Below are 437,551 nucleotides of genomic sequence, written 5' to 3'. Positions count from 1 at the left end.
GAAACCGTCAAGGTCAAGGACGGCTATGCCCGTAACTTCCTGCTCCCGCAGGGCAAGGCTCTTCGTGCCAACGAAGCCAACAAGAAGAAGTTCGAAGGCCAGCGCGCCCAGCTCGAAGCCCAGAACCTGGAACGCAAGAACGAAGCCAGTGCCGTTGCTGAAAAGCTCAATGGCGAAAGCTTCATCGTCGTGCGTTCGGCTGGTGAAACCGGCCAGCTCTACGGTTCCGTTTCGACCCGTGACATTGCCGAAATCATTTCGGCCAACGGCTTTACCCTGCACCGCAACCAGGTTGAACTGAACCACCCGATCAAGACGATCGGCCTGCACGAAGTCTCGATTTCGCTGCATCCGGAAGTTCAGGTTCAGGTAACCGTCAACATCGCCCGTTCGACTGAAGAAGCCGAACGTCAGGCAAAGGGTGAAGACCTGACCTCGATCGAAGCCATCTACGGCATCGAAGAACAGCCTCTGTCGGAAGAAGTTTTCGACGACGAAGACGAAGCTGAAGATCAGGCTTAATTAGCCACCTATTATCCGTGGGAATGCCCGGCCAAGCGTCGCTCATTCCCATCGTGGTAAACTTTATATGATCATGCCCGGCGGCCTTCGCCGGGCATTTTCTCTTTTCAGATCGGTAAAACTCCCTATTCTGTTCATTAGTGTTGGATTGCAGAGGGTGCCGACGGAAACGTCTGCGTTGCTTGGGCTTTCCCAAGGCCGATTGACCGACTGGGATATTGCCTGAAATCTGATGACAGAGCGGCTCTGATACCTTGCACCGCCGCCTGCCATGCAAACGCATGGACGTGCACTCGCTTCAATCCTGGAGAGGAGATGGGGCCGATGTATGGAATGTTGCGTACTGTTCTTTCGCATATGATTAAAACCGGTGACCTGACGGTCACCGATTCGGAGGGGTCGCGATTTCAGTATGGCGACAAGACCGGCGCGCCGGTTCATGTTCAGTTCAAGACCAAGCACGCCGAGCGCGCCGTTGCGCTCGACCCGGAACTGAAGCTTGCCGAATGTTTCATGGATGGCGAGATCGATTTCCTGGAAGGCGATATCTATACGCTGCTTCAGGTGGTGTTCGAAAACACCGGGCCGACGGCAGCGACCGAGCCATGGATGAAAGCCGCCGGAAAACTGCGCGTGCTCTTCCGCCGCTTCCAGCAGATGAACACGATTTCGCGTTCGTCGAGCAATATCAAAAGTCACTACGATCTCTCGGGCGAGCTTTACGACCTGTTTCTCGATCCCGACAAGCAGTATTCCTGCGCCTATTTCGATCCGCCGAACGCCACGCTTGCCGAAGCGCAGCTCGCCAAGAAACGCCACATCGCCGCCAAGATGCTGGTAAAGGAGGGCGACAAGGTTCTCGATATCGGCTGCGGCTGGGGCGGCATGGGGCTTTATCTGGGTCGCCACCTCAAGGCCAATGTCACAGGCGTAACCTTGTCCGAAGAGCAGCACGCCATCGCCAACCAGCGCGCAAGGGATGAGGGGCTGGCCGACAGGGCGAAATTCGAGCTGACCGATTATCGCAACATCGACGACAAGTTTGACAGGCTTGTTTCGGTGGGCATGTTCGAACATGTCGGCGTGGGGCATTTCGCTGAATATTTCCAGCATGTCGCGCGGCTGATGAAGCCGGATGGTGTTTTTCTGCTGCACGCCATCGGACGGGCCGATGGGCCGGGTGCGACCAATCCATTCATCCGCAAATATATCTTCCCCGGCGGTTATATTCCGGCGCTTTCGGAAGTTCTGCCGCATATCGAGAAAGCTGGACTCTATGTCACCGACATAGAAATCCTGCGGCTGCATTACGCCGAAACACTGAAAGCATGGCGAGAGGCGTTCATGGCCAATCGCGACAAGGCCAAAGCGCTTTATGACGAGCGCTTCTGCCGGATGTGGGAATTCTATCTGGCCGCATCGGAAAGCGCGTTCCGCTGGCAGAACATGATGGTGTTCCACATCCAGATCGCCCACAAGCAGGAATCTGTTCCGCTGACCCGCAACTATATCGAGGCCGAAGAAAAACGCCTTAAACGTCTCGACAGTGCTCCCAAGGGAGCCAATAGCGAGGTGCGGGCGGTCAAGAAAAGTATGAACGCCTGAAACCATTCCCGCCAATCGGAGAGTCGGTCCGCGTCAACAGCGGACTGACAAAACCGAGATCGAAACTGTGGATCAGTGTGAATCATGGTATAGCTTGTCTCTTCCAGCTGGAATCACCCGAAGCTTCGTTGCGTTTGGCATCGCTTGAGGGCTAGCTGGTTGCATCAGGGACAGGATTTGGAATCATGGCGGAAGCGGCGGTACGCAAACTCGACGACGCGCGGGAGCAGAAAGACGCGCTCTATCGCGAAGCACCCCACAATATTGAAGCGGAACAGGCGCTGCTCGGCGCCATTCTGATCAATAATGATGCGTTTTACCGGGTATCGGACTTCCTGAAGCCTACCCATTTCTTCGAGCCGCTGCATCGTCGCATCTATGAGATCACCACCGATCTCATCCGCGTTGGCAAGATGGCCAATCCGGTGACGATGAAGACCTTCCTGCCCACCGAAGGCAAGGTGGGCGATCTCACCATATTCCAGTATGTGACGCGCCTCGCCACCGAAGCCGTCACCATCATCAACGCCGAAGACTATGGTCGTGCGATTTACGATCTGGCGACGCGCCGCGCGCTGATCGGCATCGGCGAAGACATGGTGAACGTTGCCTATGACGCGCCGGTTGACATGGCGCCGCAGGAACAGATCGAAGATGCCGAGCGACGCCTGTTCGAACTGGCGGAGACGGGACGGTATGACGGTGGCTTCCTGCCCTTCAAGGACGCGGTGACGACTGCCGTGGACATGGCCAACGCCGCTTTCATGCGCGATGGCCATCTTTCCGGCGTTTCGACCGGCATTCATTCGCTTGACGCCAAGATGGGCGGCTTGCAACCCTCGGACTTGATCATCCTCGCTGGTCGTCCGGGCATGGGCAAGACCTCGCTTGCCACCAATATCGCCTTCAACATCGCCAACGCCTATGAAGGCGAACAGCAGGCCGACGGCTCGATGAAGGCCGTCAATGGCGGTGTCGTCGGGTTCTTCTCGCTCGAAATGTCGGCGGAACAGCTCGCAACCCGTATCATTTCCGAGCAGACGGAGGTTTCCTCCTCGAAAATCCGCCGCGGTGACATCACCGAAACCGATTTCGAAAAGCTGGTCGCGTGCTCGCAGGTGATGCAGAAAATCCCGCTGTATATCGATCAGACCGGCGGTATCTCGATCGCCCAGCTTGCAGCACGCGCGCGTCGCCTGAAGCGCCAGCGCGGCCTCGACGTTCTCGTCATCGACTATGTGCAGCTGATGACCGGCTCATCGAAAGCTTCCGCACAGAACCGCGTGCAGGAAATCACGGAAATCACTACCGGCCTCAAGGCGCTGGGCAAGGAACTCAACGTTCCCATCATCGCGCTCTCACAGCTCTCCCGTCAGGTGGAAAGCCGCGACGACAAGCGCCCCCAGCTCTCCGACCTTCGTGAATCGGGCTCCATCGAGCAGGACGCCGACGTGGTGCTCTTCGTGTTCCGTGAGGAATATTACGTCAAGAACCTCGAGCCGCGTGACGAGTTCGATCCGAAATACGAGGAATGGAAGCAGCATTTCGAAAAGGTGCGCGGCACCGCCGACGTGATTATCGCCAAGCAGCGTCATGGTCCGACCGGCACCGTCAAACTCGCCTTCCAGTCTGAATTCACGCGATTTGCAGATCTGGCCGAGGGTTCTTATCTGCCGGAGCAGTATGAATAAGTTTTCCCAAGTCAAAGGACGCGTCTGATGGCCAAGGCGCGCGTTCAATTCATCTGCCAGAACTGTGGCACGGTCCATTCGCGCTGGGCGGGCAAGTGCGACTCCTGCGGCGAGTGGAACACGCTTGTCGAGGAAGGCACCAATAGCGGCATCGGCTCCGGACCCGGCGCCATGTTGTCCAAGCGCAAGGGACGCGCCGTGGCGCTGACCTCGCTCTCCGGCGACATAGAAGACGCGCCACGCATCATTTCCGGCATAAGCGAGCTTGACCGCGTGACAGGCGGCGGTTTCGTGCGCGGTTCCGCTCTTCTCATCGGCGGCGATCCTGGGATCGGCAAATCCACCTTGCTGACGCAGGCAGCCGCCGCCCTTTCCAATCGCGGCCATCGCATCGTTTATGTTTCGGGCGAAGAAGCCGTCGCCCAGATCAGGCTGCGCGCGCAGCGTCTGGGTGTGGCATCGTCAGCGGTGGAGCTTGCCGCCGAAACCAATGTCGAGGACATTATCGCCACCATTTCAGACACCAAACGGCCCGATCTCGTCATCATCGATTCGATCCAGACGCTGTGGACCGACATGGCGGATTCCGCACCGGGAACCGTGACGCAGGTGCGTTCCTCCGCGCAGGCGCTGATCCGCTATGCCAAGCAGACGGGCGCCGCTGTGGTGCTTGTGGGCCATGTCACCAAGGAAGGCCAGATCGCCGGGCCTCGTGTGGTAGAACATATGGTCGATGGCGTTCTCTATTTCGAAGGCGAAGGCGGGCATCACTACCGCATCCTGCGCACGGTGAAGAACCGTTTCGGTCCGACCGACGAGATCGGCGTCTTCGAGATGTCCGACGGGGGCCTGCGCGAAGTGTCCAACCCGTCCGAACTCTTCCTTGGTGAGCGCAATGCGAAGGCTCCGGGTGCGGCGGTCTTCGCCGGCATGGAAGGCACGCGTCCGGTCCTGGTGGAAATACAGGCGCTTGTTGCCCCCTCCTCGCTCGGCACCCCCCGCCGTGCGGTCGTCGGCTGGGATGGCGGACGGCTTGCCATGATCCTCGCCGTTCTCGAATCGCATTGCGGCGTTCGTTTCGGCCAGCACGATGTCTACCTGAATGTTGCGGGCGGTTATCGTATCAGCGAGCCTGCTGCGGATATAGCTGTGGCTGCTGCACTTGTTTCATCCATGGCCGGTATTGCCCTTCCGCCAGATTGTGTTTATTTCGGCGAAATCAGCCTTTCCGGTGCTGTTCGTGCGGTAACGCATGCGGTACAGAGGCTCAAGGAAGCGGAGAAACTCGGCTTCCGGCAGGCAGAAGTGCCCGGTGGCAGTGGCGAACTCTGGAAAGATCGCAGCTTCCGCCTCATGGAAACTTCCGCCTTGCCCGATCTTGTTGCGCGCATCGCGGCTTCAGGCTCCGGAAAGAAGCAATAAATCTGGAGTTTTATGACTGGAAGAATCTGTCAACCTTCCGGTGATAAACTTCAGCATCTTTGACTGCCCTGCGCATGGATCATTTTGCGCATAATAACTGAGGACAGGCCAGAATGCCGATAACCATGCTTGATGGAATTCTGCTCGGGATAACGCTGGTTTCAGCCATTCTGGCGATGGTGCGCGGTTTTTCCCGCGAGGTGCTGTCGCTGGTGTCATGGGCTGCGGCTGCCGCTGCAGCTTATCTATTCTACCAACCAGTTCTGCCTTTCGTACAACCGTATATCAACAACGAAACCATCGCGAAGATTGCAGCCGCTGGCGCGGTTTTCCTCGTGGTGTTGATTGTCGTGTCATTGATTACGATGAAGATCGCCGATTTCATCATCGATAGCCGTATCGGTGCACTCGACCGCACGCTTGGCTTTCTGTTTGGCGGTGTACGCGGGGTGCTTCTCGTTGTCGTCGCCATGCTGTTCTTCAACTGGCTCGTCCCGACAAACCAGCCAGCTTGGGTAACGAATGCGAAATCAAAGCCGATGCTCGATTCGTTCGGCCAACAATTGATCGACCTTCTGCCAGCAAATCCCGACCAGATGATTGAAAAATTCAAGCCTCAACAGACTGCTCCCGCTTCCGGCGAGCAGGAAGAAGCGCCGGTTCCGGACGATACGCCTGCACAGCAATAAGCCGTTCCGAGATATGGAGAAGCCGCCAGCCCCGCTGACGGCTTTTTCAATTCCGGAAATAAACATGGTCAATGCAAAACAGCCATATCGACGTTCAGACATTGTCATTTTGCATCCGCGATCATATTTCAGGCGGGAATTTGCGAGATTATTCGTGAGCGTCATGCGATACTGATGTTCATGAGATCATATCGACGCATCGATGAACTCTTCGCTTTTAACAAAAAGCCATCTTGTGATAGAGAGGCGCCTGAAGTCTTTACGCATGTCGTAAATCGGAAAACCGGTTTTCCCTTTTCCGGAACATGCTTTAGTTGCCTCTGCAATCGAAAGGCCTTGCGGCAATGACCAGCCATTCTTCTGAAAATGCCTCCTTCATGCTGGATGAAGATACCCTGCATGAAGAGTGCGGCGTATTTGGCATTCTTGGCCACGAGGACGCTGCCGCGCTGACGGCGCTGGGCCTGCATGCCCTCCAGCATCGCGGGCAGGAAGCCGCCGGCATTGTTTCCTATCACAACCGCCGTTTTCATTCCGAACGCCACATGGGCCTCGTCGGCGATCATTTCACCGACGCGGCAACGCTGAACCGCCTGCCGGGCGACCGCGCCATCGGCCATGTGCGCTATTCCACCACCGGCGAGACGATCCTGCGCAACGTGCAGCCATTGTTCGCGGAACTGGAAGTCGGCGGCATCGCCATTGCCCACAACGGCAACTTCACCAACGGCATTACGCTGCGCAAGCAGTTGATCGCTTCGGGCGCGATCTTCCAGGCGACCTCCGACACCGAAGTCGTGCTGCATATGATTGCCCGCTCGCGCCACTCATCCTCCTCCGACCGTTTCGTCGATGCCATCCGGCAGGTCGAAGGCGGCTATGCCATGCTGGCGCTGACCCGCACAAAACTGATCGCCGCGCGCGATCCCATCGGCATCCGTCCGCTCGTCATGGGCGAGCTTGATGGCAAGCCTATCTTCTGCTCGGAAACCTGCGCCCTCGATATCATCGGTGCGAAATATATTCGCGATGTCGAAAACGGCGAAGTCATCATCTGCGAGATCCAGAAGGACGGCTCCATAACCACGGAATCCATCAAGCCCGAGAACCCGCAGCCGGAACGGCTCTGCCTGTTTGAGTATGTCTATTTCGCCCGCCCCGACTCCGTCGTCGGCGGTCGCAGCGTCTATGTCGCGCGCAAGAACATGGGCATGGAGCTTGCCAAGGAAGCCGGTATCGAAGCCGACGTGATCGTGCCGGTGCCCGATGGTGGCACGCCTGCCGCTCTTGGTTTCGCGCAGGCCAGCGGCATTCCGTTCGAATATGGAATTATCCGCAACCATTATGTGGGCCGCACCTTCATCGAGCCGACGCAGCAAATTCGTGCGCTTGGCGTCAAGCTGAAGCACTCGGCCAATCGCGCCATGATCGAAGGCAAGCGCGTCGTGCTGGTGGATGATTCCATCGTGCGCGGCACCACTTCCGTCAAGATCGTGCAGATGATCCGCGATGCAGGCGCCAAGGAAGTGCATATCCGCGTGGCAAGTCCAATGATTTACCATCCGGATTTCTACGGTATCGACACCCCCCATGCCGATAAGCTGTTGGCAAACCAGCACAAGGACCTCGAATCCATGTGTCGCTATATCGGCGCGGATTCCCTTGCGTTCCTTTCCATCGACGGGTTGTACAAGGCTGTCGGCGGCAAACCACGTGATCCGAAGGCACCTGCCTTTACCGATCACTACTTCACGGGTGAATATCCGACCCGTCTCCTCGATCAGGAAGGCGAGAGCAACGTCCATACGCTGTCTCTCCTCGCCAGCAACGGCTGATCGCAAAATCCTTCCACTCAGGCGGCTCAAAAGGCCGCCTGTTTCTTGTGTTTGAATGACATATGGGGACTAGATGAGTATCGACCTTACGGGCCGCATCGCACTGGTGACAGGCGCATCGCGCGGTATTGGCTATTTTCTTTCGCTCGAACTGGCAAAACGCGGCGCGCATGTCATCGCGGTCGCACGCACGGTCGGCGGACTGGAAGAGCTGGACGATGATATCCGTAAACTCGGAGGCAGCGCCACGCTGGTGCCTCTCGACATTACCGACATGGAAGCCATCGATCGCCTCGGCGGCTCCATTCATGAGCGCTGGGGCAAGCTCGACATAATGGTTGCCAATGCGGGCGTGTTGGGCACGATTTCCCCGATCGGGCACGTCGAAGCCAAGACTTTCGAGAAGGTCATGAACGTCAATGTCACCAGCGTCTGGCGCCTCATCCGTTCCACCGATCCGCTTCTGCGTGCTTCGGATGCGGGACGGGCCATTCTGCTTTCATCCGGCGTGGCGCACACCTGCCGGGCCTTCTGGGGACCTTACGCTGCCTCGAAAGCTGCCGTCGAAGTCATGGCGCGCAGTTGGGCCGAAGAAACGAAGCAGATGAAGCTCAAGGTCAACTCCGTCAATCCGGGAGCGACCCGCACGGCAATGCGTGCGCAGGCCATGCCGGGCGAAGATCCGGAAACATTGCCGACGCCGCAGTCGGTGGCAGAGAAGATCGTCAAGCTTGCCGATCCTGCCCTGGATGTCACCGGCAAGCTCTTCGATGTGCGCCAGGATCGCTTCCTGGACTACCATCTGCCGAGCTGATTTCTTTTTCCGGCCTTGTTTCCCTGCAAGGCCGGTTCTATTTTGTTTATTGACCTACCGCGTCACGATCCGATTGAATCAGATCGGTGATTTTTTGACGTCCACCTTGCCCGAAAACCGTTTCACACTTTTCGGGACACGCGGTAGCCACCTGACGGCTCCTTTTTCAGCGGCCAATTCTCCCACTTTCAGACCCTTCGTCACGCGCGGACCGTCTTCGCGCGCATTCACTTTGCTATTGGAGGACTTATGATTAAAGATCACCAGCGTTTCATCATCATCAGCGGCGGACCGGGATCAGGCAAAAGCACACTGATCGATGCGCTCGAAAAGGGCGGTTTTTCCCGCACCGTTGAAGCCGGACGCGCCATTATCCAGGATCAGGTCGCAATCGGCGGCAGCGCCCTCCCGTGGAGTGATCGCGCACTCTTTGCAGAGTTGATGCTTTGTTGGGAGATGCGCTCTCACGCCATGGCAGAACAACAGGCTGGTACCGTTTTCTTCGACCGCGGCGTTCCCGATGTGATCGGCTATCTGACGCTGTGCGACCTGCCCGTGCCACAGCATATCGAGGAGGCCGCCCGCCGGATCAGATACAACAGTACCGTGTTCCTGGCACCGCCATGGGCCGAAATCTTCGGGCAGGATACGGAACGCAAGCAGGATTTCGATGAAGCCGTGCGTACGTTCGATGCAATGGACAAAACCTACAGGCGGCTCGGATATGAGATCGCGCTCCTCCCGAAATCACCGGTCGAGGAGCGCGTTCGTTTCATCAGACGGGCGTTGCCATCAGTTTTCCTCTGACGACGCGTCCTCTTCGTCGCTGGCCGCCTCAGCAGCCTTTCTGTCAGCAGCTTCACGCCTGTTCCACGCTGCCAGACTGAACGGAAGGAAAGCGAGATAGGCGAGCGCCGTGATGCTCAATGTCTGCCAGGTGAAGCTCATCAGGAACGCGACGTAAACAACCACGAACAGGATCAGCGGCATGACGATATCGCGTCGGACAAGGCTGCCGGCCGATTTGCCGTTATAAACCGGCAGGCGGCTTACCAGCAGAAACGCAATGGCCACGGTATAGACCGCCACACCGAAAGCGAGCGCCCGCGTCGGGGTCAGGCCGAGAAAACCGAGATAAACCGGCAGCAGGACGAGCATTGCGCCTGCAGGTGCGGGCACGCCTATGAAATAGTTGCTTTGCCAGGCCGGGCGGTTCGGGTCTTCCAGCATGACATTGAAACGTGCCAGCCGCAGGCAGCAGGCAATGGCGTAGAGAAGCGCCGCGATCCAGCCGAAGGAACGCGCCTGATCAAGCATGAAGGCATAGAGCACCAGAGCAGGCGCTACGCCGAAATTGACGATGTCGGCGAGCGAATCCATCTGGGCGCCGAACTTGGACGATCCCTTCATCATGCGGGCCACACGCCCGTCGATGCCGTCAAGAAAGGCTGCTACGAGCACCATCACGACGGCAAGCTCGAAACGGTTTTCAAAGGCCAGACGAATACCGGTCAGACCGGCACAGATGGCGAGAACTGTGATGACATTGGGAACGACGATACGCAGGGGTATCTGCGACAGCTTCGGGCCGCGCGATGAATCCACGCGGCCGTTGGGCTCAAAAGGCGGAAAAGGCGCTTCCATCGGCTTAAGCGATCCGCACCACTGGCTCACCGCGTCCGCTGCCATAATCGGCCAGCACGGTTTCACCGGCGACTGCCGTCTGGCCAACCGCGACACGAACGGTCGCATCTGCCGGCAGATAGACATCGACCCGCGATCCGAAGCGGATCAGGCCGAACCGTTCGCCAACGGACAGATCGTCATCCTCGTTCGACCAGCAAACAATGCGCCGGGCAACGAGGCCAGCGATCTGGACAACACCGATCTTGCCATGCGGGCTTTCGATCAGCACGCTATTGCGTTCGTTATCCGTGCTAGCCTTGTCCAGTTCCGCATTGAGGAATTTGCCCGGACGATGCACGACCTTCTCGATCTTGCCGCGCACGGGGGAACGGTTGATATGTACCGAGAACACATTCATGAAAACCGACACGCGCATACGCGGCTCGGCGCCAAGGTCCAGCTCGGCTGGCGGCACTGCGGGGCCGACAAAGGAAACCTTGCCATCGGCGGGACTGATGACCAGATCATCGTCCATTGGCGTCACGCGCTCGGGATCACGATAGAAATAGATGCACCAGACGGTCAGCACCATACCGATCCAGAACAGCGGGTCCCAGAGCCAGCCCAGAATGAGCGAAACCACGAAAAAGCCCGCGATAAACGGATAGCCTTCCCGATGGATCGGCACGAAAGTATTGCGGATAGTGTCAGTAAGGCTCATCGCTCTTCCTTTGAGTTTGGCCGTTATTTACCTCATCCTATCCGGAATCAAAATCCATTTCGCAAATTATTCACGGCTGTTAGGGCACGTGATCGCGCCCTAATATACCGAGCGACCCCGCGAACCGACTATTCCGCCGCCGGGACACCGCGCGTAACGACGCCCAGTTCGTCGCTTTGCCGCACCTGGCGCAGACGTTCTTCCGCCTCATCGGCCTCGCGCTGGCGAGCCCACATGGAAGCATAAAGCCCCTTGTGCTTGAGCAGCATGCGATGCGTGCCTCTTTCGGCGATCAGGCCATCCTTCAGGACGATGATTTCATCAGCGCCGATAACGGTCGACAGGCGATGCGCGATGACAAGCGTGGTGCGCCCCCGGCTGACAATGTCGAGCGCGGACTGGATTTCCTGTTCGGTTGCCGTATCGAGTGCCGAAGTCGCCTCATCGAGGATGAGGATGGGCGGAGCCTTCAGGATCGTGCGGGCAATGGCGACACGCTGTTTCTCACCGCCCGAAAGCTTGAGGCCGCGTTCACCGACCATCGACTTATAGCCCTCCGGCAAATGCTTGATGAAGCTGGAAATCTGCGCGAGTTCTGCCGCCTTTTCCACCTCTTCATTCGTTGCATCGGGGCGGCCATAGCGGATGTTATAGGCTATCGTATCGTTGAACAGCACGGTATCCTGCGGCACCATGCCGATGGCCTTGCGCAGGCTTTCCTGCGCGACATCACGGACATCCTGCCCGTCGATGGAAACCGTTCCTGACTGCACATCGTAGAAGCGGAACAGAAGCCGCGAGATCGTGGATTTGCCCGCACCCGACGGCCCGACAATCGCGACCGTCTTTCCTGCCGGAACTTCAAAACTGATCCCCTTTAGGATCGGGCGGTTCGCATCATAGGCGAAATGCACGTCTTCAAAGCGGATCGCGCCCTTGTCGATCTTCAATGCTGGCGCACCGGGTTTGTCGACGACTTCCTGCTTCACATCGAGAAGGTCGAACATCTGCTCGATATCGGTGAGGCCCTGACGGATTTCACGATAGATAAAGCCGATGAAGTTGAGCGGAATGGACAGTTGCATCAGCATGGCATTGATGAAAACGAAGTCGCCGATGGACTGCGTTCCGGCACGGACTTCCAGAGCGGACATGACCATGACAATTGCCATGCCGACACCGAAGATCACGGCCTGGCCGAAGTTCAGCCAGCCAAGCGAGGTCCAGGTCTGGGTAGCCGCCTTTTCATAACGCGCCATCGAAGCATCGAAGCGCTTGGCTTCCATGTTCTCGTTGCCGAAATATTTGACTGTTTCGAAATTGAGAAGCGAGTCGATCGCCTTGGTGTTGGCCTCCGTATCGGAATCGTTCATTTCCCGGCGGATACTGATGCGCCAGTCGCTCGCCTTGATCGTAAACCAGGTATAAAGCCAGACCGTTGCGGCAACGACAAGGAGATAGGAAATGCCGTAGGCGAAGGCGAAAATAACCGCCGTCAGCGCAAATTCCAGAATGGTAGGCAGCGTGTTGAGGATGGTGAAGCGGACAATCGTTTCAATCCCCTTGGTGCCGCGCTCAATGACGCGCGAAAGCCCGCCCGTGCGTCTTTCCAGATGGAAACGCAGAGACAGCTGATGCATGTGCACAAAGGTCTTATAGGCCAGCTGGCGCACCGCATATTGGCCGACGCTCGCAAACAAGGCGTCGCGAAGCTGGTTGAGACCGGCCTGTATGATCTTGGCGCCGTTATAAGCCAGCACCAGCATCACCGCACCGACCAGAAACAGCGGAATATAATCCGGCGGGTTCAACTGGCCGGTCAAGGCATTCGTCACCCATTTGAAGAAATAGGGGACGAGGATGAGCACGATCTTGGAAATCACCAGATAGAACGTGGCCCAGACGACGCGCATGCGCAGATCCGGCCTGTCGGACGGCCACATATAGGGCCAGAGATTTCGCAATGTCTTGAACGTCTCGCCGGAATCGGCGGAAACCGTTTTGGGGGAACTCATGGTGCGTTCTTTCAAGTCGGTGGGCTCAAGCGATTTCGTACGAGATGAACTCCGTCATCGCTTTATCTGTTTGTTTGACACATCTTTTCCGAAAACCGGCTCCCGCTTCTCGGGATAGGTTCTAGCCGCAGCATGCGCCTTTGAACGAAGCAAAATGCGTGCGGACAGCGTTCATTTGCTGCCAGTTGACGCTGTAACGCGACGACTGGCGCTCAGGCCGATAATCGATAAGACCGGCCTGCACGAGAACCTTGAGGTGCTGGGAGACCGTCGATTGAGCAAGGTCGAGCTTGCCGACAATATCCTTGCAGCAGCAGGCATCCTCCATCATCAACTGCCGGATAATGCGAATACGGACAGGATGGCCGAGCGCCGCGCAAATGCGCGCCGCGGCTTCATCGTCAATCCCGATCTGCGCGAGATCGGAAACAGCCTCAGCTGAATTCTTGTCGAGAATTATCTTCATCGTATATCGACGATATACGATTATGCTCCAGACTTCAAGTTTTCGAGGCGTTCTTTCTCCAAAAGCGCGGCAATATGAAAACACACTATCGTGACCACCGCCCCCGCCGAAACCGGTTTGAAAACCATGGTCAGTTGGCGTGATCTTCCAACTGGCGCTTCACCTCATCCTCACCCAAAGGTTCCTTCGGCATATTGAAGACCTGCCCTGGCCAGATCAGGTCCGGATTGCGGATCTGGTCGCGATTGGCGAGATAGATAGTCGTGTATCGCGTGCCTTTACCATAGGTGCGCTTGGATATCGTCCAGAGATTATCTCCGCGCCGGATGATGACGGAGCCTTCCACTTTCTGCAGGGGAGCCGCAGCTTCACCATGCACTTCCGAAGGCGTGGTCGTCTGGCCTTCCGTATCGGAAGCAACTGCGGAGATATTCTCGCCAGCTTCGCGGCGGAACGGAACTCGTGCCGTCGCCAGAACGCGGTTGGCGTTGTCGAGCAGGTCGGCGCGAATGATATAGTCACCGACACTGAGCGGCTGTTTGCTCTGCACAAGGAAACGGCCATCCGGCGAAATGAGGCTTGCGCCAAGCAATGTATCGTTGGCGTGGACGATGACGCGATTGCCGCCATTGGCCTTGCCTGCCACGAAAACCGACTGGCCTTCGATCTCCACCGCCTCGATTGCAATCGGCAAAGCCTGCGCGGGCTTGGCTGCCGGCTTGTCGGCCTTGGAGGCAGCTTCGGGAGCGGCCTCCGTATTGTCCTGCGGCTTGGGCGCCGTTTCCGGCTTCGTAATCAGGCGGCTCGCCTGCCCCGGCTCCTCAACCAGCGCCAGCACCTGCCCCGACCTGGTTTCAGGCACCGATACGATGGCAGTCTGCGCGGAGGTGGCGACATTGTTGTCTGCGCCGGTCGAACGCAGGACCAACTGATGGTCTCCCGCCTTCAAGGGCTCATCCAGAACGATGGCGAAATCGCCATTGGGTCCCACCTTGGCCTTACCCACAACAGTCGCGCCTGCCACGACTTCGACATCGGCATTGGGAAGCGCCTTGCCTGCGATCACCACCGAACCATCTGGCTCGACCCGCAGGAGATCGAAAATCGGCGTGTTGTTCTGCTGTTGTGGGGAAGCGGCATGTGCCTGCGCGGCAGGTTCTTGGGTCGGCGTGGCCTGAGGCTTCGCATCGCCTGTCGCGGCCTCGCTCGCGGGCTTCGTCGCCGCGGATCCCTGCGCTTCTGGTGCTTTTGTCTCGGACGGCGCCGCCTGGGGCTGGGCTGGCGCATTGTTCGATGCTGGCGCGGCGACATCGGACTGCGGTGCCTCAACGCGAGATCGTGTCGCATTCCAATAAAGGCCGAGCCCGACGACGATCGCGACGAACCCGATACCGAGCAATCCTAAACTGTTCTTTTGCATTTCGTTTCGAAACCCACGCCAGAGACTTTAATGACGGGTTTATAGCTTTTGGCTTCCCCCCACAAGAAATCTGCACCGAAACAGCAAAAGGTACGAGGCTTTTTATTAGCAGGGTTATTGTTCTACACAGTTTGTCGGCTTCGACTGGTCCGGATCGTCCATAAGGTTATAAAGATCGGCCGTTTCGCCCTTGGTCCACCAGATGTAAACGCCGCCGGCATATTTGGCTCCAGAGCCGGAGATGACATTGGAGGCGATGACGGTTTCGTCTTCCAGCTCCAGTTCCGCAAGCGAAATATCACCGGCGTTGTAGTAGGTTACCGAGACATTTTTCTCGCCGCATTTGTAGAGAACGGAGTTGGTCGTCACTTCGGTGTCGTCCGGCAGCTTGATATTGATTTCGCCCGCCGACGCGGATGACGCGGCAAAGATGAGCCCGAGAAACACAACCCAGTTCTTCATATCCAATCCACTTCCCGATCTGAAACACATACCGATTGAGATATAACAATCTCCACAAATGTCCAACCGCGACCGCCGCCCGCCGCTAATCTTCTCCGCAAAATGAAACCGGAGGCGCTTGACGCTGAAAGACCAAAAGAGCACAAGAAATCATGTCTGAGATTCGATCCATCTGTGTTTATTGCGGCTCGTCTACGGGCCTGAATCCCATCTATCGCGATGCGGGCGTTGCGCTTGGCCGGTCCATTGCCGAACACGGTCTGCGCCTTGTTTATGGCGGCGGCACGCGCGGCATCATGGGCGCGGTTGCGCAAGGCGTGATGGAAGCTGGCGGCGAGGTTACCGGCATCATCCCGACCTTCCTGCTCGACAAGGAAGCAAGCCTTGAAAAGGCCGAACAGCTGACCGAACTTATCGTCGTCGGCGACATGCACGAGCGCAAGCATCTCATGTTCCAGAAATCGGACGCGTTCGTCACGCTGCCCGGCGGCATCGGCACGGTTGAGGAAATCGTGGAAATGATGACCTGGGCGCAGCTTGGCAAGCATCGCAAGCCGATGGTTTTCGCAAACATCAACAATTTCTGGCAGCCGATGCTCTCGCTACTTGAGCATATGATGGCGGAAGGCTTTCTGCACACCGCGCATCAGGTGAAACCGCTGGTCATCGACAAGGCGGAAGATATCGTTCCCGCCATCATCGCCGCCAATGGCAAGGCATATGAAGGCGACCAGAAGATCATCGAAAAGATGTGACGCGGCGGCTTTCACCAGAACATATGAGCATACGGCAGGGGCGGAGCGATCCGCCCTTAATCTTATCCGGGAGAGGTTGATGAAGACCATCGGTCTGATAGGCGGAATGAGTTGGGAAAGCTCGCAGGAATATTATCGGATCATCAATCAGGAAATCCGCGCACGGCTTGGCGGAACGCACTCCGCCAAAAGCCTGATGTGGTCCATGGATTTCGGTGAAATCGAGCGCCTCCAGCATGAAGGCCGATGGGATGAGCTGACCGCGCTCATGATCGAGGCCGCGCAGAACCTTGAACGGGGCGGGGCTGACTTCATCCTGATCTGCACCAACACCATGCACAAGATGGCTGACGACATCGAAAGCGCCACATCGATCCCCCTTGTGCATATCGCGGACCCCACGGCGGAAAAGATCAAGGCTGCAGGCCTCTCAAAAGTCGGGCTCCTCGGCACCGCCTTCACGATGGAACAGGATTTCTATAAGGGCCGTCTTGCGGCCAAACATGGGCTTGAGGTGCTAACGCCCGACGATGCCGACCGCAAGACCGTGCACGACATCATCTATCAGGAGCTGGTGGTTGGCGAAGTGCGCGATGCGTCACGCGAAAAATACCGCGCTGTCATCAATCGTCTGGTTCGGCGCGGGGCGGAAGCCATCATTCTCGGCTGCACCGAAATCATGCTGCTCATCGGCCAGCAGGACAGCTCCGTGCCGGTATTCGACACGACACGATTGCATGCCGAAGCGGCGGTTGATTGGGCTTTGGAGGTCGAATAATTGAGCAACGAATGCTTTGAAGGCTTTGTCTACTTGGATCTCGATAATCCAATGGTGGCCTGGAATGTTGTGCGCGGTTGGTATTGCACTCCAGATCAGTTGCCTGAAGCTGAAAGCTGCTCATTACTGTCTTTTAATATGGCAAATCTTCTGGCGAGTTCGCTTCCCAACCGCCTCCTAAGTGAAATCGCGATAGAGAGAATAAGAAGAGAAAACTACCGAAACCAAGTTTCACGTTTAACGGGGATTTTTGTTTTTGATGACCCCGACAGTGTCGCCCGAACTTGGATCGATAATACTTGGGGTGCACATTTCAAAGATGATTACCTCACAGATGTTGGAGTTAATGCCCATAACTCAAGCAGGCTTGACGCCAACTGGCTAACAAAAATTATGGACCGTGAATGCAGCTTAACCGCTGACTTTGAGGAACATACAAACTCCTATTGGCAAGGAGTTCCTTGCCCAGATAGTGACCCAATCTGGGAGAGGATTGTTAATGGCAGTGCCACGATTTGGGGAACCGAGATCAAAGTCAAAGCGCTTGAGGAAATTAAACGCTACTGGCCAAAATCTCTCAAAACATTGGAATATTCAGCAAATGCAGCTGGATTTGGAAGCTTTGACGGCCTCGTTCTGCCTCTTACCACACAGAAAGGTAAATTTATAAATATAGATTACCACATAAGAATGCACGATGCCAAAAATTGCAACTTTCTAAATAATATGATCTCTTTTTACAGAAAATCTCCCCAAAAAGCTTGCCATCTGAGTTCAAATTCCGAATTTTTCTTACCAGATTTTTCTATGTATAGCTTTTATCGAGAAAGTACCTTGGATTAAACTACTTCTTCACCAGCGTCGCCACCGCTTCGACATGTGGCGACCAGAGAAACTGGTCAATCGGCGTGACTCGCGTAACCCGATAGCCGCCCTTCACCAGAATGGCGAGATCGCGGGCGAGCGTCACCGGATTGCACGAAACCGCGACAACCTTTTCCACCTTCGATTTTGCCAGCTCAAGCGCCTGTTCTTCCGCACCTGCACGCGGCGGATCGAAAACCACGGCGTTATAGGGCAGCAATTCCTTCGGCATCAAAGGACGGCGGAACAGGTCGCGGCGCTCGACCGAGACGGGCTTCAGCCCCTGCACATGGCGTACGCCGCGATCAAGGGCGGCAAGGGCCAGCGCGTCGTTCTCGACCGCATGAACCGCGCTCTTTTCTGCAATCCGCAGCGCAAATGTGCCGACGCCGCAGAACAGGTCAGCGACACGCTTGGACTTGCCGACATGGTCCAGCACGAGTTGCACCATCGCCTCTTCGGCATCCTCCGTTGCCTGCAGGAAGCAACCGGGCGGCACCGGAACCGGCACCTTGCCGAAATGAATGAGCGGCTTTTTCGGCTCGACGATGATTTCACCCTCGTGCGAAAGACGCGCAAAGCCCTTTTTCATGACAAGCGCGGTCAAGGCGCGGCGCTGGCTGTCATCCAGCACGCCGCAGCCGCTCGCCGCGAGATCGAGGCCGGACGCCGTCAGGGTCGCCGCCAGCTTGAACGGCTTGGAACCGGGTGCAATCAACGCTCCCACTTCCCGCAGATCATCAAGCCGCGCAATGATTTCGGGAACAGTTACAGCGCATTCGACTATATCGATGATTTCATGGCTCAAGTGGCGATTGAAGCCAAGCAGCACACCCTTTTCCGTCTTGCGTGCCGCAAAAACAGCGCGGCGCCGTGTGCGCGGCTGACAAGCCACGAGAGGCGCAACTTCCGTGTCGATCCCCCTGCCCTTCAGCGCGGAAACAACCAGTTCGCGCTTCCACAGGCGATAGGGCTCATCCTGCCAATGCTGCAAGGCGCAGCCGCCGCAATCCTCGAAATGCCGGCAGGCAGGCGCCTGACGCTCAGGCGATGTTTCAAGAAGCGCCATAACCGTCGCGCGGTTCTTGTCGCGCGCGACATTGGCCACTTCGCCCGGCAGCGTGAAAGGCACGTAAATCTGCCCGTCGGGAAGGTTGGCAACGCCATCGCCGCCCGCTCCAACCGAGCGGATTGTAATTTGCCCAGTACTTGGCGTCGTCATTGGTCTTTCTTTCCTGCCAGGAGATATTCACGATTGCCGTCGCCGCCTTCAATGGGCGACGGGCAAAGGCCGAGCGCGCGCCAGCCGGCTTGCGTCTCCAGCCACAATCTCAGTTCTTCTGCAATGCGTTCACCATCTTTCGGGTCGCGCAGAATGCCGCCCTTGCCGATGGCCTCGCGGCCCGCTTCAAATTGCGGCTTTACGAGAAGCGCGCAAATAGCACCTTTTTGCGCAAAGGCCAATGCCGCAGGCAAGGCGAGTTTCAGCGAGATGAAGCTCACATCCGAAACCACGCAATCGATTTCGCGTCCATCCAGATCGGAAAATTCCAGCGCACGGGCGTTGAGCCCTTCCTTGTTGGTGACACGAGGATCAGCGCGCAACGTCTCGTGCAGCTGGTCGTGGCCCACATCGATGGCGAGAACGTGGTTCGCGCCACGCTCCAGCAAGACTTGTGTGAAGCCGCCTGTCGAAGCACCAATGTCGAGTGCTGTACGCCCTTTCACATCAAGGCCGAAATGGTCGAGCGCTGCAATAAGCTTCAGGGCAGCGCGGGAGACATAAGCGCTTGCCGGATCGTCAACGGCGATGTTTGCGTTACGCAAAACCGTCTGGCCGGGCTTGGTGACTGGCTTGCCGTCCACCTTGACCGTGCCGCGCTGAATTGCATCACGCGCCCGCGAACGCGTTGCAAACAGCCCGAGTTCGACCAGCAGCTGATCGAGCCGCAGGTTCCTGTCGCCTGCTTCTCCGCTCATCGGTCAGGCGCGAAATGGCGCTGCGATGGCCTCGCGGCCAAGGGCTGCAAAAACCGCCTGCACGATCCCCGCCCGGTCGAGACCGGCCTCGGCATACATGGCGTCCGGCTTGCCGTGGTCCTGATAGCTGTCCGGCAAGGTCAGAGCCCGCACCTTGAGGCCACGATCAAGAAGGCCATCCGTGGCGAGGAATTGCAGCACATGCGAGGCAAAGCCGCCGACAGCGCCCTCTTCCACCATCACCAACACTTCATGCTCTCGCGCCAGCCGGCGGATCAGGTCATGATCGAGCGGCTTGGCGAAGCGCGCATCGGCAACCGTGGTCGAAAGACCGGCGGCGCCCAGCTCATCGGCGGCAGCAAGGCATTCCTGCAAGCGCGTTCCAAAGGACAGCAGCGCGACCTTCGTGCCTTCACGCACGATGCGGCCCTTGCCGATCTCAAGCAGTTGCCCGCGTTCCGGCAGGTCGACACCGACACCATCGCCACGCGGATAGCGGAAAGAGATCGGACCTTCGTTATATTCGGCAGCGGTGCGCACCATATGGCGAAGTTCGGCCTCATCCGATGCGGCCATCACCACGAAACCGGGCAGAGCGGAAAGGAAGCCCGTATCGAAGGAACCTGCATGGGTCGGGCCATCTGCCCCAACCAGTCCGGCGCGGTCGATGGGGAAGCGCACCGGCAGATTTTGAATCGAAACGTCATGCACGACCTGATCATAGCCGCGTTGCAGGAACGTCGAGTAAATGGCGCAGAACGGCTTGAAACCTTCGCTGGCAAGACCGGCAGCGAAAGTCACCGCATGTTGTTCGGCAATACCGACATCGAAGGTGCGTTGCGGAAACACCTCGCCAAAAAGATCAAGCCCGGTGCCCGATGGCATGGCGGCGGTGATCGCCACGATTTTGTCGTCGTGGCGGGCTTCTTCGATCAGGCTGGTGCCGAAAATCTTGGTATAGCTCGGCGCATTTGCAGGTGGTTTCGACTGCTGGCCGGTTATGACGTCGAACTTGTTGACGCCGTGATATTTGTCGGCGGCGGCTTCGGCTGGCGGATAACCCTTGCCTTTCTGCGTGACCACGTGGATCAGCACCGGGCCTTCCTGCGTATCACGCACATTTTTCAGGATCGGCAGCAGATGATCCAGATTATGTCCGTCGATGGGGCCGACGTAATAGAAGCCCAACTCTTCAAACAGCGTGCCGCCAGTGAAGAAGGCACGCGCGTATTCCTCCGACTTGCGGGCCTTGTCCTGCAAAAACTTCGGCAGCTTTTTGGCAACCTGCTTGGCGGCCTCGCGGACGCTGCGATAGGTCTTACCGGAGACGAGACGCGCCAGATAGGCGCTCATGGCGCCGGTCGGCGGCGCAATCGACATGTCGTTATCGTTGAGGATGACAATAAGGCGCGCGTCGAGCGCACCGGCATTGTTCATCGCCTCATAGGCCATGCCAGCCGACATGGAACCGTCGCCAATGACCGCAATCACATTGCGCTTTTCGCCCGAAAGATCGGACGCGACCGCCATGCCAAGACCAGCCGAGATCGACGTTGATGAATGCGCCGCGCCAAAGGGATCATATTCGCTTTCGCTGCGCTTTGTGAAACCCGAAAGACCGCCGGTCTGACGCAATGTGCGGATGCGGTCGCGACGCCCGGTCAGTATCTTGTGCGGATAGGCCTGATGGCCAACGTCCCAGATGATACGGTCATGCGGCGTGTCGAAGACATGGTGCAACGCCACCGTCAGCTCCACCACACCCAGCCCCGCTCCCAGATGCCCGCCGGTGGTCGATACCACGTCGATCAGCTCCGCGCGCAATTCCTGCGCGAGTTGAGGCAGATCGGATTCCGGCAATGCGCGCAGGGCTTCCGGGATCGGCGCCTTGTCAAGCAACGGGGTCAGTGGTCGGGACATTAAAACAACCTGTTTCTGGTTCGGTTTTGTTGTCGGTATAGCAGCAACGCGGCAGGATCAAGCAGGCGGGACATCGTGTCCCAAGGCTCCACTCAATTCACTTCATTCAGGCAAAGGTATGAAATCCTGCTCATCACCGGGCACGATATCGAAACGCCCGCTGCGCCATTCTTCCTTGGCCTGCTCTATCCTCTCTCGCGAAGACGATACGAAATTCCACCATACATAGCGCTTCGAACCGAGTGTTGCACCGCCAAATAGCATGATATGCGCACCTTCCGGTCCGGCCTGCACGACAATATCGTCGCCGGGGCGGAATGCCAGCAGGCGGTCGGGCGGAAACACTTCGCCGCCAATGCCGACATTGCCCTGAAGCGTATAGATTGCGCGTTCTTCGGCGACAGGCGGAATCGGGAAACGCCCGTTTGGTTCTATCCGAATATCCGCATAAAGCGTATCGGCGTGCTGGATTACCGGCGACTTCAGCCCCAGCATGGACCCCATGATCAGCCGCCCGGAGAAATCGCTGTCCTCCATAACCGGCAGATCGGGAGCGTTGGTGTGAAAAAACTCCGGGCTGATTTCTTCCAGCGCATCGGGCAGCGCAAGCCAGGTCTGGATGCCGGAAATCGATAACGGCCCCTTGCGTTCCTCTTCCGGCGAACGCTCGGAGTGCACAATGCCGCGACCGGCGGTCATCAGGTTCACATCACCGGGGCGGATGACCATTTCGGTGCCAAGGCTGTCCCTGTGGCGGATATGTCCATCGAACAGATAGGTCACCGTGGAAAGGCCGATATGCGGATGCGGGCGCACATCGAGTGCATCGCCATCGCGCAGAACAGCAGGCCCCATGCGGTCGAAGAAAATGAACGGCCCCACCAGACGGCGCCGCACTGTCGGCAATGCACGCCGCACTTCCAGCCCACCAATATCGCTTGTACGCGGGATGACCAGCGTTTCGATGCTGTCTACCGAAGTCTTGTCGCCAAGAACCGGGTCAGGACACGGAAAGAAACTCATGAAACGCAACTCCAGCCATTAATCCGTAGAGCTTATATAAGAGATGATTTCAGTTTATCGAAAGCGCATTCAAAACAAAACCGCACCGACGAGCGGTGCGGTTCAGTTTCAATGCAAATTCCGTCAGCGTCCGTGCAGCAGCTTGGACAGCGCGCTGGCGTCGGGAACCTGCCCGTTCGTCGTCAGCTTGTCCACCAATCCCGGCAGAACCTGCGACAGCTGGTTCAGAAGCTCCTGCTGGTCGATGCCGGCATGCTCCGCGATTTCACTTAGCGTTTTCTGGCCGATCGCATCGCCAAGCTGCCCTGGCTCGATTGGATGGTTGGAACCCTGGCCGACCCAGGAATCCACCTTTTCGCCTAGGCCAGCCTGTTTCAGTTGATCGAGAAGACCGCCAAGTCCGCCACCCAGAGGCCCCGGCGCTGTAGGAGCCGCGGAAGCATTTCCTGCGGCCGCGCCGCCGAGCAGGCCACCAAGCCCGCCAAGGATACCACCGAGCAAGCCGCCGCCTGCCTGCGACTGATCCGGCACAGGTTGCGCTGGAGCATCCGCCGTATCGTCGCTATGGCCCTTCAGCATCTTGCCGATCAGCAGGGCGCCGAGCGCAATCAGAACCGGCTTCGCCAGGCTTCCGCCGGGGATAGGCGAATTGCCCGAGTTGTCGTCATAACTTCCCATCACACGATACTCCCTGTTATCCGATGCCAATTGTGCATTCGGTAAGATAAAGGTAAATGGGTTTCCCATTTTGACAAGCATTATACCTTGCAAATTTTGCAGCAGTGTGAAAATTTCCTAAGTGCGTGATGCAAAAGTGTATTTACGCATCGGGAGATATTAGATGTCTGTTATAAGCTGGATAATACTAGGCTTGATTGCCGGCTTCATCGGCAGCAAGATCGTCAATAAAAGCGGCCAGGGCCTGTTTCTGGATATTGCTCTCGGCATTGTCGGCGCCATCGTCGGCGGTGTGATCTCGTCTCAGCTTTTTGGACGTGGCGTCACCGGCGCATTCGATCCGATCAGCCTCGTCATTGCGATAATCGGCTCGATAATCGTGTTGTGGGTGTACCACGCAATTACCGGCAAGCGTTCCATCGGTTGATGTGATAGTTACAGATTTCAGGCTCCGGCTCGCCCGGAGCCTTTTTATCGCGTTCGATCTGACCGGATCAGATCGGCGTTTGCCGAAAGACCTGCAAATCAATGAGCTTTCTGGAACCTTACATTGCCGCATACGGCGCGCTTGCTCTTTTCATAATCGTATATTTTGAATCCTTTGGCGCCCCTCTGCCCGGCGAGAGCGCGCTCATAGCAAGCTCATTGCTGGCCCTGCATGGAACTCTCAACATCGAAACCGTGCTGATCGCGGTATTTGTCGGCGCCGTGCTTGGCGACAGCACGGGATACCTGATCGGCCGCTTTGGCGGCCGACGACTGATCCTCAGATACGGACACCTCGTCAAACTCACGCCGGAACGGCTGGATCAGTTCGAGAAACTTTTCGAAAGCAAGGGAATCTATGTGGTGGCGACGGCGCGTTTCGTCGTGCTTCTGCGGCAGCTCAATGGGATCGTTGCAGGTTCCATGAAAATGGACCCGCTGCATTTTCTGGCAGCGAATATTATTGGTGCTGCTGGATGGACGCTGGCCTGGGGCCTTGGCCCCTATCTGCTGAGCGGCGTTCTGGCGCCTTATGTCGCCCATCTCAAGACCCTGTTCTGACCGGAATTATCCGGTCAGTTCAATTCAGGCCGATCTATTCCGGGTCAAGCGGCTCGGTGCCGAGCGGCTGGCCATCACGGCCAATGCGGATTTTCTCCACCTTGTCCTCGGCGGATTTCAGAAGCGTGTCGCAATGTTTCTTCAGGGCTTCGCCGCGCTCATAGATGCGAATGGATTCCTCCAGCGGCACGTCACCCCGCTCCAGATCGTCGACGATCTTCTCGAGCTGCTTCAGCGCATCCTCGAAGCTCATTACCGCAATGTCGGCGTTGGACGGTTCGGTTACCATGATTCATCCTTTCAACAGCCGCGTAATATGCGTAGACGCGGACTGCGACAAGCCCTCAAGATCATATCCACCCTCAAGCACACTCACTAGCCGGTGATCGCAGAACCTTTCTGCCCGCTCCATGAGTTTGCCTGTCGCCCAATCAAAATCCGCTTCGTCAAGATTGAGCTCGGCCAGCGGATCGCGAAAATGGGCATCGAAGCCCGCCGAAATAAGGATCAAATCTGGCCGGAAATTGTCCAGGGCAGGTAATACACGACTATTAAATGCCTCGCGAAATTCGCGGCTTCCGGTATCGGGAGACAGTGGCGCATTGAAGATATTGCCGACGCCGGTTTCATCCTTCGCCCCCGTGCCGGGATATAAGGGAAACTGATGCGTCGAACAGAACAGGACGCTTGGATCGTCCTTGAAAATATCCTGCGTCCCGTTGCCGTGATGCACATCCCAATCAACGATGGCGATGCGCTCGGCACCGTGGCGGCGCTGCGCATGGCGGGCCGCAATCGCAATATTGTTGAAAAGGCAAAAGCCCATAGCCGTGGAGCGCTCGGCATGATGTCCGGGCGGGCGGGCAGCAACGAAGACATTATTTGCAGCGCCGGAAAACACGTCATCGACCGCCGCCGTTGCCGCACCGATAGCCGTCAGCGCGGCATCCAGGCTTTTGGGACTGACATAGGTATCGCCGTCGAGCTTGACTACAGGGGGGGCAGCTTCCTCGTCCGAAGCGGGCTCCGGTATTCCGGCGCGAATGGCTTCCAGATGTTCTTCCGGATGCGTAAGCAGCACAGACGCCTCGTCGCCGCGCGGCGCTTCCATCCGATCGAGCCGGTAGAAATCCGGCCCTTCCAGCTCACTCATCAGCGCCCGAATTCGATCCGGGCGCTCGGGATGGCCGGGCGGGGTCAGGTGTTCGAGATAGATAGGATGCCAGTAAAGCCGTGTCGTCATAGATTCACTATAGCATCTCACAGGCACATGACCATGACGGCCATGCGCCTGATCTGTCTTAAAAAGTCAGATGATTTCGGTGCGGGCGATGTGAATGCCGAAACCTTCAAGGCCGACATAATGGCGCTCGCGCGATGCTAGAAGTACAATCGACGTGATGCCGAGGTCTTTCAATATCTGTGCACCGAGTCCGATCTGACGCCACTCTTCCTCGCGGGCAACCGCTTCGGCATGGCTTTCATGGTCGCTGGGAATCGCATCGCGGGCGCGGGTGTCATGGTGATCGGAACGCACCCCGACAGAGCCTTCGCGCAGATAAACCAGCACGCCGCGGCCTTCCTTCGCCATCTTTTCCATGATGGCCTCGAGATTGCTGCCGCCCTTGCCGAACACATCGTTCAGCACGTCTTCGCGGTGAAGACGAACCGGCACTTCCTCGCCGTCACGAATATCGCCGAACACCACTGCCACATGCTGCATCGGTTCCCACGGCAATTCGTAAGTGTAGGCGTGGGCTGCACCCGCGCAAGTCTTGACCGGCGCATCGCCAACGCGCTTGACCAGCGTTTCCTTGCGCTGGCGATAGGCGATGAGATCGGCCACCGTGACCCGATGCAGCGCATGTTTTTCGGCAAAGGCCTTCACATCCGGGCCGCGCATGACGGAACCGTCATCGTTGACCAGTTCGCAGATCACGCCGATGGGTGGGAGATTTGCAAGCTTGCAGAGGTCGACGGCGGCTTCCGTATGACCGGACCGCATCAGGACGCCGCCCTCGCGGGCAACCAGCGGGAAAATATGGCCGGGACGCACGAAATCAGAAGCGCCGGCATTGGGATTGGCCAGATTGCGCACGGTCAGCGTGCGGTCTTCCGCCGAAATGCCGGTCGTGGTGCCATGGCGATAGTCGACCGTCACGGTGAACGCTGTCGTGTGGGCGGATTCGTTTTCAGCCACCATGGGCGCGAGGTTCAGGCGCTTGGCTTCCTCGCGGGTCATCGGCGTGCAGACGATGCCGGATGTGTGGCGGACGATGAAGGCCATCTTTTCGGGCGTACAATGCACGGCGGCGACAATCAGGTCGCCTTCATTCTCGCGCCCGTCATCATCCATGACCACCACGATCTCGCCGCGTTCGAAAGCGCGAAGCGCATCCACAACCTGCTTCTGATTATAGCTCATTTCGACCTCTATATGTCAGACAACCAACGGGCCCAATCGTCGGTCAGATATGGCCTGTAAGGCCGAATTCAATCAAACGCGGCCAGTCTGGCCCCAAATTAGTCAGACGCGGCCAGTCTGGCCCCAATTTATTCAGACGCGGCCAGTCTGGCCGCGATGGCGCAGATAATGGTCGGCAATCGCGCAAGCCACCATCGCCTCGCCGATCGGCACGGCGCGAATGCCCACGCATGGATCGTGACGGCCCTTTGTCATCACATCCACTTCCTTGCCATCCTTGTCGACAGAGCGGCGCGGGGTCAGGATCGACGAGGTCGGCTTGACCGCGAAACGCGCCACGACCGGCGCACCTGTAGCAATCCCGCCAAGAATGCCGCCTGCATGATTGGACAGGAACAGCGGCTTGCCGTCATTGCCCATGCGCATTTCGTCCGCGTTTTCCTCGCCAGTGAGACGGGCCGCCTCGAAACCGTTGCCGATTTCCACACCCTTCACGGCGTTGATCGACATCAGGAGGCTTGCGATATCCTGATCGAGCTTGCCATAGATGGGCGCGCCGATGCCCGCCGGCACGCCTTCCGCGACGATTTCGATGACTGCGCCAACGGACGATCCGTTCTTGCGAATGCCGTCGAGATAGTCGGCGAAAATCTCCACCGAACCTGCATCCGGCGAAAAGAATGGATTGTTATCCACTTCGGCCCAGTTCCAGCGACGGCGGTCGATGCCATGCACGCCCATTGCAACCAGTGCGCCCTTCACCTCGAGCCCGGGCACGATCTTGCGCGCAATCGCACCGGCTGCAACACGAGCCGCCGTTTCACGCGCCGATGAACGTCCGCCTCCGCGATAGTCGCGAATACCGTATTTGACGTCATAGGTGTAATCGGAGTGGCCCGGCCGGTACTGGCGGGCGATCTCGCCATAGTCCTTCGAGCGCTGATCGGTGTTCTCGATCATCATCGAGATGGGCGTTCCGGTCGTCGTCATGGTGACGCCGTCGTCGCCCAGAAGGACTCCGGAAAGCACGCGCACCTGATCGGGTTCGCGGCGCTGCGTCGTATACTTGGACTGGCCGGGCTTACGCTTGTCGAGATAGGCCTGAATTTCCGCTTCCGTGAACGTGATGCCGGGCGGGCAGCCGTCAACAACGCAACCGAGCGCCAGACCGTGGCTTTCGCCCCAGGTGGTTACGCGGAACAGATGACCGAAACTATTGTGAGACATGCGCGACGCCTGAATAAATTGTCCTTGTCCGGAGCAGGCCAAGGAGAGAGCAGCTACTTTACGCGCCGGTTTTATTGGGCTTTTTGACGGCGGTCAAATCAAGCTCCCCGGTGACGCAAAATTTCCTTCTGGAGATCGATATCCGGCATTTTTTTTGACACATTCCGCACGCTACATTGTGGGATAGACGGTGCGGCGCGCCAGAACTATCAAAGCGCATCGCGCTTTAAACCCATTATCCTGCATGTCGTTATCGGAAAACCGATTTCCACTTTTCCGCGGCGTGCTCAAATCGCGACAATCGTGTCGAATCGGTCAGGCGACAACCCAACCCGAGGCACAACCAAAGGAACGGAAAGTCATGCATTATCTGGTCGGATTAATTCTCATCGTTGCTTCGCTGTTCTCGACGGTGGCGATGGCGGACGATGCCGAAGGCAAGATCACCGGTATCAACAAGGACAGCGAAACCATAACGCTGGATGACGGCCAGACATACAAGCTGCCTGGCGAGTTCGATTACAGCGCGATCAACAAGGGCATGAAGGTCCTCATCATCTATGATGTGGTCGACAGCACGCGCTTCATCACCGACATTCAGGAAGCGCCGTAAGCCCGAAACCGTCTCCTATAGAAAAATGAGCGGCTCATAAGCCGCTCTTTTCATTTGGGCTGGAACCACCCGCTTCTGACAACACGCGCCCATTCGGCACGACGGTTGTTCTCCGCCATCTGGACCATCCGTGCCGTATCGTAGGGAACATTGCGCAGGGTTATCTGCCAGCCAGACCCGGTCTGCTCGATGACAGCATAGGACGCATTGGGGTTGCCAGTCTGGACAATATGTGGAACCGGGTGATCGTCGTCGTAACCGGGACAACCCACGCTTCCCGGATTGACCAGCATTCGCCCGTCCCCAAGACGAACAACCCGCGGCGTGTGCGTATGGCCGCAAAGGATGAGAGAGGCCGCTATGTCATCGGCCTCTGCCTCAATATCCTCTCGGCTCCGCAGAACGACATCGCCATTGGCGGTAACGTTCTCCATCCAGTAGGTGGTATCGCTCGATGGGGTTCCGTGGCAGATGAATATGCGTCCATCGGCCAGAGAGCGCGATGCAGGCATTGCGCGCAGCCATTCGATGTGCCGGTCATCAAGCTGTTCGCGTGCGACCCGATCCGAAGCGCCCATCTCCGCGAGCGACTTTTCCACAAGCCAGCGATCATGATTGCCGCGAATGCAGATCATTTCTCGCGCCATCAGCATATCTGCTGTCTCACGCGCGGCTAAGGGACCGCTCAGATGATCGCCGAGATTGACGATCGTCTCGATTTGCAAAGCATCGATATCGGCCAGCACCGCAGCCAGCGCATCGCTGTTACCGTGAATATCCGATATGACCGCGAAACGTTCGAAGGGCATGTAACGCCTCCATCGCTGGCAAAATTCTGTTCGCGGTCACTATAGACTGATTTACGGGATCAAACCCATTCCAGCTTGCCGTTTTCGAACTTCAAGATCTTGTCCTGCGGGATGGATAGATTTGCCGCAGCGTGGCCGTCCATGTCGCCGTAAAGGTAAAACAGCGTGCGGATGCAGCCGCCATGCGTCACGCAGACGGTCGGCCACTCCACGGCCTCCACCCAGCGCCCGATACGGCGCGACAGACCCATATAGCTTTCGGCGGTTGCGCCGGGCGGCACAAAATTCCACTTGTCACGGGCGCGCGCTTCCAGAAGATCTTCGCGCTCCCTGGCAATGTCCTTCATCATGAAGCCCTGCCAGTCGCCGAAATTGACTTCCATCAGTTGAGGGTCGGTGCGGTAATCATAAGGGTCGAGCCCCATGCGCAACCGGATGCGTTCCATCGTCTCGCGGGTGCGACGCAGAGGGCTTGCCACGAAGTCGAAGCCCGCGCCGTCGCCGATCAGCGACTTCAGCATATCGCCATTGCGATCCGCCTGTGTGCGGCCATGCGCATTGATATCGATGTCGAGCTGTCCCTGAATGCGCTGCGAAACATTCCAGTCTGTCTCGCCGTGACGTGAAAAGTAGATGATTTCCCGAGCCACAGCTCCACCCCAATATGCCGTCAGTCAATGTCTGGATAGCTTTCCCGAACCGGGAAAGAAAAAGAAAAATCCGGAGAAGCGGTCAACTTTTCGGGATTTCGTATTCGCTGCTTCAGTCTTTCACGACCGAAATGTCCGGAGCGTCGACCGCCTTCATGCCGATGACATGATAGCCGCTGTCCGCATGGTGGACTTCGCCCGTCACCGAACGTGACAGGTCGGAAAGGAAATAGAGGCCGACATCGCCCACTTCCTCGATGGTGACGGTACGGCGCAGCGGCGCGTTGTACTCGTTCCACTTGAGGATATAGCGGAAGTCGCCGATGCCAGATGCGGCAAGCGTCTTGATCGGACCGGCCGAAATCGCATTGACGCGAATGTTCTGCGGTCCGAGATCGACCGCCAGATATTTCACGCTTGCTTCGAGAGCAGCCTTGGCCACGCCCATGACGTTATAGTTCGGCATGACCTTTTCGGCGCCGTAATAGGTCAGCGTCAGGATCGAACCGCCATCGGCCATCAGTTTTTCCGCCCGGCGCGAAATCGCCGTCAGGGAATAGACCGAAATCAGCATCGTATTGGTAAAATTGGCTTCCGACGTATCGACATAGCGGCCCGTCAGCTCATCCTTGTCGGAAAAGCCGATGGCGTGCACGACGAAGTCGAGCTTGCCCCACTTCTTTTCAAGCGTCTCGAAAACAGCGTCGATGCTGGCAGCATCCGCCACATCGCAATGTCCGGCAACGAATGCGCCAAGCTCTTCAGCCAGAGGCTCGACACGCTTCTTCAATGCATCGCCCTGATAGGTGAATGCGAGCTCTGCGCCTGCATCACGAGCGGCCTTCGCAATACCCCATGCGATGGAGCGGTTGTTGGCGACGCCCAGAATCAATCCACGCTTGCCCTGCAACAAACCTGACTGTGCGGTCATTAGGGGTCCTCATTGAAAACAATTAACTAGTTGCCCTATCGCACAGCCTCGGCTCTCCTTCAAGCAATTGCAGTGAAAAAGCCGGGCATTGTCACTTTACTGCCGCAAAGAGACAACACCCGGCTTCAAACGATTGAAGACCTGTTCAGGCTTGTTTGCGTTTTTGCAGGAATTCTTCGAGTTCCCTGTCGCCACCTTCCGGCAGCATGATCCGCACATGCACGTAAAGATCGCCACGTCCGGCAGCTTTGAGCGGAAGGCCCTTTTCCTTCAGGCGCAGAACGCGGTCCGAACTCGACCATGCCGGTATTTTCACCGCAATCCGGCCGTCGAGGGTCTCCACTTCCTGCTTGCCGCCAAGGACGGCGTCGGCAAGCTCGACCGGGAGATCCACGTGCACGTCACGCCCCTCCAGGCGAAACCGGGGATGCGCCTTGAAGTGAATCGTTACCAGCGCATCGCCAGCCGTTCCGCCCACCGATGCCTCGCCCTGCCCTTTCAGGCGAATGGTCTGACCGTCCTCGACATATTTCGGCAGCTTGATCTTGAGATGCTTGCCGTTCGGGAAAACCGCCTCGACCTTTTCAGCACCGGCGGCCTGTTCCAGCGTGATATCGATGGATGCCGAAAGATCGGCTCCCTTCGCCGGGCCGCGCTGCCGTGCGCCGCCTGCGCGGGCACCGCCACCGAAAGCTCCGCCGAAAAGATCGTTCAGGATATCTTCGGCGCCACCGAAGCCGCCGCCCTGCTGAAAGCCGCCGGGACCGGAGCGAAATTCAAAATGGCTGTTGCCGCCGCCCTGCCGGAAGCCGGCGAACGGGTCGCCATGGGCGCCGCCGAAGCCCTGCCCGCCTGTAAAGCCCTGGAAAGCGGGCTTGCCCTCGGCGTCGATCTCGCCGCGGTCGAATTGCCCGCGCTTGTCCTTGTCGCCCAGAATTTCGTAGGCCTGATTCAGTTCTGCAAAACGCTCCTGCGCCTTCGGATCATCCTTGTTCTGATCCGGGTGGTGCTTTTTGGCCAGTTTGCGAAAAGCCGATTTTATTTCTTCGGGCTTCGCCGTTTTGGCGACGCCCAGCACGCTATAGGGATCGCGCATATAGTTCCTCTTTCAGGAAATAATTGTGAGATAAACAAGATTCGTTGCCCACAATATGCGCATCTGACCGGCAAAGTTCCAGTCAGGTCAGGCTTTTCTTTTCAGATCGGCGCGAAAGAAGTTACCGTCCATTGACCGCCGCGCTCCATGCAGGTTTCACCGCGATAGATGGAAACACCGTCAAAAGCTTCACGCGAGGTTTCGAACTCGCGGCAGAGCTGATTGTTCTTGTTGTTCTCGGCAATCGTGGTGATGGTGCCCTGGCTGCCCGTATCGGGATTGGCCCACGGAACGGGCTTCTTTCCCCATTGCGTGAAGTTGAGCGCGGAAACGACGTTCTTTATGGCGGACTGATCGGAAAGCTTGCCGGTATCGGTCTCGACCGGCTGCGATTGCTTCACAGATCCGGTGATCGTGGAAGAATCAGGAACAGCCTTTTCGATGCTCACCCCACCCATGGCGCAACCGGCAAGCGAGAAGAGGCATAGGCCGATCGCAGCCTTGCGCAGCACCTTGGCGCCACGGCACGGGCTCCAGAAATTTACTTTATGGCGAAGCGTCTCGACGGCCAACGCTATTCCCTTGTTCTACACGCTAAAGATGCAGGGATTATGGGTGAACTTGAGTTAACAAGCGGTGTGCCGGAAAGGTAAACAAATCGGAATCGGAGCACAACGCCCAACTCCATACTTTATGGGGCCGGCAAATGATGCCCCCAATTCTCTGCGTCCTTCAGGCCAGCTATCGCTCATCCAACAGCCAGCGACCTTCCGGAGAAAGAAGAACGCGGTGCGTTGACCGTCGTTGTGCGGGTAGCATAACCGTTCCGGCCTGCCTGCTTTACCTTGTAGAGCGCAAGATCGGCCCGCGCAAAAACATCGAGGTCACTCCTCTCATCACCCGGTTCTTCGCTCGCAATGCCGATGCTGACCGTCAAGATGAGTTTCCGCCCGTTGAAAACAAGCGGCGTATGGTTGACTGCGCCGACGATTTCACGGGCGATTTCCGTCGCCTCATGCTCATGCATCCCGGGCAGCAGAATCGAGAACTCATCGCCTCCAAAGCGCGCCAGCACACCGCGGCGATTGAGGATATCGACCCCGACATCGGCGAAATGCACAAGCGCCTGATCGCCCAGCGCATGGCCATATGTGTCGTTCCAATGTTTGAAATTGTCGATATCGATCAGCATGACGGTATAGGCGACCCCGTCTTCACTGAATGCGAGTTCGGCTCTCGCCAGCCTTTTCATGAAATGGCGGCGGTTCGGGAGCCCGGTGAGTTCGTCGGTCTCCGCGACCCTTGCCATATCGCCGTGCAGGCGATTCATCGCCATAACGATGAAACCGAAGTTCCAGATCATGCCGCTATAGATCACACAGACCAGCGCATAACTTTCGATGGAAAAATAAAGCGACTGGTCGAACTCTCCCGCCCATGCGGCGATGTTCAGCGACGTCTCGATGGCATGCCCGATGATGCCCAGCAGAAAGGCGATGATGGCGATCCGGCCGCCGAGACCGAGGCTCTTTTGCCGCGCCAGGTAGAATACCGTCATCGCCATGGGCACCGACTGGCCCACCGCATAGGCGATGTTCCGCCCCTGCCAGCTCGCATGAAACGCGGCCATGACGGCGAAACTTGCGAGCGATATTCCCACCGCCATCCGCCAGCCGCCTTTCTGGCCGTAGAAGTAACGGGCGCCGATAAAGGCCAGGCAGAAGCCATAGATGATGATGGTGTTGCCGATAACGGCGGGCCAGAACGCACCCTCATTGCCTTGCAGCGAAAGAACAAAGCCGCCAACCAGCAGGAGCGTCGTCGAAAGCAGCCAGAGCCTGGCCGGTCGGAATTTGCGGTAAGAGAAGGCGATGGCGGTCCAGATGATGCAGACCGTCAGCGAATTTAAGAAAATTACGATGTAAAGCGTCAGGAAATCGAGTTTTGGCATAGCCCCTACCTTGAACGGGCGCCCTACTAGAAGTTCCCCCTCAAGTAAAGCGCCCCTGCGACGACGCATCCCGGCAAGGCCATGGACAAAGAGGCGGTTATCGAAGAAGCTCCGTCCCGACCCGCACCATTGGGGTGTCTCCGGCGGGGATTCTCTTGCAGGATGATCCGCGCATTTCCGACAGGCTGTTGAAAATCCAAAATGACAAACGCAAGCGACGACTTCACCGAATCCTCCCAGCCGTTCAAGCTCTTTGCCGACTGGCTGGCCGACGCCAAACAAAGCGAACCGAACGATCCCAATGCGGTGGCGCTGGCGACGGTTGACCCGGATGGCCTGCCCAATGTGCGCATGGTGCTGCTGAAGGATTTTGACGAGCAGGGTTTCGTCTTCTACACCAATTATGAAAGCACCAAGGGCAAGGAAATCCTGTCGGCGGAAAAAGCCGCCATGTGCTTCCATTGGAAGACATTGCGCCGTCAGGTGCGCGTGCGTGGACCGGTGGAGAAAGTCAGCGACGCCGAAGCCGATGCCTATTACGCCTCGCGCCCGCGCGGCAGCCGCATCGGCGCATGGGCATCCAAGCAGTCACGTCCGCTGGAAAGCCGTTTCGCGCTGGAAAAGGCGGTTGCGGAATATACGGCCAAATATGCCATCGGCGATATTCCTCGCCCGTCCTACTGGTCGGGTTTCCGTATCCGCCCCGTCTCGATTGAATTCTGGCATGACCGTGCCTTCCGCCTGCATGACCGCGTGCTTTTCACACGGCCCTCGCCGGAGGGCGACTGGAACAAGGATCGGCTCTATCCGTAACTGATAACAAGAAGGCCACTGAAAACAGTGGCCTTTCTTTTTATACCAGCGGCTTGACCGCCACCCAGAGGCTTCCGAGAACAAGCCCGAGGAAAATCAGCCAGCCGACGATATTGTTGGACTTGAACAGTTTCAGGCACTGGTCGGGATTGTCGATATCGAGCACGATGATCTGGCGATAGAGATGCACGCCCGCGGCAAGCAATCCGGCAAGGGCTGGCATCGGCACCTGCGCTACGGCGAAAGCCGCCGCAAAGAAGCCGATCGCACCACCATAAAGCACCATCAGCGCCGTCTTGGTATGCTTGCCAAAAAGACGCGCCGTGGAACGCACGCCCACCAGCGCGTCATCTTCCTTGTCCTGATGCGCGTAGATCGTGTCATAGCCGATCGTCCACAGGATGGCGCCGATATAGAGAAGCACCGGTGCAAGGCTCAGCGAGCCTTCCACCGCAGCCCAGCCCATGAGTGCGCCCCATGAGAAAGCAAGACCAAGCACGAATTGCGGCCAGTCGGTGATGCGCTTCATGAAGGGATAGGCAGCGACGATCAGAAGCGAGAAAATACCAAGCCCGATGGAAAACCAGTTGAACTGCAGAACGACCACGAGGCCGACGAGCGCCTGCAAAACCAGAAACAGCTTGGCCTGACCGCGTGTTACCTGTCCGGAGGGCAGAGGACGCGAGCGGGTACGGTCCACCTTGTCGTCAATATCCTGATCGACCAGATCGTTATAAGTGCAGCCGGAACCGCGCATCGCGATGGCGCCGACCAGAAACAGAAACAGATGCCAGAATGACGGCAACACGGCCCATGCACCATTGCCGGGCTTGGCGCCCGCTCCTGCCACGAGCGCAGCCGACCACCAGCACGGCCAGAGAAGGAGCTGCCAGCCGATGGGACGGTCCCAGCGGGCAAGCTGCGCGTAGGGCCACAGCCAATGCGGCAGGACACGATATACCCAATGGCCGGAAGGAGCATCCTTCACCCGTCCGCGCGCATCGCGGGACTGGATGCCAGAATTGACCTGCGGGTTAGTTTGCGGATGCTGCATGGTCGTCTGCTTTCTCGAAACTGAACGACTCTACCCGCTTTTTCTGGAAAAATCGCGAGCCTGCCCTTGCCCGCGTGTGCGATGGGCAATAGAGAGCCGGGTAGTTAAGTGTTTACTTACCTCAAGCGCAGGGAGCAAGGCATGAAAGTTCTGTTGATCGGTTCCGGTGGACGCGAGCACGCCCTGGCATGGAAACTTGCCGCCTCTCCCTTGCTCGAAAAGCTCTATTGCGCACCCGGTAATCCCGGCATTGCGACAGTTGCGGAACTGGTCGACATCAGCGCCGATGACCACAAGGCGCTGATCGCCTTCGCCAAGGACAAGAAGATCGATCTCGTTGTCGTGGGGCCGGAAGCGCCGCTCGTGGCTGGCCTCTCCGACGAAATGCGCACTGAGGGTATCCGCGTGTTCGGTCCCTCCAAGGCTGCGGCGCAGCTTGAGGGCTCGAAGGGCTTCACCAAGGATCTCTGCGCGCGCTTCGATATTCCAACAGGCGCCTATGGTCGCTTCAACAATGCGCCCAAGGCCAAGGCCTATATCCGCCAGCAGGGTGCGCCGATCGTTGTGAAGGCCGACGGGCTTGCCGCAGGCAAGGGCGTGGTTGTAGCCATGACACTCGATGAAGCGCTTGACGCGGTGGACGCGTGCTTCGAGGGCGCATTCGGCTCCGCCGGTGCCGAGGTGGTCGTCGAGGAATTTCTGGACGGCGAAGAAGCAAGCTTCTTCTGCATCTGCGATGGCAAGACGGCATTGCCGCTTGGCTCGGCGCAGGATCACAAGCGCGTGGGCGACGGCGACACCGGCCCCAATACAGGCGGCATGGGTGCCTATGCACCTGCCCCGGTCATGACGCAGGAAATCGTTGAACGCACGATGCGTGAACTGATCGAACCGACCATGCGCGGCATGGCGGAAATCGGCGCGCCGTTCTCCGGCATCCTGTTCCTCGGTCTGATGATCGGCAAGGACGGCCCAAAGCTGATCGAGTACAACACCCGTTTCGGTGATCCGGAATGCCAGGTACTGATGATGCGCCTCAACAGCGACCTTCTCGCGCTCATCAATGCTGCCGTGGACGGCAAGCTGGATGAAGTTTCGCTCGGCTGGAAGGATCAGCCAGCGCTGACGGTGGTGATGGCTGCGGAAGGCTATCCCTCCAATGTGAAGAAGGGCAGCGTCATCCGTGGCCTCGACAAGCTCGAAGGCATCGATGGCGTCAAGGTTTTCCATGCTGGAACGGCGCAGAAGGACGGCAACATTATTGCCAATGGCGGGCGCGTGCTGAATGTCACGGCCATCGCCGGCACGGTCGCCGAAGCGCAAGCACGCGCATATGAAGCCGTGAAGCGCATCGACTGGCCGGAAGGCTTCTACCGCTCCGATATCGGCTGGCGTGCCGTGGAGCGGGAGCGTTCAGGCAAATAAGCAGCCCGGCACGACTGAGGCCCGCGAGGTATCGCGGGCGCAGGTGGGTCTTTTTCTTCATCTAATATGTCGTGGCGGTTGGAAATCCGTGAAACGAGACACCGCCGATTATTCATCCTCTCTCGAAATAACGTCCGTCACCTCAATGATACGATACATTGCTGGCTTGCCGCCAACGGACCTTATTTCCACATTTACTTGAAAAATACATTGAAGTGGATTGGTTTCTAAATCTAATACAGCTCGTTTTGCAGGTTCTTGTGCAAACTGTAATTTCACTGGCCTCGGGGATATTGTTTCTACAATCCCTCTATCGCCCGATTTAGATGAAACATCATTCTTAACCTGCTCCAACACCATCAGTTGATCAGTTAGGATTTGGGATGATGGAAGCTGTGGACCAAGATACTTAGCAACTCCGTTTTGTACGGCATTAGCTTCAAGCCCCCCAATATTGAAGCTTTGATAGACGTTTACAACTCCGCCTTCCATCACGGTCATATTTAGTTGCGATCCAAAATCCTTTGCGACCGGCTCAACAAACTGCGCGATTTGTTTCGCTTGCTTTATACTTGGATCAAATTTTGTTTTACTTTCATCCTTACCTAAAAAATACCCTACCAAATCATTTGCATTAGCCACAAATCCAGCCAAAACTGCTTTGTGCTCTAATATCCATTCGGCCTGCTCTGCCAGAGCAACCATATCAGCGATTAGACTGCCAGACTTAATTTCTTTTACGTAAAGTTTTAGATTATCTCGCTGTGGATCACCCGTGGTTTGATTAGCGTAGTCTTTAAAATAATCTCCTAATGCCATAAAACTGGCAGTCAAATCCAAAAGTTCAACTGGCTTCGAATTGCGAAATTCAATTCTCAATATTGTTTCATCTTTTTCCATTGCAGTCCCCTAAGCTTAGAATCAAAGAAGCTTACTTTTCTTATTCTGCCAAGCTTCATTCTTCGTCCGTTCGAGGTTGCACCTTCAATATTGACGTTTACGTAATAAGCCGGTAGCTCTTATATGGGACAGCCGTTTGGCGCCTGCCGGAATGCGAACAGCGCCGATGCAGGAGGCTTCTGAGGAGAAGCCAACAAATCATATTTGGAGGAAAGATGTATCGCGCGCCGGTTTCTGAAATTTCCCATACGCTGATGAAGGTTGCAGGGCTGGAAAAAGCCCTCGATGACAACCGCTTCCCTGAATTTTCCGCCGATCTTGCCGCTGCCATTCTGGAAGAAGCCGGCAAGTTTGCCGCAGAGCGCGTCGAGCCTTTGCGCATCACCGGCGACAAGCACGGCGCGACCGTCAAGGACGGCGTTGTCACGACCGCGCCGGGCTGGAAAGAGCTTTACCGCGACTGGATCGAAGGCGGCTGGAACTCGCTGACCGGCACGCCGGAATATGGCGGCCAGGGCCTGCCTATGACGATGTCGGTGGCTGTCAGCGAAATGTGGAACTCCGGCACGCTGGCCTTCGCCATCGCCCCGACACTGACCATGGGCGCGGTCGAAGCGCTCGAAAAGCATGCCTCGAAGGAATTGAAGGACGTCTATCTCGAAAAGCTCATCAGCGGCGAGTGGATGGGCACGATGAACCTGACCGAGCCGCAGGCCGGTTCCGATCTCGGCGCACTTCGCACCCGTGCCGAACGCGCCGGCGATGGCACTTACCGCATTTTCGGCCAGAAGATTTTCATCACCTATGGCGAGCATGACCTGACCGACAATATCGTGCATCTGGTGCTGGCACGCCTGCCCGATGCCCCGGCTGGCACCAAGGGCATTTCGCTGTTCCTCGTGCCGAAATACCTCGTCAACGCAGACGGTTCGCTCGGACGCCGCAACGATCTGTTCTGCTCCGGCCTCGAACACAAGATGGGCATCCATGCCTCGCCAACCTGCACCATGATCTATGGGGACGGTTTCGTTAAAGGTGAGGAACAGGGTGCCGTCGGCTATCTGATCGGCGAGGAAAATCGTGGACTGGCCTGCATGTTCACCATGATGAACAATGCCCGCCTTCTGGTTGGCATTCAGGGCGTCGGCGTTGCCGAAGCGGCTTACCAGCAGGCGCTCAGCTATGCCAAGGAGCGCAAACAGGGCCGCGCCATCGGCGCTGATCCGAAGCAAGGCATGACCCCGATCATCGAGCATCCCGATGTGAGCCGCATGTTGCTCACCATGAAGGCGCTGACGCAGATTGCCCGCTCCATCACCTATTCCTGCGCCCATGCCATCGACATGAGCCATGCGACGGATGGCGCAGACCAGCAGTTCTGGTCAGACCGCGCGGGGCTGCTGACGCCGCTCGCCAAGAGTTTTGCCACCGATGCAGGTGTGGATGTCGCTTCGCTGGGCGTCCAGATTCATGGCGGCATGGGCTTCATCGAAGAGACGGGCGCAGCACAGTTGCTGCGCGATGCCCGCATCACCCCGATCTATGAAGGCACCAACGGGATCCAGGCCATCGACCTTGTGGTGCGCAAGCTGCCGCTTGGGCAAGGTGAACACATCAAGGGCTTTCTTGAAGAATTGCAGGCAGATGCCGACAAGGCCAGTGCATCCAATCGCCCGGAACTAGGCGAAACCGGCGCGCGTCTCTCCAAGGCGATCGCGCAGGCCCGCGAGGCCACCGAATGGTTGCAGAAGGCCGTGGCGGATGGTCAGCTCGAGGCAGCCCTTGCCGGGGCCACGCCTTACCAGCGCCTCTTGTCGCTCGTTTCAGGCGGTGCCTATCTGGCGCGGGCAGCGCTTGCCGGTGACGACAGCGGACGTGCGGTCCTGAGCCGCTTCTTCGCGGAAAACATGCTCGCCGAAGTTTCCTCCCTGAAGGATACCGTCATAACCGGCGCCGCCAGCCTTGCCGCCGCCAAATCTGCGCTGGAGGCGTAAGCATGAGCGAACATATCCTGATCGAGCGCACAGGCGCGATCCAGATCATCCGTCTCAACCGGGCCGACAAGAAGAACGCCATCACGCGCGCCATGTATGCGACCATGGCAAAAGCGCTCAAGGATGGCGACGCCGATGACGCGGTGCGTGTGCATGTGTTTCTTGGCGTGCCGGGTGCGTTCTCGTCCGGCAACGACATGCAGGATTTCATGGTTGCGGCATCGGGCGGCGACCTTGGCAACGAGGTTCTGGATTTTCTGAACGCTCTTGCCAGCGCGAAGAAGCCAATCGTTTCCGGCGTCGACGGACTTGCCATCGGCATCGGCACGACCATCCACCTGCATTGTGACCTGACATTTGCAACACCGCACGCCTTGTTCCGCACGCCATTCGTCGATCTCGGCCTTGTGCCGGAAGCTGCGTCCAGCCTGCTCGCCCCACCGCTGATGGGACACCAGAAGGCTTTTGCGTTGTTGGCGCTTGGCCATGGTTTCACTGCGGAAGCCGCACAGGAAGCCGGTATCGTCTATCGGGTCGTAGCCGACGATGCGCTGGAAGCGGAAGTGATGAAGGCGGCGGAAGAAATAGCCGCCAAGCCTCCGCAGGCCATGCAGATTGCCCGCGCGCTGATACGCATGCCCGCCGAAAAAGTTTCCGAGCGCATCGCGCGCGAGGCCAGACATTTTGCCGAACGGCTTACCTCGGATGAGGCTCGCGAGGCTGTCATGGCATTTCTGAGCCGGAAAAAATAAACCCGGACGTTTCTTTTACGGGCGCATCTTTTCCGAAAAGGGTTCCACCTTTCGGGATGCGCCCCAAGAACATCCGGGGGCTTCTTGGAGGTCAGCCAAAGTTATTAGCTTGCCGCATTTGCCTCACGCAAAACCGCTTCACACTTTTGCTGGAAATGCTCTATTTCAGTTCCGCGCAATGATTTCCTTGCCCGAGATCACCAGACGGACGCCAAGCGTGCCCGTCTTGCGGCGAGCGAGAAAACGCGGGCGGCGACGGCGCGGCTCCTGTCCCTGGCGGCGCGCCTGCGGCTGGCCGGTGCGAACAGCGCCGGTGCTTTCATAAAGCGGGCGGGCAACACCGTCTTCCTCAACCAGCATCATCGGCAGATTGAAGCTTGCGGCCCATGCGCGCCAGTCGGCGGCAACGTCGGTCAGGTCATGCGCGACAAGCAGGGGAACGGAAAGCTGCGGATCTTCGTGCATCAGCTCCAGCGTCACCGTGATTTCGCCGAACTCATCTTCCACTGCGCGGGCGGCAACGCCCAGAAATGCGTTGGCAGGAAGCGCGATCGACATTGGCAGGCCACTTGAAGGCAGAACCTGCCGGATCACCGCGCCGCGCTCGTTGATGGTGAAGGTAACGTCGCTGCTGCCGTCGCGGGTCGCATAGGTCACGACCTGCGGAAAATGAAACGGATCGAGCCGCAATTCCCGTCCTGCCCAATCGGGCTTCAGTCCCTTGCTCATCATTTTCGACGCCTCTGTCTCTCTGTCTTATGTCCGGTTTCCCGGTTGGGCTTTTGCCCTTGTTGAGACGGAGAATAGGCGCGGTTTATTACCGATGGGCTTAATGAGTTAAGTTAACTTTTCCTTGGCTTCGGCTTTGGTTATCAGAATGCAACCATGTGTAAGAATTCGGAAATTCTTCTGAATAAGCGTTTACTAAAAGAAACGGGCGGTTAACACCGCCCGTCTTGTTTCCGTAATAATGCGGACCTTACAGAACCTTGCCGGGGTTCATGATGCCTGCCGGATCGAAGGCCGCCTTGATGCGGCGCATCAGGTCGAGCGCAACATCCTGCTTGAAGAAGGCGAGTTCCTCACGCTTGAGCTGGCCAATGCCGTGTTCCGCCGAGATCGACCCCGTATAGCTCGCAACGATTGTGTGAATACGATGGTTCAGTTCGTGCCAGCGCGCCAGGAAGGCTTCCTTGTCGGCATCCACCGGCTGCGAAACATTGTAATGCAAATTGCCGTCGCCGATATGCCCGAAACAGACGATGCGCGCACCGGGGATCATTTCCAGCGTCGCGGCATTGGCCTCATGGATGAAGGCGGGGATGGAAGCGACCGGCACGGAAATATCGTGCTTGATCGAGCCGCCCTCGGGCTTCTGCGCCCAGGACATTTCCTCGCGCATCTTCCAGAAGGATTGCGCCTGCGCCACGCTTTCACCGATGGCGGCATCCTGAATGATGTCGTTCTCGAAAGCTTCGGTGAGGATCGTTTCCAGCGTCGCACGCGCATCCTCTTCCGAGCGGGAAGAGGAAATATCGATCAGCACATACCAGTCATGCGGGCTTTCAAGCGGATCGCGCACGCCATCGACATGACGCACGGTAAATTCCACGCCGACGCGCGGCATCAATTCGAAGCCGGTCAGCGAGGGGCCCGCATGTTCGGTGGCAAGCTGGAACAGGCGCAGCACGTCTTCCGGGCTGCGCAGGCCCGCATAAGCCACGCCCTTGCCCTTCGGCTGGGGGAAGATTTTCAGAACCGCCGCCGTGATGACGCCGAGCGTGCCTTCCGAGCCCACGAACAGGTCTTTCAGGTCGTAGCCGGTATTGTCCTTCTTGACGTAGCGGAGATCATTCAAAACCTCGCCGGTCGGCAGCACGACTTCGAGGCCGAGGCAAAGCTCGCGCATATTGCCATAGGCAAGCACTGCCGTGCCGCCAGCATTGGAGCCAAGATTGCCGCCAATCTGGCACGAGCCTTCCGCACCCAGCGACAGCGGAAACAGGCGACCGGCTTTTTCCACGGCGTCCTGAAGGTTTTTCAGGATCACGCCCGCTTCGAGCGTTACCAGATTGCCAACCGTATCAAGATTGCGGATGCGGTTCATGCGGCCCAGCGAAAGAATGATGGCCGTGCCGCTTTCATCGGGCTGCTGCCCGCCCACGAGACCGGTATTTCCGCCCTGCGGCACCACCGGTGTCTTCGTTTCGCTGGCAAGCTTCATGATGGCTGCGACTTCTTCCGTCGAGCCCGGGCGAAGGACCAGCGGTGTGCGGCCATGATAGAGATCGCGCTGCTCGATGAGATAAGCGGCGAGATCTTCCGGCGCGGTCAGCGCATTCTTTTCGCCCACGATGGCGGAGAAACGTTCGATCAGAGCGGTGTCCAGCATAGTCTGTCTCTTGAATTCAAAGGGAGGATTAACGCGGGGCCGCCGCGCGTTTCAAACGGTCGTTGATGGCCTCGCCGAGACCGTCAAAAGGGATGGGTTCGACAGCGATGGTGGCGGCACCTGTCGCGTCCAGCCTGCGCATGAAATCGAACAGATTGGCCGCTGCCTCGCGCAAATTGCCATCGGCGCTCAGGTTCAAGATCGTTGCCGCGCCTTCTGCACCAGCCACGCGCTGCGGGCCGAAGGCAAGCAGCACCTCACCCGGCTGCACCGAACCAACATCGAGCCGCATCGCCGCGTCAGGCGCATAATGCGATGCCATCATGCCCGGTGCCTGAATTGCGGAAGTGTGGTCGGCACGGACCAGCTTTTCGCCAATCACAGCCTCGATTTCTTCCGCAGCCAGCCCGCCCGGACGCAGCAGATGCACCCTGTTGCCGTCAACCTTGACGATGGTGGATTCAACCCCGACGCCACAAGGACCTGCATCAAGGATAAGGTCCAGCCTGTTGCCGAGATCGCCCGCGACTGCGCTCGCGCTCGTCGGGCTGATGCGGCCCGAGGTGTTGGCGCTTGGCGCAGCCACCGGGCTGTCGAGCCCCTCGATGATATCGCGTACGCGGCCAAGCGGCATACGGATGGCGAGGGTTTGCAGCCCTGCGGTCACGAGAGGATGAATTGGCCGACCCGCATCCTGCCGGTCTTTCAGGGGCAGCACGATGGTGAGCGGCCCCGGCCAGAACATTTCGGCAAGCTTGCGTGACAGAGCGTCGAAAGTGACATAGCGCTCGGCCATGGCAATGCCGCTTACATGGGCAATCAGCGGATTGAACTGCGGGCGTCCCTTGGCCGCGAAGATGCCGGCCACGCCCTCGCCGTTGGACGCGTCTGCGGCAAGGCCATAGACTGTCTCGGTCGGAATGGCGACGAGACCACCGCGCCGCAGCACTTCCACTGCGCGCAGGACCGCCTCATCATCGAATTTGACTATATCGGACACTGGTTTTCCGCCTCTCGGGCGTCCCAAGTTAAGCCCGTTCTGCCTACACAAGCTGAGGCCCCTGCGCAAGCAAGCTCCGCCTCTCTCCGGGCACAATCACGGGAAGACGATCATGATTGCGCATGAAAAATTCCGTTTTGTTAGGTTTTTCAGGGCATGGTGCGTTTATTCATGCGTGAGGTGAATAATGTTATCGCGATTTATCGCTATTTCGCTAATGGCCGTCGGACTGCCCGCAATTGCGTTCGCCAACGGAAGCGAAGGCGCGCCGTCGACCTATCAGGTCGGCTCCATCGACTATATCGGCTATGACACGATCGGGGCCAACGGCCTGCCGGTCTGTGGCCCCTGCGCGGAAAAACACGCCGCCGAACTCGACGCACAGAAGGCAATCGAGGCACGCCGCAAGCGCGCCCGCGCCTATATGGCCCGCATGCAAGGCCAGCCCGTCCCGGATGACCTGCTAGAGCCCGCCGCCACGCCAGCGGAGGATTTCGACCCCGCCAAACCGGTGCGGGTGGTTGGCGACGCCTGGGCAGCGGCATCGGGTGAAACCGATCTCGGTTCCCTCGAACTCAGACCCGGTTTGAAATAAGCAGGACGCACGACGGGCGTTGTACGTTTTCCCTCAGCCCTTCGAGACGCCTCCCTTCGACAAGCTCAGGGAGGCTCCTCAGGATGAGGGAAAATGGAGCCGCACGTGGCTGATTATCAGCCAGCGATTTTCGAGAAATCCGCCACCTTGCCGGTTGCCGCACGGATCTGGTCGAGCAATGCCAGACGATTGGCGCGGACATTTTCGTCCTCGTCGTTCACCAGCACCTTTTCAAAGAACGTATCGACAGGACCGCGCAGCTTGGCGAGCGCCAGCATCGCGCCGTTGAAATCTTCACGGGAAATGGCAGCTTCGGCATCCTTCGAAGCCAGAGTGACGGCTTCAAACAGTGCCTTTTCTTCCGCCTCACGCAACAGAGCCGGGTCAACGTGGTCGGCGACCTTCGTACCCTTCTTTTCCTCGGCAGCGAGAATGTTGGCGGCGCGCTTGGTGCCTGCCAGCAGGTTCTTGCCGTCTTCCTCGTTGATGAAGACGATCAGCGCTTCCAGACGGCGGGCGACCAGCAGCAGATTGTCGGCTTCCGGCGACAGCACCGCGTCGATGGCGTCGTAACGCGCGCCTTCTTCCTTCAGATGCACCTTGAAACGGTCGTGGAAGAAGGACAGAAGATCGGCCAGCACTGGTTCGGAAGATGCTTCCGCCTCGGCACGAGCCTGCTTTTCATAGCTGGCCAATGCGTTGTCCACGTCCTGCTCGCCGTCGACATCGCCGGAATTTTCCGCAGCGAGCCTGGCTTCAAATTCACGAAGCTTACGCTGCACCTGACCTTCTTTCAGCGCGGCAAAGGCCGAACGGAAGAGCGGTAGCAGCGGGAATTTCCATTCCTGCGACAGCAGGAGACGGATCACGCCCAGTGCTGCACGGCGAAGCGCGTAAGGGTCTTTCGAGCCGGTGGGCTTTTCATCAATCGCCCAGAAGCCGACCAACGTATCGAGCTTGTCGGCAAGCGCGACGGCGACCGAAACCGGGTTCTTCGGCACAACATCAGACGGGCCTTGCGGCTTGTAATGTTCTTCAATGGCTGCGGCAACGGCCTCGTTTTCGCCCTGAAGAGCCGCATATTTGCGGCCCATCGCGCCCTGAAGCTCAGGGAATTCGCCGACAACTTCCGTCTGGAGATCGGCCTTGGCGAGCACGGCTGCGCGAGTGGCAAGCTTTGGATCGGCACCCACCAGCGGCGCAATCTGGGCAGCCAGTTCGCGAATGCGTTCGACGCGCTGCCCTTGCGTGCCAAGCTTGGCATGGAAGGTCACATTCAGGCTATCCAGACGCGCCATGCGCTGATCAAGCGGCTTCTTCAGGTCGAGACCGAACTTCTGTGCTGAAGCGGCCAGCTTGTCGAGGTCGGGCAGATCATGCTGGTCGGTGTGCCAGAAATAGAGCGCATCCGATAGGCGCGCGCGCACCACCTTGCCGTTGCCATAGGCGATTTCCGTGCCGCCGTCGCGGGCTGCGATGTTCGACACCAGAATGAATTTGTTGGAAAGGGCTTCCGTTTCGCCCTGCTTGCGGGTGACGAAGCATTTCTGGTTGGCGCGGATGGTGAGGCGGATGACTTCCGGCGGGATGGCCAGAAATTCTTCCTCGAACTCGCCCATCAGCACGACCGGCCATTCGACGAGACCAGACACTTCTTCCAGAAGTCCCTCGTCTTCGACCAGCTCAAGGCCGGAAGCGAAGGCGAGATTATGCGCGTCCTGCGAAATGATTTCCTTGCGGCGTTCGGCATCGAGAACCACGAAAGCCTTTTCGAGCTTTTCGACATAATCCTCGAAACGGCGCACCTTGATCCCCTGACCATCGCTCAGGAAACGATGACCGTAGGTGACATTGCCCGACCTGATGCCATCGACATCGAAATCGATAACCACGGTTTCCTCTGTTTCAGGGCCGAAAGTGCAAAGGATCGACTGCAGCGGACGCACCCAACGAAGCGAACCGGGCTTGGCAGAAGCCGCACCCCAGCGCATGGATTTCGGCCATGGGAAATTGCGGATCGTGTGCGGCACCAGTTCGGCGACGATTTCTTCCGCAGCACGGCCCGGCTTCGTCAGATGGGCGACGTAGAAATCGCCCTTCTTCGGGTCGGAATGCACGTGCGCCTGCGATACATCGCTCAGGCCTGCCTTGCGCAGAAAGCCCTGAATGGCCTGTTCGGGTGCTGTGACCGACGGGCCCTTGATGTCCTCGTGCACGTCCTTGGAACGCACGGTAAGGCCACGAATATCAAGCGCCAGACGGCGCGGCGTCCAGTAGGCGGTCGCCGCTTCGTAAGTTAAACCAGCTTCCACCAGACCATCGGTAATCATCTTTTTCAGATCACCGGCAGCCTTGCGCTGCATGCGGGCCGGAATTTCCTCGGAAAAGAGTTCGAGCAGTAGATCAGGCATCACAGAGCCTCATTCTTGTAATTAAAGCCGCCTGCATCGGTGAGCAGAAATGCCTCGCCGCACTGACGCGCAAGATTGCGCACGCGCAAGATGTAGCTCTGGCGCTCGGTGACCGAGATCACGCCGCGCGCATCCATCAGATTGAAGACGTGGGATGCCTTGATGCACTGATCGTAGGCCGGGAAAACGCTCTTGTGCATTTTATGATTGGCGTCAGGTGCCGGAGCACCAGCCTTCAGAATGGCCTCGCACTCGCGCTCCGCATCGATAAAATGCTGATGCAAGGCCTCGGTATTGGCCATTTCGAAATTGTAGCGGGAATATTCCTGCTCGGCTTGCAGGAACACTTCGCCATAGGTGACCTTCTCGTCGCCTTCGAGACCATTGAAGTTGAGGTCGTAGACATTGTCCACGCCCTGCACATACATGGCGAGGCGTTCGAGACCATAGGTCAGCTCACCGGAAACCGGCGAGCATTCAATGCCGCAGACCTGCTGAAAGTAAGTGAACTGCGACACTTCCATGCCGTCGCACCAGCATTCCCAGCCAAGGCCCCATGCGCCAAGCGTCGGGCTTTCCCAGTCGTCCTCCACGAAGCGCACGTCATGCAGCGTCGGGTCGAGACCGATCGCGCGCAACGAACCGAGATAAAGATCCTGGAGGTTCGGCGGCGACGGCTTGATGATCACCTGATACTGGTAATAGTGCTGGAGACGGTTGGGATTTTCACCATAGCGTCCGTCCTTCGGACGGCGCGACGGCTGCACATAGGCAGCCCTCCACGGCTTCGGCCCCAGCGAGCGCAGCGTCGTTGCCGGGTGGAACGTACCCGCGCCCACTTCCATGTCGTATGGCTGCAGAATGGCGCAACCGTGTTCCGCCCAATAGTTATGGAGCGTCAGGATCAAACCCTGAAAGGAACGGGTGGGATGCATATGTGCTGGCAACGTACTGGACACGGGGTCGGGCCTCGTAATTGAAATGATGGCCCGGTCTAATTTGTCAGCACGGCAGGGTCAAGCATGACATTTGATCGCTGAAAGCGCCAGACAGGCAAACATTGCGGCACCGGGCCAGACCGGACATATGCAATCGCCCAAACATAATAACGTTCTTTATCATTAAAACGGAAATTAAATATACAAAATAACATACTAATAGTTGCTTATTTAAATCGCACATGAATCTTGATAAACGGCACTTGCAATTTTGGAATCAACAGGTTTTCATGTGACTTGGAATAAGCCAGTAGTAGTAAAATCGAATAATTTATTATATAATATTGCATCTGCACGCAATGCAGAATGGTTTCTGCTTAAGCACTGGCCTTTGTTTGAGCCTTCGGATTTGGACGAGGTATTGTTGTCATGCCTGTTGAGCTGGCCGGAGAATGCCGCAGCAGAGCAGCGCGCCAGAGTAAAATTCATCCGGGCTTGCGCCAATGCCGGCATTCTGGCTGCTGGTATTGCGAATGGTGGCGACGTCCCTCAACACATCGTCGCCACGAAAATGAGACCCGCTGCTAGCGGTCAGCCCGACGTCTGTCTCCCGCTTTCCGCTTTGAAACGCGCGCCTAAGAACAGGAAGCGATTTCGATCAAGACGCGCCTCGCAACGAAGAGTGAAAGCGCTGTGCACCGCCGCCTATGCGACGGCGCAGCAATTCTCAATCCGCAGCAGGCTTGTCTTCGGCAGGCTTTTCCGTCTTGGCCGATGATTGGCCCGCGACATCGGGCAGCCCCTTCTTGAGCTTTTCCTCAATCTTGACCAGTTCTTCGGGTTCGGGCTTGCCTGCAATTGCATGGTTCCACTGGAACGTCGCTTCCAGAAGCCGCCCGACGCGCCAGTAAGCGTCACCCATGTGATCATTGATCGTCGGATCTTCCGGGCGAAGCTTGACCGCCTTTTCCAGTTCGATCACCGCTTCCGGATAGCGTCCGAGCATGTAGTAGGCCCAGCCGAGCGAGTCGACGATATAACCGTCCTGCGGTCGCAGTTCGACCGCCTTCTTGATCATGCCCAGCGCTTCATCGAGATTCTCGCCGCGGTCGACCCAGGAATAACCGAGATAATTCAGGACCTGCGGCTGGTCGGGATAAAGCTCAAGCGCCTTGCGGAAATTGGGCTCCGCCTTGTCCCATTCCTTCAGGCGTTCATAGGCAATGCCGCGCTGATAAAAGACCGGCCAGTCCTTGCGTTCCGGCGTCTTTATCTGTTGGACGGCAGCATCATAAATTTTCGCCGCGTCGGCGAAATTCTTGTCCTGCGCATAGACGCCGCCGAGCGCCAGATAGGTGCGCATGTCGGTCTTGTCGCGTTCCAGCAGTATCTTGAGCTGCTTGATGGCTTCCGCCGACTGGCTGTTTTCGGCCAGATTGAGCGCGCGCTGCATTTCGGCATCGCGGCGGTAAGGCGATTTTTCCGGCACGCGGCCATAATATTCGATGGCCTTTTCCGGCTGGCGCAATTTCGCGGAAATATCGCCCAGCTGATAAAGGGTCGCATCATTATCCGGGCGCAGCGGCAGCGACATCTGCAGATACAGCTTGGCGAACGCTTCCGCGCCGCTGCGGTTGATCGCGGTTCCAAGCGTATAGAGCGCCTCGGCGGCACCTTCCTGCGCGGTCTTGATCAGGCGTCCGTATTTCTCGCCAGCCTCGATCTTTTCGCGCATTTCGGTGATCGTCATGCGACCGTTCAGAAGCTCTTCGGCATCTTTCAAAATCTTGATCGCGCCTTCCTTGTCGCCCTGGCGGAGCTTGAAGGAGGCATAGGCCATGACGATGCGCTCATATGTATCGGGCGCAGCACTTCCGCCCGGCCGGTCGTCGACTGCCTGTTGGTAGAAATCACGCGCTTCCTGCTTCTGACCGGCAAGATCGGCTATCAGCGCGGAATTATAGGTGCGGAACAAGCCGTACCATTCCGGCCCCTGCATCTTCTGGATATCGGCGAGCGCCTGTTTCGGATTGCCCTGCCCGACCTTCACCCATGCGCTCATGAAGCCGGTCGAAAGACGATCCATATCGGATTGCAGGGACAGCATCAGAAGCGGACCGACCTTGCGATATTGCTTGCGATTGATCGCATCGATGGCCAGCGCCACGCGGGAAAACCGCTCTATGTCGGGAACATTCTTCAGTTCTTCCGCCAGAGGCAGCGCGTCGTTGAACCGGCCTTCGGTCAGCAAAACCAGCAGCAGGTCCTGCTTGATCTGCGCATTGCCCGGATCGAAGGCCATGGCCTGACGGTAGAAATCCACGGCAGCGGCGAGATTGTTGTCGGATTCGGCCGTGCGTGCGGCAAGATATGCCCCGGCGAACGAACCGGCGCGGACAGGGGGCGATGCAGGATCGGTTGTCGCCTTGGCCAAAGCGCCGCTTGTCGGGATTGCAATTCCCGCCAGAAGCGAGAGCAGCAAACCATAAAGCGGGCGGTATTTCGATCCTTGCCGCATAAAGCCCTATCCTCTTCTCAAATCCCTGTGACAGATACCGGCAAGCAAACCACAAAAGCTCCGAAGTGCCGGGCACGCTGTCTCCTTGCCGGAAAAGGCACCCCAAGCATGGCCTTTTTGGGATGGCGGGGCAAGAAAAGCATCCGTGATAGAATGCTTTTCCGAGTATTCTTGGCCTGCAAGGATGCTGGCCGGTCAGTTCACGCGGCTGATGCAGAAATCGATGACTTCGATCAGCGCGTCCTTCTGCGGCGTCGCTTTCAAAGGCGCCAGGGCGTCGCGGGCGATCTCGCCGAAATGGCGCGCGCGCTGCACCGTGTCGGCAATCGCGCCGTGCTTCGTCATCAGGCCGATGGCCTTCTGCAAGGATGCGTCGTCGCTTGCGCCCTCTTCGATCGCGTGTTTCCAGAAAGCGCGCTCATCGTCGGTGCCGCGGCGATAGCTCAATATAACCGGAAGCGTAATCTTGCCTTCGCGGAAATCGTCGCCGGTATTCTTGCCGAGATCGGCTGCTGAACCGCCGTAATCGAGCGCGTCATCGACGAGCTGGAAGGCAAGGCCGAGATTGAGGCCGTAGTCGCGCAAGGCTGCGCGATCCGCCGGCCGCGCGCCAGCGATGATCGGGCCGACTTCACCCGCAGCCGAAAACAGCGCCGCAGTCTTGGCCTTGATGACCGCCAGATATTCGTCCTCGGTTGTTTCCATGTTCTTGGCGGCGGCAAGCTGCATCACTTCGCCTTCGGCGATCACCGAGGCCGAGGTCGCCAGAACGTCCAGCGCGTCGAGCGAGCCGACATCGACCATCATCTTGAAGGCCTGACCCAGAAGGAAATCGCCGACGAGAACGCTCGCCTGATTGCCCCAGATCATGCGCGCCGTGCTTTTGCCGCGACGCAGATCGCTTTCATCGACCACATCGTCATGCAGAAGCGTTGCGGTGTGCATGAACTCCACGGCAGTGGCGAGACGCACATGGCCGTCGCCTTCATAGCCGAACATGCGGGCGGCTGCGAGCGTCATCATGGGACGCAGGCGCTTGCCGCCAGAGGAAATCAGATGATTGGCAACTTCCGGTATCATTTCGACATCGGACCCGGCGCGGGAAAGGATCATCTCGTTCACCCGCGCCATATCGGCTTTCGTCAGATCGACGAGCGGCTGAACCGATCCTTCCTGTTTCTTTTTACCGTCCAGATTCAGAACCAAACCCAATGCCATTTCTCCTAGCTGCCCGGCCACATTATTGAAACGGACCGGATTGCTCAAGTCGCAACTGGCCCCACAGCGCCCCCAAAGCGCTCCCGAGCGTTACTATTCCGACGCCTGTTCACCATTGAAGGAAGCTGTTGTCAATGCGGTGCATTCGCTACAAAGTGTTCACATGATCGAACTTATCCGTACGAATGATTCCGTTCTGCTGTCCTTTGCCGAAGCCTTGATGAAAGAGGCCGGCATCGCTTATTTCATCGCAGACACGAATATGAGCATCATTGAAGGTTCTCTCGGCGTTTTGCCGCGCCGCCTTCTGGTCAGCGATGACCAGGTTGAGGAAGCACGGCAAATCCTGATCGATGCCAAGATTGAACACGAACTGCGCGATCAATGAATCCGGAAACCGAAAATGACGCAGGTGAAACCCTCGATGTGTTCCATCGTGGGGCATTTCACCTCGTCCAGCCCGCATTGAAGGGCCATCGCTCCGGTGTGGATGCGATGATTCTGGCCAGCGCGGTTCCGAACGGCTTTGCCGGACGCGTTGCCGATCTTGGCAGCGGCGCGGGTGCTGCCGGGCTTGCCGTCGCCTCCCGCTGCGCGGGCGCCACTGTCACCCTTGTCGAGCGCTCCGCTTTCATGGCCGGTTTTGCCCGCAAGAGCATCGACCATCCGCTGAATGCGGCTCTGGCCGACCGCGTCAATGTAATCGAAGCCGATGTGGCCCTGAGAGGCAAGGCGCGCATCGCCGCCGGACTTGCCGACAACAGCTTCGATTTCGCCATCATGAACCCGCCCTTCAACGAAGCGCGGGATCGCAGCACGCCCGACCCCCTGAAGGCGGAAGCGCATGTCATGCCCGAAGGCATGTTCGAACAATGGGTGCGCACTGCGGCAGCAATCGTGAACCCCGGCGGCGGCATCGCCATCATCGCGCGGCCGGGTTCCATCTCTCCCATTCTCGAGGCCCTGTCGGGACGGTTCGGCGGCCTGAGAATCGTTCCGGTCCAGCCGCGCCCGGACGCGGCAGCAATCCGTATCGTCGTGACAGGAATACGAGGAAGCCGCGCCGGTCTCTCGCTGATGCCCGCACTTGTTCTGCACGGAAGCGAGGGACATGGCTTCACGCCGCGCGCCGATGGCATCAATAACGGGCTCGACGCCCTCGTTTAGAGCGGTTCCGGTTGGAGCGGGACAAGCCATCCATCCAGTGAACGATTTGCCTGCGCAGGCGCTTCGCATCTCTGCTGGAAAATGCACTAACTCCTCGGTTGCGCCAGCACGACCAGATTGCGGTCCGGGTCGCGCAATCGCAGAATCATCATATAGTCGGCTGCTTCGATATTGCCGGGGCGAATCCCGTCGAATGAAAGCCGCGCATGTTCGGCGCGCACATCGCCCACGATCAGTGTCAGCGTGCCGTGTCCGGCATCGGTCGGATTCTGGTAGAGCTGGAAGCCTGCGGAGGGGCCGTGATGCCATTCCGCCAGCCCCTGCATCGGCCGCGCATCCGGGTTACGGTCGAAGATCGTGGCAAACCATTCGGTACTGCGCTCGAGTTCGGAACAACTTAATTGGGCAACAATAGTTGTGAGCACCATCGTGGTCTCCTCCCGGATCGGATAACACGGCAGCATTTCATAAGTTCCGGCGGCCCGGACCCGCCGATTTCGGACAATGGGGGGCGATTTTGATTGAAACCGTGGATTCCAGCCAATATCTCTAAACCGCGATTTTCGTTCTGCGGCTCCCCGCCGCCCTTTTCCGAAAAAGCGAAACAACAAACGACAGAGCAGGCAACGGGAACCAATGAATCACAACTCAAACAACAGCCGCCCCGTATCAATCATGCGGCGCTTTCTGGATAGCGAATCTGCGGGTGGCATCAGCCTCATGGTGGCGGCAGCGCTCGCGCTCATCGTGGCGAACTCTCCGTTCGCGCACGTCTATTTCGAAGCGCTGCACCTCTATATCGGTCCGCTCAGCCTTTCTCACTGGATCAACGATGCCTTGATGGCGGTGTTCTTCCTTCTCGTGGGCCTGGAAATCAAACGCGAGTTTCTCGACGGACAGCTGGCAAGCTGGCCAAACCGCATGCTGCCCGGCATTGCCGCCGCTGGCGGCGTCATCCTGCCAGCCATCATCTTCTCGGCGCTCAACTGGCATGATCCCGTCAAGCTGCGCGGCTGGGCCGTGCCCTCCGCAACAGACATCGCCTTTGCGCTTGGCGTTCTGTCGCTCCTGGGATCACGGGTTCCCTCGAGCCTCAAGGTGTTTCTGGCGACGCTTGCAATTCTGGATGATCTTGCGGCTGTCGTCATCATCGCCATTTTCTACACGGCCGAAATCTCCATGCCCTATCTCGGCGGAGCTTTTGCCGCCGCCATCGTCCTGCTCATCATGAACCGGATGGGCGTGATGAAGCTTTTGCCCTACCTGATCGGCGGCGCGGTGCTGTGGTTCTTCGTGCTCAATTCCGGCGTTCATGCAACGGTCGCGGGCGTGGTGACGGCACTGATGATCCCGCTGAAACCTGCCCCCGGAAAGCCTGACGACATGTCGTCGCCGCTGCATGTGCTGGAACATGCGCTGGCCAAGCCCGTCGCTTTCATCATCGTGCCGGTTTTCGGCTTCGCCAATGCGGGCATATCCTTTGCCGGCCTCGACGCTTCGGTCATGCGGGATACGCTTACGCTTGGCATCATGCTTGGCCTCTTCATCGGCAAGCAGCTTGGCGTCTTCGGGGCGGCCTGGCTCGCGATCAAGACCGGTCTTGCGCAAAAGCCGCTTGGCGCCACGTGGACGCAGCTTTACGGTGTGGCGATCTTGTGCGGAATCGGCTTCACGATGAGCATCTTTATCGGCCTCCTCTCCTTCCCTTCCGACCTCATGCAGGCGGAGACCAAGATCGGCGTCCTGGCAGGCTCGGGCCTGTCGGCGATCTGCGGCTATATCCTGCTGCGGCTGGTCACCAGGCCGAAAAGCGCCTGACGAAACAAATACCGCCGCCCGGAAACAAATTTCCGGGCGGTTTTCTTTGTGTTTCCCATATTGCTCCCTACATTGCGGCTGAGAGATTTCAGTTCAGGAGTTTGCCTTGCCCGGTTTATTGACGCGTCTTGTTCCGCGCCGCTTCCGCCCGGTTTCCATCGAGATACCAGTCGTGCGACTGCATGGCGCCATCATGTCCGGAGGCTCGGCGTTCCGCCCGTCGCTTTCCATAGCGTCGACGGCAGCGATCCTAGAAAAAGCGTTCACCGACAAGGAAGCGCCCGCCGTCGCCATTTCGCTCAACTCGCCGGGCGGTTCGCCAGTGCAATCCCGTCTGATCTACCGGCGTATCCGTGATCTTGCCGCCGAACATCAGAAGAAGGTTTTCATCTTCGTCGAGGATGTCGCCGCCTCGGGCGGCTATATGATCGCGCTGGCCGGTGACGAGATCATCGCCGATCCGTCATCGATCGTCGGTTCTATCGGTGTCGTATCGGCCTCATTCGGCTTCCCCGAGCTTTTGAAGAAGATCGGCGTGGAACGCCGCGTCTATACGGCAGGCTCCAACAAGGTGACGCTCGATCCTTTCCAGCCGGAAAAGAAGGCAGACATCGAGCGGCTGAAATCCTTGCAGCTTGAAATCCACGAAACCTTTATCGACATGGTGAAGGAACGCCGCGGAGCCAAGCTTGCGGAAGACCAGGATCTGTTCACGGGGCTGTTCTGGACCGGCATCAAGGCACAACAGCTTGGCCTGATCGATGGGCTGGGCGATATGCGCAGCTTCCTGCGCAAGACCTATGGCGACAAGGTCAAGCTGAAGCTGGTTGAGCAGAAGCGCAGCCTTTTGGGACGCAAGGTTCCCGGCGTTGACATGGCGCTCGGAAATCTTGATCCGGCTTCCATTGCCGCGCATCTTGGCGACGGCCTGCTTTCCGTGGCAGAGGAAAAGGCGCTCTGGGCGCGTTACGGGCTTTGAAGAATAGTGGGAAAAACAACGCTCCGGCGAAAAACACCGTCGATTTTCCCACCAATGCTTTGAATTCCTTCGTTTCACCATGATATGGTGTCAGAAAGCGGGGCGGGCCGCTTCCCGCCCCTCCATGAACATTCGGGAACATCCGGCGTTTCGGCCTTCGCGATCCGGCAATCCGATGCGCAACCTTAAGGACTTGAGGCCATGCCCCAGCTCATTTTTCTGCTGCTGATCATCGCCGCCGCCTGGTACGGCTACCGCTCGTTCAAGCGTGAAGCCTCGCGCGTATCACAGCGTGTGCGTCAGGCGGAAAAGGAAGCGCAGAACCGGGCTCACGGCACGTTGGTGCAGGACCCCAAAACCGGCGAATATTACGTCAAGAAGGACTGACCTTTCCTTCACGAACAATTGCCGACGAAGCGATGCGATCGCCGTGTTTTCTCGTGTCACGGTCCACCAGCAGAAATGACCCTTTTTCCGAAAACCGAAACACGTGCCGATGCCGGTTCCGCGCCTTCGGTGACGCGCCTGGCTCCCGCCAAGATCAACCTCGCGCTGCATGTGACGGGGCGTCGTGCCGACGGCTATCATCTGCTCGACATGCTGGTGGTCTTTGCCCGCTTCGGCGACGTCATCCGTATCGAACCTGCTGAAGTGGACAGTTTTACGGTCTGCGGTCCTTTTGCCACGGGCATACCGCTCGACGGCGGCAATCTGGTTCTCAAGGCGCGCGAGGCGCTGCGCCAGCAGACACAGCGGGCTTTACCGCCCGTAGCCATCCATCTGGAAAAAAACCTGCCGATTGCTTCCGGCATCGGCGGCGGATCGAGTGACGCAGCCGCCACCCTGCTCGCACTTGATGAGCTATGGGGCCTCGATCTCGGTTTCGAGAAACTGGCCGCGATCGGCCTCGATCTTGGCGCGGACCTGCCCATGTGCCTGCATGGCGCATCGAAGGGGACGCCACTTGCCGCGCGCGGCATCGGCGAAGACCTGACTCCGGTTGCCGGTTTCCCGGCCTTGCCCATGCTGCTCGTCAATGACGGAACAGCCGTTGCGACCCCGGATGTCTTTCGCGCGCTCGAAAAGCGCGACCATCCGACGCTGGCACTTGCCTCCCACCCGGATATCGGACCTCTTTGCGCTTATCTGCAGACGACCCGCAACGATCTCCTTTCCCCTGCATTGAAACTCGCACCACGGATCGGTGACAAGCTCGAACTTCTTCGCCAGAGCGGATCGCTTTACGCACAGATGTCCGGTTCCGGTGCGACGTGCTACGCCATCTACGAAGACATTGCCGCCACCGAACGGGCAGCCGAACACCTCTCAACCGAAAGACCGGACTGGTTCGTCGTCGCGACCCAAAGCGTCCCCTCTCCCAAGAATAATTTCTGACCCCCATCGGGTGTGAAACCCTTCAAAATCGCCTGATTGTTCACTCTCATTGGACAATATATTGGGACAGACTGTTCGTGCTTTTTGAACAAAAGGTCTTCTACAACAGTTTTGTGAAGGCTGATATATAACACAATATATTGAATTTATTATATAATTTAGAATTATCCGTTCTGATTTCAAAAAATTGGCTGCACGAATGTGTGATCAAGAAAACATTTTCGTGACTGGAACTTTTGCTCACTGTCACCCATTTCAGCTGCATCGGAACGACGAACAAAACGCCGCTCCACTTTCCAAGGAGATAGGAAAAATGAAAAAGATTGTTCTTGCTGCCGCTGCCCTTGCTCTTACCGCCGGTGCCGCCTTTGCAGAAAACCCACGCGTTGGCGAACCTGCCGATCTTTACGCAAACGACCGCACCCCGGTCGCTTCCCAGAAGGTCGACTACACTGCTCCCGCTTCGATCGGCCAGTCCTCGTTCCAGGACGGTTCGGCTCATCGCTTCGGTGACGCATCGCCTTCGAGCTACCAGAACTAAGTCTTTTCCCAAGACTTGACGACTTGACGCAGGGCGTCGTCAGTGGCCTCCCAGCCGATGACGCCCGGTAAATTCCGGAGCTGGATATTCCTCCCAACCGTCCAGCTTCACCCAGTTATCTCCCCGATGGATGGCATGGTCGCCACCCGGGAGCCCCGGAAAGGCTTCTATGCCATCCGAAGGGGCGGTTTGTTTCAATGCATTTGTGCGACGCCGAATGTGTCCATTTGACCGCAAAATGCTTCAGAAGGATTATGAAAATGAAGAAGTTTGCTCTTGCTGCCGTTGCCGTTGCCCTTAGCGCCGGTGCTGCTTTCGCTGAAAACCCGCATGTCGGCGAACCGGCCGATCTTTATGCAAATGACCGCACGCCGGTTGCAACGCAGAGCCAGAAGCTCGACTACACGGCTCCTGCCTCGATCCAGAAGGCTCCGGTCTATGAGAACGGCTCGGCTCATCGCTTCGGCGACGCTTCGCCGTCCAGCTACGAGAACTAATCCAGACAGCATGTCTGTTGAAAAAGGCGAAGCTTCAGGCTTCGCCTTTTTGTTTGTTCAGGCTTCGTCGGGCGGCAGTATGGAATGTTTGAGCCGGACCGGCTTCAAACGCTGCGGAAGCTGTGCGAACGACACGCCGTCGAGCAACAGCGGCTTTACGACATCAAGGCGAACCAGCAGTCCGGCATCAAGCGTCGCCTTGTGGCCGAAGACTTTGCGGACCGCCCCGAACCCGCCATCTTCCGGCAGCGAAAAACGCGCGGCACCACCGCCATGCTCCATGTGTCGGCGGAGAACTTCCTCCCACCCCTCCTGCGGAATGGAACCGGGCCTCAGCAGCAGCACCCATGGCGTGCGGATTTCATCGAGCGCGGTCTCGATATCCATTTCCGCATGGAACGCACAGCCGGCACCCAGCGCGACCAGGGCGGTCTCATCCGACGAGCCCCTGTCGATGACCGACACACGTCGCAGCAACCCCTCCACGACCGCCGGCACCAAAGCCGAAAGCGTGTGAGCCAGCGCTCTCTCGGAATTCAGGGTTTCTATGACGACTGACAACATGCCCGCTTCATATATCAAGAATGGGTGAGCGGAAAGCTGACACTTTTATGTTCTTGATTTGTTCTAATTCTTGTTATAGGAATAGATTCATCAGAACAGAGTCGCATGGCAGCACGGCACGCACCGTAGAACAGCTCCCGATCTTTGAAGGACGCTGTCCCGGCTGGGTTTCGTCGTGACCCTACAAAGCCAGATGTTTCCATGCAGGGAGACGAAGATGGAAGTGATCCAGCAGGCAGATATCATCAAGCAGGCCGACAGGGCTGCCTTCGGTAGCGGGCGCGCGGATCACGCCAATGCGGTGATCGGCGAGGCCGGATTGCGCATCGATCACGCCCGCAGGCGCGGACGGGGAGCGGGCATCAATCCGACCGGGCGCTTCGAGCCGACCACGCGCCACGACTTCGACGATGGCTGGACTACGCTTGAGGAGCTGCCGCCGTTCAAGACCGACGTGCAGATCGAAAAGCCGCGGACGATCATCACCCGCAATGATTCACCTGACATCAGTTTCGACCGCTCGATCAATCCCTATCGCGGCTGCGAGCATGGCTGCATCTATTGCTTTGCCCGCCCGACCCACAGCTACATGGGACTTTCTGCCGGTCTCGATTTCGAATCCCGTCTCTTTGCCAAGCCGGATGCCCCGCGTCTCCTGGAGCGCGAACTGGCCAAGCCCGGTTACCAGCCGAAGACCATCGCCATCGGCACCAATACGGACCCTTATCAGCCGGTCGAAAAGAAGTGGCGCATCATGCGCGAAATTCTTGAAGTGCTGGAGGCCGCCAATCATCCCGTCGGCATCGTGACGAAATCCGCTCTGGTCGTGCGGGATATCGATATTCTTGGTCGCATGGCCGAGAAAGGACTGGCAAAGGTCGCCTTGTCGGTCACGACGCTCGACGCCCATCTGTCGCGCACGATGGAGCCGCGCGCCTCGACGCCGACGCTGAGGCTGCAGGCCATCCGCAAACTGGCCGATGTGGGCATTCCCGCCTCGGTCATGATGGGACCGGTCATCCCCGGCATCAACGATCACGAGATCGAACGCATTCTGGATGCCGCCTATGCGCAGGGTGCGCGGGAGGCAGGCTATGTCCTGCTGCGCCTGCCGCTCGAAGTCGCGCCCTTGTTCAAGGACTGGCTGCTGCGCAATTATCCGGATCGCTACCGCCACGTCATGTCGCTGGTGCGTTCCATGCGCGACGGCAAGGATTATGATGCCGAATGGGGCAAGCGCATGCGCGGCACGGGTCCATATGCATGGCAGATCGGTCGCCGTTTCGAAATCACCGCGCGCAAGCTCGGCTTCAATGCACGCCGCCTTCAGTTGCGCACCGATCTGTTCGAGCCGGTCGAAAAGGGAGGCAAGCAGCTTTCGCTGTTCTAGAGAATTTCCAGCAAAAGCGTGTGCCGGTTTTGCGTTTGATAAGGCGATAAAACAAATAGCCGGAGCGGTTTCCGCGTTTCTCTGCGAGGGAACCGCTGTGGAATAAACACAAAGGGGCAGCCTGGCCCCGCGTCGCTTTTCAACCTGCTCGACCTGCCAGTTGTCTGTTGAATTTCCGTCTGATTGTCCTTCAGACGGAGGGGCCGCCTGCTTTCACGCCACCATCCTCAAGCAGGGCCCTTGCGGAGAATCGGAAGCAATGCGAGCATTGCCGCCAAATGAAACGCTCGGCTTCTGATTCTCCGCTCCTCTTTGACATCCCGATCGCGCCTGACTTCTCGGAAGAGAAAAGGCTGCTTTCGCGTGGCTTGAAACATATCGTCGGCATAGATGAGGCCGGACGCGGCCCCCTTGCGGGGCCGGTGGTTGCCGCTGCCGTCGTGCTCGATATCGACAACCTCCCGGACGGGCTGGACGATTCCAAGCGGCTTACGGCTGCGAGACGCGAAGCGCTCTACGAAATCATTCTGGCGAAGGCCATCACCGTTTCGGTTGCAAGCCTCAGCGCCCGCAGCATCGACGGAAGCGATATCAGGAAGGCCGCGCTGGAAGCCATGCGGCGCGCTTCCATCGGGCTGACCCTGCGCCCATGTCACGCGCTGATCGATGGCCGCGATGTGCCGCCGGGGCTTGCTTGCCCCGGTTCGGCGCTTGTCAAAGGGGATCAGCGCTCCATTTCGATCGCTGCCGCTTCCATCGTCGCCAAGGTAACGCGGGACCGCATGATGATCCGGGCCGGTGCAGCGCATCCACCCTACGGGTTGGAAATTCATGCGGGCTATGCCACCGAAAGGCACCGTGCCGCCATCGAGACGGCGGGGCCCGTGCCCGGCATCCACCGCTACACCTTCGCCCCCATCAAAGATCGCTTCGGCGTTTAAACCGTCGCCAGCCTGGCAGCAAAGCCGAACAGCAGCGCCGCAAAGCCCCAACGCTGGACCGACTGTATGGCCGGATAACGTTTGAACAGGGTTCCGAGCGATGAGCCTGTAAAGGCATAGAGCGTATCGAACAACAATCCGACCGTGGTCATGACGCCGCCCAGAACCGCAAATTGCAGCGCTATACTGCCATTTCCCGGATGGACGAACTGCGGCAGCAGGACGGAACAGAACAGCAGCGCTTTCGGGTTGAGCAGATTGGTGAGAAGGCCCTTGCGGGCCGAAGCCAGATAGGACCGCCGTTCACGCACCCCGCCAACCGCATCCACTGTCGGCAGAGGATGGCGGATGATCCCTATGGCAAGCCAGACGAGATAACAGGCGCTGACGATCCGCACGCACTGGAACGCCACAGGAAAGGCATGCAGAAGCGCCGCCAGACCGAGCGCGGCAAGGGCCACATGGCACGTGCGCGCGATTGCGAGGCCAGCGGCGGTTGCCAGCGCATGGGCCCTGCCCTGCGCCGCGCCGGTCTGGAGCAGCAGAAGCATGTCCGGCCCAGGAATAAGAAATGCAGCAGCAAGTGCGCCCGCGTATAACCACATCTCGCTCATTATATCGCCTGTAAGGATCGTGCCAAATTGGCCGCGACGCAGAGGCTCATCGAAAATGATGCCGATTGCGAAGCAGTTTCATGTCGCAGAATATCCGGGGACGACAGCGTATGTCCTTGCGATTTGTGCCGCATTTCTTTCTCGTTTTGATATAATCAGCCAACAGCCCCACTCAAGTTGCCGGATCATGCCAAAACTTAAGCTAGATGCCATCGACCGCAAGATACTCACGGCACTTCAGGAAGACGCCCGGCTCTCCAATGTCCAGCTGGCCGAGAAAATCGGCCTTTCGCCCTCTCCCTGCCTGCGCCGCGTCAGGATGCTCGAAAAGGCGGGCGTCATCCGGGGCTATCATGCAGCACTGGATCGCAATGCGGTCGGACTTGGCCTGACTGTCTTCGTCGGCATTCGCGTGGAGCGTCATCACGAGGAAACGGCCACCGCGTTCCGTACCTCCGTGCAGAACCTGCCCGAGGTGTTCTCCTGTCATCTCGTATCCGGGGAATCCGATTTTCTGTTGCAGGTCGTGGTGGCCGATCTCGCAGCCTATGAACGGTTTCTATCCGGCACGCTGCTGCGCCTTCCGGGCGTGATCGACATTCGGAGCAATTTTGCTATCCAGACGGTCAAATCGCAGGGAGAGCTGCCGCTTGCGCATCTGACCGAGAACGAAGACTGACTGCACTTCTGTCCATCGGAGCCTGTCATGCCAGACATCGTCAATGCGGTTCTCCCCGGGTCCCAAGGCATTCTTCTGGGCCGACGCAGCCCGGATCGTCGGGCCTACCCCAACCGGTGGAGTTTTCCGGGCGGGCATGTCGAAGCCGGGGAAGACCTTGATTGCGCACTGCAACGAGAAATCCACGAGGAACTCGGACTCACGCTCCGCTCGTTTTCCTTTCTCACGACGATAGAGATCGCAAAACCGGCAGCTTCATTCCATCTCTATACCGTTACCACATGGGACGGTCAGCCTGCCATTCGCGACCGGGAGCACACCGAGCTGCGATGGTTCACGCCGCAGGAAGCAGAGGCATTGGATGACCTTGCGCTCGAAGAGTACCGCCTGTTGTTCCGCAGATTGGGCGGCACGGAAACCGGCCTCGGATCCGACCGGTTTTAAAAACCTTTTCTCGACGTAAAACAAAAACGCCGCCCTTTCGAGGCGGCGTTTTTCTGAAAATTGTGCGAGCCGTGATCAGTTCAGGTTCGTCTTGACCTGAGACAAGGCATCCTTGAACAGGTTGCCTGCAACCTTTGCATCGACCTTTTCGGCAACGATCTTGCCGGCTGCGGCGACTGCGAGGTCGACCGCCGATGCGCGGACCGCATTGATGGCATCGACTTCAGCCGTTGCGATCTTCTGCTCGGCAAGCTTGTTGCGGCGTGCAACATATTCTTCCGTCGCGCGCTTGGCGTCTTCGAGAAGCGCCTTGGCTTCACGTTCGGCGGAAGCAACGATATCGCTTGCTTCCTTTTCGGCTTCCTTGCGCTTGCGATGATATTCGGCCAGCAGCTGCTGGGCTTCTTCGCGAAGCGTGCGTGCTTCTTCCAGCTCGTTCTTGATGCGGTCAGCGCGCTCGTCGAGCGACCGGCCGACCATGCCCGGAACCTTCAGATAGGCGAGGATCGCCAGAAAGATGATGAGGCCAATCAGTGCCCAGAATGTAGCGTCCATTGTCCTCTCCTCAGGCGTTGGCGGCCTTGACGGCTGCTGTTACCGATGCCTTGTCGGCCTTGGTGCCCAGAAGCTGCTCGACGATCTCCGCCGTGGTTTCCTCGGCAATGTTGCCGACGTCGTTCATGGCCTTGGCCTTGATCGCGGCGATGCGTTCTTCGGCTTCCTTGAGCTTGCCTTCGAGGGCTGCCTCGGCGGAAGCGCGTTCTGCGTCGGCTTCGCCCTTGCCCTTTTCGCGTGCGGCTTCTGCAATCGAAGCCGCCTTGGTGCGGGCCTGGGCCAGTTCCTGCTCATAGGCAGCGATAGCGTTGTCGGCATCCTGCTTGAGGCGGGCTGCCTGCTCGAGATCCTGAGCGATGCGGTCGCGACGGGTTTCGATCACGCCGCCGATGCGCGGCAGAACCACGCGCGACATGAACAGATAAAAAAGCCCGAAGGTGATCGCCAGCCACAGGAGCTGCGAAGCGTAATGGGTGGAATCAAACGGCGGGAATACGCCGCTGCCGTGTCCGGCATCGTGAGCGACCCCGGTTTCGGTGTGCACAGCATCGGCTGCGCCGTGCTCGCCAGCAGCAGGTGCCGGTTGCGATTCGGTGGCGGTTTGGGCAAACGCCGTGGACACGAACATCCAGATTTCCCCTTTAATCCAGCACGATCCGATCCCGATGGAGAAAGACCATGCCTTACTCAGACGACATATGCAAAGGCCAGCCGCGCCTGCATCTTCCAGCGGAACATGACCTCAAGGACCATGTTCCTAAAGCTGCTTCGCGGCCAGCCCGTTTCTTGCGACCGTTGATTAGACGGCGAAGAGGAGCAGAAGCGCGATGAGCAGCGAGAAGATGCCCAGAGCTTCCGTAACGGCGAAACCGAACACCAGACGGCCGAACTGGCTGTCAGCAGCGGACGGGTTGCGCAGAGCGCCGGAGAGGTAGTTGCCGAAGATATTGCCGAGGCCGAGAGCCGTACCGGCCATACCGAAACAGGCGAGACCGGCGCCGATGTACTTTGCTGCTTCCGCTTCCATGTTAAGCTCCTTCTGGATTGAATATAAGCGCGGATTTCAGTTCTGGCGGTCGCCCGCCGGCTTGAACTCAGTGTCCCGGATGTACAGCGTCGTTGATGTACATGCAGGTGAGAACGGTAAACACGTAGGCCTGCAGGAAGGCTACGAGGAATTCGAGTGCGGTGATCGCAACCGTCATGATCAGCGGCAGGACAGCGCCGCCGATGCCGATCGGGCCGAGGGCTGCCAGCGAGACGACGAAGCCCGCAAAAACCTTGAGCGTGATGTGACCGGCAAGCATGTTCGCAAAGAGACGAACCGAGAGGCTGATCGGACGCGACAGGAACGAGATGATTTCAATGGCGACAACCAGCGGCACGATGATGCCGGGAACGCCGCTGGGCACGAACAGCTTGAGGAAGCCGAAGCCGTGCTTGAAGAAACCGTAGATGATGACCGTGCCGATGACCAGAACGGCAAGGGCGAAGGTCACGATGATCTGGCTCGTAACCGTATAGAAATACGGGAAAAGACCGAGAAAGTTTGCGACCAGAACGAACATGAACAGCGAGAAGACGAAGGGGAAGAACTTCATGCCCTTCGACCCTGCTGAATCCCGCAGGCTGGTGGCCACGAATTCGTAAGCCATTTCCGAAACCGACTGAAGACGGGTCGGGATCAGGCCGCGGCCCGAAGACGTCAGATAAAGAAAGCCCGAAGCGACCACGACGGTTGCGACCATGAAGGCCGAAACATTCGTGAACGACAGGTCAACACCGCCTACGTCGATGGGAATCCACCGGGAAACCTGGAACTGATGGATCGGATCGTTCGCCACCTTAACCTCGTCTGTCTTCCCTGCCCGAAGGCAATTTGGCCTGCCCGAAGGCACTTCGCTTGCCCGAAGGCAACGTTGCTTGCCCAAGGGCGTTTCAGTCTCGGACCAGAAGGCCCACTTGTTCACTTACACTTGAACGAACTTTACCGTGAAGCCCGTCAAGCCCTATTTCTTGTCGTTCTTTTCCGCGCTAGATTTGATGTTGCCCTGTTCGGCAACATATCCAGCGGAACGAAGCACGTTGAGGACGCCCGCACCGAAGCCCAGAAGGAGAAATACGATCAATCCCCAGGGCGACGTACCGGCGACACGATCGATGAACCAGCCTATCAGCGCACCGACCAGAACCCCTGCGATGAACTCGCTGGAAATCTTCATGGCCTGCGCGACCGAACTTGCAGTCGCCGATCGCTCATCCTCGGAAGCCGGCTGCTTGAACACACCTTTTTTGGCCAGTTCGGCCTCCAGGCGATTCAGACGCTGATCCAGCTCCCCGGAACCGGGCTCATTCCTCGCATTCTTGATCGCACCGGATGGCTTTCCGGGCTCAGTCCCGCGCGCCATTGGCAGCTCCTTTTTTCAAGAAATACGAGGATTTCAATCCCATTTCCAAGTTGCGCGCAACATATTGACACGCCGTCCGCTAGTCAAGGCGGTGCAGGCATTGGTCCAGAAGGTTTTTTATCCAGCAATCTCAATTACTTAGATATTGGTGCGACTCATTTTCCGACCAAAGAACCAGATTGGCCACATTATTGGCCAAAAAAACGGAATCGATTTTGGAGGATCGCGCCATATTCGGGTCCGGTCGAAAGCCGGTCATATGCGCCTGTTCGGGCTTTTAGTCCGCTAACAAAAACGTGAGTTTGAACGGGCCGATCCAGTTACTGCCGCAGACAGGATACTCAGCTCCACCCGCCGCCATAGGTCCGATAGAAAACGTGAAGGCCGATCTTGGTGACCTTCTTCATGGTCGGCGCCCAGAACGGACGAACATAGGTCGCGTGATAATGGGTGGCGGAGCCGACTTCCGGCAGCCATATCTGACCGGCGGAGACAGTCTTTGCCACCTGCTGGGCCATGCGCCATTGCGGCATTTCGGTTACGCGGTGTTTCTGGCCGTCACAGGCAAACGAAAACTGGCAGGCATTGAGCCAGTCGCGGTTCTGATAGACCACGCCGCAGATCGTTCCCGGATAGGCGGGATTGCGCACGCGGTTGAGGACGACCTGAGCGACCGCGACCTGTCCCTTCACCGTTTCGCCCCGGGCTTCATAATAGACGGCTTCGGCAAGGCACTTCTGCTCGCTCTTGCTGAAGGCGAAAGGCGGCAGCGGCGTCGCGGCCCATTCATGATCCTGTTCGCTGATAGGCGGCACGAAGCGCCCTTCGTCCGGCTGCGGCTTCAGGATGCTTTCGAAAGGCGATGTCTTGCCGTAGTCCGGCGTCGCAGGCGCATAACCAAGGGCCAGCACATCCGGCTGGTCATTGGTAATGAGCTTGGCAAGCTGGGTCGGCATTTCGGCGCGCGGCTTCGGCGGCTGAACCGCATGGAACGCCATGGTGATGGCGACTTCCTTGCCTTCCAGCTTGCTGGAGAAAGCCATTTTCGCGTCCGTCTTTTCAGGCGGACGCGTGATCATGCTGATCTTTTCAAACATGCTGCCGGCGGTGAAGGCCTTGGCCGGCGCCTTGGGCTTTACCGAGACGAGACGGCCCGTCTTGTCGGCGCGATGGATGCGGTTTTCATCGGGGTTCGGATCGTCCGGGCCGAGCTTTGCCGTCTTGCGCCCGCCCGACAGCGCAACGCGGCCTATGCCCGGCACCTCGATGCCGTTGTTGGCGATGCTGCCCGTCACGGTCGTTGCATCGACGAAGGGCATTTCGGCCTGATGGACGGAGCCGACCGGCGCCTTGGCGACGAAGGCAGTCCAGCGGTGCGTTCCCATGTCCGCCGACGGCACGAGGCTTGCCATGTCCTGAAAGGCAATCGCATTGGAATTGAAGAGATAGGTAATGGCAGCCAGAACCAGCGGCACCAGACGGTGCGGTTTATGGACTGTCTGGCGAGGCTTTGCGCGGACGGCGTAATAGCGCCCCTCCTCCGGGCAATAGCCCGTGACAGGGTAATGCCACACCGGCTCGGCAACGGCCTTCCTTCGACCAAACAGCGCTCGTAAAGATACAAGACGCACCGCACACTCCACTCACACTGACTGAACCATGCCGGTGATAACGGAGTATTAACCTTGTCCTATGGGTTGGGGACACGCTTGCAGCTCTGGCGAATACAGTCATTATCAGCAGCGCGTTAACCATGAACGAATATGGTTAATGCGGGGTTTAAGCGAATTCCGCTTTACAGATTGCGGACAGCTACGGTGAGGAGGTGCATCATGGATAAGGTCACGGGCGGCTGCCTGTGCGGCAAAGTCCGCTTCGAAGCGGTGGGACAGCCATACCGGGTCGGCATCTGCCATTGCCTCGATTGTCGCAAGCATCATGGCGCGCTGTTTCATGCCTCGGCGATATTTCCCGAGACTGCGGTTACGGTCGAGGGAGAAACCGGCGACTATGCGGGACGGCATTTCTGCCCACGCTGCGGGTCGTCCGTTTTTGGCCACAGCGGCGATGAGATCGAAATCAACCTCGGTTCGCTCGATGCGCCGGATCAGTTCAAGCCGACCTATGAACTCTGGACCATCCGCCGCGAAAGCTGGCTGCCGCCTTTCCCGGACATGCATGGCTATGAGCGCGACCGCGATGGGGCAAGCCGGTTCGAGGAGGGAATTTATGGAGACGCTTGAAAATCGGAATTATCACGCTGGCTTTTTTCTGAGGGGAATGATGAACACACGCTTTTCGCCTGCCTGTGCCGCAGTTCTGCTTGCTGTTGCGTTGGCTCTTCCGGCAGGGAGTGCCTTTGCCAAATCCGCCTGTGATGGCGTGACGACCACGCTCACCAAACAGCAGAAAACAGACTACAGGTCGCTCATCGCACAAAGTCTCGGCAAGAAAGTCAAACCAGCTTCCGTCAGCATCGAGAGCTTCATGCAATATGGCAACTGGTCTGTCGTCTATGCGGATGTTCCGGTGGCTGATCCCGGCTATTTCTTCTTCGATCTTTCCGGCAAGTCGCCCAAACTGAAGGACGTCTGGGGCGGGATGGCTGAAAGAGACGAGATGCCCGATCTGGTCAAATGGGCGGAGAAGCTCGGCGCCAACAAGGAAATCGCCGCCTGCTTTGCCGATACGGCAACTGCTCCTTGAGTTATGCAGTGACTTCACAGACCATGTTCGACTTGTGAAAGCCCCAATCATCTGTGAAAAGCCGGCAGATACTGACCTGTTCAAAGCGAGCACCATGTTCAAGAAAACCCTCTTCGCCGTGGTGCTCTTCGCCATCGCATTATTCGGCTATACGAAGGTCATGGCCAGGATAAGCCTGTCCGAGCCTCCGCTTGCCGCACCGTCCGAACAACAGGCCGATGCGATCAGGGTTGAAAAGGCTAACCGCCAGATGACGCTGTTGCGCGACGGCGGGCCAATCGGCACCTATCGCATATCGCTCGGCAGCAACGGCGATGGCGGTCACAAACAGCGCGAAGGCGATGAAAAGACGCCGGAAGGGCACTACGTCATCGACTGGCGCAACCCGCGCTCAATGGCGCATCTGAGCCTGCATATTTCCTATCCCAACGAAAACGACAAACAGGCCGCAGCGGCTGCCGGTCATGCACCGGGCGGCAATATCATGATCCACGGCCTGCCGAATGGCTGGGGCTGGCTTAAATCGGCACACCGGCTCTGGGACTGGACCGATGGCTGCATTGCCGTCACCGATGCGGAGATGCGTGACATATGGGCAAGGGTTCCGACCGGAACGCCGATAGAAATTCTGCCCTGACGGCCAGTGACGTATCGCTAGCCTTCCAGACTGTCTCCAGAGCATTTCCGGTTTTCATTGAATCACTGGAAATGCTCTGTTTGTTTTTACGCATGTCTTTATCCCGAAACCGGTTCGCATTTTCGGGAGACATGCTCTAGCTCTTCACCGACCAGCGTTCGATATCCGCACTCTGCCCGATCAGTGCGAGGCCGTTGGCAATGGAATCGAACTGGTTCGAGCTTGTCACCTCGGCATTGGGAAAGCGGCTTTCAAACACGGTGCGGATGACCGGCACGAAAGACGTGCCGCCTGTGAGGAAAACCCGGTCGATAGACGAGGTTTCCAGCTCCGCTTTCTCGACCGCCTGTTGCACCGAGTTTTCGATCTGGCGCACATCGTCCGCGATCCAGTTTTCGAAATCGTTGCGGGTAATGTCGGAACGGATTTCAAAATCATCCGCCTTGAAGTGCAGTTCCGACATGCGCTGCGATGAAAGCCGCACTTTCAGGTCCGATACGGCGCGATAGATTTCGTAGCCATAATCGTTCTCGATCAGGTTGATGAAATGTTCGAGCGGCTTGGGGTCAACCGCTTGCCGGGCCAGTTCGTCCAGATCGCGGATGGTGGCCGGAGAGTTCATCAGGAACAGCGTGTTCCAGCGCGCAAAATTTGCATAATAATGGTTCGGCACAGTCAGCCTCTTGCCGAAGGACTGATATTCCGTCCCTTTTCCAAGCAGCGGCGACACGGCATTGTCGATGATGCGGTAATCGAACGTATCGCCAGCAATACCGACACCCGTCTGGCTGAGCGGCGTGAAACTCAGGCCTTGCCTGCCCACGTCGAACCGCACGATGGAAAAGTCGCTGGTGCCGCCGCCAAAGTCGGCCACCAGAACGGTGGACGCGGCCGTCAGTTCCTGCGCATAAAAATAAGCGGCGGCGACAGGCTCATAGACATAATGAATGTCGGTGAAGCCGAACGCCCGGAACGCCTTTTCATAGCGCTGCATGGCCAGCGCTTCATCGGGCGAAGCACCCGCAAAGATTACTGGCCTGCCGATGACCACGCGATTGCCCTTTGGCGGCAGGCGGTCGCCCAACCGCGCGGCAACCGTTTCGAGGAAAGTGGTCAGAATATCCTCGAACTTGAACCGCTTGCCGAAAACCGGCGTGTCGGTGAAGGACTTCGATGCCGCGAATGTCTTGAACGATTGCAGCATGCGCGTGGAGTGCGGCGCGTTGACGAATACGTCCATCGCCCATGGCCCACTTTCGACGGTGCGCTCGCCGGTTTCACGATCCTGCCAGAAGCAGAGAACCGAACGGTAGCCGGTGATATCAACCCCATCCTTCGGCACACTCAGAACCGCCGTCGTGCCATCCGCTGCGGCAACGGAAAGAACCGTGTTGGTCGTGCCAAAATCGATGCCCAATGTCACGCCATCAAATGGGCTCTGGTCAGCCTTCGTCATCACTGCACCTTTTTTGGAGGAAATCGGGGAGCGGGCGGATTAGCAGCCGTCGCAGCCAAGCTCAACCCGAAAGTGTGGATTTGGCGCAGACTAGAGCATGTCTCCCGAAAGTGGGAACCGGTTTCGGGTCAAAGACATGCGATAAAACAAACAGATAGCACATCCCGAAAAGTGTGAAACGCCTACGCAGGGAAATCAGTCCACTGGACTGATTTCTGATCCTGCTTCGATCGGATAAGATGCGCGTAAAAACAAACAGAGCATTTCCAATGATTCATCAGAAACAGAAAATGCTCTAGGAAAAAAGGAGCGGCCTCAATGAAACAGAAGGCGCTCCTTCTAGAAAATGAAAACGCCCATGTCATTTCAACTAAATTATGAGATTCCGACGCTGGACTTATTCAGCCAGATTTGATTGACCGGGAACATCAATTTGTCCAATAATACAGGAAATTTCTAAATGTCTGATGAAGTGACTGAGCATATCCCAATTGGCGGCGGACTCCTTCTCTTGCTATTGGGAATTATCATTAATCTATTATTCAGCGCTTATATGATATATATTTATATCAAAATATCATATATTATGAATATTGGCTTCGGATCACAGTCTCTTAATTTTTCATATCACATATTGATAAACATAATATTTTTCATTGGATCATTATACGCGCTATACGCAAACTATTATTATCTGAAGGCCTTCAGGTATTTCATGGTAATATTCCTGTTTGCCTCCGGCATATTGAATATGCTGCCAACCCTTTTTGCAGAACCCGCAACCGCAGCGGAGTCCGACGCCAGCGGTTTTGTGCTGCTTCTATCATGGCTGCCAGCAATTATATGGGTCCCCTACCTTCTCTATTCCGCAAGACCGAAGCGAACCTATGTTTACGATAAGTCTAATAATCCATGGCTATCGAAATGACGGCAAGCCTGACGCGGCTGCAGACGACAACAAAAAGCCCGGATCGCTCCGGGCTTTTTTTACTTCTTCTTTTTGGCGCGGCCTGCGAACGGATTGTCCGAGGTACGCAAGGAAAGCCTGATCGGCACGCCCGGCATGTCGAAGGTTTCGCGCAGGCCGTTGATGAGATAGCGCACATAGGATTGCGGCATCGCATCGGGGCGCGAGCAGGACACGACGAAGCCCGGCGGGCGGGTCTTTACCTGCGTCATATACTTGACCTTGAGGCGGCGTCCCGAAACTGCCGGCGGCGGCTGGTGCGCGATGACGCCTGCCAGCCAGCGGTTGAGACGCCCGGTCGAAACACGGCGGTTCCAGATTTCGTGGGTCTTGACGACATTCTCCATGAGCTTGTCGATGCCCTGCCCGCGCTCGCCGGAAATCGGCACAGCACGCAGCCCACGCACCTGCGGCAGCAGGCGGGCCGTCTTTTCGTAAAGATCGGCAAGAACCATCTGGCGGTCTTCGATCAGATCCCATTTGTTGAATGCGATGATCGGCGCACGGCCCTCACGGATGATGAGATCGGCGATCTGCAAATCCTGCTTCTCGAACGGGATGGTCGCATCAAGGACGATGATCACGACTTCCGCAAAACGGATCGCGCGCAGGCCGTCGGCGACCGACAGCTTTTCGAGCTTTTCCTGCACGCGCGACTTGCGGCGCAGGCCAGCCGTATCAAACAGCTTGATCTTGCGGTCGCGCCATTCCCAATCGACCGAGATCGAGTCACGCGTAATGCCCGCTTCCGGTCCGGTCAGCAGGCGGTCTTCGCCCAGCATGGTGTTGATGAGCGTGGACTTGCCGGCATTCGGGCGTCCGACGATGGCGATGCGCATCGGCTTGGTCGCATCATAGGCCGGGATTTCTTCTTCATCCGGGTCTTCGATGTCGTCGCCGATCAGTTCACCGACAACCTTCGGCGTGAAAACCTCGTCCTCGGCTTCCTCTTCCTTCTCGTCGGCAAAGACGCGCTCTTCGCCCAGAAGCTCGACAATGGCGTCGCGCAGGTCGGGCATGCCCTGACCGTGCTCGGCGGAGATCGGGCATGGTTCGCCGAGGCCAAGCTGGAAAGCGTCGTACATGCCGGATTGCGCGCCGCGCGCTTCCGCCTTGTTGGCCACCAGCACGACCGGCTTGCCGGAACGGCGAACCACTTCGGCAAAGGTGCTGTCGGTCGGCGTCAGGCCGTTCTTGGCATCGATGACGAACAGGATAACGTCGGCTTCCTGAATGGCAGCCTCGGTCTGGGCGCGCATCCGCGCTTCCAGGCTGTCATTGGCAGCTTCTTCAAGACCCGCCGTATCGATAACCTGAAACTTCAAATCGTAGAGCTTGGCATCGTGGATGCGCCGGTCGCGCGTGACGCCCGGCAGGTCATCGACCAGCGCCAGCTTGCGGCCGACGAGGCGATTGAACAGCGTGGACTTGCCGACATTGGGACGCCCGACGATGGCGACTGTAAAACCCATGGAAGAAGATAACTCCAAAACTTGCGAATTTATGTGCTTTGCGCGTCAGGCACCTTGACGCCTGCGCTGCGCATCAGATCGAGCATCGTGTTGGACCGCTGGCGGATATTGGCCGGGGCCAGACTGTCATTGGCGATCTGCTGGAACAGCTTGACCGCATCGTCGAAACGTTCGGCCTTCCATGCGGCCAGGCCCAGGGCCTCCCGCGCGCTGGAGCGCATCGGATTGCCGTCAGCGGAAAGCGTTTCCACGCGCTTGGCCACATCGTCATAGGAACCGCTGTCGACCAGCAGATAACCGGCGCGCAGGCGCGCGACATCGCGCAGCGGCGCAGGCACGGCATTGTCGGCAGCGACGTCGTCGAACGCTTTCACGGCACCGGCGGCATCACCCTTGTCGGCGATGACCGATGCGGCGCGAAGACGCGCCAGCACCGGATAGGAGCCGTAGCCGGTCTTTTCCAGATCGGCGAGCGCGGCGAGCGCCTCGTCGTTCTTGCCTTCCGAGGCGAGATCCAGCGCGGCCAGGAACTTGTCGCCGGAAGCGGAAGCCTTGCTGTCGGTCCAGTGCTGATAGCCGACCCAGCCAGCCGTCCCCAGAACGATGGCCACGGCGGCGCCGATCACCAGCGGACCGAAATTCCGCCAGACCTGCTTTGCCCGTTCCGAACGGATTTCCTCGTTTACCTCGCGAATGAAACTGTCGTCTGCCATGGACCTGCCACTAAAGCCAAATTGATGTTCGATATTTATGCGTTCTGGCGCTTTTAGTCGGAATTCGCGCCAGATGTAAGACCCGTATGCGAAATAAGCCAACACATGCATTACAAAGTGCATTCCGGTCCGACAATCGCCTTATTCAAGAACTAGCCACGGAATTTCCGGAACTGTTTCCCCTCCCCCTCGTTTAGTGGTCCATGCGCTTTCTGTCCCCCCGCTCATTTCTGCTTTCAGCCCTTGCTCTTTCCACCTGCGCCGCGCAGGCGGAACCGGTGCCCGCAAAGCCGCAATATGTGCTGATCTCCTTCGACGGTGCCCATGACAATGCACTGTGGACCCGCTCGCGCGAACTGGCGAAGAAGAACAACGCCCACTTCACCTATTTCCTGTCCTGCGTCTTCCTGATGACCAGACAGGACCGGCGCGATTACCAGCCGCCGCACAAGCGGGCGGGTTCGTCCAATGTCGGCTTCGCGCTCAGCCGTGATGAAGTCGTCGCGCGTCTTGGCAATATCTGGCAGGCGCATCTGGAGGGAAACGAGATTGCCAGCCATGGCTGCGGCCATTTCGACGGCACCGACTGGTCGACCGCCGACTGGGACAAGGAGATAAGGGAATTTCGTCGCATCACCGCCGACGCCTACAGGAATAACGGCATCGACGGCGAGCCGGAAGGCTGGCGCGACTTCGCGCTGAAGGGCATAAACGGCTTCCGCGCGCCCTATCTCGCCGCGTCGAAGCCGGTGCAGGACGCGCTGAAGGCAAACGGCTTTCGCTATCAGGCATCGTCCGTCACCCGCGGCCCGGAAGCGCCGATCCTCGCCGGTCAGTTCGCTTCATTCGGATTGCCGCTTATCCCGGAAGGCCCGTCGCAGCGTCCCATCGTGGCCATGGACTATAATCTCTATGTCCGCCACTCGAAGGGCAAGGAAGCGCCGCAGCAATCGTCAGCTTTCGAGGAACGGGCCTACAAGGCTTTCCGGGCGGCGTTCGACAAGCAATATGCGGGCGAGCGCATTCCGCTTCAGCTCGGCTTTCATTTCGTGCTGATGAATGACGGCGCCTACTGGCGCGCCATGGAACGGCTGGTGGCGGAAGTCTGCACCAGGCCGGATGTCAAATGCACGACCTATGGCGATTATCTGGACAGTCTCGACAAGGAGACGGTCCACGCAGGCCAGAACCGATCCTGACTTCAGGCCGAAGGCACTGTTTCCAGATTACCGCGATCGGCCGATGGCAACGGCTCGTCATGGATAGTCGCCTCGAACGCCCTCAGGCGCTTGTAGATCGACAACAGCTCGATGATCGTCGTCCACGATTTGACGAGATACTGGAACGACTCCTGTACCTGCGAAAATACATTGATGATCTGGTTCATCAGGCCAAGCGTCAGCTTTCCAGCCACGATGGACGGTATGAGGATCAGGGTCGCGAAAATATTGTCGGCCTGTAGATAGAAAATGCGGGCAACGTTGAAATAGACATAGTGGAAATAGAGCCGGAAATAATTGTGCCGGACGTTGCGGAACAATTCGGCCATTGTGACTGGCCCGGCGCGATCGTCATGATCTTCACCATAGACGAGTTCCTTGCGGTAAGCCGCTTCCACCCGCTGGTTGTTGAACTCCAGTCCCGGCAGCTTGATGCCGACCAGCGCCAGCAGACCGGTCCCGAAGGCAGCCCAGAAAACAGCCGCCCATACAAGCGCATGTGGTATTGTGCCGATAACCGGCAACTCGGTGATTTTCTCGGAAAAGCTGAACAGGACCGGCAGAAAGGCGATCAGCGTCAGAATAGCTTTCACCAGATTGACACCGAGCTGTTCCAGCGTCGTTGAAAAGCGCATCGTATCTTCCTGCACACGCTGTGCAGCGCCTTCGATGGAACGCAGTTTCGGCCAGTACCTGACATAATAGTCATTCATCGCCGTGCGCCATCGGAAGATATAATGGCTGACGAAGAAGAGGCTCAAAACGCTGACCGTGACGCCAATAAAGGCAATCTTGGCAAACGTGACCAGCCCCCAGTAGAAATCGGTCGCGCTGACGGCGCCGGGTGTTGTCAGCGCCTTCTGTATCATGTCGTAGAACGGCCCATACCATGCATTGACCGCCACACTGGCCTGCACGCCGAAATAGGTGGTGAACAGGATCAGCGCCGATCCGAGTATCGACCAGCGCTGCCAGGGATGCGGTGAAAACCACGCCCAGAACAGATAGAAGGCGAATATCATCACCGCGAAGTAGATATAGAACCAGAGAAACGGCGCCGACCAGAAGATGCTTGCGCCGATAATCGGCGCGGCGTCGGGCGCCAGCGGCGGCAGGCCGAACACTGCGCCCAGCCGTTCACCTCCCTCGTACCAGCCGATTATCGCCAGCAGGCACCAGATTACGACGGACCAGAAGAACAGTTTCGGACGGGGGAAAAACGACACAAACACCGGGTTACATCCAACTCCTGAGGAATTATCCTCATAAGAAGCCGGTCCTTGTGCGTTTACCAGTTAAATTCCTGTAAGGTTTTCAACCCGCTGTCCGGGCGGCGCGTCCCGCCACGATGCCCAGCACCGCGACGACCACCAGCGAGAGCGCTGCGGCCAGACTTGCCGAAGTGAACGAACCGGAGCGCTGCGCCATGAAACCTGCCACCAGCGGGCCGACGATCTGGCCGATGCTGAAGCAGACGGTCATCCGCGCCAGAGCGCGTTTCGGTGAAGACGGGGCGAGCGTGCGGGCAATCTGCAATCCAAACGCCGTCAATGCCATGAAGGTCATGCCCAGAAGCGCACCGCCCACCAATGGACCGAGTGGCGGCGCCAGAACCACGCTTGCCGCGACGCCCACCGCCTCAAGGGTGGCCGTCAGGGCAAATGCGTTGAAGAGACCGAATTTACGGGCTGCGGGAGCCCACAGCCAGATGGAGGGCGCTGCCATCAGGCCGGTCACCACCCACACAGCCGCTTCCATCAGCGGACCGCCATCGGTAGCGCGCACGATCGCAATGAGGAATGTGGCCGTGATCACATAACCGAAGCCGAAGATGCCATAGGCCAATGCCAGCGCATTGAAGGCGAGGCTTTTGGGAAGCGGCGGTTCGCGCGTGCCGCTGTTTCCGCCGACCGGACCTTCCCGGACGAAAGCCGCGACCAGAACGGCCATCACAATGGTGAGAATGGCAGCGCCGATCCAGTCGGCCCGCCAGTCGAGCCCGGCAAGGCGGATCAGCGCCACCAGAACGGCAGAAAGCGCAATGCCACTGCCGACGCCGCCGAAATGCAGGGCTCCAAGCCCGGCCCTTTCCGCCGCCGTAACATGACTGAGCACGATTGCCGTGCACAGGATCATCGTCACCGCGCTTATGAAACCGGCCGCAAAGCGGATGATGGAAAACAGCCAGACGCCGTCAAAAAGCGCCATGGCGGCGCAGAGCAAACCGCTGATTATCAGGCCCGCGATCACGCTTGCCCGTTCGATGCCCGCAGACCAGCCATAACCGGCCACGACCGCCCCCAGCAGATAGCCGATATAGTTTGCCGATGCGATGAACCCCGCATCGGCGGCAGTGAAGCCGATATCGGCCATCATCCCGGGCAGGATCGGCGTATAGATGAAACGCCCGATCCCCATGGCGGCAGCCATGGCAAGAAAACCGCCGAAAGCATAGCGAACGGCGGTGCGATGGTGTGAAGATGCGGGCTTGGTCATTTGCAGGGAGGTCTCGGTCATTGGCGGCAAAATAAGCTTCATTCATCCAGGGACAATTGAATTTTTCTGATCGGATCGATCACACGGATTGACGCTGAAACCCCGCCCGATCTCCGAAACCCGACGACAGAGTTGGATTTGAACTCTGCAGGAGCAGAACTACAATAGATCTATTGCACTCTCTTGATGGAGGATCAGGATGAACAGGTCGAAATTCTGTCTGTGGGCGACCTTGACGTTCGCCACCGCAGGAGCCGTTCAGGCACAGGAACTGAAGACCATGGATGATGTGGGCAGCGCGCTGAACGCATGCTGGACTGCGCCTGCGGGCAGCAAGAATTCAGCCGTGACCCTCAGCTTCAGCTTCAAGCGCAACGGCAGCCTGATGGGGCCGCCCCGCCCCAGTGCGATCAACGTTCAGGGGGATGACAAGGCGAAAAAGGCATTCGTGAACGCTGCTATCGACGCGGTTGAAAAATGCACGCCGCTGAAACTTGCGCCCTCGCTGGCAGAGGGTATCGGCGGGAATGTCTTCACCATGCAGTTTCATTCGGCGGATTGATCGATGCCAGACAAGGCGGTTGCCAGACGTCTGCTGGAAGATCACGTCGCACCATACGATGATCCCATCGCCTTCACACGAGGCCAGACGGTATCCCTGACCGGAGAGGCCGAAATCTGGGACGGCTACCGGTGGTTGTGGGCCGTGGGAGCGGATGGCCGTGCGGGGTGGATTCCCGATAACAGCATCATGGTCAAGGATGATACGGTCATCACTCTGCGCGACTACTCGGCGATGGAACTGACCTGCAACAAAGGTACCATGCTCCACGTCATCGAAGAAACGCATGGATGGGCATGGTGCAGCGCGCCCAATGGATTTTTCGGTTGGGTGCCGGCGAACAAACTTGCCTGACACCCCCCCCCGTTTTGAGCGAGCGAAAAGTTTCTCTTGCGAATCGCATAAGTGCATGCTTATATGACGGCATGAATGAGAACGATATATTCAACGATGTTTTCAGGGCGCTTGCCGATCCGACCCGCCGGATGATCTTCGAGAAGCTGGCATCCGGCAGCATGAATGCCAGTGCGTTGCGGGAAGGGATGGAGATCAGCCAGCCCGCCATGTCGCAGCATCTGGCGGTGTTGCGCGGCGCGGGACTGGTGCGTGAGGAACGTGAGGGGCGCTTCGTCAATTATGAAGTCGATCCGAACGGACTGACCCTCATCGCCAACTGGCTTGCCAAATACCGCGCCTATTGGCCGGAACGTATCGATGCTCTCAAAACCTTGCTGAAGGATATGGACCAATGACCGACCGGCAGGAAGAACACCGCGAAAAAGCGATAGAGCTGGAATATGAGCTGGATGCCGCGCCGCAGAAAGTCTGGCGCGCGATCAGCATTCCGGAATTTCGCGAAAGCTGGCTTCCATCCGAGGCACTGGCCGACCCGGAACCTGCGTCCTGCAAGCCCGGCGAGGAGATCAGCTACCGAATGCGGGAAAACGAACCGCCCTTTCTGGAAAGCATGGTGACGTTCCGCATCGTGCCGGGCATTTCCGGCGGCACCTGTCTGCGCGTCATCCACGAATTGAACGACGCGCGGGTGAAACATGCCGCACCGGTTGCCGCCAACAGCAACCGGATGCCGGTCATGCGCGCCGCCTGAAGCACCCACATCCTGATTTTGGAAGAGAGGAGTTCGCCCATGCGCGAAACGATGCAACTCGTCCCTATGGTCGTCGAACAGTCGAGCCGCGGCGAAAGGTCGTTCGATATCTATTCGCGCCTGCTGCGCGAGCGGATCATCTTTCTCAATGGCGAAGTGAACGACACCGTATCCGCGCTGATCTGCGCGCAATTGCTGTTTCTGGAAGCGGAAAATTCCAAACAGCCGATCAATCTCTATATCAACTCGCCGGGCGGCGTCGTGACCAGCGGCCTCGCGATCTATGACACGATGCGCTATGTCCGCGCGCCGGTGCACACGCTCTGCATGGGGACGGCCCGTTCCATGGGTTCCTTCCTGCTGATGGCGGGGGAGCACGGCCATCGCGCCGCCCTTCCCAATGCGAACCTGCTTGTTCACCAGCCTTCCGGCGGCTTTCAGGGGCAGGCATCGGACATTTTCATCCATGCCGAGGAAGCCCAGCGAACCAAGCGGCTGATGACGCGTCTTTACGCCGAACATTGCGGCCGCACCTATGAAGAGGTGGAACGCGCGCTTGACCGTGATAATTTCATGACTGCGGAAGCGGGTCTCGAATGGGGATTGATCGACCGCATTCTGGAACGGCGGGAAGTTGCGGCGGCCTGAGAAGCAGGGTCTTCTGTCGCCAGCAGCGTTGTATATGTCCCCCGGGAACAGTATCAACACCGGATGGATAGAAATCACGCAGCAATCCCCGAAGAAGCGGCAAAGGCCCTGATCGTCCTGCAGGAATGCCTGGGGTCATCCTTGCAGGCCCTATATCTGCATGGCTCCGCCGTGAATGGCGGCCTTCGCCCCAACAGCGACGTCGACCTGCTGGCGGTCTGTGACCGGAATCCGGCACCTGAAACCAGTGCGCTTCTCGTTGATCGGCTGATGCAGATATCGGGCCGGCACCCGGTCGCCCCGGGAATGCCCCGATGCCTGGAGGTGATGCTCTTTCTGCGGCAGGACCTCGCCGCATCTCGCTATCCTGCGCGGTGCGCCTTCATCTATGGAGAATGGCTGCGTGACGAATTCGAGGCCGGGATCGTGCCGCAGGCCCATACCGACCCTGAATATACACTGGTGCTCGCGCAAGCCGGCCAAGAAGCAATAAGCCTTGTCGGCCCCACGCGGGAGCATCTTCTGCCGTCCGTGCCGCAAGGAGACGTGCGACGGGCGATTGCCGATGCCTTGCCTGCCCTTATCGGCAACCTTGCAGGCGATGAGCGCAATGTCCTGCTGACGCTGGCGCGGATGTGGTACACGCTCGAAACCGGAACATTCGTGCCGAAGGACGCCGCCGCCGAATGGGCGCTGCCCCTTGTTTCCCCCGAAACCGCAGCAGCCCTTGCGCTCGCGCAGGCGGCCTATCGGGGCGCGGCTGTCGACGACTGGCAAAGCCATCCCCTGCTCGCAGGGCAGGCGGCTGAGGAACTGGCACATCAGGTGCGGCTGCTTTTCTGAAAATCTTCAGGCCGCGGCTTCATCCTTTTGCCGCTGCGCAGGCACCGGAACGCTGTCGGGAATATCCGAATGCAGGAAGTGCAGAAGCGTGTCCTGAACCGACGACAGCCGGTGCGCGCAATCGCGCCAGCCGAACGGAATATCCTTCGGCATGGACGGAATCCGGCGCGGCTCCTGCCCTTCCTCCAACTCGCAATTGGCAATGACTACCTGCAAGGCTTCCATCAGCCATGGCGGCGGCGGCGCCTCCTTCTTGCGCAGCGCATTGCCCAGCGCTTCACCGAACAGCAGCGCCGATGCGTAAAGTCGGATGCCGCGCCGATCATAACGGCCCGCCATTTCCGTGACCTCGCGCGCCACCAGCCGCCCGCGCAGCGACCAGCGCGCATTGCTGCGGGCCAGTGCGATGCCATCGCCCAATGCGATCACCGCCCGGTGGGCCGAGGTAAACTGGTTGATCGCACTTTGCGCCCGCACCGGGTCCTGCTTTTCCAGCGCCACGGCCGATTGTTTCAGGCCCTTTGCCAGCCGGTCGAGCAGGCCCCGAGCAGCCTTGTCGATCAGAAGCAACGGGCTCGGTGTCATCAAAATCTGGCTGAACAGCAAGCCCACGCCCGCCCCGACCAGAACATCGACCAGCCGCGTCACGCCCGCGACCTGCGGCCCCATGGCGAGAACCAGAATCGCCGAAACGCCCGACTGAATGGCGATTGCAGGCGCCATGCCGAAAGAGGTTGCCAGCACCATGGCAACGAAAGTCACGATGCTGGTGTGGAAGACCGGAACAGTTTCGGGCAAAAGCAGCGAAAGCTCCCCGACCAGCACGCCTGTCGTGACGCCGACGACCACGCCGATCGCCTGCTTGCCGTGGTTGGGCAGGTTCGGCGCCAGACAGATCACCGCCGTCACCATGGCGAAAACGGGTTTCGGCTGGTCCAGAAGCAGCTGGCAGATCAGCCATGCGACGCCGCCTGCAAAGGAAGCGATCAGGGAATCGCGCCAGCTCGCAGACCATTGCTGAACGATCTTCTTGGCGCGCTGCCGCATCGATTTCTCCATCTGCTTACCGGCAGCTATCTATGGCAGCATTTTCCCGCCTCAAGGCTTGAAGAAGTTTTCGTACTGGTCCGGCTTGAAACCGACCGTCAGCTCTCCATCCCTGTCGAGAACCGGGCGCTTGACCATGGAAGGCTGCGCCAGCATCAGTGCCCGCGCCCTGCCCGCGTCAACGTTCTGGCGTTCTTCCTCCGGCAGTTTGCGAAACGTCGTTCCGGCGCGGTTGAGCAGCTGCTCCCACGGAACGCTTTTCAGAAAGCGGTCGAGCGTTTCGCCGTCCAGCCCTTCCTTCTTGTAATCGTGGAACGCAAAGTCGATGCCATGGTCTTCAAGCCAGGTGCGCGCCTTCTTCATGGTGTCGCAGTTCTTGATACCGTAGATGGTCACGCTCATATCCGACTCCTTTGATCGCTCAGAGCGTGGTGTTTTCAAGTTGAACCATTATCCCGCTCCAAACTTTTTGTTTGAGCATGTTTTTATCCGAAAACCGTTTCCCACTTTTCGGAATCATGCTCCAGCCGCGATCAAAGGCGATCGAAACGCCGGTTTCAACCTCTATCTGGAATCGTGAAAGATTATGCCCAGCGTATGCCGCTTGCCGGAACGGATGCGGCTGACGCCATGCCGCATCTTGACGCGATAATCGCCGCGCGTCCCCTGCATCGGACGGTCATTGACCGCGAAGACCACGCCGTCGCCCTGCCGGAGCGGAACGACCTCGGCCCGGCTCTGCATGCGCGGGCGCTGTTCGGTCAGGACGAATTCACCGCCCGTAAAATCCTTCTCCGGCTCGGACAGCAAAATCGCCACCTGCAACGGAAAGGCGATATCGCCGTAAATATCCTGATGCAGGCAATTATAGTCGCCCTCGACATATTGCAGGATGAGCGGTGTGGGACGCGTCTGCCCTGCCGCGTGGCACCGCTCCAGGAAGGCATCATGGGTGGGCGGAAACCGGACATCCGATCCCAGTCTTTCGCTCCACCGATTGGCGATGGGAGCCAACTGAAAATAGAGCTTCTGGCGCAGATTCCAAATTAAGGCAGGAATGGGATTTGCGTAATATTTGTATTCTCCGCGCCCAAAACCGTGTTTTCGCATCGAAATCACCGTTCGAAATGCGGCCAAGGTGTGATAACCTGCGGCAATCTCGTGGCAATCCTGTGGCGAAATTATGTTTTCGAGAATTGTGGCACCGAACTGGTCGAGTTCGGCGCCGATTTTTTGCCAGTCATAGGCGGGAATATTCTGGCCCTGCATGGGTTCATTTTTATTCATGCCTGGCCCTCCCGCTTCAGGAGATCGCGCTTGCGCTCGACACCCCAGCGATAGCCGGAAAGGCCGCCATCGTTGCGCACCACGCGGTGGCACGGAACCGCGACCGCGATCTTGTTCGCCGCGCAGGCCTGCGCCACCGCACGCACCGATTTCGGTGCGCCGATGCGCTCGGCAATTTCTGTATAACTTACTGTTTTACCGACCGGAATTTCTCGCAAAGCCTGCCAGACGCGTTGCTGGAACGCGGTTCCCTGCAGATCAAGCGGCAGGTCGAGCCCGATGCGCGGCGCTTCGACGAAACCGACCACCTCGGCGACCATATCCTCGAAATCGCGGTCCGCACCGATGAGATTGGCCTGCGGAAAACGCTTTTCCAGGTCACGGATCAGTTCTTCCGGGTCGTCACCCATCAAAATGGCGCAGACGCCCTTGTCGCTCGCCGCCACCAGCACCGCGCCCAGCGTCGACTGGCCGATGGCAAAACGGATATCCGCATTCTTGCCGCCCTGCTTGTAAGCCTTTGGAGTCATTCCCAAAATCCCATCCGAAGCCTCATAGAAGCGGCTGCTGGAATTGTAACCGGCATCATAGATGGCGTCGGTTACGCGGATTTCCGGCGCATCGAGCGCCGCCCGCATCTTCCTCGCGCGATGCGCATCCGCATAGGCTTTCGGGGTCAGTCCCGTGAACTCCTTGAATATGCGATGGAAATGGGCCGGGCTTGCCTTTACCGAAGCCGCTATTTCTTCAAGGGATGGCACTTCTTCCGCCGTTTCGATGAAACGGCAGGCAGAGGCCACCATCTCGGCATAGCGGGTGCTGTTCTGCGTCGCCAGCGTTTCGGACAGATGCGGCTTGCAGCGCATGCATGGCCGGAACCCGGCGCGTTCGGCATCCTCGCAACCGTCGAAGAACTGCACGTTCTCGCGCTTTCCGCGCCGCGACGGGCAGGACGGGCGGCAATAGACGCCGGTGGTGCGCACAGCATAGACAAATGCCCCGTCCGACGCCTTGTCGCGGTCGAGCACCTTCTGCCAGCGGCTTTCATCGGGGTCGTGGGTCTTCATGGTCATAAGGTTCATGTCCGTATTCCTTCAATATGAGCATGAAGGAAGGCTAATGCCACCGCGTCGAAGCTACACTCCGCTGCTTGCTTTCAAATTCGAAACGGCGCCGTTGCACAGTCTGTTCACAAATAAGGAACATGCAAGCTTCCAGCTTTTATACCATGATATGAAAGGTAAACAGGGAGAAGACCATGACGACAATCGGCTTCATCATCGATGGCAAGGAAACACCATCCGCTTCCGGCAAGACATTCGACCGCAAGGACCCCGTCACCGGAAAGGTCGCCACTACAGCGCCTGCGGCCAGCCTTGCCGATGTCGACGCGGTTGCGAAATCTGCCGCGAAAGCCTTTGAAAGCTGGTCGGATACCGGGCCGGGCGAGCGTCGTGCACTGCTGAACAAGGCGGCTGACCTGATGGAAAGCCGCGCCGATGAATTCATCCGCCTCATGTTGGAAGAAACCGGCGCAACCGCGCCTTGGTCGGGCTTCAACGTCCATCTCGGCGCCGGTGTGCTGCGCGAAGCGGCAGCGCTCACCACGCAGATCACCGGCGAGATCATCCCTTCGGACAAGCCCGGCATCGTTTCCATGGCAGTGCGCCAGCCGGTTGGCGTGGTGCTTGGCATGGCGCCATGGAATGCGCCGGTCATTCTGGGCGTGCGCGCCGTTGCAGCCGCCCTCGCCTGCGGCAACACGGTTATCCTGCGGTCGTCCGAATCCTGCCCCGGCGTTCATCACCTGATCGTCAAGACACTCAACGATGCTGGCTTCCCCGCCGGTGTGGTCAATGTGATTTCCAATGCCCCTGAGGACGCGCCGGAAATTGTGGCGGCCCTTGTTGCTCATCCGTCCATCCGCCGCATCAACTTCACCGGCTCCACCCATGTCGGCAAGATCATCGCCAAACAGGCCGCGGAGCATCTGAAGCCCGTGCTGCTGGAACTGGGGGGCAAGGCGCCCTTCATCGTGCTGGAGGATGCCGATCTCGATCAGGCGGTCGATGCGGCAGCTTTTGGCGCTTTCATGAATCAGGGCCAGATCTGCATGTCCACGGAACGCTTTATCGTGCATGAGAAGGTGGCGGATGTCTTTGCGGAAAAACTTGCCGCCAAGGCAAGATCACTACCCGCTGGCGATCCGCGCGGCAATGTCGTGCTCGGTTCGCTGGTCGATCTCAAATCCGCCGAGCGCATGGATGCGCTCATCCAGGATGCCGTGTCGAAAGGCGGCAAGGTTCTGGCGGGCGGCAAGCGTGAAGGCTCCATCGTTGAGGCGACGGTCATCGATCACGTGACGTCCGACATGAACATTTACACGCAGGAATCCTTCGGGCCGGTGAAACCTATCATCCGCGTCAGGGATGCCGAAGAGGCGATCCGCGTGGCCAACGACACCGAATATGGCCTTTCATCCGCGATCTTCAGCCAGGATGTGAAAAGGGCGCTGGCGCTTTCAAAAAAGCTTGCGACCGGCATCTGCCACATCAATGGCCCGACGGTCGCAGACGAAGCGCAGATGCCCTTCGGCGGCGTGAAATCTTCCGGCTATGGCCGTTTCGGCGGAAAGGCCGTCATCAACGAATTTACCGACCTGCGCTGGATCACCATCGAGGGCCCGCAGCATTATCCGTTTTGAATCAGAAAGGGCGGAGCTTTCAACTCCGCCCTTTCATCATCGGTGTCCGTTCAAGACTTTCGCGCTTCCTTGATCGCCTCGATCAGCTCCGGCTCCTTCATCACTCCGCCATAGAGCTTGGTGCCGATGACGAAGGAAGGCGTGCCACCGAAATTGAAGGCTTCGCCCTGATCCATATTGCGCTCAAGAATGGCATTGATGCGCTTGGAATCAGCCTTATAGGCCGCATTGAGCTTCGCCGGATCGAGTCCGCCCTTTTTCAGCGCCGCATCCACCTGTTCCGGCGTAAGGCGACCGGGCGTCGCCATCAACGCTTCCATCGCCTTTACATAGTTGCCGGATTTTTCCGCCGCCAGAACGAGGCGCGCGGCATAGGCGGACGTGTCGCCGAAGATGATCCAGTCCTTCATGACAAGGCGCACATTGCCGTCATTCCTGACCACGCGCATCAGTTCGGCATGCCCCTTCTTGCAGTAAGGGCACTGGTAATCGAAATATTCGACAATGGTGACATTGCCGTTAGGATTGCCCAGAACCGGGATTTCCTTGTCGTAGAGTACTTCCGCAACCGTCGGAACACGCTGGGCGAGGCTCTCGCCGCCCGAAATCGCTATCGTTGCGGCGCCCGCCGCCGTTGCGGCCAGTATCTGACGACGATTCATCATGAGCTTGCTCCTTTGCCCGACTTTGCTTCAGACTGGGATTTATCCAACACCACGACACGCGCACCGGCGCTGGCGCGCTTGTAGAGATCGAGTATGTCCTGATTGTAGAGGCGGATGCAGCCGGACGACGCAGCCTTGCCGACGGACCATGGCTCGTTGGTGCCGTGAATGCGGTAAAGCGTGTCCTTGCCATCGCGATAGAGATAGAGCGCACGGGCACCGAGCGGGTTGCGGATGCCACCTTCGAGGCCATTGGCGTATTTTGCGTAATGCTCCGGATTGCGTTTGATCATGTTGGCTGTCGGCGTCCAGCGCGGCCATTGCGACTTGTAGGCAACCTTGGCATCGCCTGAGAAGGTCAGTCCGGCGCGACCGACCCCCACCGAATAACGGATTGCCTTGCCGCCCGGCTGCACGAGATAGAGATAGCGCGCATAGGGATCAACCACGATCGTGCCCACCGGCTCGTTCGTGGCATAGTCAACTTCCCGACGCAGATTGCGATCCGCGATCTTACTGACATCAAGTGCGGGAATGAGATTGCCGCGGTCGTTCACCGCGCCATACATGATCTCATATTCACTCTTCGCCGTCTGCATTTCCGGCGCAGGCTGGCTCACGGGTTCGGCTGCAACAGGCTCGGGCCTGAAGGCCACCGGCTGCGGCATGGTGACGGCGATGGGCCGCTCCGCAGATGCGGTCGTGCATGCCGCGGCAACAAAAGGCAGACAGGCCACCACGGCCATCCGCAGCAGTGATTTCCGCGCGTTCTGTTTGTGAATCGATACAGTCAATTCTCTTGCCCCCGGGCCATCTTGAAATCCTTACATCCTTTGTCGCCGGAGCATTCTCCAGAACTATTGGAAATGCTCTATCTCTTTGTCTTTACGCATTATCCAACGCAAAACCGCTTCGCACTTTTGCTGGAAATGCTCTAGTCAGCGCTCACAAGACCGACCGAACGTTCGATGGAAGCGGTCGTGATATCGCCCACCAGTCTGGTTCCCTCCGGTTCCTTGCTGATGCGATTGAAGAAGATCATCGTCGGCGGCCCGGCCACGCCGAGCTTTGCCATCAGGTCGGCATTGCCCGCTGTGAGCTCGGAAATATCCGCCTTGACAAGCTGGTAACCTTCCAGCGCCTTCTTCACGCCAGCGTCGGGCAAAACCCGGCGCTCCACGGTGGAACAGCTTACGCACCAGTCCGCCGTGAAATAGACAAGCGTCGGCTTGTCGCCGCGCGCCTCGCCAAGTTTCTCCTGAAGGGAAGAAACAGTCTCGACCGGCGCAAATTGCAGCGCGGCCAGATTCTGGTTGCCGCCACGGTTACCGAATGCGGCCAGCGGTTGCAACGGGTCTTTTCCGCCCGAAGCCACGCCGAGCATCAAAATGACGCCGTAGACGAATGCCGCCGTGCCGATGGTGCGGGCGACAACGCTGCGTCCCGGAATTTTGAGGAATGCGAAACTTGCGGTCCCGAAAAGCAGGAGCGCCCACAGCACCATATCGACACCCGGCGGCAGAAGGGGAGCCGCCATGAAGATCGCGGTCGCGAGAAAACCGAAGCCGAAGATCTGCTTTACCGTTTCCATCCATGCGCCTGCGCGCGGAAGCGTGCCAGCGCCAAGCGTGGCGAAGGCAATGAGCGGCAATCCCTTGCCGATGCCGAGCGCAAAGAGCGCGGAAGCGCCAAGCGCGACATTGGCAGTCTGCGCGATATAGATAAGCGCGCCTGCAAGTGGCGCCGTAACGCAAGGGCCGACGATCAGCACGGACGAAAAGCCGAGAATGGCAGCCGACCGCTTCGAGCCTGTCCGCTGCTGGCCATGGGGACCAGTCCGCGACGAAATCGCGCTGACCCATGAATTGGGAAGCTGTATCTGGAAGAGGCCGAACATGGAGAGCGCGAGCAGCACGAATAATCCTGCCAGCACGAGTGCCGTCCATTTCGATTGCAGCACCATCTGCAGGTTCTGTCCCGACCAGCCTGCGATTGCGCCGACCACGGCAAAACCCAGCGCCAGGCTGACGACATAGGTGGCGGAAAGCACGAAGCCGCGTTTTGCGGTCAGCTTCTCCCCTTCACGCGCCAGCGTTCCGGCAAGGATGGGGTAGATGGGAAAGACGCAAGGGGTGAAAGCAAGCAGCACGCCGAAAGCCAGAAATGCCGCGATCACCAGCCCGGTGCCGCCACGATCCACCAGCCCCTCGACCATGCCCTTTTCGGGTGCAAGGGCAAATGCCGCCTTTGGTGGAGCGGCTGGCACCGCAGCCGGTGTGAAGGTCGGTGTGAAGGTCGGCGTCTGCGCCAGCAGCTTGGCCTTTTGGCCCTTCTCGCTCGAAACTGCGAGCGTGACCGGATCGACCGTCCTGGTTTCCGGGCGGTAGCAGATGCCGTCTTCCTGACAGCCCTGATAGGTGAGTTCCAGCGGCTCTGTATCCGCCTTCACGCTTGCCGTGGCGTGGGTGTAATAGACTTCAAGCCGCCCGAAATTCGGGTCGTCCTTGGGCTGTCCGGGCTGCGTGTCGACGGCAAGCGGATTTCCCTGCCCGTCCTTCGCCGCTATATGGTCGCGATAAAGATAATAACCGTCCGCGATCCGCCAGTTGAGTACCAGCCGGCCATCCGTGTCCTTCAATACGCTCAGGCGGAATGCCTGATCGACCGGCAGCGGGTTTGCCGCCGAGGCCGGGGCGAGTGCGAGGAACAAACCGATGAACAAGCTGGCGAGGCCCGCAAGGAGACGCATTACGATTTTCCGCATAATTCGATTCGGACAAATTGATCATGTTGCAAATGGCGAATGTCCCCGCCACCTTAAGGCAGCCTTAAGCTGGCGCAGGGAAAAGCCCGTGCGGGGTTAAACACCAATAAAGGCAGAAACAGGAACTCATGCGCATACTCGTGGTGGAAGACGACACGATCCTTCTCGACGGACTGACTGTAGGGCTTGGGCTTGCTGGCTTCACCGTAGATGCCGTGTCGAACTGCTGCGACGCGGAAGCAGCGCTTGCCGCGCAGAACTATAACGCGGTGGTGCTCGACCTGATGCTGCCCGATGGCTCGGGCCTCGATATTCTGAAATCCATGCGGCGCGGACGCGACGAGACGCCGGTTCTGCTGCTGACCGCGCGCGATCAGGTGCCCGAGCGCATTGCGGGGCTCGATGCCGGTGCGGACGATTATGTCGGCAAACCCTTCGACCTGCATGAGCTTGCGGCCCGCGTGCGCGCCGTCGCCCGGCGCGGCGCAGGACGCGCCAATGCCCTGCTTGAATGGCGCGGCGTGGAACTGGACCCGGCGGAGATGTCGGTGCGCTTCCACGGCGAACCCGTGCGGCTGACCCGGCGCGAATTCTCGATCCTGCGCACCTTGATGGAGCGGCCCGCCGCCACCTTCTCCAAATCCTCGCTGGAGGAAGCGCTTTACGGCTGGCAGGAGGAAGTGGAGAGCAACGCGGTGGAAGTGCATATCCACCACCTGCGCTCCAAGCTTGGCTCCGATTATATCGAAACCGTGCGCGGGGTCGGTTACCGGCTGGCGGGAGCAAGGACATGAATTCCATTCGCAGCCGTCTCACCGGCATCCTGATCGGCGTCACCTGCGTCGTCTGGCTTTTCGCGGTCGTGTGGATCCATATCAGCACCCAGTCACAGCTTGAAAAAGTGCTCGATGCGCGCCTGATGGAAGCCGCGCGGATGGTCAACTCGCTTCTGACAGACCATCGGGTCGCGGTTGGCCCGGATGGAGATGGCGGGCAATTGTCGTTGAAGCCGATGCCCGATTTTCCGCTCTATGACCGGCAGCTTTTCTGCCAGATATGGGCTCTCGACGGCAAGCTTGTGGGACGTTCCGAAAGCGCGCCCGGCGTGCGGCTCACTAATATCGCGAACGGCTTTTCGGATACGGAAGTTGCGGGCGACCGCTGGCGCGTGTTCGCGGTGGAAAATACCCAGCTCGGCCTGCGCGTCATGGTCGGCGACAGCCTGAGCGTTCGCGAAAGGCTGGTGCAGAATGTCGTGACCGGGCTTGTGCTGCCCGCGCTGTTGATGCTGCCCGTTCTGGCGCTCATGATCTGGCTGTGCGTACGGCGCGGTCTCAATCCGCTGAGCCGTCTTGCATCCGTGCTTTCAAAGCGCCAGGCGCAGGATTTGCGGCCACTGCCCGAACACAACCTGCCCAAGGAGATTGCGCCTGCCGTCACCGCGCTGAACGGGCTTTTCCAACGCGTCGAGGAGGCGCGCGAGCGTGAGCGCAATTTCGCGATCTTTGCCGCGCATGAACTGAAGACGCCGCTCGCCGGATTGAAGACGCAGGCGCAGATTGCCGAAAGCGCAAAGGACGAAACAATGCGCGTCAATGCGGTGCGCCAGATCGCGGCGGGGGTCGACCGCACCACCCGTCTCACCAATCAGCTTCTGGACCTCGCCGCACTCGAAACCGGAGACGACATTGAAGCACCGGCATGCGAACCGGCGTGCCAGCTTCTCGTTGCGGTGTCCACCGACATGCGGATGCTTGCGGCGCAGCGCGGCGTTTCCATCGAGCTGCCGGGCAACATGCCGCTGGTACAGATGCCCTTCCCGCACCTCTTCACGCTTGCCGCACGCAACCTGATCGAAAACGCCGTCAACCACTCGCCGGGCAACGGCACCGTGCGCTGCCGCCTTGAAGCCTCAGCCGACAAGCTCAAGCTGGTCGTCGAGGATGACGGGCCCGGCATTCCCGAAAGCGAAATGCCGCACGTGACCGAGCGCTTCTTCCGCGGCGCTAATCGCAATGAAACCGGCAGCGGCCTTGGGCTTCCCATCGTGAAAATGGCGGTGGAGCGTATGGGCGGGGAATTGCAGCTGCAAAACCGCCCGCAAGGGGGCTTAAGCGCGTCGATCATCGTGCCGGGCACCATCGTCGGATGACGGCCATCTGAAACGGAACCACGGCGCGCATCGAACAAGGCTCATTCCCCTGCTTTCAGGCGTTTGAGCCCGTGTCTTTGATTTAGATCAATGACACCTGCTCCCCGAGCGCAGATAGCGAACCTATCGCTATTGCTGCCTCATCCGAGGCGGCTCTTGTCATGCGCTGCGAGGGGATTTCATGAACTACGCCGCTGGAACAGTCCTTTCCGGTCTGGGGGCACTTTTTGCTGTGCTTCTGGCCGGATTTTCCCATGATGAGCTGTTCAGAACCCATATGTGGATTCTGTTCGCTACACTGGCCATCTTCACCATTCTTCTGATGCGGAATGCCAATTACGGCCTGACGCCCAAAAAGGTCGACCAGTCCGCCTATATGGACGGCCCAATCCGCTACGGCGTCATCGCAACGGTTTTCTGGGGCGTGACCGGTTTTCTGGTCGGCGTCGTCATCGCCGCGCAGCTCGCCTTTCCCGATCTCAATCTGGAACCCTATCTGAACTTCGGCCGCCTGCGCCCGCTGCACACATCTGCGGTGATTTTCGCGTTCGGCGGCAATGCGCTGATTGCATCGTCCTTCTATGTCGTGCAGCGTACCTGTCGCGCCCGCCTCATCGGCGGCGATCTGGCATGGTTCGTGTTCTGGGGCTACCAGCTTTTCATCGTGATGGCCGCGACCGGCTATCTGCTCGGCATCACGCAGAGCCGTGAATATGCGGAACCGGAATGGTATGTCGACATCTGGCTCACCATCGTCTGGGTCGCCTATCTGGTCGTCTTCCTCGGCACGATCCTGAAGCGCAAGGAGCCGCATATCTATGTGGCGAACTGGTTCTACCTGTCCTTCATCATCACCATCGCCATGCTGCATATCGTCAACAATCTGGCGATCCCTGTCTCGTTCCTCGGCGTGAAGAGCTATTCCGCCTTCGCGGGCGTGCAGGATGCGGTGACGCAGTGGTGGTATGGGCACAACGCCGTCGCCTTCTTCCTCACCGTGCCGTTCCTGGCAATGATGTATTATTTCGTGCCGAAGCAGGCAGAGCGTCCGATCTATTCCTACCGCCTGTCGATCGTGCACTTCTGGTCGATCATCTTCCTCTATATCTGGGCCGGGCCGCACCATCTGCACTACACCGCCGTTCCCGACTGGGCGCAGACGCTCGGCATGGTCTTCTCCATCATGCTGTGGATGCCGTCCTGGGGTGGCATGATCAACGGCCTGATGACGCTTTCGGGCGCATGGGACAAGGTCCGCACCGATCCGATCATCCGCCTGATGGTTGCCGCCATCGCCTTCTACGGCATGGCGACCTTTGAAGGCCCGATGCTGTCGATCAAGGCCGTCAACTCGCTGTCGCACTATACGGACTGGACCATCGGTCACGTTCATGCGGGCGCGCTTGGCTGGAACGGCATGATCTCGTTCGCCGCCGTCTATTATCTCGCACCGAAGCTGTGGAACCGCCAGCGGCTCTATTCGATCCGCATGGTCAACTGGCACTTCTGGCTGGCGACGCTCGGCATCGTTCTCTACGCGGCTGCCATGTGGGTTGCCGGTATCCAGCAGGGCCTGATGTGGCGCGAATACGACGATCAGGGCTTCCTCGTCTATTCCTTCGCGGAAACCGTGCTCGCCATGTTCCCCTACTATGTCATCCGTACGCTTGGCGGCGTGCTCTACCTCGCCGGTGGCTTCGTGATGGCCTGGAACGTCTATCAGACCATTCGTGGCAATCTGCGCAACGAAGCCCCGATGGGCGGCACCCGGACTGTAGCCGGTGCGACCATGCAGCCTGCCGAATAAGGAGCGTGTGATTTATGTCGATACTAAAGAACCACTCCAAGCTGGAGAAAAACGCAACGCTGCTGCTGATCGCATCGCTCGCCGTGGTCACGGTCGGCGGCATCGTTGAAATCGCACCGCTCTTCTATCTCGAGAACACCATCGAGAAGGTGGAGGGCATGCGCCCCTACTCGCCGCTGGAACTCGCGGGCCGCGACGTCTATGTGCGTGAGGGCTGCTATCTCTGCCACAGCCAGATGATCCGCCCGTTCCGCGATGAAGTGGAACGTTACGGCCATTACAGCCTGGCTGCGGAATCCATGTACGACCATTCGTTCCAGTGGGGCTCCAAGCGCACGGGGCCTGACCTCGCCCGCGTCGGCGGCCGCTATTCGAACGAGTGGCACGTGCAGCACCTTGTCCGTCCGCGCGACGTGGTGCCGGAATCGGTCATGCCAAGCTATGCGTTCCTGAAGGACCGTCCGCTGGAGGCTTCCAACATTGCGGCCAATCTGAAAGCCAATGCGGCGGTCGGCGTACCCTACAGCCAGGAAATGATCGACAACGCGCTTGACGATCTGAAGGCACAGGCCACGCCGGATGCCGACACGACCGGCGTCGAGGCACGCTATCCCAAGGCCAAGGTCGGCGATTTCGACGGCAACCCGCAGATGATCTCGGAGATGGACGCGCTCATCGCCTATCTCCAGATGCTCGGAACGCTCGTCGATTTCTCGACCTACGACCAGTCCCCCAAAGCGAGATAAAGCGGAGATTTAGCGATGGATTACAACACCATGCGCACTTTCGCCGATAGCTGGGGTCTGCTCGGCATGGCGCTCTTTTTTCTCTTCGTCGTTCTCTACGCCTTCCGGCCAGGCAGCAAGCAGATAGCCGACCACGCGAAGGACATTCCTTTCAAGGATGACGCAAATGACTGACAAGCAAATCGACGAAGTAACCGGCGTAGCGACCACCGGCCACGAATGGGACGGCATCAAGGAACTCGACAATCCTATGCCCCGCTGGTGGCTGTGGACATTCTACGCGACGATCTTCTGGGCGCTTGCCTATGTGATCGCCTATCCGGCCTGGCCGCTGATCTCAAGTTCCACCGGCGGCATGCTCGGCTGGTCGAGCCGCGGCGCTTTCTGGGAAGAAACCGCACGCATCGACAGCGAGCGGCAGGGCATCATCGACCAGATCAAGGCCAAGGACGTCCACGAAATTCTGGCGGATGAAAACCTGCGCCAATATGCGATTGCCGGTGGCGCTGCCGCCTTCCGCGTCAATTGCGTGCAGTGCCACGGCTCTGGCGCGCAAGGTGCGCCCGGCTATCCCAACCTCAATGATGACGACTGGCTGTGGGGCGGTTCGATCGACGACATCCTGACGACCATCCGTCATGGCGTGCGCTCCAAGGACGATGCCGACACCCGGATTTCCGAAATGCCCGCCTTTGTCGACGTTCTGGAACCGCAGCAGATCCGCGATGTCGCCGCCTATGTGGTGAGCCTCTCCGGCACGCCGCACAACCCCGCCATGGTGCCGGAAGGCAAGAAGGTTTTCGCAGAGAACTGCGCCGTCTGCCATGGCGCGGATGCCAAGGGTCTGCGCGAGTTCGGTGCACCGGACCTGACGGACGCCATCTGGTTCTACGGCTCCGGCGAGGACGCCATCGTGCGTCAGGTCTCACATCCCAAGCACGGCGTCATGCCCGCATGGGAAACACGCCTCGGAGACGCAACCGTCAAGCAGCTTGCCATCTTCGTCCATTCCTTGGGCGGCGGCGAATGAAGAGACGGGAGTAAGGCAGTAGGGGAATAGGGGAGTATGTTTTGGTTTTGAACGTCCGAAACGACACTCCCTCTTCTCATGCTCCCTTACTCCCCTATTCCCCTACTCCCCTTTAGCCTCTGAGCTTGCCGAAGGCCCAGTGCGGCAGGAGCAAAAAAATGTCAGACGATGTCGAACGCATTGACGTTCAGGCAGTCAACTCCCCCAAAACCCGCCAATCGCTTTATGCGGCGCGGGTGAAGATTTTTCCGAAGCGCGTGCAGGGCGAGTTCCGGCGCTTCAAGTGGATTGTCATGCTCATTACGCTCGGCATCTACTATCTGACGCCATGGCTGCGCTGGGATCGCGGCCCCTATGCGCCGGATCAGGCGGTCCTGATCGATCTTGCCAATCGGCGCTTCTATTTCTTCTTCATCGAAATCTGGCCGCAGGAATTCTACTACGTCGCGGGCCTGCTCATCATGGCGGGCCTTGGTCTGTTTCTCGTGACCTCCGTCGCGGGACGCGCCTGGTGCGGCTATACCTGCCCGCAGACCGTCTGGGTCGATCTTTATCTCGTCGTCGAACGCGCCATCGAAGGCGATCGCAATGCGCGCATGAAGCTCGACAAGGCGCCATGGACCTTCGACAAGCTGTGGAAGCGCGTGAGCAAACATTCCATCTGGTTGCTGATCGGCGTGCTGACCGGCGGCGCATGGATTTTCTATTTCGCCGACGCGCCGCAACTGCTCATGGATTTCGTGACCGGTCAGGCAGCGCCGGTCGCCTATTTCACCGTCGCCATCCTCACCGGCACCACCTATGTTTTCGGCGGGCTGATGCGCGAGCAGGTCTGCACCTATATGTGCCCGTGGCCGCGAATTCAGGCCGCAATGCTGGACGAAAATTCGCTCACCGTCACCTATAATGACTGGCGCGGCGAGCCGCGCTCCCGCCATTCCAAGAAGGCGATTGCCGCTGGTGAAACCGTGGGCGATTGCGTGGATTGCAATGCCTGCGTGGCCGCCTGCCCGATGGGTATCGACATTCGCGACGGGCAGCAGCTCGAATGCATCACCTGCGCGCTGTGCATCGATGCCTGCAATACGGTCATGGACAAGATCGACAAGCCGCGCGGCCTCATCTCCTATGCGACGCTGGCCGATTACAACGCCAACATGGCGCTCGCGACCAATAACGGCACGGCGCCGATCGATCCCGCCCGCGTCTACAAGGCGCAGAACAGCTTCTCGGACAAGGTGCAGAACCTGTCATGGAAGAAGGTGCTGCGCCCGCGCAGCATGTTCTACTTCGCCGTATGGGCGCTGATCGGCCTGACGCTCGTCATCTCGCTGTCGACGCGCCAGCGCATCGGTATCAACGTGCTGCATGACCGCAACCCGCAATATGTGCTTCTGTCGGACGGTTCGATCCGCAACGGTTACACGGTCAAGCTGCTCAACATGATCCCGACGCCGCGCACCTTCCGCCTTTCCATCGAGGGCCTGCCGGGCGCAACGCTGACCGTTCAGGACGAAACCGCCGATGCGGATGGCAATTACGACGTGCCGGTGGAGCCGGACCGCCTGAAGACATTGCGCGTGTTCGTCACCATGCCGCATGATGCGATTACCGAACATCGCCAGGACTATGAAATCGAAGTGCGTGACGCGGACGGCGCGGAACACGCACGCTACAAGGCAACTTTCATGGCACCGGAGGGCAGATAATGTCGATCAAGTCGAAAACCGCAGGCACGTTCACCGGCTGGCACATGCTGGGCATCATGGTCGCTTTCTTCGGCGTCATTATCGCCGTCAACCTGACCATGGCCTATAACGCGATCCATAGCTGGAGCGGGCTGGTGGTGCAGAACACCTATGTCGCCAGCCAGGAATTCAATGACAAGGCCCAGACCGGCAAGGAACAGGCTGCGCTGAATTGGCAGTCGAAGCCGGCTTATGAGAACGGCATCTTCACCTGGCGGCTCGCCGACCATGAAGGAAAGGCCGTCGCCATGACCGGCGGTACGGTGGAGTTCAAGCGTCCGGTCGGTGACGTGAACGATACCAAGGTCACGCTGAGCGTCCGCGAGCCCGGAATGCTGACCGCACCGCTGGAACTTGGCGAGGGCGCGTGGATCATGGAAGTGAATGCAGATGCGGGTCTTGAAGACCCTTATCGCCATATCATCCGCGTTCTGGTGAAGGATGGGAGAATGCTATGAGCTGCTGCGTCGAGAATGCACAGATAGCGACCGTCGTTCAGGCCGTCTCGGCAGATGAAATGCAGGTCGCAAGCCGCGCGCTTGGAGACGGTTTTCGCCAGCTCGACCTGTCGGTTCCCGGCGTTCATTGCGGCCTGTGCATCAAGAATATCGAAGAGACGCTCGGCAAGATCACAGGGGTTGCCTATGTCCGCGTCAACCTCACCGGCCGCCGTGTGACCGTGCGCTGGAAGGATGGCGAGACGCCGCCCGATGTGGTCGATCCGCTTCGCAGGCTCGGTTACGAAGCGCATATCTTCGACATGGCGCAGGAGAAAGACCCGACCTTCACGCGGCTTCTGATCGCGCTTGGCGTCGCGGCCTTTGCTTCCAGCAATGTGATGCTTTTGTCGGTCGCCGTCTGGTCGGGCGCGGATGCGGCGACACGCGATATGTTCCACTGGATTTCCGGCCTCATCGCCCTGCCGACGCTGATCTATTCGGGCCGGATTTTCTATGTTTCCGCATGGAATGCGCTGCGTGCGCAGCGCGTCAACATGGATGTGCCGATTGCGCTTGCCATCACGCTTGCCTTTGGCATGAGTGTCTATGAAACCCTGCATCATGGCCAGCATGCCTATTTCGATGCATCGGTGACCTTGCTGTTCTTCCTGCTGATCGGCCGCACGCTCGACTACATGATGCGCGCCCGCGCCCGTTCCGCAGTCCGAGGTCTGGCGCAGCTTGGCTCCCGCGGCGCGGTGGTGATCGGCGATGATAACCAACGCAATTACCTGCCGGTCAACGAAATCCGCCCCGGCATGCGCATCATCCTTGCAGCAGGTGAGCGCGTACCCGTTGATGCAAAGGTAGAGGAAGGCCGTTCGGAACTCGATTGCGCCATTGCATCGGGTGAAAGCGATGCCGTGCCTGTCGGTCCGGGCTCCGACATTCGCGCGGGCACGCTCAACCTTTCCACGCCGCTCGTCATTCGGGCGACGGCGAAAGCAAAGGATTCCTTCCTCGCTGAAATGGTGCGGCTGATGGACGTCGCAGAAGGCGGACGCGCCTATTACCGTCGTCTTGCCGACCGCGCTTCCGAACTCTATGTGCCGATGGTCCACACCATCGCCTTCCTCGCCTTCGTCGGCTGGATGTTCTACACCGGCGGGGACTGGTATCGCTCGATCTATATCGCGATCTGCACCCTCATCATCACCTGCCCTTGCGCGCTCGCCCTTGCGGTGCCGATTGTGCAGGTAGTTGCGGCGCGGCGCCTGTTTGAAAACGGCATCATGATCAAGGACGGCTCCGCCATGGAGCGGATGGCCGAGGTGGACACTGCCATTTTCGACAAGACCGGCACTTTGACGCTCGGCCAGCCGAGGCTGATCGATGCAGACGCAATCGATCTCCATAATCTGGAGATCGCAGCCGAGTTGTCGCTTTATTCGCGCCATCCGCTGTCGCGGGCGCTGGCGCTGTTCTCGGGCGCAAAGCCGATGACCGCCTTTACCCGCATCGAGGAAGTGCCGGGCGCAGGCATCGAAGCAGAACTGAACGGTTCCATCTATCGGCTTGGCAAGCGCGACTGGGCGGACGACAGCGCCACGATGGTTCATGCCGATGGCCCCGAGACCTGTCTTTCCATCGATGGCAAGCTGGTTGAAACCTTCCGCTTTGAAGACAGCCCGCGCGAGGACGCTGCGGGGGCCATCGCCACACTGAAGCGCAACGGGCTGAAGCTTGGCATCATTTCCGGCGACCGCCTGCCTGCCGTCGAGAGGCTTGCCGGTTATCTCGGCGTCAATGATTTCCGGGCGGAAGTGCTGCCTGCCGACAAGTCGGAACTGGTGCAGAAACTGTCAGCCGAAGGCAGCAAGGTGCTGATGGTTGGCGATGGGTTGAACGACGCCCCCGCCCTCGTCGCGGCCCATGTTTCCATGGCGCCCGCGACGGCAGCCGATATTGGCCGCAATGCAGCCGATTTCGTCTTCCTGCGTGAAAGCCTGTCGGCAGTGCCGCTTGCCTTCGCCGTATCAAAGGAAGCGGGCCGGTTGATCAGCCAGAACTTTGCGCTTTCCATCGGCTATAATATCATAGCCGTGCCGATCGCGATTTTCGGCTATGTCACCCCGCTGGTGGCGGCGCTTTCAATGTCGCTGTCGTCCATCGTGGTCGTCAGCAACGCATTGCGGTTGCGCGCCGGAAAACAAAAGCAGCAGACGCAGAAGACCATCGCGCCTGTTGCCGTCATCAAGGAAGCGCACAAATGAGCGGACTTATCTTTCTCATTCCCATCGCGCTGTTTCTGGGCCTGCTCGGCCTCGTCGCCTTTCTCTGGTCGTTGAAAAACGGCCAGTATGAGGATCTCGACGGCGCGGCAAACCGCATCCTGCTGGACGACGAAACTAGTCCGTTATCAAAATAGCCCGCAAATCATTGACATTCGTGCCGGTTGGCCCCGGCACGAACAGATCATCGATGGCGTCGAATGCCGTCCATGCGTCGTTGTTGGCGAGACGCGCCGCGCCATCCTCGCCCGCCTTTTGCAGGCGCGAAACCGTGGAACCATCGGCAAAGGCTCCGGCATTGTCTTCCGAGCCGTCAATGCCGTCCGTGTCGGCGGCGAGCGCATGGATGTTGTCATAGCCATCGATGTCGAGCGCGAATGACAACAGGAACTCGCTGTTGCGCCCACCTTTGCCACCTCCTGGGCCACCCTTGCCGCGAATGGTGACGGTCGTTTCGCCGCCCGACAGAAGGACCACGGGTTTCTTGAACGGGCGGTCGCGGTCGGCAACTTCGCGGGCAATCGCCGCATGAACATGTGCCACTTCCCGCGCCTCACCTTCCATTGAATCGGACAGGATCACCGCTTCCACACCATGACGCCGGGCTTCCTTCACCGCCGCATCCAGCGAGACGGCAGCGGAAGCAATCACGCGCACCTCGTTTCGAGCGAAAACCTCGTCGTCCGGCTTCGGCGCATGGGCGGCTTCGTTCGTGATGTGATCAAGCGCTGCCTGTGGCAGTTCGAGCCCGTAGCGTTCGATGATCTTCAAGGCCTCGTCGCGACTGGTTGTGTCCGGCACGGTCGGCCCGGAAGCGACGAAGGCCGGGTTGTCGCCGGGAATATCCGAAACGACCAGCGAGAACACCTTTGCCGGATGCGCGGCGGCAGCGAGCCTGCCGCCCTTGATCGTCGACAGATGCTTGCGAACCGCATTCATGGCCGAAATCGGCGCGCCGGAAGCGAGCAATGCCTTGTTGACGGCGATCTCATCTTGCAACGTCAGACCTTCCGGCGGCGACGGCAGCAGCGCCGATCCGCCGCCCGAGACAAGCGCCACCACGAGATCGTCTTCCGTGAGGCCGGACACGGCATCGAACAGCCGCTTCGAGGCTTGAAGCCCCGCCTCGTCGGGAACCGGATGCGCGGCCTCGATGATCTCGATACGCTGGCAAGGTGTGCCATAGCCATAGCGCGTGACCACCACGCCCTCCAGCGGGGCATCGTGTTTTTCAGCCCAGGCGCGCTCGAAAGCCGCCGCCATCTGCGCCGATCCCTTGCCCGCGCCGATGACAATCGTTCGTCCCTTCGGCCTGGCCGGAAGATTGGCGCGGATCACCAGTTCTGGATCGGCAGCCGCAACGGCTGCGTCGAACAGGCTGGTCAGAAACTTCTTGGGATCGGTGATGGCAGACATGAGTTTCCCGATGCTGGCGTGTTAACGGCGGCACTATTCCCCGCCCGAGATCTAAAATCAATGGAGCCGGCTACCTCCTCCAAGCAGCCAGCTCCGCCCTCTCCCTCCAGAGAGTTCGCCTGAGACGTCAAGCCACGTCGTGGTTCGCCATCCTCTCGAGAGCACGTACCAGACCCGAATGGTCGAGACCGTCATCGCCATGCGCCGCGCAGGAGTTGAACAGTTCCTGCGCCGTGGCCGTGTTCGGCAGCGAAACGCCGAGTGCCTTCGCGCCTTGCAGTGCAAGGTTCAAATCCTTCTGGTGCAGGGAAATGCGGAAGCCCGGATCGAAGGTGCGCTTGATCATGCGTTCGCCGTGCACTTCGAGAATGCGGGACGATGCAAAGCCACCCATCAGGGCTTCGCGCACCTTTGCCGGGTCCGCGCCTGCCTTGGAAGCGAAGACCAGTGCTTCAGCCACGGCTTCGATATTGAGCGCAACGATGATCTGGTTTGCAACCTTGGTCGTCTGGCCATCGCCGCAATCGCCGACGAGGGTGATGTTCTTGCCCATAAGCTTAAGAAGCGGCAGCGCACGGTCGAACGATTCCTGCGAACCACCTGCCATGATGGAGAGGCTGGCGTTCTTCGCGCCCACCTCGCCGCCCGAAACCGGCGCATCGATATATTCGGCGCCCGTTGCGCGGACTTTCTTTGCGAATTCCTTCGTCTCGATGGGCGATATCGAGCTCATGTCGATGAGCAGCTTGCCTTTGCCGAGCCCCCCGATTGCGCCGCCTTCACCGAAGATGACTTCGGCCACCTGCGGCGTATCGGGAAGCATGAGAATAACCGTATCGCATTCTTCCGCGACGGCCTTCGGCGTATCCACGATTTGCAGACCGTTATCGATCAGTTCCTGACGCGGCGGAGGATTGAACCTCGAGGTGACGATCTGATGTCCGGCATCCTGCAGATGACGCGCCATCGGCGTGCCCATGATCCCCAGTCCGATGAAGCCTATCTTGGCCATGTCGTATACTCCCTAGTCAAAATTATGCAGTCAGCCGTTCGGCTTCATGGTGTTTGAACCAGCTGAGACCTTCCTCGGTGGTGGTCTTCGGCTTGTATTCGCAGCCGATCCAGCCTTTGTATCCGGCGTTTTTCAGCGCTTCGAACACGTTCGGATAATTGATCTCGCCGGTTCCCGGCTCATTGCGGCCCGGATTGTCGGCAAGCTGGATATGGGCGATGAGCGGCTTGTAGCGTTCATAAGTCGCGACCAGTTCGCCGCGTGTGCGCTGCTGGTGGTAGAGGTCATACTGGATGAACAGGTTGTTGCTGCCCACTTCATCAATGATCGAAACCGCCTGCTCCACCGTGTTGAGGTAGAAGCCGGGAATGTCGTAGTGATTGATCGGCTCGATCAGCAGGCGGATGCCGTGCTTGCCCAGTTCCTTCGCGGCCAGACGCAGATTGCTGACGAAAGTGGCGCGCAATACATCCGGATCGACACCTTGCGGGGCAATGCCCGAAAGACAATTGACCTGCGAGCAGTTAAGCGTGGTGGCATAGTCGATGGCATCGGCCACGCCGCGACGGAAATCATCGACCCGATCCGGCAGAACCGCAATGCCGCGCTCTCCCCCAGCCCAGTTGCCCGCAGGCAGATTATGCAGGACCTGCGCCAGATTATGTCTGGTCAGCGCCGCCTTCAGCTCGTGCCGGTTGAACTCGTAGGGAAAGAGATATTCCACCCCGGTGAACCCGGCCTTTGCCGCCAATGCGAAGCGGTCCATGAAGGGTACTTCGTTGAAAAGCATTGTGAGATTGGCTGCAAATCTCGGCATTTTCGCCTCCTTGTAATTCTCTGTTTGCGCAATTCCGGAAAAAAGCCGTTTCACAATTTTCCTCGAATTACCTTCCACGTTGTTCTTTTCCCTCATCCTGAGGAGCTTTCCCGAGCTTGTCGAAGGGAGGCGTCTCGGACGACGAAGGAAGATGCATCGTGCCTGCCCTCGTCCTCGACCCTTCGACGGGCACAAGATGATGCTTCGCTGCGCTCCGCACCGCACCGCAGGATGAGGGAGATACGGAGCATTAAATCGGCAACACGTTAATCCAAAAGTGCTGCGATAGCGGTCGGTGCATCTTCGCCGCGTTCGGCCAGCTCCTCGAATTCGACAACCTGATCGATGTCGATACCCATGGAAATATTGGTAACGCGTTCGAGGATGAATTCCAGGACCACCGGCACCTGATGCTCCGCCATCAGCGCTTTTGCCTGTTCAAAACTTTCGGCAAACTGGTTGGGGCTGCGAACCCGGATCGCCTTGCAGCCAAGGCCCTCGGCAACCGCCACGTGATCGACGCCATAGCCCTTTTCCGCATCGCCACCGGCATTGATGTTGTCGAAGGCGAGACTGACCTCGAAATCCATGTTGAAGCCGCGCTGCGCCTGACGGATGAGGCCGAGATAGGAATTGTTCACCACCACATGAATGTAGGGCAGCTTGTGCTGTGCGCCGACCGCCAGTTCCTCGATCAGGAACTGGAAATCATAGTCGCCGGAAAGCGCCACGATCGGACGGTCGGGATCGGCGGCACGGACACCGAGCGCTGCCGGCAGTGTCCAGCCAAGCGGACCGGCCTGACCGCAATTGATCCAGTTGCGCGGGCGATAGACATGCAGGAACTGCGCACCGGCGATCTGGCTGAGGCCGATGGTCGTGACATAGCAGGTATCGCGACCGAACGCCTTGTTCATCTCTTCATAGACACGCTGCGGCTTCAGCGGCGTCTGGTCGAAATGTGTCTTGCGCAGCATGGTGCGCTTGCGCTCCTGGCACGCCTTGGCCCAACCCGACCAGTCGCGCAGCTTGCCTGCCGACTTCCATTCGGTCGCAACGTCCAGCAGCAGCTTCAGCGCCTTGCCCGCATCCGAAACGATACCGAAATCCGGCGCGAATACACGGCCGATCTGGGTCGGCTCAATATCGATATGGATGAATCTGCGGTCCTTCCTGTAGGTATCGACATTGCCCGTATGACGGTTCGCCCAGCGGTTGCCGATGCCGATGACGACATCGGATGCCAGCAGATTGGCATTGCCGTAGCGGTGCGAGGTCTGGAGACCGCACATGCCCGCCATCAGGCGATGGTCGTCCGGGATGATGCCCCAGCCCATCAGGGTCGGGATGACCGGAATGCCGGTGATTTCGGCGAATTCGACCAGAAGGTCGGACGCATCGGCGTTGATGATGCCACCACCGGCCACGATCAGCGGATGTTCCGCCGCGTTCAGCATGGCGAGCGCCTTTTCGGCCTGCGCCCGCGTGGCAGCTGGCTTATAGGCTTCCATCGGCTGGTAAGTGTCGATGTCAAACTCGATTTCGGCAAGCTGGACATCAATCGGCAGGTCGATGAGGACCGGACCGGGACGGCCCGACTTCATGATGTGGAACGCCTTCTGGAAGACATAAGGCACCAAAGCTGGTTCCATGACCGTGACCGCCCATTTGGTGACGGGAGCCGCGATCTTGGCGATATCGACGGCCTGAAAGTCTTCCTTGTCGAGACGTGCGCGCGGCGCCTGACCGGTGATGCAGAGGATCGGGATCGAATCCGCGGAAGCCGAATAGAGACCTGTAATCATATCCGTTCCGGCCGGGCCGGAGGTGCCGATGCACAGGCCGATATTGCCATGCTTTGCACGGGTATAGCCCTCGGCCATATGCGAAGCGCCTTCGACATGACGCGCCAGTATATGGCGGATCGAGCCGCGCGCCTTCATCGCCGAATAAAACGGATTGATCGCTGCGCCCGGTACACCGAAAGCACAATTGATCCCTTCTCTCTCCAGCACAAGCACGGCTGCATCGACTGCACGCATTCTGGCCATGGCCATTCCTCCTATGGAACTCTAATCCATTTACCAATGCTATTATCAAAAAATGGAAATGCATATCACTATACGGAAATAAAGATTTTCAACGGAACGGAGATAATCCGCCTGCGTCTTTCCGAGTAGCAATGGATGCGATAGTGATAATTCCTGAGTTTAGGCGGGATTCGGAGACGGTGATGGAACAGGCAAAGGTAAAGCGGGGCCGCAAGGCGGCGGAAAACGCAGCGCCCTCGTCTGTGCAGGTTCTCGATCGAAGCCTGAAGCTGCTGGCGCTGATTGCAGAAAATGACGGCTCGACATTGACCGACCTTGCCGATGCGAGCGGCATGGCGCCTTCCACCGTGCACCGCCTGCTGTCGTCGCTGGCCAATCATGGAATGGTTTCCCACGATCTGGAAAGCGGCGACTGGACCATCGGCGTCAAGGCTTTCGAGATCGGCAATGCCTTTCGCCGGTTCCGCAAGCTCGGCATTCTGGCGCGCCCCTATCTCAAGACATTGATGGAAACGAGCGGCGAGACCGCCAATATCGGCGTCGAGGACGGCGGCGATGTCGTGTTCATCTCGCAAATTGAAAGCCATGCGCCGATGCGCGCCTTTTTCCGGCCCGGACGGCGCGGGCCTATCCATGCGTCCGGCATCGGCAAGGCCATATTGTCCACCTGGTCGGACAAGGAAATCGCCCATGCCCTGTCGGGGCGCGCGCTCGAACACTTTACGCAGCGCACGCTCGACAGCCTGCCCGCGCTATTGAAAGACATTCAGGCAACGCGGACGCGCGGATGGTCTGTCGACGATGAAGAACATACACTCGGCATGTGCTGCATCGCCGCGCCGATTTTCAATGAATATGGCGAGGCGATTGCAGGCATTTCCGTTTCCGGCCCTGCCGTGCGCCTGCCGAAAAAGAAGCTCGAGGAGTTCGGGCCGCTCATCCGCTCCACCGCCGATGAGTTGACCCGCGCCATGGGCGGCAAGCGCCCGGAAGAGTTTTAACGCACAGTGAATTTGGGCTAATCGACGCTCTGCGCCCCTCTTTCCCTCATCCTGAGGAGCTTTCTTGAGCTTGTCGAAGGAAAGCGTCTCGAAGGGCTGAGGGAAAACGCACAGCGCCTGCCCTCGTCCTTCGAGGCTTCGCTTCGCTCCGCACCTCAAGATGAGGGAGAAGCGCAGCGATGACGCTTTATAGTTCAGCCTTGAGCGGCTTGCCGGCCACATAGGTTTCGACAATGGCGCGGTCATCGCCCAATGTCTGCAACAGGAACAGCTCCTGCTCCAGCGTCGCGCCAGCCGCCATGCGAAGCCGCATCGGCGATGTGGCGGACGAATCCAGCACCACGATATCGGCTTCGGTGCCTTCATCCAATGTGCCGATCCTGTCTTCCATGGAGAGCGCGCGGGCATTGCCGAGCGTCATCATGTAGAAGGACTGGAACGGGTTCAGGCGGTTTCCACGCAGTTGCTGGACCTTGTAGCCTTCATCCATGGTACGCAGCATCGAGAAGCTCGTGCCGCCGCCGACATCGGTCGCCACCGCCATGCGCACGCCCGATGCTTTCAGGCGGTCGCGGTCGAAGAGGCCGGAGCCGAGGAACAGGTTGGAGGTCGGGCAGAAGACGGCAATCGAGCCGGTTTCCGCCATGACGCGCACTTCGCGGTCTTCCAGATGGATGGAATGGCCGAGCAGGGTCTTGTTTCCCAGAAGGCCGTAATGCTCGTAAATACCGAGATAGTCGGGCGCATCCGGGTAAAGCGACTTGGTGAAGGTGATTTCGTCGTGGTTTTCCGACAAATGCGTCTGGATGTAGCTGCCGGGGTGCTCACGGACAAGCGCCTGACTTGCTTCGAGCTGCTCCGGCGTGGAGGTGATGGCAAAGCGCGGCGTGATCACGTAATCGAGGCGGCCCTTGCCCTGCCAGCGCGCGATCAGCGCCTTTGTGTCGTCATAACCCGACTGTGCAGTGTCGCAGAGGGCAGGCGGCGCGTTGCGGTCCATCATCACCTTGCCGCCGAGCATGCGCATGTTGCGATGCTGCGAGGCGCGGAAATAGGCATCCACGCTCTGCGGATGCACGGAGCAATAGGCGACCGCCGTGGTGGTGCCGTGGCGGATCAGCTCGTCCAGAAAGCGCTCCGCGATGAATTCGGCATGCTGCTCGTCGGCGAATTTCTGCTCGGCCACGAACGTATAGGTGTTGAGCCATTCCAGAAGATTGGCTGCATAGGAAGCGACGACCTGCGTCTGTGGGTAGTGGATATGCGTATCAATGAAGCCGGGCAGGATCAGGTGCGGACGATGGTCGGCGACTTTTATGTCGCTGCCTGCCTCGGTACTGACTTCAACATAATCGCCAAGACGCAGGATACGGCCATCTTCGACCAGAACGGCGCCGTCTTCGATATAGCGGTAGGCGGCATTGTCATCGAGACTCTGCGGCTCGTCACGAAAGGTCAGCACGCGGCCGCGGATCAGAAGCTTGGTCATTGTGGTCTTGGTCCTTATTTCGAGCCTTGCGTGGCGGACTGGTACCAGGAGGCAAGAAGCTGGCGTTCTTCCTCGCTCACGCCGGTAACGTTGGCGGGCGGCATGGCATGCGAACGGCCTGCCTGCAAATAGATTTCGCGCGCATGGGCTGCGATATCCCGGTCGGTGTCGAGCACGACGCCCTTCGGCGGCGCAATGATGCCTTCCCAGCCCGGCTCCTTGGCGTGGCACATGGCGCAGCGCCCCAGAACGGTATCCCGCACTTTTCCAAAGTGCGGGTCCGAGATGAAGGACTGCTGCAAGGCCGAGATTTTCTGTTCTTCCGGCTCGCCGGTCAGCACCTTCGGCACAGTCGAGAGCCAGATGATGACGATGAACAGGATGACCGTTACCAGCCAGGTCCAGGTCGGGCTGCCCTTGCGGGCATGCTGCGTGTTGAACCAGTGGCGGATCGTGACGCCCATCAGGAACACCAGCGAGGCGATTATCCAGTTGAACTGCGTCCCGAAAGCCAGCGGATAGTGGTTCGACAGCATCAGGAACAGAACCGGCAGCGTCAGATAGTTGTTGTGGGTCGAACGCTGCTTGGCGATCTTGCCGTATTTCGGGTCCGGCTTGCGGCCTGCGATCAGATCCGCCACCACGATCTTCTGGTTCGGGATGATGATCATGAACACATTGGCCGACATGATCGTCGCGGTGAAGGCACCCAGATGCAGGAAGGCAGCGCGTCCCGTGAACAGGTGCGTATAGCCCCAGGCCACCACGACCAGAATACAGTAGAGAATGACCATCAGGAGCGTATCGCTCTTGCCGAGCATCAGCTTGCAGATCGTGTTGTAGGCGATCCAGCCGAAGGCCAGCGAGGCAATCGAAATGCCGATGGCGACGGGACGCGAGACGTCGAGGACGTTCGGATCGATCAGGTAGAGATCGGCACCGGCATAGTAGACGATGCAGAGCAGCGTGAAACCCGACAGCCAGGTGGCGTAGGATTCCCATTTGAACCAGGTCAGGTGTTCCGGCATTTCGGCGGGCGCAACCAGATATTTCTGGATGTGGTAGAAACCGCCACCGTGGACCTGCCATTCCTCGCCGTGCGCGCCTTCCGGCAAGCCGGGGCGCTGGCGCAAGCCCAGATCGAGCGCGATGAAGTAAAAGGACGAGCCGATCCACGCAATCGCGGTAATCACGTGCAGCCACCGCGCTGCGAAGCCCAGCCAGTCCCAGGCTACGGCGAAATCATACATCAGGGACTCCCATTTCTTATCCCGTTTCTTGAGCCAATTCTTAGCCCATTGTTCGTTGTTGCATTATGTGCCAAAGGAATCAGGTTCAGGGAACGTCACATCACGACCAGCACTTTCAAAAAAATCTAGACAATCGTGGAGGGGACGTATGTCATATCTTGATAATCTGCGCGTTTTTGTGCGCGTTGTCGAATTGGGAAATCTATCCGCGGCGGGCCGCGATCAGCGCGCATCGCCGGCAGTTGCAAGCAATCGAATCAAGGAGTTGGAGAAGCACCTGGGAGTGAGGCTCTTCAACCGGACGACGCGCAAGCTCACGCCGACCGAACATGGCCGCGTATTCTATGACGGTGCATTGAAAATCCTCGAGGCCGTGGATGAGGCGGAAGCGGCCGTGGCGGAACTGGCGAAAAATCCGAAGGGATCGATTCGCATCACCGCGCCGCTTGGCTTCGGCAGACGGCTGATCGCATCGGGAATCCCGGAGTTTCACGACAAATATCCCGACATCGAAGTGCGGCTCCGCCTCTCCGATCATGAAGTGGACATCATGAGCGAAGGCGTCGATGTGGCTTTCAAGCTCGGTGTTCTGGAAAATTCCAACCTGCGCATGCGCGGCATCATGAATTGCGAACGCGTGATCTGCGCGGCGCCCGCATATCTTGAGAAACACGGGGTTCCGCACTCACCGGACGAGTTGCTGGGCGACAAGCATGATTGCCTTCTGCTGCGTTTTCCGGGCTCGAAGGAATATTACTGGTCGCTGCAAACCGCGGAAGGCCTGCGCAAGTTTGAAGTCACCGGGCCATATGACTCCGATGACGGCGACGTATTGACGCAATGGGCGCTCGGCGGGCGGGGCATCATCAACAAGCCGCTGTTTGAAGTGAAGGAATATATCCGCGACGGACGGCTGGTTCCCATCCTCGAAAACACTCCACCCGCCCCGATCCAGCTAGCTGCGATCTATCCGCACAAGCGCTTTCAGGACCCGAAGGTGCGTCTCATCATCGATTTCATGACGGAACGGTGCCAGCGACTGATCCGCGAGGCTTTGGCATAGAGCGGCTGAAACCGCTCTATACTTCTTTGCGGCCTCGGGAACGCCAAAAGAAAGCCTGCCGGATCAGGCGGGCTGCGAGACACGTGCGGAGGTCAGAACTGCTGTCAGAACTTCGGCAGCGACCAATGCTGCGATGACTTCCGGCCTCTTGTCCTTCACGACGGCTCCGCCGACCGGACAGACGAGATTTTCAAAAAGATTCTCGCTACCCATTTCGCGTTTCAACCAATTCTTGAAAGTGGCCTTCTTGGTCTTCGAGCCGATCATGCCGACATAGACGGCATCACGCCGCTGCAAAGCCTCGGTAACGATGAGAAAATCCAGCGCATGGTCGTGGGTGAGGACGATGAAGGCGCTGCCCGGAGGGGCGGAACGCACCACCTGCTCGGGCATCGCCGACAGACAGGTCTCTACGCCCGGCACATCGCAGGCCATCAGCTCGGCTTCCCGCGTATCCACGAGAACGACCCGGACGGGCGTGAACGAAAGCGCATTTGCCAGCGCATCGCCGACATGGCCCGCGCCGAAGACATAGACATGCGGGCGCGTGGCTATTTCGGCATCGACCTTGCCGACAAGCTCGTCGGTGAGCCCGCGATTGACACGTTTGAAGCTCAGGCCCACCCGTCCGCCGCAGCATTGGCCGATTTCCGGGCCGAGTGGGACGTCCATGGGTGTGTCCCTGCCTCCAGCCAAGATTTTCCGGGCATGGTCGATAGCCATATATTCGAGCTGACCGCCCCCGATGGTCCGAAAGATCATATCGCGGGCAACCAGCATCCACGCCCCCGCATCGCGGGGCGCGGAACCTTTCACATCGGTGACTTCCACCAGCACACTATCGGGACGCCGGTTGAGAAAAGCCCGGATATCGTCGCGTGCGCCCGGCATTTTTCTAGCCCTTTTGCTTGCGGAGCCGCTCGATGGCCATCAGCACGCGTTCCGGTGTTGCTGGCGCATCAAGACGCGGGCAGACCTTGTAATCCGCCACGCTGGCGACAGCATCCGCCAGAGCGTGCAGCACCGACAGGCCCAGCGGCAGCGGCGGCTCGCCGACAGCCTTGGAGCGATGGATCGTCGGCTCATATGCCTCCGACCAGTCGGTCAGCGCCACGTTGAATATCTTGGGCCGGTCGGAAGCCAGCGGAATCTTGTAGGTGGATGGCGCATGGGTGCGAAGCCGCCCCTTGTCGTCCCACACAAGTTCCTCCGTCGTCAGCCAGCCCATGCCCTGCACGAAGCCGCCTTCAACCTGACCGATATCGATGGCGCGGTTCAGGGAACGCCCGGTATCATGCAGAATATCAGTGCGCTCCACCACATATTCGCCAGTCAGAGTATCGACGGAAACTTCGGAACAGGCTGCTCCGTAAGCATAGTAGTAGAAAGCATGACCGCGACCCTTGGCCCGATCCCAATGGATTTTCGGCGTCTTGTAGTGACCTGCCGCCGAAAGCTGGACGCGACCGATAAAGGCCTGCTTGACGAGATCGTTGAAGCTGATTTCCTGATTGCCGACCCGAACGCGGTTGGGAAGAAAGACGATCTGGTCTTCCGGCACCTGATATTGCTGGGCCGCAAAATGGATAAGGCGCTTCTTGATCTGGCGGGCAGCATCCTGTGCGGCCATTCCGTTAAGATCGGCCCCGGAAGAAGCCGCCGTCGGCGCGGTGTTCGGCACCTTGGCGGTCGTCGTCGCGGTGATCTTCACACGGTCGATGTCGATCTGGAATTCCTCGGCCACCACCTGCGCCACCTTCATATGGAGCCCCTGCCCCATTTCCGTGCCGCCATGGTTCATATGCACCGAACCGTCATTATAGACATGCACCAGAGCGCCAGCCTGATTGGACTCCGTCTTGGTGAAGGAAATGCCGAATTTCACCGGGGTCAATGCGATGCCGCGTTTGACATAGCGGCTCTTGGCGTTGAATTCGCGGATCGCTTCGCGGCGCCTTGCGTAATCGGAGCTTTCCTCCAGTTCCGCAACGATGCGCTGGATAATGCAATCCTCCACCTTCTGGTGATAGGGCGTGACGTTGCGCGTGCCGTCCTTACCCATTTCATCGTAGAAATTGCGCTTGCGGATTTCCAGCGGGTCCTTGCCGACAGCGAAAGCCACTTCATCGATCACGCGTTCCGCACCGACCATGCCCTGCGGGCCGCCGAAGCCGCGAAACGCCGTGTTCGACACTGTGTTCGTGTAAAGCGGCGCCGACTGCGCATGAACTGCCGGAAAGAAATAGGCATTGTCACAGTGGAACAAGGCGCGGTCGCCGACAGGTCCGGAAAGGTCAGCCGAAAATCCGGCATTGAGCGCAAACAGATAATCGATGCCCAGAATATTGCCTTCATCGTCGAAGCCGACTTCATAATCGATGACGAAGCCGTGGCGCTTGCCGGTCGAGGTCATGTCCTCGTCGCGGTCGAGCCTGATCTTCATGGCGCGCTTGTGCTTCTTGGCCGCGATGGCTGCAATCGCCGCCCACTGGTTCGCCTGCGTTTCCTTGCCGCCGAAGCCGCCGCCCATGCGGCGCACTTCCACCGTCACGGAATGGCTCGGAACGCCCAGCGCATGGGCGACCAGATGCTGGGTTTCGCTCGGTCCCTGCGTGGAGCAATAGACGGTGACGTCCTCATCCTCGCCGGGGATAGCCAGCGAAACCTGCCCTTCAAGATAAAAGTGATCCTGCCCGCCGAGATACATGCGGTTCTTGATGCGATGCGGTGCGGCATCGATGGCCGCGCGCGCATCGCCGCGCTTCAACGTCAGCGGCGTGGTGACAAGCCGGTCCTTCAGACCATCCAGCCCATCGATGGAATAGATGCCCGCTGCTTCCTCATATTCGATTTTCGCCAGACGTGCGGCGCGGCGCGCCTGATCGCGGGTTTTGGCGATAACCGCAAAGATCGGCTGGCCGTGAAACTCGACCTTGTCGACGGCGAAGATCGGATCGTCATGCATGCCCGAAGGCGAAACATCATTCTCGCCGGGCACGTCCTTATAGGTCAGCACGTCGATCACGCCGGGAGCGGCGCGAACCGCCGACAAATCGATCGACTTGAAAGAACCATGTGCGACGGAAGAAAACCCGAGACCGATGTGCAGCGTGCCTTCGGGCTCCGGTATATCGTCGATATAGACAGCCGTTCCCGTCACATGCTTGTGCGCAGAATCGTGCTTCTGGTCGGTCGCCACACCACCGACGATACGGGCCGCTTTCAGTGCGTTTGCAGGATGCTTGTTCATGATTGCCTCCTCACGCCGCGGCGATTTCAGCCGCGCGCAGCGGCGTGTAACTGCCTTCCGTTTCGGCGAAGAAACGCCGCAACAGATTGCGCGCCGCGAGCAGCCGGTACTCGGCAGTCGCGCGCATATCGCTCAAGGGCGTATAATCTTGCGAATAGGCTTCCAGAGCCGCGTCAACGCTCGCCTCTGTCCAGGGCTTGGCCAACAGTGCTGCCTCTACCGCGCTTGCCCGCTTCGGCGTTGCCGCCATGCCGCCATAGGCGATACGAACGGTCGCCACATTGCCTGCCGCATCGAGCGTCAGATGGAAAGCGCCGAGCGTCGCGGTAATGTCTTCCTCAAAACGCTTCGACACTTTGTAAATGGCAAAATGGCTGTTTTCCGCCGGCACCGGCACATGCATGGCCTCGACGAATTCGCCAGCCCCGCGGTCCTGTTTGCCATAGGCGATGAAGAACTCTTCCAGAGGGATGGTGCGGCGCTCCGCCCCTTTGCGCAAGGTGAGCTTTGCACCAAGTGCGATCAGCGGCGGCGGCGTGTCGCCAATCGGCGAACCATTGGCGATATTGCCGCCGATGGTTCCCATATTGCGCACCTGTTCGCCGCCGATGCGGTTGATGAGCTGGCCGAGCTGGGGAATGCGTCCGGCGAGGAAGCCGAAGGCTTCCGTGTAGGTGACGCCCGCGCCGATGGTGATGACACCATTTTCCTCGCGCATGAAACGCAGTTCATCCAGATGGCCGATGAAGACGACCGGAGAAATGTCGCGCATCATCTTGGTGACCCAAAGGCCCACATCGGTGGAACCGGCGACGATGGTCGCCTTCGGCTCCGCTGCCAGAATGGAGGCAAAATCGTCGAGATCGGCAGGCACGATCAACCGGTCCCGGCCTTCGCCCACTTCCACCCGCACGCCGTCGCGCATCGCCGCCAGTTGTTCCAGCACGAGCGCGCGTTCGGCTGCGAGCGGATCTTCCGTTGCCGTGCCATAATCGGAAATGGCGCGCGCGGCGCGCATGATCGCCTCATAGCCGGTGCAACGGCAAAGATTGCCCTGCAATGCCTTTTCAATCTCGGCATCGGCGGGCTTCGGTTCGCGCATCCACAAGGCGTAGAGCGACATGACAAAGCCCGGCGTGCAGAAACCGCACTGCGAGCCGTGAAACTCGATCATGGCCTTTTGCACCGGATGCAGGCCGCCATCCGCTCCGCGCAGATGTTCGATCGTCACCACATGACAACCATCCAGCGAACCCATGAAGCGGATGCAGGCATTGACGCTCTCATAAACCAGCTTGCCGTCGGAAATCTTGCCGACCAGCACCGTGCACGCACCGCAATCGCCTTCGCCGCAGCCTTCCTTGGTGCCGCGCAGCTTGGCGGACAGCCGCAGATAGTCGAGCAGCGTTTCGGTCGGGGAAACACGGTCGAGTTCGACCTTTTCACCGTTCAGAAGAAAGCGGATCGTGTGTCGCACAGACTGGTGCACAGACTGGTTCATGGCGCTTAGCTCCCGCGATAGGTGGAATAGGAAAAGGGCGAAACGAGAAGCGGTACATGATAATGCGCTTTTTCGTCTGAAATGCCAAAGCGCAAAGGAACGACGTCAAGGAACGGTACGGCATCGTCAGTCTTGCCGAAATATTCGCCGACATGAAACAGAAGCTCGTAGGAACCGGCCCGCAAGTTTCCCCCCGACAGCAGCGGCTCATTGCAGCGGCCATCATCATTGGTGCGAATTTCACGGATGGGTTCTGCCTGCTGATTCTCGATGCGGCGCAACTCGATGCGCAGATTTGCTGCCGGCTTGCCGCTTACCGTGTCGAGGACATGCGTCGTCAACCGGCCATCACCGCTCTTTTCCTGACCCATTTGCACTCCTGCCGCTCTTCGATTCTCCTGCCGTCCCGACTGGAGAACTTACAAGCTTTTGATTTCCGGTGGTTTATTTCGGCCCGATATCGGCATCGGCTGTGGGGCCGCAACCACACCATGTTCCCAGCATTTAGTATTTCGCGATCCTGCGCATTGGGAAAGATGGTTATCGTTGGATGTCTTTCAAATTTTTGAAGGGGAATAATAGCGATAAATCTTTATTATCATGGGTAAAACGAACGAATACGAGGGAAGACCCGCAATGAAATATCCGCGCAATCTCGTCGGCTATGGACGCAACACACCAGATCCGCGCTGGCCGGGAGGGGCGAACATCGCCGTGCAGTTCGTCGTCAATTACGAGGAAGGCGGCGAATGCTGCGTTCTTGACGGCGATCCGGCGTCCGAATGCCTGCTTTCCGAGATTGTCGGCGCTCAAGCCTGGCAGGGCCAGCGCAACCTCAATATGGAATCCATCTACGAATATGGCGCCCGTTCCGGCTTCTGGCGCCTGTGGCGCGCCTTCACCCGGCGCAACATGCCCGTAACCGTCTATGGCGTGACGCTTGCCATGGCGAGGAACCCCGAAGCCGTCGCCGCCATGAAGGAAGCGGATTGGGAAATCGCCAGCCATGGACTGCGCTGGTGGGAGTATAAGGACGTTCCCGAAGAGATCGAGCGCGAGCACATCCGCGAAGCCGTGCGCCTTCATACGGAAATCACCGGTTCGCGCCCGCTCGGCATCTATCAGGGCAAGCCGTCCGACAACACGCTGAAACTGGTGATGGAAGAAGGCGGGTTCCTCTATTCCGCCGATTCCTATGCCGATGAACTGCCCTACTGGGTGCAGGGGCCAAAGGGGCCGCACCTGATCGTGCCCTATACGCTGGACGCCAATGACATGCGCTTTGCCACGCCGCAGGGTTTCAATTCCGGCGACCAGTTCTTCACCTATCTGAAAGACACGTTCGACGTGCTCTATCGCGAAGGTGCCGAAGGCGCGCCGAAGATGATGTCCATCGGCCTGCATTGCCGCCTTGTCGGGCGTCCGGGCCGCGTGGCCGCGCTGGAACGCTTCCTCGATTACGTGCAGAGCCATGACAAGGTCTGGGTCGCCAAGCGCGTCGATATCGCCCGCCACTGGCATGAAAACTACAAGCCGGCCGTTGCGGACGTCGTGCCTTCCAGCGCTGAGAAAAACGCATTCGTCGCGCGCTATGGCAGCATTTTCGAACATTCGCCCTGGATCGCGGAACGTGCCTATGCGGGCCTCACCGTGGAGGAAGACACCGCTTCGGGTCTCGCCGCAGCCATGACCAGGGTGTTCCGCGCCGCCTCGCCGGAGGAACGGCTGGCCGTGCTCAAAGCCCACCCTGACCTTGCCGGCAAGCTGGCACAGGCAAAACGCCTGACCGCGGAATCGACCGCCGAACAGGCTGGCGCCGGTCTCGACGCGCTGACGGACGCGGAAAAGCAGTCCTTCACCGAACTGAACGATGCCTATACCGCGAAGTTCGGCTTTCCCTTCATCATCGCCGTGAGGGGGCGCAACAAAAAGGAAATCCTCGACGCTTTCCAGCGCCGTGTTTCCAATGATCGTGATACGGAATTTGAAACCGCCTGCGCTCAGGTGGAACGCATCGCCCTGCTGCGCCTCAAGGATATTCTGCCCGAAGCGCTTTATTGATCCCCGCCGCCCGGAGGTTCGCTTCCGGGCGCTCTTAATTTACGATTTCACGGCTGGCCTTCTGATGCGTCGTGGATGCGGCTTCTCACATAAGGAATTCCCCACATGGGCAACGACAAGAACAATCGCACCTATTATGCACCGACGGGCGGCCTGCCGCCGCAGACGCAGCTCCTCACCGATCGCGCCATGTTCACCGAAGCCTATGCGATCATTCCAAAGGGCACATTCAGCGACATCGTAACGAGTTTCCTGCCCTTCTGGGACAAGACGCGGCTCTGGGTCATTGCGCGGCCCCTTTCCGGCTTTGCCGAGACTTTCTCGCAATATATCATGGAAGTGCAGCCGGGCGGCGGCAGCGATCGCACCGAACTGGATGAGGGTGCGGAGGGCGTACTGTTCGTGGTCGAAGGTGAGATCACGGTCACGGTGGCGGGCAAGTCCCATACGCTGACTGAAGGCGGCTACGGCTATCTGCCGCCGAAGAGCGGCTGGACGTTGCGTAACAACGGCGCGGCTACGGCCCGCTTCCATTGGGTGCGCAAGGCTTATGAATATGTCGATGGCCTCGACGTTCCGGAACCACTGTTCCTCAATGAAAAGGATATCGCGCCTAACCCCATGCCAGACACCAATGGCGCCTGGGCAACGACGCGCTTTGTCGATCCGAACGATCTGCGCCACGACATGCATGTAACCATCGTTACGTTCGAGCCGGGCGGGGTCATTCCGTTTGCCGAAACCCATGTCATGGAGCACGGGCTTTACGTGCTGGAAGGAAAAGCCGTCTATCGGCTCAATCAGGACTGGGTGGAAGTGGAGGCCGGCGATTTCATGTGGCTGCGCGCCTTCTGCCCGCAGGCCTGTTATGCAGGCGGCCCCGGCAAGTTCCGCTACCTGCTCTACAAGGACGTCAACCGGCACATGAAGCTTTCGCGATAGGCGACCAGCATATCCACCACTTGCATATCGACCAAAGGCCGGGCACGTCCCGGCCTTTTTCCCTGGTTGGAATGCAAATAAAAACGGCGAGCCGAAGCTCGCCGTACCATTCTTCCGACTGGAGATCAGATTTGAAAACAGCGCAGTCCTTCTACGCGATCGAATGGTTCCTTAAACATAGGACAAGAATATAAAAATTCAAATTACAATTTTGTTAAACCGATGCATCGAACTCCCGCATGCATCTTGCATTTCAATAATATTCATTCAACTCGATAAAATACTATAGCAACAAAACTTAAATGAATTCATCTCCGTTACACCAAGTGAACGGATAATCGGGCTTTCAGATGAGACCCGGGAGGCCAGGACGAGCCTCCCGGATCAACATTCGCATATCCTATGCAAACCGCGTCGCAGTTTGCTGGAAATGCGTTAGAACGAGCGCTGGAAGCGAACCATGCCCTGCCACGCGTCCTTGCCCTTGAGGTAGGACTTGTCGTCCTGCCACTTGGTATAGGAAACTTCCGGCGTAACCGTGAAGCCCGGAACCATTTCATAGGCTACGTTGGCAGTGGCTGCGAAAGTCTTGCTGCCATCATAAGCTGCCTGCGCATTGAAGATCGCCTTGTCGGTAACCTTGAATGCCGCGCCGCCCCAGACTGCCCAGTCACCACCCCAGGTGCCGTAGAAGCTGCTGATTGCACGGACGGAACCGAGCACATTGCCATTTCCATCGGTTTGCGTGATGTATTGGTCCTTGTTGGACTTGTAACCGCCCATCGCCCAGATCGAGAAACGGTCCGTAATGTTCACATCAGCGCGGACCTTGCCTGCCCACTCTTCGTTGCGCGCATCATAGGCGGCGACGCCCGCGATCTTGCCCCAGCCGGCTTCATACTTCAGGCCACCGACGACATGCGGCGTGTAATCCTTGATGACGCCGTTGAAGCCGTATTTGCCATCCGTATCGTCATTGTTGCCCTGTTCGAGCGACACAATGGCGGAGAAGCCGTTGCCGCCGGTGAAGGTATAGCTGATCAGGTTCGTGCGATAGCCGCCCGCGAGGATCACGTCATCGTTGATGACATTGCCGAGATAGCCCGGAAAGGTAACAAAGGCCGATTCATCAAGACCGACACGCAGGCCGCCCAGCTGGATATAGGCGTAGCGCAGCGAACCGGACGAACCCTCAACACCATTGCCCCAATCGTAACGGGTTTCAGCAAAGGTCTTCAAAGTGCCCAGTTCGGTTTCCGAAACGGTCGTCATGTCCAGCGTGAAGCGAGCCTTGTTATCCCAGGTATCACGGCGCGTATCGGCCTTGTTACCATCGACAAAACCGCGACCGTAGACATTGTTGCCGCCAGTGACGTCGTAACGGACATAACCGGAGATGCGCAGGCAGGTTTCGGTACCCGGAATGTAGAAATATCCCGCACCATAGGCATCACAAACGCGAACATATCCAACGGACTCAGGCTCGGGCGTTACAATAGCATCCGCAGCATATGCCCCGGTGGTTGCAACCAGCGCCGCAGTCGAGCCGAACAACAAGCTCTTGATTTTCATTTCACTATCTCCAGAATTTTTCAGACGAGACGTGATAGAATGAATTATTCAAAACCATCAATTCCAATTTTAGAATAAAACTGTGTTATGAAAGCATATGTGTCAATTTTGGCACTAATTATGAACTTCTTTACTTATAAGCATTTTATATCTTAGAATTTATCTCTCAATTAATATTTCCAGTATATTCAAGCTAACAATTTTTATCGAACTATTTCTATATTTCCTTACACATAAAAACAAACGGGGCCCGAAGGCCCCGTTTACAAGCATCTGCATCTGGCGCGTATTTCGATCCGGTCGACCGGATCGGCGGCCACCTCCGTCAGCGGCTACTTTCCCGCCGCCTGCTGCGCATAGACATAGCTGTCATAGGTATATTCAGCGACGCGGAACCATTCGAAACCTTCGTCACGGAATTTCTTCCACGACGGATAAATCTTCGCCCATGCCGGATTCTTTTCGTTGTATTCCGCGTAGAGTTCGAAGGCGACCTTGTAGGCAGCATCCAGAACGTCACGCGGCAATGGCTGAAGCTTTACGCCCTTGGACACCAGCGATCGGATTGCGGCGGTGTTTTTCACGTCGTAAAGCGCGATCATATTCTGGGTCGCGGCTTCGGCAGCCGTATTGAGCGCAACCTTGTAGGCCTCCGGCAGGCTTTCATATTGCTGCTTGTTGATGAAGAAGTGCACCGAAGCACCGCCTTCCCAGAAGGCCGGGTAATAATAGTATGGCGCGATCTGGTAGAAGCCGAGCTTCTCGTCGTCATAGGGGCCGACCCATTCGGCGGCGTCGATCGTGCCGCGCTCCAGCGACGGATAGATGTCGCCGCCCGGAAGCTGCTGCGGAACGACGCCGAGGCGCGACATGACCTCACCGGCAACACCGGCGATGCGCATCTTCAGGCCCTTGAGATCCTCAAGGCTCTTGATTTCCTTGCGATACCAGCCGCCCATCTGCGCAGCGGTGTTGCCCCCGACAATACCCACGATGCCGTAATCGGCGAGGAAGGCATTATAAAGCTCGTTGCCGCCGCCGTGATAGAGCCATGCGTTCTGCAGGCGCGTATTCATGCCGAAAGGGATGGCCGTGCCGATGGCAAAGGCCGGGTTCTTGCCGGTGAAGTAATAGCCGCAGGTATGCGCCATTTCGACGGTATTGGCCTGAACCGCATCGATGGCCTGCGGGCCCGGCACGATTTCACCAGCCTGGAAGACCTGAATCTGGAACTTGCCGTCGGTCATCTTCGACACGGCATTCGCCATGAAGACCGCGCCGCCATAGATGGTATCCAGATTGTTCGGAAAGCCTGAAGTCAGACGCCAGCGCAGTGTCGGCAATTCCTGCGCGATTGCGGGAGTTGCGAGTGCCGCCCCGCTCGTTGCGGCGGCAGCGCCGATTGCTGCACCCTTGGTCAGAAATGTACGACGGCTCAAATCCTGTTTCATGTGTCTCCTCCAAAGATTGTTCTGGTTTTATTGGGCCTGCTCAATGCTCGTTTCCCCTCATTGAGCAGGCTTTTGCTGTTGGTCCTTGTCCTGCCCGAAGCTCGGCTGCGGCGAGCCGAATGACGGCGCGGGCAAGGGGTCGTTCGATGGCGCGGGCGCTCCAAAAGGCGGCGGAGCCGCGCCGAACGGATTGCCGCCGCCGGCATCGGGCATCGGCACATTGATCTGGATTGAGGCCGGATCGGCCTGCGGGTGGCCGCTCTTGTAGTGGGTCACGATGCCCGGGAAGGCGATTATGATGCCGACCATGACAAGCTGGATTAAGAGGAACGGGATCGATCCCATATAGATCTGACCCGATGTCACCGGCTGGATGGTCGCACCCGTTACCTTATCCTTGTAGGGACGCGATGGCGCCACCGAACGCAGATAGAAGAGCGAGAAGCCGAACGGTGGATGCATGAACGATGTCTGCATGTTGACCGCCAGCATGACGCCGAACCAGACCAGGTCGATGCCGAGGCTGTCGGCGACCGGCGCCAGAAGCGGGATGATGATGAAGGCCAGCTCGAAATAATCGAGGAAGAAGGCCAGGAAGAACACCAGTATGTTGGCGACGATCAGGAAGCCGATCTCGCCGCCTGGAATGGAGGTCATCAGGTGCTCGACCCATATGTGTCCGTTGACGCCATAGAAGGTGAGCGAAAACACGCGGGCGCCGAGCAGAATGAAGATGACGAAGGAAGACAGTTTCGCCGTGGCATAAAGCGCCGATTTCAGCATCGTCATGTTGAGGCGGCGGTTGATGATGGCCAGAAAGAGCGCGCCGACCGCGCCCATGGCGCCGCCTTCCGTTGGCGTTGCAACACCGATGAAGATCGTTCCCAGCACCAGGAAGATCAGCACCAGCGGCGGGACGAGCGAGATCACCACCCGCTGCAGCAGCCTCCAGCCTTTCAGGGTGCGGGCCTGCGGCGGCAGCGCGGGCACCGAATCGGGCCGCAGGATCGCCATGCCGATGATGAAGGCGCAGTAGAAGCCGACGAGCAGCAGGCCGGGGACCAGCGCGCCCTTGTACATATCGCCGACCGAACGGCCCAACTGGTCGGCAAGAACGATCAGAACGAGGCTTGGCGGAATGATCTGTGCCAGCGTGCCGGAGGCGGCAATCGTGCCGCTCGCCACTTTGCGATCATAGCCGTAGCGCAGCATGATCGGGAGCGAAATCAGCCCCATGGAAATGACCGAAGCGGCAACCACGCCGGTCGTTGCCGCCAGAAGCGCGCCGACGACGATAACGGCAAAGGCGAGACCGCCGCGCACCGGACCGAAAAGCTGCCCGATGGTATCGAGCAGTTCTTCCGCCATGCCGCTTCGCTCCAGTATCAACCCCATGAAGGTAAAGAAGGGAATGGCGAGCAATGTCTCGTTCGACATCTGCCCGAAGATGCGGTCCGGTATGGCACCGAACAGATTGACCGGAAGCAGGCCCATTTCGATGCCGACGAAACCGAAGGCGAAACCTACGAAAGCCAGCGCGAAGGCAACCGGATAGCCGAGCAAAAGCACGACCACCAGCGACAGGAACATCAGCGGGGCGAGATTTTCCGCAATAAAAGCAATCATGTCCGTTCCCCTCAGAGCGCCTGGGCTTCCGCATCTTCTATGGCGACCGTGTCCGGTATGCGCCCTTGAAGAATTGCGATGCGCTTGATGAGTTCGGAGATGCCCTGCAATGCAAGCAGGCCGAAGCCGATGGGTATCAGCACCCAGACCGGCCAGAGAACGAGCCCCCCGGTATTGTTGGAAGTCTCGCCGCTGGCGATCTTTGCTTCGACGATGGGCCAGGAGAGGTAAATCGTGATGAGGCAGAAAGGCAGGAGGAAAAAGATCGTACCGAAAATTTCGACCAGAAGCTGTGTCCGTCGCGAATAGCGGCTGTAAAGAAGATCGACCTTCACATGCTCGCTGTGCAAGAGCGTATATCCGGCTGCGATCAGGAAGACCGCCGAGAACAGATACCATTGCGCTTCCAGCCACGCATTCGAACTGACATTGAACAGCTTGCGCGAAACCGCGTTGATGGCACTGATGAGCACAGCCACCAGTATGAGCCACGATACGGATTTTCCGATGATATTATTGGCCGCGTCGATAGCGCGCGACAACGCCAGCAAGACTGACATCGCTCCTCCCCTTCTGTTCCGCCTCCTCAAGCGGTTTTGGGGCGGATGATAGGACCGGCGAATCCGCCTCGCAAGCGGACGAAAGTTCTAAGGAACAAAGGACTACCCATTAGTGGGTAAGGCGAAATCAGCAGTCCGTGGCCCATGCCGGTTATGGCGAAGACAGGCGCAACCGGTTTTCTATAGCATAGCGCGTAAGCCCTGCCGTGCTGGCAATTCCAAGCTTCTTCTTGATGTTCTTGCGGTGGGTTTCAACGGTTGCTTCCGAAATGCCGAGCCTGATTGCAATCTCGCGATTGCTGCCTCCTTCGGCCACCAGCACCAGCACATCGTTTTCGCGAACGGACAAACCTTCCGACTTCCTCTCGCCGCTGTCGAGCAGCGCTTCTGAAACGCCGGACGAGAAATATGTTCCGCCTGATGCGACCGCATGAATGGCGGCCACGATTTCTGCCGTGGACACGTCCTTCAAGACATATCCCGAAGCCCCACGCATGATCGAGGTCGAGATATATTCACGGCTGTCGTGCATGGACAGCATGAGGATACGGATGCCCGGAAACTGCTTCTTGAACAGTTCGATGGCGTCGATACCGTTGAGAAGTGGCATATTGATATCCATCAGGACCACATCCGGGTTGACGGCAAGCGCCAGTTCGAGAGCGGCCCGCGCATTGGAAGCCGCGCCAGCAACATCAATATCGTCATAGGTTTCGAGTACAGCCCGCAAACCGTCCAGCACCAGCGGGTGGTTGTCCACGAGCAATACGCGAATCTTGCATTCATTCGTCATGCGACTTCCGGTTCCCGCTTTCTTTCTGTTGCCGACTGCGGCAGGCGCGCGGTCAGTTGCGTACCATCTGCACTGGTTTCAACCAAGAGCACCCCGCCGAAATGTGCCATCCGTTCCTGCATATTTCGCAGGCCAAGTCCGGAAAGCGGGTCTTTCAAATCACGCGCGGTGAAACCATTGCCATCATCGGCAACCGTCATCGTCACCTTGCCACCGGCTTCCCAGAGATGGATGTTCACCTGACTTGCGCCGGAATGACGCTCCACATTGGTGAGCGCCTCCTGCACGACACGATAAAGCGCAGTGCTTGCCTCCGGCTTCAGCGTCTCGCTCAACCCGCTCGCTTCCAGCCGGGTTTCAATGCCGGTCCGTTCAGAGAAATGCTCACACAGGGCCTTGAGCGCGACGGTCAGGCCAAGATCGTCCAGAATGCGCGGACGCAGATCATGCGAAAGCCGCCGCACTTCCTTGATTGCGCCGTTGAGCGCGTCCGATGCCTTTTCGATTGCAAGCGGCGCACCCCCGCTGCCCATTCTCACCTGACGGCTCGCAAGGTCGATGGCGTAGCGGACGCCGACGAGATTTTGGGAAATGCCGTCGTGAAGCTCCCGCGCCAGTCGCGCCCGTTCCTCCTCCTGCGTATCGATGATGCGCTGCGCCAGTTCCTTCAGCTTGGTATCCGCCATGCGCCGCTCACGCAGGTTGAGCAGCATGCAGGTCGCGAAGACGAGCATCACAGCCGGAACGGCGATCAGGCTGACGATGAGGAAGGTCGTGCGGATATTGGCGCGAAAATCCGCATTTGCGGCGGCAGTCTGCGCATAGACATCATCGAGATAGACACCCGTTCCCAGCATCCATTTCCATTTATCCAGACCGACCGCGAAGGAAAGCTTGTCGGCCATTTCGCCGCTCGACGGCTTTTCCCACTTGTATTGGTGCAGCCCGCCGCCCTCCTTGGCCTTGCCGATCAGATTGGCGATAACGCGATCCCCGTCCGGATCGACGAGGTCGAGCCAGTTGTGGCCCGGACGGAAGGTCTGGCGCGGATGAACGACGTTGTTGCCGTCATAATCATAGACGAAGAAATAACCGTCGCGACCATAATCGAGCGAGGTCAGTATCTCGCGCACCTTTTCCATGGCCGCGGTATCGTCGGGACCCGCCTCGTCGTAAATCTGCTGTATGGAGGAAAGGGCCAGATTGGTGAGATTGAGAAGCTCGGTCTCCTTGGCTTTCAGCATATTCTTCTCGAAAGTGGCGATGCTGCTCTGCACCAGATTGGCCGATTGCCAGGTAATAAAGGCCGTGACTGTCAATATGGCCACGATGAGCGGCACAATTGCCAGTGCAACAATCTGGTAGCGTAGCGTCACGTTCTCTCCTCCCGGCGTCCCAGGCCGACCTTTCAGCCGATGACTTTAAAGTTCCCGCCTTGCGAGGAAAAGGGGCGCGGGGAAAAACCTGGCACCGCAGGAGACGCAACCGCACAAGAAGCAATATATTGATAGCTATTTATATAACTAAAATACAAACAACGATCGCAGTTGATGACGCGAATATTTTATGCTCAATATCATTTTCTTGAACACTGTCTCGGAGTATACAGCTCCGGGAGTCATTCATTTCAGAGAGAATCTATTTATGAAAACCTATCGTGTAATCGGTCTTGCATTCACGCTCGCAACCATTTCAGGCGCTTCGTCCTTTGCTGCCCCGCTTCCCGGCGGCGCCAGCAATCTGCAGGAAACCTATGAGGACTGGACTGTTTCCTGTCAGAACCAGAAAGACACCAGCATCTGCGTGATGCGTCAGGAGCAGAGCAGCACGCAGACCGGCCAGCGCGTTCTGACGGCGGAACTGCGCAATGTCGCGGGCAAGGTTGAAGGCGTCCTGCTGATGCCGTTCGGCCTTGATCTTGCCAAGGGCGCGGCCCTCAAGATCGATGACGCCGCCGCACCGAATCTCGCTTTCTCCACCTGCCTGCCGCAAGGTTGCCTGGCTCCAGTAAGCTTCGACGCCAAGCAGGTTGCCGCCCTCAAGGCCGGCACCAATATCAACGTCACAACGACAGCCCTGAGCCCAAGCCAGCCGGTTGCCTTCAAGGTTTCGCTGAAAGGCTTCGGTGCTGCCCTCGACCGCATCATTGCGCTGACGAAGTAAGGCGCAGGATCAGATCGTCAAAGCCATACGCCTGTCGGGCGTATGGCTTTTTTTATTGGAGCGCTCAGGCAGGGTGAGCCGATACATGTGCAAGATGCCTGCGCCATCGCAGTGTCATCAACACCGCCACAATGCCGAGACCCGCGGCAAGACCGAGCCAGATACCGACACCGCCAAGTTCGAACTTGAACGCAAGCAATGCGCCGAGCGGCAAGCCCACGCCCCAATAGCCAAACAGAGCCAGGAACATCGGCACGCGGGTATCCCGCAGGCCGCGCAACATGCCTGCGGCAACGGCTTGTGCGCCGTCAACGATCTGGAAGAGTGCGGCCAGCGCAAGGAAAGTCACGGCCAGTTCCATCACCGGCAGGTTCTGCGGGTCGTGCAGATCAAGGAAGACGCCGATGAACAAGCGAGGGATGAGCACCATAAGCAGCCCCATCACCGCCATGAAGCCCACACCGAGCGCGTAGGCACTCCAGCCCGCATAGGCAATCGCCTTGGGGTGGCCGGCGCCATAAGCACGGCCCACACGCACGGTTGCCACCTGTCCGAAACCGAGCGGCACCATGAAACTGAGCGATGCGATCTGGATCGCCACGGCGTGAGCCGCCATGGCAGTCGGGCCGATGCGGCCCATCATGACCACCGCGGCATAGAAGATCGATGTCTCGAACACGAAAGTGAGCGCCATTGGAATGCCGATACGCCACAGTTCAAGCAGGCGCGCCCAGTCGGGACGCCAGAAACGGCCGAACAGGTGATAGCGGCGGAAACGGCGATGGCGCAGGGTGATGAAGGCAAGCCCGAGGAACATCATCGTGCTTGATGCCGTGGTAGCGATACCGGCGCCATGCAATTCCATGCGGGGAAAGCCGAAATGGCCGAAAATCAGCGTCCAGCCGGCAAGCGCGTTGAAACCGATCGCAAGGGCTGCAATGAGCAGCGTCCACATCGGCTTTTCCATCGCCGCAAAGAATGAGCGCAGCACGATATAGCCCAGATAAGGCAACAGCGCCCATTGCAGCGTGTGCATGAAATCCGTCGAGCGGGCGGCGATGTCCGGACGCTGGCCGAGAAACAGGAAGATTTCCTCGCAATGCCAGAGCACGATCCAGACCGGGACCGCGATCATGATTGCGGTCCAGAAACCCTGACGAACGGTGCGGCGCACATCACGCACCGAATGGCGGTTCTTGCCAAGCGCAATGGCGATCATCGGCATCACTGCCGAGACAAGCCCCATCGAGAAGATCATCAGCGTATGATAGAAGCTCGTCGCCAGCAAAGCCGAGGCGAGCGTGTCCGCTCCGAGACGGCCGATAAAGATGACATCGGTCGCCGTCAGCGCGGCCTGCGAAAGATTGGTGAAGATCAGCGGCCAGCCGAGTGTCAGCGCCGCGACCATCTCCCTGCCCCAGCGTTGCGTGCCGGATTCATGGGGCTGCTCAAAGCCCGCATTGTTTGTCCTGTCCATAGTCCGCTCCCCGAAGCATCCGGGGCCGTCAACCCGCCGGATGTTCCATTTGAATGAGGCCACGCCCCGGAACATCAGAGACCATGTCAATCTGAGAAGAGGCGCGGAAATACGATCATCGACCGTCCCATGCCGGCTAAGGGCGTTTGTCGCTGCAAGAGCGACTTCGCCCCAACTTTTCGGGTTGCTCAATTTCTATTGGGAACGTTGTGTATGTTCCAGAAACTGATCCGGAGCCAAGCGGGCTGCGCATCGATTTGCACAAAATTAGAGCAACATGGATATCAGACTTGCTCAAAGAAGCAACACGTCTCGAAATGGATTTTTCGTCTCCGGACACATAGAGGAATCAAATCCTCATTCTGACGCGAAAGCGTCATTGCCTGTCCGATAAAGGATTGACGCTTATGGCCTAACCGATAGGAATGATTGCATTAATTGCAGGAGGCGTCATGCGCAGCACCAAAGTCATCCATATTGTCGGCTGTCATGCGGAGGGCGAAGTCGGCGATGTCATCGTCGGCGGTGTGGCCCCGCCTCCGGGTGCAACTGTATGGGAACAATCGCGCTTCATTGCCAGCGACGAGACCTTGCGCAATTTCGTGCTCAACGAACCGCGCGGCGGTGTGTTCCGCCACGTCAATCTGCTGGTGCCGCCGAAAGATCCTCGCGCACAGATGGGCTTCATCATCATGGAACCTGCGGATACGCCGCCGATGTCCGGTTCGAACTCGATCTGCGTCTCGACCGTGCTTTTGGACAGCGGCATCATCCCGATGCAGGAGCCGGTGACGCGAATGGTGCTGGAAGCGCCAGGCGGGCTTATCGAGGTGGAAGCGGAGTGCCGCAACGGCAAGGCGGAGCGCATCAGCGTGCGCAACGTGCCGTCTTTCGCCGACCGGCTGGATGCGACGCTTGAAGTCGAGGGACTTGGCACTCTCACCGTCGATACGGCCTATGGCGGCGACAGCTTTGTCATTGTCGACGCAGCGCAGATCGGCATAAAGATCAAGCCGGGTCAGGCGCGCGAACTGGCCGAGATTGGCGTGAAGATCACCAAGGCCGCCAATGAACAACTGGGCTTCCGCCACCCGGAAAAAGACTGGAACCACATTTCCTTCTGCCAGATCACCGAGCCGGTAACACGGGAGGGCGACGTGCTGACGGGCGTGAACACCGTTGCGATCCGCCCGGCCAAGCTCGACCGTTCCCCGACCGGAACGGGCTGCTCGGCGCGCATGGCCGTGCTGCAGGCCAAGGGCCAGATGAAGGTCGGTGAGAAATTCATCGGCAAGTCCGTGCTGGGTACGGAGTTTCATTGTCGGCTCGACAAGACGCTTGAGCTTGGTGGCAAGCCAGCCATCAGCCCCATTATTTCCGGTCGCGCATGGGTGACAGGAACCTCGCAGCTCATGCTCGATCCAAGCGATCCGTTTCCCGGTGGATACCAGCTGTCGGATACCTGGCCGCGCGGCGACTGAGATTCAGGCGCGGACGGTCTGCAAATGGCGCTTCTCTTCGCTTCCGGTGCTCATGTACCCTAGAGCGCGTTCCGATCTGATTGGATCAGATCGGCGCTCTAATTCTTTGTTTCACGCGCATCTTTCCCGAAAACCGTTTCACACTTTTCGGGATGCGCTCTAAAGTACATTCCAATACGGTTCTCGAGAAACACCATTTTCGTCTCGTCATCACCAGAATCTCAATCACCCCGCGCACCTTCTTTACCGGCGCTCTTCTGACCTCTTTATCGAGCGCCACACCCCTCACCCTGAGGTGCGGAGCGAAGCGCAGCCTCGAAGGGCGATCCTTCGAGACGGCCCTGCGGGCCTCCTCAGGATGAGGATCGAGAAAATAAAAACCCCACCGAAGCGGGGTTTTCTTCATTCATCCGGATCGCATGCTTATGCGAAGTCAAGCGCGCGGTCGCCGTTCTCATCCTTGATGCGGGATGGCAGGCCGATCTGGTTCAGGATGTGGAGGAATGGCTTTGGATCAAGCTCTTCCACATTGACCATCTTCTTCACATCCCATTCGCCCGAAGCGATGAGGATTGCGGCTGCAACCGGCGGAACGCCAGCGGTGTAGGAAATGCCCTGCGAACCCACTTCGTTATAGGCGTCCTTGTGGTCGGCAACGTTATAGATGAAGACTTCCTTCTCCTTGCCGTCCTTGGTGCCTTTGACGAAATCGCCAATGCAGGTCTTGCCGGTATAGTCCGGCGCCAGCGATGATGGATCGGGCAGCACAGCCTTCACTACCTTGAGCGGCACGACTTCCAGACCTTCGGCGGTCTTGACCGGCTGTTCGGACAGGAGGCCCAGATTGTTCAGCACCGTGAAGACGTTGATGTAGTGATCGCCGAAACCCATCCAGAAACGCACGTCGGCGTTCGGATAGTTCTTCGACAGCGAGTGCACTTCATCGTGGCCGGTCATATAGGCCTTGCTCGGACCGACGACCGGCAGGTCGAAGGTGTGGCCGACTTCGAACATCTTGTTCGACTGCCAGGCACCTTTCTGCCAGGAATAGACCGTGCCGGTGAACTCACGGAAATTGATTTCCGGGTCGAAATTGGTCGAAAACCAGCGGCCATGTGAACCGGCATTGATGTCGACGATATCGATGGATTTGACTTCATCGAGATAGTCGTCGGCAGCAAGACGCACATAGGCATTTACCACGCCCGGATCGAAGCCAATGCCGAGAATGGCAGTAATGCCCTTCTCTTCGCATTCCTTCAGGTGCTTCCATTCGTAATTGCCATACCATGGCGGGGTCTCGCAGATCTTCTTCGGGTCTTCATGGATTGCGGTGTCCATGTAAGCCACGCCCGTATCGATACAGGCGCGAAGAACCGACATATTGAGGAAGGCCGAGCCGACATTGATGACGATCTGAACGCCCGTCTTCCGGATCAGGGCCTTGGTGGCCTCCACATCCATTGCGTCCAGCGCATGCGCTTCCAGTTTCACCTCCGTCTTGAGGCTCTTCTTTTCATGCACGCTATCGATAATCTTGCGGCATTTCTCAACCGTGCGGGACGCAATATGGATATCGCCCAATATGTCAGAGTTTTGCGCACATTTATGTGCAACAACCTGTGCCACGCCCCCGGCGCCGATAATGAGAACGTTCTTCTTCATTTTCTGTCGATACTTCCTCTTCCAGCGGTTTCCCGCGTCTTTGTAGTTAACTGACGCATTATCCTGCGCAAAACCGCTTCGCACTTTTGCTGGAAATGCTTGTATTTCCCGTCCCGATTGCCTTCTCATTCGGAACACATGAGTTCGTTGCAGCGTGAAGCCGCAACAGGATCTTTACGAAAGCGACCCTTCAAAATCCGCGTAATCAAATTCGCGGACAACTCTGACCGTGCCGTCCAGTTCACGCACGGCAATGGCTGGCATTTTCACGCCATTAAACCAGTTCTTCTTGACCATGGTATAACCGGCCGCATCCTCGAATGAGAGGCGGTCGCCGATGGCAAGCGGCTTGTCGAAAGTGAACTCGCCGAAAATATCGCCGGCGAGGCAGGACTTGCCGCAAACCATGTAGCTGTGCTCGCCATTGTTCGGCGCCATCTTCGCCTTTTCGCGATAGATCAGCAAATCGAGCATATGCGCCTCGATGGAGCTATCGACGATGGCAAGGTTCTTGCCATTGAACAGCGTGTCGAGCACCGTCACTTCCAGCGTCGTGGTCTTGGTGATCGAGGCTTCGCCTGGCTCCAGATAGACCTGAATGCCGAACTTTTCCGAAAACGCCTTCAGTCGTGCGCAGAACTCATCGACCGGATAATCATCGCCGGTGAAGTGGATGCCGCCGCCAAGGCTCACCCATTCGACGCGGTTGAGAAGCGAGCCGAACTTTTGTTCGATGTCGGTCAGCATCCGGTCGAAAAGACCAAAGTCGGAGTTTTCGCAATTGTTATGGATCATGAAGCCGGTCACGCGATCCATGACTTTTTCAACCTTCGCCACATCCCATTCGCCAAGACGGCTGAACGGACGTGCCGGATCAGCAAGATCGAAGCTCGAAGACGAGATGCCCGGATTGAGGCGCAGGCCGCGCTTGATGCCCGACGCCTTGTCAGCAAAGCGTTCGAGCTGGCCAATCGAATTGAAGATGATCTTGTCGGCGTGGCTGATGACCTCATCGATCTCATTGTCGGCATAGGCCACACTATAGGCATGGGTTTCGCCGCCGAATCTTTCATGGCCAAGACGCACTTCATTGAGCGAAGACGAGGTGGTGCCGTCCATATATTCGCTCATCAGATCAAACACCGACCAGGTGGCAAAACATTTCAGCGCCAGCAGTGCCTTGGCGCCGGATTTCTCGCGCACATAGGCAACCTTTTCCATGTTGCGCTTCAGCTTGGTCTTGTCGATCAGGTAGTAGGGCGTCGGGATCATGGGCGTTCCGGGTCATTCAATGGGAAAATCTGGCCTCGCCAGCAAGTCTGGTCTGCCAAGTTGAGGAAACATCAGGCGGTTTCCCAAATTATTTGAAGGCTTATAGGAAGCTTGTGACAGAAACACAAATCCGCCACAGCATTATCGGGAAAATTTCCCCATAAGCCATCGCGGATTACTTCCCTGCCTTCAGGGCTCGCGTCTCATATAGAGCTTTTTATCAGGATTTGAACCCCTTCCCTTTCTACCCGCTCCGCCGTTTTCGTTGAAAGTCTTTGCCGGTGCCACTGGCTTTTATACAACTGGATGGCCCGCTACGATTGGTGAGTATCGTCAAATTAATTAAACAAGCATTTGCTTGACAAATTACGAGCACGAGCGTAGCCGTTGTTTCCATGTTCAGGGCGACTTCATCAGGTATTCGCCCACGCAATGACAGCCAAAGGAAAATCAGATGCAGGATCACAAGCCGACCGCCGGTTGGGGAGACCTGTTCGCAGGCAGGAACGCTATCGTATCGCTGACGCTCGTCGGCGGCGTGGCGCTTCACGCCATCAACGTGTTCATTGCCACAACCATCCTCCCGACGGTGGTCGCCGACATTGGCGGCATGGATTATTACGCGTGGAACACGGCGCTGTTCGTGACCGCATCCATTCTCGGCTCCGCCCTTGTGCCGCGCCTGCTTTCGCGGGCAGGCCCGCGCAGCGCCTATCTGGTCGCAGCGTGCATCTTTGCTGCGGGAACCCTGACTTGCGGCCTCGCGCCCTCCATGCCCGTCATGCTGGCGGGGCGCGCCATTCAGGGTCTTGGCGGCGGCATGATGCTCGCCCTGTCATATTCAATGATCCGCATCGTCTTTGATGAATCTCTATGGCCCCGCGCCATCGGCCTCGTTTCCGGCATGTGGGGCGTTGCCACGCTTGTCGGCCCGGCGATTGGCGGCGTTTTTGCGGAGCTCGGCATGTGGCGCGCTGCCTTCTGGTCGCTTGCGCCCGTGATCGCCGTGTTCACCATCATGGCCATGACGGTTCTGCCCCGCGAATCCGGTTCCGCTGCCAGCAATGACCGGCTGGCATGGCCACAGCTCATTCTTCTGACCGCTGCCGTCCTTGCCGTCTCCGCCGGAAGCATTTCGTCGGAACTGACGCTGAATGCCGGCGGCGTCGCACTCGCAATCGTCTTGCTGCTTCTCCTCGCCGTCGCCGAAAAGAAGGCCAGCCGACGCATTCTTCCGAAAGGGTCTTTCAGTATCCGGAAACTCGGCGCGCTTTATCTGACGCTCGCCTTCCTCAGCGCGTCCGTTACCAGTTCGGAAGTCTTCGTACCGCTGTTCTTTCAGGTGCTGCATAATCAGTCGCCGCTTGTCGCTGGATATCTGGCAGCAATCATGGGCGGCAGCTGGACACTTGGCTCGATCGGGTCGTCGGGGATTGCCGCCGGGCGCACCGACCGCGTTATTCTCGCCGCCCCCGTCATGGGCGTAGCCGGGATGGTCACGCTGGCCGTCCTCATTCCGGCAGGAAGCGAGGGTCATTGGTACGATCTGCTGCCGATCTGCATCGCGCTCGCAGTCATCGGTTTCGGCGTGGGGCTGACATGGCCGCACCTGCTGACGGGCATTTTCAAGCAAGCAGACACAGAAGATCAGAACCTTGCATCCGCCTCCGTGACCATGGTGCAGCTTTTCACAACCGCCCTTGGCGCAGCACTTGCCGGAATGGTTGCCAATATGGCTGGCCTCACCAACCCCGGCGGCTTTGCAGGCACCGCACATGCCGCGCTCTGGCTCTTTTCCGGCTTCGCCATTTTGTCCGCACTGGCGTTCGTGTCGGCGCTCGCTCTCGTCCGCAGCGCAAGACAGCCGCAAACGGCCCAATGCTGAGAATTATCAGGCGGCGGGCGAAATAACGTAAGCGCAGCGCCGCGCACCGGCCAGAATATGTTCGGTTCGGTTTACAGAAACATCAGGGCCAAGCACGGCCCTGAATACCTGAAGCTCCGCACGGCAGAAGCCCTGGCAGGCGTCCGCGGCGGCGCAGATCGGGCAGTGATTTTCGATGAAGAGCCAGGAACCATCCTCCTGCTTTTCGGCATCGGCCATGTAACCTTCCGCCGAGCGGATCGCGGCAAGTTCCAACACCCGCTCGCCGAGCGGCAGATCTTTCAGGCGCGCCTGATACTGACGGCGGGTCTCGGATTCGCGGTGAGCGATCAGCGTGTCCAGCGCGTCCTCACCGAGAATGCTGCGAACGGAATGGAGAAGCTGGACCGTCAAATCGGCATGTGTATCGGGGAAGCGCCTGTTGCCGGTCTCGGTCAGGTCCCAGAATTGAGACGGACGTCCGACACCCTGCGACACGGAATGGGGAGCGACCAGACCTTCCTCAGCCAGTCGCACCAGTTGTTGGCGGACCGCTTCGCCGGTCGTTCCCAGATGCTCGCCGATCGCAGCTGCCGTCTGCGCGCCTCGCATCTTAAGCGTGAGCATTACGCGCTCGGCGGGAGAACGTGCTATCGAAGCGTCGGTATTTAGAAAGTCATTCCTTGACATATTGACGATTTTCTATTTAAAGAAGAATTATCTTGTTAAATAAGCTATCTACCCCACTTTAGCAAGATAGTTATCAAATGACGGCACTCAACCGGCGTCCAGCAACAGATTGACGGACCTGACGGTCCGTACCGCGACGGCGTACGTAACAAGGAGTTTTGAAATGAGCTTCACCTTGCCCCCGCTTCCCTATGCAACCAACGCGCTCGAGGGCGTGGGAATGGGTACGGAAACGCTTGAGCTGCATCATGGCAAGCATCATCAGGCTTATGTGACTGCGCTCAACGGATTCGTTGAAAAGAACGATGCGCTCAAGGGCAAGTCGCTCGAAGAAATCATTCTCCTTGCCAAGGATAAGGCCGATCTGGCCCCGGTGTTCAACAATGCCGGCCAGCACTGGAACCACAATCTGTTCTGGCAGAACCTGTCTGCTTCCGGTGGCCGCCTTCCCGGCGCCCTGGAAAAGAAAATCACCGAGGATTTCGGCGGTGTCGACCAGTTCAAGGAAGCCTTCAAGACCGCAGCCGTCGGCCAGTTCGGTTCGGGATGGGCATGGCTGGTTCTGGCCGATGACGGCAAGCTCAAGGTCACCAAGACGCCGAACGGCTCCAATCCGCTGGCAACCGGCGAAGGCAAGGCGCTATTAGGGCTTGATGTCTGGGAGCATAGCTATTATCTCGATTTCCGTAATCGTCGGCCTGACTATGTAACGAATTTCCTCGACAAGCTGGCCAATTACGAATTCGCGGAAGCCACCCTGAAGGCAGCATGACGCGCTTACATTGATTGCGATCAAGGCGTTTTGCCTGCAGGAAATGCAGACTCCACGGAGATGCGTGACTGCGGGCAAAATGCGGCAATGACCAAAACGACCGATCCATCCACGGGCGCCGTCCTCCCAAGCGGTGCAGGAGCAAGACAGAGACAGTTCCGAAAATGAGCAGCAACTTCAATCAGGAAACCGTCACCGACATCCATCACTGGACCGATACGCTGTTTTCCTTCCGCACCACGCGCGACCCGGGCTTTCGTTTCCAGAGCGGCCAGTTCATCATGATGGGGCTGGAAGTAAACGGCAAGCCGCTCACGCGCGCCTATTCGATTGCCTCGAGCCTTTACGAAGACGGGCTGGAATTCTTTTCGATCAAGGTGCCGAACGGTCCGTTGACCTCCAAGCTCCAGCATCTGAAGGTTGGCGACCAGATCATCCTGTCCAAGAAGCCGGTCGGCACGCTGCTCTACGACAATCTGAAGCCGGGCAAAAATCTCTGGCTGCTCTCGACCGGCACCGGTCTTGCGCCGTTCCTGTCGATCATTCGCGATCTGGAAGCCTATGAACGTTTCGAAAAGATCATTCTTGTTCATGGCGTGCGTCAGGTCGCGGAACTCGCGTATACGGATTTCATTTCCAACGAACTGCCGCAGGATGAATTCCTCGGAGAAATGGTCAAGAAGCAGCTCATCTACTATCCGACAGTCACGCGTGAGCCCTACAAGAATCGTGGCCGCCTGACCGACCTCATTCGTTCAGGACAGCTGTTCACCGATGTTGGCCTGCCAGAGTTCAATCATGACGACGACCGCATGATGCTCTGCGGCAGCCCGGAAATGCTGGCCGAAACAAAGCAGATACTTGAAGAGCGCGGTTTCAAGGAAGGCAGCCAGAGCGAAGCCGGACACTACGTCATCGAGAAGGCTTTCGTGGAGAAATAACTCTGCCGAAACGGGCTGGACTGTTAATGGAGGGAGGCATCAGCCTCCCTTTTTCTTTGCCCGTTCTCTGGTGCGCGCCTGCCGAAAACTGGAACGGGCTCGGGGAAAACAAAAAAACAGGATGCCCTAAGCCCGTACCGCCTGCAAGAAAAACGCCTTAACGCCCGCGACCATTTCCGCTCGATCCATCATATCGGGGTTGGAGATGATTTCATCGACCGCACCGTGCAGCGCATTGAAAAGGAGCACAGCCGTCAAACGCGGATTGGAGATTTTCCACGCACCTGCGGAATTGCCGTCGGTCAACAACGCATCGAGCCGGACGATTGCCGGATTTTCCTGCTTCATGCGCCGCAGGGGCGGATGAAAATCATGGAACACCATGTCGTGTATCCTGTAATTGTCCAGATAGCCGGCGATCCCCGTCTCGGCCCACGCTACCAGCTTTCCGTGCCAGTCATCGGCCGGATATTGGCCCAACTGACGCTCCAACCCCTCGCAGAACCCGTCGATAAATCGCTCCCGCAAGGCGATCAGGATGTCGTCCTTGCTGCGAAAATGCAGATAGAACGTACCTTTTGCTACATCGGCAAGGCGGACAATTTCATCCACGCTCGTCGCCGCGAAGCCCTTTTCGAGGAAGAGGGCTTCGGCCGCAGCCATCAACTCATCGCGACGTATTTCAGCGGGCTTGGTGCGGGGTTTGGACTTGGTGGCGGTCGGCGGCAAAGCAATCTCCGGAACTTCAGGATGCCGCCAATCTACCCCGGATTGCCGCCCTGTCAAAAACAAGACTGTTTGGCCGAACCACGCGGTCTTCCAGCCAGTGCAGCGCTGCCTCGACATTGGAGAAGGTGCCAGCCGGAACACGGAACAGCTTTTCAGCGTCCATGCGGCTTGCCTGTTCATACACAGATTCGGGCACGATATTCACCATCCCCAGCACCTGTTCGCGAATGCGCTGCGCATTGCGCTGAAACCATTGCTTGACTTCACGCGCCGATCCTTCCGGATGCGTGAGAGCATCCTCGTCCAGAAACCGGCGGATCGTGACAAAGGGCTTTCCTTCATCAAGCCAGCGGTTCCAGGTATCAAAGAATTCACGGGTCTCCTCCATGGTCGATGCGCCCTTCGACAGGGTGATCACGTAGGGCCAGTTTTCCGTATGATGAAGCATTACGCTCCCTCCTGATCGATATTCCTGAATTTCGCAGCAATGTTGCCGCTGCGAGCCGTGACAACGATCCGGCGACCCGCACGCACACAAGCAGGTGTCCGAACCGCCGCACGACTCATGACTGACTATCAGTCAGTGAATTTGTGACACGAAAATATGAATATTACAATCATGTTTTGAAGGGAGTTTGTTGCCCGAATTTGGAAGGCGCCGGGCGCAGACCAAACCGCAGACCACCCCGGCACCATGTGTCGGGTTTTGCAGCGAACAGGTCCGAATATTCGGGAAGATTGCGGGCTATTACCTCAGCCATTCAATTCAAAATCGAGCCCGATATCGAGGTTTGGCGCGCTGTGCGTCGTCCAGCCGACCGAAATCAGATCGACACCGCTTGCGGCAACAGCGGCGACCGTTTCCGGTGTGATGCCGCCCGAAGCTTCCGAAATGGCGCGGCCATCGATGATCGATACAGCCTCGCGCAACTGGGCCGGTGACATATTGTCGAGCAGAACTGCGTCCACACCCACCGCCATTGCTTCATCAAGCTGTTGCAGCGTGTCAACTTCAACCTCGATCTTGACCATATGGCCAGCACCGGCCTTGGCGCGCTCGATGGCTTCGCGCACGCCGCCCGCGACTGCGATGTGGTTGTCCTTGATGAGCACCGCATCATAGAGCGCGAAGCGATGGTTCATACCCCCGCCTGCCCTGACCGCATATTTCTGCAAGGCACGCAGCCCCGGCGTCGTCTTGCGCGTGCAGACAATGGAAGCCCCGGTTCCCGCGACCGCCTTCACCAGATTGGCCGTTGCCGTGGCGATACCGGACAGGTGACCGAGAAAATTGAGCGCCGTTCGCTCACCCGCCAGGATCGACCGCGAACTGCCGGAAACGCGGGCAATGTCGCTCCCTTTTTCAAGAAACTGGCCATCCCGGGTCAAGCGCTCGAATGTGACGTCCGGATCGACCAGACGAAACGCCATTTCAGCCACATCCAGCCCGGCGATGACACCCGGCTGGCGCAGGCTGAACAGCATGGCCGAACGGTGATCCTCCGGTACGACGGCATTGCTGGTGATATCACCGGCAAGCCCCAGATCTTCCAGAAGCGCGGCGCGCACCAGCGGTTCGACAACAAGCGGAGACAGGTGCGGCAGGTTCATGAAGCTATCCTGGAAATTCGGTTTGGATCGTTTATCTCGCGAGCCTGCGCGAACGCCGTCTCGAATGTGTGAAATCGGCGTCTGGCGATTGCATCCTTTTGCGGATGATCGATGCGGGCATGGCTGCCGCGCGACTCGCACCGTTCATAGGCCGCCACCGCAGCGACCAGCGCCACCGCGGCGGCATCGTCTGACTCAGCGAGCGGAAGAAGGGTGGTGACCGCCACGCGCAAACCTTCTTCATCGCGCAACAGTCCTAGATGACTGGAAACGACGCGCCTTACCGGTTCAGGATCGGTATCTCCGGGCAGGCTAACAGGCGCGATTTGGCGAGCACCGATCACTTCGTCATCCACAAGGGCGTGAGCGGCGCGCAGCCCCATTGCCGCAGCTTCGAGCAAAGAATTGCTGGCAAGCCGGTTCGCGCCATGCAGGCCGGTGCAGGCAGCTTCACCAACAGCCCACAAGCCGGGTATCGTGTTGCGCCCGTCAGCGTCGGTCTTGATGCCGCCCATGTGGTAATGGGTGGCGGGCCGCACCGGAATGGGGTCGCGCGAAGGGTCGATGCCATGCTGCCTGCAAAGCGCATCGATACCCGGGAAGCGGGTTGCAAAACCCGCCCCCAGAGCCGCCCGCGCATCGAGAAAAACCTTTCGACCCTGGCCGATCTCGCTGCCAATGGCACGGGCAACGACATCGCGTGGGGCCAGCTCGCGGCCCGGAATGTTGGCCATGAACCGCTCACCGCGATCATTGATGAGTTCAGCGCCTTCGCCCCGCACCGCTTCGCTGACCAGCGGCAGACGCGGTGCAGAGACGGCAAGTGCAGTGGGGTGAAATTGCACAAACTCCATATCGGCAAGCACTGCGCCCGCACGCCCCGCCAAAGCAGCCCCCTGCCCCAGATTGCCAAGCGGCGTGGTCGTATCCTTATAGAGCCCCCCGATACCACCGGTCGCCAGAACCACCGCACGCGCGGCAACCGGTCCAGCATTCTCCAGGCAGGCACCGACCACACGGCAATCCTGCTTGATGAGCCGCAGGGCGCGGGTGTTTTCCATGACGGTGATCGAGGGCGTTGCCAGAACCTTCGCGATCAAAGCGCGCATGATGCCAGCGCCCGTCGCATCACCATCGACATGGACGATACGATGGCGACTGTGCGCGGCTTCCAGACCAAGGGAGCACGAACCGTCGGCCTTGCGGTCGAAGCGCACGCCATGGGCTTCCAGAGCAGCAATGACGTCCGCGCTTGCTGCTATGATTTCCGCAGCAACCGCCGCATCGCAGAGGCCATCGCCCGCCGCAATTGTGTCGGCCAGATGCAGCGCTGTACTGTCGTCCGCCCCGATACCCGCAGCGATCCCGCCCTGCGCCAAAGTGCTGGAACCGGACAGGCCAAGGCTTCCCGCTGTCACCAGCAGGACCGGCTGGGGCGATAGCGTCAGCGCGGTCATCAGCCCGGCAAGTCCACTGCCGACGATGAGAACCGGGGCCGTCCGGGCGTTGATCATATTGCCAGCATCCGTTCGACGGCGCGCCGGGCCGGTTCCATCAAAGCGGCGTCGACCACCACTTCATGACGATTGTTTTCCAATGCATCGCGGATATTGGCGAGGGTGATCCGCTTCATATGCGGACAAAGATTGCAGGGGCGGATGAACTCGACCTCCGGGTGATCAACGGCGACATTGTCGCTCATCGAACATTCGGTCAAAAGCACCACGCGCTGCGGCTTCTTCTGACCGACATAGTCCGACATGACTGCCGTGGAACCGGCAAAGTCGGCTGCCTCCACCACTTCCGGCGGGCATTCGGGATGCGCCAGAACCATGACGCCGGGATGGCTTTCGCGCAGTTCACGAATATCGTCCGGGGTGAAACGCTCATGCACCTCGCAATGGCCATGCCATGCGAGGATTTCCACGTCTGTTTCACGCGCCACGTTCTGGGCCAGAAACTCGTCGGGAATCATCAGCACACGCGGCACACCGAGCGATTCCACAACCTTTTTGGCGTTGCCGGAGGTGCAGCAAATGTCGGACGCCGCCTTCACGGCGGCGGATGTGTTGACATAGGTGATGATCGGCACGCCGGGATGCGCTTCACGCAAAAGCGCCACGTCTTGCGGCGTGATGCTGTCGGCGAGCGAACAGCCTGCGCCCATATCGGGGATCAGCACTGTCTTGCCGGGATTGAGGAGCTTGGCCGTTTCGGCCATGAAATGCACGCCCGCCAGCACGATCACATCGGCATCGACTTCAGCCGCCTTGCGTGCCAGCGCCAGGCTGTCGCCGACAATGTCGGCCACGCAGTGGAAGATTTCCGGCGTCTGGTAATTATGCGCGAGGATGACGGCATTGCGCTTTTTCTTCAGCTCGAGAATGGCCGCGACATCGTCCTCGAAGCCGAGCCACTCTGCCTTTGGCAACACACGGGCCACCCGGTCATAAAGTTGCGAAACGGAAACATGATCGTTCACGGTGGCCTCCAAGGTCACTTACCCATTTCCATTATACTCAATGTGAGTATTTCATAATCGCAACCTTATACTCGATTCGAGCATATTGTCAATCGCGGGAGATTGGCAGCTTGGCTCCAGCCAGATGACGCTCGGAAAGGGCGCGTTCCTCGACAATCGAGTAGCGGAAACGGAAGAGCTTTGCCGGGCGTCCGCCGGTTTCGCTGTGGCTTTCGCCGGTCTCTTCGACCAGATCCTGCTGTTCGATCAGGCGGCGGAAATTCTGCTTGTGCAGGCGCAGACCCGCCAGCGCTTCGACGGTGCGCTGCAATTGCAGCAGGGTGAAACTTTCCGGCATCAGCTCGAAGACCACCGGGCGATATTTGATCTTGGCGCGCAGCCGCGCAATCGCCGTGGCAAGGATGCGACGATGATCGGCAAACATGGAGCGACCGTTCTCATCTTCCTGCATACCGGCCTCGGCCACCAGACCAGCCTCGAACAGCAGCTCATAGCGTTGCAGCACAAGGTCTTCATTCCAGCGCCCGCTCCAATCTCCGCTCTCAAAGCCGAAGGTGAAGGCGATCCGCCGCATGCGCTGCGCCGTCAGTTCGGGCGTCTCTGCCCGGTAGGCCCAGACGAGCAGCGCGTTGTTGAGGTGTTCCATGATGGGCGGTTCGCCCTGGCGGTGATCTTCCCACGGCAGATAATCATACCAGCCGCGCCATCCAGCCTGCCCCGCAGCGGCGTCGCTTTCGCGTACCAGGCCCAGATAGCTGATTGAGATGATACGCTCGCCCTGTGCATGTCGGTCCCGATCGGCAAAGGTGTAGAGCTGCTCCAGATATCCGACCGGATGTGCGGTTTCCGACTGCACCCAGGCGCGCAGGCCTGCTTGCAGAGAACGATGCTCGCTCTCGAACGGACCGGATGGCAGGGCCTGCCCTCCCCGCACGGTCATGACGCGCGGCTGTTCGCCGGTAACAGCTGCCAGCACGGCTATCAATTCAGTATGGGCAATATCGTCAGTCACGGCCGCTCCAGAAAACACTTCCGGCATTGAACGTGATTGAGCAACGAATACAAGGCGCTGCGCGTTACCGGCCACAGCTTTCAGCGCTTAAGCCTTGTTCCCTGCTCCGAAAACATGTTCCGGCCCCGGAAAAGCGCGCGCCCGCACCTCCTCGGCATAGGCTTTGGCCGCATCCGAGACCTCTGGCGCCAGATGCGCAAAACGCTTCACGAAGCGCGGCGTGAAATCCTGAAAAAGCCCCAGCATGTCGTCTGAAACCAATATTTGTCCATCGCAGGCAGCAGATGCCCCGATGCCGACCGTTGGGATGGCAAGCGATGCGGTGATCTCACGCGCCAGCGGCTCCACCGTGCCTTCGATCACCAGCGCAAAAGCGCCCGCATCGGCAATGGCCTGTGCATCGCGGCGAATTTGGTCGGCCTCTTCATCACCGCGTCCGAGCGAGCGGAAGCCGCCGACCGTGTTGACCTGCTGCGGCATCAGACCGACATGGCCGAACACGGGAATGCCGCGCTTGACGAGGAAAGCAACCGTTTCCGCCATCTCCTCGCCGCCTTCGAGCTTCACGCCGTCGCAGCCGGTTTCCTGCATGACGCGCGCAGCGTTACGGAACGCCTGTTCCTTCGATTCCTGATAGGAACCGAACGGCATATCGACGATAACACAGGCCTTCTCCACGCCGCGCATCACCGCCTGCCCATGGGCGATCATCATGTCGAGCGTTACGGCAAGAGTGGAATCCAGGCCGTAGAGCACCATGCCGAGCGAGTCGCCGACCAGCAGCAGGTCGCAATGCGGATCGAGCAGCCGCGCAATCGGCGTCGTATAGGCGGTCAGGCTGACAATGGGGCGTTCGCCCTTCATGGCCTGGATGGATTTAGGCGTCAGCCGCTTCTGTTTGACGGGTGCGCTCATTTCAGGCTGCCCTTTCCTGTGCGACATGTGCGATGACGCGGTTATCGAGAAGCCGCGTCGCGCCGAGACGAACGAACAGCGCAATGAGAACCGGGCGCCCCTGTACAGCTGTCAGGCGTTCCAGGGTTTCAGGGTCGCGCAACGCGACTACTTCGGGCGTTGCCAGCGGTTCGGTAGCGATGAAGGCGCGAATTGCGGCTTCCACCGCATCAGGATCATCCATGCCGGAGCGATAGAGGCGCTCAGCCTCGTCGAGCGCTTTCGGCACGATGACGGCGGCTGCGCGCTGTTCTGGCGTCAGATAGACATTGCGCGACGAACAGGCGAGGCCGTCATCCTCACGCACGGTCTCGACGCCGACGACGCGCACCGGAATGGCCATGTCTTCCACCATGCGGCGGATGATGACGAGTTGCTGAAAGTCCTTCTCGCCGAAATAAGCAGTATCCGGCCCTACGATATTGAAGAGCTTGCTGACCACCGTCGCGACACCGGCGAAGTGGCCGGGACGCGCCTCGCCTTCCATCTGGTTGCCGAGCGTGGGTACATCCACAACCGTCTGCATGGGACGCGGATACATGTCGCTGACCGCTGGCGCGAAAAGATAATCGACACTGGCCCCGCGCAGCAGAGTTGCGTCGCGCTCCAGATCCCGAGGATATTTGTCGAGGTCTTCATTTGCGCCGAACTGCAATGGATTGACGAAGATGGACACGACAGTCACATCGTTTTCCGCCCTGGATCGATGAACCAGTTCAAGATGGCCTTTATGGAGATAGCCCATGGTCGGCACAAAGCCGATGCGTTTTCCAGCCCGCCTTGCGGGCGCCAGAGCCTGACGCAACTCCTCTATGGTGCGGATGATCTGCATGAGGTCCTCCTCGCGACCGAAATTGTTGGCCGCGAGTCCTACAGCGTCAGCTTAAATATGACAACTGCCGAGGCAGATGCCTTCCCGACTGCCTCACTGCGTCGGGATCGTCACCGCGCCAACCGTATTGCCGACAGCACGACCGAAACGATCAATCTGCTCGTCATAGGTTTTGCGCGTATTGGGATCGAACACCGCAATCGGCGCCGTGACCACCAGCGAAGCCGCCGTCCCGACACCCTGCGCCGTCCCTATCGCGACTGCACCCAGACGATCGCCGAGGCCAACCTGCGAATCCGTGATGGTCTGGCCCGCGACGAGACGCTTGCCGATCAGCTGCACGACTTCCGGGCTCGCGGCAAACTTGCCATGGTTGAGACGGTCTCCCGCCTTGAGCTGCGTCAGATCGATGACGGTGATGCCCGCTCTTTCCAGTTCGGAACGATAAGGCTCGATCGACGGGTCTATCTGGCCCAGGCGGTCGATATTGCCCGAAATGCGCCGGGACAATGCAAGCGCCTTGTCGTCCCGCGAGGTGAACAATGTGAAACGGGGATGCTGCTTGCCCATAGCAAGAAACTGCTTCGAGAACACATCGACGTCGAGATCGGGCGAGGCCAGAATGACATCCGTGATCTTGGCATTCACACGACCATCGCGAATAGCCATCTGCCGCAGGGCCTCGACCGTCAGCCAACTGCCCATGGAGTGGGCCATGACCGTGATATCCTTGACCTCGGGCTCGCGCACGATGGCTCGCAGGATCTGCTCCAGCGCATCGCGGGAATAGTTGGTGCTTTCCTTGTCGTAGTTATAATCGAACACGCTGGCGCGCGACGGCCAGGTGAAAATGACCGGTGCTACATCGGCGCCCGAATCATGCACGATCTGCGCGAAACGGTAGACGGAATCCTCAAACGTATTGTTGAAACCGTGCACGAACACCATCACGCGGCGGCTCTTGGTCAGGTGCGGACGAACCCAGCCTGCCATTTCCACATCGGTCTTGACCGGCGTCACACTGACGGTGGTGAAATCCTTCTGCGGATTGGGCGGCAGCTTCTTCGGCCACTGCACTTCACCCGCCTTGCGGTTTTTCTCCGGGGGAATGGATACGACGATCTCATTGAGCGATACGAGCTTGTCGCGCTCGCCGGAGAAAAGAATGCCCGGGTTATCAGACGGGCGGCGGGTGGTCGCGACGACGAGGTTGACCTTCGTCGTGCCGGGAGAGGCAGTATCGCCGATTGGAACGAGCACACCTTCAGGGCGGCTGGCGCAACCGGTGAGCAGAGATACTAGAACAAGCAACGCAGGGGCAGACCAAGAAAAAATGCGCCGCAAAACCATACTCCCTAACACTACGCCAGCAGGGCTCTTACACCCGAATTTTGAAGGTTAACATATTCTTTACGTGAAACCTTCTGCCAAGCCCCCAATTATCCACCGTTGTCGAAAGACCAGCGGTTGCGGCTTATGGGTTACACACTGTTCAACAGCTGATACTTTCCCCGCAGTCAGCCCTGCCCGATATATCCGCCAACAGCAACTCCGTTTCTGAAGGAGGCACACATATGGCATTGGAACTGACAGGGCTGCACCATCTGACAGCCATTACCGCCGATGCGCCCGGCAACCGGCGCTTCTACACCGACACGCTCGGGCTTCGGCTCGTCAAGAAGACCGTCAACCAGGACGACACAAGCGCCTACCACCTGTTCTATGCGGACGGGCTGGCTTCGCCCGGTACCGACATCACCTTTTTCGACTGGCCGGTACAGCGCGAACAGCGCGGCACCAATAGCGTCGCCCGCACCGGCTTGCGCGTGAACGGGGTCGAAAGTCTTGAATGGTGGCGAAAGCATCTGACTGAGAAGGGCGTCCAGACGGGCGGCATTTTCGAAGCTGCAGGACGCGCCGTTCTCGATTTCGAGGACCCCGAGGGGCAGCGGCTGCGCCTGACCGATGACGGCGGCGCGGGTGAAGCGCATAGCTGGGCACGAAGCCCGGTTCCCGTGGAAAGGCAGATCAGGGGGCTCGGTCCGATCACGCTCAGTGTTCCCGAATTGGCGCCGACCCAGATCATCCTGGAAAAAGTGATGAACATGCGTCAGACCGGCGACTATGCTTCACCCGATGGCGAAGGCCATGTCCATGTCTTCTCGATGGGACCGGGCGGCCCCGCTGCAGAGTTGCATGTGGCCGTACAGCCGAATCTGCCGACCGCGTGGCAGGGTGCAGGCGCCGTACATCACGTCGCATTTCGCACACCGGATCAGGAAAGCATGCAGGAATGGGTCGAGCGCCTGCGGTCCGTTCGCATGCCGTCAAGCGGCGAGGTGGAGCGCTATTATTTCCGCTCACTCTACTTCCGCGAGCCGAACGGCATCCTGTTTGAAATCGCCACGGACGGCCCCGGCTTCGCGGTTGACGAACCACTGGAAAGCCTTGGCGAAAGCCTGTCGCTTCCGCCTTTCCTTGAAGGAAAGCGTGAAGCTATCGAGCGAAACCTGAAACCGCTTGATTAATATAAAAAGGGCTGCGGAACTCTCCGCAGCCCTTTTACTTATATCTTGTCTCGAAGCCAGTCGCTTGCGATGCGGATATCTTCATCGATGAGCGCATGGCCCGCTGCAACCGTGCTGACGGCAAGCGCCGCTCCATCTTCTCGCAGGACTTTTTCCAGCGTTCCGGCCTCGTCGCCAAAAGGATCGGAAGCACCTTTCATCAGAAGCACCGAAGCATCGGACAAATCCGCCCCTTCGGGCTGTTCTTCCAGAACTTCCTGCCCGCGCAGAAGGATCGCCGTGCGAACCACGTGCGGATGCAGGCGCATGAATGCGGCCAGCAGATTGGCGCCGTTGGAGTTCCCGATGAATGCCGTCCGGCCCGGATCGATGCCATAGGCAGCAACGGCTCCCTCCACGAAAGCCTGGAATGCTTCGGCTTCAAACCGGATGTCGGCCTGATCGAACCGCTTGAGGTCAAAGCGGCGGAACCAGCGCTGGATACCCTCTTCCGTGCTGCGTCCACGCACGCCCAGAAGGGTTGCGCGCGGCGCCACCTTACGGGCGAAGGGCATCAGGTCATTTTCGTTTCCGCCAGTGCCGTGCAGGAGCACCAGCGTGCTGCCATCGGCATCTTCCGGCTGGTGTATCCGGTGAATGAAAGGCAGGTCGCGGTAGATCACTCGCTCCTCGCCCGGCAGAGCGAATTGCGGCATCCGTACCCGGATCGCATCCGCCTTTTCCTCATTGCCCGGCGGCACGAACAGAAATTTCCCCAGTTCTTCAACCGGCTCGTCTATCGTGAAGCCCGGCGCATCGGTTGCAAATTCGAACAGCGTTCCGGCCGGTTCGCGCACATAGAGCGAAGTGAAATATTTGCGGTCGTGCACATTGACGGCACTGGAATTGAGCTTTGAAAGCTCCTTCTCCCCCCTTTCCACTTCACCCGCGTCAGCGGCACGAAAAGCAACATGGTCGGCGATGCCCGTACCCGGAATGCCCGGCCAGAAGCCGCCTGCGTCGCGCACATCGATGGCGTCGCCCGAATCCGACAAGAGACGCTCTATCGTGCCTTCTTTCGCCACGGATCGGAAACCGAAATGACGCTCGATGAAACGGGCAGTCTGCTCCGGGGTTTCGGACAGGACGGTCGCGGCCCGCAAGCGCCTGACCGCGAAAGCGGCCGGTATGCCCTCGCTTTCCCAGGCATCATTGGCCGCAAGATCGCAGCCGACCAGCTTCACGATCACTCCGTCAGGATCGCGCAGGCGCAGGACCGGTTCGCCGAATTCCTGCACCGGCCCTTCGGACGGCACATGATAGCGCAGCGCGCGTTCCAGCCAGAAACCGATGGCAGTTCGATCTATAGCCAGCGCAATTTCACCAACCTGTCCATGACCGACGCGGCCCCTGGAGCCATCCTCCCAAACCAGAAACGTGACCAGCGATCCGGGTGTGCCGGTACGATCCCCGTAGAACAGGTGGAGCTGCTCGGCATCCTCGAATCCACCCGTCTGCTTGACGATGCGCAGCCCCAGAAAGCCGACGTAGAAATCGACATTCGCCTGCACTTTTCTGGTGATGAGGGTGATGTGGTGGATGCCGCTTGTCATGGACGCTTCTTCCCGATTTCAGAACCTGGACCAGAAATAGAGTAGAGGCCGCGGCTTGCCTATGGGCTTGCGCGGTTACGCATTGTCAACGCATCAGAACAAATAGGGGAAGCTGAAAAAGAAAAAGGCCGCGCGGGAGGAGGATGCGCGGCCTGATCTTGAATACGGCTTGGGAGGAGGAGTGCCGTATTCCTTATCGAGTTCTGGGAGGAGGAGTGAACTCGATGAAGAGATGTTTACCCGGCACCTCCCTCAGCAGCAACGACCATTAATGCATATCAGTTATGCAAAGACGTTGACGCTCAAGAAAAAGGCAAGGCCCCTGGAGCGGTTCTGTTTTCACAGGTCCGTTCAAAACCACTCTAACCAATTGTTTTCATGAAAGTGCCCACGCCCATAAGACGCCGGTTTCCGGGCGTTTATAGAAAGTGAGCGATCAGAGGCGCGGCCAGCACATTCACCAGTCCTACAAGCACCATGACCAATCCGGCAATGGAACCTTCCTCGCTGCCGATCTGATGCGCCTTCGCAACACCGGCGCCGTGGGCGCCCATGCCGAAAAGGGCTCCGCGTGCCAGCGCCGAGCGGATGGGCAGCCAGTTGAGCATGACTTCGCCCATCGCCGCGCCAAACACGCCGGTGAGCACCACAAAGATGGCAGTCAGATCCGGCGTGCCGCCAATGTCGCCGGAAACCGTCATCGCAAATGGCGTACTCATCGAGCGGGGCATCAGGCTGAGGCTGATAGCTTCATTGAGTCCCAACAGATGTGCCAGTCCCCATGCGGAAGCCATTGCCGACGAACTTCCCACCACCACCCCTGCCAGAAGCACCGGCCAATAGCGGCGGATCGTGGCACGCTGCTGATAGATCGGAATTGCAAAGGCAACGGTTGCAGGTCCCAACAGCGCGACCAGCCAGTGGGTGGCGCTGAAATAGCCGCGATAGTTCTGGTTGAGCCCCATGACGAGCGCCATCAGCAACAGGGGCGTGACGGCAAGCGGTGTCAGCCACCACAGGGGAAAACGGCGATAGACGCGCTTGGCCGCGAGATAAAGCAGGATCGTTGCGGCGGACCAGAAAAGCGTCGCTACAAGCGGGTTACTTAGCGACATAACGCAGGCTCCACCGGTAGCAGAGGTCGACCGTCAATGCGGTGACGCTCATCACCGTCAATGTGCCCAGCAAAATCACGGCCATGATCTTGAGGCCGAGCAGGCCTATCAATTCCTGATGCTCAAGGACCGCAAGAACCGCAGGAACGAAGAAGAGCAGCATCTCCGCCAGGAACCACTCCGCCCCGCGCTTCATGCTGAAGAGGCTGATGCGCCCGCTCAGAAGGAGAGCCAGCACCAGCGCCATGCCGACAATGCCACCGGGAAGCGGGAGGCCGACCAGGCGAACGAAGAACTCACCCGCCAGCCAGAAGCCAACCAGCGTCGCGATCTGCATCAGGCGGCTGTGATGCAATACGTAACGAAACCGGATCAAGAGGCTGTGGGCGTTCATGTGCTTTTCCAATAGGAACTGAGGCATTTTCATCGATGAATATAGGCGGGGAGGTGCTATTCTAGAAATGAATTGATTTCATTGCAGCTATTCCGTAATAGAATGGCTCATGAATTTGCGCAGCTTCCAGGCATTTGTCGAAGTGGTGCGGCAGGGCGGCTTCTCCGCTGCCGCAAAAGCCATCAACGCGACCCAATCGACCGTCAGCAAGGCGGTCAGGCAACTTGAGGACGAATTGGGGCTGATCCTGCTTGATCGTGAAGTTTCGCCCTCGCGGCTCACTGCGGCTGGCGAGATCGTCTTCCGTCGCGCGCTCGCGATGCTGGCGGAAAAGGACGACATGTTGGCCGAGCTCAATGAATTGCGCGGCCTCAAGCGCGGCCTCCTGAGGCTCGGCCTGCCGCCCATCGGCTCCAGCGTGCTTTTTGCGCCCGTTTTCGCAGCCTATACGAAGCTTTATCCGCAGATCGACATTCAACTGGTCGAGCACGGCAGCAGAAGGCTGGAGGAACTGCTGCTGGCGGGCGATGTGGAACTCGCGGCTTCGCTTCTGCCGGTTGGAGACAGTTTCGAATGGCAGGATGTGCGATGCGAACCGGTTGTGGCGCTGCTCCCGACCGATCACGCGAAGGCACAAGGCGATGGCGTTTCGCTGCGCGATATCGCCAGCCTGCCTTTCATTCTTTTCGAGAGCGGCTTTGCCCTCAATCATATCATCCTCGATGCATGTCGTTCGCATGGATTCTCTCCGAACGTGGCGGTCCGTTCCAGCCAGATCGACTTCATCGTTGAACTGGTGGCAGCGGGCATGGGGATCGGCTTTCTGCCGAAAATGATCGCGGAACAGCGGCATCACCCCGGCGTGCGCATTCACAAGATCAATGGTGCGGACGTGAGCTGGCATCTGGCGTTGATCTGGCGGAAAGGTGCATTCCTGTCTCACGCCGCTCGGGCATGGCTCGAGCTCAGCAAAGCCCGAACCGGCGCTGCATCATCTTGAAACACCCGCCATATCGCCTATCTCAGATAGACATACCGACTGGATAAGTGCCTTCGGCACCACTTCAGCCATAGGCCCGTGTGTAGAATATTGCTCTACCCACCCGTTTCAAAGCGCATGACGCCTGAAACCGCCGACGGATTTCTGCTCTGCGCGTCATCAGAAGGAGGCTATGATGGAAGGTCAGGTTATATTCTATAAGGACGACAGGATACTCTACCGGCACCATATCGACGTGCAGGAAGACGATTATTCAAAGGGCGTCAATGATGCGCTCATTGCCTTTCAGCGTAACTATGCTGGCTTCGACCTCGCAAGCGACAACATTCACATCCGTTTCAAGAAACCGGGCGATGTGTAAGTTTTGGAGGTTTCCTGCGGATCGGTTCAGGGTCGCGTTTCCAAAAGAACAACGACCCTGACATGTTCACGCGAAAGCGGCTTCGCGAGCAACGCGATGAATATCTGTACGGGAAAGCCCCAGATCGGAAAGCTCGCGGTCTGTGCAGCCGCTGAGTTCGCGAACGTTTTCGCGATATTGCATCCAGCGATGGAAGTGGGTACGAAGATTCATTGTGGCATCCCCTTTTTTTATCTTCCTCCCGAGTGTGAGCTTCCGCCTTCCTGTGCCGTTTGAGAAGTGCATTTCCTGCATGGCAGCCGTGATCGCAGCGAAATCCCAGCATTTCCACCGGATTTCAATTTCTTCCGAGAAATAGTCTCCAAATATCGCATTCATTATGTAATTCTGGTTTAGATATGCCTGCTATTTCACAGTCGGCCGTGGTTCGTTCTATTTTGAGTTGGAGTGCATGAAAAAGACCTTGATCATCGTCGGCAACGCGCCTTTGCCGCGCGATCTTTCCGCCGAAGTGGATGCAGCGGATTTTGTTGTCCGTTTCAATGAACCCAAACAATCAATCGGCATGAGTGGCACCCGGACGGATCTCCTGATGCTGGCAACCTCCAGCAAGCCCATGCAGCGGCGTCTGCGCGATCCGGGCTTCGTACAGACACCCACCTTCAAGGCGGCCAAGGAAGTGATGCTGGCCTATCATCCCAGCATCATCCGCAAATATCACCCCCGCCCGAATTTCCTTTCCCGCCTCAAGGGACGGCGCGGTGACTGGACCATGCAGACCATTGAGGTTGTCGGTTCTGCCGGCAAGGAAATCCGGATCATGCCGCCCCAGTTCTATCTGGCCGGGTGCAAAGAGCTGGGCGTAACCGAAGAGAACATAAGCAAAGTCTTTCCAAGTACTGGTTTTTTTGGCATCTGGTACATGCTCGAAAAGTGCCCGCAGGAAAGCTGGGACGTGAAAATCTGCGGCTTCACCTGGGAAGGATGGAAACGTCACACCTGGGGGGATGAGCGCAGCTGGGTTGAGCAAAAGGTCGAGTCCGGGCGTATCAGCCTTATTCAATGACGCTGCACATACCTATAATTTTCGGCAGAAGGCGTGAGAACGATCACGAGGCAATCGCTTTAAAGGAGCATATGAATGAGTGAACCGTTGCGCATTTTCATCGGGTGGGATTCTCGCGAGCCCATCGCATACGACGTCGCCAAAGCATCGGCGTTGAAGCATTCCTCTATTCCGTTGGAAATCGTGCCGATCAAGCTGCAGGATCTTGTGGAACAGGGAGCCTACACGCGAGAAGTCGACCCGCTGGCGTCGACTGAGTTTACCTATTCGCGCTTTTTCACGCCATGGCTTGCGGGCTATAGGGGCTGGGCACTTTTTTGCGATTGCGACTTCCTTTTCCTCGGCGATATTGCTGGCCTTCAATCCTATAACGATCCTTCGAAAGCCGTTTATTGCGTTCAGCACGATTATCAGCCCAAAGACAGCGTGAAGATGGATGGCAAGGTGCAGACCAGCTATCCGCGCAAGAACTGGTCTTCCTGCATGCTGTTCAACTGCGAGCATCCTTCGACGCGCAAGCTGACGCCCGAACTGGTCAACCGCGAAAGCGGGGCCTATCTGCACCGTATGCAGTGGGCTGCCGACGATGAAATCGGTGCGTTGCCGACGGATTACAACTGGCTTGAAGGCTGGAACGAGAAGCCGGAAACCGGACTGCCGAAAGTCGTCCATTATACGCGCGGCGGGCCGTGGTTCAAGGATTGGCAGAATGTCGACTACGCCGATTTGTGGCGGGCGGAAGCCGATCGTATCGAGCCGGGCTGGCAGCCTGTCTGATCTGCAAAATTCCTGGAGCTTTTCCATGTGTTCCAAGGTAAATAGGGACCATGAACGAAACGCGTCTTGACATTACCGCGAGTGACGGCCCGCAGAGGGCCGTCAAGGCTTTCATCATCCATCTGGAGCGCGCCACCGACCGCCAGCCCCAGGTCGAAGCGCTTATTCGAAAGCTGCCGATTGAAACAGACGTCGTCAACGCTGTCGACGGCCGCACGCTCGATGCGCAAACGATCAGCCGTGTCTATCGGCGGTCGGCACACAAGCCCCGCTATCCATTTCAACTCAGCACCAATGAAATTGCCTGTTTCCTTTCGCACCGGAAGGCCTGGCAGGCTATTGTCGATCAAGGACTGGACGCAGGATTGGTGCTGGAAGATGATGTGGAACTGACGCCGGAATTTGCCGCAGCCTATTCCGCCGCATGCCAGCTTCTCAAAGCCGACAGTTTTATCCGCTTTCCCTTTCGCGAGCGGGAAAGCGGCCGGGTGGTTCTGACGACGGAAGGTGCGCGCATCATCGAGCCGGTGCCGGTCGGCCTCGGCATGGTGGCGCAGCTTGTCGGGCGGGAAGCCGCGCAACGGCTGCTCTCGGCAACCGAAGTCTTCGACCGCCCTGTAGACACCACCGCGCAAATGAACTGGGTCACCGGGATTAAACCACTGTCCGTCCTTCCGGGCGGCGTGAAAGAAATATCGGTGCAGCTGGGCGGCAGTACGATCCAGAAATCGCGTTCCCTGCCAGACAAGCTGAAGCGTGAAATCTTGCGCCCGCTCTATCGCTGGAAGATAAAATCGCGCTCGCGCGCAGCTGTTTGAGGTTCTCTTGCCCGTTCCGATTCTTCTTTATCACCAGATAGACGTGCCGCCGACGCACCGCGCCCCCTATCGCAGCATGATCGTTCATCCGGATCGCTTTCGCCAGCAGATGGCGTGGCTGAAAAGGCTGGGGTATCGCGGCCTGTCGGTGCGGGACGCACTGCCTTACATCTACGGCAAAAAGCAGGGCAAAGTTGCTGTCATCACCTTTGACGATGGTTTCGAGAACGTCTTCCGCAACGCCCTGCCCGTGTTGCAGGAGTTCGGCTTCACCGCCACAAACTATTTCGTCGCCAACCAGATTGGCGGTTTCAATCTTTGGGATCAGAAGATCGGCGTTGCGCGCGCCACCTGCATGAGCGTTGCGGAATTGCGAGAATGGGCAACGCTCGGGCATGAAGTTGGTTCGCACACGCTCGACCATATCTTACTTCCAGACGCGAGCGAAAAGGATGCCATAGCGCAGATTCACCAATCGCGGACAAGGATCGAGGACGTGCTCGGCAGCGAAGTCACGTCTTTCGCCTATCCTTACGGTGGAGAAAACGCAGCGACACGCAAGATCGTCGAAGCGGCAGGTTATACAAACGCGACGACGACGGAAAAACGCCGCGCAAGACCAACTGACGATCCATTCGGCATTCCGCGCCTTACGATCAGGCGCAATGATATGTTGCTGCAGTTCCTGCGTAAGACCTTTACGCGCTAATGCGGCACTTCGGTCCCGCCGCCGGCTTTATATCTCGCAAATCGGCCATGAAGCCACGTTCAACGAGACCGGCAGGGCCTGTGTATTGCAACGAGCCTTCGTAAACGAGTGACAGGTCATCCGAAAAACGCTCGTTTTCAACGATTGCCCGATAATGTTCGGCCCCGCCCGCGTGGCTCTTTTCCGAGGCGATACGTTTGAATTCGCTGACCGAGAGCGATGAAAACCGATAATGGAGAAGAGCCCCGGTAGCGGGTAGAAAATTACGGAAACACGGTCCCGGCCCGTGAATGCTGCCTCGGCGATAATCCGTTTTCCCGTCGACCCAAATCAGCGGGAATTTTGAAAGGCGCATGCTGCGTCCGAACAGGCGCAAACGCGGTCCACCACGCACAGCTACGCCAAACTTTTCCGGCGTCACCGTATAGCCGTCGCCATCGAAATGTGAGGACACCTCGAATGGATATCTGGTCCCATCATCGACAAAAACCCCTTCGCGCAGCAAACCGCCGGGATACATATCGATCATCGGCGCCAGGCATCGGCGAATTCCATTCTGCTCCAGTTCCTCGATAAACGAGCGGATATTCCGCTGCTCCATTCTTGGAAACACGAAGAACTCATCGGCATCGACAGACAGATACCAGCGTCCGCGCCCATACAGATTGAACAAAGCATCGCGCCAGACACGGCCGCGGTCGGCCTCTGCATAACGAATGCTCGAGGAGTACAGATCCACATCAGGGGCGCTGGATAATATTTCAGCCGTCCCATCGTCGGACCGGTCGTCAACGACGATGAAGCGCGTAATACCCATCTCGCGATAATAGCGCAAAAAGGATTTGATGTAGGCTGCTGCATTGCGCACCACGCAAACGAGCGGCAGATCATCGGGCTTCAAAGTCTGGAAGCTTCCAGCTGTGGCGACAAGATTTGCCTTGTTTTTTCGGTTTGGAACCGAAAGCTGCACATGACGCCATAGCAATCGCAAATGTCGCATCGGGGAAGCGCCCCAATAGGCGTTCCAATCGCCAGTGTTTGAGGCTGGATAGTTCATCGCCGAGCGCGTTGATTTCATGCAAATGCCGCGTTTTGTGTTGGATGCTGGAAACAGCTGGCGATTTTTGGCTACTTATTCAAGCAACCCTGCGTCGAAACCAATCACTCTGCGCGATATTCCGATATGGTTCGTGATGAACAATGGTTGTCATTATTGCCAGTATCGAGCCTACTTGCTTGATTTCAATCAATGCTGCTTCATTCAAACGTGGCAAATTGCCCATCAATGCGCCATGGACGGCAAGTGCCAAAAGCGCTAGTTAGGGCACAGACTAAGGAGCGCATTATGGACTATCGCCGTTTTTTCGAAGAAGCGATCGACCAGTTGCACGCCGAGAAGCGTTACCGCGTTTTTGCAGATCTTGAACGTATTGTCGGACGTTTCCCCCGAGCTATCTGGCGCAACAATGGCACTGCCCGCGAAATCACCGTCTGGTGTTCGAATGACTATCTTGGCATGGGCCACCATGCCGATGTCATCAAGGCTATGTGCGACACGGCCGGGAATGCTGGCTCAGGTTCCGGCGGAACGCGCAATATTTCCGGCAATAATCACCCGCTCGTCGAACTGGAAAACGAACTCGCTGATTTGCACGGCAAGGAAGCCGGACTCGTTTTCACATCGGGCTTTGTCTCCAACGAAGCCTCGATTTCCACGATTGCCCGATTGCTGCCGAACTGCCTGATCCTGTCTGACGAGTTGAACCATGCTTCGATGATTGAGGGCGTGCGCCGCTCGGGTGCGGAGAAGAAGATTTTCCGTCACAATGACGTCGAGCATCTGGAACAACTGTTGAAGGCTGCCGATCCTGCGCGCGCAAAGTTGATCGTGTTCGAGTCCGTCTATTCCATGGACGGCGATATCGCGCCGATCGAGAAGATCGCCGATCTGGCCGATAAATATAATGCCATGACCTATATCGATGAAGTTCATGCGGTCGGCATGTATGGCGCACGCGGCGGCGGCATTACCGAACGCGATGGCCTTGCACATCGCATCGATATTATCGAGGGCACGCTTGCCAAGGCTTTCGGCGCGCTCGGCGGTTACATTACCGGCTCGCGTGCGATTGTCGATGCGGTGCGCTCCTACGCACCGGGCTTCATCTTCACCACTTCCCTGCCCCCGGCAGTCGCTGCAGCCGCGACGGCTGCGATCCGGCACCTGAAGACCTCGCAGGTGGAGCGCGACGGTCAGCAGCGTCAGGCGCGGCGCGCCAAGGATGTACTTTCGGCTGCCGGTTTGCCCGTCATGTCGTCGGAAACCCACATCGTGCCCATTCTGGTCGGCGATCCCGAGCTTTGCAAAAAGGCCAGCGACCGCCTGCTTGAAGTGCACGGCATCTATATCCAGCCGATCAACTATCCGACCGTTCCGCGCGGCACCGAAAGATTGCGCATCACGCCGTCGCCCCTGCATGATGACGCCTTGATCGACGGCCTCAAGGAGGCACTTCTGGAAGTGTGGAACACGCTCGGCATCCCCTATGCCGAACCCACTGTCTCGCAGCCCGCCAGTTCGGAGCGGATCATTCCGCTGATGGTCTCCAAGGCCGGCGGCTGACAAGCAGGATCATTGGAACAAAAGGCCGGTTCAACCGGCCTTTTTGCTGTCTCAGAAGATGAGCGTGGCCGCGAGAGCCGCAAGATAGAGCCCCGCTCCGAACCATAGATGCGTCACTATACTCCATCCCCGGGCGGCCCAGGGCTTCGGCGTCTTTCGTGCGGCGATCCCCGCCCCCATGCCTGGCTGCATGACAAGGAATGGAGCAGCAACGGTCAACAATCCGAAGGCAAGCGCTGGCAGGAGCTTCGGCGATGCCATCCACTCAAGCCCGCCAGCAGCAACCAGACCAGCCGCAAACAGCACGCCGATGGCGTAATGAACGCCCCAGCCAAGAAGCTTCTCTCCTCGAACCGGGGGGCTGGCGGTGATCCGCTCGTGCACGAAGCGCCCTTCCAGCATATGACCGAACCAGCGTCCCACCAGCCCATAATCCAGGCTCGCAACGCCGAACACCCGCGCTCTCGCCATCGTCCAGATATCCGTTATGAGTGTCGCTCCCACTCCGATGAAAACGATATGCAAAACAAGCATTTACCTTTCCTTTCCACTTGCGTGGATCATTGAAAAGGCGGACCATACAAGTTAAAGCCGACTTGAGGTCAATATGAAAGATATGGACATTGCGGAAGTTGCGAAAGTGACAGGCATTCCCGCATCAACCCTGCGATACTATGAAGAAAGGGGGCTGATCGCCTCGCACAGCCGACGGGGCTTGCGCCGGGTTTTTGATCCCGGCGTTGTGACCAAGCTATCCCTGATCGCCCTCGGACAGGCGGCTGGCTTTTCGCTCGATGACATTGCGGGCATGTTCGGCCCCGACGGCCAGGTTTCGATCAGTCGCGAAACCCTGTCTGCGAAGGCGGATGATCTCGACCGTACAATCGCCCATCTTGCGGCACTTCGAGACGGGCTGCGCCACGCAGCGACGTGTCCCGCTAAAAGCCATATGGAGTGCCCGACCTTCCAGCGTCTGATGAAGGTGGCGGCAAGCCGCAGCCCCCGCACTCCAACCGGGAAGCGATGAGTTCAACGCTTTTCGATCCAGTGCACAAGCCGCCTTGCGGCCTCTTCCACCTGTTCTGGGTCGCGGCAGAAGCAAAGGCGGAAGAACCCTTCGCCACCAAGGCCAAATGCGCTGCCTGGCGCTAGGCCAACATTGGCATTGTCCACCATGTCGATAGCTGCCTTGACCGAATCCTCGACGCCATCCACGCCGAAGAACAGATAAAATGCACCCTGTGGAGGAGTGAGGCGAACCTTGCCCGTCGCCAATAGCGCGGCGCACAGGCTATCGCGCGTGGAACGGGCGCGCTCGACCTGCATCGAAATGAAGGCGTCGCCCTCATCGAGAGCCGTAACGGCGCCACGCTGCATGAATTGCGCAACGCCCGAATTCGAGTACTGGATCAGGTTTTCAATAACCGGTCCCAGCGACGGGTGCACAGTCATCCAACCAATACGCCAGCCCGTCATCGCCCAGTTTTTGGAGAAGGAATTGACAAAGATGATGCGGTCATCCGGCTCCATAATATCCATGAAGGAGGGAGCACGACCGCCGCCATAATAGAAGTGGGTATAAATCTCGTCGGCGATGATCCAGAGGCCCTGTTTGCGCGCCAGATCAAGAATGAATTGCAAAGTTTCCCGATCCGCCGTCCAGCCGGTAGGATTGGATGGGGTATTGACGAATAGGGCCTTTGTGCGGGGCGTGATGGCGGCTGCAATCTTCTCCGGATCAAGCATCCAGCCGTTGTCCCCGAATTCCAGTTCGACCGGGACCGGCGTGACGCCAGCCAGACCAGCCGCACCGACAAAATTGGGCCAGGCCGGAGAGAGATAGATCGCTTCTTCACCTGCTCCAACGGTTGCTGTCAGCGCCATTTCGATGGCATGCATGCCCGAACCGGTGACATAGAAATTCTCCGGCTTTAGAGCCAGTGGAAAATGCCGCGCATGATAGCGAGCCAGCGCTTCCCGCAACTCCGGTATGCCTGCCTGCCAGGTATAGAAGGTCTCTCCGTCAGAAATGCCTTTCTGGGCCGCGGCGCGAATGAAATCCGGTGTAGAAAGATCGCCCTCGCCTACCCACAGCGGAATAAGTCCTTCGCGTCCGCGCCCATGATTGGCGACCGCCACAATCCCGCTTTCCGGTGACTGGGCTGCTTCCCGACGAAGATTGGCGATGAGCGTCATGATTTCCCCGCGTTGGATCTGGATTTTGACTTCGTGCTTATCAAGGCCCGGTAGCGAAATCACGCGGCTTTTTGTGATGGTCTGATCAAACGCATTTATGGATCAAAGGAAACGGGGCCAAAAGGCCCCGTTTCATCCATCAGTTCCTGGTCAATCAGGCTTTCTGCTTTGCCAGAAGATCGCGGATTTCGGTCAGCAGAACCTCTTCGCGGGGTGCTTCCGGTTCCGGCTTTGCTTCTTCCTTCTTCTTCATGCGGTTCATCGCTTTCACCACCAGGAACAATACCCACGCGATGATAAGGAAATTGATGAGAAGAGTGATGAAGTTGCCGTAGGCGATGGTCGCACCGGCGTCACGGGCAGCTGCCAGCGTGGTCTTGGGTTCACCTGCCAGCTGTATGAACATGTTCGAAAAGTCGATACCGCCGGTGATAAGACCGATGATCGGCATGATGATGTCATTGACGATGGAGTTGACGAGGCCGCCGAACGCCCCGCCGATGATAACACCGATGGCCAGATCGACCATATTGCCCTTCAGGGCGAATTCCTTGAATTCCTTGAGCATTGCTGTCTCCCTCACGAACGCGGACCGCTTGGGCCGTCCTGCCGCGGTGGCGTTCGTCAAATCAACCTGGGCACCAGAAAAACTGGCAGTGGATGGCAAAGCCGTCTTCCACAAGTGGAACCGAAAGCGCTTTGTCATTTCAAACGCAGTCCTGAAAAGGGCCCTGCACTTTCAGGATCACACTGTCAGTTTGTAGACGAAAATTACCAAAGAAAAGATAAAGCGGCAGAAACGCACCGTTTTCGATCAATAATCTTGCGCGAGCGCACTGAAAGTGCTTGCGTCATTCGTGATCGAGGAGTGAGGGAACAAACCGGCTATGCAGGGCTGGGGTATTATTGGCGCCGCCTTTTTGTATCTGCTGCTGCTCTTTGCGGTAGCCAGCATCGGCGACCGGCGCACGTCGCGCTGGAACAGCGCCCCGCGCCCTTATATCTACGCGCTCAGCCTGGCCGTCTACTGCACATCCTGGACGTTTTTCGGTTCTGTCGGCTTGTCGGCGCAGCGCGGCCTTGAATTTCTCGGCATCTATATCGGCCCGATTCTCGTCTTCACGCTCGGCAACCGTTTGCTGCGGCATATCGTTCGACTGGCGAAATCCGAACACATCACATCGATCGCCGATTTTCTCGCTGCCCGCTACGGCAAAAGCTTTGGTGTCGCGTCACTTGCGACCTGCATCGCAGCCGTCGGCTCGATTCCCTACATCGCGCTCCAGCTCAAAGCCGTTTCCGGGAGTGTCGGCCTCGTCATGGAACATTACGGATCGGCCGTCGATCCGTCAGTATTCATATTCGGCGATATTTCCCTGCCCGTCGCCGCCGTGCTTGCTGTCTTTGCGATTCTCTTCGGCACGCGCCATACCGACGCCACCGAGCACCAGAACGGCCTCATTCTGGCGGTGGCCCTGGAATCGGTCATCAAGCTGTGCGCCTTCCTGACCGTCGGTTTTGCCTGCACTTTCTTCCTGTTCGGCGCTCCGTCGCAACTGATCAATCAGATATCCCAGTCGCCGGAGGCGCTGGAAGCGTTTCACTATCAGACGTCCATCGGCACATGGATCGTGCAAAGCGCACTCAGCGCGGCAGCCATCATCATGCTGCCGCGCCAATTCCACGTAACCGTGGTGGAAAGCCGGAGTGAAAAGGAACTGCGAACCGCCTCGTGGCTCTTCCCGGTTTATCTGGTGCTCATCAACATCTTCGTGTTTCCCATCGCGCTGATCGGTGTGATGACACTCGGAGGGAATGTCAGCGGAGACCTGTATGTTCTGGCCCTGCCGCTGGCTGCTGGTGCTCACTGGCTTGCCCTCGTGGCCTTTCTCGGCGGGTTGTCTGCGGCAACCGCGATGGTCATCGTCGCCTGCGTCGCGCTTTCGATCATGATTTCCAATCATCTGGTGCTGCCGCTTTTCATACGGCGGCTGGCCAAGCAACAGGCAGCAGAACAGCGCGACCTGACCAAAATCATTCTGAACACCCGCCGCCTCACCATTATTGGCATTCTGGCGCTGGCGTTTGCCTATTATCGCTTCACCTCCAACAATATCCACCTGGCTTCAATCGGCTTCGTTTCCTTTGCTGCGATTGCCCAATTCGTGCCTGCCTTCATTGGCGGGCTGTTCTGGCGCAATGCCAACGGACGCGGTGCGATGCTGGGTCTTTCGACCGGCTTTCTGGTCTGGGCCTACACTTTGCTGCTGCCCACCATGGCGCCGGAAAATGCCGCCATTTTACGCGATGGTTTTCTCGGCTTTACCGCGTTGCGCCCGGAGGCGCTTTTTGGAACCAATGCTCTTCCCCTGACCAACGGCGTGATGTGGAGCCTTGCGGCCAATACGCTGTTCTACGTTCTGGGATCCCTTTCGCGCGCCTCGACGCCGCTGGAACGCATTCAGGCCAGCATCTTTCTGCCGCGTTATGTGATCGGCACACCGACCCTGAAGCGCTTTCGCACGACTGTCACCGTCGCCGAACTGAAGGCAACCATGGCGCGCTATCTCGGCGCCGAACGCGTGGAGCGCGCTTTTCTTCGTTTTGAAGGAAGGGAACAGCGGCGACTTGATCCCGGCATGACCGTCGATACGCCTTTGATCCGCCATGCGGAGCAACTGCTTGGTACGGCAGTCGGCTCTGCATCGGCGCGTCTTGTCCTGTCACTGCTGTTGCAAAAGGGCGATGCGTCGGGGCGCGATGCGCGACAACTCCTGGACGATGCTTCAACGGCCTTGCAGCAAAACCGCGACCTGCTGCAAACCGCACTGGACCAGATGGAACAGGGCATCACGGTTTTCGACAAGGACTTGAGGCTTACCTGCTGGAACCGCCAGTTCCGCAAGCTTTTCGATCTTCCCGATGAGGTGATGCAGGTCGGGATACCCGTTTCCGAAATCGTGGAACAGTTGCATCGTCGCGGCGACATATCTTTCACCGGCCAGAACAGCGCCATACGCTCGCTCGCGGCTGTGCGCCGTCCATGGCGCATCAATATGAAATCCACCGGCAAGGTGCTGGAAATCCAGTCCAATCCCATGCCGGATGGAGGCATCGTCGCGACATATACCGATATCACGGCGGCGGTCGAAGCGGATGTCACGCGCCAGAAGGCGGCTGAGATGCTGGAGCAGCGCGTGGCGGATCGCACGGCGGAACTGACCCGCGTCAACCAGCAGCTTGCCAAGGCGCAAGCCGCGGCGGAAGAAGCCAATCAGGGGAAGACACGATTTCTTGCGGCTGCCGGGCACGACATTCTGCAACCGCTTAACGCGGCAAGACTGTACAGTACCGCGCTTACCGAAAGACTGGGGCGTTCCGAAACCAGCGAATTCGCACGCAATATCGACTCCTCACTGGAAGCCGTGGAAGCGATTCTCGGCATGGTGCTGGATATTTCACGGCTGGACACCGGATCGCTCAAACCCGAACTCTCGGTATTTCGTCTCGACAAACTGATGAGCCAGATTGCAACCGACTTCACACCGCTTGCAGCCGCCAAGGGGCTGAAACTGCGCGTTGTCCCGTCAAGCATCGTGGTCAAGACGGATCGCAACATGCTGCGGCGCCTGATCCAGAACCTCGTCTCCAATTCGATCAAATATAGCCGCAGGGGCGGTATCTTGCTCGGCGTCCGCCGCCGTGGTTCCTTTGTGGAGTTGCAGGTGCTCGATACCGGAATCGGCATTCCTCCGCAAAAGCTGAAACTCGTCTTCCGCGAGTTCACCCGGCTCGATGAGGGAATGCGGGAAGCGGAAGGCCTTGGCCTTGGCCTTTCCATCGTTGACCGCATCGCCAGGCTCTTGTCGCTGCCGCTCGCACTGGCTTCGACGCCCGGGAAGGGGACGATGTTCACCCTGCGCATTCCTGTCTCGCAGGAAAAGGTGCCCGCTGACGAAGTGAAGAACCGCCGCGGGCTGCAACGGGCGCTGGAACTGACGGGGCTCGATGTTCTCTGCATCGACAATGACGCCAGCATTCTGTCGGGAATGGAAACGCTGCTTCGCGGATGGGGGTGCCAGGTTACGACACTGCGCAGCGGAACTGCGCTGAAATCATACTGCACCGACCACTCCCGCCCGCCGGACGTGATCGTCGCGGATTATCATCTGCTGAACGAAAACGGCCTCGATATGATCGGTTTTGCCCGCGAAACATTCCAGACCGAAATACCGGCCATCCTCCTGACAGCCGATCGCTCCAAGGAAGTGCGCCAACGCGCTGAGGATGAAAACGTCACTGTTTTGCACAAGCCGCTTCGTCCCGCGGCGCTCCGTTCGCTGCTATCGCATTTTCATCATGCGAGGCAGGACAATGCATCGGCGCAGAATGCCGCTCAGTAACGGGCTGTCCGGAACATTTCCTGTTTAAATTGAGCCTCGCAAATGCTCTATCCAATTGTCTCCCAGTTTCGGGAGACGTGCTCTAATCCGTGTTCAGCGCATCATTGCCGATGCGCGACAGGAGGATGACCGCCTGTGTGCGGCTGTCGACCCCGAGTTTCTGCAGCACTGCCGAAACGTGCGCCTTGACCGTGGCTTCCGACACGCCAAGCTCATAGGCGATCTGCTTGTTCAACAGCCCCTCCGCCAACATGGTCAGCACGCGCGTCTGCTGCGGCGTCAATGTGCGCAATCGCGCGATGAGCGCCTCGATTTCCGGGTCGTGCGCATGATCCAGTTCAATGTCGGCGGGTGTCCAGATATCGCCAGCCAGAACAGTGCTCACGGCCTCGCCAATGGTTTCCATGCTGGCGGATTTCGATATGAACCCCGAAGCACCGAGCTCGACCGCATGACGGATCGTCGCCGCATCGTCGGTTGCCGAAACGATGATGATTGGAAGTGCGGGCTGCAAGGCCTTCAACGTCACCAGACCGGAAAGCCCAGTACCGCCCGGCATCGTCAGATCCAACAGCAGAAGGTCGATATCCTCTCGCTCGCCGACCAGTTTCTTTACGGCGTCGAAATCGCCAACTTCGATGATTTCCACGCTTTGCGACTGTCCGGAAAGGACCTGTCTCAATGCCCCCCGGAAAAGCGGATGATCGTCAGCGATGATAAAATGCATGTGCCTCGCGCGCCATTGTTTCAGGTCTCCTCCCCTCGCGGTGCAGGCCAATCAGCCAATCACTCCGTTTTATGCCGTTTTTTGGCTCGGGCAACCAAAATTCACGTTGCTAATCCCTTTTCGTATTACTCATTGCCGCCATCTGGCCGCATTGTATGTTAGGTTATGCGCTGAAAGTAACATAAGAGCGGCCCGACCAGCGAAATGGGGGGACCAAAAGGCATTTCATGACGCGCAATACGCTTTATCCCGAAATCCAACCGTTCAAGGAAGAGATGCTGCAGGTCTCTTCGCTGCATCGAATCCACGTCGAGCAATGCGGTAACCCGGACGGCAAGCCGGTCATCATGATCCATGGCGGCCCCGGCGGTGGAATCACGCCGACGATGCGTCGCCTGCATGACCCGGAGCGCTATCGCATAATCCTGTTCGACCAGCGCGGATGTGGCCGCTCCACCCCGCATGCGGAACTGCGCGAAAACACGACCTGGGACCTTGTCGCGGACATGGAGCATATTCGCGCGCATCTCGGCATCGACAAGTGGCAGGTGTTCGGCGGCTCGTGGGGAGCGACGCTCGGCCTTGCCTATGCGCAATCCCATCCGGATCGCGTTGCAGAACTTATCCTGCGCGGTATCTTCATGGTTCGCCGTTTCGAAGTCGACTGGACCTATTCCAACGGCGCAAGCATTCTCTTCCCGGATCACTTCGAGGCCTATCAGGAGCATATACCGGAAGCAGAGCGCGGCGATATGATCGCTGCCTATTACAAGCGCCTCACCGATCGCAACCCGCAGGTGCAGCTTGAAGCGGCCCGACGCTGGGCGCGCTGGGAAGGCTCGATCATTTCGCTTCTGCCCGATCCGGCACGTGTCGATGCCTTCGGTGAAGACCAGTACGCCATCGCTTTTGCGCGTATCGAATGCCACTATTTCCAGAACCGTGGCTTCCTCGATTCCGACGACCAGCTTCTGAGGAACGTCGACCGCATCCGGCATATTCCCGGTGTGATCGTGCATGGCCGCTATGATGTCTGCACACCGTTCATCAATGCCTGGCAGTTGAAGAAGATGTGGCCTGAAGCCGATCTCAAAATCGTCGAGGACGCCGGACACGCCGTTACGGAACCCGGTATCACCCACGAATTGATAGAGGCGACAAAGCGTTTCGCGCAATAGGGCGAAACGCACCCACATTTGCTGGAAATGCTCAATGAAAAGGCGCCGTGCGGCGCCTTTTTCCTTGCTGTCAGGTCCGCCCGCCCGGAAGGGTTCCGTTGTCCGGCTTTTCCGGCTCGCTGTCGAAACTTTTCGCTATATCCATAAAGCGCCGCATGAACCGTTCCATATAGCTCATGGATTGCTCAAACTCCTGCTCCGTCGGCAAGCCCGAAGCAGTACTTCCGCCTTTCCCTTCAAGAGCGGAGACCTTGTCCTCAAGCTTCTTCACGCGATCCTGCAGGCTGGCAATGTCGTTCTCATAAGCCTCGCGATCTTCGCTCGCCATCTTGCACACGAGTTGTCCCTGCTGCTCCACGCAGGTCGAGATCGCGCCGGTTCGGGTGTCCAGACGGACATAGCCGTTTTCCGTCCCTTCCAGCCGATAACGCCCATTTTCCTGCGCCAGCGCATTGGCCGGGGCAAGCGCTGAACCAAGAACAGCAACAGCAGCCAGATTGCGGACCATCAATGTCTTTCTGTTCAACATAAGGCTATTCCCTTCAGCTTCTCTTTAAGGTGTCCCCATCATATGGGACGTTTACGACGAAAATCGAACATGCGGGACTTTGATTTCCGAAGAAATTCGGTCTAGAGAGCACCCATGACCAATGAGATCATCTATAAGATCGCTCCGCGCGGGCTTTGGGCGCAGGCAGAACAGGCTGGTAATTTTACCGGGGCTCCAGTTGATATTGCGGACGGCTATATCCATTTCTCTACTGGAACACAGGTGCGGGAAACGGCAGCTAAACATTTTGCGGGCCAGCGGGATCTGCTTCTGATCAGTGTGAATGCTTCTGCGCTCGGCGCGGCCTTGAAGTTTGAAGTTTCACGCGGCGGGGCCCTTTTTCCTCATCTCTACGGCACACTGCCGCTTGCAGCCGTTTTGAAGGTTGAACCCCTGCCGTTGGGCGACGTTGGTCTTCACATTTTTCCGGAGCTGGAAAGTTAATGAGCGGGCTTTTTGAAACTCTCGGGCGACGCGCCCTTTTCGCCTTCGATGCAGAACAGGCGCATGGTCTTTCCATCGCTGGCTTGAAGACAGGTCTCGTGACCTGCGGTGCGCCGAACGATCCGGCGCTTTCCGTCAAGGTTGCGGGATTGCAGTTTCCAAATCCGCTCGGCATGGCAGCGGGCTACGACAAGAATGCCGAAGTGCCGGACGCCCTGTTGAAGCTCGGTTTCGGCTTCACGGAAATCGGCACCATCACACCCCGCCCGCAAAGCGGCAACCCGCGTCCGCGCATTTTTCGGCTCGTGGATGACAGGGCCGTTATCAATCGGCTGGGCTTCAACAATGAAGGCCATGATGCTGCGTTTAAGCGCCTGTCGCAACGCGCCGGCAAGAGCGGTATCGTGGGCGTCAATATCGGCGCCAACAAGGATGCCGAAGACCGCATTGCCGATTATGTTGCCGGTATCCGTCGCTTCTATCAGCTGGCGCGCTACTTCACCGTCAATATTTCTTCGCCCAACACGCCGGGACTGCGCAACCTTCAGGCCCGCGACAGTCTGCGTGAACTGTTGAGCCGCGTGCTGGAAGCGCGCAACGAAGAAGGCAAGATGTGCACGCTGAAGCGTCCGGTTTTTCTGAAAATCGCCCCCGATCTGGCCGATGAGGAACTGGACGACATCGCTGCCGAGGCAACCGAACAGAAGCTCGATGGCATCATCATATCCAACACGACGCTTTCACGCACCGGATTGAAAAGCGCGGACAACCGCGATGAAACAGGCGGGCTTTCCGGCGTACCGCTTTTCGAGCGCTCCACCATCGTCCTTGCCAAGATGCGCGAGCGCGTCGGCCCCGACATGCCATTGATCGGCGTCGGCGGCGTGGATAGCGCTGAAACGGCGCTGACAAAGATCAAGGCCGGTGCCGATCTGGTCCAGCTTTATACAGGCCTCATCTATCGCGGACCGAACCTGCCCGCCGAAATCGTGCGTGGCCTGTCGGCGGCGGTGAAACGCGAGGGCGTCGCCAACATTGCCGCACTTCGCGACCGGGACACCAGCGACTGGGCGAAGCGTGACCTGCCCGCCTGAGAGCCGGGTCACATAATGAATTCTGTACGATAACGTCGCGGCAGGATCGCCAGAAGCAAAACTCCGCGAATTGACAGAAACAGGTTGAGAGCCAGCCAAAGCCCGTGATTGCCCATCACGGGCTTTGCCGCATAAAGAACTGCGAGAAAAAAGCCGAGCGACAGGAACATCATGTTGCGCATGTCGCGCGACCATGTGGCGCCGATGTAAACCCCGTCCATATGGAAGGCCAGCAGTCCCGTCATGCCTGTCAGCGCCGCCCAGGGCAGGTATTTCAAGGCTTCAGCGTGAACGTCTTCCGCCTTGGACAGTAGCCCGATGATCGCATCGCCAAACACCAGCAGGAAAAAGGCAATGAGGCTGGCCATGACCAGCCCCCAGACGAAAGTGAGTTTGGCGCCGCGCACGAACGCAGGACTGTAGCGCGCGCCAATAGACCGTCCGACGATCTGTTCAGCGGCTGCCGCCATGCCGTCCAGGAAGAAACCGGCGATGAGAAAGAAGTTCATCAAGACGGCATTGGCCGCCAGTGTGACCGGGCCAAGATCGGACCCCGCCCGCGTGAAGAACGCGAAGGCCGTGAGAAGCAGGAAGGAGCGGATCATGATGTCGCGATTGACCGCGAACATGCGCAGGATTCCTTGCTTCTGGAATATCCGCGCCCGGTCCGGACGCAGCGACGCATCCTTTCGGAAATGCCGCAGCACGATGAACATGCCGACGAGAGCGGCAACCGTCTCGCCGGTCACGGTCGCCCAGGCAACGCCAGTAACGCCCCAGCCCCATTCGAGACCCAGGATAATGCAGAGCACGATATTGATGCCGTTGAGGAGCACCTGAAGGCCGAGACCGACAATACCCTGTCCACGTCCAAGAACCAGCCCGAGGATTGAATAGTTGATGAGCGCAACCGGCGCCGACAACATGCGGATCGACACATAGGTCGCCATTGCTTCCTGCGTTGCAGACGTCGGATGCATGAAGGTGGACGAGACGCCGATGATGATCGGCAGGCACAGTATCATCAGGCTGCCGGCAATGACCGCGATGATGATTGCCCGCCAGAAGATCGCCTGCTCTTCCACGGCGTCTTCCGCACCCATGGCCTGTGCAACCAGTCCGGTCGTGCCGGAACGCAGGAAATTGAATATCGACAGCAGGAAATCGAAGACCAGCGCGCCAATCGCCAGCCCCCCGATCAACTCGGCCTGTCCCATCTGGCCGACGACGCCCATATCGACAAGTCCGAGAAGCGGCGTGGTGATCGCAGCAAGCGTCATAGGAATGGCGATCAACATCACCATCCTGTGTGTTACTTCGAACGGCCTTGTTGCGCCACCACGCTGCAGCGACTGATCCATGATGCTTGTCCCGAATATTCCCCTCAGATCAAAACGATCTACTCTGGAATCAATCGAAACTACAGATAATTCGGCCACCGCATTGTCGCAGTTCCTGACAACCGACTGTCAGGAGAATGAGGGATCAAAGTCCGAGCATCATGGCCCAATATATATAAGTTGGTTTGTTTTCTGGTGTTGCCCAGGCGAGACCATAATGCTCGAAGGTCGGATCGAGCATGTTCTTGCGATGGCCGGCCGATTTCATCCAGGCATCGAAGACGGCCTGTGTACTGCGCTGTCCCGATGCGACATTCTCTGCCGCCGGACCCCGTATACCTGCCTGCCGCAGTCGCGCCACGAAACCATTGCCCCAACCGACGCTATGGCCGATCTTTCCATAACCCGCCATCCGCCTGGCCTGGTAAAGCGCGGCTTGCTCCAGCTTGGAATCCGTCGCCATCAAAGGCAGTCCGTTTGCCTTTCGAATAGCGTTGAAAATCGCGGTGGGATCGTCGTCACCTGCCGCCCATGCCGCCTTCCACGGCATTGCCGACATCGCCAGCGCGCCCCCGGCAAGGATCAGAAAGCCCCGCCGGTTGAGTGTTAAACCTTGTTTTTGCTGCATGCCTGTCTGAGCTACCCAGTTACCGAATTGATTTCATTTCCGGTAGCTGAGGATACGGAGCAAAATAAAGGCAGGAATGACGACTGCAGCGCCAAGAATGAGATAATCGACAAAGCCTGCAATTGCCGAAAAGCCCATATTCCAAAGGCGGAGGAAGAAATCGCGGATGCCATACAAGATGTCATAGGGCGTCCAGTGAAATGCGCTCATGACCACGCCAACCACCAGCGAAATCAGCACCAGCTTGATCAGAACGCGGGCCGGGGTATCGCCAAGAAAACGGTTTACACCATCCGACATGCAAATCTCCTGTGTGGTTATTGGTTAGAACGGATGCTCTTAAGTGGAAACGTCATCCCGCTCTAAGCTTTTGTTTGAGCATGATTCCGAAAACCGGTTCCCACTTTTCGGAATCATGCTTTAAAGCGACAGATTCTTCGCGCAAGAAATAGGCTCTCCGTACAGCCTGCGCAAGTTCTGCCCTTGCTCAGCGCTGCTTGCGATACTCGCGCGGGGCTTTCTGCTTCTGGCGCGAGAACGACCGGTTCATGCTGCGCGTATCGGTAAAGCCACTTGCAACAGCCACTTCCAACAGTGACAGGCTTGTCTCCGACAAGAGTTCCTTGGCCTTCTTAACCCGAAGCTCTTCGCGGACCTCGAACGCCGTCCGCTCAAGGGCGAGCTTGAAGCCACGTTCCATCTGACGGACGGAAATTCCCAATCGGCGCGCCACATCAATCATTGGCACCGGGTCTTCCAGCGTTTCCTCGAAAATGCGGATTGCCTTGCGGATCATCGGCGACCGCACGCCGTTGAAGCTCAGCGCCGGTTGTTCGGAACGCACAAGCTCATAAGGGATCATAAGGATGGACGCACTCTTGCGCGCCAGTTCCTCCGAAATCTCGTTCTGTATGATGGACAGCGCCAATGACGCCGTGCCAAGCCCGCCCGCACAGGTGAAGTGCCTGCCGCTACGATGGAACAGGCTCGTCGTATCGGCTGTATATCCGTCGAAAAGCTCCAGAAAATCGTCGCGATGGAACCAGCTGACGCAGCAATTGCGGTCCGGCAGAAGGTCTGCTTCCGCCAGCAGAAAGGCAGCCGTGCAAAGGCCCACCACTGTCTTGCCGCGCCGGTCCGCACGCTTGATGAGATCGACCAGCGCCTGCTGTCTGGGCCGATATTGCGCAAGCAACCCGCCGACGACTGCCACATAATCACAATCGTCGAGTTCGCCTATGGGAGCGGTCGGCTCGATCACCATGCCCGAGCTGGAGGTGACAGGGTCTCCTGACAGCGTGCATATTTTCCACGCACAGCGTATCTGACGGCTCTTGTCGCGATCATCGGCGGCAAGGCGGAAGGGATCGAGGAAAAGGCTGAGTGCACTCAGCGTAAAACCGGGCAAAGCAACAATGCCCACCGACAGCCTCCGTTGCGGGGCATCTGTTGCGGCTTGAAGCTTCTTGTCCCGATCCCGTTCAGTTCCGTTCGTCACGTCGACCTTGCTCCTCCACCAGAATTATATTTGCTTGGAGGAGGCTATTATAGTCAACGAAAATGCTTGGAAAGCTTCAACTGCTGCGCCTGATAGTTGGAGCCGAGATCGACGCCATAAAGTGCAGATGGGCGATGCAGCATATGTTCGTAAACCAGCCGCCCGACGATCTGCCCATGTTCCAGAATGAATGGAACCTCGTGGCTGCGGACTTCCAGAACGGCGCGACTTCCGGTTCCGCCCGCAGCGCTGTGCCCGAAGCCCGGATCGAAGAAGCCGGCATAATGAACGCGGAATTCGCCGACCAGCGGATCGAAGGGCGTCATTTCAGCCGCATAGAGCGGCGGGACATGCACTGCCTCGCGCGAAACGAGAATATAGAATTCATCCGGGTCAAGCACGAGTTCGCGCGAACCCCGATCATAGATCGGCTCCCAGAAATCAAGGATGTCGTGCGCCGCACGCTTGTCCACATCCACCACAGCCGTATGGTGCTTGCCGCGATAGCCAATCAGCCGCTCAGGACCACCTGAAAGATCAACCGACAGCGCAATGCCACCGCCGGAGATGTTCGGCATTTCCGCTGCGACCAGCGTTTCGGCCTTGTGCAATGCAGCAAGTTCCGCCTCGTCAAGCTGGGCACGTCCCTTGCGGAAACGTATCTGCGACAGGCGCGATCCCGTACGCACGACGATAGGAAATGTGCGCGGGCTGACTTCCAGATAAAGCGGACCGTTGTATCCGGCAGGCACCTTATCGAATTCCTGCGCTCCGTCGGCGATGACGCGGGTGAAGATATCAAGGCGGCCCGTTGAACTTTTCGGATTTGCCGACGCGGAAAGATCAGGCGACAGCGCCAGGCTTTCGAGAAGCGGAACGATGTAAACGCAGCCCGTTTCCAGAACGGCTCCCGCCGTCAGGTCGATCTCGTGCAGTTTTAACCGTTCCAGCTTTTCGATGACCGGCGTCCCGGGTCCCGGCATGAAGGAAGCGCGAACACGATAGGCTTTTGCGCCCAGCCTCAGGTCAAGGCTCGCGGGCTGTATCTGGTCGGGATCAAGGGCGCGCGGAGACGCCAGCAAACCGCTTTCAAACAGCGCGGAAATATCCGCGTCCGCCAGAATTCCAGCATCTTTCTGCGTCATCGACCCGACACTCCGTAGCCTCAAGCATGTCGTACTTTGTCGTAATCAGGCGACATGCTTTAATCTCTTGTTTTCACGCAGGTCTGCCGAAACCGGTTCCCGATTTCGAAAGACGTGCTCTAGGCATTGCTTGACAAAGACCATTGACCGCTCGGGGCCTCAATGCCAACCCTTCCAACCGCTAGAAACCGGGTTTTCCGCAGGAATCAGAGTATTTTCATGGCGCCCCGGATGCGCTTTTCGAGAAATGCGTTGGTTTCGGCATTGACGGCTCCGCGCAACAGGCATAATGGAAAACTGTTCCGTGGTGATTTGGCCGGCCGGCTTGCAGCCACGTTAAAGAATTCGCTAAAAAAGGCCGCGGTTCGTTACCGGCCTTTTGCGTTTTCGCAAGGCCGGTTTTTTATTGGCCGCCGAGGCTCAACATCCTGCCCCGGCCGACCAGCTTTTCGACAGGTTGGAAAAATGACGACTGAGAATACCCGCAAATTTCGCCCTGCAACCGAACTCGTGCATGCCGGATCGCTTCGCTCCGGATTTGCCGAAATGTCGGAAGCGATGTTTCTGACGCAGGGCTTCCTTTATCCCAATGCCGAAGCCGCAGAAGCGCGGTTCAAGGGCGAGGACCCGGGTTTCATCTATTCGCGTTACGCCAACCCGACCACCGACATGTTTGAAAAGCGCATGTGCGCGCTGGAAGGCGCGGAAGAAGCACGCGCCACCGCCTCCGGCATGGCTGCGGTCGCAGCAGCCATTCTCTGTCAGGTGCAGGCCGGGGATCACGTGATTTCGGCTCGCGCCGTCTTCGGCTCCTGTCGCTACATCGTCGAGACGATCTTGCCGAAATACGGCGTCGAAATCTCGATCATCGATGGTTCCAACATCGAAAACTGGAAAGCGGCTGTTCGCCCGAACACCAAGGTGATGTTCCTTGAAAGCCCGTCCAACCCGACGCTCGAAATCATCGACATTGCTGCCGTCGCCCAGGTCGCCAACGAAGCAGGCGCCAAACTGATCGTCGACAATGTTTTCGCAACCCCGCTATTCCAGAAGCCGCTGGAGCTCGGTGCGCATATCGTCGTTTATTCTGCGACGAAGCACATTGACGGTCAGGGGCGCTGCCTTGGCGGCGTGGTCCTCTCCGACCGCGAATGGATTGAAAATACCCTGCAGGATTATTTCCGTCACACGGGCCCGGGCCTTAGCCCATTCAACGCGTGGATCATGCTGAAAGGCCTTGAAACACTGTCCGTGCGTGTACGCCAGCAGACGCTGTCGGCGGCAGCGGTTGCCGACTTCCTCGCAGGCAAGCCGGGCGTGAAGCGCGTGATCTATCCGGGTCGGGCGGACCATCCGCAGGCCGACATCATCGCCAGGCAGATGACCGGTGGCTCAACCCTCATCGCTCTGGAGCTGGAAGGCGGCAAGGAGGCAGCGTTCAAGTTCCAGAACGCCTTGCAGGTCTTCAGCATCTCCAACAATCTGGGCGACGCAAAAAGCCTTATTACCCACCCGGCAACCACGACGCACAAGAACCTTACCGACGAGGCCAAGGCCGAACTGGGTATTTCGGACGGCCTGCTTCGGATATCGCTTGGCCTTGAGGATACGGACGACCTTGTGGAAGACGTGGAAGCAGCGTTTAAGGTCGCGCGCTGAACAGCTGCTTCCCACATTGTGGCATTTAGGCTGCAAACGGAGGCGTAAACGATGCAATTGCCGGAGATTTCGGCAATTGCATCGTATTTTCTGCCCCACATTGTTGACCCTCCCGCAACTTTAGCGATAGGAGGGGCGAAAAGCGGCGTCCGTAAACCGAACCGACGAACCGTTGAGTAGACAGCATCATTGCGATCCGGATTGCAGGGTGCCAGGGCCGATGTGAATGTAGGGCGGTGCGCATGTATAGAGCGGTAACGCGGGGGATCGAGGTTTCTGTCGAGCCTTTCTATCTGGAAGATCAGTCGGACCCCGACGAAAACCGTTATGTCTGGGGTTATCGTATAACGATCGCCAACAATTCGACGGAAACCGTACAACTTCGCTCGCGTTACTGGCAGATTACCGACGCAAACGGGCACGTCGAAGAGGTGCGCGGCGCGGGTGTGGTTGGCGAACAGCCGACACTTGAGCCCGGCGATTCATTTCAATATTCCTCGGGCTGCCCGTTAACCACCACATCCGGTGTCATGGTCGGACGGTATCAGATGCAGGGTAATGGCGGCAGCATGTTCGAAGTCGATATCCCCGCCTTCTCGCTTGACATGCCGGACCTGCGACGCACCTTGAATTGAAGATATCCCAGCATTTTGCGAAGGCAGATGACGAACAGAACACAACTCCGTTCTTTGCCTTTTCAGGAAGCCGCCGCTCTGCTCGGAGAAAAGCGCGCTCGATTTTCAACAGGGCGCGCAATCCGGCGCCCGGTGAGAAAGTTTTTAAACGCGTTCGATCAGAAAATAAGTCGTTGGTCCCGGTGGGTTCGGCAGAACAGAAGCATTGTTCCAAAGCTCGACATTGAGTCCATCCGTTCCGTCACCCGTAATCGCCGGAGGCTGCACCACGCCATCCAGTCCGACCGGGGACAAGCGCCAGGCCGTGTTGATCGGCATCTTGAACCAGACATGCCCAACCTTGATCTGCACCGGCAAGGTGCCGAAGCTACTGACAGTCTTTTCTTCGTTGTCGGCGAATACCATGTCGGTATTACGTGCATCCGTGGCGAAGATCAGCAATAGCTTGCTGCTGTCCGCTACCCTCTCGCCATCGAGCGAAGAAACAGCCAGCATGCCCGCCCCGGAAGCTGCACCGACCCAGAGTTGCCCGAGTTGTACCGGTTGGGTGATCGATGAGAATGCAAGTGCTTCCGTATGCTGCGTGACAACCCGCATCTGTTTGGCCGCACTATCAAGCCTGATCTCTCCGGTATCGCTGACATATATCCCCGATGCTGCATCGCTTGGATTTGTCGCAGCCAGAACTCCATGGCTCCGCAGGAATGCGATGGCGTCCGCACGGGTGCTAATCTGGCGAGGGGAACCGACCGTCACAGCGTCCGGTGCGAACGGAGCATCCCCTTGGGCGAAACGAGACATCAGCGACATGATCGTCACCGCATCCGGTTCCTGCATGTCCAGCCCCGCCAGATTTCCGACATCCTGTATCTGCGCCACCACACGATGCAACGCCTTTGCAACGTCTCCACGGCGGAAGAGCAGCGCCGACAGGGTTTCGCCGGCACGGGCAACGGGATCAAGTGCCGTGCGGTAAGGACGGATATACTGTTCGTTAAAATCGCTACCGCCATAGCCAAGGACAAGTGCTCCATTGCTATGCCGGCACAGAATATCCCAGTCCTGCAGAGCGGCATAAGCCGGCATTGCAAGCCCCGCCTCGTAGCGATGCCTGTTCCAGAAAACGTGATCATACTCCGTCATCACAAATGGCTTTGCTGCCAGACGTGTCGCAGCCGCATTGCGGACGTAGGCCACCGCGCCGTCAAACGAACTGGTCTGGAATATCGGCCCCGTCATATTGTCGTTCGGATCATGATAAGTATTCATCGCCACCGCCTGTTGATTGCGGCGTGTGAGCGTGGTCTGGATGCCATATCCGTTATTATAGGGTGCTATGATACCCCTGAAGCCCATCGCATAAATGCAGTCGCTCATTTTCTTCGCCGTCTCGGTTTCAACCGACACGCAGAAACTTGCAAAATCGCGCAGCCGTTTGGACGCAGCATAGCGGTTTGAAGGCAAGGCAACTGTGGCGTTTTCAATTTGCTCGCTACCCAGCAACTCGCCGCCCCAGGCAGCCTGCAAGGCAGCCGTGGTACCATATTGCTCCTCCAGCCAAGCATTGAACGGCCGCTTCAATTCCGCCAACGCCTGGAGGTCGCCGTTGGCGTAAACCCACGAGTTGAACACCAATCCATTCTCATTGAACGGCACGACCATCGCCATAGCCGGGTCTTCGAAAGGCACAAGCCCGGTATAGGGATTGACCGTCCCGAAGATATCGACTTGAAAGCGCAGCCAATGGCCGAAAGCCGCATTCTCAACATGCGTCTTGAGTTTCAGCCGGCCTTCCGTTCCCCAGCGGTCCGTTACGCCGCCCAACGCGCCAGCATTCGATGTGAGGCCATCGACGACCCAGTATATGCCGTTCTGTTTCAACGCGGCCATGTAGTAGCGGAACCGATCAAGAATATCCTGTCGGTATTCGAAATCCTGAAGCTGCCCCTCCATCAAAGCGATGTCGAGAAAATGGAACCGTGCGCAATTATATCCATGACGACGCAGCTGAACAGCCATCCTGTCCGCTGTCACATGGTCGGGAATAGTTGCAATGGCTCCGCACAGCAGCCGATATGGAACGGCCGGATTGCTCTGCAAGGCGATGTGACCGTCCGAATTGACGATGAGCCGTCGCTCCTCGTCAATCGGCGGATTTGATAGGAATGTCGAAAAATCGAGCGGACTGCCAGCCTCGATCTCGAGATTCTGCTGGGTAACCGGTATCCAAATGTCGGGCATATCGTATCTCCACAATTGACTGGTGGAGAATAAAAGCCTGCCCGAACACGGGGATAAATTCCTACTAATTATCTACGCCTCAGCTCCCGAACTCTGCCGAATCAAACGAATAGATTTTCGAGCAAAATTCGCAAGTTACGGAAATCTTTCCGTTTTCCGCGCTTTCTGCAATTTCCTCGGCCGTGAAGCCTGACAGCACGCCGGAAATTTTCTCTCGCGAGCACGAGCATTCGTCCAGCACAGGCACAGATTCGAACACACGCACACCGCGTTCATGGAACAGCCGGTAAAGCAGCCGCTCCGAGCCGACTTGCGGGTCCGTCAGTTCCGAACTTTCAATCGTACCCACCAGCGAGCGAGCCTCGTCCCACGCGTCATCTTCCGGATGGTAGGCGGCCTCGGCTCCGTCCTCGTCGCCACCCGGCAAATCGGGGATGCGCGCGCGCAATTCGGATTCCGGCAGGAATTGAATAATCAGTCCGCCAGCCCGCCACTGTTCGACAGGTTTTCCGTCGGCGCCACGCTCGACAAGCTTGGCGACACTCAGTTTGAGGTCGGTTGGAATCTGTTCCGACTGACGGAAATAGGTCGTAGCGATTTCTTCCAGCGTCGAACCATCCAGCGCGACGATGCCTTGATAGCGCTGGGTGTAAGCACCCTGGTCGACTGTGAAGGCCAGCGTTCCCCGTCCCAGCAGTTCCTCCGGCTTCGTCTTGTTTGCGGCAACCGCTTCCTTCAGGCGCTCCGCGTCAAAACGTGCATAGGCACGGACTGAACGCGGCGTGCGGAAATCCACCACCAGCATGTCGACGGGACCGTCGGACTGCGTCTGGAAGATAAACTTGCCTTCGAATTTGAGCGAGGTGCCGAGCAATACGGTCAGAACCGTTGCTTCCCCCAGCAAACGGGCCACTTCTTCGGGATAGTCATGGCGTTTCAGAATGCCGTCGATGCTCGGGCCGAGCTGAACCGCGCGACCGCGAACGTCGAGCCCCTCCACCTGGAAGGGCACGACAGCGTCATCGCCTGCGAAGTCGAAATCGCCCAGATTGACGTGGATGTTCTCGACTTCGATATGCTCGTTGCTGGTCTTGTCAGCCAAATTATGCTCCCAAATCGCGGCCTTGCAGGCACCACGCCAGAATGGCTTTCTGGGCATGGAGCCTGTTTTCCGCTTCGTCGAATACGACCGATTGCGGTCCATCGATCACTTCATCCGTCACTTCCTCGCCGCGATGGGCGGGCAGGCAGTGCATGAAAAGCGCCTTTGGATCAGCTTTTGCCATCAGTCGCGCATTGACCTGATAGGGCATGAAAACGTTGTGGCCGCGAGCATGATCTTCCTGCCCCATCGAAACCCACGTGTCGGTCACGATGCAATCCGCACCGCTCGCCGCCCGTTCCGGATCGGTGGTGGACATGATGTTCGCGCCGTTCGCCTTCGCCCAATCGACATAGTGCGACTTGGGTTCGCTGCCTTCCGGCGTTGCGATATTGACGTTGAAATCAAAACGCGCCGCAGCTTCGACCAGCGAGTGGAGGACGTTGTTGCCGTCCCCCATCCAGGCAAAGGTCTTGCCTTTGATCGGGCCGCGATGTTCCTCATATGTAAGAACGTCGGCCATGATTTGACAAGGGTGCGTGTCATCCGTCAGTGCATTGATGACCGGAACGGTCGCATATTCCGCAAGTTCGAGCATCCGGTCATGCGATGTGGTGCGGATCATGATCGCATCGACATAGCGCGACAGGACCTTCGCCGTGTCGGCGATGGTTTCGCTGCGCCCGAGCTGCATTTCCGAGCCGGTCAGCATGATTGTTTCGCCGCCCAGCTGGCGCATGCCGACATCGAAGGACACGCGCGTACGGGTGGAGGGCTTTTCAAAGATCATCGCAAGCACCTTGCCTGCGAATGGCTTCTCCATTTCTCCAGCCTTGAGGCGCGCCTTGCGTGCCTTGGCGTCTTCCATGATCGCACGAAGCTCCGATGCAGGTACAGCGGAGAGGTCGATAAAGTGTTTGATCCCGTTATCGTTAGCCATGATATCACGCTGTCTTACTGGTCGGATTTGCAGTTGCGAGCCGTTCGACCGCCATTTCGATGCGCTTCAATGCTTCGCGCGCTTCTTCGGGCGTCGTGATCAGCGGCGGAAGCAGACGGACGACATTGTCGCCGGCCCCGACGCTCAAGAAATGCTCGTCACGGAGAGCCTGAATGAGACTGGTATTCGGCACGACGCACTTGATACCGATCAACAGGCCACGACCACGCACTTCCGAAACGACGTCCGGGTAGCGGTCGATGATGGAGGCGAGCCCCTGTTTCATGACCAGAGCGGTAGCCTGGACGTTCTCGAGGAAGCCATCGGCCAGCACAACATCAAGAACCGCATTGCCTACAGCCATGGCCAGCGGGTTGCCGCCGTAGGTCGTGCCGTGAACACCCGCCGTCATGCCTTTGGCAGCTTCGGCAGTTGCGAGGCAGGCGCCCATCGGGAAGCCGCCGCCGATACCCTTGGCGACCGCCATGATGTCCGGCTTGATACCGGCCCATTCATGCGCGAACAGCTTGCCGGTGCGACCGACGCCGGTCTGCACTTCGTCAAGGATCAGCAGAAGGCCCTTCTCATCGCAGACCTGGCGCAGCATGCGCATGAATTCTTCCGGGAAACCGCGCAGACCGCCTTCGCCCTGAACGGGTTCAAGCAGGATACCGGCGGTCTCGTCGGTGATGGCGGCGCGCAATGCCGCCTCATCGCCGAACGGCACCTGATCGAAACCATCGACCTTCGGGCCGAAACCTTCGAGATACTTGGCCTGACCGCCCGCGGCAATTGTGGCCAGGGTGCGGCCGTGGAAAGCCCCCTCAAAAGTCACAATGCGGAAGCGTTCCGGATGGCCGCTCACATAATGATAGCGGCGTGCGGTCTTGATCGCGCACTCGAGTGCTTCAGCGCCGGAATTGGTGAAAAAGACCTTGTCGGCGAAAGTGCTTTCGACAAGACGCCGCCCCAGCTTTTCCTGCGCCGGAATTTCATAAACGTTGGACAGATGCCAGAGCTTGTCCGCCTGCGCCTTCAGCGTTTCCACCAGATGCGGATGCGAATGACCAAGCGAGTTCACAGCAATGCCCGCCGCGAAATCGAGATAACGTTCACCGCTTTCGGTAATAAGCCAGATGCCCTCACCTCGCTCGAAGCGCAGAGCCGCACGATTATAGGTGTCGTAAAGCGGTTGCACGGTCGTAGCGTCGGTCATAGCATCAGGCCTCCAAAGCCCATATTAGCAGCTTGCCCAGCTGCGCCGGCAAAGCTGTGTTTTCCCATAAACAGTCCTCAGGCACCCGAAACGGTTCCCACCTTTCGACGAGCGCCCAACACCCCATTCCAAGCCGTCACGAAACTACGAGGAGACATGAGAGGAATGGGCTCAGACCCATGCTTCCTAGCCTGAGCCTTCGGTAGAAATAAAAAACCGCCCTCTGGGCGGCATATTTATCTCGCGCGTATATTGGCGTTCGCAGAAAAAATGTCAATCAAAGCAAGCGAGGTTTGAGGGCCATCTTTCGACATGAGTTCATGCATTTTCGCGCTCTTGCCGCACTCCGGCATCGAAGGTGGCTTTACGTAGACACCCATACTATATAGTGAATGGCCTTTCCCTGGCTGAGACTGCCAGACGACGTTGCTCATTCCGCAAGTCCGCGATGTTCCATCCTGAAACAATCCGGGTTTTCAGTTCTGAAGCAATTGCGTGCAAAATTTCGGGGCGGATCAAATAAAAACCGTCTTTGGCACCCAAGTTGGGGAAAACCGTAAAAATGGAATCCGCCTGACAAGGCTATCCCTTGTCATGGAGTCGTTGGATATTGTAGTTTCTTTTTAGAGATTAAAGCTACATTTCGTGCGGCGGACCTAGTCACCCGGATAGATATGGTGTTTTTGCTCGGAGCGATCCGAGAACACTGCCGGATTCCGGATAACGAAAATGATTGGAGCCCAGGGCGATGAACTGGACAGACGAACGCGTCGAACTACTGAAGAAACTGTGGAGCGAGGGCTTGAGCGCGAGCCAGATCGCAGCGCAGCTTGGCGGCGTCAGCCGTAATGCAGTGATCGGCAAAGTGCACCGTTTGAAGCTTTCGGGCCGTGGCAAGACCACGACCGCTGCTCCGCGCAGCAAGAAAGTCAATACGGTTGCCGCATCGCCACGTCCTGCAGCACAACATTCAACCGGCGTACATACGACGACGATGCGCACGGCCACGGTGACCAAGACGGTCGGCGCGACGGCCCTCCAGGTGGACTATGCCGTGGACGTTGTTGCGGAAACAGTGGTCAAGCCCGCTTCCGACGTGGTGGTGCCTATTTCCCGCAGGCTCTCGCTGTTGCAGTTGAGCGAACGCACCTGCAAGTGGCCGATCGGCGACCCGCTGAACGAAGACTTCCATTTCTGCGGCCATGAATCCGGTGAATCGAGCCCATATTGCAGCTACCATTCGCGTCTGGCTTTTCAGCCGACCGCAGAGCGTCGCCGGGCACGCTGATTTAAGGAAAGTATGGGAATAAGGGAGTGTGTCGAACGTGTTCGGCAGCTCCCTTTTTCTATTTCAGCATTTCCGCAAGATCCGAACTAAAAAACACATATGCGACTATGATGATTGTCGGGTGGAGAAACGCGGATAAGTTGCTGGTTGCAGCACGGGGCGACTTTGGGAGCTGGCTCTTCTCCCATATCCCCCTACTTTCCTATTCCCTTATTGCTTCCTCATAGACCTTCAGCGTGCGATCAGCGATCCCGCTCCAGCTATAGTCCCTTGCGATCCAGTCGATCATTTCCTGCGACTGCTCGCTTGTCAGAGGTTGATCGATTTTCCGCCGCAGCGCATCCTTCAACGCATCCACATCGCCCAGTGGAAAGTAGCTATCCTTCGAAAGTCCGACTTCCACATTTGCAGTGATATCGCTTGCAAGCACGTTCAAGCCGTATCCCATGGCTTCGAGAAGCGCGATCGGCATGCCCTCATGGCTGGAAGGCAGGACGAATAGTGCGGCCTGACTGAACAGGGCCGACAGTTCCTCCCCCTGAAGCGCGCCCGTCAGCACAACGCCGGGTACAGCCGCAGCCCTTGCACGAACGGTTCCGGCATATTCAGCCGTATATTCCGCTGATCCGATCAGGGCCAGTTTCAAGGAAGGATCCGCAAGTTTTGCAAAGGCTTCAATAAGATCAAGCTGACGTTTTTCCGGAACGATCCGCGCCACCAGAGCAATGTAGCGTTTGGGATCAAGCCCGTGCTTTTCCAGCCACCTCGTGTCTTGGCAGGCCGGGCGAAGCGTGACCCCATTGGGGATGAAAGTGATCGGCACATGATAATGCTGCTGCATGGTTTTTGCGATATCGTTGGACACTGCGATGCGCGCATTTGCAAAACGCATCCCGCACCATTCGCCAAGCTTCAGCATTGCGCGCGCAAGCCGTCCCCACTTCTGCCGATTGTAGTCAAAACCGTGATGGGTCACGACCGTGCGCAGACCGAACAGACGTGCCAGCGGAACCGCAAGAGCCGGACCGATCGCATGAATGTGCAAGACATCCGGGCGTGTGAAACCTGCACGCAGCACGCCCAGCACCGTATGCACAATTGCCTCGAACTTCATGGAGGTAGGCGCCCAGCCTGGCGTCACCTCTACGCCCTCCCAGACATAAGGCTGCTTTTTCTCAAGATAAGGACGGCGTCCGATCACCTCCACATCCCAGCCCTTCGTCAAATAGAGCCGGGCGAGTTCTTCGACGTGTTTTTCCACGCCCCCCTGCACATTGGGGACACCGCGCAGGCCCAGCATCATGACGCGAGGTCTTTTATCGCTTCGCACCATCAAAACGCTCCCAACTCGGCATAGAGTTCCAGCGTCCGGTTTCTGTACGCCTCTGGCGAGAATTCATGGCCGGCCCACATGCGGCCTGCCTCTCCCATCTTGCGCCGCGCCTGCGGGGTCAACCGCGCAAAATCGCCCAGGACGCGGGCGAGGTCGTCGATATCGCCCGTACGCGAAACCATCCCGGTCTCGCTCTCGATAATCATTTCGGGAATTCCGCCAATGTCGGCGCCGATCACCGGCACCCCGAGTGCGTAGGCTTCGAGAATACTGATCGGCGCGTTCTCATACCATTCAGACGGCAGAACGAGCGCTTTCGCCTCGCCGATAAGCTGATGCAATCTTTCGCCCGAGACATAGCCTGCAAAGGTGACATCTCCGCCCGCCTCAGCCGCGAGCGCTTTCAAGGATTCTTCCTCCGGCCCAGTGCCCGCAATGACAAGTTTCTGTCCAGCAAGAGCCGCTGAGCGAATGAGAGTACCAATCCCCTTTTCCGGCGCCAGCCGTCCGACATAGGCGAAATAATCGCCTTCATCCGCATAGGGCTTCAGGTCGTCCGTGTGGGCGAAGTTGGGGATATAGACCAGCTTTTCTTCCGGCCATCCCCATTCGGCGAGCTTTGCAATATAGAAACGGCTCGGCACAACGATACGGTCAAGCGTATTGCGATAAAGGCCAAGCATGCGATGGATCGCTGTCTCAACGAAAACCAGTCCGCTCAGCGCTGTGGAATCCTTGATGCATTTGTGGAGCGCCACATTGTAGATGCGTCCGCCCTTGCAGCGCTCGCAGATCTGGTTGTGGGACAGCATCTTATAGGCCGGACAGGCAAGTTTAAGGTCGTGCGCCGTCATGACCGTCGGAATTCCAGCCTCTTTCAAAACCGGAAAAATCGACGGCGATAGATGATGATAGATATTATGCGCATGCGCGACGTTGGGGCGAAAGTGTTCGATCAATGCCTTGATCCGGTCCCGCGCCTCCCATGAATAGATGATCTTACCCGCCTGCACGACTTTGGTGAACGGGCTGCTTTCCCGGCCATACTCGATTTCGGAAACAAAATAGGAGGACCAGTCGGAGGGAAAATTATCCGGATGCTGCATGGCAAACGGTGCGGTTTGCCAGCCGATCTCCGAAAACAGTTTGATGTGGTCGAGAAAAACAGTTTCGGCGCCGCCACGCCGATAAAAATAGTTATTAATCGCCAGCAGACGATGGGCCGTATCATTCACATGCGTCAAACAGCACCTCGTTGCGCGCTGGAGCGTTTCGATTTGATTGAACAAATCGGCGCGTCTCAGCAGTTTGTCTTTTGATGCGCATCTTATCCGAAAACCGTTTCACGTCTTTCGGGATGCGCTTCAAGGCGCGCCACCGCCTCGCGGACAGAAAGAATGGTCGCCCCGCTTTTCACCGCATGGGATACGAGGCGCTCGAAGGTCTCAGGCCTGCACCCGAATTCAGTCGGCGTATCGCTGATATCATGCGTATAAAAGACGAGCCAGCCAGGATTGGCACTAAGGTCATCGATCCAGCGGGTCTGGCGTGCAGCCCCGTCGTCCGGCTGTCTTATTTCCACTGCCTGCAAAAAGGCAAGATCGATCATGCCGCGATTGATACGATTGCCACCGCCGCGACAGGTCGCGTAACGGTCAGCAAATAACCGCCGTGTCATCATGGAAGATGCGCAATAAGGATAAGCGAAATTGCGTGGCATGCCACGATTGGGCTCGAACGCATCGAGATAGGCCGTGTTGCGGTCCAGGTCAGCTGCTATTTCCCCGGCGCCGAAATAAGGGACCTTGAGATGGTTGTAGGTATGGCAACCCAGCTCGTGCCCCCCTTCAACCAGCTTCCGGCACCCTTCCTGCGTGATCAGGTTCCTCTCGCGCTCCTTCGTGCCGACCATGCTGCCGGCAATATAAAAAGTGCCATGGACGCCGTGCTTGTCAAGGATCGCAGCTCCGGCGCTTTCCGCCGTGTCGGGTACATCGTCGAACGTAAAAGTGATGATCCGTTCGTTGGCTGGCAAGCAGAACGGGCGCAACGGAAACCGGCGACTGATGCTGTCGTTCAGCCGAATGGCGTACCATTCCAGACGTCTGCGTGCCCTCTCGAGACTATCCATTTCCGCCATTGCCCCCAGCTCCCCAAGCTGTTTCAGACGAGCCTTGCCTTAGCCTGCAAGCGCAATCCGAAGACAGCAACCATGATACAGAACCATAGTGCCCCACCGTTCTGAAAGAACGTACTTTCCATACAAGACATATATAATCCGTAAAGCCAAAGGCGAATGTAAAGCAGCGTTAATATAGGGTCGTTGTCTGTGCTTTCCGCTTCCCTAATATATCGAAGCGGCAAAATCATTATCCAGATGAGTGTCAGAATGAGACCAATAATGCCAGCATTGATCATCATATCGAGGAATGAATTATGCGCATTGAAGGCGGCAACCGCCCAGCTTGCACCGCCGCCGCCTGCATAGACCATTTCGGGCGTTTTCCAAAACGAGTCCAGACCGTAGCCGAAAACCGGCTTGGCCGAGATCGCAGAGAATGCAAGTTTCCAGATATCAGAACGGTTTGTAAAACTGGCGTCAACTCCCAAGCTTTCTACAAGCTCGCGCAGTGGATCGAAGACAGCGGCCCCTACGGCAACAATGTTAAAGGCCGCGATCCCGCCGACTGCAATGAAAACACGCGTCCATTTCCACCGCACGAACACCAGCGACATCACCACGATAAAAGGCAACATGGCCGTCGATGTCTTGCCGCCTGTATGCAACACGAAAAAAACGCAAAGGGCGACAATCAGCAGACCTGTTATCGGCAAACCGCGTTTCCGGATGTAAAGCCCCAGAAAACTCATCAGCACCAAAGATGCGGCGGCGGCATTCTTGTGCGGATAGTGACCGCGCCAGGCGCCAGCCAGCATGGGCTCAAGGACTTCAGTGCCCTGATGAATAGCGCGCTGCGGCATGAAAATTACGCCGAAATAGGCAAATGCCAGCGTTATCAGTGAGCCAATTGCCAGCAATCGCGCCATCTGGCGTTCGGACTGCGGCAACATAAGAAAGATGCTCGCGTTCAAGGCAGTCAGGATAGACAGCACGACTTTCTTGCTGGCGATCATGGGGTGGGCCGACAGCAAAGCCGTCAGGAGAAGCCAGAAGAAAACGAGCCCCATCAGAATGCGCGGCTGCATGATGACACTGCGCATGGAGCTGTTCAATCCGCAGATCAGAAAGCCGCCCGTCAAGAAGAGAGTGACAAGCTGGTTGAAGGAACTGGAGTCGGCGGCTTTGGCTGTGACACCGGTCACCGCACCAATGTCGGGATAGGGATTGGTGCCTATCCACATAAACAGGAACATGCACAGAAAAAGGCCAGCTCCGACAGCTGACGAGACTCGCGGCTGTATCTCCTCACGGTAATGAACCGACAGCTCAGCCAAGGTCAGATCGTACCTTCCCGATTTCTGCGCCACGCTCCAAGATAGCCGAGGCCGAGCGCCAGCACCACACCAAGTCCCATACCGGCGATACCGCCTCCCGCACCGAGCACCAGCGTCTTCGGAGGCCAGCTCCGGCCGATCGGCGGAATGGCCGTCGAAATGATCCGTATGTTGGTCGCATCCAGTTGCTGGCGCTGGCTCGTCTCCGATGAGCGGGTCAGAAAGGTGTTGTAGATCGACACTTTCGCGGCCATGTCACGTTCGAGGTCCGAAAGCTGGACTTGTGCGTCATTGTCAAGCGCCACCGCTGAACGGGCCGAAGCAGCCTGGGCGTTGAGCAATGCGACAACGGCATTTGCCTGATCCAGATCAACCTTCGCGGATTGCAGAATACGCGCCCGTTCCTGCGCCATTTGCTGCTCCAGACCGGCAAGCTGCCGCTCCGTATTTATCAATTCGGGATACCGTGGCCCATAGGTCATCGCGAGAGCGTCGTAGCGCTGTTTCAGCGATGCATATTGTCCGCGCAGGTTCGTCATCGTAGGCGACTGCAATGTACTCGCAGGACTGACGGCGCTGCCCGTGTCCCTCGTCAATTCCTCGTAGCGCGTGCTTGCGTCGGCAACTCGCGCCTTGGCGTCAACCAGCTTGGAATTGATCTGCGTCATGGACTGGGTGCTGACAAGTTCGCCGCCGGCGGTCTGCAAGCCATGCGCCCTGCGAAACGCGGCAACTTTCTCTTCCGCTTCTGTCGCGGCCTTTTGCAGCGAAGCCAGACGTTCGGATAGGGCCGCAGCCGCCCGCCCCGCCCCATCGGCATCCGCCTGGGCGACTTCTTCCTGAAAGGCGTTTGCGAGAGAATCCGCAACCTTCACCGATTTTTCCGGATTATCCGTCCAGACGGCAATCGTGACCAGATAGGATCGTTCAGGCCGCGTAACGGTAATGCGCTGCGACAGGGCGCGCACCGCAGCCAGCGTATCATCCTTCGGACCTGCAGGCTTGCTGAGGCCAAGCATGGCTCGCAGATCGAAGGCTGGCGGAGGCGGGACGAACTCCTCGTCTTCATTCAGTTTCAAATCCGTTACGACCCGCCGGAGCACGTTGCCGGAAGTCAGGATGCGCATCTTGCTTTCAATGTCGAGAATCTGGCTGTCCGCCTGAAGGCTCTGGGCATAGACGTCATTGGGCAGCAACTGAAGACCCGATGGGGGCACCAGCAAATCGGTATAGGCTGTATATCGGGGCTTTGCCGTCATGCCGTAAGCAAGGCCCGCCAGGCCGCCGATGATCGCGAGCGCGGCTATCAGAATCCACCGGGCACGCATCCAGGCCAGCGCTTCAAACAGGTCGATTTCAGGCAACATCAGCCCGTTGTGAGCGGGCGCAATTGTTTCGGTGGTCCTCTCTTCTTCGCGGATAATATGCGTTTCGCGCCGGGCTGCGCGCAACCGCTCATCTACGGGGACCGGATTTTCACCAGCGGCCTCCGTTACCCGTGCTTTCGAAGCGAGGTCACGCAACGTATACATTAGTTGCCCCTAAAGTTCACTCGACAGCGCGAACATGGCGCCACTGTTTTCCTTAGACTTAAAGATTAAAAAATTCGGTTAATGAAAGGCAATCATCCGCAATGGTGTCACCAAAATGCCCTTGAGGATCATTTAGTCTTGCAGTTTGCGACAAATTTCCGTCGACGTGCTTGGCACCTTGTGTTTTTCGGGATTAAGAGAAAACGGAGCATATGCTGCACCATCAGAAATTCAACAAAAAGCACTCCGCTTCACTACGGTCCGGACCGGCCCGAAAATTCGGTATGAAAATTTGAAACGCCATTGGTCGACATTACTGTCCTACGCAGCTTCTAGCGGCAGCCTTTTTGCAGCAAACATCGCACAGCTTTTTACATTTGCCTTGTTGGCGCGGTATCTTGGTTCCCACGAGTTTGGCCTGTTCGTAACCGTAATGGCCGTAACCAACATCGCTACCTTCATCTGTGGCCTGGGCGGAGCAGAATGCCTCGTGCGCCGCGTGGCGCAGGACCGGACGATCTACCCCGCGATGCTCGGCCACAATCTCATTCTCATCGCGATTACCGGCATTGTCCTCGTCGCCGCCGGAATGATCATATTGCCGCTCTGGCTTTACAATTCTCCTGAATTTACAGGAAACCTGTTCGGGCTTTTCCTGCTGCTCGTCACCAACATCGTGCTTATGCGCCTCATCCTGCTGGTCGAGCAGATTTATATCGCACATACCGACTTCGTATCCGCCAATCTCTCCGTCGTCGGGTTTGCCATTGCCCGAACCATTGCGGCAGCAATCGCCTGCCTTCTATTCGGTGTCTCCACTGTCGTCGGGTGGGCCTATTGGCAGTTTGGAGCCCATGTACTGGTCGCCGTGGTCTACGCACTGTTTCTGCGCAGGCTCGGACGGCCGCAATATACGATCGTGCGCGACGAAATACGGCTGGGCGTGATGTTTGCTTCGCAATTCATCTTCAAGGCCGTGCGCCAGAATGCAGACCTCCTGCTCCTCGGCACATTGATGCCGCCGAGCGTCGTCGGCAGTTACGGCGTCACACGTCGTATCATCGACAGCAGCACCTTGACCGTCGAGGCGATGAACCGTCTGGTCTATCCTCATCTGGCCCGCGCCAGCGCAAACGGCATCCATCATGCCCTGCCGATCACGATGCGCCTGCTTGGGGCCGCTTTTGCAATCGGCATATTGACGTCGCTGGCCGTGTTTATCATCGCGCCCTATCTGCCCTATCTGTTTGGCAGTGAGTATGACACGCTGGTTTCGTTCTGCCGCACGCTTTGCTGGATCACCGTGTTTGTTGCCCTGTGGTCGATAGCAGTCGATCTTCTGGGTGCCGCCAGCCAGCACAGCTATCGCACGGCTGTCCTCAACACAGGCAATATTCTCGGCGCGCCGCTCCTGGCACTGGCAACGTGGTACGCGCCGATCACGGGAACTTTCGCCGCCATTTACGCAATTGAAATCAGTATTGTGCTGGCATCATGGGGATGTGTTATCTACCTCGTTCGTCGGAGTCGTGACGCAGAAGAGAAGAAAGCGGTTTCAACAGTGGGGGCTTAGATGGCGGATATCTCGACCTCGGCAAACGACGTCAAATCGCGGCGCGTTCGCGCAATGAAGCTTGATGATATCCCGGCGATCCGAAACCTGTTTCAGCGAGTTTTTCGCCCACATTCGAAGTCATGTAACGAAGCTTTCGATCAGTATTTTCAGCGATTTTTCTTCGAGAACCCCTATTACGACCCTGCGATTGGCAGTGTTGTGCACGAGGACGAGCGCGGCGAGATCGACAGCGCACTCTCGGTCTTGCCCATCCCTTACAAGGTCAACGGGAAAAATGTCATGGGGCGGTTGGTTTGCGCTTTCATGATGAAGCCGGAGGTCTCCCCCCGCGGCGCCGCTGAACTGACCCTTACCCTGCGTCCGAGCGAAAAGTTATTCAATTTCACCGACAGCGCAGCCCCCGTAAGTCTCAGGCATTCCGAAGCAATCGGCGGAATTGTTCTCAGCGCGCATGGTCTGGGTTGGACACGGGTGTTTCAGGCCGCCAGCTACGTGGCCAATTACGTCGCCGAACGGCGTCCAATCCTCGGAGGGCGCGGGACAAGCTCGCTTGGCAAAATGCTCAATCCCCTTTTTCCCCTCCCGCCAATCAAGAAGGCCCCCAGGTCGCAAGCGAATGTGACGGAAATAGCGAAGGATGAGGCTGTCTCGCTCATCTCCGGTTTCCTGCAAGGCTATTGCGCACATCCGGACTGGACGGAAAACGACATCAACTGGCTGCTGGATATGGCGGCGGGCAACCGGGCGGCCGGTATCTTGCGGTTCTGCAAGATCAGCGAACAATCCGGGGGTCCGAGCGCCCTTTTCTGCTACTACAGCCGCCCCAATGGCATGGCGGAAGTTCTGAATGTCGTTGCAAAAGCCGGGGCGGAAAAACCTGCTGTCGAAGCGATGTTGCTCCATCTGCAGGAGGAAGGACATATCGCGGCCCAAGGCCGCGTCGATCCGCGCTATCTCAATGCGCTCTCGCAGCAATCCATCATGTTCTTTCGTCTCAAAGCCAATGTCTGTGTGGTCACCGCAAACGAGGACATACTAGGCGCGATCCAGCGCAATGATATCTTTATTGGCGGACTTGCCGGCGAAAGCTGGAGCAGGTTGTCGACGGATTTCTATTGAACAGCAAGCTTCCTTTCCAGAAGGAAGAAAGTGGTCGGTCCGGCTTTGCCCGCACCATTATCCAAACGGAAAGCGATCGGGCCAGACCCGGCGGCTATTCGTTCGTGGACCTTGCCATCGAGGCCAACCGGAGAGAGCGTCCATGACACCGTGTTTCCTGCCAAATTCACATCCACGCGATTGCGCAGCAAGGTAACCGGTAGACGTCCCCAGTCTTCAATAACCTTCTCTGCCTTGTCACGGAAACGCATATCGGAATTCCGTGCATCGCTGGCGAAAATGACAAGCAGCTTTTCGCTGTCCTTCAGCACCTTTCCATCAATTGCCGAAACAGCAAACAACCCCCTCGCCTCCGCATTGCCGAGGGACAGCTCACTTAATGTCACGGGGTCTCTCAGCTCGGCAAAGGCAATGGCCTCGGTCTCAGGTGTAACAACCTGCATCCGCTGCCTGTTGCGGTCGAGCATGATCTGGCCTGTAGCGCTTTCAAACAAGCCTTGCGACGGATCAGTGGCATTATCCCGCGGCAGAAGTTCTGCGCCCTTCAAACGCTGCAACACGTTGTCGAGCGAGACGTTCCGGTAGTCCACCGCAACCAATTTTTGCAGTCCCTGCGGCCAGGCCTGCTCTTTCGTCGCCAGACCGATCCCTCCGACAAGCGCCAACGGCTTCAGTCGCGCCGGTTCTGGAAACTCCAGCGATTCACCAAGACTCGTCTCTCCCTGCATCATGAGCGGCACATTGAAAGCTGCCGTTTCGACGTCGCCCCTGCGAAACAGCAACGATGCCAGTGTCTCACCGGCACGGGCGACGGGATCTACAGCGAAGGTATAGGGGATGATGCGCTGACGGAATGGAGTTGCCTCGTCGAATGCAAGTGTCAGCGGCCCCTGACCATGGCGGCAGATACCATCCCACCCCTGCAAAGCGGCATAGGCTGGCATCATTATTCCGGCTTCATAGCGATAACGGTTCCAGAACAGGTGCTCGTATTCTGTTGCGAGAAAAGGCCGTCCGAGCCAGCGTCCGGCGGCGATTTCACCGACGTAGGAAGCGGCGTCGGCAATCGAACTCGTATCCTTGATTTCGGTACCGGGGTTCAGGGTTCCGATCCAGTCGTGGTAGGTGTTGGCGACGACCGCCTGTTGGTTTTGCCGCGAAAGAGCCGTCTGGACCGTGAACCAGTTGTTATAGGGAGCGACGAGGCCGCGATAACCAAGATCGCGGAACGCCTGCTCCAGACGTTGGGTCAACAACCGTTCTCTCTCAACCAGAAAAGCCTGAAAATCCCGCAATCGTCCGCCGCCGCCGCTCCGGCTTTGCGGCAACTGGACAGTTTGCTGTTCAAGATTTTCGCCGGAGGCCAAACCGCCCCAGGCTCGCGACAAGGCACGGGTATCCGCATATCGTTTTTTCAGAAAAGCATTGAATGCAGGACGATAGCCTGTCCAGAATGTTGTCCCGTCAGCGTGCTCATGCACAAAGCTCGTAAACTCGATACCATTTTCGTTGAAAGGAACGATCAGCGCGAGCGCGGGATCGTGCAAAGGTGCAAGTCCCGTATAAGGATTGACCGTCGCGAAGACTTCTTTTTGAAAACGCAGCCAATGATCAAATGCCGCATCGTCCACATAGATCCGGCGCTTCAGATTGCCGTCCACGCCCCAGCGATCGATGTCCTTGCCGCCCAGGGCGCCGCTCTCGGACGTCAGTCCGTCGATAATCCAGTAGATGCCTTCGCGCTTAAGCGCAGCCATCAGATAGCGCATCCGGTCAAGGGCTTCAGGGCGGAAGTCGAAATCCCGCTCCTGTCCGAGCATCAGATCGGCATCAACGAAGTAAAACCGGGCTATATTGTAACCGTGCAGACGAAGCTGCCGCACATATCGATCGATAAAGGCATGATCCACCGCCCCCGACGACGGCGGTCCCCAGGCAATTGACGCACATTGCAGCCGGAGCGCCTCGCCCGGCTTGTCAGCCTGAGCGAAATGCCCATAGGGATTTGCGATCAGGCGATTTTTTTCTTCGATCGGCGTATTGGCCAGAAACCCCGAAAAATCGAGAGGGCTCCCGGCGGAGATTTCGAGATTGTTTTCTTTGACGGGAAGCCATTCTTCAGCACCGGTGCCAGACACTGCGAGGCCGATAAACAAGGCGGATAAGGCCAGTCGCCGAATGTCCATCAGGGCTCCCTTATAACCTTGCTCTCAATCCAGTCGGTCGGTTTACGGCGTGGCTGAAAAAAGCCAAGGGGCAGTGCTGCTGCATGGAATATCCATGCAACCACCGCGTAGACACCAAGCTCGATACTACGCGTTCGGACGCACATTGCCACGAACGGCGCCGCGGCAATAATGGCCGCCACAACAATTGCAGGAAACCATCCCGGCACGAAAAACAGAGCGGCCACAATGGCCAGCCACCAGAGATAGACCGCGCCCCAGAGGCGCAATTCCGGCAGTTCGCGAAACAGATTTTTTTGATGCGGCTGCCCCATTGCAGCACGCAATACTTCACCGGTGCCACGCAGGTATTTGCTCTTCCAGCGACGGACCAGGAGCTTGTAGGCATTCATCGTATAGCCGAAATGCTGCACGAACGGCCGGTCCAGACGATGGAGTTTCCACCCATGGCTTCGCAGGCGAACACCGGCATCGAACTCTTCGTGACCATGCAGATTGCGATCCGAGAAATATCCGGCCTGCTCGATGGCGCTGCGCCTGTAGAGCCCGCCGCCGTTCATCCGGTCGATATCGCCTGTCCGTGCTTCGGGCGAATGTCGTTTTGAACGGCGCTGGAATTCCAGACTTTCGAGAACCTGATCCACGACATGGCCGGTCACGCCACCGGCATCGGGGTGATTGTCGAGATAAGCAAGAGCGGCTGGCAGAAAATCCGGCTCAATTATCATGTCGCCATCGATCAGGCAGATAAAAGGCTGGGTCGAATACTGAAAACCCAGCTGCGGGCCGAGGCCGCAACTGGCCTGCGCCGGCGGTTCGATCTGCACGATCCTGATCGGATAGGCCCGCGCGATCTCGATCGTGCGGTCGGTAGAGCCGCTGTCGGCTACGATCACTTCGACTTTTCCGCCGGGCAAGGCTTTCAGGGCACTTTCAACAGCCTCGGCGATGCGCTTTTCCTCGTTCAAGGTTTTGATGATAATCGAAACAGACATCGTTGCCCTATTTGTGAAAAAGCACGCGCGAAGCAATTTGGGATTGGGACCAAACCAGCCAGAACTTCATAGTTTTTTTTGGTTTCAAATCCAATAAACACTTCAACTATAAAATGAGATTCGGTGCGCTCGGAAATACTGAAAGCCTTTTATGTTGACCAAAGATTTTGACATCCGGGTTTTCAGCAACATGGAACAGCTATCCATAGACTGGCCGGACGCCGATGACAAAACCGGCTGCGCATTTTTTGTCTTTCAGTCCAAATCCTTTATCCGGGCATGGGAAGCGAGCTATGGGCAAGAACCCGGCGTACAGCTCTGCTTGACCGAAGTTCGCCAGACTGACGATACACCGCTTCTTTTTCTGCCGCTCTTTATCACACGCATCTGCGGTTCCCGGGTCCTTTCATTTATCGATGGGGGCGTAAGCGATTATAATGCCCCTATCGTCTTTCCGGCCGCAACACAGCTTTCGCATGATGCCGCAATGCGCGTCCTCGCAGCTGTGCTTGCATCGGTTCCCTCTCACGATGTCGTTGCGCTCTGCAAAATGCCGGAACATATCGAGGGTCTTATCAATCCCTTATGGTCGGTAACGGACCGCTTTTCCGGTGCATCCACGCACACGATGTCACTGGTGCGTCCGATCGCGGAAATAGAAAAATCCATACAGGGTATCGGCAATATCAAAAAACGTGACCGAGCATTTCAGAAGCTGGAAGGGGCCCGGTTTCTTATAGCGCAGACCGAAGCTGAGCGCCGGTCTGTTCTGGATGCCATGTTCCGCCAGAAACAGCGGCGTTTTGAAGAAACCATGGTTCCCGGTTTCGATGCACATCCTGAAAAACGACGCTTTTTTGAAAAAGCGACAGAGCAACTCGCCCGACATGGCGCCCTGCACCTGTCCGCGCTGGCCGTGGGGGAAACCATATGGGCTACGCTGTGGAGCGTCGTCCGCAATGGCCATTATTGCGCAATGATCATAACGTTCGAGAACGGCATGTGGAGCAAGTTTTCACCCGGAAAACTGCTGATATTGCGCCTGTTATCTGCGCTCAAGGCTGACGGTTACAGCATTTTCGATCTGGGCTTTGGCGACGAGCCATGGAAGTCCGGCATATGCGACCGAACCACACCTCTGCGTGACTATATTCGTCCGGTCACTTTACGTGGGCGCATTTCGCTTAGCCTCGCCCGTGGCATGGAAAGACTGAGAGAGACCTCCCTCTACGCCAAGCTGCGCCCGTTGAAATGGAGGCTCTTGCGCAAGTTCGGCTAGGCGATCTATGCCGCACGTTTCGGCAGCCGTACGGTAAACGTCGAGCCTTCGCCCAGTTGTGAGCGAACGACCAGACGTCCGCGGTGACGGGCGAGAATATGTTTGACGATGGCAAGACCAAGACCTGTGCCCTTATGAGCCCGGCTCGTTTCCACATCGATCCGATAGAACCGTTCCGTCAGGCGCGGCAGATGCTCGGCCGCGATGCCGGGACCAAAATCCTGAACGGACGCCACGACCTCCGGAGAACTGCCACTATCGTCTTCGTCCAGTTTGACGATGACGCGCTTGCCAGCCTGTCCGTATTTGCAGGCATTCTCCACGAGATTCTGGAAAACCTGGATAAGCTCGTCACGCGCGCCGGTGACCATGACAGGATGACCCGGCAATACCCGCTCGATGTTGATATCGAGGCCTGCGGCCAGCGGCGCCAGCGTGTCGGCAACGTGATTGAGAATGGAAGTCATGTCGATGCATTCATTGACGGTCAGATGGGCCCGCATTTCCAGTCGCGACAAAGACAAAAGATCATCGATCAGGCGCGACATGCGTTCGGCCTGTTTCTGCATGATATCCAGAAAGCGATCGCGGGCAGCCGCGTCATTTCGCGCTGGCCCCTGCAGCGTTTCGATAAATCCGCGCAGCGAAGCGAGCGGCGTGCGCAACTCGTGGCTCGCATTCGCGATGAAATCCGAGCGCATGCGGTCGATGCGCCGTGTTTCGCTTTGGTCGCGGAACAGCAGGACAAAAAGTTCGGGTCTGCCGTCCTTGCCCGGCAACGCCTTGACCATGGCCTTGAACCAGCGATCGATCGGGACGCGCTCGAAATATTCTATGCTGCGTGCTTCGCCATCGGCGATTACCCCCTGAATCAGTGCGTGCATTTCCGGTGCCCGAAACCGCAGATAGAGCGCTGTGCCAGTCTCCAGAGACTGAAATGCTTCGATAGCCGCTGAATTGGTGAACAACACCGTGCCGCCATGATCGAAGACAACCATCGGGTCGGTCAGAAGGTCTGCCAGGCGCTCGCCGGACACTCCCGCCATTTCGTTGGGCGCTATATTCTTTACCGGCACTTCATCCGGCTCACTGCTTGCAACTTCGCTTGCGAGCCAGACGGCGCCGAGCACGACCACGGCCAGCAGACCAGCGCGAAACCAGAAAGGAAGATCGAGAGCCAGCACGCAGACGGCGAGAACCATGCTGGCGATCACGACACCCTTGACCCGAAGAAGCGGTTCGAAAATGGACTTCTCCGCTTCAGGTTCTGGACCGGTGTGATTGCCTGCCTCGCTCATGCTGCTTCCTCTGCGGTTGTGGCATCGACCTTAGAGCGCAATGATCCCGCTCTACATTTTTGTTCAAGCATGTTTTCACCCGAAAACCGGTTCCCGCTTTTCGGAATCATGTTTTATCCGGAAATGCCCGGACGTCCTTTACGTAGCTTCCAAACAGCCCATATCATGCCTTGATATAAACGAAAGGGAATTGCCGTGGGTGACAGTTCGAAGACAGCTAACAAAAAGAAAGACAAAAAAGACGAGGCAAAATCAGGCGACAAGCCAATCAAGCTCAAAATTGGAGGCGAGACGCGGACGTTCGACATAAACGATCCGAAGCTGCCGAAATGGATCGACGACAATGCGTTGCGCTCAGGCGGATATCCCTATCCGTCCAAGATGAAGTCGGAAGAATATGAGGAAACGCTGGAGCGGCTTCAGATCGAACTCGTCAAACTTCAATATTGGCTTCAGGATACTGGCGGGCGTGTCATCAGCGTTTTTGAAGGCCGGGACGCTGCCGGCAAGGGCGGAACCATCTTTACAATCCGCGAGTTCATGAACCCCAGAACCGCGCGTAACGTCGCCCTGCCCAAGCCAACCGAAACAGAACAGGGTCAATGGTATTTCCAGCGTTATGTCGCGCATTTCCCAACGGCTGGCGAGTTCGTCACGTTTGATCGTTCATGGTACAACCGGGCCGGCGTGGAACGCGTCATGGGGTTCTGCACACCGGCGCAGCTCGAAACCTTCCTGACCGAAACGCCCGATTTTGAGCGCATGATCGTGACGGATGGCATCCATCTTTTCAAATTCTGGCTGGATATCGGCCAGGAAATGCAGCTCAAGCGTTTTCACGAGCGGCGCCACAGCCCTCTCAAGAACTGGAAGTTCTCACCGATGGACGTGGCCGGCATTTCTCGCTGGAATGATTATTCCGATGCATTGCACACCATGCTCGAAAGGACCGATACGGGCTACGCGCCCTGGACCATCATCCGTTCGAATGACAAGAGACGCGCCAGACTGGCAGCAATCCGGCGCATCCTTTTGACGCTACCCTATGAGGGAAGAGACCTTCAGGCCATCGGGGCCGAGGATCAATCAATCATCGGACGCGGCTCCACATTCCTCACCTCGTCATCGGTGGAGATGTAAAACAGGCTTGGCTGGTGCGGTGTCTTTTCCCAAAGATGCGGCACATGCACCAGCTGCCATAGCGCGCGCCAGGCCGCAATTGAGATCAGCACCCAATATACCGGGATCGAGAACAGGTACGCATACCCTCCCAGTTCCGTTGGCTCCATCGTTCTCGCTCCCAGAAGGTAGAAACTCAGATAGGCCAGCAGAATGTTCGTCACATCGATCCCCAACAGCCAGATACTGTGTGTCGTCAGCGGCCCGAACATCATTCCGATCAGCAGGAAGGCGAACATGGCAAGCATCAGAGGATGCAGAAGCGCCGAACCGATTATTCCCAGGGTATAGACCTGATTGACGGAATACCTGAACCAGCCAAGCTCGCGCCAGGTATTGTGCGGCTGGCGGCCATGGACGAGCCATGTCTGCATCCAACCCTTGAGCCAGCGTGTCCGCTGCTTGCGCCAGACGTCATAGTTTACGGGCGCATCTTCAATCGTGCCACGCGTGATGACACCGATACGATACCCGAAACGAGCAAGCCTCACGCCGAGATCGGCATCTTCCGTGACGTTGTAGGCGTCCCAGCCGCCAACCTCCTCCAGACAGGACCGCCGAAAGTGATTGGAGGTTCCTCCGAGGGGAATAACGTGCCCCCGGGAAGCAAGCCAAGGCAGCAGCCCGCGGAAAAGTGCGGCATATTCAAAGGCGAACATTCGCGTCAGCAGATTATGGCGAAAATTCCCGATGATCAGCGGCGCCTGCACACAGGCCAGCTTGTCGCCTTCGACCTGAAAGGTCTGCCATGCTTCAAGCAACTGGTCAGGGTGAGGCCGGTCCTCGGCATCGAAGACCGCGACGATCTCCCCTCGGGCAAACTGCAATGCATAATTCAACGCCTTCGGTTTCGTCTTGGGCCCGCCGGACGGCACGAGAACCAGTTCAAAATTCGATGGCAGCCCCACACGACGTATCGCGGCGATCGTATCGAAATCGTCCTTCTCGCAGACAAGCTTGATATCGAGCTTGCTGGCTGGCCAGTTCAGGCGTTTCAAACTCGTTACAAGCTGGCCTATCACCTCCTGTTCCCGATATAGCGGGACCAGCACGGAATAGATCGGCAGATCGCGCGGCCTGCTTTTCTTGATCTCCAGAAATTTCAACCGCCGTCCGGCAACCGCTGCGAACAGACGGATCATCACGCAGCCGAAGAAGAATAATGACAGTGCTACATGGAGAACAAGGAGAGTGGTCGCGGGCCAATTGAACATGCAGGCGAAAAGCGCGTAAACCGCCATGGCGATGATAAACGCCTGCGGCGTATCGAGAACGCGCGATGCGGACAGCGATTGCGGTGTCATTTCATAGGCTCTGGCGATCAGATCCTTTTGATGCCGCTGCCGCATGACCTGCTTCAGGAGCGTCGGCGTGCAGATCCGTATCCGGTTCTTCAACTGCGGCGTCGCAAGCACATAGTCCCGAAGCGTCCGGATGCGATTTTCCGAAGGCGCTATATAGAGATAGTTGCTTCCATCTGCGCCGAGCACCATAACCTGTCCCACATCGATGAAAGCCGACGGCTTTTCTTCGCCCGATACGAAAATACGGGACGGCAAGGCTTCGTCTGTGAACTCCAATGTCAAAAGATCAGCTATGGCTGCATAAAGCACCGATTCCGCAACATCACCCCGCTGAACCAGCTCCACGCAAAACGACGTTCCGTGGCGAGCAGCAGCACTATATGCCCCAAGCAACGCCTCTCTCGCTACGCCGCATTGTTCCAGTCTGGCTGATATGGCGCTGCATATCTCCAGATCGAACGCAGTCGATACACTACTCATAGCACCCCCGCACTACTGAATATTTGTGATTTGTATTTTAGATATATACTAATATAGTAATTTTACCGAACGCTTTATTAGTTAATTATTTCAGAAAAATTACAATCGGAACGTAATATACTCTAAAAGAATTGCAACCTTTATTTTCCTGGCACTTTTGGTGAATATTGGAGAGGCAATCGATCGTGCGGTTAACGCGAAATTATAAAAAAGAGAGCAGAGACGGGTCATGAAACGCCACCTTCCAAGACTGCTGATCGCGCTGGCATCCGCATGTGGTATTCATAGCGCGCAGGCTTCCGACACAGAGCCCCAGGCTCCGTCCTTCATCAACCAGAGGGAGCGCCTGCCATTGCCGTCCCTGCAAGCGCTCACACGGTTGAGGTTCATTACAACCGTGGACTTTCCACCGTTCAATATGCTCGGCGACCGGGGGCAGCTTTCCGGCTATAATATCGACCTTGCCAAGGCCCTTTGCCGTCAATTGGGCGTCGACGACATATGTCAGATCGAAGCTGTCCCATGGAATGAGCTGGAGGAGCGCCTGCTCAGCGGACAGGCTGAAGCCATACTGGCGGGGTGGAAGCCAACCGAAGCAAACCGGGAACAATTTGCCTATTCACGGTCCTATATGCGGCTGCCTGCGCGTTTTGCGACGACCAATGCCGGCGCTTTTAACGATGATCCGGTGACGGCCACGAAGGGCAAGAACGTCGGCGTCATTGCAGGTACCGCCCATGAACAATTGTTGAAAAGCTATTTTCCCCAGGCGGTCGCAAAACCCTACCCTGATGAACCGAGCATGCTCGCCGATCTCAGGAGCGGCAAGATCGGCACAGTCTTTCACGATGGCATGTCGCTGTCCGTGTGGCTTAACAGTCCCGAGGGCCATGCATGCTGCACCTTCGCAGCCGGCCCCTATCTGGCACCCCAGTATCTGGGCACCGGGCTCAGCATTGCCGTTGCGCAGAAAAACGCTCCCCTTGTCAGCGCCTTCGATAATGCACTGCAAGCCTTGCAGCAGAAGGGCACGCTGACGGAGCTTTACCTGCGCTATTTCCCGAACAGCTTTTACTGATCCGGACATCGGACGGGCGGGTCGTTTAATTTGTCCGCCCATTGCGTGCCATTTTGACGCAGGAGAATACTGCTACCCAACGAATTTTCAGATATTTTTGAAATTTCCGATATATCGATACTTACAGTATAAAAGTAAAATTGTTTTCCATCAAATAAATAGCACGGAAACCCGTCTTTATAGCGACATAACAATAGACAAATCAGGATAAGTTGCGCCGCTTTTAGCACAAGCGAGACGATAAATACATCCATTTATTTTGACTTGAACAAATCCGACTCCGATCAATAATCAAAGCGAGGGAGAAGGAGGATATATACAATGTTCGATGGCGTACCTGCTCAATGGCACAAGACTCCGGAACAAACAAAACGCTCGCCGAATGAAGCCGCCTATGTGTTTCTGGGCATCATGCTCGCAGCACTCAGCGTGCCGGCGACGTTCCTATGCTGGGCAATCGTTCAAAGTATCGCATCGCTTTTCTAGAGCGGTTCCTGTTCTAACAGAATCGCCGGAACCGCTCTAACTATTTGTTTTATCGCATTATCCAACGCAAAGCGGTTTCACACTTTTGCTGGAAATGCTCTGGAGCCGGGCAGTCCTCGTCCGAAGACTGGTAATCAACCATTTCCGCCCTGGCAGCAGTGCGGGTACAGGATGCAAAAAGCCCCGCCATTCGGCGGGGCTTTCGTTTGCAGCTTGAAGCGGGCTAGACGTGATTATCAGCCTGCGGGTTGGGGCTGATCGTTTCATTCACGTCTTCATCCTCCGGCCTCTTCGGAGGCTTACGAGCAATCAGACTGTAGAACATCGGAATGAAGAACGTGGCGATGAACGTTGCTGCCAACATGCCGCCGATAACGCCCGTACCGATGGAGTGACGGCTTGCCGAACCGGCACCCGAGCTGATCGCGAGCGGCACCACGCCCAGAATAAAGGCGAGCGAGGTCATCACGATCGGACGGAAGCGCAGACGAGCCGCCGACGCCGCCGCCTCGATGGCGGATTTGCCGGTCTCTCGTTCGAGCACCGCGAACTCCACGATCAGAATCGCGTTCTTCGCCGCCAGACCTATGAGCGTCACCAGACCAATCTGGAAGTAGACGTCATTGGTCAGCCCGCGCAGATCGGTCGCCAGCAACGCGCCGAAGATTGCGAAAGGCACCGCCGTTATGACAGCGAGCGGCAGGCTCCAGCGTTCATACTGCGCAGCAAGGATCAAGAACACCATGACAAGGCCGAAGATCATGGCCTGCGTGCCTGTGCCGCTGGTGGTCACTTCCTGATAGGCCGAGCCGGTCCATGCAATCTGATAGCCCTGCGGGAGAACCTCCGCAGCCACTTCCTGCATCGCCTTGATCGCGTCGCCGGAGGTGAAGCCCGGCGCCGGATTACCGGTGATCTTCGCCGCGTTGAAGGCATTGAAGCGTTCGAGCTGATCAGGACCGACAATACGCTTGACGGTGACGAGTGCATCGAGCGGGATCATGCTGCCGGAATTGGCCCGGACGAAGACATGCTTGAGATCGCTCGGATCACGACGGAACTCGGCTTCCGACTGCAAGTTGACCTGATAGTTGCGGCCAAACAGTGTAAAGTCGTTGACGTAGAGGCTGCCGAAGGTTGCCTGCATTGCAGTGAATACAGAGTTGATCGGCACACCCATAGCCTTCGCCTTTTCGCGATCAAGCTGGATGTCATACTGCGGAACGTTCGGATCGAACGTCGTGCGCACACCCTGCAACTCCGGCCGCTTGACGGCAGCCTCGGTAATGAGCTTGGTCGCCCGCGTCAGCGAATCCACACCGCCGCCCGTGCGATCCTGAACATAGAGTTCAAAGCCGCCCGTCGTGCTGAGACCCATGATCGGAGGCGGGTTGAACGCAAGAACAAGACCGTCCTTGATCCCCGCATTCATCCCCATGATGGCACCGGGAAGATTGCGCGCATCGGTTTCAGGCGTCGTGCGTTCCTTCCAGTCCTTGAGCATGATGAACATCGTGCCCGCGCTGGTTTTCAGACCGCCCGACAGAAGGTCGAAGCCGGATACCGCGAAGACGCTCTCCACAGCAGGGTTTTTCCGGATATTCGCACTCGCCTGATCGAGAACCGCCGTTGTACGTTCCAGAGAGGCCGCCGGGGGAAGCACTGCAACGCTGAACAGGAAGCCCTGATCCTCATCCGGCAACAGCGATCCCGGCACCCTTTCGAAAAGATAGTAGGTGGCGCCAAGAAGGCCCGCAAAAATGACCAGCCCAATTGCAGCGCGCTTCAGGAAGAAGCGAACGCCGCGCGAATAGCCGTCCGTCACCCGCTCGAAGAAGCGGTTGAAGATGCGGAACGGCAGCATCGGCTCATGATGACCCGGCTTTAGGATAAGCGCGCAAAGCGCCGGTGTCAGTGTCAGGGCCACGAGACCCGACAATGTCACCGAAATCGCGATGGTCACGGCGAACTGCTTGTACATTTCGCCAACCAGACCGCCCATGAAGGCGACCGGAATGAACACCGCACACAGCACAAGGACAATCGCAATCACCGGCCCCGTCACTTCGCCCATGGCCTTGATGGCGGCCTTGCGCGGCGACAGTTTTTCCGTCGTCATGATACGTTCGACGTTTTCCAGCACCACGATGGCGTCGTCGACCACGATACCGATTGCCAGTACGAGACCGAAGAGCGTCAGGAGGTTGATGGAGAAGCCCAGCACATACATGCCCGCGAAAGTACCGATAATCGAGATCGGCACCGCGATGATCGGGATAAGCGTCGCCCGCCAGTTCTGCAGGAAGATGAACACCACCAGCACGACGAGAATGATCGCCTCGATGAAGGTGTGAATCACTTCCTCGATGGAGACCTTGATGAACTTCGTCGTATCGAAGGGGATCGAATAGTCGATACCCGCCGGGAAGCTTGCCTTCAGCTCATCCATACGGTTCTGAATGAGTTCCATCGTGTTGAGCGCGTTGGCGCCGGGCTGCAGATAGATTGCAATCGGGACGGCCGAGGTGCCGTTCAGATTACTGTCGACGAGATAGCTTTCCGTGCCGAGTTCGACACGCGCAACGTCCTTGAGACGGAGCGTTGCCGCATTGGGGCTCGAACGGAGGATAATGTTCTCGAATGCTGCGGCATCCGGGAGGCGCCCCTGTGTGGTCGCGGTATAGGTGAACGGCCCGGCTTGCGGGTCAGGCTGATCGCCGAAGCGGCCTGCTGCAAACTGCGCGTTCTGTTCCTGAATGGCGGTCGAGACATCGCTCGGCGTCAGGTTATACTGCGCCAGCTTGTCGGGACGCAGCCAGATACGCATCGAATAATCGATGTTGCCGAGAAGCTGCACGTCGCCAACGCCCTGAAGGCGCTTGAGATCGTCAACCACATTGAGAAGCGCATAGTTGCCGACATAGGTGCGATCGTAGCGATCACTGTCGGAGAACATGGCGACCATGCCCAGAATTGTGGTGGAACGCTTGTCCACCGTGACGCCAAGACGCTGCACTTCCTGCGGAAGCGAGGAAGTCGCACGCTGCACGCGGTTGTTGACGTTGATCGTGGCCTGATCCGGGTCGGTGCCCAGAGCAAAGGTTACGGTCAGCTGCATCGTGCCGCTGCCGAGGCTCGAGGACTGCATATAGAGCATGTTCTCGACGCCGTTGATCTGCTGTTCCAACGGCGCGGCAACGGTCTGCGCCACCGTTTCGGCGCTGGCGCCGGGATAGGTCGCGCTGACAACAACCTGCGGCGGCGTCAGTTCGGGATACTGTGCAATCGGCAGAATCCGGATACAGATCAGGCCTGCCAGCACGAGCACAATGGAGATGACCGCCGCGAAAACGGGGCGGTCGACGAAAAATCTGTTCATTGCTTGCCTGCCGCCTGTTCTTTGCCAGCTTCGGCACCCGCCTTGTCCGGCGATGTGCTATTGCCTGCTTCGGTAGCTGCGTCGACCGGATTAACGGGCTTGCCCGGGGCTGCCTTGATAAGCCCTTCGCTAATGACGCGGTCACCTGCGTTGAGACCTTCGGAAACCAGCCAGGCATCGCTCAGTTCGCGAGCAACGGTGATCGGCCGGACTTCGACGATATTGTCCTTGTTGACCACGTAAACGAACTGCGTTTGCGGCCCCTGGAGCAATGCGGCCTTCGGGATCGTGATGGCATCCTTGACCTGGATGCCAAGAATGACAGCGCGAACGAACTGACCCGGGATCAGGCGACGCTTGGGATTCTCGACCACCGCGCGGGCACCGAGCGTACCCGTTTCCGTATCGAGCGACGAAGAGGTGAAATCGATCGTTCCTTCGTGGTCATAAGCCTGCCCGTCCCCGAACAGAACCTTGATCTTGAGACGGTCGGCATCTTCGCCCGTCGCACCGCGCTCGGCGCGCAAACGGTCGATTTCAGCGGCTTCCGTGTCCGTGAAGGAGAAGTTCACATAGACCGGGTCGAGCTGGGTAATCGAGGTCAGAAGGCTGGAAGACGCATCCGTACCGATAAGGCTGCCCTCATTGACCTGTTCGAGGCTGGTGATGCCGCTGATGGGCGCCGTCACCTTGGTATAGCTCAGATTGAGTTCAGCCGTGCGCAGCTGCGCCTTGGCTGCGGCGACAGACGCCTTGTTCAGGTCGCGCGTCGCGAAAGCCGAATCACGAACGGCAGTGCTCTGCACCTTCTGCTGGACCAGCTGTTCTGCGCGCTCCGCGTCGCGGATGGATTGCTGATACTGCGCCTCGGCCTGTGCCACCTGTGCCTGAGCCTTTTCAAGCTCCGCCTGGTAAGGTGCCGGGTCTATTTCGAACAGCACGTCGCCAGCCTTGACTTCCGTGCCTTCGATGAAATTGCGGTGAAGCAATATCCCGCCGACACGCGCACGCACCTGAACGTCGCGATAGGCACTGATACGCGCCGCATATTCGTAGGTGACAGGTACATCATGCGGCTCGACCACGGTAACAGATACCTGTGGCGGTGGCGGCGTTGCGCCGCCGGGTGCCTGCGCCAGAACGGGTTGCCCCGCAAAGACAAGAAAAGCGGCCCCTGCCGCAAAAAGCCGAATGGAACGGTTCAAAGTCATGGTGGGAGTGCCCTTGCTGTCGCGCGGTGCTGCCAATTTAACATACACGAGTGTTTGTAAATACGATCTACCGTGTTATAGTCAATCGCTCAATATTACAGATCACGAATGAGTTACCCGGATTCAAGTGGCGAACTAAGCCATCAGACTGCATTCACCCGAGAGAAATCATGCGAAGAACGAAAGCCGAGGCAGCCGAAACCCGGGAAGCCATTCTGGTGGCTGCCGAGCAGGTTTTCCTCGAGCGTGGTGTCAACCAATCTACACTGATGGAAATTGCCTGTCATGCCGGAGTGACGCGGGGTGCGATTTATTTCCACTTCCGCGACAAGGTGGAGATTCTTCGCACCATCATCGGCAATGTCCGGTTTCCGCAAGAAGAAATCATGCTGCAGGCTGCGGCCGTCAACCACCCCAATCCGATGCATGTGCTCGAGCAGTCGATCATTCAGGCGCTGCAGCTTTTCTCGAACAACGAGCGTCAGCAGAACATTTTCATCATTATCAACCAGCGATGCGAATTCGTCGGCGAAATGGCCCCGCTTGAAGATCGCCTTCGCGAAGCGCGCGCCAACGTCCTCTCCCTGTTCGCAGGATTGCTGGACGTGGCTGCAAGACGCGGGGAGCTTTCAAAGGAATGGACCGCAGACACGGCGGCACCGATCCTGCTGTCCCTTCTAAGCGGCCTTCTCAACGAATGGTTGCGAGGCGACCGGAACTATGATCTTGTCACCTACGGTGGCAGGGCAATCTCGATACTCGTTCAATCTCTTAGAAATCCGGCATTCGAAGCTCATCAAACATAGTTGTCGGGCCCAATTTCGATATGCCTGCCCCGCCGGACAGGCTATTTTCACGATGGCCGGTTTCAACCAATCGTGATTGTCAAACCGCAAAATTGGGAGAGACGCTCGACTCTTTTATAATTTACGCTTACGTCAATGTAACTCTTGCGAAGAAATTAAAACTCGACCACATTTACCAATGAGGAAGCCTTCCGGGGGGCGGATGGCTTGGGAGACGGCGGGGCGCACATGCGGCCCAATTTAGGACGGAGCGATCCGGGGAGAAGAAATGGCGAAAAAGACGACTGGGCAAAGTGCATCCGTAGTTGAATCCATGACCGCGGGATCGCCAGCCAATGGCGCGCCGACGCAGGAAAAGATCTGGTTCAAATCATATCCGGCTGGCGTTCCGCACGAGATCGATCTGAGCACGGCAACTTCCATCGGCGATATGATTCTGGCATCTTGCCGGCAATTCGCCTCCAGCCCAGCCTTCACCTGCATGGGCAAGGATCTGTCCTACAAGGAACTCGACGAATATTCGCGTGCGCTGGCTGCTTTTCTCCAGTCGCGCGGTCTCGTGAAGGGCGACCGCGTTGCGGTGATGATGCCGAATATCCTGCATTATCCGATTGCCTTCACGGCCATTCTCCGCGCAGGTTTCGTCGTCGTGAACGTCAATCCGCTATATACGCCGCGAGAACTGGAACATCAGTTGAAGGATTCCGGCGCCAAAGCATTGATCGTTTTGGAAAATTTTGCGTCGACGGTGGAAAAGACCCTCAATTCGATCAACGTTCCCAATATCATCGTCGCGTCCATGGGCGACATGCATGGATTCAAGGGCCACATCATCAATCTGGTCGTGCGCCGCGTGAAGAAAATGGTTCCGGCGTGGAACATTCCGGAGCATATCCGTTTCAAGGACGCATTGGCTCAAGGTCGTGCCCTATCCTTCAACCCGGTTCCGGTACAAGGTTCCGACCTTGCCTTCCTGCAATATACCGGAGGCACGACCGGCATCTCGAAAGGCGCCATGCTGACCCATAGCAACATCCTTGCGAATGTGGAGCAGATGCATACCTGGATGGAGGTTGCCTTCCGCAACAAGGGCAAGCCGAAGGCGCTGAATTTCGTGTGTGCGCTGCCGCTCTATCACATCTTCGCGCTTACCGTGAATGCGATGATCGGCATCAAGCTTGGTGCGCGAAATATCCTCATTCCCAATCCGCGCGATATTGCTGGCTTCGTCAAGGAACTGAGGAAATTCCCGTTCCATATCTTCCCGGGCCTCAACACTCTTTTCAATGGCCTCATGAATAATCCAGATTTCCAGACCCTGGATTTCAAACCTCTTATTCTCACTCTCGGCGGCGGAATGGCTGTACAACGTCCTGTGGCCGAACGCTGGCAGAAAATGACCGGTTGTCACATCACCGAAGGATATGGCCTTTCCGAGACTTCGCCCGTCGCCTGCGCCAACGCGCTGGATGCAACCGAGTTCTCCGGAACCATCGGCCTGCCGATGCCGTCAACCGATGTTGCGATCCGCGATGATGATGGAAACGACCTCGCTCTCGGTGAGGTCGGCGAAATCTGCGTGCGCGGACCGCAGGTGATGACGGGTTACTGGAACCGCCCGGACGAAACCAAGCGTGCAATCATGCCCGACGGATTTTTCCGGACCGGCGACATGGGTTTCATGGACGAGCGGGGCTATACCAAAATCGTCGACCGCAAGAAGGACATGATCCTTGTTTCCGGCTTCAATGTTTATCCGAACGAAATCGAGGAAGTAGCCGCAGGTCATCCCGGCATCGTGGAATCGGCTGCCATTGGCATACCGAACGAACATTCCGGCGAAGTCGTGAAACTGTTCGTCGTGCGCAGCGATCTCAACCTCACTGAAGACGAAGTCAAAGCCTATTGCGCCGAGCGCCTTACCAATTACAAGCGCCCGCGCGAAGTCGAGTTCCGCGAAAGCCTGCCGAAAAGCAATGTCGGCAAGATCTTGCGCCGCGAACTTCGTGACTGAGAACGGTAAAACTTGAAAACAAATGCGGCCGGACTTTCATCCGGCCGCATTTGTTTCAGACAGCATCAGGCAGAGGGTGGCGCCAAGGGCTGCACGATCTCCTGAAACGGTGCCAGCGCTTCGCATCGAGCGGCCAGACCAGCCAATGAGGGGTATTTCTGCTCATCGAAGAGATGTGGATGGGCTTCACGAAGAAAGCGCAGTGCACAGGTCGCAGCAATATCGGCATGCCCGATATCATCTCCGAACCAATATGGTGATTTTCGTTCTGAAAGGTCGTTCTCCAGCACGTCCAGCACCCGGGCGATCTGCGTTTCGCAACGCTCTACCCAAACGTTTGATTTTTCGCTTCGCAGCAAACCTTCATAGAGCAGGCTTACGGCTTTATCGGCAAGACCGGTAGAAAGCGCGCATATCTTCAATGCCTGACGACGCTCGGCACCTCTTGGCGCGATCAACGGATGTTTGCCGTTGGCGATCTCATCGAGATAATCGAGTATCGCCGCGCTTTCGATCGCGACCTCGCCATCATCCAGTACAAGCGTCGGCACGCGGCTCAGCGGATTGAATTCCGCAAGCCTGTCACGATCACCGAACGTCGACCATGGTTTGTGTTCAAATGGCAGGCCGTAAAGCCGCATGGCGATAGCGACACGCCGCACAAAAGGAGAATCATACTGGCCGATCAGGATCATGGGTATAGCTCGCCGCGAACGTTAAACGTCCTGCCATGCTACTCCATGCCAATTCCGCCGCAAGAGCAGCAAGAATGAATTGTGGTGACGCTTCCATTCAATCCGTTGAATGGAAGCGACGACTTAACGTTTCAGCAATTCGGGCAGGCCGGCCACGCTATCCAGCACGATATCGGCGTGGGGTTCCAGTGCTTCGCGAGGACTGTTGCCCGATAGAACGCCGACTGCCAGTCCCGCACCGGCTGCGTGGGCTGTCTCCAGGTCATGAAGATTGTCGCCGACCATGGCGATCTCATGCGGAGCAAGCCCCAGCTTTTCTGCAAAATAAAGCAGGGGATCGGGATAGGGTTTTGGACGCGCCGCCGTGTTGTAGCCGATCACGACGTCGAAAAAACCGTCGACACCCAGCGCTTTGGCCGTGGCGTGCGCGCCAGCCTCGGAATCGTTGGTGGCGATACCTAGCCGGAACCCCATGGTGCGAAGCGTTTCGAGCGTTTCATGCAAAGCTTCTACGGCCACAGCAGAACGTGCGCCTTCGGTGACGCAGTAAGCGTCATATTCTTCGATAAGCTCGCGCGATTGCTCGGACACCACATCAGGGTGCCAAAGCGAAACAATGTCTTCGACCGTACCGGCCGCGATGACTGAATTGGCCCGGAAACGCTCGGTCAGCCAGTCATAGCCCCCAGCGTCGAGCAATGCGCGGGCCCGCAGTTCATCCCCCTTTGCGGCTCGCTGCGCAAGCTGCCAGGAGATTGAAAACCAGGTCCGGTCGAAGTCGATCAAGGTGCCGTCCTTGTCGAAGAGGACGGCACGGATTGATCTGATGCGTTCTTCGGAAAGCTTTTCGCTCATGCTTCAAGCGCGCCGGCACGCTTCTTGACGGCAGAAGGCTTCACCCCCAGCAATTTGAGAAGATCATCGCCACGGCGCACATAGCGCAGCGAACGACGGGTCAAAATGCGCCCGTCCTGCGGTGCCGTGAGCGTAATGTCGCCTTCCGGTTCACCCGGTTTCGTAACCACCGTGACGAGCTTCGCGCCTGCTTTGACTTCATCGCCGGGCGCTACATGATAGAGCACCATGCCGCCCTCCGGCGCCCGCAGCATCTCGACATGCGAGAGCGGCGTGACAAGGCCCTTATACTCGGTTTCGAGCTTCACATTGTCGTCGCGAACGACACCGCGATGTACGAGGAATTTATACAAGCCCTCGGCGTCGCCCTTGCCCATATCGGGATAAACATCGCTCAAGCCGCGAAATTCGACTGTCGTCACCGCGCGGCGCTTCATGTTGCGCTTGTCCGCTGGCAATTGCAGGACAGGATGCGCGCAGGCTTCCTCAAAAGCTGCGTCGGCAGTCGTATCCCATGCGAGGATCGCCGTCGAATTGAGCGCGATGGCCAGATCTTTCATGTCCTCGGCAAATTCTTCAGCGATGTAGACGTAGTTTTCGCTCTCGTCGTCGCAATGCAGATCGAGAACGATGTCGTTCGGCAGAGCCAGCTTCAAAAGCGTCGCCTTCAGGCGCTGTGCCAGTGAGATCGGCGCATCCGGCTCCGGCAGTTCAGACGTGTTGAAATCCGGCAGCAGCGGGAAGGCGCGGTTGAAATTGGTCAGCGAGAAAGTTTCGAAGCGACCGAGATGCTGATGGGCCTGCCACTGATTGGAGCCGATCGGATTTGCCTGTGGAACAACGGTGATATTGCCGAGAACGCGCCCTTCCTCGGCCGCTTTCTTCAACATCGGAACCAGGAAATGAAGAGCCGCCTGCCCCGGAAGTTCGGCACCGTGAAGCGACGATTGCAAATAGGCGGAAGGCACATCGCTGTCCTTGCCGGCAAAGCGCAGCACGCGCAACTCGATGGCATTTCCCGGTACATCGCCGGCAAATTTCACAATCTCGGTTTTCATTTCATGTCCCATTCTATTCCTCATGAAGAGAGCCGGATTACGAACCCGGCTCTCTTTCATTTCTAATTGTGCAGAGAATGCCGTCAAGCTTTCCTTCGCGCATGCAGATGGGCGACAAGCCCTTGTGTGGAAGCGTCGCGACCATCGCTGGTTTGCTCGCCTGAGACAACCGGCAAGAGTTCGGTGGCAAGTTCCTTGCCAAGCTCGACGCCCCATTGATCGAAAGCGTTGATGCCGAAAATCTGCGCCTCGACGAAAACACGATGCTCATAGAGCGCGACCAGACGCCCGAAAGCGAACGGGTCAAGCTTGTCGTGAACCAGCGTCAACGAAGGACGGTTGCCCGAGAAGACGCGATGGGGCGCAATGCGTTCCACTTCGCTTTCGGCAAGGTTCTTCGCCTTCAACTGCGCCCGCGCTTCGTCCAGCGTGCGGCCCTTCATCAAAGCTTCCGACTGCGCAAGGCAGTTTGCGAGCAGCATTTCATGCTGGTGGTCAAGGTGCTTTTCATGACCTTTCGCCGCAACGATGAATTCAAGCGGGATGGTGTCGGTACCCTGATGCAGAAGCTGGAAGAAGGCGTGCTGGCCGTTGGTGCCGGGCTCGCCCCATACGACCGGGCCGGTCGGGCCGGAAACCGGCTTGCCATCGACCGTGACGCTCTTGCCATTCGATTCCATATCCAGTTGCTGCAGATAGGCAGGCAGGCGGGCCAGACGCTGATCGTAGGGAATGATCGCACGGCTGCCATAGCCGCAGATGGCGCGGTGCCAGTAACCGATGAGGCCCAGCCAAATGGGCAGGTTTTTTTCCAGCGGCGCATCGCGGAAATGCACATCCATCGAATGTGCGCCTGCCAGAAACTTGCGGAAGTTGTCCGGTCCAATCGCGATCATGACCGGCAGGCCGATGGCCGACCACACCGAATATCGTCCGCCGACCCAGTCCCAGAAACCAAAAACCCGATCTTCGGCTATGCCAAAGGCGGCTACCTTGTCCAGCGCCGTCGAGACTGCGGCGAAATGGGCGCCTACGGCTGCTTCGCCAAGCGCTTCGGCTATCCATTTGCGCGCGGTCTGCGCATTGGTCATGGTTTCGATGGTCGTGAACGTCTTGGAAGCGATAATGACGAGCGTCGTCGCGGGATCAAGGATGCCGAGCGTATCGGCAATATGAGCGCCGTCGATATTGGAGACGAAATGCGCGCGCGGGCCATCATGATAGGGAGAAAGCGCGAGCGTCGCCATGACGGGACCGAGATCGGAGCCGCCAATGCCGATATTGACGATATCGGTGATCTTCTTGCCGGTTGCGCCCTTGATAGCGCCCGACCGGATGCCATCCGAAAATGCCGCCATACGGTCCAGCACTTCCTTCACGTCCGGCAGGACATTGTGTCCGTCGACGAGCACTTCCTTCGAGGAAGTATCGCGCAGAGCGACGTGGAGAACGGCACGATCCTCGGTATTGTTGATATGCTCGCCTGCAAACATCGCCGCGCGACGGCCTTCAACATCGGCAGCACCGGCCAGCTCCTTGAGGAGCCCGATCGTTTCGTCATTGACCCGGCATTTCGACCAGTCGAACAGAAGGTCATCCAGGGACAACGAATACCGCTCGAACCGACCCGGATCCGATTTGAACGCTGCCCGCATGTCCTGCGGAGCCGAATCTGCCCAATGCTTTTTCAGCTTTGCGACCGTTGCTTCAAGCTTCGTCGCGTCTCTTGCCATGATGCTACTCCCGAATCAAATCGATTTAATTGCGGACATTAAGCGCTTTAGAGAGGATTTGCGGCAAATAAATTACCGAACTTCCAATTTGGACAGGGTGTCATATACACCATATTGATCAATTTAGGGTGATCCACCTCGGAGTGAACCATGGAGCTGACTGGAGAAGAGCGGATAGCGGCACCGAGACAAGCAGTCTGGGATGCGCTGAACGACATTGAGACGCTGAAATCCTGCATTCCGGGCTGTGAAGATATCGAGCGAATTTCGGACACGGAAATACGGGCTGCGCTCAAGGTGAGTTTCGGAATCCTGAAGGTTCGCTTTCACGGGATTCTGGAATTGTCGAATATGAAACCGCCGATCTCCTATACGATCTCCGGCCACGGTGAAGGTTCCATAGCCGGATTTGCGCATGGGGCGACCGATGTGCGGCTGGACGAAGATGGCGAGGATACTATTCTGTCCTACGCCATACGTGGCGATGCGGGCGGCAAGGTAGCGCAGATCGGCACTAAACTGCTCGGTTCGGTCGCACGCAAGATCGCAGACCGCTTCTTCGCCAATATCGCAGAAGCGGCGTCGAACGCCGCCGCAAAAACGACCTGATCAGGCTTCATTCTTGTAAAGCTGTAACGTTCTTCCTTAACAACCAAGTATTCAAAGTTTCGAATACTTCCTGAAAGTCCGCTGGCATGAAACCCAGAGATATCGCGACCTATGTTTTTCTTTCCGTAGCATGGGGGTTATCGTTCCTCGTGGTCTTGCGCGTCGTAGAAGCCTTTGGCTGGGTCGGCGCGGTGGCTTTCCGTTCCTTCATTGCGGCCGGAACGCTCTTTGCAATTGCGAAACTCTCCGGCCGCAGGCTGGATTTTCATGCTGGCTGGAAACCTTTCGCCGTGGTTGGCGCAACCACGGTTGCGGGCCAGCTGATCGGCCTTTCTTACGGCACCCCGCTGATCGGAACGGCGATGGCCGCGATCTGCGTGGCATCCATTCCGCTCTTCTCGATGATCATCAGCCAGTTCTGGGGGCTTGAGCGCATTACGTCGCGCGGGCTTGTCGGGCTGCTGCTTGGCGTTACCGGCATCGTGCTCTTGGTTGGTTTCCCGGCTGTTGCCGTCACGCCCGCCTTCATCATGGGCTGTGTCGCCGTGCTTTTCTCCTGCTTTTCCGCAGCTTTCGGCAGCAACTATGCCAGCCGCCGCCTTTCCGGCACCGGTTCGTGGGAAACCACCATCGGTGCATTCGTTTTTGGCGGCATCCTCTCCTTGCCGCTCATTTTCGCGGTGCCTGTGCCAGCCATGCCGGGGTTGGCTGATTTTGGATATCTGCTCATCTCGGCCTGCGTGATGAGCGCCCTCACCTATGTGCTCTATTTCAAGCTGGTCGGAAGTGTCGGGCCGACGAAGGCCATCAGCGTCGAGTTCGTCGTGACGGTCATCGCGGTTCTGGTAGGCGCCGTCTTCCTGAAGGAGCAGCTTTCCCTGATCCAGTTCGTCGGTGCCGCCGTCATCATCGGTGGTTGCGCCCTGGTGCTAAGCTCTCGCCCTGCACTTCCCAAGGAGACGGAAATTCTCCCTGAGCAGACAAGCGCGATAGAGGCAAGAAGCGGCCTCAAGTCCGACCCGTTGTGATCCCGCATTTCTGCCGAACATTGAAGGCCCGTGCTTCCAAAGCCGGGCCTTCCGTCCTGAACGCGCCCATTTCCATAAATTGACCAGATGATAAAAAATTTGACCTTCCGAGAAAATCTGTCATCCTGTCCTTAACGGGCATCATGCGGCGGCAAAGATCGCGGCCCGGTACATAGTTGCGGCGCGCAAAGGGAACCCGCGCCTGAACAAGCAAAAATGGGAGATGCGGTCGATGAGATCAGCAGAGAATTCGCCTATTGATGCAATAGATAATCCGGGACACGCAAACGGGCCTGACATCCGTGGGGCAAGGCTTGACAAGGCCGACTATGCGCATGTTTTCGACGATCTGCATCCACCGCTTACCAAGCACGAAGCCCTGGTCGAGTCCGATCGCTGCTATTTCTGCTACGACGCTCCGTGCATGAATGCCTGCCCGACGGGCATCGATATTCCGATGTTCATTCGACAGATCAATGCGGGCAATCCGGTTGGGGCAGCGAAGACCATCCTTTCGGAAAACATTCTGGGCGGCATGTGCGCTCGCGTATGCCCGACAGAAACGCTCTGCGAAGAAGTGTGCGTTCGCGAAATTTCGGAAGGCAAGCCGGTCAAGATCGGTGAATTGCAGCGCTATGCCACCGACGTTTTGATGGAAACCGGCAATCATCCATTCAAGCGCGCGCCTGAAACCGGCAAGCACATTGCCGTGGTTGGCGCGGGTCCGGCAGGTATCTCCGCTGCCCATCGCCTTGCCATGCATGGCCATAAGGTGACCATCTTCGAAGCCCGGCCCAAAGGCGGCGGCCTCAACGAATATGGTATCGCGGCCTACAAGACGGTCAATAATTTCGCGCAGCGCGAACTCGAATTCGTGCTCAAGATCGGTGCGATCAATGTCGAATATAACCAGACGCTCGGTCAGGACATCACTATCGAGGCGCTGAAAGCTGGCTATGACGCGGTCTTCCTCGGAATGGGCATGCCGGGCGTCAATGATCTGGGCCTTTCTGGCGAAGACGCGCCAAACGTTATCGATGCGGTCGACTACATCGCCAATCTGCGCCAGGCAAAAGACCTCTCATCCCTGCCCGTCGGCCGCAACGTGGTGGTCATCGGCGGCGGCATGACCGCAGTGGACGTAGCGATCCAGACCAAGAAGCTCGGCGCTGAAAACGTGACCATCGTCTATCGCCGCGGTCAGGAGAACATGAATGCCAGCGCCTATGAACAGGAACTGGCACAGATTCACGGCGTGGTCATTCGCCACTGGCTGCAGCCCCACGCGCTTGAACGGAACGAAGACGGCACCGTCAATGCCGTGGTGTTTGAATATACCGCTATCGAAGACGGCAGGCTTTCCGGCACCGGGGAATATCTCATTCTTGAAGCCGATCAGGTCTTCAAGGCTATCGGCCAGAAGTTCGAACCGGAACCGCTGGCGGGTTCGGGCATCGGGCTTTCCAGGGGACGGATCAGCGTGGACGACGAACGTCGCACGTCGGTCGAGGGCATATGGGCAGGCGGTGATTGCGTGGCAGGCGGCAAGGACCTGACCGTCGCATCGGTGGAAGATGGCAAGGTCGCCGCTGAATCGATCCATGCAACGCTGATCAAACGCCCCCAGGCAATCGAAGGCTTTGCCGATGCAGTGCTTTCAGGAGGCGCGCTCCATGCCCCGGCATCGGCTGTGCGGGACCGCGGCGTTCATCTGGGCCAGGAACAGGGCTGAGGAGATAGAAAATGGCTGATCTTTCAACGAATTTCCTCGGCATCAAGTCTCCCAATCCCTTCTGGCTGGCTTCTGCCCCGCCGACCGACAAAGCCTATAATGTGGAGCGTGCCTTCAAGGCCGGCTGGGGCGGCGTGGTCTGGAAGACGCTTGGCGCGGAAGGCCCGCCGGTGGTCAATGTCAATGGGCCGCGCTATGGCGCGATCCATGGTGCCGACCGGCGCCTGCTCGGTCTTAACAATATCGAGCTGATTACCGACAGGCCGCTCGAAGTCAATCTGCGTGAAATGAAGGAAGTGAAGATGCGCTGGCCCGACCGCGCATTGATCGCTTCGATCATGGTGCCATGCGAGGAAGAGGCATGGAAGGCCATCCTGCCTCTGGTGGAAGAAACCGGCGCTGACGGCATCGAACTGAACTTCGGCTGTCCGCACGGCATGAGCGAACGCGGCATGGGTGCGGCTGTCGGTCAGGTGCCGGAATATGTCGCCATGGTCGTCAAATGGTGCAAGCAGTATAGCCGGATGCCGGTGATCACCAAGCTGACGCCGAACATCACCGATATTCGCAAGCCTGCCCGTGGCGCCCATGCGGCGGGGACCGATGCGGTGTCGCTGATCAACACGATCAATTCCATCGTGTCGGTCGATCTGGACAGCATGTCGCCGGTCCCGTCCATTGACGGTCGCGGCAGCCACGGCGGCTATTGCGGCCCTGCGGTCAAGCCGATTGCGCTGAACATGGTGGCGGAAATCGCACGCGATCCTGAAACGCGCGGCCTGCCGATTTCAGGCATCGGCGGCATCACCACCTGGCGCGATGCGGCAGAATTCATCGCGCTCGGCTGCGGCACGGTGCAGGTCTGCACGGCGGCGATGACCTATGGCTTCAAGGTCGTTCAGGAAATGATCGACGGTCTTTCCGACTGGATGGACAGCAAGGGTTATCAGACGCTGGATGATTTCCGCGGCATGGCCGTTGGCCACGTCAGCGACTGGCAATATCTCAACCTCAACTACGTCACCAAGGCGCGGATCAATCAGGATCTCTGCATCAAATGCGGGCGTTGCCATATCGCCTGCGAGGATACCTCGCACCAGGCGATCACCAATCTGGTCAATGGCGCGCGGCACTTTGAGGTGATCGACGAGGAATGCGTTGGCTGCAATCTTTGCGTCAATGTCTGCCCGGTCGAGGACTGCATCACGATGGAGCAGATCGGCGGTTTCGATCCGCGCACCAAGGCGCCGATCCCGGCGCAATATGCCAACTGGACGACTCATCCGAACAATCCGATGGCGGTGAAAGAGGCTGCGGAATAAAACAAAACGCCGGGCAAAAGCCCGGCGTTTTCATTTTGATATTTGGTTTTTAGCTGCTGACGCGCATTCCCTTTTCCGGCTCGAACACATGGCTCGTGGCCGGATCAATGGCAATGGTCAGCACATCGCCGGGGCGCACCGTCAGCCGCTCGCGGAACAGGCAGGTAACCGGCTGGTCGCCGAGCTTGCCCATCACCATGATTTCCGAGCCCGTCGGCTCGACGATTTCGACCGTGACCGGCACGCCCTTATCGGCGATCTTCATATGCTCGGGGCGCATGCCATAAACGGCCTTGCCCGAAAGGCTTGCATAATCGCCTTCAGGAAGCGGCATACGGAAGCCGCCATCGGCCACAAACGAGCCTTCCTCGATCTTGCCGTTGACGAAGTTCATCGATGGAGACCCTATGAAGCCCGCGACAAACATATTGGCCGGACGGTCATAAAGATCGAGCGGTGCGCCGATCTGCTCCACCAGACCATCGCGCATGACGACGATCTTGTCCGCCATGGTCATCGCTTCGATCTGATCGTGGGTCACGTAGATCGTGGTGGTCTTCAGGCGCTGATGCAGACCTTTGATCTCACCGCGCATCTGCACACGCAGCTTGGCGTCGAGATTGGACAGCGGCTCATCGAACAGAAACACTTGCGGGTCACGAACAATCGCACGGCCCATGGCCACGCGCTGGCGCTGGCCGCCGGAAAGCTGGCGCGGGAAGCGGTCGAGCAGCTTGTTGAGGCCGAGGATTTCAGCGGCGCGCGCCACACGGCTGTCGCGTTCTTCCTTCGGTGCATTCTTCAGCATGAGCGCGAAGCCCATATTGTCGGCCACCGTCATATGCGGATAGAGCGCATAATTCTGGAACACCATGGCGATATCGCGTTCCTTGGCGCGCAGGTCGTTGACCACGCGGGGACCGATGGCGATTTCGCCGTCGCTAATTTCCTCAAGCCCTGCGATCATGCGCAGAAGCGTCGATTTTCCGCAGCCCGACGGGCCGACCAGCACGACGAATTCACCGTCCTGGATATCCACTGACACGCCATGCAGCACGCCGACATTGCCATATTTCTTGATTGCATTTCGGATGGATACAGATGCCATCTTGAACCTCGACTCTTATTTGACGGCGCCTGCGGTCAGACCTGCAACGATCTGGCGCTGTGCGAAAACGGTTAGCAGCAGGACCGGCAATGTGACCACGAGGGCGGCGGCTGCAAGCGGACCCCAGCTGACCTGTTCAAAGGACAGCATGTTATAAACTGCGACCGGCAGGGTACGTGTCTCGCGGCTTGCGAGCACGATGCCGAAGACGAAATTGTTCCACGAGAAGATCACCGCCAGAATGAGCGAAACCACGATGCCGGGCTTGGCAATCGGCAGGGCGACTTTCATGAACACCTGCCACGAGGAAGCACCGTCGATAATGGCGGCTTCTTCCAGTTCCATAGGTGTCGTCTCGAAATAGCCGATCATGATCCAGATCACGATTGGAACGGTGACGACCAGATGGATGATGATCTGCGGCCAGAGCGTGCCGAGCAGACCGAGCGTCTGGAACAGAAGGAACAGCGGGATCAGGTAGGACAGACCCGGCGTCATGCGGGCAATCATGATAACGATCGCCGATTTGTGCGCCTTGAGCCGCGCAATGCCATATCCCGCCGGAACACCGACCAGCAGCGCAAGCAGGGTCGCCATGCCGGTCACAATAAGGCTGTTCCAGAAATAGAGCAGAAAGTCGTTCGCGGCGAAGATCTCGGTATAGTTCGACCAGGCGAAACGCTCCGGGATCAGGATTGGCGGATAAGCGCCATTGTCGATTTCATATTTCAGCGAAAGCGACAGCATCCAGACGAAGAAGAAGATCGCAGGCGACACGATGATGAAGACCAGAAGTGCCGTGCCAAGCTTCGAAAGAATTGATTTGCGTGCCATGGTCGGTCCTCAGGCGTTCCACTTGGTCCGCTGACGAAGAGCCAGGAGGACCAGCGACATGGCGATAATGACAATGAAAAACACCACGGCAATCGCCGATGCATAGCCTATGTCGTAATAGGAGAACGCCACATTATAGAGATAGATATTGATGGTTTCCGACGCGGTGCCCGGACCGCCCTGCGTCATCGCATAGATGATGTCGAAGCTTTTCAGCGCATCGATCGAGCGGATGATGACAGCCACCATGATGAAGGGCAGGATCATCGGGAGGGTGATGTAGCGGAATTTCTGCCAGCCATTGGCGCCATCGATTTCCGCGCTTTCAAAGGGATCGCGCGGCATGGAAGCAAGGCCACCGAGCACGATCAGCATGACAAGCGGCGTCCACTGCCAGGTTTCAACAGCCACCAGCGAGGGGATGACCGTGTTCTGGTTGAATATCCACTCCTGGGGCGGAATGCCGACCAGCGACAGAAGATAGTTCAGAACGCCGAGCTGCGGGTGATACATCATCGTCCAGACCAGAGCGACGGCAACCGGTGTGGCCATCATCGGCATGACGAAGATGCCGCGCAGGAGCCCGCGCATCGGCAGCTTGCTGTCAAAGACCAGCGCTGCGATCGTGCCCAGAACCATCGGGGCCACGACCGACAGAACCGTATAGACAACCGTATGCCACATGGATTCCCAGAAGCGCATATCGGCGGCAAGACGCAGATAATTGTCGAAGCCGACAAAGCTCTGCTCGCCGCCCAGCTGCCACTGGTTGGTACTCATCCAGAGCGTAAACACCCATGGGAAGACGATCACCGCCCCGACGGTGATCAAGGCTGGAAGAACAAACGGCCAGTAGCTTGGCCGCAAGCGGCTCTTGCCAGTCTTGGTGGGGGAAGCTGCCGCAGCAACTCCCGTTTTTGCTCCTGTCGGGGCGGCAGATGTCATTTTCCTTCGCTCCGTGCGAGGACCGGACGGAATTCTTCCGTCGCGCGTTTCATTTCAGCTTCCGCGTCGGCGCCGTTCAGCAGATTGGTGAGGCCCACGCCGATGATGTCGCGGAATTCCGTGACAGGCACGATGACCGGCAGGCAGAGCTGGCTGATCGGGGCTGACTTCGACAGGGCTTCCACCCCAGCCTTCCGGCATGGTGACGCCCTTGCGCACGGCTTCATCGTCGATGACCGACTTGCGGAACGGAACGCCCGACCCCGACTGCAACAGGCGAGCGCCCATTTCCTTGGAAATGGCCCACTGGCAGTAGAGATATGCGGCTTCCTTGTTCTTGGAGGCTTCGGTCACGCCGATGCCGTCGCCGGTCGTCGGTGCTGCCTGTGCATTCGGGCCTGCCGGCATGACGCCATAGCCGACCTTGCCGACGACGCGCGACTTGTTCGGATCTTCGAGCGGCGGGGCAAAACCGATACCGTCGAGCCACATGCCGACGCGACCCTGCAGGAAGTTCGACTGGCATTCTGCCCAGTTGAAGCCCGCAACGCCGGGAGGTGCCGATTTGGTCATCAGGCGCTGATAGAGCTTTGCGGCTTCGATGCCTTCAGCCGAATCCGTCTGGAGGTTGCCATCGGCGTCAACCGACTGCTTGCCATAGCCGAGCAGGAGGCTGGTATAGACCGGCGCATTGGCATTCTTCATGCCACGCGCGACGAAACCATAGGTGTTGGTCGATGGATCGGTGAGCGCTTCGGCGGCTGCGACCAGTTCTTCGAAGGTCTTCGGAAATTCGATGCCCTTGGCGGCAAAGAGTTCCTTGTTCCAGTAGATGATCCAGTAATCGACCGAGAATGGCAGCGCGCCGAAACGGCCATTGGCGTCCTTGGCGAAGGTCAGGCCGGCACTTGCGAAATCATCTTCCGTGAGCGATGCGTCCGTCAGCGTCGGGTCTTTCAGGAATGGATTGAGGTCGGCAAGCCAGCCGCCCTTTTCGAACTGGCGCTTCTGGACGTGATAGCTGATATGGATGACGTCGAAGCTCGGGCGGCCGGACGTCAGCTCGATCACCGCCTTCTGGCGCTGCTGCTGTTCGGGCATCTGTTCGGAATGCACCTTGATGCCGGTCAGTTCCTCGAATTCCTTCTGGTATTTCTGAAGGATTTCACCACGCGGGCTCTTGATGAGGTTTACTTCAAGCGTGGTACCGGCAAACTTTTTCCAGTCGACTTTCGACTGGGCGAAAGACGGGCTGATGCCCGTCATGCCCGATGCAGCGATTGCCGCCGAGCCCGCCAGGAACTGGCGACGTGTTGGACGTAATAGATTCATTGCATGCTCCTCCCCAAATTTCCGTCGGCCCGGCAACTCCTCTTGCCCGGGCTCTGGTCGTTAAATCTGCAAAGCCAGTTTCCGTGCATTGTTGATGTGAACGGCAATGGCATCCATGGCTGTCTGCGGATCGCGTGTTTCGATTGCAGCCAGGACGGCCAGATGCTCCTGCATGACCGGAATGACGCGACCGGTGATGCGGAAACGTTCCTGATTGATCAGGCGCATCTTGATCGTGTTGGTCTGATAGGCGCGCCAGATGATTTCATTATCGAGCGAGCCGACAATCGTATCGTGCAGGCTCCAGTCGATAGTCTGCGCCCGCGCCTCCAGTTCCGGTGTTTCACCTTCCGCCATCGCGCGTTCCAGAGTTTCCTCATGTTCCGCACGCAATGCGCGCAGCAATTCGTCGGACGCTGATTGGCAAAAAATCGCCACCGACTCTTTCTCGATAAAGAGGCGGAACTGAAACGCTTCGCGGATCAGATTGAGATCAATATGCGCGATCTGAAGCCCGCGCTGCGGCACGGTCTTGATAAGGCCTTCCGCTTCAAGGCGCGGGATCAGTTCGCGGATAGCGCCGAGCGGCAAGCCCGTCATGGTGACGAGCTGGCGCTGCGAAACGAACTGGCCCGGATGAAAATCACGCGCCAGCAAATGCTGGGTGAAGCTCTGATAAGCCTTGTCCCGCAATTTTACCGGTTCGTTGTGATCTTCCGCCAAATCCGTTCCCCCTCTATCCTTTCAGGCTTATGCCGCCTTCAGGCCGCTTTTGCCATATGCAAACGGTCGAATACACTACCAATTGCATCACAGTCCGCATCATTGAGTGAAACGAGCGGTGCGCGGACACGCCGCCATTCCTTGTCACCCGTATGGCGCGCCACCATGGCCTTGACCGCTGGCGTTACCGGATAGTTCAGCAATTGCTGTACTGCAGCCACCAGTTCGGCATCGTCCTGTCCGTCATTGATCATGCGCAGAAGACGGTCGGGGAACAGATTGGCCATGCCGGAAATCGCGCCCTGCCCGCCGAGACGCACACCGGCTGCAAGGTCACGCTCGTCGCCGATCAGGATCGCGATGTCCTTATGCGCAGCAAGCAGTTTTTCGGTATAGGCCCAATTGCCGGAAGAATCCTTCACGCCAATGATGATGCCACCAAAAGCTGCACGCAGGCGGCTGATAAGATCGACGGAAAGCTCGACCGCTGTAACCGACGGGATATTGTAGAGAATGATGCCGCGAGCATCTTCACCCAAACCTTTGAAGACGGACGAGAACCAGTTGAACAGGCCTTCATCGGAGAGGTTCTTGAAATAGGAAGGCGGCGCGAGAAGAATGGCCTTGCAGCCGCGGCGCAGCGCGTCGCCAGCCTGGAGGACAGCGTCGGCAACCGAGTTTTCCATCACGCCCACGACAATGCTGAAGGCCGGAAAACCGCCTACCACAAATGCATCCAGAAGAGCGGCGCGCTCGGCATCAGCAATCGACGACCCTTCGCCGGTGGTGCCAAACAGGGTCACGCTCGAGCAGCCATTATCGAGCCGCGCGCGGGCATGCTTCAGCGCACGGCTGACATCGATCTTGCCATCTGCGTCGAATGGCGTGGTGAGCGCTGCAGAGAGACCGAAACGCTCCTGCCCGGAATGATTATGTGCCAAGACTGGCTCCTCCCAAATTTGAACTTTAAGCTGGCACATACTAACATGTTAGTAAAGAGTCAATTCGTGTTCAGTGCGTAATTGCATGATTTTCGGAGAACGGGAGAGAAAGCAAATTACCTGAACCGCGAGCCAGTTCAGCGCGCTGACATCTCCCTCCCTCATCCTGAGGAGCTGTTGAAAACAGCGTCTCGAAGGACGAGGGCGAGGTCCGGAGACGGTCAACTTATCGGGTCGGAACAATACCGGTTTCGATGAAGGAAAGCACTTCCTGTGGGCGCGGCGAACCGGCCCGCCCGCCGAAGCGCGCGCATTTGATCGCCGCAGACGCATTGGCAAAGCGAATGATGTCCGTCATCGGCTTGCCTTCCACCAGACCCCATGCAAAAGCGCCATGGAACACGTCGCCTGCGGCCAGCGTATCCACTGCATCGACCTTGAAACCGGGCAGGTGAGAAACCGGTTTGCCAGCGCCTTCGCTCCAATAGCAGCCTTCCGCTCCGGCGGTGACCGCTGTGAACACATCATGGCGGTCAGCTAAAATGCGGACACATTCACGCAAATCCGTCGTGCCCGCGACGCTGATTGCAGCGGGTTCCGATGCAACGATATGGGTTGCAAGCGGCAGCAGCGTTTCGAGCAATTCAACCGGCGCGGTATCCGCGTCCAGTATGGCCGGAATACCGGCATCGCGCGCGGCACGCAGCGCAGTCTCAGCAGCCCATGGCCAGCGCACATCGGTCATCACGGCGGCATAGGCCCCCGCTGCAATGGGCGGCACCACATCGGACGGGCTTGCCAGCCTACGATCATAAAAAGGCACGATGATGCGTTCGCCGCTCGCATCAACGAGGATTGACGAAAATGCCGTGCGGGCGTCTTCCAGCCGCCGGATATAGGCACAATCGACGCCTTCGGCTTGAAGCTCCGCGACGGCACGATCCCCAACGGGATCAATCCCCGCAGAAGCCCAGAGCGCCACATCGCCGCCAAGCCGGGCAATCGCCGCGGCTGCGCTCGAAGCCATGCCGGCTGCTATTTCGACGGCCTCGCGCGGCAGGTATTTGCCTGCCGCATGAGGAAGCGCATCGAGGCGCAAGATGGTGTCCATGGTAAGGGCACCGACACAGAGAATTCTGGATGCCATGATTACGAAATGAGACCTTCCGAGCGAAGCATCGTCCAGAATTCCTCGGGGATCGACTGCTCGAACCAGACCACGTTCTGCCTGATCTGTTCCGGCGAGCGGACACCGATCAGAATGGAGCTGACGGCCTCATGTCTCATCGGGAACTGCATGGCGGCGGCGGCGAGCGGCACATGATACTCATCGCAAATATCGTGCAGGCGATTGGTGCGCGCGATGATTTCGGCAGGCGCATCGGCATAGTCGAACTTCTGTTCGCCGCCGCGCGGTGCCGCGAGAATACCGGAATTGAAAACACCGGCAATCACCAGCGCCATGCCACGCTTCTGCGCCAATGGCAGGAATTCCTTTTCCGAAACCTGATCGAGCAGCGAATAACGGCCAGCCAGAAGCGAGCAGTCGAGATCGGCTTCTTCAAGCGCATCGCGAATGATCTGCCATTCGTTTACGCCAAGACCGAAGCCCTTGATATTTCCCGCCTCGCGCAATTCGGTGAGCGCGCGGAAACCGCCGCCCTTGGTAAGCGCGTTCCAGTGGATTTCTTGCCGGTCGCCATGGGTCACACGGCCAATATCGTGGACATAGAGCAAATCGATTTCAGGAAAGCCGAGACGCTGCTGGCTGTCATCGAAGCTCCGCATGATGCCATCATAGCTGTAATCAAAGACCTCACGAAAATTGAGGCCATTGTGCCAGCCGGAATCGAACGGGTTTTTCGGCAGCGCAGGCGGCAATGTGCGGCCCGCACGCTCATTGGCCATCAGGCGCCCCACCTTGGTCGAAACAACTGCGCGCTCGCTCTTTTCACGCAGCATATCGCCGAGAATGTGCTCGCTGCGGCCATAGCCATACATCGGCGCACTGTCATAATAGCGGATGCCGCTATTCCAGCCGGCTTCCAGCAAAGCGTCGGCGTCAGAGCGGGAAACGGGCGCATAAAGCCCACCCAGAGGTGCAGTTCCCAGACCAAGCGCCGTCACAGTCAAGCCGGTACGGCCAAGCGTTCGCTTTTCGGATGCCTTCAAATGCATGGATATCTCCTCAACAACGCGACGAACGCCGCACTCCTTGTTCAGCGCCTCGTGATCCAAAAACCGCTCGCACTTTTTGGGATGCGCTTCCTCTTTCACCGCATCTTACCCAAAAACCGCTTCGCACTTTTTGGGATGCGCTGCCTCTTCCAGCGATTGATAGGAGCAAGCTTGCCGAAGCGCAATCGGAAAAGCATGCGCATGCGAACAGTCTATTCACTTGCGAATAAACCATCCTTGACAGCTGCAAATTTCCTGCCGATATTACTATGATGTCAGACCAATTTTAAAACCAAAAAGGGAACGGGGTCTGGACGGATTGCGCTGCGATTGTCTGGGGGCAGTCCGGAAAATGGAGGCAGAATGAAAGATCGCAGGCTGTTGCAGATCGCGCCGCTACCACCGATGGATCGCGCCCGGCAGGTAACCGATGCGCTCGCCAATTACATCGCGACCGCGCATCTTCAGGCCGGAGACCGCCTTCCCGCTGAACGCGAACTGATGACCGCTCTCGCTGTCGGCCGCTCCACCATTCGTGAAGCAATCCGCCACTTTCAAGCCCTCGGGGTGATCGAAGCGCGCAAGGGTAGCGGCACCTATCTGCTCAAGCCGATTTCGGCTGCAACCATCCATATGCCGCTTTCATTCGATCCTGCGCAGTTGCGCGATGCATTGCTGCAATCGCTTGAAGTGCGCCGTGGCATCGAAGCCGAGGCCAGCATGGTCGCTGCCCGCAAACGCACGGCTGAGGACCTCGTCATCATCGAACGCAATCTCGATGAGATGGAGCGCGTTCACATCGCGGAAGGCACGTCCGGACCCGAGGATCTGGCGTTCCATCTCGCCATTTACGACGCGACCCACAACCCGCTTTTCAGGCAATTGCTCGAACAGATGCGCGAAGCCTTCCTGCGTTTCTGGGATCATCCGTTCGAGCGGGTAGACTTCGCGCGGCGGACCTTTCCGTTCCACCGCACCCTCTTCAACGCCATCGTGGCTCAGGACCCTGAAACCGCGCGGCAGGAAACACTCAAAATCCTCGACATTGTCGAGGAAGACATCAAGGAAATGTCCAAATGACTGACGGGATGGACCCGCTGGATTTCGCAGCGCTTACAGTCGCCCATGATGAAGGCAATGCTTTCGACGCCGTGGTTCCGCCCATCGTGCAGACTTCGCTTTTCACCTTCCCAAGCTATGACGACATGGTCGCCTCCTATCGGGGCGAAAAGGTTCGGCCCATCTACACGCGCGGCCTCAACCCGACCGTGCGCGCATTTGAAGAAATGCTGGCAAAACTTGAAGGCGGCGAAGATGCGCTCGGCTTTGCCAGCGGTATGGCGGCGATCTCTTCAAGCGTGCTGGCTTTCGTCAATCCGGGTGATCGCATCGTTGCGGTGCGCCATGTCTATCCGGATGCGTTCCGGCTTTTCGGCACTATCCTGAAACGCATGCAGGTGCAGGTCGACTATGTCGATGGCCGCGACGAAGAGGCGGTTGCAAAGGCCCTGCCCGGCGCAAAGCTCTTCTACATGGAAAGCCCGACAAGCTGGATCATGGAAGCCCATGATGTCGGGGCCCTCGCCCAGATCGCCCGGCAGCATGGCGTTCTGACCATCATCGACAACAGCTGGGCCAGCCCGATCTTCCAGCGTCCGCTGTCGCTGGGCGTCGATCTCGTCGTGCATTCGGCATCGAAATATCTTGGCGGCCATAGCGATGTCGTGGCCGGCGTCGTGACCGGCTCGAAAGTGCTTATCAACGCGATCCGCGCGGAAACCTATCCATATCTCGGCGGCAAGCTTTCGCCCTTTGATGCCTGGCTTCTGGTGCGTGGCATGCGCACCTTGCCGACGCGCATGAAGGCGCATGAGGCATCGGCGCTGGAAATCGCAAAGCGGCTTCAGGCGCTGGATGTGGTTGAAACCGTGTGCCATCCCGCCCTTGCCAACCGCTTGCCTGCGGGCCTGCATGGCACCTCCGGCCTGTTCTCGGTCATCTTCCGCGAAGGCGTGAACATTCGCGAATTCTGCAATCATCTCGATCTGTTCAAGCTCGGCGTGAGCTGGGGTGGACATGAAAGCCTGATCGTGCCGGGCGAAGTCGTGCTGCAGCAGAAGGCGCAGCCCAATTCGGCGCATACGTTCGGCATCGACCCGCGCTCCGTGCGCCTGCATGTCGGACTGGAAGGAACGGAAGCGCTGTGGCGGGATATTGAAGGAGCGCTCGCAGCATCGGCCGTATGAATAAAACAGTGAGGAGCAATAAGGGGAACTGCAATGAAAAAACTAATAGCAGCCGCATTCGCAACCATGCTTTTGAGCGGTACGGCGCTTGCCGATACGACCTTGAAGCTTGTTGAAGTCATCACCAGCCCCGAGCGCACCAAGACGCTTGAATCCATCGTCGCCAAGTTCGAGGCGGCCAATCCGGGCACCAAGGTGGAAATCATTTCGCTGCCATGGGGCGAATCCTTCCAGAAATTCGCCACCATGGTTTCGGCGGGCGAAATCCCGGACGTCATGGAAATGCCGGACACCTGGGTTTCGCTCTATGGCAATAACGGCATGCTGGAGAATCTCGAGCCTTATCTCGAAAAATGGGAAACCACATCCGACCTGACCGAGCGCGCGCTTGAGCTTGGCCGCAGCGTCAACAACACAGCCTATACGCTGCCTTACGGCTTCTATCTGAACGCGATGTTCTACAACAAGAAGCTGCTGAGCGAGGCAGGCGTATCCGAACCGCCGAAGACGCTGGATGAATTTGTCGAAGCGTCCAAGAAGATCGCCGCCCTTCCCGGCAAATCCGGCTATTGCATGCGCGGTGGTCCCGGTGGGCTGAATGGCTGGGTGATCTTTGCCGCTTCCATGGCGGGCAACAACAAGTTCTTCAATGAAGACGGCACCTCGACCATGAACAGCGAAGGCTGGAAAAAGGGCATCACCTGGATGGTCGATCTCTACAAGAACGGCCTTGCACCGAAGGACAGCGTCAACTGGGGCTTCAATGAAACCGTGGCCGGTTTCTACAGCGGCACCTGCGCCTTCCTCAATCAGGACCCGGATGCGCTGATCGCCATTGCCGAACGCATGAAGCCGGAAGATTTCGGCGTCGCCATCATGCCGAAGGGCCCGGATGGCAAGACCTTCCCGACCATCGGCTTCGCCGGCTGGTCGATGATGAGCGCGAGCAAGAACAAGGATCTTTCCTGGAAACTGATCTCGATGCTCGAAGGCCCGGAAGGCAACATCGAGTGGAACAAGCGGACCGGCGCGTTGCCGGTTCTCAAATCGGCGCAGAACGATCCGTTCTATAGCGGCGAGCAGTTCAAGGGCTGGTTCGATGAACTGGCCGACAAGAACGTCGTTCCAACCATGATGCCGACCTATCTGGAAGAATTTGCCTTCTTCAAGGATTCGCTCGTCATCAAGACCTCGCAGGAAGCGCTTCTCGGCGACATCACGCCGGACCAGCTGGCCGACCAGTGGGCAGAATATCTGACCAAGGCGCAGCAGAAGCACCTCGCCAAGCAATAGCACCACGAACGGTTGGCAGGCGCGGAGTTTTCGCGCCTGCTCATCCTCTTCATGCAATCCCCGCGAAGGGAAAAATGATGACCGACACCGCTTCCATAAAGGCCCCGGTGCGCAACGAAGTGCCAAGGCAGGACCAGCGCAGCTTTTTGCAGCGGCTTGCGCACGCCTCCGAACCTTATCTCTACAGCGCCCCTGCGCTCATCCTCATCGGCGCCATCATGCTGGTTCCGCTGATCCTCGGCGTCTCCTATGCCTTTCGCGACATTCAGTTGCTCAACCCGTTTTCGGGCGGCTTCGTGGGGCTTGATCATTTCCGTGAACTTGCGACCGATCAGGCGTTCTATCGTTCCCTGAAGAATACGCTCTGGTGGACCGGCTGCTCCGTTCTGCTGCAATTCGTGTTCGGACTTATTCTGGCCCTGCTGCTCGACAAGCCGTTTGCGGGGCGTGGGCTGGCACAGGCGCTGATCTTCCTGCCATGGGCCGTGCCGACATTTCTCACCGGTCTCAACTGGGCCTGGCTGTTCAATCCGGTGATCGGCCCGCTGCCGCACTGGCTGCATGCAATCGGCATACTGAGCGCGCCAAACAATATCCTGTCCGATCCCAATCTTGCCATGTGGGGCATCATCACCGCAGGTGTGTGGTGGGGCATTCCGTTCTTCGCCATCACCATGCTGGCCGCCTTGCAGGCCATCCCGCGCGATCTTTATGAAGCGGCGGCGATCGATGGCGCAGGCCCCGTGCAGCGTTTTCTGTCGATCACGCTTCCTTACCTCGCGCCGACCATGGCCATCACCATTCTGCTGCGCACCGTCTGGATCGCCAACAGCGCCGACCTGATCGTCGTGATGACGGGCGGCGGCCCTGCCGACCGGACGCAGATCGTTGCAAGCTACATCTTCACGCAGGCCTTCAAGCGGCTCGATTTCGGTTACGCCTCGGCCATCGCGATGGTCCTGCTTGTCCTGCTGATGGTCTATTCGATGCTCATCGTGCTGTTGCGCCAGACGCTTCTGAACAAGGATTGAGCCATGCCCAACCGTAAAATCTACCTTGCCGGCGCGCATCGCATTGCCATTCTCCTGTTCGTCCTGTTTGCACTGTTTCCGATCTTCTGGCTGGTGAAGGTATCCGTCACGCCCAATGATCTGCTTTACAGCGAGGGCGTGCGGCTCTGGCCATCGCGCATGACCTTCGACCACTTCAGCCATGTATTGAACAACAGTTCGTTTCCGCTGTTCTTCTGCAACAGCCTGATCGTGTCCGGATCGACCGCCATCATCGTCACGCTGCTGGCATCGCTTTCCGGCTATGCGCTGTCGCGGTTCAACTTCCGCGCCAAATACTGGATCGTGGCGCTGATGCTGCTGACGCAGATGTTTCCGCTCGTGATGCTGATTGCGCCGATCTACAAGATCATGGCGCCGCTCGGCCTTACCAACAGCCTGCTCGGCCTCGTCATCGTCTACTCGGCCTTCAACGTGCCCTTCGCCACCTTCCTGATGCAGTCGTTTTTCGATGGCATTCCGAAGGATCTGGAAGAAGCCGCGAAGATCGATGGCGCAACGCAGTTCATGGCCTTCCGCCAGATCATCCTGCCGCTGACCCTGCCCGGCATTGCCGCGACGCTCGGCTTTGTCTTCACCGCTGCGTGGAGCGAGCTTCTCTTCGCGCTGATGCTGATTTCCGGCAATGATTCAGCCACCTTCCCGGTTGGGCTGTTGAGCTTCGTCTCAAAGTTCTCGGTCGATTTCGGACAGATGATGGCAGCGGGCGTGCTAGCGCTCATCCCGGCCTGCGTCTTCTTCTTCCTCATTCAACGGTATCTCGTGCAGGGCCTCACGGCTGGCGCGGTAAAAGGCTGAAAGGATTTTTCCCTATGGCTTCCATCGATATTCAGTCGGTCCGCAAAAGCTATGGCGAACATGCAGTTCTGCATGGTGTCGACCTTGAGATCAAAGATGGCGAATTCATCGTGCTGGTCGGCCCGTCCGGCTGCGGCAAGTCCACGCTTCTGCGCATGATCGCCGGGCTTGAAGACATCACCTCGGGTCAGGTGCAGATCAGCGGCAAGCGCGTCAATGAACTGGCCCCCAAGGATCGCGACATCGCGATGGTGTTCCAGTCCTATGCGCTCTATCCGCATATGAGTGTGGCCGACAATATGAGCTACAGCATGCGGCTGCGTAAAACGCCAAAGGAGAAGATCGCGAGCGCCATCCAGTCGACCGCCGCCAAGCTCGGCCTTGAGCCTTTGCTGGAACGCCGTCCGAAGGCGCTTTCCGGTGGCCAGCGTCAGCGTGTCGCCATGGGCCGCGCCATCGTGCGCCAGCCCAAGGCCTTCCTCTTCGACGAGCCGCTCTCCAATCTCGATGCGAGACTGCGCGAGCAGATGCGCGCTGAAATCAAGAAGCTGCACGGTGAACTGAAAGCCACGTCGATCTATGTGACACATGACCAGATCGAAGCCATGACACTGGCCGACCGCATCGTGGCTATGCATGGTGGTGTGGTGCAGCAGGTTGGCTCGCCGCTGGAGCTTTACGACCGTCCGGCCAATCTTTTCGTGGCGGGCTTCATCGGCTCACCGGCCATGAACTTTCTCGATGTGACCTATCTCGAACAGGATGGCGACCCGCGTCTGAAACTCAAGGACGGCACGCTCATCGCATTGCCGCAGCCCTTGAACCTCAGGGACGGCGCCAAAGCGACGCTTGGCATTCGTCCCGAGCATGTCCATATCGAGAAGTCCGCGGGCCTTCCTGCCGATGTCGATCTGGTGGAGCCGACCGGTTTCGGCATCATCCTGCATCTCGGCCTGCATGGATTGCCGTTCAAGATTTTCACGCTGGACCGCGATGCGCTGCACATGCAGGGCTCAATTCAGGTGAGCTTTCCGGCTCAGCACCTCCACCTTTTCGATGGCGACGGAAACCGGGTGGAGCCGCGAGCGGTTCAGTAATCCGTGGCGAAGCGCGCCTGGATGCTCTGCGACAACAGGGCGACCGGGCGCGTCGTGTCGCCCGGCGGGTTCCACAGAAGCTCCTCGATCTCGCTTGAGGCAACCGGAACCTGACCGTCTTTCAAAGTGAGGTGAAACAGTTCCGCCTCGACCGTCGCGTCGGCCTCATTGGCGGCAGGCGCTGCCATTTTTGCAGCATAACGCAACTGGCTCTCGTCAATGAGAATGCCAAGCTCTTCCTCGATCTCGCGGATGAGCGCGATTTCAGGTTGCTCGCCTGCGTCGATCTTGCCGCCGGGCTGGAAGAAAATCTCGCTGCCGCGCTTGCGTACGAGAAGGAAACGGCCCGCCTCATCGCGGACGATGGCTGCTGAAATTCGAATCGTCTTCATGAGGGCGGACTTTCGTCTCGCGGGCGAATGCCGTCAAGAATGATGGCACTCACCGCCCGGGCTGTTTCGTCGTAAAATCCGGCTTCTTCCGAACGGCGTCCGAGAACCGCTGCGACCTGAACGGAAAAATCCGAATAGTGCTGCGTTACCGCCCATATGGTGAAAATCAGATGGTACGGGTCCACCGGAGCCAGGCGCTTTTCCGCAATCCATCGGTGGATGACCGCCGCCTTTTCATCGACCAGTTGCTTCAGATGCCCCTTCAGAAAATCGGAAATCGCCGGTGCGCCGTGCAATATCTCATTGGCAAAGAGGCGCGAAGCCTCCGGTTTCTTCGCCGACATTTCGAGCTTCAGCCGGATGTAACGCCGCAATTCTTCCAGCGGATCGCCGTCAGGGTCGATGTGCTCGAAAGGCTCCAGCCAGCTCGCCAGCGTGTCTTCCAGCACGGTTACATAAATATTCTGCTTGCGCGGGAAATAATAAAGCAGGTTTGGTTTCGACATTCCCGCCTTCTCGGCGATCTGGTCGACCGTCGAGCCGCGAAAGCCGTAAGCAGAAAAAACCTCCAGCGCTGCATCAAGGATAAGCCTGCGATTTATGCCCTGAATGCGCGTCGCGCCTTCCGACCTGTCGTTCGACGTCCTGTCGTTTTCGACCGCCTCGGTGCGTGAGTCTGAAGGAGCTGTGGCCATTTGACACCTTTCAGCAGCATAGAATTTTTCAAAAGCGCTTGACCATGTTCAAAGGCTCTTCTAGCCTGCAATTTGACCAACTAGTCAAGTTTTTGCGCAAGGCAAGAATATTGTGGCCAAAGAGCCGGGTCACGGGAACATATATTGGCGGGTGAATGTGGGCCAGAAATATAATGGCCCGGATTTGAACGCCCATACATAATGCGGAGGCAGAGCGCATGGTGCTCACCAGCAATCTTAGAGTCAATGGCGATCGCCTTTGGGACAGTCTGATGGACATGGCCCGGATCGGTCCCGGTGTGCGCGGTGGCAACAATCGCCAGACCCTGACCGATGAGGATGGCGAAGGCCGCAAGCTGTTTCAGAGCTGGTGCGAAAAATCCGGGCTTTCGATGGGCGTCGACACGATGGGGAACATGTTCTTCATGCGTCCCGGCGAAGATGCCGATGCCGATCCCGTTTATATGGGCAGCCATCTGGACACACAGCCGACGGGCGGCAAGTTCGACGGCGTGCTGGGCGTACTCGGCGGGCTCGAAGTCATGCGCACGCTCAACGATATGAACATCAAGACGAAACGACCCATCGTCGTCGTCAACTGGACGAATGAGGAAGGCACGCGCTTTGCGCCCGCCATGCTCTCGTCCGGTGTGTTTGCCGGCGTGCACGAACAGGAGTGGGCCTACCAGCGCACCGACGCCCAGGGCAAGAAATTCGGCGATGAGCTGGAGCGCATCGGCTGGAAAGGCGATGAACCGGTCGGCAGCCGCAAGATCCATGCGATGTTCGAGCTTCATATCGAACAGGGGCCGATCCTCGAAGCCGAACACAAGGATATCGGCGTCGTCACCCATGGCCAGGGGCTGTGGTGGCTGCAAGTGACGTTGACGGGCAAGGAAGCGCATACCGGCTCCACGCCGATGAAGATGCGCAAGAATGCAAGCCTCGGCCTTGGGCGGATGCTGCAACTCGTCAACGAGATCGCCATGTCGCACCAGCCGGACGCGGTGGGGGGTGTCGGCCATATCGACGTATCGCCCAATTCGCGCAATGTGCTCCCCGGCCAGATCGTTTTCACCGTCGATTTCCGCTCGCCCAACCAGGCCGTGCTGGACGACATGAAAGCGCGTTTTGAAAAGGAAGCGCCGAAGATCGCGGCGGAACTGGGCATCGGCATCGAGATCGAAGTGGCGGGGCATTTCGACCCCGTGACATTCGACAATGGCTGCGTGGAGGCTATCCGCAATGCGGCGGAACGGCTTGGCTACAGCCACCGCAATATCGTTTCGGGCGCAGGCCATGATGCCTGCTGGGTCAATCGCGTGGCACCGACCGCCATGGTCATGTGCCCCTGCGTCGATGGCCTCAGCCATAACGAGGACGAGGACATTTCGAAAGAATGGGCGTCGGCGGGAACCGACGTGCTTCTGCATGCAGTATTGGAGACCGCTGAAATTGTGAGTTGATTTCGGGCTTCTCCGATACTGCTACTGTTCGCAACAAAACCAAAAGGGGAACGACGAACAATGGCAAAGGTCATCAAAGGCGGAACCGTCATCACGGCTGACCGCACCTTTAAAGCCGATGTTCTCATCGAAGGCGAGAAGATCGTTGCCGTCGGCGACAATCTCTCCGGCGATGAAGTGATCGATGCATCCGGCTGCTATATCATGCCCGGCGGCATCGACCCGCACACCCATTTGCAGATGCCCTTCATGGGCACCTATTCCTCCGACGATTTCGATACCGGCACCGCAGCCGCGCTTGCGGGCGGCACCACGATGGTGGTCGATTTCGTCCTGCCCGGCTCCGAGGGCAATCTTCTGGAAGCGTTGCAGGAATGGTTCCAGAAAGCGGGCAAGGCGCGCACCGACTATTCGTTCCACATGGCCATCACCGGCTGGAACGAGCGAACCTTCAACGAAATGGCCGAAGTGGTGAAGCGCGGCATCAACACCTTCAAGCATTTCATGGCCTACAAGGGCGCGCTGATGGTGAACGATGACGAGATGTTCGCTTCTTTCCAGCGCTGCGCGGAACTTGGCGCCATGCCGCTCGTCCATGCCGAAAACGGCGATATCGTCGCACAATTGCAGGCGAAGCTGATGGCCGAAGGCAATGACGGGCCGGAAGCGCATGCCTATTCCCGCCCGCCGGAAGTCGAAGGCGAAGCCACCAACCGCGCCATCATGATTGCCGATCAGGCAGGCGTGCCGCTCTATGTCGTGCATGTGTCCTGCGAACAAAGCCATGAGGCGATCCGCCGTGCGCGCCAGAAGGGAATGCGCGTTTTCGGCGAGCCCCTGATCCAGCATCTGACGCTCGATGAAAGCGAATATCACAACCGGGACTGGGACTATGCGGCCCGCCGGGTCATGTCTCCACCGTTCCGTGACAAGGTCAATCAGGACAGTCTTTGGGCTGGCCTTGCGGCAGGAAGCCTGCAATGCGTTGCGACTGACCATTGCGCTTTCACCACCGAGCAGAAGCGCTACGGCATCGGCAATTTCACCAAGATTCCAAACGGAACGGGTGGGCTGGAAGAACGCATGCCGGTGCTGTGGTCGCGCGGCGTGCGCACCGGGCGCCTGACGCCAAACGAATTCGTGGCTGTCACATCGACCAACATCGCCAAGATCTTGAACATCTATCCGCAGAAAGGCGCCGTTCTGCCGGGTGCGGATGCCGATCTTGTCATCTGGGACCCGGAGGCCACCAGGAAGGTTTCCGCAAAGACCCAGCATTCCTCCATCGATTACAACGTGTTCGAGGGCTTTGAGCTCAAGGGCCTGCCGAAGATGACGCTTTCCCGCGGGCGGGTTGCTTTCGACAAGGGTAACGTCACGGCGGAACCCGGCGACGGACGCTTCATCGAGCGCGAGCCGAATGGCGCCGTCAATCGGGCGCTGTCGCAATGGAAGGAAATCGTTGCGCCGCGCAAGGTGGAACGCAGCGCCGAACATATGCCGATAGGGGTCTGACACATGGCCATCGTCCAGCTTCGGGAACCGCGCATGAGTTTGAATGACAGCATGGCCCCGAAGGGGGGCGAGGCAAATGCGCAGACCGTGATCGATATCAAAGACCTGTCGCTCGTTTTCGAGACGAATGACGGGCCGGTCCATGCGCTGTCGAATATCGATCTCGCCGTCAGGCGCGGCGAGTTCGTTTCCTTCATCGGTCCTTCGGGATGCGGCAAGACGACGTTGATGCGTGTCGTCGCCGATCTCGAACGGCCGACCTCCGGCTCCGTCACCGTGAACGGGAAAACACCGGAACAGGCCCGCCTCGCCCGGTCCTATGGCTATGTGTTTCAGGCGGCTGCCCTGTTTCCGTGGCGCACCATCGAAGACAATATCAGCCTGCCGCTGGAGATCATGGGCTTCTCCAGGACCGAAAGGCGCGAGCGGATCGAAAAGAACCTCGCGCTCGTCAATCTCTCGGGCTTCGGCAAGAAATATCCGTGGCAGCTTTCCGGCGGCATGCAACAGCGCGCATCGATCGCACGCGCCCTCTCCTTCGATCCCGACATGCTGCTGATGGACGAGCCTTTCGGCGCGCTCGACGAAATCGTGCGCGATCACCTCAACGAACAGCTTCTCAAGCTATGGGCCGCGACGCGCAAGACCGTGATTTTCGTCACGCACTCGATTCCGGAAGCGGTGTTTCTTTCCACGAAGATCGTCGTCATGAGCCCGCGCCCGGGGCGAATACATGAAATCATCGATTGCGACCTTGGCCCCGACAGGCCGCTGGAAATCAGGGAATCGGAAGCATTCCTTAAAATTGCCCACCGGGTCCGTGAAGGTCTGCGTCTGGGGCATATTCATGAGTGAGCGCGCGCCTCAACCGCATTGTGCCGGAGATCGCCCATGAAAGGTTTTCTGCGCGACAGATTCATTCCGGTGACGACCATACTCGCCGTCATCATTGCGCTCTGGTATGGGCTGGCGATTGTGCTCAATGCGCCGTTCGAACGGGATCAGGCTACCCGTGCGGGGACGGAAATCACCTTCTCAACGCTCGTCGCCAATACGATGCATCAGGAGCGACCGGTCCTGCCCGCGCCGCATCAGGTGGCCGAGGAAATCTGGAAGACCGTCTTCGGGGTCAAGCCCAGCTCCAAGCGCAGCCTCGTCTATCACGGATGGGTGACATTATCCTCCACCTTGCTGGGTTTCGTGCTGGGGTCGGCGCTAGGCGTCCTCCTTGCTGTCGGCATTGTCCATTCCCGCACGCTCGACAAGAGCCTGATGCCGTGGATCATCACCTCACAGACGATCCCGATCCTCGCCATCGCGCCAATGATCATCGTGGTGCTGAATGCAGTCGGCATATCGGGCCTGCTGCCCAAGGCGATCATCTCGACCTATCTCTCCTTCTTTCCGGTAGCTGTCGGCATGGTGAAGGGGCTGAGATCGCCCGACGTGATGCATCTCGACCTTATGCGCACCTATAATGCATCGAGATCGCAGGTGTTCTGGAAGCTGCGCTGGCCTGCGGCCATGCCGTTTCTTTTCACGTCGATGCAGATCGCGGTCGCCATCAGCCTCGTCGGCGCCATCGTGGGTGAGTTGCCGACCGGAGCGGTTGCGGGACTGGGTGCGCGGCTGCTTGCAGGTTCTTATTACGGCCAGACCGTGCAGATATGGGCTGCCCTCGTTGCCGCTGCCCTGATGGCCGCCGTGCTGGTTGCGCTGATCGGCATCGCAGCGCAGCTCGTGAACCGGCGCATGGGCGCGAAGCCGGAAAGGGCGGCAGCATGATGACAGGCATTCTTTCCGTCATGGCGCTCATTGCCGGTTCCTGGCTGCTCGTGGGTTGGGTGGCAAGCCTGAAGACCCGCAATCCCGTAGGCCAGAAGATGCTGGATATCGCCGTGCCGGCGCTGTTCGGCATCGCGATGCTGCTGCTCTGGGAAGTAACGGTCCGGCTCTTCGCCATCCCGCAGGTTCTCCTGCCTGCACCTTCGGCTATCTGGGCGCGCATCGCCGCGTCCGTACCGATCCTCTGGGCGGATTTCAGGCAGACTTTCCTCAAGGCCGTCATCATCGGCTATGCCGCGGGGTGCGGCCTTGGTTTCATCACCGCCATCATCGCGGACCGGATTCCGTTCCTGCGCAAGGGGCTGCTGCCGCTCGGCAATCTGGCCGCAGCGCTTCCCATCGTTGGTGTCGCACCGATCATGGTGATGTGGTTCGGTTTCGACTGGCAGTCAAAGGCAGCGGTCGTCATCATCATGACCTTTTTCCCGATGCTGGTGAATACGGTCGCGGGCCTTGCCAGTGCCGGGGCGATGGAACGGGACATGATGGAAACCTACGGCTCCAGCTACTGGCAGACATTGTTCAAGCTGCGCCTGCCAGCGGCCATGCCCTTCATATTCAACGCTCTCAAGATCAATTCCACCCTGGCGCTGATCGGCGCGATCGTGGCGGAATTTTTCGGCACGCCGATCGTCGGCATGGGCTTCCGCATCTCGGCGGAAATCGGGCGCATGAATGTAGACATGGTCTGGGCGGAAATCTTCGTAGCCGCGCTTGCCGGTTCGCTCTCTTACGGGCTGATCGCGCTGATCGAGCGCAGACTGACATTCTGGCACCCTTCATACAGGAGGACCTAGGCCCGAATATTTGGCATCTGCAAACATAAGGCAGACCAAAGCGCATTCAGAAAAGTGGAAACCGGTTTTCGGAATACGCCTGATAAAAAGAACCAGAGGAGAACGGAAATGAAAAAGGCAATTTCTTTATGCCTTGGGACTGCGGGGCTGGCGCTCGCTCTTATGAGCAGTTCGGCAATGGCTGCCGACAAGCTGACCTTGCAGCTCAAATGGGTGACGCAGGGGCAGTTCGCCGGCTACTATGTGGCCAAGGACAAGGGCTTCTACGAGGAAGAAAATCTCGACGTCGATATCAAGCCGGGCGGGCCGGACGTCGCTCCGCCGCAGGTGATTGCCGGTGGCGGCGCAGATGTCGTGGTCGACTGGATGCCTTCGGCGCTTGCGACCCGCGAAAAAGGCGTCCCGCTCGTCAACATCGCCCAGCCCTTCAAGAAGTCCGGCATGATGCTGACCTGCCGCAAGGACACCAACATCACCAAGCCGGAAGATTTTCGGGGCCGCACCCTTGGCGTCTGGTTTGGCGGGAATGAATATCCATTCCTGTCGTGGATGAGCCATCTGAAAATCCCGACCGAGGGCGGCAAGGACGGCGTGACCGTGCTGAAGCAGGGCTTCAATGTCGACCCGCTGATCCAGAAGCAGGCCGACTGCATTTCCACCATGACCTATAATGAATACTGGCAGGTGATCGATGCGGGCATTCCAGCCGATCAGCTTGTCGTCTTCCCTTATGAAGAACAGGGTGTCGCGACACTGGAAGACGGGCTTTACGTGCTGGAAAAGAGCCTCGACGATCCGGCGATGGTCGACAAGCTGGCCCGCTTTGTCCGCGCCTCGATGAAGGGCTGGAAATATGCCTCCGAAAACCCGGGGGAAGCCGCCGATATCGTGCTCGACAATGATGCCTCCGGCGCGCAGACCAAGGAAGTGCAGGAGCGTATGGTCAAGGAAATCGGCAAGCTGGTCGATGGTTCCGATGGCACTCTCGACGTGGCAGCTGCCGACCGCACGGTGGAAACCCTGCTCGGCGGCGGTTCCGATCCGGTCATCACCAAGAAGCCGGAAGGCGCGTGGACCGCGAAGATCACCGACGCCATGAAGAAGTGATCGCGTTCGGAGCGCCTTTCATTCTGATTGGATCATGCTCTGAAATGAGAAAAGAAAACCGGCCCCAAAGGCCGGTTTTCTGTTTTTGATTTGCGTTTTCGCAACCTGATCCCGCCGGTTTCCACCTTTGGGGACGTGCTCAAGCCTATTCCGCCGGTTCAGCCGCCCCGCCTCTTTGCGGCTTTCCCTTGAGCGCCTGATTGAGTTCCCGTTCAAGCCGCGCTTCTTCCTCTGCCTTGGGCTGCGTGAAGCGTCCAAGCAGCAGATAGGCGACCGGCGTCACATAGAGCGTCGCGATGGTTGCAAGACCAAGACCGCCGACAATGACCCAGCCCAGAGCCACGCGGGCTTCCGCACCGGCACCGCTCGCCAAAATCAGGGGCACGCCGCCCAGAACCGCGCAGATCATGGTCATGCAGACGGGACGGAGACGAATATTGGATGCTTCCTCGATTGCCTCGCGAACGCTCAAGCCCTTGTCACGCAACTGATCCGCAAACTCGACGATCAGGATACCGTTCTTGGCCATGATGCCGACCAGAAGCACAAGGCCGATCTGGCTATAGACGTTCAGGCTGGTGCCGGTAAGCAGCATGGCGAAAACGGCGCAGCCCAGCCCAAGCGGAACGGTGGCCATCACAATCAGGGCGCTGACAAAGCTTTCGAACTGTGCCGCCAGCACCAGAAGAATGATGATGATGGCAAAGCCGAACACCATGGCGAGACCGCTCGACGTTTCGCTGAGTGTGGAAGCTTCGGCCAGCGGAATGATGTGACTGCCCGGCGGCAACAGAGGCGCTGCGATCTCCTGCGCGGCCTTGTAGGCGTCGCCCAGGGCAAAATCGTCGCGCAGGTTTGTCGTGATCGAGACCGAACGCTGGCGCGTCTCGCGATCAAGCTGCGGTGGAACCGCCTTCTCGACAACCGAAGCGATGGACGACATAGGCACATAACGGCCGTCCGTCGTCTTCATGAAAATGTTTTCAAGATCGGTTGGATCGTTGATCGGATTGGTGGTGGCGACGAGTTTCACATCGAAACTGCGATCCCCGACATAGACCGATCCTATCTTGCGGCCGTCCAGCACGGATTGCACGGCATTGGCGAGCCCGGTGATGTCGATACCCAGATCCGAGGCCCGCTCGCGATTGATCTCGACGGACAATTGCGGCTGGGTCGGTTCCACGGAAAGGCGTGGCTGCACGAAGCGCGGGTCCTTTTCCAGCGCGGCGACAACCGCCTGCGCCGCAGGCTGCAGCTTGGCATAGTCGCTGCCCACAATGGCGAACTGCAAGCCGTTGCCCGCGCCGCGAATACCAAGGCTGTTGGGCTGGGTGGTGAATATGCGCACCGCCGTTATGCCTTTGATGCGCTGGGTAATATCAGCCATGATCTCCTGCTGGCTGCGCGCGCGTTCCTTCCACGGCGCCAGCGTCAGGACGACGAAGCCGTTATTGGCCGATCCGCCGGAACCCGCAATGGCATAGGTGGTGGTGATTTCACCACTGTCGCGCAGCGGCTGGATCGCTTCCTCGATCCGGTCGAGCTGTGACTGAAGGAACTCCACGCTGATGCCTTGCGGCCCGTTGATGCGCAGCAACGCGACGGCACGATCTTCCGACGGTGTCAGTTCCTGACGGATCAGGCCATAGCCGACAAAGGATGCACCGGCGAAAAGCAGGGCGACGAGCACAACCACGAACGGCGCCGACAGGCAGAGATGCAGCGTCTTCTTGTAAAACGCAGCAAGTCCACCACCGATCCGGCGCAGGAAAAGCGGGCCGTGGCCGCCATCCTCGCCATTGCCTTCCTTGAGAAAGCGGGAGGCGAGCATCGGGCAAAGCGTCAGCGCCACCACGGAAGACAGAAGCACCGCAATCGCCAGAACGAAGCCGAATTCGCGGAACAGACCGCCCGCCTGCCCCGGCAGGAATGAAATCGGCACGAAGACCGCCGCCAGCGTGAGCGTGGTGGCGATGACGGCAAAGAAGACTTCCTGCGTGCCGAGCACGGCAGCAGCGCGCGGCCCCATGCCCTGATTGCGCCGCCGGACCACGTTTTCCAGCACCACGATGGCGTCATCGACCACGAGGCCTGTCGCCAGCACCAGCGCCAGCAGGGTGAGGATATTGACGGAAAACCCTGCCAGATAGATGGCCGCGATCGTGCCTATGAGGGCGACGGGCATGGACAAGGCCGGAATGAGCGTCGCGCGTATATCCCACAGGAACATGAAGATAATTGCCACGACGATGATCACCGACGCGATCAGCGCGATTTCCACCTCGTGGATAGCGCCATTGATGAAGTTCGCATCGTCACTGGTGACGGCAATATTGACGCCCGCAGGCAAGGTCTTCTGCAGATTGGCGACCGCTGCGCGAATGCCTTCCGAAATGTCGAGCGTGTTCGACTGCGCCTGACGGACGATGCCGAGACCGATTGCCGTCTTGCCGTTGGAGCGAACGGCGGAGCTTTCGATATCGGGCCCCAGCGTGACGGTCGCGACATCGCGAATCTGCGTGCGTCCGCTGATATAGACGTTTTCGAAATCTTCCGGCTTTTCCAGATTGGCCGTGGCGCGAACCACGATGGACTGATCGGCGCTGCGCAGCGAACCGGCAGGGGCGTCCAGCCCCATGGAGGAAAGCGCCTTGGTTATATCGGCAATGGTCAGGCCGTAGCTTGCAAGGCGCGCCTGATTGATATCGATGCGGAAGATCTTGTCGCGGTCACCGTTGATCTGAACGTCGGCAACGCCCGGAACGGCGGACAGGATATCCTGAATCTGGTCTTCGACCAGCACCGTCATGTCATCGACGGACATGGTGTCGGACGTAACCGCCAGACGCATCACCGCATCGGCATTGGAGTCCGCCTTGATGATGCGGGACGGGTCCGCCTCTTCCGGCACGTCATTGGCAACGCGGGAGATCGCATCCCGCATGTCGGCGGCGGCGACATTGAGGTCCACGCCGTCATTGAATTCCACCGTGACGCGGCTTCGCTCAAAAGACGATGTGGAGGAAATGGATTTCACGCCGGAGACGCGCGCCACCGCGTTTTCAAGGACCTGCGTCAACTGGCGGTCGATGGTTTCAGCGGACGCACCCTTGAAATCCGTGCTGATCGTCACGACGGGCCGGTCTACGTCCGGCAGTTCGCGGATATCGACGCCCGTGAAAGCGGCCAGACCCGCAACAACGATCAGAACATTGATAACGAATGCAAAGACGGGACGGCGGATGAACAGCGCCGTCGATCCGCCTTTGTCGGATGAGGAATTGTGACCGGTCACGTTGTCATCCTCATCCTGCGGTCCGCTTTGCCGAGGCCGGGTCCGCCAGCGCCGTACCCTGCTCGTCCTTCACGCGTACGGGCGCGTCGTCCCGCACGGTCTGGACGCCCTGCGTGACGATCAGGTCGCCCTGCTTCACCGGACCGTCGATGAGGATATTTGTTGAATTGCGCTGAACGATACGCGCGTCGATCTTGCGGGCTACGCCGTCCTCGACGCGCCAGACATAGGAACCGTCTGCGCCCCACTGGATGGCCAGCGGATCGACCGAGGGATAGCGGTCGCCCGGGAAAAGAACGGTGACGGAAAACGACATGCCGGCGCGCAGGCGATCCTGCGTGTTGGGGACTTCTGCCCGGACGTGCAGCGTGCGGCTGGCTTCGTCCAGCATGTTGTCCACGGCGTTGATTTCGCCACTATAGGTCTCGCCAGGGAAAGCGGTCGATTCCGCCATCAAGGGCTGGCCGACCTTGATCTGCGGCGCGAACCGTTCCGGCACCCAGATATCGATCAGCACTTTCGACCGGTCATCGATGCGGCCGATGGACGTCTGTGCGGTGATGTAATTACCCACATTGACGGGCAGGATGCCGACGATGCCGGAAATGGGCGCACGGACCGTGCGGCGGCTCAGGGCGAGCTGCGCGTCCTGCAAGGCAAGCTGCGCATTGGCGACCGCCAGTTCCGTTTCGACCACCTGAACTTCCGTTGCCGTGTTCGTCGCCCGCAATTTTGCGATGCGCTGGCGGGTCGTCTGCGCATCCTTCAATGCGGTTTCCGCCTTGGCGACGGCGATCTTCTCCGTCTCGGCATCAAGTTCTGCGACCGGATCGCCTTCCTTCACCATGTCGCCAGCCTTGACGTAAAGCTTCGTCATGTAGCCGCTGGAATATGGGGTTATCGAAACGGTGCTGAGAGCCCGTGCCGAGCCGATAGCCGTCAACCGGTTGTTGATGGTCTCTTCGCCCGCCGCTTCCACGACGACCAGCGGCGCAGACCGCCCGCCCCCGTTTCTGGGCGCTTCGCCCGTTGCGGCGGCCTTCACCACATCGGACTTGTTCTTATATGCATACCAGCCGCCGATGGCGGCCGCGGCGATGAGCAGGCACAAGGCAATCTGCTTCCAGGATTTCATTCAGCTCTCCGGCGAGGTGTACCGTCGCCCGGACGGACCTCGTATTCGAAACCATTATGTCGGGCGCGGAAAATGCCAGCAAATAGTATCAGAATGATGATTGCCTTCACATTGCGCAAATCACGCATTCTCCGGGCAGGACCAGAAGAAGTACGGATTTTTCCGACTACGATTTTGCATAGAGGCCTCGCACCGTCGAGTTAAATTTCGGTAATGCTGCGCATGAAGAGCGCGGAACCGGGGGCGTTTTTAACCGATTGAACAAAGGCTGTTGGATTTATCGGCCGGCTCCATATATAGGAGGCTACCTTTATGAATTGCGTTTCGACGGCAGACCGGTTTAGGCACCGCGGCAATTGGGCCGGTTCGCCTTGAATTGGAAGCAGGCTATGGCGGTTGTTGAAAAGACCACGGAAACGGGCGCGCTTTCCCCCGAAGCGGCCTCTCGGACTGCGACCGTCGAGCGGCTCTCCCCAACCCAGTTTACACGACTGCCCTGGCGCAACCGGCTTTCAAGCAAGCTCCTGCTGCTGACCGCGCTCGCAGTGCTGATCACCGAAGTTCTGATCTTCGTCCCGTCCGTGGCCAATATGCGCGTGCGCTGGATGAGTTCCCGGCTCGATACGGTGGGCGCCGTCAGCGAAGTGCTGGCGGCCAGCGGCAACATGGATGTGCCGCGCGAAATCCAGGACAAGGTGCTTCTGGCCACCGGCACCAAGGCGATCGCCATGCGTGAGGCCGGGGCGTCGCGCCTGCTCGCCATGTCGGAAGTTCCCGGCAAGATCGATCAGATCATCGATCTGAACAATATCAGCGAAGCGGCGGCCATTTGGGATGCATTCGGCACCTTGTTCAACGGCGGGGAGAGAACGCTGCGAATCTTCGGTTCGGTTTCATCCTCCGGTTCGCCGGACCGTGTCATCGAAATTGTCACCTCCGATGCGCCGCTTCGCCACGCCATGCTCGTCTATGCGCGCAACGTCACTTTCATATCCCTCATCATTTCCGTGATAGCGGCAAGCCTGATCTACCTGATCATCCATGAAATGCTGTTGCGGCCAGTGCGCATCATGCATCGCAACATGATCGATTTCGCATCGTCTCCCGACAATCCCGCGCTCATTCTCGTTCCGGAAAATCGCAAGGACGAATTCGGCATCGCCCAGCGCCAGATATCCCATATTCAGAGCGACCTCCAGCGCACGCTGAAGGAACAGAAACACCTGGCCGATCTCGGCCTCGCCGTTTCCAAGATCAACCACGACATGCGCAATATCCTGGCTTCGGCGCAGTTGATGTCGGACAGGCTTGCCGATACCGAAGACCCGATGGTGCAGCGGTTCGCTCCCAAGCTCATTCGCACGCTCAGCCGTGCGATCAGCTATTCCGAAAGCGTGATGGCCTATGGCCGTTCGCAGGAAGCGCCGCCGCGTCCGCGCCGCGTCCTGCTGCACACCATCATCGCGGACGTGCAGGAAACCTTGAGTCCCAGCTCCGAAAGCAGCATCGAGTTCGAGAATCTAGTTCCGGAAGATTTCGAGCTGAATGTCGATTCGGAGCAGTTGTTCCGGGTCCTGAGCAATCTCTGCCGAAATTCCGTTCAGGCCATGGAGCGTGACCAGACGACTGATGTCGCGACGGTCAAGCGACTAACGATTTCGGCGGGAAGAATCGGGACGACGACGATCATCGGCGTCGAGGATACCGGCCCCGGCCTGCCGCAAAAGGCGCGCGACAATCTTTTCACGGCGTTCCGTGGCTCGACGCGCAGCGACGGCACCGGCCTCGGGCTTGCCATTGCGCAGGAACTGGTTCGTGCGCATGGCGGCACAATCGAGCTTCGCGAGGACCGCCCTGTTGGCGCGCATTTCGAGATTCGCATTCCTGATTTGCAGATGCGCCGCGAAGACCGCAGCAACCAGCGCACCGAAGAGAACGCCTAGACAATCTGCCGTTGCACCGGCTCCGGCCGAAAAGCCCGGAAATGCGAGGCCTGACAAGAAATCTTCACAGAACCACATTTTTTTCTAAGAAGACGCTTGCATTTAGCGATTTGTCCGATTATCAACCGCCCATCGCCGCAGCGAGCGGCACACAGGCAAGCACCCGTAGCTCAGCTGGATAGAGCACCAGACTACGAATCTGGGGGTCAGAGGTTCGAATCCTTTCGGGTGCGCCATTCCCTTACTGGTTGATTTTATGCACAATCCGGCGTTGGCGCTGCCAGCGCGGGTCTGGCATGTTCTGGTCCCCGGCGGCACAAAAGCACGCTGAAACATCTCCCACTTTGGAAGACATGATCCCTTAACGAGCTGCGCTCAACGCAGCTCCAGCCCGCCATTCTCGACGATGAAGTCGATAATCTCCGGCACGCCCTTGCCGCGATGGAGATCGGTGAAACCGAACGGACGTGAGCCGCGCATCCGCGCCGCATCCCCCTGCATGACCTCGAGATCAACGTGCACATGAGGGGCGAGATCGCTCTTGTTGATCACCAGGAAATCCGACCGCGTGATGCCCGGTCCGCCCTTGCGCGGAATTTCCTCACCCTGACAAACCGAGATGACATAAAGCGTCAGGTCCGCCAGATCGGGCGAGAACGTGGCCGCCAGATTGTCGCCGCCGGATTCGATGAAGACGATATCCAGATCCGGAATCCGCCGGTTCATTTCGGCGATTGCCTGCAGATTGATGGAGGCGTCCTCGCGGATCGCCGTGTGCGGGCATCCGCCCGTCTCGACACCCATGATCCGTTCCTCGGGCAAGGCCTGAGAGCGAGCCAGAATAAGGGCGTCCTCCTGCGTGTAGATATCGTTGGTAATCACGGCGACCGAATATTTATCGCGCATCGCCTTGCAGAGCTTTTCGGTCAGCGTCGTCTTTCCCGATCCCACCGGCCCGCCAATGCCGATGCGCAAGGGTCCGTTTTTCTGTGTCATGTGCGAAAAAGCCTCGAATGTTGGGGTTCGTGTTTCATGGCCGTGATGTCACTAACGCCAGTAAATATCAGTCGTGGTGATGATGATGGTCATGGTCATGGTCGTGGTGACCATGATGATGTCCGTGGTCATGATGCGAATGGCCACCCGCATATGCACCGCGCAGCGGACTGAAAATTGCCGTTACATCCGTCACCTTGGCGCCAAGCCCCTCGAGCATCGCCTTGATGACATGGTCGCGAAGAATGAAGATACGGTCATTCTCGATCTGTGCCGCCAGATGCCGGTTGCCGATATGCCAAGCGAGTTCGGCTATGTGGAGCGGATCGCGCCCGCGAATTTCGTAGAGTTCCTCGCTTGCAGCGCGGATTTCAATTTCGCGCCCGTCGTCCAGAACGAGCCTGTCTCCGTGACCCAGCACAACCGGCTCCGCGAAATCGACAAGCACCTTCTCGCCGCCTTCCAGAGCAATGGCTTTGCGCCGCAGATGGCGTTCATCGCGTTCAAGAACGGCGTGGCCCGCAGGCACAGCATCGATCACCTCATCCGCACGAATAATGGCAGTGGCACGAAACATTTGTTTGCCTCTCAAGCTCAAAACAAGAAGTAACGCGGCGCCACGGGCGCGACGCCAATACGGCACAACACTATTGGGAACTATGAAGTGCTACCAATGCCGTCTCTTATATTGGCCACTGCAAATATCCGTTTGTCCAGCCCAATCGTATTTCGGAGTTCCACGACAGGTTACTTTTGGTCTTCGGCCCTCCGATCCGTCCTATCATCCGGCGCGCGCCAACGCCGGCTGCGCAACCGTCTTTCGATAGAGGTGCCACGTCGCATGTCCGAGGATGGGCAGCACCACAGCCAGTCCGGCAAACATGGTGGCGAAGCCCACGACCAGCATAGCGGTTACAATTGCCGCCCAAAGCAGCGCTTCGAGTGGATTGCGCCAGACGACACGCAATGATGTCGCGATAGCCGCCGCAGCCCCGCAATCCTGATCGAGCAGCATCGGAAAGGTGACAATCGTCAAGCACAGGACGACGATTGCAAAAAGGAAGCCAATGCCACAACCGGCGAAAATAAGACTGCGCCCCTCTTCCGTCGATGACACCTGATTGATCAACATCGAGAAGCTCTCGGGCGGCATGGGGCCGAAATAATGAACATAGAGATTCTGAGCCACCAACAGCCACGCAATGAAGATTGCGAAAAGGAAGGAGCCGACGGCCACGATCGACGGCAATGCCGGGGAGCGGCTGACATCGAAAGCGCGCCTCCAGCTCGTGTCCATTTTCTCCTCGCGGCGCCTGCTCATTTCATAAAGCGGCAAGGCGGCAACCGGCCCGATCAACGCGAAGCCGGACATGAGGGGGAACAGGAGCGGCAGCGCATTTGCGTTGGTGCTCCAATAGGTGATGAACAACCCGGCCAGCGGATATATGAGACAAAGAAAAACGTAATGCGATGGCTTCGCCCAGAAGTCGTCGAAACCCAAACGCAGGGCATCGATTACATCCGCCATCTGGATGCGCTTGACTTCCGGATAAAAGGCAGTCTGGTCCCGACCTGCAATTACATGAAACTGTGCCATGACGCTCCTCCTGCGGGTTAGGCAGTCCTGACGGCAAGGGCGGCGGTCAGGACAGGCCTGCACGCAATTTCCGGCTTCACATGGTCAGCGGATAATCCGCGTGAAGCCTGACGATCAGGCAGGCAGTATACATCGAAAAGAGCGGCTGCGAAAGAAAGGCGGCCTGACAGGATTGAGCCCGCCTGAACGAATATCGCATTTGCACGACACAGTGCTTTTCCAAACGTCAGCGAGATCAACCAAATATGATCTGTTCATCGAACCGCGATGTGCTAGTGCCAGTCACGGAAAATAGCAGCTCGGGAATGCGGTTAAATGGAATGGATCCCTATAGGCTTGATGGCATTCAAGGTCATCGTGTTGGGCGTGGCCATGTTCTTTGCCATCAAATTTCATTATGATGAGGGCAAGAAGAAGAAAAACAAGGAAGGCGGCACGTGAACAACCTGCCGCGGAACGAGTGCCCCGCTGAAGCGGGGCCGGCGTGAACTGCGCCGACAGCATTAAAGCTGCAAATGCCGAGCGTCTTGCAAAGAATGTGAACAGGCGGTGCCGGTTGCGTAGCTGGTCCGGTCGGCTATCCAATGCGGGATGGGTGCACACCGATGCGCATCTGCTCTCCTGCCCTACGAGGGATGAAGCCAAATTTGCGTTGAATATCAGGAGGAAATGGTGCTGCGAGAGAGGATTGAACTCTCGACCTCTCCCTTACCAAGGGAGTGCTCTACCACTGAGCTACCGCAGCAATCTCTTGAGTGCGGCGGACTTCTGCCACATCATTACGCAAATCGCAAGCAAGCAATTGCATTTCTTTTCACATAATGTGGAAATCTGCCGAACACGCATCTGAAACCCGCTTTTCCGGCCCTTTTTCCCGTAGTAGAAGACCGTCATGAGCGACACGACCACCAACAAAGAGAAACAAATCCAATCCGACCAGCGCAAAAAGCGCCGGGCCGAGGAACTGCGCGCGAATCTCATGCGCCGCAAAGCGCAATTGAGATCGCGGCGCGCAGGCGAAGCCGATGAACGAAACGACGGCATCACCGCTGCCAGCGACGACACCGACTGAGAATCACGACGACAAAGCCTTTCTTGAAGATAGGGAGGCTCTGCGGTAAAAGCTCATTTCTGTTCTTCGCAGCGATATCGTCCTTTTGTGATTCGTATTTGACGTAATTTGGCCGCAAGACTCGTAATTTCATCACGCAACGCCTCCGCGCCGTAACGGCCGCTGGATTTGGTGCAAATTTATCGGGCAAGGTATCGGCCCAGAAGGTGACAAAGCATGGATCGCATCAAAATCGTCGGCGGTAACAAGCTCAACGGCATCATTCCAATCTCCGGCGCCAAGAACGCCGCCCTGCCCTTGATGATCGCCTCGCTTCTGACCGACGATACGCTGACGCTCGAAAACGTGCCGCATCTGGCCGATGTCGAGCAGTTGATACGCATCCTGAGCAACCACGGCGTCGACTATTCGGTGAATGGGCGTCGCGAGCACCAGAACGGCGCCTATTCGCGCACCATTCACTTCACCGCCCGCAATATCGTCGACACGACCGCGCCTTATGAGCTTGTGTCGAAGATGCGCGCCAGCTTCTGGGTCATCGGGCCGCTTCTGGCGCGCACCGGGGAGGCAACCGTCTCGCTGCCGGGCGGTTGCGCCATCGGAACCCGCCCCGTGGACCTGCTGCTGGAATCGCTTCAGGCACTGGGAGCGCAAATCGACATCGAAAACGGTTATGCCAAGGCGCGCGCGCCGAAGGGCGGCCTTGTCGGCGCCCGCTACAGCTTCCCGAAAGTATCCGTCGGCGCGACCCATGTCATGCTGATGGCAGCGGCTCTCGCCAAGGGAGAGACGATCATCGAGAATGCGGCCCGCGAGCCGGAAGTCGTCAATCTCGCCGACTGCCTCAACGCAATGGGCGCAAAAATCACCGGTGCGGGCACCAGCACCATCCAGGTGGAAGGCGTGACCAGCCTTTCGGGCGCGCGCGTTCGCGTCATTCCCGACCGTATCGAGACCGGCACCTACGCGATGGCCGTTGCGATGACCGGCGGCGACGTGCTTCTGGAAGGCGCGCAGGAAAGCCTGCTGTCGTCGGCGCTGGACACGCTGCGTCAGGCGGGTGCCGAGATCACCGAGACGAATAGCGGCCTGCGCGTGGTGCGCAATGGCCATGGCATCCAGCCGGTCGACGTCACCACCGACCCCTTCCCCGGCTTCCCGACCGACTTGCAGGCGCAGTTCATGGGCCTGATGACCAAGGCGAAGGGAACTTCGCGCATCACGGAAACCATTTTTGAAAATCGCTTCATGCACGTGCAGGAGCTGGCGCGTCTCGGCGCAAAAATCTCCCTGTCCGGCCAGACGGCAACCGTCGAAGGCGTGGAGCGCCTGAAAGGCGCACAGGTGATGGCGACGGACCTGCGCGCATCGGTTTCCCTGGTGATCGCGGGCCTAGCCGCCGAGGGCGAAACCATGGTCAACCGCGTCTATCACCTGGATCGCGGCTTCGAGCGGCTGGAAGAAAAACTGTCCCGCTGCGGCGCGTTGGTGGAACGCATCAGTGGTTGATAGGGCCGAGCGGAGCGACTTTCATTGCTCCGCTCTTTTCTTATTCTCCTTGAAGAAGCCAATGAACAGCGACAGGCTTGAAAAGCCTGTCGATTTTTTTGTTTCGACATGCCAAGTTGATAATCGGCCAGGTGAATATCGGGCCAGCTGATCAACAATCAGGCGGGTGGTTGATTTCCCCGCCGCCGGGAACAGTTATTAACCGATAACGGGAAAGTGGTGTTGGAGTATGGATATGCTGAAGCTCGTGGCGCTGGATGAGGAGGATTTGCAGGTCCTGTCGGCTCATCTTCAGGACGCGGTTTTGAAAGTATCCGACCTTCAATATCTCGCCAATGAAAAGCGCTTCATCCTGACGGCTAACCGGTTCGTCTGGGAAGAAAGCAAGCCGCGATTCCTGCGCAAGCCGCAATATCAGCGCCGCCGCACCGCCCTGCACTTCAACCGCGTGATTGCCGCCCGGGCAACCGGGATAGACCGCCAGAAGCCGGATGAGGTGCTTTCCCTCATGGCCGTTCAGTTCACCGCCGGTGAAACACCTGCCGGAACAATAGAACTGACTTTTTCGGCAAATGCGGCTATCCGTCTTGAAGTGGAATGCATTGAGGCGCAAATGACGGACCTTGGCGCGGCATGGGAAACAGAATCGCTTCCTCGCCATAACGTCTGAAAGAAGGTCACACGAGACCGTCTTTCGTCAGCCGGACGCCGGTCTGGCGAGCAGATTTGGCTGGCAAGCAGATTTGGCAGATTTGAAGGAACAGAAGCGTGGTCAAGACGCTCAGACAAACCGATCCCGATTTCGAGAATAATTTCGCGACATTTCTGGCAAGCAAGCGCGAAGCATCCGAAGATGTGGACCGGGCAGCGCGGGAAATCGTCGCCCGGGTGCGCCGCGAAGGCGACAGCGCGCTCATCGATTATTCCCGCCGTTTCGACCGGATCGATCTTGAAAAAATCGGCATTGCGGTAACCGAAGCCGAAGTCGATGTGGCTTTCGAGACAGCGCCCGCCTCGACAATCGAGGCGCTGAAACTTGCCCATGAGCGCATCGAGAAGCATCATGCGCGGCAATTGCCGAAGGATGACCGTTACACCGATGCGCTTGGGGTCGAGCTTGGCTCGCGCTGGACGGCCATCGAGGCCGTGGGGCTTTATGTTCCGGGCGGCACGGCAAGCTATCCCAGTTCCGTCCTGATGAATGCCGTTCCTGCCAAGGTGGCCGGCGTGGAACGCATCGTCATGGTCGTCCCCGCGCCCGATGGCATTCTCAATCCACTTGTTCTGGTGGCCGCACGTCTGGCCGGCGTTTCCGAAATCTACCGCGTCGGCGGGGCGCAGGCTATCGCGGCGCTTGCCTATGGCACCGAAACAATCAAGCCCGTCGCCAAGATCGTCGGCCCCGGCAACGCCTATGTTGCTGCCGCCAAGCGCATCGTCTTCGGCACGGTCGGCATCGACATGATCGCAGGCCCATCGGAAGTTCTGGTCGTTGCCGACAAGGACAACAATCCCGACTGGATCGCCGCTGACCTGCTTGCCCAGGCAGAGCACGATACTGCCGCGCAGTCGATCCTCATGACCAATGATGAAGCGCTGGCGATAGCGGTGGAGGAAGCTGTCGAACGCCAGCTCCGCAACCTGCCGCGCGCGCAAACCGCAGCCGCGAGCTGGCGCGATTTCGGCGCCGTCATTCTGGTCGAGGATTTTGAAGCGGCCATTCCGCTTGCCAATCGCATTGCAGCCGAGCATCTGGAAATCGCCACCGCCGACCCGGAAGCCTTGCTGCCAAAAATCCGCAATGCCGGATCGATCTTCATCGGCGGGTATACGCCGGAAGTGATCGGCGATTATGTCGGCGGCTGCAACCACGTTCTGCCGACGGCGCGCTCGGCGCGTTTTTCGTCCGGACTTTCGGTTCTCGACTACATGAAACGCACGTCGCTTCTCAAACTCGGCCCCGATCAGCTGCGCGTACTCGGGCCTGCGGCAATCGAAATTGCCCGCGCCGAAGGCCTCGATGCCCACGCCCAGTCCGTCGCCATCCGGTTGAACCTATGAGGTGACATGACTGCCGGTGTTCCAAATGCCCGCCTTATTGACGTCGAGCTCGATGAATCCATCGGGCGTTCGACGCCTGACGTCGAGCATGAACGCGCGGTGGCCATCTTCGATCTCATCGAGGAAAACTCCTTCCACCCGATCGGGGACGATACGGGCGGACCTTACCGCCTGAAGCTCTCGCTGATGGAATCACGGCTGATTTTCGCCATCGCACGGGAAACCGGCGAGGACGTCGCAACTCATATTCTCTCACTCACGCCCCTGCGCCGCGTCGTGCGAGACTATTTCATGATTTGCGAAAGCTATTACCAGGCGATCCGCTCGGCGACGCCAAGCAAGATCGAGGCAATCGACATGGGGCGGCGCGGCCTGCACAATGAAGGGTCGCAAACGCTCCAGGCGCGGCTGAAGGGCAAGATCGAGGTTGACTTCAACACGGCGCGGCGGCTTTTCACCCTTGTCTGCGTCCTGCACTGGAGGGGCTGATCACTGATGGTCATCACTGATGTCCCTCCCCGAAAATCCAGCGCCGACGGCAATGAAGATCATAAACCACGCCTGCCCAAGTCTCTGCTTTTCGTCTGCGGCAAGAATTCAATTCGCTCGCCGATGGCGGAATTACTTGCAAGACAGGCCCTTCCCCCCAATATTTATGTAGCGTCCGCAGGCGTGAAGCGGGGCGAGCGCGATCCGTTTGTCGATGCAGTCCTTCAGGAAGAAGGCCTGTCGCTCGACAATCGGCAGCCACGTGGCCTCGAAGAACTGGCGGATGGTTATTTCGATCTGATCGTAACGCTGACGCCGCTTGCCCACCACACCGTGCTGGAACGGATGCGCGGTTTCTCGGTCGATGTGGAATATTGGCCGACGCCGGACCCGACATTGGTAACGGGCAGCAGAAGCCAGATCATGGCGGCCTATCGCGATGTGCGTGACCGTCTGAAACGCCAGATCATGCACCGTTTTGACGAGCAATAAGTTCGCCGAATTCCGTTGTTCACAAATGCCGCCTAATCATATAGGTTCCGCGCAAATTCCGACCTACCGCATCGGCCCGAAAATCGGAATCGATTTCGGAAAGCACGATGCGTAGATTCAATAAATCAGAGCGTCCTTTGTGCGTCCCAGGGACGCACGGCGTTCTAAAGACCGCTCAAGAGCGCATTTTATCGAAGAAAGAAACAGGTATCGCATGGCGAAAGAAGAAGTCCTAGAATTTCCGGGTGTTGTTACGGAACTGCTGCCCAATGCTATGTTCCGGGTGAAGCTCGAGAACGAACATGAAATCATCGCCCATACGGCAGGCCGCATGCGCAAGAATCGCATCCGCGTTCTGGCCGGTGACAAGGTGCTGGTTGAAATGACCCCTTACGACCTGACCAAGGGCCGCATCACCTACCGCTTCAAGTAAGCAATCCGTTCCAGGAAATGTCTAGTCGATGAGCGCGCAACACAAGCTGGTTCTAGCCTCCGGTTCTCCACGCAGGATCGAGCTTCTGGGGCAGGCAGGCATCGAACCGGACCATATTTATCCGGCCGATATAGATGAAACGCCGCAGCGCGCGGAACACCCGCGCTCGCTGGCGCGACGTCTGTCGCGGGAAAAGGCGCGCAAGGCACAGGAATTGTTGAAGGACGATGCGAATTTCGCACATGCCTTCATTCTTGCCGCCGATACAGTCGTGGCCGTTGGCCGGCGCATTCTCCCCAAGACCGAGATTGCCGACGAGGCGAGAGAATGCCTGCGCCTGCTTTCCGGGCGCACGCACAAGGTATTCACCGGCGTGAGCCTTGTCTTGCCAAATGGAAATCTGCGCCACACACTGGTGGAAACGCGGCTTCGCTTCGAGCGGCTCTCCCGCCAGCAGATGGATGCCTATCTTTCATCCGGCGAATGGCGCGGGAAAGCCGGCGGCTACGCCATCCAGGGACTGGCAGGCAGCTTCGTCGTGAAGCTGGTCGGGTCCTATACGAACGTGGTGGGATTGCCGCTGCAGGAAACCGTAAGCCTGCTGAACGATGTCGATTATCCGGTTTACGCCAACTGGGGCAGCGGGAAAGTCTGAGAGCAGACATGAGTGACAAGAAGGACATATCGGCAGCAGCAGGCGCACGCGTGACGCCATTGCGTCCGACGCGCCCCTGCCCGGAATGCGGAAAACCTTCCACGCGCGAATCCTATCCCTTCTGTTCGCCCCGGTGCAAGAGCATCGACCTCAATCGCTGGCTGTCCGGCAGCTATGTGCTGCCGGGAAAGCCCATTGATGAAGAGGAAGAAGAAGGCAACTAGCCTCTTCCAAATCAGCTTCCGCCAATAAAATCAGTTATTTAACAAAGATGTGAGAAAAGCTGATAAAAATTGCGATACGGTGCTGGACAGCGCGCAATTTAATGCTATAACCCACCCACTTCCGGCGGGAACCAACACCGCCCAGAACAAGCAGATCGCTTGTTACGGATGCCCGGATAGCTCAGTTGGTAGAGCAGCGGATTGAAAATCCGCGTGTCGGTGGTTCGAATCCGCCTCCGGGCACCACTCCAAAATCAAATAAATTTAAAGAGCTATTCCGGATCAAGGCTCATATTCGCCCGGAATATGGGTTACAACATTGTCCATGCAACATTCGGTGCAACACGTTGACAGGTGATTCCTGCCGCGCGCCATGTAACCTACAAATCACGTTTATATTGACCAGATCGGCGATGTGATCTATAGGTTACGCATGATCGAAGTCCGCCAAACCACCTTTTTCACCAAGTGGCTTGATGAGCTCCGTGATACCAATGCACGGTTGCGGATTGTCACTCGGATCCGCCGCATGGAACTGGGCAATCCCGGCGATGTGAAATCTGTCGGCGAAGGCGTGAGCGAAATGCGCATTACGTACGGCCCCGGCTATCGGGTTTATTTCGTATCCATGGGATCAACTATCGTTGTTCTGCTGTGTGGTGGCGACAAGTCATCACAGAGCCGGGATATCGCGCTGGCGAAACAAATGGCGAAGGAGATTTAGAATGGTCCTTGAAACCACCCGTTTTGATGTTCTTGATCACCTCAAGACGCCGGAAGAGCGTGTTGCCTATCTGGAAGCGGCATTTGAAGATGGCGACCCTTCCCTTATTGCGCATGCTCTTGGTGACGTAGCCCGTTCCATTGGCATGACTACTGTCGCTAAAGAAGCCGGAATTACCCGTGAAGCCCTTTACCGCTCCCTGAGCGAGAACGGCGATCCAAAACTATCGACCTTGCTCGGCGTCATGAAGGCCCTTGGCCTGCACCTGTCTGTCACAGCCACGGATAAACGCGCCGCTTGACACTACGGTTGTAAAGTCGTCACGCCGTGGCGAAAAGTGTGATTTTCGCACACCAGAAGCTTCGCATAGTCCCGAAAAGTTGCAGGCTTTTCAGGATTATGCGAATGCAAATTGCTCTTTGCAGTCCTGCATCCCGAAGAATGCAACTGTAGTGCCAAGTTTCAGCCGGTTCTCCATATAAGGAAATTTCCATGCTCTGGACATTGTTCGGCATCCTTTCAGGTGCCTGTATTGCTATTCAGGCCCCCATCAATGCAGCATTGGCTCGGGGTCTTGGGTCGCCGGTAACGGCTGCCGCGATTTCGTTCCTTTCCGGCGCTGTGATCCTTGCGATCATTGCCGGGATTACCGCGCGCGCGACCGGCGCAATGCCGGCCTTCAACGTGCCTGCGGGCTGGCTGTTCGTGGCTGGCGGTGCGCTTGGCTGTATCTATGTGACCGCATCGGTGCTGCTGACGCCACGCATCGGCGCTGCCGCCGTGATGGGTCTGGCGGTCGCCGGACAGTTGATGGCCGGGCTCGCCGCCGACCGTATCGGCTTCATGGGCGTTGCCGTGCGTGAAATCACCGCCGGACGCGTCGCCGGTGCCGTTTTGCTGCTGACCGGCGCGCTGATGATCCGCTTCCTATAAGCAGAAAGGCCGCGCTTTTCAGCGCGGCCTTTTGTTTCCGGTGCAGAAACCGATCTCAGCCCCTGAACGTATATTCCGCAATCGACTGCGGCTTCATCTCGATGGAGAAACCCGGCAGCGACGGCGGCATATAGGCCGCGTTCCTGATGACGCACGGATCGATGAAGTGTTCATGCAGATGATCGACATATTCGATCACGCGGCCTTCCTTGGTGCCTGAAACGGCCACATAGTCGATCATCGACAGGTGCTGCACATATTCGCACAGGCCGACGCCGCCCGCATGCGGCCAGACCGGCTTGCCAAACTTGGCGGCAATCAGCAACACCGCCAGAACTTCGTTCAGGCCACCCATGCGGCACGAATCGATCTGGACGATGTCGATGGCGCCTTCCGCGATGAACTGCTTGAACATGATGCGGTTCTGGCACATTTCGCCGGTCGCGACCTTCACGTCGCCAATGGCTTCGCGAATCTTGCGATGGCCGGCAACATCGTCCGGGCTGGTCGGTTCCTCGATGAAGAACGGCTTGGAGAAGGCCAGCTTGTTGACCCACTCGATTGCCTGATCGACTTCCCACACCTGATTGGCGTCGATCATCAGGTAACGGTCCGGGCCGATCACTTCGCGGGCAATGGTGAGGCGGCGAATATCGTCCTCGAGATCGCGGCCGACCTTCATCTTGACGTGGTTGAAGCCCTCGTCGATGGCTTCCTGGCACAGACGGCGCAGCTTGTCGTCGTCATAGCCGAGCCAGCCAGCCGAGGTCGTGTAACAGGCATAGCCTTCCGCTTCGAGCGTGGCGATGCGCCCGGCCTTGCCAGCTTCGGCCTTGCGCAGGATTTCGACAGCCTCGTCGCGCGTCAGCGCATCGGTGAGGTAGCGGTAATCGACGATATCGGCGATTTCCTCCGGCGACATGTCGGCGACAAGCCGCCATACGGGCTTTCCAGCCTGCTTCGCAGCGAGATCCCAGAAGGCGTTGACGACAGCGCCGGTTGCAAGATGCATGGCGCCCTTGTCCGGGCCGATCCAGCGCAACTGGCTGTCACCGGTCAAGTAGCGCCAGAATTTTCCAGGCGCCGCCCGGAAATCCTCCAGCGAGGCACCGACCACCAGATGCCGCATGGCGAGAATCGCCTGGCAGCAGATATCGTTGCCGCGACCGATGGTGAAGGTGAGACCGTGCCCCTTCAGCGCCTCGTCATCCGTGTCGAGAATGACATAGGCCGCGGAGTAATCCGGGTCCGGGTTCATCGCGTCGGAACCGTCCAGACTTTGGGAAGTCGGGAAACGCAGATCGAAGACGCGCAGATCAGTGATTTTTGTCATGATTTATCCGTGATCAGGGCGTGGTCCCGAAACAGGACGCCGGTTCGGGACCATGCTCAAACAAAGCCTAGATGTCGGCGCGCACGTTCTGCTTCTGGCTGCCGAGGCCTTCGATGCCAAGTTCCACGACGTCGCCAGCCTTGAGATAGCGAGGCGGCTTCATACCCATGCCGACGCCGGGAGGCGTGCCGGTGGAGATGATATCGCCCGGCTGCAAGGACATGAACTGCGACAGGTAGGAAACGAGGTGGCGAATGCCGTAGATCATCGTCTTCGACGAACCGTTCTGCATGGTCTCGCCATTGACCTTGAGCCACATGCCGAGGTTTTCCGGGTCTTCGATTTCATCCTTCGTCACCAGCCATGGGCCGGTCGGGCCGAACGTGTCGCAGGACTTGCCCTTCGTCCACTGGCCCTGACGCTCGATCTGGAAGGCGCGTTCCGACACATCATGGATGGTGCAATAGCCGGCCACGTAGTCGAGGGCGTCTTCTTCCGAGACATATTTCGCGGTCTTGCCGATGACGATGCCAAGTTCGACTTCCCAGTCGGTCTTTTCCGAACCGCGCGGGATGACGAGATCGTCATTCGGGCCGACGATGGCGGACGTTGCCTTCATGAAGATGATCGGTTCCGGCGGGACCGCCGCGCCGGTTTCGGCAGCGTGATCGGAATAGTTGAGGCCGATGCAGATGAACTTGCCGGTGCCTGCAACGCAAGGACCAAGGCGCGGATTGCCGTCGACCTTCGGCAGCGAATTGACGTCGATCGCGCCGAGCTTGGCCAGTGCATCAGGGGCAAGCGCCGCGCCGGAGAGGTCGCCTACATGGGCGGAGAGATCGCGGATCGCACCATCGGCATCGAGAATGCCCGGCTTTTCCTGACCGGCTTCACCGTAACGAAGAAATTTCATGAGTTTACTCCTTTGAGGGGATGAAAGAGAGGGCGTCAGGGTGGTCGACGCTATGGCTGCGCCATTTGCAGGCCGTCAGAGACTGAATGTCGACCGCCCTAGATCGTCCAGCCTCCGTCGATGTTGTAGGCCTGGCCGGTGGTGTAGGTGGCACCGGCGAGATAAACGGCGAGATCGGCGATTTCTTCCGGCTGGCCAATGCGGCCGATCGGCTGGCGGGCGATGAAGGCTGCGCGCTGCTCTTCATAATCGCCCTGCGCGCGCAAGCGGTCCTGCAGGGACGGGCTTTCCACCGTACCGGGGCAAATGGCGTTGCAGCGGATGCCCCTGGCAACATAATCGGCAGCGACGGCCTTCGTCAGGCCGATAACTGCGGCCTTGGTGACGCCATAGGCAAAGCGGTTCGGCACGCCCTTCACGCTGGAAGCGACCGAGGCCATGTTGACGATGGCGCCGTCCTTGCGTTCCAGCATGCCCGGCAGCACGGCGCGGATAGTGCGGATCATCGAACGAATGTTGAGATTGACCGCAAAATCGAGGTCTTCGTCCTTCATTTCGAGGATCGAGCCGCCATGGACGACACCGGCGCAGTTGAACAGGATATCCACCTGCCCGATTTCGGCGACGAGCGCCTTCACCTGCTCATCGTCAAGCACGTTGAGCTTGCGGGTGATGATGCCGTTGACGCCTTCGATCTCCTTGAGAGCATCGGTATTGATGTCGGTCGCGTAGACCTTCGCGCCCGCCTCCGCAAAGGCCAGTGCGCTTGCACGGCCGATCCCTTGCGCTGCGGCTGTCACCAGCGCGGTCTTTCCATCAAAACGTATCGTCATTTCCAAGCCTTCCGTTCGACAAGCAGGATGTGGTCGTCCCGCTGATTAAGCGTATTTCCGATATGAACCGCAGACGATCATAACCATGGGAAAAAGCAACCGGGTTGATGAACATCGCCGTGTCGCCGACGCCGCTTGCAAGGATCGGGGTGCCGTGGGCAAGATCGCAGACGCGACGGCGTGAATCATATCCGTCGCAGCGCGCTATTCCACGCTCCGCGCCAACAGGGCGGCTCCCGCCCGGCAGCACGCCTCGAAACTCACCTTGCATCCTGGCCTCCCGGCGGCGCTCCTCAACTCGCCCCCAATTGTAAATCATTTATTTATATGCAAACATATTACGCAAATCCGGTCAAGGCTTTCTCTGCCTGTTTGCACCTTTCGAATCCGCGGCCCTTCGTATATGAAGAATGATATTCACAAGGGGAGTTCACTTGGAAACAGAGGATCGCTATCGCGCCCCGGCGCTGGACAAGGGGCTGGATATTCTGGAACTGCTTGCAAGCGTGGATGGCGGCCTGACGCAGGCAGAGATTGCCAAACACCTCGACCGCAGCCCCAATGAATTCTACCGGATGCTGGACCGGCTGGTGAAGCGCGGTTATGTGACGAAGCTTGAAGGCGACCGCTATTCGCTGACCCTCAAGCTGTTCGGTCTGGCGCATCTTCATGCTCCGGTGCGCAGGCTTGCTTCCTTTGCCACGCCCTTCATGCGTGAACTCGCGGACCGCTCCAGACAGGCCAACCAGCTTGCGGTGTTCGACCGCGGGTCTGTCGTTGTCATCGCACAGCAGGAAGCCCCGGATTACTGGGGAATTTCGATCCGCGTCGGCTCGCATATCAGCCTGTTCGACACCGGTTCCGGCCATGTGCTTCTCGCCTTCCGTTCTCCCGAAGAACGCAAGATGATGATTGCCGAATATGCAAGGGACGTTGAAAGCGTAAAGCTTGATCAAGACTTCTACGAGCGCCTCGACCAGATTCGCGAACGCGGTTATGAAATGATGCCGAGCGCCCAGGTGGCGGGCGTCTATAATCTCTCGGCGCCCATCCTCGGCCCGGACGGTACCTGCATAGCCTCGCTGACCTGCCCCTATGTGACGCTCGTCAACTCGGCTTCCGCCCCCGACATCACACAGACCATCGGCCTGCTGCAAAAGACTGTCCAGGATCTGTCGAAACTGGTGGGCTCCGATATCGGAGCTGCCGAGTAGAGCGCCTTCCGAAAAGCGGAAGACCCCAATTCTTATTTGAAAACTCTCTTCTTTTTTGAAACTATGCGGGAGGAGGACGTTTTCATGATTATCGATACCCATCTGCATCTGATCGACAAAAGCGCGCTGAACTATCCATGGCTCGACGGCGTTCCGGCCCTCAATCGCGACTTCCTGTTCGAGACCTATCGGAAGCAGGCAGAGCGCTGCGGCATCGAGGCGGCGCTGCATATGGAAGTGGATGTGGCAGCCGCTGCCATTCAGGCTGAAACGGACCATATTCAGGAGATTTCCAGACGATCGGGTGATTTCATCAAGGGCGCAATCGCCTCCTGCCGCCCGGAGGAACCGGGCTTTGCGGAATATCTGGAACGCCAGCGCAGCAATCCCTTTGTCAAAGGCTTTCGCCGCGTGTTGCATGTCGTGCCGGACGATGTTTCCGAGGGCGCGCTTTTCCGCGAGAATATCAAGCGACTCGAAGGCACCGGCCTGACCTTCGATCTCTGCACCCTTCCCCACCAGATCGACAAGGTGCTGGCACTGGCCGACCTCGCGCCCGGCGTGCAATTCGTGCTCGATCACTGCGGCGTGCCGGATATCAGGTCGGGCGGGCTGGAAAGCTGGCAGAAGGGCATCAGCGAGGTTTCGCAGCGCGACAATGTGACGGCGAAGATTTCCGGCGTGGTGGCCTATGCGGACGCGGAAAACTGGACCGTCGATACGGTGCGGCCGTATGTGGAGCAAGTCATCCAGTCATTCGGCTGGGACCGTGTGGTGTGGGGCAGCGACTGGCCCGTCTGCACATTGGCAACCAATGCCGATGCAGGGCTTTCCACATGGGTGGCGACAACCCATGCGCTTCTTGAAGGATGCAGCAACGACGAAAAAACGCGCCTGTTGTCCGCGAATGCAATCCGTCTCTGGAAGCTCTAGGGTCCAGACTCGATTGATCCGGAGCCGGTGCGAAGCATCGTGTCAAAGAGAGGCGGATACCGGAGCGTTTTCCCTCAGCCCTTCGAGACGCCGTTTTCAACGGCTCCTCAGGATGAGGGAAGGAGATGTCGCATCAAGCCCTCAAGGCAAAAACGCCGCCCGGTGGGGCGGCGTCTTTCGATCAGATTGCGAGTTCGACCTCGTTGCTGGCCAGTTCCAGCAAGGTCCACACATGATCGGCGAATGAGTTCCACACTTCGATGCGGTAATGATCCGCATTCCATTTCAGCAGGATGATCTGGGCCCGGTCGAAGATGGTGCGCGCAGCGCCCGGTGTCTGCATTTCAGCCAGATTGAGCGGAGACGCGGCATTGAGCAGCCATTCAGCCTGCGGGCCGGTAATGTCGATGCCGGTTTCGCGATGGCTCACTTCCGTCAGGCTGTGCGGCTCTGTTTCATAAAGCCCGGCGAAAGCCTGCGTGATGGCGGCACCCCTGGCTTCATCAGCCCAGATATACCATTCATCCGGTCCGATGCAGGCAACGGCAATATCATCCGTGCGGACAAGATCGCCGATCTTCGCCGGGATTTTTGCGCCCAGCGCCTTTTCAGCCAGGGCCAGCTTTGCCGGACCGATGCGCAGGACGAAGCGGGCGGCATCGTCCGCCGCGTGGATTTCCAGACGACCGGGAATGACGACCTTGCGGTTCGAATAAGGTTTGGTTTCAACGAGCATGGTTCAATCCTTATCCGTTCAGTTTCTTTCCTTCGGGGTCATAGAAGACCATGCCCGATACAGTGGCCTCATGCACGCTGCCATCCGGCATCGGCATATAAAGCGTTTCACCCATGCGAGCCTTGCCGCCCGACACCAACGCCATGGCGATGGACCGCCCGAGCGTCTCGCTCCAATAGGACGAGGTGACATGGCCAAGCATGGTCATCGGCAACGGCTGTTTTGGGTCGGCGACAATCTGCGCGCCTTCTTCCAGCACCAGCTTCGGATCATTGGTGAGCAGCCCCACGAGATGCTTGCGATCCGATTTCAGCATGTCCGGACGGGTGAGCGAACGCTTGCCGACGAAATCCGGCTTCTGCTTGCCGACGGCCCAGCCAAGGCTTGCATCGTCCGGCGTCACGGTGCCATCCGTGTCCTGACCGACAATGATATAGCCCTTTTCGGCGCGCAGGACGTGCATGGTTTCGGTGCCGTAAGGCGTGATGTCATATTGCTGGCCGGCCTCATAAAGCGCCTTCCACAGTGACAGGCCATAGCGCGCAGGCACGTTGATTTCATAGCCCAGTTCGCCGGTGAAGCTCATGCGGAACAGACGCGCAGGCACGCCGAGGAATTTGCATTCCGCAACCGACATATGCGGAAAGGCTTCGTCGGAAATATCCAGCCCTTCAACCATCGGCTCGATGAGCTTGCGCGCATTGGGGCCATTGATCGCGACCACGGCCCATTGCTCGGTGGTCGAGGTCAATGAGACTTTCAGCTCCGGCCATTCGGTCTGGAGATAGTCTTCCATCATGTTGAGAACACGCGCGGCACCGCCGGTCGTGGTGGTCACATGGAAGCGATCCTGCGTCAGGCGACCGACGACACCGTCATCGCGGATGAAGCCGTCTTCGCCGAGCAGCAGGCCATAGCGGCAGCGCCCGACGCCAAGCTTCGTCCATGGATTGGTGTACATGCGGTTCATGAATTCGGCTGCATCCGGGCCGACAACTTCGATCTTGCCGAGCGTGGAGGCATCGAACATGCCGAGCGACTGGCGGGTCGCCTTGCATTCACGCGCCACGGCCTGATGCATGTCTTCGCCGGTTTTCGGGAAGTACCATGCGCGCCGCCACAGCGACACCGGCTCGAAAGCCGCGCCATGCTGTTCGGCCCAGCTATCGATTGGCGTCTTGCGCGTCACGTCGAACAGCGGCCCACGGTTGTAGCCGCAGAAGGCGCCGAAGGTCGTCGGCGTATAGGGCGGGCGGAAGGTGGTGAGACCCACCTGCGGCGTCGGGCGCTTGAGCGCATCGGCTGCAACGGCCAGACCGTTGATGTTGGACGTCTTGCCCTGATCGGTCGCCATGCCGTTGGTGGTATAGCGCTTGACGTGCTCGATGGAGTGGAAGCCCTCGCGCACGGCCAGACGAATATCCTTGGCGGTCACATCGTTCTGGAAATCGATGAAAGCCTTGGCCTTGCCCGGATCGCGATCGGTCGGCAGTTCGCGACAGCTTACGCCGTCGCAGATGAAATCACCGGCCACAGCATAGTCTGATGGCTTGGCCTTGTGCCCGGCATCACTGGCTGCCGCGGCACCCGCTTCCGCACCCTCACGCAATGCGGCAGCCAAATCGAAATTGCCATTGCCCGCACCGGCACAGCGGCTTTCCTCGGTCGGCTTGCCCGGCAGATAGATCTGCCGTGCGTCGTCCCAGACCAGCGAGCCTTTCGTGTGCGAGAACAGGTGCACGCTCGGATTCCAGCCGCCGGACATCAGCAGCACGTCGCAGGCAATCGTGCGGGCAGCGCCGACAGAGCCATTGGAAACCGGATTGACCCGCACGGACGACACGCGGTGGCGTCCGCCCGTATCCGTCACCGTCCAGCCGGTCAGCGTCTCGATGCCGAGCATCTTCGCGCGGTTGACGAGGCTGTCGGCAACGCTTGAACGCACATCGATGATGGCCGGAACCTTGACGCCTGCGACCGCGAGATCGAAGGCCGCAAGCCATGCGCTGTCATGCGAGGTGACGACGACGGCCTGATTGCCGACCTTGACGCCATAGCGGTTGAGATAGGTGCGTGCGGCGGATGCCAGCATCACGCCCGGACGGTCGTTGCCAGCAAAGACCAGCGGCTTTTCGATGGAACCCTGCGCCAGCACGACCTGCTTTGCGCGCACCCGCCACATGCGTTCACGCGGCGCATTGGAGGCGGGTCTGGCCTGATGATCGGTCAGGCGCTCGCAAAGGCCGACCATGTTCTGGTGGTAATAGCCGATGGCCGTGGTGCGCGGCAGAAGCGTGACATTCGGATTGGCCTTGAGCGCGGCAATGGTTTCGCTGAGCCAGTCCCAGCTTGCACGGCCATTGATGACCGGCTCCGGCTCGGACAGAAGCGAGCCGCCAAATTCCGCCTGCTCGTCGCAGATGATTACCTTCGCACCGCTTTTCGCGGCCTCCAGCGCGGCGGCAAGACCGGCAGGCCCGCCACCGGCGATCAGCACATCGCAGAAGGCATAGCGGCTGGCATAGGTGTCGGGATCGGGCTCGGAAGGCGATTTGCCAAGACCGGCCGCGCCACGGATGAATGGCTCATAGACCTTGTTCCAGAAGCTCTTCGGCCACATGAAGGTCTTGTAGTAAAAGCCTGCCGAGAAGAACATGTAGAAGGCGTCGTTGATCGCGCCGACATCGTGCTTCAGCGACGGCCAGTGGTTCTGGGTTTCGGCCTTGAGGCCGTCATAGAGTTCCAGCACCGTTGCGCGGGTGTTCGGCTCGAAACGGCCCGGTCCGCGTGAAACGCCCATCAGCGCATTCGGCTCTTCGGAACCGGCGGAAAGAATGCCGCGCGGGCGGTGATATTTGAACGAACGACCGGCCAGATGCTCGCCATGGCTAAGCATGGCGGAAGCCAGCGTATCGCCCTCGAAGCCGGAATAGGACTTGCCGTTGAAGGTGAACCGCACGGACTTGGCCTTGTTGACGCGGCCTTTGTTATGAATGCGCATATCGGTCATTATTTCGTCTCCGCAGCCGGAGTTTCTGCCAAAGCAGGACGGGGTTCACCGGCCTTGTAGGTCATCGCGAACTTGTCGCTCACCGTGTCGCGCACCGCATTGAAGAAGCGGCCGCAGCCATTGATATGCCGCCAGCGTTCAAAATGGGTGCCGCGCGGATTGGAGCGCGTGAACAGGAAATCGCGCCATTCGTCGTCGGAAAGCGTCGATGGGTCGGCAGGGCGCGCAATATGCGCTTCGCCTGCATAGGCAAATTCCAGTTCCGGACGTTCCATCTCGCAATAAGGGCAACGGATTAAAAGCATATCATACCTCCCTTAGTGCGCGACGGCGGCGGCAGCCGCTTCGTCGATCAGGCGACCGGTGGTGAAGCGTTCAAGCGTGAAGGGTGCGTTGATCCAGTGCGGCTCATCGCGGGCAATCGTATGCGCGAAGACATGCGCCGAACCCGGCGTCGCCTTGAAGCCGCCCGTGCCCCAGCCGCAATTGACATAAAGCCCCGGCACCGGCGTCTTGCCGATGATCGGGGAGCGATCCGGCGTGACGTCGACGATACCGCCCCATTTGCGCAGCATCCGCATGCGGGTGAAGATCGGGAAGACTTCGCAGATGGCCGCAAGCGTATGCTCGATCAGCGGCAGGCCGCCGCGCTGGCTGTAGGACACATACTGGTCGGTGCCGGAACCGATCACCAGTTCGCCCTTGTCTGACTGGCTGATATAGGCGTGGACCGTGTTGGACATGACCACGCAGGGGAAGATCGGCTTGACCGGCTCGGACACCAGCGCCTGCAGCGGGAAGCTTTCAAGCGGCATGCGAACGCCTGCCGTGTCCATGACAATCGACGTGCTGCCCGCAGCAGAAACCGCCACCTTCTTCGCCTTGATGAAACCGCGTGGCGTATCGACGCCGGTGACGCGGCCCGAAGCATCGCGGCGGATAGCCGTGACCGGGCAATTCTGGATGATATCGACGCCGCGCTCGGTCGCGCCGCGCGCATAGCCCCAGGCGACCGCATCATGGCGGGCCACGCCGCCGCGCCGCTGCAAGGTGGCGCCCACAACCGGATAACGCGCAGTGGGGGAAATATCGAGCGGCGGGCAATATTCCTTCGCCTGCTCCTTGGTCAGCCATTCATTGTCGATGCCGTTGAGGCGGTTGGCATGGATATGACGCTTGAAGCTCTGCACGTCATGCACCGTATGCGCCAGCATCATGACGCCGCGCTGCGAGAACATGACGTTGTAGTTGAGGTCCTGGCTCAGCCCCTCCCACAGCTTCATCGCATGTTCGTAGAGATGCGCGCTCTCGTCATAGAGATAGTTGGAGCGGATGATGGTGGTGTTGCGGCCCGTATTGCCGCCGCCGAGCCAGCCCTTTTCGATGACGGCGACATTGGTGATGCCGTGCTCCTTGGCCAGATAATAGGCGGCACCCAGGCCATGCCCGCCCGCGCCGACGATGATTACGTCATATTCGGCCTTGGGTTCGGCATTGGGCCATTGCGGCTTCCAGTTCTTGTTGCCGGACAGCGCATTTTTAATAATCGAAGCTGCAGAAAAACGGGACATAGACAACCACCAGTTTCGCGACCGCAAGCGCCCTTCCGGCACATGCGAAGCCTTTGATGATATTTCTATTGTTTCCGTTTCAAACCCGACAGCAGGCTTGCGTCAAAAGACGCCACAAATACGACATGGCCACCATTTCGCGACATCCCGTCCGACGCCGGCGAGCCTGCCTGCGCCTGCAGCGGAACGGTAAAGCAGTTTCAAAAATGGCCCCTGTAAAATAGGACAACATTATTGTCCTTTTTCCTTTTCTTTTGTTGCGCAAAGGTCTACGCATTCTTTCGTAAAATCGCGTCCAAAATAAAAGAAACGCAAGAAAGGTGATTCCGTGACTAAGGAGAATCTACTCGAAAGCGCACTCGTTCGTCTGGACGAGGCGGCAAGCCACATCAACATCGATGCGGATGTCATCGAGAAGCTGAAATATGCACGTGAGACCATGAAAGTGCGACTGATGATTCGCATGGACGATGGCTCGCGCAAATCCTTTCTTGCGTGGCGCTGCCGCTACGACGACACGCGCGGACCGACCAAGGGCGGCATTCGCTACCATCCGGAATCGACCGCCGAAGAAGTCGAGACGCTGGCCTTCTGGATGACGTTCAAATGCGCGGTCATGAACCTTCCCTATGGCGGCGGCAAGGGTGCCATCCAGGTCGATCCGCGCCAGCTTTCTAAGGCTGAGCTTGAGCGCCTTTCGCGCGCCTATATCCAGGCTTTCTCCGGCATCATCGGCCCGGACCGCGATATTCCCGCACCCGACGTCTACACCAATTCCATGATCATGGGCTGGATGGCCGACGAATATTCCCAGATCGTCGGACAGTCCTCGCCTGCCGTCATCACCGGCAAGCCGCTGGCGCTCGGCGGTTCGCTCGGCCGCAACGATGCGACGGCGCGCGGCGGCTTCTATCTCGTGCGCCATCTGGCGCAGGATCTGGGCCTTGCTTCGCAGCTTCGCGTCACGGTTCAGGGTTTCGGCAATGCCGGACAGTTCATCGCCAAGCTGATGGCCGGCGACGGGCACAAGATCGTCGCCGTTTCGGATTCGTCCGGCGCCGTCTACTGCGCCGGCGGCCTTGATCTCGACCTGCTGATGCAGGCCAAGGAACAGGGCAAGTCGGTCGTTTCCACCGCCGGCAAGAATGGCCACGAAGCCATCTCCGCCGATGAGCTGCTTGCAGCCGAATGTGATGTTCTGGTGCCGAGCGCCATGGAAAACATGATCCATGCGGACAATGCGGCATCCATCAAGGCCAGGCTGATCGTCGAGCTCGCCAATGGCCCGGTGACGCCGGAAGCCGACAGGATACTGGGAGAAAACGGCGTCGTCGTTCTGCCGGATATTCTCGCCAATGCCGGTGGCGTGACGGTTTCCTATTTCGAATGGGTGCAGAACCGCCAGGGCTATTACTGGACGCTCGAAGAAATCCATGAGCGCCTGAAAACCATCATGGAACGCGAAGGCCGCGCCATCTGGAACCATGCCAAGCAGCATAATGTGACGGTCCGCTCGGCAGCCTATGTCCACGCGCTGCAGCGCCTTGCACAGGCCATCGAAGCACACGGCACGCAAAGCGATTTCATCGGCTGATCGAGCCCCCTGACATCACCCCTCCTGCCAGCCCGCTGTCAGGAGGGGTGTCGAACGACGGTTTCCTTTTCCCGCTCGCGCTATAGTTTACCTTCACGAGGAAAAACCAGCGCGATGGGATGAAAAGCATGTCGTACGGAAATCTATTCAAGGGAAGTGCCGTCGCACTTGCCCTCCTTGCGGGCGCAATCCAGTTTTCCAGCGTCGCGCATGCACAAGTGGTCGTCTCTTCCAAGATCGACACGGAAGGCGGCGTTCTCGGCAACATCATTCTGGCCGTTCTCAACGCAAACGGCATCCAGACCACGGATCGCATCCAGCTTGGCGCCACGCCCGTGGTGCGCAAGGCGATCACCGCAGGCGAAATCGACATTTATCCCGAATATACCGGCAATGCGGCCTTCTTCTTCAACAAGGCGGACGACCCGCTGTGGAAAGATGCCGCCAAGGCGTTCGAGACTGCGAAAAAGCTCGACTACGATGCCAACAAGATCGTCTGGCTCGCCCCCTCGCCGGCAAACAACACCTGGGGCATTGCGGTGCGCAAGGACGTCGCCGACGAAAACAAGCTTACGAATTTGAGCGAATTCGGAAAATACATTTCAGGCGGCGGAAAGGTCATTCTGGCCGCATCGTCGGAATTCGTGAATTCGGCGGCCGCCCTGCCAGCCTTCCAGACCGCCTACAGCTTCACCCTGAAACCCGACCAGCTGATCACGCTTTCAGGCGGCGACACGGCCGCGACCATCGCCGCCGCCGCCAACCAGACCAACGGCGCCAATGCGGCCATGGTCTACGGCACCGATGGCGGCATCGCGCCTTCCGGGCTTGTCGTGCTCGAGGACGACAAGCATGTGCAGCCGGTCTATCAGCCCGCCCCGATCATCCGGGAAGAGGTTTTGAAGAAAAACCCGAAAATCGAGGAGCTGCTGAAGCCGGTTTTCGCAAAGCTCGATCTCACGACCCTTCAGGAACTCAACGGCCGTGTGCAGCTCGGAGGTGAACCGGCAAAGGCGGTCGCTGAGGAGTTTCTCAAGACCAACGGTTTTCTGAAATAGGCGCGGGTATTTGCCGGGCATGAGTGCAGCAAATGAGACGATCCGGGCAAATGGCACGAAGGGCTTGCTTGCCCATATCGACAAGCTCGGACTGGTCATTGCGGCAATCGGCTTGTCGGGTTTGCTCCTGCCTTTTGCGAACTTTCGGGCAAACCGCATCGTTCACGGTGAGCCGCGCCATGTTTTCGACGCCCTGCCGACCGAACTGGCGCTGGCGCTTGCCGCTATCGTGGCGGGAGGGCTGCTGATCGGGCTTGTTCGCAGCAACAATTGGCTGCGGCTCGTGGCGGCTCTGTTCTGTCTTGCGACTGTGCTGGCGGCGATCGGGCTCACCGCGACATATCTCTCGCCCGAAGGAAACAATTACGCACGCGTTTCTCCGGCTTCCGGCTTCTGGCTATTGTTTTTTGCCAGCGCCCTTTATGTCGCCGATGGGCTGGTGCGGCTGCGGGCCGGTCCGTTCCTGCGTGTGGGACTGCTGGTCGTTGCAGGTCTGCTTCTGGCGCTTCTGCTTTCGTCGGGCCTGTGGGACAGCATCTCCTTCATGAAGGAATATCAAGGCCGGGCGGACAGCTTCTGGAATGAAGCACAACGGCACATAGCGCTGGCACTGGGCTCGCTCCTCGCGGCCACGGTGGTGGGCATTCCGCTCGGACTTGTCTGCCATCGCGTGCCCAAACTGCGCGCTTTCGTTCTGAACAGCCTCAATATCGTGCAGACCATTCCGTCGATGGCGCTGTTCGGCATCCTGATTGCGCCGCTGAGCTGGGTCGCCACCCAGTTTCCATGGGTCGGCGCCCTCGGCATTCGTGGCATCGGCGCGGCACCGGCATTCGTCGCGCTTTTTCTCTATTCGCTGCTGCCAATCGTGGCCAACACCGTGGCAGGGCTGGCGCAGGTGCCGGAGCCGGTGACGGATGCCGCGCGCGGCATGGGCATGACCCGCCTGCAACGCCTCTTCAAGACCGAGTTTCCGCTGGCATTTCCCGTTATCCTCACCGGCATACGCATCGTCATGGTGCAGAATATCGGCCTGACGACCATCGCGGCGCTGATCGGCGGCGGCGGCTTCGGAACTTTCGTCTTTCAGGGGATCGGCCAGACGGCGATGGACCTCGTCCTGTTGGGCGCCCTGCCGACCGTTCTTCTCGCCTTTGCAGCCGCCGTCATCCTCGATGCCGCGATAGAAATCACGGAGAAAGGCAGCTCCCTATGATCGAGTTCGACCATATCACGAAGCGCTATAACGGGCGCGCAGCGGTCGACGCCGTGTGCTTCACCATCGAGCCGCACAGCATCGCCGCCATTGTCGGGACGTCGGGATCGGGCAAAACCACCCTGCTGCGGATGGTCAATCGTCTGGTCGAGCCGACCGATGGAGAAATCCGCATCGATGGGCGCAGCATCATGGATGAACCCGGCCATGTCCTGCGGCGGCGGATCGGCTATGTCATCCAGCAGAACGGGCTTTTTCCGCACCGCACCGTGGCGGAGAATATTGCAACAGTTCCGCTGCTGCTCGGATGGGATAAACCGCGCATCGACAGACGCGTCGATGAATTGCTGGACCTCTTCCAGCTCGAGGCTGCCGACTATCGCGACCGCTATCCGCACGAACTTTCCGGAGGGCAGCAGCAGCGCGTCGGCGTGGCGCGAGCGCTTGCCGCCGGGCCGAACATTCTTCTCATGGACGAGCCCTTCGGGGCACTCGATCCGGTTATCCGGGCCAAGGCGCAGGAAGACCTGAAGGCGATCCAGAAGCGGCTCGGCACGACCATAATCCTTGTCACGCACGACATGGAGGAAGCGATCTCGCTGGGCGACCGGATCGCCGTCATGGATGATGGAAAACTGCTGCAATATGGTCCACCGGCGGAAATCCTTGCTCGTCCGGCAACCGATTTCGTCGAGCGTCTTGTCGGTACGGGCGAACGGCCCTTCCGTCTCCTTTCGCTGATGGACCTGAAAACCGTGCTCCAGCCGGGTGATGCGAGCGGTGAAACCCTGCCGGTAACGGCATCGCAACGCGATGCGCTTGCCGCACTCCTGTGGTCCGGGCGCAAGGCGCTTCCCGTTCTCGACGCGGAAGGACGCCCTCTCGGCCGGGTCACGCTCGACAGGCTTCTGCATCAGGCAGAGCGTCCGGCATGAGATTGCTCGTGTCCATTGTCCCGCGCCTCATGCTTCTGGGCATCCTGCTCCTGTTCCTGGCGCGGCCCCGGCTGTTCGAGCCGCTGTTTCGCCCGCTCGTCGATGAAGGCGTGCCAGCCATCTATGATCGCGCCAGCTTCGTGACATTGACCTTGCAGCATCTGGGCCTCGTGGCGCTCGCAACACTGGCCGCGACACTCGTGGCCGTCTCGTTGGCGATCTTCGTGACCAGAAAGCACGGCGCGGAGTTTCTGCCGCTTTCACGCAGCCTCGTGAACATAGGGCAGACTTTTCCTCCGGTCGCGGTGCTGGCGCTGGCCGTTCCCATCTTCGGTTTCGGGGACAAGCCGACCCTGATCGCCCTCTTCCTCTATGGCCTGCTTCCGATCTTTGAAAACACGCTGACAGGGCTGACCACCTTGCCATCGCCGGTTGTCGAAGCCGCGCGCGGCATGGGGATGACCAGCGCCCAAAGGCTAGTGAAAATCGAGGTTCCGCTGGCCATGCCGGTCATTCTGGCGGGCATCAGGCTTTCCGCCGTGATCAGCCTTGCGACTGCCACCATCGGGTCCACGGTCGCTGCCAGAACCCTTGGCGAAGTCATCATTGCCGGGCTGATTTCCAACAATCTCGCCTTCGTTTTGCAGGGCGGGCTCGTCGTGGCCGCACTTGCCATACTCATCTTCGATGGGTTTCAGGCAATTGAGCATTATCTCCTGAAACGTACCGGACGAACCGGAACCGCTCTTTGAAAGATGCCTCTGCATTCCTATATCCTTGGCTGGAACCAGCCAGCGAGGAACGGGATGAACATCGGGCAGGCAGCTGCAGCATCTGGCATATCGGCGAAGATGATCCGCCATTATGAAACAATCGGGCTCATCGAAGCCGCCGAGAGGACCGGTTCGGGTTACCGCGTCTATACGCAGAAAGATGTCGAAACCCTGCGCTTCATCCGCCGCAGCCGCGATCTCGGTTTTCAGGTTGAGCAGATCAAGGAACTGCTGGCGCTCTGGCGTGACCGCAACCGCGCATCGGCTGACGTGAAGAAGGTGGCGCTTGGGCATGTCGAGGAGCTGGAAGCCAAGATGCGCCAGTTGCAGGAAATGGCCGATACGCTGCGCTACCTCGCCAAGAACTGCCACGGCGACAACCGTCCCGATTGCCCGATCATCCACCAGCTTGCCGAAAACAGTGCCGAGGGCCGCAAACGTCCGGCTCCGCGCAAAGGCGAATTGCTGCACGGCAAGATCTGAGACCGTCAAATGAAAACGCCGGAATTGCTCCCGGCGTTTTTCATTCATATCGCTGCCTCAGCTCTTCGGCAGCGTATAGGCGATTACATAATCGCCCGGTTTGGTCCCGACCGAACCATGCCCGCCCGCCACCATCAGGACGAACTGCTGGTCGCCGACCGTATAGGTCATCGGGGTCGACTGGCCGCCAGCCGGAAGGCGGGCCTCCCAGAGCTGCTTGCCGGAAGTCAGGTCATAGGCGCGCAGATAGTCGTCCACCGCCGCGCCCAGGAAGACGACGCCGCCCGCGGTGATCATCGGGCCGCCGATACCCGGGACGCCTACCTTCAACGGAAGCGGAACCGGCGACATGTCGCGGATCGTCCCGTTGCGATGCTTGTAGGCAATCTTGCCGGTGCGCAGGTCCACCCCGGCGACATAGCCCCATGGCGGCGTCTGGCAGGGAATGCCGAGCGGACCGAGGAACGGCCCCATGAACACGCCATAGGGCGCGCCATCATTGCGGTTCAGGCCCTGCTCGCTTCCCTTTTCATCCTGTCCTTTCGGCGGAATATCGGCGCGTGGAACCAAACGGGAGGTGAAGGCGAGATAGGTCGGCATGCCGAACATCACCTGCCGGACCGGATCGACCGCCACGCTACCCCAGTTGAACACGCCGAAATTGCCGGGATAGACAATCGTTCCCCGCAATGAAGGCGGCGTGTAGCGGCCTTCGTAAAACAACTGGTGGAACTTGATGCGGCAGGCGAGCTGATCGAACATCGTCACGCCCCACATGTCGCTTTCGCGCAAGGGCGGCGGGCTGAAAGTCAGATCGGAGATCGGCTGCGTGGGAGCCGTATGGTCTTCCGGTATAGCGCCTGTCGGCGCCGGGATTTCCCTGACCGGAATGATCGGTTCGCCGGTGCGCCGATCGAGGACATAGAGATCGCCCTGCTTGGTCGGGCCGACCAGCGCCGGGACACCGTTGATATCCAGCAGGACCGGCTGGGCCGGAACGTCCATGTCCCACAGATCATGGTGGACCGTCTGGCGCACCCAGCGAACCTGTCCGGTGTTCACGTCGAGCGCAACGATGGAGGAGGAATATTTCTCCACATTCTCGCTGCGGTCCATGCCAAGCTGGTCCGGCACCTTATTGCCGAGCGGCACAAAGACCAGTCCGAGCTTTTCATCCACACTCGAAACGGACCAGCTGTTCGGCGAGTTCGTCGTATAGTGCTCGCCTTCGGGGAGCGGCGTGGTCACATCCGGATTGCCGGAATCCCAATTCCACAACAGCTGCCCGGTGCGGATATCGAAGGCGCGAATGACGCCCGACTGTTCCTGCGTCGAGTAATTGTCATTGACGGCGCCGCCGACGATGATCTTGTCCCCGACAACGACCGGGGGCGAGGTGGAGTAATAATAGCCTGCCGGATTATATTTCATGCCATGGCTGAGATCGAGCGTCCCGCCATTGGCGAAATCCGTGCAGATTTCCCCGGTTGCCGTATCCAGCGCAATCAACCTTGCATCGGACGTCGGCAGATAGACCCGCTCGGCGCATTTCGCGCCTGCCGTTGCCGTTGCATCCTTCCAGTAGCTGACGCCGCGGCAGGTCTGGTGCTGGCGGTCCGTATTGAAGCCGACCTTCGGGTCGAACTTCCACTTTTCCTTGCCGGTCGCCGCATCCAGCGCAATCGCCCAGTTATGCGGGGTGCACAGATAGAGCGAATCGCCAATCTTGAGCGGCGTGACCTGATAGGTCGTTTCGCCCACGTCCTGCGGCTGCTTCACGTCGCCGGTCTGGTACTGCCAGGCAACCTGGAGTTTGGCGACGTTCTCCGGCGTTACCTGCGTCAGCGGCGAATAGCGCTGGCCGTAAGGCGTTCGACCGTATTGATGCCATTCGCCATCGGGCACGTTGCCGCCGAGATCGGGCGTCGCAGCCACTTTTTCCGTCGGCAGGTCGCCTGCGATATTGTAGGTGTCCTGCGTTATCGCATAACCGGCAACCAGGATTGCGATCACCGATGCCACGGCCAGCGGCAGGCCGCTGTCGCCTGCCCCCTTGTTCAGTGGCCTCCTGATCCATGGCGTCAGCAGCCAGAATCCAAGCAGCACGATGACGCCGCCGCGTGCGCCGAGCTGCCACCAGTCGAAGCCGACTTCATAAACGGCCCAGCCAAGCGATCCGAGAATGACGAGAGCGTAAACCCATAGTGCGGCGCCGCTACGCCGCGAAAGCAGAACGGCGGTCAGCAGAAAGCCGATCGCCGAAAGTATATAATACCAGCTGCCGCCCAGCAGGGCGAGCCAGATGCCGCCTGCTCCGAGCGAAAACCCGATCAAAAGAAGTACGAGAGAAGTTAACCAGATAAGCAAGATGTTACCCCCTTCCAGTACAATCGGCGTTCCGTCGCCGATGCGGGAAAACCGTGCGGACCAACCGCTCACCAATTTCGAGGCATTCCTGATATGGCCAGATATGGTTGCAAGTCTCGCAGCATTCGGTCTGCCGGACAACTCCCTACTGCGTGCCTATCCACATAGGCGAACATGGAAAAAATCCAGAGCGGCAGGTGTATCTTTCTATTGTCCGATTAGGAGGCGCGATCAGGACAAATGAGCGCCGCCCGTGATTAAGGCAAAGTGGCGGCAAAGGGGGTTTGCGCACTCAAAAGGCGCAAAACTGCACACAAACATGCATTTTTTCGCTCGACAATTGTGGCGAAGGAATGGCGAAAATGTGCGACCTGTGTCTTTTACGCGGCTTTTTCGGGATATCAGGCAGAGCCGCGCATGATGAGATGGCTGTCCAGACGCCGGATTTCCTTCTCGACTGCCGCCCCGCTTTCCTGCGCATTGATCCGCGAGAAAAGCATGTCGAGACCCAGTTGCGCGATTTGCCGGTAGTCCTGCGCGACCGTCGTCAGCGGCGGACAGGTGAAGCGGCTGAGAGGATGGTCGTCGTGACCGGCGACCCGAAGATCGCAGCCTTCTTCGCGCCCGACATGTCGCCGCCGTTCGAATGCTGCGGAAATGACGCCAAAGGCCAGGCGATCATTGGCGCATAAAACGGTTCGCGTCGGAAACCCGCCGCGATCCAGAATCCGGCCTGCTTCCTGATAGCCCAGTTCCTCGAAATTCCAGTTCTTGGCCGTGATGGGAAGCACGATCGGCTCAACGCCCAGCCTCTCCATGGTTTCGATATAGGCCGAACGCCGTTCCAGCGCGTTCTGGTTTACCGCCGGCATTTCGAGGAAGCAGGGATGTTCGCCCGTTCGGTAGAGATATTCGGTAATGTTGCCGATGCTCTGGCGATTATCGGTGCCGACAAAGGGTTGATCGTCGCCGATACGGCTGTCGAGGAAAACCGCAGGCGTCGAATCCGACAGGCTGGAAAGCAGCTTCGCATCCGTCTCGAAACCGAGCGGAGCCATCAGAACGCCCGCGATCTTGAGAGACATGAGCGTGCGCATCGCCCGCGCCTCGAGTTTCCTCTCGCCATGCGACGACAGAACGATCGGCCAGTAGCCTTCCGCCAGGCAGCGCATTTCGATCTGGCGGATGATTTCCGCATAGAACGGATCGGAAATATGGGGGACGATGACGCCGATATTCTTGGGCTTCTTGCGGTTGAGGCTGACCGCGAAGATGTTGGGCTGATAGTTGTAATCCTTCAGCGCCTTTTCGATACGAAGGCGCGTCGAGGGCTTTACGCTTTCTGGATTGTCGAAATATTTCGAGACCGTGGGACGGGACAATCCGCTTGCGGCTGCGAACTCTTCCATCGTCCTGATCTTCTGTTCGGTCATGCCCTGCTTTTCCCCTCGGGGTATCATAGCGATTTTACGGCGCCATCCAATTTGTTTTCATGCGTAAATTTTTTTCCGTTGAGACGCAACAAATTTCGGCGGGCGGTCCTTCGGCGATCCACGCTTTCCTGTTCTTGCGGCGGCTCATCCGCGCTGATGACGTTCAAATTCAATCGTTATAATTTTTACACGTGAAAAATTTTATATTGACACGTTGAACAAGCTCTATCATGTCTAGGGAAGCTCTTCTTGAGCTGGAGGCCCTGCCCTTCGGGAGGTTTGAAGTTGGCGACAACTGATGAACCTGCAGGAAAAACCCTTGTTCATGTCCCTACAGAAGGACGCCCCGGCGAGCGCCGGTCATTCGGAGGAAATCATGTTTCGCAAATCGCTCAGCCGTATTCTCTTTTCCGGCGTAGCCCTGGCCATGATGGCAGGCGCTGCATCTGCCGAAGGCATCGGCGCATCGCTTCTCACCCAGCAGCATCCGTTCTACATCTCGCTCGCAGACGCGATGAAGAAGGAAGCGCAGGCAGAGAATGTGCCGCTGGAAATCGCCATCGCCAATCAGGACCTGAGCAAGCAGCTCGCCGATGTGGAAGATTTCATCACCAAGGGCGTCGACGTCATCGTCATCTCGCCGGTTGACAGCAAGGGCGTTCGCTCGGCCATCAACAAGGCCCAGAAGGCAGGAATCAAGGTCATTACCGTCGATGTTCCGGCCAACAATGTCGATGTGACCTCCTTCGTCGGCACGGACAATTTCGCAGGCGGCGAGAAGGCCGCCGAACTGATGGCGAAGTCCATCGGTGAAAAGGGCAATGTCGCCGTTATCGATTACCCGACGGTCCAGTCGGTCGTCGATCGCATCGAAGGCTTCAAGAAGGGCATCGCCAAATATCCGGACATCAAGATCGTTGCGATCCAGCCGGGCATCACCCGTCCGGAAGCCCTTTCGGCTGCTCAGAACATCCTGCAGGCCAACCCGGATATCGTCGGCATCTTCGGCTTCGGCGACGACGCCGCACTGGCCGCTGCCTCGGCGGTGAAGTCGGCCAAGCTTGAAAGCCAGGTCAAGGTCATCGGTTTCGACGGCATGGAAGAAGCCCGCAACGCCGTGAAGAACGACCCGGTCATGGTTGGCGTCATTGCCCAGTATCCCGACCAGATGGGCAAGGTTGCGGTTGAAACCGCTGCCAAGGTCATCAAGGGTGAGGAAGTTCCGGCCAAGCAGCCGATCGTTCCGGGTGTCGTCACCAAGGACGGCGAAACCAAGTAACACCGCGTGAAACAGCGACGCTCCTCCCAGTCGCTGTTTCCATTCTGCGTGCGGCGGCCCGGCGAACACCACGCGCCTGCCGCCGCCGCATCCCTTTTGATCGCGGATTTCGTTCGAGCGAAGTTCCGCCGATAGACTGACAACGGAGAATGGAGGCCCCAAGAGTGACAGATACTGTGACAGCCGCCAAATCCGAACGAAAAGCCGTTTCGGACACCGTTCTCGAGATTCGCGATGTGGCAAAATCCTTCGGCCCGGTGGTCGCGCTGAAGCGTATGAACCTGACCGTTCGTCGCGGCCGCGTCCATACGTTGCTCGGTGAGAACGGCGCCGGCAAATCCACGCTGATGAAGATCCTCGCCGGCGTGTTCAAGCCGACTTCGGGAACGATACAGCTCAAAGGCGCGTCTTATGCGCCGAAAGACCCGCGCGATGCCCGCGCAAACGGCATTGCCATCGTCTTTCAGGAACTGAGCCTGTCGCGCAATCTCAGCGTCGCCGAAAACATCTTCGCCAATCACGAGCCAAGCCGCTTCGGCTTCATCCGGGAGCGCGAGCTGAACGCCGCCGCCGAAAAGCTTATCCATGAGCTTGGCCTGCCGGTCGATGCGCGCGCGAAGGTCGGCGACCTGTCGATTGCCCAGCGCCAGCTCGTTGAAATCGCCAAGGGCCTCAGCCAGCCCGCAGACGTCGTCATTCTGGACGAGCCGACCTCGTCGCTTTCCGACAGCGAAGCGGAAATCCTGTTCTCGATCATCGAGCGCCTGAAAGCACGCGGCACCGCCGTCATCTACATCTCGCACCGCATGGAAGAAATCATGCGGCTTTCCGACGATATTACGGTCGTGCGCGACGGCGAATATGTCACGACCACCGAAAAGAGCGAGACCACCATCGAGCGGCTGATCGCCCTCATGGTCGGCCGTGAGATGAACGACATCTATCCGCCGCGCGTCGCGCCAAGACCATCGGCGAGCGTGGCGCCCATCCTAGAAACGAAGAACCTTTCGGTCGCGGGCAAGTTTCACGATGTTTCCATCGGTGTGAAGCCCGGTGAGGTTCTGGGCCTTTTCGGACTGGTCGGCTCCGGCCGTTCCGACGTCATGAAGGCGCTGTTCGGGATGCTGCGGCCAACGGGTGAAATCCGCCTCGACGGAAAGCCTGTTGCCCTCTCCTCGCCTTCCGACGCCATTCGCAACGGCATTGCTTTCGTGACCGAAAACCGCAAGGAAGAAGGCCTCGTTCTTCCGCACAGCGTGGAACGCAACATCAACATGGTCGGGCTCGGCCAGCTGGCAGGCCCGCTCGGGCTCATGCGTTCCAGTGCGGAGCGTTCTGCCGCCAGGGCGGAAGTGCTGCGGCTTGCCATCAAGACAGCTTCGCTGGATACGGTTGCCGGATCGCTCAGCGGCGGCAACCAGCAGAAGATCGTGCTGGCAAAATGGCTCCAGACAAAGCCGCGCATTCTCATTCTCGATGAGCCGACACGCGGCGTCGATGTCGGCGCGAAATTCGAAATCTACCGCATCATCCGTGAACTTGCCGCCAATGGCGCGGCGATCCTGATGGTTTCCTCCGAACTGCCGGAAGTGCTGGGCCTCAGCGACCGCGTGGCCGTCATGCACAACAGGCATGTCGCCGCCATCGTCGATGCCGATGGCCTTACGCCGGAAACCGTCATGAGCTACGCAGCAGGAATGCATCAATGAGCAACGCAGATATTCAGAAGAAAGCCGTGGACGCCGAAGTCCGCCGTTCGCTTTTCAGCTCCCCGCTGGTGCGCCAATATGGCGGCATCATCATCTCGCTGGCCGTGCTCTGCGTGGTCTTCGCGGTGCTCAATCCGCGCTTTCTCGCCTTTAACAATTTCATGAACATCATGCAGCAGGTGGCGGTGATCGCCGTCGCCGCCTATGGCATGACCTATGTGATCCTGCTCGGTGAAATCGATCTTTCCATCGGTTCGATCATCGCCGTATCCGGCATGGTGGCGGCACAGGCCTTCGCCATGGGCTTCGGCTTCGTGCCGACGGTCGTTTTCACCCTTGCGGCGGGTGCCATCATGGGCGGGCTGAACGGTGTGCTTTCGGCAAAGCTGATGCTGCCATCCTTCATCGTCACGGTCGCGACCATGGGCATCTATCGCGGCATGGTCAGCCTGCCGACCAATGGCGCGCCCGAAATCATCGACAATGATGCATGGCTTGCCATCGGTTCGGAAAGCTGGCTCGGCCTGCCGATCATCATCTGGATCGTCGGCGTCCTGTTCATCTTCAACTATATCCTCCTGTCGAAGACGGTCTTCGGTCGCCGCATCTATCTGTCGGGTGGCAACAAGGAAGCAGCGATCTATTCCGGTATCCGCGTCGACCGCATCAAGATCATCGTCTTCATGCTTTCCGGCGTCATGGCGGCGATCAGCGGCATCCTGCTTTCGTCGCGCCTGTCCTCGGCGCAGACCAATGCGGGCATGGGTTACGAACTCGACGCCATTGCCGCGGTCGTGCTTGGCGGCACCTCGCTTGCCGGCGGCGTCGGCACCATGGTCGGAACCATTCTTGGCGCGCTCATCATCGGCGTCATCAACAACGGCATGAACATGCTGTCCGTGCCCTATTTCTATCAGCTCATCGTCAAGGGCGTGGTCATTCTGGTCGCCGTCTGGCTCGACGTGCGCTCGAAATCCATGCGCACGTAATCGCGGTGCCCCATATGAAGAAGATCATCACCATCGGCGAGATCGTCGTCGAAATCATGGCCGTGGAAACCGGTAACGGTTTCAAGTCCGCCATCCCATTGATCGGCCCGTTCGCTTCCGGCGCGCCCGCGATCTTCATCGATCAGGCCGCCCGGATGGGCCAGCCATGCGGCATGGTCAGCGCGGTCGGCAATGACGATTTCGGCGCGCTCAATGTCGAGCGCCTGCAAAGAGACGGCGTGGATGTTTCGGCCATCGGCGTGCATCCGACAGCGGCGACCGGCAGCGCCTTCGTGCGCTATCGCCCGGACGGCAATCGCGATTTCATCTTCAATATCAAGCACAGCGCATGCAGCGCCATCGGCCTGACACCGGAAGCCGAAAGGCTGATCGAGACCGCCGATCACCTGCATATCATGGGTTCGGCGCTCTTCTCCGAAGGCATTGTCTCGGCGATCCACGAGGCGACGATCCGCATCAAGGCGAAGGGCGGCACCGTGTCCTTCGACCCGAATATCCGCAAGGAAATGCTGGAATTGCCCGGAATGCGCCAGGCATTGGCCCATGCGTTGGAGAATACCGACCTGTTCATGCCGAGCGGCCCGGAAATTTTCCTCTTCACCAGAGCGACCGAGGAAAAGGCCGCCGTGGAAGAACTGCTGGCGCGCGGCATCAAGGCCGTCGTCATCAAGCGCGGCGCGGAAGGCGCCAGCTATTTCGACCAGTCCGGCGAGGTTTTCGCGCCAGCGTTCAAGGTCGATGAAATCGACCCGACCGGCGCGGGCGACAGTTTTGGCGCGGCATTCGTCACCTGCTGGCTGCGCGACATGGCACCGAAGGACGCTCTCGTCATCGCCAATGCCACCGGCGCGCGCGCCGTTGGCGTCAAGGGGCCGATGGAGGGCACCTCGACCATGGCTGAAATCGATGCCTTCCTTCAGAAATACGGAGTTCCAGCATGAGCAGCACGAAAGTTCTGAGCGCACTTCCCGCACGTTACGCCAGCGGGGTTCGTGGCGGCATCACGTCGATCTGCTCTGCGCATCCTCTGGTGATCGAAGCAGCCCTGCTCGAAGGCGTGGCGACCGGCACGGATGTGCTGATCGAGGCCACCTGCAATCAGGTCAATCAGGATGGCGGCTATACCGGCATGACGCCTGCCGACTTCCGCCGTTTTGTGGAAGAAATCGCCACCCGCGTCGGCTTCGACACCAGGCGGCTCATTCTGGGCGGCGACCATCTTGGTCCCAACCCGTGGAAGCACCTGCCCGCCGAGGAAGCCCTTGCGAAGTCGGACGTCATGATCGACGCTTTCGTGCGCGCGGGCTTTACCAAGATCCATCTCGACACGTCGATGGGCTGCGCGGGCGAGCCGGTCGCCCTGCCCGATGCCGTGACCGCCGAGCGCGCGGCGCGGCTTGCAAAAGTTTCGGAAACTGCCGCCCGTGAAGCCGGCTACGATCTGCCGGTCTACATCATCGGCACCGAAGTGCCGATCCCCGGCGGCGCGATGGAAGAAATCGAAGAGCTGGAACTGACCAGGCCGGACGCGGCGGTCGAAACCGTCGCCATTCACCGCAAGGCTTTCGCAGCACTCGGACTGGACGATGCCTTTGCCCGCGCCATCGGCGTCGTGGTGCAGCCGGGTGTCGAGTTCGGCAACGAGAATGTCGTGTTCTACAATAGCGAGAAGGCGACGGCGCTGAGCGGCGTTCTCGGCGAAATGCCGCAATTCGTGTTCGAAGCCCATTCGACCGACTATCAGCCGGTGGAAGCGCTTTCCGATCTGGTTCACGACGGTTTCGCCATTTTGAAAGTCGGGCCGGGCCTGACTTTCGCGCTGCGCGAGGCGCTCTATGGCCTCGACCAGATTGCGGCTTTCCTTGACAAGCTGCCGGAAGAGGAAACCCTGCGCGGCAAGATGGAAGCGTTGCTTCTGGCCGAGCCGAAGAACTGGGAAAAATATTACCACGGCGATGGCGAGGAACTGCGTCTGCAGCGCCATTTCTCCTATAGCGACCGCATTCGCTATTACTGGCCGCATCCGGTGGCGACGGCTGCCGTGGACGCGCTTTTGAAGCGTCTGGAAGGCCGCAAGATACCGGAAACACTGATCAGCCAATATCTCGGCACGCTCTATCCGGCAGTCGCGGCTGGAGCGGTCGAAGCAACGCCGCATGCCTTGATGGTAGAAGCCGTCCGCAATGTTGTGCGGACATACGGCAAGGCTGTAGGCACCCACTAAAACAAAGGCGCGGTCAATACCGCGCCTTTCTTGTTCACGCCTCTATCGGGCTTTTGAAGGCCTTGAGCCGCAAGGCGTTGCTCAGGACAAAAATGCTCGAGAAAGCCATGGCGCCTGCCGCCAGAACCGGCGACAACAGCGTGCCGGTGAAGGGATAGAGAACACCCGCCGCGACGGGGATCAGTGCAACGTTATAGGCGAAGGCCCAGAACAGGTTCTCGCCGATATTGCGGATCGTCGCCTTCGATATGGCGATGGCATTGACCACGCCGCGCAGATCCCCCGACATCAGCACCACGTCAGCACTTTCAATCGCGATATCCGTTCCGGTGCCAATGGCGATACCGACATCGGCAGCGGCGAGTGCGGGCGCGTCGTTGATGCCATCGCCGACAAAGGCGATCCGCTTGCCGCCCGCCGAAAGGCGTTTCAGCGCCTCGACCTTGCCGTCCGGCAGCACTTCCGCAACCACTTCATCAATGCCCAGACGTTTGGCGATGGCCTCAGCCGTGCGGCGATTGTCGCCGGTGATCATCGCGACCTTCAGCCCCTGCTCGTGAAGGGCGGCAATCGCCGCTGGCGTGGTTTCCTTCATCGGATCGGCGACGGTGAGGATCGCCGCCAGCTTGCCGTCAATGGCCGCATAGAGCGGGGACTGTCCTTCATCGCCGAGGCGCTTCGCATCATCGGCAAAGGCAGCAACATCAGCCCCAAGCTTCGCCATGTAACGGTCGGCACCGATGGCCACCTCATGGCCGGAAACCTGCGCCTTCAAGCCGAAACCGGGGACTGCTTCAAAAGCCGATACGTCCGCGAGCTTCAATCCCTTCGCCTTCGCGGCTTCCACAATCGCGTCGGCGATCGGGTGTTCGGAGCGGGCTTCCACCGCTGCCACAAGCGCCAGAAGCTCGTCCCTGTCGAAGCCCTCGACCGTTGCGAAATGCGCGAGTGCGGGTTTACCTTGCGTCAGCGTGCCAGTCTTGTCGACGGCGATTACGGAAGCGTCGCGCAAGGTCTGCAAGGCATCACCACGGCGGAACAGGACGCCGAACTCGGCTGCGCGACCGGTGCCAACCATGATCGATGTCGGTGTGGCGAGGCCCATGGCGCACGGGCAGGCAATGATGAGAACCGCAATGGCGTTCACCAGCGCGTAACCCAGCATGCCCGTGCCGCCAATCGCCAGCCACAGGGCGAAGGTCAGGGCGGCGGCGACCATAACCGAGGGGACGAACCAGCCCGTCACCTTGTCGACCATGGCCTGAATGGGCAGCTTGTCGGCCTGCGCGTCCTCGACCATGCGGATGATCTGCGAAATCACCATGTCGCGGCCAACCTTGGTGGCGCGGAAGGTGAAGGCGCCGGTCTTGTTGATCGTGCCGCCCACCACTTCCGCGCCTTTTTCCTTGGCGACGGGCACAGGCTCGCCGGTGATCATCGATTCATCGACATAGGACGAACCTTCGATCACTTCGCCATCGACCGGCACTTTCTCGCCGGGACGAACCTGTACGACATCGCCTGCGCGCACATCTTCGAGCGGCACATCGACCGTTTCGCCGTCACGCACCACACGCGCCGATTTCGCCTGCAAGCCAACCAGCCGGCTGATAGCCGCACTGGTGCGCCCCTTGGCGCGCGCTTCCAGAAAACGCCCGATCAGGATCAGCGTGACGATGACGGCGGCGGCTTCAAAATAAATGTTTACCGTGCCTTCAGGCAGCACCGCCGGGAAAAAGGTCGCGACGACGGAGAAGCCCCAGGCCGCGAGCGTACCCACCACCACGAGCGAATTCATATCCGGCGTGCCGCGCAGGAGCGTCGGGATTCCCTTCCTGAAAAAGCGCAAACCGGGGCCAAACAGGACCAGCGTCGTGAGCACGAGTTGCAGATACCAGCTGTTCTGCATGCCGATGCGGTCCATGACGAACATATGAACCGCAGGGATGAGATGCGACCCCATTTCCAGCACGAAGACGGGCAATGTCAGAAGGGCGGCAAGGATGACGCTTTTCTTCAGCTCTGCCGCTTCCGCATCCCGCTTTTCGGACTGGGTTTCCTGCCTGTCGCTGCCTTGCCCGTCATCAAGCGACCGCGCCTCATAGCCGGCAGCTTCAACGGCCTTGACAAGCTCGTTGACCGACACCTGCCCGGCCAGATCGACATGCGCCCGCTCCGTTGCAAGGTTGACGCTGGCGCGGGTCACGCCCGGCACGCCGTTCAAAGCCTTCTCGACCTTGCTGACGCAGGACGCGCAGCTCATGCCCTCGATGGCCAGATCGATGCTGGCGGCTGGCACTTCATAACCCGCCTTGCGAATGGCATCGATCACCGACGGCAAATCCGGCGCGCCTTTGAAAGTCACGTCGGCGCGTTCAGTTGCGAGATTGACGGACACCTTGTCGACGCCAGGAACCTTGGCGACAGCTTTTTCCACGGACGACACGCATGAAGCGCAACTCATCCCTTCGACAGGGACAGGAAAGCTGATGGTTTCGTGATTTACAGGCTTGTTCATGGCAATCCCTTTCACCGCCCGGGAAGGGCATAATTCGAGAGTTGCTCCTTAAATAGTCCTTCCCACCGTTGGAAGGTCAAGCCTTTTCGACACAAGTTCCATATGGATATTGCGTTTGTCGCGAATGCGGCTCCCCACCCTTTCGGGAGATGTTTCTAGATCGGCAAGGTATTATGCGCCGCGACCAGCCCCAGCCCGGCATTGCTGCGATTCTGGATAAAGGAGTGCACGTCGCCCGCAGGCATTGGCCGACCGGTGAGGAAACCCTGAACCTCGCCAAACCGTTCCGACTTCAAGCGTTCAAGCTGCTGTGCGGTTTCCACGCCTTCTGCCGTGGTGACAATATTGAAACCGGCGCCAAGCGTCGCCACGGCCTGAATGATGGCGAGGTCACGCGTATCGACCTCGATGCCCGAAACGAAACTGCGGTCGATCTTGATCTTGTCGAACGGGAAGGAACGCAGATAGCTGAGCGACGAATAGCCGGTTCCAAAATCGTCCATCGCAATACGGACACCCAGCCGCCGAAGCTCGAACAGCAGCTCGATATTGTTCTTGCTGTTCGAGAGGAAGACCGATTCCGTGATTTCAAGCTCGAGCCTGTCTGGCGAAAGCCGCGCCGCTTCAAGCGCATCGGTAACCGATTGCAGGAGCGTCGTCTGGCTGAACTGGACCGGCGAGAGATTGACGGAAACCTTGATATCCTCCGGCCAGAGGACAGCTTCCCGGCAGGCCGCCCTCAAGACCCAGTCGCCAATCGGCCCGATCAGCCCGGTTTCTTCCGCCAGGGGAATGAACTCGGCCGGAGAAACCATGCCGCGCTCGGGATGACGCCAGCGGATCAGTGCCTCAAAGCCGGAAATCCTGCCGCTTTCAAGGTTGAAGATCGGCTGGTAGTGAAGCTCGAACTGTTCATCCAGCAATGCCTGCCGAAGCTCCCCGGTCATGACGTGACGCTTCTCGGCCGCCAGACGCAGGGAATGCTGATAAAAACGGAATGTGCGGCGTCCACCGGATTTTGACGCGTAAAGTGCCAGATCGGCGTTGCGCATCAACGCATCGGGATTGTCGCCATGCAGCGGCGCCTGGGAAATGCCCATGCTGCACGTTACAAATTCCGAATTGCCGACCAGTTTGAACGAGTCCTGAAAAGCCGAAAGCACGCGGTCGGCGAACATCGCGATCTGCCCCAGCGTGCCGCTGCGATAGACGATTGCAAACTCATCGCCGCCCAGCCGCGCGATGAATTCGTCCGGGGTCGTAATCTGTTTCAGCCGGCGCGCGACTTCCTGCAGAAGCTGGTCGCCCGCCTGATGGCCGATACTGTCGTTGATGTTCTTGAAATGATCGATATCGAGATAGAACAATGCGAAAGGCTCGGAATCGCCGCCCTTCTTCAGCAGGCTCTCGACGTGATGGGCGAAATAGGCCCGGTTCGGCAGGCCGGTCAGGCTGTCGTGCATGGCGATATGCGCCATGCGCTCCTCGATTTCGCGCCGCTCGGTCACATCCTCGAGAAGGCCGATCAAATAGCGAGGCTCGTCGCCTTCGACCGGCGGAATGGAGCATCTTATGATCCGCATCGTGCGCGAGGTTCCGTCCTTGCGCTCGACCTTCCGTTCGACGCTCAGCACGTCCCGGCGCCGCATCGCCATGCGGTCCTGCTCGAGAATGACGGCTGCCTCGCGCTTTGGGAAAAGATCGAGGTCGGTAGCGCCGAGGGCTTCTTCTATCGGCTGTCCGCTCGCCACGGATGCCGCCTGATTGAAGAGCACGTAACGACCATTATCCTGCATGTCCTTGACGAACACACCAAGCGGCAAGTTGTTGACGAGGCTGTCCAGCAAGGTCTGCGCGTGACTTGCCTGACGATTGGCCTCCGTCACTTCCGTCCTGTCCTGAACGATGGCGAGAATGGCTTCCTTGCCGTCGAACAGCACCTGACGTCCGTAAGTCAGAACATCAATGGTTTCACCATTGGCGCGCAGATGCTGCCAGCGCTCCGGGCGCTCAAGGTCGCTGCGATCACGAATGGCGGCAAGCATCCGGTCCCGCTCGGTTTGCGGGCGAATATCGAGCACGGTCATGGCCGGGATTTCGTCGGCTGTATAACCATAAAGCCGGTATGCGGCGTCATTCATCACGATGAAACGCAGCGTTTCCGGGTCATAAACCCACATGGGTGTCGGATGCGTCGTAAAAAGGATGCGGAAGTCCTGTTCGGACGTGCGCGCCATCGTACCTTCCGCCGAAGCCGAAGCGCCCCCCCGCTTCCTCATCGCATTCCCCTCATCCTACTGATCCTACAGGATTATACGGCTCCACTCCACGAGCGGCCCGTCTCGTTTGTTAGCACTATGAGCAACCCGATTCAGATGCACCCCGAGCATAGATTAAAGCCGAGAATTTTAATAAACCATATACAAATTGGGGGTCGATTTAAGGAATTTCTTTAAAATCAGACTTTTTCCATCGCTTGACCGTCTTCAACTTCCGGCCTATGCCTATAGGCGCAAAAATTCGTTGGGGTGCCTTCGAAGCAATATCAGGAAAAGTGCCAAGCGGTTTTCCGTCCGGTATTGCGACACAAAAGGCTGAGAGGTGCGTTCTCGCGCCAACCCATTGAACCTGATCCGGGTAATACCTGCGTAGGGAACGGAGTTTGGCGCGTCGCGGACGGGGCAACACCCCAAATGGAGTCTCGGCTCCGACCAGGTTCATGACGTCTCATCTTCCGTTCGGAATGAGAGACGATATGATGGACCAACAGAACAGTTTCTCCCGAACCAAATCAACGAGCGACCCGTCGCGATCCGTGCCGATATGCGTCACGATCGCCGGTTCCGACAGTAGCGGCGGCGCTGGCATTCAGGCCGACCTCAAGACATTTTCTGCACTCGGTGTCTATGGCGCAAGCGTCATCGCCGCGGTGACCGTGCAGAACACCCGCACGGTCAGCGCCGTGCACGACATCCCGCCCGCCATCGTTGCAGGACAGATCGACGCCGTTTTCAGCGATCTCGACGTGGCGGCGGTGAAGATCGGCATGGTCTCCGTGCCCGAAACCATCGAGGCCATCGCGCGCGGCCTTGCCCATTTTTCCGGCCCCATCGTTCTCGATCCGGTCATGGTGGCAAAGTCGGGCGCCGCGCTCCTGAGTGAAAACGCCATTGCATTGCTGCGCGAGAGGCTGGTGCCGCTCGCCACCTTGCTGACACCCAACCGGCCCGAAGCAGCCTGCCTGCTCGACGCCGGAGTGGCGCGCGACGACGCCGAAGCTGAGGCGCAGGGGCGCGCGCTGCTGGAACTTGGCGCAAAGGCCGTCTTGATGAAGGGCGGACATGCGGAAGGCGAAACCTGCGTCGATCTGCTGGTTCGCCGGGACCAGCCGACGCTCCGTGTCGAAGCACTGCGTATCCTGACCGCCAACACCCATGGCACAGGCTGCACGCTCTCTTCGGCCATTGCCGCGGAACTGGCCCGGAACCTGCCGCTGGAAAAGGCGGTGCTGAGCGCGCATGCCTATCTGCAAGCGGCAATCCGCGCCGCCGACAGCCTGAAGATCGGACATGGCCACGGGCCGGTGCATCATTTCCACGGCCTCTGGAAAACCCGGACCGAGGAGATTGCCTGATGCGCGTCACCATTATCGGAGCGGGTGTGGCCGGTCTTGCCACCGCCGCCGAGTTCACCGATCAGGGCCATGCTGTGACAGTCATTGCCCGCAGCCCGCAGATCGGCGCCGATTGCTGTTCGTGGCTTGCGGGCGGCATGCTGGCGCCATGGTGCGAGGGCGAAAGCGCCGAAGAACCCGTCGTGCGGCTTGGGCAGGAAGCACTCGGCTGGTGGGAAAAGCACGTCTCCGGAGTCAAGCGTGAAGGCACGCTCGTCCTGTCGCACACGCGCGATGCCAGCGAGTTGCGTCGCTTCGTCCGCCGGACGGAAGCCTTCGACACAATCGATCAAGCACGCATTGATGCGCTGGAACCCGATCTGGCCGGACGTTTCCGGCAGGGTCTGTTCTTCGCGCGTGAAGGGCATCTCGACCCGCGCAGAACATTGATCGAGCTGGCCGGAAACCTGCAACGAAAAGGTGTCGTCTTCCATCTCGGTACGGAAGCGGACGCAGGGACAATCGACGCGGATATCGTGGTCGATGCCCGGGGCCTAGCCGCACGGGATGCGCTGCCCGACCTGCGCGGCGTCAAGGGGGAAATGCTGGTTGTCCGATCCCGCGACATCAATCTTTCGCGGCCCGTGCGGCTCCTGCATCCGCGCATTCCGCTTTACATCGTGCCGCGCGGCGACGGCGTGCACATGATCGGCGCGACCATGATCGAAAGCGGCGAGCGGTCCGGGATCAGCGTGCGCTCCACTCTGGAACTCCTGAGTGCCGCCTATGCCCTGCATCCGGCCTTCGGCGAGGCGGAAATTCTCGAAACCGGGGTCGATGCGCGCCCGGCCTTTCCGGACAACCTGCCTCGCGTCAGACGGCGCGGCAAAACCATCTATGTCAACGGGCTTTACCGCCACGGCTTCCTGCTCTCGCCGGCGATGGCGCGCATGGCGGTCGCCGCTGCGACCGCACCCGAAACCAGGCCCGAATTTGTGGAGGACTATGCATGACAATCGTGCTGAACGGTGAAGTCGTCACCACGACAGCCGCCAATCTGGCGGCGCTGCTCATCGAAATCGAACTGGATGAAGCGGTTGTCGCAACGGCGCTCAACGGCGAATTCGTGGCCAGCGACGAGCGCGAAGCCGCGATCCTGTCGGCTGGCGACCGCATCGAAGTTCTGGCCCCGATGCAGGGAGGCTGAGATGCTGGAATTTTATGGCAAGAAGTTTGAAAGCCGCCTGCTGCTGGGCACGGCGCTATATCCGTCACCGGCCATATTGGCCGATGCGGTGCGCGCCTCGCAAAGCGGTATCGTCACCGTGTCGCTCAGGCGTGAAAGCGGCGAGGCCCGCGCCGGACAGGATTTCTGGGCGCTGATCCGGGAACTGGGCGTGCAGGTTCTGCCGAACACGGCGGGCTGTCACACGGCCCGCGAAGCTGTCACCACGGCAAAAATGGCGCGGGAAATCTTCGGCACCAACTGGATCAAGCTCGAAGTCATCGGCGACCATGACACATTGCAGCCCGACCCGTTCGGCCTTGTGGAAGCGGCGCGCGCGCTATGCGACGACGGTTTCGAGGTCTTTCCCTATATGAATGACGATCTGGTCGTCGCGGAAAAGCTTCTCGAAGCCGGTTGCAAAGTGCTGATGCCGTGGGGCGCGCCCATCGGCTCGGGCCGCGGCCTGAACAATCCTTATGCGCTCAAAACCATGCGGGCGCATTTCCCCGACATTCCGCTTGTCGTCGATGCAGGCATCGGCGTGCCTTCCCATGCAGCGGCAGCAATGGAGTTGGGCTATGACGCCGTGCTCATCAACACCGCCGTCGCCAAGGCTGGCGATCCGGTCGTCATGGCACGCGGTTTCGCGCTTGCCGTTGAAGCCGGTCGGCTCGCCTTCGAGGCGGACGCCATCGAAGCCCGCGACATGGCCGCACCATCCACCCCTCTTCTCGGAAAGGCATTTTTGTAATGGCCCTCGATCCGTTCTACCCGATCTTCGACAGCGCCAGATGGCTGGAGCGCATGGTGCCGCTTGGCGTCAGGCTGGTGCAGTTGCGCGTCAAGGACAAGAGCGAACCGGAACTGCGCGGTGAAATCCGCGCCGCCCGGGAGATATGCCTTGCCCATGACTGCCAGCTGATCGTCAACGACTATTGGAAACTGGCGCTGGAGGAAGGCTGCGACTTCATCCATCTCGGACAGGAAGACCTCGACGATGCCGATCTCGATGCCATTCGCGCCGGTGGCCTAAAGCTCGGCGTTTCAAGCCATGACGAGGCGGAGCTGGACCGCGCCTTGTCGTTGAAGCCTGACTATATCGCGCTTGGCCCCGTCTATCCGACCATCCTGAAAAAGATGAAATGGCACGAGCAGGGCCTGCCTCGCCTCGGCCAATGGAAGGCGCGCATCGGCGACATTCCGCTGGTGGGCATCGGCGGTATGAGCGTGGAGCGCGCGCCGGGCGTTTTCGAAGCAGGCGCCGACATCGTTTCCGTCGTCACCGACATCACACTCAATGCCGACCCTGAAAGCCGCCTGCGCCAATGGATCGAAACCACGCGCGCTTATGCAGGCCATGCTCTGGAGCAAACCCTATGAAAAAGACTGCCTTTGCCGCCCTGTTCGGCCTCGCCCTCACCACTGCCACTTCGGCTCACGCCGATGACAAGCTGAAGCTCATTCTCGACTGGTATGTGAACCCCGATCATGGCCCGATCATCGTTGCCGACAAGCTCGGCTACTTCAAGGATGCGGGGCTGGACGTGGAAATCGTCGCCCCTGCCGATGCCTCGAGTCCGACCAAGATGGTCGCGGCGGGGCAGGCCGATCTCGCCGTCTCCTATCAGCAGCAGGTGCATCTTCAGGTCCATGAGGGGCTGCCGCTCGTCCGTGTCGGCACATTGATCGACTCGCCGCTCAACTGCCTGATGGCCCGCGACGACGGCTCGGTGAATTCCATTGCCGATCTCAAGGGCAAGAAGATCGGCTATTCGGTCGCGGGCGTGGAGGAAACGCTCCTCGGCACCATTCTCGGACAGCATGGCGTGAAGCTTTCCGACGTCGAGCTCATCAATGTGAATTTCTCGCTTGCGCCGTCGCTGATGTCGAAGCAAGTCGATGCGGTGATGGGTGCCTATCGCAATGTCGAACTGAACCAGATGGCCGTCGAAGGCGTGCCGGGCAAATGCTTCTTCGTCGAGGAAGAAGGCGTGCCGGTTTATGACGAGCTGGTCTATGTCGCAGCCACGACCGGGCTCGACGCGGCGGAAAAGGACAAGATTTCCCGCTTCCTGTCGGCCACCGAGAAGGCCGCGCAATATATCGTCAATCACCCGGACAAGGGTTTCGAGCTGTTCTCGTCCTACAGCACCGAACTCAAGGACGAATTGAACCAGCGCGCCTGGAAAGACACCGTCGCGCGCTTTTCACGCGCACCTGCCAGCCTCGATACCGGCCGCTGGCGTCGCTATGAGGCTTATCTCAAGGAGCACAATCTGGTGCCCTCCATCCTGCCGGTCGAAAAATTCGCCATCGACGTCAATGCCGAAGGGAGCAAGTCATGAGCCAGCCGCAGCCGCATTATTCATCCGAACTGTTCACGCGCCTTCGCGCAGCGACGCTTGATGACTGGAAGCCCTATATCGAGCATGAATTCGTGCGGGGCCTTGGCGATGGCACGTTACCCAAGGCGGCCTTCCTGCATTATCTGCGTCAGGATTATGTCTATCTGCATCACTATGCCCGCGCTTTCGCGCTCGGTGTGGTCAAGGCGAATACATTGCAGGAAACCCGGCTCTGCGCCCAGATCATGCATCGGCTGACGGTGACGGAGCTGCCGCTTCATGTCGGCATCTGCGGCCGCGAAGGCATCAGCGAGGACGCGCTTTACGCCACGAAGGAAGAGCCGGAAAACCTCGCCTACACGCGCTATGTGCTCGATTGCGGACAGGCGGGCGATTTCCTCGACCTGCTGACCGCGCTCGTGCCCTGCGCGCATGGCTATGGCGAGATCGGCCTCAATCTCGCTGTGACGGCCCGCCCCGGCACGCCCTATCAGGAGTGGATCGATACCTATGCGGGGCCTGATTATCAGGACATGTGCCACACGGTGGGCAAGCTGTTCGATCAGGCCGCGAGGGACCGCATCGGCGATGACTTCGAGAAAAGCCCGCGCTGGCCAAGGCTCTGCCAGATATTTGCCACCGCAAGCAGGCTCGAAGCGGAGTTCTGGTCGATGGGGTTGAAGGCCGGATAGTGACCGAAGCGCTCTCGAACCGAAGCCGAATGAAACGCGCTGCCGATGGTCTGCTATCGGCAGCGGTGGCGCTCGCCATCTGGCAGGCGGTGGTGAGCATCGGCCAGATGCCGCGCTTCATCCTGCCGGGTCCGCTTGATGTTGTGCAGGCGCTGATCGGCAATGCCGGGCTGATTGCCGAGAACGCCATCGCCACCATCGGCGAAGTGCTGGGCGGTCTTGCCCTTGGCAGTGCGGTCGGCATTGCGACCGCCATCTGCCTGATGATGTCACCGCTGGCGCAGCGCCTCGTCATGCCCGCCATGGTGTTCAGCCAGGCGATCCCGATCTTCGCGCTCGCCCCCATCCTGACCTTGTGGCTCGGCTATGGCCCTGCATCGAAGATTGCGGTCACGGTGCTGATGATCTTCTTTCCCGTCGTTTCGACCTTCTTCGATGGTATGCGGCGCACTGACAGCAGCCTGATCGACGCGGCGGAAATCCTGGGGGCCGGGCGCATGGCGATCCTGTTTCGCATCCGCATCCCCTCCGCCTTTCCTTCGCTGGCGTCGGGCCTGAGCCTCGCTGCGGTCTATGCCCCCATCGGCGCCGTAGTGGGCGAATGGGTGGGGGCATCCAAGGGGCTCGGCTATCTGATGCTGCTCGCCAATGGACGCGCCAAGGTGGACCTGATGTTCGCCTGCCTGTTCGTTCTGGCGGCTTTCACCATGCTGCTGCACGGCACGGTGTCGCATTTCGCCCGCAAGCTTGCCGCCTGGCCGCGAAAAGCCGCATAAAAAAACCGGCGGGAAATCGCCGGTTTTCATGTTTGTTCAAACTGCCATCAGGCCAGCGTATAGGCCGTCTTCACCGTCGTGTAGAACTCGGCGGCGTAGCGGCCCTGCTCGCGCGGACCGTAGCTCGAACCCTTGCGCCCGCCGAACGGCACATGGAAATCGACGCCCGCGGTCGGCAGATTGACCATCACCATGCCCGCTTCCGAATTGCGCTTGAAATGCGTGGCGTGCTTCAGGCTCGTCGTGCAGATGCCCGACGACAGGCCGAAATTCGTATCGTTGGCGGTGGCAAGCGCTTCTTCATAATCCTTGACGCGGATGACGGAAGCGACCGGGCCGAAGATTTCCTCGCGGCTGATGCGCATCTGGTTGGTGGCTTCCGTGAACAGCGCGGGCTGGAGATAGAAGCCCGGCGTTTCGCGGTTGAGGCGTTCGCCGCCAAAGGCAAGCTTCGCGCCTTCCTTGCGGCCGATCTCGATATAGTCCATGTCCTGCTTGAGCTGGCTTTCATCGACCACCGGGCCGATATGGGTGCCCTGCTTCAGCGCATTGTCGACCACAACGGTCTTCAGCTTTTCAATGGCGGCGGCAACGAACTTGTCGTGGATGCCTTCCGTGACGATGATGCGCGAGGAAGCCGTGCAGCGCTGGCCGGTAGAGAAGAAGGCGGAATTGACGACCGATTCCACAGCCACATTGAGATCGGCGTCATCGAGAACCACGACCGGGTTCTTGCCGCCCATTTCGAGCTGGAAGCGACGATTGTGCTCGATGGATGCAGCCGCAACGCGCTTGCCCGTGCCGGTGGAACCGGTGAAGGTGACGGCATTGACGTCGGCGCTGTCCAGAATGGTCTGGCCGACCACGGAACCCTTGCCCATGACGAGATTGAGCACGCCCTTCGGAAGACCGGCGCGATGCAGGATATCGACAATCGCCCAGGAACAGCCCGGCACGAGGTCAGCCGGCTTGAAGACGATCGTGTTGCCATAGCAGAGCGCCGGCGCAATCTTCCATGCCGGAATGGCGATCGGGAAGTTCCACGGCGTGATGATGCCGACGACGCCGACAGGTTCGCGGGTGATTTCGACGCCGATGCCCGGGCGCGCAGAAGGCAGAACTTCGCCTGCCAGACGCAGGGCTTCGCCGGCGAAGAAATCGAAAATCTGGCTGGCGCGGATGGTTTCGCCGATGCCCTCGGCCAGCGTCTTGCCTTCCTCACGCGACAGAAGACGGCCAAGCTCGTCCTTGCGCGCCAGAATCTCGTCTGCGGTTTTACGCAGGATCGCATGGCGCTCCAGAATGCCGGAACGCGACCATGCCGGGAAAGCGGCTTTCGCGGCGGCAATGGCTGCCTTGGTGTCTTCAGCCGTTGCGCGCGCATAGGTTCCAACGACATCATTGGTGTCCGAAGGATTGATGTTGGCGATCCCGTCGCCGCCGACCCATTCGCCCGCGATCAGATTTTGATGTACCGTCATGAACTCTCCCTGTGCGCCGCACGGCTCTGATATATCTCAGAACGACCCTTCACCCATGAGCGGCGGAATTGCAAGACCGGAGCCGTCCTGTAACGCAAAAAGTGAAAATAAGCCCCGGGCCAAGGCCTTGAAAGGCCCGCCTTGCAAATTTGTCACAGTCAATGACCAGTTGGAAAAATTGTCATTTTTCGCCTTGGCAAATATTTTTGCTCATTTATTGTGCACCTATCCGCAACACTGGCAAGAGGTATGAGATGCGTGTCTATTACCCATTCCCGATGGTGCCCAGTGTTCGCGCGGGCGCTTCCAAGCTTTAAGTCCTTGGCCCGCGATGCAGGCTGAGGCCTGAACGCCCTCCCTAAAGGGGCACATTCCAAAACTTCCAAATTTGCCGCAGCCCTCACCGGCTGCTTGTTTTGTCTTTGTTTTCACGCATCGTCCGACGCTGAACCGCTTCGCACTTTTGCTGAAAATGCTTTTAAAGGAACCAGAATCCGCCCGAACGCGGCCTGGTATTGTAGATATGACTCGGTTTCGCATCAATTTCCGGGGACCTGCTTTCCGCAACGTCCTCGGCTACACTTTCGGCCACTGGCGAAGTCAGCCCGTGCGGCTGACGCTGATGATAATCGGCATGCTGCTCGCAACAGCCGCAGATGTTCTGACCCCGCTCTATTCCGGGCGGCTGGTCGACGCGCTTTCATTGGGCAATGACGGCGCATGGGATGCGGCCATTCATGCGCTGATCGTCCTGCTTGCGCTGGGTGCATTGGCGCTGATCACGCGCCAGCTGACCTTCTATGTCATCACCGACTTCACCTTGAAGATCATGAGCGACATGGCAGCCAGCTCGTTCCGCAGGCTGCAGCGGTTCTCGACCGACTGGCATGCCAATGCCTTTGCCGGATCGACCGTGCGCAAGGTCTCGCGGGCCATGTGGGCGCTCGACCTGCTCAACGATACGCTGATCGTGGCCCTGCTGCCATCGGTCCTGATGCTGCTCGGCTCGGTCGCACTTCTATCGTGGTACTGGCCGCTGATGGGCCTGCTGGTTGCCATCGGTTCGGTGCTGTTCATCGTCTGCACCATCGTGATCTCGCTCGGCTTCGTCGCCCCTGCGGCAACACTTGCCAATAGCTGGGACACGCGCATGGGCGGCGCTTTGGCCGATGCCATTTCGTGCAATGCGGTTGTGAAGGCGTTCGGTGCGGAAAGCCGCGAGGATATGCGTCTTGCCAAGGTCGTCACCAAGTGGCGCGGCCGCACACGCCGCACATGGCTGATCGGTACGCTGAACGGTTTCATCCAGGGTGCGAACCTTCTGGTGATGCGCGGCGTCGTCATTGCCTTTGCGCTCTATCTGTGGAGCCAGGGCAAGGCAACGGCGGGCGATATCACCTTCGTCCTGACCGCCTTCTTCATGTTGCAGGGCTATCTGCGCGATGTGGGCATGCATATCCGCAACCTGCAGCGCTCGGTCAACGACATGGAGGAACTGGTCGATATCGAGGCGCAGCCTTACGGTATTGCCGACAAGCCGGGTGCTCCGGCCATCAAAATTGGAAATGGCGAGATCACTTTCGATCACGTCACCTTCCATTATGGCAGTCACGAATCCGCCCTCTATCGCGACTTCTCGGTCAAGATCGAGGCTGGCGAGCGCGTCGGTCTGGTCGGTCATTCGGGTTCGGGTAAGACGACCTTCGTCAAGCTGATCCAGCGGCTTTACGATGTCAGCGGCGGCGCTATCCGCATTGACGGGCAGAACATTGCCGATGTCACACAGGCATCGCTCCGATCGCAGATCGCCATCGTGCAGCAGGAGCCGATCCTGTTTCACCGGACGCTGGCCGAGAACATCGCCTATGCCCGCCCCGGTGCGACGCAGGCCGAGATCGAGGAAGCTGCGAAGCTTGCGAGCGCGCACGACTTCATCAGCCGCCTGCCGAAAGGCTATGCAACGCTTGTCGGTGAACGCGGTGTGAAGCTTTCGGGTGGTGAGCGCCAGCGTGTCGCCATTGCCCGTGCGTTTCTGGCAAATGCACCGATCCTCATTCTGGACGAGGCGACGTCGAGCCTCGATTCGGAATCGGAGGTGCTGATCCAGCAGGCGATGGAACGGCTGATGGTGGGCCGCACGACGCTTGTCATCGCACACCGGCTTTCGACGGTTCGGGCGCTTGACCGGCTGCTGGTCTTCGACAAGGGCAAGATCCTCGAAGAAGGCGACCATGATGCGCTTATCCGCAAGCCGGAAGGCATCTACCGCCGCCTGTTCGAGCGTCAGGCGCTGGAACTGACCAAGGGGCTGGAAGACGTCTTTTCGTAATCCAGTCTCCCATGTCGCCACCGACAGGGCCGGATGATTCCGGCCCTGTCTTCATTTCATATTCCCTATCTGTTTGTTTTTTCGCATGTCTTCGACCCGAAACCGCTTTCCGCTTTCGGGAGACATGCTCCATTCATCATCCGTTCAGATCACGGTGCGTATCACTCGCGGCCCAAGCGTGGCCCAAACGTGAGTTGACATTTCCATGACAGAAATGTGACAGGATTTTTGTGAAGTCTCGGAGTTGGTGAGTAAAAACATGCCGGGTGTGATGGAAAATACCGCAGCGCGTCGCTGGAGCGATGCCGCGATTTTCGGGCCTGCCCGTATTGCCTGGCCGCTGCGTCTGGCCGCCATTGCGCTTGCTTCCATGGTGCTTTCGACCCTGCTGGTTTTCGCCATCGAATGGATCGTGCGCGGCTCGTTCACCGATACGATGCAGTTCTTCCGCACACCGCACAAGCCCGCATGGACGACCGTGGCGCTTTTCGTCGTCGTGCTCACCGCAAGCGACGCCATTTTCGGGCGCATCCATTATGGCTTCATCGTCGTCGGGCCGCTGGCGCTGATTGCCGCCACGACCGCCCGTGAAAAAAGCCTTTATCTCGGCGATCCGCTCTACCCGAGCGATTTTCTCTATGCCCGTCAGATCGTGGATCTTCTGCCGCTGCTGGTGCGCGACCGGCCATGGAGCGCGGTGGGCATAGCCCTGCTGCTCATCGCCTCGGCAGCCTTGATGATCACCGTGACGCTGTTCTGGTGGCGGCGTTTCGACCCGATCCCGTGGAAGGGGCGGATGCTGCGTCTTGCCTTCGCGCTGCCGCTGCTCGCCTGGTTCGCGGTCATTTCTGATTATGCGAGTTTTTCGCTGGCCCGGGACCGTCTGCGCATTCTGCCCATCATGTGGGACCAGAAGGAAAATTACGCGCATAACGGCTTCACCATGGCTTTCATCCTGAATGTGCCGATGGCAACCGTCTTCGCGCCGGAAGGTTATTCCCCGGAGGCGATTGCCGCCATCGAACCGCCCGCGCAGCTCATCCCTGCCGCATTCGACAGCCGCAAGCCGGACGTCATCATGGTGATGAGCGAATCCTTCTGGGATCCGACGCGCCTTCCCGGCGTGGCCTTCAGCGCCGATCCGATCCCGACAGTGCGTGCGGAACAGTCCGGCCATGTCTTCTCGCCGGAATTCGGCGGCATGACGGCCAATGTCGAGTTTGAAGCATTGACCGGGTTTTCCAAGGCGTTCCTGCCTTCGGGCAGCATTCCGTACCAGCAATATATCCGTCGCCCGCTTCCCTCGCTTGCAAGCTTTTTCAAGGATCAGGGTTACGCCACGCGGGCCATCCATCCCTATCGCCAATGGTTCTGGAACCGTGGTCCCGTCTATGAAAGCATGGGCTTCGACCGGTTCATGTCAGAGGAAAACATGCCGCCGCTGGAAAAGCGCGGTGCGCTGGCGTCCGACGCTGCCTTGACCGATGAAATCATCCGCGAAGCCGATTCCATGGATGCGCCGTTCTTCTTCTTCGCCGTTTCTCTTCAGGGACATGGCCCATATGAGGCCAACCGCTATCCAGATTCCAAACTCGAGGTGCAGACCGACGCCAGCGAGCATACCCGCCAGTCGATCCGTTCCTATTCGCAAGGAGCGATGGATGCCGATGCAAGCCTTGCAAGGCTGATGGAGTGGGCATCCAAGCGTGACCGCGAAACCATTCTCGTCTTCTTCGGCGACCATCTGCCGCCACTCGGCCCCGTCTATGTCGAGACCGGCTTCATGGCAAACCGGGTTGCAAGCCGCACCGCATCTGCCGAAGATATGATGCTGCAGCACGAAACCCCGCTGGTTCTCTGGTCAAACAAGCGTGGGGCCGAACGGGGAACGGGCACGATCAGCCCCGCCTTCCTGCCGCTGCACATTCTGGACATGGCCGGGATGCAGCACCCCTATTACACCGGCTTCCTGCGCCAGTTGCACGAGCGCTACCGGGTCGTTGACAATCATGCAGTGTTTGACCGGTCGGAGAATGCCGAAGAGGGCTGGCAACAACGGCCGCCCTTCCCGCCGCTGCTGCGCGATTATCAGATGCTGCAATATGACATGATCTTCGGCAGCAATTTCGCCCGCGAGCGCTTCTTCCCCCCGCATCCCGAACAGAGTTAGACAGGTCTATACCGGCGCCTTGCCGGACGACTGGCGAATGACGAGTTTATAATCAATCTGCCGCGAAGCCGACAAATGGCCGGTTTCGATCTGTTTCAAGAGCATGTCCGCCGCGTCGCGCGTCATCTCGAAAATCGGCTGGCGGACAGTGGTGATCTGCGGCGAGACCATGCTGGCGATAGCGCTGTCATCGAAGCCCACCACCGTCAGCTGGTCGGGTATCGCAAGATTATGGTCATAGGCGACCTGCATGACGGCAGCCGCCATATCGTCGTTTGACGCAAACACCGCCGTCGGCGGCTCATCGAGCGAAAGCAATTTCTTTCCGGCAGCAAGGCCGCTTGTGAAACTGAAACCACCCTGCACCTCGTAATCCGGGTTACGCCCGATCCCCGCCTGCTCCAGCGCGCGCCGATAGCCCGCCAGGCGCAGTTCCGCCGAACGATGGGTTGGATCGCCAATGACGATGGCGATCCGGCGGTGGCCGAGTTTCAGAAGATATTCCATGAGATCGAAGGCGGCAGCCCCGTCATCAATCGTGACGCTGTCGGTCGGATGGACATTCACATCGCCCGCCACCCGCGCAAACGGCATTGCCGATGCCGTCAGTTCGGCGAGGATTTCAGGATCGTCCGACATGGGCGGCGTCACGATGATGCCGTCGAGGCCGGAGGCGTGCGCCGTTTCGATCAGCGCGCCGCGAATATCATCCCGATTTTCGACGGGAAAGATCAGCAGGCGGTATCGCGTGTCGCGCAGCCGTTCCAGCGCGCCCATCTGCAATTCGGTGACGTAGCTGGCGCTCGGATTTTCGAAGAAAAGACCGATCAGGTGAGACCGGCGTTCGACAAGGTTGCGGGCGGCGGCATTGGGGCGGTATCGCAACTCGCTTCCGGCCTGCCGGACCTTTTCGCGGATGGCCTCGCGCACATTCGGTTCGTCATTATAGACGCGCGAAACTGTCTTGATCGACACACCGGCAAGGCGTGCCACATCATGAATGGTTGCTCGTTTTCCTGCTGCGGCCATATCGGATCGTCTCCCTCCCTCTCCGATCTATCCTTCTGTTTTCACGCATTATCCGACGCAAAACCGCTTCGCACTTTTGCTGGAAATGCTCTAACCGCTTCGCCGCAAAACGAAAAGAGAAATCAGGGAATTGAGCAGACCCGCGATCGCGTCAGAAAGCGAACCTCGCGGCCATTGTCGAGCGAAAACATGCCTCCGCGTCCGGGGACGACATCGATGATGAGTTCGGTATGTTTCCAGGCTTCATATTGCGGGCCGCTGATATAGACCGGAGCACCACCGATTTCTCCGAGCTTCACGTCCGTGTCGCCCACCATGAATTCGCCTTGCGGATAGCACATCGGCGATGACCCATCGCAACAACCACCCGACTGGTGGAACATGATCGGCCCATATTCGGCCTGCAATTCCCGGATGAGATCAAGTGCGGCCTGTGTGGCGCTCACCTGTCCGTGGTCCGTATCGGGGCTTTTCTCCGCCATATCCTCCTCCCGGGACGACGAGCGGGCACTTGTGCAATGCCCGCCCGGATGTGCATTCTACCGCACCCTTGATGCGGCACGGGGCATTATTGCGTGAGGTCCATGACCACGCGGCCTTCGATATTGCCCTGCCGCATATCGTCAAAGATGGAGTTGATATCCTCCAGCTTTTCGGTGCGGATGGTGGCTCGCACCTTGCCATCACCGGCAAAATCGAGCGACTCCTGCAGATCGAGCCGGGTGCCGACAATCGATCCGCGCACTGTAACGCCGTTCAGCACCATATTGAAGATGGAAAGCGGGAAGTCGCCGGGCGGCAGGCCGTTCAGCGAGACAGTGCCGCCGCGCGACACCATGCCCAGCGCCTGTTCGAAGGCGATCGGCGAAACCGCCGTAACCAGCACGCCCTGCGCGCCGCCGTCGGTTTCCTTCTTGATATAGGCCGCCGGATCGTTATGCGTCTTGGCGTTGACGGTTACAGTTGCGCCGAGCCTGCGCGCAAGATCGAGCTTTTTGTCGTCGATATCGACAGCAGCAACATTGAGCCCCATGGCCCTGGCATACTGCACCGCCATATGGCCCAGTCCGCCCACGCCGGAGATAACAACCCAGTCGCCAGGCTTCGTATCCGTAACCTTGAGACCCTTGTAGACCGTTACGCCCGCACACAGGACCGGCGCGATTTCGTTGAAATCGATGCTCTTCGGCAAATGGCCGACGAAATTGGGATCGGCAACCACATATTCGGCAAAGCCGCCATTGACCGAATAGCCCGTATTCTCCTGTGCCTCGCAGAGCGTTTCCCAGCCGCCCAGGCAATGGCGGCAATGCCCGCATGCGGTGTAGAGCCATGGAACGCCGACCCGGTCGCCTTCCTTCACGTGTTTGACACCGCTACCCACGGCAGAGACGTAACCGACGCCCTCATGGCCCGGAATGAACGGCGGATTGGGCTTGACCGGCCAATCGCCCTCGGCTGCGTGCAGATCGGTATGGCAAACGCCCGACGCCTGAATGGCGACCTGTATCTGGCCGGGGCCGGGTTCGGGCACCGGCACTTCTTCAATCGTCAGGGGCTTTCCGAATGCGCGCACCACGGCGGCTTTCATTGTCTTTGCCATGAAGTTTCTCCTTCGTTGTCGAACTGAGCTGGCTTCCTGGGGGACGGAAGAAATGTGAAAATTCGCAGTCATGGACAAAAGGTCGCCCGGGCGTTTCCGCCCAGGCCCCTTGGGAGGGTATTGGGAATCGTTAAAGTCGACGCAATACTGGCATGAAGAGCGATCCCGACCCTTGATTGAACGCAATGCGAAGACGTTTTCTCCGCATTGCGTCTGCCGGGAGTTCTAGAAGAAGCCCAGCTTCTTCGGGCTGTAGCTCACAAGCATGTTCTTGGTGTTCTGATAATGGTCGAGCATCTTCAGATGGTTTTCGCGACCGATACCCGACTGCTTGTAACCGCCGAATGCCGCATGGGCCGGATAGGCGTGGTAGCAGTTGGTCCACACACGGCCAGCCTGAATGGCCCGTCCGAAGCGATAGGCGCGGGTCCCGTCGCGGGTCCATATGCCGGCGCCGAGGCCGTAAAGCGTATCGTTGGCAATCGATAGCGCTTCGGCGTCGTCCTTGAAGGTAGCGACGGACACGACCGGACCGAAGATTTCCTCCTGGAAGATGCGCATCTTGTTGTTGCCCTTGAACACCGTCGGCTTGACGTAATAGCCACCGGCGAGATCGCCCGGCAGAATATTGCGCTCGCCGCCGGTCAGCACTTCGGCGCCTTCCTGACGGCCGATATCGAGATAGCTCAGGATTTTTTCCAGCTGCTCGCTGGATGCCTGCGCACCGATCATCGTGGCCGGATCGAGCGGGTCGCCCTGCACGATGGCCTCCACGCGCTTCAGCGCTTTCTCCATGAACTTGTCGTAGATCGATTCATGGACAAGCGCGCGGCTCGGACAGGTGCAGACTTCGCCCTGGTTGAGCGCGAACATCACGAAGCCTTCGATGGCCTTGTCGAGGAAATCATCATCTTCCGCGGCAACATCCTTGAAGAAGATATTCGGCGACTTGCCGCCCAGTTCCAGCGTAACCGGAATGAGGTTCTGGCTGGCATATTGCATGATCAGGCGTCCGGTCGTCGTTTCGCCGGTGAAGGCGATCTTGGCGATGCGCGGGCTCGAGGCGAGCGGCTTGCCTGCCTCGAGGCCGAAGCCGTTGACGACATTGACGACACCGGGCGGCAACAGATCGCCGATCAGCTCCATAAGCACCAGGATCGAAGCCGGAGTCTGCTCGGCCGGTTTCAGAACGACGCAGTTGCCTGCCGCAAGGGCGGGCGCAAGTTTCCACGTCGCCATGAGGATCGGGAAGTTCCAGGGAATGATCTGGCCGACGACACCGAGCGGTTCATGAAAATGATAGGCGACCGTGTCGTGATCGATTTCCGAAATGCCGCCTTCCTGGGCGCGAATGACGCCTGCGAAATAGCGGAAATGGTCTATAGCGAGCGGCAGGTCGGCATTGGTGGTTTCACGGATCGGCTTGCCGTTGTCCCACGTTTCGGCAGCCGCCAGCGCGGGCAGGTTTTCCTCAATCCGGTCGGCGATGCGATTGAGGATGAGCGCGCGTTCAGCCGCGCTCGTCTTGCCCCAGGCATCCTTGGCGGCATGCGCTGCGTCGAGCGCCGCTTCAATGTCAGCGGCATCCGAACGGGCTATTTCGCAAAGCACCTGTCCGTTGACGGGCGACGTGTTGTCGAAATAGCGCCCCGATTTAGGCTCGACCCATTTGCCGCCGATGAAGTTTCCGTAACGCTTTGCAAAAGCCGGCTTCACGGTCCGGCTGAATTCAACCTTGTTCATGACATCCTCCCAGAAACAACGCTGCTCCTACAGCGCTTCATGGTTGAGGATCGCGCGGGAGCGGGGAAGAGTCATCCCACGCATTCAAGCTCGCAAGATCATGTGTCGCAATATTGAGACAGTTTCGCCCGCCTATTTCAGCGTGGCTTCATCAATGGGCGCGAATGATCTTCAGACGGTTCAGCTTGCGGTGCAGCGTCGCCCGGCTGATGCCCAGAAGCTGCGCCGCAAAGGAAATATTACCCTCCGCGCGGGCCAGTGCCCGCAGGATCACCCCGCGCTCCGATTCCGCCATGTCCTCGCGCGGGTCGGCGGGCGTCCCCAGAAGATCTGCGGCGGGCAAGGGGCCTGCCAGTGCATCATCGTCAAGCTCCAGGGCAAGGCGCGCCGCGCGCGTCGCGCCGACGACGAGGTCGTCCTTGTCGACGGCGATCAGCGCGCCACCGGTGCGGTCCGGGCTTGGCGCCAGCATGATGCGCGCATCGGGAAAAGCCTGACGGAAATTTTCAGCCTCGATGCGGCGCGCAGCGTCGATAACGGCCACCGATATAAGCTGCGCAAAAGCCTCGGTCAGATCGGCGCGGCAGGAGGAGACATCAAGTGCTGCCATCAGGCGTCCCTGATGGTCATGGATGGGAGCGACCGTGCAGGAAAGCCCGATATTGCGCGTATGGAAATGCTGGTCGCGATGGATCGTCAGCGGGCGCTGTTCAACGATGCAGGTGCCGATGCCGTTGGTGCCTTCGCTCTGTTCGCTCCAGACAGCACCGGTCCAAAGCCCCCAACGGTAGAAGGTGTCGTCATCGCCCGGCGCGCCGCGCCGTTCGACCGGCACGCCTTCGCTGTCGGCCAGCAACACACAGCAGCCAACGCCGCCGACGGCCAGATAAAGGCGGTCCATACTGGCTTGCGCTATGCTGACGAGGCGTTCGATCCGTTGATGGGCGGTTCGGAACTCGCCATCGGAAAGTGTGCGCACCGATCCCGGTTCGGCAGGGTCGAGCCCGTGCAGTTCCGCCGAGCGCCGCCACGAGGCGACGAGAGCAGACCGTGCAGCCCCACCCGCCGTCGTGATTGCGGATTGGATGCGGTCAGCATGTGTCCGGTCGTGCGGTGTGCCCATCTTTTCCTCCCAGGAAGGCTGGAACCCGCTATATGGGAGAATAATGACTGCTCAAAACACAACTGGCAAGTGCGGCTAGAGCGGCTCCTATTCTAACAGAATCGCCGGAACCGCTCTAACTATTTGTTTTATCGCATTATCCAACGCAAAACCGTTTCACACTTTTGCTGGAAATGCTCTAAAGATCGAGAGGGGTCAGGCGACGCGCGCTGGCTTCAGATATTCCTCAAGCGAGGAAACATCCGCCGCATTGAGGCGAAGACCCAGTTTCGTGCGCCGCCACAAGATATCCTCGGCGCTGACTGCCCACTCATTTTCCTGAAGATACCGCACTTCGGCTTCGTAAAGGTCGGCGCCGAAATATTGTCCGAGGTCGGTCAGGGAAGCGGCACCCTTGAGCAGGCTGTGGATGCGCGTTCCATATTGCCGGAACAGCCGTCGCGCATGGGCCGGGGCGAGGAAGGAATAAGCGGCGTTTACCTTCTGCAACTCACGCTCGAACTCGACATCCACGAAATCGCCGCCGGGCAACGGGGCGGCATGGGTCCATGGCGCTCCCTTCTGCCCCAGCCGCTGCTCGATCTTCTCCAGCATATGTTCGGCAAGCCGGCGCGCCGTGGTCAGCTTGCCGCCGAACACATTGATCAGGGGAGCAAGCCCATCGGGCGCATCCTCTTTCAGCACGTAATCGCGGGTCGCTTCCTGCGCCTTGCTCGCGCCGTCATCATAAAGCGGACGCACACCGGAATAGGTCCACACGATATCCGCGCGACTGACGGGTTCCTTGAAATATTCGCTGGCGGCCGCACAGAGATAGTCGGTTTCGCTGTCGGTGATCGCGACCTTGGCCGGATCGCCCTCATAATCCTGATCGGTCGTGCCGATCAGGGTAAAATCATCTTCATAAGGAATGGCGAAGATGATGCGCCCGTCATTGTTCTGGAAGAAATAGGAGCGCGGATCGGAAAATTTCCTGCGCACCACGATATGGCTGCCCTGAACGAGGCGGACATTGTGAAGCTGGCGATCTCCCTCCACGCCCTGCAGCACCTTGTCGGCCCACGGACCGGCGGCATTGACCAGCAGGCGGGCGCGAACTTCCTCGCGCTCGTGCGTGTCGGTATCTTCCAATGTGATGGTCCAGCATTCCCGGTCACGGCGGGCCGCCACGACCCTGGTCCGGGTGCGGATCATCGCGCCGCGATCCGCCGCATCCCGGGCGGTCAGGGCAACGAAGCGCGCATCGTCGACCCAGCAGTCCGAATATTCAAATGCCTTGGTAAAAAGCGGCTTCAAGGGCGCGGCCGCCGGATCGGAGCGCATATCGAGCGTCCGCGTGGCGGCAAGTTTTTTGCGTCCGCCCAGATGGTCGTAGAGGAACAGCCCCAGTCTCAGCAGCCATGCAGGGCGCACTCCGCCCTTGTGATAAGGCAGCACGAACCGCATCGGATGAATGATGTGCGGTGCATTGGCCCACAGCACTTCCCGCTCCATAAGCGCCTCGCGCACCAGACGAAATTCATAATGCTCGAGATAGCGCAATCCGCCATGGATGAGTTTGGTGGCCCGCGAGGATGTGCCGCTGGCCAGGTCGTTCATCTCGGCCAGGCCAACCGAAAATCCCCGGCCAATCGCGTCGCGCGCGATACCGCATCCATTGATGCCGCCGCCGATTACAAAAATGTCGAATAGTTTCTCTTGCGCCATGGCGAACCCCGAAGACCACTCTCCGAAAACCAAAGCGAATATAATTCATTTAATACGAAAGCAAATCGAAAATAAACGAAACTAGGACTCTTTTTCCGCTGTCGGGCTTTCGCCAAGGGTTTCAATCAGTTCGACCTCGTTTTCCCGGCACAGGTTCCGCAACTGGTCCGACGGGCAGTGATCGGTAATGAATGTGTCGATCTGCGATATATGGCCGATGCGCACCGGCGCCGTGCGCTCCAGCTTTGTGGCGTCGGTCACGAGGATGACATGCCGGGCATTGGCAATGATGGCCTGCGCCACTTTCACTTCGCGGAAATCGAAATCGAGCAGCGCCCCGTCTTCGTCCATGGCCGAGGCTCCGATGATCGCGTAATCGACCTTGAACTGCCGGATGAAATCAACGGCGGCTTCGCCGACGATCCCCCCGTCCGACGGACGCACGACACCGCCCGCGACCACTACCTCGATCGAGGCGTGAACCCGCAATGTATTGGCAACATTGATATTATTGGTGATGACCATAAGATTGTCATGGTCGACCAGTGCCTGGCTGACGGCCTCGGTCGTGGTGCCGATATTGATGAACAATGAAGCGCCATCGGGAATGATCTCCGCGGCAGCGCGCCCGATCGCTTCCTTCTCATGCGCCGCGATGCGACGCCGCGCCTCATATTCCATGTTCTCGACACCGGACGGATAGAGCGCCCCACCATGGATGCGGCGCAGCATCCGAGCCCGGCAGAGGTCGTTCAGGTCCTTGCGCACCGTTTGCGGCGTCACCTCGAATGCCGCGGCAAGATCGTCCACCAGAACCTGCCCCTGTTTGCGAGCGAGCTCTAGAATTGCGTTGTGACGGGGAGTGAGCTGCATTGTTGTCCTGAGGCTGGCATTATTCTGATCGCGTCCGGATAATTTCGCGGTTTTTCAATAGAAAGCAACCACTTCAGCCGGAACAATTTTCGACATAGGCCGCCTTTCTTCAGCGGCTGAAGCAGAATGGCCGGTTTGCCCAGCGCGAAAACGCGGGAAAAATCTGCACGTCAGGCAAGCGGGACCGGGTGCCGGCGCTCCCAATGTGGAGTAACGACACCGGACCAAACGAGAAATGATGATTTAATCGAGATCGAATTTTTCGCCATACATCCGGTGCAGCTTGCAAGCCACTTCCGTACGGTTTGCGGCGCCGATCTTCTTCATGATGTTATGGACATGCGCCTTCACTGTACCCTCGCTCATGCCGAGCTCGAAGGCGATGATCTTGTTCGACTTGCCGATCCGGATCGCATGGACAACCTCGATCTCGCGCGCGGTGAGCAGTTCTCCCAGAACGTCGTCGTCGATATCGGCCGGCGCGGTCTGAAAAACCATGGAAGCGGGCACATACATGCCGCCGGCGGTGGCAAGATGAATGGCCTCGACACAGACTTTTATATCGACCGAGGTGGGAATATAGCCGCGAGCGCCGATTTCCATGGCACGCACGACCTGAGCCCACTCCTCGCGTTCAGCGAGAAACACGACCGGCACCGGACGCCAGAGCTCGATCACAGCCTGCAGCTTTTCTGAGAAAAATGGGTCCGCCAGTCGCTTCGAACCTATATTGATCAGAACAACAGCAATATCCTCGGTTGGATCTGCCAGTTCGATCGTCGCTTGTGTTTCCACGGGAAGCTTGAGCCCGTTCAGCACAAGCCCGTTATAAAGACATTGCCGTTCAAGATTGCTCTTGCATACCAGCAACAGGCGCCGTTCCCGTACGGCCTCAATACCCGAAGCACCCCCCCTGTCATCCCCGTGCTCCGGAGCAGTCCAAATGCTATCCCCTCTTACTTCCAACATGTGATGCTCCCGGCATACTCAAGTTGCTCTATGTTTATGCATCCTACTATTACTTTCGTCAGAGACGAGTGTTTTCCAATGCTTACATGGATAGAGCCCTAACCATGACCAGCGTGAATATTGCTATCGGGAAATAATCGTGTCATTAACTTATGTTAGCAATGCATAAAATTTATGACCACTTGTAAGAAAGACTTGAACGGCAGGAGATATAGCCTCTATATCTTTGGTTTAGTTGATTTCCGATTTTACTGAAATTTGAGAAGCTCAAGACGGAATTTGAGTAACTCTTGCTCAAGGATATTCATGCTCACTGGCAGAAATATCCCTCGATTATTCATGTGTTCTTCCAAGCGGAAGATCGCCCTGTAGTTTTCAGAAAATGTTTGGAGCGCATTTCGATTTGCTTAGATGAGATCAGCGCCCTAACTGTTCGTCTTAATGCGCATTCTCGCCGAAAGGCCGTTTCACACATATCAAAATTTGCTCCAACGGGTTAAAAATGCACAGTGGCAGACAGACCACAGACCCATCGACTGAAGCGCTCATTGGTTTATTGGAGGCCTCTCCAATTTTCGCCAAGCTCGGAGCGCGGGAGATAGACGCGCTTTCTTCTCTCACCATTATCGAAGGCGACTTTGCCGCCGATGCCGCGATCATCAGGCAGGGAGAACAAATCAGAAGCCTCCATCTCGTGCGTTCCGGCTGGGGATGTGTCTATCGCGATCTGGCCAGCGGCGAGAGGCAGATCATCGACTTCCCCATGCGAAGCGATTTTCTGGGGCTGCGAACGGCGGACGGTTACAGCTATAACACCATCACGGCAATCACGCCCATGTCGGTGTTCGAAATTCCGCTCGTCTCTCTCGAGGCCTCCATTGAATACGCGCCGCGCCTCAGCCTGATCTTCATAGAGCTTCTCGCGCGCCAGCGATCCCTGCTTATCGAGCATCTTACCAATATCGGGTGCCGGGCTGCCTTCGTCCGCACCGCGCATCTGTTTCTCGAACTTTCCGACCGCGTGCAATCTTCGGGGATGGGCGATGCAAATTCCTTCTACTGCCCGCTGACACAATATCAGCTTGCCGATGCACTGGGGCTGACGCCAATTCATCTCAACCGGATGCTGCGCGACTTGCGGGAAGAAGGGCTGATCCTGTTCCGCTCAAACCGGGTGGAAATTCTGGACCGGAAGCGCGTGGCCGCCCTTGCCCAGTACGACGGAGAGTTCATGCGGATGTCGGTTTTCGGGAAAGAAGAATGACAACCGATGTAAGTACTCTATCCCACAGACCCCACATTAATTGTAGGTGCTGTTGTTTCCCGCTTTATTTCCGCTTTGGCGCTCTCCTCGGCAGTTCACCCTCTGGCCGAGGCGGATATGGCTTCAAGTTTTTAGGCGGCGACCATGAGTTGACCTTCGGTAGCGACTTTTTGATGCCTCGCTGATGAAGGTAAAGACCTGCTGTCAAGTACGCGTCCTCAAGCGCTCCGTGCCGCTTTCCGATACGTGATAAACCTATTCGGGCCAAGCAGTCATCGAGCTTGGCGGACTGGCCAGACCATATTTCTCGGGACCGCTCCATGGTGCAGAATACCGGATGGGGGAGCATATCCACTTCCGCCTTCCGAAACTCCCGTTGCACATAGCGCATATCGAAATCTGCGTTATGTGCCACGATTTCATCCGCCCAATCGAACCACTTACGGATTGGAGCGGCAAGATCAGAAAACAAGTCCTGATATCGTGTCATCCAATTATCGTAGCCATGCACGGCTTCCGCCTGCGGATGGCTGTCTTTCCTTGGATCGAATATCAGATGTAGAGACTGGTGAAGAAGTTCATCACCTTCGATTTTGACCGCCCCTATGGTCACGATCCGGTCGTATGGCAACAGTCCAGTCGTTTCAGTATCGACTACAATTACTCGCTTCTTGCGTGTATGGACCGCTGGGTTTGATAACTCGTCCATGCCTCCCCCCTATTTTTCGGGAATGAAGCATATTTCAGGTTGCATAATGGTGTAGCTTTTCGCCGCAGCATAGAAAAATCGCCCCGTAGGGCGCCATCTTGCATTTCAATGGGAGAAGATCACCAAGCCGAAACCAATAATCGGGGAATATCCAAGTTTCTCAGTAACTTGAAAGATGGTCGGAGTGAGAGGATTCGAACCTCCGACCCCCTCGTCCCGAACGAGGTGCGCTACCAGGCTGCGCTACACTCCGTGACCATGTGGCCTTGACCATTGAGGCGGCTTATAACGCTCCAGATTTCAAGCCGCAAGAGCATCTTGTCGTTTTTTTGAATGCCGAACCCGAAAAGCTGGAAAGAGCTTCAAACGGTCTCGAAAACCGGCAGCGTCCCGCCGCCAAACGCCACAAAATTGGGGTTGGCAAAACCGCCGACACCTTCGCTGGCGCGCTGGCCATAGGAGAGCGGTATCCCCTCGAAAGTGGTCGTTAGACCACCTGCGGCGCGCAGCACGGCATCGCCTGCCGCCGTATCCCACTCCATGGTGGGACCAAAACGCGGGTAAATATCGGCTTCGCCGCTGGCAATAAGGCAGAACTTCAGCGACGAACCGATGGAAACGCAGTTGGTAATCCGGTTGTCGTTCAAGAATTTTTCCGTTTCCGGGTTTTTATGGGACCGGCTGCAGACCGCCACCTGCTCGGCTCCATGAACGCGCACCCCTATCCCCCGCCGTGTTCCCAGCGCGTGATCCTTGGTCGTGGTTATTTCTTCCGCACCGCTGCCGGTTCCGACAAACAAGCGATTGCGAACGGGTGCATAAACGATGCCCAGAACCGGAGCGCCATCCTCGATCAGGCCAATATTCACCGTGAAATCGCCGTTGCGCAGCAGGAATTCACGGGTTCCATCCAGAGGATCGACCAGTAGAAACCGCCGTCCCAGTTGCGCGGGCAGGCGTCCCGCCGCCACTTCCTCTTCAGCCACAACCGGAATATCCGGGGCGACCGAAGCCAGTGCGGAAAGGATGATGGCCTCCGCGTCACGATCTGCTTCCGTGACCGGAGAAGAATCTTTCTTGCTGTGAACCGCGCAACCATTGGCATAGTGCTTCATGATCGTGCGGCCCGCCTCCAATGCGGCTTCCAGCAGCACGGCAAGCATTGCTTCGGCGCTCGGATCGGCTTTCGGGGAGGCTGAAATCTTCATTTGCTCAGATTGACCAGGTATCGCTGCCATAACTGCCGATGATACCACGTTCGGCAAGATACTTTTCTACTTCCGCGACGAGTTCGTCAACGTCCCGGCCCGTCGTGTTCAGCCGGAGCTCGGGCGATACCGGCGGCTCATACGGAGAATCGATGCCCGTAAAAGCCTTTATCTCGCCACGCAGGGCCTGCGCATAAAGCCCTTTCGGATCGCGGGCAATGCATTCCTCTATCGGCGTATCGACGAAGATTTCGACAAATTCACCTTCAGGCAGCCGGGAACGAATGCGATCCCGCTCGGCCCGAAAAGGCGAGATGAAGGAGACGAGCACCACCAGACCTGCATCGGTCATCAAGCGGGCGACCTCACCGACACGGCGGATATTTTCTGCCCTGTCTTCCTCGGAAAAACCCAGATCGCTGTTGAGCCCGTGGCGAACATTGTCGCCGTCGAGCAGATAGGTGTGCTTGCCGAGCGCATGCAGCCGTTGTTCCAGCCGGTTGGCGATGGTGGATTTGCCGGAGCCGGACAGGCCGGTAAACCAAAGCACAGCCGGTTTCTGAAATTTCTGTGCCGCGCGCGTCTGCTTGTCGAGATCGAAGGACTGCAGGTGCACATTCGTCGCTTGACGAAGCGCGCTGTCGATCATTCCAGCCCCAACGGTCGCATTGGTAAGCCGGTCGATCAGGACGAATGCCCCCGTTACGCGATTGTCGGCGTATGGGTCGAATGCAATCTGATCCACGGTCTGGAGATGGCAAAGCCCGATCTCGTTGAGGTCGAGGCGGGATGCATCCTTCCGGGTGAAGCTGTCAACGTCGGTCCTGTACACGATCTCATTGATCGTTACCGGCGTCTGATCGGTCTCGGTGCGCAGCAGATAGGAGCGGCCGGGATGCAAGGCATCCTCACCGAACCAGACTATATTGGCGGAGAAACGATCCGCCACTTCGGGCCGCGATTCCGTCCCCACCAGCATATTGCCGCGCGAGACCTCGATCTCATCCTCGAGCACCAAAGTGACAGCCTGTCCTTCGGAAGCCCGTGTCAGATCGCCGTCATAGGTGGCAATGCGCTTCACGCGGGATGCCTTGCCTGATTTGGCTACCACGACGGCATCGCCGACGCTGATCGAACCGGATGCGACGGTGCCGGAGAAACCGCGAAAATCGAGATTGGGCCGGTTCACATATTGCACCGGGAACCGAAAGGGCTTTGCCGCCACTTCCATGTCGATGCGCACGGTTTCCAGATGTTCGAGCAGATGCGGCCCCTGATACCAGCCCATGCGGGCGGATGGCAGGGTGACATTGTCGCCAAAGCGTGCCGAAAGCGGGATCGGCTGGATGCTGGCAAAGCCAAGCTCCTTTGCGAAGCCCATATAATCGGCAACGATGCGCTCAAAGGCCTCTTGCGAGAAATCGACGAGATCGATCTTGTTCACCGCCAGAACGATGTGGCGAATACCGAGCGCCGACGCAATGAAGGAATGGCGGCGTGTCTGGGTCAGCACACCCTGACGGGCATCGACCAGCACGATGGCAAGATCGGCTGTCGATGCGCCGGTCGCCATGTTGCGCGTATATTGCGCATGACCCGGCGTGTCAGCGACGATGAACTTGCGGCGGGGCGTCGAAAAGAAGCGATAGGCGACGTCGATGGTGATGCCCTGCTCCCGCTCGGCCTCCAGACCGTCCACCAGAAGCGCGAAGTCGAAATCGTCATCGGTCGTTCCGAACTTGCGGCTGTCGTTCTTCAATGACGCTAGCTGGTCCTCGAAGATCAGTTTCGTGTCGTAAAGCAGACGCCCGATGAGCGTTGACTTTCCATCATCCACCGAGCCGCAGGTGAGGAAGCGCAGCAGTGTCTTGCGTTCCTGATCGGCCAGAAAATCGCTGACTGCGGCATTGGTCGCAACAGGCTTGATTATAGCATTCATCAGAAATAGCCCTCGCGCTTCTTCTTCTCCATCGACCCGGCCTCGTCGCGATCGATGGCGCGACCTTGTCGCTCGGATGTACGGGCGATCAACATTTCCTCGACAATCCCGGAGAGGTCCGCCGCACTGGATTCAATTGCGCCGGTCAGCGGATAGCAGCCAAGCGTGCGGAATCGCACCAGACGGTTTTCCACCTGTTCGCCCGGACGCAATTTCATGCGCTCGTCATCGACCATGATCAGCATGCCATCGCGCTCGACCACCGGGCGATGCGCTGCAAAATAAAGCGGGACGATGGGGATGCTCTCTTGCAGGATATATTGCCAGATATCGAGTTCGGTCCAGTTCGAGAGCGGAAAGACGCGGATCGATTCTCCAGCGGAAACCCGCGTATTGTAAATCTTCCACATTTCAGGCCGCTGATTCTTCGGGTCCCAACCGTGCTGTGCGTTACGGAAGGAAAAGATACGCTCCTTGGCGCGTGATTTTTCTTCGTCGCGGCGGGCGCCGCCAAAAGCAGCATCGAACTTGTACTTGTCCAGCGCCTGCCGCAAGGCAACCGTTTTCATCACATGGGTATGGACATTCGACCCGTGGCTGAAAGGGCCGATGCCCTCGCGCACGCCATCCTCGTTGATATGCACGAGCAGCTCAAAACCCTTTTCGCGGGCCTGCGCATCGCGAAACTCGGTCATTTCGCGGAACTTCCAAGTCGTATCGACATGCAGAAAGGGAAATGGCGGCGGCGCCGGATAGAATGCCTTCATCGCCAGATGCAGCATCACCGACGAATCCTTGCCGACCGAGTAAAGCATCACAGGGTTGGAAAATGTTGCCGCAACCTCACGAAAAATATGGATCGCCTCCGCTTCGAGGCGCTGCAGATGCGTCAGGTTCTTGGTCAGGGATGCATGATGCACGACTACTTACTCCCGGCAACCGGATGGGGTCCAGAGCAGTTCCATCCAAACGGAGTTTGGAACCGCTCTATCTCTTTGTTTTTTCGCATTATCCAACGCAAAACCGCTTTGCGCTTTTGGCTGGAAATGCTCGAACGCGGGAGGGATGCCCAAGGTCAGAAAACGGGCCTTCATCCGGCGCAGATGCGGCAAAAGCCACAGTGCGCGCATTGTCGTGAAATGATGCGGGAAAGTGAAAGAAACCTATCGCGTATTGCAACTGGCTTGCGCGAAAAACTTACCGTATTTGCAAGCGGGGCCGGAACAAACTTGCGCGTGCTCGCAAAAGCCGATTTTCCGCCAAGTTACGGAAAATCCTACAATTTTTGTGCTATTAAACAAATTTTCCGTTCCGGAGCCGCCCGTCCGCCGGACGGCTCCAGAGCAAATTATTATCTGGCGAGGCTTGCCTGAACATCGTTCAGCGCCGCCTCCAGTGCGGACACCATCGTATCGATCTGCTGATCGTTGATGATGAGCGGCGGGCAGAAGGCGAGCGTGTCGCCCATTGCGCGCGAAATCACGCCGCGTTCCTGCAGGGCTGCATTGGCCTGTGCGCCCAACGCGCCTGCTTGTTCAAGGCCTGTCTTGGCCTGCTTGTCTGTGACAAGCTCGACACCGGCAATAAGACCGACGCCGCGCACTTCGCCGACCAGCGGGTGATCCTGCAAATCACGCAGGCGCTTCTGCATATAGGCGCCGCGGTCCCGCGCATTGGCAACCAGTTGGCGCTCTTCGATGATCGCAAGGTTTTCCAATGCCACAGCCGCCGCCACCGGATGGCCCGATGCGGTGAAGCCGGTGCCAAGTGTGCCGATCTTGTGGCTCTCTTCGGCAATCGGCGCGTAGACGCGCTCGTTGATGAGGAATGCGGAGATTGGCAGATAGGATGACGAAAGCTGCTTCGACATGACCAGGATGTCCGGCTTGATGTCAAACGTCTGGCTGCCGAACAGGTTGCCTGTCCGCCCGAAACCGCAAATGACTTCGTCGGCGACCAGCAGAATGTCGTAGCGCTTGAGAACAGCCTGTACCTTTTCCCAATAGGTTCTGGGCGGCACGACCACGCCGCCAGCGCCCATCACCGGCTCGCCGATGAAAGCGGCAATGGTGTGCGGACCTTCCGCGAGAATCAGTTGTTCCAGTTCATCGGCCAGCCGCGTTGCGAACTGCTCCTCGGTCTCACCCGCCTGCCCTTCGCGATAATGATGCGGACAGCCCGTATGCAATATCCGGTCGATCGGCAGGTCGAAGGAGCGGTGATTGTTGGGCAGGCCTGTCAGGCTGGCTGAGGCAATCGTCACGCCGTGATAACCGCGCTTGCGCGAGATGATTTTCTTGCGCTCCGGTTCGCCCAGCGCGTTGGAACGATACCAGATCAGCTTGATGACGGTATCGTTGGCTTCGGAACCTGAATTGGTGAAATAAGCCTTGCTCATCGGCACGGGAGCCATCGAAACGAGCTTTTCTGCCAGATCGATGACGGGACCATGCGAACGATAGGAGAAGGTATGATAGAAGGGCAGCTTCTTCATCTGCCGCGCAGCCGCTTCCGCCAGACGCGGCTCCGAAAAGCCGACGCCGACACTCCAAAGCCCGGCCATCGCCTCGATGTAACGCTTGCCCGTTACATCCTCGACATAAATGCCGTCGCCGCGCTCGATGACAAGCGGGCCCTCCGCCTCAAGTCGGACAGCATCGGTGTAGGAATGCAGATGATAACGGATATCGCGGGCTTCGAGAGAGTTTGGCTGAGCAGTCATTCATTGATCCTCCGGAAAGATAATGAATTTGTAGCCCGTTTCAGAAAAAGCGCAAACCGGAAGCTGCTGAAAAATGCCCTTCGGAACAAACCGCCGAGGGACTTAGGAAATATTTAGAGAAGTCCGAACGTGCGCGCCTTGGCGACCGCCTGAACCTTATTGACCGCAACCAGCTTTGTAAGCACGTTGCTGATGTGAAAATTCACCGTGCGTGTGGATATATTGAGGATCGTGCCGATGATTTCGGCAGTTTTCCCTTCACTCGTCCAGCGCAGGATTTCCCGCTCACGCATCGTCAGGTTCACTTCCGACACGCAGTTCATGGTTGGAACATCGAGATGTTCATACATGGCCAGATGCAGCATATTGGCTACGGTCTGCAATTGACGCCGCAACATTGAAATCTCGCCGGACGACAGCGCCGGACCGCTTCTGAGAAAGGACAGCATTCCAAACACGCCTTGCGCGGCCCAGCACGGTTGCGAAATACCGACCCTGATGCCGAATCGCTGGGCATCTGTCCATATCTGCGGAGCCTCCGCAAACAGCTTCGATGACCAGACCAGCGGCTCGATGCTGTTCAACGCCTTGCGAACCAACGGATCTATGTCCGCATATTTTCTGTCGGCATAATGATCGGTCCATTCCTGGGGCAACGAGCCAAAACTAAGCCATTTGACCACGCCGTTCAGCAGTGGAATGCGCATGAGATAGGCCGTGTGTGCAAATCCGCACTGTCTGGCATAGGTGTTTATGTATTCAAGGAGCTGTCCGGCATCGTCAGCAGATTGCATGGATTCATAAATTTGTTCCCATTTCATTGCAGACATCCCAATTAAAGACTAATTTTGAATTTATTAAAATGTAGCGCCCTTACACAAAACAGTTGCGCAGTGGATGGCTATCACAACCATCAGTTTCTGACTATATAGCAAAATAGTCTCATATGAACTCAAAGCGATAAATTGTGAATATTTTTATCACAACAGTCAGTTACTAAATTAGCACTAAATGAAATACTTTGACTTCCCATACAGCCGTGAGCAGGTCTGCGCTTCCGCTGCCGGAATAGCCAAAAACCTCCAACTGTTTCTTGTAAGCACTTCCGAATGGAACCCGTTTCATACTCCGCTGGAAATGCTCCTGCACCGCCGAACCTGAAACCGATTTGCATTCAGGAACAGTAGAGCCCTCTGACAGGTTCGGCAAACCTGTCAGAATGACTAGTATTTGAGATATGATTAATAAACGCCGATGAGCGAGAGGTCCGCGACGGCCGGTCAGGCCGCCGCATCCTCGTCTTTTCCAGCACCCGGCAAATAATTGAGTATAGGACCGAGCCAGCGCTCCACTTCCTCGACCGCCATGCCCTTGCGCGCAGCATAATCCTCGACCTGATCGCGCTCCACCTTGGCCACGCCGAAATAGTAGCTTTCCGGATGGCCGATATAGAGACCCGATACCGAGGACCCAGGCCACATGGCGTAGCTTTCGGTCAGTTCCACGCCCGTATTCGCAGTCGCGTCCAAAAGGCGGAAAAGTGTCGTCTTTTCGGTATGGTCCGGCTGGGCCGGATAACCCGGAGCCGGACGAATGCCCTTATACGGCTCTCCGATCAGCTCTTCCGGCGTATAGGTTTCGTCGGAAGCATAGGCCCAGAACTCCTTGCGCACCCGCTCGTGCATCAATTCGGCAAAGGCTTCCGCGAAGCGGTCAGCCAGTGCCTTCACCAGAATGGCCGAGTAATCATCGTTGGCGCGCTCAAAACGTTCGGCTATCGCCACTTCTCCAATGCCCGCAGTCACGACGAAGCCGCCGACATAATCCTGCTTTCCGCTCTCGACCGGCGCCACGAAATCGGACATGGCCACGTTTGGACGACCATCGCGCTTGCTCAATTGCTGGCGCAGCGTGAAGAAGGTGGCAAGTTCCTGCTTCCGGCTTTCATCGGTGAAAAGACGAATATCGTCCCCTACCGCATTGGCTGGCCAGAAGCCGACGACAGCTTTCGGCGCGAACCATTTTTCGTCGATGATCTTTTTCAGCATCGCCTGCGCATCGGCCCAGAGCTGGCGAGCGGCCTCGCCCTGCTTTTCATCTTCCAGAATCGCCGGATAGCGGCCCTTCAGTTCCCATGTCTGGAAGAAAGGCGTCCAGTCGATATAGCGGGCGATCTCCGTCAGGTCGTAATCATCGAAGGTTCTTGTGCCGGTAAAAGTCGGCTTTGTCGGTACGAAGCTCTCCCAGTCGAGCTTGTGTGCATTGGCGCGAGCGCGGGCAAGCGGCAGGCGCTGCTTTTCCGCTTCGTTGCGGGCATGGGCGGCTGCTACCTTGGCATATTCCCCGCGCAGGCCATCAATATAGGCCTGCTTGCCTTCCGGCGACAGCAGGCTGGATACCACGCCGACGGCGCGGCTGGCATCGATGACATAAACAGCCTGCCCACGTTCGTAGCGCGGATGGATTTTCACCGCCGTATGAACACGGCTGGTCGTGGCGCCGCCGATCAGCAGCGGAATGTCGAAACCTTCCCGTTCCATTTCCGCAGCGACATGCACCATTTCATCAAGCGACGGCGTGATGAGGCCCGAAAGGCCGATCACATCCACTTTTTCGTCACGCGCCACCTGCAAAATCTTCTGCGAAGGCACCATGACGCCGAGATCGATGATCTCGTAATTGTTGCAGGCCAGCACGACGCCAACGATATTCTTGCCGATATCGTGCACATCGCCCTTGACCGTTGCCATCAGCACCTTGCCGGCGCTCTGACGTTCACCGCCACCGATGCCATTTTCGGCGTTAAGGCGTTTTTCCTCTTCCATGTAAGGCAGGAGCACGGCCACGGCCTGCTTCATCACGCGGGCGGACTTCACCACCTGCGGCAAGAACATCTTGCCCGCGCCGAACAGATCGCCAACCACGTTCATGCCGGCCATCAGCGGGCCTTCGATGACATGCAGGGGGCGTTCGGCAGACTGGCGCGCTTCTTCCGTATCGGCTTCGATATATTCGGTAATGCCGTTGACCAGCGCATGTTCAAGACGCTTTTCAACCGGCCATTCGCGCCATGTCAGATCCTGCGCCTTGGCTTCCTTCGAGCCGGAGTCGCGGAACCGCTCGGCGATTTCCAGCAGGCGCTCGGTCGAATCGGAGCGGCGATTGAGCACCACATCCTCGCAAGCCTCTCGCAGCTCGGGATCGATCGTGTCGTAGACCGCCAGCTGCCCGGCATTGACGATGCCCACATCCATGCCCGCCTGGATGGCATGATAGAGGAACACGGCATGCATCGCCTCACGGACCGGCTCATTGCCTCGGAACGAGAAGGACAGGTTCGACACCCCGCCCGACACATGCACATGCGGCAGGGTGGCGATGATCTGCCGGGTCGCCTCGATAAAGTCGACGCCGTAATTATTGTGTTCCTCGATACCGGACGCGACGGCAAAGATATTCGGATCGAAGATGATGTCTTCCGGTGCAAAACCGACCTGTTCCGTCAGGATTTTGTAAGCGCGGGTACAGATTTCGACCTTGCGGGCTTCCGTGTCGGCCTGCCCGGTTTCATCGAAAGCCATCACGACCACCGCCGCGCCATAGGCACGGACAAGCCTGGCGTGATGAATGAAGGCTTCCTCGCCTTCCTTCATCGAGATGGAATTGACCACCGCCTTGCCCTGAACGCATTTCAGGCCAGCCTCGATCACCTCCCATTTGGAGCTGTCGATCATGATCGGCACGCGGGCAATATCCGGCTCGGCGGCAATCAGATTGAGGAATTCGACCATCGCCTTTTCGGAATCGATCAGGCCCTCATCCATATTGATGTCGATGATCTGCGCGCCATTGGCGACCTGATCCCGCGCGACATCGAGGGCTGCAGAGAAATCACCGGCCTTGATCAGCTTGCGGAAACGCGCGGAACCGGTCACGTTGGTGCGCTCGCCCACATTGACGAAGGGAATGTCCTTAGTCAGCGTGAATGGCTCAAGGCCGGACAGACGCATCAGCGGCGCAACTTTGACGGGCTTGCGTGGCGGGTGTTTTGCGACAGCCTCGGCGATGGCGCGGATGTGTTCCGGCGTCGAACCGCAGCAACCGCCAACCACATTGACCAGACCGTCACGGGCAAAGCCCTCGATCTGTGCGGCCATTGCTTCCGGCGTTTCATCATACTGGCCGAACTCGTTCGGCAGACCGGCATTCGGATAGGCGCAGACAAAGGTATCGGCAATCGACGACAATTCGTCGAGATGCGCACGCATGGCATTGGCACCCAGCGCACAGTTGAGACCGATAGTGAATGGCTTGGCATGACGCAGCGAATGCCAGAATGCGGTCGGCGTCTGGCCCGACAGCGTGCGGCCGGAAAGATCGGTGATCGTGCCGGAAATCATTACCGGTAGAAAAATGCCTTTTTCCGCAAACACTTCTTCACAAGCAAAGACGGCCGCCTTGGCATTGAGCGTATCGAAGATGGTTTCAATCAGGATGATGTCGGAGCCGCCGTCGATCAGCCCCCTGATCTGCTCGGCATAGGCAATGCGCAGGTCGTCGAAGGTGACAGCACGAAAACCGGGATTATTGACATCCGGCGACAGGCTTGCGGTGCGGTTTGTCGGCCCGAGAGCACCGGCAACGAAGCGGCGGCGACCATCCTTCTGCTCGGCACGCAGGGCGGCGCGGCGGGCAAGGCGCGCGCCATCCCGGTTCAACTCATAGACCTGATCTTCCATGCCGTAATCGGCCTGCGCAATCCTCGTGGAGGAGAAGGTGTTGGTTTCGAGAATATCCGCGCCCGCAATGGCGTAGGCGTAGTGGATTTCCTCGATAGCCTTGGGCTGCGTCAGTGTCAGAAGGTCGTTGTTGCCCTGAAGCTGGCAATCGCAGGCACCGAAACGCTCACCGCGAAAATGCTCTTCATGAAAACCAAGCCCCTGGATCTGGGTTCCCATCGCGCCATCGAGGATCAGGATGCGCTCACGCGCCGCCTTGGTGAGAGCTGCCAGTACTTCGGAGCCATCCGGCTGCGCTGCCGTTGCACCAAAAAGACCTTCGAGGGAAGAGGCCATAAAACACCGCCTGTATTCTGTCTGTTACCAGGCAACGGGGCCGGTTCGCGACGTCAAACCGGAATTGCCTGCCATACGCATCTTGCGAAGGTCGCTTAATGACATAAACATATCTTTATGTCAATTCGGAAGCCGTTCTCCAATCGCGTTGCCGGGACATCAACGATCTGTTGCTGGGTCCAAGAAATTGTGACTGCAGTGGGCCACCGCTCTGCCATAATGTCGGGCGTAAAATGGGCGCAGGGACGAAATGTATTGTTTATTTTTGCGCGCATCCTGACCGAAGGCGGTTTCGCATTCTCGGGATGCGCTGTGAGGAGAGACCAATGAAAAAGTTTGCTTATTCCCTGTTTGCCGCCTGCCTGTCACTCGGCCTGGGACTATCCGCAGCTTCCGGGACTGCGAATGCGACGCAACCATCTCTAATGGCGACGCCATCCGCACAGAATTCGGCGCCGAATGTGCATCAGGTCCAGTATTACGATTACCGGGGCGATCGTCGCTACTGGCGCGAACATCGCCGCCACTGGCGGCATGACTACCCGCGTTACCGTCCACACTATCGCTATGACCGACGCTATTGGGGACCGCCGCCTGCCTACCGCTACCGCGCAGCGCCGGTCTATCGCGGCGGCAACCCGCATGTGCGCTGGTGCTACAATCGTTATCGCTCCTATCGAGCCTATGATAACACGTTCCAGCCCAATTACGGGCCGCGGCGCCAGTGCTATTCGCCATATCTCTAAAACGAACAAGCCCCGGTTTCCCGGGGCTTTTTCTAAATGAACCGGCTCAAAAATCAGGTAACATAAGCACCGATGGAAGCCGCGACGAGGCCGATCGCGATCGCAATCATCACGCCATAGACGCGCGGCTTGTCGAAAAGAACGGCGAAAGCTGAAAACCAGCCGACGACCGCCGCGCCAAGCGCGAATAAAAAGCCCGGCTTGTCGCCGTGGTACAGGTTGGCCGCCATGAGACCGCCGATGATCAGCGCGCCAAAAACGATCATCAACCCTGTGGCATATCGCTCGTAATCGTCCATTTAAATTCCTCGGTTCCGCTCCCGCCGTGACAGGTGCCGGAAACTTTCGTCAATCCATTTGGCCATTTAAGGGCATTGGCCGGTCGCTTTCACACAATCATTATTCGTGTCGTTCTTCAACCATTTCGCTGCGCCATTTTTGGCAATTGTTGCGACTTTTCACGTGAACGTTCCTGTAGCGGCCCGATAAGCGGCCCGATAAACGGCATTGTCGTGATCAAAACCGTGCTAACATCACAGCCATGGAATCGTCAGGCGTCACCATTTTCGAAACAGAAATCGGACCGTGCGGCATAGCGTGGCGCGGGCAGAAAATCGTTGGCGTCGAAATCGGAGATGCCGACGAAAAGGAAACCCGGTATCGTCTGCGCGAGCGGTTTCCCGGGGCAGACGATAAAGAGGCGCCGGCTTTCGTTACCCGGGCAGTCGAGGGTGTGCGTGCGCTTCTGGCCGGAGCCGATGTTGATTTTTCGGGCACGCCGCTGGCGCTCGATGCCCAACCCGACCTCAACCGGCAGGTTTATGAAATCATCCTCGAACTGAAAACGGGCGAGACCACGACCTACGGCGCAATTGCCCGGCGGATCGGTGATGTGAGTCTCTCACAGGCTGTCGGCTATGCGCTGGGCAAGAATCCGTTTCCGATCATCGTTCCCTGTCACCGGGTGCTCGGCTCCAATGGCAAGGTCGGTGGCTTTTCGGCGGCGGGTGGCACGGCGACGAAACTGAAGCTTCTCAATATCGAGCGGGCGAGAACGTCCAGCGAGCCCGATCTTTTTGGCGGCCTGCCATTGCAGGAGAGGCCGCAGGCCGACTGGTAGTTATCATCTGCGAACGCAAAACCGCTTCGCACTTGGCTCGAAAGTGCTTCAGCCCTTGTCCGTCACCACATCTGCGGAAAAACGCAATTCGCGCATGGGACGCACAAGCTGTGTCGTGGCGTCGTAAGTCGGATGCCTTTTGAAAGCGAAAAGCGCTTCCTCATCCTTGAACTCGGCATAGACAACCAGATCGATGCGGTCGCACATCGGGTCGACCTTGGAATTCGGCAGGACTTCAAAAAGGTCAGCGTGGGGAATGGTGGCAAGTTGCTCCAATCCCCTTTTGACAGTCTCGATATCCTGATCTTGCCTGACGCTGAAGAAAACAATGTGCCGGATCACGCCGCGACTCCCTGAAATTGGTGAGGCGTGTCTAGCGCATCAAGGCGCGCAGAAAAATGGCAAATTTGAGCGATGCGCCTAACTTGCCTTGACGCGACGCCAGGCAAACCCGCCCTCTTCCGGAATGGAACCGCGACCCGGCTGATAATAGCCGGGGGTATCGACAAGCCGGTTTTCATCAAGCCGCTTCTGCGCGACCTTGTTTGTCACCTGCAATGTGTCGAAGCCCGTGCGCAGCATCAGGCTCGCCTGATCGATCAGCACGTCACCAACGGCGCGCAATTCGCCCGTAAAGCCTTCACGCCGTAAAATCTCGGCCTTGGAATAGGAGCGTCCGTCATTGAAAGCCGGGAACTGCAAGGCGATCAACGGTATGCTGCCAAGATCGTCCAGAAGCGGATCGATTGCTTCGCCCGGCGCAACAGTAACGCCGATCCGGCGGTTGGAGGCGCGGCGGCGCTCCTCATCCAGTCCGAGCCAGATGGCCAGCGGAATGATGACAGCCGAAGCATCGCCCGCTGCGTCCAGATCGTCGGCAAAGACATAGTCGTCCTCGCGAAAGCCATCGGCAGACCAGAGTTTTGTTTCGTTGATTTCACTCATTTGCGGTCCGTGGCTCCCAATGTTTTAAGGCTGTCGGCAAGACCCGTCAGATGGATGCCGCATTCCGTCTTTTCCGATCCGGCCCAGCGTCCGGCACGTTGATCCTCGCCATCGCTCACGGGGCGCGTGCATGGCATGCAGCCGATGGAGCGATAGCCCTGCGCCGTGAGCGGATGCGGCGGCAGTTCGTGCTTTTCGGCATAGGCCTTCAAGTCCGCCGCCTGCCAGCGCGCCAGCGGATTGATGCGGATGCGCGGGCCGACCGATTCAAATACCGGCAAACTTTCACGGGTCGATGCCTGAAACTGCTTGCGGCCTGTCATCCAGGCCCGATAGGGCGCGACCGCCCGCGCCATCGGCTCGACCTTGCGGATGAAGCAGCAGCGGTCCTTGTCGGTCATCGACAGGGCGCCGAACGGATCTTCGCTTTTGAGACTTTGCTCGACGGGAAGAATGTCCTGCACATCGGTCAGGCCAAGCCTGTCCACCAGATCGTGCCGATAATCGAGCGTCGCCCGGAAGTGCTTTCCCGTATCCAGAAACAGGACCGGGGTCGCCGGGTCGATTTCCGAAATCATGTGCAGAAGCACCGCGGATTCCGCGCCGAAGGAAGACACGACCGCGATCTGCCCCCCATAGAGTTCATGCGTGGCAAGCGCGATCACTTCCTGCGGGGAAGATGCGCCGTGGCTAGCCTCAAGAAGGCGGGCTTCGGCGGCAGCACTTTCTTCGGCATCAAGCTGCACGGCTGATTTCTCCATAAAGCGCGCGTTTGAAGGGCTCCATGCCGACGCGGCGATAGGCGGCAAGGAAGGTCTCGTCCGCGCTCTCGCGCAAGGCGAGATAGGTGTCCACCACCGTCTCGATGGCATCCACCACGTCTTCCGAGGAGAAACCGCGACCGGTGATCTCACCAATGGCCGAATGCTCGTCCGCCGAACCGCCAAGCGTGATCTGATAGAGTTCCTCACCCTTCTTCTCGACGCCCAGAATCCCGATATGGCCGACATGATGATGGCCGCAGGCATTGATGCAGCCCGAAATCTTGATCTTCAGATCGCCGATTTCAAGCTGGCGCTGCTGGTCGCCGAAGCGCTCGGAAATGCGCTGCGCCACCGGAATGGAACGCGCATTGGCAAGCGCGCAATAGTCGAGACCCGGGCAGGCGATGATGTCGGTGATGAGACCGGCATTGGGTGTCACCAGACCATCCGATTGCAACAGATCGTAGACGGCGGCGAGATCGGCCTTGGCGACATGCGGCAGAACCAGATTCTGCTCGTGGCTGACCCGGATTTCATCGAAGGAATAAGTTGCAGCAATATCCGCGACCAGCTCCATCTGTTCAGCGCTTGCGTCACCCGGAATGCCGCCAATTGGCTTCAGCGAAATGGTGACGACCGCGTAATCCGGGTGCTTGTGCGGCGTGACATTGCGGGCAACCCAACTCGCGAAAGCCGGATCGGCCTTTTGCGTGACGGCCAGTATCTCCCAGCCTTCCGGCCGCTGCGGCAGGTTCGGCATACGGAAATAGCTTTCGATGGCGTCAATATCGCGCTGCGGCAGCTTCAACTCACCGTAACGGATGTCTTCCCATTCGGCATCGATCTCGCGGGTCAGTTCTTCCACGCCCGTTTCGTGGACGAGAATCTTGATGCGCGCCTTGTACTTGTTATCGCGGCGACCATGCAGATTATAGACGCGGACGATTGCCGTCACATAGGTCAGCATGTCCTCGATGGGCAGGAAGTCGCGGATTTTCTTCGCCACCATCGGCGTGCGGCCCTGACCCCCGCCAATGTAGACGGCCAGCCCCAGATCGCCTGCCTCGTTCTTCTTCAGCTGCAAGCCGATGTCATGCACCTGAATGGCGGCGCGGTCATGCTCCGAGCCGACAATGGCGATCTTGAACTTGCGGGGCAGATAGGAAAATTCCGGATGCAGCGAAGACCACTGGCGCAGGATTTCCGCGAATGGGCGTGGGTCGGCAACCTCATCGGCGGCAGCGCCTGCGAAATGATCGGCAGTCACGTTGCGAATGCAATTGCCCGAGGTCTGGATAGCGTGCATCTCGACTTCCGCCAGTTCTTCAAGAATGCGCGGCACGTCCTTCAATGCAGGCCAGTTGTACTGGATATTCTGGCGCGTGGTGAAATGGCCGAACCCACGATCGTAGACGCGCGCGATGTGGCCGAGCTTGCGCAACTGGCGGCTCGACAGCGTGCCATAGGGAATGGCCACGCGCAGCATGTAGGCATGCAATTGCAGATAAAGACCGTTCATCAGGCGCAACGGCTTGAACTGATCCTCAGTCAATTCGCCCGCCAGACGGCGCTCGACCTGATCCTTGAACTGGGCAACACGGGCCGCAACGAAATCGCGGTCGAATTCATCATAACGATACATAGGCTAGGTCCAAATCCGCAATCAGGAAGCGCGCTTCAATTCAGGCTTGTCGAGAGGCAAATCGCCGAAGGTCACGATGGTCGGGCCGGAGAGACGGATGCGTTCGCGCAAGCGGATCGGGTAAAGCCCCTCCTCGCGTTCCTCGACATCGATCACGTTCACATCCACGACCAGATTGGCTTTCGCGGCAATCTTCCCAGCGTCTTCAAGCGCCTCGACGGCCTCCGCATGACGGGCGACCAGCGCGCCGTCGATGGTTTCCTGCCAGGAGCCATCGGCACCAAGCCACACAGCCTGCCCGTCGATGAGGCGGTTTGCAGTGAGAACTTTTACGACCATTTCCAAACTCCAAACTTTTGTTAACCGCGCATCCTGCGCTCTAACTTTTTGTTTTTGAGCGCATCTTGTCCGAAAACCGCTGCACACTTTTCGGGATGCGCTCTTAGGCTGCGACGGAAACCGGCTTGAGCGCCAGCGCTTCGGCCTTGTCGATTGCTGCACCAGCGACCGCATCGCCAATGATCACCATGACCGGGCCGGAAAGCTCCTTGCGGCTTTCGAGATCCGGCAGATCCTTCAACGTTCCGTGGAACAGGCGCTTGTCCTGACGGCTCGCATTTTCCACGACTGCCACGGCAGTATCTTCATGCAGGCCCGCCGCAATCAGGCGCGCGGCAACGGAAGCCGCGACCGTCGACCCCATATAGACGGCGATGGTTGCACCGGAGACGGCAAGCTTTGCCCAGCCCGGCAGCACATCGCCGGTCATGTCGTGGCCGGTCGTAAACACCAGCGAGGACGCGACGCCGCGCAGCGTCAGCGGCAGTTCCATATCAGCTGCGGCGGCGAAGGCCGAAGTAATGCCGGGCACGATCTCGAAGCCGATACCGGCGGCACGCAATGCCGCCATTTCTTCGCCTGCGCGTCCAAACACCAGCGGATCGCCGGATTTCAGTCTCACGACGCGCTTGCCTTCCCGGCCGAGCGTTACCAGCAGGCGGTTGATCTCTTCCTGGCTCTTGGAATGGCAGCCCTTGCGCTTGCCGACGGCAAGGCGTTCCGCGTCACGGCGGCCCATGGCAATGACACCCTCCGGCACCAGGGCATCATGCACGATCACGTCGGCTTCCATCAAAGCGCGGTGCGCCCGCAGGGTCAAAAGGTCCTCGGCGCCGGGACCGGCACCCACCAGCCAGACATAGCCGGATGCGTCCAGCGGCCACTCGATGAGATCATTTGCAGCGCGATAAGCCCCTTCACGGTCGCCATCTTCAATGGCGCGCGAAACGCTGCCCGAAAAGAAACCGCGCCAGAAGCTGCGACGCGCCAGCCCTTTCGGCAGCACGCGCTCGACCAGCGGACGCCAGCTTTCGGCAAAATGCGCAAGCTCGCCGAGGCGGGGCGAAAAGGCGGCATCGATCCGCGCACGCACCATCTGCGCCAGTACCGGGGCCGAACCTTCGGTGCCGATGGCGATTGCGATGGGGGCGCGGTTGACGATGGCTGGCGTCAGAAAATCGCAAAGCGCAGGCCGGTCCACCACATTCACCGGAACCTTCTGCGCTTTGGCCAATGCAGCGACGGCGCGATCCTGTGCTTCATCGCCGGTCGCGACGAAGACGAGCTTTGCGCCTTCCAGGTGCTCGCTGGCAAAGGGAGCTGCGACATGCTCCACATCATGCGCGGCGATGAAATCGGCCAGATGGCGTTCCGTTTCCTCCGCGACGATACGAATGCGGGCGGAGGTCTGCGCCACGAGGCGCGCCTTGTTCAAGGCTTCCTCGCCGCCGCCAACGACGACAACCACCTCGTCCGAAACCCGGAAGAAGGCGGGAAAATCAGCCAGCAGACGCTTCTGCGAAAAAGACATGAGCACCATCCTTTGAAGCATTTCCAGCGAAAGCGGATACCGGTTGTCCGGAAAAGCATCAGGCAACAAGACGGTGCTATTATTCATGGAAGGGCCTTGCTTTATAAGAAACGCCCTTGCGCGCGAAAATCTCGCCGCGCATCACTTTTTCTCAAATCAGGCGATTGCAGGATTTTCATTCCCGGAAGCGGGGCAAATATACTCTACAATTTTTATAGGATTTACATAGGCTTATAAGTAATTGCCGCTGGTGAAGAATGCTGGCACATGCTTCGGCCACCGCCTCGGCAGCACGGCGATCAGGTCGAAACGCAGCGACAGTCGGGCATGATCGGGCTGGCATTGCAACCAGAGATCGGCTGCGGCTTCGATACGGTGCATGGCCTGCGGCGTGACGGCCAGTTGCGCCGCTTCGAGGCTGTTCCGCGCCTTGACCTCGACGATGAGCACCAGATCGCCGCGCCGGGCGATCAGGTCGATCTCGCCAAGCCTTGTGCGATAACGCCGCGCGACGACCCGAAAACCTTTGAGGAGAAGCACCACCGAAGCAAAGCGCTCGGCGCTGTGTCCGCGAAAGAAAGCAGTTCGCTTTTTCTCGCGGAGGTCCGTCATCGCTGATCCGATTTCAGTTGCATGAGGCGCTGATAGAGCACCGATTTCTGGCCGCCGGTCATACGCGCCGCCTCGCCTGCGGCCTTGGACGGCGGCAGTTCGGCGGCAAGCGACAGAAGCAGCCTGTCGATATCTTCTTCGCTTTGCGCAACAGCATCGCCGACTGGCGGGCCAACCAGCAGCACGACCTCGCCGCGAATACGATCCTCGCCATCGAACTTTTCCGCAAGTTCACCCAGCGATGCCGTGACAACGGTTTCATAGGCCTTGGTCAATTCGCGGCAAAGCGCGCCCGCGCGTTCCGCTCCGAAAGCGGCAGCCATGTCGGCCAGTGTCGCGGCCGTGCGGTTGGGCGACTCGTAGAACACCAGCGTTGCATCGATATTTTTGAGGCTCTCAAGCTTCGACAATCGCTGTCCATGCTTGGACGGCAGGAAGCCGCAGAACATGAAGGCATCGGTCGGCAGGCCGGAAGCGGCAAGTGCGGCCAGCACGGCGGAAGCACCCGGAACAGGCACGACACGGATGCCCGCCTCGCGCGCCTCGCCCACCAGCCGGAAACCGGGATCGGAAACAAGGGGTGTACCGGCGTCGGAAACCAGCGCGACACTTTTGCCCGCCGTCAGCGCAGCAATCAGCTTTTCACCGGCCTCGGCGGCATTGTGCTCGTGATAGCTGATTGGACGGCGCGCTATGCCATAGCGGTCGAGCAGGACGCGGGTGACACGGGTATCCTCGCAAGCCAGAATATCGACGGAAGCCAGCGTTTCGATGCCGCGCAGCGTCATATCGCCGAGATTGCCGATAGGGGTCGAGACGATATAAAGCGCAGGCTCCAACGGTCGGGCACGCATCACCGTGCCGCCTACCACATATTCCCGCCGCTCACCGCCTGGTTCATCCGTCATCATGCGTCCTTCAGTGTCTGAATCAAGCGGCCAGATCGGCGACTAACGCATCCAGCACCAGCGCACCATCCGGCGTCGCGCGGATGAAGCTGCCATCCATCGGTTCGATCATGCCTTCCGCGATCAGTTTCGCCAATCGCTTTTCGTCCACGGCATGGCCCGAAAGCCGCTCGTAACGGGCAAGGTCGATGCCTTCACGCAAGCGCAGGCCCATCATCAGGAACTCGTCGCCTTCCTGCTCGCCATCGAGATATTCTTCCTCGATAATGCCGTGGCCGTTGCGCTCGACCTTGTCCAGCCAGGTTTCCGGGTGTTTTTCGGTCATGGTGACGGTACGCACATCGTTTTCCACGAAACGCCCATGGGCGCCGGGACCGATGCCGACATATTGCCCGTAACGCCAATAGACGAGATTGTGCTGCGACTCGCGCCCGGGCACAGCGTGGTTGGAAATTTCATAGGCTGGCAGTCCGTGCTCAGCCGTCACCCTTTGCGTTTCCTCATAAAGGGCTGCGGCGTGATCCGGGTCGGGCGTCGTCAGCTTGCCGGCCTTCCAGAGATTATAGAACTGCGTGCCTTCCTCGATCGTCAGCTGATAGAGCGACAGGTGATCGGCAGCAAGGCCGATGGCTTCCTTCAGTTCCTCGCGCCACGCCTCTATGGTCTGGTTCGGGCGCGCATAGATCAGATCAAAGGACAGGCGCGGGAAAATCTCACGCGCCAGCCGGATTGCCGCCTTGGCTTCCTCGACCGAATGCATGCGCCCAAGACGGCGCAGATCGGGATCGTTGAGCGCCTGAATGCCGAGCGACACGCGATTGACGCCCGCCGCGCGATAGCCGCGAAAGCGATCCGCCTCCACGCTGGTAGGATTGGCCTCCAGCGTCACCTCGATATCCGGTGCAACGGACCAATGGGACGCAATACCATCGAGAAGCGCGCCAACCGTTTCGGGCTGCATCAGCGATGGCGTGCCGCCGCCCAGAAATATGCTGGTGATCGTGCGCGGGCCCGTGCGTTCGCGCAGGCATTCCATCTCGCGAAGAAACGCCTCGGAAAAGCGGGCCTGATCGACCGGCTTGTGCCGAACATGGCTGTTGAAGTCGCAGTAGGGACATTTGGCCAGGCAGAACGGCCAGTGCAAATATACGCCGAACGCATCTTCCCCGTTTGCACGCGCGATCGGTATCGCCCCGGCGGTATTTGCGCGGGCAGCGTCCATTGCCTGCAAAGGGGGAAACAGCTTGTTCATTTCGCAGGCGCCGCTTCCACATTGAGCGCTTTTTCGGCAAAAAGCTTGAAGGCACGCGCACGGTGCGACAAGGCCGAAGCGTCGCCCGGTTTCCAGCCATGCTTCTCGTCGGCGGTCATTTCGCCGAAAGTCTTTGCATAGCCATCGGGCAGGAAAATCGGGTCGAAACCGAAACCGGTATTGCCCCGCGGCGGCCAGACAATCGTGCCTTCAACCTCGCCACGGAAATATTCCGCCTCGCCATCCGGCCAGGCAAGGCAGATGACCGACACAAACCGTGCCTTGCGCTGCTGCGGTTCGAGGGCGCCTTTTTCCTGCAGCAGGTTCTCCACCTTCTGCATCGCCATGTCGAAATCGCGCGTACCGTCCTCCGTCTCGGCCCAGTTTGCCGTGTAGACCCCCGGATCACCGTCAAGCGCATCGACCATCATGCCGGAATCGTCCGAAAGGGCGGGCAGTCCCGTTGCTTCGGCAGCCGCGAGCGCCTTGATATAGGCGTTTTCCTCGAAAGTCGTACCGGTTTCATCCGGCTCCGGCAGGCCAAGAGCAGCTACCGAACTGACCTCAAAACCGAACGGGCCGATCAGGCCGTCGAATTCCTTCAGCTTGCCCGCATTGTGCGAAGCAACGATCAGCTTGCCCTGTTCCAGTTTTCTCATTTTCAGTTCCATAGTTTGGGTTCGGCAATCTCCAGCGAATTGCCGGACGGATCACGGAAGTAAATTGAATGCGCGCCATTCGGCCAATCGAACTCGGCCTCTATCGCCACGCCATGTCTTGCCAGATGGCTGCGCCAGCCTTCCATCTCCTCGCGGCTTGCGGCGAAACAGACATGACCGGGCCCGCTGGTGCCGTGGGCCGGTACGGGCAAATGTCCGGCGGGCGGCGGCTTCAACGTTTCTTCCGCCTTGAAGAGAAGTAATATGCCCTCTCCGCAGCGGAAAAATGCATTGCGCTCGCTGACTTTGCCAACCGGCTCCAGTCCCATCGTTCCCTGATAGAACTCTATCGCCTCGGCGACATCGCGGACATAGAGAGCGGTTTCAAGAATGCGTGCTGCGCGCATGGATGAGGTCTCCTCGATATATGGAGCAGACCTCGTTCCTATCAGGCGACAGCCATTTTCTGCAAGGACACAAGACGATCAATGCCGCCGCGAGCAAGCTTCATCAGGCTGGCGAATTCTTCTTCCGAGAAAGGCGCACCTTCCGCCGTTCCCTGAATTTCAACGATCCCGCCCTTGCCGGTCATCACGAAATTGCTGTCGGTTTCGGCGACAGAATCTTCCGCATAGTCCAGATCGAGCACCGGCTCGCCTTCATAGATGCCGCAGGAAATCGCGGCGATATGGTCTTTCAGAACCTTCTCGACGCGCACCATCTGGCGTGCTTCCATCCAGCGCAGGCATTCATGAAGCGCCACCCAGCCGCCGGTGATAGCCGCCGTGCGGGTGCCGCCATCGGCCTGAATGACGTCGCAGTCCACGGTGATCTGCACTTCGCCGAGCGCCTGCATGTCGACAACGGCGCGGAGGCTTCGTCCGATCAGGCGCTGGATTTCCTGCGTGCGGCCACCCTGCTTTCCAGCGGCGGCTTCGCGGCGCATGCGGTCGCCGGTAGAGCGCGGCAGCATGCCGTATTCCGCCGTGACCCAGCCCTTGCCCGTGTTACGCATCCAGCCCGGCACCTTTTCCTCAAGGCTTGCGGTGCACAGGACATGCGTATCGCCAAACTTGACGAGGCAGGAGCCCTCGGCATGTTTGGAGATGCCGCGTTCGAAAGAGACGGCGCGCATTTCGTCAGCCGCACGCTTGGATGGACGCATTGAGAATTCCTCGATTCATTTACCTGTGCGGCTTTTTAGGCTTCCCACACACAAATAGAAAGGCGCTCTGCCCGAAAAACCGACAGAGATGTTGAGAGCCCTGTCACTATAGCCTAAAGCCTTTGACGCTTTGGCTTGTGCCCTTATATTTGGCCTATGTCATTCGTAAACTTCGCGACCATAATATGATGAAAACGCCGGAACACCAGCTTCTGAGTTCGCTCGACCAGCGTTCGCGCGATATTTTCAGGCTGATTGTGGAAACCTATCTGAACGATGGCGATCCGCTTGGTTCACGCAACCTGTCGCGATTGCTGCCGCACACGCTTTCTCCTGCGACCATCCGCAATGTCATGAGCGACCTGGAGCATCTGGGCCTGATCTATGCGCCGCATGTCTCGGCCGGACGCCTGCCTACGCAGATCGGACTGCGCTTCTTTGTCGACGCATTTCTGGAAGTGGGCGACCTGCCGCCGGAGGAACGCTCCTCCATTGAAGCGCAGGTTCGTTCCGCCGGCATAAACAATTCGGTCGAAAGCGTCCTGACAGAAGCAAGTCAGGTTCTTTCCGGCCTGTCGCGCGGTGCGGGCCTCGTGCTGGCCACCAAGGCGGAAGGCGCGCTCAAACATATCGAATTCGTTCGTCTGGAGCCGACCCGGGCGCTTGCAGTTCTGGTCATGCAGAATGGCGACGTCGAAAACCGCGTCGTCAACCTCCCCGTCGGCATCAGCAATTCGCAACTGGTCGAGGCATCGAATTTTCTCAACGCGCATATTCATGGCCACACGCTTTCCGAAGCCAAGGCGGAGCTGAAAAAGCTGACGGAAGAAACGCGGCAGGAACTCGACCAGCTGTCGCAGGAACTGGTTGCCCAGGGACTGGCAGTCTGGAGCGGAGCCGGAACGGATCAGCCGGCGCGGCTGATTGTGCGCGGGCGCGCCAATCTTCTGGAAAACATCCATGCACAGGAAGATATCGAGCGGCTGCGCCATCTCTTCGATGACCTTGAAACGAAGGATGGCATGGTCCAGCTGCTCGATCTTGCCGAGGCTGGTTCGGGCGTCCGCATCTTCATCGGTTCGGAGAACAAGCTTTTCTCCCTTTCCGGCTCATCGCTGGTGGTGGCCCCCTATCGCGACAGCGAGCAAAGGGTTATTGGTGCCCTGGGAGTCATCGGGCCGACACGGCTCAATTATGCGCGGATCGTCCCGATGGTGGACTATACCGCACAGATCGTGTCCCGGCTCCTGCGTTAACTGTGAGACTTGCCGGGGCAAACCAAGGCACTGAAAATAGACCTTGATTTTATTGGCATGAAACTCGATATCCGCCCCAGACGATAGTTTGTTTTTCGCATTATCCGACGCAAAGGCTCATGCAGTTTTGCTGGAAATGCTCTATTCAAGACGGAAGTAGCATCATGGCTGACGAAAAAAACAAATCCCAGAACCCCGATCTTGAGCAGCGCGATATCAACAATCCCCGGGATCGTGAGGCGCTCAACCGTGCTGCCGACGAATTTCTGAAGGCACGCAAGGCCGAAGCCCGTGCAGAAGCTGCCGAGGACGAAGCCGAAGCGGAAGTGGACGATACCGCGAACCGGATTGCCATGCTGGAAGCAGATAATGGCGAACTGAAAGACCAGTTGCTGCGTGCCGCCGCAGAAATGGAAAACCTGCGCAAGCGCACCCAGCGTGACGTCCAGGATGCGCGCACCTATGCGGTGACCAATTTTGCCCGCGACATGCTGTCGGTTTCCGACAATCTGCGCCGTGCACTCGAGGCTATCCCTGCCGAAGCCATGGCAACCGATGCCAGCCTCAAGTCGCTCGCCGATGGCGTCGAAATGACCGAACGCGCCATGCTTCACGCTCTGGAACGCCACGGCGTCAAGAAGCTGGAACCGGAAGGCCAGAAATTCGACCCGAATTTTCATCAGGCCATGTTCGAAGTGCCGAATGCGGATCTGCCGAACAACACCGTCGTGCAGGTCGTGCAGGACGGTTACGCCATTGGCGACCGCGTTCTGCGCCCGGCCATGGTCGGCGTCTCCAAGGGTGGCCCGAAGGCTACTGCCGACAATGGCGCTGCCGCTCCCGAAGGCAATTCCTGATCCGAACAAAAACCGACGAGAATTGGAGCGGCGGCTTTGTCTGCCGCTCTTTTCATATCTGCGGTCTGGTTTCCGATAACATGCATATTGCTATTGGAGCACACCGGTGAAAAGTTGTCACAGAGCATGCTTCCCGAAAGTGGGAACCGGTTTCGGGGGATTCCGGCGTTTCGTTTAAACGGGATATGCTCCGGCATGTGCGGAGGAGAGCAACAGCGTGACGATTCCTGAGTTTTTGAATTTCGCAGGCGTTTTCGTTTTCGCTGCGACCGGTGCTCTTGCCGCCTCGCGCCGGCAGCTCGACATTATCGGCTTTCTGTTCCTTGCCAATATTACCGGTATTGGCGGCGGGACCTTTCGCGATCTCGTGCTCGGCGCGCCGGTTTTCTGGGTCGTCGAGCCCGCCTATCTGCTGGCCGGCACGCTGGCGGCGATCGTCGTCTATTTCACCGCGCACATGGTGGAATCGCGCTATCGCGTCCTGCTCTGGCTCGATGCCATCGGCATGGCCGCCTATACGGTATTGGGTGCCGCCAAGGGGCTGGCGCTCGGTTTCGGGCCGTCCGTCGCCATCGTGACCGGCATTTCCACGGCCACACTTGGCGGCATATTGCGCGACATGGTGGCTGGCGAGCCTTCCGTGCTGATGCGCCGCGAGATTTATGTCACGGCTTCGCTTGCCGGTGCGTGCCTCTATGTCCTGCTTGCCTGGCTGCATGTCGAACCAGCCATATGCGCAGTGGCGGCGGCTTTGACCGCCTTCGTTATTCGCGGGGGCGCCCTTTATTTCGGCTGGACATTGCCCGTCTATAAAAGCCGTCCCGGGCGCACCGAAGAAGAGCTTCAGCGCGACCGGATAATCAGGCCGGAATAAGCCTTATACCAGCCCGGCCTGGCTTGCGGCTGCCTGCAGGCTGAGTTGCGGGCGCGGGCCCATCTGCTGGATGATCAGGCCTGCCGCCAGCGAACCGAGACGCGCGCAATCTTCAAGCGAACGGTCGTTGGTATAGCCGTACAGGAAACCGGCGGCGTAAAGATCGCCTGCCCCCGTCGTATCGACCAGCGCATCGATTTCAATGGCGGGAACGGTCAGGGTCTGGTCGGGCGTGACCACGACCGCGCCTTTTTCCGAACGGGTGATGATTGAAAGCGCGCAATCCATGCGCATGGAGGCAATCGCCGTTTCGAGCGATTTCGTCTTATAGAGCGACTTGGCCTCGTCCTCATTGGCGAAGACGATATCGACCGTGCGCGAGCGCATAAGCTCCAGAAATTCCTCGCGATACCGGTCCACGCAGAACGGATCGGAAAGCGTCATCGCCATCTGACGGTTTTTCTCATGCGCGATCTTCGATGCAAGGACGATGGCTTCCTTGGCGCGCGGCGGGTCCCACAGATAGCCTTCGAAATAGGTCACTTTCGCATCGGACACCTTGGAGGTTTCGACATCCTCCGGGCCAAGTTCCACACAGGCACCGAGAAAGGTATTCATCGAGCGTTCGCCATCCGGCGTCACGAAAATCATGGAACGGGCGGTCGGCGATCCATTTTCCAACGGGCGCGTATCGAAGGCAACGCCCTGTGCGCGGATGTCATGCGCGAAAACACGACCCAGATGATCGGTCGCGACCTTACCGAAATAGGCCGATCGTCCGCCGAGACTTGCAACGCCTGCTGCGGTATTTCCGGCGCTGCCGCCAGACATTTCCGTCACCGGGCCTGCAATGCGGCCATAGAGCAATTCGGCACGATCCGCGTCGATCAGGTTCATCGCGCCTTTGACGATACCGTTTGTTTCCAGAAAAGACTCATCAGTGCGCGAAATAATGTCGACAATGGCATTGCCGATGCAAAGGACGTCGAATGTGGCCATGAGCGCGAGAAGCTCCCCTTTTGATTGGTCTCCTGTCCGCCAGAAGCAGATCGGTCACGTGGGTGCCGGTTTAGCCGTTTGCAATCCCTTTGGCTACCCTGCAAGCTTCCCTACCGTGATCGTGCGGCTTGCTTCGGAATGGAGGCATACCTATTTCCATCTTTGTCCACAGTCGGAATTGGGGCCCAAATGATCCTGGATGCTGCCTTGAAGGCTCTGAAGCGCCTGACCACACCGGAATTGCGCGCAGTTTTCTGGAAGACCCTCGGTTTGACGCTGTTGCTGCTAATCGGTCTTTGGGCCGCAGTCCGTCAAATCTTTTTTACTTTTGCCTGGCCATGGATGGAGCAGATATTGCCCGGCATGCCGGATTGGGCAGGCTGGCTCGGCATCGTTGCCGCCATCGTTGCAGGTCTTGGCCTGGCGCTTGTGCTCGCATTGATGATTGCACCCGTTACAGCGCTCGTCGCAGGCCTGTTTCTCGATGATGTCGCCGAAGTAGTCGAACGCGAGGACTATCCCAACGATCCTCGCGGCACGCCGTTGCCGACCGGCCGTTCCATCGTCGTTTCGCTGAAATTTCTCGGCATCGTCATCATCGGCAATATCGCCGCCCTGCTGATGCTGTTCATACCCGGCATCAACCTGATCGCCTTCTTCGTCATCAATGCCTATCTGCTCGGGCGGGAATTCTTCGAGTTTGCGGCCATGCGCTATCGGTCCGAAGCCGAGGCGAAGGCGCTACGGTCACATTATGGCGTGACGGTCTTTCTGGCCGGGCTGCTGATTGCAGGCTTCATGGCGATACCGATCGTCAACCTTCTCACCCCGCTTTTCGCGGCAACGATGATGGTCCATCTGCACAAGGCGATCTCGCAGCGCGAAAGCAAGCTCACGCCTGCGGCGGCAAGGGGATAAGCGGCGCGGGCACGTCGCAGGTTTTCGCCGGATATTTGCAGATATCCGCAATCACGCATTTCTCGCATTCGGGCTTGCGCGCCTTGCACACATAACGGCCATGCAGGATGAGCCAGTGATGCGCGTGAAGCATGTATTCGGCTGGAATGACCCGGACGAGGATGGCTTCCACGGCCTCCGGCGTCTTGCCGGGCGCAAGCCCGATCCGGTTGCCGATGCGCAGGATATGCGTGTCCACCGCCATGGTCGGCTGGCCGAAAGCCATGTTCAGCACCACATTGGCCGTCTTGCGGCCAACGCCCGGCAATTTCACCAGTTCATCCCGGTCGCCGGGAACCTCGCCGCCATGATCGCGGATCAGGGCTTCGGACAGGAGGATGACGTTTTTCGCCTTGTTGCGCCAAAGACCGATGGTACGGATATAGTCGCCGACTTTTTCCTCGCCGAGCGCCAGCATTTTCTGCGGCGTATCGGCAACGGCAAAGAGCCCTCGCGTCGCCTTGTTGACGCCTGCGTCGGTGGCCTGCGCCGAAAGAACGACGGCGACAAGAAGCGTGAATGCATTCACATGCTCAAGCTCGCCCTTCGGCTCGGGTCTCTGGATGGAGAAACGGCGGAATATCTCGTGAATTTCATCCGCCGTATAAAGCGTGCCCCGCACCCGACGCTGGGAACGGGCAGGAGATGCGTTCACGGGCGATTTGATTTTGGCCTTTTCCATTCCGCCTCTATAATGGTTTCCCTATCGACAAAACAATCAGCAGCTTGACGCAGGCCCGATGCGGCATTGCGAGATGATCTGAAAACGATGCACCACCCAGACGGCGCGGAACCCGACCGGTTCGACAAACCCATTTTCGAGGCCTTGCTCACGCCCTATCGTTCGCTCGGGCGGACGGGCTTTGCCGTGCTGATGGGAGCCCTGATCGGTTGCTGGATGTTCGTAGGCATTCTTTTCTGGTCCATCGGGGCCTGGCCCATCTTCGGGTTTTTCGGCCTTGATGTCCTGCTCATCTATCTGGCCTTCCGCTGGAATTATCGTGCCGCCCGGGCGCGGGAGGAAATCTCCGTATCGCGTTCCGCCCTGCATATTCGCAAATATGCGGCATCCGGCAAGGTGACCGCGCATCGCTTCAATCCGTTCTGGACACGGTTCAAGGTTGCGCGAAAGCCTGACATTGGCATCACCGGCATGAGCGTCGAGAGCCGCGAAATGAGCGTCGCGGTCGGCAAGTTCCTCAATCCCGATGATCGGGAAAGCTTCGCCACGGCCTTCGGCGCGGCACTCGCCGAAGCGCGTCGGTAAGCGCTCCTAAAGTTCCCGGGTATCTTGCGCCTGAACTTCACCCTACGATGGAGTGAAGGAATCCGGATTGGCCCTTGAAGTCAGGCTTTTCACAAGCCATATCAGTTAGCGAAGAGTACGCCGTATGGGTTCTCTTCATAACGGTCGCTTCTCATCAAGGACTGATGCAATGACAAGAATGACACCGTTTTCGAGCCCTCTGCTGCTCGGATTCGACACGATGGAAAAGACGCTGGAACGGATCGCTAAATCCGGCGATGGTTATCCGCCCTATAATATTGAACGCCTGCGTGGCGAGACTGGCTCCGAACGTCTGCGCATCACCCTGGCGGTGGCCGGGTTTTCCAGCGACGACCTCGAAGTCATGACGGAAGACAATCAGCTCGTCATCCGCGGACGCCAGACCGACGATACCGAACGGGAATTTCTGCATCGCGGCATCGCTGCCCGGCAGTTCCAGCGCGTTTTCGTTCTGGCAGACGGCATGCGGGTTCTCGGTTGCGATCTGAAAAACGGCCTTTTGGCCATCGATCTCGACCGCCCGGAACCGGAGCGGCTGATCAAACGAATCAACATAGCGGTGAAAGACTGAAACTGTTCAGTTTTTGTTCAGCACAAGTCCGCTATATTGAAAATGTGAAGCTCTGAAGCGGCATGGTCGCAAATGACATGCCGACGAAATGGAGGCTACGACCATGAACAGACAGATATTCACCGAAAACGAATTCGCCCATCTCGGCGAAGGTGAAGTTGCCTATGTGCGCAAGATCCGTTCTGATGACCTTGCCCGCAGCTTCCCTGCCCTCCCACCGATCGAGCCGGGCCTGGAACTCTGGGCGCTCTTTGGCGCCAGCGGTGAGCCAATCGTGCTTTCCGATGTTCGCGCCACCGCGCTGCAGGGCGCACAGGAGCACGAACTGCGCACCGTGATGCTGCACTGATCTTTGGTGCGATAACGGCCGTCGCCGGTATCGCGTCGCTGGCGGCATCTGCCTTCCCGCACATCGTTTCTGCGAGCGGACAAACAAAACCGCCGTTCAAGCTGAACGGCGGTTTTGTTTACGAGAAACTATTTGAACTCAGGCCGCGTTGGACGCTGGCTGAGCGGTCAGGAATGAATAAAGCGCCTGCGCGTCATGCGTGCCGCGCAACTTCGCAACAGTATCGGCGTCGCGCAGCATACGGGCGATGCGCGAGAGAGCCTTCAGATGATCCGCGCCGGCATTTTCCGGCGCGAGAAGCAGAAAAACAAGATCGACAGGCTGATCGTCCAGCGCCTCGAAATCGACCGGGGTTTCCAGACGAGCGAAGATTCCGGCTATTTTGTTGATGTTCGCCAGCTTGCCGTGCGGAATGGCAACGCCATTGCCCACCCCGGTGGAACCGAGGCGTTCACGCTGGAGAATTGTTTCGAAAACTTCGCGCTCAGGGAGACCGGTCAGTTCCGCAGCCTTCTCAGACAGAATCTGCAAAAGCTGCTTTTTGGAGCTGGCTTTCAGCGCAGGGATAATCGCCCCTGGCTGAATCAGATCACTAAGATCCATTCTCTCCGTTCCTTCTTCAATCAGGCCTTTTCAGCCCGGTTTTGGGAAGCGCACGCGGCCGCCGATCGCGGTCCGCTGCGTGCGCTTCAGGTTTGCCGTCAGGCGCGGGGCGCGGCCTGGCGGGTGACCATCGATGGATCGACCCAGCCGATATTGCCGTCCGCCCGACGGTAGACGATATTAACTTCATCATTGCCGGCATTGCGGAATACCAGAACCGGATTCTCGATCAGATCCAGTTCCACGACCGCCGACGCCACCGACATGGTGCGCAGGGCGACGGACGATTCCGCAACAATTGTCGGCGCGTAATCCGCCGGAAGATCCTCCTCTTCCTCCGGCAGGGGTGCCATAACACGATATGCAACGTCATCATAGATCGCATCCGGCTGCGTGGCAGGACGCGATTTCAGACGGCGCTTGTAGCGGCGAAGGCGGGTTTCGATCTTGTCCGCAGCCGCTTCGAAAGCCAGTTGCGGATCCTGTGCCTCGCCAGTGCTTTGCAGAGTCGCACCGCTATCGAGGTGCAGGGTGCAATCGGCACTGAAACGCGAACCGGACTTGGTGACCGTAACCTGTCCGGAAAAGCCATGATCGAAATATTTGCCGACCGCTTCGTTAACCCGATCAATGATCCGGGTCGTGAAAGCTTCACCGACGTCCATATGCTTTCCAGATACACGCAGAGTCATTTGGCACACCTCATTTGCGTTACACCACAGAACCCAGTCTAATCACAAGGCGAGCGAAGCGCAAAGCGAACCAGCATCAAAGATGCTTTTCATCCAGTGCGTTTTCCAACCAGATCCATGATGCCGACGAGCTTCTCAGGCGCACTCTCCGCAGAGGTGTTGAAACACCTTCCGAAAAGCCTTCGAAGTCCTGGCTGCTCCCGGAAAAGCCCTTGAGGGGGTGGTTGCCACACATTTCTCTTACGTAACGCCCGGTTAGCGTCACCCGTTCGGGTGACATGCCTTGGAACGCCGCATTGTCCTTCCTTCAAACATATGCACAATCGCAATTTCTTCCAGAAATTACGCATTCCCGGACATTTCCCGCAGAAACATATGCTGGAAACGTCAATCTCATGCTTTCTCCCGAAAACCGGCCAATCCGGGAGATATGCTTCAATTCTGCTTTGACGCGGCTTCCGTGTAACAAGCCGTATTAGGGACCAGCGCCTCAGTTCACGCTGACCGCCTGTCGTGAAAGCCGGAAAACCGAGGCTTTAATTACGGGCCGCAGCGCGAGCCGGGCTTCTATTGGTTGAAATGGCGCTTGTCAATTGGCCCTCTTGCCAGTCGATCGCCCTGCAATATCGATCTTTTCACAAATCGAGATCGAATTTTTCTGAATGAACAGCGCGACAAGTCAAAAATTTTAGAGCGTTCCTCCCCTGTTTTCACAGGAGAACGAAGCTTGAAATACATTTCGGGGCCGCCTTGGCGGACGATCAGGAAGCCGACAATCTCGCCTTCTTTTCCCGCCTACGTTGTACCGATGAGGCAATATTCATCGATTCCCGGTATTTTGCGACCGTTCTTCGCGCTATATCCACACCGTCCTTCTTGAGGGCATCCACGATGGCGTCATCGGAAAGCACGTCGTCAGGCTTTTCGGCGTCAATCATCTGGCGGATGCGATGACGCACACTCTCGGATGAATGCGCGTCGCCCCCCTCGGAGGAGGCGATGGAAGCATTGAAGAAATAGCGCAATTCAAACACGCCGCGTGGCGACGCCATGAACTTGTTCGCGGTCACCCGACTGATGGTGGATTCATGCATGCCGACCGCATCCGCGACAATACGGAGGTTGAGCGGCTTCAAATGGGTCACTCCGTGACGCAGAAAACCGTCCTGCTGCCGCACGATTTCCTGCGTGACCTTCAGGATAGTGCGGGCGCGCTGGTCAAGGCTGCGCACAAGCCAGTTCGCAGTCTGCATGCAGTCCGAGAGAAACGCCTTTTCCTCGGCTTTCACCGAGGCGTTCACCTCGGCATAATATTCATTGTTGACGATGAGGCGCGGCATGGCTGCGGCATTCAACTCGATAGCCCAGCCGTCATCGCGCGACGGCGTCACCAGCACGTCCGGCACGATGGCATCGGCGACCGAAATCTCGAACAATGCGCCCGGTTTTGGATCGAGCATGCGGATTTCGGTCAGCATATCGATAATGTCGGCCTGATCGACGCCGCAGATTTTCTTGAGGGTAGCGAAGTCGCGCCGCGCCAGAAGATCGAGATTGTCGATCAAAGCTTCCATCGCCGGATCGAACCGATCCTTGAGGCGCAACTGTATCGCCAGGCACTCGCGCAGGTCACGAGCGAAAAGGCCATGGGGATCAAAGGTTTGCATTACACCGAGCACCCGCTCGATTTCGACCGTTTCCACCCCCAGGTTCTGGGCGAGCCCCACAATATCGACACGCAGATAGCCGCTCTCGTCCAGTGCGTCGGCAAGCGCGGTTGCGATGAACCGGTCCATCGTTGCGGAAAAAGTCAGCGCGATCTGTTCCGCCACATGCTCGCCCAGCGAAACCCGGCTCGCCGTGATCTGGTCGATGTCATAAGCGCTGGCTGAAACATATCCGTCGCCGCCGGCGGATTTCCATTGCGCGGCAAGGTCAGGCCCGATCTCATCGGAGCGCCCCGGATCGTCGGGAAAGATGTTCTCAAGCGAACTGTCGAAGGTGGAAGAAAGGCTCTCCGCATCGCCGGAGACTTCCGTCTTGAACCAGTCGTCCTCCGACGCTTGGGACTCTATCTCTCCCTCACCGGCCTCTCCATCGTCGCGGACGGAGTCCGAGCCTGCAAAATCATCATTTGCTGCCTCGATTCGGTCCAGAAGCGGATTTTTTTCGATTTCGGCGTCGAGAAACTGCTCCAGTTCCACATGCGTCATTTGCAGCAGTCTTATCGACTGCATCAACTGGGGAGTCATTACCAGCGATTGCGACTGACGGAAATCGAGCTTGGGCGACAATGCCATGCGACGCGTTATTCTCCCCGGTTTACCCCTGCCGACCTCCACGGACCGCATGTTCAGGCCGAACGGAATGAAAACTGGTATGAACCTTGCTTGTCAATTCAGAATGCGCGTTTTTCAAGCAAAAGGGGAAATTAGTCGCGGAAGGCATGGGCAAATGTGGAGGCGCGCTGTTTCGCGCGCTCCCAGATCATGATGCGTCAACATGGGAATTTGGAGCGCCGACCTGAATTCGTTCAGACCGATGGGCGCTCTAGAGAGTGAACTGGTCGCCGAGATAAAGCCTGCGCACGTCCGGGTTGGCAACGATTTCCGCAGGGCGTCCATGCGTCAGCACCTGACCGGCGTGAATAATGTAAGCGCGATCGATAAGGCCGAGCGTTTCGCGCACATTATGATCGGTGATCAGGACGCCGATGCCGCGGCTGGTCAAATGGCGGACAAGCTGCTGAATATCCGAAACGGCAATCGGATCGACACCCGCAAAAGGCTCGTCCAGCAGCATGAAATTCGGGCGCGAGGCAAGCGCACGCGCAATTTCGAGACGGCGGCGTTCACCGCCGGAAAGCGAAATGGCGGGTGCCTTGCGCAAATGCGCGATGTGAAATTCTTCCAGGAGCGCATCCAGTTCGGATGTGCGCTTGGAGCGATCCTTCTCCACCACTTCAAGCACGGCCTTGATGTTATTTTCCACCGAAAGCCCCCGGAAAATGGACGCTTCCTGCGGCAGATAGCCAATGCCAAGACGCGAACGGCGATACATCGGCATCGATGTGACATCAAAACCGTCGATCTCGATGGAGCCCGCATCAGCCGGAACAAGGCCGGTCACCATGTAGAAACAGGTAGTCTTGCCGGCACCGTTCGGCCCCAGAATACCGACGGCTTCACCCGCCCGCACGCCGAACGACACGCCGTTGACGACCTGACGGCCGCGATAGCTCTTGCAGAGACCGCGTGCCACCAGCGTACCCTTGAGACGCGCCGACTTACCCGGCTGGCCGGGCATGGCTCCGGCAACATCGGATGGTGCGTTCACATTTTGCGATGCGTCTTGCGACCCGTCGGCCTTCTTGTTCCAGAACAATCCCACGCCTGCTCCGGTCAGTTCTGCTTGGGCGCAGCACCGCCCTGCTGTTGATCTTTCGGAGCCATGATGATCGATACGCGACCCTTGGACTGCCCCTTGCAGCTTTCGACATTGGCGCGTCCCGTATCGAGATGCGCGGTCAGCTTGCAGCCGGTCACGACATTGTCGCCATCGGTCAGCACCACCTTCTGGCCCTGGAGAACCATCACCTGGTTTTTGGCATCATAGCGGCCCGTATCGCCGGTTGCGACCTGGGTGCCAGACTTGAGATAGACTTTTCCAGAAATGTCGATGTGATCGATGCTCGATGAATCGAGGCCACCCACGCCGGCACTTGCCGGTTCCGGCGCCTGAGCGTCACCGTCCTTCTTGGCCTTGTTGTAATAGACCGTCATCTGGCCGGCCTTGAGCAGCGCATCGCCCTGCGAAACGGCAACATTGCCGGTGAAGACCGCAACGCCTTCCTTGTCGCGCATTTCAAGCTTGTCGGCGTCGATCTTTACGGGAGCCTTGCTGTTGGAAAGCTTCAGGCCGTTCACAGCCGCGCCTTCCTGCGCCAGAGAGGCTGTCGGAGCCGCGACCATGCCGAGCGCCAGAACTGCAAATCCCATCCGCAAAGTGCGGGCCATCGTACCCTTGTTCATCTTGCCCGTCTCGCGTTCCATATATCACCAGCTCCCCGAAGCATTCGACCATTCCTGGGCCGACATGCGGTCAGACGCAACATTAAGCACTTTGCGTCCAAATGGGAACATTCGGCATCGCAAAATGCGATCAAAAAAGCGGTTTAGAGCCTGTGGTATTCCGATTGCATCAGAATCACGCTCTAACAATTTGTTTTCGAGCACATTTCAATCCGAAAACCGGCTTCGCAACGTACTCAAGCGCCCGCACAGATATGAATCGGTTCGAACGCTTCGCCTGTCCTCAAATCAGGCTTCCTTTTCAGGGAGCCTTGTTGGGCGAAACAACGCTGCCGTCAACGGTCATTCGAACCTTGTTCTCAAAAATCAGAACCTTGCCGTTGTCCTTGACCTGCATGCTGTCCGCCAGAATATGCGTGCTGCCGCTGCGGATGTCGACGGGCTTGTCGGTCGTGATCTGCCCGCTCTTGAGATTTACGTCCGCAGAATGCATCACCGCACGCAAACCATCATCCGTGGTAACAGTAAAGTCCTTATCAAGTTGCAAACGCCCATTGGCATTGTCGTAAACACCCGACGTCGCCTCGACCTTGGCCGTGCCCTTTTCACCAACCGGCAATTCGGCGGAAATGCCTTCCAGTGAAATCGCGCCGCTGTTCTTCGCATCCTGCGTCGCCTTGGCAGCGGTCATCGAATAAGGGCGGTTGTCCTTGGTGTATCCATTGAGATGCGGGCTCGTCATGACAAGCTTACCGCTTTCGCCGCCATTATTCACTTCCACCTTTATGGGTGTGTTCGGCGTCGCAAGAAACGTGTACCATGAGAACACGGCCGCCACGATAACAGCGGCCACCGGCAGCGCGGTCTTCAAGACACGAACACGGACAGAATGGCGCTGTGCCGCGTGGAAGAGCGCCTCTGCCTTCTCCGACGCCCCAAAGCGCATGCCGCCCTTGCCGCGACCCTGGGAGGTCACGTTCTGCGGCGCATGGCTGGGTGTCGTGTCGGCGGTCATGTTGCGTTCAGTTCCTCAATGCTTTCCTGGAATTCAATAATCGGCGCGCCTATGTCGCGCTTTTTCATTTCAATAAGGTTTATTTGGGGTGAAATAGACGGTCGCTCAATAGCTTCATACCGCACAAAACACCGCACCCGCCTCCCAACAGGGCAGCAGGAACGGTTTATGTGCTTGATAATTCATCCCATTTTGCACTCTACCGAGATTGATAGAATGCTAATCAACTCTTTGATATCACAAATCCGGGCCAAACTACAGCCGGGTGTGGCGTCATCATGAAAGCTGAACCGGCAACAAACCGGGAATCGCGGGCATCGCCCTGACAATATATATATCCCGGTAGGAAAGCATTTCGCGAAACAGACGATTTCCGGCCAGTCCTATTTTTCGAAGAGACTTGCCGCATGCCTTCATTCAAGGCAAAAGGTGAACTGCAAGCGCGAACCACGCTATTTGAACGAACGGATGGACGGGAATGGCTCAAGACGCCGAAGCAATCATCGAACGCCGGAAATTGCGCAGAAAGCTGACAGTCTGGCGCGGAGCGTTCCTGCTTCTGATCGCAGCCCTGATCGCCGGTTTCGCTTCGTGGTCCATGCGCGGCACCAATTTCAGCCAGCCGCACATCGCCAAGGTTCGCATCGAAGGCACCATCTTCGAGAATGAGGAATTGCTGAAGCGCCTCGACAAGATAGCCAGTGACGATGCCGTCAAGGGTGTGATTCTGGTCCTCGATTCGCCGGGCGGAACGACGGTTGGCGGGGAAGCCATTTTTGAAGCCGTGCGCAAGATTGCCGAGAAGAAGCCGGTCGTGACCCAGGTGGGCACGCTCGCCGCGTCCGCGGGCTACATGATTGCCAGCGCATCCGATCATATCATCGCGCGGCAGACATCCATCGTCGGCTCCATCGGGGTCCTGTTTCAATATCCCGACCTTTCGAAGCTTCTCGATACGATCGGCGTGAAAGTCGAAACCATCAAGTCGTCGCCGCTCAAGGCCGAACCCAACTATTTCAGCCCGGCCAGCGACGAAGCCAAGGGAATGATCAGCAATATGATCATGGATTCCTACGCCTGGTTCGTGGATATTGTCGAAAAACGCCGTTCATTTACGCATGAACAGGCGCTGGCGCTCGCCAATGGCGCCGTTTTCACCGGACGGCAGGCGCTGGACAAGAAGCTGATCGACGGGCTGGGCGGTGAAGAGGAAGCCGTTGCCTGGCTTGCAGGCAAGGGGCTCTCGAAGGATTTGCCTCGTCTGGAATGGAAGCCGGTCAACGACGATACCGGATTTTCGCTGCGCGACCTCATCATTCATGCCGGTGCGCGCCTCATCGGTGTGCCGCAGGAAGCCGATGGCATGTTGAAGCAGATTGCCAAGGAACGCATCTTTCTTGACGGACTTCTTTCGGTTTGGCACGTTGACGGTACGCCTGAAGCGAATTGACGCCGTCCGGGCAAACGCACACAATATCCGGCAGATACCGGACGAAACAAACAGAAGAACAGGGGTTTAAAGCCGTGATCAAATCGGAACTCGTTCAGATTATCGCCAGCCGCAATCCGCATCTCTTCCAGCGCGATGTCGAAAACATCGTCGGCGCGGTATTCGACGAGATCACAAACGCGCTTGCTGAAGGCAATCGCGTGGAGTTGCGTGGCTTTGGCGCATTTTCCGTGAAAAACCGCCCTGCCCGCAGCGGGCGCAATCCGCGTACCGGCGAAACGGTGGACGTGGAAGAAAAGTGGGTTCCGTTCTTCAAGACCGGCAAGGAACTGCGCGACCGTCTGAACGGCGCAGTCTGATAGACGCTATGGCGGCAAAACGCATCATCGCCATCATCGTTCTTGTACCGCTCGCCGTGGTTCTGATTGCGTTGTCGGTTGCCAATCGCGCGTCGGTGCAATTCACGATCGATCCGTTCAATCCGGGCAATCCGGCCCTCTCCTATCAAGCACCGCTGTTCCTGTTGCTGTTCGGAGCACTTCTCCTCGGTGTCGTCATCGGCTCCCTGGTGACCTGGTTCACGCAGGGCAAGCATCGGCGCAAGGAACGGATGTACAAGCAGGAGGCGGCCCGCCTGCTTGAACGCAGCACAGCCGCCGAAAAGCGCAATATATCGGTCGCGAATTCCTGAAACGGCCTTTATTCTCGAACCCGGAAGCAAACTTCCGGGTTTTCGACTGCTGAAATATCCTTTGTGCGCGGTTGAACGTCGTTTTCCCCTTCCACACCGGCCCTGTTTATCCTACCTAGACCCCAATCATGATGATTGGAGTTTCGGGTGAAAGCGCCAAAGGGAAAAGGCAAAAAGCCGTCGGGCGGCAAGCAGGAGCGTGGTTTCGAGCGCACAAGACACGATGCGCCACGTCCGGAAAACAAGCTTGAGAGCAGGTTTGAAGGCAAGTCCGATAAGGGCTCGTCCTTCAAAAAGCCTCGTCCCCAGTTCGCCAAGGCTGCACCCCGACCTGCGGACGACAAACCCGCCGCGCCGCTTCGCGAAATCAAGCCCTATGCCGGCGCCCGCCCGGCTGAAAAGCTCCCGCTCATCCTCGAAACGGAACCGTCACCCGATTATGCGCTTCTCGACAGCGGCAATGGGTTGAAGCTCGAGCAATACGGCCCCTATCGGATTGTCCGCCCGGAAGGTCAGGCTATCTGGCTGCCGAACCTGCCTCAGAAAGAGTGGGATCAGGCGGATGCCGTCTTCACCGGCAATACCGATGAGGAAGGCATGGGGCGCTGGGCATTTCCGAAACTGCCGCTCGGTGAAACATGGCCGATGCAGCACGACGGCATTTCCTTTCATGGCCGTTTCACCTCATTCCGCCATGTCGGCGTGTTCCCCGAACAGGCCGCGCACTGGTCATATATGGATGGGCGTATCCGGGACGGCGTAAAATCCGGGCGCAGCGTGAAAGTGCTCAATCTTTTTGGCTATACGGGCGTCGCCTCGCTGGTGGCGGCACGGGCCGGTGCGGAAGTGACCCATGTGGACGCATCCAAGAAAGCGATCCTGTGGGCGCGTGAAAACCAGGAAATGGCCGGGCTTTCCGATAAACCAATCCGCTGGATCTGCGAAGACGCGATGAAATTCGTGGCTCGCGAGGAACGGCGCGGCAGCTTCTACGACATCATCCTGCTTGATCCGCCTGCCTATGGGCGCGGACCGAGCGGCGAGGTCTGGCAATTGTTCGAGCATCTGCCCGCAATGGTCGATACATGCCGGTCCATCCTGACGCCGAAGCCGCTTGCAGTCATCCTGACCGCCTATTCGATCCGGGCTTCTTTCTTCGCCATTCATGAGCTGATGCGCGACCGTTTCACCGGTCTTGGCGGCACGGTCGAATCGGGCGAACTTATTCTGCGTGAACGTTCCGCCGACCAGTCGAAAGGGCGCGCGCTTTCCACATCCATGTTCAGCCGCTGGGTAGCAAAATGAGCCGTGACGACGATTTCTCAAAAGGCCAACGCGCCGAATATTCGAAAGTCGGACAGGTCAAGGAAGTCACCAGCCTTACCAATCCCATTGTGAAGGACCTGCGCTCGCTGGCGCTGAAAAAATTCCGTGACCAGCAGGGCGTGTTTCTGGCCGAAGGACTGAAGCTTGTCATCGACGCGCTGGAACAGGACTGGCGCATCAAGACGCTTGTCTTTGCGAAATCCGGCAAGGGCAACAAAATGGTTGAGCAGGTTGCCGCCCGCACCTTCGCCAAGGGCGGACTGGTGCTGGAAGTGACCGAAAAGATCATGGCCGCCATTACCCGCCGCGATAATCCGCAGATGGTGGTCGGCGTCTTCGAGCAGCAGTACCGCCCGCTTGCAAGCCTCAAGCCGAAGGGCAACGACGTCTATATCGCGCTCGACCGCGTGCGTGACCCGGGCAATCTTGGTACTGTCATCCGCACCGCGGATGCGGTCGGCGCCAAGGGCGTTATTCTGATCGGCGACACGACCGATCCCTATTCGCTGGAAACCGTGCGCGCCACCATGGGCTCGGTCTTTTCCATGCCGCTCTATAAGGTGAGCGAAGCCGATTTCCTCAACTGGCGCAAAGGCGTGTCCGGTCTCGTCGTCGGCACGCATCTGAAAGGCGCGGTCGACTATCGCACCATTCCCTATGCCAACAAGCCGGTCGTGCTGATGATGGGCAATGAGCAGCAGGGCCTGCCGGAAAGCCTTGCCGGTGCCTGCGACAAGCTTGCCCGCATCCCGCAGGCGGGACGTGCTGATTCTCTCAATCTTGCCATTGCCACCGGCGTGATGCTCTACGAAATCCGTCGCGACGCGCTCACGCTTGATGAAAGGGCTTCCGGATGAAGCGGCACGCTGTCTGGTCCTCACTTTTTGTCGTCATTCTCACGATACTGATCGATCAGGGCGTCAAGCATCTGGTGGAAACACGGATGGGCTACGGGCAGCAGATCGATCTCCTGCCGTTCCTCGCATTGTTCCGCACGCACAATGAAGGCATCGCCTTTTCCATGCTGGCCTGGCTGCACGACTGGGGACTGGTCGTGATCACGGCCGCAGTTATCCTGTTCGTGCTTTATCTGTGGTGGACCAACGCTCCGGACCGCATTTTCGCGCGTTACGGTTTTGCGCTTGTCGTCGGCGGGGCCATCGGCAATCTTATCGACCGGGTGATGCATGGCTATGTCGTGGACTATATTCTGTTCCACCTGCCGACATGGTCATTCGCCGTGTTCAATCTCGCCGACACGTTCATAACCATCGGCGCTGGGCTCATTATTCTGGAAGAATTTCTCGGCTGGCGTCGCGAGCGGGCCGCCCGCTGACAAGGCAGCTTGATCGGTTTCAGCCTTTCGCATAATTTAATCTCGTGAAATTATAAGATTTTTGAAGAGGATACGGTCCATCCACTTGAATTGACACATTGGTGACATGCTTCTGTCATCCTCGCGTAGCACTGAATCTGTAATGCTTCGGCCGAACTGGACGTCGTGTCCACGCAATCTTGTCGGAACATGGATTGGAATGGTTCCTGCTGAAATATCGGTGGGAAAGCCGTTCAGGAATACGTGAATAGACAAATCAGGAGCCATCATCATGACAGTACTGCTTGGAATGGACCAGCAAATCATTGATGATACCGTCATGTCAGGCTTAGAAGCACAACAGGCGCTGTTCGCGTCCGGCGGCGATCCCATTGTTCTGGGACGCATCGGATCGCTGGAAGTACGGCTTGCCAATTCACCTGAGGCCGTGGAAGCCGCGCAGGAATTGCGCTTTCGTGTCTTCTTCGACGAAATGGGTGCGCGCCGCGAAAGCATCGAGGCTGTGGAGCTTCGCGATGCCGACCGCTTCGACGCTATTTGCGATCATCTGCTTGTTTACGATACCGCCCTGCCCGTGCCGGAACACCAGCAGATTGTCGGCACCTATCGTCTGATGCGCAGCGATCAAGCCGACAAAGCGCTCGGCTTCTATTCCGCCGATGAATATGACGTGCAGCGTCTGGCCCTTTCGCGCCCCAATCTTCGTCTGCTGGAACTGGGTCGCTCCTGCGTGAAGGCGGAATATCGCTCCAAGCGCACCGTCGAGCTGCTGTGGCAAGGCGCCTGGGCCTACTGCCGCCGCCACTCCATCGATGTGATGTTCGGCTGCGCCTCCTTCCATGGGGCCGTGCCTGCAGCGCATGCGCTCGGCCTGTCGTTCCTGCATCATAACTGCCGGGCCACTCCGGACTGGGACGTGCGCGCCCTGCCGCACCGCTATCAGGCCATGGACCTGATGCCGAAGGAAGCCATCAACAACAAGGTTGCACTCTTCTCGATGCCGCCGCTGGTGAAAGGCTATCTGCGCCTTGGCGCAATGATTGGGGATGGTGCAGTGATCGATGAAGCATTCGGCACCACCGATGTGTTCATCATCCTGCCAATTGAGCGCATCTCCAGCCGCTACATTACTTATTACGGCGCTGAAGCGAATAGGTTTGTTTAGTCTGTAGATATTTCCCCTCGCCCTTCGAGACGGCCCTACGGGCCTCCTCAGGATGAGGGGAAATCATCTGGATACCCCTCGCCGAAAAACTCGACGCCCTCACCCTGAGGTGCGGAGCATAGCGAAGCCTCGAAGGGCGAGGGTCCAGAATCTCACGCCTTTCCGGCCAGTTCCTTCAACTTATAAATCAGGTCGAGCGCTTCACGGGGCGTCAGTTCGTCAGGGCTGATGGCAGAGACGGCTTTCACCAGTTCGCTGTCCTTCATTTGCACCTGCGGCTTCGGCTTTTCCTGCTGCAATACGACGGAGAACAGCGGCAGATCATCGATCAGCTTGTCCGCCTTGCCGGAGGTTTCACCGGCTTCCAGCTGGTGCAGAACATCGCGCGCACGATTGACGACCGCCTCGGGCAGACCCGCAAGACGCGCGACCTGCACGCCGTAGGAACGGTCGGCAGCCCCCTTTGCCACCTCATGCAGGAAGACGACATCATTGTCCCATTCCTTCACCCGCATGGTGACGTTGGAAAGCCGCTCCAGCTTTTCCGAAAGTGCCGTCATTTCGTGGAAATGCGTGGCAAACAGCGCACGGCAGCGGTTCTTCTCATGCAGATATTCGACCGCAGCCCAGGCAATGGAAAGGCCGTCGAAAGTCGCCGTACCGCGCCCGATCTCGTCAAGAATCACCAGCGAACGCTCGCCTGCCTGATTGAGGATCGCTGCCGTTTCCACCATTTCGACCATGAAGGTTGAACGCCCGCGCGCCAGATCGTCGGAAGCGCCGACACGGCTGAACAGGCGATCCACGACACCAATCTGCGCGGACCCGGCAGGGACGAAGGAACCCATCTGCGCGAGAATAGCGATCAGGGCATTCTGGCGCAGGAAAGTCGACTTACCGCCCATGTTGGGGCCGGTGAGAAGCCAGATCGCACCGTTTCCTCCATCCTTTTGCGGGGAGAGATCGCAATCATTGGCGACGAACGGATTGGCCGCCTGCCGTCGCAGGGCCTGTTCGACCACCGGATGACGGCCTGCCACGATATTGAAGGACAGGCTGTCATCGACCTGCGGGCGGCAATAGCCCTGCTCATCCGCCAGCACGGCGAGCGCTGCCGAAACGTCGAAGACTGCAAGCGCCGATGCAGCCGCTCGGATGCTGTCGGCATGGGAAACGGCTTCCGCCGTCAGTTCCTCGAACACGGCAAGCTCGATGGACAAGGCGCGGTCTGCGGCATTGGCGATCTTGCTTTCCAGTTCCGCCAGCTCGGTCGTGGTAAAGCGCATCGCATTGGCCATGGTCTGCCGGTGGATGAAACGGCCCTTGGCTTCATCCGTATCCGTCATCGCCCCGGCATTGTTGGCCGTCACCTCGATGAAATAGCCAAGCACATTGTTGTGCTTGATCTTGAGCGACTTGATGCCGGTCTCTTCTATATAATCAGCCTGGAGACCGGCGATTACCCGGCGTGACTGATCGCGCAAGGCCCGCATTTCATCAAGCTCGGCATTATAGCCTGCGCAAACGAAACCGCCGTCGCGTTTGAGAAGCGGCAATTCGTCGGCCAGGGCGCGGTCAAGATGCGCGGTAAAGATGGCGGGCATGGCGCTGACGGCATCGCGGGCATGTGCCAGTTCGTCCGGCAGCAACGCACTTTCCAACAGGTTTGCAATCGTGTGCGCAGCCTCGAAACCTCGCGCGAGGCTGCCCAGATCGCGCGGCCCGCCGCGTCCGACCGCAAGGCGCGAAAGAGCGCGCGGCATATCCGGCACACCTTTCAGTTCCGCACGCATGGCTTCGCAGAGCGACGGCTCGCTCAGGAACCAGGAAACGGAATCAAGCCGCAGCGCAATTTCCTTCGGATTGGTGAGCGGCGCGGTCAGGCGCTCGGCGAGAAGCCGCGCCCCGCCGCCAGTCACCGTGCGATCAACTGCCTTCAACAGGCTGCCGTCGCGGTTGCCCGACATTGTGCGGGCAAGCTCCAGGCTGGCGCGTGTGGCCGGGTCGATGAAAAGCGTGCCGCCCTCATGCTCGCGTTCCGGCCGCATCAGGGGGGGACGCTCGGAAATCTGCGTCTTTTCGATATAGGCAATCGCACCGGAAATCGCCGACAGCTCGGAGCGGCTGAACTGGCCGAAGCCATCCAGCGTCGCGACGTTGAAATAGCGCTGGATACGCGCTTCCGCAGCCGCGCTGTCGAAAAGTGTCGCCGGTTGCGGCGTCACCGCCTTGCCGACCAGATCGAAGACGGGGCGCAATTCCTCATCGTGGAAGGCGCTATCGGCTACCACCAGCTCACGCGGGTCCACCCGCATCACATCGGCGAAAAGCCGATCGGGCGTTGTTTCAGCCACGCGGAAGGTGCCGGTAGAAATATCGATCCAGGCAAGCGCCAATGCGCCATCGCCGCGCGTGCGCCCCATCGCCATCAGGAAATTGGCTTGCGCTGGGTCCAGCAGCTTTTCCTCAGTCAGCGTGCCGGGCGTGACGAGGCGGATCACATCGCGCTTCACCACGGACTTGGAGCCGCGCTTCTTCGCTTCCGCCGGGTCTTCGACCTGCTCGCAGACCGCAACCCGGTAGCCCTTGGCGATCAGCTTTTGCAGATAATCGTCGGCGGCATGGACGGGCACACCGCACATCGGAATATCCTCGCCCAGATGCTTGCCGCGCTTGGTAAGCGTAATGCCCAGCGCCGCAGATGCCTCCACGGCGTCATCGAAGAACAATTCGTAAAAATCGCCCATGCGATAAAAGAGCAGCGAATCGACATTCGCGGCCTTGATCTCGATATATTGCTCCATCATGGGAGTCAGGCGAACGGGCGCTGCCTCGGCGGCATCTTCTTCCGCTTCCAACATATTTTCGCTCGCCTTCGATTCCATCGGTAAACCTTCATTTATTGCCTGGCAAACAATGCCAAGGTCATAAAATTTCGTATTCCATCGTTTTTGGATGAATATCTATTCCCGCAAGCGCTGTTTACACAATGCGTGACTGGCGCTATCGAGGTTCTCCCGCAGATGAAACCGGAGGGAACATGCCAGCCTCGACGCCGAAGGGCAACACATCAGAACGCGCACCCACAGCCAGTGAGAAGGAAGCGCTAGACTTTCACGCGCAGGGTCGCCCGGGCAAGCTGGAGATCAACCCCACAAAGCCCATGACCACGCAGCGCGATCTGTCGCTCGCCTATTCTCCGGGCGTTGCCGTGCCGGTGAAGGCAATCGCCGAAGACGCCGCCCGCGCCTATGACTATACGGCGAAGGGCAATCTGGTCGCCGTCATTTCGAACGGCACCGCCATTCTGGGCCTCGGCAATCTGGGCGCGCTCGCATCCAAGCCCGTCATGGAAGGCAAGGCCGTGCTGTTCAAGCGCTTTGCCGACGTCGACTCCATCGATCTTGAAGTCGACACCACCGATATCGACGCTTTCATCAATGCGGTGCGCTATCTCGGCCCGTCCTTCGGCGGCATCAATCTGGAAGACATCAAGGCGCCCGACTGCTTCATCATCGAGAGCCGCCTGCGCGAATTGATGGACATTCCGGTTTTCCACGATGACCAGCATGGAACGGCCATCATCGCCGCCGCCGGCCTCATCAATGCGCTGCATCTGACGGGTCGCGACATGAAGACGACGAAGCTCGTCTGCAATGGCGCGGGATCAGCCGGCATCGCCTGTATAGAACTCATCAAGGCCATGGGCTTTGCTTCAGAAAACGTCATCTTGTGCGACACCAAGGGCGTCGTCTGGCAGGGTCGCGAAGAGGGCATGAACCAGTGGAAATCGGCGCATGCGGTAAAGACCGACAAGCGGTCGCTGGCGGATGCCATGAATGGCGCGGATGTGGTGTTCGGCCTTTCGGCCAAAGGCGCGTTTACGGAAGACATGGTGCGCTCCATGGCGCCGAACCCGATCATCTTCGCCATGGCCAATCCCGACCCGGAAGTGACGCCTGAAGAAGTGGCGCGCATCCGTGACGACGCCATCGTTGCGACTGGCCGTTCGGATTATCCGAACCAGGTCAACAACGTGCTCGGCTTCCCCTACATCTTCCGCGGCGCGCTCGACGTGCGCGCGACCACCATCAACGATGCGATGAAAATCGCCGCCGTCAACGCGCTGGCCGAACTTGCCCGTGAGGACGTGCCGGACGATGTTGTCGCGGCCTATCAGGGGAGCCGCCCGCGCTTCGGCCCGAACTACATCATCCCGGTCCCGTTCGATCCGCGCCTGCTTGCATCCGTCTCGGCCGCCGTCGCCAAGGCCGCGATGGAAACCGGCGTTGCCGGACGCGCCATTGCCGACATCGAAGGCTACAAGCGCGAACTGTCGGCCCGTCGCGATCCGATCGCCTCGACCCTTCGCGGTATCTATGAACGCGTGCGCCGCCAGCCGAAGCGCATCGTCTTTGCCGAAGGCGAGGAAGAACAGGTGATGCGTGCCGCCGTTTCCTACGTCAATCAGGGGCTCGGCACCGCTATTCTGGTGGGCCGCGAGGAACGGGTGCAGGATACGGCGAAGGCTGCCGGTCTCGACCTCGACCGTCCGGGTATCGAGATCATCAATGCGCGCCTGTCGAGCCGCAATGCTGCTTACGCCGACTATCTCTACGAGAAACTGCAGCGCAAGGGCTACCTGACGCGCGATTGCCACCGCCTCATCAATAATGACCGCAATCATTTTGCGGCATGCATGGTGGCGCTGGGCGATGCCGATGGCATGGTGACGGGCGTGACCCGCAATTATGCGACAGGTCTCGACGACGTGCGCCGCGTCATCGATTCCAAGCCGGGCCATCGCGTGGTTGGTGTTTCCATCGCGCTCTGCCGTGGGCGCACCGTGTTTATCGCCGATACCGCCGTCCATGAAATGCCGACCGCAGCCGAGCTTGCCGATATCGCAGTCGAAGCTGCGGGCATGGCGCGCCGCATGGGTTATGTACCGCGCGTGGCGCTCACCGCCTTCTCGACCTTCGGCCATATGGGCGGCGAACGTTCCGCCCGCATTCAGGAAGCCGTCCGCATTCTTGCAACGCGCCATGTGGATTTCGAATTCGACGGCGAAATGAGTGCCGATGTGGCGCTGAACCCCAAGCTGATGGAACAATATCCGTTCATCCGCCTGTCGGGTCCGGCCAATGTGATCGTCACACCCGACAATCACTCTGCGTCGATTGCCGCCGACATGCTGCAGGAACTGGGTGGCGCAACCATCATCGGCCCGCTGCTCGTCGGCCTCGACAAGCCTGCTCAGATCGTCACCATCGGTGCGAAGGATTCCGACATCGTCAACATGGCGGCAATCACCGCCTATAATGCGACGAACTGAAAGATCAGCGAATGGTAATACGAAGGCCGGGGTCTCCCCGGCCTTTGCTTTTGGATATTCATCATCCATAAAAGCGGCTATAGAGCGGTTCCGGTTAAAACGGAATCGTCGGAACCGCGCTAAGTATTTGTTTTGTCGCATTTGCCACACGCAAAACCGCTTCGCACTTTTGCTGGAAATGCTCTAGGATGGCCATCGTCCACTATCCTTTCCCCGCAAACCGGATCTACATGCCGCATGAGCGCACACGACCTTAAGCTGGAAGAGATCGTCAATCCCGAGACGCTGCGCCGCAAGCTCAACGAACTGGCGGATTCCACGGACGAAAACTACACCAGCCCTACCGTGCGCAAAGTGGTGCTTCAGGCCTTGAAGGACGCGCTGGTGCGCGGCCGCGCCAACGCGGAAGGCATGTTGATGAAGGACGGCGGCGGCACGCTCTGCGCCAAACGCCTTTCCTTTCTGATGGACACGCTGATCGAGGCGCTGTTCGAATTCGCCACCACCAAAGCCTATCCGATGATCAATCCGTCGAAGGCGGAAAATATGGCCATCGTCGCGGTGGGCGGCTACGGGCGCGGCGGGCTGGCGCCAGGGTCGGATATCGATCTTCTGTTTCTGCTGCCCTACAAGCAGACCCCGTGGGGCGAGCAGGTGGTCGAATACATGCTCTACATGCTGTGGGATATGGGACTGAAAGTCGGGCATTCCACGCGCAACATCGATGAGTGCATCCGTCTGGCGCGCGAGGACATGACGATCCGCACGGCAGTTCTCGATGCGCGGTTTCTCACCGGCAATCGTGAACTCTTCAAATCGCTTGTGGGCCGCTTCGACGAGGAAATCGTCAAGGATACGGGACCTGAATTCATTCAGGCCAAGCTTGCCGAGCGCGACCAGCGCCACCGCAAGGCAGGCGAAACCCGCTATCTGGTCGAGCCGAACGTCAAGGAAGGCAAGGGCGGGCAGCGCGACCTGCATACGTTGTTCTGGATCACCAAGTATTTTTACCGCGTCAAGACGAAGGAAGAGCTGGTCAAGCTCGGTGTTCTGTCGCGGGCCGAACTGAAACTGTTCAACAAGGCGGAAGATTTTCTCTGGGCGGTGCGGTGCCACATGCACTTCGCGACGCTTAAGGCAGAAGAGCGGCTTTCCTTCGACATCCAGCCGGAAATCGCCCAGCGCCTTGGCTATACGGCGCATCCCGGCCAGAACTATGTCGAACGGTTCATGAAGCATTACTTCCTCGTGGCGAAGGATGTGGGCGATCTCACCCGCATCATCAGCGCAGCGCTGGAGGAGCAGCAGGCCAAGCATGTGCCGGGCTTCAACCGCATCTTCCTCACCTTTTCACGGCGCAAGCGCAAGCTTTCCGCAGACGGCGATTTCGTTTCGGAAAATCACCGCATCAACATCGCGCGGCCCGATGTTTTCAAGGAAGACCCGGTCAATATCATCCGTCTCTTCCATCTGGCGGACAAGCACGGGCTGGAATTTCATCCAGAAGCGATGCAAAGCCTCACCCGCTCTTTGAAACTAATCAACGCCGATCTGCGCGAAAATCCCGAAGCCAACCGGCTTTTCCTCGAAGTCCTGACCTCGCCGCGCAATCCCGAACTCATTCTGCGCCGCATGAACGAATCCGGCGTACTCGGAAAGTTCATTCCGGACTTCGGCAAGATCGTCGCCATGATGCAGTTCAACATGTACCACCATTATACGGTGGACGAGCATCTGCTGCGCTGCATCGCCGTGCTGTCGGAAATCGAGCATGGCGAGCTTGAAAACGAACATCCGCTTTCAAACCACCTCATCACGACGGTGAAGCGCGACCGCAACCTGCTTTATGTGGCCCTGCTCTTGCACGACATCGCCAAGGGGAGACCGGAAGACCACTCGGTTGCCGGTGCGCGCATTGCCCGCAAGCTCGGTCCCCGCTTCGGTCTTAGTCCCGCCGAAACCGAAACCGTCGAATGGCTTGTGCGGGAACATCTGACCATGAGCATGGTGGCGCAATCGCGCGACCTTAATGATCGCAAGACCATCATCGACTTCGCCGATACAGTGCAGACGATGGAGCGGTTGAAACTTCTCCTGATCCTCACCGTCTGCGACATCAAGGCGGTCGGCCCCGGTGTATGGAACGGCTGGAAGGGCCAGCTTCTGCGCACGCTCTTCTACGAAACCGAGCTGGTCCTGACCGGCGGTTTCTCGGAACTGTCCCGCGCCGACCGTGACTATCAGGCGCGAGAGGCCCTGGCAGAACGGCTTTCCGACTGGCCCAAGGACAAGCGCGATGCCTATCTGGCCCTCCACTACACCAACTATTTCCTGACCGTCAGCCTCGAAGATCAGGTCCGGCACGCTCATTTCATCCGCGAAGCCGACCGCAACGAGCGGGCGCTGGCCACCATGGCGAAGCCACACACCTTCGAGGCCGTGACCGAAATCACGGTGCTGGCGCCCGACCATCCGCGCCTCCTGTCGATCATCACGGGCGCCTGCGCGGCGGCAGGGGCCAACATCGTCGACGCGCAGATTTTCACCACCGGCGACGGGCGGGCGCTCGATACCATTCTCATCAGCCGCGAATTCGACACCGACGACGACGAGCGCCGCCGTGCTGAACGCGTCGGCAAGGTTATCGAGGATGTCCTGTCCGGCAAGGCGCATTTGCCCGACGTTCTGGCCAAGCGTACCAAGCCGAAGAAGGCCGCCAAGGCTTTCAAGGTGGAGCCGCGTGTCGAGATCAACAACACGTTCTCCAACAAGTTCACCGTCATCGAGGTGGAAGGCCTGGACCGCCCCGGCCTGCTTTCGGAGTTGACCGGCCTTATTTCCGACCTTTCTTTGGATATTGCTTCTGCCCATATCACCACGTTTGGCGAGAAGGTGATTGACAGTTTTTACGTAACCGACCTAGTGGGCCACAAGATTTCAAATGCCACCCGTCAGGGCAATATCAGGCGCAAGCTGCTTGGTGTGCTGGGCGCGGAAAATGGCAGCAAGACAAACGGCCGCTCGTCGCAGGCCGCAGCATAGGTTTTTCAGTAAATGAGTTTGGTCAAAAAGTTCGCCACGGTCGCGTCCGGAACGCTGATGAGCCGGATTTTCGGCTTCACCCGCGAGATGTTCATGGCGGCGGCACTCGGCACAGGTCCGGTGGCCGACGCCTTCAATGCCGCTTTCCGTTTCCCGAACACCTTTCGACGACTTTTTGCCGAAGGCGCCTTCAACTCCGCTTTCGTGCCGCTTTTTGCCAAGGAAATCGAAAAGAACGGCATGGACGGCGCGCGTCGCTTTTCCGAAGAAGTGTTCGGCGTGCTCTTTACCGTGCTCCTGTTCCTGACCATCGTGATGGAACTTTCGATGCCCTTCATCGTGCGAACCGTGATCGCGCCGGGCTTCACGGACGATCCGGTGAAGTTCGAGAACACGGTGCACCTCGCCGTCATCATGTTCCCCTACCTTGCCTGCATGTCGCTTGCCGCGATGATGGGCGGGATGCTGAATTCGCTGCACCGTTATTTCGCGGCGGCAATAGCCCCGGTCTTTCTCAACATCATCCTGATCGGCGTCCTGGCCGTGGCCTGGTGGCGCGGCTATGATGCGCTGGCCGTGGGATATGGCCTTTCCTGGGGCGTCATGGCTGCGGGTCTGGTGCAGCTTGCCATTGTCTGGATTGCCGTGCGCAATGCAGGCATCAAGATCGGTTTCCGCCGCCCGCGCCTCACGCCCAATGTCAGGCGGCTTCTGGTGCTGGCGCTTCCTGCCGCCATTACCGGCGGCATCACGCAGATCAACCTACTCATCAACACCAATATCGCGTCGGGCATGGAAGGCGCGGTTTCCTCGCTCGTTTATGCGGACCGCATCTATCAGCTTCCACTCGGTGTCGTCGGCATCGCGGTCGCGACCGTGCTTCTGCCGGAACTGTCACGCGCATTGCGTGGCGGTCACATGAAGGAAGCGTCGAACCTGCAAAACCGTTCGGTCGAGTTCACCTTGTTCCTCACGCTGCCAGCCGCAGCCGCTCTCCTCGTCATGTCGGAGCCAATCGTGCGGCTTTTGTTCGAACGCGGCAAGTTCAGCCCGGATTCCACGCTCGTCGTCTCCAATATTCTGGCAATCTATGGCCTAGGCCTGCCGGCTTTCGTGCTGATAAAGGCGTTCATTCCGGGCTTCTTTGCCCGCGAGGATACCCGCACGCCGATGATTTTCGCTGCCATTTCGGTCGCGGTGAATGTCTCGCTTGCCATCTCGCTTTTCCCGCATTTCGGGCCGACGGGCATCGCCACCGCCGAAATCGTCGCGGGGTGGGTCAATGCTGTGCTGCTTTTTGCGACACTGGTGAAGCGGGGCCATTGGGGGCAGGATATTCCACTCCTCACCCGCATCCCGCGTCTTCTCGTGGCTGCCGCGATCATGGCTGTCGGCATCCATTTTGCCATCGGCTACTTCGCCCACGAGCTTTCCTCGGCTGCGCCGCTTGTTGTACGGGCGGGAACCGTGACCGCAATCGTCGTTGCCGCAATGGTCGTTTATTTTGGCTTTGCCTTTGGTCTCGGCGGCGCCAATACCGGGATGATCCGCCGCAACATCAAGCGCGGTGCGGCGAAGAAAGCGCCTGAAAGCGAGCAATAATTCGCGCTTGAAAGGCGACTGCGTCTCTGCGAAAAGACCAGCATTCAAAATCCCCGCTCTCCACCGGCGGGGCTAACTTTTTTAGGAAACGATCATGAGCACGTTCAAACCGCTTGTTTTCTCCGGCGCCCAACCGACCGGAAATCTTCACCTCGGCAATTATCTCGGGGCAATCAAGCGGTGGGTAGACATGCAGGACTCCAACGACTGCATTTATTGCGTCGTTGATATGCATGCGCTGACCATCTCACCCGATCCAGCCGAGTTGACGAACTCGACCCGGGAAGTGACCGCTGCCTATCTCGCCGCTGGCGTCGATCCGAAGAAGAGCATCGTCTTCAACCAGAGCCGCGTCATGCAGCATGCGGAGCTGGCATGGGTGTTCAACTGCGTCGCGCGCATCGGCTGGATGAGCCGCATGACCCAGTTCAAGGACAAGGCAGGCAAGGACCGCGAAAACGCTTCGCTCGGGCTGTTCGCCTATCCGAGCCTTATGGCCGCCGACATCCTGCTTTACCGCGCCACTGCCGTCCCTGTTGGCGAGGACCAGAAGCAGCATCTGGAACTGACCCGCGATATCGCGCAGAAGTTCAACAACGACTATTCCGACCGTATCGCCTCGCTTGGGGTCGGTGTGGATATGAAGGTCGGTGACGAGCAGGTCTCTGGCTTCTTCCCGCTCACCGAGCCGGTTATTTCCGGCCCAGCCATGCGGATTATGTCGCTGCGCGACGGCACCAAGAAGATGTCGAAGTCCGATCCGTCGGATCTGTCGCGCATCAACCTGATCGACGACGAAGAGACCATCACCAAGAAGATCCGCAAGGCAAAGACCGACTCGGATGGCCTGCCGACGGAACTCGACGGCCTCGCCGGACGTCCGGAAGCGGATAATCTGGTTGGCATCTATGCAGCACTTTCCGCTCGATCGAAGGAAGACGTGCTCAACGAATTCGGCGGACGCCAGTTCTCCGAATTCAAGGCATCGCTTGCCGATCTGGCGGTCGCGAAGCTTTCGCCGATCACCCATGAGATGCGTCGGCTGGTGGCTGACCCGGCCTACATCGACAGCGTTCTGCGCGATGGCGGCGAACGGGCCGGCGTGATCGCCGAACAGACCATGCGTCATGTCCGCGACATCGTCGGCTGGCTGCAGAACTAAATCCCGATTGACCAGCGGGCGGCAGCTTTTTTGCTGCCGTCCTCTCCGTTCGAAGATCGACTTTCGATCCTCAAGCTCCTGCAAATGTCAGCTTGCAGATGGCCGGTCCCGATGGCAAATTGCGGCCATGGTATCAAAACGACTTAGCCGGGAAGCCGGTCACCGCCGCAAGTTTCTTGCCGTCATCGACGAGACGCCCGAGTGCGGGCGCGCCGTTGCCTATGCCGCTCGCCGTGCAAAAAACACGGGCGGCTCGCTCATTCTGCTTTTCGTGATCGATGACTCCGATTTCCAGCAAATTCTGGGCGTCGGAGAAATCATGCGCGCAGAAGCACAGGATCGCGCGCAGGCGGCGCTGGAAAAATTCGCGGCAACCGTGCGCACGGATCAAGGGATCGAGCCGGAAATCAGCATCCGCGAGGGCGAAACCGCCGCAGAGCTGATCAGCCTCATCGAGGAAGATCAGGATATCGCCATTCTGGTTCTGGCTGCCGGTTCGGGCAAGGAAGGCCCCGGCCCCCTGGTGCAATCGCTTGCCAGCCGCTCGCAGTTCCCGATCCCGGTCACGGTCATTCCGGCAGGTATGAGCGACGACGACATTGATGCGGTGACGTGATCACCCTATATTGATGGCAACTGATACGCGCAGCGTCGGGACAGCACTTGCGTCCATATGGATCTGCGCTTACGAGAATCGTTCCAAAATCTGAAAGCGGGACAACTGGCATGTTCATCCAGACTGAAACCACGCCCAACCCGGCGACCCTGAAGTTTCTTCCCGGCAAGGTCGTCATGCCGGAAGGCACCGCCGATTTCCGCGATCCTTCCACCGCCGGCAACACGTCGCCGCTCGCAGCCAAGCTTTTTTCGGTTCCGGGCGTTACCGGCGTTTTCTTCGGCTATGATTTCATCACCGTGACGAAGGATGATGGCGAGTGGCAGCACTTGAAGCCAGCCATTCTCGGCACGATCATGGAACATTTCATGTCCGGTGCGCCTGCAATGGCAGGCAACAGCAATGCGGATGCCGCCGCTGCCCATGGCGACGAAGAATTCTTCGATGAAGCCGATGCGGAAACCGTCGAAATCATCAAGGAACTGATCGAAACCCGCGTTCGTCCAGCCGTTGCGCAGGATGGCGGCGACATCACGTTCCGTGGCTTTGAAAACGGCACCGTATTCCTGAACATGAAGGGCGCCTGCTCGGGCTGCCCGTCATCGACGGCAACGCTGAAGCACGGCATTCAGAACCTCCTGCGCCATTTCGTGCCGGAAGTGCAGCAGGTCGAACAGATTTGATGTGTTTGAAATTGCAAATGAAAAAGGCCGCTTGAAGCGGCCTTTTTCATATCTGTATCGCCGGGCTTATTGCTTTACGATGACCTTCGCGCCCTGTTCGGTGCGGTCGTAAAGATCCATGATGTCCTGATTCATGAGACGGATGCAGCCGGAAGACATTGCCTTGCCGATGGACCACCATTCCGGCGTTCCGTGAAGACGATAGCCCGTGTCACCACCCTTGTTGTAAAGATAAAGGGCGCGCGCGCCGAGCGGATTACGCAGGCCGGGGTCCATGCCATTGCGATATTTTGCAAGTTCCGGCTGGCGCTTGATCATGGCGGAAGGCGGTGTCCAGGTCGGCCATTCGCGCTTCATGGCGACCCGCGCCGTGCCGGACCATTCAAAACCTTCACGCCCGACGCCAATGCCATAGCGCATGGCCTTGCCTTCCGGCATGATGAGGTAAAGGAACTTTTCCCGCGTATCGACGATGATCGTGCCCGGCTTTTCGTCCGTCGGATATTTGACGATCTGGCGACGATATTGCGGTTGAATCTTTTCGCTCGGGATCGCCGGGACGACATAGCCGGCATCAGTGACCGAAGAATAGGAAGCGGTATAAAATGTGCCGCCTACGGTCGAGCAGCCAGCCAACACACTGCCCAGAAAGAGAGCCGCCGTCAGATTTAGGACGCGAGAATTCATGCATTCCCCCAGATTGGTTCATTCCGTCAATGGGACCGCGATGGGCCGGAGATAGATGCGAATCGTTCGTTGTCGTTGAAGATGGGGCAGTATTGTTAACCAGACGTTAACCGTAAATTGAAAATTCCTTGATTAAGACATTTTTTGGCCATGTTTTGCGCAGCCGCCGCAGTTTTCGCCCGGCATGCCGCTGATTTCCGATTGTTTCGCTCTCAAACCGGGCACAAAATGCGCCCATGCCCATTGTGATTCCCAACCAGACCCATCCACTTTCCGACGGCAGGCAGTCTGAGAACGCCATGCTTGTGCGGCGGGGCGTCCAGCGCCTTTTTCTGGAAATGGGACTTGCCACGTTACCCGAACTGCCGCTGGCGTCGGGCCGGCGCGCCGATCTGATTGCGCTCAGCCGCAAAGGCGAAATCTGGATCGTGGAGATCAAATCGTCCATCGAGGACTGGAAGACAGATCGCAAATGGCCCGAATATCGCGCCTATTGCGACCGGCTGTTCTTCGCCACCCACCCGGCAGTGCCGAGCGAAATCTTTCCGCAGGAATGCGGCTTCATTCTCTCTGATGGCTATGGAGCGGAAATTATGCGCGATGCCCCGGAGCACAAATTGCCCGGTGCGACGCGAAAAGCGCTGATGCTTCGCTTTGCGCGGGCGGGTGCCGCCCGCCTGACGATCGCCGAACTGGCTGGTCTCGACGTACCCGAGACCGAAATAGATTGATCTGACAGCCGGAATTAGAGCGCGTCCCGATCTGATTGGACCAGATCGGCGCTCCAGGTTCTTCTATTTTATGCTCTAACGCGGTGCGCGCTTGGCCAGAATGCGCTGCAAAGTGCGGCGGTGCATGTTGAGACGGCGTGCGGTTTCGGAGACATTGCGCTCGCACATTTCGTAAACCCGCTGGATGTGCTCCCAGCGAACCCGGTCGGCGGACATGGGATTTTCCGGCGGCGCAACCTTTTCGCCGGGGCGGCGGGTCAATGCTGCAAACACCTCATCGGCATCGGCGGGCTTCGACAGATAGTCGATGGCGCCAAGCTTAACGGCATTCACAGCGGTTGCGATATTTCCGTAGCCGGTAAGAACGATAGCGCGCGTATCAGCGCGGCGCGAGCGAATCGCCTCGATGATGTCGAGACCATTGCCATCGCCGAGCCGCATGTCCACGACCGCATAGGCCGGTGCAGCTGCCTTGGCAGCGGCGATGCCTTCCTCAACCGATTCCGCAGTCGTCACCTGGAAACCCCGGCTCTCCATGGCGCGGGCAAGGCGCTGCAAGAAGGGCTTGTCGTCATCAACCAGAAGGAGGGTCGGATCGTTGCCTATGGCTTCGGTGTCTTCCTGCTTCAAGTCGTCCATCGGGTGCTTCCTGCCTGTATTTTTCTTTCCTTATTGATACCCCTGCGTCAAAAAGTCAAATAGCCACTGAATTGTTGAAGCAATTTCAGCATGCGGCCCCGCACTGGGCAAATGCAAGCCCTTGTATTCAAATGTTATTTTTAAATGCGGACACGAGGATTTGATAGGAATATCCAATACGTGCCCGCAAGCGTCCTTCAGACGGACGTAAATGCGGAACGCGGCCAGACCACCTTTACCTCCGCGCCCTGCCCCGGATTGTTGCGATTGCGGAAGGTGATGTGCGCGCCCGAGCGTTCCAGCAGGGTTTTGGCGATGAAGAGGCCGAGGCCCAAACCGCCGCCATTTCGGGTATTGTCGCGGCTTGTCATATAGGGTTCGCCGATCCGGTCGAGGATTTCGGGTTTGAACCCCTCGCCGTCATCCTGGATGGTTACGCTCACATTGCCGTCAGTCCAGCCCCAGGTGACATTGACCGTCCCGCGCGCAAAATCGACGGCATTCTCCACCAGGTTGCCCAGACCATAGAGCAGCCCGGGGTTGCGCCGGGTGACAGGTTCCGGCTTCGGACCTTCCATCTTTTGCACGTCGATGGTGATACCGAAGTTGCGGTGCGGCGCGATGACCTCCTCGATGAGCGATGAGAGCGGCAGGCGCGACATGTGTTCCTCGCCTTCGGAAGAAAGGCTGGTCAGGCGCCTGAGAATTTCCCGGCATCGCTGGGTCTGCGAATGCAGCAACGCGATATCTTCGGCAAGGCCCGGATCGGTGGTGTGGGCGCGCTGCAATTCCTTCACCACCAATGCAATGGTCGCAAGCGGCGTGCCCAGTTCATGGGCCGCTGCAGCAGCCAGCCCATCCAGCGCCGACAGATGCTGTTCGCGCTGGAGAATAAGTTCCGCAGCGCTCAATGCGTCGCCCAGCTGGCGCGCTTCCTCGGCAATCCGATAGGCATAGACCGCGGTGAACCCGAGCGCCGATATGATCGCGCACCAGATGCCGATCACGAACAGGAACGGCAGGTTCAGCGTTTCGCCCGGATACCAGGGCAGCGGTTCGTGCCTGATGGTGAGCACCGATGTACAGGCAACCACCAGCAAGCCAAGCACGAGCGTGTGGCGGGCAGAAAGCGATGTCGCCGAGATGATGACCGGCACGATCATCAGGATGACGAACGGATTTTGCAGGCCGCCGGTAAGATAGAGAAGGCCTGCCAGTTGCAGAATGTCGAATGCCAGAACCAGACTTGCCGCCGCCGGATTGAGCCGGTGGTTGGTCGGAAAGCGGAAGGCAAGATAAAGGTTGAGCCAGGCCGAACAGGCGATCAGCGCAAAACAGATGCCGACTGCAAACGCAAATTGCAGATAAAGCGCCACGAACATGACTGCGGCGGTCTGTCCGGCAATTGCCAGCCAGCGAACGCGGACCAACGTGGTGAGGCGCGGGCGGCGCGAAAGATTGGAAGCGCGATTCTCGAATTCTGCGTGCATGGGGTCCCTCGTCAGGCCCTTATGAGGCAAGCCCGGACCAGAAAGCAAGCGAAACTGCGTTATCCGGTCGCAGGCCGGATTCAGGTTCCGCGCGGCTTGGCGCGACGGGTCGCTTCCGCATTGGCCGGATCTTCCGGCCAGACATGCTTCGGATAACGCCCGCGCATGTCGGAGCGCACATCCGCCCATGACCCCTTCCAGAAGCCGGGAAGATCGCGAGTGATCTGAATCGGGCGGTGAGCCGGAGAAAGAAGTTCAAGCAGGAGCGGAACCTTGCCGTTGGCGATGGCCGGATGCACGCCAAGACCGAACAGTTCCTGCACGCGGACCGCTATGACGGGTTCCTCCGTATCGTAACGGATCGGAATATTCGATCCGGTCGGCACTTCGAAATGCGTTGGCGCAAGCTGCTCCACGCTGCGCTGCAAATCGAATGGCACGAGGCTCATCAGGCCGTTTTTCAGCACATGCCCCGGAATGCGGCCAAGCTGTGCTTCACCTGTCAGGAAGGGCAGCAGCCAGTCTTCCAGCCTTTCGACAAGATGCTCATCATCCATAGCCGGCCACGGATCACCGAGACCACGGTGAAGCCAGCCAAGCCGCCGGCGCAGGATGTCGGCTTCCTTACCCCATGGCAGAATATCAAGGCCATGTTCACGCACGGCGGCAATCACGCCTTCGTCGGCAGCAGTTCCTGAAGGAGCGGCAAGCGGCTTCTCGGAAAGAGCGATAGCGCCGATACGCACGGCTTCGCGCGCCCGCAAGGCATTCTTTTCCGGGTCGTAGACAACTTGTCGTCCACTCTCGATTTTGCCGCCCAAGGCAGCGCGGATTTCTGTTTCGCTGACTTCCGCGGCAGAAAGAATGCGGGCGCGGCCTGCCTTGCCCGACATATCGGCAACCACCAGCCACGGCGCGCGGCTAAGGCTGATGGCGGGATCAACCTCTCCGCCGCGTCCATTGGCGAGCAGGAATTGCCCCGCCGCCCCACGCGCCTTCGCGATGCGATCCGGATAAGCATCAATGAGCATTCGTCCAATGCTTGAGCCTGCGGTTTCACCGTTGTTTGGGACATTCGCGGCGAGCCGCCTTGCCAGTCCTTTTGCGCGCTGCGCCCGGTCCGAGCGGTCATTGCGAAAACGCGACATACGGGTGTCCAGGTCGGTTTCATTGCCGCCAAGGCCGCGTTCGGTCAAAAGCACGGCAAGTTCAGCCGCCTTTTGCGCCTCGCCCCGCTTGGCCGCCTCCGCAACCATATGCGCCAGACGCGCGGGCAGCGCCAGAGAACGCATTGCTTCGCCATCCGGCGTCAAGCGCCCCGCTTCATCCAGCGCGCCCAGCCGCAACAGCAGAGCCTTAGCCTCTTTCAGGGCGGGCCCCGGCGGAACATCGAGAAAACTGAGCGTCGCCGGATCGGTCACACCCCATGCAGCCGCATCAAGCACCAGCCCGGACAAATCAGCTTCCAGAATTTCCGGCGGAGAGAAAGGAGGGAGCGCTGCCGTCTGTCCCTGATGCCAGAGACGGATGGCGATGCCCGGTTCGGTACGCCCGGCGCGCCCTGCCCGCTGATCGGCGCTTGCGCGTGAAGTGCGCACGGTTTCAAGGCGCGTCATGCCCGTAGCCGGTTCATATTTCGGCAGGCGGGCAAGGCCGCTATCGATCACCACGCGCACCCCATCGATCGTGATGGAAGTTTCGGCAATCGAAGTCGCCAGAACGACCTTGCGATGACCAGCCGGTGCAGGTTTGATCGCCGCATCCTGTGCAACGCCTTCCATGGCGCCATAAAGCGGCGCAAGCAGCACGTTGGCCGGGAGCCGGTCGTCCAGAAGCCGTGCGGTGCGTTCAATCTCGCCCTGCCCCGGCAGGAAAGCCAGAATGCTGCCTGTCTCTTCGGCCAGCGCATCGCGGATCGCCCGCGCCATCACGTCTTCGATCCGTTCATCGGCCTTGCGGTCGCGATAGCGGATATCGACGGGAAAAGCGCGGCCTTCGCTCTCGATCACCGGTGCATCGCCAAGAAGCGATGCCACTCGAGCGCCATCGAGCGTCGCCGACATGACGAGGATTTTGAGATCGTCGCGAAGCGCCGCCTGCACATCGAGCGCCAGCGCCAGACCAAAATCCGCATCAAGGCTGCGTTCGTGGAATTCATCAAACAGAACCGCTGCAACCCCCGTCAAATCCGGATCATCAAGAATCATGCGGGCGAAGACGCCCTCGGTGACGACGAGAATTCTGGTTTTGTCCGACACCTTGCTTTCAAGGCGCATCCGGTAGCCCACTGTTTCGCCCGGCTCCTCGCCAAGGAGCTGCGCCATGCGGCGCGCGGCGGCGCGTGCCGCCAGACGGCGCGGCTCAAGCAGCACGATCATGCCGTCCTTGCGCCAGGCGGCATTCAGCATATGAACAGGCACCAGTGTCGTCTTGCCTGCACCGGGCGGCGCGACAAGGACTGCGCTCGCATGATGCGCCAATGCCTCATCCAGTCGAGGCAGAATCTGGGTCACAGGAAGATCGGGCAGGCTCGTCAAATTAGTTTCCGTCAGATAAGGCTTTCGCTTTCGTGCTTATCACACAAGCAGCGCACATGATCCATATTCGAAAATCGAGCAGCAGCGACGCGCCTGCGCTGACCGAAATCTGGCGCGCCAGCGTGCTCGCCACGCATGACTTCCTTAGCCGCGATGATTTCCTGGAAATCGAAAAGCTCGTGGCCGAGCAATATCTGCCGAATGTCGAAGTCTGGCTTATTGAAGATGCCGGCAAGCCGGTCGGCTTCATGGGCATGAGCGATCATCATATCGACAGCCTGTTCATCGCCCCCGACCAGCGCGGCAAAGGCATCGGCAAACTGATGATCGCCCATGCAAAAGCTGTCGGCAATCCTCTGACCGTCGATGTGAACGAGCAGAACCTGCAAGGCGTCGGCTTTTACCGGCATATGGGATTTGTCGAAACCGGGCGTTCCGAAACAGACGATCAGGGACGCCCTTATCCGCTTCTGCACCTGCGGCTGGCGAACAGTGATTGACGTACTCCCCCGGAGTATATAGATTTCGTTGAAATCGGGAGATTCCATGCCGCATTCACCGGAAGACAAGAAGCGCGCCCTGACGCGTCTGCGCCGCATTCGCGGACAGGCCGAAGCGCTGGAGCGCGCGGTAGAGGCTGGCACGGAATGCGCGGCGCTGCTGCAGCAGATCGCGGCGTTGCGAGGCGCGGCCAACGGACTGATGGCGGAAGTGCTGGAAAGTCATTTCCGCGAGACGTTCGGCCATGAAGCCAGTGCCGATCCCGATACGCAAATCGACGAAATCATGCGGATTTTGCGCACCTATCTGAAATAGGCGCGCAACACACAACTGGAAGGGAAACATCGCCATGAAATCACGCGCAGCCGTCGCCTGGGAAGCGAAGAAGCCGCTCACGATCGAAACAGTCGAAATCGGTGGTCCACGGGCTGGCGAAGTGCTGGTCGAAATCATGGCGACAGGCGTTTGCCATACCGATGCCTACACGCTGTCGGGCCTCGATTCCGAGGGCAAATTCCCCGCCATTCTTGGCCATGAAGGCGCGGGCATCGTGCGCGAAGTGGGCGCGGGCGTGACCTCGGTCAAGCCGGGCGATCACGTCATTCCGCTCTACACGCCGGAATGCCGCCAGTGCAAGACCTGCCTGTCGCAGCGCTCGAACCTCTGCACGTCTATCCGCGCCACGCAAGGTCAGGGCCTCATGCCCGACAAGACCACGCGCTTTTCCTGCGATGGCGGCGAAGTGTTCCACTATATGGGCTGCTCCACCTTCTCCAATTTCACCGTTCTGCCGGAGATCGCGGTTGCGAAGGTGCGTGAAGACGCGCCCTTCGACAAGATCTGCTATATCGGCTGCGGCGTCACCACCGGCATTGGCGCGGTGATCTATACCGCAAAGGTTCGCCCCGGCTCCAATGTCGTCGTGTTCGGTCTCGGCGGCATCGGCCTCAATGTCATTCAGGGTGCCCGCATGGTGGGCGCCGACAAGATCATCGGCGTCGACATCAATCCGGCCAAGGTCGAAATGGCGAAGAAATTCGGCATGACCGACTTCATCAACCCGCGCGAGATCGGCAATGACAAGGTGGTGCAGGCCATTCAGGACCTGACCGACGGCGGCGCTGACTATTCCTTCGACGCAACCGGCAATACGGATGTCATGCGTCAGGCGCTGGAATGCTGCCATCGCGGCTGGGGTGAATCGATCATCATCGGCGTGGCCGAAGCGGGCAAGGAAATCGCCACGCGTCCGTTCCAGCTTGTGACGGGACGCGTCTGGAAAGGCACCGCCTTCGGCGGCGCGCGCGGTCGCACCGACGTGCCGAAGATCGTCGACTGGTACATGGAGGGCAAGATCAATATCGACGATCTTATCACCCACACCATGCCGCTCGATGAAATCAACACTGCCTTCGATCTCATGCATGAAGGCAAGTCCATCCGTTCGGTGGTTGTCTACTGATGGCTGAAAAGCTTCTCGTTTCCCGGTGGGACCAAATCGATAACCTGACCCCGCGCGCACTTTATGCGATGCTGAAGCTGCGCGTGGATGTCTTCGTGGTCGAACAGAAATGTCCCTATCCGGAGATCGACGGCAAGGATTTCGAGGCGTTTCACCTGCGCATTCTCGACGGGGAAGAGCTTGCAGCGTCGCTGCGGGTTCTGCCGCCGGAACAGGATGGCAAGCCGGTGAAGATCGGACGCGTCGTCGTGGCGCCGGATTACCGGGGCTACAAGCTCGGCCAGCGTCTGATGAAAGAGGCCATCGAATTTGTGCAGGCCCGTTTTCCGGGTACGGCGATCGAGCTTGGCGGACAAAGCCATTTGCAGCAATTCTATGGCTCGTTCGGCTTCGAGGCGATTTCCGACGAATATCTCGAAGACGGCATTCCACATGTCGATATGCGTTTAGAACCAAGGGAAACGCTTGCCTGATGTTTCTGCTGCGCCGCCATATGTCGTTCTATCTTGCTGCCCTGGGCGGCGTTGCAGCTTTCATCATTGCGTGGCTTGTCGACAGGGAACTAGCCCCCGTCATCGGGGCCAACTGCTTCTTCGTGTTCTATCTCGCGCTGACGCTCTTTGCGCTGCCAAAACTCACCGCAGCACAGCTGAAAAAACACGCCGCCAGCGCCGATGAACCGGTCTGGATCATCTTTCTTGTGACCTTCGCGACCGTGCTCGTCGCGGTCGTCTCGCTGTTCATCCTGATCAACCGGCAGCCACAGGCCGATGCCTTCTCGCTGGTGATGACGCTCGCCTCGGTGCCGCTCGGCTGGTTTACCATCCACATGATGGCGGCACTGCATTACGCGCATGCTTACTGGCAACCCGGCGAACCTGCCGGCAACGACAGCAGCCATGCCAGCCGCCATCGTGGCGGTTTCGAGTTTCCCGGCACACCGGAACCTTCCGGCTGGGATTTTGCCTATTTTGCCTATGTGATCGGCATGACGGCGCAAACGTCCGACACCAGCGTGACAACGCCTGCCATGCGCAGGATCACACTGCTGCACAGCATCGTCTCCTTCTTCTTCAACACCGTTCTGGTCGCCGCTTCCGTCAATGTTGCGGTGGCGCTCGGAAGCTGAACAATACCGGGAATTTTCCATGGAAACCATTTCAACCGCAAAGAGCTTTGGTGGAACGCAGGGCGTTTATCGCCACAAGAGCGCGACAAACCAGTGCGACATGACCTTCGCCGTTTTTTTGCCGCCGCAGGCCAAGGATGGACCGGTGCCGGTCCTATGGTATCTGTCGGGCCTCACCTGCACGCATCAGAACGTGATGGACAAGGGTGAATATCGGCAAATGGCCGCAGAATTGGGAATTGCCGTCATTTGCCCCGATACGAGCCCGCGCGGAGACGACGTTCCCGATGAACCGGACAACTGGCAATTCGGCAAGGGGGCCGGGTTCTACGTCGATGCGACGCAGGAGCCTTTTGCCAAAAACTATCAGATGTACAGCTACATCACGCAAGAGCTGACCGATCTGGTGGCGCGCGAATTTCCGCTCGACATGGCGCGGCAGGCGATCACCGGTCATTCCATGGGCGGCCATGGCGCGCTGACCATCGCACTTAAAAACCCGGACCGCTTCAAGTCGGCCTCGGCCTTCGCGCCCATCGTTCAGCCTTCGACGGCGGGCTGGTCCAGACCGGCGCTGGAAAAATATCTCGGCTCAGAAGAGCGGGCCTGGCGTAGCTATGATGCCACGCTGCTTATCGAGGATGGTTACCGCTTCACGGAATTTCTGGTCGACCAGGGCACAGCAGACGGCTTTCTCGATGAAGGATTGCGTCCATGGCTTTTGGAAGAAGCTTGCAGGAAAGCCGGCATTCCCCTCACGCTCAACATGCGTGAAGGCTATGACCATTCCTATTTCTTCATCTCCACCTTCATGGGCGATCACCTGCGCTGGCACGCGGAGCGTCTGAAGCGCTGATCAGCGTTTCAAAACCTTCATCGGCAGGCCGCCTTGCGGCTGGGTGGTGAGTTTTTGCACCGGCCAAGGCCTTGTGGTTTCGAGCACGTCGAAACGACGGCGGTCGAGCAGGACGGCAAGTGCAATCACCGCCTCCTGCAAGGCAAAGCTCGCGCCTATGCAGACGCGCGGGCCCGCCCCGAACGGCAGATATTGAAAGCGGTCTAGCCTCTCGCGGTTTTCGGGCCAGAAGCGTTCCGGCATGAAGGCATCCGGCTGATCCCAGTAGAGCCTGTGGCGGTGAATGACCCATGGCATGACCAGCACGGTTGCGCCCTTCGGGATTTTCAGATCGTCATATGTATCGTCGGTCGCGGCTTCGCGATTGATCGAGGGAGCGGGCGGATAAAGCCGCATCGCCTCCTCGAAGGCCGCGCGCGTGAAAGGCAGAGACGTCAGCCAGTCCTGCGGCGGCAGATCACGCCCGCCCCGTGCAAAAAAGCCGTCGATTTCCGTCTCGATGCGTTCGCGCTCGCGGGGCGCCTTGGCGAGCAGATAAAGCGTCCAGCCCAGTGCGCGGGCGGTGGTCTCATGGCCAGCGCCAATGAAGGTGATGATGTTGTCCTCGATCTCGGAGCGGCTCAAGCCATCTGGTCCTTCGGCGCGCAAAAGCAGGGTAAGAAAGTCGCTCGGCACGTCCTCGCCCCTGTCCATGCGGGCTTTGCGCAGCGCGATGGTGTTTGAAACCAGCTCGCGGAAAAAGCCCAGCGATTGCTGTCCGCGCAGGCGCGTGAAGCGCGGCAGCCAGTCGGGCAGCCCCAGAAGATCGAACGGATCAACCCGGCCCATGGTTTCGAACAGCCTGTCGATCTGATGGGCGAAATCATTGGGATCGCCCGCGATCTCGCCCGAAAACAGGGTTTCGGCGAGAATGTCGTAGGTCAGGAGCGTCATGTCATGCGCGACATCGGTAATCGTGCCGGGCGTCTTGTATCGCTCGGCGAAACGAAGCGACCGGTCACGCATGGTCTCGGCAAAACCCCCGATATGGCGCGGCGTGAAAACGGGAGCCATGGCCTTTCGCGACCGCTTCCACACCTGCCCCTCGGCCGTCAGCAGACCATCGCGCAGCAGCGGACGCAGCACGCGCTGGCGGATGGCGGACATGGGATAATTGGCGGCATTGTCGACCAGCACATGACGGATCAGCCCCGGATCGTTGGCAATGATGGTCTTCATGCCGAACCAGCTGACGGAAATCCAGCGCTCGTTATAGGAAGGCTCGCCCCAAAGCTCGAGCGGGTTTTTATAGACGACCCGCATCATCTCGAAACGCCCCACGGGCTTTTCCCGTGGACGCGGTGCAGGCGGCACGAATGGTCCCGATCGGTCGCTCACATTCGCAATTTCCATCAAGCGTTCCTTTCGTCATGGAGCGTTTCGATCTGACTGGATCAGATCGCCGCTCCAGCTTCACTTTAGGCACAATCCGGTCGGATCATGCTTTAAACAGGTCGAGAACGCCCCCGTCAGACCAGATATAAGCGTCAATTGTGGCGGTTCCAGAAGCCGAACGGCAGCCGGATCGCCCTCATATGGACAGACTGCCGGAATCCCCGGCAAATTTACCGCCAGAATTTGGAAAAATGGCCGTTAGCACCTATATTAAAGCCATGTTTGTCGCGTGATTCGACATATCTTTGAAGCTGCATTCGCAGCGCGTTTTTCGAAAGATTTTCATGAGCGAGATGCCCGAGATGAATTCCGAAGCCCCCGCCGAATATGGCGCGGATTCCATTCGTGTTCTGAAAGGTCTGGATGCCGTTCGCAAGCGCCCCGGCATGTATATCGGCGACACGGATGACGGCTCCGGCCTGCATCATATGGTCTACGAGGTCGTGGACAATGCGATCGACGAAGCGCTGGCAGGACATGCCACGCTTGTGACCGTCACTCTCAACCCGGACGGGTCCTGCACCGTGACCGACAATGGCCGCGGCATCCCGACCGATATCCATAAGGAAGAAGGCGTTTCGGCAGCCGAGGTCATCATGACCCAGCTTCACGCCGGCGGCAAGTTCGACCAGAATTCCTACAAGGTTTCCGGTGGTCTGCACGGCGTCGGCGTGTCTGTTGTGAACGCGCTGTCGATTTGGCTGAAACTGAAGATCCGTCGCGCCGGCAAGATTCACGAGATGAGCTTTACGCATGGCGTTGCCGATGCACCGCTTGTCGTGACGGGTGATGCGGGCGGTGAAACCGGCACGGAAGTCAGCTTCCTGCCTTCGCCTGAAACCTTCTCGATGGTCGAATTCGATTTCGATACGCTGGAGCGTCGCCTGCGCGAACTCGCCTTCCTCAATTCCGGTGTGCGCATCAAGCTTGCCGACCGCCGCCACGCCGATCTTGTGGAACACGAGCTGCACTATGACGGCGGGCTTGTCGAATTCGTGAAATATATCGATCAGAGCAAGAAGCCGCTTCTGGAAGAGCCGATCTATATCCGCAGCGAAAAAGACGGCATGACAGTCGAAGTCGCCATGTGGTGGAACGATTCCTACCATGAGAAGGTGCTGTGCTTCACCAACAACATTCCGCAGCGGGATGGCGGCACGCATCTGGCCGGTTTCCGCGGCGCGCTGACCCGTCAGGTGACGGGCTATGCCGATGCTTCGGGCATGACCAAGAAAGAAAAGGTCACGCTTACCGGTGACGACTGCCGCGAAGGCCTGACTGCGGTTCTTTCAGTCAAGGTTCCCGATCCGAAATTCTCGTCGCAGACCAAGGACAAGCTGGTTTCCTCGGAAGTTCGCCCGGTCGTGGAAAGCCTCGTCAACGAAGCGCTTTCGACATGGCTGGAAGAACATCCGGCAGGCGGCAAGGCCGTGGTCGAGAAGGTCATCCAGGCAGCCGCTGCCCGTGAAGCCGCCCGCAAGGCCCGCGACATCACCCGCAAGAGCAATCTCAGCGTGACATCGCTTCCGGGCAAGCTTGCCGACTGTCAGGAACGCGATCCGGCCAAGTCTGAAATCTTCATCGTCGAGGGTGACTCGGCAGGCGGTTCCGCCAAGAGCGGCCGTTCGCGCCAGAACCAGGCCATCCTGCCGCTGCGCGGCAAGATACTCAACGTGGAACGCGTCCGCTTCGACCGCATGATCTCGTCCGATCAGGTCGGCACGCTGATTACTGCGCTTGGCACGTCGATCGGCAAGGATGAAACGCACGGTTTCAACCCGGACAAGCTGCGCTATCACAAGATCATCATCATGACCGATGCTGACGTCGACGGCGCGCATATCCGCACATTGCTGTTGACTTTCTTCTTCCGCCAGATGCCGGAACTGATCGAGCGCGGCCATATCTATATCGCCCAGCCACCGCTCTATAAGGTGTCGCGCGGCAAGTCCTCGCAATACATCAAGAACGAAGCGGCCTTCGAAGATTTCCTCATCGAGACAGGGCTTGAAGAAGCCACGCTGGAAATGGCAAGCGGCGAAGTTCGCGCCGGGCCGGACCTGCGTTCGGTGGTGGAAGATGCACGCACCATGCGTCAGCTTCTGGGCGGCCTTCACACGCGCTATGACCGCCGTGTGGTGGAACAGGCGGCCATTGCCGGACTGCTCAATCCGGATGCCTCCAAAGACAATGCGACCGCGCAAGCTTCCGCCGATATTGTTGCAAAGCGTCTCGACATGATCTCGGAAGAAACCGAGCGTGGCTGGACGGCCTATGTGACGGAAGATGGTGGCTACCGCTTCGAGCGCATGGTGCGCGGCGTGAAGGACATTGCCGTTCTCGACATGGCGCTGCTCGGTTCTGCCGATGCCCGCCAGATCGACCGTGTGGCGGCGCGCCTCTCGGAGGTATTTGCCGAACCGCCGGTGCTGCGCCGCAAGGACAAGGTGGAAACGCTTTCCGGTCCGATGGCCCTGCTCGATGCGATCTTCGCGACGGGCCGCAAGGGCCTGACTTTGCAGCGCTACAAAGGCCTGGGCGAAATGAACGCCGAACAGCTTTGGGAAACCACGCTTGACCCGAATGTGCGTTCGCTGCTGCAGGTCAAGGTGACGGATGCGACCGACGCGGATTCCTTGTTCTCGCGCCTGATGGGCGACGAGGTGGAGCCGCGCCGCGAGTTCATCCAGGAAAACGCGCTGAGCGTCGCCAATCTGGACGTTTGATAGAGAAAGCCCCGGAAATCCGGGGCTTTTCTCATTTCAGATTTTTATTCGCCGCGGCGCTTCTTGTTGTAACCGCCGCCTTCGGGCTTTTTACCGCCCTTTTTGAAGCCGTCTTTCTTGAAGTCGTCTCCACGGGAGAAATCGCGCGGCTTGTCCCACATGTCGCCCTTCGAGCGGTCGCCTTTGTAGCCGTCGCTCTTGTAGCCGTCGCGGAAGCCGCCTTCCTTGAACTTGTCGCCGCGCGGCTTGAAACCGCCCTTGCCTTCGCGCGGGGCAGCGTCGCCGCCTGCACCTGCAACAGCGGTGCGGATCACGAGACCCTTTTCGCCGGTGCCGCGTTCTTCGACCGAACGGCGGAACTCGTCAGCCTTCGAGGCCGTGATTTCAAAGCGGGTTTCATTGTCGAAAATCTTGATCGAGCCGACATCGCGCTTGGAAACATCGCCCGCCTTGCAGATTAGCGGAAGCAGCCATTTCGGATCGGCACGATGCTTGCGACCGGCAGAAACCGAGAACCACACGCCGTCAAACTGTGCGTTGCGGTCGAAACGTTCGCCCGGTTCGCCGCGATCACGACGCTCGAAGCGGTCACCACGGTCAGAACGCTCGCCTTTTTCAAAACGATCCCGGGGCTTCTTGCCGCCAACCGGATGCACCGGCGCGTCGGAAACTTCTTCGGCCGCCGGGTAGGAAGCCACTTCGCGGTTGAGGAAAGCGCTTGCAATCTGTTCGGGGGTATAACGCTCGGTCAGCGCCTTCAGGAGATCCTGATATTCTTCTTCGACCGGCTGGTTGAAGACTTCGGCATTCAGGATGCGTTCATTGGTCTTGCCCTGCACCGCAGCAATGCTTGGCGCAGGGACCGTCTGCGCATCGAGCTTCGCCATGTGCAGAAGGCGCTCGGCCGTGCGGCGGCGCGAGAACGGCACGACCAGCACGCAGGTGCCCTTGCGACCGGCGCGGCCGGTGCGGCCCGAACGGTGCAGCATCGTTTCAGGATTGTTCGGCAGATCGGCGTGGATGACGAGGTCGAGATTGGGCAGATCGATACCGCGCGCGGCAACGTCGGTTGCAACGCAGACGCGGGCGCGGCCATCGCGCATTGCCTGAAGCGCATTGTTGCGTTCGGCCTGGCTCAATTCGCCCGACAGTGCCACAACCGCAAAGCCACGATTGGAAAGCCGGCTTGCCATGTGCTTCACCGCTTCGCGGGTCGAGCAGAAAATGATCGAGTTCTGGCTGTCGTAATAGAGCAGCGTGTTGATGATCGCGTGGTCACGCTCATGCGGCGGCACCGGCATGGCGACATAGTCGATGTCGGCGTGCTGGCTGGTTTCGCTCTGGACCGTGAGACGAAGCGCGTCGTTCTGGAACCGCTTGGCAAGCTGGGCAATGGGCTTCGGCACGGTTGCCGAGAACATCAGCGTGCGACGATCTTCCGGCGCTTCGCCGAGGATGAATTCGAGGTCCTCGCGAAAGCCCATGTCGAGCATTTCGTCGGCTTCATCGAGAACAACCGCGCGCAGTTCCGACATATCGAGGGCATCGCGGGTGATATGGTCGCGCAGGCGCCCCGGCGTACCGACAACGATATGGGCGCCACGTTCAAGCGCACGGCGTTCGGTGCGGATATCCATGCCGCCGACGCAGGATGCGATGCGCGCGCCGGTATCGGCATAGAGCCATTCCAGCTCGCGGCGAACCTGAAGCGCCAGTTCGCGCGTCGGCGCGATAATCATGGCAAGCGGCGCACCGGCATCGCCGAAACGCAGTTCGTCTTCGAGGATGGTGTTGGCCATTGCAAGGCCGAATGCGACCGTCTTGCCCGATCCGGTCTGTGCGGAAACGAGAAGATCGGCATCGAGCGTTTCGGATGCCAGAACGGCATTTTGAACGGCGGTGAGCGTATTATAACCGCGAGCGGCTAATGCTCCGGACAGAGCCGGAGCGATGGTTTCGGGCAAAGACATGAACCACTTTCACGAAAAAAGCTTCTCAAGCCGTATACCCATTGGTCGCGAACCACATGTCCACGACTCCCCTGACGACCACCGAAGCAACAGAATTAATGCTTCCCTATAGGGTTGGGCCGCTCAGGTCAACCGGCCAAACCTCAATGCGCCTCATCCCAGTTATGCGCTGCACGCGCATCGACATGCAGCGGCACTGCAAGCGAGACGGCAGGCATCGCCGCATTTTCCATGACGTGCCGAACCACGGAAACGGTCTTTTCGACTTCATTTTCCGGCACTTCGAAGATCAGTTCGTCATGCACCTGCAAAAGCATGCGGGCGGCAAGCTTTTCCTTCGCCAAGGCATCTTCCATGCGGATCATGGCACGGCGGATGATGTCGGCCGCAGAACCCTGGATCGGCGCATTGATGGCGGCGCGCTCGTTGAAGGCGCGTATCTGCGGATTGGAGGCCCTGATATCCGGGTAGTGCGCTCGGCGGCCAAAAATGGTTTCGACATAGCCATGCTCGCGCGCAAAGGCCTTGGTTGCTTCCATGTAATCCTTGATGCCGGGGAAGCGCTCGAAATAGGTGCGGATATATTGTCCGGCTTCTTCGCGCGGGATCGACAACTGGTTCGCCAGACCGAAGGCTGAAATGCCGTAGATGATGCCGAAATTGATCGCCTTGGCGCGGCGGCGCACTTCCGAAGGCATGCCCTCGACCGGCACTCCGAACATCTCGGATGCGGTCATGGCGTGAATGTCGATGCCGTCTGCAAAGGCCTGCTTCAGTTGCGCGATATCTGCGACATGCGCCAACACACGGAGCTCGATCTGGCTGTAGTCGGCCGAGATCAGCTTGTTGCCGGGTTCGGCGATGAAGGCCGTCCTGATCTTGCGGCCCTCTGCGGTGCGCACCGGGATATTCTGCAGGTTGGGATCGGATGACGACAGGCGACCGGTCGAGGTGGACGCCATCGCATAGCATGTATGAACGCGTCTGGTTGAAGGGTTTATGAACCCCGGCAACGCATCGGTATAGGTGGATTTGAGCTTGGTGAGCTGTCGCCAGTCCACGATCTTGCGGGGCAGCGGGTGGCCCTCGGCGGCAAGGTCTTCCAGCACCTGCGCGGAGGTGGACCATTGGCCGGTCTTGGTCTTGGATGCGCCGGGCAGGCCCATCTTGCCGAACAGAATGTCACCAAGCTGCTTGGGCGAACCGATGGTAAACCTCTCGCCTGCCAGTTCGTAGATCTCGTCTTCATAAGCCGCAGCAGCCTGCGCCAGATCGCCGGAAAGACGCGAAAGCACCTGACGGTCGACGGCGATGCCGCGCTCTTCCATGCGCGCCAGCACATCGACCAGCGGACGCTCGAGACGTTCATAAACCGACATCAGCCCTTCTGCTGCGAGGCGCGGTTTCAACACCTGCCAGAGGCGCAGCGTGACATCGGCATCTTCCGCCGCATAGGCCGTCGCCCGGTCGATATCGACCATATCGAACGTGACCGAACTCTTGCCGCTGCCCGCCACGTCCTTGTAGGCAATCGGCGTGTGACCGAGCCAGCGTTCGGACAGCGGGTCCATGCCGTGGCTGCCGGTGCCTGCGTCCAGCACATAGGAAATCAGCATCGTATCGTCGAACGACACGGTGTTGATCCCATAGCGCCGCATGATCAGCCAGTCATATTTCATGTTCTGCGCGATCTTGAGGACCGAAGCGTCCTCGAGCACCGTCTTCAAGGCGGCCAGCGCCTCGCCCAGCGGAATCTGCCCCTCCACCATGCCGCCGCCCAGAAGATCGCCCGCGCCGGATTTGTGCTGAAGCGGAATGTAAGCGGCTCTGCCCGGCGCAAGCGCCAGCGAAAAGCCGACGAGTTCCGCCTGCATCGGATCAACGGAAGTGGTTTCCGTGTCGAAGGCCAGGAGGCCGATTTCCACCGCTTCGGCAAGCCAAAGCTTCAATGTCGCGATATCGCGGATACAGGTATAGGCGCTGGTATCGACCTTTTGCGCACGCGCCGCTTCCGCGCGTTTGTCGGCAAGCGCTGTCGGTGTGTAGCCAGCTTCTGTTGTGGAAACGGTCACCGTTGCCGTCACGGCCACGACCGTCACTTCGCCATCCGCCTTCAGCGGAATATCCATGTCCGGCCCGTGAAGGTCGGCAGTGGACGCATCGGCGCCCCAGCCGGTCTCCACATGGCTCGGCTCCACCGAGGAAGCATCCGTATCGGTCGCCTCGGCAACACGGCGCGTAAGCGAGGTGAATTCCATGGCCTTGAGGAAACCGATCAGTTTCGGCCCGTTCTGCGGCTCCAGCACAAGCCCGTCCAGATCGACATCCAGCGGCACGTCGTTCTTGAGCGTCACCAGCTGGCGCGCGATCTTGGTCTGGTCGGCAAAGGCCAGAATATTCTCGCGGCGCTTGTTCTGCTTGATTTCCGAGGCGCGGGCCAGAAGCGTGTCGAGATCGCCGAATTCCTCCAGCAACTGCGCCGCGGTCTTTGGGCCGATGCCGGGAATGCCCGGCACATTGTCGGTGCTGTCGCCGGTCAGCGATTGCAGGTCGATCATCTTTTCCGGCGGAACGCCCCATTTCTCGATCACTTCCGGGATCGAAATCTGCTTGTCCTTCATGCTGTCATACATCGACACGCTTGGCGTCACGAGCTGCATGAGATCCTTGTCGGACGAGACGATGGTGACATCGCCGCCCGCTTCCGCCGCAATGCGGGCATAGGTCGCGATCAGGTCGTCGGCCTCGAAACCTTCCTTCTCGATGCAGGGCAGGTTGAAGGCGCGCGTCGCCTGACGGATGAGGCCGAACTGCGGGATCAGGTCTTCCGGCGGCGCGGTACGGTTGGCCTTGTAATCGGGATAAAGCTCATTGCGGAAGGTCTTCGACGAATAGTCGAATATGACCGCGAAATGGGTCGGCACCACGCCCACATCCGTGTTGCGCGCATCCTTCAGGAGCTTCCACAACATGTTGCAGAAGCCCGAGACGGCGCCGACCGGCAGACCGTCCGTCTTGCGGGTCAGCGGTGGCAGGGCATGATAGGCGCGGAAAATGTAACCCGAGCCGTCAACGAGAAAGAGATGATCGCCTTTTTTCATACGGTAGAATTAGAGGAAAGCGGCGCCAAAGGAAACCGCTCCCTTGTCAGGAGAAACAACCGTCCACGTGAAAGAAACCGATCACGTCGCGATAACGGGTTTGTTACAGATTTGTAATCTTCCACGCCCTTGAATAGCCACAGTTGAAAGGCCAAATCCAGGTCATCGACAGTTCGTCGGTCGCCGGTTTTCTGACCCGTCCCCCGTTGGATGCCGGATGTTAGCGGCAGCCTCATTTCCCCTCTCCGGGCTGCCGCTTTGAGTGTAGTGATATGGCCGTTACGGTAACCCCCTCACCGTAACGGCCAATTCATTTTTCGGAGAACGGCTTTCCTTCAAATTGGGTTTCTTCTTGACGACGCTGGTTGTAGTGTGCCGCCAGTTTACGTTACGACTCGTCAGGAAATTTTCATGTCCCAGCAATCGTCTGCGCCATCGCTCGACAAAGTCCTCGCCCATCTCGACAACAATCTCGACAAGAGCCTCGATCGCCTGTTCGATCTCCTGCGGATCAAGTCGATTTCCACCGATCCGGCCTACAAGGCCGACTGCCACAAGGCCGCCGAATGGCTGGTCGAGGATTTGAAGACGATCGGCTTCGATGCGAGCGTGCGCGATACGCCCGGCCATCCGATGGTGGTTGCCCATCATGAAGGCGCGACACCCGATGCCCCGCATGTGCTGTTCTACGGCCATTATGACGTGCAGCCGGTCGACCCGCTCAATCTTTGGGAAAACGACCCGTTCGAGCCTGCGATCAAGGATGTGGGGAACGGCCGCAAGATTCTGACCGGACGCGGCACATCCGACGACAAGGGCCAGCTCATGACCTTTGTGGAAGCCTGCCGGGCCTATAAGGCAGTGAATGGCAATCTGCCGGTCAAGGTAACGCTGCTGTTTGAAGGCGAGGAAGAATCCGGTTCTCCATCGCTCAAGCCTTTCCTCGACGCCAATAAGCAGGAACTGAAAGCCGATGTGGCGCTTGTCTGCGACACGGCCATGTGGGATGCGGAAACACCTGCGATCAGTGTTGGCCTGCGGGGCCTCGTGGGCGAAGAAATCGTCATCAAGGCAGCCGACCGCGATCTGCATTCCGGCTTCTTCGGCGGTGCTGCGGCAAACCCGATCCATATCCTGACCAGGATTCTGGCTGACCTGCACGACGAAACCGGGCGCGTGACGGTGCCTGACTTCTACGAGGGCGTTGAAGAAACCCCGACGCAGATCCTGAAGTCGTGGGAAAGCCTCGGCCGCACGGCGGAAAATTTCCTCGGTCCGATTGGACTTTCCATCCCGTCCGGCGAGAAAGGCCGCAGCGTGCTGGAACTGACATGGGCGCGCCCAACGGCGGAAGTCAACGGCATTACCGGCGGCTATACCGGAGAAGGCTTCAAGACAGTCATCGCCGCACAGGCTTCCGCCAAGGTTTCGTTCCGCCTCGTCCATAGCCAGGACCCGGTCAGGATTCGCGAATCCTTCCGCACCTTCGTCAAGGAACGCGTGCCCGCCGACTGCTCGGTGGAGTTCCATCCGCATGGCGGCTCGCCGGCGATCCAGCTGCCCTATGATTCACCGCTCGTTTCCAAGGCCAAGGACGCGCTTTCCGACGAATGGCCGAAGCCGGCCGTGCTGATCGCCATGGGCGGATCGATCCCGATTGTCGGCGATTTCGACAAGTTCCTCGGCATGGAGTCGCTGCTGGTCGGCTTCGGTCTCGAAGATGACCGCATCCATTCGCCCAACGAAAAATACGAGCTGAACTCCTTCCATAAGGGACAGCGCTCATGGGCCCGCATTATGGCGGCTATCGCCGCCAAATAAGGACAGTTAAATGACAATCCGTTTTCATAAGAACGATCTGCCGAACCTCGATCATTATCAGGTCGATGCGGTCGCCATCGACACCGAAACGCTGGGCCTGAATCCGCATCGCGACCGGCTTTGCGTGGTGCAGATTTCGCCCGGCGACGGTACGGCGGACCTGATCCAGATCGAAGCAGGACAAAAGAAAGCGCCAAATCTGGTCAAGCTTCTGAAAGATCGCTCGATCACCAAGATCTTTCATTTCGGTCGCTTCGACCTGGCCGTGCTGGCGCACACATTCGGCACCATGCCGCAGCCCGTGTTCTGCACAAAGATCGCATCGAAGCTGACCCGCACCTATACGGACCGTCACGGCCTGAAGGAGCTTTGCAACGAGCTTCTCGACGTTTCGATTTCCAAGCAGCAGCAATCGTCGGACTGGGCGGCGGAGACACTGTCGGCGGCGCAGCTCGAATATGCGGCTTCTGACGTGCTTTACCTGCATCGTCTGAAAGCCGTGCTTGAGCAGCGACTTGAACGCGACGGCCGTGCCAAGCAGGCCGAAGCCTGCTTCAAGTTCCTGCCGACACGCTCGGAACTCGATCTCATGGGCTGGCCGGAAGACGATATTTTCGCGCATAGCTGAGGCTTGCGTGAAAAGCTCTTCAACCATCAAACGGCGGCGGCAGCCGCCGTTTTCTTTTGCGGAACCTCATCGATATAGGCCCAGGCCGGACGGCGGAACAAAAACCGTCCGTGGCCGCTCCACTGGATAAGACCATAAAGAATGACCGGACCGACGACGCCGCTTGCCGTGGTAAGAAGCGAGACGGTGCCGATATCGCCGACGCCGAGTTTCAGCAGCACCGTGCGGGCAATGGCCATCGGCAGGAAGAAAGCCAGATAGACGACGATCGAATGCGCGCCGAGCCAGCTCAGGCCCCGATGCAGCCAGTTGCCAGCTGGCAGGAGGCTCAGGAGCGAGGAGATGGAGATGATCGCCAGCGCCCCCACCAGACCCAGCAGCAGTGAGATGACCGGCAGATCACTGACCGCGCCGCGTCCGTCCAGAAGATCACCTGCCGGCGATATCAGCGCGACGAGACTTTCCGGCACCGGCATGAAGACGAGCATATATTCGACGAGCCCCCAGACGAGCAGTCCGGCAATGCCTATGAGCGGTCGCTGGCGCAGCCAGTCTGCAACCCGGAAAATGGCGGGAGCAAAGGCGTAGCCCGCATAGAAATAGACGAACCGCGAGCAGAATTCGTCCACCATGACCCAGCCCGTATGGATCGGCAGGATTTCCAGCAGTGCCAGCACCGTAAAGGTCACCCCCACCGGAACGCGCTTCAACAGCCGCGTCGCGATGAAGAAAACGGGCAGGATATAGATGAACCAGAGCGTGCCGAACGGCTCGATGAAAGCCATCAGATAGGCATTCACCACGCCCGAAATTCCGGCTTCGCTGGCGATGCCGGGTGCCTTGAATGCGAACTGGATCGTCAGCCAAAGAATGTAGAAATAGAGGAAGTGCACCACCTTGCGGTCGAGATAACGCCGCCAGGGCCGGTCAATGACGAGACCGAGGAACAGGCCTGAAATCATGAAGAAATCCGGCATGCGGAAGGGCTTGGCGAAGGCCACAACATAGTGCATCCAGCCTTGCGCACCGGCGGCCTTCTCCACGCCGAGCGTCGAATGCATCATGACCACGAAGATGATGCAGATGCCCTTTGCAATATCGACCCAGTCGACCCGCTCCCTTACGCCCGTCGTGCCATGCATTTCCATGTTCCCCGCAAGTTTTCCTGCCCTCTATAACCTGAAAGGCGGCATAATCACATCCCGAAGAACTTGCGCCTGCCTGCGCCATATTGCGCCTGTCTCCGGTCGAGACTCATCACACGCGGATCACGGGAACGTGTACTGCGGGGGCGACATTCCCCTTGCTGTGTCCCGTTTGCTACAGACTTTTGACAGCAATCGCTTATATTGGGGATAAATATTGGTTCTGAGACTTTCCTTCAGGAGGTTTATCATGAAGCTCAAGGCCCTTCTTCTTGCATCGACTGTCGCCCTTGTGGCCGCTACGGGCGCAAAGGCTGCCGACGCCGTCATCGAACAGGAACCAGCTCCTGTTGTGGTTGCTCCGTCCTTCACCTGGACCGGCGCCTATATTGGTGGCCAGATCGGCTACGGCTGGGGCAAGTCGAACTTCGACGGCGATGCGTTCAGCTATGGCAATGTCAAGCCGGATGGTTTCCTCGGCGGCGTTTATGCCGGTTATAACTTCGACCTCGGCAACAACGTCGTTCTCGGTATCGACGGTGACGTGACCTATAACGACGTCTCTAAGGATATCGACGTATTCGCCGGCGGCGTCCCAGTTGGCGATTTCGAAACCAAGCTTCGCTGGTCCGGCGCCGTTCGCGCTCGCGTCGGCTATGCGGTTGATCGCTTCATGCCTTACCTTGCTGGCGGTGTGGCCTTCGGCAACATCAAGAACAGCGGCAGCATCGACAATATCGGCAGCTTCTCCGAAAGCAAGACGCTCACCGGCTGGACCGCAGGTGCCGGTGTGGATTACGCCGCGACCGACAACCTGATCGTTCGCCTTGAATATCGCTACACCGACTACGGCGACAAGGACATCGACTTCGGTGGCCTGAACATCAATCAGGACTTCAAGACCAACGAAGTTCGCCTCGGCGTCGCATACAAGTTCTAAGCTCCAGGCAGCTTGTGATTGTGAAGGGCCCCACTCCGGTGGGGCCTTTTTTTGTGCATTGAAGATTTACGTCCCTTTAAACTGCCGCATTTACCCTGCACCGCATTAGGCCCTATTTGCTTTTACGGCGCAAAAACCCGTAAAGCACGCAGACATTGTTCAAAATGACCGGTCCGCATCACGGCATGGACCGGCAATCGGGTGGGCGGCTCCAGACTGACATGGCATCGCGTGACGACAAAAACCGGCGCATCGAACCTTCCTTCGGTGGCGAAGAGAAAAAAGACGATGAGGTTTTTCGCGTCGACGAGGAGGACCGCATGGCTCGCTCGCAGCAGCCCCGACGCAGGCAATCGGATGGACCGGAACCGCGCGCCTCGCGCCGCGGCAAGAAGAAGCCGCGCGGCTTCTTCGGCTTTGTGCGGCGCTCGATCTACTGGTGCCTGGTGCTCGGCCTGTGGGGCGGCATCGCCTTTGCGGGCATGCTGGTCTATTTCGCGGCCAAGATGCCACCGACGACTGACTGGGCCATTCCCGACCGTCCGCCCAATGTGCGCATCGTCGACGTCAACGGCAACCTGATCGCCAATCGCGGCACGACCGGCGGCGAGGCGGTCACCCTGCAGGAGATGTCTCCTTTCATACCGAAGGCGGTCATCGCCATCGAGGACCGCCGCTTCTATTCGCATTTCGGCATCGACCCCATCGGCCTTGCCCGCGCGGTTGTAACCAATGTCGTTTCTGGTCGCGCCGTTCAGGGCGGCTCGACGCTCACGCAGCAGCTTGCCAAGAACCTGTTTCTTTCGCCCGACCGCACGCTGGAACGCAAGGTGCAGGAAGTCATGCTCGCCCTGTGGCTGGAGCACAAATACACCAAGGACCAGATTCTGGAGATGTATCTGAACCGGGTTTATCTCGGTTCTGGCGCGTTCGGCGTCGATGCAGCCTCGCGGCGTTATTTCAACAAGTCCGCCAAGGAGGTGAACCTGATGGAAGCGGCGACCCTGGCCGGTCTCCTGAAGGCTCCGTCGCGCCTGTCACCTGCCCGCGATCCGGAAGCCGCCGCCGCGCGCGCCAAGCTGGTGCTGGGGGCGATGCGTGAGGAAGGCATGATCGACGACAGCCAGATGGCCATCGCCGAAAGCGAACCGCCGACACGGGCGCCTTCCTACTGGCAGGGTTCGGAAAACTATGTCGCCGACAAGGTGGTGGCCGCGCTGCCCGAACTGATCGGTGAGGCGAAGGACGACATTACCGTTCACACCACGATCGATCTCAACCTGCAGCGCGCAGGCGAAGAGGCTATCAAGGACCAGATTTCCCAGAACGGCAAAAAGATGAATGCGAGCCAGGGCGCGCTGGTTTCCATCGACAGCACCGGCGCGGTTCGCGCCATGGTCGGCGGGGTCGATTATGCCACCAGCCAGTTCGACCGTGTAACGGATGCCCGTCGCCAGCCCGCCTCCTCCTTCAAGCCCTTCGTCTATCTGACGGCGCTTGAACAAGGCCGCACACCGGATTCCGTGCGCAACGACGCACCGGTCCGCATCGGCAAATGGACCCCCAGCAACGACAACGGCAAATATATGGGGCAGGTGACGCTGGCCACAGCACTTTCCCACTCGCTGAACTCCGTCGCCGCACAGCTCGTCATGGAAGTCGGCCCGCAGACCGTGATCGACACGGCGCACAGGCTCGGTGTTCAATCGAAACTCGAGGCCAATGCCTCGCTGGCGCTTGGCACGTCGGAAGTGACATTGCTGGAACTGACCGATGCCTATGTGCCTTTTGCCAATGGCGGCTATCGCGCGCCGGTCTATTTCATAACCAAAGTGACCGATTCCGAGGACAAGGTTCTCTACCAGAAGGAAGATGGCGTCGGGCCGCGCGTCATAGACGAGCGCAATGTCGGCATGATGAACGCGATGCTGCGACGCACCGTCGAAGACGGGACGGCAAAGCGCGCCGCCTTCGGCTGGCCCGCCGCAGGCAAGACCGGCACCAGCCAGAATTTCCGCGATGCATGGTTCGTCGGCTATACCGCCAACCTCACGACCGGCGTGTGGTTCGGCAATGACGATGGCAAGGGCATGAAGCGCGTGTTCGGCGCGACCTTGCCGGTCGCGGCCTGGAAAAGCTTCATGAAGGAAGCGCACAAGGGCGTGCCGATCGCCGAGCTTCCCGGCCATTACGACATCCAGAACATCGTCCCCGGCGGCAGCGACGGCATCGACCCGAATGCGCCCTACGACCCGGGCCTGATGCCGCAGGATCCCTATGGCGGCCAGCCGATGGCGGGTAATGGCGATGATGGCTATTGGCCGCCTGCGCCGGATTCCACGATGCGCGGCACCGTCCAGCAGCCCGGTGCTGTGGCCTACCCGGCCAATGCCAATGACGATTTCCGTCCGTTGCCCCCGGGCGATGTCGGCGGCGGACAACCGCAACAATCGGGAAAATCCACGACACTGCTCGATATCATAATGGGGAACTCGCAATAGACCTTAGCAACAAAAGTCATTTTAGAAGGAAGGCAGAGAATGAATAGTTCATCGAAACCGGTCTGCCGGATCGTCCGTCCGGGAAACACTTATTCCGGGAAACAGGGCCTTGATTATTTTGAAGGAATTGCAGCCGAAACTGTCGGTTCGGAAGGCATTTGCATGCATCTTCTGACCATCCCGCCGGGTGCCCGCGCCAAGGCCCATCTTCATGCGTCCCACGAGACGGCGATCTATGCGCTTTCCGGGGAAACGCATTGCTGGTTCGGCGAAAAGCTCGAGGAGCATGTCATCGTTCGCGAAGGGGAGATGTTCTACATTCCGGCAGGTGTCCCGCATCTTCCGGCCAATCTCAGCGACAAACCCGCGACAGCCATAATAGCGCGAACCGATCCAAACGAGCAGGAAAGCGTCGTCCTGTTGCCGGAGCTGGAGCAATACGTTCCGCGCTGAGCGAGCCATGAGCCCCGGTTCCCGATGAATTTCACTCACCGGGAACTGGTGAATCGCGCAGTCGCTCTCACTTTTCAGAATGTGCTCCGATTCCCCTCGAAATCTTGAGCGGCTTGGTCTATTCAAGATCGGAGAGCGAGGTTTCCATGTCCCCAGTCACCAAAACAGACGTTGCCGGTTCCGATACTTCCAAGGCAGATGCCGAGCGCAAGACGCTGGTCCTGACCGGCGCCAGCCGTGGTATCGGCCACGCGACAGTGAAGCGCTTTTCGCGCGCCGGATGGCGCGTCATTACCTGCTCGCGACAGGATTTTTCCGACAATTGCCCGTGGCCGGCTGGCCCGGAAGATCACATCAAGGTGGACCTCGCCGATCAGGAGGATGTCGGCAAGGCAATTGCCGAAATCCGCCGCCGCCTCGAAGCAGATGGCAGCAAGCTTCATGCACTGGTCAACAATGCCGGCATTTCGCCCAAGGCGGAAGGCGGACGCCGCATGAATTCCATCGAAACGCCGATGGCGGTCTGGCGCGACGTGTTTCAGGTGAACTTCATGGCGCCGATCATGCTGGCGCGCGGCCTGTTCAAGGAACTGGAAGCGGCGCAAGGCTCGGTCGTCAATGTGACCTCGATAGCTGGCAGCCGCGTACACCCTTTCGCTGGTACAGCCTATGCGACATCCAAGGCCGCACTCGCCGCGCTTACCCGCGAGATGGCATCCGATTTCGGCCCCTACGGCATTCGGGTCAATGCCATCGCACCGGGCGAGATCGATACGGCGATCCTTTCGCCGGGAACGGACAAGCTGGTGGAACAGCTTCCTATGCGCCGCCTCGGCAAGACATCGGAAGTGGCGGAAACCATATACTTCCTTTGCTCCGAAGCCTCATCCTATGTGACCGGCTCGGAAATCCATATCAATGGCGGCCAGCACGTCTGACACCATGCAAGGCGCGGAGATTGAAATTCTCCGCGCTTTTTGTTTATCTCCATTCAATCGATTTAGAACCAGAGAAACGACCGATGATCCTTTGCTGCGGTGAATCCCTGATCGACATGCTACCCCGTGAAACCGCAGCGGGCGAAACCGCGTTTCAGCCCTTTGCAGGCGGTTCAGTTTTCAATACGGCCATCGCGCTTGGACGTCTCGACGTCCCGACCGGATTTTTCTCCGGCATCTCGTCGGATTTTTTCGGCGAGATATTGCGCGACACGCTGGCGCGCTCCAATGTCGATTATTCCTTCGCCGCCATCTCGGATCGTCCGACGACGCTGGCTTTCGTGCGCCTGGTGGATGGGCAGGCCCGCTACGCCTTCTATGACGAGAACACGGCCGGCCGCATGCTGGCCGAGAGCGACATGCCCTATGTGGACGACGCCGTCGACGCCATGCTGTTTGGCTGCATCAGCCTGTTTTCCGAGCCGTGCGGCAGTGTCTATGAGGCACTAATGACGCGCGAGGCGCCTAAGCGGGTCATGTTCCTTGATCCGAATATCCGCACCAGCTTCATCACTGACCGCGAAAAGCATCTGGCCCGCATGAAGCGCATGATCGCGCTGGCCGATATCGTCAAGCTTTCCGACGAAGACCTCGACTGGTTCGGCGAAAAGGGCAGCCACGATGAAATCGCCGCCGAATGGCTGAAGCTTGGGCCTAAACTGGTGGTCATCACCAAGGGTGCACATGGGGCCGATGCCTATACCGCGCGGGCAACCGTGCGCGTGCCCGGCGTGAAAGTGGACGTGGTCGACACGGTTGGCGCAGGCGATACGGTCAATGCGGGCATTCTCGCCAGCCTTCACAATCAGGGTCTTCTCGACAAGGATGCGCTCGCGGACCTTACCGAAGACCAGATTCATTCCGCTGTCGCGCTAGGGGTGCGGGCTGCTGCCGTAACCGTCGCCCGCGCAGGGGCAAACCCGCCATGGGCGCATGAGATGAAGGATTGACGCACGGCAAAGCCGTGACATGATGCCTGCACGAGCATTGCCAGTTCGCCATTACCGGTACGGGCATTTCCAGCAAAAGTGCGAAGCGGTTTTGCGCGGACAATGCGCAAAGGAAAGCTGACGCATCATGAGCATCGAATTTCTGCTGACATCCTTCATCATAGTTGCGTCGCCCGGCACCGGCGTGCTGGTAACGCTTGCGGCAGGCCTGTCCCGTGGCGCACGCGCATCGGTCATTGCCGCGCTCGGCTGCACGCTCGGCATAGTGCCGCACATGCTGGCCGCCGTGACCGGGCTTGCTGCCCTGCTCCATGCCAGCGCACTGGCTTTCGAGCTGATCAAATATGCGGGCGTCGCCTATCTGCTCTATATGGCCTGTATGACGCTCAAGGAGCACGGCACGTTGAAAATCGAGACCGATGACGCGCCGCGTTCAGACGGGGAAGTCATCCGGTCTGCGATCCTCGTCAACCTTCTCAACCCCAAACTGTCGATATTCTTCTTTGCCTTCCTGCCGCAATTCGTGAATACGCAGCAGGGCGCAACGGTGGCGCGCATGGTGGAACTGTCGCTCGTCTTCATGGCCATGACATTCGTGGTGTTTGCAATCTACGGTGTCTTTGCCGCTGCCGTCCGTAACCAGATCATCTCACGCCCCGCCGTGCTTGCATGGATGCGCCGCAGCTTTGCAGCCGCGTTCGTCGCGCTCGGGGCCAAGCTCGCACTGACCGAACGATAGACCATGGCCCAGAACATTTATGACCGCGACGATTTCTTCACTGCCTACAGCCAGTTGCCGCGCTCGGTACACGGGCTGGACGGCGCACCGGAATGGCCCTTTGTCCGTTCCCTTCTGCCCGACCTGACAGGCCGTGACGTTGCCGACCTCGGTTGCGGTTTCGGCTGGTTCGCGCGCTTCGCCCGCGAACAGGGCGCGGCCTCTGTCATCGGTTATGATCTTTCGGAAAACATGCTCGAACGCGCGCGCCGCGATACGCCGGATGACGCTGTCCGCTATGTTCAGGCGGACATGGAAGAGCTGGACCTTCCCGAAGCGAGCTTCGATCTCGTCTATAGTTCGCTGGCGTTTCATTATATTCGCGATTTCCCGCGTCTTTTGAAAACGATCCATGCGGCTTTGCGGCCGCAAGGCCGTTTCGTATTCACGATCGAGCATCCGATTTTCATGGCACCGCTAGCGCCGGGCTGGATCGAAGACCAGAATGGCGGGAAGCACTGGCCTGTCGATCATTATGCCGTGGAGGGCGAGCGGCGGACCGACTGGCTGGCGGAAGGCGTCATCAAATATCACCGCCGTCTCAGCACCACGGTCAACGCCCTGATCGATACAGGATTTGCCATCAATCGCCTGGAGGAATGGCGCCCCTCCGCGGAGCAGATCGAGGCATGGCCGGGGCTGTCGGAGGAAATGGAGCGGCCCATGCTGTTGATAGTTTCCGCTAGCCGACAGACGGCTTGACCAGCCACATTTCACGCTCTTTATAGGGAGGGGCGGGACACGAATCAGACTGGCGAGGAGAAACCATGGACGTGTTGCGCATTGCAGCCTTTTCGCAAGGCAATCAGGGCGGCAATCCCGCTGGAGTGCTGATTGCCGATCACCTGCCCTCCCCGCAAGACATGCAGAAGATCGCCAAGGATGTCGGCTTTTCCGAAACCGCCTTTGCCGCGCCGGAAGGCGACAGCTGGCGCGTTCGTTATTTTGCGCCGGAAATGGAAGTTCCGTTCTGCGGCCATGCCACCATTGCGCTCGGCGCTGCGCTGGCCATGCGCGAGGGCGACGGGCGTTTCGCGCTCAAGCTCAACAATGGCGATATCAGCGTCGATGGCCGCAAGGAAGGCGAGTTGTTCGCCGCCAGCCTGCAATCGCCGCCAACCCGCCAGCGCGCTGCCAACGATGCGGAAGTGGAGCAGGCGCTGGCGCTGTTCAGCTTTGAAAAGGACGATCTGGCGCCCGGTCTTGCTCCCGCGCTGATCCACGCCGGTGCGGACCATATCGTGCTGCCGCTTCGTTCCCGCGAGAGGCTCGCCTCGATGCATTACGACATGGCGCGCGGGCGCACCCTGATGAACCGGCAGGGCTGGACGACGATCCTGCTTATCTATTCCGAGACGCCAAGACGCTTCCACAGCCGCAACCCGTTTGCATCGGGCGGCGTTTATGAAGACCCGGCCACCGGTGCCGCGACCGCGGCCTTTGCCGCTTATCTGCGCGACAGCGGCTGGCCGCATGGCGGCGAGATCGAAGTCTTTCAGGGCGAGGACATGGGCAGCCCGTCGCACCTGCGCGCCCAGATCGGCAATGAGCGCGGCGGTTCCATCCGCGTTTCCGGCACCGCACGGCTGATGGAATAGCAGCGCATCCCGAAAAGCGTGAAACGGTTTTCGGATAAGATGCGCGTCAAAACAAGGATTAAAGCGCGTTGCAGCTCGTCACACGCGAACGAGCTGCTCCACCCGTTCTTCATTTCCGAAGAACTTGAGATAGCGCGCCACTTCCTTGGGATCGCCGGTCGCCTTTTGCGGATTGTCGGAAAGCTTGACCGCCGGATGGCCGTTGGCATCCGTCACCTTGCAGACGAGCGAGATGGCATTCAGCCCCTCGATTTCCTTCGGGGCGCAGCCCGCGAAATCATTGGTGAGATTGGTGCCCCAGCCGAAGCTCATGCGCACGCGCCCCTCGAAGTGACGATAGGTTTCCTCGATCGTATCCACATCGAGCGCGTCGGAAAAGATCAGCAGCTTTTCGCGCGGGTCCTTGCCGCGTGACTTCCACCATTCGATGATGCGCTCGCCGCCTTCGATGGGCGGGGCGCTGTCGGGGCGGAAGCCGGTCCAGTCGGCAACCCAGTCCGGCGCATTGCGCAGGAAGGCAGCCGTGCCGAAAGCATCGGGCAGCACGATCAGAAGATTGCCGCCATAATAGCGGTTCCAGTCCTGCAGGACGCGATAGGGCGCGGAACGCAGTTCATCGTCATTCCTTGCAAGGGCCGCCAGCACCATCGGCAATTCATGCGCATTGGTGCCAAGTGCTTCGAGGTCCGTATCCATGGCCAGAAGCACATTGCTGGTGCCGGTAAAGGCATCGCCGATGCCTTCCTTCAGCGCCTCGACGCACCAGCGCTGCCACAGGAAGGAATGGCGGCGGCGCGTGCCGAAGTCGGAAATCTTCAGGCCCGGAAGCTGGCGCAGGCGTTCGACCTTGCTCCACATCTTGGCCTTGGCGCGCGCATAGAGCACGTCGAGCGAGAATGGACCGAGGTTTTTCATCGCCGCGCGCGAGCGCAACTCGTTGATGATGGCAAGTGCGGGAATTTCCCACATGGTCGTATGCGACCAGGCGCCATGGAAATGCAGCTCATACTGCCCATCCTTGCGGCGCAGCTCATATTCCGGCAACTGAAAATCATGCAGCCAGTTCAGGAATTCGGGCTGGAAAATCTGCTTGCGGCCATAGAAGCTGTTACCCGCCAGCCAGATCATTTCCTTCTTGGAGAAACGCAGCGTGCGGGCATGGTCGAGCTGTGCGCGCAATTCGCCCTCGTCGATTTCATCGGCAAGGCGCACGGAAGTGGTGCGGTTGATCAGCGAGAAGGTTGCATCCACCTTGGGGTAGAGGCCCCAGATCATCTGCAGCATAAGAAGCTTGTAGAAGTCCGTGTCCAGAAGGCTGCGGACGATGGGATCGAGCTTCCATGCGTGATTGTAGACGCGGCGCGCAATATCAGTCTTGGCCATGACGGCCTCCATTGCATGAACTTGTACTGCAACCGCCCCAGAGGAATTGCAGCAAAAAGAAAGGCGGGTTTTCACCCGCCTTTTTAATCGGTTCACTTCTGTTTGGGAAGCTCTACGACGATTTCATGTTCGCCATCCGGCTTGATCGGCACGCCCTCTTCCGGCTTGCCGATCTTGCGGCCATTGAGCTTGACCGCCTTGTCCTTGCCACCGGCCACGACCTTCACGCGGTAGAGCGCTTCGCCGAAGCGGAGTTCCGCTTCATAGCCATCCCATTCCGGCGGCAGGGCCGGGTCGAGATGCAGGCGGTCGCCGCGTTTGGTGACGCCGAGGATACCCTCGGTTGCCACGCGGTAGAACCAGCCGGCGGAGCCGGTATACCAGGTCCAGCCGCCCTGCCCGCGACGCGGCTCGACGGAATAGATGTCGGCTGCGATCACATAGGGCTCGACGCGGTAGATATCCGGATTGCGGCCATGGCTGACCGGGCTGATGAGCGAGAAGAGCTTCCAGGCTTCCGCCGTCCTGCCCATACGGGCAAGCGCCATGATCGCCCAGGTCGCGCCATGGGTGTACTGGCCGCCATTCTCGCGGACACCCGGCGGATAGCCCTTGATATAGCCCGGCTCCTGCACGGTCTTGTCGAAAGGCGGCGTGAAGAGACGCAGCAATTCGCCCTCGTCATCCAGCAGGTATTTTTCGAGCGAGGCCATCGCCTGTTCGGCGCGTTTCGGATCGGCCACGCCGGACAGCACACTCCACGACTGCGCGATGGCATCGATCTGGCATTCGTCGCTGTCCTTGGAACCAAGCGGCGCGCCGTTGTCGAAGAAGCCGCGGCGATACCATTCGCCGTCCCAACCGTCGCGGTCGAGCGCAGCCGTCAGGCTTTCCAGATGGGCTTTCCATATGTCGACGCGCTTTACGTCCTTACGCGCTTCGGCAATCGGAATGAACTTGCCGAGCGTATAGGCGAGGAACCAGCCGAGCCACACGCTCTCGCCCTCGCCCTTCACGCCGACGAGATTCATGCCGTCGTTCCAGTCGCCGCCAAGGATCAGCGGCAGGCCGTGCTTGCCGGTGCGCGCAACGGCGAGATCGAGCGCCAGCGCGCAATGCTCGTAGAGGCTTGCCGTCTGCCTGGAGATTTCCGGCTGATAGAAGGCATCATGTTCGCCCTCCTCCAGCTTGCGCCCTTCGAGGAACGGCAGCTTTTCGTCGAGGATGGCGCGGTCGCCCGTCGTCTCGACATAGAGCGAGGTGCCATAGCCGAGCCAGACGACATCGTCCGAGATGAGCGTGCGGACACCCGCACCCGTTGCCGGCAGCCACCAATGCTGAACATCGCCTTCCGGGAACTGGCGCGATGCGGCGTTGAGGATCTGCGCACGGGCAAGCGTCGGATCGATCAGAAGCAGCGACAGCGTGTCCTGCAACTGATCACGGAAGCCGAACGCACCACTTGCCTGATAGAAGGCAGCGCGGGCCCATATACGGCAGGCGATTGCCTGATAGGGCAGCCAGCCATTGACCAGAAGGTCGAAAGCCGGGTCCGGCGTCTTGACCTGAACGCGGTCGAAGAGGCCTTCCCACTGCTGCCTCGCGGCAGCAAGCATATCGCTGAACGAAACCTTGCGCGTCTCGGTAATCAGCGCCTTTGCCTGTTTCTGGTCGGCGGCATTGCCGAGCAGGAAGACGATTTCACGGGCTTCACCCGGCCCGACTTCAATGTCGAGGGCGAGCGCGGCACATGGATCGCGGCCCGCTTCAACGGTGCCCGATAGCGCCTTGCCTGCCAGCACGATCTCCGGCTTGTCCACCGAACCGGTGGTGCCGATGAATTCGCTGCGGTCGGCCGTAACCGATTGCGGCTTTTCGGTCGCGGCAAAGAAGGCGACCTGCCCCGACTTGTCGGGATGATACGGATTGCCCGCAAAGAGCGCGCCCAGTTCCTCGTCCTGCGACGGCACGATGAAAGGCACATTCTTGGCGCGGGCATTGCCCAGCACCCATTCGACATAGCCATAGACGCGCAGCTTGCGCTTCGAGCGGCCCTTGTTGGTGATCGTGAGGCGCGAGAGACGCACCGGCTTGTCCGCATCCACGATATGGGTGAGGTCAAGCGCCAGCTCGCCATGCTGGGCCCCGAAGCTCGAATAGCCGTGGCCATGACGCGCTTCATAAGTCACCGCCTCGTCGCGCAGCACGCTTCCGGTCGGCGCAAAGGTGCGGCCCGTTTCACGGTCGAGGATATAGATCGCCTCGCCCGGACGGTTGGTGACCGGATCGTTCGCCCATGGGGTGAGCTGGTAATCGCGGCTGTTGCCTGCCCAGGTGAAGGCAGAACCTTCCGCCGAGACGTGGAAACCGAAATTCGGATTGGCGATCACATTGATCCACGGATGCGGCGTGGTTGTGCGATTGTTGATGCGCACCACATAGGAGCCGTCCTCGGCAAAGCCGCCATAGCCGTTCCAGAAGCGGAGGTCGTCGCCTGCCGGAGCAGGACGGTTCACCGTTGGCTTGACAGCCGGGCGGCGTTCTTCCGTCCCGCGTTCGATGGCGATGGGCGCGAGACCGGCGGCACCGAGCCCCTGGCTCGAAGCCTGTCCGCCAATCGCGGTCTTGGCATCGCGCGCGGCGAGATCGACGGTGATTTCCTCGCTGCGGCGCAACTGTTCGGCCAGCGAGCCGTTCTGTGCGTGCATGACGATACGCGCCGAAGCGAGCAGCGTGTTGTAGCTTTCGTCGCTCATCTGGTCGCGGCGCACCGCGAAGATGTGCGGCTGGCCGCCACCACGCGCCCGGAATCCTTCGACGATCCAGTCGATGGCGCGCTGCGTATCCTGCGCATAGGAGAAGGCGCGCTCGTTGACCGCCACGACATCGACCGTGAGGCCCTTCGAGCGCCAGTATTCCTGCGCACGCAGCACACCGCGCAACACGTCGAGATCGGCTTCATTGTCGATGCGCAGCGCGAAGATCGGATAGTCGCCGGAAATCGACATCGGCCACAGGTCCGACTGCTTGCCGAGGCCGCTGGCGATGGTTTCAGGCGGCTGGCGCAGCGTCCGCTCGGGATAGAGCAGATAGGCGGCGACCTTCTGATAATCCGCAGCCTCCGCGGGTTTGATGCCGATATGATAGAGCTGCACCTGCGACGATGTCCAGGAAAGGGAATATTCGCGGGCGAAGGTTTCGGGGTGACGATGGGTCGCCACGGCGTGTTCCACCGCATCGCGGCTGCCGCCTGCGAAGGTCCAGAACACGAGGCTCACTTTCTTGTGCGCCGGAACGCGGACGCGCGTGCGCACCGAAGCAATCGGGTCGAGCACGCAACCCTGGCTGCCGGTGAATTTGGCGCCGGCGTCGAAGGCTGCCGCATCGCGCAAGGAACGGCCACGTCCGACAAAGGCACGGCGGTCGGTTTCCACTTCCGTTTCGCGGATCGAGCCGGAAAGATCGGTCACGAAATGCGCGACATGAATATCGGGATCGGACGGCGCGCGCTTGCGGCGCTTGGCATAGATGGTCGAACCGTTATCGGAGATTTCGGTTTCCACGAACATCTTGGCAAAGGCCGGATGGGCGGCGTCGCTGTCACTGTCGGTTAGCACCAGTTCCGCATAGGAGGTGACCTCGATCATGCGGTCGCGGGCGGAGGTGTTGATGATGTCGAGCCTGCGGCCCTCACCATCGGATTCCGACGACACGATGACTTCCATGACCGTCTTGATATCACCGGCGGTCTTGTAAAATTCCGCCTTGTCCTCGGTGAAGACCGTCTTGGTTTCCTCATCCGGGTTGCGGACCGGTTCGCCGGTTGCCGACCACCAATAGCCGCTTTCCATGTCGCGCAGGAACAGGAAAGTGCCTTGCAGGTCTTCCGACGCATCGGCGTGGAAGCGGGTGATGTCCCAATTGTGCCAGCGGCTGTAGCCCGAGCCGTTGGCCGTCACCATCAGCGCATATTGTCCGTTCGACATCATATGCGTGGTGCGCGGCGCCTTGAACGGCTTGTCGACGATCCGCATCGGCGCATCGTCGAAACCGCCGGAATCCACGCGCATCGGGTTTTCCGTCTTGGCGTAGATCATCGGAATTTCGCGCGGCGCCTTTTCCTGCAGCAGCAGTTCGGCAGCCTCGATCACCGGATCGGAGTGGAAACGCTCGCGCATCCGGCCTTCGAAGATCACGTTGTTGACCGCGATGATCGACATGCCATGATGGTGGGCATAGTAGTTCTTCACGACGGCGCAGAGTTCGCCTTCGCGGACACGCGACGGGGTGAAGTCCACCGAATCATGGAAGCCGTAGCGTCCAAGCGCGCCGAGCTTGGCAAGACGCTTGAGGTTGGCGACGGCGGCGGCAGGCTGGTATTGCGCGGCGAGCAGGCTCGCATAGGGCGCGATGACCGCGTTGCGCGACAGGCCGCGCTGCAGGCCGAGATTCGGCACGCCGAAGTTGGAATACTGGTAGTTCATATGCGCGTCGCGCGCATTGAACGCCGCTTCCGAAATACCCCAGGGCAGGCCGCGCGAGGTCGCATAGTCGATCTGGCGCTGCACCACGAGCTTGTTGGTCTGGTCGAGCAGCGAACCGAGCGGCTCCGACATGACCAGCGGCGGCATCAGATATTCGAACATCGAGCCGGACCAGGACAGCAGAGCGCCCTTCCAGCCCACCGGGACCAGAAGACGGCCAAGCTTGAACCAGTGTTCGACCGGCACGTCGCCCTTGGCGATGGCAAACAGGCTCGCCAGACGCGCTTCCGATGCGAGAAGATCGTAGCAGCTTTCGTCCAGCTCGTTTTCCTGCACGCGGAAACCGATGGAAAGCAGGCGGCGTTCCTTCCGCTCAAGGAAGCCGAACTGCATGTCGAAGGCAAGCTGGCGCGAGCGGGTCGCCAGATCGCGCAGGCGCTCGCGCAGCGCGTCCGTGTCATGCTCGCCGATAGAATCGTCGGTATGCGCCTTGCAGGTATCGACCAGAATGCGCGCCCATTCCACCGCTTCCGCGCTTGCGGAGGTTTCGATTTCGCCATCGAGTTCGTCCATCAGGCGAACGATGTCGGTAGCGAAAAGCGACAGGTTGATGGTGCGGAAGGATGCCGTCTCCGGCTCGTCCTTGATGGACAGGACGGCACGGCGGAAATTGGCGATCCGCTCTTCCAGACGGCGGCGCAGGGGACGCAGTATCCGGCGGTCGTCGGGGATTTTCGCGATGGACTCTTCAAGGATGTCGTTGACATCGAGAATGCCGTCGAGGTCGCCCTGCATGTAGACGGAGGGTGCTTCCGCCCATTCTTCCAGCGCAGACGACAGCGTAACCAGATGACCGGCGAGATTGCCGCTGTCCACCGCCGACACATAGAGGGGCCGCATCGGCGTCAGCGTGTTGGTCTCGTACCAGTTGTAGAGGTGGCCCTGGTACTTCTCCATCTTTTCGAGCGTATTGACGGTTGCGGCGACACGATCCAGCGTTTCGCCGAAGCCGATCCAGCCGAAATCGCGCGCGGCGATGACCGACAGCAGATAGACGCCGATATTGGTCGGCGACGTGCGCTGCGCGACGATGGGCGCCGGGTCTTCCTGGAAATTGTCCGGCGGCAGATGGTGGTTTTCCTCATTGGTGAACTCGGCGAAGTAACGCCAGGTCCGGCGCGCATAGCGGCGCAGGTCCGACTTGTCGGAAGAAAGCACTTCCAGCGTGTCCTGCGGCTTGGCCGAACGGCTGACGAGCCAGGCGATCAGCGGCGAGGCAAACCAGATGACGGCGAACGGTGCGGCGATCAGTGCAGCATGGCTTTCAGCGGCAAGGGGGAAGAAGATCGCCAGACCCGCAATGGCCATGGCGGGCCACATGAGCTGGAAATAGAAAAGCAGCGTATCTGGAGAGGTTCTCGCCTGCGCCGCCGTGCGCCATTCCAGAAGGTTGCGGTGTGAAACGAACAGACGATAGACCGTGCGCGCAATGGCGTCCGCCATCAGGAACGCCGAATGGGCGATGAAGGTGGTGCGCAGCGCCACATCCGCCGTGCCGAGCGCAATGTCGGTCAGCACCGACTGCGCATGGCCTTTCAGCGAATAATCCATGTTGCGCGGGATGAGATTGGTGACGATCCCGAAGGTCGGCGCCACGAACATGGAAAGGATGAGAAAGCCCTGCCAGACGGCGGCAGGCCCGATCGGCAGCACGCTCCAGCCGACGACGGCTGCGATCAGCCACAGGATCGGGTTGAGCGAGCGGCGCAAGTTGTCGACCATTTTCCAGCGCGTGATGGCGCTGACGCCTGCATTGGTCGAGAACAGCCATGGCAGAAGCTGCCAGTCGCCGCGTGCCCAGCGATGGTGGCGCGAAACGTCGACATTGTAGCCGGTCGGATAATCCTCGACTACCTCCACATCGCTGACCAGCGCGGCACGGGCATAGCCGCCTTCCAGAAGGTCGTGGCTGAGGAGCGTGTTTTCCGGCACGCGGCCCTTCAGCGCGGCCTCGAAGGCGTCGATGTCGTAAAGGCCCTTGCCGGTGAAGGTGCCTTCGCCAAGCAGGTCCTGATAGGTGTCGGACACAGCAAAGACATAAGGATCGATGCCGCGATTGACCGAGAAGACGCGCTGCAGGAATGATGCTTCGTCGCCCGTCGTCAGCGATGGCGTGACGCGCGGCTGGAGAATGCCATAGCCACGGATGACCTTGCCGGTCTTTTCGTCAATGATCGGGCGGTTCAGCGGATGGCTGAGCTTGCCAGCCAGATGTGTGACGGATTCCGGCGTCAGACGCGTATCGGCGTCCAGCGTCATCACATATTTGATTTCCTTCGGCAGGCGTTCGTCCGGCGGGAAGAAGCTCGTATCCTGATCGCCGCGCAGCAACAGGTTCAGCTCATGCAGCTTGCCGCGCTTGCGCTCCCAGCCCATCCAGCAGTTCTGCTTCTCGTTGAAGAGGCGGCGGCGGTGCAAAAGGAAAAAGCGCGGCTGGTCGTCGCCCGTATAGTGCTCGTTGAGCTTGGCGATTTCCTCACGCGCATATTCGTAGATTTCCATATCCGCAGGCGTGATCTCGTGCTTCGCATCGGTCCAGTCGCTGACCAGCGCGAAGTAGATTTCGCCACGCGGATTGGTGAGATAATGCACTTCGAGATTGCGAATCTGCTCGTCGATGGAATCGCGCGAGGTGATGAAGGTCGGCACCGCGACCAGCGTGCGCGCCTCTTGGGGCAAGCCTTCCTTATATTCAAAACCGATGAGGCGCGTCGGCTGCACGAACCACGGCACCAGCGCGTTGAACAGCGAATAGGACGCATCCATCGCCGGGAAGAGCGCCAGCAGCGTGAACAGCGTACGCAGATCGGTCGAAAGACCGGCGCGGATCATGCAGTAATTGACGAGAGTGAGAATCAGGATCGTGAAGATCGCCGTCGGAATGAACAGGCCCAAGAGGCCAAGGCCGCGATAGAAACGCAGCGCCCTGACACCGAACGGCGCCTTGTAACCGCAGACCCTTTCAAGCTCGGTGCGGCCTTCGCCCGACAGGTAATAGGCGATTGCACCCTTGCCCTCGGCTTCCGGATGACCGGCCTTTTCGGCCCGGTGGCCCTCTTCCGCCAGCTTGAGCGCCGCCCAGGTGATGTCGATTTCGCTCATGTCCGAATAGCGGGCGAGCTTTTCGATGGTCACGCGGTAGGCATTGCGGGAGCGGAAGTCCAGAAGCTCGAAATCGCTGTGGTCGCGCAGGATCGCATCGACCTCATTGACGGTTTCAAACCAGGTTTCCCAATCCACGTCATCGATGGATTTCAGGCTGCGGATGACATTGCCCATCGTGACGCCGCCGGTGGACTGGCGGGCATGTTCCTCTACGATTGCGTCTTCCGGGTTGCTGCCTTCCTGTTCCAGAATCCGCTCCAGCCAGTGGGCAGCTGCCGTGGTGTCGGTGGAGGAGGAACGCAGGCGATAAAGGAGATGCGTCGCGAAGGTGCTGTCGCGGGCGGCATCGGCATATTGCGCCAGGACCGAATCCAGCTCGGCTCCGTCGGCAGCGACCACGATGCGGTCGGCAGCCGTGTTGGCGAGATTGCGCATGATGCGCGCGCGGTCGACGCGCAGCGCCAGACGTCGCGCATTCTCGATCAGGAAATAGCGCACCGCAGACGGCAGCGCCCACAACTCACCGATCTTCAGCGGCTCGACGGTCTGGAAACCCTTGACGATGGCCGTCAGCGTCTTCAGCGAGAAATTGCTGTCCGTATGCGCGACATAGAGCCAGGCCAGCGCGAAAATGCGCGGCATGCCCTCGTATTTTTCAACCGGCGCCTTGTAGAGCGGCAGCTGGCGGATGAAGCGGCGCGGCAGGTCGCGGCGCGCCTGCTGGACGTTCTTGTCGATCTGGTAGTGGTTGTCGAGTAGCCATTGCGCGGCAGGGGTGATGGTTTCACCCGCGCGCGAGGCGGCATCGGAGGCGCGATAGGCATGCAGGATCAGCTTGCCGTTTTCCGACAGGCGCTGATCGAACGGGAAGGCAATATAGCCCGGCAGCGGAATGTCTTCGCCCCGCGCCACGGCAGCGGCAAGCGCGCCAAGTTCTTCCTCGGTTTTATACAAGGCCCGGATGGGCGACGGCTGTTCGGGGGGAATCTGGCCCGACGCATCGCGTTCGCTGGATTTGGGCTCCATCGAAGGCTGCTGCATCGGCGATTTATTCTCGGTAGAGGTTGATTTGGAGAGCGAAGAAGACAATTCCGGCATCTGCCTTAACAGCCTTTCCGAAGGAAATGAGTTATATGCGGCGGGTGGACACTGACATTAGTCTGAATTTTCATTTCAGGGAAACGGCAGTATCCGTGATCGGTTCCCTGAATGTCGGCTGCATTTGGCTAAAATGCGACGGCGCAATGTGCTGATATTCAAACCGTTTAAATCGCAACGCACAATTCTTTCCGCCTATTAATGTTGCGTTATGAAACACCCCGTTTCCTGCAACCCTAACATATTGAAAACAAAAATAATACCACCTCTGGTAAGGCGCCGGGAAATTTCGGCGCCGCGCGCCTCGCATCAGTCAATATGGAGGAAGCCCGGCGGATGCGCGGGAATCACCGCGCATCCGCCGGGCCTCGTGTTTCGACAGACCGGCCATTCACCGTAAAGTGACGATCACGAAGCTGGTTCGGATGTCGGAAAAAGCTTCCAGTAACGTGGGCGGAAAGCGATGCGGCTTTTTTCCGCCGCGGGATGTTCGGCCGGGATTTCGATCTCGACCCGCTCGCGCGCGCCGCCGACTTCCAGTTCGACGCGCCGCTTGCCGCCCGAACGGCGGCTCGCCACCACCGTGCCTGCGATGCAGCCGCCGCAACCGTCCAGCAGTTCGACATCGTGCGGACGGAAGAAGAGCTGCGCGTCCCCGTCGGCCACGCCTTCGACGGTCAGGCCGATATTGCGGTCCACCAGCCAGACCTCACCCTTTTCGACCCGGACGGGAAGCGTGCTCGATTCTCCGATGAAGCCATAGACCCCCGGGGAATTCGGATTGTCGTAGACTTCGTCCGGCGTGCCTACCTGCTCGATACGGCCCTGGCTCATCACCACCACGCGGTCGGCCAACTCCAGCGCCTCGTCCTGATCGTGGGTCACGAAAACGGTGGTGTGGCCCGTCTTGTCGTGGATCTCGCGCAGCCAGCGGCGCAGCTCCTTGCGCACCAGCGCATCGAGCGCGCCAAACGGCTCGTCGAGAAGCAGGACTTTCGGTTCGATCGCCATGGCGCGGGCCAGAGCGACGCGCTGGCGCTGGCCGCCGGAAAGCTGTGCCGGATAGCGCTTTTCCAGCCCCTGCAACTGGACGAGATCGAGCAGTTCCAGCGCGCGGCTGCGAATGGCGTCGCTCGACGGGCGCGTCGCGCTTGGGCGCACCTTGAGGCCGAAGCCGATATTGTCCGCAACCGTCATATGGCGGAACAGCGCATAATGCTGGAAGACGAAACCGACATTGCGCTCCTGAACGCTCTTCTGCGATGCGTCCTCGTCGCCGAAGAAGATCGTCCCCTCGGTCGGCGTTTCCAGCCCGGCAATGAGGCGCAAAAGCGTGGTCTTGCCCGAACCGGATGGCCCCAGCAAGGCGATCAGCTCGCCGGAACGAATATCCAGCGAGACATTATGCAACGCCGGGAAGCGAGCGAACTCCTTACGCACTCCGGCAACACGAACTTCCATTCCCAATCCTTTCCCCTGCCGCCATGCGGGCGACCGTCGATTTAATTTCAATGCCCGTTTCCGCTGCCAGCCAGTTCATCGCCATAGCGCAATTCGAGCGCCGTCTTGATGGCCAGCGTCAGCAACGCCAGAAAAGCCAGCAGCGACGCCACCGCGAACGCACCGACGAAGTTATATTCGTTGTAGAGAATTTCCACATGCAGCGGCATCGTATTGGTGAGACCGCGAATATGTCCAGAGACGACGGAAACCGCGCCGAATTCGCCCATAGCCCGCGCATTGCACAGCAGCACGCCGTAGAGAAGCCCCCATTTGATATTGGGCAGCGTCACATAGCGGAAGGTCTGCCAGCCATTGGCGCCGAGCGAAATCGCCGCCTCCTCGTCGCCCGTACCCTGTTCCTGCATCAGCGGGATCAGTTCGCGCGCGACGAAGGGAAATGTGACGAACACCGTCGCCAGCACAATGCCCGGAACGGCGAACAATATCTCGATGCCATGCCGCGACAGCCACGGCCCGAGCAGGCTGTGGCTTGAGAAAAGCAGCACGAAGACGAGGCCTGAAATGACCGGCGAGACGGAAAACGGCAGGTCGATCAGCGTCGTCAGCAGCGCCTTGCCCTTGAATTCGAACTTGGCGATCGCCCACGCCGCCGCAATGCCGAAGACCAGATTGAGCGGCACGGCAATGGCTGTAACCAGGAGGGTCAGCCTTATCGCAGCCCACGCATCCGGCTCGACCAGCGCCGCCAGATATTCGCCCGCTCCCTTGCGGAAGGCTTCAACGAAGACCGCGATGACCGGCAAGATGAGGAAGAGCGCCAGAAAAGCCAGCGCCAGAGCGATCAGCGTGACACGCGTTAGCGGGCTCTCGGTGACGGCGCTCCGGCTTTCGCGGGGCGCGCAAGAAGCAGGTTCATTCGCCATGACCATATTTCCTCCGTGTCCACGCCTGGATGAGATTGATGAAAAGCAGCATCGCAAAGGAAAGCGCCAGCATCACCGTGGCAAGCGCGGTCGCTCCGGCATAATCGTATTCCTCAAGCTTGATGACGATCAGGAGCGGCGCGATTTCCGACACATAGGGCGTATTGCCCGCGATGAAGATGACGGAGCCATATTCGCCGACGCCGCGCGCAAAGGCGAGCGCGAAGCCGGTCAGGATGGCCGGTTGCAGGCTTGGCAGCAGCACCCGCCAGATGGTCTGGAACCGGGAAGCGCCAAGTGTTGCCGCAGCTTCCTCCACCTCGCGGCTGATTTCCTCCATGATCGGCTGCACCGTGCGCACCACGAAGGGCAGGCCGATGAAGATCAGCGCGATGACGATGCCCGCCCGAGAGAACGCGACGCGAATGCCCAGCGGCGCCAGCAGGCTGCCGACCCATCCGTTCGGCGCATAGATCGCGGCAAGCGCGATACCGGCCACGGCCGTCGGAAGAGCGAAGGGAATATCGACGATAGCATCGACGAAGCGGCGTCCGGGAAAGCGATAACGCACAAGAACCCAGGCGAGGATGACGCCGAAGACCACATTGACCAGCGCCGCGATGAAGGCGGTGCCGAAACTCGTTTCGAGCGCTTTCAACGTGCGCTCGTCGGTGACAAGGCGCCAGAAGCCGGAAATCCCGACTTCGCTGGAACGCAGCACCAATGCCGCAAGCGGAATGAGAATGAGAAGGGTCAGATAGGCAACACTGAAGCCGAACGTCAGCCCGAAACCGGGAATGACGCTCGGCTTTCTGAAGTGCGACCCTGCCCTGGCCCGTGCAGGGAGCGAAGTCATGCGCTGGTTTGTTCCCTCTTCAGTATTTGATATTACCGATTGCTCACGGTTTCCGGGTTATTTTCCCGGCTTGTAGAGCTGGTCGAACGTCCCTCCATCGCCAAAATGATAGGGCTGCGCCTTGGCCCACCCGCCGAAAATCGGATCATCGATCGTTACCAGCGTCAAATCGGGAAACTTGCGCTGCTTGTCGGCCGGGATGATTTCGGGCTTCGACGGACGGTAGAAATGCTTGGCGGCAAGCGCCTGGCCTTCCGGCGAATAGAGATATTCGAGATAGGCCTGCGCCAGCTTGGTGGTGCCGTTTTCCTCGGCATTCTTGTCCACGACCGCGACCGGCGGTTCGGCCAGAATGGATTGCGGCGGCACGACGATGTCGAATGCATCCTCGCCAAATTCCGCGACCGAAAGATAGGCTTCGTTTTCCCAGGCGAGCAGCACATCGCCCAACTGGCGCTGCACGAAAGTGGTTGTCGAGCCGCGCGCGCCGGTGTCGAGCACGGGCACATGGCGGAACAGCTCGCCGATGTAATCCCTGATCTTCTGTTCGTCGCCGCCAAACTGCTTGTGGGCCCAGGCCCAGGCGGCGAGATAGTTCCAGCGCGCGCCACCGGAAGTCTTCGGGTTCGGCGTGATGACCTCGACGCCATCCTTCACCAGATCGCCCCAGTCCTTGATGCCCTTGGGATTGCCCTTGCGCACGAGGAAGACGATGGTTGACGTATAGGGGGCGGAATTGTTGGGCAGGCGCTTGCGCCAGTCCTTGTCGATCTTGCCCGACAGCTGGGCAATGGCGTCGATATCGCTTTCAAGCGCCAGCGTCACCACGTCGGCCTTGATGCCGTCGATCACCGAGCGCGCCTGTTTGCCCGATCCGCCATGGGAAGCGCGAATGGTGACGGTTTCGCCGGTTTCCGCCTTCCAGTGGGCGGCAAAGGCGGCGTTGTAATCCTTGTAGAGTTCACGCGTCGGATCGTAGGACACGTTGAGAAGTGTCTGGTCGGCGAAGCTTGATCCAACCGTTCCGGCCAGCGAAGCCGCAGCCACCAATGCCGCCAGAGTGAGCGAAAATCTCGATATCTTCATGACCGCCTCCATGTTTCATTGGTCAAGACAGTATCAGAGCTCTTTGACGACAGGATGCCACAAGCCGGTCGTTATTTGAAACGACTTCGAAAAATCCGCGCAGTTTTAAGGAGATTTCGAGGATAATTTTTTCACCGGCAGGTCGAAACATGCCAGCGATAGCATCATTAACTCATTGGGCCGACGCGGGTTTGACGGAAGGCGCCGGCGTGCCGCTCGTGGCCAGTTCAAGCTCAGGCTGCCTCGGCTCGTTCCAGCCCATGAAATTGTAGACCGTGTAGCGCCAGAGACCGATCTCCTCGTGAAGCGCCACATCCGTGACAAGGAAATAAAGGGCAGTTGAAGACATGTTGGTATGGGAGCCCGTCAGAAAACCGGCGGCGACCGGCTCGGGTTTCACGCCGAAATGCGCCAGATAAAGAAGATCGCGGGTCAACATGGGCGCGGCCTGCAACAATACGACTCTCGCCGGCCTGATCTCGCGCAGGATCGCAGCCGTGTTTTTGGAATTCTGCCAGCTGTTGCGGCTCTTTTCGTCAAGCAGGATGGAAGCCGGATCGATCCCGGCCTTTTCAAGCTGCACGGCGATGGCCGTGGCCTCGGAAACGCCGGTGCCGCTCACATCCGCGCCGCTGGCGATGAACTTGCAGCTGAACCCCTTGTCGACGCACTGGCGGTTCATGGCAGCTGCCGCCAGAAGCGGAGCATAGGAGAAGGCCAGCGGCTCGACCGCTTTCTGGCCGCGCTCGTCAACGACCTGCGTTCCCGTGCCGAAGATGATGAAGGCGGTATTGTCTTCAAGCGGCGTCTGCAATTGCGACGAATAGGGCGATTGCAGGCGGTTCATCAGGTAATCCGGGACCAAGCCTGAAGCAATCGCGCCATAAAGAATGACTGCAAGGCCAATCAGCACAGTACCCGTCTTGCGCCATTTGAAACAGAAAAGGATTAAACCGAAAGCGGCAAAGGAAAGCATGATATTGATCGTCATGGAAAATCACCGCTTTCAATATAATATTTCATCAATCGGCGGATTTGTGATATACGTGAACGAGTTGCTTGAAAACAACCCCAAGAATTTCGGAAATAACGATCTGTTTGTTGTGAGAAGCCGCTGTTCAGGATGCGCCCTGCCCCGAAAGGGTGAGGCCCGGACTGGGGTTGCGGGGGGCAAGTATTCATCCGGGCCTCGGCCAGTCTCGCGACCGGCAGGCTAACAACGGATGAAACCCGTTTCGGTTGCACGAAATCTCGACAGGCAGCGAATATTTTTTCGCTTTCATTTGCAAGCCCTTCGGCGGTCGGATCGCTCTTGAACCGTACAGGCGAAGAGTTATTCTTCCGGATGGATTGGCTGACCAGAGGATTTTTCACCATGGCATTTGGCAAACGCTCTATCGGCACGCTTTTCGTGATTGCCGCAGGTCCGGCACTGCTGCTGGCGTCGTCTCTTTCCGTAGAGGCCGAGGAGTCGAATCCGATCGAGCGGGTAGATTACATCTGCGAGCGCGGGGTCGTCGTGCCGGTCACCTATATCCGCAAGGGCACCGCGCCCGGATTTGCGGTCCTCGACGCCGAGGGCAAGATGATCGCGATGCAATGGCATGAAAGCCTGAAGAAATATGTCGCCCTCGACGAGCAGGACAGCTATCGCTGGAGCGACAATGACGGTCAGGCGGTGCTGAGCCATCTGGAAGCCGATCACACCGCCAAGGAGGTGACGCTGCTTTCGGCCTGCCGCTCGGACGATGCGGAAGAATAGGAACTCCCGCTACGGGACGAGGTAATGCCGGTCCCACTGATCCTGCGGCACTTCATCGCCAATGTCGTAGCGGAAGGACACGATATTGATGTGGTCCTGATCCGTCTTGCAGACGAAGGACAGCCTGTACCAGTGCTCGCGGCTGCGGAAGGCCGCGCCATCGGCCTTGATGGAATTTTTCTTGGTCACAGGATCGGAAAAGGCATAGGCCAGAACCTTGTCGACGGAAAACTTGCCTTGTTCCCGCGTGATGCGCTCCATGGCTTCCACGTCGCAACGCTGCTCGAGGCGGGTCGCCGGGTCGAGCTTTTCAAGCTGGGCCTTTTCGGAAGCATTCATGGCGAAGGACGGAAAAACCGCCAGGCCGAAGGAAAGGAAACCGGCAAGGGCGGACGCAGGCAACACAAGGGACATGCATTTCATCGGACTTTCGGGAACTCCTCGCGCGGATATTGTTGGTCACAATAATAAGCATGATTTGTTGCCCTGTCTGGATTATCACCGGAAAGTTACCGGTGACTAACAGCAAAGCCGACCTGCGCGAAATTCGACCCTCCAGAGCAGTTCAAAAACGGAATCGGGAAACCGCTCTATCTTCTCGTTTTCACGCCTTATCCTGCGCAAAACCGCATCGCACTTTTGCTGGAAATGCTCCAATGCGGGTTATGGTGCGCGGCTCAGCCCTGCCGCTTCCACATAGGTGCGGTTGCGGCCGTCCTTCTTGGCGGCATAGAGGACCTTGTCGGCCTTGTCGACCGCCTGCCACAGGTCGCCCTGCTCCTGAAGGCGGACGCAGCCGATGCTGCATGTGACGCTGGTTTCCTCCGACAGGCGCTGGAAACGATGGGTTTCGATGTTCCGGCGCACGCCCTCCATGAGTTCCAGGACGTTATCGGCCTGCATATCATGAAGACAGATGACGAATTCCTCGCCGCCCGTGCGGGCAATCAATGAGCGCTCGCCGAGGAGCTTGCGCAGGATTCCGGCAAATTCCTGCAGCACGGCGTCGCCGGCCGCATGGCCGTAGTCGTCGTTCAGAGCCTTGAAATAGTCGATATCGCAGACGGCAACCCAGCCCGATGCGCCCCTTTTGGTATGCGAAAGGGCATTGTAGCGCATTTCCAGCCCACGCCGGTTGAGAAGGCCGGTCAGGGGATCGCTGTCACGTTCATGGGAAAGCTCGCCGATCCGGTCATGTCCAGCCGCTGCCAGCAAGGCGAAGCCGGTGAGAACCGCGGCGATGGCCGTGGAGAACACCGTCCATTGCCAGAAGACCGTCGCCGCGAAATTCTCGCCGTCGACTTCGCCGAGCAGGGAACGGGCAGTCAGGAGCGTGCGCGGCACCAGTTGCAGCGCCACCAGAACGAGCATGACCAGCAGAAGCTTGTCCACCAGCGGACCCTTGAACAGGCGCCGCGCCCGCCAGGCGAAGGAAAGAATCAGCGTCGCCATGCCGAGATTGAGCACATAGACCCGTGCCAGAAGATTGGACTCGACATAGCAGAAATACCAGACGCCGCCGACAATGAGCGCGAAGCTCAATATGTAGAAGGCGGAGGTCAGGCGCAGCCCGCTGCGCTGCAAAATGCCATAGCCGCCGACCAGCGTACCGCCCACATAGAATGCGGCCGAAAGCACCGTGTTCAACCGGTCGTCGGCGGGAAAATTGCCAAGCTGCACCAGCATGGCAAGGCCGATTAGCAGGAAACAAGCCCCGCAGGACACAAGAAAACGACGCCCGCGATCCGACAGCCAGGCCGTGAAAAAAGCGAGTGAGAATAATAGAAGGACGGCGGGGAGTACGAACTTCATATAAACCGGATGTGCAATTTGCAGTTTCAATAAGAATCCTTATTGCGTCCTCTCATCAAAATTACAATTCAGTAAATTAACACGTTTTGTGAACCGACATGCATTGAGCCGCCAGCCCGGACGTCTTGCCCCGCCGTGCTTTCGCTCTTGATTTCATCGGGCCGTCCGTGTTTGTAACCTGCAAACAGTGCTGCCATATGCGCTATCATGCGCTTCACGCAGCCCCGTCGCGAAAGGTAGAGACATGAAGCCCGTTTTCCTGCAACTGCAGTGCACGCCCGGCAAGACCTACGAAGTTGCCGATACGCTCTTTCAGCGCGAAATCGTCTCCGAGCTTTATTCCACCAGCGGCGAATTCGACCTTCTGGCCAAGATCTACATTGCCGAGGATCAGGACATCGGCAAGTTCATCGCCAGCAATGTTCTCGACATTCCCAATATCGTGCGCTCGCTGACGACACTGACCTTCACCGCCTTCTGACGCTCCTGAAAGCTGCCAGCGGGGCGGCAGATGCAGCCGGGGAAACCGGTAAAGGTTTGATTCACCATTAACGAATTATCATGCCGGCGAAAGGAACCTCTGCTTGCGCTCGCGCATTTGTTGCGTGATGGGCTTACCTCGAAAAGGGAGGCAGCGAGACAAGTGATGAACGATCTTGGACATCGGCGGGTGCTGGTGGTGGAAGACGAGGTTTTCGTCGCCCTTGACGTTGCCGCGACTGTCGAGGACGCGAACGGAACCGTTCTCGGCCCGGTCGGCACCGTGCGGCAGGCGATAGATATCATCAACCGCAATGAAATCGACGCTGCCATTCTGGACGTGAACCTCGCCGATGGCGATGTGGAAGCCGTGCTGGACCGGCTGAAAAGCCGCGATGTCTTCGTGGTCATCCATACCGGCGGCGGGCTGCCCGCGCGCCTGGCGGACCGCTATCCGGAAGTGCCGGTTTTCCAGAAGCCCATCCCGCCATCCGTGCTGACACGCACGCTCGCCTCCGCTCTTGCCTCTCACATGGCCTGACGAGGCAGGATGCAGCCGACATTTCCCGATTTCGCAACCGTGCTGAAGGAAGTCGAGGCTGATCAAGGCCCTGCGGAGGAGATTCGCGGCCCGCAATTCGGATTTGCCTCAGCCGTTTTTTCCGCCAGCCTGTCCGACCTGCCGGCCTCCCCTCGCCAGCCGGACGATCTGGAAAGCCTGTTCGACATTGGAAGCCCGCCGGAAGCGGCGCCCGATCCGGAGCACGAACGGCAGGAGATTGCGGCGCGCATGCAAAGCCAGTCGGCGGACGCCATCCGCCGCGAGCTTGACCTTCAGCCGGGCCTGAAGCGCGCCGAACTGCAGCGCCGCCGCCGCAGCTTCGCCGCCAGGAACCACCCCGACCGCCTGCCGGAAGAATTTCGCCCTGCCGCCGAACAGCGCATGAAAACCGCGAATGCCCTGCTGGACAAGGCCATGGCCGAAGCCTTACGCTGACGCGCCAGAGCATTGCCAGTTTGAATTGAACCATTGGAAATGCCCTGCCTCCTGATTGCAGGCTTTATCCTGCGCAACCCCGCTTCGCACTTTCGCTGGAAATGCCTAAAGCAACTTCCTTACGTTTTGCGCGCAAAATCTTTTGCCTTATAACAATAACGTGCTAGATTGGCTTGTCTGTGCCTGCGAAAGCTGTCGCACGCCGGAACCCTTTCCGTTGTCCGCAAGCCCGCAAACGGTCCCGCTGCTCCCCGTACACCGGGGCAAAATGGGCGATATGGGGCAATTTGCGCTTTGCTCGGCGGGAGCGGTTCTGTCATATCGACGTTACACATTGGAATAGTTCCTAAAAGGTTTGAAAATGCCTCCTTATCGTTCGCGTACAACCACCCACGGCCGCAACATGGCCGGCGCGCGCGGCCTATGGCGCGCCACCGGCATGAAGGATGAGGATTTCGGCAAGCCGATCATTGCCGTGGTGAACTCGTTCACCCAGTTCGTGCCCGGCCACGTGCACCTGAAGGACCTCGGCCAGCTCGTCGCGCGCGAAATCGAAAGCGCTGGCGGCGTTGCCAAGGAATTCAACACCATCGCGGTCGATGACGGCATCGCCATGGGCCATGACGGCATGCTCTATTCGCTGCCCTCGCGCGAACTCATTGCCGACTCGGTCGAATATATGGTCAATGCCCATTGCGCCGATGCGATGGTCTGCATTTCCAACTGCGACAAGATCACCCCCGGCATGCTGATGGCAGCCCTTCGCCTCAATATCCCGGTCGTGTTCGTTTCCGGCGGGCCGATGGAAGCAGGCAAGGTCGTCTGGGACGATCAGGTCAAGAAGCTCGACCTCGTCGATGCAATGGTTGCCGCTGCCGACGATCATTATACCGACGAGCAGGTCAAGACGATTGAACGTTCCGCCTGCCCGACCTGCGGCTCATGCTCGGGCATGTTCACCGCGAACTCGATGAACTGCCTCACCGAAGCGCTCGGACTGTCGCTGCCGGGCAACGGCTCGACGCTCGCCACCCATGCCGACCGCAAGCGCCTCTTCGTGGAAGCCGGTCATCTCATTGTCGACCTCGCCCGCCGTTATTACGAACAGGACGACGAAAGCGTGCTGCCGCGCTCGATTGCGAGCTTCCCGGCCTTTGAAAACGCCATGACGCTCGACATCGCCATGGGCGGCTCGACCAACACGGTCCTGCATCTGCTTGCCGCCGCGCAGGAAGCCGAAATCGATTTCACCATGGCCGATATCGACCGCCTGTCGCGCCGCGTGCCGGTGCTCTGCAAGGTCGCGCCAGCCAACAACACGGTTCACATGGAAGATGTGCACCGCGCAGGCGGCATCATGGGCATTCTCGGCCAGCTCGACAAGGCAGGCCTGATCAATACCGATCTGCCGACCGTGCACAGCGAAACGGTTGGCAAGGCGCTCGATCATTGGGACGTGACGCGCACCAACAGCGAAATGGTGCACAAGTTCTATTCGGCTGCACCGGGTGGCGTGCCGACGCAGGTTGCCTTCTCTCAGGAGCGCCGTTTCGACAGTGTCGATACAGACCGCGAAAAGGGCGTCATCCGCTCCAAGGAACATGCTTTCAGTCAGGATGGCGGTCTGGCCGTGCTTTACGGCAATCTGGCCGAAGACGGCTGCATCGTGAAGACGGCAGGCGTGGATGATTCCATCCTGAAATTCTCCGGCCCTGCCCGCATCTTTGAAAGCCAGGATTCGGCTGTGCTCGGCATTCTGAACGGCAAGATCAAGCCGGGCGACATTGTGCTGATCCGTTATGAAGGTCCGCGCGGCGGCCCCGGCATGCAGGAAATGCTCTATCCGACCAGCTATCTGAAGTCGAAGGGCCTCGGCAAGGCATGCGCGCTGATCACCGACGGACGCTTCTCGGGCGGCTCTTCGGGTCTCTCGATTGGCCACGTCTCGCCGGAAGCGGCCGAAGGCGGCACGATCGGCCTGGTGCGCGAAGGCGATATCATCGATATCGACATTCCGAACCGCAAGATTCATCTGGCTGTAGACGATGCGACGCTGAGCCAGCGCCGCGCCGAGCAGGATGCAGCAGGCTGGAAGCCAGCAGAGGAACGCAAGCGCAAGATTTCCACCGCGCTGAAGGCCTATGCTTCCATGGCAACCAGTGCTGCCAAGGGTGCGGTGCGGAAATTGCCGGATTGATAGATAACTGAAGGTTAAGCACTATCGCGATAGCATTACGCGGTAGTGCGCACCAAAATGCCGATTAATATTCTTTAGATGCGCATTGTTGTTACATTTAAATCTTCCAACTGCATCGACAGGAATTGATATCAATGAGCGAAAAATACGATCCTCGATCAGTTGCGAATTTGCTACTAGATGAGGCGGACGGGCTCAATATTCCGATAAAGCATATTGCTTTGCAAAAACTTTTATACTTTGCCCACGGGCTAAAATTGATACGCACCCGCACTCCATTGCTTTCTGGATACTTCGAAGCTTGGCAATATGGCCCAGTTCATCCAGCCGTTTATAAAATATTTAAAAGATGCGGAGCAAATACAATAAATATTCGAGCGCAAAAAACTGATATCCTCACAGGAGAAAAGCTGCCCCTAGATGTAATTGAAGATTCAGATACGAAACTTTTGATTCAATCGATACTGAACTCTTATGGAAATATGTCGACAAGGTCGCTCGTTGATTTATCCCATACCGTAAACTCCCCTTGGGCTTACACTGTGGACAAAGCAAGAACGAGCGCCACCTTGGGGTTGCGTATCACGGATGATGTAATTTTAGATAGATTCCGCTATCATCTTATTACAGTTAGTGATTCTCAATCCAACGGAGAAACTGTTGAAGAAGCTCCCTTCAATTTCAGAAACTGACTTGGCTCGCTTTGCTGTTCTGCCTATTGATCGGCAAGTCGGACTTCTCAAAGGATATCGTGTATTTTCCGGAAGGGTTCCTACTTACAAAGCCCTTCGAGCTACAACTCCCGACATTCTAAATATTGGCCATGATTTGTTTGGCGAACCTAAACCGACAGACATTCGAGCGATTACCAGACTTATAATAAAGCGCGTGCATACGCCAAGAGAATTGCGAATGAATGTGCGTACCGCGCGAGCGCTCTATACTCTTGCTCAAAACCATGGACTTACAAGCAGAAAAGAGTTTTTTCCTCCATTTGTTATTCGAGCAGGAATTGAGGTGTCATATTCGCTTCCTTTGATTTCAAATTTGCATTCAGAGCCTTTCACCTTCTTCATCGATCCCCGAAATCAGCACAGGCTTGATGAAACAGCTCGACGCTTTGTATTTTCGATGATGCATGAACGAACCCGAGAGTTGGACCCCGATTTTCAGTCCCTTAATCTCGGAATTATACAGTTCAACAACTCATTTACGACCCGTACAGCTCAACTCTACAGCGATAAAGGATTAAGTCTTTTCAGTATGGATGAGCTACGATCGATGATTAATACGACTTATAATCTCTGGGAGGAGATTTGGAACGAACGTCAGTACAAAGGCCCTCCAGCTTCTACCGGAACTCACGGCCTATTCTGAGTTAAGGAGCTAACTACGGGCATCAGATCGTTCTTCACCGACTCCGGCGTAAACGGGCCGACATGCTTGTAGACGATCTTGCCTGTCTCATCGACGAGGAAGGTTTCCGGTACGCCGTAGACGCCCCATTCGATGGCTGAGCGCCCGGCGCGGTCGGCGCCGACGGCGGCAAACGGATTACCGAGATCGCCGAGGAAGCGGCGCGCATTTTCCGGCTGGTCCTTGTAATTGAGGCCAACCACGCGGATGCGCTCGTCCTTGGCGATTTCCATCAACAACGGGTGTTCCTGACGGCAGGGAACGCACCACGATCCCCAGACATTCACCAGTGTCAGCTTGCCGCCCGGACCCGTTTTGAAATCTTCGCTGTTGAGCCCCGGAACAGGCGCGCCGTCGCGCACCAGACCTTCGACAGGCGGCAGGTTCGTCTGCGGGGCCTGCTTGCCGATGAGCGCCGAAGGTATCGTCGTATTGTCCTTGCCCGACAGAAGCTGGACCGCGAACACCGCCGCCAGTGCGACGAAAATCGCCAGCGGCAGCAGGGCAACCCAGGTGGAGCGCTTTTTCGGCGCGGCGGGCTTTTCGGTCGTTTCGGTCATTGTGCCTTACCGGGGACTTTCGCGGAACGGCGGCGCACGCCCTGCACTTCCAGCCGCTTCAACTCGTTTTTCTGGATACGCTGGTCGATCAATATCCAGCCGATGGTGACGACAAGTGCCGCGACCGTGATGCCATATGAGGCGAGAACAAAGCCGAGGTGATTCATACCGCGTCCTCCTGTGCCTTGCGGTTGCGGTCGGCTCCCCGGTTGGCCCCTCGGTCGGCCCCTCGGTCGGCATTGCGGGCGGCAAGCTTCTTCATCGACGCGACGCGGCGGCGCCAGATTTCATTGCGCATGGCCATCATGTGGAGCGTGAAGAACAGAAGCGAAAAGCCGATCGCCATCACGAAAAGCGGGCGCAGCATGGATGCGTCGATGGTCGGGCCGTCCATGCGGAACACCGAGGCTGGCTGGTGCAGCGTGTTCCACCAGTCGACCGAGAATTTGATGATCGGGATATTGATGAAGCCGACCAATGTCAGCACCGCCACCGGCTTGGCGCTCTTCGCCGGATCATCCATGGCCCGCGACAGCGCGATGATGCCGAGATACATCAGGAACAGCACGAAGACCGAGGTCAGCCGCGCATCCCACACCCACCATGTGCCCCACATCGGCTTGCCCCAGAGCGAGCCGGTGGCAAGCGCAAGCGCGGTGAAGACGGCACCGAGCGGCGCGGCGGCGCGGATCGATACATCGGCCAGCGGATGCCGCCAGACCAGCGTGCCCAGCGCTGAGACCGCCATGATCGAGTAGCACATCATGGAAAGCCATGCGAAAGGCACATGGATATACATGATGCGGACCGTCATGCCCTGCTGGTAATCCTCCGGCGACAGGAAGAAGACCATGTAGAGGCCAGCCGCCAGAAGCAGCGCCGAAAGCCCGGCCAGCCATGGCAATACCTTGCCTGCAAAGGCAAGGAACCGCGTGGGATTGGCCAGATCGAGCCAGCTCGTGGTTTTAACGGCGTCTTTGGTCATGTCTTTTTCCATGGCCTATGTTTACCTTCCGCCCCCGTGCCGTTCAATTGACCGAAATCAACTGCGTCAATCGGTCGAACATGATCGGTTCCGAAAACGAGTGCCCACTTTTCGGGATCATGTTCAATCCGCCGAACTTTTCAGGGCCGCGCTCGCCGCCAGAGGCCCGAGGACGGCAAAGAACAGGGTAAGTGCAGCAAGAATGAGGAATGGGGCCAGAAAGGGCGCATTGTCTACCGTCGCCCCGTGCGAAGCTGATACACCGAAAATGAGCACCGGAATGGTGAGCGGTAGAACGATCACCGACACCAGCAGCCCGCCGCGCGGCAGCGCCACGGCAAGGGCTGCACCCACTGCACCGATGAAGGCGATGGCGGGGGTGCCCACCAGAAGCGTCAGCGATGTCGCGCCGATTGCCGATGCATCCATGTTCATGAACAGGCCCAGCATCGGCGATGCGATCACCAGCGGCAGCACGCTTGCCACCCAATGCGCCACGCATTTCACGAAAACCGTGAAGGGTAGCATGTGGCTGTCCGCGCCGATCAGCAGCAGGTCGAGCGAACCGTCCTCCCGGTCGGCCTGAAACAGCCGGTCGAGGCCCAGAAGCGTTGCCAGCAGCGCGCCGATCCACAGCATGGCCGGGCCGATGCGCGCCAGAAGGTTGAGGTCAGGCCCGACGCCGAAAGGCATGACGGCGATGACCGCGAGGAAGAACAATATGCCAATCAGCGCGCCGCCACCGGCGCGGAAACTGAGGCGCAGGTCTCTCAGGAAAAGCGCCAGCATCAGGCAGCCTCGAGCGAACAGGCGGCCATGTCGAGCGTGCGGACACCTTCAAGGCCAAGGGGAATATGCGTTGCGGCGACGATCATGCCGCCCTCCCGCATATGCCCGCGCATGATTTCCGCAAAGCGGGCTTCCGACGCCTTGTCGAGACCGGCGGTCGGCTCGTCGACGATCCAGAGCGGACGGTGGCTGACCAGAAGCTTGGCGATGGAAACACGGCGCTTCTGCCCCGTCGACAGATAGCCGAACGGCAGATGCTCGACGCCGGGCAGGTCGACCGCCTCCAGCGCCTCATCGATCTCAGATTGCGGGGAGCCGTTGAACTTCTGCCAGAAGGACAGGTTCTCGCGCACGCTCAAGGCCGGTTTCATTGCGTTCTGGTGTCCGAGATAGTGGCAGGCGGCGCGCACCGGCAAAACTGTGCCATCCTCGCGAAGCTCAACCTTGCCCGCTTGCGGCGCGAGCAGGCCGCAAATGATTCGCAAAAGCGTGGACTTGCCAGAGCCGTTGGGGCCGGTCACCACCAGCGCCTCGCTGTCACCGAGCGCAAAAGACAGGCCAGCGAAAATCGTTTCGCCACCCCTTTCGCCCGCCAGATTGTCGGCTTCCAGCCGCATTTTATACCCTCTAAGCCCCGATGGATGATTGCCAGACCATTAGAACCGGAACCCCGGAATATCCATGGAAAGGCATCGCAACATTTCGCCGCAAGGGGCCGAATTCACGATATTCTGTCTGGAATCGTTTTAGAAAACTCTCTATATGAGGGCTACCACGCCAGCGGTCGGCGTGGAAACCATTTTTGGCCGATCTCAACCTGTTGCCCGTAAGGATGCAGGCTTCGGGACGGACAGCGGAAATGACTGCACCCGCACCTTGGCGCGTCCTTGAAACGCTAGCCTAGGCGTTCGTCCTGGTTTTCCGGCCAGCAGCATAAGGACGAACGCAGTGTCGCACATCGACAGCTTTAAATGCCGCAAAACCCTTACCGTAGGCGGTAAGGATTATGTTTATTACAGCCTGACCGAAGCCGAAAAGAACGGCCTCGAAGGCGTTTCCAAGCTTCCATTCTCCATGAAGGTTCTGCTTGAGAACCTGCTCCGCTTCGAGGACGACCGCTCCGTCAAGAAGTCGGACATCGAAGCTGTTGCCAAGTGGCTGAACGACCGCGGCTCCGCGGGCGCGGAAATCGCCTACCGTCCGGCGCGCGTTCTCATGCAGGACTTCACCGGCGTTCCTGCCGTCGTCGACCTTGCAGCGATGCGCGACGGCATCAAGGCGCTCGGCGGCGATCCGGAAAAGATCAACCCGCTCGTTCCCGTCGATCTCGTCATCGATCACTCTGTCATCGTCGATGAATTCGGCAATCCAAGCGCGTTCAAGGCCAATGTGGACCTCGAATACCAGCGCAACGGCGAACGCTACCGCTTCCTCAAGTGGGGCCAGCAGGCATTCCAGAACTTCCGCGTCGTTCCTCCGGGCACCGGCATCTGCCATCAGGTGAACCTCGAATATCTGGCGCAGGCCGTCTGGACCAAGGAAGAAGACGGCGAGACCGTCGCTTACCCCGACACCTGCGTCGGCACCGACAGCCACACCACCATGGTCAACGGCCTTGGCGTTCTGGGCTGGGGTGTTGGCGGCATCGAAGCTGAGGCGGCCATGCTCGGCCAGCCGGTTTCCATGCTCCTGCCGGAAGTCGTCGGCTTCCGCCTGACCGGCAAGATCAAGGAAGGCGTGACCGCGACCGACCTCGTGCTCACCGTCACGCAGATGCTGCGCAAGAAGGGCGTCGTCGGCAAGTTCGTCGAATTCTTCGGCGAAGGCCTCGAAAACATGACGCTGGCCGACCGCGCAACAATCGCCAATATGGGTCCGGAATATGGCGCGACCTGCGGCTTCTTCCCGGTTGATCGCGAAACGCTGAACTACATGAACACCACCGGCCGCGACGAGCATCGCATCGAACTGGTCGAAGCCTACTGCCGCGCGCAGGGCATGTGGCGTGAAAAGGGTGCAGCCGATCCGGTCTTCACCGACATTCTCGAACTCGACATGGGCGACGTCGTTCCGTCGATGGCCGGCCCGAAGCGTCCGGAAGGCCGCATCCCGCTGGAAAACATCGGTTCCGGTTTCGCGACCTCGCTCGAAAACGAGTACAAGAAGACCACCGGCCAGACCACGCGCTATGCCGTTGAAGGCGAAGACTACGACCTTGGCCATGGCGATGTCGTGATTGCCGCCATCACGTCCTGCACCAACACCTCGAACCCGAGCGTGCTGATCGCCGCCGGCCTTCTGGCCCGCAATGCGGTCGCCAAGGGCCTGAAGACCAAGCCATGGGTCAAGACCTCGCTTGCGCCCGGTTCGCAGGTTGTCGCCGCCTATCTCGAATCCGCTGGTCTCCAGAAGGATCTCGATGCGCTCGGCTTCAACCTCGTCGGCTTCGGCTGCACGACCTGCATCGGCAATTCCGGTCCGCTGCCTGCTCCGATTTCCAAGACGATCAACGAAAAGGGCCTGATCGCGGCTGCCGTCCTGTCCGGCAACCGTAACTTCGAAGGCCGCGTCTCGCCGGACGTTCAGGCGAACTATCTGGCTTCGCCGCCGCTCGTTGTCGCCCACGCTCTCGCCGGTACGGTCACCAAGGACCTGACCAAGGAGCCGCTTGGAGAAGACCAGAACGGCAACCCGGTATATCTCCGCGACATCTGGCCTTCCTCGCAGGAAATCCAGGAATTCATCGCCAAGAACGTAACCCGCAAGATTTTCTCGGAAAAATATGCGGACGTGTTCAAGGGCGACGAAAACTGGCAGGCCGTTCAGGTGCCCGCTGGCCAGACCTATGCATGGGACGACAACTCGACCTATGTGCAGAACCCGCCTTACTTCGTCGGCATGGGCAAGTCGGCTGGCACGATCGGCGACGTCAAGGGCGCCCGCATTCTGGGCCTCTTCGGCGACAAGATCACGACCGACCACATTTCGCCTGCCGGTTCCATCAAGGCGCAGTCACCTGCCGGCAAGTATCTGCTGGACCATGGCGTCGGCGTTGCCGACTTCAACCAGTACGGCACGCGTCGCGGCAACCATGAAGTGATGATGCGCGGCACTTTCGCAAACATCCGTATCCGCAACCACATGCTGGGCGAAAACGGACGCGAAGGCGGCTACACGATCCACTATCCGTCGAAGGAAGAGACCTCGATCTATGATGCTGCCATGCAGTACAAGGCCGAGGGCGTTCCGCTCGTCGTCTTCGCAGGCGTCGAATACGGCAACGGCTCCTCGCGTGACTGGGCTGCCAAGGGCACCAACCTGCTCGGCGTCAAGGCCGTGATCGCGCAGTCCTTCGAGCGTATCCACCGCTCCAACCTCGTCGGCATGGGCATTGTGCCTTTCGTCTTCGAGGAAGGCACCAGCTGGCAGACGCTTGGCCTCAAGGGCGACGAAATCGTCACCATCGAAGGTCTGGCCGATGTGCGCCCGCGCCAGAAGGTCGAAGCCTCCATCACCTATGCCGACGGCACGGTGAAGAAGGTTCCGCTCATCTGCCGCATCGATACGCTGGACGAGCTGGACTACATGAAGAACGGCGGCATCCTGCAGACCGTTCTGCGTGACCTGGCTGCCTGATCCACACGCACCTGAAATTCAGAAGCCGCCGGAGAAATCCGGCGGCTTCTTTATTTGGACTGAACCCGTCCCCGCACAATCTGTTGTGAGCCAAATTTGAGAGGAGATTCGCGACCCTTACGAATCTCACCGCAACGTGAATTCCTATTGATCGCAAGGCTTCTTACATAATAGATGTCAGCGACAATTATTGCAGGATGAAACGAAGTGATACTCCACGCCCCCTTCTACGGGACAGGTCCATGGCTTACAGGCGAGCATCTGCCCGGCTGGCGTAGCATCTGTGCCGTGCTGGGGCTGGCGGTTACCGGCTGCATCTCCATGCAGGGCCCGGCGCGGGCGCAGGACAGCGACAAGAAGACGACCGTTCTGGAGCTTTACACCAGCCAGGGCTGCAAATCCTGCCCGCAGGCCGACCGCAACCTCGCCAGATATGCCGATGATCCCAATGTTCTGGCGCTGTCGTTTCACGTCAATTACTGGGATTACATGGGTTGGCGCGACACGCTTGCCAATCAGGAAAACACCGACCGGCAGAATGCCTATCGCAATTCCTTCAATGCGCGCATGATCTATACGCCGCAAGCCGTCATCAACGGTACTGCCGAAGTGAATGGCCGCGACAGCGAAGCCATCAAGACGCAGATCGCGGCAAACAAGCTGGATGTGCCGGTTTCGATCAAGCAGCTCGATGACGGGCGCCTGTCCATCGATATCGGCGCAGGCAAAAAGCCCGACGCGCCTGTGCACGTGGTCCTGTTCTATTTCCGCGATTCGGTGACGATCCCGATCACGGAGGGCGAAAATGCCGGGGAATCCATCACCTATCGCAATACGGTCAGCGATACCGATACGATCGGCATGTGGGACGGCAAGCCGTTGAAGATCGAGATTCCGGCGTCAGAACTGAAACGTAAGGATGTTTCGGGTTGCGCGGTGGTGTTGCAGGAGACCCGCAACGACAATTCGCTCGGCGCCATACATGGCGCAGCCATGTTCAAGCAGTCGAGGCCCGTGGGCCTTTAGAGCGGTTCCTGTTCTAACAGTATCGCCGGAACCGCTCTAACTATTTGTTTTATCGCATTATCCAACGCATCAAAGCGGGATAAGAAATCAGTCCAGTGAACTGATCCCCGCGTAGAGGTTTCACACTTTTGCTGGAAATGCTCCAGGCAGCCGGTTCGCGCACGCAGCAATGCGCGCATCGGCGGTGTTTTCTTCCAGTAAGTTCAGCGGGAAAGCGTCGATCCAGGCTTCGCGGAGCGGTCATCGACCGGAGTGGAAACCGGGCTCGCGGCCAGGCCGGGAAAAGGTTGGTTCGGTCCGAGCAGTCCTTTGGGCGGGGGGCTTGGGGTCGGACTTGCCCGAACCGAACCGTCTCAGGCAACGTGTAGATGCTGAAGCCATAATCGGGCTGCAATGCGAAGCTGACAAGGCGAAAATGTGGCCAACAATCACCATTGCAAACACACATTCTCTTTTCGTGAATGACGGCTTCCCGCCGCTAATCCCTATTTATTGGGGCTTCTTTCGGCCCATGAGCGGCAGCAAAACAGGCCCGCGGACGCGGCCCCTTGAAATTGCTTCACAAAAGCATCACCCTGTTGTCATGCGCCGGGTCCGGTTCGCTTCACCACCCTTGCTGAACACCGATCCCGGTTGCACGCAGTTTGTTCCTGAGCCTGTCCGGCTTCCGGGCGGCGCTCCGCAAAAGGCTGAAAGGAAGGAAATGGATACGTCAAGCGCAGCGAATGAGGATTCGTCGTCCCTTTCTCCCTCGTCTGCTTCGTCAAAGGTCGTTCCTCTCGACCGTGCGCGATCTGCTCCCGTCAGTTTCAACCGGCATGAACTCGGCAAAATCCTGAACATCTATGGCCGCATGGTCGCCTCCGGCACGTGGCGCGACTATGCCATCGACCATCTGAGCGACCGCGCCGTGTTCTCCATCTTTCGCCGGGCAAGCGAGATGCCGCTTTTCCGCATCGAGAAGAACCCGAAGCTGGCGCAGAAGCAGGGCGCCTATTCGGTCATCGCCGCAAGCGGGCTGATCATGAAGCGCGGCCACGAACTGGAGCGCGTGCTGCGGGTTTTCGACAAGAGCCTCAAGCTCGTCGAAAGCTGATGCTTCGAGACGCCGTTTCCAACCGCCTCTCAGGATGAGGGAGGCGTAAGCGGCGGGGTTCCCGGTTCCGTTGAGCGACCGCCATTGAGCGGCAGTTGCATCAGCACCGTGTCGAGCCAGCGCCCGTGTTTGAAGCCCGAACCCTCGATGCGCCCGCAATGGGCAAAGCCGAGGCTTTCATGCAGCCTGACCGAACCGATATTGTGTTCGCCGTCACCGATCACCGCCAGCAACTGACGGAAGCCCAAAGCGGAAATGCGCTCGATAAGCGCGCGCAGCAGCAGCTTGCCGATGCCCTTTCCCTTGGCATCCGGGGCGATATAGATCGAATCCTCCGCAAGCCAGCGATAGGCGGGCCTGACGCGGAAATGGCTGGCATAGGCATAGCCCAGCACCCGGCCATCTTCCTCGGCCACGAGGATCGGAAAGCCCTGCGCCACCAATGCTGCGAAACGCCTTGCCATTTCATCGGCGGTCGGCGGTTCGATCTCGTAGGAACCGGCGCCGGTCAGGACGGCTTCCGAATAGATCGCGGTGATTGTTTCGATATCGGCAGGCTGGAAATCACGAATGACAGGCATGTTGAAACCGCAGCAGCGTGGGAGACGGGTCCCTAACATGCATCAGAAATCGCCCGGAAAAAAGCAAAAAGGGCAGCGTTTCCGCTGCCCTTTTGTTCAAGCACTCTTCGTCTGATTATTCACGGTTGCCCATGAACTGCAGCAGGAAGGTGAACATGTTGATGAAGTCGAGATAGAGGCGCAGCGCGCCCATCACGACCTTGCGGCCATGCGCATCCGAAGAATCGCCTTCGTAGTACATTTCCTTGATCGACTGCGTGTCGTAGGCGGTGAGGCCTGCGAAGATCAGGACGCCGATCACCGAGATCGCGAACTGCAGCGCGGTGGAGCCGAGGAAGATGTTGACGACCGAAGCCAGGATCAGGCCGAACAGGCCCATGACCAGGAACGAGCCCATGGCGGACAGGTCGCGCTTGGTCGTGTAACCATAGAGCGACAGCGCGCCGAAGGAAGCGGCCGTCACGAAGAAGGTGCGAACGATGCTCTGGCCGGTGAAGACCAGGAAGATCGACGACAGCGACAGGCCGACGAGAGCTGCATAGCCCCAGAAGACGGCGTTAGCCGTGCCGACCGACATGCGTTCGATGCGGAAGCTCAGGAAGAACACTGCCGCGAGCGGCGCAAGCATCACCACCCAGCGAAGCGGGGACGTGTAGAGCGCCACACCAAGGCTGGTGAGCATCTTGCCGTTGGCGAGCTGGGCGACGGCTGCGGACGGGTCCGTGGTCGTTGCGAGCGCTGCAACGGCAAATGCGGCAAGGCCGGTAACGGCCAGGCCGATAGCCATCATGTTATAGACGCCGAGCATGTAGCTGCGCAGGCCCTGGTCGATGCCTGCATCGGCGCGAACGCCGCCTACCGGCCTCTGCTGCGCCTGAATATTGCGAAAGTCAGCCATGACTTAAATCCTCTTGCCATGTCCCGTCCGGTGTCGGGGCGCTCATGAAGGCCGAGCCGCCGCCAGGCGCCGCTGGCGGGACCCCAGCATGCCTGCCTGACATTATGGGGATTTCGGCCTTCGCGTACAAGTACCACCTGTAAAAAAACGTGATGGGGCGACTTGAAAAGCCGACCACATTATCCAGGCGATCCAAGGGGTTACCTCATTGGAAGCTTCAGGATTACAAAAGCTTCATATCGTCCTCAGCACCTGTGCGGGCTTCTGCCCGAGGACGCGCCACGTGCCTGCAAGGCCGAAACCGACCGTCAGCACCAGCGCGATGGCCACGGTCATCAGCGCGACATCGGGCAGGAAACTCGCCTTCAGCTTCATGATTTCCACCACGACATACCATCCCGCCACGCTGCCAGCGACCAGTGCGAAGAGCGCCGTCGCCAGCCCAAGCAGCGTATATTCAAGCACATAGGCCGTGATCAGGGTACCCCGCGTCGCGCCGAGCGTCTTCAGCACCACCGCATCGTGGACGCGGGCGCGGTTACCGGCGGCAAGCGCCCCGCCCAGCACCAGAACGGAAGCCGCAAGCGCGATGGAAGCGGCGGCGCGGATGGCGGTTGCAAGCTGGCCGATCAGATCATTGGCGACATCGAGCGCATCGGTCACGCTCACCGTCGTGATGGCGGGCCATGTCCTTGTGACCTGACGCAGTACATCAGGCGCAAGGTTATTCTGGCTGTCGGGAATGGTGAGCGTCGCCAACCATGTCGTAGGCGCGCCGGCGAAGGTGTTGGGCGAAAACACCATGACGAAGTTCATCGCCAGCGTTTCCCACTGGACCTGACGGAAGCTTGCAATCCTTGCAGTTATGTTGCGGCCAAGCACATTGACCGTCACCGTGTCGCCGAGCTTCAGGCCGAGTTCCTTGCCTTCGCGCTCCGCGAAGGACACCAGCGGCTCGCCGCCATAGCCAGCGGGCCACCATTCGCCTTCCGTCAACGTCGAGTTTTCGGGGACGCTATCGGAAAAGGTTATGCCGCGGTCGCCGCGCAGCACCCAGGCTGCTTCCGGCGGGATGGTCATGTCGCGCACATTGGTGCCGTTGAAGGCGACGATGCGGCCGCGCAGCATCGGCCCGGAAGTGAGCTTGCCGTCCGGCACGATGCCGCTCACCAGTTTGGTGAAGTCGCCGATGTCGCGGTTCTGAATGTCGACGAAAAAGAAATCGGGCGCCTGCGCGGGAATGTTTTCCGTCACCTGGCGGCGCAGATTGCCGTCGATCAGGGCGATTGCCACCATCAGCGTCAGGCCAAGGCCCAGCGAAAGCACCACCGAGGGCGTTAGCGCGCCCGGACGATGGATGTTGCCCACTGCGAGCCGCAGCGCCGTCGAGCGCACGCGCGGCACCCGGCGGGCAAGCCAGCGGATGCCGTCCGCAACGAGCCGCAACACGCCGAAGGCAGCAATGGCCGAGACGATGAAGATCGCCGCGATGCGCCGGTCATAGGCGACATAGAGCGCGAGCCCCGCAAGCGCTGCAATCAGCAGAACCGCAAGGGCGAGATAAAGCAGCCGCGGCAGGCCGCGCTGCTCAAACCCCTGTTCGCGGAAAAGCGCCGTCGCCGGAATATCGCGCGCGCGGCCAAGCGGAATGATCGCGAAGGCAAGCGTGGTGATGAGGCCGAAGATGGCGGCAAGCGCCAGCGCGCCGGGGAAGAAACCGCCGCCACCGGCGACCGGCAGGTAATTGGCAAGCGCCAGCGCCGCCGCATAGGGGATGATCGCCGCCAGCCCCAGACCGATGGCGATGCCGATCAGGCCGATCACCATGATCTGCACCAGATAGACCAGCACGGCGAAGCGCGCAGGCGCGCCCAGCGACTTGAAAGTGGCGATCACGCCGCGCTTGCCGTCGAGATAGGCGCGCACGGCATTCGCGACGCCGACGCCGCCGACGATCAGGCCCGTCAGGCCCACCAGCGTCAGGAATTGCGAGAAGCGCTCGATATTGGCGCTGAGCGCCGGAGCGGCATTGGCGCGGGAGCGGATGTTCCAGCCGGCATCGGGAAAATCGGCGGCAGCCTGCCGCCTGACTTCGGCGATGGCGGCGTCGGGCGCGCCTTCCGGCAACGCCACCTTGTAGATATGATCGACAAGGCTGCCAGGCTGGATAAGGCCGGAAGCGCGCAGGCCGTCCAGCGAGACCAGAAAGCGCGGCGCGAAATTGAAGCCGGAAGAAAGCAGGTCCGGTTCGCTCTCGATCAGGCCGCGAAGTTCAAAGGTCTGCGAACCGAGCAGCACTTTCGCGCCAAGCGACAGGTCCATGCGATTGAGAAAGTCCTGGCTGACGGCGGCGCCATAGATGCCGTCCTTCTCGCCGGTTATATCGGCCAAAGATTGCTGCGGTTGAACCTTCAGTTCGCCATAAAGCGGATAGGCGGCGTCGACCGCCTTTACTTCGACCAGCGACTGGTCGGAGCCATCCGGCATGCGCGCCATGGAGCGCATGGTGGCGCTTTCGGCAAGCCTGCCCTGCCTTTCGATGAAGGCGCGTTCTTCCGCCGTCGTTTCGCGCTGATTAAGCGCGAAGCTGACATCCCCGCCGAGAATGCTCTGGCCTTGCGCGGCAATGCCGGTGCTGACCGAACGCGCCACCGAATTGACCCCGCCGATGGCGGCAACGCCAAGTGCGATACAGGCGAGGAAAATATAAAAACCGGCAAGCCCGCCGCGCATTTCGCGCAGCGCGAAGCGGAGGGCGAGCAGGAATGACTGTGCCGCACTCATGCGCCAGCCGCCAGCGTTTCAGGAACGGTGCCGCCCTGCGCGGGTTCCTCGATCCGGCCCGAGCGCACCGGAATTTCGATGTCGCAGCGCGCGGCAAGCGCCGGGTCATGCGTGACCAGCACCATGGTCAGGCCGTTCTCGCGCTGCTTGGCGAACAGGAGGTCGGCAATCTGACGCCCTGTGGTGGTGTCGAGATTGCCGGTTGGCTCATCCGCGATCAGGATCCTCGGGCTTGGCGCAAGGGCGCGCGCGATCGCGACGCGCTGCTGTTCGCCGCCGGAAAGCTCGGACGGATAATGGGTGAGGCGCTCGCCGAGGCCCACGGCGCGCAATTCGCGCTCCGCCACCTCGAACGCATCGCGGCGACCGGCGAGCTCCAGCGGCACGGCGACATTTTCGAGCGCGGTCATGTTGGGAATGAGGTGGAAGGACTGGAACACGATGCCGATATTGGCGCCACGGAATGCGGCCGCCTGATCTTCGCTCATCCGGCTGATGGTCTCGCCCGCGATCTTCACAGTTCCGTTATCGACATGCTCCAGCCCGGCCAGAACCATCAGCAGCGTGGACTTGCCCGAACCGGACGGACCGACGATTCCGACTGACTGTCCTTGCGATATATGAAGGGAGACGCCCTTCAGCACATGCACCAGCGAAGCGGCGTGACCAAGGGTCAGGTGAACGTTCTCAAGTTCGATAATCGGGCCAACAACCTGTTCCGTCACGCGGTTTTTATCCTATATGAGTCTTTGGAACCAAACAGCGCGTCACAAATTTGAACTTATGTTGCGCCAGTTATTGAAGAGAAGTCCGGCGGGCCATTTGCCCACAGCCCCTCAAATATGGGTTTTCGACGATGCGTTTCAAACTATCAATTCCGGCATGGCTCCCTATTTTTGCGGTAATGGCGTCTTTCATGGCGGCAGGCCCCATCGCGACGGCGCAGGCGCAGGAAGAACCGACCGGCCTTGAAGACGCACTGCCGACCGAGCAGCTGTCGCAGATCAGGATCGTCGGCTTCGGCGACAGCCTGATGGCCGGCTATCTGCTGCCGTCCAATGCCGCCTTTCCGCAGCAGCTTGAAAAGGCGCTCAACGACAAGGGCGTCGAGGTTTCGATCGAGAATGCGGGCGTGTCGGGCGATACCACCACCGGCGGGCTTTCGCGCATCGACTGGTCGGTGCCCGATGGCACCGATCTCGTCATCCTCGAACTTGGCGCCAATGACGCGCTGCGCGGCATCGAGCCCGACATTACCGAAAAGAACCTTGATGAAATGCTGGCGCGCCTCAAGCAGCGCGGCATTTCGGTCATTCTTGCCGGCATGATGGCCCCGCCCAACATGGGCAAGGACTATGCCGCCCGGTTCAACCCGATCTATCCCAAGCTGGCACAGAAATATGGCGTGCCGCTCTACCCGTTTTTCCTCGACGGCGTAGCAACCAAAAAGGACCTTTTGCTCGAGGACGGAATGCACCCCAATGAGAAAGGCGTCGAAACGATGGTCTCCAATTTTATGCCCACTATCGAAAAGAGCCTGACGAACATGCAAAACAAGGGGACATCGGGAGGCTGACGCCCGCCGGGAGCATAAACAGCTTGCCCCCGGTATGAAACTTTGATTCGCTTCAGGTGTATCGGCGAATATCGAATCAATTTCGATGGAACGATGCACTGACTCTCTAGGTTAGAGTGTCCTTTATGCATCCTTTGGATGCCCGGCGCTCTGACATGGAACGCTTCGAGGAGGATGCCTTATGCCGCGTCTTTTCACTGCCCTCGAAATCCCGCGCGACGCCGCGCTTTCGCTCTCGCTGCTGCGAGGCGGTCTCCCCGGCGCACGCTGGATTGATGTCGAAAACTACCACATAACGCTACGTTTTATCGGAGATGTGGAAGGCCACGTGGCCGACGAGGTTGCCAATGCGCTCGATCGCGTGCGGCGGCCCGAATTCATGCTCAACCTGTCGGGTGTCAATGCGTTCGGCTCCAAGAAGCCGCACAGCATCTATGCGGGTGTATCCCCCTCGCCTGAGCTCAACGCCTTGCAGGCTGAAATCGAAAGGATCTGCCAGCGGCTTCACATTCCCGCCGACCCGCGCAAGTTCACGCCGCATGTGACGCTGGCGCGGCTGAGAAACGCCCGCATCGACGATGTGGTGCGCTATCTTTCCTCACGCGGCAACTTCGCGACGCTGCCCTTCAAGGTGGGACGGTTCGTGCTGATGTCGTCCCGCGATTCGGTCGGCGGCGGACCTTACATCGTGGAAGAAGCCTGGCCCCTGGTCGCCACGTCCTTCATGGGCCAAAACTGGTCGGCAAGCGCGATGGAAGCCGCCAGAACCATCCGGTAAACCTTCTCAAAATCCCCGGTCCCGCCATAATAGGGATCGGGGATTTCAACCGCCCGCCCTTCGGCAATTTCGGTGAAAAGCCCGATATGCGCGCTTGCATTCGCAGGCTGACGCCCGGCGATCATCCGCATATTGTAGCGGTCCATCCCGAGGATCAGGTCGAAACGGCTGAAATCACCTGCGATCAGCTGGCGGCAACGCTGCCCGGAAATATCGAGGCCATGCCGCGCCGCAACGCTGATGGAGCGCTCATCCGGCTCCTCGCCGGTATGGTAGCCATTGGTTCCGGCGGAATCGACCAGCACATGGCGGATGCCGCGCTTTTCCAGCACATGCCCCATCACGCCTTCGGCAAGCGGGGAACGGCAGATATTGCCAGCGCAAATAAATAAAATGCTGGCCGGGGCTTTTGCGGCGGCTGATACGGTCACGGAACTCTCGCGCTCATGATAAGTTTGTTCAGGAACCGCAACATAGGCGAAAGACGATGGCACGCAACCGGCTGACGGAAAACGAATTGAACGAAGCGCTCAACGAACTGGAGGGCTGGCAGAAAACCGATGGACGCGAGGCCATCTCCAAAAGCTTCAGGTTCAAGGATTTCAATGCCGCCTTCGGCTTCATGACGCGCACGGCGCTTCACGCGGAAAAGCTCGACCATCATCCCGAATGGTTCAATGTCTATAACCGCGTCGATGTCACGCTTTCGACCCATAGCGAGAACGGCATTACCGAACTCGATATCAAGCTTGCGGGCAAAATGAATGCTATAGCCTGAGTTTAGAGCTTTGAAATATAGACATATATTTTCCGGCGCTCATAATTGAAGCTGCCATCGGCGTTGCGGCTGGAATAGGGAAGGACGCGGGTCAAGTTGGTGCGGTCCTGCCAGTTCTGCCCGAGCTTGCCGCCATGGACGCCGCGGATATAGACATCGCCGAGCGAGATGGCCGCGTGGAAAATATGCCCCGCCTGAACGTCATAAAAGCCGATGGCCTTGCCAAAGGGCAGCGCCGAATAGCCGTTCCATTGCTCGCCCGCCCTGAAATTCAGGATGGGTATCCAGTTCTGGCTCGACGTGCCGCGCAGGGTGTTGAGCGAGATTCCGGCGCCGAAGAGGAACCGCAGATAGACGGCGGCGTCGTAGCATCCGGCCTCGAACAGATCGATGGTGATGTAATCGTCCTCGCTTCCGGCGGCCAGCAACTGGTTGCCGCGAAACAGCCGTGTTGAACGGTCGCTGCGGATGAAGTTTTCCCCATAGCCGGTCAAATGCATCAAACCCTCCATTCATTCCGCACCTGCTTCGTCGCGCGTCCAAAACGCTTCCGAAGCGATCCGGTCGAATCGGTATTTTGGGGATTTGGCGGGGGCGTTGTAGCTGATGGTTCTGGCAGGATCGGACCGGGGCGAAATCGCCCGGACTTGCAAGGAAGGCACGAACTCCCCATTTTTAGCGCTGCAGTTGCATTCCTCGTGATGCCGGGCTGCAAAGAGCAATTTTTGGGCTCCGGTGCTCGAAAATCACTCTTTTCGCCACGGCCTGACGAGTTTTCAACTGTAGCGTTAACCGGTCATGGCCCGTGTCAACGCAATCGGGACGACAGGAGTTGAACGAGAATGGATGACGTCAGAATCGGTGAAATCCTCGAACCGGGCAGCGAGAGCGAATTCAAGAAGCGCAGCAACCGGGTGAAGAACGGATTCTGGAAGGCCGCGCGCCGCGCCGGTCGCATGGTGCCGTTCATGGACGAGGTGGTTGCAGCCTATTACTGCGCGCTCGACCAGAAGACGCCGACCCGCGTGCGCATGACGCTGATGGCGGCGCTCGCCTATTTCGTCCTGCCCTTCGACGCCATTCCCGATCTTCTGGCCGGTATCGGCTTCACGGACGACGTTGCCGTGCTGATGGCGGCGCTGACCGCCGTTCGCGCCCATATCACGCCCGCGCACCGGCTGGCTGCGAAGCAGGCGTTGGAAGATGAGGCAGTAGGGCAGTGAAGGATATGTGCGTTGCGGTCGTGCGCAACAAAACATACTCCCCTACTCCCTTACTCCCTTACTCCCTATTCCCTTAACATACTGCCTTACTGGCCTACTGCCTTATTGCCTTACCCGACTGCCTTACTCACGCCGCTTTCTTTTCATTCAACTGAATCAAGGGATGGCGGGGCGACTTGGCTGCTCATTCAAAAGTTTTCTTTCGAAACTTCACCGTTTGGTAACCCAGATTAAGGCAATTTAATCGGCAACTGAGCGGGACGGCGTGATGAACGGCGGCATCCCGATATTCAAGTTTGAAGCAAACGAAAGAGAACCGGTAAAAACCAATGCTTGGAAAATCGATCGTCGCGGCTTCTGTGTTCATGATTGGGATGGCGGGCTCGGCACTCGCCCAGACCCCGAGCCAGATCAGCCAGTTCAATGCCTGGGGCGCCTACAGCTATCAGTCGGGCAACGGCAAGGTCTGCTATGTCCTCTCCGTACCGACCCAGAAGGCTCCGGCCAGTGTCGATCACGGTGACAACTTCTTCCTCGTGAGCCAGAAGCCCGGCCAGAACATCTCGTTCGAACCGCAATTCATGGCCGGTTACGACCTCAACACCAATGCCAAGGTCGTCGTCTCCATCGGCAACCGCAGTTTCAACATGTTCGTCAACGGCAAGTCGGGCTGGATGGAAAATGCAGCCGAAGAGCCGCAGCTTATCGCAGCCATGCGCGGCGGTTCGGAGATGAAGGTGCAGGCGCAGTCGAAGCGCGGCACCAAGACCAACTACACCTATTCGCTGAAGGGCATTTCGGACGCGCTGAAAGCCATCCAGAAGTGCAAATGATCCAGACGATCGGATAGAGTTCAGAAGCCGGGCCATGTGCCCGGCTTATACATTTGAGGCCGGAACGGTAAACTTCGTTCCGGCCTCGTTTGTCATTGGGGTGAATGCAACACCGCACTGACGGCTGCAAAGAGGTTGGGTCGTGCCCGGCAGGAACTTTCGTTCGTAAAAAAGCAGAACCCTTTGCA

General features: G+C 58.7%; 403 protein-coding genes, 4 tRNA genes, 2 pseudogenes and 2 riboswitches. Of the genes and pseudogenes, 200 read left to right on the top strand and 209 right to left on the bottom strand.

Going from position 1 to position 437,551, the window contains the following annotated elements; genetic code table 11:
- The 8 genes from rplI to ACOWVS_RS07800 all read left to right on the top strand — a co-directional run.
- The coding region (rplI, locus tag ACOWVS_RS07835) for a 50S ribosomal protein L9 (RefSeq protein WP_420972996.1) at positions 1-522 on the top strand (522 nt) is incomplete at its 5' end.
- Positions 523-846: 324 nt separating this feature from the next.
- Positions 847-2,127: an SAM-dependent methyltransferase gene (locus tag ACOWVS_RS07830; protein ID WP_075041765.1), complete on the top strand. Its 1,281-nt coding sequence runs from the start codon at positions 847-849 to the stop codon at positions 2,125-2,127.
- A 185-nt stretch (positions 2,128-2,312) separates the two neighbouring features.
- Positions 2,313-3,818 (top strand): replicative DNA helicase, encoded by a 1,506-nt coding sequence (locus ACOWVS_RS07825; protein WP_006466216.1) that lies wholly within the window; start codon positions 2,313-2,315, stop codon positions 3,816-3,818.
- Between the two features lie 27 nt (positions 3,819-3,845).
- Positions 3,846-5,240 (top strand): DNA repair protein RadA, encoded by a 1,395-nt coding sequence (gene radA / locus ACOWVS_RS07820; protein WP_006466215.1) that lies wholly within the window; start codon positions 3,846-3,848, stop codon positions 5,238-5,240.
- Between the two features lie 113 nt (positions 5,241-5,353).
- Positions 5,354-5,929 (top strand): CvpA family protein, encoded by a 576-nt coding sequence (locus ACOWVS_RS07815; RefSeq protein ID WP_006466214.1) that lies wholly within the window; start codon positions 5,354-5,356, stop codon positions 5,927-5,929.
- Between the two features lie 344 nt (positions 5,930-6,273).
- Positions 6,274-7,764 (top strand): amidophosphoribosyltransferase, encoded by a 1,491-nt coding sequence (gene purF / locus ACOWVS_RS07810; RefSeq protein ID WP_025091916.1) that lies wholly within the window; start codon positions 6,274-6,276, stop codon positions 7,762-7,764.
- Positions 7,765-7,837: 73 nt separating this feature from the next.
- The gene (locus ACOWVS_RS07805) at positions 7,838-8,578 is read left to right on the top strand and encodes an SDR family NAD(P)-dependent oxidoreductase (protein ID WP_006466212.1); all 741 of its coding nucleotides are present in this window, start codon (positions 7,838-7,840) and stop codon (positions 8,576-8,578) included.
- Between the two features lie 249 nt (positions 8,579-8,827).
- Positions 8,828-9,385: an AAA family ATPase gene (locus tag ACOWVS_RS07800; protein WP_006466211.1), complete on the top strand. Its 558-nt coding sequence runs from the start codon at positions 8,828-8,830 to the stop codon at positions 9,383-9,385.
- On the opposite strand, the gene pssA is transcribed toward ACOWVS_RS07800, so the two are convergent.
- From pssA to ACOWVS_RS07770, 6 genes are all read right to left on the bottom strand, one after another.
- Positions 9,371-10,222 carry a CDP-diacylglycerol--serine O-phosphatidyltransferase gene (gene pssA, locus ACOWVS_RS07795; RefSeq protein WP_006470670.1) on the bottom strand — a complete coding sequence of 284 codons (852 nt, stop codon included), beginning with the start codon at positions 10,220-10,222 and terminating at the stop codon, positions 9,371-9,373. The genes ACOWVS_RS07800 and pssA overlap by 15 nt on opposite strands.
- Positions 10,223-10,226: 4 nt before the next feature.
- A complete protein-coding gene (locus tag ACOWVS_RS07790) occupies positions 10,227-10,925 on the bottom strand; it encodes a phosphatidylserine decarboxylase (protein ID WP_006466209.1) in 699 nt (232 codons plus the stop codon).
- A gap of 128 nt (positions 10,926-11,053) precedes the next feature.
- The gene (locus ACOWVS_RS07785; RefSeq protein ID WP_039852303.1) at positions 11,054-12,940 is read right to left on the bottom strand and encodes an ABCB family ABC transporter ATP-binding protein/permease; all 1,887 of its coding nucleotides are present in this window, start codon (positions 12,938-12,940) and stop codon (positions 11,054-11,056) included.
- A 121-nt stretch (positions 12,941-13,061) separates the two neighbouring features.
- Positions 13,062-13,406 (bottom strand): ArsR/SmtB family transcription factor, encoded by a 345-nt coding sequence (locus ACOWVS_RS07780; RefSeq protein ID WP_006470669.1) that lies wholly within the window; start codon positions 13,404-13,406, stop codon positions 13,062-13,064.
- 130 nt (positions 13,407-13,536) lie between these two features.
- The gene (locus ACOWVS_RS07775) at positions 13,537-14,826 is read right to left on the bottom strand and encodes an Ig-like domain-containing protein (protein WP_006466206.1); all 1,290 of its coding nucleotides are present in this window, start codon (positions 14,824-14,826) and stop codon (positions 13,537-13,539) included.
- A gap of 114 nt (positions 14,827-14,940) precedes the next feature.
- The gene (locus ACOWVS_RS07770; RefSeq protein ID WP_006470667.1) at positions 14,941-15,288 is read right to left on the bottom strand and encodes an MliC family protein; all 348 of its coding nucleotides are present in this window, start codon (positions 15,286-15,288) and stop codon (positions 14,941-14,943) included.
- Positions 15,289-15,440: 152 nt separating this feature from the next.
- On the opposite strand from ACOWVS_RS07770, the gene ACOWVS_RS07765 reads away from it, so the two are divergent.
- From ACOWVS_RS07765 to ACOWVS_RS07755, 3 genes are all read left to right on the top strand, one after another.
- On the top strand, positions 15,441-16,043 hold the full coding sequence (locus ACOWVS_RS07765; protein ID WP_006466204.1) for a TIGR00730 family Rossman fold protein: 603 nt from the start codon (positions 15,441-15,443) through the stop codon (positions 16,041-16,043).
- A gap of 79 nt (positions 16,044-16,122) precedes the next feature.
- The gene (locus tag ACOWVS_RS07760) at positions 16,123-16,821 is read left to right on the top strand and encodes an aspartate/glutamate racemase family protein (RefSeq protein WP_006470666.1); all 699 of its coding nucleotides are present in this window, start codon (positions 16,123-16,125) and stop codon (positions 16,819-16,821) included.
- Positions 16,822-17,664, top strand: coding sequence for a hypothetical protein (locus tag ACOWVS_RS07755; protein WP_006466202.1), 843 nt, complete (start codon positions 16,822-16,824; stop codon positions 17,662-17,664). It abuts the gene before it with no gap.
- Between the two features lies 1 nt (position 17,665).
- Here the strand turns inward: ACOWVS_RS07755 and ACOWVS_RS07750 are convergent, their stop codons facing one another.
- The 5 genes from ACOWVS_RS07750 to ACOWVS_RS07730 all read right to left on the bottom strand — a co-directional run bounded on the left by ACOWVS_RS07750 (position 17,666) and on the right by ACOWVS_RS07730 (position 23,286).
- On the bottom strand, positions 17,666-18,907 hold the full coding sequence (locus ACOWVS_RS07750; RefSeq protein WP_006466201.1) for a class I SAM-dependent RNA methyltransferase: 1,242 nt from the start codon (positions 18,905-18,907) through the stop codon (positions 17,666-17,668).
- Entirely contained in the window at positions 18,904-19,665 is a 762-nt protein-coding gene (locus ACOWVS_RS07745) for a TlyA family RNA methyltransferase (protein WP_006466200.1), read from the bottom strand. The genes ACOWVS_RS07750 and ACOWVS_RS07745 overlap by 4 nt, the downstream gene beginning before the upstream one ends.
- A gap of 3 nt (positions 19,666-19,668) precedes the next feature.
- On the bottom strand, positions 19,669-21,585 hold the full coding sequence (dxs, locus tag ACOWVS_RS07740) for a 1-deoxy-D-xylulose-5-phosphate synthase (protein ID WP_006466199.1): 1,917 nt from the start codon (positions 21,583-21,585) through the stop codon (positions 19,669-19,671).
- A gap of 102 nt (positions 21,586-21,687) precedes the next feature.
- Complete coding sequence (locus tag ACOWVS_RS07735) at positions 21,688-22,608, bottom strand: pirin family protein (RefSeq protein WP_025091914.1); 921 nt, start codon at positions 22,606-22,608, stop codon at positions 21,688-21,690.
- 123 nt (positions 22,609-22,731) lie between these two features.
- On the bottom strand, positions 22,732-23,286 hold the full coding sequence (locus ACOWVS_RS07730; RefSeq protein ID WP_006470664.1) for a YidB family protein: 555 nt from the start codon (positions 23,284-23,286) through the stop codon (positions 22,732-22,734).
- 163 nt (positions 23,287-23,449) lie between these two features.
- On the opposite strand from ACOWVS_RS07730, the gene ACOWVS_RS07725 reads away from it, so the two are divergent.
- Together ACOWVS_RS07725 and ACOWVS_RS07720 are read left to right on the top strand one after the other, a co-directional pair.
- Complete coding sequence (locus ACOWVS_RS07725; protein WP_006466196.1) at positions 23,450-23,713, top strand: GlsB/YeaQ/YmgE family stress response membrane protein; 264 nt, start codon at positions 23,450-23,452, stop codon at positions 23,711-23,713.
- 101 nt (positions 23,714-23,814) lie between these two features.
- Positions 23,815-24,333: a DedA family protein gene (locus ACOWVS_RS07720; protein ID WP_006466195.1), complete on the top strand. Its 519-nt coding sequence runs from the start codon at positions 23,815-23,817 to the stop codon at positions 24,331-24,333.
- 34 nt (positions 24,334-24,367) lie between these two features.
- On the opposite strand, the gene ACOWVS_RS07715 is transcribed toward ACOWVS_RS07720, so the two are convergent.
- The 4 genes from ACOWVS_RS07715 to aroC all read right to left on the bottom strand — a co-directional run bounded on the left by ACOWVS_RS07715 (position 24,368) and on the right by aroC (position 27,985).
- Complete coding sequence (locus ACOWVS_RS07715; protein WP_006466194.1) at positions 24,368-24,622, bottom strand: exodeoxyribonuclease VII small subunit; 255 nt, start codon at positions 24,620-24,622, stop codon at positions 24,368-24,370.
- Between the two features lie 3 nt (positions 24,623-24,625).
- Positions 24,626-25,576 (bottom strand): histone deacetylase family protein, encoded by a 951-nt coding sequence (locus ACOWVS_RS07710; RefSeq protein ID WP_006470663.1) that lies wholly within the window; start codon positions 25,574-25,576, stop codon positions 24,626-24,628.
- A 66-nt stretch (positions 25,577-25,642) separates the two neighbouring features.
- Entirely contained in the window at positions 25,643-26,758 is a 1,116-nt protein-coding gene (gene ribB / locus ACOWVS_RS07705; RefSeq protein ID WP_006466192.1) for a 3,4-dihydroxy-2-butanone-4-phosphate synthase, read from the bottom strand.
- A 132-nt stretch (positions 26,759-26,890) separates the two neighbouring features.
- Positions 26,891-27,985 carry a chorismate synthase gene (gene aroC, locus ACOWVS_RS07700; RefSeq protein ID WP_075041767.1) on the bottom strand — a complete coding sequence of 365 codons (1,095 nt, stop codon included), beginning with the start codon at positions 27,983-27,985 and terminating at the stop codon, positions 26,891-26,893.
- A 361-nt stretch (positions 27,986-28,346) separates the two neighbouring features.
- Between aroC and ACOWVS_RS07695 the strand changes: the two genes are divergently transcribed.
- The gene (locus ACOWVS_RS07695; protein ID WP_006470661.1) at positions 28,347-28,598 is read left to right on the top strand and encodes a DUF1344 domain-containing protein; all 252 of its coding nucleotides are present in this window, start codon (positions 28,347-28,349) and stop codon (positions 28,596-28,598) included.
- A 50-nt stretch (positions 28,599-28,648) separates the two neighbouring features.
- Here the strand turns inward: ACOWVS_RS07695 and ACOWVS_RS07690 are convergent, their stop codons facing one another.
- The 6 genes from ACOWVS_RS07690 to ACOWVS_RS07665 form a co-directional block, all read right to left on the bottom strand.
- Positions 28,649-29,407 (bottom strand): metallophosphoesterase family protein, encoded by a 759-nt coding sequence (locus ACOWVS_RS07690; protein ID WP_063881944.1) that lies wholly within the window; start codon positions 29,405-29,407, stop codon positions 28,649-28,651.
- A 59-nt stretch (positions 29,408-29,466) separates the two neighbouring features.
- Positions 29,467-30,057 (bottom strand): histidine phosphatase family protein, encoded by a 591-nt coding sequence (locus ACOWVS_RS07685; protein WP_006470659.1) that lies wholly within the window; start codon positions 30,055-30,057, stop codon positions 29,467-29,469.
- A 112-nt stretch (positions 30,058-30,169) separates the two neighbouring features.
- Positions 30,170-30,988 carry an enoyl-ACP reductase FabI gene (fabI, locus tag ACOWVS_RS07680; RefSeq protein ID WP_006466187.1) on the bottom strand — a complete coding sequence of 273 codons (819 nt, stop codon included), beginning with the start codon at positions 30,986-30,988 and terminating at the stop codon, positions 30,170-30,172.
- Between the two features lie 145 nt (positions 30,989-31,133).
- On the bottom strand, positions 31,134-32,084 hold the full coding sequence (locus ACOWVS_RS07675; protein WP_006466186.1) for a DnaJ C-terminal domain-containing protein: 951 nt from the start codon (positions 32,082-32,084) through the stop codon (positions 31,134-31,136).
- Positions 32,085-32,185: 101 nt separating this feature from the next.
- Positions 32,186-32,596, bottom strand: coding sequence for an RT0821/Lpp0805 family surface protein (locus ACOWVS_RS07670; RefSeq protein WP_244629904.1), 411 nt, complete (start codon positions 32,594-32,596; stop codon positions 32,186-32,188).
- Between the two features lie 236 nt (positions 32,597-32,832).
- Positions 32,833-34,035 carry a GGDEF domain-containing protein gene (locus ACOWVS_RS07665; RefSeq protein ID WP_006470658.1) on the bottom strand — a complete coding sequence of 401 codons (1,203 nt, stop codon included), beginning with the start codon at positions 34,033-34,035 and terminating at the stop codon, positions 32,833-32,835.
- Between the two features lie 201 nt (positions 34,036-34,236).
- Between ACOWVS_RS07665 and pdxH the strand changes: the two genes are divergently transcribed.
- Positions 34,237-34,848, top strand: a complete 612-nt coding sequence (gene pdxH / locus ACOWVS_RS07660; RefSeq protein ID WP_006466183.1) for a pyridoxamine 5'-phosphate oxidase — start codon at positions 34,237-34,239, stop codon at positions 34,846-34,848.
- Positions 34,849-34,888: 40 nt separating this feature from the next.
- Here the strand turns inward: pdxH and ubiA are convergent, their stop codons facing one another.
- Positions 34,889-35,902: a 4-hydroxybenzoate octaprenyltransferase gene (gene ubiA / locus ACOWVS_RS07655; protein WP_006470657.1), complete on the bottom strand. Its 1,014-nt coding sequence runs from the start codon at positions 35,900-35,902 to the stop codon at positions 34,889-34,891.
- Positions 35,903-36,043: 141 nt separating this feature from the next.
- Here ubiA and purD point away from each other — a divergent pair, with 141 nt between their 5' ends.
- Positions 36,044-37,327: a phosphoribosylamine--glycine ligase gene (purD, locus tag ACOWVS_RS07650; protein WP_006470656.1), complete on the top strand. Its 1,284-nt coding sequence runs from the start codon at positions 36,044-36,046 to the stop codon at positions 37,325-37,327.
- A 108-nt stretch (positions 37,328-37,435) separates the two neighbouring features.
- On the opposite strand, the gene ACOWVS_RS07645 is transcribed toward purD, so the two are convergent.
- Positions 37,436-38,227: a hypothetical protein gene (locus ACOWVS_RS07645; RefSeq protein ID WP_006470655.1), complete on the bottom strand. Its 792-nt coding sequence runs from the start codon at positions 38,225-38,227 to the stop codon at positions 37,436-37,438.
- A 215-nt stretch (positions 38,228-38,442) separates the two neighbouring features.
- On the opposite strand from ACOWVS_RS07645, the gene ACOWVS_RS07640 reads away from it, so the two are divergent.
- On the top strand, positions 38,443-40,221 hold the full coding sequence (locus tag ACOWVS_RS07640) for an acyl-CoA dehydrogenase (protein ID WP_075041768.1): 1,779 nt from the start codon (positions 38,443-38,445) through the stop codon (positions 40,219-40,221).
- A gap of 2 nt (positions 40,222-40,223) precedes the next feature.
- Positions 40,224-40,973, top strand: coding sequence for a crotonase/enoyl-CoA hydratase family protein (locus tag ACOWVS_RS07635; RefSeq protein WP_006470653.1), 750 nt, complete (start codon positions 40,224-40,226; stop codon positions 40,971-40,973).
- 165 nt (positions 40,974-41,138) lie between these two features.
- Here ACOWVS_RS07635 and ACOWVS_RS07630 read toward each other — a convergent pair whose 3' ends face one another.
- From ACOWVS_RS07630 to ACOWVS_RS07620, 3 genes are all read right to left on the bottom strand, one after another.
- Positions 41,139-41,705 carry a DUF6101 family protein gene (locus ACOWVS_RS07630; RefSeq protein WP_006470652.1) on the bottom strand — a complete coding sequence of 189 codons (567 nt, stop codon included), beginning with the start codon at positions 41,703-41,705 and terminating at the stop codon, positions 41,139-41,141.
- A 247-nt stretch (positions 41,706-41,952) separates the two neighbouring features.
- Positions 41,953-43,365 (bottom strand): FAD-binding oxidoreductase, encoded by a 1,413-nt coding sequence (locus ACOWVS_RS07625; RefSeq protein ID WP_063881940.1) that lies wholly within the window; start codon positions 43,363-43,365, stop codon positions 41,953-41,955.
- Positions 43,366-43,393: 28 nt separating this feature from the next.
- Positions 43,394-44,365, bottom strand: coding sequence for an L-threonylcarbamoyladenylate synthase (locus ACOWVS_RS07620; protein ID WP_021586159.1), 972 nt, complete (start codon positions 44,363-44,365; stop codon positions 43,394-43,396).
- A 187-nt stretch (positions 44,366-44,552) separates the two neighbouring features.
- Between ACOWVS_RS07620 and ACOWVS_RS07615 the strand changes: the two genes are divergently transcribed.
- Positions 44,553-44,960: a hypothetical protein gene (locus tag ACOWVS_RS07615; protein WP_031346462.1), complete on the top strand. Its 408-nt coding sequence runs from the start codon at positions 44,553-44,555 to the stop codon at positions 44,958-44,960.
- Positions 44,961-45,076: 116 nt separating this feature from the next.
- Here the strand turns inward: ACOWVS_RS07615 and glyS are convergent, their stop codons facing one another.
- The 4 genes from glyS to ACOWVS_RS07595 all read right to left on the bottom strand — a co-directional run bounded on the left by glyS (position 45,077) and on the right by ACOWVS_RS07595 (position 52,039).
- Positions 45,077-47,371 carry a glycine--tRNA ligase subunit beta gene (gene glyS / locus ACOWVS_RS07610; protein WP_006470648.1) on the bottom strand — a complete coding sequence of 765 codons (2,295 nt, stop codon included), beginning with the start codon at positions 47,369-47,371 and terminating at the stop codon, positions 45,077-45,079.
- The gene (locus ACOWVS_RS07605; RefSeq protein ID WP_006470647.1) at positions 47,371-48,306 is read right to left on the bottom strand and encodes a glycine--tRNA ligase subunit alpha; all 936 of its coding nucleotides are present in this window, start codon (positions 48,304-48,306) and stop codon (positions 47,371-47,373) included. The genes glyS and ACOWVS_RS07605 overlap by 1 nt, the downstream gene beginning before the upstream one ends.
- A 730-nt stretch (positions 48,307-49,036) precedes the next feature.
- Positions 49,037-50,827, bottom strand: a complete 1,791-nt coding sequence (locus ACOWVS_RS07600; RefSeq protein WP_006470646.1) for a tetratricopeptide repeat protein — start codon at positions 50,825-50,827, stop codon at positions 49,037-49,039.
- A 195-nt stretch (positions 50,828-51,022) separates the two neighbouring features.
- Positions 51,023-52,039 carry a polyprenyl synthetase family protein gene (locus ACOWVS_RS07595; RefSeq protein WP_006470645.1) on the bottom strand — a complete coding sequence of 339 codons (1,017 nt, stop codon included), beginning with the start codon at positions 52,037-52,039 and terminating at the stop codon, positions 51,023-51,025.
- A gap of 169 nt (positions 52,040-52,208) precedes the next feature.
- On the opposite strand from ACOWVS_RS07595, the gene ACOWVS_RS07590 reads away from it, so the two are divergent.
- Together ACOWVS_RS07590 and ACOWVS_RS07585 are read left to right on the top strand one after the other, a co-directional pair.
- Complete coding sequence (locus ACOWVS_RS07590) at positions 52,209-52,433, top strand: DUF2007 domain-containing protein (RefSeq protein WP_025089683.1); 225 nt, start codon at positions 52,209-52,211, stop codon at positions 52,431-52,433.
- Positions 52,430-53,212: a tRNA1(Val) (adenine(37)-N6)-methyltransferase gene (locus ACOWVS_RS07585; RefSeq protein WP_021586163.1), complete on the top strand. Its 783-nt coding sequence runs from the start codon at positions 52,430-52,432 to the stop codon at positions 53,210-53,212. Before ACOWVS_RS07590 ends, ACOWVS_RS07585 begins: the two co-directional genes overlap by 4 nt.
- A gap of 86 nt (positions 53,213-53,298) precedes the next feature.
- Here the strand turns inward: ACOWVS_RS07585 and ACOWVS_RS07580 are convergent, their stop codons facing one another.
- On the bottom strand, positions 53,299-53,640 hold the full coding sequence (locus tag ACOWVS_RS07580) for a VOC family protein (protein WP_006473374.1): 342 nt from the start codon (positions 53,638-53,640) through the stop codon (positions 53,299-53,301).
- Positions 53,641-53,848: 208 nt separating this feature from the next.
- Between ACOWVS_RS07580 and nhaA the strand changes: the two genes are divergently transcribed.
- The 6 genes from nhaA (at position 53,849) to ACOWVS_RS07550 (ending at position 58,442) form a co-directional block, all read left to right on the top strand.
- A complete protein-coding gene (gene nhaA / locus ACOWVS_RS07575; protein WP_006473373.1) occupies positions 53,849-55,030 on the top strand; it encodes a Na+/H+ antiporter NhaA in 1,182 nt (393 codons plus the stop codon).
- Positions 55,031-55,136: 106 nt separating this feature from the next.
- Positions 55,137-56,009: a S49 family peptidase gene (locus tag ACOWVS_RS07570; RefSeq protein ID WP_006473372.1), complete on the top strand. Its 873-nt coding sequence runs from the start codon at positions 55,137-55,139 to the stop codon at positions 56,007-56,009.
- Between the two features lie 201 nt (positions 56,010-56,210).
- Positions 56,211-56,396: a membrane protein gene (locus ACOWVS_RS07565; protein WP_006466164.1), complete on the top strand. Its 186-nt coding sequence runs from the start codon at positions 56,211-56,213 to the stop codon at positions 56,394-56,396.
- A 75-nt stretch (positions 56,397-56,471) separates the two neighbouring features.
- Positions 56,472-57,404: a 4-(cytidine 5'-diphospho)-2-C-methyl-D-erythritol kinase gene (locus tag ACOWVS_RS07560; protein ID WP_006473371.1), complete on the top strand. Its 933-nt coding sequence runs from the start codon at positions 56,472-56,474 to the stop codon at positions 57,402-57,404.
- A gap of 313 nt (positions 57,405-57,717) precedes the next feature.
- Positions 57,718-57,945 carry a hypothetical protein gene (locus tag ACOWVS_RS07555; protein WP_006473370.1) on the top strand — a complete coding sequence of 76 codons (228 nt, stop codon included), beginning with the start codon at positions 57,718-57,720 and terminating at the stop codon, positions 57,943-57,945.
- A gap of 260 nt (positions 57,946-58,205) precedes the next feature.
- Complete coding sequence (locus tag ACOWVS_RS07550; protein ID WP_006473369.1) at positions 58,206-58,442, top strand: hypothetical protein; 237 nt, start codon at positions 58,206-58,208, stop codon at positions 58,440-58,442.
- 57 nt (positions 58,443-58,499) lie between these two features.
- Here the strand turns inward: ACOWVS_RS07550 and ACOWVS_RS07545 are convergent, their stop codons facing one another.
- A complete protein-coding gene (locus ACOWVS_RS07545) occupies positions 58,500-59,006 on the bottom strand; it encodes a hypothetical protein (RefSeq protein WP_006472836.1) in 507 nt (168 codons plus the stop codon).
- 217 nt (positions 59,007-59,223) lie between these two features.
- Here ACOWVS_RS07545 and ACOWVS_RS07540 point away from each other — a divergent pair, with 217 nt between their 5' ends.
- Together ACOWVS_RS07540 and ACOWVS_RS07535 are read left to right on the top strand one after the other, a co-directional pair.
- Positions 59,224-60,396, top strand: coding sequence for a PA0069 family radical SAM protein (locus ACOWVS_RS07540; RefSeq protein WP_006472837.1), 1,173 nt, complete (start codon positions 59,224-59,226; stop codon positions 60,394-60,396).
- Between the two features lie 278 nt (positions 60,397-60,674).
- Positions 60,675-61,337, top strand: coding sequence for a ribonuclease HII (locus tag ACOWVS_RS07535; RefSeq protein ID WP_006472838.1), 663 nt, complete (start codon positions 60,675-60,677; stop codon positions 61,335-61,337).
- Here the strand turns inward: ACOWVS_RS07535 and ACOWVS_RS07530 are convergent.
- Positions 61,334-61,951, bottom strand: a complete 618-nt coding sequence (locus tag ACOWVS_RS07530; RefSeq protein ID WP_006472839.1) for a LysE family translocator — start codon at positions 61,949-61,951, stop codon at positions 61,334-61,336. The genes ACOWVS_RS07535 and ACOWVS_RS07530 overlap by 4 nt on opposite strands.
- Before the next feature lie 187 nt (positions 61,952-62,138).
- Between ACOWVS_RS07530 and ACOWVS_RS07525 the strand changes: the two genes are divergently transcribed.
- Together ACOWVS_RS07525 and ACOWVS_RS07520 are read left to right on the top strand one after the other, a co-directional pair.
- Positions 62,139-62,630 carry an Lrp/AsnC family transcriptional regulator gene (locus ACOWVS_RS07525; protein ID WP_031346473.1) on the top strand — a complete coding sequence of 164 codons (492 nt, stop codon included), beginning with the start codon at positions 62,139-62,141 and terminating at the stop codon, positions 62,628-62,630.
- A gap of 27 nt (positions 62,631-62,657) precedes the next feature.
- The gene (locus tag ACOWVS_RS07520; RefSeq protein ID WP_006472928.1) at positions 62,658-63,074 is read left to right on the top strand and encodes an NUDIX domain-containing protein; all 417 of its coding nucleotides are present in this window, start codon (positions 62,658-62,660) and stop codon (positions 63,072-63,074) included.
- A gap of 75 nt (positions 63,075-63,149) precedes the next feature.
- Here ACOWVS_RS07520 and ACOWVS_RS07515 read toward each other — a convergent pair whose 3' ends face one another.
- From ACOWVS_RS07515 to ACOWVS_RS07490, 6 genes are all read right to left on the bottom strand, one after another.
- Positions 63,150-63,629 carry a F0F1 ATP synthase subunit B gene (locus tag ACOWVS_RS07515; protein ID WP_006466156.1) on the bottom strand — a complete coding sequence of 160 codons (480 nt, stop codon included), beginning with the start codon at positions 63,627-63,629 and terminating at the stop codon, positions 63,150-63,152.
- A gap of 10 nt (positions 63,630-63,639) precedes the next feature.
- Positions 63,640-64,257: a F0F1 ATP synthase subunit B gene (locus ACOWVS_RS07510; RefSeq protein ID WP_006472927.1), complete on the bottom strand. Its 618-nt coding sequence runs from the start codon at positions 64,255-64,257 to the stop codon at positions 63,640-63,642.
- A 171-nt stretch (positions 64,258-64,428) separates the two neighbouring features.
- On the bottom strand, positions 64,429-64,656 hold the full coding sequence (locus ACOWVS_RS07505) for a F0F1 ATP synthase subunit C (protein ID WP_006466154.1): 228 nt from the start codon (positions 64,654-64,656) through the stop codon (positions 64,429-64,431).
- 67 nt (positions 64,657-64,723) lie between these two features.
- The gene (locus tag ACOWVS_RS07500) at positions 64,724-65,473 is read right to left on the bottom strand and encodes a F0F1 ATP synthase subunit A (protein WP_006472926.1); all 750 of its coding nucleotides are present in this window, start codon (positions 65,471-65,473) and stop codon (positions 64,724-64,726) included.
- Between the two features lie 165 nt (positions 65,474-65,638).
- Complete coding sequence (locus tag ACOWVS_RS07495; protein WP_006472925.1) at positions 65,639-66,037, bottom strand: ATP synthase subunit; 399 nt, start codon at positions 66,035-66,037, stop codon at positions 65,639-65,641.
- Between the two features lie 341 nt (positions 66,038-66,378).
- Complete coding sequence (locus ACOWVS_RS07490; protein ID WP_031346475.1) at positions 66,379-67,668, bottom strand: cell wall hydrolase; 1,290 nt, start codon at positions 67,666-67,668, stop codon at positions 66,379-66,381.
- Positions 67,669-67,869: 201 nt separating this feature from the next.
- Between ACOWVS_RS07490 and ACOWVS_RS07485 the strand changes: the two genes are divergently transcribed.
- From ACOWVS_RS07485 to ACOWVS_RS07475, 3 genes are all read left to right on the top strand, one after another.
- The gene (locus ACOWVS_RS07485) at positions 67,870-68,280 is read left to right on the top strand and encodes a GFA family protein (protein ID WP_021586169.1); all 411 of its coding nucleotides are present in this window, start codon (positions 67,870-67,872) and stop codon (positions 68,278-68,280) included.
- Positions 68,281-68,320: 40 nt separating this feature from the next.
- Positions 68,321-68,743 (top strand): hypothetical protein, encoded by a 423-nt coding sequence (locus ACOWVS_RS07480; protein ID WP_036592713.1) that lies wholly within the window; start codon positions 68,321-68,323, stop codon positions 68,741-68,743.
- A gap of 94 nt (positions 68,744-68,837) precedes the next feature.
- A complete protein-coding gene (locus tag ACOWVS_RS07475) occupies positions 68,838-69,380 on the top strand; it encodes a L,D-transpeptidase family protein (RefSeq protein ID WP_021586171.1) in 543 nt (180 codons plus the stop codon).
- A 136-nt stretch (positions 69,381-69,516) separates the two neighbouring features.
- Here the strand turns inward: ACOWVS_RS07475 and ACOWVS_RS07470 are convergent, their stop codons facing one another.
- Positions 69,517-70,836, bottom strand: a complete 1,320-nt coding sequence (locus tag ACOWVS_RS07470) for an Hsp70 family protein (protein WP_021586172.1) — start codon at positions 70,834-70,836, stop codon at positions 69,517-69,519.
- A 460-nt stretch (positions 70,837-71,296) separates the two neighbouring features.
- Between ACOWVS_RS07470 and ACOWVS_RS07465 the strand changes: the two genes are divergently transcribed.
- Positions 71,297-71,764 carry a DUF2569 family protein gene (locus tag ACOWVS_RS07465; RefSeq protein ID WP_021586173.1) on the top strand — a complete coding sequence of 156 codons (468 nt, stop codon included), beginning with the start codon at positions 71,297-71,299 and terminating at the stop codon, positions 71,762-71,764.
- Positions 71,765-71,823: 59 nt separating this feature from the next.
- Here ACOWVS_RS07465 and der read toward each other — a convergent pair whose 3' ends face one another.
- Positions 71,824-73,275: a ribosome biogenesis GTPase Der gene (gene der / locus ACOWVS_RS07460; protein WP_021586174.1), complete on the bottom strand. Its 1,452-nt coding sequence runs from the start codon at positions 73,273-73,275 to the stop codon at positions 71,824-71,826.
- Positions 73,276-73,304: 29 nt separating this feature from the next.
- Complete coding sequence (locus ACOWVS_RS07455) at positions 73,305-73,988, bottom strand: tetratricopeptide repeat protein (protein ID WP_006472919.1); 684 nt, start codon at positions 73,986-73,988, stop codon at positions 73,305-73,307.
- 203 nt (positions 73,989-74,191) lie between these two features.
- Here ACOWVS_RS07455 and ACOWVS_RS07450 point away from each other — a divergent pair, with 203 nt between their 5' ends.
- Positions 74,192-75,187, top strand: a complete 996-nt coding sequence (locus ACOWVS_RS07450; protein ID WP_021586176.1) for a polysaccharide deacetylase family protein — start codon at positions 74,192-74,194, stop codon at positions 75,185-75,187.
- Positions 75,188-75,189: 2 nt separating this feature from the next.
- On the opposite strand, the gene sbmA is transcribed toward ACOWVS_RS07450, so the two are convergent.
- Both sbmA and ACOWVS_RS07440 read right to left on the bottom strand, forming a co-directional pair.
- On the bottom strand, positions 75,190-76,440 hold the full coding sequence (gene sbmA, locus ACOWVS_RS07445; RefSeq protein WP_021586177.1) for a peptide antibiotic transporter SbmA: 1,251 nt from the start codon (positions 76,438-76,440) through the stop codon (positions 75,190-75,192).
- A gap of 82 nt (positions 76,441-76,522) precedes the next feature.
- Positions 76,523-77,704, bottom strand: a complete 1,182-nt coding sequence (locus ACOWVS_RS07440) for a YbfB/YjiJ family MFS transporter (protein ID WP_006472918.1) — start codon at positions 77,702-77,704, stop codon at positions 76,523-76,525.
- A gap of 199 nt (positions 77,705-77,903) precedes the next feature.
- Here ACOWVS_RS07440 and ACOWVS_RS07435 point away from each other — a divergent pair, with 199 nt between their 5' ends.
- The 6 genes from ACOWVS_RS07435 (at position 77,904) to ant(9)-Ic (ending at position 80,865) form a co-directional block, all read left to right on the top strand.
- Positions 77,904-78,266, top strand: a complete 363-nt coding sequence (locus ACOWVS_RS07435) for a hypothetical protein (RefSeq protein ID WP_021586178.1) — start codon at positions 77,904-77,906, stop codon at positions 78,264-78,266.
- 3 nt (positions 78,267-78,269) lie between these two features.
- Entirely contained in the window at positions 78,270-78,620 is a 351-nt protein-coding gene (locus tag ACOWVS_RS07430) for an SH3 domain-containing protein (protein ID WP_021586179.1), read from the top strand.
- Positions 78,621-78,691: 71 nt separating this feature from the next.
- Positions 78,692-79,018 (top strand): ArsR/SmtB family transcription factor, encoded by a 327-nt coding sequence (locus ACOWVS_RS07425; protein ID WP_021586180.1) that lies wholly within the window; start codon positions 78,692-78,694, stop codon positions 79,016-79,018.
- Positions 79,015-79,374 (top strand): SRPBCC family protein, encoded by a 360-nt coding sequence (locus ACOWVS_RS07420; RefSeq protein WP_021586181.1) that lies wholly within the window; start codon positions 79,015-79,017, stop codon positions 79,372-79,374. Before ACOWVS_RS07425 ends, ACOWVS_RS07420 begins: the two co-directional genes overlap by 4 nt.
- 39 nt (positions 79,375-79,413) lie before the next feature.
- On the top strand, positions 79,414-80,022 hold the full coding sequence (locus tag ACOWVS_RS07415) for an ATP-dependent Clp protease proteolytic subunit (RefSeq protein ID WP_021586182.1): 609 nt from the start codon (positions 79,414-79,416) through the stop codon (positions 80,020-80,022).
- A gap of 63 nt (positions 80,023-80,085) precedes the next feature.
- Positions 80,086-80,865 carry an aminoglycoside nucleotidyltransferase ANT(9)-Ic gene (gene ant(9)-Ic, locus ACOWVS_RS07410; protein ID WP_021586183.1) on the top strand — a complete coding sequence of 260 codons (780 nt, stop codon included), beginning with the start codon at positions 80,086-80,088 and terminating at the stop codon, positions 80,863-80,865.
- A 6-nt stretch (positions 80,866-80,871) separates the two neighbouring features.
- Here the strand turns inward: ant(9)-Ic and ACOWVS_RS07405 are convergent, their stop codons facing one another.
- From ACOWVS_RS07405 to ada, 4 genes are all read right to left on the bottom strand, one after another.
- Positions 80,872-81,912, bottom strand: coding sequence for an FUSC family protein (locus ACOWVS_RS07405; protein ID WP_025089698.1), 1,041 nt, complete (start codon positions 81,910-81,912; stop codon positions 80,872-80,874).
- A 51-nt stretch (positions 81,913-81,963) separates the two neighbouring features.
- Positions 81,964-82,314 carry an ArsC family reductase gene (locus ACOWVS_RS07400; protein ID WP_021586185.1) on the bottom strand — a complete coding sequence of 117 codons (351 nt, stop codon included), beginning with the start codon at positions 82,312-82,314 and terminating at the stop codon, positions 81,964-81,966.
- A gap of 162 nt (positions 82,315-82,476) precedes the next feature.
- Positions 82,477-83,199 (bottom strand): 2OG-Fe(II) oxygenase, encoded by a 723-nt coding sequence (locus ACOWVS_RS07395; RefSeq protein ID WP_021586186.1) that lies wholly within the window; start codon positions 83,197-83,199, stop codon positions 82,477-82,479.
- Positions 83,196-84,281, bottom strand: coding sequence for a bifunctional DNA-binding transcriptional regulator/O6-methylguanine-DNA methyltransferase Ada (gene ada, locus ACOWVS_RS07390; protein ID WP_021586187.1), 1,086 nt, complete (start codon positions 84,279-84,281; stop codon positions 83,196-83,198). The genes ACOWVS_RS07395 and ada overlap by 4 nt, the downstream gene beginning before the upstream one ends.
- Positions 84,282-84,457: 176 nt before the next feature.
- On the opposite strand from ada, the gene ACOWVS_RS07385 reads away from it, so the two are divergent.
- Positions 84,458-85,903, top strand: a complete 1,446-nt coding sequence (locus ACOWVS_RS07385) for an aldehyde dehydrogenase (protein WP_075041770.1) — start codon at positions 84,458-84,460, stop codon at positions 85,901-85,903.
- 50 nt (positions 85,904-85,953) lie between these two features.
- Here ACOWVS_RS07385 and ACOWVS_RS07380 read toward each other — a convergent pair whose 3' ends face one another.
- The 3 genes from ACOWVS_RS07380 to dsbD form a co-directional block, all read right to left on the bottom strand.
- Positions 85,954-86,568 carry a DsbA family protein gene (locus tag ACOWVS_RS07380; protein WP_021586189.1) on the bottom strand — a complete coding sequence of 205 codons (615 nt, stop codon included), beginning with the start codon at positions 86,566-86,568 and terminating at the stop codon, positions 85,954-85,956.
- Positions 86,565-87,314: a L,D-transpeptidase gene (locus ACOWVS_RS07375; protein ID WP_075041771.1), complete on the bottom strand. Its 750-nt coding sequence runs from the start codon at positions 87,312-87,314 to the stop codon at positions 86,565-86,567. Before ACOWVS_RS07375 ends, ACOWVS_RS07380 begins: the two co-directional genes overlap by 4 nt.
- 188 nt (positions 87,315-87,502) lie before the next feature.
- Positions 87,503-89,317 carry a protein-disulfide reductase DsbD gene (gene dsbD / locus ACOWVS_RS07370; protein WP_021586192.1) on the bottom strand — a complete coding sequence of 605 codons (1,815 nt, stop codon included), beginning with the start codon at positions 89,315-89,317 and terminating at the stop codon, positions 87,503-87,505.
- 143 nt (positions 89,318-89,460) lie between these two features.
- On the opposite strand from dsbD, the gene ACOWVS_RS07365 reads away from it, so the two are divergent.
- From ACOWVS_RS07365 to ccoS, 10 genes are all read left to right on the top strand, one after another.
- A complete protein-coding gene (locus ACOWVS_RS07365) occupies positions 89,461-90,126 on the top strand; it encodes a response regulator (RefSeq protein WP_021586193.1) in 666 nt (221 codons plus the stop codon).
- Positions 90,123-91,484, top strand: coding sequence for an ATP-binding protein (locus ACOWVS_RS07360; RefSeq protein WP_021586194.1), 1,362 nt, complete (start codon positions 90,123-90,125; stop codon positions 91,482-91,484). Before ACOWVS_RS07365 ends, ACOWVS_RS07360 begins: the two co-directional genes overlap by 4 nt.
- 181 nt (positions 91,485-91,665) lie before the next feature.
- Positions 91,666-93,291, top strand: a complete 1,626-nt coding sequence (ccoN, locus tag ACOWVS_RS07355) for a cytochrome-c oxidase, cbb3-type subunit I (RefSeq protein WP_006466124.1) — start codon at positions 91,666-91,668, stop codon at positions 93,289-93,291.
- A gap of 14 nt (positions 93,292-93,305) precedes the next feature.
- Positions 93,306-94,037 carry a cytochrome-c oxidase, cbb3-type subunit II gene (gene ccoO, locus ACOWVS_RS07350; protein ID WP_006466123.1) on the top strand — a complete coding sequence of 244 codons (732 nt, stop codon included), beginning with the start codon at positions 93,306-93,308 and terminating at the stop codon, positions 94,035-94,037.
- A 15-nt stretch (positions 94,038-94,052) separates the two neighbouring features.
- Positions 94,053-94,211 (top strand): CcoQ/FixQ family Cbb3-type cytochrome c oxidase assembly chaperone, encoded by a 159-nt coding sequence (locus tag ACOWVS_RS07345; RefSeq protein ID WP_006466122.1) that lies wholly within the window; start codon positions 94,053-94,055, stop codon positions 94,209-94,211.
- The gene (gene ccoP / locus ACOWVS_RS07340) at positions 94,204-95,067 is read left to right on the top strand and encodes a cytochrome-c oxidase, cbb3-type subunit III (protein ID WP_021586195.1); all 864 of its coding nucleotides are present in this window, start codon (positions 94,204-94,206) and stop codon (positions 95,065-95,067) included. The genes ACOWVS_RS07345 and ccoP overlap by 8 nt, the downstream gene beginning before the upstream one ends.
- Before the next feature lie 158 nt (positions 95,068-95,225).
- Positions 95,226-96,776: a cytochrome c oxidase accessory protein CcoG gene (ccoG, locus tag ACOWVS_RS07335; RefSeq protein WP_021586196.1), complete on the top strand. Its 1,551-nt coding sequence runs from the start codon at positions 95,226-95,228 to the stop codon at positions 96,774-96,776.
- Positions 96,776-97,273, top strand: coding sequence for a FixH family protein (locus ACOWVS_RS07330; RefSeq protein WP_021586197.1), 498 nt, complete (start codon positions 96,776-96,778; stop codon positions 97,271-97,273). Before ccoG ends, ACOWVS_RS07330 begins: the two co-directional genes overlap by 1 nt.
- The gene (locus ACOWVS_RS07325; RefSeq protein ID WP_075041772.1) at positions 97,270-99,528 is read left to right on the top strand and encodes a cation-translocating P-type ATPase; all 2,259 of its coding nucleotides are present in this window, start codon (positions 97,270-97,272) and stop codon (positions 99,526-99,528) included. The genes ACOWVS_RS07330 and ACOWVS_RS07325 overlap by 4 nt, the downstream gene beginning before the upstream one ends.
- A complete protein-coding gene (gene ccoS / locus ACOWVS_RS07320) occupies positions 99,525-99,683 on the top strand; it encodes a cbb3-type cytochrome oxidase assembly protein CcoS (protein ID WP_021586199.1) in 159 nt (52 codons plus the stop codon). The genes ACOWVS_RS07325 and ccoS overlap by 4 nt, the downstream gene beginning before the upstream one ends.
- Here ccoS and ACOWVS_RS07315 read toward each other — a convergent pair.
- From ACOWVS_RS07315 to gcl, 4 genes are all read right to left on the bottom strand, one after another.
- Complete coding sequence (locus ACOWVS_RS07315; RefSeq protein WP_075041773.1) at positions 99,664-100,962, bottom strand: glycerate kinase type-2 family protein; 1,299 nt, start codon at positions 100,960-100,962, stop codon at positions 99,664-99,666. The two genes, ccoS and ACOWVS_RS07315, sit on opposite strands and share 20 nt — an antisense overlap.
- 127 nt (positions 100,963-101,089) lie before the next feature.
- The gene (locus ACOWVS_RS07310) at positions 101,090-101,974 is read right to left on the bottom strand and encodes a 2-hydroxy-3-oxopropionate reductase (protein ID WP_021586201.1); all 885 of its coding nucleotides are present in this window, start codon (positions 101,972-101,974) and stop codon (positions 101,090-101,092) included.
- Between the two features lie 22 nt (positions 101,975-101,996).
- Positions 101,997-102,791: a hydroxypyruvate isomerase gene (hyi, locus tag ACOWVS_RS07305; protein ID WP_025089703.1), complete on the bottom strand. Its 795-nt coding sequence runs from the start codon at positions 102,789-102,791 to the stop codon at positions 101,997-101,999.
- Positions 102,792-103,057: 266 nt separating this feature from the next.
- On the bottom strand, positions 103,058-104,842 hold the full coding sequence (gene gcl / locus ACOWVS_RS07300; RefSeq protein ID WP_021586202.1) for a glyoxylate carboligase: 1,785 nt from the start codon (positions 104,840-104,842) through the stop codon (positions 103,058-103,060).
- A gap of 182 nt (positions 104,843-105,024) precedes the next feature.
- Between gcl and ACOWVS_RS07295 the strand changes: the two genes are divergently transcribed.
- Complete coding sequence (locus tag ACOWVS_RS07295; protein ID WP_021586203.1) at positions 105,025-105,843, top strand: IclR family transcriptional regulator; 819 nt, start codon at positions 105,025-105,027, stop codon at positions 105,841-105,843.
- 187 nt (positions 105,844-106,030) lie between these two features.
- Here ACOWVS_RS07295 and guaD read toward each other — a convergent pair whose 3' ends face one another.
- Positions 106,031-107,332, bottom strand: a complete 1,302-nt coding sequence (guaD, locus tag ACOWVS_RS07290) for a guanine deaminase (protein WP_021586204.1) — start codon at positions 107,330-107,332, stop codon at positions 106,031-106,033.
- Positions 107,333-107,346: 14 nt separating this feature from the next.
- Entirely contained in the window at positions 107,347-108,582 is a 1,236-nt protein-coding gene (locus ACOWVS_RS07285) for a urate hydroxylase PuuD (protein ID WP_006466111.1), read from the bottom strand.
- Between the two features lie 148 nt (positions 108,583-108,730).
- Here ACOWVS_RS07285 and ACOWVS_RS07280 point away from each other — a divergent pair, with 148 nt between their 5' ends.
- Complete coding sequence (locus ACOWVS_RS07280; protein ID WP_021586205.1) at positions 108,731-109,645, top strand: LysR family transcriptional regulator; 915 nt, start codon at positions 108,731-108,733, stop codon at positions 109,643-109,645.
- Between the two features lie 63 nt (positions 109,646-109,708).
- Here ACOWVS_RS07280 and xdhC read toward each other — a convergent pair whose 3' ends face one another.
- The 4 genes from xdhC to uraH are packed head-to-tail and all read right to left on the bottom strand — an operon-like array spanning position 109,709 to position 114,767.
- Positions 109,709-110,536, bottom strand: coding sequence for a xanthine dehydrogenase accessory protein XdhC (xdhC, locus tag ACOWVS_RS07275; protein ID WP_021586206.1), 828 nt, complete (start codon positions 110,534-110,536; stop codon positions 109,709-109,711).
- Positions 110,537-110,540: 4 nt separating this feature from the next.
- Positions 110,541-112,895 (bottom strand): xanthine dehydrogenase molybdopterin binding subunit, encoded by a 2,355-nt coding sequence (xdhB, locus tag ACOWVS_RS07270; protein WP_021586207.1) that lies wholly within the window; start codon positions 112,893-112,895, stop codon positions 110,541-110,543.
- A 10-nt stretch (positions 112,896-112,905) separates the two neighbouring features.
- Positions 112,906-114,384, bottom strand: coding sequence for a xanthine dehydrogenase small subunit (gene xdhA / locus ACOWVS_RS07265; protein WP_170873255.1), 1,479 nt, complete (start codon positions 114,382-114,384; stop codon positions 112,906-112,908).
- Positions 114,385-114,401: 17 nt separating this feature from the next.
- Positions 114,402-114,767 (bottom strand): hydroxyisourate hydrolase, encoded by a 366-nt coding sequence (gene uraH / locus ACOWVS_RS07260; RefSeq protein ID WP_006471036.1) that lies wholly within the window; start codon positions 114,765-114,767, stop codon positions 114,402-114,404.
- A 265-nt stretch (positions 114,768-115,032) separates the two neighbouring features.
- On the opposite strand from uraH, the gene puuE reads away from it, so the two are divergent.
- Both puuE and ACOWVS_RS07250 read left to right on the top strand, forming a co-directional pair.
- Positions 115,033-116,457: an allantoinase PuuE gene (gene puuE / locus ACOWVS_RS07255; protein ID WP_021586209.1), complete on the top strand. Its 1,425-nt coding sequence runs from the start codon at positions 115,033-115,035 to the stop codon at positions 116,455-116,457.
- Positions 116,458-116,562: 105 nt separating this feature from the next.
- Positions 116,563-117,399 carry a bifunctional allantoicase/(S)-ureidoglycine aminohydrolase gene (locus tag ACOWVS_RS07250; protein WP_025089705.1) on the top strand — a complete coding sequence of 279 codons (837 nt, stop codon included), beginning with the start codon at positions 116,563-116,565 and terminating at the stop codon, positions 117,397-117,399.
- Between the two features lie 435 nt (positions 117,400-117,834).
- Here the strand turns inward: ACOWVS_RS07250 and ACOWVS_RS07245 are convergent, their stop codons facing one another.
- The 6 genes from ACOWVS_RS07245 to ACOWVS_RS07220 all read right to left on the bottom strand — a co-directional run bounded on the left by ACOWVS_RS07245 (position 117,835) and on the right by ACOWVS_RS07220 (position 124,777).
- Positions 117,835-118,971, bottom strand: a complete 1,137-nt coding sequence (locus ACOWVS_RS07245) for a porin (protein WP_021586211.1) — start codon at positions 118,969-118,971, stop codon at positions 117,835-117,837.
- Positions 118,972-119,303: 332 nt separating this feature from the next.
- Complete coding sequence (locus tag ACOWVS_RS07240) at positions 119,304-120,422, bottom strand: TRAP transporter substrate-binding protein (RefSeq protein ID WP_006466102.1); 1,119 nt, start codon at positions 120,420-120,422, stop codon at positions 119,304-119,306.
- A gap of 57 nt (positions 120,423-120,479) precedes the next feature.
- Complete coding sequence (locus tag ACOWVS_RS07235) at positions 120,480-122,048, bottom strand: TRAP transporter large permease (protein WP_021586212.1); 1,569 nt, start codon at positions 122,046-122,048, stop codon at positions 120,480-120,482.
- An 11-nt stretch (positions 122,049-122,059) separates the two neighbouring features.
- On the bottom strand, positions 122,060-122,608 hold the full coding sequence (locus ACOWVS_RS07230; RefSeq protein WP_006466100.1) for a TRAP transporter small permease subunit: 549 nt from the start codon (positions 122,606-122,608) through the stop codon (positions 122,060-122,062).
- Positions 122,609-122,759: 151 nt separating this feature from the next.
- Entirely contained in the window at positions 122,760-123,401 is a 642-nt protein-coding gene (locus ACOWVS_RS07225; protein ID WP_006466099.1) for a response regulator, read from the bottom strand.
- The gene (locus ACOWVS_RS07220; RefSeq protein ID WP_021586213.1) at positions 123,398-124,777 is read right to left on the bottom strand and encodes a cache domain-containing protein; all 1,380 of its coding nucleotides are present in this window, start codon (positions 124,775-124,777) and stop codon (positions 123,398-123,400) included. Before ACOWVS_RS07220 ends, ACOWVS_RS07225 begins: the two co-directional genes overlap by 4 nt.
- 268 nt (positions 124,778-125,045) lie before the next feature.
- Between ACOWVS_RS07220 and ACOWVS_RS07215 the strand changes: the two genes are divergently transcribed.
- Positions 125,046-125,564: an invasion associated locus B family protein gene (locus tag ACOWVS_RS07215; RefSeq protein WP_021586214.1), complete on the top strand. Its 519-nt coding sequence runs from the start codon at positions 125,046-125,048 to the stop codon at positions 125,562-125,564.
- A gap of 64 nt (positions 125,565-125,628) precedes the next feature.
- Here the strand turns inward: ACOWVS_RS07215 and ACOWVS_RS07210 are convergent, their stop codons facing one another.
- Entirely contained in the window at positions 125,629-127,041 is a 1,413-nt protein-coding gene (locus ACOWVS_RS07210; RefSeq protein ID WP_021586215.1) for an MATE family efflux transporter, read from the bottom strand.
- Between the two features lie 452 nt (positions 127,042-127,493).
- Between ACOWVS_RS07210 and ACOWVS_RS07205 the strand changes: the two genes are divergently transcribed.
- A complete protein-coding gene (locus ACOWVS_RS07205; RefSeq protein ID WP_021586216.1) occupies positions 127,494-128,522 on the top strand; it encodes a trans-3-hydroxy-L-proline dehydratase in 1,029 nt (342 codons plus the stop codon).
- Positions 128,523-128,945: 423 nt separating this feature from the next.
- Here ACOWVS_RS07205 and ACOWVS_RS07200 read toward each other — a convergent pair whose 3' ends face one another.
- Together ACOWVS_RS07200 and nspC are read right to left on the bottom strand one after the other, a co-directional pair.
- Entirely contained in the window at positions 128,946-130,187 is a 1,242-nt protein-coding gene (locus ACOWVS_RS07200; protein ID WP_021586218.1) for a saccharopine dehydrogenase family protein, read from the bottom strand.
- Between the two features lie 174 nt (positions 130,188-130,361).
- The gene (nspC, locus tag ACOWVS_RS07195; RefSeq protein ID WP_021586219.1) at positions 130,362-131,459 is read right to left on the bottom strand and encodes a carboxynorspermidine decarboxylase; all 1,098 of its coding nucleotides are present in this window, start codon (positions 131,457-131,459) and stop codon (positions 130,362-130,364) included.
- Positions 131,460-131,913: 454 nt separating this feature from the next.
- Between nspC and ACOWVS_RS07190 the strand changes: the two genes are divergently transcribed.
- A complete protein-coding gene (locus ACOWVS_RS07190; protein ID WP_021586220.1) occupies positions 131,914-133,344 on the top strand; it encodes an MFS transporter in 1,431 nt (476 codons plus the stop codon).
- A gap of 6 nt (positions 133,345-133,350) precedes the next feature.
- Here the strand turns inward: ACOWVS_RS07190 and ACOWVS_RS07185 are convergent, their stop codons facing one another.
- Complete coding sequence (locus tag ACOWVS_RS07185) at positions 133,351-133,950, bottom strand: helix-turn-helix transcriptional regulator (protein ID WP_006471042.1); 600 nt, start codon at positions 133,948-133,950, stop codon at positions 133,351-133,353.
- 226 nt (positions 133,951-134,176) lie between these two features.
- Here ACOWVS_RS07185 and ACOWVS_RS07180 point away from each other — a divergent pair, with 226 nt between their 5' ends.
- Together ACOWVS_RS07180 and ACOWVS_RS07175 are read left to right on the top strand one after the other, a co-directional pair.
- Entirely contained in the window at positions 134,177-134,785 is a 609-nt protein-coding gene (locus tag ACOWVS_RS07180; protein ID WP_006471043.1) for a superoxide dismutase, read from the top strand.
- 164 nt (positions 134,786-134,949) lie between these two features.
- Positions 134,950-135,726, top strand: a complete 777-nt coding sequence (locus ACOWVS_RS07175; protein WP_006466088.1) for a ferredoxin--NADP reductase — start codon at positions 134,950-134,952, stop codon at positions 135,724-135,726.
- Positions 135,727-135,852: 126 nt separating this feature from the next.
- On the opposite strand, the gene ACOWVS_RS07170 is transcribed toward ACOWVS_RS07175, so the two are convergent.
- The 9 genes from ACOWVS_RS07170 to ACOWVS_RS07130 all read right to left on the bottom strand — a co-directional run bounded on the left by ACOWVS_RS07170 (position 135,853) and on the right by ACOWVS_RS07130 (position 144,696).
- Positions 135,853-136,455, bottom strand: coding sequence for a TetR/AcrR family transcriptional regulator (locus tag ACOWVS_RS07170; RefSeq protein WP_021586221.1), 603 nt, complete (start codon positions 136,453-136,455; stop codon positions 135,853-135,855).
- Between the two features lie 16 nt (positions 136,456-136,471).
- The gene (locus ACOWVS_RS07165) at positions 136,472-136,903 is read right to left on the bottom strand and encodes a hypothetical protein (protein WP_021586222.1); all 432 of its coding nucleotides are present in this window, start codon (positions 136,901-136,903) and stop codon (positions 136,472-136,474) included.
- Between the two features lie 305 nt (positions 136,904-137,208).
- The gene (gene nadC, locus ACOWVS_RS07160; protein WP_021586223.1) at positions 137,209-138,066 is read right to left on the bottom strand and encodes a carboxylating nicotinate-nucleotide diphosphorylase; all 858 of its coding nucleotides are present in this window, start codon (positions 138,064-138,066) and stop codon (positions 137,209-137,211) included.
- Entirely contained in the window at positions 138,063-139,580 is a 1,518-nt protein-coding gene (locus ACOWVS_RS07155; RefSeq protein WP_021586224.1) for an L-aspartate oxidase, read from the bottom strand. The genes nadC and ACOWVS_RS07155 overlap by 4 nt, the downstream gene beginning before the upstream one ends.
- A complete protein-coding gene (gene nadA / locus ACOWVS_RS07150; protein WP_025089708.1) occupies positions 139,577-140,548 on the bottom strand; it encodes a quinolinate synthase NadA in 972 nt (323 codons plus the stop codon). The genes ACOWVS_RS07155 and nadA overlap by 4 nt, the downstream gene beginning before the upstream one ends.
- A gap of 88 nt (positions 140,549-140,636) precedes the next feature.
- Complete coding sequence (locus ACOWVS_RS07145) at positions 140,637-141,587, bottom strand: NUDIX hydrolase (protein WP_025089709.1); 951 nt, start codon at positions 141,585-141,587, stop codon at positions 140,637-140,639.
- A gap of 60 nt (positions 141,588-141,647) precedes the next feature.
- On the bottom strand, positions 141,648-142,475 hold the full coding sequence (gene panB, locus ACOWVS_RS07140) for a 3-methyl-2-oxobutanoate hydroxymethyltransferase (protein ID WP_021586226.1): 828 nt from the start codon (positions 142,473-142,475) through the stop codon (positions 141,648-141,650).
- A 1-nt stretch (position 142,476) separates the two neighbouring features.
- Positions 142,477-143,346 (bottom strand): pantoate--beta-alanine ligase, encoded by an 870-nt coding sequence (gene panC, locus ACOWVS_RS07135; RefSeq protein WP_021586227.1) that lies wholly within the window; start codon positions 143,344-143,346, stop codon positions 142,477-142,479.
- 93 nt (positions 143,347-143,439) lie between these two features.
- Positions 143,440-144,696, bottom strand: coding sequence for an alpha/beta hydrolase (locus ACOWVS_RS07130; protein ID WP_031346485.1), 1,257 nt, complete (start codon positions 144,694-144,696; stop codon positions 143,440-143,442).
- A gap of 224 nt (positions 144,697-144,920) precedes the next feature.
- On the opposite strand from ACOWVS_RS07130, the gene ACOWVS_RS07125 reads away from it, so the two are divergent.
- Positions 144,921-145,874, top strand: a complete 954-nt coding sequence (locus ACOWVS_RS07125) for a ring-cleaving dioxygenase (RefSeq protein WP_021586229.1) — start codon at positions 144,921-144,923, stop codon at positions 145,872-145,874.
- A 38-nt stretch (positions 145,875-145,912) separates the two neighbouring features.
- Here the strand turns inward: ACOWVS_RS07125 and ACOWVS_RS07120 are convergent, their stop codons facing one another.
- From ACOWVS_RS07120 to ACOWVS_RS07110, 3 genes are all read right to left on the bottom strand, one after another.
- Positions 145,913-147,466, bottom strand: coding sequence for a VOC family protein (locus ACOWVS_RS07120; RefSeq protein ID WP_021586230.1), 1,554 nt, complete (start codon positions 147,464-147,466; stop codon positions 145,913-145,915).
- Between the two features lie 419 nt (positions 147,467-147,885).
- Positions 147,886-148,581 (bottom strand): LrgB family protein, encoded by a 696-nt coding sequence (locus ACOWVS_RS07115; protein ID WP_021586231.1) that lies wholly within the window; start codon positions 148,579-148,581, stop codon positions 147,886-147,888.
- Complete coding sequence (locus tag ACOWVS_RS07110) at positions 148,568-148,975, bottom strand: CidA/LrgA family protein (protein ID WP_021586232.1); 408 nt, start codon at positions 148,973-148,975, stop codon at positions 148,568-148,570. Before ACOWVS_RS07110 ends, ACOWVS_RS07115 begins: the two co-directional genes overlap by 14 nt.
- Before the next feature lie 109 nt (positions 148,976-149,084).
- Between ACOWVS_RS07110 and ACOWVS_RS07105 the strand changes: the two genes are divergently transcribed.
- Positions 149,085-149,975 (top strand): LysR family transcriptional regulator, encoded by an 891-nt coding sequence (locus ACOWVS_RS07105; RefSeq protein WP_021586233.1) that lies wholly within the window; start codon positions 149,085-149,087, stop codon positions 149,973-149,975.
- Positions 149,976-150,150: 175 nt separating this feature from the next.
- Positions 150,151-150,336, top strand: coding sequence for a hypothetical protein (locus tag ACOWVS_RS07100; protein ID WP_021586234.1), 186 nt, complete (start codon positions 150,151-150,153; stop codon positions 150,334-150,336).
- Between the two features lie 66 nt (positions 150,337-150,402).
- On the opposite strand, the gene ACOWVS_RS07095 is transcribed toward ACOWVS_RS07100, so the two are convergent.
- A complete protein-coding gene (locus ACOWVS_RS07095; protein ID WP_022568352.1) occupies positions 150,403-150,549 on the bottom strand; it encodes a DUF1127 domain-containing protein in 147 nt (48 codons plus the stop codon).
- Positions 150,550-150,787: 238 nt separating this feature from the next.
- On the opposite strand from ACOWVS_RS07095, the gene ACOWVS_RS07090 reads away from it, so the two are divergent.
- The 4 genes from ACOWVS_RS07090 (at position 150,788) to ACOWVS_RS07075 (ending at position 153,706) form a co-directional block, all read left to right on the top strand.
- Positions 150,788-151,402, top strand: a complete 615-nt coding sequence (locus tag ACOWVS_RS07090) for a glycosyltransferase family 29 protein (protein WP_021586236.1) — start codon at positions 150,788-150,790, stop codon at positions 151,400-151,402.
- A gap of 75 nt (positions 151,403-151,477) precedes the next feature.
- Positions 151,478-152,179, top strand: a complete 702-nt coding sequence (locus ACOWVS_RS07085; protein WP_075041775.1) for a glycosyltransferase — start codon at positions 151,478-151,480, stop codon at positions 152,177-152,179.
- Positions 152,180-152,229: 50 nt separating this feature from the next.
- Positions 152,230-152,997: a glycosyltransferase family 25 protein gene (locus tag ACOWVS_RS07080; RefSeq protein WP_021586238.1), complete on the top strand. Its 768-nt coding sequence runs from the start codon at positions 152,230-152,232 to the stop codon at positions 152,995-152,997.
- 7 nt (positions 152,998-153,004) lie between these two features.
- A complete protein-coding gene (locus ACOWVS_RS07075; protein ID WP_021586239.1) occupies positions 153,005-153,706 on the top strand; it encodes a polysaccharide deacetylase family protein in 702 nt (233 codons plus the stop codon).
- Here the strand turns inward: ACOWVS_RS07075 and ACOWVS_RS07070 are convergent.
- The gene (locus ACOWVS_RS07070) at positions 153,696-154,784 is read right to left on the bottom strand and encodes a glycosyltransferase family 2 protein (protein WP_025089711.1); all 1,089 of its coding nucleotides are present in this window, start codon (positions 154,782-154,784) and stop codon (positions 153,696-153,698) included. The two genes, ACOWVS_RS07075 and ACOWVS_RS07070, sit on opposite strands and share 11 nt — an antisense overlap.
- A 267-nt stretch (positions 154,785-155,051) precedes the next feature.
- Here ACOWVS_RS07070 and hemA point away from each other — a divergent pair, with 267 nt between their 5' ends.
- Positions 155,052-156,329, top strand: coding sequence for a 5-aminolevulinate synthase (gene hemA / locus ACOWVS_RS07065; RefSeq protein ID WP_021586241.1), 1,278 nt, complete (start codon positions 155,052-155,054; stop codon positions 156,327-156,329).
- A 51-nt stretch (positions 156,330-156,380) separates the two neighbouring features.
- Here hemA and ACOWVS_RS07060 read toward each other — a convergent pair whose 3' ends face one another.
- Positions 156,381-156,863: a DUF2938 domain-containing protein gene (locus ACOWVS_RS07060; RefSeq protein ID WP_021586242.1), complete on the bottom strand. Its 483-nt coding sequence runs from the start codon at positions 156,861-156,863 to the stop codon at positions 156,381-156,383.
- 73 nt (positions 156,864-156,936) lie between these two features.
- Between ACOWVS_RS07060 and ACOWVS_RS07055 the strand changes: the two genes are divergently transcribed.
- Positions 156,937-157,356 carry a helix-turn-helix domain-containing protein gene (locus ACOWVS_RS07055; RefSeq protein WP_021586243.1) on the top strand — a complete coding sequence of 140 codons (420 nt, stop codon included), beginning with the start codon at positions 156,937-156,939 and terminating at the stop codon, positions 157,354-157,356.
- A gap of 2 nt (positions 157,357-157,358) precedes the next feature.
- Here ACOWVS_RS07055 and ACOWVS_RS07050 read toward each other — a convergent pair whose 3' ends face one another.
- Complete coding sequence (locus ACOWVS_RS07050) at positions 157,359-158,525, bottom strand: pyridoxal phosphate-dependent aminotransferase (protein ID WP_021586244.1); 1,167 nt, start codon at positions 158,523-158,525, stop codon at positions 157,359-157,361.
- A 154-nt stretch (positions 158,526-158,679) separates the two neighbouring features.
- The gene (gene mscL, locus ACOWVS_RS07045) at positions 158,680-159,093 is read right to left on the bottom strand and encodes a large conductance mechanosensitive channel protein MscL (protein ID WP_006471056.1); all 414 of its coding nucleotides are present in this window, start codon (positions 159,091-159,093) and stop codon (positions 158,680-158,682) included.
- Between the two features lie 319 nt (positions 159,094-159,412).
- Here mscL and ACOWVS_RS07040 point away from each other — a divergent pair, with 319 nt between their 5' ends.
- The gene (locus ACOWVS_RS07040; protein WP_021586246.1) at positions 159,413-162,928 is read left to right on the top strand and encodes a PAS domain-containing hybrid sensor histidine kinase/response regulator; all 3,516 of its coding nucleotides are present in this window, start codon (positions 159,413-159,415) and stop codon (positions 162,926-162,928) included.
- An 82-nt stretch (positions 162,929-163,010) separates the two neighbouring features.
- Here ACOWVS_RS07040 and ACOWVS_RS07035 read toward each other — a convergent pair whose 3' ends face one another.
- On the bottom strand, positions 163,011-163,655 hold the full coding sequence (locus ACOWVS_RS07035) for a response regulator transcription factor (RefSeq protein ID WP_021586247.1): 645 nt from the start codon (positions 163,653-163,655) through the stop codon (positions 163,011-163,013).
- A gap of 227 nt (positions 163,656-163,882) precedes the next feature.
- Between ACOWVS_RS07035 and pip the strand changes: the two genes are divergently transcribed.
- Entirely contained in the window at positions 163,883-164,833 is a 951-nt protein-coding gene (gene pip, locus ACOWVS_RS07030) for a prolyl aminopeptidase (RefSeq protein WP_021586248.1), read from the top strand.
- A gap of 70 nt (positions 164,834-164,903) precedes the next feature.
- Here the strand turns inward: pip and ACOWVS_RS07025 are convergent, their stop codons facing one another.
- Positions 164,904-165,362, bottom strand: coding sequence for a hypothetical protein (locus ACOWVS_RS07025; RefSeq protein ID WP_021586249.1), 459 nt, complete (start codon positions 165,360-165,362; stop codon positions 164,904-164,906).
- 114 nt (positions 165,363-165,476) lie between these two features.
- On the opposite strand from ACOWVS_RS07025, the gene ACOWVS_RS07020 reads away from it, so the two are divergent.
- Together ACOWVS_RS07020 and ACOWVS_RS07015 are read left to right on the top strand one after the other, a co-directional pair.
- Entirely contained in the window at positions 165,477-165,827 is a 351-nt protein-coding gene (locus ACOWVS_RS07020; protein WP_021586250.1) for a DUF952 domain-containing protein, read from the top strand.
- Complete coding sequence (locus ACOWVS_RS07015) at positions 165,827-166,921, top strand: quinone-dependent dihydroorotate dehydrogenase (RefSeq protein ID WP_021586251.1); 1,095 nt, start codon at positions 165,827-165,829, stop codon at positions 166,919-166,921. The genes ACOWVS_RS07020 and ACOWVS_RS07015 overlap by 1 nt, the downstream gene beginning before the upstream one ends.
- A gap of 8 nt (positions 166,922-166,929) precedes the next feature.
- Here the strand turns inward: ACOWVS_RS07015 and ACOWVS_RS07010 are convergent, their stop codons facing one another.
- The 5 genes from ACOWVS_RS07010 to ACOWVS_RS06990 all read right to left on the bottom strand — a co-directional run bounded on the left by ACOWVS_RS07010 (position 166,930) and on the right by ACOWVS_RS06990 (position 171,532).
- Positions 166,930-168,282 (bottom strand): MATE family efflux transporter, encoded by a 1,353-nt coding sequence (locus ACOWVS_RS07010; RefSeq protein WP_021586252.1) that lies wholly within the window; start codon positions 168,280-168,282, stop codon positions 166,930-166,932.
- Between the two features lie 124 nt (positions 168,283-168,406).
- On the bottom strand, positions 168,407-168,889 hold the full coding sequence (locus tag ACOWVS_RS07005; protein WP_021586253.1) for a CAP domain-containing protein: 483 nt from the start codon (positions 168,887-168,889) through the stop codon (positions 168,407-168,409).
- A 33-nt stretch (positions 168,890-168,922) separates the two neighbouring features.
- Complete coding sequence (locus ACOWVS_RS07000) at positions 168,923-169,189, bottom strand: DUF6460 domain-containing protein (protein WP_006466052.1); 267 nt, start codon at positions 169,187-169,189, stop codon at positions 168,923-168,925.
- 187 nt (positions 169,190-169,376) lie between these two features.
- Positions 169,377-170,387: a GlxA family transcriptional regulator gene (locus tag ACOWVS_RS06995; protein WP_006466051.1), complete on the bottom strand. Its 1,011-nt coding sequence runs from the start codon at positions 170,385-170,387 to the stop codon at positions 169,377-169,379.
- Between the two features lie 53 nt (positions 170,388-170,440).
- A complete protein-coding gene (locus ACOWVS_RS06990; RefSeq protein WP_021586255.1) occupies positions 170,441-171,532 on the bottom strand; it encodes a 2'-deoxycytidine 5'-triphosphate deaminase in 1,092 nt (363 codons plus the stop codon).
- Positions 171,533-171,826: 294 nt separating this feature from the next.
- Positions 171,827-171,906, top strand: a riboswitch (SAM riboswitch).
- 91 nt (positions 171,907-171,997) lie between these two features.
- Between ACOWVS_RS06990 and ACOWVS_RS06985 the strand changes: the two genes are divergently transcribed.
- Complete coding sequence (locus ACOWVS_RS06985; RefSeq protein ID WP_075041776.1) at positions 171,998-173,191, top strand: O-succinylhomoserine sulfhydrylase; 1,194 nt, start codon at positions 171,998-172,000, stop codon at positions 173,189-173,191.
- Between the two features lie 242 nt (positions 173,192-173,433).
- Positions 173,434-173,826, top strand: coding sequence for a Co2+/Mg2+ efflux protein ApaG (gene apaG, locus ACOWVS_RS06980; protein WP_006471061.1), 393 nt, complete (start codon positions 173,434-173,436; stop codon positions 173,824-173,826).
- Between the two features lie 144 nt (positions 173,827-173,970).
- On the opposite strand, the gene ACOWVS_RS06975 is transcribed toward apaG, so the two are convergent.
- The 4 genes from ACOWVS_RS06975 to ACOWVS_RS06960 form a co-directional block, all read right to left on the bottom strand.
- Complete coding sequence (locus ACOWVS_RS06975; protein ID WP_021586257.1) at positions 173,971-176,067, bottom strand: hypothetical protein; 2,097 nt, start codon at positions 176,065-176,067, stop codon at positions 173,971-173,973.
- A gap of 79 nt (positions 176,068-176,146) precedes the next feature.
- Positions 176,147-177,169: an Hsp33 family molecular chaperone gene (locus ACOWVS_RS06970; RefSeq protein WP_021586258.1), complete on the bottom strand. Its 1,023-nt coding sequence runs from the start codon at positions 177,167-177,169 to the stop codon at positions 176,147-176,149.
- Between the two features lies 1 nt (position 177,170).
- The gene (argF, locus tag ACOWVS_RS06965; RefSeq protein ID WP_025089714.1) at positions 177,171-178,109 is read right to left on the bottom strand and encodes an ornithine carbamoyltransferase; all 939 of its coding nucleotides are present in this window, start codon (positions 178,107-178,109) and stop codon (positions 177,171-177,173) included.
- 4 nt (positions 178,110-178,113) lie between these two features.
- Complete coding sequence (locus tag ACOWVS_RS06960) at positions 178,114-179,325, bottom strand: aspartate aminotransferase family protein (protein ID WP_021586260.1); 1,212 nt, start codon at positions 179,323-179,325, stop codon at positions 178,114-178,116.
- A gap of 748 nt (positions 179,326-180,073) precedes the next feature.
- On the opposite strand from ACOWVS_RS06960, the gene ACOWVS_RS06955 reads away from it, so the two are divergent.
- Entirely contained in the window at positions 180,074-180,613 is a 540-nt protein-coding gene (locus ACOWVS_RS06955; protein WP_021586262.1) for a GcrA family cell cycle regulator, read from the top strand.
- Between the two features lie 202 nt (positions 180,614-180,815).
- Here ACOWVS_RS06955 and ACOWVS_RS06950 read toward each other — a convergent pair whose 3' ends face one another.
- Both ACOWVS_RS06950 and ACOWVS_RS06945 read right to left on the bottom strand, forming a co-directional pair.
- Entirely contained in the window at positions 180,816-181,946 is a 1,131-nt protein-coding gene (locus tag ACOWVS_RS06950; RefSeq protein ID WP_021586263.1) for a glycosyltransferase family 4 protein, read from the bottom strand.
- Entirely contained in the window at positions 181,946-183,151 is a 1,206-nt protein-coding gene (locus ACOWVS_RS06945; protein ID WP_235694352.1) for a glycosyltransferase family 4 protein, read from the bottom strand. Before ACOWVS_RS06945 ends, ACOWVS_RS06950 begins: the two co-directional genes overlap by 1 nt.
- Between ACOWVS_RS06945 and ACOWVS_RS06940 the strand changes: the two genes are divergently transcribed.
- A complete protein-coding gene (locus ACOWVS_RS06940; protein ID WP_230350371.1) occupies positions 183,044-183,265 on the top strand; it encodes a hypothetical protein in 222 nt (73 codons plus the stop codon). The two genes, ACOWVS_RS06945 and ACOWVS_RS06940, sit on opposite strands and share 108 nt — an antisense overlap.
- An 8-nt stretch (positions 183,266-183,273) precedes the next feature.
- Here ACOWVS_RS06940 and ACOWVS_RS06935 read toward each other — a convergent pair whose 3' ends face one another.
- Complete coding sequence (locus ACOWVS_RS06935) at positions 183,274-184,086, bottom strand: polysaccharide deacetylase family protein (protein WP_021586265.1); 813 nt, start codon at positions 184,084-184,086, stop codon at positions 183,274-183,276.
- A 23-nt stretch (positions 184,087-184,109) separates the two neighbouring features.
- Positions 184,110-185,081, bottom strand: coding sequence for an O-antigen ligase family protein (locus ACOWVS_RS06930; RefSeq protein WP_235694299.1), 972 nt, complete (start codon positions 185,079-185,081; stop codon positions 184,110-184,112).
- Between ACOWVS_RS06930 and ACOWVS_RS06925 the strand changes: the two genes are divergently transcribed.
- Positions 185,068-185,289, top strand: coding sequence for a hypothetical protein (locus ACOWVS_RS06925; RefSeq protein WP_420984157.1), 222 nt, complete (start codon positions 185,068-185,070; stop codon positions 185,287-185,289). The genes ACOWVS_RS06930 and ACOWVS_RS06925 overlap by 14 nt on opposite strands.
- A gap of 115 nt (positions 185,290-185,404) precedes the next feature.
- Here ACOWVS_RS06925 and ACOWVS_RS06920 read toward each other — a convergent pair whose 3' ends face one another.
- Positions 185,405-186,934 carry a GumC family protein gene (locus ACOWVS_RS06920; RefSeq protein ID WP_025089716.1) on the bottom strand — a complete coding sequence of 510 codons (1,530 nt, stop codon included), beginning with the start codon at positions 186,932-186,934 and terminating at the stop codon, positions 185,405-185,407.
- A 292-nt stretch (positions 186,935-187,226) separates the two neighbouring features.
- On the opposite strand from ACOWVS_RS06920, the gene ACOWVS_RS06915 reads away from it, so the two are divergent.
- Positions 187,227-188,507: a lipopolysaccharide biosynthesis protein gene (locus ACOWVS_RS06915; protein ID WP_021586268.1), complete on the top strand. Its 1,281-nt coding sequence runs from the start codon at positions 187,227-187,229 to the stop codon at positions 188,505-188,507.
- Positions 188,508-189,629 (top strand): hypothetical protein, encoded by a 1,122-nt coding sequence (locus ACOWVS_RS06910; RefSeq protein WP_021586269.1) that lies wholly within the window; start codon positions 188,508-188,510, stop codon positions 189,627-189,629.
- On the opposite strand, the gene ACOWVS_RS06905 is transcribed toward ACOWVS_RS06910, so the two are convergent.
- Both ACOWVS_RS06905 and ACOWVS_RS06900 read right to left on the bottom strand, forming a co-directional pair.
- Complete coding sequence (locus tag ACOWVS_RS06905; protein WP_075041777.1) at positions 189,623-191,815, bottom strand: glycoside hydrolase; 2,193 nt, start codon at positions 191,813-191,815, stop codon at positions 189,623-189,625. The genes ACOWVS_RS06910 and ACOWVS_RS06905 overlap by 7 nt on opposite strands.
- The gene (locus ACOWVS_RS06900) at positions 191,815-192,810 is read right to left on the bottom strand and encodes a glycosyltransferase (protein ID WP_021586271.1); all 996 of its coding nucleotides are present in this window, start codon (positions 192,808-192,810) and stop codon (positions 191,815-191,817) included. The genes ACOWVS_RS06905 and ACOWVS_RS06900 overlap by 1 nt, the downstream gene beginning before the upstream one ends.
- A 190-nt stretch (positions 192,811-193,000) precedes the next feature.
- Here ACOWVS_RS06900 and ACOWVS_RS06895 point away from each other — a divergent pair, with 190 nt between their 5' ends.
- Entirely contained in the window at positions 193,001-194,089 is a 1,089-nt protein-coding gene (locus ACOWVS_RS06895) for a GNAT family N-acetyltransferase (RefSeq protein ID WP_235694306.1), read from the top strand.
- A gap of 5 nt (positions 194,090-194,094) precedes the next feature.
- Here ACOWVS_RS06895 and ACOWVS_RS06890 read toward each other — a convergent pair whose 3' ends face one another.
- Positions 194,095-195,387, bottom strand: a complete 1,293-nt coding sequence (locus ACOWVS_RS06890; protein ID WP_021586273.1) for an ATP-binding protein — start codon at positions 195,385-195,387, stop codon at positions 194,095-194,097.
- A 195-nt stretch (positions 195,388-195,582) separates the two neighbouring features.
- Between ACOWVS_RS06890 and ppk2 the strand changes: the two genes are divergently transcribed.
- Positions 195,583-196,527: a polyphosphate kinase 2 gene (gene ppk2 / locus ACOWVS_RS06885; RefSeq protein ID WP_006466028.1), complete on the top strand. Its 945-nt coding sequence runs from the start codon at positions 195,583-195,585 to the stop codon at positions 196,525-196,527.
- Here ppk2 and ACOWVS_RS06880 read toward each other — a convergent pair.
- The gene (locus ACOWVS_RS06880) at positions 196,470-198,350 is read right to left on the bottom strand and encodes a glycosyltransferase family 2 protein (RefSeq protein ID WP_031346492.1); all 1,881 of its coding nucleotides are present in this window, start codon (positions 198,348-198,350) and stop codon (positions 196,470-196,472) included. The genes ppk2 and ACOWVS_RS06880 overlap by 58 nt on opposite strands.
- A 229-nt stretch (positions 198,351-198,579) precedes the next feature.
- On the opposite strand from ACOWVS_RS06880, the gene ACOWVS_RS06875 reads away from it, so the two are divergent.
- Together ACOWVS_RS06875 and ACOWVS_RS06870 are read left to right on the top strand one after the other, a co-directional pair.
- Positions 198,580-199,428 (top strand): transporter substrate-binding domain-containing protein, encoded by an 849-nt coding sequence (locus ACOWVS_RS06875; protein WP_021586275.1) that lies wholly within the window; start codon positions 198,580-198,582, stop codon positions 199,426-199,428.
- Positions 199,429-199,749: 321 nt separating this feature from the next.
- Positions 199,750-199,914 (top strand): hypothetical protein, encoded by a 165-nt coding sequence (locus tag ACOWVS_RS06870; protein ID WP_021586276.1) that lies wholly within the window; start codon positions 199,750-199,752, stop codon positions 199,912-199,914.
- 223 nt (positions 199,915-200,137) lie between these two features.
- Here the strand turns inward: ACOWVS_RS06870 and bepE are convergent, their stop codons facing one another.
- Positions 200,138-203,293 (bottom strand): multidrug efflux RND transporter permease subunit BepE, encoded by a 3,156-nt coding sequence (gene bepE, locus ACOWVS_RS06865; RefSeq protein WP_021586277.1) that lies wholly within the window; start codon positions 203,291-203,293, stop codon positions 200,138-200,140.
- Positions 203,290-204,504, bottom strand: a complete 1,215-nt coding sequence (locus ACOWVS_RS06860; protein ID WP_006471074.1) for an efflux RND transporter periplasmic adaptor subunit — start codon at positions 204,502-204,504, stop codon at positions 203,290-203,292. The genes bepE and ACOWVS_RS06860 overlap by 4 nt, the downstream gene beginning before the upstream one ends.
- A 170-nt stretch (positions 204,505-204,674) precedes the next feature.
- Between ACOWVS_RS06860 and ACOWVS_RS06855 the strand changes: the two genes are divergently transcribed.
- Positions 204,675-205,310: a TetR family transcriptional regulator gene (locus ACOWVS_RS06855; RefSeq protein WP_006471075.1), complete on the top strand. Its 636-nt coding sequence runs from the start codon at positions 204,675-204,677 to the stop codon at positions 205,308-205,310.
- Between the two features lie 268 nt (positions 205,311-205,578).
- Positions 205,579-207,324 (top strand): long-chain fatty acid--CoA ligase, encoded by a 1,746-nt coding sequence (locus tag ACOWVS_RS06850; protein WP_021586278.1) that lies wholly within the window; start codon positions 205,579-205,581, stop codon positions 207,322-207,324.
- 65 nt (positions 207,325-207,389) lie between these two features.
- On the opposite strand, the gene ACOWVS_RS06845 is transcribed toward ACOWVS_RS06850, so the two are convergent.
- The 4 genes from ACOWVS_RS06845 to pgi form a co-directional block, all read right to left on the bottom strand.
- Positions 207,390-208,019: a glutathione S-transferase family protein gene (locus ACOWVS_RS06845; protein WP_021586279.1), complete on the bottom strand. Its 630-nt coding sequence runs from the start codon at positions 208,017-208,019 to the stop codon at positions 207,390-207,392.
- Positions 208,020-208,142: 123 nt separating this feature from the next.
- Positions 208,143-208,874, bottom strand: a complete 732-nt coding sequence (locus ACOWVS_RS06840; RefSeq protein WP_021586280.1) for an HAD family hydrolase — start codon at positions 208,872-208,874, stop codon at positions 208,143-208,145.
- Positions 208,871-209,932: a succinylglutamate desuccinylase/aspartoacylase family protein gene (locus ACOWVS_RS06835; protein ID WP_025089717.1), complete on the bottom strand. Its 1,062-nt coding sequence runs from the start codon at positions 209,930-209,932 to the stop codon at positions 208,871-208,873. Before ACOWVS_RS06835 ends, ACOWVS_RS06840 begins: the two co-directional genes overlap by 4 nt.
- Before the next feature lie 83 nt (positions 209,933-210,015).
- Positions 210,016-211,665, bottom strand: a complete 1,650-nt coding sequence (gene pgi, locus ACOWVS_RS06830; protein ID WP_021586282.1) for a glucose-6-phosphate isomerase — start codon at positions 211,663-211,665, stop codon at positions 210,016-210,018.
- 150 nt (positions 211,666-211,815) lie between these two features.
- On the opposite strand from pgi, the gene ACOWVS_RS06825 reads away from it, so the two are divergent.
- The 4 genes from ACOWVS_RS06825 (at position 211,816) to preA (ending at position 216,356) form a co-directional block, all read left to right on the top strand.
- The gene (locus tag ACOWVS_RS06825) at positions 211,816-212,274 is read left to right on the top strand and encodes an SRPBCC family protein (protein WP_075041778.1); all 459 of its coding nucleotides are present in this window, start codon (positions 211,816-211,818) and stop codon (positions 212,272-212,274) included.
- Between the two features lie 86 nt (positions 212,275-212,360).
- Positions 212,361-213,302 (top strand): DMT family transporter, encoded by a 942-nt coding sequence (locus ACOWVS_RS06820; RefSeq protein WP_021586283.1) that lies wholly within the window; start codon positions 212,361-212,363, stop codon positions 213,300-213,302.
- A 223-nt stretch (positions 213,303-213,525) separates the two neighbouring features.
- Complete coding sequence (locus ACOWVS_RS06815) at positions 213,526-215,034, top strand: NAD(P)-dependent oxidoreductase (protein WP_025089718.1); 1,509 nt, start codon at positions 213,526-213,528, stop codon at positions 215,032-215,034.
- Positions 215,035-215,045: 11 nt separating this feature from the next.
- Positions 215,046-216,356: an NAD-dependent dihydropyrimidine dehydrogenase subunit PreA gene (preA, locus tag ACOWVS_RS06810; protein WP_021586285.1), complete on the top strand. Its 1,311-nt coding sequence runs from the start codon at positions 215,046-215,048 to the stop codon at positions 216,354-216,356.
- Positions 216,357-216,405: 49 nt separating this feature from the next.
- On the opposite strand, the gene ACOWVS_RS06805 is transcribed toward preA, so the two are convergent.
- The 8 genes and pseudogenes from ACOWVS_RS06805 to ACOWVS_RS06770 form a co-directional block, all read right to left on the bottom strand.
- The gene (locus tag ACOWVS_RS06805) at positions 216,406-217,464 is read right to left on the bottom strand and encodes an ABC transporter ATP-binding protein (RefSeq protein WP_021586286.1); all 1,059 of its coding nucleotides are present in this window, start codon (positions 217,462-217,464) and stop codon (positions 216,406-216,408) included.
- 15 nt (positions 217,465-217,479) lie between these two features.
- Positions 217,480-218,298 carry a carbohydrate ABC transporter permease gene (locus ACOWVS_RS06800; RefSeq protein ID WP_006466011.1) on the bottom strand — a complete coding sequence of 273 codons (819 nt, stop codon included), beginning with the start codon at positions 218,296-218,298 and terminating at the stop codon, positions 217,480-217,482.
- Between the two features lie 9 nt (positions 218,299-218,307).
- Entirely contained in the window at positions 218,308-219,243 is a 936-nt protein-coding gene (locus tag ACOWVS_RS06795; protein ID WP_006466010.1) for a carbohydrate ABC transporter permease, read from the bottom strand.
- A pseudogene (locus ACOWVS_RS06790) lies at positions 219,240-220,575 on the bottom strand (ABC transporter substrate-binding protein). Before ACOWVS_RS06790 ends, ACOWVS_RS06795 begins: the two are co-directional and overlap by 4 nt.
- 60 nt (positions 220,576-220,635) lie before the next feature.
- The gene (locus tag ACOWVS_RS06785; protein ID WP_006466008.1) at positions 220,636-221,298 is read right to left on the bottom strand and encodes a GntR family transcriptional regulator; all 663 of its coding nucleotides are present in this window, start codon (positions 221,296-221,298) and stop codon (positions 220,636-220,638) included.
- A gap of 38 nt (positions 221,299-221,336) precedes the next feature.
- Positions 221,337-222,239: a dihydrodipicolinate synthase family protein gene (locus ACOWVS_RS06780; protein WP_021586287.1), complete on the bottom strand. Its 903-nt coding sequence runs from the start codon at positions 222,237-222,239 to the stop codon at positions 221,337-221,339.
- A 226-nt stretch (positions 222,240-222,465) separates the two neighbouring features.
- Positions 222,466-223,386, bottom strand: a complete 921-nt coding sequence (locus ACOWVS_RS06775) for a PfkB family carbohydrate kinase (protein WP_021586288.1) — start codon at positions 223,384-223,386, stop codon at positions 222,466-222,468.
- 2 nt (positions 223,387-223,388) lie between these two features.
- A complete protein-coding gene (locus ACOWVS_RS06770) occupies positions 223,389-224,417 on the bottom strand; it encodes an aldo/keto reductase (RefSeq protein ID WP_021586289.1) in 1,029 nt (342 codons plus the stop codon).
- A gap of 363 nt (positions 224,418-224,780) precedes the next feature.
- On the opposite strand from ACOWVS_RS06770, the gene ACOWVS_RS06765 reads away from it, so the two are divergent.
- From ACOWVS_RS06765 to ACOWVS_RS06740, 6 genes are all read left to right on the top strand, one after another.
- Complete coding sequence (locus ACOWVS_RS06765; protein ID WP_021586291.1) at positions 224,781-225,497, top strand: FadR/GntR family transcriptional regulator; 717 nt, start codon at positions 224,781-224,783, stop codon at positions 225,495-225,497.
- Complete coding sequence (locus ACOWVS_RS06760) at positions 225,494-226,663, top strand: PLP-dependent transferase (protein WP_021586292.1); 1,170 nt, start codon at positions 225,494-225,496, stop codon at positions 226,661-226,663. The genes ACOWVS_RS06765 and ACOWVS_RS06760 overlap by 4 nt, the downstream gene beginning before the upstream one ends.
- Positions 226,664-226,696: 33 nt before the next feature.
- Positions 226,697-227,956, top strand: coding sequence for an ABC transporter substrate-binding protein (locus ACOWVS_RS06755; RefSeq protein ID WP_021586293.1), 1,260 nt, complete (start codon positions 226,697-226,699; stop codon positions 227,954-227,956).
- Between the two features lie 77 nt (positions 227,957-228,033).
- Entirely contained in the window at positions 228,034-228,987 is a 954-nt protein-coding gene (locus ACOWVS_RS06750) for a carbohydrate ABC transporter permease (protein WP_021586294.1), read from the top strand.
- 3 nt (positions 228,988-228,990) lie between these two features.
- Positions 228,991-229,824 (top strand): carbohydrate ABC transporter permease, encoded by an 834-nt coding sequence (locus ACOWVS_RS06745; RefSeq protein WP_021586295.1) that lies wholly within the window; start codon positions 228,991-228,993, stop codon positions 229,822-229,824.
- A gap of 14 nt (positions 229,825-229,838) precedes the next feature.
- The gene (locus ACOWVS_RS06740) at positions 229,839-230,921 is read left to right on the top strand and encodes an ABC transporter ATP-binding protein (protein ID WP_021586296.1); all 1,083 of its coding nucleotides are present in this window, start codon (positions 229,839-229,841) and stop codon (positions 230,919-230,921) included.
- On the opposite strand, the gene ACOWVS_RS06735 is transcribed toward ACOWVS_RS06740, so the two are convergent.
- Both ACOWVS_RS06735 and rutR read right to left on the bottom strand, forming a co-directional pair.
- Positions 230,915-231,313, bottom strand: coding sequence for an NUDIX hydrolase (locus ACOWVS_RS06735; protein WP_006465997.1), 399 nt, complete (start codon positions 231,311-231,313; stop codon positions 230,915-230,917). The genes ACOWVS_RS06740 and ACOWVS_RS06735 overlap by 7 nt on opposite strands.
- Complete coding sequence (rutR, locus tag ACOWVS_RS06730) at positions 231,310-232,008, bottom strand: HTH-type transcriptional regulator RutR (protein WP_006465996.1); 699 nt, start codon at positions 232,006-232,008, stop codon at positions 231,310-231,312. The genes ACOWVS_RS06735 and rutR overlap by 4 nt, the downstream gene beginning before the upstream one ends.
- Positions 232,009-232,226: 218 nt before the next feature.
- Here rutR and ACOWVS_RS06725 point away from each other — a divergent pair, with 218 nt between their 5' ends.
- The 6 genes from ACOWVS_RS06725 to ACOWVS_RS06700 all read left to right on the top strand — a co-directional run bounded on the left by ACOWVS_RS06725 (position 232,227) and on the right by ACOWVS_RS06700 (position 238,738).
- Complete coding sequence (locus ACOWVS_RS06725; RefSeq protein WP_021586297.1) at positions 232,227-233,474, top strand: Zn-dependent hydrolase; 1,248 nt, start codon at positions 232,227-232,229, stop codon at positions 233,472-233,474.
- Positions 233,475-233,534: 60 nt separating this feature from the next.
- Complete coding sequence (hydA, locus tag ACOWVS_RS06720; protein ID WP_006465994.1) at positions 233,535-234,989, top strand: dihydropyrimidinase; 1,455 nt, start codon at positions 233,535-233,537, stop codon at positions 234,987-234,989.
- A gap of 33 nt (positions 234,990-235,022) precedes the next feature.
- Complete coding sequence (locus ACOWVS_RS06715; RefSeq protein WP_075041788.1) at positions 235,023-235,844, top strand: ABC transporter ATP-binding protein; 822 nt, start codon at positions 235,023-235,025, stop codon at positions 235,842-235,844.
- Between the two features lie 36 nt (positions 235,845-235,880).
- On the top strand, positions 235,881-236,774 hold the full coding sequence (locus ACOWVS_RS06710) for an ABC transporter permease (protein ID WP_021586299.1): 894 nt from the start codon (positions 235,881-235,883) through the stop codon (positions 236,772-236,774).
- The gene (locus tag ACOWVS_RS06705) at positions 236,771-237,631 is read left to right on the top strand and encodes an ABC transporter permease (RefSeq protein WP_021586300.1); all 861 of its coding nucleotides are present in this window, start codon (positions 236,771-236,773) and stop codon (positions 237,629-237,631) included. Before ACOWVS_RS06710 ends, ACOWVS_RS06705 begins: the two co-directional genes overlap by 4 nt.
- Positions 237,632-237,739: 108 nt before the next feature.
- Positions 237,740-238,738 (top strand): ABC transporter substrate-binding protein, encoded by a 999-nt coding sequence (locus tag ACOWVS_RS06700; RefSeq protein ID WP_021586301.1) that lies wholly within the window; start codon positions 237,740-237,742, stop codon positions 238,736-238,738.
- Positions 238,739-238,883: 145 nt separating this feature from the next.
- Here the strand turns inward: ACOWVS_RS06700 and ACOWVS_RS06695 are convergent, their stop codons facing one another.
- Together ACOWVS_RS06695 and ACOWVS_RS06690 are read right to left on the bottom strand one after the other, a co-directional pair.
- Positions 238,884-242,036, bottom strand: a complete 3,153-nt coding sequence (locus tag ACOWVS_RS06695) for an efflux RND transporter permease subunit (RefSeq protein WP_006465986.1) — start codon at positions 242,034-242,036, stop codon at positions 238,884-238,886.
- Positions 242,037-242,046: 10 nt separating this feature from the next.
- Positions 242,047-243,171 carry an efflux RND transporter periplasmic adaptor subunit gene (locus tag ACOWVS_RS06690; RefSeq protein ID WP_021586302.1) on the bottom strand — a complete coding sequence of 375 codons (1,125 nt, stop codon included), beginning with the start codon at positions 243,169-243,171 and terminating at the stop codon, positions 242,047-242,049.
- Positions 243,172-243,560: 389 nt separating this feature from the next.
- On the opposite strand from ACOWVS_RS06690, the gene ACOWVS_RS06685 reads away from it, so the two are divergent.
- On the top strand, positions 243,561-245,114 hold the full coding sequence (locus tag ACOWVS_RS06685) for a sensor histidine kinase (protein WP_021586304.1): 1,554 nt from the start codon (positions 243,561-243,563) through the stop codon (positions 245,112-245,114).
- Between the two features lie 159 nt (positions 245,115-245,273).
- A tRNA-Arg gene (locus ACOWVS_RS06680) sits at positions 245,274-245,350 on the top strand.
- Positions 245,351-245,489: 139 nt separating this feature from the next.
- On the opposite strand, the gene ureG is transcribed toward ACOWVS_RS06680, so the two are convergent.
- The 3 genes from ureG to ACOWVS_RS06665 all read right to left on the bottom strand — a co-directional run bounded on the left by ureG (position 245,490) and on the right by ACOWVS_RS06665 (position 247,707).
- Positions 245,490-246,110, bottom strand: coding sequence for an urease accessory protein UreG (gene ureG, locus ACOWVS_RS06675; protein ID WP_021586305.1), 621 nt, complete (start codon positions 246,108-246,110; stop codon positions 245,490-245,492).
- A 67-nt stretch (positions 246,111-246,177) separates the two neighbouring features.
- Positions 246,178-246,687, bottom strand: coding sequence for an urease accessory protein UreE (ureE, locus tag ACOWVS_RS06670; protein WP_021586306.1), 510 nt, complete (start codon positions 246,685-246,687; stop codon positions 246,178-246,180).
- A 204-nt stretch (positions 246,688-246,891) separates the two neighbouring features.
- The gene (locus ACOWVS_RS06665) at positions 246,892-247,707 is read right to left on the bottom strand and encodes a DUF2189 domain-containing protein (protein ID WP_021586307.1); all 816 of its coding nucleotides are present in this window, start codon (positions 247,705-247,707) and stop codon (positions 246,892-246,894) included.
- Positions 247,708-248,022: 315 nt separating this feature from the next.
- On the opposite strand from ACOWVS_RS06665, the gene ACOWVS_RS06660 reads away from it, so the two are divergent.
- A complete protein-coding gene (locus ACOWVS_RS06660; protein ID WP_006465979.1) occupies positions 248,023-248,148 on the top strand; it encodes a hypothetical protein in 126 nt (41 codons plus the stop codon).
- 229 nt (positions 248,149-248,377) lie between these two features.
- On the opposite strand, the gene ACOWVS_RS06655 is transcribed toward ACOWVS_RS06660, so the two are convergent.
- Positions 248,378-248,452: transfer RNA gene (locus ACOWVS_RS06655), tRNA-Thr, on the bottom strand.
- A 147-nt stretch (positions 248,453-248,599) separates the two neighbouring features.
- On the opposite strand from ACOWVS_RS06655, the gene ACOWVS_RS06650 reads away from it, so the two are divergent.
- From ACOWVS_RS06650 to ACOWVS_RS06590, 13 genes are all read left to right on the top strand, one after another.
- Positions 248,600-248,779 (top strand): hypothetical protein, encoded by a 180-nt coding sequence (locus tag ACOWVS_RS06650; protein ID WP_006465978.1) that lies wholly within the window; start codon positions 248,600-248,602, stop codon positions 248,777-248,779.
- Between the two features lie 216 nt (positions 248,780-248,995).
- Complete coding sequence (gene murA / locus ACOWVS_RS06645; RefSeq protein WP_006465977.1) at positions 248,996-250,288, top strand: UDP-N-acetylglucosamine 1-carboxyvinyltransferase; 1,293 nt, start codon at positions 248,996-248,998, stop codon at positions 250,286-250,288.
- A 229-nt stretch (positions 250,289-250,517) separates the two neighbouring features.
- Positions 250,518-250,958, top strand: coding sequence for a DUF2948 family protein (locus ACOWVS_RS06640; RefSeq protein ID WP_021586309.1), 441 nt, complete (start codon positions 250,518-250,520; stop codon positions 250,956-250,958).
- A gap of 98 nt (positions 250,959-251,056) precedes the next feature.
- Positions 251,057-252,349: a histidinol dehydrogenase gene (gene hisD, locus ACOWVS_RS06635; protein ID WP_021586310.1), complete on the top strand. Its 1,293-nt coding sequence runs from the start codon at positions 251,057-251,059 to the stop codon at positions 252,347-252,349.
- 6 nt (positions 252,350-252,355) lie between these two features.
- Positions 252,356-252,838, top strand: coding sequence for a UPF0262 family protein (locus ACOWVS_RS06630; protein WP_006465974.1), 483 nt, complete (start codon positions 252,356-252,358; stop codon positions 252,836-252,838).
- A 6-nt stretch (positions 252,839-252,844) separates the two neighbouring features.
- The gene (locus ACOWVS_RS06625) at positions 252,845-253,330 is read left to right on the top strand and encodes a low molecular weight phosphatase family protein (protein ID WP_021586311.1); all 486 of its coding nucleotides are present in this window, start codon (positions 252,845-252,847) and stop codon (positions 253,328-253,330) included.
- A gap of 214 nt (positions 253,331-253,544) precedes the next feature.
- Positions 253,545-253,763 (top strand): translation initiation factor IF-1, encoded by a 219-nt coding sequence (gene infA / locus ACOWVS_RS06620; RefSeq protein WP_002965531.1) that lies wholly within the window; start codon positions 253,545-253,547, stop codon positions 253,761-253,763.
- Positions 253,764-253,791: 28 nt separating this feature from the next.
- A complete protein-coding gene (locus tag ACOWVS_RS06615) occupies positions 253,792-254,418 on the top strand; it encodes a Maf-like protein (RefSeq protein WP_006465971.1) in 627 nt (208 codons plus the stop codon).
- Positions 254,419-254,426: 8 nt separating this feature from the next.
- Positions 254,427-254,642 (top strand): DNA gyrase inhibitor YacG, encoded by a 216-nt coding sequence (yacG, locus tag ACOWVS_RS06610; protein ID WP_006465970.1) that lies wholly within the window; start codon positions 254,427-254,429, stop codon positions 254,640-254,642.
- 170 nt (positions 254,643-254,812) lie between these two features.
- Positions 254,813-254,888: transfer RNA gene (locus ACOWVS_RS06605), tRNA-Phe, on the top strand.
- Between the two features lie 187 nt (positions 254,889-255,075).
- Positions 255,076-255,366: a type II toxin-antitoxin system RelE/ParE family toxin gene (locus ACOWVS_RS06600; protein ID WP_021586313.1), complete on the top strand. Its 291-nt coding sequence runs from the start codon at positions 255,076-255,078 to the stop codon at positions 255,364-255,366.
- A gap of 1 nt (position 255,367) precedes the next feature.
- Complete coding sequence (locus tag ACOWVS_RS06595; protein ID WP_006470801.1) at positions 255,368-255,667, top strand: addiction module antidote protein; 300 nt, start codon at positions 255,368-255,370, stop codon at positions 255,665-255,667.
- 191 nt (positions 255,668-255,858) lie between these two features.
- Positions 255,859-256,299: a DMT family transporter gene (locus tag ACOWVS_RS06590; RefSeq protein WP_006465968.1), complete on the top strand. Its 441-nt coding sequence runs from the start codon at positions 255,859-255,861 to the stop codon at positions 256,297-256,299.
- 55 nt (positions 256,300-256,354) lie between these two features.
- Here ACOWVS_RS06590 and ACOWVS_RS06585 read toward each other — a convergent pair whose 3' ends face one another.
- The 4 genes and pseudogenes from ACOWVS_RS06585 to ACOWVS_RS06570 all read right to left on the bottom strand — a co-directional run.
- Positions 256,355-257,632 (bottom strand): L-fuconate dehydratase, encoded by a 1,278-nt coding sequence (locus ACOWVS_RS06585; RefSeq protein ID WP_021586314.1) that lies wholly within the window; start codon positions 257,630-257,632, stop codon positions 256,355-256,357.
- Between the two features lie 67 nt (positions 257,633-257,699).
- Positions 257,700-258,545, bottom strand: a complete 846-nt coding sequence (locus ACOWVS_RS06580; protein ID WP_021586315.1) for a fumarylacetoacetate hydrolase family protein — start codon at positions 258,543-258,545, stop codon at positions 257,700-257,702.
- Positions 258,546-258,643: 98 nt separating this feature from the next.
- A complete protein-coding gene (locus tag ACOWVS_RS06575) occupies positions 258,644-259,378 on the bottom strand; it encodes an SDR family oxidoreductase (RefSeq protein ID WP_021586316.1) in 735 nt (244 codons plus the stop codon).
- 46 nt (positions 259,379-259,424) lie between these two features.
- Positions 259,425-259,697 (bottom strand): annotated as a pseudogene (locus tag ACOWVS_RS06570) (hypothetical protein); the annotation flags it as partial.
- A gap of 91 nt (positions 259,698-259,788) precedes the next feature.
- Between ACOWVS_RS06570 and ACOWVS_RS06565 the strand changes: the two are divergent.
- Together ACOWVS_RS06565 and ACOWVS_RS06560 are read left to right on the top strand one after the other, a co-directional pair.
- Complete coding sequence (locus tag ACOWVS_RS06565) at positions 259,789-260,592, top strand: IclR family transcriptional regulator (protein ID WP_051556896.1); 804 nt, start codon at positions 259,789-259,791, stop codon at positions 260,590-260,592.
- A gap of 84 nt (positions 260,593-260,676) precedes the next feature.
- On the top strand, positions 260,677-261,525 hold the full coding sequence (locus ACOWVS_RS06560) for an amidohydrolase family protein (protein WP_075041789.1): 849 nt from the start codon (positions 260,677-260,679) through the stop codon (positions 261,523-261,525).
- 181 nt (positions 261,526-261,706) lie between these two features.
- Here the strand turns inward: ACOWVS_RS06560 and ACOWVS_RS06555 are convergent, their stop codons facing one another.
- From ACOWVS_RS06555 to ACOWVS_RS06540, 4 genes are read right to left on the bottom strand one after another with little or no spacing between them, the layout of a single operon-like run.
- Positions 261,707-262,261, bottom strand: coding sequence for a sarcosine oxidase subunit gamma (locus tag ACOWVS_RS06555; RefSeq protein WP_021586320.1), 555 nt, complete (start codon positions 262,259-262,261; stop codon positions 261,707-261,709).
- Positions 262,262-262,271: 10 nt separating this feature from the next.
- Positions 262,272-265,271, bottom strand: a complete 3,000-nt coding sequence (locus ACOWVS_RS06550) for a sarcosine oxidase subunit alpha (protein ID WP_021586321.1) — start codon at positions 265,269-265,271, stop codon at positions 262,272-262,274.
- Positions 265,271-265,576 carry a sarcosine oxidase subunit delta gene (locus ACOWVS_RS06545; RefSeq protein WP_025089722.1) on the bottom strand — a complete coding sequence of 102 codons (306 nt, stop codon included), beginning with the start codon at positions 265,574-265,576 and terminating at the stop codon, positions 265,271-265,273. The genes ACOWVS_RS06550 and ACOWVS_RS06545 overlap by 1 nt, the downstream gene beginning before the upstream one ends.
- A gap of 12 nt (positions 265,577-265,588) precedes the next feature.
- Positions 265,589-266,842, bottom strand: coding sequence for a sarcosine oxidase subunit beta family protein (locus ACOWVS_RS06540; protein WP_021586323.1), 1,254 nt, complete (start codon positions 266,840-266,842; stop codon positions 265,589-265,591).
- 328 nt (positions 266,843-267,170) lie between these two features.
- Between ACOWVS_RS06540 and ACOWVS_RS06535 the strand changes: the two genes are divergently transcribed.
- The 6 genes from ACOWVS_RS06535 (at position 267,171) to cueR (ending at position 272,901) form a co-directional block, all read left to right on the top strand.
- Complete coding sequence (locus ACOWVS_RS06535; RefSeq protein ID WP_021586324.1) at positions 267,171-268,436, top strand: Glu/Leu/Phe/Val family dehydrogenase; 1,266 nt, start codon at positions 267,171-267,173, stop codon at positions 268,434-268,436.
- Between the two features lie 128 nt (positions 268,437-268,564).
- Positions 268,565-269,494 (top strand): glycine betaine ABC transporter substrate-binding protein OsmF, encoded by a 930-nt coding sequence (osmF, locus tag ACOWVS_RS06530; protein ID WP_025089723.1) that lies wholly within the window; start codon positions 268,565-268,567, stop codon positions 269,492-269,494.
- A 19-nt stretch (positions 269,495-269,513) separates the two neighbouring features.
- Positions 269,514-270,710, top strand: coding sequence for an ABC transporter permease (locus ACOWVS_RS06525; protein ID WP_021586325.1), 1,197 nt, complete (start codon positions 269,514-269,516; stop codon positions 270,708-270,710).
- The gene (locus tag ACOWVS_RS06520; RefSeq protein WP_021586326.1) at positions 270,707-271,645 is read left to right on the top strand and encodes an ABC transporter ATP-binding protein; all 939 of its coding nucleotides are present in this window, start codon (positions 270,707-270,709) and stop codon (positions 271,643-271,645) included. Before ACOWVS_RS06525 ends, ACOWVS_RS06520 begins: the two co-directional genes overlap by 4 nt.
- Positions 271,642-272,397, top strand: a complete 756-nt coding sequence (locus ACOWVS_RS06515) for an ABC transporter permease (protein WP_021586327.1) — start codon at positions 271,642-271,644, stop codon at positions 272,395-272,397. Before ACOWVS_RS06520 ends, ACOWVS_RS06515 begins: the two co-directional genes overlap by 4 nt.
- Positions 272,398-272,451: 54 nt before the next feature.
- Entirely contained in the window at positions 272,452-272,901 is a 450-nt protein-coding gene (gene cueR, locus ACOWVS_RS06510; protein ID WP_006470808.1) for a Cu(I)-responsive transcriptional regulator, read from the top strand.
- A gap of 57 nt (positions 272,902-272,958) precedes the next feature.
- On the opposite strand, the gene ACOWVS_RS06505 is transcribed toward cueR, so the two are convergent.
- Both ACOWVS_RS06505 and ACOWVS_RS06500 read right to left on the bottom strand, forming a co-directional pair.
- Positions 272,959-275,268: a glucose/quinate/shikimate family membrane-bound PQQ-dependent dehydrogenase gene (locus tag ACOWVS_RS06505; RefSeq protein ID WP_025089725.1), complete on the bottom strand. Its 2,310-nt coding sequence runs from the start codon at positions 275,266-275,268 to the stop codon at positions 272,959-272,961.
- A 401-nt stretch (positions 275,269-275,669) separates the two neighbouring features.
- On the bottom strand, positions 275,670-276,701 hold the full coding sequence (locus ACOWVS_RS06500; protein ID WP_006470810.1) for a LacI family DNA-binding transcriptional regulator: 1,032 nt from the start codon (positions 276,699-276,701) through the stop codon (positions 275,670-275,672).
- 376 nt (positions 276,702-277,077) lie between these two features.
- Between ACOWVS_RS06500 and ACOWVS_RS06495 the strand changes: the two genes are divergently transcribed.
- From ACOWVS_RS06495 to ACOWVS_RS06475, 5 genes are all read left to right on the top strand, one after another.
- A complete protein-coding gene (locus ACOWVS_RS06495; RefSeq protein WP_025089726.1) occupies positions 277,078-277,980 on the top strand; it encodes a substrate-binding domain-containing protein in 903 nt (300 codons plus the stop codon).
- 149 nt (positions 277,981-278,129) lie between these two features.
- Complete coding sequence (locus tag ACOWVS_RS06490; RefSeq protein WP_031346502.1) at positions 278,130-279,689, top strand: sugar ABC transporter ATP-binding protein; 1,560 nt, start codon at positions 278,130-278,132, stop codon at positions 279,687-279,689.
- Positions 279,686-280,678: an ABC transporter permease gene (locus ACOWVS_RS06485; protein WP_006465947.1), complete on the top strand. Its 993-nt coding sequence runs from the start codon at positions 279,686-279,688 to the stop codon at positions 280,676-280,678. The genes ACOWVS_RS06490 and ACOWVS_RS06485 overlap by 4 nt, the downstream gene beginning before the upstream one ends.
- Positions 280,679-280,692: 14 nt before the next feature.
- The gene (locus ACOWVS_RS06480; RefSeq protein ID WP_021586332.1) at positions 280,693-281,640 is read left to right on the top strand and encodes a tagatose kinase; all 948 of its coding nucleotides are present in this window, start codon (positions 280,693-280,695) and stop codon (positions 281,638-281,640) included.
- Entirely contained in the window at positions 281,637-282,923 is a 1,287-nt protein-coding gene (locus ACOWVS_RS06475; protein WP_021586333.1) for a D-tagatose-bisphosphate aldolase, class II, non-catalytic subunit, read from the top strand. The genes ACOWVS_RS06480 and ACOWVS_RS06475 overlap by 4 nt, the downstream gene beginning before the upstream one ends.
- Before the next feature lie 34 nt (positions 282,924-282,957).
- On the opposite strand, the gene ACOWVS_RS06470 is transcribed toward ACOWVS_RS06475, so the two are convergent.
- The gene (locus ACOWVS_RS06470) at positions 282,958-285,441 is read right to left on the bottom strand and encodes a heavy metal translocating P-type ATPase (protein ID WP_021586334.1); all 2,484 of its coding nucleotides are present in this window, start codon (positions 285,439-285,441) and stop codon (positions 282,958-282,960) included.
- A gap of 155 nt (positions 285,442-285,596) precedes the next feature.
- Positions 285,597-287,720: a putative bifunctional diguanylate cyclase/phosphodiesterase gene (locus ACOWVS_RS06465; protein WP_006465944.1), complete on the bottom strand. Its 2,124-nt coding sequence runs from the start codon at positions 287,718-287,720 to the stop codon at positions 285,597-285,599.
- A 235-nt stretch (positions 287,721-287,955) separates the two neighbouring features.
- Positions 287,956-288,113, top strand: a riboswitch (TPP riboswitch).
- An 86-nt stretch (positions 288,114-288,199) separates the two neighbouring features.
- Between ACOWVS_RS06465 and thiD the strand changes: the two genes are divergently transcribed.
- Genes thiD through ACOWVS_RS06425 form a run of 8 tightly spaced genes read left to right on the top strand, consistent with a single transcriptional unit; the run spans position 288,200 to position 294,095 of the window.
- The gene (gene thiD, locus ACOWVS_RS06460; RefSeq protein WP_025089728.1) at positions 288,200-289,075 is read left to right on the top strand and encodes a bifunctional hydroxymethylpyrimidine kinase/phosphomethylpyrimidine kinase; all 876 of its coding nucleotides are present in this window, start codon (positions 288,200-288,202) and stop codon (positions 289,073-289,075) included.
- Complete coding sequence (gene thiO, locus ACOWVS_RS06455) at positions 289,075-290,067, top strand: glycine oxidase ThiO (RefSeq protein ID WP_021586336.1); 993 nt, start codon at positions 289,075-289,077, stop codon at positions 290,065-290,067. The genes thiD and thiO overlap by 1 nt, the downstream gene beginning before the upstream one ends.
- Positions 290,064-290,261, top strand: coding sequence for a sulfur carrier protein ThiS (gene thiS / locus ACOWVS_RS06450; RefSeq protein ID WP_021586337.1), 198 nt, complete (start codon positions 290,064-290,066; stop codon positions 290,259-290,261). Before thiO ends, thiS begins: the two co-directional genes overlap by 4 nt.
- Before the next feature lies 1 nt (position 290,262).
- Positions 290,263-291,033, top strand: a complete 771-nt coding sequence (locus ACOWVS_RS06445; RefSeq protein ID WP_021586338.1) for a thiazole synthase — start codon at positions 290,263-290,265, stop codon at positions 291,031-291,033.
- Positions 291,033-291,662, top strand: coding sequence for a thiamine phosphate synthase (locus tag ACOWVS_RS06440; RefSeq protein WP_021586339.1), 630 nt, complete (start codon positions 291,033-291,035; stop codon positions 291,660-291,662). The genes ACOWVS_RS06445 and ACOWVS_RS06440 overlap by 1 nt, the downstream gene beginning before the upstream one ends.
- Positions 291,659-292,627 (top strand): ABC transporter substrate-binding protein, encoded by a 969-nt coding sequence (locus ACOWVS_RS06435; RefSeq protein ID WP_075041779.1) that lies wholly within the window; start codon positions 291,659-291,661, stop codon positions 292,625-292,627. The genes ACOWVS_RS06440 and ACOWVS_RS06435 overlap by 4 nt, the downstream gene beginning before the upstream one ends.
- Positions 292,624-293,319 carry a thiaminase II gene (tenA, locus tag ACOWVS_RS06430; protein WP_021586341.1) on the top strand — a complete coding sequence of 232 codons (696 nt, stop codon included), beginning with the start codon at positions 292,624-292,626 and terminating at the stop codon, positions 293,317-293,319. The genes ACOWVS_RS06435 and tenA overlap by 4 nt, the downstream gene beginning before the upstream one ends.
- 29 nt (positions 293,320-293,348) lie before the next feature.
- Complete coding sequence (locus ACOWVS_RS06425; protein WP_152849740.1) at positions 293,349-294,095, top strand: ABC transporter permease; 747 nt, start codon at positions 293,349-293,351, stop codon at positions 294,093-294,095.
- A gap of 47 nt (positions 294,096-294,142) precedes the next feature.
- On the opposite strand, the gene ACOWVS_RS06420 is transcribed toward ACOWVS_RS06425, so the two are convergent.
- Positions 294,143-295,576, bottom strand: a complete 1,434-nt coding sequence (locus ACOWVS_RS06420; RefSeq protein ID WP_006465935.1) for an aldehyde dehydrogenase family protein — start codon at positions 295,574-295,576, stop codon at positions 294,143-294,145.
- A gap of 523 nt (positions 295,577-296,099) precedes the next feature.
- Here ACOWVS_RS06420 and ACOWVS_RS06415 point away from each other — a divergent pair.
- Both ACOWVS_RS06415 and ACOWVS_RS06410 read left to right on the top strand, forming a co-directional pair.
- Positions 296,100-297,905 (top strand): ABC transporter ATP-binding protein, encoded by a 1,806-nt coding sequence (locus ACOWVS_RS06415; RefSeq protein ID WP_021586343.1) that lies wholly within the window; start codon positions 296,100-296,102, stop codon positions 297,903-297,905.
- A gap of 259 nt (positions 297,906-298,164) precedes the next feature.
- Complete coding sequence (locus ACOWVS_RS06410) at positions 298,165-300,075, top strand: LTA synthase family protein (RefSeq protein ID WP_021586344.1); 1,911 nt, start codon at positions 298,165-298,167, stop codon at positions 300,073-300,075.
- 6 nt (positions 300,076-300,081) lie between these two features.
- On the opposite strand, the gene ACOWVS_RS06405 is transcribed toward ACOWVS_RS06410, so the two are convergent.
- The 8 genes from ACOWVS_RS06405 to ACOWVS_RS06370 all read right to left on the bottom strand — a co-directional run bounded on the left by ACOWVS_RS06405 (position 300,082) and on the right by ACOWVS_RS06370 (position 309,122).
- Positions 300,082-301,104 (bottom strand): LacI family DNA-binding transcriptional regulator, encoded by a 1,023-nt coding sequence (locus ACOWVS_RS06405; RefSeq protein WP_021586345.1) that lies wholly within the window; start codon positions 301,102-301,104, stop codon positions 300,082-300,084.
- 122 nt (positions 301,105-301,226) lie between these two features.
- Positions 301,227-301,586: a DUF779 domain-containing protein gene (locus ACOWVS_RS06400; protein WP_021586346.1), complete on the bottom strand. Its 360-nt coding sequence runs from the start codon at positions 301,584-301,586 to the stop codon at positions 301,227-301,229.
- Positions 301,587-301,672: 86 nt separating this feature from the next.
- Complete coding sequence (adhP, locus tag ACOWVS_RS06395; protein WP_021586347.1) at positions 301,673-302,707, bottom strand: alcohol dehydrogenase AdhP; 1,035 nt, start codon at positions 302,705-302,707, stop codon at positions 301,673-301,675.
- A 225-nt stretch (positions 302,708-302,932) separates the two neighbouring features.
- The gene (adh, locus tag ACOWVS_RS06390) at positions 302,933-304,450 is read right to left on the bottom strand and encodes an aldehyde dehydrogenase (protein ID WP_021586348.1); all 1,518 of its coding nucleotides are present in this window, start codon (positions 304,448-304,450) and stop codon (positions 302,933-302,935) included.
- Between the two features lie 151 nt (positions 304,451-304,601).
- A complete protein-coding gene (locus ACOWVS_RS06385) occupies positions 304,602-305,573 on the bottom strand; it encodes a GAF domain-containing protein (RefSeq protein WP_021586349.1) in 972 nt (323 codons plus the stop codon).
- Between the two features lie 195 nt (positions 305,574-305,768).
- Positions 305,769-307,280: a glycerol-3-phosphate dehydrogenase gene (glpD, locus tag ACOWVS_RS06380; protein WP_021586350.1), complete on the bottom strand. Its 1,512-nt coding sequence runs from the start codon at positions 307,278-307,280 to the stop codon at positions 305,769-305,771.
- Between the two features lie 81 nt (positions 307,281-307,361).
- Complete coding sequence (locus ACOWVS_RS06375; protein WP_025089729.1) at positions 307,362-308,153, bottom strand: DeoR/GlpR family DNA-binding transcription regulator; 792 nt, start codon at positions 308,151-308,153, stop codon at positions 307,362-307,364.
- 243 nt (positions 308,154-308,396) lie between these two features.
- Entirely contained in the window at positions 308,397-309,122 is a 726-nt protein-coding gene (locus ACOWVS_RS06370) for a response regulator transcription factor (protein WP_006465924.1), read from the bottom strand.
- 502 nt (positions 309,123-309,624) lie between these two features.
- On the opposite strand from ACOWVS_RS06370, the gene ACOWVS_RS06365 reads away from it, so the two are divergent.
- Entirely contained in the window at positions 309,625-310,386 is a 762-nt protein-coding gene (locus ACOWVS_RS06365) for a Crp/Fnr family transcriptional regulator (RefSeq protein ID WP_006470823.1), read from the top strand.
- Between the two features lie 64 nt (positions 310,387-310,450).
- Here the strand turns inward: ACOWVS_RS06365 and ACOWVS_RS06360 are convergent, their stop codons facing one another.
- From ACOWVS_RS06360 to cysD, 5 genes are all read right to left on the bottom strand, one after another.
- Positions 310,451-311,095 carry an exonuclease domain-containing protein gene (locus ACOWVS_RS06360; RefSeq protein ID WP_021586355.1) on the bottom strand — a complete coding sequence of 215 codons (645 nt, stop codon included), beginning with the start codon at positions 311,093-311,095 and terminating at the stop codon, positions 310,451-310,453.
- A gap of 176 nt (positions 311,096-311,271) precedes the next feature.
- Positions 311,272-311,348, bottom strand: a tRNA-Pro gene (locus ACOWVS_RS06355).
- Between the two features lie 109 nt (positions 311,349-311,457).
- Complete coding sequence (cysQ, locus tag ACOWVS_RS06350; protein WP_021586356.1) at positions 311,458-312,303, bottom strand: 3'(2'),5'-bisphosphate nucleotidase CysQ; 846 nt, start codon at positions 312,301-312,303, stop codon at positions 311,458-311,460.
- Positions 312,304-312,307: 4 nt separating this feature from the next.
- Positions 312,308-314,242: a sulfate adenylyltransferase subunit CysN gene (gene cysN / locus ACOWVS_RS06345; protein ID WP_021586357.1), complete on the bottom strand. Its 1,935-nt coding sequence runs from the start codon at positions 314,240-314,242 to the stop codon at positions 312,308-312,310.
- Positions 314,242-315,162 carry a sulfate adenylyltransferase subunit CysD gene (gene cysD / locus ACOWVS_RS06340; RefSeq protein WP_021586358.1) on the bottom strand — a complete coding sequence of 307 codons (921 nt, stop codon included), beginning with the start codon at positions 315,160-315,162 and terminating at the stop codon, positions 314,242-314,244. The genes cysN and cysD overlap by 1 nt, the downstream gene beginning before the upstream one ends.
- Here cysD and ACOWVS_RS06335 point away from each other — a divergent pair.
- A complete protein-coding gene (locus tag ACOWVS_RS06335) occupies positions 315,127-315,615 on the top strand; it encodes a hypothetical protein (RefSeq protein WP_162178181.1) in 489 nt (162 codons plus the stop codon). The genes cysD and ACOWVS_RS06335 overlap by 36 nt on opposite strands.
- Here the strand turns inward: ACOWVS_RS06335 and ACOWVS_RS06330 are convergent.
- From ACOWVS_RS06330 to metH, 3 genes are all read right to left on the bottom strand, one after another.
- The gene (locus tag ACOWVS_RS06330) at positions 315,594-316,964 is read right to left on the bottom strand and encodes an aspartate aminotransferase family protein (RefSeq protein WP_021586359.1); all 1,371 of its coding nucleotides are present in this window, start codon (positions 316,962-316,964) and stop codon (positions 315,594-315,596) included. The genes ACOWVS_RS06335 and ACOWVS_RS06330 overlap by 22 nt on opposite strands.
- Positions 316,965-317,077: 113 nt before the next feature.
- The gene (locus tag ACOWVS_RS06325; RefSeq protein ID WP_021586360.1) at positions 317,078-317,785 is read right to left on the bottom strand and encodes a LuxR family transcriptional regulator; all 708 of its coding nucleotides are present in this window, start codon (positions 317,783-317,785) and stop codon (positions 317,078-317,080) included.
- A gap of 459 nt (positions 317,786-318,244) precedes the next feature.
- Positions 318,245-322,039 (bottom strand): methionine synthase, encoded by a 3,795-nt coding sequence (gene metH, locus ACOWVS_RS06320; protein WP_075041781.1) that lies wholly within the window; start codon positions 322,037-322,039, stop codon positions 318,245-318,247.
- Positions 322,040-322,365: 326 nt separating this feature from the next.
- On the opposite strand from metH, the gene ACOWVS_RS06315 reads away from it, so the two are divergent.
- Positions 322,366-322,785, top strand: a complete 420-nt coding sequence (locus tag ACOWVS_RS06315; protein ID WP_021586362.1) for a BA14K family protein — start codon at positions 322,366-322,368, stop codon at positions 322,783-322,785.
- 53 nt (positions 322,786-322,838) lie between these two features.
- Here the strand turns inward: ACOWVS_RS06315 and ACOWVS_RS06310 are convergent, their stop codons facing one another.
- Entirely contained in the window at positions 322,839-323,084 is a 246-nt protein-coding gene (locus ACOWVS_RS06310; RefSeq protein WP_002965436.1) for a hypothetical protein, read from the bottom strand.
- 242 nt (positions 323,085-323,326) lie between these two features.
- Between ACOWVS_RS06310 and ACOWVS_RS06305 the strand changes: the two genes are divergently transcribed.
- Positions 323,327-323,905, top strand: coding sequence for a methylated-DNA--[protein]-cysteine S-methyltransferase (locus ACOWVS_RS06305; protein WP_021586363.1), 579 nt, complete (start codon positions 323,327-323,329; stop codon positions 323,903-323,905).
- Between the two features lie 48 nt (positions 323,906-323,953).
- Here the strand turns inward: ACOWVS_RS06305 and ACOWVS_RS06300 are convergent, their stop codons facing one another.
- From ACOWVS_RS06300 to rph, 12 genes are all read right to left on the bottom strand, one after another.
- Positions 323,954-324,247, bottom strand: a complete 294-nt coding sequence (locus tag ACOWVS_RS06300; RefSeq protein WP_021586364.1) for a Dabb family protein — start codon at positions 324,245-324,247, stop codon at positions 323,954-323,956.
- 78 nt (positions 324,248-324,325) lie between these two features.
- Complete coding sequence (locus tag ACOWVS_RS06295) at positions 324,326-324,850, bottom strand: DUF934 domain-containing protein (RefSeq protein ID WP_021586365.1); 525 nt, start codon at positions 324,848-324,850, stop codon at positions 324,326-324,328.
- Positions 324,847-325,611, bottom strand: a complete 765-nt coding sequence (locus tag ACOWVS_RS06290; protein ID WP_025089791.1) for a phosphoadenylyl-sulfate reductase — start codon at positions 325,609-325,611, stop codon at positions 324,847-324,849. Before ACOWVS_RS06290 ends, ACOWVS_RS06295 begins: the two co-directional genes overlap by 4 nt.
- Positions 325,586-327,256 carry a nitrite/sulfite reductase gene (locus ACOWVS_RS06285; protein ID WP_021586367.1) on the bottom strand — a complete coding sequence of 557 codons (1,671 nt, stop codon included), beginning with the start codon at positions 327,254-327,256 and terminating at the stop codon, positions 325,586-325,588. Before ACOWVS_RS06285 ends, ACOWVS_RS06290 begins: the two co-directional genes overlap by 26 nt.
- A gap of 21 nt (positions 327,257-327,277) precedes the next feature.
- On the bottom strand, positions 327,278-327,595 hold the full coding sequence (locus ACOWVS_RS06280) for a DUF2849 domain-containing protein (RefSeq protein ID WP_006470893.1): 318 nt from the start codon (positions 327,593-327,595) through the stop codon (positions 327,278-327,280).
- A 103-nt stretch (positions 327,596-327,698) separates the two neighbouring features.
- On the bottom strand, positions 327,699-329,135 hold the full coding sequence (cysG, locus tag ACOWVS_RS06275) for a siroheme synthase CysG (protein WP_080697267.1): 1,437 nt from the start codon (positions 329,133-329,135) through the stop codon (positions 327,699-327,701).
- A 222-nt stretch (positions 329,136-329,357) separates the two neighbouring features.
- Positions 329,358-329,738 carry a YraN family protein gene (locus ACOWVS_RS06270; RefSeq protein WP_021586369.1) on the bottom strand — a complete coding sequence of 127 codons (381 nt, stop codon included), beginning with the start codon at positions 329,736-329,738 and terminating at the stop codon, positions 329,358-329,360.
- Positions 329,735-330,646, bottom strand: coding sequence for a 16S rRNA (cytidine(1402)-2'-O)-methyltransferase (rsmI, locus tag ACOWVS_RS06265; protein ID WP_025089793.1), 912 nt, complete (start codon positions 330,644-330,646; stop codon positions 329,735-329,737). The genes ACOWVS_RS06270 and rsmI overlap by 4 nt, the downstream gene beginning before the upstream one ends.
- A gap of 22 nt (positions 330,647-330,668) precedes the next feature.
- A complete protein-coding gene (gene hemW, locus ACOWVS_RS06260; RefSeq protein WP_006465901.1) occupies positions 330,669-331,898 on the bottom strand; it encodes a radical SAM family heme chaperone HemW in 1,230 nt (409 codons plus the stop codon).
- Positions 331,895-332,557 carry an RdgB/HAM1 family non-canonical purine NTP pyrophosphatase gene (rdgB, locus tag ACOWVS_RS06255; RefSeq protein ID WP_025089794.1) on the bottom strand — a complete coding sequence of 221 codons (663 nt, stop codon included), beginning with the start codon at positions 332,555-332,557 and terminating at the stop codon, positions 331,895-331,897. Before rdgB ends, hemW begins: the two co-directional genes overlap by 4 nt.
- A gap of 2 nt (positions 332,558-332,559) precedes the next feature.
- The gene (locus ACOWVS_RS06250; RefSeq protein WP_006465899.1) at positions 332,560-332,964 is read right to left on the bottom strand and encodes a VOC family protein; all 405 of its coding nucleotides are present in this window, start codon (positions 332,962-332,964) and stop codon (positions 332,560-332,562) included.
- 41 nt (positions 332,965-333,005) lie between these two features.
- Positions 333,006-333,722 carry a ribonuclease PH gene (gene rph, locus ACOWVS_RS06245; protein ID WP_006465898.1) on the bottom strand — a complete coding sequence of 239 codons (717 nt, stop codon included), beginning with the start codon at positions 333,720-333,722 and terminating at the stop codon, positions 333,006-333,008.
- 185 nt (positions 333,723-333,907) lie between these two features.
- Here rph and hrcA point away from each other — a divergent pair, with 185 nt between their 5' ends.
- The 3 genes from hrcA to ACOWVS_RS06230 all read left to right on the top strand — a co-directional run bounded on the left by hrcA (position 333,908) and on the right by ACOWVS_RS06230 (position 336,709).
- On the top strand, positions 333,908-334,978 hold the full coding sequence (hrcA, locus tag ACOWVS_RS06240) for a heat-inducible transcriptional repressor HrcA (RefSeq protein ID WP_025089795.1): 1,071 nt from the start codon (positions 333,908-333,910) through the stop codon (positions 334,976-334,978).
- Positions 334,979-335,142: 164 nt separating this feature from the next.
- Entirely contained in the window at positions 335,143-335,835 is a 693-nt protein-coding gene (gene grpE / locus ACOWVS_RS06235) for a nucleotide exchange factor GrpE (RefSeq protein ID WP_006470898.1), read from the top strand.
- Positions 335,836-336,052: 217 nt separating this feature from the next.
- Complete coding sequence (locus ACOWVS_RS06230; RefSeq protein WP_006470899.1) at positions 336,053-336,709, top strand: trimeric intracellular cation channel family protein; 657 nt, start codon at positions 336,053-336,055, stop codon at positions 336,707-336,709.
- 3 nt (positions 336,710-336,712) lie between these two features.
- Here the strand turns inward: ACOWVS_RS06230 and ACOWVS_RS06225 are convergent, their stop codons facing one another.
- Positions 336,713-337,708, bottom strand: a complete 996-nt coding sequence (locus ACOWVS_RS06225; RefSeq protein ID WP_021586373.1) for an adenosine kinase — start codon at positions 337,706-337,708, stop codon at positions 336,713-336,715.
- A 189-nt stretch (positions 337,709-337,897) separates the two neighbouring features.
- Between ACOWVS_RS06225 and ACOWVS_RS06220 the strand changes: the two genes are divergently transcribed.
- Entirely contained in the window at positions 337,898-338,626 is a 729-nt protein-coding gene (locus tag ACOWVS_RS06220; RefSeq protein ID WP_006470901.1) for a sulfate transporter family protein, read from the top strand.
- On the opposite strand, the gene nth is transcribed toward ACOWVS_RS06220, so the two are convergent.
- Positions 338,601-339,347: an endonuclease III gene (nth, locus tag ACOWVS_RS06215; RefSeq protein WP_021586374.1), complete on the bottom strand. Its 747-nt coding sequence runs from the start codon at positions 339,345-339,347 to the stop codon at positions 338,601-338,603. The two genes, ACOWVS_RS06220 and nth, sit on opposite strands and share 26 nt — an antisense overlap.
- An 87-nt stretch (positions 339,348-339,434) precedes the next feature.
- Between nth and ACOWVS_RS06210 the strand changes: the two genes are divergently transcribed.
- The 3 genes from ACOWVS_RS06210 (at position 339,435) to ACOWVS_RS06200 (ending at position 340,873) form a co-directional block, all read left to right on the top strand.
- Entirely contained in the window at positions 339,435-339,932 is a 498-nt protein-coding gene (locus ACOWVS_RS06210; protein ID WP_021586375.1) for a DUF2244 domain-containing protein, read from the top strand.
- A 169-nt stretch (positions 339,933-340,101) separates the two neighbouring features.
- Entirely contained in the window at positions 340,102-340,524 is a 423-nt protein-coding gene (locus ACOWVS_RS06205) for an Hsp20 family protein (RefSeq protein WP_006470903.1), read from the top strand.
- A gap of 103 nt (positions 340,525-340,627) precedes the next feature.
- Positions 340,628-340,873 carry a DUF1150 family protein gene (locus tag ACOWVS_RS06200; RefSeq protein ID WP_006470904.1) on the top strand — a complete coding sequence of 82 codons (246 nt, stop codon included), beginning with the start codon at positions 340,628-340,630 and terminating at the stop codon, positions 340,871-340,873.
- Between the two features lie 138 nt (positions 340,874-341,011).
- Here the strand turns inward: ACOWVS_RS06200 and ptsN are convergent, their stop codons facing one another.
- The 6 genes from ptsN to lptC all read right to left on the bottom strand — a co-directional run bounded on the left by ptsN (position 341,012) and on the right by lptC (position 347,214).
- Complete coding sequence (gene ptsN, locus ACOWVS_RS06195; protein WP_006465889.1) at positions 341,012-341,476, bottom strand: PTS IIA-like nitrogen regulatory protein PtsN; 465 nt, start codon at positions 341,474-341,476, stop codon at positions 341,012-341,014.
- Positions 341,477-341,574: 98 nt separating this feature from the next.
- Complete coding sequence (gene hpf, locus ACOWVS_RS06190; protein ID WP_006470905.1) at positions 341,575-342,168, bottom strand: ribosome hibernation-promoting factor, HPF/YfiA family; 594 nt, start codon at positions 342,166-342,168, stop codon at positions 341,575-341,577.
- A 761-nt stretch (positions 342,169-342,929) separates the two neighbouring features.
- Positions 342,930-344,468 carry an RNA polymerase factor sigma-54 gene (rpoN, locus tag ACOWVS_RS06185; RefSeq protein WP_021586378.1) on the bottom strand — a complete coding sequence of 513 codons (1,539 nt, stop codon included), beginning with the start codon at positions 344,466-344,468 and terminating at the stop codon, positions 342,930-342,932.
- A gap of 250 nt (positions 344,469-344,718) precedes the next feature.
- Positions 344,719-345,558 (bottom strand): LPS export ABC transporter ATP-binding protein, encoded by an 840-nt coding sequence (lptB, locus tag ACOWVS_RS06180; protein WP_025089796.1) that lies wholly within the window; start codon positions 345,556-345,558, stop codon positions 344,719-344,721.
- 11 nt (positions 345,559-345,569) lie between these two features.
- Entirely contained in the window at positions 345,570-346,220 is a 651-nt protein-coding gene (locus tag ACOWVS_RS06175; protein ID WP_006465884.1) for an LptA/OstA family protein, read from the bottom strand.
- Positions 346,221-346,500: 280 nt separating this feature from the next.
- Entirely contained in the window at positions 346,501-347,214 is a 714-nt protein-coding gene (gene lptC, locus ACOWVS_RS06170; protein ID WP_021586380.1) for an LPS export ABC transporter periplasmic protein LptC, read from the bottom strand.
- A 478-nt stretch (positions 347,215-347,692) separates the two neighbouring features.
- Between lptC and sppA the strand changes: the two genes are divergently transcribed.
- The 7 genes from sppA to ACOWVS_RS06135 all read left to right on the top strand — a co-directional run bounded on the left by sppA (position 347,693) and on the right by ACOWVS_RS06135 (position 353,182).
- Positions 347,693-348,664: a signal peptide peptidase SppA gene (gene sppA / locus ACOWVS_RS06165; protein WP_021586381.1), complete on the top strand. Its 972-nt coding sequence runs from the start codon at positions 347,693-347,695 to the stop codon at positions 348,662-348,664.
- A 74-nt stretch (positions 348,665-348,738) separates the two neighbouring features.
- Positions 348,739-349,023 carry an integration host factor subunit beta gene (locus ACOWVS_RS06160; RefSeq protein WP_004687882.1) on the top strand — a complete coding sequence of 95 codons (285 nt, stop codon included), beginning with the start codon at positions 348,739-348,741 and terminating at the stop codon, positions 349,021-349,023.
- An 8-nt stretch (positions 349,024-349,031) separates the two neighbouring features.
- Positions 349,032-349,355 (top strand): lipopolysaccharide assembly protein LapA domain-containing protein, encoded by a 324-nt coding sequence (locus ACOWVS_RS06155; RefSeq protein ID WP_021586382.1) that lies wholly within the window; start codon positions 349,032-349,034, stop codon positions 349,353-349,355.
- Positions 349,356-349,502: 147 nt separating this feature from the next.
- Positions 349,503-350,660 carry a class I SAM-dependent rRNA methyltransferase gene (locus tag ACOWVS_RS06150; protein ID WP_021586383.1) on the top strand — a complete coding sequence of 386 codons (1,158 nt, stop codon included), beginning with the start codon at positions 349,503-349,505 and terminating at the stop codon, positions 350,658-350,660.
- Entirely contained in the window at positions 350,657-351,538 is an 882-nt protein-coding gene (locus tag ACOWVS_RS06145; RefSeq protein ID WP_021586384.1) for a TrmH family RNA methyltransferase, read from the top strand. Before ACOWVS_RS06150 ends, ACOWVS_RS06145 begins: the two co-directional genes overlap by 4 nt.
- Positions 351,535-352,017, top strand: a complete 483-nt coding sequence (gene lspA, locus ACOWVS_RS06140) for a signal peptidase II (protein ID WP_021586385.1) — start codon at positions 351,535-351,537, stop codon at positions 352,015-352,017. The genes ACOWVS_RS06145 and lspA overlap by 4 nt, the downstream gene beginning before the upstream one ends.
- A gap of 271 nt (positions 352,018-352,288) precedes the next feature.
- Positions 352,289-353,182 carry a GNAT family N-acetyltransferase gene (locus ACOWVS_RS06135; protein WP_006465876.1) on the top strand — a complete coding sequence of 298 codons (894 nt, stop codon included), beginning with the start codon at positions 352,289-352,291 and terminating at the stop codon, positions 353,180-353,182.
- A gap of 152 nt (positions 353,183-353,334) precedes the next feature.
- On the opposite strand, the gene mutS is transcribed toward ACOWVS_RS06135, so the two are convergent.
- The gene (mutS, locus tag ACOWVS_RS06130) at positions 353,335-356,067 is read right to left on the bottom strand and encodes a DNA mismatch repair protein MutS (RefSeq protein WP_025089797.1); all 2,733 of its coding nucleotides are present in this window, start codon (positions 356,065-356,067) and stop codon (positions 353,335-353,337) included.
- Between the two features lie 155 nt (positions 356,068-356,222).
- Here mutS and ACOWVS_RS06125 point away from each other — a divergent pair, with 155 nt between their 5' ends.
- The 6 genes from ACOWVS_RS06125 to ACOWVS_RS06100 all read left to right on the top strand — a co-directional run bounded on the left by ACOWVS_RS06125 (position 356,223) and on the right by ACOWVS_RS06100 (position 365,622).
- The gene (locus tag ACOWVS_RS06125; RefSeq protein WP_006470910.1) at positions 356,223-358,517 is read left to right on the top strand and encodes an NADP-dependent malic enzyme; all 2,295 of its coding nucleotides are present in this window, start codon (positions 356,223-356,225) and stop codon (positions 358,515-358,517) included.
- Positions 358,518-358,754: 237 nt separating this feature from the next.
- Positions 358,755-361,559 carry a [protein-PII] uridylyltransferase gene (locus ACOWVS_RS06120; RefSeq protein WP_021586387.1) on the top strand — a complete coding sequence of 935 codons (2,805 nt, stop codon included), beginning with the start codon at positions 358,755-358,757 and terminating at the stop codon, positions 361,557-361,559.
- A gap of 12 nt (positions 361,560-361,571) precedes the next feature.
- Entirely contained in the window at positions 361,572-363,161 is a 1,590-nt protein-coding gene (murJ, locus tag ACOWVS_RS06115; RefSeq protein WP_021586388.1) for a murein biosynthesis integral membrane protein MurJ, read from the top strand.
- A gap of 94 nt (positions 363,162-363,255) precedes the next feature.
- A complete protein-coding gene (gene trpS / locus ACOWVS_RS06110) occupies positions 363,256-364,323 on the top strand; it encodes a tryptophan--tRNA ligase (RefSeq protein ID WP_021586389.1) in 1,068 nt (355 codons plus the stop codon).
- 127 nt (positions 364,324-364,450) lie between these two features.
- Entirely contained in the window at positions 364,451-364,939 is a 489-nt protein-coding gene (locus ACOWVS_RS06105; protein WP_006470912.1) for a universal stress protein, read from the top strand.
- 110 nt (positions 364,940-365,049) lie between these two features.
- A complete protein-coding gene (locus ACOWVS_RS06100; RefSeq protein WP_006470913.1) occupies positions 365,050-365,622 on the top strand; it encodes a NifU family protein in 573 nt (190 codons plus the stop codon).
- Between the two features lie 66 nt (positions 365,623-365,688).
- On the opposite strand, the gene ACOWVS_RS06095 is transcribed toward ACOWVS_RS06100, so the two are convergent.
- Positions 365,689-366,309 (bottom strand): L,D-transpeptidase, encoded by a 621-nt coding sequence (locus tag ACOWVS_RS06095; RefSeq protein WP_006465868.1) that lies wholly within the window; start codon positions 366,307-366,309, stop codon positions 365,689-365,691.
- 236 nt (positions 366,310-366,545) lie between these two features.
- Between ACOWVS_RS06095 and ACOWVS_RS06090 the strand changes: the two genes are divergently transcribed.
- Positions 366,546-367,040, top strand: a complete 495-nt coding sequence (locus tag ACOWVS_RS06090) for an MmcB family DNA repair protein (RefSeq protein WP_025089798.1) — start codon at positions 366,546-366,548, stop codon at positions 367,038-367,040.
- Between the two features lie 75 nt (positions 367,041-367,115).
- Here the strand turns inward: ACOWVS_RS06090 and regA are convergent, their stop codons facing one another.
- The 3 genes from regA to hrpB all read right to left on the bottom strand — a co-directional run bounded on the left by regA (position 367,116) and on the right by hrpB (position 371,706).
- Complete coding sequence (regA, locus tag ACOWVS_RS06085) at positions 367,116-367,679, bottom strand: global response regulator transcription factor RegA (RefSeq protein WP_006465866.1); 564 nt, start codon at positions 367,677-367,679, stop codon at positions 367,116-367,118.
- Between the two features lie 197 nt (positions 367,680-367,876).
- The gene (locus ACOWVS_RS06080) at positions 367,877-369,169 is read right to left on the bottom strand and encodes an ActS/PrrB/RegB family redox-sensitive histidine kinase (protein WP_021586392.1); all 1,293 of its coding nucleotides are present in this window, start codon (positions 369,167-369,169) and stop codon (positions 367,877-367,879) included.
- An 80-nt stretch (positions 369,170-369,249) separates the two neighbouring features.
- Positions 369,250-371,706, bottom strand: a complete 2,457-nt coding sequence (hrpB, locus tag ACOWVS_RS06075) for an ATP-dependent helicase HrpB (protein WP_021586393.1) — start codon at positions 371,704-371,706, stop codon at positions 369,250-369,252.
- A gap of 56 nt (positions 371,707-371,762) precedes the next feature.
- On the opposite strand from hrpB, the gene ACOWVS_RS06070 reads away from it, so the two are divergent.
- The 6 genes from ACOWVS_RS06070 to fghA are packed head-to-tail and all read left to right on the top strand — an operon-like array spanning position 371,763 to position 375,654.
- Entirely contained in the window at positions 371,763-372,206 is a 444-nt protein-coding gene (locus tag ACOWVS_RS06070; protein WP_021586394.1) for an acetyltransferase, read from the top strand.
- Positions 372,207-372,252: 46 nt separating this feature from the next.
- The gene (locus ACOWVS_RS06065) at positions 372,253-372,522 is read left to right on the top strand and encodes a metal/formaldehyde-sensitive transcriptional repressor (RefSeq protein WP_021586395.1); all 270 of its coding nucleotides are present in this window, start codon (positions 372,253-372,255) and stop codon (positions 372,520-372,522) included.
- Between the two features lie 34 nt (positions 372,523-372,556).
- Complete coding sequence (locus ACOWVS_RS06060; RefSeq protein WP_021586396.1) at positions 372,557-373,669, top strand: S-(hydroxymethyl)glutathione dehydrogenase/class III alcohol dehydrogenase; 1,113 nt, start codon at positions 372,557-372,559, stop codon at positions 373,667-373,669.
- Entirely contained in the window at positions 373,669-374,142 is a 474-nt protein-coding gene (locus tag ACOWVS_RS06055) for a GNAT family N-acetyltransferase (RefSeq protein WP_021586397.1), read from the top strand. The genes ACOWVS_RS06060 and ACOWVS_RS06055 overlap by 1 nt, the downstream gene beginning before the upstream one ends.
- Positions 374,142-374,798 (top strand): DUF1345 domain-containing protein, encoded by a 657-nt coding sequence (locus ACOWVS_RS06050; protein WP_006465859.1) that lies wholly within the window; start codon positions 374,142-374,144, stop codon positions 374,796-374,798. The genes ACOWVS_RS06055 and ACOWVS_RS06050 overlap by 1 nt, the downstream gene beginning before the upstream one ends.
- Positions 374,799-374,817: 19 nt before the next feature.
- Positions 374,818-375,654 (top strand): S-formylglutathione hydrolase, encoded by an 837-nt coding sequence (gene fghA / locus ACOWVS_RS06045; protein WP_021586398.1) that lies wholly within the window; start codon positions 374,818-374,820, stop codon positions 375,652-375,654.
- Here the strand turns inward: fghA and ACOWVS_RS06040 are convergent, their stop codons facing one another.
- Complete coding sequence (locus ACOWVS_RS06040) at positions 375,655-377,046, bottom strand: cytochrome P450 (RefSeq protein WP_021586399.1); 1,392 nt, start codon at positions 377,044-377,046, stop codon at positions 375,655-375,657.
- A gap of 326 nt (positions 377,047-377,372) precedes the next feature.
- Here ACOWVS_RS06040 and gyrB point away from each other — a divergent pair, with 326 nt between their 5' ends.
- Positions 377,373-379,814 (top strand): DNA topoisomerase (ATP-hydrolyzing) subunit B, encoded by a 2,442-nt coding sequence (gene gyrB, locus ACOWVS_RS06035; protein WP_006470920.1) that lies wholly within the window; start codon positions 377,373-377,375, stop codon positions 379,812-379,814.
- A 44-nt stretch (positions 379,815-379,858) separates the two neighbouring features.
- On the opposite strand, the gene ACOWVS_RS06030 is transcribed toward gyrB, so the two are convergent.
- Positions 379,859-381,784 carry a DEAD/DEAH box helicase gene (locus ACOWVS_RS06030; RefSeq protein WP_075041782.1) on the bottom strand — a complete coding sequence of 642 codons (1,926 nt, stop codon included), beginning with the start codon at positions 381,782-381,784 and terminating at the stop codon, positions 379,859-379,861.
- Positions 381,785-381,927: 143 nt separating this feature from the next.
- The gene (gene polA / locus ACOWVS_RS06025) at positions 381,928-384,885 is read right to left on the bottom strand and encodes a DNA polymerase I (RefSeq protein WP_025089801.1); all 2,958 of its coding nucleotides are present in this window, start codon (positions 384,883-384,885) and stop codon (positions 381,928-381,930) included.
- Between the two features lie 411 nt (positions 384,886-385,296).
- Here polA and ACOWVS_RS06020 point away from each other — a divergent pair, with 411 nt between their 5' ends.
- Positions 385,297-386,706: a dipeptidase gene (locus ACOWVS_RS06020; protein WP_021586402.1), complete on the top strand. Its 1,410-nt coding sequence runs from the start codon at positions 385,297-385,299 to the stop codon at positions 386,704-386,706.
- A gap of 10 nt (positions 386,707-386,716) precedes the next feature.
- Positions 386,717-387,334, top strand: a complete 618-nt coding sequence (locus ACOWVS_RS06015; protein WP_021586403.1) for a ribonuclease D — start codon at positions 386,717-386,719, stop codon at positions 387,332-387,334.
- A 26-nt stretch (positions 387,335-387,360) separates the two neighbouring features.
- On the opposite strand, the gene ACOWVS_RS06010 is transcribed toward ACOWVS_RS06015, so the two are convergent.
- A complete protein-coding gene (locus ACOWVS_RS06010) occupies positions 387,361-388,482 on the bottom strand; it encodes an acyltransferase family protein (RefSeq protein ID WP_021586404.1) in 1,122 nt (373 codons plus the stop codon).
- Positions 388,483-388,729: 247 nt separating this feature from the next.
- Here ACOWVS_RS06010 and ACOWVS_RS06005 point away from each other — a divergent pair, with 247 nt between their 5' ends.
- The 8 genes from ACOWVS_RS06005 (at position 388,730) to ACOWVS_RS05970 (ending at position 396,697) form a co-directional block, all read left to right on the top strand.
- Positions 388,730-389,419, top strand: coding sequence for an outer membrane protein (locus ACOWVS_RS06005; protein ID WP_021586405.1), 690 nt, complete (start codon positions 388,730-388,732; stop codon positions 389,417-389,419).
- Positions 389,420-389,640: 221 nt separating this feature from the next.
- Positions 389,641-391,920, top strand: coding sequence for a transglycosylase domain-containing protein (locus ACOWVS_RS06000; RefSeq protein WP_031346517.1), 2,280 nt, complete (start codon positions 389,641-389,643; stop codon positions 391,918-391,920).
- A 39-nt stretch (positions 391,921-391,959) separates the two neighbouring features.
- Positions 391,960-392,373 carry a cupin domain-containing protein gene (locus tag ACOWVS_RS05995; RefSeq protein ID WP_021586407.1) on the top strand — a complete coding sequence of 138 codons (414 nt, stop codon included), beginning with the start codon at positions 391,960-391,962 and terminating at the stop codon, positions 392,371-392,373.
- Positions 392,374-392,519: 146 nt separating this feature from the next.
- Positions 392,520-393,311, top strand: a complete 792-nt coding sequence (locus ACOWVS_RS05990) for an SDR family NAD(P)-dependent oxidoreductase (protein WP_006470925.1) — start codon at positions 392,520-392,522, stop codon at positions 393,309-393,311.
- 83 nt (positions 393,312-393,394) lie between these two features.
- Complete coding sequence (locus ACOWVS_RS05985) at positions 393,395-394,321, top strand: carbohydrate kinase family protein (protein WP_021586408.1); 927 nt, start codon at positions 393,395-393,397, stop codon at positions 394,319-394,321.
- Positions 394,322-394,448: 127 nt separating this feature from the next.
- Positions 394,449-395,060 carry a LysE family translocator gene (locus ACOWVS_RS05980; RefSeq protein WP_021586409.1) on the top strand — a complete coding sequence of 204 codons (612 nt, stop codon included), beginning with the start codon at positions 394,449-394,451 and terminating at the stop codon, positions 395,058-395,060.
- Positions 395,061-395,063: 3 nt separating this feature from the next.
- Complete coding sequence (locus ACOWVS_RS05975; protein ID WP_021586410.1) at positions 395,064-395,801, top strand: class I SAM-dependent methyltransferase; 738 nt, start codon at positions 395,064-395,066, stop codon at positions 395,799-395,801.
- A 65-nt stretch (positions 395,802-395,866) separates the two neighbouring features.
- Complete coding sequence (locus tag ACOWVS_RS05970; protein WP_021586411.1) at positions 395,867-396,697, top strand: PhzF family phenazine biosynthesis protein; 831 nt, start codon at positions 395,867-395,869, stop codon at positions 396,695-396,697.
- A 78-nt stretch (positions 396,698-396,775) separates the two neighbouring features.
- Here the strand turns inward: ACOWVS_RS05970 and pncB are convergent, their stop codons facing one another.
- The 7 genes from pncB to ACOWVS_RS05935 form a co-directional block, all read right to left on the bottom strand.
- Positions 396,776-398,080, bottom strand: a complete 1,305-nt coding sequence (pncB, locus tag ACOWVS_RS05965) for a nicotinate phosphoribosyltransferase (RefSeq protein ID WP_006470929.1) — start codon at positions 398,078-398,080, stop codon at positions 396,776-396,778.
- A 92-nt stretch (positions 398,081-398,172) separates the two neighbouring features.
- Positions 398,173-406,827, bottom strand: a complete 8,655-nt coding sequence (locus tag ACOWVS_RS05960; protein WP_021586413.1) for a GH36-type glycosyl hydrolase domain-containing protein — start codon at positions 406,825-406,827, stop codon at positions 398,173-398,175.
- Between the two features lie 408 nt (positions 406,828-407,235).
- A complete protein-coding gene (locus ACOWVS_RS05955) occupies positions 407,236-408,288 on the bottom strand; it encodes a sulfate/molybdate ABC transporter ATP-binding protein (protein WP_021586414.1) in 1,053 nt (350 codons plus the stop codon).
- A gap of 47 nt (positions 408,289-408,335) precedes the next feature.
- A complete protein-coding gene (gene cysW, locus ACOWVS_RS05950; RefSeq protein WP_021586415.1) occupies positions 408,336-409,214 on the bottom strand; it encodes a sulfate ABC transporter permease subunit CysW in 879 nt (292 codons plus the stop codon).
- Entirely contained in the window at positions 409,204-410,070 is an 867-nt protein-coding gene (gene cysT, locus ACOWVS_RS05945; RefSeq protein WP_021586416.1) for a sulfate ABC transporter permease subunit CysT, read from the bottom strand. Before cysT ends, cysW begins: the two co-directional genes overlap by 11 nt.
- A gap of 57 nt (positions 410,071-410,127) precedes the next feature.
- Positions 410,128-411,156, bottom strand: coding sequence for a sulfate ABC transporter substrate-binding protein (locus ACOWVS_RS05940; RefSeq protein ID WP_006472933.1), 1,029 nt, complete (start codon positions 411,154-411,156; stop codon positions 410,128-410,130).
- Positions 411,157-411,328: 172 nt separating this feature from the next.
- Positions 411,329-412,147 carry a YdcF family protein gene (locus tag ACOWVS_RS05935; RefSeq protein WP_021586417.1) on the bottom strand — a complete coding sequence of 273 codons (819 nt, stop codon included), beginning with the start codon at positions 412,145-412,147 and terminating at the stop codon, positions 411,329-411,331.
- 384 nt (positions 412,148-412,531) lie between these two features.
- Here ACOWVS_RS05935 and ACOWVS_RS05930 point away from each other — a divergent pair, with 384 nt between their 5' ends.
- Entirely contained in the window at positions 412,532-412,918 is a 387-nt protein-coding gene (locus ACOWVS_RS05930) for a lysozyme inhibitor (RefSeq protein WP_280514275.1), read from the top strand.
- A gap of 9 nt (positions 412,919-412,927) precedes the next feature.
- Here the strand turns inward: ACOWVS_RS05930 and ACOWVS_RS05925 are convergent, their stop codons facing one another.
- A complete protein-coding gene (locus ACOWVS_RS05925) occupies positions 412,928-413,257 on the bottom strand; it encodes a DUF930 domain-containing protein (protein WP_230350314.1) in 330 nt (109 codons plus the stop codon).
- Positions 413,258-413,581: 324 nt separating this feature from the next.
- The gene (locus ACOWVS_RS05920) at positions 413,582-414,760 is read right to left on the bottom strand and encodes a GGDEF domain-containing protein (protein WP_021586419.1); all 1,179 of its coding nucleotides are present in this window, start codon (positions 414,758-414,760) and stop codon (positions 413,582-413,584) included.
- Positions 414,761-414,974: 214 nt separating this feature from the next.
- On the opposite strand from ACOWVS_RS05920, the gene ACOWVS_RS05915 reads away from it, so the two are divergent.
- The 6 genes from ACOWVS_RS05915 to ACOWVS_RS05890 all read left to right on the top strand — a co-directional run bounded on the left by ACOWVS_RS05915 (position 414,975) and on the right by ACOWVS_RS05890 (position 419,781).
- On the top strand, positions 414,975-415,211 hold the full coding sequence (locus ACOWVS_RS05915) for an Lrp/AsnC ligand binding domain-containing protein (RefSeq protein WP_006472935.1): 237 nt from the start codon (positions 414,975-414,977) through the stop codon (positions 415,209-415,211).
- A gap of 165 nt (positions 415,212-415,376) precedes the next feature.
- A complete protein-coding gene (locus ACOWVS_RS05910; protein ID WP_021586420.1) occupies positions 415,377-415,751 on the top strand; it encodes a response regulator in 375 nt (124 codons plus the stop codon).
- A gap of 9 nt (positions 415,752-415,760) precedes the next feature.
- The gene (locus tag ACOWVS_RS05905; protein ID WP_021586421.1) at positions 415,761-416,207 is read left to right on the top strand and encodes a hypothetical protein; all 447 of its coding nucleotides are present in this window, start codon (positions 415,761-415,763) and stop codon (positions 416,205-416,207) included.
- Between the two features lie 361 nt (positions 416,208-416,568).
- Positions 416,569-418,404, top strand: a complete 1,836-nt coding sequence (gene ilvD / locus ACOWVS_RS05900; RefSeq protein WP_021586422.1) for a dihydroxy-acid dehydratase — start codon at positions 416,569-416,571, stop codon at positions 418,402-418,404.
- Positions 418,405-418,538: 134 nt separating this feature from the next.
- Positions 418,539-419,096: a type VI toxin-antitoxin system SocA family antitoxin gene (socA, locus tag ACOWVS_RS05895; RefSeq protein WP_075041783.1), complete on the top strand. Its 558-nt coding sequence runs from the start codon at positions 418,539-418,541 to the stop codon at positions 419,094-419,096.
- Positions 419,065-419,781, top strand: a complete 717-nt coding sequence (locus ACOWVS_RS05890) for a hypothetical protein (protein WP_128005941.1) — start codon at positions 419,065-419,067, stop codon at positions 419,779-419,781. The genes socA and ACOWVS_RS05890 overlap by 32 nt, the downstream gene beginning before the upstream one ends.
- On the opposite strand, the gene ACOWVS_RS05885 is transcribed toward ACOWVS_RS05890, so the two are convergent.
- From ACOWVS_RS05885 to ccmA, 5 genes are all read right to left on the bottom strand, one after another.
- Entirely contained in the window at positions 419,766-420,380 is a 615-nt protein-coding gene (locus ACOWVS_RS05885; RefSeq protein WP_021586423.1) for a DsbE family thiol:disulfide interchange protein, read from the bottom strand. The two genes, ACOWVS_RS05890 and ACOWVS_RS05885, sit on opposite strands and share 16 nt — an antisense overlap.
- Positions 420,377-420,547 carry a heme exporter protein CcmD gene (gene ccmD, locus ACOWVS_RS05880; RefSeq protein WP_006465826.1) on the bottom strand — a complete coding sequence of 57 codons (171 nt, stop codon included), beginning with the start codon at positions 420,545-420,547 and terminating at the stop codon, positions 420,377-420,379. The genes ACOWVS_RS05885 and ccmD overlap by 4 nt, the downstream gene beginning before the upstream one ends.
- Entirely contained in the window at positions 420,544-421,365 is an 822-nt protein-coding gene (locus ACOWVS_RS05875) for a heme ABC transporter permease (protein ID WP_075041784.1), read from the bottom strand. Before ACOWVS_RS05875 ends, ccmD begins: the two co-directional genes overlap by 4 nt.
- Positions 421,366-421,488: 123 nt before the next feature.
- Positions 421,489-422,154, bottom strand: a complete 666-nt coding sequence (gene ccmB, locus ACOWVS_RS05870) for a heme exporter protein CcmB (protein ID WP_006465824.1) — start codon at positions 422,152-422,154, stop codon at positions 421,489-421,491.
- Positions 422,154-422,771 (bottom strand): heme ABC exporter ATP-binding protein CcmA, encoded by a 618-nt coding sequence (gene ccmA, locus ACOWVS_RS05865; protein WP_075041785.1) that lies wholly within the window; start codon positions 422,769-422,771, stop codon positions 422,154-422,156. The genes ccmB and ccmA overlap by 1 nt, the downstream gene beginning before the upstream one ends.
- Before the next feature lie 331 nt (positions 422,772-423,102).
- Between ccmA and acnA the strand changes: the two genes are divergently transcribed.
- From acnA to ACOWVS_RS05850, 3 genes are all read left to right on the top strand, one after another.
- Positions 423,103-425,790 (top strand): aconitate hydratase AcnA, encoded by a 2,688-nt coding sequence (gene acnA / locus ACOWVS_RS05860; protein WP_006465822.1) that lies wholly within the window; start codon positions 423,103-423,105, stop codon positions 425,788-425,790.
- A gap of 291 nt (positions 425,791-426,081) precedes the next feature.
- Positions 426,082-426,816 carry a DUF1223 domain-containing protein gene (locus tag ACOWVS_RS05855; RefSeq protein ID WP_025089819.1) on the top strand — a complete coding sequence of 245 codons (735 nt, stop codon included), beginning with the start codon at positions 426,082-426,084 and terminating at the stop codon, positions 426,814-426,816.
- A 703-nt stretch (positions 426,817-427,519) separates the two neighbouring features.
- Positions 427,520-427,912 (top strand): DUF2794 domain-containing protein, encoded by a 393-nt coding sequence (locus tag ACOWVS_RS05850; RefSeq protein WP_031346521.1) that lies wholly within the window; start codon positions 427,520-427,522, stop codon positions 427,910-427,912.
- Between the two features lie 29 nt (positions 427,913-427,941).
- On the opposite strand, the gene ACOWVS_RS05845 is transcribed toward ACOWVS_RS05850, so the two are convergent.
- From ACOWVS_RS05845 to ACOWVS_RS05830, 4 genes are all read right to left on the bottom strand, one after another.
- Positions 427,942-428,493, bottom strand: coding sequence for a GNAT family N-acetyltransferase (locus tag ACOWVS_RS05845; RefSeq protein WP_021586428.1), 552 nt, complete (start codon positions 428,491-428,493; stop codon positions 427,942-427,944).
- A gap of 115 nt (positions 428,494-428,608) precedes the next feature.
- Positions 428,609-429,391 (bottom strand): Bax inhibitor-1/YccA family protein, encoded by a 783-nt coding sequence (locus ACOWVS_RS05840; protein WP_021586429.1) that lies wholly within the window; start codon positions 429,389-429,391, stop codon positions 428,609-428,611.
- A gap of 234 nt (positions 429,392-429,625) precedes the next feature.
- The gene (locus ACOWVS_RS05835) at positions 429,626-432,175 is read right to left on the bottom strand and encodes an ABC transporter permease (protein WP_075041786.1); all 2,550 of its coding nucleotides are present in this window, start codon (positions 432,173-432,175) and stop codon (positions 429,626-429,628) included.
- Complete coding sequence (locus ACOWVS_RS05830) at positions 432,172-432,900, bottom strand: ABC transporter ATP-binding protein (protein ID WP_075041787.1); 729 nt, start codon at positions 432,898-432,900, stop codon at positions 432,172-432,174. Before ACOWVS_RS05830 ends, ACOWVS_RS05835 begins: the two co-directional genes overlap by 4 nt.
- 131 nt (positions 432,901-433,031) lie before the next feature.
- Between ACOWVS_RS05830 and ACOWVS_RS05825 the strand changes: the two genes are divergently transcribed.
- Both ACOWVS_RS05825 and thpR read left to right on the top strand, forming a co-directional pair.
- A complete protein-coding gene (locus ACOWVS_RS05825; protein ID WP_006465813.1) occupies positions 433,032-433,751 on the top strand; it encodes an arylesterase in 720 nt (239 codons plus the stop codon).
- Between the two features lie 181 nt (positions 433,752-433,932).
- A complete protein-coding gene (gene thpR / locus ACOWVS_RS05820) occupies positions 433,933-434,529 on the top strand; it encodes an RNA 2',3'-cyclic phosphodiesterase (protein WP_021586433.1) in 597 nt (198 codons plus the stop codon).
- Here thpR and ACOWVS_RS05815 read toward each other — a convergent pair.
- Positions 434,433-434,960 (bottom strand): low molecular weight protein-tyrosine-phosphatase, encoded by a 528-nt coding sequence (locus ACOWVS_RS05815; RefSeq protein WP_075041791.1) that lies wholly within the window; start codon positions 434,958-434,960, stop codon positions 434,433-434,435. The genes thpR and ACOWVS_RS05815 overlap by 97 nt on opposite strands.
- A gap of 56 nt (positions 434,961-435,016) precedes the next feature.
- Here ACOWVS_RS05815 and ACOWVS_RS05810 point away from each other — a divergent pair, with 56 nt between their 5' ends.
- A complete protein-coding gene (locus ACOWVS_RS05810) occupies positions 435,017-435,307 on the top strand; it encodes a 4a-hydroxytetrahydrobiopterin dehydratase (protein ID WP_021586435.1) in 291 nt (96 codons plus the stop codon).
- Positions 435,308-435,309: 2 nt separating this feature from the next.
- Here the strand turns inward: ACOWVS_RS05810 and ACOWVS_RS05805 are convergent, their stop codons facing one another.
- The gene (locus ACOWVS_RS05805; RefSeq protein WP_021586436.1) at positions 435,310-435,807 is read right to left on the bottom strand and encodes a hypothetical protein; all 498 of its coding nucleotides are present in this window, start codon (positions 435,805-435,807) and stop codon (positions 435,310-435,312) included.
- 342 nt (positions 435,808-436,149) lie between these two features.
- Between ACOWVS_RS05805 and ACOWVS_RS05800 the strand changes: the two genes are divergently transcribed.
- Both ACOWVS_RS05800 and ACOWVS_RS05795 read left to right on the top strand, forming a co-directional pair.
- A complete protein-coding gene (locus ACOWVS_RS05800; RefSeq protein ID WP_021586437.1) occupies positions 436,150-436,530 on the top strand; it encodes a YkvA family protein in 381 nt (126 codons plus the stop codon).
- 329 nt (positions 436,531-436,859) lie between these two features.
- Positions 436,860-437,363, top strand: a complete 504-nt coding sequence (locus ACOWVS_RS05795; RefSeq protein ID WP_006465808.1) for an invasion associated locus B family protein — start codon at positions 436,860-436,862, stop codon at positions 437,361-437,363.
- Positions 437,364-437,551 lie beyond the last annotated feature (188 nt).

The sequence above is a fragment of the Brucella sp. IR068 genome (assembly GCF_049065885.1).
GTDB lineage: Bacteria > Pseudomonadota > Alphaproteobacteria > Rhizobiales > Rhizobiaceae > Brucella > Brucella intermedia.
The sequence above is the reverse complement of the archived record's forward strand: the minus strand, read 5'-3'. Positions and strand labels throughout refer to the sequence as shown.

Coding starts and splice junctions, on each gene's coding strand:
- regA (WP_006465866.1), bottom strand. CDS start 367,679: ATGGACGACTTGAAGCAGGAAGACACCGAAGCCATAGGCAACGATCCG.
- nadC (WP_021586223.1), bottom strand. CDS start 138,066: ATGAACCTGCCGCACCTGTCTCCGCTTGTTGTCGAACCGCTGGTGCGC.
- ACOWVS_RS06745 (WP_021586295.1), top strand. CDS start 228,991: ATGCCCAACCGTAAAATCTACCTTGCCGGCGCGCATCGCATTGCCATT.
- ACOWVS_RS05905 (WP_021586421.1), top strand. CDS start 415,761: ATGCAGCCGACATTTCCCGATTTCGCAACCGTGCTGAAGGAAGTCGAG.
- ACOWVS_RS07515 (WP_006466156.1), bottom strand. CDS start 63,629: ATGGACGCTACATTCTGGGCACTGATTGGCCTCATCATCTTTCTGGCG.
- ACOWVS_RS05845 (WP_021586428.1), bottom strand. CDS start 428,493: ATGCCTGTCATTCGTGATTTCCAGCCTGCCGATATCGAAACAATCACC.
- ACOWVS_RS07180 (WP_006471043.1), top strand. CDS start 134,177: ATGAGCTTCACCTTGCCCCCGCTTCCCTATGCAACCAACGCGCTCGAG.
- ACOWVS_RS07055 (WP_021586243.1), top strand. CDS start 156,937: ATGAAAGATATGGACATTGCGGAAGTTGCGAAAGTGACAGGCATTCCC.
- ACOWVS_RS06625 (WP_021586311.1), top strand. CDS start 252,845: ATGGTCATCACTGATGTCCCTCCCCGAAAATCCAGCGCCGACGGCAAT.
- ACOWVS_RS06845 (WP_021586279.1), bottom strand. CDS start 208,019: ATGATCCTGATCGGCCAGTATGATTCTCCTTTTGTGCGGCGTGTCGCT.
- ACOWVS_RS06540 (WP_021586323.1), bottom strand. CDS start 266,842: ATGTCCCGTTTTTCTGCAGCTTCGATTATTAAAAATGCGCTGTCCGGC.
- gcl (WP_021586202.1), bottom strand. CDS start 104,842: ATGGCCAGAATGCGTGCAGTCGATGCAGCCGTGCTTGTGCTGGAGAGA.
- ACOWVS_RS06145 (WP_021586384.1), top strand. CDS start 350,657: ATGAGCCGTGACGACGATTTCTCAAAAGGCCAACGCGCCGAATATTCG.
- ACOWVS_RS06205 (WP_006470903.1), top strand. CDS start 340,102: ATGACAAGAATGACACCGTTTTCGAGCCCTCTGCTGCTCGGATTCGAC.
- ACOWVS_RS06080 (WP_021586392.1), bottom strand. CDS start 369,169: ATGCACGCAGAATTCGAGAATCGCGCTTCCAATCTTTCGCGCCGCCCG.
- cysG (WP_080697267.1), bottom strand. CDS start 329,135: ATGGTGCTCATGTCTTTTTCGCAGAAGCGTCTGCTGGCTGATTTTCCC.
- ACOWVS_RS07720 (WP_006466195.1), top strand. CDS start 23,815: ATGAGCTTTCTGGAACCTTACATTGCCGCATACGGCGCGCTTGCTCTT.
- ACOWVS_RS07375 (WP_075041771.1), bottom strand. CDS start 87,314: ATGGCCGTGGTGGCCTGTCTGCCTTTTGTTGCCGCGGCATGCACGACC.
- ACOWVS_RS06405 (WP_021586345.1), bottom strand. CDS start 301,104: ATGGCCGCAGCAGGAAAACGAGCAACCATTCATGATGTGGCACGCCTT.
- hydA (WP_006465994.1), top strand. CDS start 233,535: ATGGCAAAGGTCATCAAAGGCGGAACCGTCATCACGGCTGACCGCACC.
- ACOWVS_RS06920 (WP_025089716.1), bottom strand. CDS start 186,934: ATGTATACGTTGCGTGACCTCGCTTCGAAAGCACGGGTAACGGAGGCC.
- pip (WP_021586248.1), top strand. CDS start 163,883: ATGACGCGCAATACGCTTTATCCCGAAATCCAACCGTTCAAGGAAGAG.
- ACOWVS_RS07760 (WP_006470666.1), top strand. CDS start 16,123: ATGAAGACCATCGGTCTGATAGGCGGAATGAGTTGGGAAAGCTCGCAG.
- ACOWVS_RS06285 (WP_021586367.1), bottom strand. CDS start 327,256: ATGTATCGTTATGATGAATTCGACCGCGATTTCGTTGCGGCCCGTGTT.
- ACOWVS_RS07365 (WP_021586193.1), top strand. CDS start 89,461: ATGCGCATACTCGTGGTGGAAGACGACACGATCCTTCTCGACGGACTG.
- ACOWVS_RS06590 (WP_006465968.1), top strand. CDS start 255,859: ATGCTCTGGACATTGTTCGGCATCCTTTCAGGTGCCTGTATTGCTATT.
- adhP (WP_021586347.1), bottom strand. CDS start 302,707: ATGGCAAAGACAATGAAAGCCGCCGTGGTGCGCGCATTCGGAAAGCCC.
- pdxH (WP_006466183.1), top strand. CDS start 34,237: ATGACAAACGCAAGCGACGACTTCACCGAATCCTCCCAGCCGTTCAAG.
- ACOWVS_RS07245 (WP_021586211.1), bottom strand. CDS start 118,971: ATGAAAATCAAGAGCTTGTTGTTCGGCTCGACTGCGGCGCTGGTTGCA.
- ACOWVS_RS06690 (WP_021586302.1), bottom strand. CDS start 243,171: ATGAAATCCTGGAAGCAGATTGCCTTGTGCCTGCTCATCGCCGCGGCC.
- ccmB (WP_006465824.1), bottom strand. CDS start 422,154: ATGCTGGCGCTTTTCCTGAGAGACCTGCGCCTCAGTTTCCGCGCCGGT.
- ACOWVS_RS07730 (WP_006470664.1), bottom strand. CDS start 23,286: ATGGGAAGTTATGACGACAACTCGGGCAATTCGCCTATCCCCGGCGGA.
- ACOWVS_RS07310 (WP_021586201.1), bottom strand. CDS start 101,974: ATGGCCAAGATAGGCTTCATCGGACTGGGGATCATGGGCACGCCGATG.
- ACOWVS_RS07125 (WP_021586229.1), top strand. CDS start 144,921: ATGGCATTGGAACTGACAGGGCTGCACCATCTGACAGCCATTACCGCC.
- ACOWVS_RS06930 (WP_235694299.1), bottom strand. CDS start 185,081: ATGATCGCCAGCAAGAAAGTCGTGCTGTCTATCCTGACTGCCTTGAAC.
- ACOWVS_RS07780 (WP_006470669.1), bottom strand. CDS start 13,406: ATGAAGATAATTCTCGACAAGAATTCAGCTGAGGCTGTTTCCGATCTC.
- sppA (WP_021586381.1), top strand. CDS start 347,693: ATGGCTCAAGACGCCGAAGCAATCATCGAACGCCGGAAATTGCGCAGA.
- cysW (WP_021586415.1), bottom strand. CDS start 409,214: ATGGCGAATGAACCTGCTTCTTGCGCGCCCCGCGAAAGCCGGAGCGCC.
- ACOWVS_RS07215 (WP_021586214.1), top strand. CDS start 125,046: ATGAAAACCTATCGTGTAATCGGTCTTGCATTCACGCTCGCAACCATT.
- rpoN (WP_021586378.1), bottom strand. CDS start 344,468: ATGGCATTGTCGCCCAAGCTCGATTTCCGTCAGTCGCAATCGCTGGTA.
- ACOWVS_RS06475 (WP_021586333.1), top strand. CDS start 281,637: ATGAGCAGCACGAAAGTTCTGAGCGCACTTCCCGCACGTTACGCCAGC.
- ACOWVS_RS07050 (WP_021586244.1), bottom strand. CDS start 158,525: ATGACGCTCATCGCCAATCTTCGTCGGGAAGCAGCCCAGTCACCGGAA.
- ACOWVS_RS06500 (WP_006470810.1), bottom strand. CDS start 276,701: ATGACCGAACAGAAGATCAGGACGATGGAAGAGTTCGCAGCCGCAAGC.
- ACOWVS_RS07080 (WP_021586238.1), top strand. CDS start 152,230: ATGAACGAAACGCGTCTTGACATTACCGCGAGTGACGGCCCGCAGAGG.
- ACOWVS_RS06250 (WP_006465899.1), bottom strand. CDS start 332,964: ATGCGCGCAGCACGCATTCTTGAAACCGCTCTCTATGTCCGCGATGTC.
- ACOWVS_RS07535 (WP_006472838.1), top strand. CDS start 60,675: ATGAAACGCTCGGCTTCTGATTCTCCGCTCCTCTTTGACATCCCGATC.
- ACOWVS_RS05840 (WP_021586429.1), bottom strand. CDS start 429,391: ATGGCTGACTTTCGCAATATTCAGGCGCAGCAGAGGCCGGTAGGCGGC.
- pssA (WP_006470670.1), bottom strand. CDS start 10,222: ATGGAAGCGCCTTTTCCGCCTTTTGAGCCCAACGGCCGCGTGGATTCA.
- ACOWVS_RS07295 (WP_021586203.1), top strand. CDS start 105,025: ATGGAACAGGCAAAGGTAAAGCGGGGCCGCAAGGCGGCGGAAAACGCA.
- grpE (WP_006470898.1), top strand. CDS start 335,143: ATGGCTGACGAAAAAAACAAATCCCAGAACCCCGATCTTGAGCAGCGC.
- ACOWVS_RS06375 (WP_025089729.1), bottom strand. CDS start 308,153: ATGCAGCTCACTCCCCGTCACAACGCAATTCTAGAGCTCGCTCGCAAA.
- ACOWVS_RS06955 (WP_021586262.1), top strand. CDS start 180,074: ATGAACTGGACAGACGAACGCGTCGAACTACTGAAGAAACTGTGGAGC.
- ACOWVS_RS05935 (WP_021586417.1), bottom strand. CDS start 412,147: ATGACGATCAATATCATGCTTTCCTTTGCCGCTTTCGGTTTAATCCTT.
- ACOWVS_RS07060 (WP_021586242.1), bottom strand. CDS start 156,863: ATGCTTGTTTTGCATATCGTTTTCATCGGAGTGGGAGCGACACTCATA.
- ACOWVS_RS06365 (WP_006470823.1), top strand. CDS start 309,625: ATGCACAGTGGCAGACAGACCACAGACCCATCGACTGAAGCGCTCATT.
- ACOWVS_RS05885 (WP_021586423.1), bottom strand. CDS start 420,380: ATGACCGAAACGACCGAAAAGCCCGCCGCGCCGAAAAAGCGCTCCACC.
- ACOWVS_RS07695 (WP_006470661.1), top strand. CDS start 28,347: ATGCATTATCTGGTCGGATTAATTCTCATCGTTGCTTCGCTGTTCTCG.
- ACOWVS_RS07765 (WP_006466204.1), top strand. CDS start 15,441: ATGTCTGAGATTCGATCCATCTGTGTTTATTGCGGCTCGTCTACGGGC.
- ACOWVS_RS06725 (WP_021586297.1), top strand. CDS start 232,227: ATGGTGCTCACCAGCAATCTTAGAGTCAATGGCGATCGCCTTTGGGAC.
- ACOWVS_RS06985 (WP_075041776.1), top strand. CDS start 171,998: ATGACGACTGAGAATACCCGCAAATTTCGCCCTGCAACCGAACTCGTG.
- rsmI (WP_025089793.1), bottom strand. CDS start 330,646: ATGACGGATGAACCAGGCGGTGAGCGGCGGGAATATGTGGTAGGCGGC.
- ACOWVS_RS07560 (WP_006473371.1), top strand. CDS start 56,472: ATGACCCTTTTTCCGAAAACCGAAACACGTGCCGATGCCGGTTCCGCG.
- ACOWVS_RS05980 (WP_021586409.1), top strand. CDS start 394,449: ATGAGCATCGAATTTCTGCTGACATCCTTCATCATAGTTGCGTCGCCC.
- ACOWVS_RS07225 (WP_006466099.1), bottom strand. CDS start 123,401: ATGACGAATGAATGCAAGATTCGCGTATTGCTCGTGGACAACCACCCG.
- ACOWVS_RS06105 (WP_006470912.1), top strand. CDS start 364,451: ATGGTATCAAAACGACTTAGCCGGGAAGCCGGTCACCGCCGCAAGTTT.
- ACOWVS_RS07015 (WP_021586251.1), top strand. CDS start 165,827: ATGAGCGGGCTTTTTGAAACTCTCGGGCGACGCGCCCTTTTCGCCTTC.
- ACOWVS_RS06120 (WP_021586387.1), top strand. CDS start 358,755: ATGAGCGCACACGACCTTAAGCTGGAAGAGATCGTCAATCCCGAGACG.
- ccoP (WP_021586195.1), top strand. CDS start 94,204: ATGACTGACAAGCAAATCGACGAAGTAACCGGCGTAGCGACCACCGGC.
- ada (WP_021586187.1), bottom strand. CDS start 84,281: ATGAACCTTATGACCATGAAGACCCACGACCCCGATGAAAGCCGCTGG.
- ACOWVS_RS07205 (WP_021586216.1), top strand. CDS start 127,494: ATGCGCAGCACCAAAGTCATCCATATTGTCGGCTGTCATGCGGAGGGC.
- ACOWVS_RS07285 (WP_006466111.1), bottom strand. CDS start 108,582: ATGTATGATTTCGCCGTAGCCTGGGACTGGCTGGGCTTCGCAGCGCGG.
- ACOWVS_RS06705 (WP_021586300.1), top strand. CDS start 236,771: ATGATGACAGGCATTCTTTCCGTCATGGCGCTCATTGCCGGTTCCTGG.
- dxs (WP_006466199.1), bottom strand. CDS start 21,585: ATGTCCCGACCACTGACCCCGTTGCTTGACAAGGCGCCGATCCCGGAA.
- ACOWVS_RS07385 (WP_075041770.1), top strand. CDS start 84,458: ATGACGACAATCGGCTTCATCATCGATGGCAAGGAAACACCATCCGCT.
- ACOWVS_RS06895 (WP_235694306.1), top strand. CDS start 193,001: ATGGAACAGCTATCCATAGACTGGCCGGACGCCGATGACAAAACCGGC.
- gyrB (WP_006470920.1), top strand. CDS start 377,373: ATGAGCGAGATGCCCGAGATGAATTCCGAAGCCCCCGCCGAATATGGC.
- ACOWVS_RS06315 (WP_021586362.1), top strand. CDS start 322,366: ATGAAAAAGTTTGCTTATTCCCTGTTTGCCGCCTGCCTGTCACTCGGC.
- ACOWVS_RS07010 (WP_021586252.1), bottom strand. CDS start 168,282: ATGGATCAGTCGCTGCAGCGTGGTGGCGCAACAAGGCCGTTCGAAGTA.
- ACOWVS_RS06765 (WP_021586291.1), top strand. CDS start 224,781: ATGAAAGATCGCAGGCTGTTGCAGATCGCGCCGCTACCACCGATGGAT.
- bepE (WP_021586277.1), bottom strand. CDS start 203,293: ATGAACAGATTTTTCGTCGACCGCCCCGTTTTCGCGGCGGTCATCTCC.
- ACOWVS_RS07085 (WP_075041775.1), top strand. CDS start 151,478: ATGAGTGAACCGTTGCGCATTTTCATCGGGTGGGATTCTCGCGAGCCC.
- glyS (WP_006470648.1), bottom strand. CDS start 47,371: ATGCCTGATCTACTGCTCGAACTCTTTTCCGAGGAAATTCCGGCCCGC.
- ACOWVS_RS06825 (WP_075041778.1), top strand. CDS start 211,816: ATGGAGCTGACTGGAGAAGAGCGGATAGCGGCACCGAGACAAGCAGTC.
- ACOWVS_RS06445 (WP_021586338.1), top strand. CDS start 290,263: ATGCTGGAATTTTATGGCAAGAAGTTTGAAAGCCGCCTGCTGCTGGGC.
- ACOWVS_RS06030 (WP_075041782.1), bottom strand. CDS start 381,784: ATGTCTTTGCCCGAAACCATCGCTCCGGCTCTGTCCGGAGCATTAGCC.
- ccoS (WP_021586199.1), top strand. CDS start 99,525: ATGAGCGGACTTATCTTTCTCATTCCCATCGCGCTGTTTCTGGGCCTG.
- ACOWVS_RS07025 (WP_021586249.1), bottom strand. CDS start 165,362: ATGTTGAACAGAAAGACATTGATGGTCCGCAATCTGGCTGCTGTTGCT.
- ACOWVS_RS06055 (WP_021586397.1), top strand. CDS start 373,669: ATGGCTGAAAAGCTTCTCGTTTCCCGGTGGGACCAAATCGATAACCTG.
- murJ (WP_021586388.1), top strand. CDS start 361,572: ATGAGTTTGGTCAAAAAGTTCGCCACGGTCGCGTCCGGAACGCTGATG.
- tenA (WP_021586341.1), top strand. CDS start 292,624: ATGAGCCAGCCGCAGCCGCATTATTCATCCGAACTGTTCACGCGCCTT.
- ACOWVS_RS07715 (WP_006466194.1), bottom strand. CDS start 24,622: ATGGTAACCGAACCGTCCAACGCCGACATTGCGGTAATGAGCTTCGAG.
- ACOWVS_RS07280 (WP_021586205.1), top strand. CDS start 108,731: ATGTCATATCTTGATAATCTGCGCGTTTTTGTGCGCGTTGTCGAATTG.
- ACOWVS_RS06335 (WP_162178181.1), top strand. CDS start 315,127: ATGCGTCAGGTTCTTGGTCAGGGATGCATGATGCACGACTACTTACTC.
- ACOWVS_RS07605 (WP_006470647.1), bottom strand. CDS start 48,306: ATGCATCCCACCCGTTCCTTTCAGGGTTTGATCCTGACGCTCCATAAC.
- ACOWVS_RS05795 (WP_006465808.1), top strand. CDS start 436,860: ATGCTTGGAAAATCGATCGTCGCGGCTTCTGTGTTCATGATTGGGATG.
- ACOWVS_RS06905 (WP_075041777.1), bottom strand. CDS start 191,815: ATGGACATTCGGCGACTGGCCTTATCCGCCTTGTTTATCGGCCTCGCA.
- ACOWVS_RS07710 (WP_006470663.1), bottom strand. CDS start 25,576: ATGACGACACGGCTTTACTGGCATCCTATCTATCTCGAACACCTGACC.
- ACOWVS_RS07585 (WP_021586163.1), top strand. CDS start 52,430: ATGAATCCGGAAACCGAAAATGACGCAGGTGAAACCCTCGATGTGTTC.
- ACOWVS_RS06875 (WP_021586275.1), top strand. CDS start 198,580: ATGAAACGCCACCTTCCAAGACTGCTGATCGCGCTGGCATCCGCATGT.
- der (WP_021586174.1), bottom strand. CDS start 73,275: ATGGGTTTTACAGTCGCCATCGTCGGGCGTCCCAATGTCGGCAAGTCC.
- ACOWVS_RS07830 (WP_075041765.1), top strand. CDS start 847: ATGTATGGAATGTTGCGTACTGTTCTTTCGCATATGATTAAAACCGGT.
- ACOWVS_RS07555 (WP_006473370.1), top strand. CDS start 57,718: ATGAAAAAGATTGTTCTTGCTGCCGCTGCCCTTGCTCTTACCGCCGGT.
- ACOWVS_RS06175 (WP_006465884.1), bottom strand. CDS start 346,220: ATGGAACGCGAGACGGGCAAGATGAACAAGGGTACGATGGCCCGCACT.
- ACOWVS_RS06330 (WP_021586359.1), bottom strand. CDS start 316,964: ATGACTGCTCAGCCAAACTCTCTCGAAGCCCGCGATATCCGTTATCAT.
- ACOWVS_RS06485 (WP_006465947.1), top strand. CDS start 279,686: ATGAGCAACGCAGATATTCAGAAGAAAGCCGTGGACGCCGAAGTCCGC.
- ACOWVS_RS07175 (WP_006466088.1), top strand. CDS start 134,950: ATGAGCAGCAACTTCAATCAGGAAACCGTCACCGACATCCATCACTGG.
- trpS (WP_021586389.1), top strand. CDS start 363,256: ATGAGCACGTTCAAACCGCTTGTTTTCTCCGGCGCCCAACCGACCGGA.
- ACOWVS_RS06555 (WP_021586320.1), bottom strand. CDS start 262,261: ATGCTCGTTGAAACCAAACCTTATTCGAACCGCAAGGTCGTCATTCCC.
- cueR (WP_006470808.1), top strand. CDS start 272,452: ATGAACATCGGGCAGGCAGCTGCAGCATCTGGCATATCGGCGAAGATG.
- ACOWVS_RS06710 (WP_021586299.1), top strand. CDS start 235,881: ATGAAAGGTTTTCTGCGCGACAGATTCATTCCGGTGACGACCATACTC.
- ACOWVS_RS06200 (WP_006470904.1), top strand. CDS start 340,628: ATGAACAGACAGATATTCACCGAAAACGAATTCGCCCATCTCGGCGAA.
- ACOWVS_RS07395 (WP_021586186.1), bottom strand. CDS start 83,199: ATGAATAAAAATGAACCCATGCAGGGCCAGAATATTCCCGCCTATGAC.
- rdgB (WP_025089794.1), bottom strand. CDS start 332,557: ATGAGAAAACTGGAACAGGGCAAGCTGATCGTTGCTTCGCACAATGCG.
- ACOWVS_RS07230 (WP_006466100.1), bottom strand. CDS start 122,608: ATGTCAGTCTTGCTGGCGTTGTCGCGCGCTATCGACGCGGCCAATAAT.
- ACOWVS_RS06310 (WP_002965436.1), bottom strand. CDS start 323,084: ATGGACGATTACGAGCGATATGCCACAGGGTTGATGATCGTTTTTGGC.
- ACOWVS_RS07325 (WP_075041772.1), top strand. CDS start 97,270: ATGAGCTGCTGCGTCGAGAATGCACAGATAGCGACCGTCGTTCAGGCC.
- ACOWVS_RS07675 (WP_006466186.1), bottom strand. CDS start 32,084: ATGCGCGATCCCTATAGCGTGCTGGGCGTCGCCAAAACGGCGAAGCCC.
- ACOWVS_RS07115 (WP_021586231.1), bottom strand. CDS start 148,581: ATGTCGCTAAGTAACCCGCTTGTAGCGACGCTTTTCTGGTCCGCCGCA.
- ACOWVS_RS07825 (WP_006466216.1), top strand. CDS start 2,313: ATGGCGGAAGCGGCGGTACGCAAACTCGACGACGCGCGGGAGCAGAAA.
- hemW (WP_006465901.1), bottom strand. CDS start 331,898: ATGAACAAGCTGTTTCCCCCTTTGCAGGCAATGGACGCTGCCCGCGCA.
- ACOWVS_RS05995 (WP_021586407.1), top strand. CDS start 391,960: ATGAATAGTTCATCGAAACCGGTCTGCCGGATCGTCCGTCCGGGAAAC.
- ACOWVS_RS07345 (WP_006466122.1), top strand. CDS start 94,053: ATGGATTACAACACCATGCGCACTTTCGCCGATAGCTGGGGTCTGCTC.
- ACOWVS_RS07165 (WP_021586222.1), bottom strand. CDS start 136,903: ATGCTTCATCATACGGAAAACTGGCCCTACGTGATCACCCTGTCGAAG.
- ptsN (WP_006465889.1), bottom strand. CDS start 341,476: ATGGATCTTAGTGATCTGATTCAGCCAGGGGCGATTATCCCTGCGCTG.
- ccoN (WP_006466124.1), top strand. CDS start 91,666: ATGAACTACGCCGCTGGAACAGTCCTTTCCGGTCTGGGGGCACTTTTT.
- ACOWVS_RS07040 (WP_021586246.1), top strand. CDS start 159,413: ATGCAGGGCTGGGGTATTATTGGCGCCGCCTTTTTGTATCTGCTGCTG.
- ccmD (WP_006465826.1), bottom strand. CDS start 420,547: ATGAATCACCTCGGCTTTGTTCTCGCCTCATATGGCATCACGGTCGCG.
- ACOWVS_RS07405 (WP_025089698.1), bottom strand. CDS start 81,912: ATGCGGCAGCGCGCCAAGAAGATCGTTCAGCAATGGTCTGCGAGCTGG.
- pgi (WP_021586282.1), bottom strand. CDS start 211,665: ATGGCAAGAGACGCGACGAAGCTTGAAGCAACGGTCGCAAAGCTGAAA.
- ACOWVS_RS06490 (WP_031346502.1), top strand. CDS start 278,130: ATGGAGGCCCCAAGAGTGACAGATACTGTGACAGCCGCCAAATCCGAA.
- ACOWVS_RS06750 (WP_021586294.1), top strand. CDS start 228,034: ATGACCGACACCGCTTCCATAAAGGCCCCGGTGCGCAACGAAGTGCCA.
- ACOWVS_RS05970 (WP_021586411.1), top strand. CDS start 395,867: ATGGACGTGTTGCGCATTGCAGCCTTTTCGCAAGGCAATCAGGGCGGC.
- hemA (WP_021586241.1), top strand. CDS start 155,052: ATGGACTATCGCCGTTTTTTCGAAGAAGCGATCGACCAGTTGCACGCC.
- ACOWVS_RS06290 (WP_025089791.1), bottom strand. CDS start 325,611: ATGGAGAAATCAGCCGTGCAGCTTGATGCCGAAGAAAGTGCTGCCGCC.
- ACOWVS_RS06960 (WP_021586260.1), bottom strand. CDS start 179,325: ATGACCGACGCTACGACCGTGCAACCGCTTTACGACACCTATAATCGT.
- ccoG (WP_021586196.1), top strand. CDS start 95,226: ATGTCAGACGATGTCGAACGCATTGACGTTCAGGCAGTCAACTCCCCC.
- ACOWVS_RS06280 (WP_006470893.1), bottom strand. CDS start 327,595: ATGGTCGTAAAAGTTCTCACTGCAAACCGCCTCATCGACGGGCAGGCT.
- ACOWVS_RS06100 (WP_006470913.1), top strand. CDS start 365,050: ATGTTCATCCAGACTGAAACCACGCCCAACCCGGCGACCCTGAAGTTT.
- ACOWVS_RS07540 (WP_006472837.1), top strand. CDS start 59,224: ATGGAAGTGATCCAGCAGGCAGATATCATCAAGCAGGCCGACAGGGCT.
- ACOWVS_RS06385 (WP_021586349.1), bottom strand. CDS start 305,573: ATGGGCACACCGCACGACCGGACACATGCTGACCGCATCCAATCCGCA.
- ACOWVS_RS06060 (WP_021586396.1), top strand. CDS start 372,557: ATGAAATCACGCGCAGCCGTCGCCTGGGAAGCGAAGAAGCCGCTCACG.
- ACOWVS_RS07315 (WP_075041773.1), bottom strand. CDS start 100,962: ATGTCTGCCATCACCGATCCCAAGAAGTTTCTGACCAGCCTGTTCGAC.
- preA (WP_021586285.1), top strand. CDS start 215,046: ATGGCTGATCTTTCAACGAATTTCCTCGGCATCAAGTCTCCCAATCCC.
- ACOWVS_RS06470 (WP_021586334.1), bottom strand. CDS start 285,441: ATGAACAAGCCTGTAAATCACGAAACCATCAGCTTTCCTGTCCCTGTC.
- socA (WP_075041783.1), top strand. CDS start 418,539: ATGAGCGAAAAATACGATCCTCGATCAGTTGCGAATTTGCTACTAGAT.
- ACOWVS_RS07645 (WP_006470655.1), bottom strand. CDS start 38,227: ATGGAAAAAGATGAAACAATATTGAGAATTGAATTTCGCAATTCGAAG.
- ACOWVS_RS06855 (WP_006471075.1), top strand. CDS start 204,675: ATGCGAAGAACGAAAGCCGAGGCAGCCGAAACCCGGGAAGCCATTCTG.
- ACOWVS_RS06860 (WP_006471074.1), bottom strand. CDS start 204,504: ATGACTTTGAACCGTTCCATTCGGCTTTTTGCGGCAGGGGCCGCTTTT.
- rph (WP_006465898.1), bottom strand. CDS start 333,722: ATGCGTCCATCCAAGCGTGCGGCTGACGAAATGCGCGCCGTCTCTTTC.
- xdhB (WP_021586207.1), bottom strand. CDS start 112,895: ATGAACAAGCATCCTGCAAACGCACTGAAAGCGGCCCGTATCGTCGGT.
- ACOWVS_RS07475 (WP_021586171.1), top strand. CDS start 68,838: ATGTTCAAGAAAACCCTCTTCGCCGTGGTGCTCTTCGCCATCGCATTA.
- ACOWVS_RS07775 (WP_006466206.1), bottom strand. CDS start 14,826: ATGCAAAAGAACAGTTTAGGATTGCTCGGTATCGGGTTCGTCGCGATC.
- ACOWVS_RS06370 (WP_006465924.1), bottom strand. CDS start 309,122: ATGTTGGAAGTAAGAGGGGATAGCATTTGGACTGCTCCGGAGCACGGG.
- ACOWVS_RS06305 (WP_021586363.1), top strand. CDS start 323,327: ATGGAATCGTCAGGCGTCACCATTTTCGAAACAGAAATCGGACCGTGC.
- ACOWVS_RS06360 (WP_021586355.1), bottom strand. CDS start 311,095: ATGGACGAGTTATCAAACCCAGCGGTCCATACACGCAAGAAGCGAGTA.
- guaD (WP_021586204.1), bottom strand. CDS start 107,332: ATGACCAAGCTTCTGATCCGCGGCCGCGTGCTGACCTTTCGTGACGAG.
- ACOWVS_RS07615 (WP_031346462.1), top strand. CDS start 44,553: ATGTTATCGCGATTTATCGCTATTTCGCTAATGGCCGTCGGACTGCCC.
- ACOWVS_RS07240 (WP_006466102.1), bottom strand. CDS start 120,422: ATGAAACAGGATTTGAGCCGTCGTACATTTCTGACCAAGGGTGCAGCA.
- purF (WP_025091916.1), top strand. CDS start 6,274: ATGACCAGCCATTCTTCTGAAAATGCCTCCTTCATGCTGGATGAAGAT.
- ACOWVS_RS05800 (WP_021586437.1), top strand. CDS start 436,150: ATGGATGACGTCAGAATCGGTGAAATCCTCGAACCGGGCAGCGAGAGC.
- ACOWVS_RS06435 (WP_075041779.1), top strand. CDS start 291,659: ATGAAAAAGACTGCCTTTGCCGCCCTGTTCGGCCTCGCCCTCACCACT.
- ACOWVS_RS07415 (WP_021586182.1), top strand. CDS start 79,414: ATGCGCGAAACGATGCAACTCGTCCCTATGGTCGTCGAACAGTCGAGC.
- ACOWVS_RS07100 (WP_021586234.1), top strand. CDS start 150,151: ATGGAAGGTCAGGTTATATTCTATAAGGACGACAGGATACTCTACCGG.
- ACOWVS_RS07590 (WP_025089683.1), top strand. CDS start 52,209: ATGATCGAACTTATCCGTACGAATGATTCCGTTCTGCTGTCCTTTGCC.
- ACOWVS_RS07745 (WP_006466200.1), bottom strand. CDS start 19,665: ATGAGCGGAGAAGCAGGCGACAGGAACCTGCGGCTCGATCAGCTGCTG.
- ACOWVS_RS05990 (WP_006470925.1), top strand. CDS start 392,520: ATGTCCCCAGTCACCAAAACAGACGTTGCCGGTTCCGATACTTCCAAG.
- ccoO (WP_006466123.1), top strand. CDS start 93,306: ATGTCGATACTAAAGAACCACTCCAAGCTGGAGAAAAACGCAACGCTG.
- glpD (WP_021586350.1), bottom strand. CDS start 307,280: ATGGCGCAAGAGAAACTATTCGACATTTTTGTAATCGGCGGCGGCATC.
- ACOWVS_RS06050 (WP_006465859.1), top strand. CDS start 374,142: ATGTTTCTGCTGCGCCGCCATATGTCGTTCTATCTTGCTGCCCTGGGC.
- ACOWVS_RS07485 (WP_021586169.1), top strand. CDS start 67,870: ATGGATAAGGTCACGGGCGGCTGCCTGTGCGGCAAAGTCCGCTTCGAA.
- thiO (WP_021586336.1), top strand. CDS start 289,075: ATGCGCGTCACCATTATCGGAGCGGGTGTGGCCGGTCTTGCCACCGCC.
- ACOWVS_RS07770 (WP_006470667.1), bottom strand. CDS start 15,288: ATGAAGAACTGGGTTGTGTTTCTCGGGCTCATCTTTGCCGCGTCATCC.
- ACOWVS_RS06770 (WP_021586289.1), bottom strand. CDS start 224,417: ATGCATTTGAAGGCATCCGAAAAGCGAACGCTTGGCCGTACCGGCTTG.
- ACOWVS_RS06595 (WP_006470801.1), top strand. CDS start 255,368: ATGGTCCTTGAAACCACCCGTTTTGATGTTCTTGATCACCTCAAGACG.
- ACOWVS_RS06465 (WP_006465944.1), bottom strand. CDS start 287,720: ATGAGGAAGCGGGGGGGCGCTTCGGCTTCGGCGGAAGGTACGATGGCG.
- panC (WP_021586227.1), bottom strand. CDS start 143,346: ATGCAGATCATCCGCACCATAGAGGAGTTGCGTCAGGCTCTGGCGCCC.
- nspC (WP_021586219.1), bottom strand. CDS start 131,459: ATGATCCCGACGCCCTACTACCTGATCGACAAGACCAAGCTGAAGCGC.
- aroC (WP_075041767.1), bottom strand. CDS start 27,985: ATGTCTCACAATAGTTTCGGTCATCTGTTCCGCGTAACCACCTGGGGC.
- ACOWVS_RS07465 (WP_021586173.1), top strand. CDS start 71,297: ATGTCTGATGAAGTGACTGAGCATATCCCAATTGGCGGCGGACTCCTT.
- ACOWVS_RS06155 (WP_021586382.1), top strand. CDS start 349,032: ATGGCGGCAAAACGCATCATCGCCATCATCGTTCTTGTACCGCTCGCC.
- ACOWVS_RS06990 (WP_021586255.1), bottom strand. CDS start 171,532: ATGACGCAGAAAGATGCTGGAATTCTGGCGGACGCGGATATTTCCGCG.
- ACOWVS_RS06795 (WP_006466010.1), bottom strand. CDS start 219,243: ATGACATCTGCCGCCCCGACAGGAGCAAAAACGGGAGTTGCTGCGGCA.
- ACOWVS_RS06040 (WP_021586399.1), bottom strand. CDS start 377,046: ATGGAAATTGCGAATGTGAGCGACCGATCGGGACCATTCGTGCCGCCT.
- cysN (WP_021586357.1), bottom strand. CDS start 314,242: ATGAATGCTATAATCAAGCCTGTTGCGACCAATGCCGCAGTCAGCGAT.
- rutR (WP_006465996.1), bottom strand. CDS start 232,008: ATGGCCACAGCTCCTTCAGACTCACGCACCGAGGCGGTCGAAAACGAC.
- ACOWVS_RS06135 (WP_006465876.1), top strand. CDS start 352,289: ATGACAGTACTGCTTGGAATGGACCAGCAAATCATTGATGATACCGTC.
- ACOWVS_RS06010 (WP_021586404.1), bottom strand. CDS start 388,482: ATGGAAATGCATGGCACGACGGGCGTAAGGGAGCGGGTCGACTGGGTC.
- ACOWVS_RS07580 (WP_006473374.1), bottom strand. CDS start 53,640: ATGGTGCTCACAACTATTGTTGCCCAATTAAGTTGTTCCGAACTCGAG.
- ACOWVS_RS07630 (WP_006470652.1), bottom strand. CDS start 41,705: ATGATGAGCAAGGGACTGAAGCCCGATTGGGCAGGACGGGAATTGCGG.
- ilvD (WP_021586422.1), top strand. CDS start 416,569: ATGCCTCCTTATCGTTCGCGTACAACCACCCACGGCCGCAACATGGCC.
- ACOWVS_RS06295 (WP_021586365.1), bottom strand. CDS start 324,850: ATGAGTGAAATCAACGAAACAAAACTCTGGTCTGCCGATGGCTTTCGC.
- ACOWVS_RS06850 (WP_021586278.1), top strand. CDS start 205,579: ATGGCGAAAAAGACGACTGGGCAAAGTGCATCCGTAGTTGAATCCATG.
- ACOWVS_RS05825 (WP_006465813.1), top strand. CDS start 433,032: ATGCGTTTCAAACTATCAATTCCGGCATGGCTCCCTATTTTTGCGGTA.
- ACOWVS_RS07800 (WP_006466211.1), top strand. CDS start 8,828: ATGATTAAAGATCACCAGCGTTTCATCATCATCAGCGGCGGACCGGGA.
- ACOWVS_RS05910 (WP_021586420.1), top strand. CDS start 415,377: ATGAACGATCTTGGACATCGGCGGGTGCTGGTGGTGGAAGACGAGGTT.
- dsbD (WP_021586192.1), bottom strand. CDS start 89,317: ATGCGTCTCCTTGCGGGCCTCGCCAGCTTGTTCATCGGTTTGTTCCTC.
- ACOWVS_RS07665 (WP_006470658.1), bottom strand. CDS start 34,035: ATGCCAAAACTCGATTTCCTGACGCTTTACATCGTAATTTTCTTAAAT.
- ACOWVS_RS07725 (WP_006466196.1), top strand. CDS start 23,450: ATGTCTGTTATAAGCTGGATAATACTAGGCTTGATTGCCGGCTTCATC.
- ACOWVS_RS06550 (WP_021586321.1), bottom strand. CDS start 265,271: ATGACCGATATGCGCATTCATAACAAAGGCCGCGTCAACAAGGCCAAG.
- ACOWVS_RS07505 (WP_006466154.1), bottom strand. CDS start 64,656: ATGGAAGCGGAAGCAGCAAAGTACATCGGCGCCGGTCTCGCCTGTTTC.
- hyi (WP_025089703.1), bottom strand. CDS start 102,791: ATGCCGAGATTTGCAGCCAATCTCACAATGCTTTTCAACGAAGTACCC.
- uraH (WP_006471036.1), bottom strand. CDS start 114,767: ATGGGTCAGGAAAAGAGCGGTGATGGCCGGTTGACGACGCATGTCCTC.
- argF (WP_025089714.1), bottom strand. CDS start 178,109: ATGGCTAACGATAACGGGATCAAACACTTTATCGACCTCTCCGCTGTA.
- ureE (WP_021586306.1), bottom strand. CDS start 246,687: ATGTTTCGTGCCACTGCCATTATTCGTGCGGATGAGGTGATCGATGCT.
- ACOWVS_RS06950 (WP_021586263.1), bottom strand. CDS start 181,946: ATGGTGCGAAGCGATAAAAGACCTCGCGTCATGATGCTGGGCCTGCGC.
- nhaA (WP_006473373.1), top strand. CDS start 53,849: ATGAATCACAACTCAAACAACAGCCGCCCCGTATCAATCATGCGGCGC.
- ACOWVS_RS07785 (WP_039852303.1), bottom strand. CDS start 12,940: ATGAGTTCCCCCAAAACGGTTTCCGCCGATTCCGGCGAGACGTTCAAG.
- ACOWVS_RS06560 (WP_075041789.1), top strand. CDS start 260,677: ATGATTATCGATACCCATCTGCATCTGATCGACAAAAGCGCGCTGAAC.
- ACOWVS_RS06210 (WP_021586375.1), top strand. CDS start 339,435: ATGCACCACCCAGACGGCGCGGAACCCGACCGGTTCGACAAACCCATT.
- ACOWVS_RS07200 (WP_021586218.1), bottom strand. CDS start 130,187: ATGAAGAAGAACGTTCTCATTATCGGCGCCGGGGGCGTGGCACAGGTT.
- ACOWVS_RS07000 (WP_006466052.1), bottom strand. CDS start 169,189: ATGTCGGATGGTGTAAACCGTTTTCTTGGCGATACCCCGGCCCGCGTT.
- ACOWVS_RS06520 (WP_021586326.1), top strand. CDS start 270,707: ATGATCGAGTTCGACCATATCACGAAGCGCTATAACGGGCGCGCAGCG.
- ACOWVS_RS06440 (WP_021586339.1), top strand. CDS start 291,033: ATGGCCCTCGATCCGTTCTACCCGATCTTCGACAGCGCCAGATGGCTG.
- lspA (WP_021586385.1), top strand. CDS start 351,535: ATGAAGCGGCACGCTGTCTGGTCCTCACTTTTTGTCGTCATTCTCACG.
- fabI (WP_006466187.1), bottom strand. CDS start 30,988: ATGACCGCACAGTCAGGTTTGTTGCAGGGCAAGCGTGGATTGATTCTG.
- ACOWVS_RS07750 (WP_006466201.1), bottom strand. CDS start 18,907: ATGACGACGCCAAGTACTGGGCAAATTACAATCCGCTCGGTTGGAGCG.
- ACOWVS_RS06270 (WP_021586369.1), bottom strand. CDS start 329,738: ATGACGGACCTCCGCGAGAAAAAGCGAACTGCTTTCTTTCGCGGACAC.
- ACOWVS_RS07250 (WP_025089705.1), top strand. CDS start 116,563: ATGGGCAACGACAAGAACAATCGCACCTATTATGCACCGACGGGCGGC.
- murA (WP_006465977.1), top strand. CDS start 248,996: ATGGATCGCATCAAAATCGTCGGCGGTAACAAGCTCAACGGCATCATT.
- ACOWVS_RS06870 (WP_021586276.1), top strand. CDS start 199,750: ATGTTCGATGGCGTACCTGCTCAATGGCACAAGACTCCGGAACAAACA.
- fghA (WP_021586398.1), top strand. CDS start 374,818: ATGGAAACCATTTCAACCGCAAAGAGCTTTGGTGGAACGCAGGGCGTT.
- ACOWVS_RS06480 (WP_021586332.1), top strand. CDS start 280,693: ATGAAGAAGATCATCACCATCGGCGAGATCGTCGTCGAAATCATGGCC.
- ACOWVS_RS06070 (WP_021586394.1), top strand. CDS start 371,763: ATGATCCATATTCGAAAATCGAGCAGCAGCGACGCGCCTGCGCTGACC.
- ACOWVS_RS07470 (WP_021586172.1), bottom strand. CDS start 70,836: ATGACGAAGGCTGACCAGAGCCCATTTGATGGCGTGACATTGGGCATC.
- ACOWVS_RS06095 (WP_006465868.1), bottom strand. CDS start 366,309: ATGAATTCTCGCGTCCTAAATCTGACGGCGGCTCTCTTTCTGGGCAGT.
- ACOWVS_RS07805 (WP_006466212.1), top strand. CDS start 7,838: ATGAGTATCGACCTTACGGGCCGCATCGCACTGGTGACAGGCGCATCG.
- ACOWVS_RS06015 (WP_021586403.1), top strand. CDS start 386,717: ATGACAATCCGTTTTCATAAGAACGATCTGCCGAACCTCGATCATTAT.
- ACOWVS_RS07020 (WP_021586250.1), top strand. CDS start 165,477: ATGACCAATGAGATCATCTATAAGATCGCTCCGCGCGGGCTTTGGGCG.
- ACOWVS_RS06400 (WP_021586346.1), bottom strand. CDS start 301,586: ATGGCGGAGAAAAGCCCCGATACGGACCACGGACAGGTGAGCGCCACA.
- ACOWVS_RS07035 (WP_021586247.1), bottom strand. CDS start 163,655: ATGCATTTTATCATCGCTGACGATCATCCGCTTTTCCGGGGGGCATTG.
- ACOWVS_RS06220 (WP_006470901.1), top strand. CDS start 337,898: ATGATCCTGGATGCTGCCTTGAAGGCTCTGAAGCGCCTGACCACACCG.
- puuE (WP_021586209.1), top strand. CDS start 115,033: ATGAAATATCCGCGCAATCTCGTCGGCTATGGACGCAACACACCAGAT.
- ACOWVS_RS06800 (WP_006466011.1), bottom strand. CDS start 218,298: ATGGCACGCAAATCAATTCTTTCGAAGCTTGGCACGGCACTTCTGGTC.
- purD (WP_006470656.1), top strand. CDS start 36,044: ATGAAAGTTCTGTTGATCGGTTCCGGTGGACGCGAGCACGCCCTGGCA.
- ACOWVS_RS07330 (WP_021586197.1), top strand. CDS start 96,776: ATGTCGATCAAGTCGAAAACCGCAGGCACGTTCACCGGCTGGCACATG.
- ACOWVS_RS06615 (WP_006465971.1), top strand. CDS start 253,792: ATGAGCGCGCAACACAAGCTGGTTCTAGCCTCCGGTTCTCCACGCAGG.
- ACOWVS_RS07635 (WP_006470653.1), top strand. CDS start 40,224: ATGAGCGAACATATCCTGATCGAGCGCACAGGCGCGATCCAGATCATC.
- metH (WP_075041781.1), bottom strand. CDS start 322,039: ATGGCCTCTTCCCTCGAAGGTCTTTTTGGTGCAACGGCAGCGCAGCCG.
- ACOWVS_RS06910 (WP_021586269.1), top strand. CDS start 188,508: ATGGCGGATATCTCGACCTCGGCAAACGACGTCAAATCGCGGCGCGTT.
- ACOWVS_RS06650 (WP_006465978.1), top strand. CDS start 248,600: ATGAGCGACACGACCACCAACAAAGAGAAACAAATCCAATCCGACCAG.
- ACOWVS_RS07480 (WP_036592713.1), top strand. CDS start 68,321: ATGAACACACGCTTTTCGCCTGCCTGTGCCGCAGTTCTGCTTGCTGTT.
- ACOWVS_RS05850 (WP_031346521.1), top strand. CDS start 427,520: ATGGATACGTCAAGCGCAGCGAATGAGGATTCGTCGTCCCTTTCTCCC.
- ACOWVS_RS07145 (WP_025089709.1), bottom strand. CDS start 141,587: ATGCCGGAAGTGTTTTCTGGAGCGGCCGTGACTGACGATATTGCCCAT.
- ACOWVS_RS07565 (WP_006466164.1), top strand. CDS start 56,211: ATGCCCCAGCTCATTTTTCTGCTGCTGATCATCGCCGCCGCCTGGTAC.
- ACOWVS_RS06940 (WP_230350371.1), top strand. CDS start 183,044: ATGCTGCATGGCAAACGGTGCGGTTTGCCAGCCGATCTCCGAAAACAG.
- ACOWVS_RS07005 (WP_021586253.1), bottom strand. CDS start 168,889: ATGCAGCAAAAACAAGGTTTAACACTCAACCGGCGGGGCTTTCTGATC.
- ACOWVS_RS06700 (WP_021586301.1), top strand. CDS start 237,740: ATGAAAAAGGCAATTTCTTTATGCCTTGGGACTGCGGGGCTGGCGCTC.
- ACOWVS_RS05925 (WP_230350314.1), bottom strand. CDS start 413,257: ATGAATGCTTCCGAAAAGGCCCAGCTTGAAAAGCTCGACCCGGCGACC.
- ACOWVS_RS07095 (WP_022568352.1), bottom strand. CDS start 150,549: ATGAATCTTCGTACCCACTTCCATCGCTGGATGCAATATCGCGAAAAC.
- ACOWVS_RS07235 (WP_021586212.1), bottom strand. CDS start 122,048: ATGATTGCTTTTATTGCGGAAAATCTCGCCCCGCTGATGTTCCTGTCG.
- ACOWVS_RS06815 (WP_025089718.1), top strand. CDS start 213,526: ATGCGGTCGATGAGATCAGCAGAGAATTCGCCTATTGATGCAATAGAT.
- ACOWVS_RS06660 (WP_006465979.1), top strand. CDS start 248,023: ATGGAATGGATCCCTATAGGCTTGATGGCATTCAAGGTCATCGTGTTG.
- pncB (WP_006470929.1), bottom strand. CDS start 398,080: ATGGCCAAGACTGATATTGCGCGCCGCGTCTACAATCACGCATGGAAG.
- ACOWVS_RS07190 (WP_021586220.1), top strand. CDS start 131,914: ATGCAGGATCACAAGCCGACCGCCGGTTGGGGAGACCTGTTCGCAGGC.
- ACOWVS_RS06755 (WP_021586293.1), top strand. CDS start 226,697: ATGAAAAAACTAATAGCAGCCGCATTCGCAACCATGCTTTTGAGCGGT.
- ACOWVS_RS07520 (WP_006472928.1), top strand. CDS start 62,658: ATGCCAGACATCGTCAATGCGGTTCTCCCCGGGTCCCAAGGCATTCTT.
- ACOWVS_RS06575 (WP_021586316.1), bottom strand. CDS start 259,378: ATGACGATACGTTTTGATGGAAAGACCGCGCTGGTGACAGCCGCAGCG.
- ACOWVS_RS06835 (WP_025089717.1), bottom strand. CDS start 209,932: ATGAAAACCGAGATTGTGAAATTTGCCGGCGATGTACCGGGAAATGCC.
- ACOWVS_RS07110 (WP_021586232.1), bottom strand. CDS start 148,975: ATGAACGCCCACAGCCTCTTGATCCGGTTTCGTTACGTATTGCATCAC.
- mscL (WP_006471056.1), bottom strand. CDS start 159,093: ATGCTCAAGGAATTCAAGGAATTCGCCCTGAAGGGCAATATGGTCGAT.
- ACOWVS_RS07440 (WP_006472918.1), bottom strand. CDS start 77,704: ATGACCAAGCCCGCATCTTCACACCATCGCACCGCCGTTCGCTATGCT.
- ACOWVS_RS06665 (WP_021586307.1), bottom strand. CDS start 247,707: ATGGCACAGTTTCATGTAATTGCAGGTCGGGACCAGACTGCCTTTTAT.
- ACOWVS_RS07600 (WP_006470646.1), bottom strand. CDS start 50,827: ATGCGGCAAGGATCGAAATACCGCCCGCTTTATGGTTTGCTGCTCTCG.
- cysT (WP_021586416.1), bottom strand. CDS start 410,070: ATGACTTCGCTCCCTGCACGGGCCAGGGCAGGGTCGCACTTCAGAAAG.
- ACOWVS_RS07545 (WP_006472836.1), bottom strand. CDS start 59,006: ATGTTGTCAGTCGTCATAGAAACCCTGAATTCCGAGAGAGCGCTGGCT.
- ACOWVS_RS06630 (WP_006465974.1), top strand. CDS start 252,356: ATGACTGCCGGTGTTCCAAATGCCCGCCTTATTGACGTCGAGCTCGAT.
- ACOWVS_RS07185 (WP_006471042.1), bottom strand. CDS start 133,950: ATGCTCACGCTTAAGATGCGAGGCGCGCAGACGGCAGCTGCGATCGGC.
- yacG (WP_006465970.1), top strand. CDS start 254,427: ATGAGTGACAAGAAGGACATATCGGCAGCAGCAGGCGCACGCGTGACG.
- ACOWVS_RS06125 (WP_006470910.1), top strand. CDS start 356,223: ATGCCAGCCTCGACGCCGAAGGGCAACACATCAGAACGCGCACCCACA.
- ACOWVS_RS06020 (WP_021586402.1), top strand. CDS start 385,297: ATGTCCCAGCAATCGTCTGCGCCATCGCTCGACAAAGTCCTCGCCCAT.
- ACOWVS_RS06525 (WP_021586325.1), top strand. CDS start 269,514: ATGAGTGCAGCAAATGAGACGATCCGGGCAAATGGCACGAAGGGCTTG.
- ACOWVS_RS07120 (WP_021586230.1), bottom strand. CDS start 147,466: ATGACAAGCGGCATCCACCACATCACCCTCATCACCAGAAAAGTGCAG.
- ACOWVS_RS05875 (WP_075041784.1), bottom strand. CDS start 421,365: ATGACCAAAGACGCCGTTAAAACCACGAGCTGGCTCGATCTGGCCAAT.
- ACOWVS_RS07525 (WP_031346473.1), top strand. CDS start 62,139: ATGCCAAAACTTAAGCTAGATGCCATCGACCGCAAGATACTCACGGCA.
- ACOWVS_RS06495 (WP_025089726.1), top strand. CDS start 277,078: ATGTTTCGCAAATCGCTCAGCCGTATTCTCTTTTCCGGCGTAGCCCTG.
- ACOWVS_RS06580 (WP_021586315.1), bottom strand. CDS start 258,545: ATGAAATTTCTTCGTTACGGTGAAGCCGGTCAGGAAAAGCCGGGCATT.
- ccmA (WP_075041785.1), bottom strand. CDS start 422,771: ATGCGGCTGGAAGCCGACAATCTGGCGGGCGAAAGGGGTGGCGAAACG.
- ACOWVS_RS07815 (WP_006466214.1), top strand. CDS start 5,354: ATGCCGATAACCATGCTTGATGGAATTCTGCTCGGGATAACGCTGGTT.
- ACOWVS_RS06820 (WP_021586283.1), top strand. CDS start 212,361: ATGAAACCCAGAGATATCGCGACCTATGTTTTTCTTTCCGTAGCATGG.
- infA (WP_002965531.1), top strand. CDS start 253,545: ATGGCGAAAGAAGAAGTCCTAGAATTTCCGGGTGTTGTTACGGAACTG.
- ribB (WP_006466192.1), bottom strand. CDS start 26,758: ATGAGCTATAATCAGAAGCAGGTTGTGGATGCGCTTCGCGCTTTCGAA.
- ACOWVS_RS07455 (WP_006472919.1), bottom strand. CDS start 73,988: ATGGCAGACGACAGTTTCATTCGCGAGGTAAACGAGGAAATCCGTTCG.
- ACOWVS_RS05810 (WP_021586435.1), top strand. CDS start 435,017: ATGGCACGCAACCGGCTGACGGAAAACGAATTGAACGAAGCGCTCAAC.
- thiS (WP_021586337.1), top strand. CDS start 290,064: ATGACAATCGTGCTGAACGGTGAAGTCGTCACCACGACAGCCGCCAAT.
- ACOWVS_RS06090 (WP_025089798.1), top strand. CDS start 366,546: ATGCCCATTGTGATTCCCAACCAGACCCATCCACTTTCCGACGGCAGG.
- ACOWVS_RS07430 (WP_021586179.1), top strand. CDS start 78,270: ATGCCAGACAAGGCGGTTGCCAGACGTCTGCTGGAAGATCACGTCGCA.
- ACOWVS_RS05835 (WP_075041786.1), bottom strand. CDS start 432,175: ATGAGTGCGGCACAGTCATTCCTGCTCGCCCTCCGCTTCGCGCTGCGC.
- ACOWVS_RS07400 (WP_021586185.1), bottom strand. CDS start 82,314: ATGAGCGTGACCATCTACGGTATCAAGAACTGCGACACCATGAAGAAG.
- ACOWVS_RS05975 (WP_021586410.1), top strand. CDS start 395,064: ATGGCCCAGAACATTTATGACCGCGACGATTTCTTCACTGCCTACAGC.
- nth (WP_021586374.1), bottom strand. CDS start 339,347: ATGGAAAAGGCCAAAATCAAATCGCCCGTGAACGCATCTCCTGCCCGT.
- ACOWVS_RS06325 (WP_021586360.1), bottom strand. CDS start 317,785: ATGAAATGGGAACAAATTTATGAATCCATGCAATCTGCTGACGATGCC.
- ACOWVS_RS06585 (WP_021586314.1), bottom strand. CDS start 257,632: ATGACAAAAATCACTGATCTGCGCGTCTTCGATCTGCGTTTCCCGACT.
- mutS (WP_025089797.1), bottom strand. CDS start 356,067: ATGGAATCGAAGGCGAGCGAAAATATGTTGGAAGCGGAAGAAGATGCC.
- ACOWVS_RS06410 (WP_021586344.1), top strand. CDS start 298,165: ATGCCGGGTGTGATGGAAAATACCGCAGCGCGTCGCTGGAGCGATGCC.
- ACOWVS_RS07070 (WP_025089711.1), bottom strand. CDS start 154,784: ATGAAATCAACGCGCTCGGCGATGAACTATCCAGCCTCAAACACTGGC.
- ACOWVS_RS06880 (WP_031346492.1), bottom strand. CDS start 198,350: ATGAGTAGTGTATCGACTGCGTTCGATCTGGAGATATGCAGCGCCATA.
- ACOWVS_RS05960 (WP_021586413.1), bottom strand. CDS start 406,827: ATGCCGGAATTGTCTTCTTCGCTCTCCAAATCAACCTCTACCGAGAAT.
- ACOWVS_RS07790 (WP_006466209.1), bottom strand. CDS start 10,925: ATGAGCCTTACTGACACTATCCGCAATACTTTCGTGCCGATCCATCGG.
- ACOWVS_RS07530 (WP_006472839.1), bottom strand. CDS start 61,951: ATGAGCGAGATGTGGTTATACGCGGGCGCACTTGCTGCTGCATTTCTT.
- ACOWVS_RS07735 (WP_025091914.1), bottom strand. CDS start 22,608: ATGAGTTTCTTTCCGTGTCCTGACCCGGTTCTTGGCGACAAGACTTCG.
- ACOWVS_RS06515 (WP_021586327.1), top strand. CDS start 271,642: ATGAGATTGCTCGTGTCCATTGTCCCGCGCCTCATGCTTCTGGGCATC.
- ACOWVS_RS05805 (WP_021586436.1), bottom strand. CDS start 435,807: ATGCATTTGACCGGCTATGGGGAAAACTTCATCCGCAGCGACCGTTCA.
- ACOWVS_RS06975 (WP_021586257.1), bottom strand. CDS start 176,067: ATGCCCGACATTTGGATACCGGTTACCCAGCAGAATCTCGAGATCGAG.
- lptC (WP_021586380.1), bottom strand. CDS start 347,214: ATGACCGCCGACACGACACCCAGCCATGCGCCGCAGAACGTGACCTCC.
- ACOWVS_RS06840 (WP_021586280.1), bottom strand. CDS start 208,874: ATGAGCGAAAAGCTTTCCGAAGAACGCATCAGATCAATCCGTGCCGTC.
- ACOWVS_RS06900 (WP_021586271.1), bottom strand. CDS start 192,810: ATGTCTGTTTCGATTATCATCAAAACCTTGAACGAGGAAAAGCGCATC.
- ACOWVS_RS06420 (WP_006465935.1), bottom strand. CDS start 295,576: ATGACGGTACATCAAAATCTGATCGCGGGCGAATGGGTCGGCGGCGAC.
- ubiA (WP_006470657.1), bottom strand. CDS start 35,902: ATGCAGCATCCGCAAACTAACCCGCAGGTCAATTCTGGCATCCAGTCC.
- ACOWVS_RS07130 (WP_031346485.1), bottom strand. CDS start 144,696: ATGGTTTTGCGGCGCATTTTTTCTTGGTCTGCCCCTGCGTTGCTTGTT.
- ACOWVS_RS06225 (WP_021586373.1), bottom strand. CDS start 337,708: ATGGCCACATTCGACGTCCTTTGCATCGGCAATGCCATTGTCGACATT.
- ACOWVS_RS07435 (WP_021586178.1), top strand. CDS start 77,904: ATGAACAGGTCGAAATTCTGTCTGTGGGCGACCTTGACGTTCGCCACC.
- ACOWVS_RS05915 (WP_006472935.1), top strand. CDS start 414,975: ATGAAGCCCGTTTTCCTGCAACTGCAGTGCACGCCCGGCAAGACCTAC.
- ACOWVS_RS05940 (WP_006472933.1), bottom strand. CDS start 411,156: ATGAAGATATCGAGATTTTCGCTCACTCTGGCGGCATTGGTGGCTGCG.
- ACOWVS_RS07495 (WP_006472925.1), bottom strand. CDS start 66,037: ATGGCGCGCGGGACTGAGCCCGGAAAGCCATCCGGTGCGATCAAGAAT.
- ACOWVS_RS06890 (WP_021586273.1), bottom strand. CDS start 195,387: ATGAGCGAGGCAGGCAATCACACCGGTCCAGAACCTGAAGCGGAGAAG.
- ACOWVS_RS07420 (WP_021586181.1), top strand. CDS start 79,015: ATGACCGACCGGCAGGAAGAACACCGCGAAAAAGCGATAGAGCTGGAA.
- ACOWVS_RS05985 (WP_021586408.1), top strand. CDS start 393,395: ATGATCCTTTGCTGCGGTGAATCCCTGATCGACATGCTACCCCGTGAA.
- ACOWVS_RS06000 (WP_031346517.1), top strand. CDS start 389,641: ATGGCATCGCGTGACGACAAAAACCGGCGCATCGAACCTTCCTTCGGT.
- ureG (WP_021586305.1), bottom strand. CDS start 246,110: ATGACACAGAAAAACGGACCCTTGCGCATCGGCATTGGCGGGCCGGTG.
- adh (WP_021586348.1), bottom strand. CDS start 304,450: ATGAACAAGGTTGAATTCAGCCGGACCGTGAAGCCGGCTTTTGCAAAG.
- ACOWVS_RS07210 (WP_021586215.1), bottom strand. CDS start 127,041: ATGGACAGGACAAACAATGCGGGCTTTGAGCAGCCCCATGAATCCGGC.
- ACOWVS_RS07155 (WP_021586224.1), bottom strand. CDS start 139,580: ATGATCAACGCCCGGACGGCCCCGGTTCTCATCGTCGGCAGTGGACTT.
- ACOWVS_RS07090 (WP_021586236.1), top strand. CDS start 150,788: ATGAAAAAGACCTTGATCATCGTCGGCAACGCGCCTTTGCCGCGCGAT.
- hrcA (WP_025089795.1), top strand. CDS start 333,908: ATGATGAAAACGCCGGAACACCAGCTTCTGAGTTCGCTCGACCAGCGT.
- ACOWVS_RS06735 (WP_006465997.1), bottom strand. CDS start 231,313: ATGAAGACGATTCGAATTTCAGCAGCCATCGTCCGCGATGAGGCGGGC.
- ACOWVS_RS07690 (WP_063881944.1), bottom strand. CDS start 29,407: ATGCCCTTCGAACGTTTCGCGGTCATATCGGATATTCACGGTAACAGC.
- ACOWVS_RS06685 (WP_021586304.1), top strand. CDS start 243,561: ATGGCGGTTGTTGAAAAGACCACGGAAACGGGCGCGCTTTCCCCCGAA.
- ACOWVS_RS06005 (WP_021586405.1), top strand. CDS start 388,730: ATGAAGCTCAAGGCCCTTCTTCTTGCATCGACTGTCGCCCTTGTGGCC.
- thpR (WP_021586433.1), top strand. CDS start 433,933: ATGCCGCGTCTTTTCACTGCCCTCGAAATCCCGCGCGACGCCGCGCTT.
- ACOWVS_RS06760 (WP_021586292.1), top strand. CDS start 225,494: ATGACTGACGGGATGGACCCGCTGGATTTCGCAGCGCTTACAGTCGCC.
- ACOWVS_RS06935 (WP_021586265.1), bottom strand. CDS start 184,086: ATGGCGGAAATGGATAGTCTCGAGAGGGCACGCAGACGTCTGGAATGG.
- ACOWVS_RS07550 (WP_006473369.1), top strand. CDS start 58,206: ATGAAGAAGTTTGCTCTTGCTGCCGTTGCCGTTGCCCTTAGCGCCGGT.
- radA (WP_006466215.1), top strand. CDS start 3,846: ATGGCCAAGGCGCGCGTTCAATTCATCTGCCAGAACTGTGGCACGGTC.
- ACOWVS_RS06425 (WP_152849740.1), top strand. CDS start 293,349: ATGAAACGCGCTGCCGATGGTCTGCTATCGGCAGCGGTGGCGCTCGCC.
- ACOWVS_RS07640 (WP_075041768.1), top strand. CDS start 38,443: ATGTATCGCGCGCCGGTTTCTGAAATTTCCCATACGCTGATGAAGGTT.
- ACOWVS_RS05955 (WP_021586414.1), bottom strand. CDS start 408,288: ATGGAAGTTCGTGTTGCCGGAGTGCGTAAGGAGTTCGCTCGCTTCCCG.
- ACOWVS_RS07360 (WP_021586194.1), top strand. CDS start 90,123: ATGAATTCCATTCGCAGCCGTCTCACCGGCATCCTGATCGGCGTCACC.
- polA (WP_025089801.1), bottom strand. CDS start 384,885: ATGAAAAAAGGCGATCATCTCTTTCTCGTTGACGGCTCGGGTTACATT.
- ACOWVS_RS06600 (WP_021586313.1), top strand. CDS start 255,076: ATGATCGAAGTCCGCCAAACCACCTTTTTCACCAAGTGGCTTGATGAG.
- thiD (WP_025089728.1), top strand. CDS start 288,200: ATGGACCAACAGAACAGTTTCTCCCGAACCAAATCAACGAGCGACCCG.
- ACOWVS_RS05930 (WP_280514275.1), top strand. CDS start 412,532: ATGGCATTTGGCAAACGCTCTATCGGCACGCTTTTCGTGATTGCCGCA.
- ACOWVS_RS06545 (WP_025089722.1), bottom strand. CDS start 265,576: ATGCTTTTAATCCGTTGCCCTTATTGCGAGATGGAACGTCCGGAACTG.
- ACOWVS_RS06805 (WP_021586286.1), bottom strand. CDS start 217,464: ATGGCATCTGTATCCATCCGAAATGCAATCAAGAAATATGGCAATGTC.
- ACOWVS_RS06715 (WP_075041788.1), top strand. CDS start 235,023: ATGAGTTTGAATGACAGCATGGCCCCGAAGGGGGGCGAGGCAAATGCG.
- ACOWVS_RS07450 (WP_021586176.1), top strand. CDS start 74,192: ATGCGCTTTCTGTCCCCCCGCTCATTTCTGCTTTCAGCCCTTGCTCTT.
- ACOWVS_RS07625 (WP_063881940.1), bottom strand. CDS start 43,365: ATGCTGGACACCGCTCTGATCGAACGTTTCTCCGCCATCGTGGGCGAA.
- ACOWVS_RS07425 (WP_021586180.1), top strand. CDS start 78,692: ATGAATGAGAACGATATATTCAACGATGTTTTCAGGGCGCTTGCCGAT.
- ACOWVS_RS06775 (WP_021586288.1), bottom strand. CDS start 223,386: ATGGCATCCAGAATTCTCTGTGTCGGTGCCCTTACCATGGACACCATC.
- ACOWVS_RS06640 (WP_021586309.1), top strand. CDS start 250,518: ATGGATATGCTGAAGCTCGTGGCGCTGGATGAGGAGGATTTGCAGGTC.
- ACOWVS_RS06740 (WP_021586296.1), top strand. CDS start 229,839: ATGGCTTCCATCGATATTCAGTCGGTCCGCAAAAGCTATGGCGAACAT.
- ACOWVS_RS06565 (WP_051556896.1), top strand. CDS start 259,789: ATGATATTCACAAGGGGAGTTCACTTGGAAACAGAGGATCGCTATCGC.
- osmF (WP_025089723.1), top strand. CDS start 268,565: ATGTCGTACGGAAATCTATTCAAGGGAAGTGCCGTCGCACTTGCCCTC.
- apaG (WP_006471061.1), top strand. CDS start 173,434: ATGTATAGAGCGGTAACGCGGGGGATCGAGGTTTCTGTCGAGCCTTTC.
- ACOWVS_RS07380 (WP_021586189.1), bottom strand. CDS start 86,568: ATGATGAATCGTCGTCAGATACTGGCCGCAACGGCGGCGGGCGCCGCA.
- cysQ (WP_021586356.1), bottom strand. CDS start 312,303: ATGAAGATTTCAGCCTCCCCGAAAGCCGATCCGAGCGCCGAAGCAATG.
- ACOWVS_RS07510 (WP_006472927.1), bottom strand. CDS start 64,257: ATGTTCGTGTCCACGGCGTTTGCCCAAACCGCCACCGAATCGCAACCG.
- xdhC (WP_021586206.1), bottom strand. CDS start 110,536: ATGCCGGGCGCACGCGACGATATCCGGGCTTTTCTCAACCGGCGTCCC.
- ACOWVS_RS06415 (WP_021586343.1), top strand. CDS start 296,100: ATGACTCGGTTTCGCATCAATTTCCGGGGACCTGCTTTCCGCAACGTC.
- ACOWVS_RS07105 (WP_021586233.1), top strand. CDS start 149,085: ATGAATTTGCGCAGCTTCCAGGCATTTGTCGAAGTGGTGCGGCAGGGC.
- hpf (WP_006470905.1), bottom strand. CDS start 342,168: ATGACTCTGCGTGTATCTGGAAAGCATATGGACGTCGGTGAAGCTTTC.
- panB (WP_021586226.1), bottom strand. CDS start 142,475: ATGAGCGCACCCGTCAAACAGAAGCGGCTGACGCCTAAATCCATCCAG.
- ACOWVS_RS06065 (WP_021586395.1), top strand. CDS start 372,253: ATGCCGCATTCACCGGAAGACAAGAAGCGCGCCCTGACGCGTCTGCGC.